This window comes from Rhodobacteraceae bacterium D3-12 (assembly GCA_025916135.1).
Classification (GTDB): domain Bacteria; phylum Pseudomonadota; class Alphaproteobacteria; order Rhodobacterales; family Rhodobacteraceae; genus JAKGBX01.
On the sequence record CP104793.1, the window covers coordinates 3,259,554 to 3,690,000 of the forward strand.

The window sequence follows — 430,447 nt, forward strand, 5'->3', positions numbered from 1 at the left end:
CGGCTCATGCGCGCCCCGCGCCCGATCCTCGCCGGGATGACCTCGCAATTCATTGCCCTGCCGGCGGTCACAACCCTGCTTGTCCTGCTTGTCCAGCCACAGGCCTCTATCGCGCTCGGGCTGATCCTTGTGGCGTCTTGCCCGGGTGGCAATATCTCGAACTTCATCACCCATCGCGCTGGCGGCAACGCGGCGCTTTCGGTGTCGATGACGGCGCTGGCCACGGTCGCAGCGATCCTGCTTACCCCGCTCAACATCGCGTTCTGGGGGCGGCTCTATGGCCCCTCGCGCGAGATTCTGAACACGGTTGAGGTCGACCCCGTGCAGATCGCCATCACCGTCTCGCTGATGCTGATCCTGCCACTCGCCCTTGGCATGCTCCTCAACAGCCGCCGCCCGGCGCTGGCCAACCGCCTGCGCCGCCCGATGCAGAACCTCTCGATGTTGATCTTCTTCGCCTTCATCCTCTTGGCTCTGGCGGCGAACTGGAAGCTCTTTTTAGGCTTCGCACCCTATGTCGGCGCTTTGGTCTTGCTGCACAATGCGCTGGCGCTTGGCACCGGCTATACCATCGCCACGCTGGCGCGGGTCTCGCCCTATGATCGCCGCTCGATCACCATCGAAACCGGCATTCAAAATTCCGGCCTCGGCCTTGTGCTGATCTTTGCCTTCTTCAACGGGCTTGGCGGCATGGCTGTGGTGGCCGGGATCTGGGGCATCTGGCACGCGGTCTCTGGCATCGCTCTGGCCAGCGTCATGGCCCGGACCGAGGCGGCGCGCGCATGAAGGTGCTGGTCACAGGCGCTTCCGGCGCGGTCGGCTCGGCCCTGCTGGAAGAACTCGCCGACACCGGGTTTTCGGTGATCGCCACCGATGTCACCGCCCCCGCAACGCTCCCCGCCAATGCAAGGTTCGAGCGGCTCGACGTGCGCGGCGATGATCCCGATCGCGTTATTGCCGAGACGCGCCCCGACGTGGTGATCCACCTCGCCTCGATTGTCACCCCCTCAACCCGGGACTTCGCCTATTCGGTCGATGTCACAGGCTCGCGCAATGTGATCGCGGCCTGCCGGGCGCATGGGGTGAAACGGCTGATCGTGACCTCCTCGGGCGCGGCCTATGGCTATCACGCCGACAACCCCGTGCCGCTGACCGAAGCCGATCCGCTGCGCGGCAACGCCGAATTCCCCTATTCCGATCACAAGCGTCAGGTCGAAGACCTGCTCGCCGCCGCCCGCCGCGACGCGCCCGAACTGGAACAGGTGGTGCTGCGTGTCGGCACGGTGCTGGGCGTTGGACTTGAAAACCAGATCACGGCGCTGTTTCACCGCCCCCGCCTGCTTGCCCTGCGGGGCAGCGATAGCCCCTTCGTGTTCATCTGGACGCGTGATCTCGCCCGTATCCTGAAACGGGCCATCGCCGATGGTCCGCCGGGGATCTATAACGTCGCCGGTGACGGTGCGCTCGCCATGACCCAATTGGCACAGGCGCTGCACAAACCGCTGCTGCGCCTGCCCCCGTGGCTGGTCAAACTGGCGCTTGCCATCACCCACCCGCTGCGCCTGTCGCCCTATGGCCCAGAGCAAGTGCGCTTCCTGCAATACCGTCCGGTGCTCGACAACAGCGCGCTGAAATCGCAATTCGGCTACAACCCCGAACTCAGCAGCGCCGAGGTCTTCTCGCTCTGGAAAAAGGCCGCCGGATTATGAGCGTCAAGACAGCCATCATCACCGGCGGCGCGGGCGGCCTTGGCCTTGCGCTCGATGCGGGCTTGCGCGCGCGCGGCTGGGCCACGGTGCTGATCGACCTGCCCGGCCCGGCGCTGGATGGGGTCGAGCCGCTGGCCAACCGCACCACCCACGCCTGCGACCTCACGGACACAGGCGCCCTCACAGCGCTCTGTGACCGGCTCCGCCACGACCACGACAGCATCGACATGGTGATCTATAATGCCGGGATCACGTGGATCGGCGATTTCGCCGATCTCTCCGACCCCATCCACCGCAAGGTGTTCGAGATCAACTATTTCGCCGCCGTTAACATGGCTCAGGCCCTACGCGATGACCTGCGCCGCGCCCGTGGCACGCATCTTGCGATCTCGTCTGTCGCAGGGTTCAGCGCGCTTTACCGGCGCACCGCCTACGCCGCCAGCAAACACGCGCTCGACGGGTTCTTCAAATCGCTGCGCTCCGAGGAAAAGCCCCACGGCGTGCGCTGCCTTGTCGCCGCGCCCAGTTTTGTCGCGACCAATATCGGCGGCTCAAATCATACCGACGGCACCGCCCGTCCCGGCTCGGCCACCGATGGCATCGACTATATGAGCCCCGCCGACGCCGCCGAAACCATCCTCAAGGGGGTCGACAAAAGCCGCAACATGATCCCGGTCGGGCGCATCGCGTGGCTGGCATGGCTGATCAACCGCGCATCGCCGCGCCTGTTTGAACACCTGATGCAGCGGCGCATTGCCAAAACGCCCAAACCCTAGGCCGCGCGCGCCCCCGGCGCGGGGCAGTATTGCACCCCACTGGCACCATCACGACTTCGTCTATAGGATTGCAAGACCCAGCATCCTAAGATCGGGCAAAGCCCTAAGCACACACGCATGAACCGCCAGCATGAGCACGCGAATATGAGCAAGCCAGACGCGACATCGCCCACCGACACCACCGTCAACGGCACGCCCCCCGTTGCGATCCTTGTCGCCCATGGCAGCCCCTCGGATCCGGCCCCCAAGAACGCACCATGCAGGCGCTTGCCGAAAACGTCGCCCGCCTGCTGCCGGGTTGGCGGGTTGAAGGCGGCACCCTTGCCGCGCGAGAGGCGTTCGAGGCGCTGCTCGATCGTTCTGAACGCCCGCTGGTCTATCCCTTCTTCATGGCCCGCGGATGGTTCACCGAAACCCATCTGGTCAAGCGGATCAACGGGCGCGCCGGGCGCATCATTCCACCCACCGGCGCCGACCCGGCCTTGCCGCAAATGGCGGCCCGCGCCTTGGAAACCGCCCTGCGTGACAACGGATGGAAGGCCAAGGACACCGCGCTCCTTCTTGCGGCCCACGGCAGCCGCACCGCACCTGCAAGTTCCGAAAGCGCATGGGTGACCGAGCAGGTGCTCAGCCATGTCTTGGGCTTTCGAACCACCCGCACCGGCTTTATCGAACAAGAACCGTTTCTGCGCGATCAGGCCGCCGGGTTGGGACAGGCGATCTGCCTGCCGTTCTTTGCACTCCGGGCCGGGCATATGCTCATGGATGTGCCCGAGGCGCTAGAGAGCGCCGGCTTTTCCGGCCCGGTCCTGCCGCCGCTCGTTGAATTCCCCGACCTGCCCGCGGTGATTGCCGACAGCCTGCGCCGCCACGCCACCGGGCAACCCGCCGCGGTCTAGCCGCGCGCATGTGGTCCGCACCGCCTCACGCGGCGACGCGCGCCACCAGCTTTTCCAACATCTCAAGACAGGCACCCAGCTGTTCAATCGCGATGAATTCATCGGGTTTATGCGCCTGCTCAATCGAACCGGGACCGCAGACCACCACATCCATGCCGAACGTCTGGAAAATCCCCGCCTCGGTGCCGAACGGCACCAATCCTGCGGTGTTCGCCCCGGTCAACTCGGCCACGACGCGACGCGCTTCGTTCTCTTCCATCGGGGTCAATCCTTCGACCTCGCCGATCACCTCGGTCTCGATCCGCGCATCGGGGTGGACCTTTTGCATCGCGGGCAACAACACCTCGTCGCAATAGGCTCTGAGATCGGCTTTGACGAACTCCGCGTCGCCACGCTGCACCGGGCGCATGTCCCACTCGACCCAGGCGTTCTCGGCGATCACGTTATGCGCCACACCGCCATGCAGCCCGCCCACATTGATCGTCGTCCATGGCGGCTCAAACCGGCTGCCCTCCGGCGCACGCGCGCGCAACTGGTCCTTCAACTCCAAAATGCGCCCGACATAGCGCACCGCATATTCCACCGCGCTCACACCCATTTCCGGGGCCGATCCATGCCCGGCAAGCCCGTGAAAATGCGTGGTATATTCGTTGCACCCCTTGTGCCCCTCGATGATGCGCATCTCGGTCGGCTCGCCGATAATGGCCATCGCCGGGCGCAGCCCCTTGTCCTGCAACATCTGCACCAAATGGCCCGCCCCGATACAGCCGACCTCCTCATCATGGGTAAAGGCGAAATGGATCGGGCGGGTCGGCTTCACCTCGGCAAAGCGCGGCGCAATGGCAAGGCAGGCCGCGATGAACCCCTTCATGTCGCAGGTGCCACGACCGAACAGCTTGCCGTCATGCTCAACCATCTCGAACGGATCGCTCTGCCATGTCTGCTCGTCTACGGGCACCACGTCGGAATGGCCGGACAGCATAATGCCGCCATCCCCTTCGGGGCCAATCGTCGCCAAAAGGTTCGCCTTGGTGCCGCTCTCGTCGTGCTGGACCTCCACCCGCGCACCGCAGAGTTCAAGAACCCCGGCCAGATGCGCGATCATTTCCAGATTGCTGTCCGATGACACCGTCGGAAAGGCGATCAATCGCGCCAGATGGGCGCATGTTTCTTCAAGCAAATTCATCCAAGACCCTCTTGCGATACGCTCCGTCACGACTGGCTCTCCGGCGCGGGTTTCGCCACTCTTCTTGGGCACCACGCCCCGCCGAGAAAACCCACCGAAAAGCACACCGAAAAACCTACTGGGCAAACCAAAAGGCACCTCACCCACGGCCCAAGCCTTGACCGAGCGTCGCGCCCCGCGCAAGCCCCCTCAAACAAATCCGCCTATCGTTTTTTGGAAAATACCCGCCGCCCAAGCCCGCTTCAGGCCGCTGCGCCCTGCCCGGCCACCGCCAACAACCATTCGGTCACCGCGCCGCCCTCTGGCGGCAGCTTATGCGCCATGCCGCCGGCAAAATCATCAAACGCGGCCTCATTGGCGGCATTCAGCCCGACAAGCACCGGCACATCGCGCCCGATCGCCGCGGCAATCACCGCGCGCAGCCCGTGGCCCTCAGCCTCGCTCTTGCCGAACTTGTTGATGATCATCACATCGGCCCCCCGCTCCAAAGCCGCCGCAACCAGCCCCGCCGCATCTTCAAGCGCCTGACTATCCAAACGACAGCCCCGCGCCTCTCGCCCAAGGGATTGCGAAATACGGATCACAGGCCCATCAGGCAACACCTGCACATCCATGTCACAAGGCCCGCCAGAGTCGCACTCCGAATTGATCTGCACGATGCCACAGGTCCCAAGCCCCGCGCGCTGCGCAATCGCCGCAGCCTCCTGCAACAACAGGTCCGTGCCACCGCGTCGGTTGGCCATGGTATAGGCAATTTTCATTTCAACGCCTCGCGCAATAAGGGGTGCAATGCTCGCCAGAGGTTAACTTTTTCCCGCGACGGTGCCAATAGCCGAGGATATCCACGATTGTCGCATATTGCTGCGTGTTTGACCCAAAAATCTACCCTCTCAGGGTTGCCATCAGGGCGCGACACAGGCGACAATCAACGCTGTATTTTAATAGGAAAGACCGTTTTAATGTCCGATCCCTCTCTGGTTTACCCGGTTATTCTTTGTGGCGGTTCGGGCACGCGGCTCTGGCCCCTGTCCCGTCAAAGCTACCCCAAGCAATTTGCACAGATTTTCTCGGAAACCTCACTGTTTCAGGCCTCTGCCCAACGGTGCAACGGTCCCGGCTTTGCCGCGCCCACAGTGGTGACGGGCGATGCCTTCCGCTTTATCGTGACCGAACAACTCGCCGCGATCGAAATGGCCCCCGGCGCGATTGTGATCGAACCCGAAGGGCGCAACACCGCACCCGCCGTTCTGGCCGCGGCGCTGCTGCTCTCGGCGCAAAACCCAGAGGCGCTGATGCTGGTCGCGCCCTCCGATCACGTCATCGCCGAACCCGACGCCTTTCGCACCGCCGTGCAAGCCGCCTGTGACACGGCTCGCGACGGCACGCTTGTGACCTTCGGCATTCATCCCACCGCGCCGGAAACCGGCTATGGCTATCTTGAACTCGCCCCCGAAAGCGACAGCACGGCAACCACGCCACAACCGCTCAAAGCGTTCGTTGAAAAGCCCGATGCCGCGACGGCGCAAACCATGCTTGATGGCGGGCAGCACCTCTGGAACGCGGGGATCTTCCTGATGTCGGTGCGCGCCATCATTGCGGCGTTCAAAACCCACGCGCCGGATGTCTACGCCCCCGTGGCCCTCGCGGTGGCAAGCGCCGAACCCGACCTCTCCTTTACCCGGCTCGCGCCCGGCCCTTGGGCGGATGCGCCCGATATTTCCATCGACTACGCAGTGATGGAAAAGGCCGAGCATATCGCCGTCATGCCCTACCCCGGCGGCTGGTCCGACCTTGGGGGCTGGAACGCGATTTTGCAGGAAAGCGGCCCCGATGCGAATGGCAACGTCTGCTCCGGTACGGCCATGGCGATTGACTGCACCGACAGCCTGCTGCGCTCGGAAAACGACGATCTCGAACTGGTCGGCATCGGCCTCGACGATGTGATCGCCGTCGCGATGAGCGACGCGGTGCTGGTCGCCAAACGCGATCAGGCCCAGCGCGTGAAAGAGGCGGTCGCCGCGATGAAAAAGCGTGGCGCCAAACAGGCCACACAACACCCGCGAGATTTCCGGCCTTGGGGCTGGTTCGAAAGCCTCGTCGTCGGTGACCGGTTTCAGGTCAAGCGTATCGTGGTCCACCCCGGCGCGGCGCTCTCTCTGCAAAGCCACGTCCATCGCGCCGAACACTGGATCGTCGTCGAAGGCACGGCCAAGGTCACGATTGACGAAACCGAACAGTTGATCAGCGAGAACCAGTCGGTCTATATCCCGCTCGGCGCGGTGCACCGGATGGAAAACCCCGGCAAGGTGCCAATGGTGCTGATCGAGGTCCAGACCGGCTCCTATCTGGGCGAGGATGACATCACCCGTTACGAGGATGTCTACGCCCGCTCTTAACGCCGTCACCACCGCCACACCGCAACCACCAACTCGCAACACAGTCCAAGGCCACCATGACAGATCAAAGCAAGACAATCGCCATCATCGGGGCGGGCATCGTCGGGGTCTCAACCGCGATCTGGCTGCAACGCGAAGGCCATAAGGTCATCCTGATTGAGCGTGAAGAACAGGCGGGCGAAGGCACCAGCTTTGGCAATGCCGGGCTGCTGGCCTCCTGCGCGGTGGTGCCGGTAACGGTGCCGGGGCTGATGCGCAAAGCGCCGAAAATGCTGCTCAGCGCCAATCAACCGCTGTTCCTGAAATGGGGTTACCTGCCGCGTCTGGCGCCATGGCTGCTGAAATACCTGTCACACAACAACGACGCTGATGTGCGCCGGATTTCGACCGCGCTTAACGCCGTGATCGGCGATAGCCTGAATGACCACCTCGCTCTGGCGGCGGGCACAGGGGCCGAGAAATGGATCGTGCCCTGCGATTACCTGTTCCTCTACCGCGACCGCGTCGCATTTGAGGCCGACGCCTACGGCTGGAACATCCGCCGGGATCTGGGCTTTAGCTGGGATGAGCTTGGCCGCGAGGCGCTGCATGCCTATGATGCGGCCTATTCCACGGCGGCGGGTTTCGGGGTCAGGCTGGGCGATCACGGTCGCATCGCCGATCCGGGGCGCTATGTCAAAGCCCTCGCCGCTCACGCCGTGGCACAAGGGGCGCAAATGATCCGCGCCACGGTTACGGATTTCGTGCACGAAAACGGGCGCCTCACCGGTGTGCGTGCGGGGGGCGAAATCATTGCCTGCGACGACGCGGTTGTCGCCACCGGTGCTTGGTCAAAAGCATTGGGCCAGAAACTAGGCCTTACAATCCCGCTCGAAACGGAACGCGGCTATCACGTCGAACTCTGGGACCCCTCGGTCATGCCTCGCGCGCCCGCCATGGTCGCCTCGGGCAAATTCGTGATGACCCCAATGGACGGGCGCCTGCGCCTCGCGGGCATCGTCGAATTCGGAGGGCTGGACGCCGCCCCGTCACGCGCGCCGCTCGCCCTGCTGAAACGCCACCTCGCCGAAGTGCTTCCGGACCTCACCTGGAAAGAAGAAACCCAATGGATGGGCCACCGCCCCGCACCTTCTGACAGTATTCCCGCCATCGGCGAAGTGCCCGGCATTAAAGGCGCATGGCTTGGCTTTGGCCACCACCACGTCGGCCTCACCGGCGGCCCGAAAACCGGGCAGATGCTGGCGCAGATGATCTCTGGGAAAACGACAAACGTTGATCTGTCACCCTATTCCCCTGCTCGTTTCGCTCAGTGACATTCAGATTCGTTCCGTTATACCCGTGTCACTGCAGGAATGGTTGCGCCGCCTTCGGCGTCGCCAGAGGGGGGCCTCGCTTCGCTCGGCCCCCAAAACGCCTTACGGCGTTTGCCTCCGGCGGGGATATTTAAGGTCAGATGAAGCCTTAGGCATTCCGAAATTTTCATCTGACCAAAAATATCCCGGGGAGCGCGAGGGGCTGGCCCCTCGTTCCCTCCTAAAGCGGCACGCACACCAGTTAGGAAAGCACCACCAAGCCCCCCAGTACACGCGGGCGGGTGGGTGGGGCGTGTGCCGGGGAGCGGGATTTAGCCGCCACGGCACCCTTAGGGGCCGCTCACCCGTCTTTGCCGCTAGCTTGGTCAAAAACGGACTGATCAGCAGCCGAACCGCCTATGCGCCCCAGGTCTTTTCCAGCACGCGAAGCCAGTTGCCATGTGCCAGCTTGGCAACCAGCGCCTCACCATAGCCATGTGCGCGCATCGCGTCGCGCAGTGCGCCCAGACCGGCAGCGCTGCCAATGGCGTCCGGCACCAGCGCCCCATCGAAATCCGAGCCGAGACCAACCCGATCTTCGCCAAGCCGCCCAATCAGATGGTCGATATGGCGCAGCATCGTTGCCATCGGACTGTCGCTCTTCATCCGCCCGTCCGCGCGCAGGAAAGCGGCGGCGAAATTCAACCCGACCATCCCGTCGCTTTCGGCAATCGCGTCCAGCTGCTTGTCCGTCAGGTTGCGCGCATGCGGGCATATCGCATGGGCATTGGAATGGGTCGCCACCAGCGGCGCATCGCTTAACCCGGCTACATCCCAAAACCCGGCCTCGTTAAGATGGCTCAGGTCGATCATGATCCGCTTTTCATTGCAGCGTTTGATCAGCCGTTTGCCGTGCGCGCTCAACCCTCCGCCTACATCCGGGCTTGACGGAAACCGAAACGGCGCCCCCTCGCCATAGATCGTCGGGCGGCTCCACACCGGCCCGAGAGAGCGCAGCCCGGCTGCATAAAGCACGTCCAGCGCGTGGAACTCCGGGTCAATCGCCTCCGCCCCTTCGATATGCATCACCGCGGCCATGATCCCGGCGTCAAGGGCGGCGCGAATATCGGCGGCGCTGCGGCAAATCCGCAGCATCCCTTCGCGCTCAAGCTGAAGCAGAAGCGACGCCATCTCGATCACCACCGGCAGCGCATCGGCTTGTGCCACCGGCGGCGGCAGGGGCAGGTCATAGGCGGGCTTTTCCATCTCGGCCATATAGGCCGCCCCCTCATCGGGAGAGCGTACAAAGATGGCAAAGAACCCGCCGCCAAAGCCACCGCGCCGCGCCTTGGGCAGGTCGATATGCCCGTCTCGCCCTTCGCCAAACCCTTTGACCGCCGCGCGACCGCCAGCCATCAACAGTTTGAGCAAAGCATCGTTGTGCCCGTCAAAAACAAGCGGTGTCGCGGAATTGTCCATCATGCCCCCGGCATTGCTACGTCACTTGGATCATAGCCTAGACCGCAGCGCGCGCATTTCACCAGAGGGGGCGCGCAAAAAACTTGCCGCCCGCCGCTGCGCTGCTATTCCGGAATGCAAATCTGACGGTCCAGTGCCGCCTTCACCGTGCGCAGGAGCAGCGCCGCGATGATCGCGCTGGCCAACAGCAACAGCACGCCGCCCATCAGCCGGTGAAACTCTGAGCCGGTAACAGCGGCAAAGCGGAAGCTGGCAATGGCAACAGCCGCAATAGGAAAGCTCAGCGCCCAAAAGCTCAACGCAAACTCAAGCCGTGCAATCCGTGGCAATTGCACCACCACAATCGCGGCAAACAGATACGCGCCGTTAATCAATATCCGCCCCAGCGCGTCGATCTCTCCACCGTTCAGCCGCAGCCACGCCACAAACGCCACCGCAGGCGGCGCGATCAGGATCACAAGCGTCGGCTGCAACCGCCCCGGCAACGGGTCATGAAACACCAACCGGTTGATCACCAGAGTCAACAGCACGACCCAGAAGATCAAACCGACGGACATAAAATACCAGCTCAGCTCGACAAACCCCAAGGGCACGCCTGCGATCGGCACAATCACATTGCCCACCGCCGGAATAAACCACGCCGGATTCAACATTCCGTGCTGGAAACTCCGCGTTCCGATCCAATTCGACACCACCGCGATGGTCAGCACAAATTGCAACCCCGCGCCTGCGCCCCACAAGGCCAGCGCAAGACCCGCGTTCCGCTCAACCGTGGCTGTCGCCAACAGCAACATCGAAATCGCAATCGCCGGGAAAAAGCTCAAGCGCACAGGGTGTTTCCATTCCGCCACCACCGCCGAGGGGTGCAGGACCAACTTGGCCAGATACCCCGCCGCAATCACCAGAAAAACCGCAAAGGTAAAAAGGTAAAGCGCGCCGGAAATCTGCCCGCCCATGCCAAAGGCCAACTCGCCCTGATGCATGGCAAGCGTCAGCCCCGCCAGCCCCATCACCATCCCGAAAAGCGGCACGGGATAGTGCTTCAACCCGTGTTCCACGCTGGCTGCGGTTACATCACTCATGGCCTGACCTTTCGTTTGTCGACTCGCTGCCGGACTATACATATTGTTTATGGAATATAAGCAAGGGGCCGCGTTGCCGCAGCCCCTCGATTCCGCGCTTCCGCGCCGTAGGGTGGGGTTCCACCCCATCGCCCCTGCTGCGCTAGTTGAACACGCGCAACAGGAACAAGGTGATCGACGGGAACGCCACAAGGATGACAACCCGCACCACATCCGAGGCGACGAAATACATCACCGCGCGGTACGTCTCGACCATCGGCGTGCTGCGATCCATCGAGTTGATGACAAACAGGTTCATCCCCACCGGCGGCGTGATCAAACCGACCTCGACAACGATCAAAACGATGATCCCGAACCAGATCGCGGTCTCTTCAAGCGACATGCCGAAATCCAGATTGCTGATGATCGGAAAGAAGATCGGGATCGTCAAAAGGATCATCGACAGGCTGTCCATCACACAGCCGAACAACAAATAGAGCGTCAGGATAATCGCAAGGATCACCCAGGGCGAATAGCCCAGCGCCGCCACGAATTCAGCCAACTCCTGTGGCACCTGCGTCAGCGCAAGGAAGCCGTTGTAAAACGCCGCCCCCAGCACGATGAAGAAAATCATCGCGGTCGAGCGCCCCGTCGCCATGAAGCTCTCGACCAGCGTGCCGCCACGCAGACCGCCATTCAGAAAGGCGATCAACCCGGTGCCAAAGGCGCCAACGGCGGCCCCTTCGGTCGGCGTGAACCAACCGCGATAGATGCCGCCCACCACCAGCAGGAACACCAGCAACACCGGCCAGACATCGACCAGCGCGCGGAACCGCTCGGCATAGGGGATCGGCTCACGCGTGCCCGCCGCATCCGGATGGATGCGCACATAGATCGAGATCGTGATGATATAGCCCACCGCCGCCAGAATGCCGGGAATAAAGGCCGCCAAAAACAGCTTGGCAATGTTCTGCTCGGTCAGAATGGCATAGATCACAAGGATCACACTCGGCGGGATCAAAATCCCCAACGTGCCGCCCGCCGCCAGCGTCGCAGTCGAAAAGCCTCCGGAATAGCCATAGCGCCGCAGCTCCGGCAAGGCGACCTGACTCATCGTGGCAGCGGTGGCCAGCGACGATCCACAGATCGAGCCGAACCCGGCGCAGGCGCCCACGGCGGCCATCGCCACCCCGCCCCGCCTGTGCCCGAGCCAGCTTTCCGCCGCCTTGAACAACGCGGTCGACATGCCGCCCAGCGTCGCGAAATGCCCCATCAACAGGAACATCGGCACAATCGACAGGGAGTAAGAGGAAAACGTCGAATAGGTCTCGGACTTCAGCCGCGACAGCGCCATGTTCCACCCGCCAGTGACCAGATACAGCCCGAACGCCCCGACAAGGAACATCGACAAGCCAATCGGCACGCGCAGGAAAATCAACAGGAGGAGAACAGGGAACGAATAGATCCCGATTTCAAAATTGGTCAATGGTCCACCTCCGCCGCGGCCACGATGGTGCGCATGGTGGCAAACTCCACGATCCGCACAAACGCCATGTAAATCCCGACAATCGCCGCCAACGTCGCTGCCGACAGGCTCAAGGCAAAGGCCCACCAGATCGGGAACTGCAACAAAAAGGTCGTCTCGTGATAGCTCCGCTTCGAAACCATCCCCTCATAGAGCCGCCACGCAATCACCACCAGAACGATGGCAAAAACAATCTCGACAACCATCTGGATAAACCGGTTCACCCGCGCCGGAAGCCGCGCAGTGAAAATATCAACCGAAGCATGGCCAGCGGTGATCTGACACAGCGGCAGGAACGCAAAGATGGAAAAGGCAATTCCCGCCTCGACCAGCTCGAAATCCCCAAGAACCGGGCCAACCCCGGTCGCCAAAAGCGTTTCGGCAATCCCCGGCATCACGCCTTCGATGAAATCGGAATGCAGGATCGTGTTGATCCCCCGTCCCAACACCGAAACACAAGTCAGGACCACCAACGCCGACAGAACAATGCCGCCCAAGATCGCCATGAACCGTGCCAAAAACAGCATCAATCGATGTAGCTGCACACCCGTTCCTCCGCTTGCACCACTCAGCTTTCAAGGCTCACACGGTGCATTTCGATAAAAGACAGGCCGCGCATCCCTGCGCGGCCTGCTCTGTGGCACTTACATGCCGTTTTTCTTGATCAGCTCTTTGGCTTGTTCAACCAGCGCCTTGCCGTCAAACCCGCGACCATCCATCTCGGCGGCCCAGTCGGCTTCAACCCCGGCGGCGGCGTCACGCCACTCCTTTACCTGCTCCGGCGTCAGCGTGATGATGTTGTTGCCCGCGTCCACGGCCGCCTTGCGCGACGGCGCATCGGCACCCTCCATCAGCTTGCCAAACCATGCCGAGGTGTCCGCGCCCGAATTGGCATCAATCGCCGCTTTCAGGTCATCGGGAAGGCTTTCGTATTTCTGCTTGTTCATGGCGAACATGAACGCCGTCGTATAAAGCGACGCATCGCCGAATTCGGTGTGGTTCTTGACCAGCTCCGGCACTTTCAACGCCCCGGTTACTTCCCACGGGATAACGGTCGCGTCGATCACACCCTTGGACAGCGCCTCGGGCACGGCGGGAACCGGCATACCAACCGGCGTTGCGCCCATCGCGCCAAACATCTTGGTGATCACGCGGGTTGGCGCGCGAAGCTTCACACCGTTCAGATCCTTGGTCGATGTGATCGGCTCTTTCGAGTGGATCAGACCCGGACCATGCACGTGGACCGCGATGATCTTGTAGTCTTTGAAATCGGTGTCCAGCATGTTGGCTTCGGCATATTGCCAAAACGCGCGGCTTGTGGCTTCGGCGTCCGACATCATAAACGGCAGTTCAAAGACTTCAGCCTGCGGGAAACGTCCCGGCGTATACCCCAGAACGGTCCAGACGATATCGGCCACGCCGTCTTTCGCCTGATCGGCAAGCTCGGGCGGCTTGCCACCCAGCTGCATCGACGGGAAGTGTTGGATGCTGATCTTGCCACCCGAGGCTTCCTCGACCTTCTTGGCCCAAGGCTCAAGCACCAGCTTGGGCACATTGGCCTGCGCCGGCAAGAACTGGTGCATCTTCAGGGTCACGTCCTGCGCCAGCGCCGCGCCCGCGCTCAGCGCAAGCCCCAGAGCAGACCCGGCCGCAAGGCGAAGGAATGTACGTTTCGTGGTCATTTTTGACATCTCCCTATTGTCAATTATCACTCGGTTGTTCGTCGCGTTTCTTGTCTTTCGGCCCGGCCTCAAACCGACCGGCCCTCCGGGGCCGGAGCAGCTTGGCGCCTAGGCCTCGAAATCCGGCTGGTTTTTCGGATGCGCCCGTTCGAACTCCTCCAAAGCGGCGCAGCGTTGGTAAATCTCACTCACATGCGGCAGGTCGCTGATGTCGACATTGAACCGCTCTGCCGAAAAAACTTGCGGCACCAGACAAATATCGGCCAGCCCCGGCGCGTCACCATAACAGAACGCTGTGGCCTTGTCGCGTTGCTGCAAAAGCCCTTCACAGGCCTTCAGCCCGTCTTTCAGCCACCGGTTGAGCCATGCGGATTTTGCCCCCTCATCCACGCCCAACTCACCGGTAAGGTATTGCAGCACGCGCAGGTTCTGAAGCGGGTGAATCTCGCAGGCGATGACTTGCGCAAACCCGCGCTCTTGCGCCCTCAGCAATGGATCATCCGACAACAGCGGCGGCTCTGGATAGGTCTCGTTCAGCCACTCCATAATCGCCAGCGACTGGATCAACTGCACGCCGCCCTCTGTCACCAATGTCGGGACAAGCTTTTGCGGGTTTAGCGCCTCATACTCTGCGGCCTTTTGGGCGCCGGATTTGAGGTGAACAGGCACAAAATCATAGTCCACCCCTTTGAGGTTGAATGCGATCCGGCAGCGATAGGCCGACGACGAGCGGAAATACCCGTGGAACTGCATCACGCGCGCGCCCTCGCTCTTGTTTGTGTCTTCATGGCCCGCATAGGGCTCCTCCCCTTTATCCGTATTGTTTTTGACGAATCGTCACGCCAAACAACTGGATACACTTGCAACCGTCAAACCGTTTACCTGCCAATGGTCCAACCGTTGCGCCCCTCCTGCGTCACACCGCCCTTGGCCAAGCTAAAGAACAGCCTAATGATCCGCTCAAACTCGAAAAGTTGCAAAACACGCAGGTTTACCGAACCCTCCGTAGAACCGCACAGATCACAACCGCCTCCCCCGATCAACACAACTATAGCCAAAAGCAATACATCGGTCAGCTTATGAAATACCAGTCAACCGACCGGTCGGTCAAGTTTATTTCGACCCGCATCCATCCCCTGAACAACAAACCGCGCCAAACAAAGCGTTGTTCGCCCCCTTTATCCGGCCCCTCATCTGCTACGCAGCACACCGCGGCCCACCTCAAGCCGCGAAAACCACCCCCGCGCCAGCCGCGATGATGAAACCCCCGACAACCTGTCCATCACGCCCATTTGTCACGCCTTCTTCTGCGATACCCCCAAAACGAAAATGGCCCCTGACACAGAGCATGTCAGGGGCCATCTGCAATATCGTCTGAGGCTCAGATCAACAGGCGTCCACCGACCGCCGCGCCATGACGCCAACCAGATGGGCGCGATACTCCGCCGAGCCGTGCAGGTCGCTCATCATGCCATCTGCCGACGGCGTCATCCCGTCCAGCGCCGAGGCCGCGAAATTGGCCGACAGCGCCGCCTCCGCTTCGGCCCAACGGAACACGCCATCGTCGCCCGCTCCGGTCACCGCCACGCGCACACCGTCCGCGGTTTTGGCCACACAGACCCCAACCAACGCGAAACGCGACGCCGGCTGCTCAAACTTCTGATAGCTCGCGGCCTCTGGCTGCTCCACCTTCACGGCGGTGATGATCTCACCCTCGTTCAACGCGGTGCCAAACATACCGTCAAAGTAATCATCCGCCGCGATCTCGCGCGCGTTGGTCACAATCGTGGCATTCATCGCCAATGCCGCCGCCGGATAACAGGCCGCCGGGTCATTGTTGGCAAGGCTCCCGCCAATCGTCCCACGGTTGCGCACGGCCGGATCACCGATATTTCCCGCCAGCGCCGACAACGCCGGAATACTGCCATCTGCGGCCACCTCGGCATGGGTGGTCGCCCCGCCAATCACCAACGTGCGCCCGTTCAGCGAAATCCCCTTCATCTCGGGAATACCGCCCAAACTAACGAGCGTCGACGGGCTGGCCAAACGCTGTTTCAACGTCGGGATAAGCGTCTGCCCACCCCCCAACGCCTGTGCGTCCTCCGCGCCCAAGGCCGCCACCGCATCAGCCACCGTTCCGGGGCGTTCAAATTCAAATTCATACATTCTCTTCTCCTTGCAAAGGGTTGGCACTCACTCCGCGCCGCCCCTTCATCTGACTGGAAATATCCCGGGGGGTGTGGGGGGCTGGCCCCCCACCTTTACTGGGGTGTGGTTGCACCAGAGGTGCGCAAGAGCCGTCGCTGGCCCCCCACTTGCCCCTTCCCCATTCATCCCTGCATGGCCGCCCAGACACGCGACGGTGATGCCGGCATATCGATATGGTCAACCTTGTGACCACCCGATTGCATCGCATCGACCACCGCATTGATCACCGCAGGCGGCGATCCGATCGCGCCGGCCTCACCACAGCCTTTCACGCCCAACGGGTTGTGCGTGCAAGGCGTCTGGCTGGAATGATCGACCGTATAGAACGGCACATCATCGGCCCTCGGCATGGCGTAATCCATGTAAGACGCGCTCAAAAGCTGCCCGTCCTCGTCATAGACAGTGTTCTCGAGCAACGCTTGCCCGATCCCCTGCCCAATGCCGCCATGCACCTGCCCGTCAACGATCATCGGGTTGATGATATTGCCGAAATCATCCGCCGCCGCGAACCGCTCGATGGTGACTTTCCCCGTCTCCGGGTCAAGCTCCACCTCACAGGCATAGGCCCCGGCCGGATAGGTAAAGTTCGCCGGGTCGTAAAACGCGGTCTCCTCCAGCCCCGGCTCGATGTCTTCCAGCGGATAGTTATGCGGCACATACGCCGTCAGGGTCACATCGCCCCAGGCCACCGACTTGTCGGTGCCCGCAACGGTGAATTGCCCGTCCTTAAGCTCGATATCATCGGCGCTCGCTTCCATCAGATGCGCGGCGATCTTCTTGGCCTTGGCGATCACCTTCTCGGTGGCCTTGACCATCGCCGAGCCGCAAACAGCCAACGAACGCGAGCCATAGGTGCCCATCCCGAACGGGATTTTCGACGTGTCGCCATGCACGATCTCGACCTGGCTCTCGTCGATCCCGATCATCTCGGCCACCACTTGCGGAAAGGCGGTCTCGTGCCCCTGCCCGTGGCTGTGCGCCCCGACCATCACGCTGATCGAACCGGTCGCGTTCACCCGCACCGTCGCCGCATCATAAAGCCCGGCGCGCGCGCCCAGCATCCCGACGATGTTCGACGGCGCAATGCCACAGGCCTCGATATAGCAATTCACACCCAATCCGCGCAGCTTGCCGTTCTTCTCGCTCTCGGCGCGCCGCGCCGCAAAACCGGCAAAATCGGCAGCAGCTTCCAGCTTGTCCATCGTGCCGTTGTAATCCCCGGTGTCATACGTCAGCGCCACAGGCGTGTCATAGGGGAACTCGGTGATGAAGTTCTGCCGTCTAAGCGCAATCGGGTCGGCCCCCAACTCGCGCGCGGCCTTGTCAATGACGCGCTCGATTTGATAGGTCGCCTCGGGCCGTCCGGCTCCGCGATAGGCATCCACCGGCACGGTATTGGTAAACGCCGCCTTCACGTTCACCTGAATGACCGGCGTCTTGTAATTGCCCGCCATCAAGGTCCCGTGCAGCCATGTCGGCACTGACGAGCTGAACGTGCTCAGATACGCGCCCATATTCGCCATCGTATTGGTGCGCAGCGCGGTAAAGTTGTTGTCCTTGTCCAGCGCCAGCTCGATCTTGGTCACATGATCGCGGCCATGCGCGTCTGACATGAACGCTTCCGAGCGGGTCGAGGTCCACTTGACCGGACGGTTGCACGCCTTGGCGGCAAAGGTGCAAAACGCTTCTTCCGCATAGTGGAAGATCTTGGTGCCAAAGCCACCGCCCACATCGGGCGCAACCACACGCACCTTATGCTCGGGCAGGCCCAGCACAAAGGCACACATCAAAAGCCGGATCACATGCGGGTTCTGGCTGGTGGTATAAAGCGTGTAATCGCCGGTGCCGCGCTCGTATTGCGCCGCCGCCACGCGGGGCTCCATCGGATTGGCCACCAACCGCTGGTTCTTGAGGTTCAGCGTGGTGACATGTGCCGCCTCGGCGAAGGCCTTGTCCACAGCGGCGTCATCCGTCTCGCCCAGAACCCAGTCATAACATAGGTTCGAACTCAGATCGTCATGCACCTTGGCCGCGCCATCGCTCAACGCAGCGGCCATATCGACCAACGCAGGCAGCTCTTCGATATCAAGCTCGATCGCCTCGGCCGCGTCGCGCGCCTGTTCCACACTGTCGGCCACAACGGCGGCAATCGGGTCGCCCACATGGCGCACCTTGCCTTGTGCCAAAATCGGGTGCGGCGGTTCCTGCATCGGCTCGCCGTGACGGTCCGTCACCTGCCAACCACAGGGCAATCCGCCGACGCCCTCGAAATCCTTACCGGTGAAAATCTTCACAACGCCCGGCATCGCCTCGGCTGCGCTGGTGTCGACCGACTTGAGCACGCCATGCGCCACATCCGAGCGCAGGAAATGCACATAGGCCTGTCCGTGAATATTGATGTCATCTGTGTAATTGCCGGAGCCGGTCAAAAACCGGACGTCCTCGCGCCGCTTGGTGCTGGCGCCAATGCCTTGATCTTTCGGCATGATACTTCCTCCTCTGGGTGTGCCGGGATCAATCCCGGCCTACGCGTTACGCCGTAGGGCGGGGTTCTCCCCGCCATCCGCCTGAAATTGGGTCGTCTGCAAAATCTGCTAAAGTTACTCCGCCGCGATGGCTCCCACGTCCTGACCGGACGCCGCCATCACCGCCTTGACGATGTTATGATAGCCGGTGCAGCGGCAGATATTGCCGCTCAGATACTTGCGCACCTCGGCCTCGCTCGGCTTGGGGTTTTCTTTAAGCAGCGCGACCGCCGACATCACCATGCCCGGCGTGCAGAACCCGCATTGCAACCCGTGATGCTCCTGAAACGCCGCCTGAACGGTGCTCAGCGTGCCATCTTCCGCCGCTTGGCCTTCGATGGTCGCCACCTCGGCGCCCTCGGCTTCCAAAGCCAGCATATTACAGCTTTTCACCGCCTCGCCATTCACATGCACCACGCAGGCACCGCATTGCGCGGTGTCACAGCCGACATGCGTGCCAGTCTGGCCAAGGCTCTCCCTAAGAAACGTGCTCAGCAATGTGCGCCCTTCAACCTCGGCAGACGCAGGTTTGCCATTCACGGTCATATTCACCGTTGTCATGAATTTCCTCCCATTGGACTTCGGTTTCTTTTCTCCCTGTGGTCGAGTTAAGCACGGGTTCGCCCGGTTGAGAAGGCACAATCACGAGATTGCGGCTCCCGCCACCGCCGCCGCCGCTGCTCGCGTCGCCGCCGCGACATAATTTATTGACCCGCGCGACCCAGTTGCTAAACTTTTCGGATCCGCTTGTTTCCCCCTGAAAAAGGCCCCCTGCCTATGTTTGGTAAACCGTTGCCGCTTGTTGCGGCCCTCTTCGCACTCCTGTGCCTCTGCCTGCCCGCCTCCGCCGATCCCCGGCTGGTCTGGAGCATCGAACGCGACTATCACGACGCGGTTCAGGACGTCGCCCTCGACGTGGCAAACGGGCGCGCGATTCTCTTGCTGTCGGGGTATAAGACCCCCCTGCTCCAGATCGTCGCGCTTGACAGCGGTGCCGTGATCCAGAGCCTCGAGCGTCCCGCCTCCGATGCCTTCCCCGGCGATCTCTCCGGCAGCACGCTCGCCCTCACCGACGATCACATCGTCGCATCCGGGCGCGTCGACGGCCGCCCGCACCGCTATGAAATCGCGGTGTTCGACCGGAAAACGCTGGCCTATCTCCACTCCATCGCCCTGCCGCGCGCGCTTGACGGTTACGAGGCCACCGCCGCACGCGCCGAGGTGCAGGCTGCGGGCCGCTACGCCCTGCAAAGCTATTGGGAAATCGACAGCTTCGGCAATCCGATCTATGGCCAGTTCGATCTGGTGACCGGCAGCTTCGTGCGCGCCATCCGCTTTGGTGATGTGAACCCCGATCACGATCCCGGCTCGTTCGGGGCAGAAAGCCCCAACAGCTTCACAGGCCCGGTCACATTTGACGGCACCACCGCCTATTTCCTGCAATATGACAAGGAACACGGCGGCACGATCTTCGCCTATGACCTTGCCCGCGGCGCGGCACTGCCCAAGCTGACACCGCCCGACACGGACGGGCGCATCGCCATCCCCGCCGTGACCACGCCCGAGTCGATCTTCTACAACGTGATCGAAACCTTTCACGCCGGGCTGACGCCCGATCTCATCACCGTGTCATCCGTCTGGCGGGTCAACCGCGCCAGCGGCGCGATCACCATGCGCTACGAAGACCCCTTTGATCCGGGCGATCAGGCCGCACACGCCTTCACCCGCGCGCATCTCGATCCGAAACGCACGGCCTATACCGGCACCGGATTTCCATCCGACACCGCCCTTTCCGAAGGCCGCCTTGTCGCCGGTGCGCCCAACGCCCCTGTCAACGGGATCGAGGCCGGAGCCTATTTCGTCTTCGACGCCGCCACCGGAGCGCTCCTGCATCAGATCACCGCACCCTACCCGCGCGAAAACGGATTGTTCGGCCATTGGCTCTCGCTTGACGGACCATACCTTCTGGTACAGAGCGAAAAGAACCGCGATGTCGGTCAGGTGTTGCTCTACCGGCTCGACTGACGACAGATCAGCTTGAAAAGACCCGCTTGAACCAGCCCTTTTTCTTGCCGTCATCGGCGTCGCTCTCGGCCAGCTCATCGGCCTCGGCCTCATCTGCCGGGCCTTCGACGGCCTCCTGAAAGCGGGTGAAAAACTGATCCGCCATCTTCTTGGCAAAGCTGTCAATGATCCGGCTGCCCAGCTGCGCCAGCTTGCCACCGACCTTGGCGTCAACCACGTAAATCAACGCGGTGCCCCCGCCTTCGCCGTCTTCAAGCCGCACATCCGCGCCGCCCTTGGCAAAGCCCGCAGCCCCGCCCTTGCCCTCTCCGGTCAGGGTCAGGCTCTCGCCCTCCACCATATCCGACAGGGTCACGGTGCCCTTAAAGGTGGCCTTCACGGGGCCAACCTTCTGCACCACGGTGGCCTCGAACCCCTCCTCGGGGCTGCCGGTCAATTCCTGACAGCCGGGCACGCATTCCTTCAATACATCGGGTGATAGCAATGCCGCCCAGACGGTGGCACGGTCGGCATCAATCTGCCGCGTCGCTTCAAGTTTCATAGGTCCTCCCCGGACGATAAGGTGAACGCCCCTCTCCCCAGAGGGCCACAGAAGGCTACGGGACAGGCCCGCGATTCCAAGACTAATCCATGATTGGGCGCGGGTCTATGGCCGGACAGCGCTCAAGCGGCAAACAGCCCCGCTCACACCGGCTCATGCACCCCGTTCAACGCCATCTCGCGCTGCTCCACACTCTCATGCAGCCGCTCTGAACGGTCCGCCCCCACAACCCTGCGCCTGCGCACCCAGAACAGCTTGCCCCAGCTCATCCATGTGCCCACCGACGGCGCCCCCGGATCGGTCGGGAACCGCGCCCGCCACCCCTCGGGCAAGGGCAGGCCGCAGCCCTCGGCCTTCTCCAGCATCCAGACCAGCGGGATGTTGGACAGGGGCCGCGCCGCATCGAACCCGCCCAGCTGTCCGCCGACATCGCCATGCGCGCCGGGAAACCACACCTGTTCCACCCGCGCCTCGCCCCCCTCGGGCGTGGTCCACATCTCGGGCGCAAAGGCCTCGCGCGTCTCATGCAGCGCCAGCGCGTGATAGCCATGCCTGACAGACGGCCCCAGCGAATGATCATGAAACTGATGCGCCGGTTGCGACCATCGCCAGACCACAGGCCAGCGCAGCCCAAGCGCCTTGACGGTGTCCCACACGCCAACCATGTCAATCGCAACCGCTTCATGACAATGCGCCGCGCGAAAGGCCTCCGCCGCCGCGCTTCCCGGCGTCACCTGATAGTGGCGATAGGCGATCTGCACATTGCGCTCGGTCGCGCTCGCATGATGCAACAATCCGATCTGATCTATCGCCCCGGCGAGCGAGCGCACCGCAAACGCACCCCGCGAATAGCCCATCAGGAAAATCTTGTCGCCCGTGCGATACCGCGACGCAAGATAGCTATAGGCCCGCCGGATCTGGGCGTTGATCCCGCGCCCCAGCATCACGTCGCGCGCCGAGCGCCAATCCTGCCACTGCACACCCGCCTCGTAAAACACCGACACCGGCGCGCCGACCTGACTCAGCAACCGGTAGACCAACCCGGCGTTGCTCTCATTGCCCGGCAAAAGAGATGACATCGTGCCATCAAGGATAATCACATGAATGATCGGCCCGCGCCCACGTGCAAGCGCCGGCTTGCCGCCGCGCTGCCATGGCCTCAGCCAGTCAAATACCGATTTACCCCAACGCTTCAGCATCCTGTATCATCTTCCAAACCCGCTCCGGCGTGAAGGGCATATCGGCGCGCCGCACCCCCATATCCCAAAGCGCATCGCCGACCGCATTGGCCACCGCCGCCATCGCGCCCACGGTTCCGGCCTCGCCACAGCCCTTCATCCCCATCGGGTTGGCCGTCGATGGCACCGGCACCGTGTCAAAACCGATCATCGGCAAATCCTGCGCCCGCGGCACCGCATAGTCCATGAAACTTGCCGTGAGCAACTGCCCGTCTTCGTCATGCACGACACGCTCCATCAACGCCTGCCCGGCGCCTTGCGCGACCCCGCCATGCACCTGCCCTTGGGCCAGCAACGGGTTGATCAGGTTGCCAAAATCATCGGCCACATTATAGCGCACCAGCTCAACCAGCCCGGTCTCTGGATCAACCTCGACCTCGGCAAAATGGGCCCCGTTGGGAAAGCTCCGCCCCGGCAGGGTGGCGCGTTGCTCATGGGTCAGCAAATCCTCGCGTCCCTCGGCGCGTGCCATCTCCGCAACCTCCATCACCGTCGGGGTCATATTCGACCCCGGCGCACGAAATGTCTCGTCGTCAAAGCTCACGGCGCTGTCCTCAACCCCCATCTTGTCGGCGACAAAGGGGGTAAAGGCGGCGATCATCGCATCGCGCGTGGCCAGCGTGGCATGTGATTGGGTGGTGACCGAGCGCGAACCGCCCGTGCCACCACCCTGTGCAATCAGGTCACTATCACCCTGAACCACTTCAATCTTTTCGGCCGCTATCCCCGTCTGATCGGACAGGAACTGCGCATGAACCGTTTCATGCCCCTGCCCGTTCGATTGGGCCCCGACGAAAAGCGATACGCTACCGTTCTCGTTAAACACTACCTTCGCACCCTCGGAAGGATCGCCCAAAATACTTTCAATATAGTAACAAAGCCCAAGTCCGCGTTTTTTACCCCGCGCCTCGCTGTCTTCGCGCCGCTTGGCAAAGCCGGCCACATCGCCCAGCTCCTCGGCCCGGCGAAGCACGCGGGCAAACTCGCCCACGTCAATCACCTCCCCGGTGAGGCTGTTATAGGGAAAAGCCTCCGGTGCGATGAAATTGCGCCGGCGCAACTCTTCGCCGCTCACGCCCAACTCGCGTGCGGCCCGGTCCATCAACCGCTCGATCAGGTATATCGCCTCGGGCCGCCCCGCCCCGCGATAGGCGTCCACCGGCACGGTGTTGGTGTAATAGCCCTCGGCCTGCAACCACGCCGCGCCCATGTCGTAAACCCCGGTCAAAACCCGGCTGAACAACCGTGTCTGGATCAAATGCGAAAACTGGCTGTTATAGGCGCCAAGGTTACAGCGCGTGTTGACGCGATAGCCGGTGATCTTCAGATCCGCATCAAACGCCAACGCGGCGCTATGCTCCAAATCGCGCCCGTTTGCATCCGACAACATCGCCTCGCTGCGCGTGCTCATCCAGCGCACGGGCCGGTTCAGCATCCGCGCCGCCTGCGCCACAAGGAACTGCTCGGGATGGGGCTGGGCCTTCATGCCGAACCCGCCGCCGGTGTCCGGGTTGGTCACGCGAATATCTTCCGCCGCCATCCCCAAGGTCTTGGCCAAAGCCGCCTTCGGCCCCCAAACCCCCTGTGCATTGACGGCAAGGTGAAGCCGCCCGTCCTCTATCTCGGCGTAACAGCCACGCGGCTCCATCGACGCGACGATGACGCGGTTGTCCTCAACCTCCATCTCGACCACATGCGCCGCCGCCGCGAACGCCGCCTCGACGGCGGCCTCGTCGCCGATGCCATAGTCAAACGCCCGGTTACCCGGCACATCCTCATGCAGGTCCACACCCCCGGCCCGCGGCTGATGTTTACCGGCAATTCCTCGATCTCGGCCCAGATCGCCTCGGCGGCATCACGCGCCTGCGCTTCGGTCTCGGCCACGATCATGGCAATGATCTCACCAACATGGCGCACCCGGCCCTCGGCCATCAACGGGCGGCGCGGCATCGCCGATTTGCTGCCGTCGCGGTTCTCGATCCCCACGGCCTGCATCCCGCGCGTCACACCCGCCTCGGCCAATCCCGCCGCGTCCAGCACAAGGTGAACCCCCGCCACCTCCCGCGCCGCGTCCAGATCAAGCGGACCTAAGCTGCCATGCGCCACATCCGAGCGCAGGAAATGCACGACCAACGCGCCCTCTGGCGCAATATCGTCGACATAGCGCCCCTGCCCTGTCAGGAACCGCTGATCCTCAACCCGCCGCACCGATTGCGACTTGCCAAATTTTTCCATTGCGCGCGCCTGCCTCTTTCATGTCACCCATTGCGAATGAGCACGTTAACGCGCCCACCCGGCAGGGCAATCCCGACGCCGCCTCTTTCTTGGAGAAAATGTTCAAATTCGCAACGTCACGACGCGCGCAAGGCTCACGCCTCCGGCGATGACCCCACCGCCAGCGTTACAACCTCGCCCGGCCCGTAACCGTTGAACGCCGTCGCAATCGCCAGCGAATACGCCCCCATGCCGCGGAACAACACATAGTCCCCTTCCTTGAGGTCTTGCGGAAGGCAAACCGGCCCCGGCAAACAATCCAGACTGTCACAGGTCGGCCCGAACACCACCCGTTCCTGCGCCGTGCCCGCGCGGCTGTGGCCCTCGGGCGAGATCACCTCAACCCGGTCCGTGGGCGCAATATCGCGCAGCTCTGACAACGCGCCGTATATCCCGTCGTTCAGATACACCGCCCCGTCAGCCCGCAGCGACTTCACCCGCGTCGCAAGGGTAAAACACTCCGCCACCATCGCCCGCCCCGGCTCACAGACCAGCTTGGGCGCGCCCGCACCAAACGCCGCGCGGGTTTCTGTGGCGATCCGCTCGAATATGGCCTCCAGATCGGGCGCACAGCCCGCCCGATGTGCCGCAAATCCGCCCCCCACATTCAGCCGCCCCAACCGCACATCTGCGGTTTTGGCGATGGCCGCACATTCACGGATATACGCGGCCCAGGCCTCCGGCTCGGCGCATTGCGTGCCGGGATGAAACGTCATCGCCGGGGCAAATCCGCGCTGCGCCGCGCGTCTCAGCAACGCCACCGCCTCCTCAGGCCCACAGCCGAATTTCGCCCCGAAATCATAGGCCGACCCCGCCACCGGCAACGCCAGCCGAACCGCCACCTCCTCACCGGGGAAGCGTGGCTGACCCAATTTGTCCAACTCACCCACAGTGTCGACCGACCACGAGACCACGCCTGCTGCAATGCCCGCCGCCACCTCCCGCGCCGAGCGCACAGGGTTGTTATAGTGCAAGACCGCCCCCGGCGCCGCCGCGCGCACCAACTCCATTTCCCTTGGACTGGCCACATCAAACGCCGCAATCCCCGCCGCGCTCAGGTTCTCCAAAACCATCGCCCCGGCGTTGGCCTTGACCGCATAGGTCACCAGCCCGTCAAACCCCGCCTGAAACCGCCACGCCGTGGCCTGCAACACGGCAGGGTCGAAATACATCACCCCGTGGTCGGGCTGATGACGGCGCAAATGCGGGCGCGGATCGGTGAAACTCGGGTGGGAATACATGCTCTGCCTCGTGGTTTTGATTTCCTTTCAGCTTTGACCAAGATCATGTCGATTCCTCGCGTCACTTCTGCTATTTTGCCGGAAACTTACGTCATAACGCCGAGACTCTCATGCAAAACGACGAGATCGACACGGCCCTCCTGTCTCTTCTGGCCGAAAACGCCCGCGCCCCTGTCGCCACTCTGGCGCGCAAACTCGGGCTCGCACGCACCACGGTTCAAGCCCGGATCGACCGGCTCGAAACCCGCGGGGTGATCGCTGGCTACACCCTGCGCCTCGGCGCGCCCGCCCACCCGCCGATCCGCGCGACGGTGCTGATCTCGATCGAACCACGCAGCCAACCCACCGTGCTCGCGCGCCTGCGTGCGCTGCCAGCTGTCGAACAGGTCCAAACCACGACAGGCCGCTTCGACCTGATCGCCACCCTGACCGCGCCCGACACCGTCACCCTCGACGCCACCCTCGACAGCATCGCCGAGGCGAAAGGCGTGAAAAGTTCGGAAAGCCTGATCCATCTCACCAGCAAGATAGATCGCCGCGTTTAGAGGGGGGCGCCTGCTGACGGCGTCGGCTGTTTGGAAGGGGTGCACCGCTTGACGACGTCGGCGGTTTTAAAGAGGTTGCGCCGCCTTACGGCGTCGCTGGGGGGGGGGCCTCGCTTCGCTCGGCCCCCTAAAAGCCGCCAATGCGGCGCGACCACCCAATCGCGGCGTGTTTGGGTGGCGTCGGAATTTGGGTATTTTTGCCATTAAAGAGAGGGCAGAAGAATTTCTGCCCCCGCCTCTCACCCAACCGCAAATACCAAATTCCCCGCCAACACCTTGGCCAAAGGTCAAAGCCTAGCGCGGCTCGATCGGCCCGAGATCAAACGCCAACTCGCGTTCGATCGCCGCGGCCACATCCAGACAGACAAGGTCATCCATCCGGTCGCCCACGATCTGCACGCCAAGCGGCACCGGAGCGCGCTCGAGTGTGCGCACGGTGGCGCCGGGCAGGCCCAGCAGGTTGAGGATGTAAAGGAACCGCTGCGCCTTCATGATCTCGGCCAGTGTTTCGGGCTCTTCGATATCCTGATCGGCGCGGAAGGGCGGCTGCCCCGAGACCGGCAGGATCAGCGCATCGACCGTATCAAACATCCGCGCCCATTCGCGCAGGATCTGCATGCGCCGCGCTTGCGCCGTCATGAACCCCTTCATGTCCGGCACACCGAACAGCTCGGCATAGCCGTCGATCACCCCCTGCACCGCATCCGAGCCGATCTCGCGGATCGTGTCGAGCATCATCACCGAGGTCTCGCCGTTCAGCACCTCGCCCCATGTCTGCGCCGCCTCGTTTGCCATTGGCGGCATGATCTCGACCACCTCAAGCCCGGCTTGTTTTGCCGCGCCCACTGCCGCCTCGACCGCGCGGGCGACATCCGGGTCAACCCCATCGCCAAACGGGTCAACACACCAGCCCACCTTGAGCACCCGCCCCTCGCGCAGACGCCCGCTATCGCTCGCGGCGTTCCACAGCGGATCATGGGCCGAGCGCACCCGCAGCGGATCATAGGCCAGCCGCACATCGCCAACCTCGCGTGCGATCACGCCTTGCACGCTCATCATATTGGTGCTCATCGGCCGCTCGGCCGGGGCCGACGGGTTGAACGCCGGCACCCGCCCCATCGACGGGCGCAGCGTCGCCAAGCCACAGCAATACGCCGGATACCGCAGACTTCCGCCCAGATCATTGCCATGGCCCAGCACGCCCATTCCCGCCGCCAAAGCCGACGATGCCCCGCCCGAGGAGCCACCCGATGTGATCCCGGCATCATAGGGGTTCAATGTGCGCCCATAAATCGGGTTCGACGTGAAGAACCGCAAGCTGAACTCAGGGGTCGAGGTGCGCCCGATCACCACCGCCCCGGCGTCGCGGATATTCTTCACCACCGGCGCATCCTCGGCACAGGGCGTCTCGTTCAATGCGGGCACACCGTTGGAATTTGGCAGGCCCTTGAAATCGACATTGATCTTAATCGTTGTCGGCAGACCCCAGAGCGGCGGCTTGTTTGCCGGCGGGTTGGCGTCCATCGCGTCGGCCTGTGCCATGGCCGCATCATCCAGCGGTTCAACCACGGCGCGCAACCCCGGCTCGCACGCCGCCACCCGGTCAAGATGGGCGCGCGTCACCTCGCGCACGCTGACCTCGCCTTTGGCCAGCGCCCCGGCGGTTTTTGTTGCACTCCAACGGATGATTTCGTCCATGGTCTCTCTCCCTCTCGCATGTCTGTTGCGCAAAACGCTACTACCGGGCGCGTAGGAAGGGAATGCGCATTCTGCGCCCGCCCGCCGCATCCGCCCTCATGCCGACCGCCACCCGATGATCGCAAGCGTCCGCCCAAGGAATACACCCGAAACGCCGCCCTCGATCACCGCAAACCCGACGCGAAAGCCCAAGCCCCCCGCCACATCCGGCGCCACCGCCTGCACTGTGCCAACCACGAAATTGGCCGCGAACACCGTCAGGATCGTCAGCAAGGTCAGCGTCTCACCGCGCAAGTGAACCCGCCCCCTTCGCGCCGCAAAATCCAGCGCGGTTGCACCCGCCATCCAATCACAGCCCCCATGGCATAGCTTGCACAAAACAAAGCCCACAGCGCCGCATCAGGCTTCATCCCGGCCACCGCCCGCACCGCAAAAACCGCCATGAAAGGGATCAGCCAATAGACCCAAACCGGGCTCACCCGACGGCGCATCGACAACAGGCCAACGCCGCTCAATCCCGCTAACAGCGGCCAAACCCAAAGCGGCGTGCCGCTTGCAATCCCGTTCAGTATCTCCATCACGCTGTCTCCCCGTCATAAAACGCGACGAGAAAGAAAAACCCCGCCCCCAAAAGCGCGGCAACGCCATGGCCGATCCAATCCCCAAGCCAGACATTGGCGGCGATCAACCCCGCCACCCCGATAAAGCGGCGCGTCTTGCGACGGGCGCGCAGGTTTGCGCCTTCACCGGCCAGCGCGGTGACCAGCCGGTCGACCTGCTGTTGCAACCCGACAATCGCGTCACCAATCATGCCCGTAGGAGAGGTCATACGAGCGCCCATATGAGAACCTCTATTCGAGCCACCACTTGCGCCTGTATTCGCCCCAGTATGCACCCCAGTATTTGCCCCAGCAATCAGGGCCGCCTTCACGCCAGTGGTCGCGCCCATATCAGTGCCTGTCATGTTTTCCATCGCGTGCCGTCCTTTCATTTCGCATTTGACTTGACGGTTGAGTGCGGCCAAAACCGCCATGAAAACAACGCTGTTTACGTGAACAACAGGCCCGCCTTCGTGAGTGACACCGACCGACACAGCAAACATCGTGAACGCCCCGCGCTTCATCTGCCCGAACAGGCGGCGGGCTTTGCGATCACCGTGGCCTTCCTCACCGTGCTGGGGCCCTTCGGCACGTCCGATCTGCCCGCGCTGATGCGGGCCGCCTATTGGTCGCTCAGCATCGGGCTAGGGTGGGCGCTCATCCTCGGGCTGATCGTGGGGCTGCGGCGCATGCCGTATTTTGCAACCCGCCCGCCCATTCTGCGCCCGCTCACGGCGATCGGCTTGGCGTTCCTGCCCATCGTTGCGATTGCGATACAGGTTGACCGGCTGTTCCACCCCGATGACACCGGCGTGCCGCTGCTCTTGATGCTGCTCAATGTCGGGGCGCTCTTTGTGCTGATCTGCGGCGTGTTGCTGGCGCGTATCCGGCCCCGGCTGGAGCCGCCCGCGCCGCTGCCTGCACGCAATGCGTTCCTTGACCGGTTGCCGCCGACGCTTGGCACCGCGCTCATTTCGCTGACCTCACAGGATCACTATGTCGAGGTGACAACCGCCAAGGGGCGCGAGCTGATCCATATGCGGCTTGCCGATGCGCTTGAAGAATTGGCCGACTATCCGGGGCGACAGATCCACCGCTCGCACTGGATATCCGCGCACGCCTTTACCGGGACCAGCCGCGACAACGGGCGGCTCGTGGCGCATCTGCTCGATGGGCGCACCCTGCCTGTCTCTCGCAGCTTCGCCGCCGATGTGCGCCGCATGGCACCGGTGCGCCCGGTGCATCCGGTGCCGGACATCCCGACCTAGCGGCGTGTCCGCCAAAGGCCAAAGCCTCCGAAAACCGACCCGCAGATCAGCGCCCGCCAAACAGGCCCATGCGCCGGAACAGCCACATCTGAAACACCACACAGATCACCAACAGGCCGCAAACCGCCCAGAAGGCCCAGCCCACCCCCTCGCCCGGAATCCCGCCTACGTTGATCCCCAGTAATCCGGTGATAAGGCCCAGCGGCAGGAACAATGCCGCCACCACCGACAGAACCAGCATCTGACGGTTCATCTGCTCGGCGCGCACATCCATGATCTGATCATGCACCACCTGTGCGCGGTCACGGATCGCATCCAGCTCCTCGGCCAGCCGCGTGACGCGCTCCGACGCCTCGCGCAGGCGCATGAATTCCATCGCCTGCCCGCTCTCCCCGCAGCTTTTCAACCACGCGGCTTCTTCGATCTCTAACGTGGTCAAGGCGTCGCGCTGCGGGAACATGTATCGGCGCAGCACAATCGCCACCCGCCGAACATCCGCCAGATCGCCGCGCTGTGGCGCGCCCATCTCGTCAATCACCTTGTCTTCCAGATCGTCAATCCGCTCGTTCAGCGCCGTTACCACAGGCTCGGCCCGATCCGCCAAGCGCAGCGCGATCCGCGCCACCAACTCGCCGGGGTTCTGCGCCGCTGTCCCGCCAAGGCTCTCGTCGATCACATCGCTCACCGCATAAAGCTTGCGCCGCTGGAGCGAGACCACAAGACGCTCTGACAGATAAAGCCGAAGCGAAACCATGTCCTCAGGCTCTGCGCCGGGACTCAGGTTCACACCGCGCAAGTTCATCAAAATCGACGCGCCATGCACGGTGCAGCGCGGCCGCGTCTCCTCTGCCGTTAACGCCGCAACCGCCAGCGGGTCCAAACCAGAGCCGCGCACCCAGCCGTCAACCTCCTCCGGCTTGCCCGACAGATGCACCCAGATCAGCCCGCCTTCGGGCAAATCGCTTACCCCGCCCGGCACCGCAATCTCTTGCGCCCCGCCCTGCCGATCCAGCCGATATGCCTTGATCTCCGTCATGCTTACCCCTTCCCGACAGCCATGCGGCCGCGCAAAAAAGCCGCTTCCCGCTTTCCCTTTGCGCCCCCATTGGGTAGAGGAACCCGAAACCGGATGACGATCAAGTGGGACGTAGCACAATGGCGATGGACAAGACCTTTAACGCGGCCGAAGCCGAAGGCCGCATCTATACCGCATGGGAAACCTCGGGCGCCTTCCGCGCCGGGGCCAATGCCTCGCGCTCTGAAACCTTCACCATCATGATCCCGCCGCCGAATGTGACCGGTGCCCTGCATGTCGGACATGCCTTTAACAACACCTTGCAGGACATCCTGATCCGCTGGCACCGGATGCGCGGCTATGACACGCTCTGGCAGCCCGGACAGGACCACGCCGGCATCGCCACCCAGCTTCAGGTCGAAAAGCAACTGAAGGCCGCGGGCGAACCCGGCCGCCGCGAGTTGGGCCGCGAAGCGTTTCTCGGCAAGGTCTGGGAATGGAAGGGGCAATACGGCGGCACCATCGTCGAGCAACTCAAACGCCTCGGCTGTTCGTGTGACTGGGACCGCAACGCCTTTACCATGGCCGGCGCTCCCGGTGATCCGCGCACGGGCCACGAAAACTCGCCCAACTTCCACGACGCCGTCATCAAGGTCTTTGTCGAAATGTATGACAAGGGGCTGATCTATCGCGGCAAGCGGCTGGTCAATTGGGACCCGCATTTTGAAACCGCGATTTCCGACCTTGAGGTCGAGAACATCGAGACACCGGGCCACATGTGGCACTTCAAATACCCCCTCGCCGGTGGCGAGACTTATGAGTATCTGGAGAAAGATGAAGAGGGCAATGTGACCCTCCGCGAGACCCGCGATTATATCTCCATTGCCACAACGCGCCCCGAAACCATGCTGGGTGATGGCGCGGTCGCGGTGCATCCGTCTGATGAGCGCTATGCGCCGATCGTGGGCAAGCTCTGCGAAATTCCGGTTGGCCCGAAAGAGCACCGCCGCCAGATCCCGATCATCACCGATGAATATCCCGATCCCACCTTTGGCTCCGGCGCGGTGAAAATCACCGGCGCGCATGACTTCAACGACTATGGCGTTGCCAAACGCGGCGGCATTCCATGCTATCGTTTGATGGACACGCGCGGCCACATGCGGGCCGATGGCGCGCCCTACGCCGAACAAGCGGCCAAAGCGCAAGCCAAAGCGCGCGGCGAAGCTTTTGACGAGGCCGAGATCGACGCGATCAACCTGATCCCCGACGACCTGCGCGGCCTCGACCGGTTCGAGGCGCGTGATCTGGTGGTTGAACAAATCACCCGCGAAGGCCTCGCCGTGATGACAACAGTGACCGAGGAGGTTGACGGCGAAGAGGTCACCAAGACGGTGCCCTACGTTGAGGCCAAGCCGATCATGCAGCCCTTTGGCGACCGCTCCCAAGTGGTCATCGAACCGATGCTCACCGATCAATGGTTTGTCGACGCCGAAAAGGTTGTTGAACCCGCGCTGGATGCTGTCCGCTCCGGGCGCACCAAAATCATCCCCGAGTCGGGCGAGAAAACCTATTACCACTGGCTCGACAATATCGAGCCGTGGTGCATCTCGCGCCAGCTTTGGTGGGGGCATCAGATCCCGGTGTGGTTTGACGCCGATGGAAACGAATATTGCGCCCCGACCGAGGCCGAAGCCCAAGCCAAGGCAGGCGCAGGCGTCGCCCTCACCCGCGACCCCGACGTGCTCGACACGTGGTTCTCCTCCGGCCTCTGGCCGATCGGCACGCTCGGCTGGCCGGAGTGGGACGAGACCACGTCGAAGTATTTCCCGACCGATGTGCTGATCACCGGACAGGACATCCTGTTCTTCTGGGTTGCGCGGATGATGATGATGCAGCTCGCCGTGGTCGATGAGATCCCCTTCCACACCGTCTACCTGCATCAACTGGTGCGCGACGAGAAGGGGCAGAAAATGTCCAAAACGCGGGGCAACGTGATTGACCCGCTGGAGATCGTCGATGACTTCGGCGCCGACGCGTTGCGCTTTACCATGGCGCAAATGGCGGCGATCGGTGGTGTGCTGAAACTCTCGACCGACCGGATCAAGGGTTATCGCAACTTCGGCACCAAGCTCTGGAATGCGTTCAGCTTCGCCAACCATTACGAGATTGCCTCAACCGGCGATCAAACCCCGCCGAAACCGGAACAGACGCTCAACAAATGGATCATCGGTGAGGTCGCCAAAACCCGTGCCGAGGTGGACGCCGCGCTCGAAAGCTATCGCTTCAACGACGCCGCCAATGCGCTCTATTCCTTTACATGGAACACGCTCTGCGACTGGTATCTGGAATTCTCCAAACCGATCCTTCAGGGCGATGATGCCGCCGCCAAATCCGAAACCGAAGCCACCCTCGCTTGGGTGCTTGATCAGGCGCTGATCCTGTTGCACCCGATCATGCCTTTCATCACAGAAGAGCTTTGGGGCCAGACCGCAACCCGCGCCAAAATGCTGATCCACGCCGATTGGCCGAGTTACGGCGACGAGCTGATCGACGAGGGAGCCAGCCATGAAATGAACTGGGTGATCTCGATGATCGAAGCCACCCGCTCCGCGCGTCAGCAAATGCACGTCCCCGCGGGGCTGAAGGTGCCGATGGTGCTGCGCACGCTTGATGACGCGGGCCGCACCGCTTGGGCGAACAACGAGGTGATGATCAAACGTCTCGCCCGGATTGATAGCCTGACCGAGATGGACGAGTTTCCCAAAGGCACGATCACCATCGCGGTTGAGGGCGGTGAATTTGGCCTGCCGCTCGCCGATATTATCGACATCGACGAGGAAAAGGCGCGGCTTGAAAAAACCATTGGCAAACTCGCCAAGGAAATCGGCGGGCTCAAGGGCCGTTTGAACAACCCGAAATTCGCCGAAAACGCCCCCGAAGAGGTGGTCGCAGAAGCACGCGAAAACTTGGCCGCCCGCGAAGAAGAGGACGCGACGCTGAAATCCGCATTGGCCCGATTGCAAGAAGTGGGGTAAATCGTTTTCCTTCGAGGAAAACGACCAAAATTCCTCCAAGGAATTTTTCACCGCACCTCACGACGCCGCGCACCTAAAAAATCCTCGAAGGATTTTTGAGCGAATTCTTCAAAAGAATTCGCCCCACCGCGCGCGGCGTTAACTTAATTTGGCGTAAACATATTCAGGATTCGGATGTCATACGCATTGCAGCCGGATGTCAGCCGGGAGTCACCCCCGCAAAACCGGCTCAATCCACCCGTTAACCTTTAGTCGAACTTCGGCGCGCGCTTGCCCATATTGGCAGCGATCACCTCCATCTGATGTGGTTTCCCCACCAGATCCGCCTGCTCGCGGCTCTCCGCCATCAAAACCGCGTCCTCACCCGCACCGCTCTCGGCAACGGCAATCAGCCGCTTCGCCGCGCGGATCGCACTCGGACTTTTCCCTGCAATTTCAGTCGCTAACCCCTGCGCCACCGCCAGCGGATCCTCGGCCAGCTCGGTCACGAACCCCCACTCCAACCCCTGCTTTGCGCTCACCGGTTTCGCCGTATACGTCATCCGCCGGATCACATCCGAGCGCATCACCTCAGGCATCAAGGCCATGCCGCCCATATCCGGCACCAACCCCCACTTCATCTCCATCACCGCCATCTCGGTCTCCGGATGCGCCACCCGAATGTCCGCCCCCAAAGCGATCTGGAAACCGGCCCCGAACACCACCCCGTGCAGGCTGGCAATCACCGGCACCGGCACCCGCCGCCAGACCATTGCAACCTCTTGATAAAGATTGGAATTCTTCCCCTCCAACCGCGGCATGATCACCGCCTCAGGGTCGTTTCCGGCCAACATGGCAAAGCTCGCAACATCCAGCCCCGCGCAAAACGCCCGCCCCTCACCTGAGAGCACAACCGCCCGCACCTCGCCGTTGTCACAGAGCGCCTCACCGGCCTCCACGATCCCCTCGGCCATGGCCTGATCGACCCCGTTCATTTTGTCGCCACGGCTTAACGTGACATGGGCAACGTGATCGCGAATTTCGGTTGTAACGCGGGCCATGGGCAATCCTCCTCGATGTTCAGGACACAACTTGCCTGCATTACCCGCCCCGAGGAAACCCTGACCTTACGGCACAAGCTTCTCAACCGCCCGCATTGCGCCCAGAGCCTTGTCATAAACCAGCGTTAGAATGCGCCGCCCGCCCCCAGACTTGGCTGCAATCTGTGGCAAGCTGCGCACCGTGCCGGCGGCCAATGCTGCGGCCATGAAACCGCGCCGTGAAAGTTTCGCCATGGATAACCCCTCCAGTTGCGAATAACTCTCATCTAAGCACGAAGCCCTTCGCATTCAACACCTTGCCCGCCCTGCCCTCGTCGGGTTAACTCGCAGCCATGACACAAAACCGCGCCCCCGGCCCCCGCCTCACTCCGCTTGCTCAAAGCCTTCCGGCCACCGTCCCCTTCGTCGGCCCGGAAACGCAGGAACGCCTGCAAGGCAGCACCTTCCGGGCACGTCTCGGCGCAAACGAAAACATTTTCGGCCCCTCCCCCAAGGCGATAGAGGCGCTTCAAAAAGCGGCCTCCGACATCTGGATGTATGGCGACCCCGAAAACCACGACCTGCGCCATGCCTTGGCTGCGCATCACGGGATCGGTGCGGAAAATATCGTTGTAGGCGAAGGGATTGACGGGCTTTTGGGCTATCTCGTGCGGCTCACGGTTGGCCCCGGCGATACCGTCGTTACCTCGGACGGCGCCTATCCGACGTTCAACTTTCACGTTGCCGGTTATGGCGGTGATCTGGTGAAACTCCCTTATTTGGATGATCGCGAAAACCTGCCCGCCCTCATTGCCAAAGCGGGTGAAACCGATGCCAAGCTGATCTATTTCGCCAACCCCGACAACCCGATGGCCAGCTGTCTAACGGCAGCCGAAATCGAAGCCGCTCTGGATGCGATCCCCGATGGCACCCTGCTTGTGCTCGACGAAGCTTATGTCGAATTTGCTCCCGCCGATGCGGTGCCTAACATCGCGATTGATGACCCCCGCGTGATCCGAATGCGCACGTTTTCCAAGGCTTACGGCATGGCTGGCGCGCGGGTGGGCTATGCCATGGGCCACCCTGACACCATTTTGGCCTTCAATAAAATCCGCAACCATTTCGGAATGAACCGCGCCGCACAGGCCGGCGCTCTGGCGGCCCTCAACGATCAGGATTGGCTCGCCCAAACCGTTGAAAACGTCGCCGCCGCCCGCGTTGCCATTACGCGCATCGCTGCGGACAATGGCCTGAGCGCGCTGCCCTCTGCGACCAATTTCGTGGCGATTGATTGCGGTGCCGATGCCGGTTTTGCCAAAGCGGTGCTTGACGGTCTTGTCGCGCGTGGGTTTTTCGTGCGCATGCCCTTTGCGGCCCCCGGCAACCGCTGTATCCGCCTCTCATGCGGTCGCCCCCAAGACCTCGCGCTGTTCGAAACCCTGCTGCCAGAGGCTCTTGTGGCCGCGCGCAACGCCGGATAATCGCGCGGCGTTTACCAATTATTGGTGTTTCCTTTGCTATTTTCCATTGGCGAAAGGAATCACACATGCGCACCCCGGCTCACGGTTCAACCTCACTTTACGCCAATGCCGCCTGGATTATCGGGGCAATAAACCTGTTCTGGTCGCTTCTGCTGATCTACACCAGTTTCGGTATGCACGTGGTGTTGGTCCTCGCGGTTGCCTTCAACTTTGCGATCACGCGATTGGCCCGGCACCAAGCCGCAAGTCGATTTCACGCCACAGACGACCTGAATTTAACGCTTCATAAAGAAAATAAGCGGCTGAATTAACCAACCGCTAACGTTTCACGGCGCAGTCAGCCTTCGGCCAACACCTGCGCCGCCGCCGTCAAGGCCCCTGCGCTATGGGGAATCTTCTCGGCAATGAACGCCGCTTCGACCCCGCCCAAAAGGCCAAGGATCATCTGCGCATTCACATGCCCCATATGCCCCAACCGAAAGAACCCCGCGCCGGATGGGTCGCCCTCTTCCGACATGCCCAGCCCGATCCCAAGCGTCAGCCCGGCGTGCGTCTCAACCCAGCGACGCAATCTCGGACCATGTGGCATCCCGATCCTCAGCGCCGTCACCGCCCGCGCCCGATGCGCCCGCTCTGCTATGTTCAGGGTCAGCGGACCACCCTCGCCCCAAGCCTCACAGGCGGACCAAACCGCGCTGGCAAGCCGCTCGTGCCGCGCCCAGATGTTTTCAATCCCTTCGGCGCGGATCATGTCCAACGCCGCCCGCAATCCAAACAGATGATGCGTCGGGGCCGTTCCGCCAAAATGCTGGTAAAACACCTCAGGATCAAGCCGCGGCTTCCAATCCCAATACCGGCTCACCCGCGCCACATTCTCGCGCGCGGCTTCGGCTTTTTCTCCAACGAAAACAAATCCTAAACCCGGCGGAGTCATCAACCCCTTCTGGCTCGCCGTGACCGCGACATCGACGCCCCATGCGTCCATTTCGAACCGGTCACAGCCCATCGACGCAATGCAATCAGCCATCAAAAGCGCCGGATGCCCCGCCGCGTCCATCGCTCCGCGCAGCGCCTGAATGTCGTTCACCACGCCGCTGGCCGTGTCGACATGGGTGGCCAGAACCGCCTTGATCTCGCCCGCTGTGTCAGCCTTCAACGCCGCTTCGACCGCAGACACGTCAAACGGACCACTCCGCCCGAAATCCAGCAGTTCGATCTCAACACCAAGCCCAACCGCCATTTCCGCCCAACCATGGCCAAACCGCCCCGTCGCGGGCACCAGAACCTTGTCGCCGGGGTTCAAAACATTGGACAGCGCCGCTTCCCACGCGCCATGCCCGTTGGAAATATAGATCGCCACCTTGCCCTTGGTGCCCGCAACATAGGCAAGATCCGGGATCAGAGACGCGGTCATATCCACAAGCGGGCCGGTATAGATATTGGGCGACGCACGATGCATGGCCCGCAAAACCTCATCCGGCATGACAGATGGCCCCGGAATGGCCAGATACTCGCGCCCACCTGCTCCCGACATTTGCGATTCTCCTATCCGCTAATCCGGGCGACCCTACGCCCGCCCACGCCAGCGTCAATCCCACTATGCTTGCCCTCTCGCGCTGGCTTCTCTACATGTGAAAGACCCGCCCGGGACAGTTCCGGGCCAACCACGGCCCTTTGCCCAAGCTGAGTCTGTTCACGCATGACGCAAGTCACATCGTCAAACCCCTCTCCCGACACCGGTGAAACCGCTTCCAACAAAGAGCTGATGGGCTGGCTTTGGAGCGGTTATCTCAAGCGCTACATTGGCATTTTTTCTCTCGCCGTCCTGCTGCTTGCGATCGAAGGCAGCATGCAAGGCGCGCTTGCGCTGATGATGCGCCCGATGTTCGATCAGGTGTTCCTCGCCGGTGATCGAAGCGCTTTGCTTTGGGTCGGGCTGGCCGTGTTCGGTATTTTCGTGATCCGTGCGATTGCCGCAATCGGTCAGAAAACCGCGATGGCCTACTTGTCCCAAAACGTGTCGGCCAATATGCGCACCTCCCTGCTCGACCGGATGATGGTGCAGGACGGTAGCTTTCACCAAACCCATCCGCCCGGCTTCCTGATCCAGCGGGTGCAGACGGACGTGACCCAGATCAATCAGGTCTGGCCCAACATCCTCACCGGCGTGGGCCGTGACGTGATCTCGCTTGTCGTCCTCATCGGTGTTGCCATTTCGGTCGATTGGCGCTGGACCCTCGTGGCCCTGATCGGCGCGCCCCTGCTCGTCGCACCCAGCCAGGTGGTGCAGCGGTTCGTGCGCGCCCGTGCGCGCGAGGCCCGCGACCTTGGCGCCCGCCTTGCCACCCGCCTCGATGAAGTTTTCCACGGCATCATCCCGGTCAAGCTCAACCGGCTTGAGAAATACCAATCCAAGCGCTATCGCGACCTCACCGGCGAGTTGGTCCGTGCCGAGGTCCGCGCCACCGCTGGCATGGCCACCATCCCCGGCCTTGTTGACGTGATGGCCGGTGTCGGCTTTTTCGGCGTGCTCTGGTTTGGCGGCGGGGAAATCATCTCGGGCGAGAAAACAGTGGGGCAATTCATGTCCTTCTTCACTGCCATCGGTTTCGCTTTTGAACCCCTGCGCCGTATGGGCACCATGGCAGGCCTGTGGCAGGTCGCCGCCTCCGGTCTTGAGCGTGTCAAGGCGCTGATGGATAGCGAACCCACTCTTCTTTCACCGAAAAATCCCGTTGCCGCCCCCTCCGGCGTGCCCGGCGTTGCCCTTAATGATGTGTCGCTGTCCTATGGCGACACCCATGTGCTGAACGGCGCCACGCTCGTGGCCGAACCGGGCAAAACCACCGCGCTCGTCGGCCCGTCCGGCGCGGGCAAATCGACCATCTTTAACTTGCTCACCCGCCTGATTGACCCCCAATCCGGTCGCGTTTCGATCGGCGATGTGGCGATCCGCAAGATGGCGCTCGAAGACCTGCGCGATCTGTTTTCCGTGGTCAGCCAAGACGCCGCTTTGTTCGATGAAACCCTGCGCGAGAATATCCTCTTGGGTCGTACTGATGTCAGCGACGAGGCGCTCCAATCCGCGCTTCAGGCCGCCCATGTCACCGACTTCCTTCCCAAGCTGGAAAAGGGGCTCGACAGCCCGGTCGGCCCGCGCGGTTCAAGCCTCTCTGGCGGCCAGAGACAGCGCGTCGCCATCGCCCGCGCGCTCCTGCGTGATACGCCTATCCTGCTCCTCGACGAGGCGACCTCGGCGCTTGATGCCGAATCCGAAGCCGTGGTGCAAAAGGCGCTCGATCAACTGTCCAAGGGGCGCACGACACTTGTCATCGCGCATCGCCTCTCAACCGTGCGCAGCGCCGACAAGATCATCGTCATGGATCGCGGTCAGGTGGTCGATCAAGGCACCCACGATGAGCTGCTCGCCCGTGGCGGCCTTTATGCGCGGTTGCATACGCTGCAATTCCGCACCGATGGCCCTACTGCCGATAGCGTCGCGATAGCCGCTCAGGGGAAGCGCCTGCGAAAAAGCGGAGCTGGAGCCAGAGGTTCCGCCACCCCCGGCGAAGCCAGCCTTCTTGGGCGTATTTTCGGGCGCTGGTTCTCGCAATAGCGGGCAATCGGCGCATCCGGGCGCGCCCAAGCGCCCGCGCCATGGCAACGTCTTCCATCAAAGGGATGTCCTGAAACCCGTCCACAGCGTCATAAAGCGCGCGCGGGATCAAAAGCCCCTGATCGCCAAAGGGCAGCCCAAGCGCCCCAGCCCGCAGATTTGCCCAGCCAGCAACCCATCGCGCCGCGCCCCGCGCCGGTCAAACTCAAGCGCGAACCAGCCGGCCTTGTCACTCTGCTGCTCGATATGGTCGCGCACCGCATCGCTCCAGCCCGGCGCAAGCTGCGTATCGGCGTGTATAAACAACAGCCACCCGCCCTTGGCCGCCTTGGCACCGCGCCGCAACTGCCCCCCACGAGAGGCGGCGCCAGCGACCAATTCCGCACCGGCCGCGTCCGCAATCTCAAGCGTCCGATCCGTTGATCCGCCGTCTGAAATCACCAGATCGCGGATTAGCCCGGTTTGAACGCCTTCCATCAAGGCATGAAGACAGCCGGGCAAGCTTTCTTCAACATTCAATGTAGGGATAACTATGGAAAGGGGCGCGCGCATCACTTCTCTCGTCTGTGGCTCTGTTCATTGGCCTCTCGCCGTCTATATTACACTCTGGCACAGGACGGGAGAGGCTTCATGGCGCGCAAAATCTATCGTATCACCGGCTCGGATCGCGAGAGCTTCCTGCAAGGGCTGGTCACAAACGACGTGTCGCGCCTCAAGGACGGGTTGGTCTATGCTGCCTTACTGACGCCCCAGGGCAAATACCTTGCCGATTTTTTCCTCGCCCCTGCACCTGATGCGATCCTGCTCGACATTGATGCCGACATCGCGCCCGCAACCATGCAACGGCTCACGATGTACAAGCTGCGCGCCGATGTGATGATCGAAGAAACTGCGCTCCATCTCCATCGCGGAACTGACACCCCACCCGACGACGGGTTTGCAGACCCGCGCCACCCCGCCATGGGCTGGCGTGCCTACCGCGAAACCGCCCCAATCGCCACCACAGAGCAACCCGATTGGGAGGCCTTGCGTGTCGCGCATATGATCCCCGCAACCGGGCGCGAACTGACCGCGGACAGCTTCATTCTTGAGGTTGGATTTGAACGGCTCAACGGCGTCGATTTCCGCAAAGGTTGCTATGTCGGTCAAGAGGTGACCGCCCGCATGAAGCACAAGACCGAGCTTCGCAAAGGTCTGGCTCGGCTTCGCCTGTCTGGTCCCGTGACTCCCGAAACACCGCTTACCAACAATGGCAAAGCCGCCGGAACCGTGCATACGGTCGCTGGCGAGCAGGCCCTTGCTTTCTTGCGGTTCGATCGTGCCGGTGAGGGGCTGGAAGCCGATGGAGTCGCCGTCACCCGCGACGACACCCTCTAAGCCTGCACCAACCGCGCCCACGCACCCCATAAAAAAGGAAGCGAGGTCAGCTTGAACCAACCTCGCCCTTCGTGGCGCACCGGAACCGAAGGTAATTGTTATTCTATCTCCCACGAAGTCCAGATGCTGCAATCCGGGGCGTCGACCGTTTTACAAAAATACTCGTTAACATCCCCAAGCACTCGATCGTCGGGATTGCGCATCCGGTAACATCTTATGCCGCACCACGCCGGCCCGGCGTCAGGGGAAAACGGGCGTTAACTTCCCATGTTGATTCCATTGGGCACTAAAAAAGGCCCTGCCAGAGCAGAGCCTTTCTCACTTTTCAATCTTACGTCACGTCACGCGCGTTCGGAATATTCCATGGTTTCGGTGTTGACCACGATGTCTTCATCCTGCCCAACAAACGGCGGCACCATCACTTTGATACCGTTATCAAGGATCGCTGGCTTGAAGCTGTTCGCAGCGGTCTGGCCTTTGACGACCGGCTCGGTTTCCGCGATCTTGCACACCACTTTTTGCGGCAGAGACGCGCTCAGCGCCTCAGCCTCGTGAAACTCGACGACGATGGTCATGCCGTCCTGCAAGAACGGACGCCGCTCACCCAAGATGTCCGCAGGCAGCTCGATCTGCTCATAGGACTCCGAGTCCATGAAAACCAGCATACCATCGTTTTCATAGAGAAATTGCTGGTCTTTCTGTTCCAGCCGCACGCGCTCGACCTTATCCGCGCTTCTGAATCGCTCGTTCAACTTGGAGCCATTGCGCAGGTTTTTCATCTCCACCTGGGCAAACGCTCCCCCCTTGCCGGGCTTCACGTGGTCCACTTTCACGGCCACCCAAAGGCCGTCATTATGCTCCAGAATATTTCCGGGGCGGATCTCGTTTCCATTAATTTTTGGCATTTGGCTAAACCTAGGCAGAAGGTTGATCGGAGTTTGGTCGCACCTATATATTGCGCAAGGGTAGAGGGCAAGAAGACGAGATATCGGGCCCTTTCTTCAAAAGCTATGCAAAATTTGCATGCAAGATATGCACTCCGGGGCTACCCGAATCGTTGGAAAGACGTCATAAGAGGCTTCACGCCGGAAAATACAAGAGCAAAAAAGGACGAAACATGAAAGATTTCGTTGACGGCACGGCCTTCAATAATGAGCAAGGCAACCGTGCACGTAAACTGTTTGCAGCCGTCGTACTGGCTGCGCTCGACGATGCAATCGCCGATGACAAGAAGTATGGCAACGGGCCAGAGCAAATCGCTCGCTGGGCGCGCTCGCGCGATGGGCGCGAAGTGCTGTCCTGCGCCGGGATCGACCCGAATGAGCGCGTTGTTCAGGGCTTGATGGAATTTGTCGGCAAAGGTGTGCGCACCTCGGTCGCGCTGTCGCGCGAAGAGAGCGAGCGCCGCAATGCCGCACAACAGGCCGAAGCGGCCTAACCGGCGAAGACAACAAAACATCTCCAACGGATCACGTTGTGAAACCGGCTCCTTTCTCTCAGGGGCCGGTTTCCATTTGTCCGGCTTGAAGGTCCTTCTTGCCTTCCCCTGCCCGCCCCTGTTTCGTATGCAAGCAAAAGGCATTTTGCGGGGGTGAGCGTGGCTAAGTCCATCATGATTCAGGGCACCGGTTCGAACGTGGGGAAATCCATGCTCGTCGCCGGAATCGCCCGTGCGTTGGTCAATCGTGGGCTGTCTGTCGCCCCCTTCAAACCGCAAAACATGTCGAACAACGCGGCCGTAACGGTCGACGGAGGGGAGATCGGCCGCGCTCAGGCACTTCAGGCCCTCGCTGCCCGCCGCGCGCCAACTGCCGATATGAACCCGGTTTTGCTCAAACCCGAAACCGACATAGGCGCGCAAGTGATCGTTCAAGGCAAACGCCAGACAACTCTCAAGGCCCGCGATTATGCCAAGGCCAAGCCTGAGCTCCTCTTGGCCACGTTGGAAAGCTTCCGGCGGTTAGCCGAAACGGCTGACATTGTGCTGATCGAAGGCGCAGGCAGCCCCGCGGAAACCAACCTTCGCAAGGGCGACATTGCCAATATGGGTTTCGCCGAAGCGGCAAACGTGCCGGTGATCCTTGTTGGTGATATTGATCGCGGTGGTGTCATCGCCCAGATCGTCGGCACCAAAGCCGTGCTTGCTCCCGCTGATGCCGACCGGATCAAAGGCTTTGCGATCAACAAGTTTCGCGGTGATGTGAGCCTGTTTGACGACGGCCTCACCGACATTTCCAATCACACCGGCTGGCCCTCGCTCGGTGTGTTGCCATGGTTCCCTGATGCATGGCGCCTGCCAGCCGAAGACGTTCTCGACCTCCAAAGCGGCCCCGGTTCTGCAACTGGCACCGACACCTTCAAAATCGCCGTGCCGCGCCTCGCCAGAATCGCGAATTTCGACGATCTCGATCCGCTCAGCACCGAACCCGGGCTCAGTGTTGACATCATCGAAGACGGTCGCCCGCTTCCGGTTGACGCCGATCTTGTGCTAATCCCCGGCTCGAAATCCACCATTGCCGACCTCGCCCATTTCCGCGCTCAGGGGTGGGACATCGACCTCGCCGCCCACCTGCGCCGTGGCGGGCATGTTTTGGGTATTTGTGGCGGTTATCAGATGCTTGGCCAAACCATTGCTGACCCCGAAGGGATCGAAGGCGCGCCCGGCTCTGTGCCGGGTCTTGGCCTGTTAGAGATCAACACGGTCATGCGCCCCGAAAAACACCTCAACCTGCGCGACGCCACCTATCTCCCCACCGGCGCTGCGGTGCAGGGGTATGAGATTCACATCGGTGAAACTACCGGCGCTGATTGCGCGCGTACATGGCTCTCTATCGCTGGCACGCCGCACGGGGCTGCCTCAAAAGACGGTAAGGTGATGGGCTGCTATCTTCACGGTCTGTTCTCTGCCGATGCGTTCCGTGCGGATTTCCTGCGCACCATGGGCGGCTCGGCCTCAGCCTCCTACGAGGCTGATACCGATCGCGTCCTTGATGCGCTGGCCGCACATCTGGAAACGCATTTCGACCTTGATTTGTTGCTTGATCTCGCGACCGAGGCCTAACCTCAATCCAGCTCGCGAGCCGCCAGCGCGCGGTGAATCTCACGGCGGACCAGTTTACGCACGTTTCTGGTGATCCGCTCGCCCAAGGAGCCTTGAAGCTCGCGGCGAACGATTTCGGACACCATATCGCGCAGCATTTCCTCGTCGATGACCGTATCTTCAGTGACAAACAGATCGGCGGCGGCGCCTGCGTCATCGCCCTGCTCTGCCTCATTCAACGACGTCCGCTCTTCGCCCGCGGAGGCCGTTTTTGCATCGTCCTGCATCGCGGCTTTGCCCCGTTCCGGGGTCTTTTCCGCATCGGCCAGAGACGTTGCAAAAGACGCCAAATCAATTGCCGGTTCGGGCGTGTTATCCACCAGCACTTCGGCCTCTTCCACATTCAGTGGCGCATCTTGTTCCCACCCCTTGAGGGGCATCGCGCTATCTTCCCAACGCAACGCATCCACTGGCGCACCGGCGTTGTCATCATCGCCAAGCCCGTCGGGATCCCAATTGTCATCGCGTTCGGCCACAGCGGCTTCCAGCCCGGCAATCCGATGCTCCAAAGTGGACAGCTCCCCGCTGTCCCCTTCATTCTCAACATGCGAGAATGACGGCACCGCACCGGCCGCATCACCCTTGTCCTGCGTTCCCGCGGCGGCTTCATCGCTTACCGCGGCTTCAACAGCGTCGTGTACGGCATCTTCAATCGCAAGCTCCAAGGCTGCCTTGTCAACGGCGTCGTCGACCGCTTCCTCCAAAGCTTCATGGGCTGCCTGACCGTCTTCGATCGGCGCGGAACTCTCTTCGCTGGCGCTCGGGGCATCATCACTTGCGTCCTCACCCACACGCAGCGCAGGCGTCAGAACCAACAATTGTGCTTCCTGCCGGGGTTGTGCTTTGGGCGCATCCCCGGCCACACCACCATCCGCCGCATCAGCATTATCGTCAGATACATCCTCCGCCCCTTGCTCCGACGGGCGCTCACCGCGCGCGTTTTCCGAAACAAGTCGACGGATAGAGGACAGAACGTCCTCAATTTCCAAATTGGTCACGGGATCAGTCATTCGATTATACCACTACTCGCCTCGCCCCGATTGTAGCGCGGGGTCAGGATTCTCACAACAGATAGGGCGAAATTTAGTCTTTACCCAGTTTCCGCAGCACTTTGTCCAGCTTTTGACCCTGCTTACTATAGAGCGCCGGGGCAGTCTTAACCAAGTTATAGTATGCTGCAGGGTCATATTTCGGCACGTTAAGCTTCATCCGGTCAGCCGTCAGCCAACCCATTGCCGCAAGCAAAGCATAGGCGGCAGCATGCTCATCAATCGTGGCAGAAATCAGATTCGCCCGCGCGTCCAGCAGCTCCTGTTCGGCATCCAGCACATCCAGCGTCGTGCGCGCGCCCAACGTGGCTTCTTCGCGCACACCGCGGAATGCAATTGTGCTGGCCCGCACTTGACGTTCGCTCGACAAACGGGTCGCGCGCGCCACCTGAAGCTGCGCCCAGGCATTGCCAACGTTCAGCGCCAAAGCGTGGCGGGTCTGGTGCAGCCCTGCCCGCACGGCATCACGTTGCGCCACGGCTTTGCGCGACAAAGCAGCGAGTTGCCCGCCATAATAAACCGGACCGCCGACTGTCACACCGACCGAGCCGCCGTTGGAATAGTTTGGACTGTTGAACCGCTGCGTCAAACCATACTCACCCGTCAGCTTCACGGTCGGCTTCATCGAGCCTCGCGCCGCAAGAATCCCAAGCTCAGCGGCGGTAACCTCGTGTTGAATCTTGATCATTTCCGGATGAAACCGCAGCGCCGCCGCCTTGGCGCTCTCCACCGATTTCGCTGTGGTTGGCACACGCGGTGGCTGACTAAGCCGGCCGGGTTTACGCCCAACTGCGGCGCGGAACTCTTCCACAGCCTGCGCCAGCCCGCCTTGTGCAGCGGCAAGAGCAGCCCGCCCGCCAGCTAGCCGCGCCTCGGCGATCGACACATCGGTGCGGGTCACTTCACCCACTTCAAACCTGTCGCGTGCCGCCCGCAACTCCACCGTAATCACCCGCACGTTGTTTTCACGCAGGCGCACAAATTCATTGTTGCGCAGCACTTCAAGATACGCGATTGCAGCGCGCAACAGGACCTGCTGTTCTGCCGCCAAAAGCGCTTGGCGCGTGGCAAGCACCGTCTCTTTGGCAATGTCGATGCCAAATTTGCTTGTCCCGAAATCCCAAAGCAGCATTTCGGCAGACAGCCCGAGCGACGTGGTCGTTCCGCTGGAACGGGACACATTCAAATAGCCGGGTGTCGTGATGGTGGGGCTAACAAATGTGCCGGACTTTGACCTGCTGTAGACCACGCTGCCTGACCAACTGATAATCGGTTTCAACGCGGCATAGGCCACTGCCACGTCCTCGTCCGCGGCGCGCAACAACGCGCGGTTCTGATCAATCAGTCCGTTGTGCTCATAGGCCGATGCCATCGCATCAGCCAGCGATTCAGCAACCACCTTGACCGGCCCAAGCGTCATCGCCACAGCGATCCCAACGACCGCCAGCCTCGCTTTCAAACCGAACACAGCCATGCCTCTACCTCGTCTTTTGTTGCTTCGCCCGTGAGAGCCTTGCCTGTCATAGTCCTGCCGGTCACTGTGCCGAATTAGTCGTCACTCGGCTCGGCACACCTGCAGTTAAAGTGTGAATGCCGCATGGCGCTCAAAGCCCGGCAAAACCGGAGCGCCCGCATTGAATGCAAAACGCCAGCTCATTTTTCCATCAATCTTGTATCCAATGCGAACGATTCCCAGCGCACCTTGGGCAAAAAGAACCGCCATTCGACCACCATCCTTGAGCTGGTCACTCAAGGCCTCGGGCAAATGCTCAACCGCGCCCTCGACGCAAATCACGTCATAGGGCCCGTGCTCGGCTGCCCCTTCTGCTAGGGCACCCACATGGCTGATCACATTATCCGCACCCTGGTCGGACAAAACGGATTGCGCCTCTCCGGCCCAGGCTTCGTTTTCTTCCAACGCAACAACCGCCGCCGCCATCCGCGCAATAACCGCCGATGAATACCCAAGAACCGACCCCACATCCAAGACCAGCTCGTCACTCTGAATATCGAGCGCGTCCAACATCTTGGCCAAAGTTCGCGCTTCTAAGATGACCCGACCATTTCCAAGGTCGATGTTCTCACCCACATACGCCGCTTCGCGCTTGTCATCCGGCACGAAGGCTTCTCGCGGGATAGCCAACATCGCGTCGATTACAGGGAATTTGGTCACATCGGATGGGCGAACCTGAGTGTCCACCATCATCGTCCGGCGCTCGGAAAAATCTGTCATGCTATCAGGCCTGTCCGGTTGAGCAGAATCTTATCAGCGGTTCTTGCATATATACCTGGGCGCGGCAATGTCTGACGACAAGAGCATCTGCGCTATCCTCGCTGCATTCGACCGATTTTCGGATTAAGCCGCTTCCTTGTGCATCGCTGAGGCGATCGAATGTTCAATAACGCGGTGAAAACCCTCACTTTGCGGGCTGGACAAGCCTCAAGAAACCAGCAATAACGCGGCCCTGATACCACGGACGGCGAGTTGGCGGAGTGGTGACGCAGCGGATTGCAAATCCGTGTACACCGGTTCGATTCCGGTACTCGCCTCCAATAAAATCAATAGCTTAGACAGGAAACAAGGTGACGCCAACGCCTGAATTCCGCTATGTGTAACCACATTGTATCCACACCGGTTACAAATTCTTAGGTTCAATTGGTTGTAGTTAGGTAGCGCTGGCAGCACTCGCTCCAATCCGATCGCACGGTCACGACGGTGCTGATCGCTGCAAAAACCTAAAAATATGGCTCACCATCAGTCTCATCATCAGCCTCAGCTTCATCCAGACCAGTGAGCGCATCACGAATTTCCGCCAGAAGAACAAGTCCTTTATCGAGTGCCAGGAACAGGATGCCCGTCACAATGGCAGAGAAGCCCGTCGCTGACCAAAGTACTTCACTTTCGTTTAACCCCATCCAAACCGCGAGACCTCCTGCAACGATTGCCAACCATCCCATTAAGTTCAAAATAATCACATTGCGCCCTTTCAAGAAAATTCGATTTCTGCCTTTCTCTGAAGCTAAGTTAGTACAGGCTACTGTGCACTCAAGAACAATGAAACTCTTTCTGCGCAGTCGCTTCGGTGTTCAATGGTCCAGATGAACCGACCCTGAAAACATGTTGGCGGGCCTGACGTATTTCTGACCATCCCGAATGGAAAGCTGTTCGATTACATGCTCCACCCAGCCATAGAACGCATGAAGGTCATTTTGATCAGCGAAAGTTTTGCGTCCCTCATCAACGCTGAAGCGCCACATTGTATTGAAAAAGCAGTGCAGAAAGAAAGGATGATGAAAAAGATTAAGGCCATCGCGACCCAGGCCATCGGTAATGGTACAATCTTCGTCACTTGGGCAGAACCGCAAGTGGTCGAATTTTAGCGCGACCTTACGAGCACCCTTCAAAGCAGCGCGGCCATAGTGATCCCGAAAGCCAACATCAGTGAGCAAGCCATGTTGGGTTACCCAAAGATGTTGATGTAGTATCCAAGCTACATCTTTGAGTTCATCAGACTTAATCAATTTATAACCGCGAATGGATCTTCTGTTTTCCATAGCAATACCTTTCAAAGTCCGCCCCGCTGAACATTCCAAAGGGAGCCAGACTGTTCTTCATTCATATCTTGCGTGACCATTGGGACGGAAAGCCATTCGAAGGGCGTCCAATGTGTCAGTCGTCATATAAAATGGGACATCAGAGCGGCTTGAACATTGGAGGCTCTGGTTCGGTTGCGTGATTGATTATGCGGCTTGTTTTTGATGTTGCAAGCGGCGTTGTCGGATCGTCAGTTTCTTGATCTTCTCCCTTTCTCTCAGAATGGCTTTGTCCCGTCCAAAGTAGACGTCGGCGGGTGTGACGTTATTCAGGCTCTCGTGGTAGCGCTGGTTGTTGTAGTAGTCGACGAAGGCCCCGATCTGTCGCTCGAGATCACCGGGCAGGTAGTAATTCTCCAGCAGAACACGGTTCTTCATGGTCTGATGCCATCGTTCTATTTTGCCTTGGGTTTGCGGGTGGAATGGCGCTCCGCGAACGTGGTCCATCTTCTGATCCTCCAGCCATTTGGCCAGATCGCCAGAGATGTAACAGGATCCGTTGTCGCTGAGCAGACGGGGTTTGTGTCGGACCACGGCCTGGTCGCAGCCCGATGCCTGAAGCGCCAGCTCGATCGTGCTGGTCACATCCTCGGCCCGCATGTTCGTGCAGAGCTTCCAGGCGATGATGTAGCGGCTGTAGTCGTCGAGGATGGTGGACAGGTAATACCAGCCCCAGCCAATGATCTTGAAGTAGGTGAAGTCAGTCTGCCACATCTGGTTGATGGCGGTGGTCTTGTCCGTGAACTCATCGGCGGCCTTGATCACCACGTAGTCCGGCGCAGTAATCAGATCAGCGGCTTTCAGGATGCGGTAAACCGATGATTCAGAGACAAAATATCGCTTCTCATCGGTATATTTAACGGCCAGCTCGCGTGTGGTCAGTGCCTCATGCTCCAACGCAAACTCGATCAGATCGTCACGGCGGATATCAGGGATGCGGTTCCAGACCGACTTTGGACGTGGCGAACGATCTGCCAAGGCATCCAAGCCACCTTCGACATATCGGTCATACCATCGGTAAAATGTGGTGCGCGGGATGCCCAGCATATCAAGGGTCTTCTTGGTTGGCAGATGCGACCCTTCAACTGTGCGAATGATCTCCAACTTCTCGGTTGCTGGATACCTCATTCCTCGAACTCCCCAGCCCCTGTCATGCTTTTTTTGAGCAGACGGTTTTCCAAGGTGAGGTCGGCCACGCATTCCTTCAGGGCCATGGCCTCAGATCTCAACTCCTTCACCTCAGGCGATGTCGCTTGACGCGCCGTGTCGCCGGAAAGACGACGCTTTCCAGCCTCAAGGAATTCCTTCGACCAAGTGTAATACAGGCTGTCAGAAATACCCTCGCGGCGACATAACGCCGAGATGCTTTCCTCCCCGCGCAATCCGGCCAAAACAATGCGGATCTTCTCCTCCGCCGAGTAGGTCTGGCGGGTCTTGCGGCGGATGTTTTTGACCAGCTTGTCAGCTGCGCCTTTCGATGTTCCGGGCTTCTTGTTCATCTTCGCTCCTTAAAGGCTACGATGAACCAGAAACCCTCCGTTATTCAAATCCTCATATCTGTCCCATAGGTGCTGACGTCAGACACGCGCCGGGTTTGTCTCGCGCCAACCCAAGTCAACACAATGCTCCATGAGAACACGAAGCACACGCAGGGAGTAATTCGCGAAATATGCTCGACTGGCGTTCGCATCGCGCAACCGGATCACGTCCTTTCGCTTCATATTAGCGGGGTTTGCGCCCCCATTATGGAGCGAAAGAAATCCAGATATTTGTCATAGTCCAGCGCCGTGCGAGGCTTTAGCCTGCGGTAACGCGGCGAAGCCCTATAGTCATCAATAAGAGCGCCAAAATTGCGAATATTGACGCGCGAAGGCTCCGCCCTTCCCGCTAGAATATCAGCGTATTCCTTCCAGAATTCAGGTGTCCCAAATTCGTTGGCAAACTTCTTTGTGGGCCAACCCCGCCGCTGAAAGTAAAGCCCGTTCCGTTGTTTGTAGACGTGCTTTGGAAGTTCACGTTTTGCCATGGCGCATATCTATCCTCTCAAATTCATCACTCTCTTTTTCCTCAACGAGAAACAGTTCGATTTTCCGACCATCGACAGATACGCGGCTGACCGACTTCCCCGCACGCTCAAACGTGCGAAGAAGCTCCAGTGCTTTTTGTTCTATCCCTGCCCTTGCCATCGGCTTCGCCTTGAGGTCCTCAAATTTCCAACTGTTTGCGCATCCAAACTGGCTGAATGTGCGACTGACGCCCATGCAAACGAGCGTTGTTGAAAATTTAGGCCGGACCTGATTCGCGGGCAACAATGCCAAAAAAGTTTTCTGCGACCGTCCAAAAATTCTGTCGCTAAGTGCATACAGGGAACCGCGACATTTGCGCAACAAATGGGGCAAAAACGCGCTGAATTCTTCTCGGTGCGTGAAAATTTTTCTTGACGCTATTTTGGCGCAAAATCGGTCATCTCAAGATACGCGTTTCTGTCGCTAAGTGCATACAGGAACAAGGGGGGAGTATGCTTCCCGCCTCCTGACCCTTCGATATTTTGATTCTCCGGGATCAGGAGGCTCGCGTCAACGCTTCAAGCAACGGCGCTGGCGCTCAAATCAAGGAGCAGTCACAGCGCGCGACAGAAGGCACCGCGCACCTTTCGGCACCTTCACCTACCCAAACTAGCCCGAGAGGCGATCTAAACGCACCTCAGGCCGCCTACGACGCCTTTCGCGGCAGGGCCGACGATCTACTGTTGGCAATTAGGGGCGGGAAGCCGACTTTCGCTGCGGTCTGCTACAAGGTCTGCTATGTGCAGCAAGAGAGGTTTGGAAAGTCGGGAGGTACAGCTTGGACCAAAGGTCGTGGACAGCCCAAATCAGACCGTTGTCGACAGTCTGGATTGCTACGGTGCTGCGCGTCATTTCGGACGTTCGCTGCAGACGTACTGCTAAATCCGAGATATGAAACTAAACTCTGGTAGGACCATACTTAATACGAAGGCTTTTTACGCGTTGCTGCGTTTTCAGCATCTGAAGATTGCCTGGCTCAACCGTTGCCCAAAACTGCACTCTACCCTCCAAATGATCTATATAGTTTGGAAAGAACAGTTTACGCCTCGATATGTGAGCGGAAAGACCTGCAGACCAGACGAAATACACGTCTTTCTGTATCTCTCGTCTGAAACGACGGGTGACCCGAACTGAACCCGATGTAATATCTAAGCCCGTGACAATTTTCCTCTCGCCTTCACGTAGGAAACGAACTTTCTTTTCATTTACTTCAAAGCCCTCAGATTCAATGATTTCGAATAAAAGTCGACGCACTCCAATTGGAATTTTCTTTCCAGATATAGCTATATCGTCTGCATATCTTGTATAGCGCAATCTGTTTGCTTTACACAGACGGTAAAAACGAGTGTCCATACTTTGACACACTATATTGCTCAATGACGGGCTCGAAGCTGCACCTTGAGGTAATTTATCGTCAAGTGTACAAAGTTTGCTCAACATATACGCAACATTCTGAGGATAGCCTAATTTTACAAAGACATACATGATCCGCCGAAAACTGATCGAAGGAAAAAAATCCTTGATATCTATTTTTAGCAACTCATCCCTACCGCAGTGCATTCTTGCATTATCCAAAATTGAATAGTTTGGCCGGAAACCTGTTACACAATTTGGCAATTTTATCGAAGCCAGAACATTGTCGGCAATCCAGCGCTGCGCTTCGAGCAGTGACGGATAAGGAGCACGAATCTCTCGACTTCCTCCGGACCTCTTCTTGATTCTGAAACTCCGATAGAAACTATCTGTTCCCTCCATCATTGCAGTCATCGTTTGGAGGTCTCTTCCCAACAGAAGTGCAAGATGTTCACGTTCAAAAATTGGGGGGATATCTTGTTTGATACAGTCGCCAACAAACGGCAAGTAAGAATTCACCAGATCTTCGCGAAGTCCGACATCCCGAAAATAGCGCTCCCATTGGCCTACCTTCGATGTATGTAATGGAACGATCGACACTACTTGATCAATTCGATGCTTGCATCGCTGCCATATGAGAAGCGAAGTGGCTTTGTTTTCGAATAGAAAACAAAGACATCTTCGAATCACATATGGAGCCTTCGGAAGAAGAGCTCACGGGAACTTGGCTTTTCGAGTAACTCGAAAAACGAGTTCCCGCCAGGTTATCGCGGACCTTAACCGTAGAAGCGACTACACTTCTAAACGCTAGTGCCGACCGTCCTTGTGCCTTCATACCAACTAGATCACTCATCGCCAACTCCAAATTTTGCCTTTGATAGTTTAGATATTTTTGGAGCGTAAGGTTCAAATGGAGCGACAGTATTTGCAAGAAAGTGCTCTGGCACATCCCGCCAGCTTCGTTTGCCATCAAAAGCAAATAAATGTTGATTCTCCATGATCCAACCCCTTCCCCTTGACGTAAGGATTAGTGTTGAAGCTCGCTGCTTAAGGAAACCATGCTTTCTGAGCCTTCGAAACGCACTGACAGTGGCGCCCATAGACAGGCCGAGCTTTGCTGTGATACCGGCTACAAAAATTCCATCAGGCGCGCGTAAGGCTTGCCTAAGAAGAAGAAGGTCGATCTTGGCCAACTGAACATCAGTCAAAGTTCAGCCCTCTCCATGATAGTGTGCCTATCTTTATTGGCCACATCAATCGGCCACCAAAAGATAGGGAAATTTGAGTTTGGGGCGTTGTTCCCCTTAATGAAAAACAGAGCTTCGGATTCGCCGTGTCCGAAGGATGGAAGATTGACTTCACCAATAACGGGAGCGAGCTCCTCTTCTAAGCGTTTCATATTTGCAATTGTCTCAGCTAATTTCTCACCGTCAAAGTGCCCACTAATCCCAGCTTTTATTTTATTGCAAAAGTGAGTGTTTGGCCATGTTTCGACCACTCTCTCATGGGCCTTGTCCATGCCAAACATAAGACAGATGTGAGGTATCGCTTCGACGCCCTTGCTTTTTGCGCCGTTCATGATTGATTTCATCCGAATTTCGATTGTGCCGCCTGTTCCGGAGAAATCATCAACCAATACAAACCTCGGATATTCCTGAATGTATGTTTTTTTAAGATACTCCGGAACGCTATTGAATAGTTTGACATTTGAGTGTTTTCGAAATTTGAGCTTCAACGATTGGACCACTGCTTGGGAGCTATCAGGACTTTCGCCCCAAGCCATACCCACAATCGCAAGAGGTGATCCATCGTCCACATTCTCCTTTATATGTTTAGCCATCAAAGCAAGGTTTCCAGATAGTTGATTTGAAGTCAGAACAATTAGGTGCTCCATAGTGTGTGCGATAACTTCAAACTCATTTGAGTTTCGACATAGGCGAACGAGTTCACGAATTGGCTCCTCGAAGTCTTCAAGAACTTCCCGCCTTAACATGAGGTTGAATAACCACTCATCAACAAAGTTGTCGTCTAACAATTTTAGTATTTCCCCTGTCTCACGAATACTCTTTCGGGACCTCGAAAACTGTGCCCATAGCCTGACGGTTGCACAACCATAGGCCGGTCCTTTAGTGTCGAGCAATCAATTTCGATGAAAAATATTGGGCGGTGGCAATATTTCCGCCCCGACCTACGTGAGCAACCGTCGCGCTCTGACGGCAGACAGCATGTCGGCTATAGGCTGGGAGCGGTCGTTAGAGGTCTTGTGCACCAAGGTCCGGAATGGGCCGTTATTTATGAAAAACGCCCATATGCCCGCGCTGCCTCGCGGCAGCTTTCCAATGCTTTGTTCTGGCACCCTGAGGCTCTAAATGCCTATATTTGCCACCAGAGAACTTGGGCCAATCCAAGGCATAGCCTCGTTTCACCATTTCCGCACTGAGGTCTCGCCCATCGGGAAGATAACAGGTGGCAACCAATCTATCGTATGAAATATCCGGCTCAATCTCCGCCGTGATCGTTTGACCTTTACACAAGTGCACCAATTCCCACTTAGCCTTCTTGCCCCAAGGGTGATCCAGCTCAGGCGCGTCAATACCGGCAAGCCTGATGCTTACTTTTCCAATTCTAATCGTATCACCATCCACGACATAACATTTGCCAGTAAGCGTTGTTTCGAGAGGAGGATCACTTTGAGGAACTACTTTCGGGACGGGCTTAGGAGGTGACCTATATGGGTTTGGCCGCGTGGCCAGTTGACGAGCCTTGTTGTCGGGCGTGTACGGGCCTCTCTGCACTGATTTCGTAACGCGAGAGTTTCCCCTGAAAAAAAGTCGAATGAATAATTTAAACACAACTTTGCCTATTAGCTGCTTTGCATAGTCACGAACGAGCCTATCGCCCAATCCAAAATATTTAAAGAGTTCCAGAAACGGCCGCTTCCTGTGCCAGATTTGTTCGCAAGCTGCCCCTTGTCAGACCCGCAAACATAATACCTATCAAGTCTTTTTAGCCTCTAAACATTCACGCTTTGTCTCGCGGAAAATCGCCCTATGTCTAAACAAATATGCGATTAAAATCAGGCGCATACCTAGTCTTGCAAATCCGTGTACACCGGTTCGATTCCGGTACTCGCCTCCAAAATCAAGCGGCTAAGCCAAAGCCCTCAACATACAAACTGGCGCACCCAAAAATCCTGCTATGCGGTCTGATCGCAATTGTTGCGACTGGTTGGCTCTCTCAACCCAGAGGTCGGCCCCAATGACGCCTGCTATGCTCAAGCCAAGCACCTAGGTGTAACACTAAGATGTAGGCGTCATCTTTACCATCAAACCCTCGAAAAGCTCGGATGGCCCACAGGTTGAAGTGGTGCCATAATAGACAACTTAAAAATTGTAGTCTTCGTTCGCATCCTCTGCATGGTAACACTGTTTGAGTTAGCCTGTGCAGGACTCCCACCAACCCATGTTTTATTCTATTTTTCAAAGCTTAAGTAGTGTCACGCTGGCCGGCCTGGGTTGCTTTTTGATTTTCGTTTCGCCGCGTCTTCAGGGGCGCCTGCGGTTGCAACAAGCCCTCATCGGCTTCGTTTTTGGCGTTTTAACCATCGTTCTGACCTCGAATGCATATGTGATGCAAGACGTCGGCGGCCCCATTGATGCCAATGCCGGTCCGTTGATCTTTGCTGGCTACTTGGGCGGGCCGATCGGGGCCGCCATTGCGGCGTCTCTCGTTACAATTGCTCGTGTTCAATTTGGCGGCCCTTTCGTTGCAATGGGGCTCTATGTCCTTTTCGGCTTTATCCTGTCGGGGCTGCTCGTGGCACGCCTGCGGCCGCCGCGCCCATGGCCGATGCCGCCTAGTAATGCCATTGGCTTTCTCGTTTTGGGCTTCGTTTTCTTTTAGTATTCGCCGCTGCTTTATCTTGTCCCGCGCGGCATTGTTCCCCCGACCCTTACCGCCGCCTTTGTTCGAACCGCCGCCATAGCTGTGGCTGGCATTTGCTCTATCCTGATAATGTGGTGGCTGCTGCGGGTCGCCCACAATGCCGCCCGCGAAATCCGGCAAAACACGGATCTTGCCCAACGCCTTGAACTCGCTATGCGCCATTCCGGCATGGGCATGTTTGAACACATCAACGGCGCGGAAAACGCGCATTACGACGCCGGGATGATCGCGATCTATCAACTCGATCACCAACCGGGAATGGTGCCCGTGGCCGATTGGTTAGAGCGCGTTCACCCCGATGACAAACCGCAACTACTACAGGCATTACGGCAAACCTGGTCGAGCGAAAAAATCTATGATCAGGTGGATTTCCGCGCGATCCGTCCGAATGGAGAGGTGCGCCATGTGCGCGCCCAGTGGGTTACAGAAATGGACGCCACTGGCAAACCTGTCCGCTTCATCGGCACTCATGCGGACCTGACAGAAATCCGCAACGCGGAACAGCAACGCCTCGTTGCGACCAACCAACTGGCCTCTATCGCCGAAAACCTGCCCGGCGCAATGGTGAGCTTCGACGCCAAAGGCGCACAGCTGGGTCTGCCGACATTTGTCAGCCGCGGGTGCGCGGACATCTGGGGATATAGTCAGGAAGAAGCCTCTGCCAATCCCTCGCTGCTATCCAGCGCGTTGGCCCCGGAGCACCGCCAAGAACTGGACGATTTGCTGATTGATTGCGTTACCTCCGGCAAAACAATCACCCATCGCCATCAAATCACCCATCGCGATGGACGCCGCCGCTGGCTTGACCTGCACGGCAGCGCGACCCCGATAAGCAAGGGCAAAAAGCGTTTGGATGTGATCGTGCTCGACGTGACCTACGAGGTTGAACACGAACAAGCCCGTGCCGAAACTGACTCCCGGCTTGCCTATATTCTGGCCCACCTGAAAGGGGCGGCCAACTCATACACCATTCCGGCAGGACACGAGATGCCGGGCCCCGACGACAAGATCCAATTTTTCAACCGGGACGCTTGCTTCAGGATTTTTGGCATCGAGGCCGACGAGGCCGAAGCTGACGCCATGAAGCTCTGGAGCTTGATACGAGATAAAGACACCGTGGACGAGATGATGCTGAGCCTCGCAAAAGCCACCCGCAATCTCGAACAATGGCACGCGATCATGCCAATCGTGACTCCACAAGGCAAACATCTCTGGATCGAATTGCGCAGCCAGCCAAACCGGCGTGACGATGGATCAACCCAATATTTCAGCCTCATCCTTGATGTCACAGAACAGGTCGAGCGAGAGCAAGAGCTTGAGCACCAAAAAGAGCTTAACCACCGCGCACAAAAGCAGCAAAGCATTGGCCAGCTGACCGGCGGCGTCGCGCATGACTTCAACAACCTGCTTGCGGTGATCATGGGCAATCTAGAGCTTCTGCGCCTTGACGAAAACGACCCGGACAAGATCCAAAAGATTGATGCAGGCATCGGTGCAACCCGGCGCGGCGCCGACCTGACCAGCAGCATGTTGGCCTTTGCCAAGGAAGCGCGGCTGGAACCGCGACCCGTCAACCTAAACGAGCTTGTAAGAGAAACGCGCAATTGGGCGGGGCGCGCTTTGCCCGAGACCATCGAAATCGAAACCTCGCTCTTGGGCGGGCTGTGGACCATTGAAGCCGACCCCGCCTCAACCGAAGCGGCGCTGCTGAACCTGATATTGAACGCGCGTGACGCCATGCCTGATGGTGGCAAGCTCACAATCGAGACGGCGAATATCCGAATTGATCAATCCTACATGGATTCCCGCACGGTTGAAGTGCCCTCGGGCCGATACACGATGCTTGCCGTGTCCGATACGGGTTGCGGCATTTCTGGCGAGCTGATGGCGCGGATATTTGAACCTTTCTACACGACCAAGGGGCTCGACGCCGGGTCCGGGCTCGGCCTGTCAATGGTTCAAGGCTTCGTCGAACAGTCCGGCGGCACGGTTCAGGTCTACTCCGAGCCCGGCAAGGGAACGACCTTCAAACTCTACTTTCCAGCAGTCAAAACGACCGCAAGAGAGATCGCCGCCTCTGAGCCCCCTGCCCTGTCCCCGCCCTCAGGGACACACCGCGTCTTGCTTGTCGAAGACGAAGAGGCCGTTCGCACAGTTCTGGCCACAATGCTGGAAATGGAAGGCTATCGCGTGTCCCAAGCCATGAACGGTGACGAGGCTTTGGCCATTTTCAAAGCCGACCCCGGTTTCAATCTGTTGGTGACTGACATCGTCATGCCCGGCAGTTTGCAAGGCCCCGGACTGAGCAAATCTTTGCGGGCGCTCAAGCCAGAGCTTCCGGTTGTCTTCATATCTGGTTACGCGAGCGAAGCGACGGTTCACGGCAATGGGTTACGCCCCGAAGACGTCCGCTTGATGAAGCCGGTGCAACGCCGCGATTTTCTCGCAGGCGTCAGTCAGGCCCTAAGCACGCTCGGTTAAAACGGGTCGCGACATGGGTGCAGATGGCGCGCTGCACTGGTGACGGATCACTGGTGTCGCGCACGTATCAAACGATGCGTCGGTTGCACCTAGGTTTCACAGACTTCGCGTTTAAGCAGGTGGATTATGGCTCTGGCCCTATCTCCGGCCCGAAGCGTCGGTATCCCGATCGCCGCTCGGCCAGCCGTCAGATCCTTTTGGCGAAACGCGCTCTCTTCCTTATTCAGCGCTTTCAACTCGATAAAGAATGTAGAGCCCTTACCGTATTCACTTTCATAATCAATGATGCCGTCGTGGTGCTCTACAATCTCCTGCGAGATGTTCATGCCAAGCCCGCTGCCCGCAGCGCGCCGTTGATCGGATGAATCAAGCTGGCTAAAGCGGCCGAAAACCTTGTCCTTCGACCCTTCCGGAATGCCAACTCCTGTATCCCTGACGTAAATCCGGATTTTGTCGTCGATACGCTCACAACCTACCGTTACCACGCCTTCCGCGTCCGAAAACTTGGCGGCGTTGGAAATCATGTTGGCCAGAACTTGCAACAGGCGCGTCTCGTCCCCGTCGATAAGCAACGCAACATCACCCGCCGGACACTCTTCCACCAGATTCACGTTATGCGCGGTCGCATAGCCCATGTTGCTGGCCACAGCCTCGCTCACAAGGTCCTGAACACTCAGAACCTCTTTGTGATAGTACATTTCACCGGCCTCGATCTTTTGCAGATCAAGCACATCATCAATCAGGTTGGACAGGCGCGCGCTGTTCTTGTCGGCCATTTTCAAGAGGCTTTTCATTTTCTCTGGAACCGGGCCAACCGCGCCGGAATTCAACAGATCAAGCGACCCCTTAATGGACGTAAGTGGCGTGCGCAACTCGTGGCTCACCGTCGACAGAAACTGGGTTTTGACGATATAGGCCGCCTTTGTCCGCTCATGCTCAATCCGCAGCTCCTCCAACTGTTGCACGTTCCTGCGGTAAAGCCTCAGGAACACGATCGAACAATCGATCAGAAAGTACATCACAAACACAACCGTGAAGAATTGGAGCCAAAGATCGGAATCCATCGGCGGGCGCACCATCCAGATATCCTTGACCACGATGACAAGGAAAGAAACGGCATACATCGCCAGACGAATGGCCAAAGCCAAAACGATCTGGTGGTTATTCATCGCCGCGAAAAGAGCCGCCGCAAACAGAAAGAAGAGTGGTGTAAAATGCCCGCCGGTCTGCTGTTTGAATGCCACCGAAATCGCATACAGACAGATCGCCCCCGAGCTCAGAACCGTGTTGAGAAGAATCCAGATTAAACAGGACCGGATCTCGCGTTTCTGGTTCACCTGAAGCTTGCGGACGCGCCGGGCAATCATCACATCCTGCAGCTCGCAGAACAGGATCGTGCAATAAAACACCGCCGCGTTGAACGCATCAAAGTAATACGCCGTCAGCAAAGCCGTGGTCAGGTAGATCGCCTGCCGCTGCCAAATCAAGGCAAAAGCCGACCAAGTATAATTTTTCATATACTGAAGCCGCCGAGCGTCTGGCGCACGGGTCGTATCGTCCAATTTCAACGCTTCAAAAAGCGGCATGGTCAAACCTGTTCAGCTTTATTATCGACTGCTCGTTTATCGTTGTTACTCAGTCTTAAGGGCGAACTTATGGGCGAACTTAGTCTGCATTCAGACAAAAATCTGTCATCGGATGAAAAGTTACGCCACAACCGCCACAACCGCCCCGATTGCTCTCGCGGCCAATGGATCAAACCGGCGTCGCGTTCAGAATCATCGGCCCTTCCGGCCGCATTGTGAAGGTCAAAACCGGCCGCGGAATTGGCGCATCGGTTAGCGAAAATTCAATCTTACGCAGCACGCTGGCAATCAGAACCATAATCTCGGTCTCCGCATATTGCGCCCCGATACAGATCCTCGGTCCGTCCCCAAAAGGAATGTACTGGCCGCGCGGAATTTTGCCTTCCATAAACCTCTCCGGGCGATAATGCTCCGGCGCGTCCCAAAGCTTGCTGTTGCGATGCAGCGAATACACCGGAAAAAACAGCGCATCGCCCTTCTCATAACGCACGCCCTTGATCGTCAGGCTCTCTGCGCAATCGCGCGCAAAAAAGGCCGCCGAAGGGTATAGGCGCAGCGTCTCTTTGATATGCGCACGCAATAGCGGCATGTTCTGCACGTCTTCAAAACCGACTGGCCCATCAGGACAGACCGAGCGGATCTCCTCGCGAATGGCGGCCTGCGCCTCCGGGTACATCGCCAAAAGATAATACCCCCAGGCCAACGCATTGGCCGAGGTTTCGTGCCCTGCGACCACGAATGTCAGCAGGTTGTCTATCGTCGTTTCCGCGTCCTCAAAATCTTCTTCCAACGCAAGGATCATCAGGTCGAGAAAGTCTTGCGGCTCACTTCGCTTCTGGCTGTTGCGCTCGTCGATCACCTGCCGCGCAAGCTCGCGCATGGACGTAACAGGAGCCTTACTTTTCAACCAGTTACGCCGCGGTATCCACTTGGGAAGCTGCATAAGATCGAACAGGGATATGTCAGAGATATACTCAAAATACCGCTTTAACCCGGCGCGAATTTCCGCTGCGGACACCTCTTCATTTCCCGAAAATATCACTCGGGAAATGTTGGTCATCGTTGATGCCGGCGCCATCTGCGCCACGTCAACAAGCCCGTGCCCTTCGGCCAAACTGTCGGCCACTTCGATGCCGGTATTCGCAAAATGCTGCGCCAGAAGCGGCAGGTTGCGCGCTGCAAAAAGTGGTGAATACCGCTGCCGTTGCGCGCGCCACTTCTTGCCTTCCGACAGGATCAGCCCGTTGCCAACAGCCGACCCAATGATGTCCTTGGTAAACTTGGCTTTCGGGTTGCGCCGCCCCGCCCCGACAAGCAGTTCGGTAATCGTTTCCGGGTCGCAGATGTAATGAATCTTCAGCGGCCCGCGCACATAGGTCTCGCTCAGCGTTTCCGCAGGGATCACCTCAAGCATGTTCCGCCCGGCCAGCTTTGCGAATTCAATCAGCCCAACAGGCTCGGTCGCCAGTTTCGCAGCGATCGGCACGGCGTCTGTCGTCTTTGGAATCGTTATCGCCACCGCGTTACTTCCCACTTAGCCCTTCGGCGATTTCACGGAGGTCTGAACGGCGCGCCAATGCACTGAAATAGAGTCAGAAACTGTCATCAGCCGGAGAGACTTCCAAAAAACATCTGAAACTCGTCCAAATCAATCCAAGCCGCAGACACACGCCGCAAGGAGCATAGACAAAACGCCCTAAATAAGGCGATTGTCCGCGAATTGATTGTTAACCATTTGAAAGAGCCTCAGCAACACAAACACAACGCTTCGTTGAAATTCATTCAACGAAGTCGCGTTTTAGCATTCATATTGGGAGAGCTCAGGTGGCGGCGCAAATCCCATTCACGCAGCCACCCAAACTGTGATGGCTCAGAGCCGCTTGCGATAACTTTCTTCGCCAAACAGTTCGTGCAACACATGTTCATACATGCGTTTGGTGTTCGTGTGTTCCGTGTCATCGACATCGGCATGCACTTTGTGATGCCCCGCGTCATGTTGCCTGCGCAAATCGCGCTCAAGCCGCTGCACGTTGGCAAGCGATTTCTGCAAAGCCCCATTGGCGCCGCGCGGCAAAAGAGGACTCATCGCAACCGGTTCGCCCACCAAAACCGAAACACGCGGATCGGTGACATGGCGCATCGTCTGCTTCTTGAACACATCGCTCAGTTTCGCCGTCCCATGCAGCGCGGCCACGTCCTTGGGATTGTGCAAAATCACCATAAACACGCCGTTCCCACGATAGGAGAAAATTCCGTGCAAGTCGTTCAACGCGTCCTGAATGACGGCGGCGACATCTTCGATTGCGTCGCGGAAACTGTCACAACCCGCGCTCTCAAAGAAGATATCGGCGTCTTGAAGCATGACCGACATCGCCTGCGTCCCGATCATCTTGCCTCGGGCCAACTGATTGACGTAGTTGTCAAATTCCACATAGCGCAGGATCTGCTTGTAGCCTTTGATCGAAATCGGTTCCTCAAGCGAGAATTCCTGCACCGACTTGAGCTTGCGGCGGATTTCATTCGCGCATTCCATGTTGCGCTCTGATGCGCGGCGAAGCTCAACCATGCTGTTCGCACATTGGATACGGCTGTGAAGCTCAAGAAAGTCGAACGGCTTGTTCACATAATCCGTCGCGCCTTCAAGGAACGCCTCGTCGATATACTTACGGTCGCTCATCGCCGTCAGCATAAGGATCGGGGTCTCATAGTATTCCGGGATTTCTCGCAGCTCACACAAAAGCTCGATACCATCGACATCCGGCATCTGGATATCAAGCAGAAAGCAATCGAACGGTGTCTGCTCTTTTTCCACTATATCAAGAGCATCAGTCGCATTTCCTGCGCAAAAGACCTCATAGCCTTCAAGCGTTTCCAATGCGGTTTTCACCAACTCCAAGATGCTCGGTTCGTCATCAACGATGAGAATCCTAAAGCCGTCGGTCTTTCTTGCACGAAGTTCAAGTTTTCGCTGAAACTTGTCTTTGCCTTGGTATGTCATTTGCTTGGCCCCTATCCGAAAGCTTCGGGTTACGGAGCCGTTGTCGCAAATCATTATGCTCAATTTGAGACGATAACCTGCTGAATTCGCCGCAAACTTGTTTTAATACAGCCAGCATAAAGGCATTGATGCCAATCCAGACACATTGGCGCTTAAGCACTCTTATTGTTCACAGAATGCACAGCCTAAAGACGAATCAAACCCGTCAAAACGCCAACAGTATGCGGGAAAAGGCCGCTTTGTGGCCCAAAACGCGGTATTTTGCCTTACGAGAAGTAATCGCTGGTTCGAAACAGAACCGCTTGGCTGGTTGTTGTGTCGATTGTGAACTTGCTTCCAATCGGGGTCGCCTTGGCCCCAAGCCTACGTCCCCACCGTGACCAAAGCTCAGGAACGATACCAAGGATATAATTCGCCCCGTTTTCCACAGCCGTTTTGCTCATGGCATGAAAAAGCATACTCTGGACCCGAAGCCGAAGCCGCGCGGGAACCGCATCGGTCACGAAAAACCGCGTCGCCTCCCAGACATTGTCCTCGACCGGGGCCTCAAAAAACAAAATGTCGGTGGGGAGATCGTCAAGCAGCCCCTGCTGCGCGTCACGAATCATATAACTATAGATACCGCAGCTGGATTTTGTCGGCATCACCCTGACACCGCCAAGCACTTCGCCATGTTGGTGGAGCACGATCCAGCGGCAAAATGGCGTGTCGTATTGATCAAACTCCATGCCATCGGCGGTTGATACAGTCCAATGCAGCTGGTCCAGAAAGATTTCCTTCCTGACTTCAAGGTATCGCACCAGCAGATCGCCATATTTACTCATATTGCGAAAGGAAATGCTTGCGGTCTGGATATGGTCAAGTGTTCGAACCGGATCCGGGTCACGCTTCTCGACAGATGGCGTTACCTTGGCACGCAAGCGGCTTTGCCAATCGCCGGGCATTTGCCCCTTGATCGCGGGACCGACTAAGGCATCTGGCAAAGTCATTGATGGCATCCAAGAGCGGTTCATATTAACTTCTCATTAAACTGCATTAACGACATTTGTCCAAATTGTGGCGGGAATGTCCATCAATTTTTCTATCTAAAGGAGAATAGCCATAAAAAGACCACACTTATGGTTGTGGGCTCTGATTGTTGGCTGAGAACAGGATACGCACACAGCCCAAGCTTGAACAAACTTGCCGCTGTTCCGAATCCAGAGCCCCACTGTGGACCCGATCAGATGCCTTTTGACAGGCCTAAATCTATGAATTGGAATAGATAAACTGCCAAGTGCTCAAAACAGAGGCACAATCCGCGGCGCCAATCGCCGCCAGCAAGCGCTCGTCGCCATCGGTCGCAATCACCATCTGATGACCCGCACCAAGCGTCTGCACGATACAGGTGGGCTCTGCCCGCCCCAAGGTTTTCAACCCCTTACGCGTAGCATGTTGAGTCTCAGCAATCCGGTCAAGCAGATCGAGTCGTTGCAAAAGGTCTTTTTGCCCACCCTGCCGCACGCCTTTATCTGCCCCCTGATGAAGGACACAGGCCTTCGCACAGCCTCTCACCGATTGAAAGAACGCCAACAAGCGGTTGCCCCGTTGCAACCGCGCGCTCGCCTGCTCAAGTGTCGCCGCCGAACAGGAGGCGCTGCTTGTGGTTGGCGCAACCGCACGCCCGAGCCGCTTCAGGGAAACCCCGGGCGTCACTTCTCCAATCTTGCGCAAAACCTGAGCATAGGTGAGCGACGCCAAGCGCCCGTCGCTGTCGCCGTCGGGTTCAATCTCCGCTCCGGTTGACCCAAGCTCAAGCATGCGCCGGTTTGCCAAGACCATCGCGGCCTCGACCCCGTTAGGTGACACAACGGCAATCTTGCGCGGCAAAATAGCACCGTCGATTTCTTCAATGACACTGCGCAAAAGCGCATCACCATCGGTGATCGGTTTGTGAGCCTCTGCCAGAACCGCATCACGTTCCATGGCGGTCCGCTGCAATGTCTCGCGCAAACGGCGGCTAAACGCGCCGCGATCTTCGCTAAGAACTTTGGCCGGGGTGCCCATCACGCAGCCTCCGCCATTTCGTGAAAAATTCCTTGCGCGAAAGCTCTGATCTCGCTCAGCGCATCGGCATTTTCACACACGCAAACAACCACATCGGTTTTGCTGTCTTGAGAGCGGATAAACACCCGCAATTCACCCGGCGTGGCGATCAAAACCTCGTTTTGGCAAACCCCCTCCTCCGCGACAGAGGCAACCGCATCGGACGCGTCAAAGCGTAACGCTGCCTGTTGCAGGATTTGATCCAGATAATCCTGCTTGGCGCCCGCGCCGCGCTTGTGCGCAACACAAGCCCGCTGGACAGGTCGCCAAAAGACACCAGCACACAGTCGGCAACGCCACGGCGCATGTCTTCAAGGCGTTCGGTCAGGCTCATCACCGTCCCCCACCGGCTTGCATATGCAGAACCGCGCGCGTCATAGCCCCATACCGGCAAGCGAACTGGGTCGCATCGTCTGCCCACGCATCTCGGTCAGCACGCGCACGCGCTTGGGCACGACGCTGCTCTCGTTGTAAATCACCGGTTCGGGCGCCGCCTCCGGTGCGGCTGTTTGGCTCGCCACATCGGCAATCTCCGCATCCTCCGCCAGCACCGCATGTTGCGCCTGCGTTTTGCCCTGAACCTGAACCTGCCCCGATGGCTGCAACAGCAACTCCACCACGTGATCGACAAACTCGGCCGCACCGCTGGCTTGCCACTTGGCGAAATCATCACCGGCATTGATCGCCTCAAGTATCGAAATCGGGTAAACCGCCTTGAAAAGCCCTTTGGTTTCTTTACCCACGCGCGCCATCACACGCTCCACATCCCGCTCAGAGCGAAGCTTGTCCACTTGGGTCACCAACAGAATGTTGTCCCCATTGGTCCGCTCTTTGATCATCTCCCACGCCGCCGCTTCCGACTGGCGCCAAGCCTGCGTTGCAAGGGTGCACCAGACCACGCTATCGACCTCGTCCAGCACGGATTTCCACACATCCGGCGACATGCTCGGATCGGAAATGCCCGGCATGTCGATCAAATCACAAATTTCCAGCGTTTCGGATCGGCTGAACAGCCGGATCAACCGCGTCTCTTCCAATCGCACGTCTTCCAACGCGTTGACGTCAATCGCGGTCTCCACTCCATCATGCCCAACCGCAAACGCCGCCTCGTCGCCATAGCTCATCCAAACCGGCGGCAGACGCGTTGCCGTGATCTGCACTGGCAATGGCGCATTGCCAAGAAACAGCTTCGACAAAGTGCTTTTTCCCGCGCTGAATTCGCCCATGAAAGCCAGCCGGGGTTTGTCCGCTGCTGCGGCGTTGAGTGTGTCGGTGTGGGTCACTGTCGTCTCCTTGTTCATTCAACCTCTATCCAGCCATCGCGCGGTTCTCATGCGGCATAGCCGCGAAGCTCATCCAGCGTGCTTTCAAGCGCCGCTCGACCGCCCTGCGCATTCATGGAAAGAAGCCGGTCTTCAACGTCACCGTCGCCTTGCCCTTGTGATATCAGGTCAAACAGAATGGCTTTCTGCTCGGCCAGAAACCGGACAAGCTCGGCCTCAAGGGCATCGCGAATCTGACTGGTCTGAACGACCTTCATCTGGGTCATGAAATCTTCGGTTTCGGCGCGGATCAGATCCTGAAACTGCTTGGCAAACGCCTTGTAACCGCGCCGCCGCCGCCACCACGACACCCACCAGCTATCATTGAAATCAAGCGCGATCGTCTGTCCAAGGGCAACTGGTGACGGGATGGCCGGAGCTTCTGGAACCCCGATCTGCACGCCCTCAACCACCGGACCAAACCCGCGATAAAGAAGCAGCGCCACCTCTGAAACTGTCGCCTCATATTGCGCCATGGCCTCCTTGCGCATCCGCGCCCCCATGGTCGAATAGGTCGAGCGCAACAAGATACGAAGCCCCGCCGGATCATACTCCCAAACCTCAAGCTCACCATAGCGCTCAAGGTGCTCCAACAGCGAATGGGTGGCCCGCTCAATGAACGTATTATGCACCCGATCCGCGCGCTCACAATACGCAGCCAGTATCGCGCTCATCGCCCGGTCAAACCGCGCCCGGCTCGCCGTTTCCAGCTTTTCAAACGCGCCCGCCATATCCGCCAAAGCCACCTCAGGCTCAAAGTCATCGCTCTCAACCATAACCGAGCGCGCCGCGGTTTGTGACGACGCAATCGCCACCGCAGAAGAGGCAACCTTCTTGAGGCAAGGCACGCCAAGGCTTGTCACGATTTGCGAGGACAAGGCCTGCATCAACATCGGCAAGCCTGAGATTTCCCAAACCAGAGAGGCCGGCGATTGGTCGAGCTCGGTCGAGCCGAGCACCGCCTTGGTCAGTTTGAGCAGCGCATCGGCGCTGGCCTCATGCATGTCGCCCAATTCGTCGTTCAACACCTTGCCCGCCCAATAGGCGCTGCCAAAAATGATCTCTGCATCTTTTGGGCCATCGTGATTGGCCAAGGTGTTGCGAATGCTGTCTTCGATCTCGGTCATCTGGTTGGCCGGGTCCGACAGCTCATCAATGCGGTTCACAAAAATGATCACCTCACGCGACTTAAGGTTCGAGATCATACGGATCAGCGCCATATCAACCGAGGTCAGAGCCTGACTGGCAGACAGAACAACCACGCAAATCCGGCTGTCTCGAAGCGCGCGGATCGTCACCATTTCGCGCATCATGAACGTATCGTTTACCCCCGGAGTGTCGCGCAAACACATGCGGAACGGCACTGACCGGCAATTCAGATAAAGCTCGGCCGACCGGGTGATATCCGCGAACCGGCCCTGCTCATCCTCCGGCGCGCCCGCCTCTTCCTCGTCGAAATCGTCGCCAAGACAGATATAGCGTTCAAGCAGGTTCTTGTCGAAGTAACCGAACTCATGCTGCTGCCCCATCAACAGCTCGAAATTCCGCCCCAACCGCGCGCGGGACTTGTCGCGCATCGTTTCGATCTGGTCCTGAATGCGGCTCAACTCGCTCTCCGAGCCGGCGCGCCCGGCCAATTCACCGATCCGCCCGCCCTTGTCCGTCAGCCGATCCCATTCCTCTTCGGTCATGAACTGGAAACTCGCGCCCGTTTCGGCCCGCTCCTCCGCCGGGGTCAAATGCAGCGAGGTCACAACCGAGGTCCAAGGGTTAACATCCGAAGGCAAAAGATCGGTCCAACCCGCCATCGCATTGATCAAAGAGGTCTTGCCCGATTTCACCTGCCCAAGCACCGTAACGCTCGGCTCAAACGCAGCAAGCTGCTGCTTGAGACGCGTCACCGTGCGACGGCTCTGCTCACCGGCCAACTGCCCAAGCCTGTCCAAGGCACCCTCAAGCGCAAGCGCCTCACTTGCGAAGGTCTCAAGCTCTTCCATACCCGTTCTGAGCTTGGCCGAACCGCCCGACGGCCGGATTTCAGTGGCTGCTTCGAATGTCTCGTTGATCTTCATTCTATACCCGGTTTCAGTTTGCGCTTGAGTGTTAAACACCCGTTTCGACTTCTCAGATCGGCCCGTCTGGGCTCTAGGCTGCGGTGAAGAAAACCCATCACACCGCCGTTTTCTCGATAAGTTCTTTTCTGATCTGCAACAAAAGAGTCGCCGCATCCAATGCCGCTTCATCCCCGCGCTCAAGCTGGAACAACATCAACATTTCCTCCCCCTCCTGCACATCATCACGTAACTCCCGCAGAGCAGGATCGTCCGATTTCGCGGTGTTCAGCAGATCAAACAGGCTCGCCATCGCGTCGGTGCAACTGCGCAAAACCGCGTCGGCCTCCAGCCCCCCGCTCTGGTCAAGATCGTCCAACATTCGGATGGCTTGATCCTGCAACAGGTCCACAGCATCAGACAGCAAATCAGCCGTCGCATCATCGCCCGCACCCTCCTTTGCCCGCTCAATTTTCTCGCTCACATCCGACAGCAACGCATCGGCATCTTCTGGGGTTTGCGGCGCTTGCTTTGGCGTCGCATCGGGCTGTGTCTCGGCTTGGGGCGCTTCGCTATCGTCTTCGGCGTCAATCGACCAAAGCGCCAAACGGTCAAGGAAAACCACCGCCTGATCTATGTCGGCGGCGCGCCCTGATTTGATTTGCTGGCGCAGCGGTGCCATCAACTGCGCCCCCCGCTCGAGCGCCACAACGCGTCGTCCAACGACTCGCCCGCAGTTTGCGCCACAATGCCTTGGATCGTGGCGATGGGGAAAAGCCCCATGAACTCTTCGGCCACAATCGGCGCCAGCCGCTCAATATTGCTCGTCAATGACCCGCGCATCACCTGCCGGTCCGCCATGGCCAAAACCAAGAAGCTGTGATCCTTGATCTGGTCGGGCACCTCGGCCCAAAGGGCTTGCTCCTCCGGACCGAATGTCTCGCTGCACCAGATAACGACATCACCCCGCGCAATGACCGCCTCAAGCGCCGCATATTTCTGCTCCGGGCTACCGCGCAAACCGATCTCGACAAAGTTATGACTGCGCAGCCCATCGTCGGGCAATTCCTGCCGCGCCAACACCGCATCAACCGGGCATGTGCAATCCTTCAACACCCCGCCCTCGGTGATCACGGACCCATCGCTTTTCTCAAACAGCGCCCGTTCGCTCTCGCCAAAGGCAAGCTCGGTAACCGGCACATCAAGCTGATGCCCGATGACCGGACGCCCCGACATCATTTCAATCAACGCCGATTTACCGCTGCTTCTGAACCCGGTCACAACCACCTGAACCGGCTTGTTCAAATGCGACAAAAGCCGTGCACCCCAACGGTCATAAGGCGCAGGAACAACCTTGTTCTCCAGAACAAATTCCAGCCGATCAATCACCGGGCTAAGTCCATGTGCAAGGGTCATAAGCGGCCTTTCATGAGCAGCGTCATCCAACAACTTTCTTGGGTCGCTTAATCTTGGCGATGATGGTGATCGACGTATCCGCATAGGTGCTCGAGCGCGTGAGCGACCTGTCGATCTGATCCTCTTGCGCCTGCGCGCCCTGTTCCATGGACTGCCCCATGGATTGGCCCATCTCCCGCCCCACAGCCTTGATAATACACAAGGAAACATTGTCCTGCTGCGGATCGTTCAGCTTGCTCAACGCCCCCAAAAGCGCGCCACCAATGTCATCGGCACTGCGCTTTTGCGCAAACCGCAACACGCGCTCGATCTCTTCTTCGTTCAGAAACTGAAGCCCATCACTGGCCGCAATCAGAATATCACCCGCTTCGATACGAACAGGCAGGCTCCGGCAATCGACCTGAGCAATCTTCTTGCCAATCAAGACCGAGGTCAGACAGGTCTGATCGGGATAGCTCAGCGCCTCTTCGCGCGCCATAATGCCGCTCTCAACTATGTATTCTATCTGCGATTCAAGCGCGTGGTTCTCGTTCAACCGCTCAAGCTTGTTGTTGCGAAACAGGTAGAGCGGGCTGTCCCCGACAGACACCCAATAGAGCCGGTCCCCAAACAGAACCGGCGCCAACAAGGTCGCCCCCATTCCGCCCGCTTCGACGCGCTCATTTGCATAAAGCCCGACACATTCATTGGCGTTCGCTGTCGCGTTTCTCAGCACATCGCAAATCTTGGGCTCCAACACCTTGGGATCCCCCGACGCCAGCTTTAGCGCGCTGAACACTTCGGTCACCACAATTTTGCTCGCCACGTCGCCTGCCGCATGACCGCCCATACCATCGGCCAGCACGACAAACCCAAACGCTTCCCCAGCCGAAAAATCAGACGCCACAGCATCTTCCTGGCGCTCGCGTTGTCCCAGGATCGACGCCATCGACGTATCGTATTTCAACTCAGCTGTTGACGGCATGAGACCAGTCACCTTCGTCCGTGTCGTCCCAAACAAAATCCGGGCCACACAGCGGCACAAACCGCAAAACTGTTTCGCCGATGGTGATCTTGTCACCCGCCGCAAGCTCCTCTGTGCTCAGCACCGGGCGATCATTGCGCCGCACAAGGTTCGCTTTGCCGCCATGACCGATAAAGAAGCACTTTTGCGCCGCGTCAAAGGCAATGGCCGCGTGATTGTCGCGCGAAATGCTATTGTCCCCGAAATCGAGCGCAACAGTCTGATCCTTGCCGCGCCCGATCTTGCTGACACCGCTAAAAATCGTAAAGGCCGCACCGCGCCCCGGCCCCTCCGTAACAATAAGCCAGCCAAGCGGGAATTTGGAAAAGCTCGCAACACTGGCCTCCGAACTGCTTGCAATCGGGTCGGCCTCGTTCTCTGGGCCCGCATTGAACCCCAAAAGCCGCGTTTTCACCCGCCCTTGCCGGTTTGCACCGCGTCCAATGGCTAGGTTTGGCACCTCGACGGGTTGCGTTTCGGGGGTGGCGGGCGCGGCGCTCTGGCGGGGCGCTTCGGTCACCGGCTTTGGGGCCTCCGCGCGCGGCTGTGGCGTTGGCATTGCGCGTGTCTGCTCTGCTGTTGGCTGAGCGGTCGGCGACGGGGCGGGCTGAGGCGCAGGCCGCGGAGTGGGCCGCGGAGTGGGCGCAACAAACGCCGCAGCCTCCTCAACAGCCTCCTCCACAGTCGGCACAACAGGCGCGGCCTCTTCGAACACCGGCTCCTGCGCCTGCTTCATCGAGGCGGCCAAACCTCGCATCGCCGCCACGGCGTCCTCGGGCGAGCGTTGGCTCGCGCCACCCGGCTCGCTATCGCGGGCATCAATTTCTTCCTGCTCCGAGAACCCGGCAAGAATATCGGCAAAATCGTCGTCGTCCTCCTGCACAGGATCGGCTTGCCCCAAACCGTCGGGCATCGCCCCGTCCTGTGCCAACTCATAGTCCGCCAGATCAAGCTCTGACACGGCCGGCTCCGGATCGTCCATGAAATCGCTCAAGCGAGTCTCGGGCTCAAGGGTGAAAGGGTCCGCTGCCCCCGTCGCATTCCGTGCGGTGCGCAAGCCAGAGGTCGGCTCCGCCTCAGACCCGATTTCAGGCTCCATTTCGGGCGCAAAATCATCCGCAAACAAACTGCTCGATCCGTTGGCGGCGGCGACCTCGCTGGTCTGCTCGTTCATCTGGCGTTTTTCGCCAATGATATCCCGAATAAATTTCATGGGTCGTCCTTTCAGGTTTCGATCAATTCTTCTGGATTGCGCTTGCGACCAACAAAGGAGCCAATCGCGCGTGCCAGAGCACTGCCAACGCTGGTTTGCCCGCCTTGCGCGAACGCCTCGCTGGCTTTTGTATTCGGCCCAGACCAACTCTTGGTCTGGCCTCCTGACGCGTGCTGGTGTCCGGATGTGTCGTGTTTTGTCTCTTTGTCTTGCTCCGCAAGCCATGCGTCGACATCGTCAACCGGGCTGCCAAACAGATCCACCAATCGCACGGGCGGCTCCTCGGCCTCCTCATCGGCGGACTGCGCTGCACCGCCTTCGCTCTCTTTCGCCTGGACAGATTCAAGCCGGCTGTTGGTGTCCTGAACCAACGACGAAATCGCCTGAACAAGGTCCGGCTCCAGCTCGCGCGCCGGTGCATCCGGATCAACGACATCATTTACACCGCTGTTCTGTGGCGCGGCTTGCAGCCCCGCAGCACTGAGTGCTGACACCCCTTCAAGCGCGTCCAACCACTCGCCAACCGATTGGAAGCGGTCTTTTTGCGAAACCGACAACGCTTTGTCGATCGCCGCAAGAAACCCGGCGCAAAAACCCCAGTTCCCCTCGACAAGGGGCTTATAAGGGTCCGGCTCGCCCGAACTCAGCGTCAACAAACGCTTCTGGCAATCAAACGGCGCGCGGCCGGTGATCACATGATAAAACGTTGCCCCCACCGAATAGAGATCGCTCGCCGGTTCCTGTTCGGTGTCAGAATAATAAAACTCATGCGGCGAATACCCGTCCTTCACCGCAAGCAGCGCCGACAGGACCCGCGTCTTGCGCCGCGCATCCTCACGCGCGGCCCCGAAATCGATCAACGTCAGCTTGTTATTGGCATCCAACAACAGATTGTCGGGCGAAATATCACGGTGCAACATGCCATAGGAATGCACATGATCCAGCGCATAGAGCGTGTCGCGCAGAAGCGATTCAAGCAGTTCATCCGTCAATCGCCCCGGATCCATGTCCATCATCGTCAACAGGTCCATCCCATCAACGAAATCCATCGCGAAATAGGCGGTGTTGTTCTCCTGAAATACCTGATGAACCTTTACGATGTTCGGGTGCTCAAACTTGGCCAACCGCAAGGCTTCGCGCAGAAAATTACGGATGACGCCTTGAAACTGTTCCTGATACGCGGGCTTGCGCGGGCGCACCTCACCGTTGATCCGCCGACAGATCGTGCTCGGAAAGCACTCCTTGATCACAACGCGCCGCTCAAGGCTGTCGCGCGCCAGATAAGTCATGCCAAATCCACCATCAAGCAGGTGCCGCTCAATGGTGTATTGCCCATAAAGCAGCGTGCCCCCGGATGGCAGTTCATCGGTTTCACTATCGTCAATCTGGTTCGTATTGTTCTGCACGTCGAGTTCTTCCCCAAAACTGGTCTGCGAGATACAAATTACTCAATACACACAATCAGACCGTGTAATCGTGCAGGCGAATTGTGATGTTAACGTGGCAAGAATTGGTCCTAGGCCCGACATTCACTTCATCATTCTCGACATCATTTCGACAATGCTCACCCGGCGAGCGCGCGCGCGGAACGGCCCTTTTCGCACCCCTGCGAAACGGCTGATTTAACTCAAATGCTTTGGACAAGAAAAAGCCGGGGCGACCTACATCGCCCCGGCTTCATTTCGCATCATTCAAGCGGACTGGTGCCGCCAGACACCCTAGCCGCCGTGCTTCTTGATCAGCCCTTTAGCTTGGTTAATCAATGATTTACCATCAATGCCACGGGCCTCCATTTCGCTCATCCAGCGGTCGATCACCGGGCCGGACTTTTCTTTCCAACGGGCCACTTCAGCCGCATCCAGACGCACAATATTGTTGCCCCCATCTTCGGCAATCTTGCGTCCCGGCGCATCGCGATCAAACATCACCTGCGCCGCAAACCGCGACAGCTTCTGCCCCGACTCCGCGTCCAAAATCGCCTTGAGATCATCTGGAAGCGCCTCATATTTGGCCTTGTTCATCACCAAAACGATGGTCGCGGTGTAAAGCGCCTCCTTGCCGGAAAACTCGGTATGGTTGCCGGCAAGCTCGGTCAATTTGATCGCCGGGGTCACTTCCCGGGAATCACCGTGCCGTCGATAACCCCCTTGGACAGCGCCTCGGGAATCGCCGGAAGCGGCATCCCCACCGGCGTCGCCCCCAGCTCTCTGAGCAGATCGGTGATCACCCGCGTCGGGCCGCGCAGCTTCTTGCCTTTCATATCTTCCAGCTTGGCCACCCCATCTTTGGTGTGGATAACGCCCGGCCCATGCACCCATGCGCCCAGAACCTTGAGATCGGCGTATTCCCCGGCCTGAAGATCGGTCTCGACCAACTCCATGAACGCCGCAGACGTGGCAATCGGATCAGTCATCATAAAGGGCAGCTCGAACACTTCGGTTTTTGGGAACCGACCGGGCGTATACCCCACCACGGTCATCACCATATCCGCCGTGCCATCAATCGCCTGATCCATCAATTCCGGTGGCCGCCCTCCCAGCGCCATGGCGTCGAAATGGTCAATCTTGATACGGCCCCCCGATGCCTCCTCAACGGTTTTGGCCCATGGCTTCAGGATCAGCTTGGGCACGGTCGCGGGGGTGGCAAAAACTGATGCAGTCTAAGCGTCACGTCCTGCGCGCTGGCAAATGTCGGTGACAACGACAGGGCAAACGCCGCGGCTGCAACCCCTCTCAAAAATGTACGTTTCTCCAATGTTTTCCTCCCAATTGGATTGTGATCCCGCCGTCCGACGTCTCAGTTCAGCGTGACAGGCAAATTCCGTGGCCCTCGAAAGCCAAAGCCCCAGAACACAACGCCCCCCGGATCAGGAAGCGACATGTTGGGAAAGCGATCGAACAGCATCGGCAGCATGATATTGGCCAACATCCGCCGGGCGATATGCGTGCCCTGACAAAAATGCGGCCCATTGCCGAACGCCTGATGCGGCGCCTTGGGCCGGAAGATGTTATAGACCTCCGGGTCCTCATACAGATCCTCGTCATGACAGGCCGAGGCTTGCGATGTCATCACCGTATCGCCCTTGGGGATAAAGAATCCGCCAATCTCGGTGTCTTGCGTCACCAACCGCGAGCTGGCCTGAATCGGCGCAACCCACCGCACGCCCTCTTCAAACGCTTGCCCCCACAGGGCGTCGCGCTTGGCCGCTTCCATCTGGTCGGGGTTGGTCATCAACCCGTAAAGAATGGTCAGCAACGCATCGCGCGGCTCGTTGATACCGCCGCCAATGGCGATCTTGATGTTGGAATGTATCTGGCTCGTCTCGATCGGGTCCTCGGCATTCACCATCACCGACAGAACACTCTGGTTCGGCTCGGCACGATGCCGCTTCGCCGCCGCTTCAAACAAGCGGTCCATCTCGACATTGGCCTTGTCGCTGACTTCGAACATGCTCTCCTCAAGGGCAAAGTTCCCCGCCCCGTCGATCAGAACCTGACTCCAGCGTTGCATGTCGTCGTCGCTCGCTTCCTCAATGCCCAACAGATGCTTGAGACAGCGCGCCGCGTATGGTCCGGCCAGCGCAGGAAACAAATCAACCGTCTCGCCGCGCGGTAATGAGGCCACAAAATCCTCTGCGATCTTGGTATAGATCGGCTCCCAGCACGCCTTGATCGTGCGCCCCGCGAACGATGGCGCCATCGCGTTGCGCTCACGAAGATGCGCCGCGCCGTCCTTGCGCATCAGAGTCTGCGCCTGAAACGCCCGCTTCATCGGCGTCTGCGGATCGTCCGAACTGAACAATTCGGCGTTTTCCTTGACGTATTTGGTGTGCTCAGCCTTGGTCAGCAACGTCCGGCCAAGCGCCTTGACCTGCAAAACCGGCGATTGCGCCCGCAATCGTTTGAAAATCGGATAGGGATCACGGGTCAGCTCAGCAAGGGTGATCTGATCGTCTACCGGCGCAAACGGCGCTTGGCTCTGTTGAGCATGCATGCCTTGTCTCCTCCCAGAACGCAGCTATGGACATTCTGAGTAGCGAAGCGATTTCCATCACACAATCCGATCAAGCCGATGGACCTAATCGAATAATTCGATAGTATCGCGGCATGACAACGCCCGACCCCCTCGCCATCGACTTCGCCGCACTGCGCACCCTTCACATGCTGCACGCGCTGAATTCGTTTTCGCGCACGGCCGAACATCTGGGCGTTACCCAGTCCACAATCTCCTACACCGTCGACAAAATGCGCCGCGCCTTTGCGGACCCGCTGTTCGTGCGCCAAGGCGCCAGCGTCGTGCCAACCGACCGCTGCACTGAAATCGTCGATGCGACTGTCAAAATGGTCGATGACTATCTGCAACTGACCGAACCGCGTGATTTTGACCCCGCAGAAACCCGGGCCGAGGTGACGATCTCTTGCAACTATTACGAACGCGCGGCCATCCTGCCCGACCTGATGCAGCGCCTGCGCCGTCGCGCCCCTGGTCTCATCGTGAAAATCCTCACCTCAACCGTGCGCGGCAAAGAACAGCTCGACCGCGGCGAAAGCGATGCCCTGCTTGGTCCGGTCATCATCGACAACACCAACTTTTATCGCCGTCATCTCGTCACCGATCACTACGTCTGCATCATGTCCCGCGACACGGCGCGCGCCACCGCCACTCTTGATGAAACAACCTATCTCGCTGCGCCACATGCGGTTGTGAACTACGGTGGCGGCTGGGAATCCAGCTTCATTACCGCCCTTCACGCCCGCAACCAGAAACTGAACGCTATTGTCGAAGTGCCCAGCCCGGCAGGCCTGCCCGCCCTGCTGAACGGCACCGATTTGATCGCGACCGTGCCCTTTGCCATCGCGCATAACTTCGGAGCCGAGGTTGTTATCCGCCCCTGCCCCTTCAATGCTCCGCTTGAGATCGACCTCTATTGGACGGCGCGCACCCACCGCTCGCCCATGCACCGCTGGCTCAGAGCCGAAATCGCCGATGCGGCCTCAAAAGTTGTGCTCAGCTAACCCTACTCCGCCGCGGCAACCGCGCCCGGCGTCAGGGCCAACCCGCCAATCTCTTGCAGCAAGGTCACAATCTGCTCCACCCCCTGCCGCGCCCGCAGGTTGGTAAACACAAATGGTCTTCCCGCCCGCATCCGCGCCGCGTCCCGCTCCATCACATCCAGCGAAGCGCCGACATGCGGCGCAAGGTCGGTCTTGTTGATAATCAAAACATCCGAACGGGTGATCGCGGGCCCGCCCTTGCGCGGTATCTCCTCGCCCGCCGCCACGTCGATCACATAAAGCGTCACATCCGCCAATTCCGGGCTGAACGTCGCCGACAGGTTGTCACCGCCGCTTTCGATCAACACCAGATCAACCTCCGGGTGGCGCGTCTGCATCTCGGCCACGGCGGCAAGGTTGATCGACGCATCCTCACGGATCGCCGTATGCGGACAGCCGCCAGTTTCCACCCCGATAATCCGGTCCTGTGGCAGCACCTGAAGCCGCATCAGCGCCTCGGCATCTTCCTGCGTGTAGATGTCATTTGTAATCACCCCCAGCGAGCAGCGATCGCGCAGCACCTCTGACAGGGCCGCTGTCAAAGTCGTCTTGCCTGCGCCCACCGGGCCACCGATTCCTACGCGCAACGGGCCATTCATCCGGGTCATGTGCGGAACATCCTTGAATACTGGGTTTCGTGTTTCATTGACGCAATATCGGCGTGGAAGGCCGTCGACGACAGCGCCCCCAACCCCGCGCCCTGCGCCGCTATGGCAATTTCGCTGGCCACGGGTGTCAGCGCCCGGATCATCTCCTGCCCGCGCGTCTGCCCGATGGGCAAAAGCCGCTGCGCCGCCGCCACCAGATTGCTCAGAAATGCCTGTAAAAACATCTGGGTGCATAACCGCACCGGCAAGGACTCAAGCCGCGCCGCCCGCCCGACAGCCACCGGATAGCACAAGCCATCCAGCTCCGTCGCCCACACCGCCGCGACCGTGTCGCAAAATGCGCGCCCCTGAAGGTCGCTCTCCTTCAACCGCTCGCCCGATGCTGCAAAGGCCCGACACATGCCGTCAACCTCGCGCGCGCCAAGCGCCGTGTCGGCCTCAAACCCGGCGGCAACAAACAACGCATCGTTCCAACCCGCGCCATGCCGCAACACATCCGCGATCCATTGCTCCACACCGCTTGCATCCTGCACAGCACCGCTCTCCACCGCCCATTCCAAGCCGTGGGAATAGGCAAAGGCCCCCACCGGAAAACCCGGCGAGAACCACTGTGCCAACGTCAGGATTTGCGCCTCAGTGGGCATGGCTATGTGTGCGCCCGTGGCCATAGGCCCCGCCTTCCGGCGTGAACGGTTCCACGACCTCGCGCACCTCTGCGCCGATTTTGCCCAGCATATCGCGGATCACATGATCCGGCTGGATCAACAGGCGCGCGCCTTCGATCTGACAGGGCGTGTGGCGGTTGCCGACATGCCACGCGATCCGCGGCAGGTCCGCACCGGTGACTTCCAGCAACGCTTCCGGCGCGGCGCAAATCTCGATCTCGCGCCCGTCCTCCAGCACCAGAACCCCGCCATGATCCAGCGATGTCGTCTTACCCAGATCGACAAGAAACCCCTGCCCGTCATCCGTGCTCAAAACCCTGCGCCGCAAAAACCGCCCCTCGTAATCGAGCGATATTTTCGCAAACGGCACACCGTGGGCGTGGCTGTGATAGCTATGCGCAACTGCAAGTGTCTCGGTCATCGCCGCCTCCTCAAAACATGAAATAGCGTTGCGCCATCGGCAACACCTCGGCCGGTTCACAGGTCAGCAACTCGCCGTTCGCGCGCACCTCATAGGTTTCGGGATGCACCTCGATCTCGGGCAAGGCATCGTTCATCACCATCGACGATTTGCCGATATTGCGCGTGTTCTTCACCGCGACCGTCTGCTTGGCCAATCCCAGCGCCGCGCCAATGCCATCGGCCTGCGCCGCCTCTGAAACAAACGTGACCGAAGACGCCGCCCGCGCCCCGCCCATCGCCCCGAACATCGGGCGCGAATAGACCGGCTGCGGCGTTGGGATCGACGCATTCGGATCGCCCATCTGCGCCACGGCAATCGACCCGCCCACCAAAACCATCTCGGGCTTCACCCCAAAAAACGCCGGATCCCAAAGCACCAGATCGGCGCGTTTGCCTTCCTCGATGCTGCCGATCTCATGCGCGATCCCATGGGCAATCGCCGGGTTGATCGTGACCTTGGCAATGTAACGCCGCACGCGGAAATTGTCGTTCTCGCCGGTCTCTTCGGCCAGCCGCCCGCGCTGTTTTTTCATCTTGTCGGCGGTCTGCCATGTGCGGATCAACACCTCGCCCACGCGCCCCATCGCCTGACTGTCTGACGCGATGATGCTGAACGCGCCCATATCATGCAGGATATCCTCGGCGGCAATCGTCTCGCGCCGGATGCGGCTCTCGGCAAAGGCCACGTCTTCGGGGATCGACTTATCAAGGTGGTGACACACCATCAGCATATCCAGATGCTCTTCCAACGTGTTCACCGTGAAGGGCCGCGTCGGGTTGGTTGAGGACGGGATCACATGCTCCTCCCCACACACCTTGATGATGTCGGGCGCATGGCCCCCGCCCGCGCCTTCGGTATGAAACGCGTGAATGGTGCGGCCTTTGATGGCGGCCACCGTGTTCTCAACAAACCCGCTTTCATTTAGCGTATCGGTGTGGATCATCACCTGCACGTCCATGTCATCGGCCACGCTCAGACAGCAATCAATCGCGCCGGGCGTGGTGCCCCAATCCTCATGCAGCTTCATGGCACAGGCGCCGCCCTTGACCATCTCCACCAAAGCGCCGGGGAGCGAGGCATTGCCCTTCCCCGACAGCCCAAGGTTCACCGGCAGCGCGTCAAAGCTCTGCAGCATCCGCCCGATATGCCACGGCCCCGGCGTGCAGGTCGTCGCCAAGGTGCCATGCGCCGGGCCGGTGCCGCCGCCCAGCATGGTGGTGATGCCGGAATGGATCGCATCGTCAATCTGCTGCGGACAGATGAAATGGATATGGCTGTCAAACCCGCCCGCGGTCAGGATACGCCCCTCGCCCGCAATCACTTCGGTGCCGGGGCCGACGATGATATCAACACCGCTCTGCGTGTCCGGGTTGCCCGCTTTGCCAATCTTGTGGATGCGCCCATCGCGCAACCCGACATCGGCCTTATAGATACCGCTATGATCCACGATCAGCGCGTTGGTGATCACCGTATCCACCGCCCCTTTGGCGCGCGTGGCTTGGCTTTGGCCCATGCCATCGCGGATCACCTTGCCACCGCCGAACTTCACCTCTTCGCCATAGGTGGTCAGATCGCGCTCGACCTCGATAATCAGATCGGTATCGGCAAGACGCAGACGGTCGCCCGTGGTCGGGCCAAACATGGCGGCATAATCGCGGCGGGAGATTGTGGCTGGCATGGCTATGACTTTCGGTTGCTTACAGCAGGCGCATTGCGCGTCTCTATGCTGCGGATGTCTCTTGAAACTGACACGACCCTCCGGTGCCGGGGGAGAGCACGACGCGCTGATCGCCGGCGCACGAACTTGTCGTCTCCAACGATAACCTCCGAAAGGAACCGATGGTCATGCCTCGGATTGCCGCTCGGCGCACGGGCGTTAACGCTTTGCTGATAATCGAACTGGCCGTTGCTCAATGGAAAGTTGGTCAATGGAAAAGTGACTGTGACATAGCACACCCCCGGGGCGTCAGCCCCGGTTCGCCCCCGACCCGCCCCCAGGGCGGGGGCGAATTCGCCCCCACCCTCGGGCCGGGGGCGACCCTCTGTTGCATACACGGTATGATCACAACGCCCCCATCACCTTTTGATTAAACCCGTAAACCTTGCGCGCCCCGCCCAGCGGGATCAACTGAACCTCGCGCCGCTGTCCCGGCTCGAACCGCACCGCCGTGCCTGACGCGATATCAAGCCGCATCCCCCGCGCCGCATCGCGATCAAATCCGAGCGCCGAATTGGTCTCGGCAAAATGGTAGTGGCTGCCCACCTGCACCGGCCTGTCACCGGTATTGGCCACCATCAGCGTCACCACCTCGGCCCCGTCGTTCAGGGTCAAATCCCCGTCAGCAGGAAACAGCTCTCCGGGGATCATTTGCGCCGCCTCTTCAGCACGGCCACAGCCCCCGCCGCAGCAATGCTCAGCGCCCCGACCAACAGGGGGAGCCATACCGGATCATCGCCATGCGGGTGCATATGCAAATGCCCCCCTCATGCGCCAGCGCGGGCGTTGACGCCAAAACAAGAAGCAACGTCGTTCCATATCTCATCTTTACTCTCCTTTAACGGATCGGATTGTGAACAGTGACAAGCTTGGTTCCATCGGGGAACGTCGCTTCGACCTGCACGTCGTGGATCATCTCCGCGATCCCCTCCATGCATTGATCTGCGGTGATAACCCCCGCCCCGGCCTCCATCAGGTCAGCCACCGAGCGCCCGTCGCGTGCCCCCTCAACCACCGCATCGGTGATCAAGGCAATCGCCTCGGGATGGTTCAACTTCACACCACGCGCCAACCGCTTGCGGGCCACTTCGGCGGCCATGGCGATCAACAGCTTGTCTTTTTCTCGGGGGTCAGGTTCATGTCATATCATCCAGCATCGAGGAAGCGTGCCGCCACTCAACCGGCGCAACACAGGGATCAAAGTCTTGCGAAGCTCGAAACTGTCCGCCGCCAACAGGCGGGCGACCAGCATGTCCTCGCCAATCAGGCTCACTCCGGCGGCACCCGCCAACAGCCCGCGCAACGGCTCCAGATGCGCCTCCGCGTCGCGGTTCACATAAACGACCGAAGCCATAGCCCCCGCGCCAGCGCCCGTCACCGGCCCGGCCATCTGGCGCTCGGCGTCACCGTTTAACGTCATCGCATCAAGGTACAGCGGCGCACCATCGCGCCAAATCTCGATCCGGTCACGGAACCGGATGTCGTGCAACCGCTCGCCCATCGCCGCGCGGCCCAAGACAATCGGCTCAACCATCAACAGTGCCGCATCCGCCGCCATCTCGACATGCAACCGCCGGTCCAGCGCCGATCCTTCAAACAGAATGGTCTCCTGCGGCAGCCAACTTACCCGCGCGCCCTCGCCAACCGTCAGCCGGTTGCGCATCGTGCCCGTCAACCCCGGCTGGGCGCGATACGCCCGCTCACAGGCCTGCGTCGTCAGAGCCAGAGCCGTGCCCTGCCCCGCCCGCGCCGTCATGGCAAAGCGGTCCCCGCCGGTCACACCACCCGCCGTATTCAGGATAACCGCCTCAAGCGCATCACCCCCGGTTCTGGGGAACAGAAACTTCGACGATCCCGATTGCCGCATCTCGTCCAATCGGGACGCCCCGCGCACATGTTTCGACGAAAGTTTGAGCGCCCCCTCGGCCCGGGGCTGAAGCGATGCCTCTGTAACAGGCGTTATCCGGCCAAGCTGTGTGATCGTCGCACCCTCGCGTGTCTAAATCTCGACACTGGTTGTTGCGGGCCACAGGCGACTGCACCACGGGATTCGCTGAAAATGCGGAAATCGACACGTTTGCATGCTCAATTATTGGGCGGTCGCCCCGCTAATCGCCCAATAAGCGGGCGTTTGAGGCAAGCGCTCGGGATTGCCCCCCGCCGAATTTGCCAAAATCGCTGCGTTGCAGAAACGCTAACGCACCTTCGGGGGATCCGGATGTCTGGAATCGGGGGTGTGTGGCGACCATACGAATTGGAGCTCGGCCGGCCGCCACACGTATTGCAACACAAAGTTGCAGGGACAGCTAAGGGGACACCAAGCGCATGCGCAAGCCCCCCGCCGCCCTGTGAGGAGATGAAAATGACATTAACAAAAAGCATTCTTGCCGGCACATTGGCCGTTGCCGGTTTCGCCGCACCTCTCGCGGCCGCCGAAGACACGATCAAGATCGGCGTGCTGCACTCGCTGTCCGGGACAATGGCGATTTCCGAAACCACGCTCAAAGACACCATGCTGATGCTGATCGACGAGCAGAACGCCAAAGGCGGGTTGCTCGGCAAAAAACTCGAAGCGGTCGTGGTCGACCCCGCCTCCGACTGGCCGCTCTTTGCCGAAAAAGCGCGCGAACTTCTGACCGTTCACAAGGTCGACGTGATCTATGGCAACTGGACAAGCGTCAGCCGTAAATCCGTGCTGCCCGTGATCGAAGAACTCAACGGCCTGCTCTTCTACCCCGTTCAATACGAGGGCGAGGAAAGCTCGAAAAACGTGTTCTACACCGGCGCCGCGCCCAACCAACAGGCGATCCCGGCCACCGATTACTTCCTCGAAGAACTCGGTGTCGAAAAATTCGCGCTTCTGGGCACCGACTATGTCTATCCGCGCACCACGAACAACATCCTTGAAAGCTACCTGCAGCAAAAAGGCATCGCCAAGGAAGACATCTTTGTTAACTACACGCCCTTCGGCCATTCCGACTGGTCCAAGATCGTCGCCGATGTCGTGGCGCTCGGGGCCGATGGTAAAAAGGTCGGCGTGATCTCGACCATCAATGGCGACGCCAACATTGGCTTCTACAAGGAACTCGCCGCCGCTGGTGTCTCTGCCGATGACATCCCCGTCGTTGCCTTCTCGGTCGGCGAAGAAGAGCTTTCGGGCCTCGACACCGCCAACCTCGTTGGCCACCTCGCGGCATGGAACTACTTCCAGTCCGCCGAAGGCGATGCCAACACCGCCTTCATCAAAGCGTGGAAAGCCAAGATGGGCGAAGAACGCGTGACCAACGACCCGATGGAAGCCCATTACATCGGCTTCAACATGTGGGTGCAGGCGGTCGAAAAAGCCGGCACCACCGATGTCGATGCCGTGCGCACCGCGATGTATGGTCAAGAATTCCCCAACCTGACCGGCGGCACCGCCGTGATGCTGCCCAACCATCACCTCGCCAAACCGGTTCTGATTGGCGAGATCAAAGCCGACGGTCAATTTGACATCATCAGCCAAACCTCAGAAGTCCCCGGCGACGCTTGGACCGACTTCCTGCCTGAATCGGCTGTGCTCAAATCCGATTGGAAAGACCTCGGTTGCGGTATGTACAACACCGACACCAAGTCCTGCGTGCAGATCAAGTCGAACTACTGATCTTTGAAACCCGGAGGGGGCCATCCCGGCCCTCTCCATCTTCCCGCACGGGGCCCCACACACATGAAAACGCTCTTCACAGCGGTCTTCACGCTCTTTCTGACGTGCGTTGCGGCCTCCGCCCAAGTTTCTCAGGCCCAAGTTTCTCAGGACATCGCTCAAAACGCCGCGATCCAGCCGCTCTTGCAGGAACACGGCGCGCTCATCGCCAAAAGCTCGCGCCGCACCATCGGCCCCGCGATCGACGCGATTGCCGCCAGCGACCTGCCACAGGCCAAAACCGTGCTTCAGGCTTGGGTCGAAAGAAACATGTGGATGCGCAAATCCGACGGGCTTTTCTTTACCGCTCAAGAGGGTGACGCCAAAAGCTATACGCTGATCGACTTTGACACCGGCGCGCCCGTTGGCACAGCCGCCAAATCCGATCTGAAACAGCTCAAACCCAACAGCGGCGTGCGCGCGATGATCTCGACCGCGCTGGTGAAATTCCAACTCACCGACCCGGACCCGGCCCGCCGCTGGGACGCGCTCACCTCGATCAAACGTGACCCCGACGCCGCCCTGCTCGCGCCGCTGCGCGCCTCGCTCGCAATGGAAACTGACGCCGCACTTCTGGCTCAGAAACAGCGCCTCGAACGCTTGCTCACCATCGCATTTGACGCTGACACCACGGCCCGCGTGACGGCCATTTCGGACATGTCCGGCGATCTCGGCGTTGATTTCCGCGCCACGCTCAACCCGCTGGTCGCCACCACCCGCCGCGTGGTCAAAGGCGACCCGCCACAAGACCTCAACATCGCCGCCCGCCTCACTCCGGGAGAGGACGGCTTCTCGGAAACCGAAGCCTACGACTTGCTGGTTGCCAAAAACCTCGCCCTGCCGCGCATCACCCCTGATGCGATCCGCGCGGCCCTGTCCGAGAACATAACAAACGGGCGCGTCGGCGGCGTTCCCCTTGCCCAGCTTGACGATGATGCCAACCGGCACAAAGCCTATGTTGCTCTGGTCAACGCCGGTCAGGCCCAAGCCTTCGCCACCGAACCCGAAGTCCGCGCCACCCTCGCCGCGCACAGCTTCTTTGACAGCTACGCCGAATCCTCGCGCACGGTCACAACCGCCGCGACCAAGGCGCTCGCCGATATTGACGTGAAGCTGGCCCTGAACCAGACCCTCGATTTGACGCTTGATGCGCTCTCGCTCGCGTCGATCTATTTCCTCGCTGCGATTGGCCTCGCCATCACTTTTGGCGTCATGGGGGTTATCAACATGGCGCATGGCGAATTCATCATGATGGGGGCCTATACCGGCTATGTGGTGCAGCAAATCATCCCGGATCACACCATTTCGATCCTTGTCGCTATCCCTCTGGCCTTTGCGGTGACCTTTGCCGCCGGTGTCGCGATGGAGCGGCTGGTGATCCGCTATCTCTATGCCCGTCCGCTGGAAACGCTGCTGGCCACCTTCGGCATCTCCATCGCGCTGCAACAACTGGCCAAGAACATCTTTGGCACACAGGCCCGCCCGTTGACATCGCCGGGCTGGCTCGATGGGGCGCTGGTGATGAATGACGTGGTCTCGATCAGCTATATTCGCATCGCGATCTTCTTCCTCGCGCTGATTTTCCTTGGCGTTTACCTCTTCATCATCAAGCGCACGCGCCTCGGGCTCGAAACCCGCGCCGTCACGCAAAACCCGCATATGGCGGCGTCCATGGGTATCAATCCGGGGCGCGTCAACATGCTCACCTTCGGGCTCGGCTCGGGGATTGCGGGTGTCGCGGGCGTGGCGATTGGCCTCTTTGCCAAGGTCACCTCCGAACTCGGCTCCGACTACATCGTCCAGAGCTTTATGACCGTGGTGGTCGGCGGTGTCGGCAATATCTGGGGCACTCTGGCGGGGGCCGCAATGATCGGCTTCCTGCAAAAAGGGATCGAATGGCTGAACCCCTCCAACACACTGGCGGCCCAGACCTATATGATCATCTTCATCATCATTTTCATCCAATTCCGGCCACGGGGCATCATCGCCCTCAAAGGCCGCGCAGCGGGGGATTGAGGACCATGCAACACGCAACCCACCCCTGCAACGCGCCCCAAACCAATCAGAGCACCCGGCCGCCAACGGCGGCCAGCGCCCGCACCGCCCCCCCACGGGGCGGGCGCTTGGCAAAGGCTCCGCAATCCGTTGACGACGCGCACACCCTCACGACCAAGGCATCCTTGAACGCGCCCCGTGCGGCGCGGGCGCTGGCCTCGCTCTGCCATTCAAACCATCGGAGGGCCGCCCAATGAACCGCTCCTTCATCGCCAAGAACCCCTCGATCCTCGTGTTCCTCGCCCTACTCGCGGTGTTCACCATCGTCGTCACGGCCCTGTCCGAAGGCGCGGGCGCGGGCTTTATCTCGACCAGCTTCATCAAGACGCTGGGCAAGACGCTCTGCCTCTGCCTCGTTGCCGTCGCGATGGACCTGATCTGGGGCTTCACCGGCATTCTCAGCCTCGGGCATTTCGCCTTCTTCGGCCTTGGCGGCTATATGATCGGCATGTGGCTGATGTACGAGCGCACGCGCCTGATCGTGGTCGACTCTCTGGCCCAATCCGACATCCCCGCAACCCCGACCGAAATCACAGACGCCATCGGCAACCAGATCTTCGGCGTCGTCGGGGCAAGCGACTTTCCCTTGGTCTGGGCCTTCGCCGACAGCCTGTTTTTGCAACTCCTGCTCGTCGTTCTGGTGCCCGGCCTGCTCGCGCTCATCTTCGGCTGGCTCGCCTTTCGCAGCCGCGTGACAGGCGTCTACCTCTCGATCCTGACCCAAGCCATGACCCTCGCTCTCGCGCTCTTTCTCTTTCAGAACGACAGCGGGCTGCGCGGCAACAACGGCCTCTCGGGCCTGCAAAACCTGCCCGGCGTCACGGCGTCACAGGATGCGGTCTCGCTCTGGTTCTTCTGGGCCTCGGCCCTCGCGCTGGCGCTCGGCTACATCCTCTCGGCATGGGTCGTGTCGGGCAAATTCGGCTCGGTCATCCGCGGCATCCGCGATAACGAGGCACGCGTGCGTTTCTTGGGCTACTCGGTCGAAACCTATAAACTCGCGGTCTTCACGCTGACCGCCTGTATCGCCGCCATCGCAGGCGCGCTCTACTACCCGCAGGCGGGCATCATCAACCCGGCGGAAATCGCGCCGATCGCCTCGATCTACCTCGCGGTCTGGGTCGCGATTGGCGGGCGCGGGCGGCTCTATGGCGCGGTCATCGGCGCGGCCTTGGTCAGCTTGCTCTCGACATGGTTCACCGGCGGACAGGCCCCCGACATCAACCTCGGTTTTTACACCATCAAATGGGTCGATTGGTGGCTGGTGCTGCTCGGGCTGACCTTCGTCGCCTCCACGCTGTTCGCCCCCAAGGGGATCGGCGGGCTGATCGACCATTTCTCCGACCGCCGCACCCCCAACCGCCATGGCGCCAACCTCGGCCCCGATGACGGTCCCTGCGCGAAAAGGAGGCCACTGAATGAGCACGCTCCTCGAAGTCTCCGGCGTTTCCGTATCCTTTGACGGCTTCCACGCCATCAACAACCTCAGCTTCCAGATCGGCACCGCCGAAATGCGCGCCGTGATCGGCCCCAACGGCGCGGGCAAAACCACCTTTATGGACATCGTCACCGGTAAAACCCGCCCTGACGAAGGCCGCGTCATCTGGGGCGAAAAATCGGTCTCCCTGCTCAAGATGAGCGAAGCCAAAATCGCTCAGGCCGGGGTCGGTCGCAAATTCCAAAAACCCACCGTGTTCGAGGACCAGTCCGTCGAGGAAAACCTCCTCATGGCACTCAAAAAACCGCGCGGCTGGCTCTCGGTGCTCACCTTCCGGCCTGACAGCGACGATCTCGATCGCACCGCCGAACTCGCCTCCGAAATCGGCCTCTCCGACCAGCTCAAACGCAAATCGGGAGAGCTTAGCCATGGCCAGAAACAATGGCTCGAAATCGGTATGTTGCTGGCACAGGAACCGCGCCTCTTGCTGGTTGATGAACCCGCCGCCGGCATGACCCCGGCCGAGCGTGAACACACCACCGACATCCTTGTCGAGGCCGCCAAAACCCGCGCCGTCGTCGTGGTCGAACATGATATGGAGTTCGTCCGCCGCCTGAATTGCAAGGTCACGGTGCTGCACGAAGGCTCGGTTCTCGCCGAAGGCAGCCTCGATCACGTGACCGCCAACCAAGACGTCATCGACGTCTATCTGGGGCGCTAAGCCATGCTGAAACTCGACAATCTCACCCTGCATTACGGCCATTCGCAAATCCTGCACGGCATCTCGATGGAGGCCGCGACGGGCGAGGTCACCTGCGTCATGGGCACCAATGGCGTGGGCAAGACCAGCCTGATCAAGGCGATCTCGGGCACCCATCCGCGCACCTCGGGCGAGGTCGCGCTTGACGGGCAATCGCTCGGCATCCTGCCCGCCAACAAGCTCGCCCATCTCGGCATCGCCTACGTCCCCCAAGGGCGCGAGGTTTTCCCCCTGATGACCGTGCGCGAGAACCTCGAAACCGGCTTCGTCTGCCTGCCCAAATCGGAACATTTCGTGCCCGACCATATATTCGAGCTGTTCCCTGTGCTGAAAGAAATGCAATCGCGTCGCGGCGGTGACCTTTCGGGTGGCCAGCAACAGCAACTCGCCATCGCCCGCGCCCTGATCACCAAGCCCAAGCTCTTGCTGCTTGATGAGCCGACCGAAGGCATTCAGCCCAACATCATCCAACAGATCGGCAACGTCATCCGCCTGCTGCGCGACCAAGGCGAAATGGCCATCGTGCTGGTCGAACAATACTTTGAATTCGCCTATGACCTTGCCGACCGTTTCGTCGTCTTGCGTCGCGGCGAGGTGATGCTCGAAGGCACCAAGGGGTCGCTCGACAAGGCAGAGGTGCTGAAATCCGTCTCGGTATGACCATAAGCGTCACCCGATGACCGACTGACCCTCTAACCCTACACCGCGACCAAATGGTTGTCCCATTGCACCTCATGGCTGGCGGTGCGTTGCAGAACGCCTCCGGAAATCACCCCGAAATCGCCTGTCCCGGCGGATACGCAAAACCCGCCCCGCGCCGGACCCAAGCCACAGACATCGGCCATCTCGACCACGCCGCTCAGCGCGCCGCTGCCAATGGCAAACACATGCACCAGCCCGCCGCGCGGCGATGAAATCGCCACCTCGCCGCCATCGCCCGAAATCGCCACGCTTCCGGCATAGCCCTTCATCCGCGCCTGCTCGTCCGCACCCGCTGTCAGCAGGCGGATGCTCTCGCCCCGCCGGTGCAGCCCCAACAGCGGTGGATGTTCGCCAACATCCCCCTGCCATTGCATGGCAAACGCCACGGTCCCGCCTTTGCTCACCGCCAGATGGCGGATCGAATTCTTGTGCCATGCCTGTGGCAATCGCACCCGCTCCACAACCTCGCCGCGCAGCGTGGCATAGCTCAGGTTCGGCGCCATCACCGGGATGTTCAACTTGCTGCGCCCGCTTTCGGGATGCGTCTCGATCCCGCCATTGGCAATCACCAAGGTCTCTTGATCCGGCAACAGGCGAATGTCATGCGGACCAACACCGCCCGATGCAAACTCTCCCACACGGCGATACCCGCTCCTGGCGGCCCACACGCCAATCACACCGCGCCCTTGGGCGTAATCATTCTCGGCGGTGTATAAGATCTGTCCGCTCGACGAAAACACGCCATGCCCGTAAAAATGCCGCCCCTCGGGGGCCTTCAAACGGGCAATCTCTGTGCCTTTCGCGCAATCCAGAACCAAGGCAAACGTGCCGGGCCGTCGCGCAAACGCCACCGCCTCTGGCCGCTTGGGGTGCGCCGTGGCCGCATGCCCGCGCCCCGGCAAGGGAAGCCTGAACAAAACCCTGCCGTCTGCGCTCACCCCGGCCAGCGCGAAACTGCCATCCGCCTGCCGGGCTGCCGACAAAAACGCCGGCGCGCCCGCGTCCGCCCAGCTCAGCCGCGGCGTCATCCCCGCCGCCAAAAGGCCGCCAACAAAGCCTCTGCGCGATGGCATCTCAATCTCCGTCCAACGCGTTGAACCCGGCGCTCACACCCAGCATCGGACCCAACTCGGTATTGGCGATCTCGCGGATATAGCCGATGGATTGCTGCAGGATTTCCACCTCTAGCCGCCCTTGGATCGTGGCCACCCCGGCGAACACCGGATCACCCAAACCCGCCGCCAGCTCAAGGCTACGGGCAAACGCCGCGTCAAGCGTATCTGCCACGCTGCCCGCCTTGCGCGACAGGATGGCCGCCAACTCTCGCGTGGCTTCAACCGACACCACCACATTGCGCAGCGACCGCCCCGAACGATAGGCCTCCGCCCGCTTGGGGCGTGGCCGCTCAAACGTGCCCAAAGGCCGGCCAAGCCGGGTATCTTGGGTAAACTCCAACCCCACCAGCAACGCCTTGAACACCTCCTGCACCGCCTCGTCCTCGCTGCGATACCGCCCATCCGCGCCCGGATGCATCAAAGCCTCGCCATATCCGCCGCGCCAGTCGCTCAAAATCGCACCCGCGTTCCGCTCAATGTCCGCCGTCACAGCCCGCACCAGATCACAGCGGTAGGTGGCATCGCCCATGCTGGCGATCCGCTCGTCAAACAACAGAAACTCCAAGGCGTAGAACCCGCGCCCCGCAATCGACACATGCGAAAACGCCTCAACATCCTGTGCCGCCGAATCTTGATTGCGGATCAACCGCGCAAGCGCCTTGGGCGTGAACCCCTTGGTGTCGGGCCAAAACGCCAGCGCAAACGCCCGGTCATTGACCTCGCTCGGCCCGAACCGCAGATGGCTTACGCCCACCCACGCGTCAAACGCCGCATGATAGGCCTGCTGCAACCCCTCCGAAGACGCCGAACATTCGGCTGTCGCGGCTTGGTGAAGCGCCCCACTGCGCGCGCTCAATTGCTCAAAGCGCGGCAAGACATGCTCTTTAACAACCGCCTCCAACACCGCGCCGCGCCCGTCCGCCTGCGCAACGGCGGGAAACAGAAAAACGGCAATAGCGACAAGGTGACGTATCATTCAAAGACTCTCCAGAAAGCGGATTAATGCGGCCCGGTCTGCTTTCGGCATATTGACCACCGCGTCCTTCATAGGCTCGGCTTCGCCCCCATGCCAGAGGATCGCCTCAAGAAGTGATCGCGCCCGCCCGTCATGCAGGAAATAGCTGTGCCCGCTGACCGTTTCCGTCAGCCCAACACCCCAAAGCGGCGGCGTGCGCCATTCCGTTCCACTGGCGCGGGCTTCGGGGCGATGATCGGCCAACCCCTCGCCCATGTCATGCAGCAACATGTCGGTATAAGGCCAGATCAGCTGAAAACTCTGCGCCGATTTCCCTTCCATACGATGGGTTACAAAAGAGGGCGTATGACAGGCGATACAGCCCGTTTCATAAAACACCTTCTTGCCGCGCAATACCTCGGGGTCATTGGCATCGCGCCGCGCCGGAACGCCCAGGTTTCGACTGTAAAAGGTGACCAGATCCAGCCCCTCACCGTCGATCTCATGGCCGCGCACATCCTCCGCCCCATGCGGCGCCTCAAGACAGGCAACCTGCGCTGCGGTGCACTCGCCCTGCGGCGTCGGGAACAGCGGGTTGGAAATGCCGATATCCCCGGCAAAGGCCGCTGCCGATTGATGCTTGATCGTCGGCGCCCCGGCCTTCAACCCGAACCGCCCCAGCATCGGCGTGCCGTATTCCACCGACCAAACCACATTGGCGCGCCCCGTAATCCCGTCACCATCGCGATCATCCGGGTCCGCCAGCGCCAGAATATCGCGCGCCGGAACCGCCTCAAGCAGACCCAGCCCGATCATCTGCGGCGCCACCCTCGGGCTCAGCATCGCCCCCTTCGCCAATGGACCATACCCCAGATCAGCTGCGCGATAGGTCGGGCGCCGCAAACGGGCAACCTCGCCGCCTGACAATGGCACGGCCACCTCTTCATAGGTCACCTCAAACCGGTATTCCGCCGCATGCCCCGGCAGCGCGAAATCCTGCAACTGGCTGCCGTAAACCGGGTCGGGCCGGGTCGCCAGATACCCTTCAATCTCGGCAATCGCATCGCTCTTGTCGCCCAGTACCGAAACGCGCAAAAAGATCGACACCGCATTGTCATCCGGCCCTTCCGGCGGATGCCCGCGCCCATCCTTAATATGGCACCGCTGGCACGAGCGCGCATTGTAAAGCGGCCCCAACCCGTCCGACGCCAGTGTCGACGACGGCGACGACACCCAAATCTTGCGGAACAAGCCGTTGCCGACCTTGAACTCCAACTCTCCGTCAAAGCCGATGTTGGCCGACGGCTGTGAAAACGCATCCGCATTCAGCCGTGGACGCACCGTCGCGGCCCCCCCCGACATCTCTTCGAATTTCTGTGCCTTGGTGAAATCGGTGGTCGGAGTCGTCACTTTGCGAATGCGCGCAGCCTCATCAGCGGTGCGCGGCACCACGTCCAAATGCAGGTCCTGCAAATCGTCCCACGGCGCGGCCCATACGCCCGACGCCACAAGCCCAGTCACCAGAGCCGCGAAAAATGGGGGTTTCATCGTTTGGTTTTCCTAAGTCCCGGTTTTTCGCGCGTTTCCACCCCGGGGTTGGGGACTTCCCTTCTGCAACCCCGCCCGAAAACACGTCCGCGCGGGGTTATATTACTGGCTGCCATGTCGGGCGTAAAATCACAAATCCCGGCAACGGCTTACCGCATAACGCTTACGCGCCGAACCCGACCGTGATGCCAAAGTTGAACACAGGCTTCGCGCTCTCTGCAACTTCGATCAAAATTCCTGCCGAAACAGTCTCACTCAGCCCATAAGACACGCCCAGCTCGCCGTAAACATCGGTGCCGTCGTGCCCGGCAAGAACGCTGCCGGTGAATTTGTCGCCAAGACCGAATTCCGCGCCAAGGCTGATGTCGGTGGATTTGGCCGTAAGGGCCCTGAACCACTTCCAATGTGGCCCCGATATTGCCCGAAATCGGGAAATCAAGCGCCAGCCCGACCTCATCCGAAGTGAACCCGCTCTTGTCGAGGTAAATACGCGAGTAATAGGCCGTCAGCGCCATATCGTTGCCAAGCTCAAAGCTGTAGCCAAGCGACAGTGTGATCTCCGCATCATCCGCCGGGTGCTTGTAGAGCGTTTCAAGCTCTGCACCCACAAAGGCGCCGCCATAAGACAGCTCAACAATGACATCCGCAGTGGTCTCGGTCGTGCCGCCCGATGTGACTGCCACGTTGACAGATGCTTCGCCCGAATACGACAGCTCCGCCGCCGACACAGCCGCCGGAAGGGCAAGCGTCGCAACGCTCGCCAAAAGATAGTGTAGTTTCATTTGATGGTCCCCATTTCATGATATTGGTCCGCGGGTGCGGTCGCTTCTGGTATGATATGACATTACGGCACTCAATAGCCGATGCAGTATCAGCGGCCACACCCCCGTTCGGTGTGCTTATTCAAAGACAGCCGACGGATTGTCGAGACTGTCAGAGCCTTCAAACGCGATCTGATCAATGCCCAGCTTCACCACGATCCGCTCGATGGTTTTGGTCTGGTCGATCAACCCGTTTACGCCGGCCATGATGATCGCTTCGCCGCCCGCGTTGCCGCGCTCCAGCATCTGATCATAGGCAAAACCGCCTTCCGCTGCGGTCTTGATCCCGCCAAGTCCGCGCATCGTCGTGGCCAGCTTGGCTTTCATCTCGGCATCAAGCCCCGCATCCGCCGCGGCCACCAGATCCGAAAGCGACGGACCCGAAATCACCGTGCCATCAACCCGGACATATTGCCCGAGATAGACGTTCTGCACGCCAAGCCCATCGTAATAGTGGCTGTTATGGGTGTTGTCCGAAAAGCAATCATGCTCCTCTTCCGGGTCGTTCAGCATAAGCCCAAGACGCATCCGCTCACCGGCTTGCTCGCCATAAGACAGCGACCCCATCCCGGTCAGCATCGCCGAAATACCGGCCATTTCGTTTTCCATCAACGCCTTGCGCCCGGCACCGCCGTCAACCCATTGCGCCGCCATCCACTCAAGGTCCGACACCAGCAATGCGCTGGCCGCTTTAAGATAGGCCGCCCGCCGGTCACAATTGCCGCCGGTGCAATCGTCACCCGCTGCATAATCGGTCCATGGACGGTTGCCCGCGCCTGCGCCATGCCCGTTCGGGCCCTGACCCCAAAGCAGAAACTCGATCGCGTGATAGCCGGTCGCGACATTCGCCTCGATCCCGTCCACCTCATGCAGCGTTTCTGCCAAAAGCTTGGGCGTGATGTTCGTCGCGTCAATTTCCTTGCCCGACAAGGTGAATTTCGCCGTCGCAATCACGTTCAGCGCGGCAAAGGCGTTCTCGTCGCTCGGCCCGCCATAGTCGGCGCTGACGTAGTCGATCAAACCCTCGTCCAGCGGCCATGCGTTCACCTTGCCTTCCCAGTCGTCAACAATCGCGTTGCCGAACCGGAACACCTCGGTTTGTTGATACGGCACCCGCGCCGCAATCCACGCCGCGCGCGCCGCCTGAAGCGCCTCGGCTGATGGCGATGCGATCAGCGTATCAACCGCCGCTTCAAGCTTCTTTGCGGTGGCAAGGCTGTCGGCATAGCTCGCCTCGGCGATGTCGGCATAGGTGTCGATCACCTCGGCCTTTTCAACGGCCCAAAGCGGGGTGGAAAATGCCAGCATCGCAGTGGTGGCGAGTAGAATAGATCGTTTCATGGTGGTTCCTTTAGTGAAGTGTATGTCGTGTCGTCTGTGGCGAAACCGTTTCCGGTTCGGAACGCGTGGCTATCTGACGTAGGGCAATGCCCAATTGCTGCGCCAACCCGGCAAGGCTGGACGCAAAATCCGGGCGCACAATCAGGCTGGCCAACAACATCGCATCTTCACGCGCGCCCTCGGCGGCGGCGGCGATGAAATTGGCAAAACACGCCTCGTCCGCGCCAAGGCACTTGCAGGCAATCTGATGGCGCATCAACGGGCGCCGCCCATGGCGCGCGCAAAGCTCGCAAATCTGCTGCAACGCCTCGACCGCTTGTTGGCCAAGGTCCGCCCCAAGGAAATCCTGCAGCTCGGCGCTCACCCGGTTGCGCTCCTGCGGCCCGCTGTACCAATAGCGCAGGCACTGCACCGCATAGGCCTCGACCGGCCCCAACTCGGCCAGCAAGCCGACCGGCGCGCCGCCGCGTATGTGCGACTGCATCGTCACTTGGTCAGGATCAGCTTGCCCGCGCGGGTAATCCGCAACGTGTAAGTCTGCCCATCGTTCTGAATAAAGGCGATCCGCCCCCTGCATCAGGTCCTGAACATCATGGCAAGGCGTGTCGGTCTGCGTATCCGGGTGCTGCCCCATCGGTCGGGAATCATTCATCACATCAATCTTTCTTCAACCGTGTCTCGGTCGATCAGCCATTCAAGCGTGAGGCCCCCGGCATCGGATTGATCGCGTTCCAAAAGACAGGCCGCCAACTCGTCGCGTGCAACGACATGTGCCGCCTTGTCTTGTGTCTGATCGTCCCGGCCACGGTGCATAAACAACATCTGCACGCTCCTCGGTTTGTCCCATGGCTTCCCCGTCGTGAGTCCGACAGAGTGGCTTATCGCCTTTTTCTTACTTTTTCTGTCGGCATTGTCAATCTTACTATTTTTGTAAGATTAACGCACATCACCTGAACAAATCTGGAAATCCTCAAACACGGGCAAAGACTTGCGCGCCCTGCACAGGCGGTCAAACCGGTCAAACCCGGCCACCATCACATATTGAGTCGCTTGAATATTGGGCAGCCATCGCGCCCCGCCGCCATACGCAATGACGGGCCGGCCACGCCTTACGCCCCGGTCAAAAACCCTTCGGCCGCCAACAACGCAATCAACTCCTGCGCCGATTGCTCCAGCGTTTTGCCCGACGTATCAAGTGCTGCATGCGCGCGCCGATACAGCCCCTCGCGGCTCTTTAGAATGGTGCGCAATTGCTCCATCGCTTCCGGGTTGCCCTTCATCGGGCGCATATCCCCTTGCGAGCGGACCCGCGCCATATGCTCTTCCGGGCTGGCCTTGATCCAGATGGTGTGGAACTGGCTGCGCACGGCGTTATACGTCGATGGCTCCGCCACGATTCCGCCCGCCACGGCCAGGATAATATTGGAATGGGTCGCAATGATCCGGTCCACCGCCTGCGCTTCCAGCGTGCGATACCCCTCCTGACCATAGAGCGCCATAAGCTCGGTCACCGGCATCCCGGAATGCGCCTCGATCTCGCTGTTCAACTCCACAAACGGCACGCCCAATGCCTGCCCCACCCGCGCCCCGAGCGAGGATTTCCCAGCCCCGCGCAGCCCAACCAAACAAACCCGGTTCGCCCGCTGATGCTCGTTCGTTTCCGGCAACAAAATCTCGCGCACGCGCGTCTTGATGTCTTCGGTCGACCCGCGAAACATCTCGGCAATCCTGAGCGCCTCCGAGGTCCACGGATCTTCCTCGCCCAACAGCCACTCAACCCGCGTGTCCAACGCATGTGCCACGCGCTGCAATAACCCGATCGAGATATTGCCCTCGCCCGCCTCCAACTGCGCCAGATACCGCATCGACACGCCCGAAGTCTCCGACACAATCCGCCGTGGCAACCCCTTCATCTCGCGCGCCTTGCGCACACGCTCTCCCACCCGCGACAGAAGCAACTCAACAGCCTCATCCGCCCCCTGCGCAGGCCCGCTTGAGGTGACTAAGCCGTCAAAATTTGTGATCTCGCTCATAGGGGTCGCAACTTGTGAATTATATCGCACAAGGTATCTGATTTCACCGACAGTTCAAACGCTTTTGCCCGATCCATGCGCCAAGCGCGCCACGTCAGTAGGTCTCGACGTGATAGCGCCCCTCTTCGCGCATCGCGTCCCGCGTGGCATTCCATGACAGACCGGCGCTCTCTGCGATGTTGGAAAACGCATGATCCACGCCCACCTCCATACCGCGCAAGCCACAGATATATATGTGTGTTTTCGGATCGGCGAGCAAATCTGCGACCGCGTCCTCTTCCACCATCATCCGGTCCTGAACATATTCCTTGTCCTGATCGGGAAGGCGACTGAACACCATATGTTTCTTCAGAATGCTGTCGGGCACTTTCCCCAATGGCCCGAAATAAGGCAGGCTCTCGGGCGTGCGTGCGCCAAAAAACAGCACCATATCGCCGCCTTCTGTGCCGCTCATCCGGGTGCGATGCATGGTAAACGCCCGAAACGGCGCCGAGCCTGTGCCGGTGCACACCATCAATATCCGCGCATCCGCGTCATTGGGCATCAGGAACGTCGCCCCGAACGGGCCGGTCACCTGCACCTCGTCGCCCTTCTGCAGATCACAGACATAGTTCGAACACAGCCCCTTGTCCTCGCGCTTCACGGTCAGCGACAGGTTGTTATACCCCGGCCGCTCGCCGTCACGCGGGCTGGAAATCGAATAAAGCCGCGGCAGATGCGGGTTGCCGGCCTCATCCACACCCGGCGGAATGATCCCGATGCTCTGCCCTTCCAGAACCGGCATCGGCTGGCCTGCGAAATCCAGAATAATGTGGCGCACGTCGCCATCCGCCCCATCAGCCGTCAGCCGGTAATTGCCCTGAACCTTCGCCACCGCTGGCTTGCCAAGGTTATAAAGGTTCACCGTCGGCTTCGAGGCCGTCGCAGGCGCATGCGCCTTGCCGCCCGCCCCCTCATGGGCTTCGGCCAACAGCTTGGCCATGGCCTCGTCCATCGCCTCCATGTCGGCATCACCACCCCCGTCGAGCTCTTCTTGCTCGGGCAGTTCTTCCCAACTGAATTGCTCTTCCAGCGAATAAGGCTTGGCCACAACGCGCCATTCATCAATCGACCCGGTCGGGCAAACCGGAATGCAATCCATACAGAAATTGCACTTCTCGGCATCCACCACGACATTGTCGTCGTCATGGGTGATCGCCTCGATCGGACAGGTCATCTCGCAGGTGTAACAACGGATACAGATTTCCGGGTCGATCAGGTGCTGTTTCAATGGCTTGTTCATGGCTATCCCACCTTCGTTTTCGCTGCCCTCCCCGGCCAAGTCCGGGCCGGGCGGTTTTTACCCGCAATCACACCGCGTGCAATCACTCTCCTGCAGCAGTTTCGCCCAATACGACCTCCGGCACCACCATGACTTCGATCAGGGCCTGACACAGCCCCCGGCAATCACTGCACCCGATACACGGCGTGCCCAAACCCGCCACCTTGCTGGCAACCGCTTCAACCCGGTCTGTTTGTGCGCGGCGTCTCGTGATGGTCAGTCCCATTGCTTCTCTCCCTGTGACGACATGGTGAATGCGTTCTGGCGTGCATCTGGTTGGCGCGGGGCGGTCCCGCTTAAAGAACACCGCCCCGGCCGATCACTCATGCCATGGCGAGCTTGACGTACTCAAAGTCACCCGGCTTGTTGTCGATCCCCACCTTGGGCGGCGAAATCCACGTGGCGTATTTGCCCGGCTCGTAAACCGGCGTCATCAGCGACTGGATGTAATCACCATCGGCATGGCTGGGCAGCCACTCGACCGCGCCCTTGTCATAGGCCTCGCCCGAGATGAAATTGCCCTCTGGGTCGATCATCTTGTCGGCAAAGACACCGATCTTGCGGTTGAACGCCTCATGCGGCAGCTTCAGCTCGAACTGGATACCCGATTTCTCGATGATCTTGTTCCAACGACCCACGCCACCGGCGGCGTCCTTGGTGTAATCATCGCGAAGGCGCATGTTGATTGCGGTCAATGCAGGCACATCATGCTGCACGATCTTGCCATCGACAATATCCCACACGCGATAGGTGTCATCGGTCAGCTTGTGATCGTCGTCAATCCGGTGCTCCTGATAGCGCCCCTTGACCCCGGCGTTGAACGCATTGGCCGCGTTGGTCGACACTTCCTGACCAAACAGGTCCAGCGACAGCGTATAGTGCAGGTTCAACTTCTTCTGGATCAGCGGCAGGTCAATCACTCCCAGCGCGCGGATTTTTTCCACGTCATACGGGTCTTCGATGCCGTTCTCGCGCATCACGTCACAGGTCCGCTGGATCGTGCGCCCAACCCCGGTTTCGCCCACAAACATGTGGTGCGCTTCCTCGGTCAGCATAAAGCGGCAGGTCCGGCTCAGCGGGTCAAACCCGGATTGCGCAAGGCTCTCCAGCTGCATCTTGCCGTCGCGGTCGGTGAAATAGGTGAACATGAAGAACGACAGCCAATCCGGCGTCTCTTCGTTAAACGCGCCCAACATCCGCGGCGCTTCTTCGCTGCCCGATTGACGCAGCAACAGATCATCCGCCTCTTCGCGCCCGTCGCGGCCGAAATACTTGTGCAGCAGATAGACCATCGCCCAAAGGTGGCGGCCCTCTTCCACGTTCACCTGAAACAGGTTGCGCATGTCATAAAGCGATGGCGCCGTCAGAGCGAGAGACTTCTGCTGCTCAACACTCGCAGGCTCGGTATCGCCCTGAATCACGATCAGGCGTTTCAGCATGTTGCGATGCTCGCCCGGCACCTCCTGCCACGCGGGCTCACCGGCCTGCTCGCCACATGGAATGCGGCGGTCCTCAACCTGCGGCGCAAGCAATACGCCCCAGCGGTATTCCGGCATCTTGACGTAGTCAAACTTGGCCCAGCCCTTGGGGTCCACGCTCACAGCGGTGCGCAGATACACCAGCGATTGCTGGAAATTCTGCGGGATCAGGTCGCTCCACCAGTTGATGTAACCGGGGTGCCACTTCTCCAGCGCCTTCAACACGCGCTTGTCGTTGGACAGGCCCACGTTGTTGGGGATTTGCGTGTCGTAACTCACATTGATCAGGTCTAGCATGTCATTCCTCCTTGCCGCTTGTCACCGGCCTTGGTCGTCATTGGGCGGGCGCAAACCCACCGTTGCTTTTCTCACACTCGGTTCATGTCATAGCTGCCCTTGACGCCGGTGCCATAGCGCTGCAACGCGCCCTCCGGCCCCACGGCATTCGGGCGCTGGAAGATCCAGTTCTGCCAGGCGGTCAGGCGCCCGAAGATCCGCGTTTCCATCGTCTCCGGCCCGGCAAACCGCAGGTTCGCCTCCATTCCGGTCATCGCATCGGGGCTAAAGCTCGCGCGCTCCTCCATGAAGATACGGACCTCGTCCTCCCAATCGATGTCATCAAGGATATAGGTCACAAGGCCCAGCTCATCGGCCTCCTCCGCCTCCAAAGCCTCGCCAATCCGGCCCTTCGCGGCTTCCACCGTCTCCGGCTCGCCCAAGAACCGCGTGTCCAACCGGCTCAAATCATTGCCCATCGGGTATTGCCCGAAATTCGACTCGCTCAGCGTGATGGTCGCGACCGGGCGATTATCGCCCTCGAACTCGTCCTCCATCATATAGCTGCGATCAACGGCAAACAGCAGCTCGGCCAGAACCCCGGCAAAGCACGACCCGTGCTCGACCAGCGCAACAAGGCTGCGCGAGGTCACATCGACCCGCTTCAACACCCGCTTCCAGAACGCCAGCGTTTCATTCGCCAGCCAGTGATCCTTGTTCGCCAAAAGCAACGCCTCATGCGCCAGCACCGCCTCCGGGTCGCCCTGACTGCGGAAGGTCAGAACCCCCAACTCCGGCTCGTTCGCCCGCAAATGCAGGATCGCATCGTCCAACTCGCGTGCAAGGCGCAGCAAATAGGCCTGATCGCCCTCGGCCAAAAGCGCGTCCATCGACGCGGGCGCCGCGCCTTCCGGCCCATGCAGCATCACCTCGACCGCACCCGCCGCGCGATCCACAGTCACCTCTACCAGAGAGTAGCGCACCGACCCGTCCTCGCCGAACTCACGCTTGAGCGGCCCCAAGGTGATGCCCGCCTCGGCGCTCGGCCCTTGCGACGCTGCGGCAAACTCTTTGGCCCGCTGCAACACCGTGTCGTCGAATTTCGAATTCGCGACCACCTCGTCAACCAGCCGCCAGTCCTTGGCCCGCTTGCCGCGCACACCCTCTTCCATGGCACAGAACACATCGGCCCGGTCGCGGCGCACCATGCGCTTGTCGGTCACACGGGTCAGCCCGCCCGTCCCCGGCAACACCGCCAAAAGCGGCACCTCGGGAAGCGCAACAGCGCTCGAACTGTCATCGGTCAGCATGATGTAATTGCACGCCAGCGCCAGCTCATAGCCACCCCCGGCACAGGAGCCTTTGACCGCGGCAATATACTTCTGCCCGCTGTCGGCCTCTGCCGCCTCATAGGTGTTGCGCGTCTCGTTGGTGAACTTACAGAAATTCACCTTATGCTGATGCGTCGCCCCGCCCAGCATCCGGATATTCGCCCCGGCGCAAAACACCCGGTCCTTGCCCGACTGCATGATGACAACCTTGACCTCTGGATGCTCGAACCGCATCCGCTGGACAACGTCGTTCAACTCAATGTCGACACCCAGATCATAGGAGTTGAGCTTGAGCTTATAGCCGTCAAACAGCCCGCCATCCTCATCCACATCCATGGTCAGCGTTGCGATGTCGCCCTGCACGTCCACCTTCCAGTGGCGATAGCGGGACGGGTCGGTTTGAAAATCGATTACCTTGGTCATGGCCGTGGCCCCCTTGATCGCGTTTCCGTATTGTTACTTGCACTATAATTCACTTATTGACCTCCGTAAAGACAGGCTCTCTGGATTATTGCCCTTGATATTTATGCATTAATATCAATGTCCTAACGCAATATCAGGCTGGATCAATTCACTTTATGCATTATACTGCACAATAGATGAACCCACCGATTCCCCCGCTACAGCCCACCAACGAACCCGGCAACAGCCTCCAAAACCGCCTCCGGCTGATCGAACTGCGGCGCATGGCGGCACGCCTCCAAAACCACGACCTCGGCCAACTCCGGCAGCCGCTTGGCCACCTCCTGAACCTGTGCCAACGTCCCGTATTGGTCCTCGCGCCCCTGGATCGCCAAAACCGGAACGCTGATCCCGTCCAGCGCCCCCGCCACGTTCCACGCCTGAAACCCGGGATCCAGCCACGCCCCGTTCCACCCCACAAACGCGGCCTCCACATCGGCGTGATAACGCGCCAGCTTTTCGCGCAAATCCGTCCCCTCGAACGCCGCGCGCGCCTGTGCAATCTCTGCCAGCCCCGGCGCTTCGGTAAAGAAATGCGGCGCCATCAACACCACGCCCCGCAGCCGCGCATCCTCGGTGCGCCCGGCATATTCCGCCGCGATCGTCGCGCCGTCCGAATGCCCCATCAGCACGACCCGATCCGCCCCCAGCGCCGCCAGAACGTCGGGCAATACCGTCACCGCCTCGCGCGTCATGTAATCCAGCGGCCTTGGCAACTCGCAAGCGTCCGATTGCCCGTATCCGGCCCGCGAATAGGCAAACACCGGTGCGCCCGTCGCTGCGCTCAACGCCTGCGGAAACTCCCGCCACAGTGCCACACAGCCCAAGCCTTCGTGCAGCAACACGATCACCGGACGCTTGAAACCGCGCCCCGGCTCCGGCCCAAAGCTGGCCCATTCCAGCCGCTTGTCGCCCGCCGTCAAATGCCCGGACCCGGCGGACCAATCAATCATTCGCCGGCTCTCAACCGGAACCGCTGGATCTTGCCCGTCGCGGTCTTTGGCAACTCGTCAACGATCTCGACCCAACGGGGGTATTTCCACATGCCGATCTTGTCCTTGACGAAGGTCTTGATCGCCTCGGGGTCGGGCTCCTCGGCCCCGTCCTTCAGCACAAGAAACGCCGCCGGCTTGGCCAAGCCTTTCTCGTCATTGCGCGACACGACCGCGGCCTCCAAAACCCCCGGCACCTCGATCAACGCCTGCTCCACTTCGAACGGCGACACCCAAATGCCCGAGACCTTGAACATGTCATCCGTGCGCCCGCAGTATACATAACGCCCACCTGCATCGCGCTCATATTTGTCACCCGTGCGGGTCCAATGGCCCTCAAAGGTGCTCTGCGATTTGTGCCGCCGGTTCCAATAGCCCTCCGCGCTTGATGGCCCCCGGACAAGCAACTCTCCCACGTCGCCATCCGCCACCGGCTCGTCATGCTCGTCGACCAGCCGCACCTCGTATCCCGGCACCGCCACGCCGGACGTGCCGTAAACGATCTCTCCGGGCCGGTTGCTCAGGAAGATATGCAGCATCTCGGTCGAGCCGACGCCGTCAACGATCTCCGCCCCCCAGAGCTTTTCCCACCGCTCCCCGACATCCCTCGGCAGCGCCTCCCCGCCGAGGTGCAGATGCGGATCGCATGGTCGGGCTTACCGCCCCGCTTCTCCTGCTCCGCCACCAAGGCGGCATAAAGCGTTGGCACCCCGCAAAAGATCGTCGGGCGTTCTTCGGCCATAAGGGCGAAAACACTGTCGGGCGTTGGCCGCCCGCCATAAATCACCGTCGTTGCGCCCACCGCCATGGGAAAGCTCATCGCATTGCCCAGCCCATAGGCGAAAAAGAACTTGGCCACCGAGTGCACCACATCCTCCTCTGTCACACCCAGCACCTTTTGCCCGAATGTGTCCGATGTCGCCTTGAGCGAGGAATGCACATGCCGCACCCCTTTGGGCGTGCCGGTCGATCCCGATGAATAGAGCCAAAACGCCAATTCATCGCCATGCGCCTCTACCGTGTCCTCCACCGGCGCGCCTTCGACAAACGCGCTATAGCTTTCGGTGCCCTCTGCCGCCGCGCCAATCACCACAACGGCGCGCAAATAGCGGTTTCCGTCAATCGCAGGCTTCACCACATCCCAAAGCTGCTCTGACACCACCAGAATGCTGGCCCGACTGTCGTTCAAAATCGCTTCATAAACGGTCGATGACAGCAGCGTGTTTAATGGCACCGGAATGGCCCCGGCCTTCATCGCCCCCCAAAACACCACCGGAAACTCGATCTGGTCGCGCACGATCATGGCGACGCGCTCCTCGCGCCGCACCCCGTGACGGTAAAGCGCCCCGGCAAAGCGCCCCGCCTCCTCGGCCAAACCGCCATAGGTCAACACCCGCTTGTCGCCATCCGCCTCGCGAAACGCCACCTTCTCGCCGCGCCCCTCCTCCAGATGCCGATCTACGAAATAAACAACCGCATTCTCATTGTTTTGCATGGGTCTCCCCTCCCTAAAACGCGCCGCTCGCTCCCTGCCAATGGGCTGTGCGCGGACCACGCGAAACGCTTCATGTCGCTCTGCACCCCGCCTGTCCCTTGAATAAAATGGACACAGGCCAAGCACACTGGCTGGGCCCAAGCTGGCCCTGACGCTCCGCCAAGCCCCTCTTCTCCGGCCCGCAAGAATCGTCATTTATGCGTTATAATGCACTTTATCTCACGCCACTCAACCCCAAGCGCGCGCAGTTGTATTTTTTTGCACAACACCCGCCACACATTCGGCGGCTCACCCGGCCGTCAGCCGGTCACTCGGTCAGCGGCTCAATCAACGCAGGCCCCGCCGCGCGGTTCGAATTCACCTCGCGCCCAACCCGGTGAAACTCAAGAACATCCTCCGCCGCCGGTCGCATCAATGGCGCCGCACCATGGCCCTCCTCGCCCAGCCACTTGGCCCAATTCTGCGGCTCCAGAACCACAGGCATCCGGTGATGCACCTGCCCCATGGCCCTATTCGCAGCACAGGTCACAATGGCACAGCCGCGCACCGGCTCCGCGCCCTTGTCCCAATCCTGCCAGATCCCCGCAAAGGCCAGCGGCGCCCCGTCACTGCGGGTAAAATACCACGGCAACCGCTGCCCCTCGCCATCCTTGGACCATTCATAAAACCCCGACGCCGGGATCAAACAGCGCCGCTCGCGCACCGCCGCGCGAAACGCCGGCTTCTCGGCAATCGTCTCCGCCCGCGCATTAATCAAAAGCGGGCCGTCATTCATTGCCTTGTACCAAGACGGCAAAAAGCCCCAGCGCATCGCCCCCAAGCGCCGCTCGCCCCCATCATAACGCAGCACATGAACATCCGTGGTCGGGCAGACGTTGTAATTCGGCACATCAGGCAGATCATTCCCCGGCACCGCCTGAAACAGCTGCACCATCGCATCCGTCGGCACCGTTATCGCCAACCGCCCGCACATCTACCGCTGACCCTCCTTCACATCAAAACCCGCCCCCCTTCATCTGACCGGAAATATCCCGGGGGGTGCGAGGGGCTGGCCCCCCGCTTTGTAACTGCGGCGCGGGCGCTACCCCTCGCCACCAACCAAAGCGCGCCAGTCAACCGACCCCGCAACAACAGCCGCCATATAACCGGCCTACTTCGGCGCGATCCGCCCATCAAGATACGGCTTATACGGCCCCACCTTGGCCAGATACTCGGCCGTCACATCGGCAAGGTCCGGCCCGAAATCATAGACATTCATCGCCTCGGTCCCGAACATCTTGTAGCCGTCCCCGCCATTGCGAACATAGTTGTTGGTGACCACGCCATAGACCTTCTCCGGGTCAAGCGGCACCCAAGTGTCGCCCTCCATCACCTCGGCGGACACAACCCGCGCGCCCGGCTCGGCCGTGGCATCGAACACCACCTTCATACCCGCCATCTGCGGGAACCGGCCTCCGCCCCCCTCGATCTGGCTGAACCCGTTTTCAAGCCCCGCCAGAATGGTCGACCCCTTGGCCTCGAACGTCGACAGCGTGTTCTGGAACGGCAGCACCGCCAGCACCTCGCCCATGGTGACCTCGCCCGCGTCAATCGACGCCCGCAAACCACCGCCATTGGTGATCGCAATCTGAATGCCCTGCGCCTTCACCCGGTCGAGCATCGCATCCGACACAAGGTTGCCCATCGAGCATTCGCCCGCCCGGCAACTGTCGCGCCCGCCGTCCACCAACTCGGTGGCTTCTGCGACGACACGTTTCTTCAACTCTTCAATCGGGCTGGCCAACTCGGCCACCCGCGCGGCAATCGCCGCGTCCGGGGTGATCGACGCGTCAATCAGGATCGTATCGCCGCTGGCCGAGGTCAGCACACCCGCATCGTCAAAGGTCAAAACCAGATGCCCCAGATACTTGGAATAGGCATAGGCCTGCACCACCGGCACATTCCCCACCATTGTCGGATAGGCCATCGCCCCGGCTTCGGTGTTGGAGAATTTCGTATGCGAATGCCCGCCCACAACCGCGTCCAGCCCCGGCACGTTCTTGGCAATCTCCATGTCCTTGTGCACACCAACATGGGTCAGCGCGATAATCTTGGTCACCCCTTGCGCCTCAAGCGCCGCAACATCGGCGGCAAGGCTCTGGATCTCGTCCTGAAACACCACATTCGGGCCGGGCGAAGATGTATCAACCGTGTCCACTGCAAGCGCCGAAATGATCCCGATCTTCTGACCGCCAACCTCCAACACCACATGGTTGCCCACGCGCCCGTTCAAAAGGTTCGACGACGACAGATCAAGATTGCCGGAAATCACCGGAAAGCTCACCCTGTCCAGAAAATCGGACAACCCCTGCGGCCCGTCGTCAAATTCGTGGTTGCCCACGGCCATCGCATCAAACCCGATGGCTTGCATGAACTCGGCTTCGACCGCACCCTTATAGGTGGTGTACATCAGACTGCCTTGGAACTGGTCACCCGCATCCAGAACGATCACATTCTGATCGCTCAACTCGGCGCGCTTGGCATCCAATAGCGTCTTCAGTCGCGCCACCCCGCCAAAGCATTTCCCCTCGGCATCATCCTCGGCGCTACAGGTCGAGTCGTATTTATTAACCGGCTCGACCCGGCTGTGCAGATCATTGATGTGCAAAATATGCAGCGAATAATCCGCGACCGCCGCACCCGCGCTCAGCCCTATGCTCAACGCCACATATGCGGCCCCGCCTAATATACGTTTCATCATCTTTAAATCCTCGCTCTTGTTGGAAATAGCCAAGCACATGCTGCTACGCACGCGCGCATGAGTCAAAGCCAATCACGCTTGACCATGCCGCCGCAGCGTTGCAATGAACACACATGCTTATTTACAAGATTTTCCGCACATCCGAATGGCAAGAGCTTGCCGACAATGGCGAAACCCCCGGTGCACCGGTCGATGTTGCAGATGGATTCGTCCATTTTTCCACCGCCGAACAGGCGGTTGAAACGGCTACCAAACACTTTGCTGGCGAAACCGGCCTGATCCTTGCCGCACTTGATAGCGATGCGCTCGGGGATGCGCTCAAATGGGAACCCTCCCGCGGCGGCGCGCTCTTTCCACATCTCTATCGTGCCCTGCGGCTGTCGGATATCCTCTGGACCAAACCGCTGCCTCTCGATGGGGCCACCCATATGTTTCCACCGGAGATGACATGACACCGCTAGAGCGTCTGGGCCTCGGCCTCCTGCACCGGTTCGACCCCGAACGCGGGCACTGGGTCGCACTCAAGGCGCTGCGCAGCGGGCTGATGCCGCTGCCCGGCGTGGTCAGCTCGGCGCGTTTGCACACGTCGCTGGCCTCGCTTTCCCTGCCCAACCCTATCGGCCTCGCCGCCGGGTTTGACAAAAACGCCGAGGCGCTCGCGCCCCTCGCCCGCGCTGGTTTCGGCTTTGTCGAGGTCGGCGCCGCCACGCCGTGCCCGCAACCCGGCAATCCGCGCCCCCGCCTCTTTCGCTTGTCGCAAGATCGCGCCGCCATCAACCGCTTCGGCTTCAATAACGAGGGGATGGAGGCCATCTCTGACCGCCTCGCCCGACGCCCCCGTGGGCTGATCCTTGGCCTCAACCTTGGCGCCAACAAAGACAGCAGCGACCGCGCCGAGGATTTCTCCCGCGTGCTCGCCCATTGCGGCCCGCATATCGACTTCGCGACCGTCAATGTCTCCTCGCCCAATACCGAAAAACTGCGCGACCTGCAGGGGGCCGAGGCGCTGCGCTCGCTGCTCTCCGGCGTGATCGAAACCCGCAGCTGGCTCAAACGCCCGATCCCGGTGTTCCTCAAAATCGCGCCCGATCTTTCCGACAGCGAAATCGAAGACATCGCCGAGGTCGCCCGCGCCACCGAAATCGACGCCATCATTGCGACCAATACAACGCTCTCACGCGACGGGTTGACCAGCCCGGATAGCCAGCAGGCGGGCGGGCTCTCCGGCGCGCCGCTGTTTGAAAAATCGACCCGCGTTCTGGCGCGCTTGTCCGAGCTGACAGACGGCACCCTGCCACTTGTCGGCGTCGGCGGCATCTCGTCTGCCGAAGACGCCTACGCCAAAATCTGCGCCGGGGCGACGGCGGTGCAACTCTATACGGCGATGATCTATCACGGCCTCTCGCTCGCCGCCGACATCGCCCGCGGCCTTGATGAACTGCTCGAACGCGACGGCTTTTCCAATGTGGCACAGGCGGTCGGAACCAAACGAAAGGACTGGCTATGAGCCTTACAATCTGGCACAATCCACGCTGCTCAAAATCACGCCAAACCCTCGCACTGCTTGAAGAAAACGGCCACGTGCCCAGCATTCGACGCTATCTTGATGATGCCCCGTCAGACGCCGAACTGCGCGCCGCAGCCGCCGCGCTCGGTCTGCGCCCGGTTGACATGATACGCACCAATGAGGCCGATTTCAAAGCCCAGGGGCTAAGCCGCACAAGCGATGACGACACGCTCTTCGCCGCCATGGCCCGCACTCCAAAGCTCATCGAACGCCCGATCGTGTTCTTAGATGACAAAGCCGCCATCGGCCGCCCCCCCGAAGCCGTGCTCGACATCCTCTAAAACGCGTTTTCCGTCGCGGAAAACGGCCAAAAATCCTCCAAGGATTTTTCCCCGGATTTTTCGAAAAAATCCGCGCCTAGCCCAACCGTGCCAGCAAATCCTGTGACGGTGTCCCTGTCACCGGCAGGCCATTGGCCCGCTGATAGGCGCTGATCGCGGCTTCGGTCTTTTTGCCCAGCACCCCATCGGCCCCGCCGGTGTCATACCCCGCCGCCGTCAGCCGCGCTTGCAGCCGTTTTCTATCCGCAATCCTAAGCCCGTATTTGTCCGGCGGAAAATTCCCGCGCAAGCCCCCGCCCCCGGCCAAACGGTCCGACAAATGCCCAACACCCAGCGCGTAGTTTTCCGAATTGTTATACCGCAAAATCACGCTGAAGTTCTTAAAGACGAGGAACGCAGGCCCACCCAGCCCCATCGGGATAAGGATCGATCCGGCCCCGTGATTGGGCAGGCTCCCGCCCCCTGCGGATTTCACCCCCAGCGCGGCCCAATCGCCCGCTGATTTCTTCGTCCCGCGCCCGGCCAGCCCGGCGTTAAATCCCGACGGAAGGCGCACTTCCACCCCCATGTCTGCCCGCCCCGCCAGCCCGATTTGCTCAGGTACGCGCCAGCCGAGGCCAAAGCATCAGTCGGATCTTCCGACCAGATGTCGCGCCGCCCATCGCCGCGAAAATCCACGGCATAGGCCTGAAATGTGGTCGGGATAAACTGCGTATGCCCCATCGCCCCGGCCCAGCTTCCGGTCATACGCGCCGCGCTCACATCGCCGTTTTGCAAGATCCTGAGCGCCGCCATCAGCTGCTTTTCAAAGAACCCACCGCGCCGCCCGTCATAGGCCAGCGTCGAGGTTGCCGAGATCACCGGAATATCCCCGCGCCGCGCGCCATATCGGCTCTCCACGCCCCAGATTGCGGCCACCACATTGGCCGGCACACCATAGCGACTCTCGATCTCGCCCAGCAACGCGCGCCGCGCCGCCAGCTTGCTGCGCCCGGTCGACACTTTCTCGTCCGAGGCCATAATGGCAAGGTAATCCTGCAACGTGCGGGTAAACTCGGTCTGCTTGCGATCACGCTCGACCACGCCGGGCAAATATCCCGCCCCGCGAAAGGCTGCGCTCAGCGTCCCGCTAGAGATCCCCGCGCTCTGTGCCCGCGCCTTGAAGGCCGTCACCCACGCGTCATAGCCCGCGTTCGGCGTTGGTTGCAGCTTGGGATCAACCCGCACCGCCGCCGCGCCGCCGCTTCCGCCCCCGCTTGGCAATCCGCCCGTCATGCAACCGCTCAAAAGCGTCGCCGCACCTGCTGCTGAAACCCACCGTCTCGTTACCTGCATCACACTGCCTTTCCTGACATTTCACCGGCCCGTTTTTCTGGCCCGTTTCACCGGACCGTTTCCCCGGCCCCGTTTTGCCTACAATGTGAACCTTCTGGCGATTCCGGGCAAGCCGTCTCATGCGGCTCGGCAAAATCCCGTCACTGCGCCTGCGTGGCGGCCGCCCGCTCCAACGCCGGATACCGCAACCCCAACGACAGCCCCCGCGCCAGAAACGAAATATGAAGCGCCAGCCACAACCCGTGATTGCCCATCGGCGCGATCAACACCCAGGCCGCCACGGCGTAAATCACCGCCGTCACCAGCATCATGTTGCGCATATCCGCCGTGCGTGTCGCCCCGATAAAGATGCCGTCAAACATGACCAGCGCCAGCAACATCGGCGGCACCGCGATCATCCATGGCAAATACACCCGCGCCTCGGCGCGCACCTCTGGCGCCTTGGCCATCACATCAATGATCCACGGCCCCAACAGCCAGAACACCAGCACAAAGCCCAGCGCAATCACCCCGCCCCACAGGCTGGTCAACACCGCACCACGGCGCAGCTTGGCCACCGCCCCCGCGCCAAAGGCCTGCCCCACCAGCGTCTCGGCGGCAAAGGCAAACCCATCCATCGCATAGCCCACGATATGCAGGAATTGCAGCAACACCTGGTTCGCGGCCAACGTCACATCGCCAAACCGCCCCCCCAGCAACAGGAACGAAACAAAGATCGCCTGTAACAACAGCGACCGGATCATGATGTCGGTGTTCACCACCGCCATCCGTTTCAACTTCACGCGGTCAAACACCCGCGCCCAGTTGCGCCAGTCAGGCAGCCGGAACACCTCGCGACACAGCCACAGACCAATCACCAGCCCGCTCCACTCGGCGATGAATGTCGCCAGCGCCACGCCCTCCACGCCCCAGCCCAGCCCGAGCACGAACCACAGGTCCAACCCGACATTCAGCCCGTTCATCCAGAGCTGAAGCAGCAACACCCCGCGCGTGCGCTCCAACGCGATCAACCAGCCGGTGAGGCCATAAATCGCAATCGCCGCCGGGGCCGACCAGATGCGGATCACCATGTAATCCCGCGCCAGCCCCTCAACCTCGGCGCTGGCAGGCGAAACGGCAAACGCCCCGACAAATATTGGGTATTGCAGCACAATCAGCGCGACCCCTCCGGCCACCGCAATCATCAGCGAGCGGATGAAAAGCGCCGCCACCTCGCCTTGGTTTCCCGCGCCCAGCGCCTGACTGGTCAAGCCGGTCGTGCCCATCCGCAGAAAGCCGAAAATCCAGTAGATCGCCGATAGAACAATCGCGCCCACGCCCACGGCGGCAATCGGCGCGGCTTCGGGCAATTGGCCGACCACGCCCGTATCGACCGCGCCCAAAAGCGGCACGGTGATATTGGCCAACATGATCGGCAGCGCAATTTTCAGCACGCGCGTGTGGGTAATATCCGCGCTGGCCAGCGTCATGCGTCTGGTCCAAATGGGCCAACTGCGCCAACTGCGCCAACTGAGCCAGCCGGGCCAAGACCCCGGATCAAGCCCTTGTCAGCTGTCCGTGTGATGTCACGCATCCCGCTTGGGCATCAGGAAATGCCCCGTGCCTTGCGCAAAGGCGCGGTCGCGGTTGTCTTGCCAAGCTTCGACATGCACGCTGGCATAGCGCCGCCCCGAGCGGTTGATCTTGGCCCGCGCATAGGCATCCCTCGGCAGACCCGACCGCAGGTAATCGGTGGTGAAATCAATCGTCTTGGGCAGGCGCGGCAAATGCCCCTTGACCAAGGTCTCGGCATCGCGCTCGCCATGCTCCATCTCGTCCCAGATCACGGACCAGCTCAAGCCGATCACCGCCGTGATCTCAAGGAACGCAGCAATCGCCCCGCCGTGGATCGCCGGCAACATCGGGTTGCCGATCAGCTTGTCATCATAGGGCATGATCGCGGTCAACTCATCGCCGCGCCGGTCAAACTCTACCCCCAGCCAGTTGATGTAGGGCACCCCATGCACCAAGGCCGCTAGCGCCGCATCGCGCCGCTGTTTGACCACCTGAACCGGTTCGGGTCGCTTATACGCCATCATTTGCCCTCCACGGTGAATGCGCCACTTGCCGTGGCCACCGGACGCTCTTCGTCGTCGTCCATCGCCACGGCGCGCACAAAGGCGACATTGCGGGTGATGTGGTAACACTCGGCGCGGGTCTTGATCGCCTGTCCCGGCGTTGCCGGGCGCATGTAATCAATCCGCAAATCAATCGTTGCCGTGCCGCTGGGAGAGGACGGGTGGCTCATCGCCGCCGCACCACAGCATGTGTCCATCAACGCCGACACCGCGCCGCCCGCGATCACCCCGGTTTCCGGGTCGCCGACGAAACGCGCGTCATAGGGCATCACGATCTCGGCCCGCCCGTCGCCAATATCGGTCAGCTTCATCCCCAAAGCGCGCGCATGGGGAATGGCTTGAATGAACTGGCTGGCAATCTTGACTTTATCTGCGGGCATACGCCCCTCCGCACCTATTGGCTGTCCCTTATTGTTTGAACAGGTTAACCAAATCACTGCAAGCGTCGAGTAACCTAACGTCGTGTCACGATACCCCCTTGATGCTGGCGCAGAAATTCTAATACTGCGGCGCAGAATTCCAAACGAATTTCAAGGGTGGGCGCGAGGGCGCGTGCAGGGCGCTATCAGGTTGCCCTTTGGCGGCGGACCCCCTACCCTACTGCATAAGGGAGAGGATCAATGGCCGACATTCGCCTGTCTTTCAAAGAGATGTGTGAAAGGTTCGATGTAACACCTCGGACCTTGCGCTATTACGAGTATATCGAGCTTTTGCAGCCCGAGCGCGAAGGCCGCTCGCGCTTCTATGGCCCACGTGAGATTGAGCGCATGATCCTGATCCTGCGGGGCCGCAAATGGGGGTTCCAGCTCGAAGGCATCCGCCAATGGCTGCTGATCTACGAAGAAGACGGCTATCACTCGCGCAAGGCTTGGGTGAAATCCGCCAACAATCAGCTCAAGGCGCTGCGCGAACAGCTGACCGATCTGCAGGACGCGATCGAAACGCTGGAACAATCGCGCGACCGCTCGGCCAAACTGATCGAGATCGAAGAGAACGGCGGCGACGTCGGCGAGGAATGGCGACCCAGTCTTGATGAGGTGCCCAAGTGACGTGACGTTACGTTGACGTCAACGTAAACTTCACTTGCATCGACTCACCTGACTTCACATCTTTACGGCACCCGATTGATAAAACCGGAAGCCAATGTGATGATCGATTCAGACGACACAATGACCATCCGCCAGATGTGCGACGCGTTCGATGTAACCCCACGCACCCTGCGGTTTTACGAAGCCAAAGAGCTGCTCTTCCCGCACCGTGACGGTCAAAAACGGCTGTTCACCAAAAGCGACCGCGCCCGGCTCAAGCTGATCTTGCGCGGCAAGCGGTTCGGGTTCAGCCTCGAAGAGATCCGCCAGTTGCTTGAGCTTTATAACCTCGGCGACCAGCAACAGACCCAGCTTGCGCGCACCTTCGAGATTGCCAAGGAACGTCTGCGTGACATGGAATCCCAACGTGATGAGCTGAACGAAGCCATCGCCGACCTGCGCGAGCAACTCAACTGGGGCGAAAAAGTTCTCGCCTCGATGAGCGACGACAAAAAAGCCGCCGAATAGGCCGCAACGCACCCCTAATATCAAGACCGAAAAAAGAGAGACCTCATGCCCACTTATACCGCTCCGACCAAAGATATGGCCTTTGTTTTGCATGACGTGCTGCAAGTGTCGCAATCCGATGTGCCCGGCTACTCCGATCTTGAACCCGATTTCACCTCGGCCGTTCTCGAAGAAGCTGGTAAGCTTACGTCCGAAGTGCTCGCCCCCCTGAACGTCGTTGGCGACACCGAAGGCTGCCGCCTTGAAAACGGCGTGGTCTACACCCCCACCGGCTTCAAATCCGCGTTCGAACAGGTCAAGGAAGGCGGCTGGACCGGGCTTGATATGCCCGAACAATATGGCGGTCAGAACATGCCCTATGTGCTCGGCACCGCCGTGGGCGAAATGTTCTCCTCCTCGAACCAGGCCTTCACCATGTATCAGGGCCTAACCCACGGCGCGGCGGCGGCGATCCTTGCCCACGGCACGGACGAGCAGAAAGACAAATGGCTGCCCAAAATGGTGTCCTGCGAATGGACCGGCACCATGAACCTGACCGAACCGCATTGCGGCACTGATCTGGGCCTCATGCGCACCAAGGCCGAACCACAGGACGACGGCAGCTTCAAAATCTCCGGCCAGAAGATCTTTATCTCGGCTGGCGATCACGACATGGCCGACAACATCGTCCACCTCGTCCTTGCCAAAATCCCCGGCGGCCCCGAAGGCATCAAAGGCGTCTCGCTCTTTATCGTGCCCAAGTTCATCGTCGATGACGAAGGCGAGATCGGCGCGCGCAATGGTGTCTCGGTTGGCTCCATCGAAGAGAAAATGGGCATCCACGGCAACTCGACCTGCGTGCTGAACTATGACGAAGCCACCGGCTATCTCCTCGGGGACGAGCACAAAGGCATGCGCGCCATGTTCACCATGATGAACGAAGCCCGCATCGGTGTCGGCATGCAGGGTCTCTCGGCCGCCGAAGTCGCCTATCAGAACGCGCTCGAGTATGCCAAAGACCGCCTTCAGGGCCGCGCCGTGACCGGCGTTGAAAACCCCGACGGGCCTGCCGATCCGCTGATCGTGCACCCCGACATCCGCCGCTCGCTGCTCGATCAGAAAAGCTTTGTCGAAGGCGCGCGCGCGTTCATCCTTTGGGGGGCGTCCCTGATTGATCAGGCACACCGCGCCGAGGATAAAGACGCCGACGGGCTGATCTCGCTCCTGACGCCGATCATCAAAGGCTTCCTGACCGACGAAGGCTATGACATGACCGTCAAAGCGCAACAGGTCTATGGCGGCCACGGCTATATCGAAGAACACGGCATGAGCCAGTTCACCCGCGACGCCCGTATCGCCATGATCTATGAAGGCGCCAACGGCGTTCAGGCGCTCGACCTCGTGGGGCGTAAGCTGGCGCAAGACGGCGGCAAACACGTCATGGCCTTCTTTGACATGGTCAAAACCTTCTGCTCCGAGAACAAAGACATCGAGGGCATGGAAGAGTTCATCGAACCGCTCAAAACCGCGTCGAAACACCTTCAGGCTGCGGGCATGTTCTTCATGCAGCAGGGCATGAAGAACCCCAACGCGGCGCTCTCGGGCTCGAATGACTTCATGCACCTCTTCGGGCATGTCTGCCTTGGCCTGATGTGGGCGCGGATGGCCAAAGCCTCGCTCGCGGCGCTGGCGGAAAACCCGTCTGACCCCGCGTTCTACGAGACAAAGCTGGCGACAGGGCGTTACTATATGGCACGCCGCCTGCCCGCGACCGCTCTGCACCTCACCCGCATCGAATCCGGTGCCGACCCGGTGATGTCGCTGGCCGCGGATCAGTTCTAAGGGGGTGGGGTGAAACCCCACCCTACCCGACCCAGCACCAACCTGTAAGGCGGGGCTCTCCCCCGCCTTGCCCGACCCCGGAGGGACCCAGATGCCCAAACGCTTCCGCCTGACCCGCCGCTTTCCCTGTGCCATGACAGAAGACGGCTATCGGCGGCTCAAACGGTTTGCCGCCGAGGCCGGGCTCGACGAAGGCGAAGCGCTCAGCTTCCTCTTTGAGAACTTCGAAAGCGTAATGAACCACGAAAACCTGACCGCGCGACTCCGCCTGTTCAACTCGGAGCTGGAAGAGCGCAAACGGTGACACACAGGCTGGGGGAGGCCACATGTCGAACTGGATGACCGAAGAGCACCAGATGCTCGCAGATCTCACCGCCAAATTCATCAATGATGAATGGGCACCGCATTTCGAACGCTGGCGCCATCAGGGCCAGATGGACCGCTCCGCATGGAACGAAGCCGGGGCGCTCGGCCTGCTCTGCCCCTCGATCCCCGAAGAATACGGCGGACCGGGTGGCGATTTCGGCCACGAAGCGGTTGTGATGATGGAACACCCCCGCGCCAACTTTGCCTCTTGGGGCAATCCGATCCATTCCGGCATCGTGGCGCATTACATCCTCGCTTATGGCACCGAAGAGCAGAAAAAGCGTTGGCTCCCCAAGATGGTCACCGGCGAAATGGTCGGCGCGCTGGCCATGACCGAACCCTCAACCGGCTCGGATGTGCAAGCGATCAAAACCCGCTGCGTGCGCGACGGCAATGCCTATCGCCTGACCGGTTCGAAAACCTTCATCTCCAACGGACAGCACGCCGAACTGATCATCGTCGCCGCCAAAACCGACCCGTCGCAAGGCTCCAAAGGCGTCTCGCTTGTGGTGGTCGAAACCGACAAGGCTGAAGGTCATGGGTTCACCCGTGGCCGCAACCTCGAGAAAGTCGGCCTGCACTCTGCCGACACGTCCGAGCTGTTCTTTGACAATGTCGAAATCCCGCCCGAAAACATCCTCGGTCAGGAAGAAGGCAAAGGCTTTTACCAGATGATGCAGCAGCTTCCGCAGGAACGCCTCATCATCGGCTGCGGTGCGGTCGGCGCTATGCAGGGCGCGGTAGAGCGCACCATCGCCTATTGCAAAGAGCGCGAAGCCTTCGGCGGCCCGATCCTGCAATTCCAAAACACTCGCTTCAAGCTGGCCGAATGCAAAACCAAACTCACCGTGGCGCGGGCGTTTCTTGATGAATGCATCGAAGAACACATGCGCGGCGCGCTTACGGTCGAAAAGGCCGCCATGGCCAAATACTGGCTCACCGACACCCAAGGCGAAGTGCTAGATGAATGCGTGCAACTTCACGGCGGCTATGGCTTCATGGCCGAATATGCCGTGGCCGAAATGTGGGCCGATGCGCGGGTGCAGCGGATTTATGGCGGCACCAATGAAATCATGAAAGATCTCATCGCGAGGACGCTTTGATGCCTTCAAGCGCAGCACAATCCCGCACCGTCGGACCGCTCCGCGGGGTATTTTCAGCAAGATGAAGGGGGGCCGGTTTTTTTGGGAGCACCCCGCTCCGTCGCGCCGAAATCGAATCGACTGCTCGGGAACGGGGCTTCACCTTGCGCGGCCATCGGCTCTCCAGCCTGTACCGCAAACAGAGCCTACGCGCGTTAACCTTAAGATCCGGTAAACGCGCCCCTTCATCTTGCTCAAAATACTCCGTGGAGGTTGCGGGGGGTGTAATACCCCCCGCCTCTGCGCTCAAAACCGGGAGGACCATATGACGATCAAACTCTACTGCTTCGGCGAATCGGGAAATGCCTACAAGGCTGCCCTCGCCCTTGAACTCTCCGGCCTCGATTGGGAGCCGGTCTATGTCGATTTCTTCGGCGGCGCCGCGCGCACGCCCGAGTATCGCGAGAAAAACGTGATGGGCGAAGCGCCCGTCATGGAAGACGGCGACTTCAAGCTCAGCCAGTCCGGCACGATCCAGGCCTATGTGACCGAGAAATCCGGCAAATTCGGCGGCGCCACGCGCGAGGAGAATTATGAAATCCTGCGTTGGGTCCTTTGGGACAACCACAAGCTCAGCTCGCAGGCCGGGGTCACCCGCTTCCTGATGAACTTCCTGCCCGAAGACAAGCGCCCGCAGGAGGTGATCGGCTTCCTTCAGGGGCGCCTCAAAGCCGCTTACGCCACGCTCGACAGCCATCTTGAGGGCCGCGACTGGATCGTCGGGGACGGCATCACCAACGCCGACCTGTCGTGCTGCGGCTACCTGTTTTACCCCGAACCTTTCGGGTTTGACCGCGCCGAATGGCCCAACATCGACCGTTGGCTCACCAACATCGAACAAACACCCGGCTGGAAAGCCCCTTATGACCTGATGCCCGGCAGCCCCGCTGACCGTGCGTGAATAAAGGAGAAGACCCCAAATGACAGACGCATACATCTATGACTCCGTGCGCACCCCGCGCGGCAAGGGCCGCGCTGACGGCTCCCTGCACGAAGTGACCGCCGCGCGGCTTTCCGCCGTGGCGCTCAACGCTCTGAAAGAGCGCAACAACCTTGAAGGTCACGCCGTCGAAGACGTGGTCTGGGGCAATGTCTCACAGGTTGGCGAGCAGGGGGCCTGCCTTGCCCGAACCGCCGTTCTGGCCTCTGACCTTGACGAGTCGATCCCCGGCCTGTCGATCAACCGCTTCTGTGCCTCGGGCCTCGAAGCGGTCAACGTCGCCGCCAATCAGGTGCGCGGCGGGGCGGGCAATGCCTATATCGCGGGTGGTGTCGAATCCATGTCGCGCGTGCCTATGGGCTCGGACGGCGGCGCGATTGCCGTCGATCCCCAGATCGCTTTTGACAACTATTTCGTGCCTCAAGGCATCGGTGCCGACATCATCGCCACCAAATACGGGTTTTCCCGTGACGAGGCCGACGCCATGGCCGTCGAAAGCCAAAAGCGCGCCAAAGCCGCTTGGGACGACAACCGTTTCGCCCGCTCTATCGTCGCGGTCAAAGACGTGAACGGCCTGCCGATCCTCGCCTATGACGAATTCATGCGCCCCTCCACCGACATGCAGTCGCTCGGCGCACTGAAACCCTCGTTCCAGCAGATGGGCGAAGTCATGCCCGGCTTCGACAACATCGCCCTGCTGAAATACCCCGAGCTTGAGCGCGTGAACCATATCCACCACGCCGGCAACTCCTCAGGGATCGTTGATGGCGCGGCAGCGGTGCTGATCGGCAATAAAGAGTTTGGTAACGAATTTGGCCTAAAACCAAGAGCACGTATTCGTTCCACGGCCAAGATCGGCACCGACCCGACCATCATGCTTACCGGACCTGTCCCCGTCACCCGCAAGATCCTCGCGGACTCTGGGATGAGCATTGAGGACATCGACCTCTTTGAGGTCAACGAAGCCTTCGCTTCGGTCGTCATGCGGTTCGAGCAGGCGTTCAACGTCGATCACGCCAAGGTTAATGTCAACGGCGGCTCCATCGCCATGGGCCATCCTCTCGGCGCGACCGGGGCAATGATCCTCGGCACTCTGGTGGATGAACTCGAACGCTCCGACAAAGAGGTTGGCCTTGCCACGCTCTGCATCGGTTCGGGGATGGGCGCTGCGACCATCATTGAAAGGGTATAACCTTTGGACCCGACGGTTTTCATCTCTCTGGGGGAGCGTCTGACAAAGGCGCTTATCACACATGATTTCGAGCTTTATCAACAGGTTATGGACCTGCCTCTGACGCTCGAACCGCGTGGTGATACCTCCTATACGCTGACAACGGCCGACGAGCTTCGCACAGATTTCGACCTCTATTGTGACCACATCCGGCTGCATGAGATCACCGACATCTACCGCGAAGCAAAAGAAGTCGAAACGCTCAGCGATGATCTGACCGTCATTGTCTGCGAAACCCATATCCTGTCGGGCGGCTCCCGCGTGGTGCCACCCTTTACCGGGATCATGACCATGCATCGCTGTGCCGATGACGTGGTGCGGTTTTCGCGCATCCAAAGCTCCCCGGACATCTCAACTGGTCCATGGGCAAAGGCGCAATCGACAAAGGTCGGTTCCGCCACCGCCAGAACCGGAACGATACGTAAAAAGCCTAACGGAGGCTCAAAATGACTGACTTCACAATGACCAAAGACGCCGATGGCGTCGCAACCATCACCTGGGACGTGCCCGGTGCCACCATGAACGTGATGCGCACCCCTGCGCTGCAACTGCTCAGCGACCTGATCGACGACGCGCTCGCCGATGACGCCGTCAAAGGCATCGTCATCACCTCGGCCAAGAAAGACTTCGCCGGCGGCATGGACCTCAACGCGCTGGCCGAAATGAAGGCCAACGCCGGTGACGATCCGGCCAAGGGGCTGTTTGAAGGCACCATGCAAATGCACGGTCTGCTGCGCAAAATCGAACTCGCGGGCATGGACTTCAAAACCAAGAAAGGCGGCAAACCCATCGCCGCCGCGCTGCCCGGCACTGCCGCGGGCATCGGCCTCGAACTGCCGCTTGCCACGCACCGCATTTTTGTCGCCAACAACCCCAAGGCCAAGATCGGCCTGCCCGAAATCCTCGTCGGCATTTTCCCCGGCGCGGGGGGCACCACCCGTCTGGCGCGCAAACTCGGCGCAATGGGCGCCTCGCCCTTCCTGCTCGAAGGCAAGATGGTCTCGCCTGACAAGGCGCAAAAAGCTGGCCTCATTGACGAAGTGGTTGATGATCCCGTCGCCGCCGCGCACGATTGGGTGCTCAACGCCAAAGACGCCGATCTGGTGAAACCATGGGACGCCAAAGGCTATAAAATGCCCGGCGGCACCCCCTATCACCCCGCCGGCTTCATGACCTTCCTCGGCGCCACCGCCATGGTCCACGGCAAGACCCGTGGCGCGTTCCCGGCAGCCAAGGCCCTGCTCTCCGCCGTCTACGAAGGCGCGCAAGTGCCGTTTGACACGGCGCTCAAGATCGAGGCCCGCTGGTTCACCAACATCCTGATGAACCCCTCCTCCGCCGCCATGATCCGCTCGCTTTTCCTCAACAAGGAAGCGCTGGAAAAAGGCGCGGTGCGGCCCAAAGATGTGCCCGATCAAAAGGTCTCCAAAATCGGCGTCCTCGGCGCGGGCATGATGGGCGCAGGCATCGCGCTTGTCTCGGCTCAGGCCGGCATGGAAGTCGTTCTGATCGACCGTGACGATGAAACCGCCGCGCGCGGCAAAGCCTACTCCGCAACCTACATGGACAAAGGCATCAAGCGCGGCAAAGCGACCGAGGAAAAGAAAGCGGCCCTGCTGAACCAGATCACAGCCACCGCCGACCTCTCCAAACTCGAAGGCTGCGATCTCATCATCGAAGCCGTGTTCGAAGACCCCAAGGTCAAAGCCGAGATGACCAAAAAGGTCGAAGCCGTGATCCCCGAGGATTGCATCTTCGCCTCCAACACCTCGACCCTGCCGATCACCGAGCTGGCCAAAGCGTCCAAACGCCCCGATCAGTTCATCGGCATCCACTTCTTCTCCCCCGTGGAAAAGATGTTCCTCGTCGAGATCATCAAAGGCGCCGAAACCGGCCCCCGCGCCGTGGCCAAGGCGCTCGACTATGTGCGCCAGATCCGCAAAACGCCCATCGTGGTAAACGACGCGCGGTTCTTCTATTGCAACCGCTGCATCATCCCCTACGGCAACGAAGCCAACCGCATGATCACCGAAGGCGTGAAAATGCCGCTGATCGACCACGCGGCCAAGCAACTCGGCTTCCCTGTGGGTCCGGTGCAACTGGGCGATGAAACCTCTGTCGACCTCGCGACCAAGATCATGCGCGCGACCAAGGCCGCCATGGGCAATGAATACCCCGCGTCCGAGGCTGACGACCTGATCGTCTGGCTCGAAGAGCAAGGGCGCTTGGGCCGCAAATCCAAGGCGGGCTATTTCGAATATGACGAAAACGGCAAACGTCTGGGCTATTGGAAAGGGATCGAAGACAAATACCCCCTCGCCGAAGAACAGCCCGACCTTCAGGAAGTCCAAGACCGCCTGATGTTCGCCCAAGTGCTCGAAGCGGTGAAAGCCCTCGAAGAAGGCGTGCTCGAAGACATCCGCGAAGGCGATGTCGGCGCAATCCTCGCTTGGGGCTTCGCCCCCTCGTCGGGCGGCCCCTTCTCCTGGCTCGACATCATCGGCGCGCCTTACGCGGTGGAACGCTGCAACCAACTCGCCGCCAAATTCGGCGACCGGTTCACCCCGCCCGCCCTTCTGGTGGAAATGGCTGAAAAGGGTCAAACCTTCTACGGCCGCTTCGCCAATGAGGACGCCAAAGCCGCCTAACCGGCCGCAAGCGCTAAAAAAACCCTTTCGGGGCGGCCACACCACGCCGCCCCGAAACACCACTCCGGCGCCCTACGCCCCCCTGCGCGCGCCCCCTGCGGCCCCTACGGCTACACCCCCCACATGCTCCCCCTATGCTGCCCCTCCGGCAGGCCGCCCCACTTCCTCCTCATCCCCCAATAAAAACACGCACCCCAAAACCACCCCCCTCTCTTTCGCCCCCCCAACCCTTCTTCTGTTTAAAAAATACCTCGGGGGTTTGGGGGCTAGCCCCCAATCCAACCCCAGCCTTCAAAAGCCGCTCCCCTTTAACCCACCCCCCCCCTTAAAAACGCCAAAGGACGCGCCACCCGGCGCGCCCTTCGCTTCACGAGCAAATTTTGGACCTTTTGGGGCTTAGGCCGCCACTTGCGTCGCGTGAACACTCATCTGCAAACTGGCCTGAAAGCTTTCCAAACAGGATCTCCCCGCAGCCCTGATCTCCAGCCCCTGCGCCAGTTGGGTCGCGCAATGCACCGGCAAAAAGCTATAGTCACTCTGCTCTGGCGCCTCTTTGATCGCCACTTGCAGCAAATCCTTGCCGGCGGGGCAAAACAGCAATGTCCCCTGCTCGGCGTAAATCACCTGATCCGTATCAAAGCTCAGCTTGACGACCGTGGCCTGATCGCCCGGACACACCCGCTCAATCCCGCGCACCCCGTCCAACGCCCGCGCTTGGATCAATGCGAACGGATCGCCCAGCGCCTGCTCGGCGATATCGCTTTCAAGCATTACACCCTGTCGCGGCAAAATCCGCATCGGCTTGACGTTTTCCAACGCCCCCGCGGGCACCATCAATGGCCAGAACGACGCGGGGCAGGCCCCCTCTCCGCTCCACAACTCCGAGCGCGACACCCCGGTGACCGGCTGCAACCCTCCATCAAACGTCAGGATCATATCGCCAACCTGAAGCCCGCCAACATCGCGCCACCCCATCGTCGTCGCCACCCGCGTGCCCACCACAATTCCGCTCATGACGCCGGTTGCCCCGCCATCATACGCGCCCGACATATCGCTCATCCGTGCAGGCCTTTTGGTGTGTGTCGCTGTCCATCCAAACATGTCGCGTTCCCAGTCCGTCATTCGGGCCATTTCCATCTGGCCGCTGTTAAGCAGTAAGAACATTGGGAGTGATTCCTGTGCCTGACCTTGGGCTGGGATCGGGCCAAAACAAGGCACCGTCGCCGCCACGCGGACAATCCACCAGCCCGTCAATCATTGTCGCGTCAGCGCCGCCAATCCCGCCTATCCAGCGAAGCAATAGCCAAAGCGAGCGGCATCCCAGTGACATATTTCGCCCACCCGCTCCGAATCGGCGTCGCTGTAATACGAACGGTAATCCCGCCGCCGCTGTGAAACATTCTCCCGCGGCAGCTCCAGCCGGAACCCAAGGTGCTCCCAAAGCGGCGCGGCGTCCTCCTCGAAATGCTCCAGCCGGATGTAGAGCGCTGCAACCTCATGCCCCGCCCCGTCGCGCATATAGCTGGCATAGGGATTGTCGCAAAAGGACCGCCCGATCGCGTCGTCATGCACAAACGCGCCAAAGCTCAACGCCTTCGCCTTGGCCACCGCGTCATGCTCAAAACTCTGCTCGCGCAGCCAGTGGTAATAGCTGACCATCCGGTCCCACGGGTTGCGCACCAGCGTGAAACAAAACATCGACGCGATTTTTTCGCGCGGCAAAAGCCCCTCGATGTCCGCCAATGTCGCGTGTTTCCACAGCCGCCCGCGCGCCTCTGCGCCCTGCAACCTGCGCCGCCGCTTCAGGGCCTTGGGCGTATCGCCCAGCATGATGTCGTCCTTCATCGCCCGCCCCTCAAGAGCCAACGCCAAAGAGGTGCCGCCGGTCTTGGGAATATGCACAAAGATATAGGACCGCCCGGCCGAGATTATCATGTCGGCACGCTACCCGCGTCGCGCCCGCTCCGCAACGCCATGATGCTTCCACCGCACGCGCATGCTTCCAAAATGCGCGCCACCGCAATACGCTGCACCAACACCGCACCACCAAGACACGAGGGATTGCACATGGGCTGGCTCAGAGACGAAACCGGATTAGACAAAAACGCCGCCAATTATGCCGCGCTGACACCGCTGAGCCACCTCAACCGCGCCCGCGATCTGTTTCGCGATGACCTCGCCGTGGTCTATGGCACGCAGCACCGCAAGACCTATGGCGAATACCACGCCCGCGTCACCTGCCTTGCCTCGGCGCTCGCCGGGCTGGGCGTGGTCCCCGGCGATGTGGTCGCCACCATCATTCCCAACCTGCCCGCGCAGGTCGAAGCGCATTTTGGCGTGCCCGCCTGTGGCGGTGTGCTCAACGCCATCAACACGCGGCTCGACCCGGCCACCGTCACCTATATTCTGGAGCATGGCGAGGCCAAAGTCGTGCTGGTCGATACCGCCCACCTGCCCCTCGCGGTCGAGGCGATTGCCGCCATGACCACCCCGGCCCCGCAAATCATCGAGGTCGCAGACCCCTCCGCCGGCTTCCCCGCCACCGGCGATTACCTCGAATATGAAACGCTGCTGACGCAGGGCGACCCCGATTTCGCGTGGATCATGCCAGCGGATGAATGGGAAAGCATCGCGCTCAACTATACCTCCGGCACCACGGGCAAGCCCAAAGGCGTCGTCTATCACCATCGTGGCGCGACCCTGAACACCTATGGCCAAGTGGTCAGCTGGCGGCTCACGCTCCGCCCCGTTTACCTTACCATCGTGCCGCTGTTTCATTGCAACGGCTGGTGTCACAGCTGGATGATGCCACTGCTCGGCGGCACCGTTGTCTGTTGCCGCGACATCACCGCCGCAGCGATCTATGACGCCATCGCCGATGAAAACGTCACCCATTTCGGCGGCGCGCCCATTGTGCTCAACGCCATCGTCAACGCCCGCGACAACGAACGCCGCGCCTTTGACCACATCGTCGAGGTCTTCACCGCTGGTGCTCCGCCCCCCGCCGCCACCCTCAAAGCCATCGAACCGCTCGGCTTTAACGTGACCCAGGTCTATGGCCTGACCGAGGTCTACGGCCCCGCCACCGAATGCATGTGGAAACCCGAATGGGACGACCTGCCGCTGGACGAGCGTTACGACATCAAGGCCCGCACCGGCGTGTCGATGCCAATGATCGAGGAAAACACCGTCCTCGACCCGGAATCAATGCGCCAGATACCGATGGATGCCAAAACCCAAGGCGAGATCATGTATCGCGGCAATGGCGTGATGAAAGGCTACCTCAAGAACCCCGAGGCCACCGCCGAGGCGTTTCGCGGCGGCTATTTCCACACCGGCGATCTCGCGATGCAGCATCCCGACACCTACATGAAAATCCTCGACCGCTCGAAAGACATCATCATTTCGGGTGGCGAAAACGTCAGCTCGGTCGAGGTCGAAGGCGTGTTGATGATGCACCCCGCCGTCTCGCTCTGCGCTGTGGTGGCCAAGCCGGACGACAAATGGGGCGAAATCCCTTGTGCCTTTGTCGAACTTAAAGAGGGCGCAGACCCGACAGCGGACGAGATCATAACCTTCGCCCGCTCCAAGCTCGCCGGGTTCAAAACCCCGAAAGAGGTGCATTTCATCGATCTGCCCAAAACCTCAACAGGCAAGATCCAGAAGTTCGAATTGCGCAAAATGGCTGTCGAGGGATAGTCGGGCCAGCGTCCAACAGCCGCCCCGTTGCAAGCCGGGTTATCGCCGACACGCGGGGTGGCGATCAAACGGTTCATCAAGCCACTTTATGTTTGCCAAATCCGCGCTTGATCCGTGTGGAGCGCACCCTCTCCCAATCGCCGCCCCGAGGGGCGTGTCGGCGATAGCCCGGCGGCCTGCGGCCTTGATTCCGGGCCTCTCTCCGGTCCCGCCGCAACATCAAAAGAAAGCCGGGCCAACGTCAGCCCCGGGATGACGATCCAACGCCCGCCGCAAAGCGCTTTATGCCAGCCAAACCACTCCCCAGAATCCATAGCGCGCAAACGCCAACCAATCGTCAGCCCATGGGTGGGGCTGACGATGGCCCCCTCTCGGCAGATTTTGCATGGCAAAATCGCCTGCCGGCAACGGGCGGCCTGCGGCCTTGATTCCGGGCCCCGCTAAAATCCTGCACCCCGCCACTCAACTCCGGCAGAATTTAACCGGCACGATGTGATCCCCGCCCAGCCCATAAACAATGACTGTCTCACCGTCCCGCTCGGTTTCAAACCGATGCCATCCGCTGGCCGAAGGGCTTCGGCTCAACCGCAGTTTTTCGCCACGCTTCAGGGAAAGAACCGCCGGATAACTCGCGCTCGGCCCTTCGTGAAACCTGAGCAGCGATGCGTTGACGCAGTGGGTTCCACCGCCACCAAACGCAAGCGTGATAGGCGCCGGCGCGGCGGACTGGCGCTCGATAACATCGGTCAACCCAATCATCGCGACAAAAGCAACGGCAAATCCCGCCACGATCCCGACCCCGCCGATCCCGGCCTGCTGACCGGGAGAGAGCACCCGCCCTTTGCTCAACCCCAAAACAATCCTGAGCCCAACTGCCGAGACAGCCACCGACAACACCGCGTAAATCCCCGAAAGGTAAAAGAGAAAGGCGGTTTCCCAAACGTCTCTCGGCGGCTGGCGCGATGACAAATATCCATAGCTCGCGACCAGAAACACCACCCCCATTGCGCAAAGCAGGCCGATCAACCGCTTGGTCGCCCGCGCCGGAAGCGCCGTTCGAACCGCAGCAAAGGCGACCCCGAACACAACCACAGCAAGGACAAAAGACACCGCCGCAACAATCGCCGCCGCCGCGAAACCTACCAGAATTACGATACCGATCATGCCTTTGCCTCCGCGCTGCGTTTCTCTCTTCCTATATGCGCCCGCTGCGGCGGGCAAACTGGTATGGCACAGGTTTATTTTTGGTATCACACCCGGCGTTAACCAAGGTGTTAACCTTAACGGGCGTTAACCCCTTCGCGTCACCCGGCAGCCGGGAGTCAGCCGGGAGTCACCCCCCCGAATCGCGCCTCCGCCGAATGGTTAATTCGCGCCTCTCCGGGCGGCGCCGCTTGCCCGCTCCGGCCCCGCGCGCGTTAACCTTTTCATCGCCGGTTTCGGCCTATTTCGGTCCGGTTTGCGCCTCGCCCCGCGACACGCGCAGAAATGGCATCGAAACCCTTGCGTTGCCTGCCCCACCCGCCGCATGCTATCCTCTTGAAAAGACAAGGCAGAGCAGGCCACACCTATGACAGCACTCAGCGCCTATGATCGGCTGGAAGCCTCCGGCTTGTGGCGAGCATCGCCGCATCATCAGCGGCGCGATGTGATCGTCTCGATTGGCGAGGCCACGTTGACGATTACCGACCTCAAGGACCAACCGCTGGCCCATTGGTCGATCCCCGCGATCGAACGCGCCAACCCCGGCCAGACCCCGGCCTACTTCCACCCCGATGGCGACCCCGGTGAAGTGCTCGAACTGCCGGTTAATGAATCCGAAATGATCGAGGCGATAGAAACTTTACGCACCGCCATCGACCGCGCCCGCCCCCACCCCGGCCGCCTCCGCACCCTCTCCCTGGTGATCAGCATTCTGGCGGTGGTTGCGCTCTGCGTGTTCTGGCTTCCCGGTGCCGTGCTTGACCACACAGTTTCGGTCGTGCCCAAGGTCAAACGGCAAGAGGTCGGCGCGGCCTTGCTCACACACATTCGCCGCGTCGCGGGTCTGCCCTGTGACGAGGCTCAGGCGCTGCCGGCATTGGCTAGCCTGTCCAAACGCCTACCCTCGCCGCAAGGCGCGGCGCGGTTGGTGACGTTGCGCGGCGGCGTGCAACAGGCGGCGCATCTACCGGGCGGGATCATCCTGCTCAACAAGGCGCTATTCGAGGATTACGAAGAACCCGATGTCGCCGCCGGTTTCATCATCGCCGAACATCTGCGTGCCGAGGTCAACGACCCGCTCCGCGTGCTGCTAAAACAGGCAGGCACCATTGCCACCGTGCGCCTCTTGACCACCGGTGCGCTGCGCGATTCAACTTTGAAAAGCTATAGCGAACACCTGCTGGCTGCGCCCCCCGCCACGCTGGAAGACGCCACCCTGCTAGCCGGGTTTGAGGCCTGGTCGGTGCGTGCAACGCCCTATGCCTATGCCCTTGATATCACTGGCGAAACCACTCTTGGATTAATCGAGGCCGATCCCTTCGCCAGCCAACCTGCCGACCCGCTGATCACCGATGCCGACTGGTTGAGATTGCAAAACATCTGCGGTGGATGACGCTGCCGCATGGTGCATCGTTCAAAGGTCTTGCAAGGGGTTGCAATCCCGCCTTACCGCCTCACTCTGTCTTGAAAATGAAACAGGGCGCAGCGCGCTCTTCGTTTCCTTTCCGACAAGCCACCCGAAAGGCCGCTAAATGAAATTCCAAGCCCCCGAAAGCATTGAGGAAGCCGTCGCCATCCTCACCGCCGAGCCCGAGGCAAAACTGCTTGCCGGCGGCACCGATCTCCTGGTGCGCCTGCGCGCTGGTCATATCGCGCCGCCCGCGATCATCGACCTCAAGCGTATCGACGACATGATGACCATCACCCGTCTTGATGACGGCGGCTGGCGCATCGGCGCCGCCGTCCCTTCGGCCGAGATGTTTGAGCATGCCGCGCTCAAGGCCGACTGGCCCGGTGTCGTCGAAGCCGCTGATTTGATTGGCTCAACTCAGGTTCAGGGCCGCGCCACAATCGTTGGCAACCTGTGTAACGCCGGCCCCGCCGCCGATAGCGTCCCCGCCATCGTTGCCGCCTCGGCTCACGTCGAAATCACCGGACCGAACGGCACCCGCACGGCCGCTGTCGAGGATATCCCCACAGCCCCCGGAAAGACCTCCCTCGCACCCGGCGAATTGGTCACGGCGCTGTTGCTTCCGCCCCGCGCTCCGCACTCCGGCTCGGCCTACTTGCGCTTTATTCCGCGCACCGAAATGGACATCGCAGTCGTCGGCTGTGGTGTTGTAATACAGCTGGATGAGGGCGGCACCATCACCGACGCCCGCGTCTCGCTCGGCGCGGTTGGCCCCAAGGTCATGCTGGTCCCCGACGCTGCTAAGGCGCTGATCGGCACATCGGGCGACGACGCGGCCCTCGCCGCTCTCGCCACCGCCTGCACTGCCGCCGCCACGCCCATTGACGACAAGCGCGGCACTGTCGAATTCCGCAAACACGTCTCCGGCGTGCTCGGCCAGCGCGCCGCAAAAATCGCCATGTCCCGCGCCAAAGGAGAAGCCTGATGTCCCGCATTCATGTTACCACGACCCTAAATGGCGAAGAGACCGATTACCTTTGCAACGCTGAAGATACGCTGCTCGATGTGCTGCGCGATGACCTTGAGCTGACCGGCTCGAAAGAGGGCTGCGCCTCGGGCGATTGCGGGGCTTGTTCCGTGGTTGTCGATGGCCGCCTCGTCTGCTCCTGCCTCATGCTTGGGGCCGAAGCCGAAGACCGCAAGATCGAAACGATCGAGGGCATGGCTGATGGCGAAACCCTTCATCCACTGCAACAAAAATTCATCGAAAAGGCCGCGCTTCAATGCGGCATCTGCACCCCCGGCATCCTTGTCGCTGCCAAGAACCTCTTGGAACGCAACGACAATCCGACCGAGGAAGAAGTGCGCTACTGGCTCGCGGGCAATCTCTGCCGCTGCACAGGTTATGACAAGATCATCCGCGCGGTCATGGAAACCGCTGCCGATTTGAGGGGGGCTGCATAATGGCCAAAGACGAGTTCCAAACCCGCGATTTCAAAGTCGTCGGCACCCGCCCGAACCGCCCCGACGGCATTGACAAAGTCACCGGGCGCGCCCGTTACGGTGCCGACATGAGCGCGCCTGGCATGCTCTGGGGCGCCGTGCTGCGCAGCCCGCACGCCCATGCGAAAATCATTAACATCGACACCTCGGCAGCCGAAGCGATGCAAGGTGTCAAAGCCGTCGTCACCCGCGCCGATTTCACCCATCAGCCCGATGACCAAGACACCGCCGACATCCTCGATAACTGTATGGCGGGCGAAAAGACGCTCTATGACGGTCACGCTGTCGCCGCCGTTGCCGCCAGCTCAAAGTCTATCGCACGTGCCGCCCTCGCCGCGATCAAAGTTGACTACGAAGTCCTCCCCCATGTCACTGACGTGGACGAGGCGATCAAGCCCGAGGCCCCGGTTTTGCACCGTGGACGGCAACAAGAAAACGTGCCTGAAGGCCTCTCCGAAAACGCCCTCTCTCACAGCGCCTATGGCCATGGTGACCCTGAACAGGGCTTTTCCGACGCCGACCTTGTGATCGAGCGGACGTTCCGTACCGCCGCCACGCACCAAGGTTACATCGAACCTCACGCCTGTCTCGCCACGCTCGGTGCCGATGGTCAGGGGGACCTCTGGGTCTGCACCCAAGGGCACTTTATGGTGCGCAACACCTGCGCCGCCATTCTGGGGCTTGAGGCCGGCAAATTGCGCGTCACCGCCTCTGAGATCGGAGGCGGATTTGGCGGCAAAACCACTGTGTTTCTGGAACCCACCGCGCTGGCGCTTTCACGCAAGGCGGGCCGCCCGGTCAAGCTGACGATGACTCGTGACGAGTGCTTCCGCGCCTCCGGTCCGACCTCGTCCAGTTCGATCGACATCAAGATCGGCATAACTTCCGATGGCCGCATCACCGCCGCGACCGGCGATTACCGTTACCAGAACGGTGCTTATCTTGGCATGAACGCCATGCTCGGCGCGATGACCGGCTTTGCACCCTATGCGCTCGATCATGTCCGCACCACGGGCCTCGAAGTGGTCACCAACCGGCCCAAAGCCGCCGCCTATCGCGCGCCCGGCGCGCCTATGGCGGCCTTCGCAGTCGAGTCGGTGATCGACGAGCTGTGCGACAAACTCAACCTCGACCCAATCGAAACCCGCCTCAAGAATGCGGCCCGCGAAGGCACCCGTGCGTCCTATGGCCCGACCTATCCCGCCATTGGGCTTGAGGCGACGCTCAAGGCTGCGCAAGCGCACCCGCACTGGTCCGCGCCCTTGGGCGAAAATCAGGGCCGCGGCGTGGCCTGTGGCTTCTGGTTCAACTTTGGCGGCGACACCTGCGTTTCGCTGATGATCAACCCTGACGGCACAGTCTCACTCTCCGAAGGCAACCCCGACATCGGTGGCTCGCGTGCCTCCATGTCGATGATGGCGGCCGAGGAGCTTGGCATCCCCCTCGAACAGGTCCGCTGCGTCATCTCCGACACCGCAACTCTGGGGCAAAACGATGTAACCGATGGCTCCCGCGTGACATTTGCTGTCGGCCTTGCCACCATCAAAGCCGCGCGCCATGCCGTTGAAATCATGAAACAACGCGCCGCTCAGAATTGGGGGATCGAGCCTGAGGCCGTCGAATGGGTCGATGGCGCAGCCCAGCCCGCTGGACCGAACGCAGGCAAATTCCCACCGATGACGCTGGCCGAAATCGCCGCCATTGCCTCGCAAACCGGCGGTCCGATTTCCGGCCATTTCGAGGTCAACGCCGAAGGCGCTGGCGTCAGCTTCGCCACCCATATGGTCGACACCGAAGTCGACCCTGAGACCGGGGCGGTTAAAATCCTGCGTTACACCGTGTTTCAGGACGCCGGCAAAGCCGTCCACCCCGACTATGTCGAAGGCCAGTTTCAGGGCGGCGCAGTTCAGGGTATCGGCTGGGCCCTGAACGAGGAATATATCTATGGCGCGGATGGTCGTTTGCAAAATCCGGGCTTCCTCGACTACCGCATTCCTGTGGCCTCCGACCTGCCAATGATCGAGCCTGTCATTCTCGAAATTCCCAATCCCGGCCACCCCTACGGCGTGCGCGGCGTGGGTGAAACCTCGATCGTTCCGCCCCTTGCGGCCATCGCCAATTCGGTCTCGCGTGGCGCGGGCGTAAGGCTCACCTCGCTGCCACTGTCACCGCCCAAGGTGCTGGCGGCAATCAAGGACCACTAACATGGTCGCGGTCCGCCTCTGGGGGGCCCTCGCCGAACTGGCGGGGGAAGGCCCCGACGTCGAAATCGAGGCCAGCACCCTGCGCGAACTGCTCATCGGGCTTGAGGCCAAATACCCCGCCCTCAAACCCCAGCTCGACCGCGGGGTTTCTGTCTCCATTGACGGCAAAATCTACAACGATACCTGGTCCACGCCGATCACCCCGCAAAGTGAGGTCGTCCTTCTTGGCCGCCTTGTTGGCGGATAGCGCACTCCGGCTCTTTATCTTGCCGTAAATTTCCCGGGGTCCGGTGCAGCGCCATGGTGATCAACGCTCACTCGCCGCGAAACGCCCTGATCTGGCGGACCGTCCGCGTCACGAACATCTCAACGCCACGCGCGCCCATCTCTGGCGTCGCTGCTCCGGCCTCGCGCACGGCACTCGGCGCCACCGCCAACATCAACGCGACGTCACCCAGCCCGGCATGCACGCCCGCATCGGCAAAGCCTTGCTTTTCAAGCCACTCGGCAAAGGCCGCGTGGCTGCCATAATAGGCATCGGACAAGAAGATCCCGCCGCCCCATTCACCGTGCAATAACTCGGCCACAGCCGCCATCGGCGCTTGATTCCAACCACTGTCGCCTAGCAAAACAATGGTTTCAAACCCCGCAAGCTTCAGGCTGCGCGCCGACCATTCGACGTTGGCTGCAAACACCTCGGGCGGAACGGTCATCGACCCGGCAAACCCCATATGCCCGCTTGGTGGCTCTATTCCGCCCTCTGGCACATGCGCAATCACCGGCGCGACAATCGCATCGCCCAGCACCTCGGCAATGCGCCCTGACAAGGCCTTCACCCGAATGTTGTGTTTGCCCAGCACCATCGCGGTGCCGTTCTGTTCCGTCCCACCTGTGGGAATGATCACCGTGGTCTTACCCGCCGCGATTGCGGCAGCAAGCTCGGGACTCGTCATGTTTTCAAGGAAAACCTCGGCCCCCGCAGGAACCGTCAGGACCAGGGCCGCCATAGCGGCCCCGATCCAATGCCGCATCACACTCAGAGCGACGCCTCAAGCTTGGCAACGATGGCATCGCCCATTTCGCCAGTCGACACCGGCGTCTTGCCTTCCTCGCCCAGAAGGTCCGCGGTGCGCAGCCCATCGGCCAGCACATCTTCCACGGCTTTCTCCAACCGGTCGGCCTCGGCCCCCTGATCAAAGGAATAGCGCAGCGCCATAGCAAAGCTCAGGATGCAGGCGATTGGGTTCGCTTTGCCCTGACCTGCAATATCAGGGGCCGAGCCATGCACCGGCTCATAAAGCGCTTTGGGGCGGCCATTGGACATCGGCGCACCCAGCGACGCGGATGGCAACATCCCGAGCGAGCCGGTCAGCATCGCCGCCACGTCGCTCAGCAGATCGCCGAACAGGTTGTCGGTCACGATCACATCGAACTGCTTGGGCCAGCGGGTCAGCTGCATGGCGCCCGCATCGGCATACATATGGCTCAGCTCGACATCGGGATAATCCTCGTCATGCACTTTCTGCACGACTTCGCGCCACAGGATGCCGCTCTCCATCACATTGGCCTTCTCCATCGAGCAGACCTTGTTCCCGCGTTTGCGCGCCAGCTCAAAAGCCGAGCGTGCCACCCGGTCAATCTCGCTCTCGGTATAGCGCTGCGTATTGATCCCGACGCGCTCGTTGCCTTCTTCGAAAATCCCGCGAGGCTCGCCGAAATAAACGCCGCTGGTCAATTCACGCACGATCATGATGTCCAACCCGGCAATCACCTCGTGCTTCAGCGACGAGAAATCAGCCAGCGCATCAAAACACTGTGCCGGGCGCAGGTTGGCAAACAGGTCCATCTCCTTGCGCAACCGCAGCAAACCACGCTCAGGCTTTACGCTGAAATCAAGGGCGTCGTATTTTGGGCCGCCCACCGCGCCCAAAAGAACCGCGTCCACCTCTTGCGCCTTTTCCATTGTCTCATCGGAAAGAGGCACGCCATGCACGTCATAGGCAGATCCCCCGACAAGGTCCTCGCTCACGTCAAACGGCATGTCGCGCTTGGCACCGTACCAGTCGATGATCTTGCGCACTTCGACCATAACTTCGGGGCCGATCCCGTCACCGGGCAGGATAAGAAGCGAGGGGTTGCTCATGGGGTATAATCCTTCGTGAAAACTTTCCGTTCCCGCCTATCGCTCCTGCACCGCAGGGTCAAGAAACCCGGCCATATATTCGCCAGTGTCCTACCTGTTGCATGCCTCTTTCACGGCGCTTCACACCGCAGAGCCGGAACCTTTAACCACAATTTTGCCCAGCCCGTCCGCCAGCAGGTTCCAAACCTTCCGAACCCGCGGCGTATGCCGCACTCCCTCATGCGCCGTTAGCCAAACCGGCAGACCGGGGATCGGCACGCCCAGATCAATCCTCAGCATGTCGGGATCATTCCGCGCCACCATAGCTTGCCCAAAGCCGATACCACAGCCGGCCCGGACCAACTCCCAATAGGTGGTCTGCGTATCGCAGCGCACCTTGAAATCCTCGCGCGCAATATCGAATCCCGCAGCGCGCATCCCGCGAATGATCAATTCGCTACGATCATATCCGACCAGAGCATGCGCGCGCAGGTCTTCCACAGATTGCGGCACCCCATGTTCGGCGACATAAGCAGACGAGGCATAAAGCCCCAACTCGATCTCACCTAAATAGCGCGCCACAAGGTCAAGCTGGGTCGGTCGGTACATCCGCACCGCAACATCCGCCTCGCGATAAAGCAGGTTCTCGGTCGTGTCCGTTGGAGCCAATTCCACATCTACATCCGGAGCTTCGCGGCGTATCTGCGCAAGGATCGGCGGTAGCACATGATGCGACACCATCTCTGATGCCGTGATCCGCACCGTCCCGGCAAGCCCTGCCTCCTGCCCGGCGGCGAACATTGTGATCTCACGCATCGCCTCGCGCATCGCGCGTGCCGGTTGCAACAGCGTTGCTCCGGCTTCACTCAGCTCGAGCCCCTTGGGGTGCCTGCGAAACAGATCCAGACCCAGCTTCGCCTCCACCGCCTTGATTTGCCGCCCCACCGTTGGCTGGCTCGCACCAAGCTCCCGCGCCGCCGCGCTCAGCGATCCGTGCTCGGCAACTGCAAGGAAAGCCTGAATCAAAGCCCAGTCGAGTGTATTAAGCCGCACATCCATTCATAATTGAATAGCAGACTTCAAATTTTGCGCAATTCCTATTCCCTCATGTTGTTCATATTTTCACCGCATAGACACTAACCAATAGGAGCCACCTAATGACAAATACTGCGACCAAAACCGTTCTCATCCTCGGTGCCTCCGGCAAAATCGGCATCAACGCGGCCCGCGCATTTCTGGCCGACGGCTGGACCATGCGCCGCTTTAACCGGGCCACCGATGATATGACCAAAGCCGCGATGGGCGCTGACGTGATCGTTAATGGCCTCAACCCACCGAACTATCATAATTGGGTCAAGCTCATCCCGGCGATCACCAAACAGGTCATCACCGCCGCCAAGGCTTCCGGTGCAACGGTGATCATTCCCGGCAATGTTTATCATTTTGGCAACGTGGGCGGCGAATGGTCCGAAACCACCCCACCCGCCCCCTGCGCACGCAAAGGGCAAATCCGCCTTGATATGGAACGCGCCTATCGCGCCAGCGGCGTGCAAACGATCATTCTTCGGGCGGGCGATTTCATCGACCCCGACCGTAACGGCGATGTGCTGAGCACTGTGCTTTTGCCGCGCATCAAAAGTGACCGCATCATCGCCCCCGGCCCAACCGAACTGTTGCACAGCTATGCTTACCTGCCCGATTGGGCCAACGCCGCCGTGCGGCTCGCCAACAAGCGCGGCGACCTGTCTGGGTTTGAGGACATTCCCTTCCCCGGCCACAGCTTCACGCTCAGCGAACTGCGCTCTGAACTCGAGACGATCCTCAACCGCAATGTCAGCTTCTCGCGCTTCCCTTGGGGGTTGCTCCGGCTCGCCTCGCCTTTCTGGGAATTGGCCCGCGAGCTGCGGGAAATGCGCTATCTTTGGGAAACGCCCCACACCCTGTCGTCCCGCCGGTTCGACGAACTGCTACCGGATTTCCCCGCGACACCTCTTGGCGATGTGCTTCGCTCGGCATTACCAGAGCACATCAACCCAAACCAACCGATGTCGGCTGGCCCTGCGAGCAAGCTCATGGCCTGACTGGTCGGGCGCGGGCCAGAACACGCCTGCGCCCGTCACCGTCAAATCGGCAGACGGCAGCACATAATCCACCCGCAGGTTTCCCGGCCCCTGCTTTTCACGGCCCGGCCAATCCACTGTATCCAAAGCCGGATCGCCCCTGTGGGATTTATCCGCTGCGACCTTCGCGCCTTCGCTCTGCGGCCTTACGTCCGTTACCCGCTCACTTGCCAGCAATCCGCGTATCGCCAGCTTGATCCCCTGACCGTCCTGCGGGTCAAGATTGGCATCGCCGAGAATGGCAAAGGTGCCGTCCGGCATCCCCCCCATTTGCCATCCAAAACTTGCCGCCACAGCATGATTTCATCATGGTTACGCTTGCCGTTCCTATCCTCTGGCCCGTCGAAAACCGGTGGCGTGGCGTGGAACGCCAAAAGCGTCAGCACCCGGCCGTTCACCTCGACCGGCACAATCCAATGTCCGACCGACGACAGCCTCTGCACCTTGAGCGCCTGCGGAGATGGAAACGGCTTGCCCTTTTCCATCGGAAGCGTCGCCCAGTCCTGCTCTGCCCAGATCAGCCCGCTCAGATCGCGCGCCTTGCCGATGGGATGGCGCGATAAAATGGCCATGCCGCCCGCGCCGGAATACCGCCCCCAGCCCTGCGCGTCGCCCGCACCACCGCGCCGGCCATCACCATCAAGATCCTGATCAGTCATCCAGCCGCTATTGGGTCGTGCGGCGTAGTGATGGGGCATGTCATGTCCATTCGCCCGGATCAGCCCGGCAAGGGCCCCAAGGGTCAGGCCACCATGGTCATAATCAATGTCGTTTAGCAAAAGCACATCAGGCACAATCCGGGCAATAACCTTGGCAACGGCTTCGGCCTGCGGATCACCCTTGCGGATGTCGCGCAGCAAAAGCCCCGGCCCCTTGCGCGATAGCTCAGTGTTAAAAGTAGCGATGCGCAGGCTCTCGGCCTTGGCTATGCCCCCCGACCCAAAGAGGGCCAGAAGCACGGCAAACCGGATTAGACCGCCTGCAACTCCTCGCCTTCGGCCTTGGCTTCGGCATAGGCGCGCATGCGCTTTTCCTCGATCAAATCGGCCACGCGGCTCATCGCTATGCCGCGCATGATCATGCTTGCTGGCAAAAAGGCCCATGCGCTCATCGTCCAGATCAATGTCTGCGGATTGTCCATCGTGATCGGATCAATCAGATCCGCCGCCGCCTTCACCACCGCCGGAATCAAGAATGGCAGCAAAATCCCTAACACAATGTTAAGACCCGCGTCGCGTTTCAGACGTGCGAGCACATCTCCACCTGCGGTCGGGTCAAAAAGCGGTAGGTTGATCCATACGTTGAAGGCTCCCTGACGCGTGGGCCAGCCGAACAGACGGACCATGCTGACAAACACGAATAGCACAATCAACGACACCATATAGGTGATCCCAGCCGCCGTGCGCACCGTGGACAGAACCTCGGCCGTGCTGTCTTCAGGCATCATCAACACGATAAGTCGCACCGGCGAATATGGGAAATCAATCGCTTTGCCCAGAAGTGTGCCAACTTTTGTCGCCAGTTCAGAAAGCTGTGTTGGCTCGGTTTTACCCGCACAGATCAGCGAGAGCACCAAAACCATGCTAAACAGCGCAAAAAACCGCAGCCGGTTAAACGGCCCGGCGAAACGGAATTCAACAATCGAAGGGTATTCGCTGAAATATTCGACAAAGGTCAGCAAGAAGGCAAGGATGCCAACAAGGACGACGATCTGCGTCGTGTCCGGCCCAACATCGGGCAGCATGAGAGACGGCATTGCAATAAGCAAAGCCATCATAGATGCGCGCACCAAGGCGCTTGTCAGTCGGGATACCACTGCCCCATTCCCTTCAAACTGGCCTGAACCGATACGATGCCGGTCCTTTGTTCCAACTTGATGCCGCAAAGTGCCACGGCTTGCCTCATTCTTGCCCAATTTCTGCCTTCTTTCACTTTTCGGCTCAAGTCATGGTTAACAAGACTTCAGGTATTGGGCCTTTTAGAGGTGAAAGTGGTGCGCGAATGCATCATTTTCGGTACAAAAAAATGGCACGATCTCAAGCATCTACAAGATGTAGTAGATGCAGAACTTCAAGCGTCTAGCCAGCAGGCGTTCTGTCGCGCAATGGCATCAACAGCGGTTGACCAGAACGAAACAAAAAAGCCGCCCAGCATGTGGGCGGCCTTAGATGATTCACGCAAAGCTAGATCAGACCCAGGGCCGTTCCTGCGCCGCTTTGGCCTCGAATGTGTCAATCGACCCGGCTTTTTCCATGGTCAGCCCGATATCGTCGAGCCCCTCCAAAAGGCAATGCTTCTTGAACGGATCAACGTCAAAGTTGAACACTTCGCCGTCTGACGTGGTGACAGTCTGCGCCTCAAGGTCAACTTCCATCCGGGCGTTGGCACCCTTCTCGGCATCTTCCATCAACGTATCCACCGCCTCTTGCGGCAACACGATAGGCAGAATGCCATTCTTGAAGCAGTTGTTGAAGAAAATGTCTGCAAACGAGGTCGAAATGACCGATTTGATCCCGAAGTCCGCCAACGCCCAAGGCGCGTGCTCGCGGCTTGATCCGCAGCCGAAATTGTCACCCGCCACGAGGATCTGCGCCTCGCGATAGGCCGGCTTGTTCAGCACGAAATCCTCGATCTCATTGCCCTCGCGATCATAGCGCATCTCGTCAAACAGGTTCACGCCAAGGCCCGACCGTTTGATCGTCTTCAGGAACACCTTAGGGATGATCATATCAGTGTCGATATTCACCAACGGCATAGGCGCCGCGATACCAGAGAGTTTTTCGAACTTGTCCATTACATCATCTCCCGTACGTCTGTGAGGTGGCCAGTGATGGCCGCAGCCGCCGCCATGCCGGGTGAAACCAGATGGGTGCGCCCTTTATAACCTTGGCGCCCTTCAAAGTTCCGGTTCGATGTCGAGGCACAACGCTCGCCTTCGCTCAATTGATCCGGGTTCATCGCCAAACACATTGAACAGCCCGCAAGGCGCCATTCAAATCCGGCGTCCTTGAAGATATCGGCAAGCCCCTCTTCCTCGGCCTGCGCCCGTACAAGACCCGAACCGGGAACGACCATCGCCCGCATCCCGTCCTTGATCTTCTTGCCTTTCAGGATCGCGGCAGCCGCACGCAAATCCTCGATACGGCCATTGGTGCACGAGCCGATAAAGACCGTGTCGATCTCGATATCGGTCAGCTTCTGACCTGCCTCAAGACCCATATAGTCCAAAGCACGCTTGGCGGCTTCAACCTTGCCGCCCGAAAAGCTCTCGGGCGCGGGGACCATGGCCGAAATCGGCAGCACGTCCTCGGGGCTGGTACCCCATGTGACCACCGGCTCGATCTCTTCACCTTTCAGGGTGATGACCTTGTCGAAATGCGCGCCCTCATCGGTATAGAGCGTTTTCCACCAGTTCAGAGCAGCTTCCCACTGCGCCCCTTTCGGAGCATGCGGGCGGCCCATCACATAATCATAGGTCGTCTGATCCGGCGCGATCAGTCCGGCGCGTGCGCCACCCTCGATCGCCATGTTGCAGACGGTCATCCGCCCTTCCATGCTCAGATCGCGGATCGCTTCACCGCAATATTCGATGACATAGCCAGTGCCGCCAGCCGTTCCGGTTTCACCGATCACCGCCAGCGTGATGTCTTTCGCCGTCACACCGGGGCGCAGCTTGCCGGTGATCTCGACCTTCATGTTCTTCGACTTCTTCTGGATCAGCGTCTGCGTCGCCAGAACATGCTCAACTTCGCTGGTTCCGATGCCATGCGCCAATGCGCCAAAGGCCCCATGCGTCGCCGTGTGGCTATCGCCGCACACCACCGTCATACCCGGCAAGGTCCAACCCTGCTCCGGTCCGACAATATGCACGATCCCTTGGCGCACATCACTCACAGGATAGTAGTGGATGCCAAAATCCTTGGCATTCTTATCAAGCGCATCGACCTGAATGCGGCTTTCTTCGTTGTCGATACCATTGGCCCGGTCCAGCGTGGTCGGCACGTTATGGTCCGGCACGGCAATGGTCTTGTCCGGTGCACGCACATCGCGCCCGGTCATCCGCAGCCCCTCAAAGGCTTGCGGGCTGGTGACTTCGTGCACCAGATGCCGGTCGATATAAAGCAGGCACGTGCCATCTTCGGCTTCGTGCGCCACATGGGCATCCCAGATTTTATCATAGAGCGTCTTGGGGGACATTGGTCCTCTCCCGTTCATAGTCGTGAAATTTTGTATAGTTCAGGCAAGCAGAATGGAGGCCACGCCTTATAGTCGCGCCAACACCGAACGCGCTTCACCAAAGAAGCGTTCTCTCAGCCGCGCGCGGTCGTCCATATCAAAAACCATTCTCATGGCGTTTCTCCTACACAACTGCACCGAGTCTCACAAGATGGGTGTTTAGCGACCCATAATCGTCAGATTGGGTCACGGCGTTGCTATTGCAATTCCAGCAGATCCCAGCGGTTGCCAAACAAATCGCGAAACACGGCCACTGTCCCGTAAGCCTCCTGTCTTGGCTCCTCTTCGAAACTGACCCCCGCCGCGACCATCCTCGCGTGATCGGCCGCAAAATCATCAGTATTCAGAATAAACCCGACGCGCCCACCCGCCTGATTGCCAATGGCCGCGCTTTGCTCGGCGCTCACTGCCCGCGCAAGCAGCAGGCCCGTGCCTCCACCACTCGGCCGCATGACGACCCATCGCTTTCCGCGCCCCTGATCCTCGTCCTGCTCGAGCGCAAAGCCCATCACATCGCGGAAAAACCTGATGGCCACGTCATAGTCCGGCACCAAAAGCGCCACTAACCCAAGCGTTTTCGTTGTCATATCACCCTCTCTTCCTGCCACTCGCCCCACCCATTTCTATCGCGACTGTTAGAGGCCCGCCTGCAATAGACCCTTGCCCGCTCGGCCCACTCCATGCCACGCTAAGACCTAGCATCAGGCAGATTAATGAGCGAACATACAAGCACGATTACCTCACCAAACGAAACAATCGCCCCACTGGCCCAAGACATCGCTATGTCTCTTGCCGATCGGGCGCAGGTGTTTCTGACCGGGCTGTTGCGCCCTTGGAATGCCTATCAGGTGGGTTTGGCAATTGCGCTGTTTCTAGTCGCCTGGGCGCTGGCCAGATTTATGGCACCGCGGTTTCGCGAATGGATGCGAACCCGCGAAAACTGGCCAAAATGGCGGTTTCGCTATCTGTTGCTCATGCAACGCCGGTTGCGCCTGTTCTTCTTTGTCGGGCTCATATGGCCCACCGTCTGGATCATGCAGATGGTGACTTGGCCGTCCCGCTCTTATCTGCTTGGTATCATCGCCGATCTGGCCCTCGCGTGGCTTCTGATCGCGCTTGTCTCTCGCCTAATCGTCAACAATTTCCTGCGCGCCATGGTGCGCTATATCGGCTGGACTTGGGTCACCTTGTCCATTCTCGGCCTCACGACCGAAGTCCGCTCCCTGCTTGAAAGCGCCGCAATCGACCTTGGCAATCTGCATCTTTCGCTCTGGTTGGTGCTACAAGCGGCCTTCACGCTCAGCGTCCTTGTGTTTATCGCCCGTTTCATTTCCCGCTCCACCTCGGCCGGGCTGAAACGTAACGAAGACATCAGCCCCTCGATGCAGGTGCTGGCTGTCAAGTTCGTTCAGGTGGCGCTCTATGGTGCGGCCATCTTTATTGGCCTCAAGGCCAGCGGCGTTGATCTTACCGGCCTTGCGGTGCTGTCCGGCGCCATCGGCGTCGGCCTCGGCTTCGGGCTGCAAAAGGTGGTGTCGAACCTCGTCTCTGGCGTGATCATTCTGCTCGACAAGTCGATCAAACCCGGCGACGTGATCTCTCTGGGCGAAACCTTCGGCTGGATCGACACGCTCGGCGCGCGCTACACATCTGTCGTTACCCGCAACGGCAAGGAATACCTCATTCCGAACGAAGACCTGATCACCAGCCAGGTGGTGAACTGGTCCCACACCAATGATTTCGTGCGTCTCGATATCTATTTCGGTGCGGCCTACGGCGATGACCCCCACAAGGTCCGCGCCATCGCGATCGAAGCCGCCCAAGGGGTAATCCGCGTGCTGTCCTCCAAACCGCCCGTGTGTCACATCGTCGGCTTCGGAGACAGCTCGGTCGACTACATCCTGCGCTTCTGGATCCGCGATCCAAATCAAGGCCTCACCAACATCCGTGGCAATGTCTACCTCGCGCTCTGGGATGCGTTTCAGGAAAACGACATCTCCATCCCCTTCCCTCAACGCGAAGTCCGCATGCTGGGCGAGGGGACCTCCCACACGACCATCGCGCCCCCCACGACACGCCCGAAAAGCAGCTCCCATCCGATTAACCCTTGCGCATTTTCGCCACAGCCCCCATTGCCCCTTGAAGCTTTCATTGAGCATTCACATCTTGAGTGCTACGCTAAAACTATGCCCGGCACCGGGGTCCATGCAGGTGCGCAACAAAGGAGGACTTTGTCCTGTCAACGCATGTTGATACGGCTCACGCCGTTCCAGAAGGGGGAGCAATCGCTGGCGGCCCCAATACCGTGACAAGCGAAGAACTGCTTGCACTGATCCTTTCATCGCTCTCCGAGGACAAGGCCGAAGACGTCGTGCAAATCGACCTGCGCGGCAAATCGTCCATTGGTGACTATATGGTTGTCTGCTCCGGGCGCTCCTCGCGTCAGGTTGGCGCCATCGCCGAGAAGCTTGTCGACCGGCTCAAATCCGGGCTCGGTCGCCTGTCCAAAATCGAAGGCAAAGATGCTGGTGATTGGGTGCTGATCGACACGGGCGATATCATCGTCCACGTGTTCCGCCCCGAAGTGCGCGAGTTCTACCAACTCGAAAAGATGTGGCAGACGACCGCCACCACCGCACAAACGCCAAGCTAGGGCAATGCGCGTCACGATCTGTGCCGTCGGTCGGCTCCGCTCGGGGCCCGAGAAAGACTTGATCGGCGACTATACCACGCGGTTTGACCGAACCGGCCGCGCGCTTGGTCTCGGTCCGCTCACCCTCACCGAAGTCGAAGACCGCAAGGGCGGCGGCATGGAGGCCGAAGCCGCCCTCCTCACGCGCGCCATGCCCGGCAACGCAACCGCCATCGCGCTTGATGAACGGGGCAAGCTGATGACCTCCCCCGATTTCGCCCAAACGCTCGCCCGGTTACGTGACGATGGCACCAGCGACCTTGCCTTTCTTATTGGCGGGGCAGATGGCCTCTCACCGGATCTACGCGCCCGCGCCACGCTCTCTCTCAGCTTCGGCAAAATGGTCTGGCCGCATATGCTGGCCCGCGTCATGCTGACAGAACAACTCTACCGCGCCGCCTCGATCCTCGCCGGTGCCCCATATCACCGCGCCTGACTCACCGCGCCTTACCGGCGAATCTGAGCAGCCCCGCGCCCCTTCACCTTTCTCCAGAAACGCATTTCCACCGCCCACACCCCGTTAAAACCTGCGAATTCTTGACCCGCTGCCGCCTTCAGGTGCGCAGGCGCATGGGCAGTAACACCCAAGGGCGGCAATCCGCCGGTTGCCCCCGCGCCCAACACGCCTTAAATGCACCTGCAAAGAGGAAGGCAGGCAATGAGCAATCCAAAACCCGTGGTTCTCTGTATTCTCGACGGTTGGGGCCACCGCACCGACACGGCGGCCAATGCGCCCGCGCTCGCCAACACGCCCGCCTTTGACCGTCTCATGTCAAGCTGCCCACATGCGCTTCTCACCACCCATGGCCCCGACGTTGGCCTGCCCTCCGGTCAAATGGGCAACTCCGAGGTTGGCCATACCAACATTGGCGCGGGTCGCGTTGTTGCGATGGACCTTGGCCAAATTGATCTTGCTATCGAAGACCGCTCTTTCTTTGACACGCCCGCCCTGCTGGGCTTTATTGCCACGCTGAAAGACAGCGGCGGCACAGCCCATATCATGGGGCTGGTTTCTGATGGCGGTGTCCATGGATCACTCGATCATTTGATCGCCTCGGTCACGGCCCTGACCGACGCCGGCATCCCGGTTGCCATCCATGCCATCACCGATGGCCGCGATGTTGCGCCGCGTTCGGCCCTGACCTACTTCGCTACTCTGGAAGAGGCCCTGCCCAAGGGTGCCCGGATCGCCACCCTGACTGGCCGCTATTTCGCCATGGACCGCGACAATCGCTGGGAGCGTGTCTGCGAAGCCTACCACGCGATGATCGACGCCCGCGGGCAACACAAAACGGCAGACGCCAAAACCGCCATCAATAACGCCTACAACCGCTCGGAAAGCGACGAGTTCATCACCGCCACGGTTCTGGGCGACTATCAGGGCGTTCAGAACGGCGATGGGCTCTGGTGCCTGAACTTCCGCGCCGACCGCGCCCGCGAAATCCTCGCCGCCATTGGCGACCCGGCGTTTGATGCCTTCGACACCGGCCCGCGCCCGACCCTTGCGGCGCTGATGGGGATGGTCGAATATTCCGACAGCCATAATGCCTATATGACCACCATGTTTCCCTCGCGTGACATTGTAAACACGCTCGGCACATGGGTGGCCAAGCACGGCTTGCGTCAATTCCGCCTCGCCGAGACCGAGAAATATCCCCATGTCACCTTCTTCCTGAACGGTGGCAAGGAACAACCCGAACAAGGCGAAGACCGCTACATGGCCCCCTCGCCCAAAGTGGCCACCTATGATCTGCAACCGGAAATGTCCGCCGCCGAAGTGACCAGCGCATTCATTCGCGCCATCGAAGACGGCTATGACTTGATTGTCACCAACTTCGCCAACCCCGACATGGTCGGCCATACCGGCGACCTGCAAGCCGCGATCAAAGCCTGCGAAGCGGTCGATACAGGGTTGGGACAAGTGATGACCGCGATCGAAAAGGCAGGCGGCGCTATGATCGTGACCGCCGATCACGGCAATTGCGAAACCATGGTCGACCCGGTCACGGGCGGCCCGCACACCGCACATACCATCAACCCTGTGCCGGTGGCGTTGTTTGGCGGCCCTGACGGGGCCACCCTGCGCTCTGGTGGGCGGCTCTCTGATCTTGCGCCAACCTTGCTCGCGTTGATGGGCCTGCCTAAACCTGCAGAAATGACTGGTGAAAGCCTGCTTGCATGAGGACACGCGCCGCTCTCCTCAGGCTCGTTGCCGCAACTGGGCTAGTCTTAGCAGTTGCCCCCGCGAGCATGGCGCAAACCCCCGACCCCGCCGAAGCCGCAAGAACCGCCGCTGCACGGCTTGAACAAGCCACCATTGGCCTTGATAAGGCCGAAAGCGCGCGTGACCGGGTCAAGGCGCTGTCCGAAACCATCCGCGCCTTCGAAGACGGGCTTGCCGCCATGCGCGAAGGCCTGCGCCATGCCTCGATCCGCGAACAAACCCTGACACGCGAACTGACTGCGCGCGAAGACGAAATCTCGCGCCTTTTGGGTGTCTTGCAATCCATGGGCGACAGCCGCGCCCCAACCAGCCTTCTGCATCCAGCCGGCCCCACCGGCACGGCGCGCGCTGGCATGGTTCTCGCCGATGTGACACCCGCGCTCAATGTTCGCGTCAGCGAGCTGCGCTCCAAGCTTGAAGAGGTCACCACCCTGCGCAAGCTTCAGGACAACGCTGCCAATACGTTGCGCGATGGCCTCAAAGGGCTACAGGATGCCCGCACCGCGCTCTCCAAAGCGGTGGCCGACCGCACAGACCTGCCGCGCCGCTTTACCCAAGACCCGGTGCGCACTGCGCTGCTGATCGCCTCGACCGAAACACTTCAGGGGTTCGCCTCGGGCCTCGCCGATATTGCCGTCGGCGAAGCCGCGGGCAGCCTGCCGGACATATCGCATCGCAAAGGCGCTTTGACCTTGCCGGTCCAAGGCCGCGTTCTGCGCGGCTTCATGGGCTCGGACGCCGCGGGCATCACCCGCCCCGGCATCATCATGGCCACCCGCCCTCGCGCCCTCGTCACGACGCCCACGGCGGCGACGATCCGCTATCACGGCCCGCTGCTCGACTACGGAAACGTGATGATCCTTGAGCCGCAATCCGGCCTGTTGATCGTTTTGGCCGGTCTTGATGTGGTCTATGGTGACATCGGACAAGTGCTCCCCTCCGGCGCGCCTGTCGGTTTGATGGGCGGCACCGACCCAAAAATCGGCGAGATTTTGACCCAGTCAAGCGAAGGGGCTGGTAACGACCGCACAGAAACGCTCTATATAGAGTTCAGAGAAGACAACGTTCCGGTGGACCCCTCCGCTTGGTTCCGCATCGCGAAGGATGGATAACAGATGAAGAAGTTCCTAATGGCTGCAAGCGTCGGCATTCTGGCCGGCGGCATCGTCACCACACAGGTGGCCGCGCCACTTCTTGCACAGGAATCTGCGAAACAGACGAATGTCTACCAACAGCTCGACCTGTTCGGCGACATCTTCGAACGCATCCGCTCGCAATATGTTGAAAAGGTGAACGAAGGCGACCTGATCGAAGCCGCGATTAACGGGATGCTCACCTCACTTGATCCGCACTCCTCCTATTTGTCACCCGACGCGGCCGCAGACATGCGCGTGCAAACGCGCGGCGAATTTGGCGGCCTTGGCATCGAAGTCACACAGGAAGAAGGCTTTGTAAAAGTCGTCTCTCCGATTGATGGCACCCCGGCGGACGAAGCCGGAGTCGAAGCGGGCGACTTCATCACCCACGTGAACGGCGAATCCCTGCTTGGCCTGACCTTGGACCAAGCGGTTGAAATGATGCGCGGGCCGGTTGGATCAGAGATCATTATCACCATTGCGCGCGAAGGCCGCGATGAGCCGTTTGATATCTCCATCATCCGCGACACGATCAAACTGACGGCTGTGCGCACCCGGACCGAAGGCAAAACAGTGGTGCTGCGTGTCACTACGTTCAACGATCAAACCTATCCGAACCTCGCTCAAGGCCTCGCCAAACAGGTCGAAGAAGCGGGCGGTATGGCCAATGTGAACGGCTTCGTGCTCGATCTGCGGAACAACCCCGGAGGCCTGCTGACACAGGCGATCAAGGTCTCCGATGCCTTCCTCGACTCAGGCGAAATCGTCTCAACACGCGGCCGTAACCCCGAAGATGGTGACCGCTATAATGCCCAACCCGGTGATCTGGCGGCGACCAAACCGCTCGTCGTGCTGATCAACGGTGGCTCCGCGTCGGCCTCCGAGATTGTCGCCGGTGCCTTGCAGGATCACCGCCGTGCTATCGTCATCGGCACGCGCAGCTTCGGCAAAGGGTCGGTCCAGACGGTCATGCCCCTGCGTGGCGGTGGCGCGATGCGTCTGACCACGGCACGCTACTACACCCCGTCGGGCCGCTCTATTCAGGCGCTTGGCATTTCGCCCGACATCGTTGTCGCCCAACCGCGCAAAGACCCCAAAGCCGACGCCGGCGATGCCAAGGCCCCCATCAAACCACGCAACCGTTCCGAAGCGGACCTGCGCGGCGCGCTCAAAAACGACAGCCTGTCCCCGGATGAGATCAAACAGATCGAGGCCGATCGCGCCAAAGCCGAAGCCTCGGCCAAGCTGCGCGAAGAGGATTACCAACTGGCCTATGCCATCGACATCCTCAAAGGCCTGTCCGCTCTTGGCCCCAACGACTGATCCCGTTGTGACCAAGGTCAAATCCATGACGCCCGACGAAATCGCGGCGTTGCCCTATCGGCGCAATGTCGGCGTTATGCTGGTTAATGCGGATGGGCACGTCTTTGTCGGTCAGCGTATCGACAATGATCAGGCGGCTTGGCAAATGCCGCAAGGCGGGATCGACGCGGGTGAAACCCCGCGCGATGCCGCCCTGCGAGAATTGTTGGAAGAAACCGGTGTGTCGCCCGCGCTGGTCACTGTCGAGACGGAAACCAAAGGTTGGCTCAGCTATGATCTGCCCCATGACGTGGTGCCCAACATCTGGAAAGGCCGCTTTCGTGGGCAAGAACAGAAATGGTTCCTCCTCCGTTTTCAAGGGCGCGACAGTGACGTCAATATCGCTACCGACCACCCGGAATTTTCCGAATGGCGCTGGCTTGCGCCGGATGCATTGATCGAGAATATCGTGCCGTTCAAACGCGCGGTCTATGAAGCCGTATTAAACGAGTTCAAAGCGGCCTTGTGACAGGCTCCAATGGGTTCTGCTGTAAAGCGCCCCGGCGAAACTCAGTACCATTCTAGCACAAGCATTCACATCACGAGAATTTCGCCGGGGTCATCCCGATTTTCGGGGGCGCCGCGCCATGCCTCGCCGGTCGACCTTTCGTCGATGCTTACGAGAACAGGCGCTTTGCGGCGCGTTTCTTCAATGGGCGGCCAACGGCTCCCCAGCCTGTACCGCTGCTTCAAACTAGCGCGTTAACCTTAACAAGCGGTTAAACGAGGTGTTTTATCTCACCCCAAATCTTCCAGTTCGAACCTGATCCGCACGCTATTCACCAACCATTCTACGCGCCTAGATCCTCGTTACTTCGACAAGGTGCGCGCCACCGCGTCCCTCCAACCACCATATAGCCGGTCACGTTCAGCCGTGCTCATGCGGGGTTCAAACCGGTGGTCGAGCGCCCAATTCGCGGCAAAACCCTCCATCGTCGGGTAAAGCCCGGCTCGCATCCCCGCCAGCCACGCAGCGCCCAGCGCGGTCGTTTCTGAAACCACTGGCCGGTCTACAGGCGCCCCAAGGATGTCGGCCACGAACTGCATGGTCCAATCGCTTGCCACCATGCCGCCATCCACCCTAAGCACGGTATCCAAACCCGCGCCCGGCCAATCCTCCAGCATCGCCCGCAACAAATCCGCCGTCTGAAACCCAACGCTTTGCAGCGCCCCACGGGCAATCTCCGCCGGCCCGGTTCCACGGGTCAGCCCGAACATCGCACCGCGGCACTCCGCATCCCAATACGGCGCGCCCAGCCCGGTAAACGCGGGCACCACAATCACCTCCTGCTCCGGGTCCGCAGTTTCAGCCAAAGCTTGCGTCTCCCCGGCCTCCGACACGATTTTCAGCCCATCACGCAGCCATTGCACCACTGCACCCGCGACAAAAATCGACCCCTCCAGCGCATAGGTCACCTGACCGTCCAACTGGTAGGCCACAGTGCCCAACAACCGGTTCTCCGAACGGATCAATCTCTCGCCCGTATTCAACAACGCAAAGCATCCGGTGCCATAAGTCGACTTCATCATGCCCGGCTTGAAACAGGCCTGCCCAATCGTTGCCGCCTGCTGATCCCCCGCAACGCCCAAAATCGGCACCGCAGCACCAAATTGCTCGCTCATTCCGAAATCCGCCGCGCAATCGCGGACCTCAGGCAAAAGGCTCATCGGAATGTCGAGAGCCGCGCAAATCTCGCCATCCCACACCCCGTCGACGATATTATACAACATGGTGCGCGCCGCATTGGTGGCATCCGTCACATGCGCCCGCCCTCCGGTCAGCTTCCAGATCAGCCAACTGTCCACCGTGCCAAAAGCCAACCGCCCGGCCTCTGCCTTGGCCCGCGCCCCTTCTACGTTCTCTAACAACCAACGCAGCTTGGTGCCCGAGAAGTAAGGATCAAGCAAAAGCCCGGTGCGTGCGCGGATCATCTCCTCATGCCCCGCCTCGCGAAGCATGTGGCACATATCCGCTGTGCGCCGATCCTGCCACACAACCGCATTATAAACAGGCACACCTGTCTCGCGGTCCCAAAGCAGGGTCGTCTCACGCTGATTGGTGATCCCGATCCCGGACAGATCTTCTGCCCGCACCCCGGCCCTTACCAAGGCGAGCTCCGCCGAGCGCCGCGTGCTTTGCCACAAGTCTTCGGGATCATGCTCAACCCAGCCAGAGCGCGGAAAATGCTGCGGAAACTCCTCCTGTCCCACGGATTTAACCCGCATTTCAGCGTCAAACACAATCGCCCGGCTTGACGTTGTGCCTTGATCCAGCGCCAGAATATGTGACACGGGCTTTCCCCTCCCCAAGCGATCGGTCGTCTGCCGATATTCCGGGCATCCCGCCTCTTATGCAACCCCGTGACCGCCACCATCGCCGCATTTTCGGCGCGACCCTTTGCCCGTATTGAGATGCTCGTATTGCTGCCACGCAGGCGCCCGCGTATGGTCCCCACTATGAAAACCGCAGTCAGCAAGCGCCCCGCCAAAAAACCGCGCCTCTCGCGCGCTGATTGGCTGCGCGCCGGGTTTCAAACCTTATCTTCGCTCGGCCTTCGGCGCTCAAAGTCGATAGACTCGCCGCCGATGTTGGCGCGACAAAAGGGTCATTCTACTGGCACTTCAAAGACTTACCTGACTTTCAACGCAAGCTACTTGTGATGTGGGAAGAGCAATGCCTTGCCGCGATTGACGCCACCGCAAGCGAGGATGACCAAGCCGCCAGCCGTCTACGCGCGCTAACCCAACTCCTCGCGAGCCGTGACCTTCAAGACAACGACTGGCAAAGCGCAGAACCTTCGATCTCGCGCGTGGGCACGCGACTCCGAAGCTGCTGCCGAAACGGTTGCGCGTGTTGATGCGCACTGCCTTACCGCGCTGTCTTCGCTTCTGGCGGACTGCGGGGTGACCAACCCCGATCTCACCCGCGCAATCTATGCAGCGGCCATCGGTATGGCCGACCTGTCGATGCGTGATAACAAAAGCAACGATGCTGCCCTTGGCACGTTGGTTGACCTAATCTTGGCTCTACGATGAAAACGCTACTGTTCACCCTCATTCTGACGGCGCTGCATGCCACAACTTCACCCGTCTCGGCCCATGGCAACCACCCGCCCTTTGATGCGCCCGGCCATGTCTGGCAGTTGATCGAACTCAACGGCGCGCCGTTTACCGCGCGCGCCACACTCACGTTCCCCGAACCCGGCAAGCTTGCTGGACAAGCCCCCTGTAACCGGTATTTCGGCAAGATGTGGGGCGACTACCCTTGGTTCAAAGCGGGCCAAATCGGCGCCACCCGCCGCGCCTGCCCTGAGCTGGCGGCAGAACAGGCCTTCCTCAAGGCTCTTGGCGAAATGAGCCAAGCCGATGCGTCAGACAGCCACTTGCTTTTAACCGGAGCCGGCAGACAAAGTATGGTCTTCCGCCTCATGCCACCGACCGAGTGAACAGATCGACAAACCGCTGCCGTGGCTCTGGCAAGGGTTTGTGAACCAGTTCCTGCGCCAGTTTGTGCCGCAGAAAATACCCTGTTAGGTTAAACCCTTGAACAATTTCTGCATCCGGCGCATCGCCCTTACCCAAGAGCGTCGGTGGCAGCGGCAACAACCGGTCCACCCACTCGCCCGCGCCTTCGCGCGACACCGCCCGCCCGGTCTTTGGTGATACGAATTCCAAACCCTCGGAACTGCCGGTGACGGCGCATCGGCCTAAATCCAGCCCAAAGCCCATTTCCTCAAGCAGCGCCAGCTCCCACCGCAAATAGGCCAGCGGCCAAAGCCCGTCTTGCCCCAGCAGGTCCATCAACTGTTCGGTGCGCCGGTAAAGCGCGCCATGCGCCTCGCGTTCCGGCAGACAAAAACTCAGAACCGACGCCACCGCATTCAACCCGGCAAGCGCCAGCCGCGATCCCATCACGGCCGCCGCACGAGAGCGCAAAGGCTCTACCTGATAGCTTCCGATATGCTCTTCCAGCCGCGCCCGCCACGCCACGTCAAGCTGTGCACCCGGCTGCAGGATCGGGGCAATTTTCCGACTAGCGCCACCGCGCACAACCCCGGCATGGCGGCCATGCTCTTCGGTGAACACGTCAATGATGGCACTGGATTCCCCGTGCCGCCGAACGCTTAGCAATATCCCGTGATCCCGCCATTCCATGGCGTCAGCTTAGGGCAATTGGCAGGGCGCTGAAACCACCCTGCCACGCGTGCCGCAAATCACGCCTCGGCATAGCCGATCGTTTGCAGCGCCTCGGCGATCTCTTCCAAAATCGCCGGATCGTCGATGGTCGCAGGCATCTTCCATTCAGACCCATCCGCAATCGACACCATCGTGCCACGCAAAATCTTGCCCGAGCGGGTCTTGGGCAGCCGATCCACCACCACGGCCAGCTTGAACGCCGCCACCGGGCCAATCTTTTCACGGACCAGCTTGACCACCTCCGCCGTCACCTCTTCATGCGGGCGGTTGCAACCCGCGTTCAGGCACAGGAACCCCACCGGCAATTGCCCTTTCAACTGGTCCGTTACCCCGATCACGGCGCATTCCGCCACATCCGGGTGCCCGGCCAGAACCTCTTCCATACCGCCCGTCGAAAGCCGATGCCCGGCCACGTTGATCACGTCATCGGTGCGCGCCATGATATAAAGGTATCCGTCCTCGTCGATCATCCCCGCATCGCCGGTTTCGTAATACCCCGGAAAGGCGTTGAGATAGCTTTTCTGGAACCGCTCTTCGGCATTCCAGAGGTTCGGCAATGTCCCCGGCGGCAATGGCAGTTTGATCGCAATCGCCCCTAACTCTCCGGGCGGAAGCGGATGCCCGCCCTCGTCCAGCACATGCACCTCATGTCCCGGCATCGGCACCGATGGGCTGCCGAGCTTCACATCCAAAAGCTCAATCCCCACCGGGTTCGCCGCAATCGACCAGCCCGTCTCGGTTTGCCACCAATGGTCAATCACCGGCACGCCCAGTTGATCTTGCGCCCAGATGATCGTGTCCGGGTCTGCCCGCTCTCCGGCAAGATAAACATTTCGCAGGCACGACAGGTCGTATTTCTTGACGAACTCGCCCTTCGGGTCCTCCCGCTTGACTGCGCGAAAGGCGGTCGGCGCGGTGAAAAAGCTCTTTACGTCATGCTCGGAAATCACCCGCCAGAACGTGCCCGCATCCGGCGTGCCTACCGGCTTGCCCTCAAACACGATGGTGGTGTTGCCGTGGATCAAGGGCGCATAGGCAATATAGGAATGCCCGACGACCCAACCCACATCTGACGCGGCCCAGAACACCTCGCCCGGATCAACGGCATAGATGTTCTTCATGGTCCAGTTCAGCGCAACAAGCTGTCCCGCCGTGTGGCGGATCACACCCTTGGGCGCGCCGGTCGTGCCCGAAGTATATAGGATATAGGACGGGTGGTTGCCCTCCACCGGCACACACTCCGCCGGCGCGACACCCTCTTGCGCAGCATACCAGTCAAAATCACGCCCCTCGATCAGCGGCGCAACCTCTTCCTCGCGTTGCAGGATGATCGTGAACTCCGGCTTGTGGCTGGCCAGATCAATCGCACCATCCAGCAGGGGTTTGTATTTCACCACCCGCCCCGGCTCCAACCCGCAAGAGGCCGCGATGATCGCCTTGGGCTTGGCATCGTCAATCCGCACGGCCAGCTCGTTCGCCGCAAACCCGCCGAACACCACCGAATGGATCGCCCCGATCCGCCCACAGGCCAGCATCGCCTCGATCGCCTGCGGCACCATCGGCATATAGATCACCACGCGATCGCCTTTTTCGACGCCCTTCGCCTTTAGCGCCCCGGCGAGCCCCGCAACACGGTCTTTTAGCGCGGCAAAGCTGATGTGCTCTTTGCGGCCCGTGATCGGGCTGTCGTAAATGATCGCCGTTTGCTCGGCGCGGCCATTCTCGACGTGGCGGTCCACCGCGTTATAGCAGGTGTTTACCTTGGCATCCGCGAACCATTCATACAGGTTATTGCCTTTGTCGGTCAGCGCCTTTGACGGCGCCTCGACCCAATCAATCGCCTGCGCCGCATCCATCCAAAACCCTTCCGGGTCGGCTTTCCAGGCGTCATAAACTTCGCGGTATCCCATGGCATACTCCTCCTCAGCTTTGCATCGGGCTTAGGCGTTGCACAGGCTCCGCCGCAAGTCTCTTGCACGACGTAGCGTCAGTTTATCGCAAGTGTTTTGCAGATTGCCCCGCAAATGCGCTGCAAACTTCTGCAAACCCTCGTGGTTTATGCAGATCACACTGCATAGCGCAGAGGTTTTGCAAACTTGCTAACCCTGACGTGCAAACCCGCTCCCCCAACAGATCGCCTCAGCCGTAGTGCTCTACAGGTGTGCCTGCCACCGCTGCCATATTCAAGAGACCGCGCGGCGTAACACCCGAGGTCACAATATGCGCGCGGTTGCCCATTCCCATCAGGATCGGACCAACTTCAAGGCCACCACCCTTCATCTTGAGAATGTTGCGCACCCCCGATGCCGCATCGGCATGGGCAAAGATCAGCACATTCGCCGCCCCATCAAAACGCCCTTGCGGCAACAGCCGCTCGCGCATGTCCGGGTCCAGCGCCGCGTCAACATTCATCTCGCCCTCATAGGCAAAATCATGCGGCTCCGCATCCAGCAGCGCCATCGCCCCGCGCAACCGCTTGCCCGACCCTTCGGCCTGATTGCCGAATTGCGATTGCGAGCAAAAGGCGATCTTTGGCTCGATCCCGAACCGCCTGACATGACGCGCCGCGCCTCGCGCAACCTCGGCCACCTGCTCAGGCGTCGGCGTGGTCCACACATGCGTATCAGCGATAAACAATGGCCCGTCTTCAAGGATCATCATCGAAAGCGCGCCATGCGGGCGATAGTCCTCGGTGCCAAGAACCTGCGTGACATAGTTCAAATGCCAGCGGTATTCCCCGAAGGTGCCGCAAATCAGGCTGTCAGCCTCGCCGCGATGCACCATAATCGCACCAATCGCCGTGGTGTTGGTGCGCATTATGGCACGCGCCAGATCGGGCGTGACCCCGCGCCGCGCCATGATCTTGTGATAGCTGCCCCAGTAGTCGCGATAGCGCGGGTCATTTTCCGGGTTCACGATCTGAAAATCCCGCCCCGGCCGGATCGCCAGCCCGGCCCGCTCACATCGCGCCTCCAATACTTCGGGTCGCCCGATCAGAATGGGCTGCTCGGTGGTTTCTTCCAAAATCGCCTGCGCCGCCCGCAAGACGCGCTCGTCCTCGCCCTCGGCAAAAACGATACGCCGCGCCGCACTGCGCGCGGCGTTGAACACCGGGCGCATAAGCAGCGCTGATTTGAACACCGACTGGTTCAGCTTCTCGCGATACGCCCCCATATCGTCGATCTGCCGCGTCGCCACACCGCTCTCCATCGCCGCCCGCGCCACAGCCGAAGACACAACCCCCACAAGCCTTGGATCAAACGGTTTCGGGATCAGATAATCACTTCCGAACGTCAGATGCTCGCCCTTATAGGCCGCCGCCGCCTCGGCGCTGGTGGTGGCACGTGCAAGCTCGGCAATGCCGTCGATACAGGCAAGCTGCATCGCGTCGTTAATCTCCGTCGCACCCACATCCAACGCCCCGCGAAAGATGAACGGAAAACACAGCACGTTGTTGACCTGATTGGGAAAATCGCTGCGCCCGGTGGCAATAATCGCATCCGGCGCAACCGTCTTCACCTCATCAGGCAGGATTTCGGGCGTGGGATTGGCCAGCGCAAAAACAATCGGCTGCGCGCTCATCCGCTTGACCATATCGGCTTGCAAAACCCCCGGCCCCGACAGCCCAAGGAACAGGTCCGCGCCGTCAATCACCTCGTCCAGCGTCCGCTTGTCACTGGCCTGAGCATAGGCCGCCTTCTGCGGATTCATATCCTCTTCGCGGCCTTCATAAACCAGCCCGTGAATATCGCAGAGCCAGACATTCTCGCGCTTCACCCCCAGCTTGAGCAACATGTTGAGACAGGCAATTCCCGCCGCTCCGCCACCCGTGCTGACAATCTTGATGTCCTCGAATTGCTTACCCGCCACATGCAACGCATTGGTTGCCGCCGCGCCCACGACAATCGCCGTGCCATGCTGGTCATCATGGAACACCGGAATATTCATCCGCTCGCGACAGAGCTTTTCCACGATAAAGCAATCCGGCGCTTTGATATCTTCCAGGTTGATCGCCCCGAAAGTCGGCTCCAGTGAACAAACAATATCGGCAAGTCGTTCTGGGTCGGATTCATTCACCTCGATGTCAAAGCAATCAATCCCGGCGAAATTCTTGAACAAAACCGCCTTGCCTTCCATCACCGGCTTGGACGCCAACGCCCCGATATTGCCCAGCCCCAACACCGCCGTTCCGTTGCTGACCACCGCGACAAGGTTGCCCCGCGCGGTATACCGCGCCGCTTGGCTGGCATCGGATTTGATCTCAAGACAGGCCTCGGCCACGCCAGGGGAATAGGCCCGGGCAAGGTCACGGCCATTGGCCAACGGCTTTGTCGCGCGAATTTCCAGCTTACCGGGCTTGGGAAACTCATGATACTCCAACGCCGCCTGACGCAGGGTTTCCTTGGGGTCTCTGGACATGTGCAGCCTCTCGGGAAAAATTATAGTTTAGCATTAAACTATATCGTGACGTAGGGGAAGGCGGTGTTTCGTCTCAGCCCTCCATCCTTCCTTTCACCGACATGTTGCAATTGAATGAACTCCCGCGCAAACTTGCACCTCAAGGGAGCTCACTAATGACCACGCAGCCGGGGGAAACACGCGCGGAAATACGCCTACCGACACAGCATTTGCGTGACGACATCCCGTTTTTCACCGCCACTCTGGGCATGCGCATGGACATGATCTATCCCGCCGATTCCCCGACCGTTGCCGTGTTTTCCGGCCATGGCCTGCGCTTGCGCATCGAAAAAGACGCGCCCGACCCACCCGGCACCCTGCGCATTCTAACCGACCGCCCCGACAGCTTCGCCAACGGTCAGCGCCGCCTCACCGCGCCCAATGGCACGCGGGTTGAAATCGAACCGCTTGATCCGCCGCTGCACCTGCCTGAAACGGTGCATTCCTTCGCCGTGCGCCGCCTCGCAGACGAGGCCCCATGGGTGATCGGACGCGCCGGAATGCAGTACCGCGATCTGATCCCTGACCGGCTCGGCGGGTCGATTATCGCCAGCCATATCCGCATCCCCGATGCCGGCCCCGTGCCCGACATGGTGCATTTTCACAAGGTCGGGTTTCAACTCATCTTCTGCATCTCCGGCTGGGTCGATGTCTTATACGAAGATCAGGGCGGGCTGCGTCGGCTCTACCCCGGTGATTGCTTTATCCAGCCCCCCGAAATCCGCCACCGCGTGGTCGAAGCAAGCGAGAACCTGCAAGTCATCGAAATCGGCGTGCCCGCCGAGCATGTGACCGAAATTGACCACGATATGACGCTCCCCACCCCGACAGAGCGCCCTGACCGGCTGTGGCATGGCCAGCGTTTCGTGCATGACATCGGCAAGTCTGCCGCGTGGGCACCCCATCGCCTCCCCGGATTCATCGCCCGTGACACGACGATCAACGCCAACACCGGCGGCGTGGCCGGTGTCTGGGTTCTGCGCAAGGGCAATGGCCCTCCGGTTTGGAGCCGCCATGACGCTGACATCTACTTTGCCTATGTCATGGCAGGCGAGGTTACGCTGCAAGGCGACGGGCACTCACCGCAGGTCTTGAGCGAAGGCGATGCTTTCGTCATACCCCCCGGAATGACAACCCGCCTTTCCGCGGCTTCGGACGATTTCGAACTGCTCGAAACCGCCCTGCCCGGCACATTCAATATCCAAACGGAGACCCCATGAGCGACCTTCTCGATGCCGCCCGCGCTGTGCGCGAAAATGCCTATGTGCCCTATTCTCATTTCAAGGTCGGCGCGGCAGTTCGCGGTAAATCCGGCACCATTTACGTTGGCTGCAATGTCGAAAACGTCGCCTACCCCGAAGGCACCTGTGCCGAAGCGGGCGCCATAGCCGCAATGGTCGCTGCGGGCGAAACCGAGTTGAGCGAAGTCGCCGTTATCGCCGACAGCCCCGCGCCGGTGCCCCCCTGTGGTGGCTGCCGTCAGAAACTGGCCGAATTCGGCGCGCCGCACACCGCCGTCACGCTCGCCACCACCGGCGGACAGGCAAGCAGCCACACAATCGGCGAATTGCTCCCCGGTGCCTTCGCGCTCGACCATATGGAGCATGCCGGAAACGGTGACACCTGATGGACGCACGACAGATCATCGCCCATCTGCGCGACGCAAAGCCCCCCTCGCGGGAGGAGCTGACATGGTTCGCGCGCGGCCTCGCCGATATGTCGGTCTCAGACGCCCAAGCAGGCGCCTTTGCCATGGCCGCCCTTCTGCAAGGGCTGGGCGAAGAAGGCCGCGTGGCGCTGACGCTCGCCATGCGCGACAGCGGCGACGTGCTGCAATGGGATCTCGACAAACCGGTGCTGGATAAACACTCCACCGGCGGTGTCGGCGATTGCGTCAGCCTCGTGCTGGCCCCCGCGCTGGCCGCTTGCGGGGCCTACGTGCCAATGATTTCCGGGCGCGGCCTTGGCCATACCGGCGGCACGCTGGATAAGATGGAGGCGATCCCCGGCCTGCGCACCGATTTCACCGAACCGCAATTCCGCACCGTGGTCCAAGAGGCCGGCGCCGCCATCGTTTCTGCCTCGGCGCATATCGCGCCCGCCGACAAACGGCTCTATGCAATACGCGACGTGACGGCGACAGTGGAAAGCCTCGATCTGATCACCGCCTCGATCCTGTCCAAAAAGCTGGCGGCAGGGCTTCAGGGCTTGGTGCTTGACGTCAAACTCGGCTCCGGCGCGTTCATGAAAACCCATGACGAGGCACGCGCGCTGGCCAAAGCCTTGGTGACGACCGCCAATGCCGCCGGATGCCCGACAAGCGCGGTGATCTCGGACATGAACCAGCCCCTCGTGCCATCGCTCGGCAACGCTTTGGAAGTGGCCGAAGTGATGCGCGTGCTCTGCGGTACTGCGCGCGGCCCCCTTGTCGAGCTGTCGTCCGCTTTGGGCGGCGTGGTTCTGGCCAATGCGGGCCTTGCCAAAGACGTCGAAGCCGGCGCAAACGCAATCGCCGAAGCCATCCGCACAGGCCGCGCCGCCGAGGCCTTTGCCCGGATGGTCGCGGCCCAAGGCGGCCCGGTGCAGTTTGTTGAAAACTGGTCGCGCTTCCTGCCCGAAGCTAACGTCATTCGCGAAATCACGGCGCAAACCTCCGGCTATATCGCGCATTACGAAGGCGAAGCGCTCGGGCTATGCGTCGTCGGCCTCGGTGGTGGCCGACAGGTGGAAAGTGACGTGATCGACCCCGCCGTCGGCCTGTCAGACCTCTTGCCGCTTGGCACCAAGATCGCCAAGGGCCAACCTATCGCGCGCATCCACGCCGCCCGCGAAGACGCCGCCACCCGCGCCGAGGCCGAATTGCAGCGCGCGATCAAGATTACGGCCAAAGCACCCGCCCTGCCTCCACTTATCCATGAAAGGGTCGGTTGATGCCTCTTCGCGCTTCACAACGCGGGCTTGTTCCGGGGCCACTTGCCGCCTGCCACCAGCGGTTTCGGGCCAAGCCCGGCGCGGGACGAGCCAAGCCATGACCCGCGCATTCCTTGTTGTCATGGACTCGGTCGGGATCGGCGGCGCGCCAGATGCGGATCAGTTCTTTAACGGGCCCCTCCCTGACACCGGCGCAAACACGCTTGGCCACATCGCAGCCGCCTGTGCTGCCGCGCAGGCCGAGAATGGCCGCAGCGGCCCGCTTCACCTGCCAAACCTCGCGGCTCTCGGGCTGGGGGACGCCACCACTCTGGCAAGCGGTTTCGAGACCTCCCTCCCTCCCGCCACTACCGGCCTGTGGGGGCGGCAACCGAGGTTTCAAAAGGCAAGGACACACCCTCTGGCCATTGGGAACTCGCCGGCGTTCCGGTGCCTTGGGACTGGCACTATTTCCCCGACACAGAACAGGCCATCCCCGATGACCTGCTCGCCGTGATCCGCGATGCCGCTGGCACCGATGGTACACTCTGCAATCAACATTCTTCGGGCACAACCGTGATCGAAAAGCTCGGTCAGCGCCACATCGAAACCGGCTGGCCCATCGTCTACACCTCCGCCGACAGCGTGCTCCAAATCGCCGCGCATGAGCATCATTTCGGACTGGATCGCCTTCTCGACCTCTGCAAAACACTCGCCCCGACGTTTCACGCGCTCAAAGTTGGTCGCATCATCGCGCGCCCCTTCGTCGGCGCCCCCGGCCATTTTGAACGCACCGCAAATCGCAAGGATTTCGCCATCGCCCCGCCTGCGCCCACGCTGCTCGACTGGGCACAGTCTTCGGGCCACCCAACGCATGCCATCGGCAAAATTGGCGACATCTTCTCGATGCGCGGTATCGACACCCACGTAAAAGGCACTGATGCCGAGCTGATGGCACAGCTTCACCAGCGCGTGGATGACGCCCAAGACGGCGCGCTCACCTTCGCCAATTTCGTCGAATTCGATAGCAAATACGGCCACCGCCGCGACGTGTCTGGCTATGCCAAAGCGTTGGAATGGTTCGATAGCGAACTGGGTCACCTCCTGTCGCGCCTGCGCGATGGCGACCTGTTGCTTATCACCGCCGACCACGGCAATGACCCGACATGGCAAAGCACCGATCACACCCGCGAACGCGTGCCGGTCCTGATCGCCGGGCGTGGAACAGGATCACTAGGCCAAATGGCCTTTGCCGACATCGCGGCCAGCGTCGCTGACCACCTCGGCCTGACGGAACGCGGCGCAGGAGAAAGCTACCTATGAGCTGGCAAAACATCCCAAAAGTCGAATTGCACCTGCACCTCGAAGGTGCCGCCCCCCCGAGCTTCATTCGCGGCTTGGCCAAAGAGAAGAAAATCGACATATCCGGCATTTTTACGGACGACGGCTCCTATGCTTTCCGTGATTTTCCGCATTTCCTTCAGGTTTACGAGGCCGCAACCAGCGTTCTGACCACCCCGCACGACGTTGGCCGCCTGACTGCGGCCGTGCTCGACGACCTCGCGGCACAAAACGTGGTCTATGCCGAAACCTTCCTTTCCCCCGATTTCTGTGGGGGCGGTGACATCCACGCTTGGCGCGACTACCTGGCCGAGATCGAGGACGCCGCCACACAAGCCGAAAAAACCCATGGGCTCACCCTCAAAGGCATCATCACCAACATCCGTCACTTTGGGCCGGATGCGGCCAAACCCATCGCGCTCTGCGCTGCCGAAACGGCGGGCGATTTCATCCGTGGCTATGGCATGGGCGGCGATGAAACGGTCGGCAAGCAAGGTGACTACGCTTGGGCCTTTGATTGCGCCCGCGAGGCCGGATTGCACCTGACAACCCATGCCGGTGAATGGGGCGGAGCCGAAAGCGTCCGTCAGGCGCTTAATGATCTCAAGGTCGAACGCATCGGCCACGGCGTTCAATCCTGGCACGACCCCGCGCTTGTCGAACGGCTGGCGCGCGAGGGCATCACCCTCGAAGTCTGCCCCGGCTCCAACATCGCCCTCGGGCTTTATCGCCACTGGCACGATCACCCGATCGAACGCCTCCGCGAAAGCGGCGTTGCCGTCACGGTCAGCACCGATGACCCGCCGTTCTTTCACACCACCATGACGCGCGAATACGAGGCGCTCAATAAAACCTTCGGTTGGAACGAAGAAGATTTCGCCTATCTCGCCACCGAAGCCCTTGACGCCGCCTTCTGTGACGGTGAAACCAGAGACCGCATCGCCAAGCAGCTGGAGCCATCCGATGAATGAACACCTGACAGTCGTGAAACACCCCCTCGTGCAACACAAGCTGACGCTGATGCGCGAGAAAAGCACCTCGACCGCGGTGTTCCGCCAGCTCCTGCGCGAGATCAGCCAGTTTCTCGCCTACGAAGTCACCCGCGAATTGCCGATGACCACCAAAAGCATCGACACCCCGCTCTGCGAAATGGACGCCCCCACGCTGGCTGGGCGCAAACTGGCCCTGATCTCGATCCTGCGGGCCGGGAACGGTCTCCTTGACGGGATGCTCGAATTGGTGCCCTCCGCGCGCGTCGGCTTTGTCGGGCTCTACCGCGATGAAGAAACGCTCAAACCCGTGCAATATTATTTCAAAGTGCCAGCACAGCTCGATGAACGGCTCGTCATCGCGGTTGATCCGATGCTCGCCACCGGCAACAGCTCCGTCGCGGCGATTGACCTGCTCAAAGACGCCGGCGCCAAGAATATCCGCTTCCTCTGCCTGCTCGCCGCCCCCGAAGGGGTCGCCCGCATGAAAGAAGCGCACCCCGATGTGCCCATCGTCACCGCCTCGCTGGATGAGAAGCTGAACGAACTCGGATACATCGTTCCGGGCCTTGGGGATGCCGGTGACCGCATGTTTGGGACGAAATAACCTGCATTTCCTCTCAAAAGTTAACTGAAAGCCGCTTTACTCGATAGTCATATTCGGGCAATCTACCCCTACATCTTGTGGGGGCAGGACATGATTTTTAAACGAGTACTCGCGATTTCAACGATCGCAACAGTGATGGGCCTGACATCTGTATCGGCCCAATCCCTTCGCCAAAGCGAAATTCCGGCCGAATTTCCGCCGGCATCCTTCAAAGGCAAGCAATATGTCGACAGCCGTGGATGTGTTTATATCCGCGCTGGCATCGACGGGCTGACCAACTGGGTGCCGCGCGTCACGCGGGATCGCAAGGTTCTCTGCGGCTACCAACCAACATTGGCCAAAAGCGCGACCAAGGCTCCGGCTGTGACCAAGCCCGTAACAACCGCGGCCGCGCCCGTGGTGATCACGCCCGCAGCGCCCGCCGCCAAACCGGCCGCCGCGCCCAAACCGGCCGCCGCCACACCACCCAAGGTCAAACCAGTGGCCAAGCCGGTGCAGGTTGCCAAACCCGCCGCAGCGCCCAAGCCCAAGCCAAAGCCGCGCAAAGTGGCCAAGGCCCCGGTGCGCAAACCCGCACCCGCACCCCGCAAGGTTGTTAGAAAACAGCCCGCCGCACCGGCGCCCGTCGTGGTTCAGGCCGCACCGGCGAAACCCGCCGCGTCCGCCAACACACGCACCATGCGCGTGACCACCTGCAAGGGTGTGAACGGGGTCAGCCGCTATTACACCGGCGTCAGCACAGACCGCCACCCGGTCCGCTGTGGCCCGCAAACCGAAGCGGTCGTAACAGTGATCCGTCGCGAAACGGTCACCGTTGTGCGCGATGGCAAACCGGTCAACGTCAAACGCCGTGTCGTGCGGGTTCAACCCGTGGCACCGGCCCCGGCTCCGGCTCCGGTGCTCACCGGCAAAACCCGCATCGTGCCGCGCCACGTCTGGGAACAGCAACAGCGCGACAAAGTGCACAGCCCAATTCCCGATGGCTACCGTGCCGCTTGGAACGATGGTCGCCTGAACGAGAAGCGCGCGCATCAGACAATTGATGGTGCCTATGCAATTGATCTCGCCTGGACCCGCACCGTGCCGCGCAAGCTCTATGTGCGCTCAACTGGCCGCGTCGTGACCGATAAATTCCCCGGCCTGATTTACCCTTATCACAGCTATGACGAAATGCGTGCAGCCGGCTTCGACGTGATCAACCCCGGCCCCGGTGTAAAGCTGCAAAAGCCACGGGTGATCGTGCGCAAAGCTGCACCGCGCAAGAAAACCTATGTCGCCACCAAAAAGCCAACCAATGTTGCTCCCGCTCCGCAGGCCAAGCGCAAGCTCAAAGCCACTGCGACCAAGGGCCGCTATGTTCAGGTTGGCACCTTTGGGGTCGAGGCGAACGCCCGCAACTCTGCCTTGCGTCTCAAGCGCATAGGCCTGCCCGCGCGTCTGGGCAAGCTGGTCAAGGGCGGCAAAACCTATCGTATCGTGATCGCCGGACCCTTCGCGCCGAACCAGATCGGCACGGCGCTCAAGAAAGCGCGCTCCGCCGGGTTCCGCGACGCCTTCGTGCGTTAATGCCGGGCAAACGATACATCGAAACGACTATGCAAGGCGGGGGTTTACCCCGCCTTTGCTTTTTGGCGGGACGGAAATCTTCCGCGGCCTAAAAGATCGCCTAAACCAATCCGCGCCACTTCAGCACCAAAGCCAACAACGCCGCGATCAATAAAGCGTTGAGCGCAACGCCCCGCAGCACGCTCAGCCAGAAATCCTTGCGCCGTTCCTTGATGTTGATCTGGTCTAGATGCGCGGCAATCCGGTCGTGCGCGGCACTCACCTCACCCGCATCCACCCGACGACGCAGCTTGGGATGGCCCTGAAACTCCATCGCCTTGCCAATCAATTCGGCATCCGCCTTCACCCGGCGCGGCAACCCGGCTCCGGCCTTGCGCAACCGTTTAACCAACGGCCCCTTACGCTGCCCGAACTTCTTCTCCAGCCGCGTGTCCAGACCGCCAACCAGCTTAACTATGTCCTGCGATTCGCTCATGCGCAGGAGGTTATCGTGTTTCACCCGCCTCTGAAACGCGCATTGCCCCGCCTTCGCCACGGCGCTATTCCTGCAGCATGCTCAACACGATCCCCCATGGCTCCGCCACCGACAAACCACACCTTCTTATTGTCCACGGCCTGTTCGGCTCTGGCCGCAACTGGGGTGTCATCGCCAAACGCCTCTCGGATGAGCGCACTGTGGTCGCGGTCGACATGCGCAACCATGGCGCCTCGCCGCGCTTTAATTCGCAGAGCTACGAGGACATGGCCTCCGACCTGGCCGAAGTCATCGAGGCCCAAGGCACGCCCATGGATGTCATCGGCCATTCAATGGGCGGCAAAGCGGCAATGGTGCTGGCCCTCACCCGCCCTGATCTGGTCAACCGCCTGATCGTGGCCGACATCGCTCCCGTGGCCTATGCCCACACACAGCAGCACAATATCGACGCCATGCGCCGGGTCGACCTCAACAGCATCACGCGCCGCTCCGAAGCCACGGCCCAGCTTGAGCCGCATCTCGACGACCCCGCCCTTGCGGCGTTCTTTTTGCAATCTCTTGATGTGGCCGGTAAACGTTGGCGCCTCAACCTCGACGTGCTTGAGCGCGACATGGACAAAATCCTGTCCTTCCCCGCAATCGACACGCAGTATGACGGGCCAACCCTCTTTCTCTCTGGCGGCGCGTCAGACTACGTCACCCCCGATACGCGCCCACGCATCAAAGCGCTCTTCCCCGAGGCCCGCTTCATGAAAATTCCGGGCGCGGGCCACTGGCTCCACGCCGACAAACCGCGCGAATTCGAAGCCGCCCTGCGCGGTTGGCTCAATCTCTGAAACCCGTCAAAGATTGCTGATCTGCTTGGCCACAAGCCAACTCGCCGGGATCGACACAAGATACCCAAGCAGCGCGGCAACCAGCAACGGCTGCAAGGTGTCCCACCCCATCGTCAGCGCCACGACCATGGCCACCCCGGTCAGCGTCGAACCAACAAACAGATGCACAATAAAAGCAAGCCGCAACATGTGAATTTCCTTCTTTGTCCCAAGGCACGTTTCGCCGGGACAATGCCGTCAGCCCGCCTCCCTGTCCTTGATCTGTATCAGACCGCACAAGGTCGCGTCAAAAGCCCGTGAGAGGCCTCAAACAGCCAAATACTGCTGCGAAATCTCGGGGTTTGCGTCCAGTTCGGCAAAGCTGCCATCAAACCGCAAGCCACCCTTTTCGATGATGATCGCCCGGTCCGACACGGCCCGCGCAAAATGAAGGTTCTGCTCGCTGATCAACACCGACAGACCCTCACTCTTCAACTCCGCGATCACCCGCGCCATCTGCTCCACGATCACTGGCGCAATCCCCTCGCTCGGCTCGTCCAAAAGAACCGCCTTGGGGTTGCCCATCAACGTGCGCGCAATGGTCAACATCTGCTGCTCGCCCCCCGACATTTGCTTGCCCAGATTGGCACGCCGCTCGGCAAGGTTCGGGAACAAATCGAACAGATGCTCCAAGGTCCACTCCGGTGCCCCCTCGCGCCGCGGCCTGCGCCCAACCTCAAGGTTCTCTTCAACCGTCAGATCGGGGAAAATCCGCCGCTCCTCGGGGACATAGCCAAGCCCGGCACGACAAATCATATGCGGCGGCAATTTCATCAAGGATTGCCCGTCATAACGGATCTCACCCGCCTTGCTCGCCACCAGCCCCATGATACATTTCATCGTCGTCGTCTTGCCCGCGCCATTACGCCCCAAAAGCGCAACAACCTCATGCTGCCCAAGGTCAAGATCAACCCCGTTCAAAATCTGCGCCCGCCCGTATCGCGCCGTCAGAGCCCGCACCTCAAGCATCCGCCGCCTCCTCTTCTGCGTCGGCAAACAACGTGCCCCCGCCCAGATAAACCTCCTGAACCAACGCACTCTCGCGCGTCTCCGGCCCGGTGCCCTCAAAAATCAACTGCCCCCGGTTCAACACCAAAATCCGATGCGAATGGGCAAAAACCACGTCCATGTCATGCTCGGTAAACAAAACGCTCACACCCCGGTCCGCCACAATGCCTGCGGTCAGCTCCATCAATGCGATCCGCTCGCTCGGGGCCATCCCCGCCGTCGGCTCATCCATCAACAACAGCGCCGGATCATGGGCCAGCGCAATCGCCAGCTCCAGCCGCTTCAAATCCCCATAAGCCAGCTCGGAACACGCCCGCGCCCCCTGCTCGGTCATCGACACAAGATCCAAAAGCGCATCCGCCTCATCAACATAAGCCCGCGTCGCCCGGCTCAGCACATCAAACATCTTGCGATGATGCGACAGTAGCGCCATCTGTACATTCTCGCGCACCGTCATCGACAGGAACGTGCGCGTAATCTGAAACGTCCGCCCCACGCCCATCCGCCAAATCCGTCGCGGCCGCTTCCCGACAAGCTCCTGCCCTTCCAGCTTCACAGAGCCCCGGTCAGGGCGCAAATACCCGCCCATCATGTTGAAACAGGTGGTCTTGCCCGCCCCGTTCGGCCCGATCAGCGCCAAAAACTCGCCCTTGGCCAAATCAAACGACACATCCGACACCGCGTCCAATCCGCCAAAACTCTTGGACAACCCGCGCACCTCAAGCACATTCATGCCGCCCACCTCTTCATCTGACTGAAAATATCCCGGGGGGTGCGGGGGGCTGGCCCCCGCTCCTGTTCCGGCCACATGCGCCAACCTCGGCCATCATACCGCGTCCTCCGCGTCCCGCCGCAGGCCCAGCTTGCGCAACAAGCGCTCCACACCCCCGGCAACCCCATCCGGCGCCACCAGCACAACAATCAAAATGATCGCGCCAAAGATAAAGCGCCAGTAATCCAGCCGGCTCACCCAATCCTCGATCAACACAAACGCGCCTGCGCCGAAAATCGGTCCTGCCAAGGCATGTATCCCGCCCAATAGCACCATGATAAGCCCGTCAACCGACTGGCTGATCCCCAACGCATCGGGAAACACCGACCCTTTTGAAAACGCAAATACCGACCCCGCGACCCCGGCCACGGCGCCTGCCAGTGTAAAGCCCATCCACTGATGAAGCTTCACATCCATGCCAATCGCCTCGGCCCTCACATCGCTGTCGCGTATCCCGCGCAAGCCATAGCCAAAGGGCGAATGCGCCACCCGCCGCAGGAACAGAATGCCGCCGATACACAGCACGAAAGCGATATAGAAAAACACCTGATCCGACTCGGCCCATTTTGCGGGCCACACGCCCAGAATGCCATCATCCCCGCCGGTAAACTCCTGCCATTGAAAGGTGACCCCCCATAGGATTTGCGCCGCCGCCAGCGTCAACATGGCAAGGTATACGCCCGACAGGCGCACACAGAACCAACCAAAGAACAGCGCCGCCGCCGCCGCCGCAACCGGCCCCATGATCATCGCCGGCACCATCGAAAACCCTAGGAATTTTACCGCCATCGCCGCGCCATAGGCGCCCACGCCGAAATACGCGGCATGGCCAAAACTCACCATGCCCCCCAACCCCATCATGAAATGCAGCGACACCGCGAACAAAGTCGCCACCATCACATCAACCAGCAAAATGGTCGAAAACTCGCTCACCACCGCCGGAGACAGCGCCAAAGCAAAGATCAACGCCATCAAAACCATCGCCGCACGTGGCGACAACAGGCGCAAAGGCGCTTCCGGGTCTTCGGGGCTGCCGTGTTCGCTGCCCGGCTTACCGAACAACCCATAGGGGCGCACGATCAATACCGCCGCCATCACGATAAACGGCAACACGATCGAGATTTGCGGGAAAATCAGGATGGCAAACGCATTCAGAACCGAGATCAAGATCGCCGCCACAAACGCGCCGCTGACTGACCCCATGCCGCCGATCACCACCACCACAAAGGCCTCGCCAATCACCGACAAATCCATCTGAAGGCTCACGGCCTCTCGCGGAATTTGCAACGCGCCGCCAAGGCCCGCCAAAGCAGCGCCCAGCATGAAGACGCCCGAAAACAGCCAGGCCTGATTCACGCCCAGCGCGTCTACCATCTCGCGGTCTTGCGTGGCTGCACGCACTAAAACACCCCAGCGCGTGCGCTTGAACAACAGCCATATCGCGCCCAAAACAACCGGCCCGATAAAGATCAAGGCCAAGTCATACTCCGGTATCGGCTCGCCCAATATGCGCACCGCCCGGTCCAACCCCGGCGCACGCGGGCCCAGAAGGTCCTCGGCACCCCAAATCGCCAGCGTCGCATCCTGAAAGATCAGCACCACACCAAAGGTCGCAACCAGCTGGAACAGCTCCGGCGCGTGGTAAATCCGGCGCAGGATCGTCACCTCGATGATCAAGCCGACCACCCCGACAATCACCGCCGCCGCCAGCACCGAAAACCAGAAGCCAAAGATGCCGCCCTGCATCGTCGTCACCAGCGTATAGGCGATATATGCGCCCACCATATAAAACGAACCGTGGGCAAAGTTGACGATCCGGGTGACCCCGAAAATGATCGACAGCCCGCAGGCGATCAAAAACAAAGACGAGGCATTCGCCAGCCCGGTCAGCAGTTGTGCGATGTAAAATCCCATGGGTCAGTCCTGTCCGCTCGCATCCCCGTCCCGAGCTTCCGCCGGGACCTCTTGCCTCGCTACGGGCGGCCCCGGATCAAATCCGGGGCGCGTCCCACATTTTTCATAAACGCTACGCGATCATTCAGCCGGGCGAAGCTTCATCGCTTCTTCTTCGCTCGGGAGATAATCCGCACCATCTGCATAGGCCCAGTCAACCATCATGCCCTTGCCATCCTTGTTGGCAGTCAGGCCCACATAAGCCCCCATGGTTGATTGATGATCCGCCGCGCGGAACATGAACGGACCAGTCGGGCTCGTCGGGATCTCAAGCCCCTCCATCGCCATCCGCAACGCCTCGGTCTCGGTCGATCCGGCCTTTTCCAAAGCCGCCTTGATCGCCAGAACCGAGTTATAGCCCACGATCGAACCGGTCTTAGGGATCTCGCCCCAACGCGCTTCATAGGCGGTGCGGAACGCTTTATGCGCTTCGGTGTCGATTTGCGCCGCCGGATAGCCGGTCACGATCCAACCTTCTGGCGCTTCGGCCCCCAGCGGATCAAGGTATTCCGGCTCCCCACTCAAAAGCGACACAACCGAGCGTCCCTCAAACAGGAACCGCAAGCTGCCTTCACGCACAAACTTGGCAAGGTCGCCGCCAAAGGTCACGTTATAGATCGCATCCGGCTTGGCCGCTTCCAGCGCCCGAACCGTTGACCCGGCATCAATCTTGAACACCGGCGGCCATTGCTCGGCCACGAATTCAACATCGGGCTGCAGTTTGGTCAGCTCTTCCTTGAACGCCTTCACCGCGTCCTTGCCATAGGCATAGTTGGGCGCAACCGTGGCCCATTTCTTCTTACCCAGCTTGGCCGCCTGCTCGGCCAACATCGCCGCCTGCATGTGCGTCGAAGGCCGCAAGCGATAGGTGTATTTGTTGCCCTTGGACCAAACGAGCGCATCGCTCAAAGGTTCCGAGGCCATGAACAGAACCTCTTTCTGCTTGGCAAAATCCGCCACCGCGAGGCCAATGTTGGACAGGAACGTGCCAAACAACATCACCGCCCCCTCTTTCGAGGTCAGCTCCTCGGCAATTCGGATCGCCGTCGCCGGATCGCCGGTGTCGTCGCGGCTGATGATCTCCAACATCTTGCCGTTAACACCACCTGCGGCGTTGATCTCTTCCATCGCCAGCATCCAACCCTTCTTGTAGGGCTCGGTAAAGGCGGGCAAACGGGTATAGGAATTGATCTCACCGATCACGATCTTGTCCTGCGCCTGTACCGCACCAGACATCAAGCCCAGCATCGGCAGCGCCGCAAGAGCACCTAGCAATTTGCGTTTCGTCAGTCTCATGTCACATCTCCCTGTGATCTGTCAGTCTATTGTAATCTTTTGTTTTTCTTCGGACTTTTGCCAGCCCGCTTTTTCTTTCCAACGTCGTCGCGCGGCATCTGCGACGGGTCTTGTCTTCTTCTGGCTTTGTCTTTTGCCGCTAGCCAAACCGGCTCGTTCATCGTTCCTTAAATACGGGCGCCGCGGGCATCGCCCCGGCACTTGCTCCACCCAGCCTCAAAAAATTTGCAGTCGGCGCAAACCGGAAGGGGCACTATGGCAACGCATGCTCATCTCAAGCCGTCTTTGCCCTCCGCGTCCTTCGCTTCCAACCCGCCCACGCGCGGCAATGGCCGCCCGCTATCGGTCACAGCCACGGCCACCATGATCTCATTCGCGCGCGGCGCATCGTTCAGCATCACTTCGATCCCGTCAAAATGACTGCGCACATAGGCGGCATCCTTGTGGCCCAACGGCACATCCAGAACCTGCCCGGGGCTGCCCATCTTCTTGGACGACGGCACAAGGGCCGCGCCCTTCTCAACCGCCTGTCGCAAAGGTGCGCCCAACTTGGGGTGCAAGATCGCGGCGGCATGTTCCAACTCACCGTTCTCTCCCACCATGGCCGATTTGCCATAGGATTCCGCCGCCTCCGGCGCGATCCCAAGCGCTGCGACACAGCGTTCCCCCAACACGCCACCCAACTCGGCACCGATCTCCATCAGCGGGCTCAGGTCCTCGACATATTTTCCGGCGAACGGGTTGGCGATCACCGCCACTGCCACCGCTTTGCGTGTCGCCGGTGAAATCTCGCGCCCCATCTCGCGGCGGGTCTCTTCAACCGTAACAACCAGTTTGCGAATTTCTGCGCTCATCTCAGCCCATCCTCTCCGGTAATATCTGCCGCCGCCAATCCACCGGCGCGGTTATGCACCCGTGCGCCGTTGGTCATCACCAGGATCAACGCCATTTCATCCGCTTTGGGCGCATCATTGCAACCCACTTCGATTGAATCAAAATGCGAGCGTACATAAGACGCCGTGACATGGGTCACCGGCACGTCAAGCCGCGCGCCAACGCCGCCGACTTTCTTGGTCGACGGCACAATCGCTTTTGAGCGGTCCGCCCCAAGCAATTCACGCATCGCATAGCCGCCCGGCGCATGCCAAAGCGCGCCGTGCTCGACCTCTCCGGCACTGCCGACAATCGCGCCCTTGCCATATCCTTCGACGTTTTCCGCGCCACCAAGAAGCGCGATCAACCGGCCCGCCATCTGAACACCCAGCGGCTTCAACTCTTCCATAAAGGGCTGAATATCCGGCACATAGCTCCCCGCAAACGGGTTGGTGATCACCGCCATGGCCCAGGCCCGGCGATACGGCACCTCCACAGGCGCGCCGCCCTCGTGCCAGATTTCCTCAAGGCCTTCGATGGTTTTTCTGACCACAAGCTCAGACATGTTCAACTTTCCTTTGTTCCGTTCTGGCAATCTGTCCAACGATCCGCGTCTGCCCTCTGAGGAACAGCGCCGCCGCGCCGATCAATCCTTGCCGCTGCATATCTTCGGCCAGTTTTGCGCCACGCGCCAGTGCCCGTGTCACCTCTTCGCGATCCAGCGCGCCGACATGCGCCACAACCCGGCGCTCTCCCAAGTCGCTGTCGTCCTGCAACGCCTCGGCCGCAACGCGCTTTATGGCGCTATGTCCGGGCAAATCCACTGCATTGGCAATAAGCGTCGCCGCCACATCCGCCGCGGCCGCATCCTTCGCCAACACCGTGACACTCTCGGCGATCCCGAACGACAGGCTTCGTCCGCCTTGTCCGCTCGTGGCCACACCGCCGATCCCATCACGCGCGCCGATCTCCACCGCGCCCAATCCCGTTCCGTCAAGCCCTGCGATGGCAAGGCGAAACACCTCACCCCGAACAAGGTAAAGTGCGATATCACCCCCATTGTTGACATAGGCCCGGTGCAGGCCCGGCACCTCCGTCATCGCAGCCAAAACATGATCCGCCACCGATCCGGCCACGGCTGCCATAGGCGTGACAAATCCCCGATGGCACGCGACCGCCTCGACCATCCGCTCGGCCACCGGGCTGTTCAGCCCCAAGGGCGGGCGGACACCATACCACCCGTCACGCTTCAGGCGATCCAACACCGCCACCAGCCCTTCCAACACCCCATCAAACGCCGCAAGAGCCGCTCCATAAGCCGCATCCCGTGCGCCCTTGGCCCCGATAATCAGGTCAATGGGCCCGTGCTGCACATGCAGGCGCCCGTCCGGCAATATCGCGTGGTGAAATGTCAACGGCTACCCCAGCGATAATGCGCGCGCGCATTCGGATCATGCCCCGGCTCTGCCGGGCCAACCCGGCGCACCGTGTCGCCAACCACCGTGTCGACTGCGCGAATTTCTTCCATATGCCCGCCCAGCGCCTCATAATCGCTCACGCGCATGGTGAATTCGATCGGCGCGACAATCGCCGGCGTTGGCACGTAACCAAATGAATTCGTTGGCATCTCCATGACATCCGCCATCACCGTGATACCACCGCCCGGCCAGAGATAGGCTTCCGCCCCGCCACAGCTCACCCGTGCTAGAGATCGCGAACCGACCGCGTCAATCGAACCGGATTTTCGGTCACACCGGCGCGCAAACTGCCGCCCGCGCCGCCCATGAACAGCACCGAACACACCGATGGCTCGCAATTCTCGGCAATCCGCTCGGCGCTGGCCTTAACGGCTTCCGGCGCCTCTTTCGGTTGCGGCTTCAACTCACTGTCCAGCTCGAAATAGGCCCATTGCTCACCCGTGGTCGACACCATGAACAGCCGCAGCCCTTCCCACGCCTGCCCCGGCTTCCAGTCACCCAGAATTTTCAGCGGATCATCAATATCCGTCCCGCCCCAGCCCAGCCCCGGCTCGGCAACTTGGAAATAGCGCCCCGGAGTCGAGCGGCGACCGTTGATTTTGATCCCCGTCGGCGGAACGCCCAAAACCTGCCCGGCTTGGTGTTCGCTCAATACGCCGGTGATATGGTCATCAACCACGACCACCTCGTCGACAATGTCACGCCACTGCTTGGCGAACATCCCAATCGCTGCCGAGCCACAGCCAACCCGCATCAGCGTCTCGCGCTGGCCGTTGATGATCGGCGCCTCTCCGGCTTGCACAATCGCTTCCGTGGCGTGCTCGCCCTCGCCAATCACCATCGTGACGGCCTCGCGATTGCACAGCTGCATCAGCGCGTCACAGGTCACGCGCCCCTCTTTCTTGGACCCGCCGGTCAAATGCTCGACCCCGCCAAGGCTCAACATTTTCGAGCCATACTCAGAGGTCATGACATGGCCAATCGGCTCGCCATCCACGCGCACGATATCACGCTCTTCGCCAATATGGCGGTCGGTGTCGATCTTCACCTTCGCACCGCAGTACGAGAAAATGCCCTCGGTCACCACGGTGACCATATCCACACCTTCAATCTCTTGGCTCACAATGAATGGCGCGGGCTTATAGTCTGGATACGTCGTGCCTGCACCAACAGCCGTTACAAACCGGCGCTGGCCCTTGACCACGTCACCATCCCAGTCGCCGGCCTCATCCCCGGCAAGAAACGGAACAAGCTTCTCGGAGGTGCTTTCAATTACCGTCAACGGATCAAGCCGGACAAGCTCACCGGCATGGTTGGCATAACGGTCACAGGCCCCGGATTTGCCGTCGGCGATAAAACACATCACCGGGCAGGCATCACAGCGGATTTTCTCCGATTTCACTCGCTCACGCTCCATTGCCACCTCCCGTATCGGTTTCTTTCAAAGAAACCGTGAAAAATCCTCCGAGGATTTTTTGCCGACCACCACGCCGACCATCGCGCAGCCAATTTTCCTCAAAGGAAAATTGACCGAATTCTTCGAAAGAATTCGCTGCAAAATCAGCCATGTGCCGCCTCCATTGCTGCCTTGAGCCGCGCCGGCGTCACCGGCAAGCGCCGCATCTGAACACCCGTCGCATCGCGGATCGCATTCAAAATCGACGGCGCCGTCGGGATCAAAACATGCTCGCCCAACCCCTTGGCCCCATAAGGCCCATGCGCATCCGGCTCTTCGATAATCAGCGTCTCAATAGGCGGAATATCTCCAATCGTCGGGATCAGGTAATCATGCAGGTTCTCTGTCCGTCCCGGCAGATATTCCTCCATCAAAGCCATGCCCAGCCCCTGCGCAATACCGCCCTCAACCTGCCCTTCAACCAACAACGGGTTGATCGCCAGACCCAGATCATGCGCCGCGACAAACTTGACCGGCGTCACAGTGCCAAGCGCCAAGTCGACCTCAAGCACACATAAATGCGCCGCATAGCCAAACTGTGCATAAGGCTCGCCCTGCCCGTTGGCATCCAGCGGCTTGGTCGGCGGGTCATAGCTCTCTTCCGAGCGCAACACATACCCCTCGCCGTCCGCCTCCAGCGCCGACAGGAATATCTCATGCTCGCGCTCGCCGTCGCGCACCAACAAGATACCCTCACCCGGTATAATCTCCGCGTCCGGTCCGGCGTTGGCCCGTTGCAGAATATCCGCCCTCAAAGCCTCTCCCGAAAGCCGCGCCGCATTGCCCGACACAAACGTCTGGCGCGACGCCGAGGTTTTCCCGGCATCGGGCGTCACATCCGTATCACCGCCGATAATATCCAACGCCGCAACCGGCACGCCCAACGCGGTAGCGAAAATCTGCGCGATAACCGTATTGGCCCCTTGCCCGATATCCGCCGCGCCCTGGTGCAGCTTTATGCGCCCATTGGCCCGCACACCCGCCTTGATCGTCGACGGGTTGGGCAACGACGTATTGCCACAACCATACCAGCCCGCCGCCACACCGACACCGCGCCGAATATTGCCCGCCTTGGCATTCACCCGCTCGGCCTCGGCCCGTTCGCTCTGCCATGCCGGGCGCAACGCCTCAAGACAGGCCTTGATGCCCACGCCTTGCGAAAACACCTGCCCGCACACCGTCGGCTCGCCATTGGTCAAAGCGTTGCGAATACGAAACTCAAGCCGGTCAATCCCCAGCTTATCCGCCAATTCGTCAAACAGGCTCTCCTGCGCCACCGCCGCCTGCGGCACACCAAAGCCGCGAAACGCCCCCGAAGGCGGGCAATTGGTGTGAATCCCCTTGGCGTCAGACCGGTAATCGTCAACCGAATACGGCCCCGACGCATGCACCGGCACCCGGTTCGCCACGGTCGGTCCCCAACTCGAATACGCGCCCGTGTTGAACAAGCCGTCAAACCGAAACCCGCAAACCCGGCCCTGCTTGTCCGCGCCGATCTTTACATTCATCTCGGCCGGATGGCGCTTGGTCGTCGATTGCATCGACTCATTGCGCTCATAGGTCAGCCGCACAGGCCGCCCGGTTTTAAGCGTCGCCAGCGCCAAAAACGGCTGCACCGACACATCAAGCTTTGATCCAAAACCACCGCCCGTCGCTGTCGGGACCACACGGATCTGATCACGGCCCATGCCCAACACAGTCTCCAGCGTATCAAGATCCATCACCGGCGCCTGCGTGCAGGCAAACACCTCGACCCGGCCCTCGACCATCTGCGCAAACCCCGCTTCCGGCTCGATATAGGCATGCTCGACGAAACTCGTGGTAAACGCGCCCTCGGCCACAACGTCGGCCCGTGCAAGCGCCGCATCGGCATCGCCTTTCGCAACAAACCCGCCGCACATGATGTTCTGTTCGCGCCCCTCATGCAAAAGAACGGCCCCCTCGGCCATCGCCTTGTGCACGTCCTGCGCATCGTCCAGCGGCTCCCATGTCACTGGAAAATCGACCGGATCGAAATGCGCCATAGCTTCGGCATCGCCCACAACGGCGGCCACCGCTTCACCGCGAAACCGTGCTTCCTCGACCGCGAAAACCGGCTGATCGTGGAACCCGGGAATCACACCATAAAGGTTTGCACCCGGCACATCCTTGACCGTCAGAACGCTGACGATCCCCTCGCGCGCGCCAAAGGCTTCAAGGTCGCCAAATTTGAACCGCGCCCGCGGATACGGGCTGCGAATGATCTTCAAGACCAAAGCATCAGGCGGCGCAATATCATCCCCGAATTGCTCGCGGCCATGGGTCTTTGGCCGCCCGTCCAGCTTTTCGATGGCGGCACCGGCATGACCTTCGCCCCCGACGCAGGCCATTGCACCACGATCCTTGCGATCCATCACGGCATCAATGATCTTGGCATAGCCCGTGCAGCGGCACAAAACCCCGCCCAGAGCATCGCGCACCTCGCCTTCGTCCGGCGCCTCATCGCGCCGCAACAAAGCGATGGCCGACACCATCATCCCCGGCGTGCAAATCCCGCATTGCGCCGCGCCCCGCGCCTCGAACCGCTGCGCCAGCGTTTCTGCCAACGGTTCATCCGCCACCAAGCCTGCAAGGGTCTCGACCGTTGATCCCGCCGCCTGCTGAACCGGCATCAAACAGGCACAAACCGGCGCGCCGTCAACCAAAACGGTGCAGGCGCCACAATCGCCAGCATTACAGCCAACCTTCACATCCCGCGCGCCCAACCGCTCGCGCAACGCTTCAGACAAACGCTCCCCAACGCGCGGCGCAACCGATACATCGCGCCCGTTCAAGGTAAATTCTGTGGTCAATTCCATCCGGCCATCCATCACGCCTGCTCTCCGATCAACCGCTGCAAAAGTTCCTTCACCGCGCCAAGACGATACCCCGCGCTGCCGCGCACATCGTCAATTGGCGACAGCGGCGACAGATGGGCATCCGTCACCACGACATCCCCCGCCAGCTGCCCGATCATCGCGGCCTCAAGCTCCGGCAACCGCTGCGCCACGGGCGAACACGCCCCCACCGCAACCCGCGCACCATCAATGCGCCCACCTGCATCCTTGCTGACCAAAACGGCTGCCATAGCAATCGAGATCACCAGATACTTGCGACTGCCCAGCTTGGAAAACCGCCCCACCATCCCCTCGGGTATGGCTGGAATATGCAGCGCCACGACCAACTCACCGGGCTCAAGCGCGGTCCGCCGGACGCCCTTGATGAATTCACCCAGCGGCATCCGCCTCGTTTCGCCGGCCCGCGCCAGCTCCACGTCAGCCTGCAACACCAACAACGGCGGCACACCATCCGCCGCAGGTGAGGCGTTACACAAGTTGCCCGCCACCGTGCCGGCATTCTGGATCTGGATGCTGCCAACCTCACGCGCTGCCGCCTTCAATCCATCAAAGGCAGGCGGCAAATCAGCCGCCACAATATCGCTCCACCGCGTCGCCGCTCCAATACGCCAGCCACCCGTCGCGTCTTGGGAAATCCCGCGCAAACCTCTGATCCGCGTCAGATCCACAAGGCTCGCCACAGGGCCGCCCGCGCCCATTGCCGGGTAAAAATCTGTCCCCCCCGCTATCGGGGCAACACCCCCCTCGGCCAACAGGCCAAGGGCTTCCTCAAGGCTTTGAGGCAAATGATAGTCCACTATACACCCCTGTCGGATCGTCGTTTTTATTCGTTCGTATACTAATGATAAGGAGGAAATTTGAGTCGTGTCAAAAGAAATCCTTCACCAACGTCCAACAGTCCCCCTCTTTGCCCGTTTCCTCAGCATATCCGCACAGACAAAAAAAGGAGCGCTCCCGCGCCCCTTCATCTGACCGAAAATATCCCCCGCGGAGCGTCCCCACCCCGCCACAGCCGAACCCGGTTGAGGGGGTTACCCCACCTCAACCCACGCGCCGTCGCGCTTCATCCGATGGGTGATCCGGTTCGCTTGGCCCAGCGTCTGCTCAATGAAACACCCCCGCTTGGCGGCAAGGATCAATGCCTCGATCTTGTCCGGCGCATCGGCGCTGTCCACATGCACGTCAATGGCAAAACTCTTCGGCGCGGTCTCGTAAACCCGCCCCTCGCGGGCCCAGTCCCATTCGATCACCGTCTCAACGTCGAGATCGTCAATCGTCACCCCCATCCGGCGCGCAAACGCCCGGATCTGGGTCATAAGACAGCCGGTCAGACTGGCAATAAACAATGCCAGCGGTGGCGGTGCGCTGGCATCCCCACCATGAAACGGCCCCTCATCGGTGGCCATCTCGAACCGCTCCTCCATCGGCTTGGTCATGCGCACATCCAATTCGTTGCGCATCTTGCCCACGGCATGCCCGGAACAGCGAAACTCTACCACCGCCCGCTCAGGGGCATTGTCTAGCGTGACTTCACTCATCTCAATTGTCTCTCACTATGCGGTTCTTCAACGTGCCAATCCCCTCGATGGTCAGCGCAAATTCATCCCCCGGAGCCAGCCGCTTGCCGGTTTCCAAACCACAGCCCGTCCCCACGGTGCCCGAGCCGATCACCTCACCGGGATACAGCGTTTCGCTGGCGCTGATATGCGCAAGGATCGCCGCGAAATCATGCTGCATCGACGCCGAATTACCGCCGCCCCAGCGCACGCCATTCACCGTCACCTCCATGTCCAACGCGACCGGATGCGCCACCTCGTCAGCCGTCAAAATCCACGGCCCCAGAATGTTGCCCGTGTCAAAATCCTTGCCCTTGGCCGGCCCCAACTGGCCCGGCATTTCGCGCATCTGCGCATCCCGCGCCGACACATCGTTCAGGATCGTGTAACCGAAAATGTAATCGGCCCCCGTTTCGGCAGAAATATCCTTGCCCTTCTTGCCCACAACCACGGCCATTTCCAACTCAAGGTCCAGATGCTCGGCGTATCCGGGCCACTGAACATCCTGCCCATGCCCGATAAAGCTCAGCCGGTTGCCCTTGTAATAAATCGGCTGGTCATACCACACGGGCGGCAATTGCGGGTCGTCCTGCCCGAATGCCTTCAGGCAGTTAAACAGATGCTCCTCAAACACCAGACAGTCGCGATACTGCACCGGCATAAGCGGCGGCCGGAATGCCACCTCTTCCTCCCTCAGAATGGCCCGATCATCCGCTGCCGCGATCAGCGCACGCGCCTCCGCCAGCGCCTCCTCGCCGCCATAGATCACGGCCATCATGTCAACGAAATGCGCCGCATCCGCTCCGGCCAATTCCGCCGCGCGGTGCAGATCAAGCATCCGCGCCTCGTCCAACGCCGCGACAACGCGCTCCCGGCCCTCAAAGGCCACTGTTCCCAAACGCATATCTTTTACTCCTCGAAAATGGCCACGGCACGGGTGAACCCGGCGCTGGCCGCTTTGATCTTGTAGGGAAAGCAGGAAATCTCGAACCCATCGCCCGGAAGGCTCTCAAGGTTCGACAGCTTTTCCATGTGGCAATAACCGATCTCGATGCTGGCGCGATGCCCCTCCCAGATGATCTTGGGATCATGATTTTCGGCATAAACCCGCGCTGTCAGGGCAAAGGGCGCATCCCAACTCCATGCATCCGTGCCGGTCACACGCACCCCGCGCTCAAGCAAATACATGGTCGCATCGCGCCCCATGCCGCAGCCCTTCATCAGATAGTCATCCTTGCCATAATGGGCCCCGGCCGAGGTGTTGATCACGACGATATCAAGCGGTCGCAACTCATGCCCGATCCGCTTCAACTCTGCCTCAACATCGCCGGGAGTGACGATATAGCCGTCCTCCATATGGCGGAAATCCAGCTTTACACCGGGGTTCATGCACCACTCCAATGGCACCTCGTCGATGGTCAGTGCCCGCTCACCGTTGCTCATGGTCGAATGGTGGTGATACGGCGCATCCAGATGCGTGCCGTTGTGGGTCGCGATCTGCAACCGCTCCACAGCCCAGCCCTCGCCCCCCGGAAGGTCGTCTTTCTGTAACCCCGGAAAGAACGCCATGACCTGCTCGGCGGTGTCTTCATGGGTCATATATTCGATCTCAGGCAGCATGATCGGCGGGTCCGACACGATCCCCATCTCCAGCGGAACCGAAATATCAACGAAACGTCTTGGCATAGGTGCCTCCTACTTTTTTACTGAATGCATCATACGTCGAGCCGGGTCAGCGGCTGCCCGTGGGGTGGCGCTTCCAACGCTGGCATTGGGCGCTTTATCTCTCCACCCCAATGCTCCGGCTTGATGTCGCGCTGTCCTCACCCAAGCGCCAGCCCGCCGGAACGAGCCGGCGCTGGCCCGGCGGCCTACGGCCTTGTTCCGGGCTTGGTTCATGAAATCGGCGTCGCATAGCGCCATCATATCAACCCGATCGCCAGCACCGGGAACACCAGAACCAGCCCCAGCACCAACAACATCAGCAACGCAAACGGCGCCGCCCCGATAAAGATGTCGGCAAGCGTGATCTCGGGATCATCCAGCGCCGATTTGATAACAAACACCGATATCCCGAACGGCGGCGTCAACAACCCGACCTCCACCGCGATCACCGTGACGATCCCGAACCAGATCAAATCAACCTGCATCCCCGACACCACCGGCAACATCAACGGCACAAGGATCAACATGATCGACGACGAATCCAAGATCGCCCCCATCAGCACAACAAGCAGCACATAAGCGAGGATCACACCCCAATAGCCAATCTCGGCATGGGCCACGAAACTGCCAAACTCCGCCGGAACCCCGCTCAACGCCAACATCCGGCTGTACATCTGTGCCGCAATAATCAGGAACGAAATCGCCGCCGTCACCAGACCGGTATCCTGCAACACCTCCCAGAAATCCGCCCAGCTCAGCGACCGCCGCGCCACCCCGATCACAATCGCCCCAAGGCAGCCAACAGCCCCCGCCTCGATCGGCGTGAAAAACCCGCCGTAAATGCCGCCCAGAACCAGCCCGATCAAGAGGAAAATCGGCAAGCCCTTGGCCATGACCTCTCCGGTCGACAGCGCATCTTCCGCCGCGACCTCGATATTGTCGCCCAACCGGTGCGGCCACAGCATCGCAGTGATCCAGATACCCACCCCAAACGCCAGCGCCAGCAATATCCCCGGCACGATCCCGGCAATGAACAAATCGCCCACCGATTGCTCGGTCAACAACCCATAAAGGATCAACAACAAAGATGGCGGGATAAGCATTCCCAACACGCTCGATCCGGCCACAACCCCAACGGCAAACCGCTTGTTATAGCCATGCCGGATCATCTCCGGCACGGCGATCCGGGTGAACACCGCAGCACTGGCAATCGAAATTCCGGTGATGGCGGCGAAAATCGCATTCGCCCCCACTGTCCCGATGCCCAAACCGCCCTTCAACCGGCGGAACACATGGTTGGCCACGTCAAACGCATCGCGCCCCATGCCGGTGACACTCACCACGTATCCCATCAAAACGAACAATGGCACGACCCCGAAGAAGTAGCTCGAAATCGTTTCCCCCGCCGCCAACGCCAGCAATTTTCCGGCCAAAAGCGGCGATCCCTTGATGGCCCAGACGCCAACATAAGACGACAGCATCAAGGCAAACGGCACCCAGAACCCGGCATAGATCATCACAACCATCGCGCCGAAACTCATCATGCCAATCTCGAACGGGCTCATGCCGCGACCCCTTTCCAAAACCGCAATGCAGCACCCAAGGCATGCAGGCAAAGCTGCACCAAAAGCGCGGCACAGCCGATCACAATAATCAATTTCACTGGCCACACCGGCGCAATGAAATCGCCAATCGTGCCCTCATAGGTGCCGCGCACCCATGCCTTTTGAAACAACGGCCAACTGGCCGAGATGATTTGCCAAACCAATGCAATCGCAGCCAGCGAGAAGATCACCTCCAACCCCTGCCGCGCCCGCGGGCTGCGCCGCGCCAACCCGCCCAGCAACAAATCGGTCCGCGTCAGCCGCCCCATGCGAAAGGTCTGCGCCACTTGCAGAAAAACGATGGCGACAATCGACATCGACACCATCTCCGGCACGCCCGACACCGGCGCATCAAACGCCCCGCGCCCGATCACATCGGCATTGATAAGCAGCATTACCGCCACGATAAGCAACGTGCCCGCCACGTTCAGCGCCACGGTCACCCCATCGACCCCGCGCCTTAACGTGCGATACCACACGGGCATCTCATCAAATGTCTGCGCCTGCTCGGCCATGGCTCTCCCCCCGCCCCGGAGCTGATCCGGGGCCTCTCGCCCGCAATTGGATATCTTAATTGAAGAGGCCCCGGGTCATCGCCCGGGGCAGCTCTCGCTTTCAGCTGGCCAAGATCACTCTTGATCCCAGTTGCGCACCGGCGTGGCACCAGCCGCCCGCATCGTGTCCATATACGCCTTGAGAACCGCAGTCCCGGCCTTGCCCTCACTGTCAAGCTTCTCAGCCCAGAGCTTGGCCACGTTGTCCATGCCCTTGGCCCATTGCTCGCGGAACGCGCCGTCGACTTCTTTTATCGTCGCGCCCTGGCTCTCCATGATCCCAAGGAACTTCTTGACCGACGCATCAAGGTCTTGCTGATAGGCCACCGCATCCGCCTTGGCCGCAGCCTTCAACGCCGCCTGCACTTCGGGGGCCAACCCGTCATACCAATCCTTGTTGGCAGCAATCCCACCGGCGTATTGCGCCCCAAACCCGATCTTGGTGATATGCGGCGCCACCTCATGCAATTTCCCCGGAAGGGCTGCACTGGCGAACACGATCACACCGTCATAAACGCCGGTCTTGATCTCGTTGTAATAGGTCGTGAGATTGCCACTCACCCCCACAGCACCCGTGCCTTTAAGCCAGTTCACCGCCGGTCCCGGCGCGCCGATCTTGCGCCCCTCAAGGTCGGCGATCGAATTGACCGGGAATGTCGTCATCAGCAGATAGTCATCAATCCCGATCCCGCCGCCAAGGTATTCCAACCCGTTCTCGGCCCAAGCCGCCTTCATATCCGCATTGCTGGCCTGCAACTTGTCCATCCAGCCGGAAACGGCTGTGCTGTCGCTCGACACGAACGGCGTGAAATAGGTGACGTTCTGCACGCTCAACTTGGCCGGATCAAACAGCGAGGAAATCAACCCGATCTCGGCCAGCCCCTCTTCAACGGCCTCCAGCTCATCGCCCACTTTCGCCAGCGAGCCACCATATTGCTCGGACCAGTTGATCTTGTGGCCCGTCCCTTCCAACGCCTTGTTCACCGCCGGAATAAACGTCTGATTGGCGTGCTTCACCCAACGAAACACCGCCGGATGCCCCGCCACGATGGTCACATTCATCTCTTCGGCCTGCGCCGCCGCCGGTACGCTTATCGCCCCGCCCAGCGCCATCGCGGCCACAGCCACGCTCTTGATTACGAAATTCATACTTCACTCCTCCCAAAGTTTACGAAAATTGTCTTAGATCAGGGCACGCACCCCACCACAAATAAACGGCACAATCCGCGCCAAAACCGCATCTGCGTCGCCATCGTCACATACGCCGCCCGACAACCGCTTGGGCCGTCCGGTGCGCGCCATCATCGTCATGCCGACACCAATCGCGAACATATAGGCCCACACAGCATCCTCTTGGCTAAGCCCGGGCTCGGCCTCTTTCAGCGCGCCAATGTATTCATGGGCAATCGGGTCGTAATAGGTCTCGGTCAACGCCCGCGCCATCGGATCATTCGAATTCGCCATCGACACAAGAATGCGCGCAAAACTGCCCCCATCTTCGGCAAGCTCAATGCCGGTCTCGATGGTCGGGCGGAACAACGCCTCAACGATCTCCTCCAGATGCAACGCACCTGCGGCACGCAACACCGCAAGCCTCTCGGCACGCTCTTCGTTGATCTGCCCCGACCGGCGCGCCACCATTTTTTCAAACAGCCGCGCCTTATTGTCGAAATGATAATGGATCAACCCCTGCGCCACGCCCGCCTGATTGGCAATCTCACGCAGCGCCGCGCCTTCATAGCCGGATTCCGCAAACACACGCTCCGCCGCGTCAAGGATCGCACCAAATCGCGCGCCCCCCGCTTCGTCAGGCTTTTGTGCTGCGTTTCCACTCACCCCAGTTCCCTCCCAAAAACTGACTGATCGCTCAGTCAGGCTCTGCTCAATCTCGATTCGTGTCAACCCACCCTTCATCTGACTGGAAATATCCCGGGGGCGTGGGGGCTGGCCCCCACTTAAACCTGCGCGTGGGGGCTCACCGCCACTCAAGTCAGCGCGTGGGGCTGGCCCCCACTCTAACCCCGCGCGATCCCCCCACGACCCAACGACAGCAACACCTTCCCCCTCCCACCTGTGCGCACTTGCCCTGTTGCACCCCGTCGCATGCTGCGTATACCTGAGCACGATGAAACCCATCCGGCGATCATACATCGCGCTCTTTCTGGCGCTCATGCTGGCCTTCACAGGTCAAAGCATGGCCGTGGCACGCGGCATGCCCGATGCCACCGGTCAAATCGTGCTGTGCACCGGATCCGGGCCGCTGGTTATCTCGGTCGATGCAAATGGCCAACCCACCGGAGCGGCCCACATCTGCCCCGATTTCGCGGCCGCCCTCTTTGTCGCCCTCGGCGAGGCCCCCTGTCTCTGTCACAGGAAGCAACGCCGCGCGGCCTGATCTGGGCTGCGGACACCTATGCGCTTGCCTCTGAAACGCGCCGCATACCCCGCGCGCGCGACCCGCCCGCCTGAGGCCCCTTTTCCAAACAGACCAAATTCAATCTAAAATTCCCCTAAGAGGAGAGACGTCAATGTCCTTCAAACTCCGTTTCGCTGCGGCCGCTGCCGCAATCGCCTTCGCCCTGCCCGCCTTTGCTGACGGCATTATGGTCGATGACCCCTACGCCCGCACCAGCTCGGCCAAATCGACCTCCGGCGCGGCCTTCATGCTGATCCACAACCACACCGGCGCCGACGACCGCCTGATCGACGTGAAATCCGATGTCGCCAAGCGGGTCGAACTGCACACCCACCTCGAAGACTCCAACGGCGTCATGAAAATGATCCACGTCGAAGAAGGGTTCGACCTGCCAAAAGACGGCATGATCGCCATGAAACGTGGCGGCGCACATGTCATGTTCATGGGCCTCAACGCGCCTCTGAAACAAGGTGACAAAGTCGCGGTCACTCTGGTCTTTGAAAAGGCCGGCGAGGTTAACGTCGAAATCCCCGTCGATCTTGAGCGCAAGGCCAAGCACGGCGGCATGGACCACAAGCACGAGCATAAGCCCGATCACAAACACGAAAACTCTTCGGACTGATCGCGACCAATGACCGACCTACAGGGCGCGCGCGGACAACCGCCGCGCCCTTTTTCGTCTCAGGACGCCAGCACGCTTTCAACCCAAGCCGGCACCACTTGCGTCGCCGGGCCAAACCGGGTCTCCTCGAACCGCGACACAACCGAAGATGGCTCAAGGTTGATCTCCACCGTGTGCGCCCCGGCTTGTCTGGCCAGATCCACAAACCCTGCGGCCGGATATACCTCGCCGCTGGTGCCGATCGCCACAAATACCGCCGCCCGCCCCAGCGCGTCGATGATCGCGTCCATGTGATAGGGGACTTCCCCGAACCAGACGATATCGGGTCGGGCCGCCGCGGCCCCGCACGCAGGACAGGCCTCCCCCACCCGCATCTCCTCGGGCGCTGGCCAGCGATGGTCACAGCTTGCACACAGCGCCTGATTCAACTGGCCGTGCATATGCACCACATGCTCCGCGCCACCCCGCTCATGCAGGTCATCGACGTTTTGCGTCACGATCAAAACCTCGCCCGGATAAGAGCGTTGCAACCGCGCCAGCGCGCTATGCGCCGCATTCGGCGCGGCCCCCGCGCAATTGTCGCGGCGGGCGTTATAGAACGCGTGAACCAAGGCCGGATCGCGTGCAAACCCCTCCGGCGTCGCCACGTCGTTCAAATCATATTTGGTCCACAATCCATCGACATCGCGAAAGGTGCCCAACCCGCTTTCCGCCGAAATTCCAGCCCCAGTCAAAATGACAATCGGCCCTTTCATTGCAACGCCTTGATCAACCGCGCTTTCACGCTCTCATAACTCGGGGCATCGCCCTCAAGAAACCCCAGCGTCGAATGCTGGTCCCCGTCATAAAGGTCCATATGAAAAAGCCGCGTCACCGGCTTGCCCTCGGCCTTCAGCTTTTCGGCGTGAAACTTCTGCGTCTTGGCATAAGACCCCACAATCGCCGCCTTGGTCAAGCAATTGGAATCATCCAGCATCAAAACATAAAGCTTGGCATATTCCCCGGTGAACGGGCTTAGCCGAAAGGCGAGAATATCACCCTTTGGCGAATGGATCGTCTCGATCTTCTCAAGCGTTTGCGGTTCAGGCGCCAGAAACCGCCCCCAGTGATCCATCACACAGCCGGCCCTTACAGGCCCCGAAACGGCAAAAGCGGCGATGACGGCCAAGACAATGCGTATCATTTAGACACCCGGTGTTGTGCAAATACCCCGCCACCCTACCGCAGAACATCCCCCTGACAAGATAGAGCTTTTCCGACTTGTCCACCGCCCCGGTTTTGCACAAGGTAAGGCCATGTTTCAGACCGGACCAATTATCTTTCGTTTCAAGGGTGTATTCGGCATCCCGGTCGAAATCGGCCAAACTCTGGCGTTCCTGATATTGCTGTTCGGCGGGCTGTCCTTTGTCGGCGGCGGCAATCCCATGTGGCTGGCGGCGGTGATCGGTATGATCCTGCTGATCATCTACCTGCATGAACTGGGCCACGCCTGGGCTTGTCAGGTCCAAGGCGTCCCGGTGCGCCGCATCGTCCTGCACGGCGGCGGCGGGTTTTGCGAACAGGCCCGCTCGGCCACGTCGCATCAACAGGAATTCATCGTCGCCATGGGACCGATCGTGAATATCAGCCTCTGGGCGCTTGGCTCTCTGGCGCTCGACTGGATCGGCCCGCGCGGCATCGGCGGGCCTTATGGCTATTACTACCTGTCGCTCTTTACCACGTTGAACCTGATGTTCTTCATCTTCAACATGATCCCGGTGCAACCGCTGGATGGCGGGCGGCTGCTGCAGCTGATCTTGCTGCGCTTTACGTCACAAAACATGGCGATGCGGATCGCAGGCGGCGTCGGGCTGGTCTTTGCTGTCCTGTGGTGGCCCGCGTTGTTATACCTTTGGCTTACCTCCGGGTGGCTGCTGCTCTTTGTGCCGTCGATCTGGCTGCACTATCGAATGGCACGCGGCGAACTCAGAATGTAGAGCCCTCGAGGAAAGCGAAAACCGATGCGCGTATTGTTCGTCTGCCTTGGCAATATCTGCCGCTCTCCCGCCGCCGAAGGGGTGTTTCGTGCGCTGAGCGATGGCACGCATGACACCGAAAGTGCCGGCACCAGCGACTGGCACATCGGCGAGCCACCCTACGCCCCGATGATCCAAGCAGCCAAGGCGCGCGGCACCGACCTCTCGAACTTGCGCGCACGGCAAGCCACGGCGCAGGATTTCACCCGGTTCGATTTGCTCATCGCGATGGATGACAGCAACCTGCAAACCCTCGAAACACTGCGCCCGGCAGGCAATACAACACCGCTCCACCTGTTTACCGACTTCGCCGCTGATTGCGATGGGCGCGACGTGCCTGACCCCTACTATACCCGCGACTTCGACGGGGTGCTCGACCTCATCGAAACCTGCGCGAACGGTCTCAACCGCGCGTTGGCAGACAATACAATCACAGGTTTGACACCGCGCAGTTAGCCGGGAAGTTGGCGGAAACCCCGCCGCTTAACGGACTGCTCAACCGCAGACAGACGCGGCTTTCTCGGCATAGTCCTTATAGGTCAGCCAGAACCGTTCATGGCTGGTATTGTCTGACTGCCGGATCACCTGTGCACGGTGCGGATCATTATAAAAGCTCGCCGCAAGCCGTTGGTCGGACCCGTTGAGACTGTCATTGGCGACCGCCTGAATACAGCCACACCGCTCGCGCGAGCGGGCCTTGCGATCGGAGGAAAGACACGCCTTCGAAATCGGCCCCGACGCCAATCGCAGCGCAGGCCGCTCACCGGTGATCGTGGCCGTGCGCACCGTTGTTGATGTTTTAACCGTGCGTCCAAGATCACGGTCCGCCTTGCGATACCCACCACACGCGGCAAGCGCGACACAGGCGGTTAGGACAATAATGAAACGCATACTGCTGTTGCCTCTGGCATTTTGTTTTGCCGCAATCATGCCTCATCAGAGCACAAGATTCAATTGGCGTTGCACCGGGCTTCGGTGCGCACAAGCCACCGGAGCCGGTTGCGGCCTCGAAGGTGATTTTCGGATCACCAACGCCACTGTTCAGGGTGGGGGGCCAGCCCCCCACACCACAGTTAAAGGTGGGGGCCAGCCCCCCACACCACAGTTAAAGGTGGGGGGCCAGCCCCCCACACCCCCCGGGATATTTTCAGTCAGATGAAAACAAACGAAAACAGCCCCGCCACCAAGGGCAGGGCCGTTAAAACTTGTCAGGTCAAAAAGAAATCAGGCTTCTGCCTGAGCCTTCTTGATCGCTTTTTTCACTTTCAGCGCCGAATCCGACAGCTCGTCGTCCTTGGCTTTGGCCAGGAACGCGTCCAGCCCGCCACGGTGATCGACCGAGCGCAGGGCAGCTGCCGTGATCCGCAGCTTCACACCACGACCGAGCGTTTCCGACTGAAGCGTCACATCGTTCAGGTTCGGCAGGAAACGGCGGCGGGTTCTGTTCTTGGCGTGGCTGACATTGTTGCCAGTCATCGGGCCTTTACCGGTCAGTTCGCATACACGCGACATGGGTTTATCCTCATCTTTGATCGTGCAAGGCGCCGTGGCCTCGTCAACACAAATGGGCGCCGACATCGCAGCACCCTGAAATCCGTCTGCGGTCTTTAGGTGGAATCACCTGTGGCGTCAAGCCTGTATGGCGGTGATTTCCAGAATTGGCGAGCCCAGCAAGCCCCCCAAGCGCATTTTCGCGTGGTAAACTCAAAGCTGACCCTGCACCACCGCGACAACCGCCTGTGCCGCACGCTATCGCGGCGCGGGCGATACGGCCTCAAAGCCCGGCTTACCCAGCTTCTTGCCTGCCTGATCGGCCCCTGTTAGCGTCGCGCGATGACCTTGTCCTTTCGCCCTCTCACTGACGCTGATCTGCCTGCCGCTGCCGCGCTCTGGCACGAAGGCTGGATCGCCGGACACGCCGATTTCGCGCCCCCCGACCTCATTCGCCTCAGAACGCTGGAGAGCTTCCACGACAGGCTTTCACGGCATATGGCGCAGACCTTTATCGCGGCAGATGCCGACCGGCTGCTTGGCTTTGTCATGCTGCATGATAACGAAATCGACCAGTTCTATGTCGCCCAGTCTGCCCGCGGCACCGGCACCGCGTCGGCCCTCATGGGTGAGGCCGAAGCCCGCCTGCGCGCCGCCGGGCATACAGCCGTCTGGCTGGCCTGTAGCGTCGGCAATGACCGGGCCGCAAGATTTTACGAAAAATCGGGCTGGCGGCGCGGCGCGACCAAGGACATGACGTTCGAAACCACCGCCGGCCCCTTCCCGATCACCATCTGGCGCTACGAAAAAACGCTCTGACGACACTCCTCCGCGACAGCCCAGCGCCCGGCGCGCGGCGCGCGGCTCTGACACATCAAAGCACCCAACCCTCCGGGCCTCTCAAAAACCCGCGCGATCACGTCTTGTCGCGCGCGGCCTTTTCTTCCTTGGTCAGCTTGTTGTTCCAGACGTTCTTGCTCAGCCCCAACTCGGGCTTGGGCGGTTTCGTCTCGCCAACGCTGACTTTGCCGCCCTTGTTCAGGAACTCCTGAATAAGCGCGTCATCGGTGTTTTCTTTGGGGACATGTTTCATGGGAAAAACCCTACGCCCTGCACGAGCGCCAAGCAACCGCCAACGCACCCGTAACGACAGATATCATCGCGCTGTCATGTCTCGCCCTACAAGCGATAGCCGCCCGACACGGTCAGAACCTCGCCGGTGATGAACCCCGCCGCGTCGCTGGCCAGAAATCGCACGGCTTTTGCAATGTCGTCCGGCCTGCCGATCCGGCCCAGCGCGGTCATCTCTACAAAGGCCTGCGTCAGATCGGCGTCGCGCGGCGCTTCGGGGGTGTTGATCGCCCCCGGCGCCACCGCGTTCACACGGATGCCCTGTGGCCCCAACTCCTTGGCCATCGCCCGCGTCCAAAGGTCGAGCGCCGCTTTGCTTGCGCCATAAGCCGCCGCACCCATCGGCGGCAACACGGCATTAACGGACGAGATATTCACCACCGCCGCTCCGCGCTCAAGATGCGGCAAAGCGGCCGATAAAATCGCGCCCGCAGCAAACAGGTTTACCTCGAAAATCGCCCGCCAGCTTTGGGCGTCAAACGCCTCCTTCGGCGTGCTTTCCACCAGACCCGCGTTGTTCACGATCACATCGGGCCGCCCGGCTTTGTCGATCGCCTCGCCAATCAACGCCTCCGCCGCACCCTCGGAGCGCAGATCCGCTTGCACGGCAATGCAGCCGCCGCCAAGCCCCTCTGGCACCGTGGAATTGTAGTGCACCACGACCAGATGATCCTCGGACAGCGCCTCGACGATGGCGCGGCCGATGCCGCGTGCACCGCCGGTGACAAGAGCCACTTTTTTCTGCGCCATCCCTTTCCTCCCCATCAACGGCTCACTCTGCCGCCGCTCCGGCGTCACCATCAAGCTCATCGCCCAAGAACCCGCCCGACTGGCGCGCCCAAAGCCCCGCGTAAATCCCGCCTTTGGTCAGCAAATCGTCGTGGCTTCCGGTCTCCACGATGCGGCCCGCTTCCATCACCACGATCCGATCCATCTGAACGATGGTCGACAAGCGGTGCGCAATCGCCAGCACTGTCTTGCCCTCCATCACCCGCGCCAAAGCCGCCTGAATCGCCGCCTCGACCTCGGAATCGAGCGCCGATGTCGCCTCGTCCAGAACCAGAATCGGCGCGTCCTTCAAAATGGCGCGCGCCAATGCGATCCGCTGCCGCTGCCCCCCAGACAGCTTGACGCCCCGCTCGCCCAGATGGGCATCATAGCCAGAGCGCCCCTCGCCATCCTCAAGGTCGCGAATAAACTCATCTGCCTCGGCCTTTTCGGCGGCGGCGATCAACTCGCCCTCGCTCGCGGTCTGACGGCCATAAAGGATGTTGTCGCGTGCCGGACGATTGAACATCGCCGTATCCTGCGTCACCATCCCCACCTGACGGCGCAGGCTTTCTTGCGTCACCCCGGCAATGTTTTGCCCGTCGATCCTGATCTCGCCGCCCTCAGGATCATAAAGCCGCAGCAGCAACGACACCAGCGTCGATTTCCCCGCGCCGGATGCGCCAACGATGCCGATCTTCTCGCCCGGCGCCACGTCAAGCGACAGCGCCCGAACCCCGCCCACCGGGCGGCCATAGGTGAAATCGACCGCATCAAACACGATACGCCCATCCGCAACCGTCAACTCTTTTGCATCCGGGCGATCAACCAGACCATGCGCCGGCGACAGCGTGTGCATCCCGTCCTCGACCTCGCCCAGATCGGCATAGATCGTCATCAAGGTCCAACTTACCCAACCCGTCATCTGCGCCAGCCGGATCGACATCGCTCCCGTCGCCGCCAGATCGCCGCTCGTCACGCCGCCCGCGCCCCAGCGCGTCAACCCATAGCCCAGCATCGCAACCGGCAATGACCCGGCCAATACGATCAACAAAAAGCGGAACCACACCGCCAGCTCGGCCCAATGAATGGCGCTGCTGCGAAACCGCCCGACACTGTCCAATGCGGCGCGATCCTCATGCGCGTCATGGGCGAACAGCTTCACGGTGCGGATATTGGTCACGGTATCGACAATCTGCCCCGTCACACCGGCCCGCGCCCCGGCCCGCGCCGCCGAGCGTTTGCGAATCCGCGGCAGGAAAGCCCTCAGCAACACGACATAAAGCACCAGCCAGAGCAGCACGATCACGGTCATTCCCGGATCAACACTCGCGCTCAACGCCAGCATCCCCACAACGGCCGCCAGCGCAAAGGTGATCGCATTCACCGATTCCTGTACGACCGAAACGATGCTGTTGGCGGTCTGCATCTGCTTTTGCGCAATGCGGCCCGCGAAATCATCGTCGAAAAAGCTGACTGACTGGCCCAGCGTATGCCGGTTCAACCGCACCATGACCTGACTAAACAGGTTCGGTGCCAACGCAATAGATTGAAACCCCGTGGCCAGCCCGAAGGAGACCGGACGCAGCACCAACAACACCGCCGCGGCCCAGAATAACAAGGCCGCGTTATCCGCCCAAAAGCTCACGCCGCCCGTCGCCGTGGCATCCACGATCCGCCCCAGCAACAACATGACCAACGCCTCAAACGCACCGCCCAAAGCAAACAGAAATCCGGCGATGGCAATGACAGGCCAACACCCGTCAAGCGCCCAGCGAAAGAATGCGCCCAGTTGTCTTGGCGGCGCGCCTTTGGCCGGGCGTTCCGGGTCGATCCGCTTGGCGAACCACGCTGCAAATTTGGTCGTTTTCATTGCGTTGCCACCATGCGTTGCCACCATGTTCTCAACTATGGGGCACAGGCGCCCCCTTCGTTCCGGGCGCGACCTCGGACGCTCTTACCCATCACCCCTACCCATCACCGGCGCGGTCCCGGGTCAAGTCTGGGACAGGTGTTTCACCACCTATTGCGCCGCTGCGTCATCCGCCCCCGTCTTGTCTCCAGGCTCGTCTCCGGTCTCGTCTCCGAGAAAGCCACCTGACTGGCGCGCCCAAAACTGCGCATAAAGCCCGCCTTGCGCCAGAAGATCGGCATGCCGCCCCTCTTCGACGATCCGGCCATCGTCCATCACGACGATCCGGTCCATATGCGCAATGGTGCTCAACCGGTGGGCAATCGCAATCACCGTCTTGCCCTCCATCATACCATAGAGCGTGTCCTGAATGGCGGCTTCCACCTCGCTGTCCAAGGCGCTTGTCGCCTCGTCCAGCAACAGGATCGGCGCGTCTTTGAGGATGACCCGTGCCAGCGTGATCCGCTGACGTTGCCCACCAGAGAGCTTCACCCCCCGTTCACCCACCTGCGCGGCATAGCCGCCGTTGCCCTTGGCATCAACCAGCCCCTCGATGAACCCATGCGCCTCGGCCTTTTTCGCGGCGGCAATGATCTCTTCCTCGCTGGCCTCCGGGCGGCCATAGGCGATGTTGTCGCGCACCGAGCGATGCAACAGCGCGCTGTCTTGCTGCACCATCCCGATCGCGGCGCGCAGGCTGTCTTGCGTGACGTTTGTGATGTCCTGCCCGTCAATGCGAATGACACCGGCCTCGGCATCGTAAAACCGCAACAACAGCTTCACCAGCGTCGATTTCCCCGCGCCCGACCGGCCCACAAGCCCGACCTTTTCGCCCGGCGCAACGGCCAGTTCCACCGCATTCAACCCGCCGCTGCCGCGCCCGTAGTGATGGCTGACGCCGTCAACCTCGATCCGCCCATTGCCAAGGCGCAAGGGCTTGGCCTCGGGCGCATCCACAAGGTCAATCGGCTGGGCAATCGTCTGCATCCCTTCCTTGACCACGCCCAGCTGGCGAAAGAACGACGTGATCGCCCACATAATCCAGCCCGTCATCGCATTCAGCCTGAGCACCAAAGCCGAGGCCGCCGCCACCGCGCCAACGCTCGCCTGCCCCTGCATCCACAAGAGCACCGCCCAGCCGACAACGCCCATGATCAGGAACCCGTTGAGCATCACCAAGCCGAAATCCATCAACGTATAAAGCCGCATCTCGGCTTGAAACGTGTCGCGCGAGTGGTCGATCGCTTCTTTGGCGTAGTCCATCTCGCCCTTGGTATGGGCGAACATCTTGACGGAATGAATGTTGGTATAGGCATCCACCACCCGCCCCGTCACCGCGCTCCGCGCGTCCGAGGCTTTCTCGGATGCCGGACCAACACGGCGAACGGTCCACCGCATCAACGCGGCATAGGCCACAAGCCAAAGCACCAATGGCACCGCCAGCCGCGCATCCGCCTGCCCCAGCACAATCACCGCGCCGATCACATAAGCCAGCGAATAGGTCAGCGCGTCAAACACCTGAAACACCGCCTCTCCGGCGGCAGGCGGGGTCTGCATGATGCGATTGGCAATGCGCCCCGCGAAATCATTTTCGAACCAACCCACCGACTGGCGCAACACATGCGCATGCGAACGCCACCGGATCAACGTCCCGAAATTCGGCATGATCGCGTTGTTGACAAGCATTACGTCAAAAAGCTGAAACGCCGGGCGCAGTAGCAAGATGAACACCGCCAATGCGATCATCGTGTTGCCATGCTCTTCCCAGACCCCCGCCGGGTCACCCTGCAGGATGTCAACGACCCACCCCATGTAGTAGATCAGCAGCAATTCTCCGGCGGCCACCACGACCGACATGATCCCGGCCAGCCAGAAAACAGTTTTGAAGGGCTTGGAATAGCCCAACATGAAACGCCACAAGGTCTGTGGCGGACGATCCTCGGGCGGATAGTCGCAATAAGGGTCAACAAGGTTTTCAAAATAACGAAACATGAGAGAGCTTCCTAGAAACAAAGCAATTGCAATATGTCGGCAGGCGACAACCGGGATGACAGCCACCTGTGGCCCGTCACCCCAAGGCGCGCCCACAAGCTTGGACGCTACTTAGCTATGAATATGCCAAATCCCGCGATACATATTGCACCCTCCCTTCAGGTTGCCCCGGCACGCTATCTCAGGGAAAACCGGATGTCACCCCCTCGGAACCTTGGGGCGGGTCGCGGGCAAAGGTGGGGGCCAGCCCCCCACACCCCCAGGGATATTTTCAGTCAGATGAATAACACATCATTAACCTTAACTGCATTGCGTCGCGGAAGGGTTCTGGGGCTTACGTCACCTTGCTATTACTTGAATAAAAGCGTGCGGAAGCACTCCTTTGGATCACCCTTTGATCCGGGCCAATGCCTCGCTTGCGGCACGTGTTGGGGTGAGTTTGCCGGCCGCAACTTCGTCGGCCAGTCCCGACATGATATCGCGGGCTGGGCCTGTCTCGAGTTGTCTCAGCAGGCCTTGTCGGACATCTTCGCGGAACCAGAACTCTGCCTGCTCGGCGCGGGCGCGTTCGAAATGGCCATTCTCGCGGCGCCACTCGATCAGCGAGGTCATCTCGCTCCAAGCGGTTTCCAGCCCGTCTTGTTGCAGCGCGGACACCATCATCGCTTTGGGAAACCCTGCCGGATCCTGCGGACGTTTTCTCAGCAGTTTCAGCGCGCCCATATAGTCGGCGCAGGTGCGTGTCGCGGCGGGTTTGAGATCACCATCCGCCTTGTTCACAAGGATGATATCGGCCATCTCCATGATCCCGCGCTTCACGCCCTGCAACTCGTCGCCCCCCGCCGGGGCCAGCAGCAAGATGAACAGGTCCGCCATTTCCGCCACCATCGTCTCGGATTGCCCGACGCCCACGGTCTCGATCAGGATAACGTCGAACCCTGCCCCTTCGCACAGCTCGATCGCCTCGCGGGACCGGCGCGCAACACCGCCCAAATGGCTCTGGCTGGGCGACGGGCGGATAAACGCATTCGGATCGCGCGACAGCCGCTCCATCCGCGTCTTGTCGCCCAATATCGAGCCGCCCGACCGGGTCGAGCTTGGGTCCACCGCCAGCACCGCCACTTTCAGCCCTCGCGCCGTCAGCAAACAGCCAAACGCCTCGATAAAGGTCGATTTCCCGACCCCCGGCGTGCCCGACAACCCGATGCGGATCGCCTGTCGCCCCTGCGGCTTTAGCGCCTCAAGCAGCTCCGTCGCCTGTGCGCGGTGATCATCGCGCCCGCTTTCCACCAGCGTTATCGCGCGCGCCAGCGCACGCCGGTCGCCCGCTGCGATTTTTTGTGCAATTGCCGCGATGTCCATGGCGCTGACCCCGTGCTGACCAATCCCGCGCCTTCATGCCCAACTCGGGCAGCCAAGTCCAGCCACCCGCGATCCCTTATGGACGCGCGGCGCCCCCTGCCGCATAACCACCCCATGAAGTCCGGCCTGCCCATAGATGACGCGCTTGCCCCCCTCCTCGATGCGCTCCACCGCGAGGGGCGCGCCGTGCTGCAAGCGCCCCCCGGTGCGGGCAAAACCACCGTTGTGCCGCTTGCGCTACTTGAGGCAAAGCTGACCACCGGGCGCATCCTCATGCTTGAGCCGCGCCGCCTTGCCGCCCGCGCCGCCGCCGAACGCATGGCCGATAGCCTCGGTGAAACCACGGGTCAAACCGTCGGCTATCGCATCCGAGGCGAGGCGAAAACCTCGCCGCAAACCCGCATCGAAGTGGTCACCGAAGGCATCCTCACCCGGATGATCCAATCCGATGCCGAACTGTCCGGCGTCGGCGCGGTGCTGTTTGACGAATTCCACGAACGCTCGCTTAACGCTGACCTCGGCCTTGCGCTTTGTCTCGAAATCGCCGGCGCGCTACGTGACGACCTGATGCTGTTGCCAATGTCTGCCACGCTCGACGCCGCGCCATTGGCCGAGCTGATGCAAGCCCCGCTCATCACCTCCCAAGGGCGCGCTTTCCCGGTTGATACGATCTGGCGCGACACCCCCCTGCCCCCGCGCGCCCGGCTTGAAGAGGCAACCGCCGATCTCACCCTCCACGCGCTCACCGAAACCACTGGCGGCGTGTTGGTCTTCCTCCCCGGCGAAGGCGAAATCCGCCGTGCCGAGGCACTGCTCAAGCCCAAGCTGCCCAAGGATTGCACCCTTCACCCCCTGTTCGGCGCGATGCCGTTCAAGGACCAGCGCGCCGCGATCCAACCCGCGGCGCAAGGGCGCAAAATCGTGCTCGCCACCTCCATCGCCGAAACCTCGCTCACCATCCAGGACATCCGCGTGGTGATCGACGCAGGCCGCGCCCGCCGCGCCCGTTTCGATCCGTCGTCAGGCATGTCGCGCCTCGTGACCGAGCGTGTCACCCGCGCCGAAGCGACCCAACGCGCGGGCCGCGCAGGCCGCGTTGCACCGGGGCGCGCCTATCGCCTCTGGACCAAGGGCGAGGAGGGCGCGCTCGCCGCATTTCCCCCGGCCGAAATCGAGGCCGCCGATCTCACCGGATTGGCCCTTGAACTGGCGCTCTGGGGGGCCACGCCTGCCGATCTGCCCTTCCTGACCCAGCCCAACCCCGGCACCTACGGCGAGGCACAGGCCCTGCTCCACATGCTCGGCGCGCTCGATAACGACAACCGCATCACCGCGCATGGCCGCGCCCTCGCCGCACTGCCGTTGCACCCACGCCTTGCGCATATGCTCACCCTCGCGGGGCCGCCCGCCGCTCCCCTCGCCGCGCTTCTGGCGGATCGTGACCCGCTGCCGCGCTCTGCCCCCGCCGACCTCACCCTCCGGCTCGAGGCGCTCGCCGACCCGCGCCACTTTGCGCAAACCCGCCCGTATCCGCCCAACCGCCCCGCCCTGACCCGCATCAATGCAGAGGCCAAGCGTCTCGCCAGCCGTAGTCGCAGCCGCAAGGGCGCGCACAGCGCGCTCTCTCCCGCCGAAATGGCTGCGCTCGCCTATCCCGACCGCATCGCGCAACGCCGCAAAGGCGATCAGCCCCGCTATGTGCTCTCCGGTGGCAAAGGCGCGGTGCTGGACGATGGCGACCCCCTCGCCGCCACCCCCTTTCTCGTTGTCACCGATACTGACGGCAACCCGCGCGAGGCCCGCATCCGACAGGCCACCGCCATCTCGCAATCCGAAATCCGCGCCCAGTTCGCGGATCAAATCGGCTGGATCGACACCTGCGACTGGTCCAAACGCGACCGCCGCGTGGTGGCCCGAAAACAGGAACGCCTCGGCGCGATCACCCTCGATGACCGCATCTGGAAAGACGCCCCCGACGACGCCATCGCCACTGCCATGTGCGTGGGCATCCGTGATCTTGGCCTCTCGCCCTCTGCCGCCGCCCAAAGGTTTCGCGCCCGCGTGGCCTTGGCCCGTGCGGCGGGCGAAGCGCTACCCGACATGTCCGATGACGCCTTGCTCAACGGCCTCGAAGACTGGCTCATGCCACACTTGGGCCGCACCCGAAGCGCGGCTGACTGGAAAGCCTTCGACATCCTTCCCGCCTTGCAAGCCATGCTCGACTGGGGCCAGACCCAGCGCCTCAATACGCTCGCCCCGCCGCATTTCACCACACCATTGGGGCGCAAGATCCCGATCGACTATTCCGGTGACCACCCGGAAATATCGCTCCGCCTGCAAGAGATGTTTGGCCAGAAGACCCACCCGATGGTCGGCACCACGCCGCTGCGCGTGACGCTGCTCTCTCCCGCCCAGCGCCCGGTGCAAACCACGCTCGACATCCCCGGTTTCTGGGCGTCGTCCTATGACGACGTGCGCAAGGACATGCGCGGTCGCTACCCCAAACACCCCTGGCCCGACGATCCAACCCAAGCCGACCCGACCCTGCGCGCCAAACCCCGCGCCAAGCGCTGATACAGCTGCCTGAATTCAAGGCATTCGCCGTCAGCAACGCCCCGTCATGCCCCGCTCATTTTGCATATCCGGAAAAAACCCTATATAAAGAGCGAAACGATCAAAAAACTTTGAGCAGGTAAAACGGTTAACAATGACAAACGGATTGCGAAAAGCGTGGGCAGAGCTTGTCCGCCCGATGTTCCAGCGCCCCAAGCGGTTGCAGGTCGCAGCCCTGTGTTTCACCCGCAAAGGCCCCAAGAAAAAGGTGCTGCTCGTCACCTCGCGTGACACCGGTCGCTGGATCATCCCCAAAGGTTGGCCGATTGATGGCAAGGACGCCCCCGGCGCCGCCATGCAGGAAGCTTGGGAAGAAGCGGGCGTGAAATCCGGCAAGATCGCACCCGAACCCGTCGGCACCTATGACTACGACAAAGAGCTTTCCAGCGGCCTTCCCGTGCCGGTCGAAACCCTTGTCTATTCGGTCGAAGTCACCTCGCTCAAGGACGAGTTCCCCGAATCCGACCAACGCGAGCGCAAATGGGTCAGCCCCAAGAAAGCCTCCTCAATGGTGCGCGAACCCGAATTACAGGACATTTTGCGTCGTTTGTAACTGTTTTGTAACGGTTTTATGACAAAATTCGTTGATTTGGCGGCTCGGGTTCTCTACCCCTCCAGAACGCTCTGAGGGGCTTGAACGATCTGAGGGGGAACGACCGTGTCAATGAGCCAGCCACCGAACGATGCCGACCACCTACAAACGCTCGATCGTGACCTCGACCGCTTCTCACATCTTGAGACCGCTGGCCAATATGTCGCCCGGCCGATGGTTGCCTCGGGGATCGCACTGGCCTTCATCGTTGTGGCCGGCCTGATCGCAGGGGTGCTCTTCGGGCAAAGCCAGTCCAACCTAATCGTGGTCGCGGCGGCGGTGTTCGGCGCTTACATGGCGCTCAATATCGGGGCCAATGACGTGGCCAACAATATGGGCCCGGCGGTCGGGGCGAATGCGCTCACCATGGGCGGGGCCATCGCCATTGCTGCGATCTTCGAAAGCGCGGGCGCGCTGCTGGCCGGGGGCGATGTGGTCTCGACCATTTCCAAGGGGATCATCGCGCCTGAATCCGTGGCCACTTCGGGGGTCTTCATCTGGGCAATGATGGCCGCGCTGATATCTGCGGCGCTTTGGGTTAACCTTGCCACATGGGTCGGCGCGCCGGTCTCAACCACCCATTCCGTGGTTGGCGGGGTCATGGGCGCGGGCATCGCCGCCGCCGGATTTTCCGCCGTAAACTGGCCCACGATGAGCACGATTGCCGCCTCTTGGGTGATTTCCCCGGTGCTCGGCGGGGTCATCGCCGCTGGCTTCCTTGCCCTGATCAAATGGCGCGTCATCTACCGCGACGATAAAATCGCCGCCGCCCGCCGCTGGGTGCCGATCCTTGTCGGCATCATGGCCGGAGCCTTCGCCGCCTATCTCGCCCTCAAGGGGCTGAAACGCATCGTCAAAATCGACATGACGACCGCCCTGCTCATCGGGCTCGCCCTTGGCGTCGCCGCGTGGCTGGTCACGATCCCGCTCATCGCGCGCCAATCCCAAGGGCTCGAAAACCGCAACAAATCCCTCAAGGTGCTGTTCGGCATTCCGCTCGTGATCTCCGCTGCCCTGCTCAGCTTTGCCCATGGCGCCAATGATGTGGCCAATGCGGTCGGCCCTCTGGCGGCCATCGTGCATGCGTCCGAATTCGGCGATTTCGCCTCCAAGGTCGCGATCCCGATGTGGGTCATGGTGATCGGCGCGTTCGGCATCTCCTTCGGGCTGTTCCTCTTTGGCCCCAAATTGATCCGCATGGTCGGCAGCCAGATTACCAAGCTCAACCCGATGCGCGCCTATTGCGTTGCACTCTCGGCGGCCTTCACGGTGATCGTGGCGTCATGGCTCGGCCTCCCGGTCAGCTCGACCCATATCGCGGTCGGCGGCGTTTTCGGCGTCGGCTTCTTTCGCGAATGGGACACCTCGCGCCGGATGCGCAAGAACGCCCAAACCATCCCCCCAGAACTGCGCATCGCCCCCGAAGAACGCCGCCGCCGCAAATTGGTGCGCCGCTCGCATTTCATGACGATCATCGCCGCTTGGGTCATCACCGTCCCGGCCGCGGCCCTCATGTCGGGGCTGATCTACTATCTGCTGCACAGTATGTTCGTCTAAGTAAGGACGGGCGGGCAAAATCCCCAGCCGCTCGCCCTTCTTCCGCTCCACACCCCAGCCGGTGACGCTGCGATCCTGTCGCCCCTACACCACCGCCAGAATGTCCGCAGAACGCACCTGCCGGATGCCCCCCACCTCGGCTTCCGCGACCAAATCGGCCACCCGTGCATTCACCGGCGTCGCAACCCCATGCATCTGCCCTAGGCGCACGATCTCACCCTGAAACAAACCGATCTCGGTCTTTTTGCCACTCTCAAGATCCACGACCATCGACGTCCGCGCCGACGCATCCACCGTCAACATCGGCGCCGCCACACGGCGAAACGCCCATGTCGGCAGGCGCAAAATAGTCGGGATCGCCCACGCTGGCGCTGCCGCTGGCACCCGCACCTCCAACCTGGCCGCTTTGAACACCGCCAGCGCCTCGCGCATCTGCGCCGCCATCACCCGCCGCCACCCCCGGTCCAGCAACATATCGCGCAGGCTCTTGCCCGATAGCGCATTGACCGCATTGGTCAGGTTCAGGATCAGCTTGCCACGCTGCACTTCCGCCATATCGGCCCGCTCCTCGACCTCCAGCCCCGGCACGCTCAACAAAGCGCCCAATTCGCCGGGTCCGGCCTCCACCATCATCTCGCCACTGGCCGACCGGTGATACCGCCCCTGCCCCTGCGCCACCACGTTGAAGCCCACCATGCCCGCACGCACATCGCGCCCCGGCAGGGCGCGGCGCAATACCTCGACCGGGGTCAGACCGTTTTGCAAACTTACCACCACGGCCCGCTCCGGCGCATGGCGGGCGACCAACTGGCCCATCTCCGCGCTCGCTCCGCCCTTGACGCAAACCAGCACGATATCGGCCTCTGCCAATACCTCCGGCGCTTGCGTCACCTCGGGCGTGGACCGCGCCTCAAGCCCGTCAAAATCGCTGAGCGTCAACCCATGCGCCTTGATCTCATCGACACCGCGCGCCCGCGCCAAAAGCCGCACATCACGCCCCGCCGCGGCAAGCAATCCGCCAACGAAACAGCCAATTGCACCCGCGCCCGCCACCACAATCACCGGTTCCGCCATCCTGCCCCGCCTTTCATCTTTCCTAAAACACACCCGCGCCGAAGGCAGCCGCCCGCGCTATCCAGTCAACGGACAGCGATAGGTCACCCCCTGCCACCACCCAACCGGATGGTCTTCCCGCAACCAGACATAGCGATCCGCGCCGTCAAAAATCAAATACCAGCGCACCAGGGCACCGCCATCCGTGCGCAAGGTCTCGTGATGCATGAACATGAACAACCGCCCCGCCTCGCGGTTCAGTATGTCATAGTAGAACGTATCGCCAAAACTGTCGCGACTCTGGATCGGCTCTGAAAGATGCACGGTCAGGCGCTTGCCACCCGCGTCCAGCTCCCACCAGAACGGCGATTTGCACAGACCGCCCACAGGCGGCTCATGGCTCCACTTGCCTCCCAGCAGCAACGCCAAGGCATCTTGTTCGCGCGCCTCTGCGTGCAACGCACCACCGCCCGCAACGCTCCCGACACAGATCAGCAGCGCCAAAACCAAATTGGCAATCGGGCGAGGCTTACACGCCAAGGCACCAGCGCATAACAGCCTTTTGCGCATGAAGCCGGTTTTCCGCCTCGTCGAAAATCACCGATTGCGGCCCGTCCATGACCTCGCTGGTCACTTCCTCACCGCGATGCGCGGGAAGGCAATGCATGAACAGCGCGTCATCCTTGGCATGGCTCAGCAACTCGGCGTTCACCTGATAGGGGCGCAACATGTTGTGGCGGCGCTCTTTGTTGGATTGGCTGTCGTGCATGCTGACCCATGTGTCGGCAACGACAAGGTCCGCGCCCTCAACCGCTTTGGCCGCGTCACGCTCGATCACCACCTTCGCGCCCTGCTCGCGGGCCAGCCCGATGAATTCCGGCTCCGGGTCCAATTGCATCGGGCCGGTGAAGGTCAGGTCAAAACCGAACTGCCCGGCTGCATGAAGAAAGGACGAACAGACGTTGTTGCCATCCCCGCACCACACCACTTTCTTGCCCTTGATCGAGCCGCGATGCTCCTCATAGGTCATGACATCGGCCATGATCTGACAGGGGTGGGTGCGGTCGGTCAACCCGTTGATCACCGGCACATCGGCATATTCCGCCAGTTCGAGCAGCACTGTTTCGTCAAAGGTGCGGATCATGATCATATCAACATAGCGGCTCAGAACGCGCGCGGTGTCGGCGATGGTTTCGCCATGGCCAAGCTGCATGTCGTTGCCAGAGAGCACCATCGTCTCGCCCCCCATCTGGCGCACACCCACGTCAAAGCTGACGCGTGTGCGGGTTGAGGGTTTCTCAAAGATCAGCGCAACCATATGCCCGGCGAGCGGCTGTTCGTCATCGGGGCTGCCCTTGGGGCGGCCTGCGCGCGCGTCTTTCATTGCGCGGGCGTTGGCGATCATGCCGGTAAGCTCGTTGGTGTCGGTTTTATGCAGGTCGAGAAAATGGTTCATAATATTTGGTCCGTTTTTCGGCGGCAGAGCCGGGGGCCAGCCCCCCGGACCCCCCGGGATATTTTCAGTCAGATGAAGCAGCAGAGACAGCGCTTGCCGCGGCGTCGAGGCGGGTTACGGCTTCGGCGATCTCGTCTTCGCTCATGTTGAGCGGGGGCAGCAGGCGGATCACATTGTCGGCGGCGGGCACGGTGATGACCTGATTTTCATAGCCTGCGTTCACCACGTCCATGTTGGCAGCGCGGCATTTGATGCCGAGCATCAGGCCCGCGCCGCGCACCTCTTCGAAGACCTCGGGGTGGGCGGCGATCAGGCCTTCGAGTTTCTGACGCAACAGGCCGGCGCGGGCGTTGACCGTGGCGAGGAAATCGGGCTCGGAGATGATTTCGAGCACTTTGGCGCCCACGGCGCAGCCGAGCGGGTTGCCGCCATAGGTGGAGCCATGGGTGCCGACCGTCATGCCGGAGGCGGCGCGTTCGCTGGCGAGCACAGCGCCCAAGGGGAAGCCGCCGCCGATGCCTTTGGCGACCATCATGATGTCGGGGGTGATGCCGGCCCATTCATGGGCGAACAGGCGACCGGTGCGGCCCATGCCGCATTGCACCTCGTCGAGGATCAGCAGCGTTCCGGTTTCGTCGCATATCGCGCGCAGGTCTTTCAGATCGGCATCGGCGAGCGGGCGGATGCCGCCTTCGCCCTGGATCGGTTCGACGATGATCGCGGCTGTGGTCTCGCTCACGGCGTCGCGGAGCGCGTCGAGATCGCCCCAGGGCAGGTGAATGAAGCCGGGGAGAATGGGCCCGAAGCCCTTGGTCATCTTCTCCGACCCTGCGGCAGCGATTCCGGCGGAAGACCGACCATGGAAGGCGCCCTCGAAACCGATGATCTCGACCCGTTCGGGCGCGCCCTGCTCGTACCAGTATTTACGCGCCATTTTGACCGCCAGTTCGCACGCCTCGGTGCCCGAATTGGTAAAGAACACCGTGTCGGCAAAGGTCTTGTCAACCAATGCATCGGCCAACGCCTGTTGCTGCGGGATATGGTAGAGGTTCGAGACATGCCAAAGCTGTTCCGCCTGATCGCTCAGCACTTTGGTCAGCGCCGGATGGGCATGCCCCAACGCGTTCACCGCAATCCCTGAGCCAAGGTCGAGAAAACGTCGCCCGTCACGCTCGATCAACCAGCAGCCCTCGCCCTTCACGAATTCTAGCGCAGCGCGATTGTAGGTCGGCAAAACAGACGGGATCATCAGCTTATCCTCTTTGGATCAGAGCCCCCTTGAGTGCATCAGGCGGGGCGTTTCGTCAATAATTTTTGGGGGTTGGCACCGCATCAAGACGCGGCAAATGAACAAGAACGGGCATCCCACGGGCCAAATGGCCCGCCGGGTCAGGCGCTGCGACGTCGGCGTCGGGTGGCGGTGATATGCTGTTGCTTGCTCATGGCACCCCGTCTAGCGGCCATTCTCGCCGCTGTAAAGAGGGGGCCGCGCGCGCCCTGATCCTGCCCGCTCCTAGCCGCACGCATGCGGCGCCCCCTGCCACCAACATTCCCAAACCTTGCCGCTGGTCCGCCCGCAGCCCGCCGCTTTTGCGCCCAAATCTCGGAACAGTTTGTTGCCAATCGAGAAACAAAGACCAAGCCTGAAAGGCGCCACCCCATGACCGCACAAATCCATATCCTTGATGCCGTGCGCGGCACGCCCGCAAAAATCAACGCCGCCCATAACGTGCTGGAAGCGCGCGACAATTGGGGGCGCACTCCGCTGCTGGCCGCGATCCTTGATGGCACGGTTACCGAAGTCCGCGCCCTGTTGCGTGCCGGGGCGAACCCCAATGAAGTGCTCAGCGGCGAAACCGCCAATTGTTTTGCGAGTGGCGAAACCGCCCTGATGCTGGCCGCGCCAGAACCGCAAAAGCTGAAACTTCTGCTGCAATACGGCGCTGACCCGATGGCCGGACCACAGGGCGGGCTGGCCGCATGGCTTTCGCAGGAACTGGCCGAAGACAACGGCGATGTGCCTGAGTATTTCGAAGGGCTCGAAGTGAGCGCCGCGATGCTGAAACGGAGCGCGGTTTAAACCAACGGCCCCGCGATCACCGCTTATGCAACGAACAATTGCGCGTCACCCGATGATCGCGACCCCAAACCTCATGGTCGCAAAACCTGCGGCCATGCCCATGCTTTGCCGCGCGGTCTCGCCCCTCAGCTTCGCAATGAACACGCGCGCGCCGGGCATCAGCAGACGCATCGGGCGCCCCAGATCTAGGCAAAATCTTATCTGCCTGTGCTGACACCTCCGCTCGCGCGGCAAAGGAAAACAGGCATCGCGACCATGCGCCCACATCACGCGCGTTAAAACACCGTTGCGACTGCGCCCGCCCCCACTTTCCCCCTTGCTCCGCCGCGCCAAACCGCTACCCACTCGGCCCATGTCGGAACCACTCGCCCCAAACCACGGCCTCGCCGTGACATTCATGCTCGCGGCCTCGGTGTTCATCGCGGCGGCCACCTTGATGGCGAAACTGTCCTCGGACCCGCAATTGGGCGAACCGCTGCATCCGCTACAGATCAGCCACGGCAGGTTCCTCTTTGCCTGGATCGTGGTGGCCAGCACCGCCGCGATCCTGCGCCTGAAAATCACCGCGCCCAACCTGCGGGTTCATGCCGCGCGCACCCTTGCGGGCTGGAGCGGGGTCAGCTTGATGTTTGCCGCCGTCGCTTTCATCCCCTTGGCCGATGCCACGGCAATCAGCTTTCTCAGCCCGGTCTTTGCGATGATGCTCGCCATTCCGCTCTTGGGGGAAAAGGTCGGGCGCATCCGCTGGATCGCCGCCGGGGTGGCGCTGTTTGGGGCGCTGGTGCTGTTGCGCCCAACCCCGACAAGCTTTCAGCCCGCGGCACTTCTCGCTCTGGCGGCGGCGGTGGTGATGGGCTTGGAAATCGTGCTGATCAAACGACTGTCCGGGCGCGAGAGCGCATTGCAAATCTTGTTTATTAACAACAGCTTCGGGCTGATCATCGCCACGATCGCAGCCGCCTTCTTCTGGGCACCACCCAGCCCAGCACAATGGGGGGCGCTGGCTGGAACCGGCGTGTTCATGGCCATCGCTCAGACCTGCTATGTCAACGCCATGCGCCGGGCCGAAGCTAGCTTCGTGGTGCCATTCGCCTATGCAACGCTGGTGTTCGCCGCTTTGTTCGATGCCGCCTTGTTCGGGCACCGGCCCGATGCGGCCTCGCTCCTCGGCGCGGCGATCATCATCTTGGGCGCCGCGCTCCTTGCTTGGCGCGAGGCCCGCGCGGCGCGGCTGGCGCGGGCGCGAACAAACCCTTGAATAAAAGGCCAGATGCGCCTTGCGCTGACCGTCGCTATGTTTAGAATAGGACGCTGACCGAATTACCAGGCGGCCCCGCAAGTGATGGCCGCCTTTTCCAAATGGGAATATGTCATGTCGTGGACCGACGAACGCGTTGAAGTGCTGAAAAAGATGTGGGGCGAAGGCCAGTCGGCCAGCCAGATCGCCAAAGAACTGGGCGGGGTGACCCGCAACGCGGTGATCGGCAAGGTGCACCGGCTGGGCCTGTCCAACCGCTCCGCCGGGAGCAAGACGGAAGCCAAACCCAAACCCGCCGCCAAGCCCGAGGCAAAGCCACGCGTCGCCGCCAAACCCAAGGCGAAACCCGCGGCCAAGGAACCGGCCAAAGAGCCCGCGACCAGCGCCGCACCCTCTGCCCTGGCCAAACCCGCCATGTCCCCGGCGCGCAAAGCGATTATTCCAGCAGGCCAACCCCTGCCGCCGCAACCCTCGGCAAACGAGATCAGCCCCGAAGCGCTCGCCAAGGTGAGCGAAATCGAGAAGAAGGCCAAACGCCTTGGCCTGATGGAGCTGACCGAGCGGACCTGCAAATGGCCCGTGGGCGACCCGGCGACCGATGACTTCTGGTTCTGCGGTCTGCCTGTGCAAGCTGGCAAACCCTATTGCGAGGCCCATGTCGGCGTCGCGTTCCAGCCCATGTCGAGCCGCCGCGACCGCAAACGCTAAGGCGTTGAACAGGCTTTGCGCCGCCTACGGCGTCGCGGGGGGCGCCTCGCTTCGCTCGGCGCCACCTGCACGCGGCGTTGCTCTTTTCTCAGCATGTAATGAAGCGGGCTGTAGAACGGCGGAATTGAGGATTTAGAGAAAGCTCAAAGGCGCTGAGATGTTTCAGCGCCTGCGTTTCTTTCATGGTCCAAATACTCAATTTGCCGGCTCGTGTTCGGCCCTTCCGCTGGCTCTCTGGCGCTTGCCGTTTCGCAAACCTCCGCTGCGATTCCGGATTGATGCTTCCCCAAGGCGCGTCGCTGCTCTATATCCGCGCCATGCAAAACCCGCCCAGCCTCCGCCCCGACCTTGCCCGTGCCTCGCTTAGCGAAGCGCGCCGCGCCGATCAGCCGACCATTGGTATGGTCTCCCTTGGCTGCCCCAAGGCTCTTGTCGACAGCGAGCGCATCCTCACCCGCCTTAGGGCCGAAGGCTATGGCATTTCGCCTGACTACTCCGGCGCGAACGCGGTGATCGTCAACACCTGTGGGTTTCTCGACAGCGCCAAAGCCGAGTCGCTTGAAGCGATTGGCGAGGCGCTGAGCGAAAACGGCAAGGTGATCGTGACCGGCTGTCTTGGCGCCGAGCCGGACTATATTCGCGAGCATCACCCCAATATTCTCGCCGTGACCGGGCCGCACCAATACGAGCAAGTGCTCGACGCGGTGCATGCCGCCGTGCCGCCCGACCCGGACCCGTTTGTCGACCTGTTGCCTGCCTCCGGCGTCAAGCTTACCCCGCGCCACTATAGCTATCTCAAGATTTCCGAGGGCTGTAACCACCATTGCAAGTTCTGCATCATCCCGTCGATGCGTGGCCGCCTGCAATCGCGCCCGCACAAGGCGGTTCTGCGCGAGGCCGAAAAGCTGGTTGAAAACGGTGTGCGCGAACTGCTGGTGATCTCTCAGGACACCTCGGCCTATGGCGTCGACTGGCCGCGCGACGCGCGCCCCACGGGCGAACAGCCCATCACCGCGCTAGCCCGTGATCTAGGCGCGTTGGGGGCATGGACCCGCTTGCATTACGTCTACCCCTATCCGCATGTGCGCGAAGTGATCCCGCTGATGGCCGAGGGGCTCATCCTGCCTTACCTCGACATCCCGTTCCAACATGCCCACCCCGAAACGCTCAAGCGTATGGCCCGCCCGGCCCACGCCGAACGCACGCTCGACCGCATCGCTGAATGGCGCGGGCTGTGCCCGGACATCACCCTGCGCTCAACCTTCATCGTCGGCTACCCCGGCGAGACCGAGGCCGAATTCCAGACCCTTCTCGATTGGATGGACGAAGCCCAGCTCGACCGCGTCGGCTGTTTTCAATATGAAAACGTCGATGGCGCCCGCTCCAACGCCCTGCCCGATCATGTCCCGGACGAGATCAAGCAAGACCGCTGGGACCGCTTCATGGAAAAGGCCCAAGCCATCTCTGAAGCCAAACTCGCCGCCAAGGTGGGTCAGACGATGGACGTTATCATCGACGACATCGACGACGACGGCATCGCCACTTGCCGCACCAAATCCGACGCGCCCGAGATTGACGGCAACCTGTTTATTGACGAAGGCACCGAAGGCCTGACCGTGGGCGAGATCGTCTCGGTCGAGGTGGATGAGGCGGGGGAATACGACCTCTGGGGCCGGCTCAACGGCTAAGCGGGCGGTTACTTCACCAACCGCTCCAACGCCCGACCATTGCTCCACGTTCCGTGCAACGAGCCATCCGGCATGACCACGTAAACCACCGGCGCATCCGAGCCCCAGTTCACCGTCACCACCCGCCCCTCGCGGCGGCCAATGCCGGTGTAGCTCTGGTTGCCAACGGTCCAGGCAAAGCCGACACCCCCGCCCGGTTGCTCCTGAACCGAGACTTGCCCGCTATAGCGCGAGCCATCGGGGTTTCGCCCCTCGGCTTTGTAAAATCCGGTGATGTTGCCTGCGGCCAGGCCGCTCTCGGATTGCGCGCTTACTCCCTGCGGCAACAGCATCGCGGCCGACACCGCGCTCATGAAAAATCGACGTCTGCGCATTGGAAAATCCCTTTCACTTCAAAATCAATGCCCCAAGCCTAGTGCATTTTTGATCCCGAACAAAAGCCTTCGCCGTTGACACCCGCCGCAAAACAAAACCCCCGCAGGCCAAACCTGCGGGGGCTTATCTCACTCAATGGTGCGAAGGATCAGAACCGCATCGCGCCCATGAACGCAAACATCGGCATGTATTGCGCAAAGTCGGGATAGCGCAGCGTCACATCGTTCAACGTGAGTTCGCGCTTGCTGATGTCAGAGCGCGCGACCGCCCATTCCAACGCGCCGCCGTCGCCCTCTTTGGCAAGGTTGCGAAGCACAATCAGGCCGGACTTCACAGCGCTCAGCCCCGATACCTCATACGATCCGGGGCGCACCTTTGCCATCGTGTCATCGAAATAGGCCAGCAGCTCGGGAAGACCCGTCATCCGCATCGTCGCCTCGCCCTCATAGGGGAACAAGCTCAGAACCTCGGACGGGTAAAAGCGATAGCTACCCTCTTGCTCCAGCCGGAACAGCCCTGTTTCATACACATTCATGCCCGACGTCATCTCCATCACGGTCGACGCCGCATAGATCACCAAAGGCGTGATGATCTCGACCGGCTCTTGCAGGTTGTGAATCGTCACATCCTTGAACATCTGCTTGAGCAGACCTTCGTTCAGCTTCGTCACGCTCGACGTGATCGCAAGCTCCTTGGGGAACCACGCGTTGAGATGCGGCAGAACATCTGCCGGTGCGCTTTCGCCGGGGATCATCTTGCCGCCGGAAAACACCGTGCCCACGCTCAGCGTGCCTTCGTTCCGGTTCAGCCCCGCCAACCCGAAGTTCACACCCCAGCTGTCAAAAGACAGCGCGAATTCCGACTCTGCCTCGGTGGCGCGCTGGCCGTTGCGATAGGGATGGTAAAGCGCATCAAACCAGACGTTCTTGCCCTCGCTCGCGATCTCCAGCTTGCCGAACTCCATGAGCCCATTGAGCAGCGCCGTCGCATCCACCGGACGGCGGCGTGGCGGGTTGCCCAGCGTCATGAAGGTGGCCATCATATCCGCCACCGGCAGCTCTTCGGTGGTGAAGCGCACCACCGCCTCGCCCACCCGCAGCGCCGAATCCGGCAGGGCCTCGCGCTGGTCGACATTGCCAAACCGCAAAACGATCTCGGCCCCGCCCCATGTGCGCGGCTGCACGTCCTTCAACGCCGCCGTCGCATGCAACGTCCCGGCCTGAAAATATTCGTTCTGCCGGCGAACGCTCGCCATGTTCAGATTGGTTGCGCTCAGATCCAGCGTCACGGTGTCATAGGTGTTGCCCAACAGGCTCTGACCCAGCGTCTGCAAATGCGCGCCGCCATTGCGCACGGTCCCAAGCATCAGAACCTCGCGCAGCACCGAATAAAGATCGACCGGCTTGTCGCCATTCGCCGCCAACAGCGCTCTAACCTCGCCCAGCGTTACATTCTGCGGCCCCATGCCGATCATCGCCACATTGCCTGCGGTGATCTCGAACTTGCTTTCGGTATTGGTGCTGTCGGGCTCCTTGAGCACATCAAACATCAAACTGCCCAGCGAGATGCTCGCCTGTGGCTCCGGCGTATTGGCCGGCGCCGCGCCCATGTCCGGCGTGAACTTCACATCATTGGTCAGCCACTTCAGCGCCGAATAGGACCGCGACTTGGTCGACCACGTCCCGTCAAATTCCATCCCCGAGAAGCTGAGCGTGCCGATCCCCGGAAACTCCAGCGTGCTGGAAAACGTCAGGTCGGTGATGCGATAGCTGTCATCGTCCAGCGGGTCCATGCGGAACGACACATCGCCGAACGGGAACAAGCCCATCAAGGTGGTGTCCTGCAACGTGGCGCGGAATCCGCCGCCCTCTTCGCTGACCGCCACGTCGCGGGTCAACAGCGGCCCGATGATGGTGATGGGCAACGGCGTCGACAGCGCTGAAAGAACATCGGTCTTGGCCTCCTCCACCGATTGCGCAGCAAGCGGCGCCGCGAGACTGAAGCTGACAGCAAGGGAACAAAGCGGGAGGGCATAGGATCTTATGGCCACGGATAATTCTCCTCAGGGAACCAACAAAGTTAACGAAATATCGTTGGCCACAGTCTGAGGGTTTCAGAGCCAAGGTTCAAGCGATCATCGTTGCGCAAACCCCGCCCTCTGCGCACGCTGCGTTCATAAATGCGCGTCGTCGAGAATCAGACACCGGCGGCAGCCGGGAGTCAGCCCGATGTCACCCCCCCCTATTTCCGCTTTCTGCCAAAGGTTAACAGCAGCGGAATTACTTTGAGTCTTTCGCTTCCAGCGCGTCGAGCCGGGCCTTCAACGCCGCGTTTTCTTCGCGGGCTTTCTGGGCCATGGTGCGCACCGCATCGAACTCTTCCCGGGTCACGAAATCACGGTCCGCCAGCCAGCGATCCACCAGCGATTTCATCGCCGTCTCGGCCTCGTCCTTGGCCCCCTGTGCCACGCCCATCGCGTTGGTCATCAGATGAGAAATATCGTCTAGAATCTTGTTACGCGTCTGCATCGGACTCTCCCGCTTTACCTTGTCCCTATATGGGCATGGATCGCTGTAATCGCAAGCTTGACTTCCCCCATGAAACGTCGTCACAACTCGCTTCATGAGCGCGCTAATCCCCTTTCCAAACATCTCGCCGGACCTCTTCTCGTTCGAGCATTTCGGCATCACCATCGCCCTGCGCTGGTATGCCTTGGCCTATATCGCAGGCATCCTGATCGCATGGCGGTTAAGCATCGCGGCGCTCAAACGACAGGCGCTCTGGCGTGGCGAGCCACCCATGACCCCGGCCCATGTCGAAGACCTGCTAACATGGATCATTCTCGGCGTGATCTTCGGTGGGCGGCTGGGCTATGTGCTCTTCTACCGGCCGGGCTATTACATTGAAAACCCATCGGAAATCCTGATGGTCTGGCAGGGCGGCATGTCCTTTCACGGCGGCTTCCTCGGGGTGGTCGTGGCGGCGTGGCTGTTTACGCTGCGCCATAAGATTCCCCGTCTTCCTGCGGCCGATACCATCGCCCTCGGCGTGCCTTGGGGGCTGTTTTTGGGTCGCATCGCGAACTTCATAAACGCCGAACTCTGGGGCCGTCCCACCGACCTGCCTTGGGGTGTCGCCTTCCCCGGCCAAGCCGCGCAAGACTGCCCCGGCGTGATTGGCCTCTGCGCCCGCCACCCCTCGCAACTTTACGAGGCCGCCCTCGAAGGGTTGATCCTCGGTCTTATCATCCTCTGGCTGGTCTGGCGGCGTGGCGGTCTCAAGCGTCCCGGCCTGATCTCCGGCACCTTCTTTGCAGGCTACGGCTTGGCGCGTTTCATCGTTGAATTCGCCCGCCAGCCCGATGCCCAATTCGTCACCCAAGGCAACCCGCTTGGCCTCGCCTTCCATTTTGGCGGATACGGTCTCACCATGGGGCAAATCCTGTCGCTGCCGATGCTGGCGTTCGGCCTGTTCCTGATCCTGCGCGCGCGCCGTAGCCCTCTGGCATGACACCACTTACCGACATCCTGAAGTCTCTGATCGCCACCCGCGGCCCGCTGCCCCTCTCGGACTATATGGCCGAGTGCCTGTTCCATCCGGAGCACGGATATTACGCCACCCGCGACCCCCTCGGCGCTGCCGGTGATTTTATCACTGCACCGGAAATTTCCCAAATGTTTGGGGAGCTTATCGGGTTGTCTCTGGCCCAGTCATGGATCGACCAAGGGGCGCCAAAGCCCTTCACACTGGCCGAGCTCGGCCCCGGTCGCGGCACCCTCATGGCCGACATCCTGCGCGCTACGCGCGGGGTTCCGGGCTTCCATGACGCCGCTCAAATCTGGCTGGTCGAAGCCTCGCCCACCCTGACCGAGATCCAGCGCGACACCCTAAAACCTCATGTCGTCAACTGGACCACCCAAACCGCCGACCTGCCCAACGCCCCGCTGTTTCTTGTCGCGAATGAGTTCTTTGACGCCCTTCCCATCCGTCAATTCCAACGCGCCGGCGCAGGCTGGAGCGAACGTGTCATCGGGCTGGAAAATGACGCCCTCACCTTCGGCCTGACAGGCGCCGAACCCCTTTCCGCGCTCGCTCATCGGCTCGCCGACACGCGCGACGGTGACGTGGTCGAACTCTGCCCCCAAGCCGCCCCCATCATCGCCCAGATCGGCGCAAGGATCGAAGCAAACGGCGGCGCAGCGCTCTTGATCGACTATGGCGACTGGCGCTCTCTTGGTGATACCTTCCAAGCCCTGCACGATCACGCAGCAACCGCCCCCCTTGCCGCCCCCGGCACCGCCGACCTGACCGCGCATGTCGACTTCGAAGCCCTCGCCACTGCCGCGCCCTGCGCGCATACCCGTCTCACCGGACAGGGGGTGTTTCTGGAACGGCTTGGCATCACTGCACGCGCGCAAGCCCTCGCAACCAAGCTCAGCAATGATGCGCTCGACGCTCATATCGCCGCACATCGCCGCTTGACCCACCCCGAAGAAATGGGGACCTTGTTCAAGGTGCTGGGACTGTTCCCGCGCAAATCTGCCCCGCCACCGGGATTGGAAACATGACACTCCAACTGCTCACATCCAACCTTCTATCCCCTGTTAAACACGGGTTTTTTACCCGCAAGGGCGGCTCGTCCTCGGGGATATTCCAAGGTCTCAACTGTGGCCCCGGCTCTTCCGACCAAACCCAGGCCGTCGCGATGAACCGCGCCCGCGTGGCCGATGAAATGGGCGTCGCGCACGACCACCTCGTCTCGATTCATCAGGTGCATTCGCCCGATGTCGTCACGATCACCACGCCGCAAGATGCACAAACCCGCGCCGACGCAATGGTTACCGCGACCCCCGGCATCGCCCTCGGCATCCTGACCGCCGATTGTCAGCCGGTGCTCTTTGCCGATGCCAAGGCCGGCGTTGTCGGCGCGGCCCATGCCGGCTGGAAAGGCGCTCTCAACGGCGTTCTCGAAGCCACGCTCGACGCGATGGAGAAGCTCGGCGCCGATCGCGCCAACACCGCCGCCGTCATTGGCCCCTGCATCAGTCAGGCCGCCTATGAAGTCGGGCCCGAGTTCCTTGACAGCTTCATGGCTGAAGACGCCGACAACAGCCGCTTCTTCGCCGGTGGCCAAGGCGACCGCGTGCAATTCGATCTTCCCGGTTTCGGCCTGCACCTTCTGCGCCAAGCCGGTGTCGGAAGCGCCGAATGGACCCGCCATTGCACCTATGGCGATCCCGACAAGTTTTTCAGCTACCGCCGCACCACCCACAAAGGCGAAGCTGATTACGGTCGCCTGATCTCGGTCATCCGTCTGTGATTCTGGCCGAATTGCGGCCCAACCTCGCCCACGGATCGCCTTAATCTGGCGGAAACAATCGTCCTATTCTGCGCGTATTGGTGAAATGGACATCTCTTTTTCAAATACTTTCAGCATCTTAACATTGCGGCACGACCGCCCTATTCCGCGGCATTAGCGTCCTGAACCGGCACCAACTATTTTCGTAAAAGTCAAAACATCGCCTCAAAGCTACGTCATCTTTGTTTCCAACGAGGCAACAAATCGATGCGGCAAACGCAGGAGACGAACCCATGAAACCCAAGACGCAAAAACGCTGGATCAAATCCATCCTCAAGACCGCGCAGGAAGAAACACCCGCCCTGCCATGGCAACGCGGCTCCCGCCGCGCACGCCTTGTTGCCACGCGCAAAACAAATTCCCTCCAGGCCAAAACGGCCTGACCTCCCCCCGGCGCTTCTCCAGGGCGCCAACCGGTCCCCTTCCAGGACCATCCGTACATGCGTAAACACGCCGGGTCGCCAAGTTGGTGGCCCGGTTTTTTTGTGCCGCCTCTGCCGCTTTCGAATCGAAATATGGCAGCGACAGCCATGGTGCGGAAACAATCCAGCGGACCTCGCGGGATTGATCTCAGTTGCTCCATCAATGTTGGTAATACTTTGACAATCCCCGCTCAATTACGTCATTTTGGCCATAACGTAACCATCAAGTCCTTCTGTCGTTGTCGGTGGGGGCCGGCGCGGATGTGACAAAGCTGAAAGGCCTTGCACATGACATCCCCTCTCAGGGTTCCCTCCGAACCTGATCAACTCTCTCATCCCTCCGCCGCATTACCGGCGCAACCTCGGCGTAAAACTCTCATGCGCAAATACGAGGTTGCGTCACTGGGCAAAGGTGGGCGCGTGTCTTACTCCGACCATGTCGCTCCCGCCTCTATTGCGTTTGAATCGGCTTTTGCCGCCTTCGCGCGTGGCACCATGATTTCTACCGTGAATGGGCCTTGCGCCGTCGAAGACCTCGCCCCCGGGGCATTGCTCGAAACGCAAGAGGGCATCGCCCAGCCCATTCTCTGGATCGGGCGTATGATGCTTGTGCCAACAGCTCCGGTTCATACCCCGGCTCAGCTAAAGCTAACCCGTATCATGGCCGACAGCTTCGGCCTCGCCCGTCCTATGCCTGATCTGCTGCTTGGCCATGCCTCCCGCCTTGCGCGAAGCCCTGCGGAACTGCGCGAATACGCGCTGCAAACGACTGTGCTCACCCCGCCACACGCTTTCATCGACGGCGTCAACGTGATCGAGATCACCCCCTCCCCGATTGCGCTCTATCACATCGGCCTTGGTCGTCACGCCATCCTGAATGCAGCTGGCCTCGACGTAGAAAGCTTCCATCCGGGCCTGACACTCCTGCGTGAGATGGGCCATAATGCGCGGGCGCTCTTTTTGTCGCTTTTTCCACATATCAAAAGCGAAGACGGCTTCGGCTCGCTTTGTCAGCCCCGCGCCGGTGCTGGTACACTGGATCAACTGAGCTTGCCCTAAAACCCGCCTCGCGGTTTACGACAGGACGCCCAGCCAAACCCAGACTGTGAACACCGACAAAGCAGTGCCCAACAGCACGCTTGACGCGGCCACGCGTTGCCCACGCCCATAAAGCGAGGCAAACACATAGATGTTGATCCCCGGCGCCATCGACGCGGTCAACACGGCAGAGCGGAAAGCACCTTTGCTCAATCCCGTTGCCGTTCCCATCAGCCAAACGACCGATGGATGCAAAACAAGCGCCGCGAAGCAAACATAGGCGATCACTTTCATGTCGCCTTGCGGGCGGTATCGAAACATCACCCCGCCCATCCCGAACAACGCCACCGGCAGCGCTGCGCGCGTCAGCAATTCGACCGCGCTCATAACCAGATCCGGCACCGGCACAGCCAACAGGTTGACCGCAAATCCCAAGGTAATCCCAAGGATCAGCGCGTTGCGAAACATCGCCTTGAGCACAGTTCCCGGCAGCTTGGCCATGGACTGCCCTCGCGCCCGCACGATCTCCATCGCGGTAATCCCGATACCATAGCAAATTGGCGAATGGATCGCGACAATGGCATAGTTCGGGCCCAAAGCATCGGCGCCAAACGCCCGCTCCGTAATCGGCAACCCCAGCATCAGAGAGTTAGCAAACAGACAGCCAAAGCCGATGGCGACCGCATCCTCCCATTCGCGCTTAAAGAGATAGCGCGCCCCGATCAGCCCGAAGCTGAAACTTACGATCGACCCGGTGTAAAAGCTCACCAACAAAGCCGCGTCGAAGTTCGCCCCAAGGTCAAGCGTCGCAATCGCCTTGAACAGCAGCACCGGAAAAACGAGGTTCTGCGTAAAGCGCATCAACCCATCAATGTCGCGTTCGCTCAAAATTTCGCGCCACACGGCGGCATAGCCGAACCCGATAACCAGAAAAACGGGAAGGATCACGTTCAGCAACGCTTGCATCGCTCAAACCTTTCCGTTTGTTGCTTGGCACCGATGCGGCTCGGTCCGGCTCATTCCGGAAAGCTCAACACCATGCCATCAAAGGCAGGTGTGATGTGGTCCGGCGTTTCTGCTTCGAGCGTGTCGTAATCAAGATCGATATGCATGTTGGTCAGCACCGCGCGTTTCGGGGCCGCCCGCGCAATCCATTCCAATGAGTTCGCCAAATGCGAATGGGTCGGGTGCGGATCGCGGCGCAACGTATCGAGGATCCAGCATTCCAGCCCTTCTACAGCGCGCCACGCCTCTTCTGTCATCTCGGCCACATCGGGCAAATAGGCCAAGTCACCGATCCGAAAACCCAGCGCATCAATTGATCCATGCCCCACTTTGAACGGCTGAAAGGTAATCGCACCGCCAGCCCCCTCGATCACCACATCACCACGGATGGTGTGCATATTCAGGATCGGCGGATAGGGGCTGTCTTCGGGTTGCACAAAGGCATAGCCAAAGCGTGAAAACAGATCGTTCTGCGTGTCGCCATCGGCCCAGACATCCAAGCGCTTGCGCATGTTGAACACGATCATGCGCAAATCATCCAACCCGTGCACATGGTCCGCATGGCTATGGGTCCAGACCACACCATCCAGCGCGCCAACCTCCGCGTCAAGCAATTGCGAGCGCAAATCGGGCGAGGTGTCGATCAATACCCGCGTTGTGCCGTCATCGGTGATCCGCTCTACCAGCATCGAACACCGCTGGCGCCGGTTCTTGGGGTTGGTCGGGTCGCAATCGCCCCAATGCCCGCCCAATCGCGGCACCCCACCGGACGAGCCACAGCCAAGAATGGTAAACCGCATCTCTCCCATTACGCTGCCACCTCATAAGCCGCGGCTTTCCAGAACAAGCGCTCGAAATTTACCTCGGTCTGGGCGGCAAAGTCGGCGTAATCCATGCCAAACACCTCAGCCCCCACTTTCGCCGTATGTGCGGTATACGCTGGCTCGTTGCGTTTGCCGCGATAGGGTGGCGGCGCAAGGTATGGCGCATCGGTTTCCACCAAAATCCGCTCCACCGGCGTGGCGGCAAAGATGTCGCGCACCTCTTGGCTTTTCGGGAAGGTCGCGATCCCCGACATCGACAGGTAAAATCCAAGTTCCAGCGCCACACGCGCAAGCTCTGGCCCAGACGAGTAGCAATGCATAACACAACCATACGCGCCTTTGCCGTGCTCTTCGCTCAGAATGCGTGCCATATCTTCATCCGCCGCGCGGGAATGGATTATCAACGGCAACTTCGTGCGCCGCGCAGCTTCGATATGCAGCAAAAGGCTCTCTTGCTGCACCGTCGCGCTTTCGGCGGTATAGTGGTAATCCAGCCCGGTTTCCCCAATGCCGACAAATTTCGGATGCTGTGCCAGCGCGACAAGCTCCTCAACCGACGCCATAGGCTCTTCTGCTGCACTCATAGGGTGGGTGCCTGCGGCAAAGAAAACCGGCTCATGCGCGTCCGCAATCGCGCGCACCTGCGGCACGTTCCTAAGCCGCGTGCAGATCGTTACCATCCGCGCAACGCCCGCCTCTGCCGCTCTTGCAATCAACGCATCATGCTCGCCATCGAAATCCGGGAAATCGAGGTGGCAATGGCTATCGGTAATTTGGACAGTATCGCTCATCAATGGGCTCCGTCGGGCGGCGCTTATCCCGCGGCCCTTTCTCGTATTTTGAACAGGGTATCAAGGATCAGGGCCGAAGCGTCAAGATTGACCGCCCGACCATGACGCATCCGCTGCCCCAACTCTTCTTCCAACTCGGCCCAGCGCCGTGCTTGCCACGCATTCGGAGCCAGCCGCGCGAAAAGTTTCGCCTCGCCATTGGCGGCCTCTGGCGTTGGCGCAACCCCCATCGCACCACTCCGCGCCATTCGCGCCAAAAACGTCTCGATCAGCCCGATCAACAGATCGAGCTTCGTCTCCGCGCCCCGCCCCGCCGCCGCATCCGCGACCGCCATCGCGCGCGGTCTGTCAAGGTTCGGCAAATCCGCCAACAATCGCACCAACTCAGAATAGATCGCCAACCCACCAAGATTGATCAGCCGCACCGCCTCACCCACCGACCCAGCAGAAAGCGCCGCCAGCGCCGCCTCCTGCCCCGGTTCCGGCGCAATGCCGGCCTGGGTCAACGCACGCGCCAGATCATCAGGCGCAAGCGCCCCAAGCCGCAATTCGCGACAGCGCGACCGGATCGTCGGCAAAAGCCGCGATGGTTGGTGCGCAATCAACAACAGTATCGTGCGTGCTGGCGGCTCCTCCAACATTTTCAACAAGGCGTTTGCCGCCGCCGTGTTCATCTCGTCCGCGGCGTCAACGATCACCACGCGGCGGCCGCCCTCTGTCGCCGACAACGATAGAAACGAAGTCAATTCGCGGATTTCCGATACCCGGATTTCCTGAGAGAACTTGCCATCAAGAAAATTCTTGTGACGGTCATTTTCGCTCGTTCCCGACCCGCCCCGCCGGATCAACTTCAGCCCCGGCTCTGACCTTGCCGCGATCCGCCGTGCCACAGGGTGTTCCGGGTCGATGCGCAGAGTTGATGGTTTCTCTGGCGCATCGCCAAACAGGCTTGGCCCATCATTTGCATCCGGTGTGGCCAACAAAAACCGCGCAATGCTCCACGCCAGCGACGCCTTACCCACTCCGCGCGGCCCGGTCAGCAACCAACCGTGATGCAACCGCCCTGCATTGAACACTTCCAGAAACTTACGCTCTGCCTCTGCCTGCCCGAATACCTCTACCGTGTCGCGCGGGTGCGGAGCCCCAGCAATCCGGTCCGGCTCAGGCTGCTCTGCATCACTCATTGCAGATGCTCCAGCACCGCCTGCGCCACATCTTCGGCTACTGCGTCAATAGAACGTCCCGCATCAATGATTGAAAACCGCGTCGGGAATTCTTCGGCCAACGCCAGAAACCCCTGGCGCATCTTGACCTGAAGACCGGCTCCGAAATCCTCGAACCGCTCTTCTACAGTTTCGCGCGCTTTGGCCCGTGAGTGCCCGACCTCCGGGTCCATGTCGAACAAAAGGGTGAGGTCCGCTTCGACCCCGATCATCAGATCGTGAAGCGCATCTACCTTGGAGCGCAAATTTCCCCGGCTTAGCCCCTGATACATTCGCGTGCTGTCAACAAACCGATCGCAGATCACCACTTTGCCCGCGCCCAATGCTGGGCGTATCGTGCGTTCCAAATGATCGCGCCGCGCCGCTGTGAACAGCAATAATTCGGTTTCGGCCGACCACCGATCTGGGTCGCCCTCAAGCACCAAAGCGCGAATTTCCTCAGCCCCCGGCGATCCACCCGGCTCGCGTGTCAAAACGACGTCAAAACCACGCGCCTGCAATTGCTCGGCCAATAGACGGGCCTGAGTCGACTTTCCCGATCCGTCGATGCCTTCCAAAGTGATGAAGCGCCCGTTTGGGCTGCTGTCCGTGCTGCTCAAAACGCCCCCTCTGGGCCTTTGTTCAGCCGATCCAGCAAGATCATGGCAACCGTTTTCACACGCACAGTAAATCCGCCTCGCGCCACATCCGCAGCAGCCATAAGCGGCACGCGCATCTCTTCCAAGCCTTCCGGCCGCACGATCAACTCTGCCAGCTTGTCACCCTTCTTGACCGGCGCGCGCACCGGGCTCTGATAGACAATCTCACCGTCGACCTTGCCATTAGAGGTGACCGGCACCAGTGCTTTCACGTCCTCTCCTGCCGCCAGCCCCACGCTCGGCGCATCGCCCAGCCAAACCGGCGCCTGCGTCAAGATCTTGTCCTTCTCAATCACGGTTTTTTCCGAAAACTGGCGGAAGGCCCAATTGACAATCGCCTCCGCCTCTCGCGCTCGCGCTTGTGCAGTGTCGAGCCCCGAGACCACGAAAATCACCCGCCGATTGCCCTGAACTGCCGATCCGACGAGCCCATAGCCCGCTTCGTTTGTGTGACCCGTTTTCAACCCGTCCGCACCGATGCCAAGCCCAAGCAGCGGATTGCGATTGCGCGTGTTCTGCGGTGCGCGCCCATCAAACTTGAACTCGGTTTCGGCAAACATCGGATAGTATTCTGGGAAGTCCGAGATGATCCGATTGGCCAGCAGCGCAAGATCACGCATGCTCATCCGGTGGCCTGCCGCAGGCCAGCCATTTGAATTCACAAAGGTGGAGTTGGTCATCCCCATCTGCACAGCCCGCTGAGTCATAAAGCGCGCAAACCCGGCTTCGGTTCCGTCCGGGCTCAGAGCTTCGGCGATCACCGCACAGGCGTCATTGCCCGAAAGGACAATGATCCCACGCAACAGGTCTTCGACCACCACGCGATCGGTCGTGTCCAAAAACATGGTCGAGCCGCCATAGTTCATTGCGTGTTTCGACACCGGCAACTTTTCGGACAGCGAAAGACGTCCCTGGCGGATTGCCTCAAAGGCAACGTAAAGCGTCATGAGTTTGGACATCGACGCAGGCGGCAACGGCGTGTCGGCATTCTTGGCCAACAGAACCGTTCCGGTGGTCTGGTCCAAGATATAGGCAGCGCGCGCACGGGTCTCGAACGCAGCCGCCGACATGGCGGTCATCGCAATGGCGACAACACCGAAGAGCAATCGGGCAATAAGTGTTTTCATAAGGCGACTCAGGCTCAGTTCGTTACGAAATATGCGTCAGTAAAGCCCGATGCTTTGATCTTTTTCAACAGGGCCGCCCGATCCGCGCTGGTATTCGCCGGTCCGACCAGCACTCGCCAGAACGCCTTACCATTTAGCTTCTGACGTTTCACCGTCGGAATCATTCCGGCCTGACGCATAGCGGTGGCAGTGTTGTTGGCATTCTTCTCAACGCTAAAGATGCCGATCTGAATGAATGGCTTACTCAGGCTACTTGCCCTTGGTTTCGCCTTGGGTTTCGGTACAGGAGCTGACGCCGCGGCGGCTGGTGCCGCTGGCTTCTTCTCAGCTTTCGCAATGGCCGCAGCCGCACCAGCGATTGGATCAAGCGGTTCGGCCTTCACATCAGCGGGCGCTTTCAACTCTCCCGCAGGTGCAGGCGCGGCCGCCGCCGGCGGCTCGACCTCAACTTCTTCACGACGAAGGGCTGTGACATTCAATTGCATCGGCTGCCCCGCCAACATCCCAAGCGCATCGGCTGCGTCGGACGATACCTGCAAGCGCGGGCCGGGGTTTTCACGTTCGCGCCGGAACAATGCGCCAACCACGAATTTGCCGTTCGCAGTGTTGCGAATAATCACCCTTTCGGGTTCTTTTACATCTGGGTGCGCCACCCAGACTCCACCAAGAGACGGTCGCCCATCCCAAAGTCCGGCTTCGGTCTTCTGGAACACCTCGGGCACCTCCACATCGCGCTCAACCACTTTGCCGCTGCTTTTTTTGGCAACCGGTGCTGCGGCCTCCTCGGGCGCTTTCTTTTGGAAAGGGTTGAAGGTCTGGCCGTCCTGGCACCCAGCAAGGGCCACTGCCACACTTAGGAAAACCGCCGATTTTCCGGCCACGAAAGCGGTCCGTTTTCTGATCCCCACGAAACCCATGCCTCGTCCTCTGCTCGCCTGCGCCCCGGTTTTCCGGTGGCTGTTCTTGCCATTGTTTTCACGCCATTCCCGCGTCATTGCAGGTGGCATGTTCGCGCAGTGTAGCCGTTCGTCTCTTTTATGGAAAGTCTGCGTCACACCATAAGCGAAAATTCGACGGCATTCACAAGTATTCAACGATCAAAGGTTCGACAATCTCGCGAATTTCCGCTGGCGCGGCCTGTGGTGCAAAGCTTTTGGCGACAATGAAGACACACACGAAATTACCCTCAAAGCACAGAGTTCCGTCTTGATATCCCTCCACACGGAAGGTGATCGACTTGGTTCCCAACTTGGTCGGTGCCACCTTGCAAATCAGCCGATGGCGCGGCGTGATGGTCGAGCGGAAATCAAGCGACATATGCACGAATGGCGTGCCATAGCCCCGGTCCAGCTCCATCTGAAACCAACCATCACCACCCAGATGCGCTTCCCACCAAGCATTGATCGCATCCAGCGCCCAATTCGGAATGCGTCCGGTGTAGGCAATCTTTGCCGGGTCGCAATCGCCCCATGTCACCCGAATTTCATGCTCATACGCCTCGTCGGCAAAGCTGCTCGTCATTGCTCTTCCTTCTCTGACCTGTCGGCCTCATCTATCTCGCTGCGGTAGGTGCAGCGCCGCAACCATTTCTTCAAGCGTCGCCACCGGAACGCCCAACAGAACATCTTGGCCACTTGCGCTGCACGCCCGCAGGTGCTCTTCAGCCCGTTTGATAATCTTGCTCACAGCCTTCTCGCGGCCCATCTTGCGCTTAAGCTGGCCGTTGGCCACCTGGATAAGCCCCTGCACCATCTGTCGTTCGCGCGAATTTTGCGGCAAAGCCATCCAGACGGCTTCGAAAAGCTCATGTGCCTCCCAATAATACCCGGTGCGCAACCAGTCCCACCCAGTTCGCCACGCCTCACTGCGCTCAAGCGCAGCGATCCCATCTGATCCACGCGCAGTTTCGCAAATGCTGTCGAATGCCGCCTCCGCATGGCGCGGAGTTTGCCCCGGCACATAGGCATAGGGCGGTCGGTTTTGTCTTGTTCCGGTGTCGTTCATCGCCGCCATCTTACCATGCAAAAGCCCGGCACCAAATGATGCCGGGCTTGTTCTTCCCATGTCTGGCTTAGCCTTTGTACTCTCCCATCAAGGTGCGCGCCTCGTCGATCAATGCTTGCCCGTCGATACCGCGTCCCTTCATGTCCGCAATCCAGCTGTCATAAATCGGCTGTACCAACTTTCGCCATTCCTCGGTGCCGGCCTCGTCGATCGTGATGATCTTGTTTCCTCGGTCCACCGCGATCTGGCGCGCGGGACCATCGGAATCGGCCTGCGTACCACCAGCGAACACCGAGAATTCAAGCCCTGAATTCTTATCGATCACGGCCTTCAGATCATCCGGAAGACTGTCATACTTGGGCTTGTTCATCGCCAAAACAAAGGTCAGCGTATAAAGCGCTGCGCCCTCAAACTCGGTATGGTTGCCCACCAATTCTGGCACTTTCAACGCCGAGGTAACCTCCCAAGGGATGGTGGTGCCGTCGATCACGCCCTTGGATAGGCCTTCTGACACCGCAGGCACCGGCATGCCCACCGGAGTTGCGCCTACAAGCTCAAGAAGTTGGTTCACCAACCGAGAGCCGCCACGGATCTTCATCCCCTGAAGATCACTCGGCTGCATCACCGGCTCTTTGGTGTGGATCATCCCCGGGCCATGCACCCATGTACCCAGAATATGCACATTGGCAAACTCAGAGTCTTTCATGCGGCTTTCGTAGAGCTTCCAATAAGCATATGACGCGGCACGCGCGTCTTTCACCATAAAGGGCAGTTCAAAAACCTCGGTGCTGGGATAGCGGCCAGGCGTATACCCAACTACGGTCCAGACCACATCAGCCACACCATCAATCGCCTGATCCATCAATTCAGGAGGTTTACCGCCAAGCTGCATCGATGGATAGCGATCAACCTTGATCCGGCCTCCACTGTCTTTTTCGACATTGTCAGCCCATACATCCAGAACGAGTTTCGGCACATTGGCCTGCGGCGGCAGGAATTGGTGCAGCTTAAGCGTCACCTCTTGCGCCCAACCGGCCCCCACGCCCCCTCCCAAAGCCAACGCAGCCACCGCTGCCCCGCCTACAAATTTCAAAAGTTCCCTTCTAAACGACATGTTTTCCTCCCTGACATGCATCTAATCTGCAATATAGTGCCTATCTTTCCTTATATTGCAACAGATTCGCCTCTTTGTTGGCTCGCACACCCGCATTCTCACTCTTTCAGAATCAACTTCCTTTCTTTAGGAGCGTCAGAACCGGAGGAGTGGCAGAGTGGTCGAATGCACCGGTCTTGAAAACCGGCGTGGGTTAACGCCCACCGTGGGTTCGAATCCCACCTCCTCCGCCACCAACAATCGGCCGCAAATTTTCAAGCATAAACAAAAGATTATCTCCCATAGGGACGCTTTACCACACTCCCTTTCCACACCTCTTTTCCACACTTCAGGTACTCAAGAAACCGACGAAGAAGTTCGGAGGCCGCTTCGAAAAGACGACAACCGATTCTACGCTGCCTTTACAGCCATAACATTCCATAAACTGAATACTTTGTTCGGTGAGGCGGATAGACGGTATCGGAACAGGTTTCCAGCACTCTTGATTATAGGCTTCAGAACATCGAGCTTCCGATTGCAAAACCGCACTAAATACCTGCCCAGGACCGATGGTTTTCAAACGCAGTCTGGCTTGGGCGCTTTGAATGATCCTTTGGGAGAGATAAGGGCGCAAACCTCAGGAATATCACTGCTTTTGCACCCGGCGGCGGCAAAACAGAAAGAAAGGCAGGCTTTGGTGAAGCTCGTATTCGACATTGAGAACATATCGGCGTTTTGCGAAGTTGCCAGGGCTGACGGGCTTGAATTTATCAAGATTCACAAGGCTGGCAGATATGAATTTGCCAACGCCGAGAACCCTTCCAAGAATTCGATTCTGGTGTCAAGTCGCACGATCCGAGAGTGACGGTTTCGGCCCATTGCGGTCATCCACTGGGCATATCAAATGCTGCGCTGCGGCACGTCAAACCTGCCGATCGTTGCGGGCGTAATGGGCTACCAAATATTACCGCGTCTCTGGAGATAGCTAGGGTTCTTCGTTCGAGCCATTTACCACACTTCCTTTCCACACCTAGGCGCCGAAATAGGTCAATAAACTCATATAGTTCAATAGGTTTGTCCGGCCCATCGGAATATCCCACCTCCTCCGCCACCTTATCATTTTGTTGAATTTAAGAGAACCGCTTTAGGTATCAGTTCTTCAATGATTTTATAGGGTTACAACCAACCCTCGATTTACTTGAGTTTCCTTCGGTTGTTTCTATATTTGCTCATTGAGTGGTATTAAATGTGGTATTTTTTCTATGGCGCTGACTGGCAAATTGACCAAGGAACTGGTGGAAAACCTCAACGCTGGTCGTCACGGAGATGGCAACGGACTCTATCTGGTTGTTGATCCGTCGGGGGCGAGGCGCTGGATCGTGCGGGTCGTGGTTAAGGGGCAGAAGAACAAAAAAGGCGCCCCCTGCGGACAGATTTTGGTCTTGGTGGCGCAGACTTAGTGACATTGCATCAAGCGCGGGAGCGGGCGCTGGAATATCGCCGCATGGCCAAACAGGGGCTGAATCCAAGATTTAATGCGCATATGACCAGTGTCCGGTGTCATTAAGGAACTCCTCAGCCGACGCCTCCGCCGGTTGTTCCCAAATATCTGATTTTTGGTGAAAAAAATAGCGAAACTCAGCTTTCATGCGCTACCAACGAGTTCGGTCGGTTACGTCGCGTTGCGTTGCAACATTCTATGTGTAACAAATTGCCAGCGCGGTCGGCCCTCTGTCTTTCGCTGCAGCACACTATCTGCATGTGCTGTGCCAATTCACAAAAGACAGAATGAAACGAGAATATTATGCTAGCTCAAGGCACGATGACGACTGCTGAAAATGCAATTGATAGCGCGGAGGGACCTGTCTTCAATAGCATTTGGCTTCATGGCCTCTAAATCGTTGTTCGCGGGCCTCCATGCCGATCTGTTTTCGTTGCTAGCTGACGGGCCCATGACGGCTGAAGCCTTGGCCAAGGCCGCGGACATCCCGCTCAACCGCATCGTTATATTGACAACGGCACTTGTCAGCGTTGGTCTCCTCTCCATCAAAGACGACAAGAAGATTCAGAACTCTCCCGCGGCACAGAACTTTCTGTCGAAGAGCTCGAAGTACGACTTTGGAGACTACCTGCGCTATCAGATCGACCAACAGATGTATCCGTTCTTGCTACAGCTGAACGCCGTAATGAAAGGTGATTTGGCGGATGATGCGATCGCCTCCTACAAACACTGGATGACAGACGAAGAACAGGCGTCGGTCTATTCTGAAAGTCAGCACGCAGGGTCGCTTGGACCCGGCCGGACCCTTGCGCGAAAGGTCGACCTCAGCAATGCAACCGAACTGCTGGATGTCGGGGGTGGAACCGGCGCGATGACGATTAGCCTTTGCAGGGAATATGAGAAACTTCAGGCGACGATCATCGACTTCCCGAATGTGGCGGAGATAGGCTGGCGCTTCATTTCCGAGGCTGACCTAGTTGACCGCGTTCGCTACATTCCTGGCAACGCAATCGAGGCTCAGTGGCCGACAAACCAAAACGCCGTTCTAATGTCTTACCTGATGAGCGGTGTGCCAGGTAGTAGCGTCGAAGGGCTGCTACAGAAGGCGTTTGATGCGCTGGCCCCCGGTGGTAAGTTGATGGTTCACGATTTCATGGTCGAAGAGGACCAGCGCGGCCCAACCCTTGCCGCACTCTGGCAGTTGCAACATATGGCATTCACACCTGAAGCCCGTTCGCTCTCGGTTGGTTGGTTGACGCAAACAGGGAAAAGCATCGGGTTCAAGGTCGACGACGTTGATAATCTCATTCCCGCGATGACCAAGTTAGTTGTCTTCTCGAAACCAAATTAAGTGTGAGGGGAAATTATGCCGACATTCCGTTTGCATGAAGAACCGATTCAGGACGACTGGTTGGATGCCTATGGACATCTGAACGAGGCTTATTACCTCGTCCCGTTCAGCAACGCCACCTAGAAGGTACAAGACCACTTTCGCATCGGGCGCGCACATTTTGAAAAATCTGGTTGCGCGATGTACACGCTCGAAACCCATTTGCGGTATGTCGCAGAGGTTCGCACACCGAACACCTTGTCGATTGAAACCGCCATACTGGGGGTGGACGCTAAACGACTGCATATTGGACACACGATGTGGTCCGGCACACGCGAATGCGCGACATTCGAATGCATGCTGTTGCACTATGACACCCGAGTTGAAAGCACTGCAGCCTTTCCTGAGGACATCCACAAAGCTTTAAGCGATGCGATCCAGACTCCGGCACCAGAATGGGTTGGGCGAGCACTGCGCCGATTGGATTGAGACCCTCCATTCGGTTGGGGATCAGATTTTCAGAGTAACATTTTGAGGCGCTTAGCTAAAATGGGATTACGACACCGAGTAGCCGCCAAAGCTGCCCTTCATGCACAACACAGCATGGGTCTAAGAAGGCTCAAAGCAGCCGATCTTCGCTTTGCTACATAACGGCACTGAGTGAATGCTTGCCGCTATCGTCCACGGCTCACAGCGGACATTTGTGCCTGGTGCAGCGAACGGCTGAATCGAGCCCACACCGAACCCTCTAATTCTATGCTGCGTGTGCTTGGAGCGCAAATTGCACTTCAAACACGCTGTTTTCTATTTCGCATTGGAAGTTAATGACCGGCCTTTCATACAAACTGCGGGGATGATCCGTTGGCTTCTGGAAAACAGGCTGCGGCCTCATCGCAGGGGATATTCTCAAGTTGGATCGTAGAGTGGGCGATGCCAAAGTCGTGTTCCAACTCATGCGTGATGTGGCGCAGCAAGGCATCGCCTTCGACACCTTTCCAAACCAGATGAACCGACAGGGCGGTGCGGGTGGTCGAAAGAGCCCAGATGTGTAAGTCATGGACGCCACTGACGCCGGGTTGATCGCCCAACCAATCAATGATCGCTTGACGGTCGATGTTCTCGGGTACGCCGTCCAGCTCCAGTCTCAACGAGTCGCGCAGCAGACGCCATGCCGTTACCGCGATCACAAGGCTGACGCCGATTGCGACAACGGGATCAAGCCATGCCCAACCGGTCAGCATGATGCCCGCCGCCGCCACAACAACTGCAAGAGATACAGCAGCATCCGCCGCCATATGCAAAAACGCGCCCTTAGCATTCAGATCACCCTTTTGGGAGCGCATGAACAACATCGCTGACCCTGTGTTGACTGCGATCCCAATCAACGCGACCCACAAGATTGTCGCCCCAGGTAGATCGTCCGGCGTACCAAATCGCTGCGCCGCTTCCCAGATCACCAGCACTACGCCGATAAGGATGGCAACGGCGTTGAGCATCGCTGCCAGGATTGTCGCCCGCCCATAACCGAAGGTGTAATTGCTGGTGCCAACACGTTTGGCCAGGACAGTCGCCCCCCACGCGATCAACAACCCCGCAACATCGGTCAGGTTGTGCGCGGCATCAGCCAGCAACGCGAGGGACCCCGTGAGGAACCCAGCCGCGCCTTCGATGATCACATAGCTGGTGTTTAGCCCGACTGCCCAACGAAACGCGGGACCAAGGTCGGTCGGAATGGAATGTTCATGCTCATGTGGCATGGTTTAATCCTGTCTACGTATATTTCCGGAAAGCTTGGTCGCGCCTGCCAAAGTATTGTAAATGATACCGTATTTCTGAAGGTTGCGATGCAGCAGCTGGAGCCGCTGACCCGTCTTATCAGTATCTACAACGATCTCGTACTCAACTTGGGTCATCTTGGGCGGACTATTCTGCCGCGTTCCGCGAATGGCAACGTCGATCCCGCGCAGGTCGAAATGAAGCATGGGAATGACCCGTTCCGTCCCCTTGAGGATACAAGCCGCAAGGCTGGCCAAAGGCGTTTCAGCGGGATTAAAGGCGTCAGGCCGTCCCTCCATATAGGTGTGAAGAACACTCCGGGCCACTTTGGCGCGGGGCTTAAGCGGATAACCATTGGTTCACCTTGACCGCATCAGGCAAACCGCCCGCATGGACCAACTTACCATCCACCGCGACCTGGTGTCGACATGACGCCCGCCATTGCGATGGATTTCGCGTCTGATATTTTCTCGATCTTGACGTCTACACCCAACTTTGTGGCGGCGTCGCGCACTATCGTTTCGGTTGCTTCACAGCGTTTGCAACCGGGGCCGTATATTTTGACGGTTTTCATGATGTGTCCTTTCAGGATCTAAAATTAGAGGAAGAAGTTGAACAGAAAGCCGGTGGCCAGAATGCCGGACGCAACGACTGCGATGAAGATTGCGATCAACCGTAATGTGAGAACCTGCTTGAGAATGATCATTTCCGGCAGCGACAAAGCGATCACTGACATCATAAAGGCGAGGGTTGTGCCCAAAGCGGCCCCCTTGCCAAGCAACGCTTCGACGATGGGGATGACTCCAGCCGCATTGGTGTACATCGGTACGCCCACCACAACCGCTGCAGGCACAGACCACCACGCCTCACCGCCCATGATCTTCAGCATCATCGTTTCGGGAACATAGCCGTGGATCAAAGCACCGATCCCGATCCCGACCAGAACCCAGATCCAGACCTTGCCGACGATCTCGCGAACTTGCTCAACGCCCTGCTTCAACCGATCCACAAAAGTGATCTTTTCTTCGGGTAATTCGCCCACAGGGCCTGCGTTGAGCTCACGCACCCAATCTTGCAAATAGCGTTCCAGTCCCATTTTTCCCATGACATACCCTGCAACAGTGGCAATCGAGAACCCGAATACGAGGTAGATCGTAGCGATCTTCCAGCCGACCAAACCAAAGAGAAGGCCGAGGCCGACAGGACCAACCATCGGTCCCGCGATGAGGAATGAGAACGTCACGCACAATGGGACGCCAGCCGAGACAAAGCCGATGAACAACGGCACCGACGAGCACGAGCAAAACGGTGTCAGCACCCCGAGCATCGCGGCCAATGGGTAGCCCAAAATCTCGCGTTTACCCGCAAGGATCGCACGGGTCTTTTCGGGGCTAAACCAACTGCGCAGCACACCCGTTATAAAGACGATGCTTGTGAGGAGCAGGAGTACCTTTGGCACGTCATATGCGAAGAACGCGATGGCCTCGCCGGTGTGGCTGTCGCGGGCGACAGGAAACAGGGCGGTGATCCACTCGGAAAACGGGATCAGTCGTCCGTAAGCCAGCCAGCCTACGACTGCAGCTACTCCAATGCCCACATACCAGAGCTTGTCTGACACTTCCAGACGAGGAGTGATTTCATGCGTTTCAGTGGTCATGCTGTTTCCAGTTCAAGGGATTTTTCTCCATTTAGTACAGCTGAGAGCACGGCCATGACTTCCGGCGTCATTCCGAGTTTCGCCGATACCGCACCCATTGCGCATCGCGCCGGTCAATCACGAGACCCGCTTCACGCAATATTTTCATGTGCCGCGACATCCGGCTTTGGCTTGCGTCAAGCCGGCCCATCAATTCACAAACGCAATGCTCTCCCCCATCCCATAGGATCGCGAGGGCACTGCGGCGGGTTGGGTCGCAAAGAGCGTTGAGTATCTGTTGCATGCTCTTTGCAGTATGCGTTCAGACGCATATGCGCTTTGATCCTTGTCAAAGTCCTTCGGAAGAAACGACGAATACAAAAAAGGAGACATTGGAGCAGGCATCAACAGTTCACAATTCGTCCTACGACCATCGAGTCAGGCACAATGAGACGAAAGGGTAGTTTGGATGGAAACACAGAAACCCTTCGGCAACAACCGCTTCGACAACACAGGTCGCGCCGCAGAGTAATGAGCGTTGCACATGCTAAGAAATGCTGCGTGTGCGAAGGTAAAAATTTCAAGGTCAGGTTTGTCCGCAAAGCGCAGCGAAAGCCCGCTTTACGCCAATTCTGTGGAAAAACTAATGTTTGCGAGCGCAGAAATGGTTGTTCCAAATGCGGCGCGAGCGCCTTTCCTGTCAGGCTTTTCACATTTGCTGCGGTGCGGGAAAGATCTTGGCCAATTTCCGGAGGTTTTGGGCGGTTGCGGCGAGCAGGATTGAGCCAGGACCATGGCAGCCAGTGGGGCCGCATAAGCCCGAAGCGAACGTCATTTGCGCCCCATGGTCCACGTAATCGAAGCAGTCCCAAGCCAAGAATGCGTTTGAGGTGCGCGAAGAGCATCTCGACCTTCTTTCAGAGCTTCATCGAGATGTCGCATTGGTTGGTCTTGGCGCAGTCGCGAGCAACTTGCCGGGCGTCTTCGTGCTCCTCGCGGGTGATCTTGCGAGCGTCCGCATTTGGGCAGCATTTGGCTTTGGATGGACAGGGCTGATAGACCTCTTTCAGGGCTCGGTAGAAAGCTGTCCCTTTACCGCTCGGCCCACGGTGCAAGTAGAGGGCGGCCTGCTAGATCAGACAAGGGATTATGCGAAGCAAAATGGGATTAGCGGCGCGCAGGACCGCGACGTTTTGCGCAAGATCTGGGACACATATCGCGGCGTCGTTCATTTAGGTATGGCGATGGACTATTGCGAAGATGATCCTGAGACGACATGGCACCTACTTCACCTTGCAGAAACGTTTCGCGCTGGGCTCAGTGGAACTGCCCCAAAGGCACCTCATTGCCCTATGTTGATCTTGAAACGCAGATTTCTTTTATTTTGCATCAATAAGTTAGAATCCCCGAAGTGTAGATCGGGGACTGCCACGATCCTTAGTTAGGGTTCAATTCATTCGCTGACATTCAATTCAGCGAAAGGAACCCAACCGCGCCAAAACTATTTGAAGATGAACGTTGCTACGTCTTGGGAGATCTCGAACTCGAACTTCTGGGGGATCGCGATAAACTGGCTCAATGGCGCCACAAGGGCGTGGGGCCCGCCTATTACAAGATCGGCCGGAAGGTGATCTATCGCGGCTCTGATCTGAACACCTGGCTTGCCGCAAACCGTTACGATCCGTCTCAAGAAGGCGCGAAGTAATGTCTCTTCTTGTGGTTCTTCCTCAACTCTGGCGTGCTCTATCTGGCGCAGTTGGCGGTGCCAAATGAGCCGCTCTTATAAAGGCGTTCGACTCAAGAAAAACCGCGTTTACTCGACCGAGGATTTGCAGCTTGCCTTTGCAGTGTGCGCCAACACGATCTCGAACTGGCGGAAAGCAGGGTTGCAACCTTCTGATCGCAAACGACCCTATGTGTTCCGTGGGGGCCTTGTTATGGCATTTCACAAAGCGCGCCAAAAGAGAGAGCAAACGGGGCTGAATCCAGGTGAGTTCAAATGTACAGGCTGCAAGTTAGCGGTGTTTCCTGACCTGGACAGCCTCACCACGAACCGTGTTCGCAACGGCTCCAACATGGCATTTGGCCAGTGTTCAGAGTGTGGTTGCCACGTCAGAAAGTTCATTTCTGAGGCCGATTTGGTGGTGTTTGAACAGTTGCGCAAACCCAATACCACCGCGGACCCGTCACACGAAGGAATTGTGCGAGGGCCGGTGGTATTGGGATTAGCATGGAAACGGAAGAGGCGCGCTGGTGGTTGGCGAATGACCGCATTATCTATGATTGGCAGGTTCACGCAGGCCGGCTTGCTGAGCGAACTATGGACCAGCATCTTTCGGCAATTCGATTCATGGAAATTGTTTTGGAGGGGAAGCCCTTCGACAGGCTCACGCTCCGGGATGTTGATCGCGTGCGTAACACCTTGAAAAAGGCGATGATGACAAGGGGAGACGGTCAACAATCAAGATCGACCGCTTCCCATCAGGCCTCTCAGATTATGAACTTCCTAGAATGGTTGATCAAGCAGGATGGCTACAAACGCCTCCCTGCCGACCTGCCAAGCTACATTCAACTACCAAGGGCGGCATATGCCAAAGGGGAGAAGGCCTATGCCTCGCTTGAGGAAGCGGAAGTACTTTTGCGGAGAATGCCAGAGCTGAGTATCGAGGACAGAAGATCCCGAGCGATGTTCGCTATTGCGTACCTTGGAGCATTACGCGCGGATACCATCACCTCATTGAGGGTCGCCCACTTTGATCGAGAAAGCCGCCAAATCATTCAGGACGCGACCACGTCGCGCACAAAAAATGGTAAAAGCCTTAGGGCCAGTTGGTTCCCAGTCGCCGATGTGTTTGTCGATGCTGTGGCCAATTGGGTGGACTACATTCAGTCTCAGGGCATCCGGGGGGAAGATGCGCTGTTCCCCAGCATTCCCGTGTTGAGGCGAAAGTCGTTTTTGCAGGAAGTTGGGCGCGCACCGATTGAGCCGATGACCTCGAAGGACGCCGTAACAAAAGCCTTCGCCCTTGCCTGCCGAGGTACGGAGAGCAAGTACAACCCCCACTAGGTCAAGGACACGCTCGCTGCTGAACGCGACCGTCGGTCATTGACGCATCAGCAACGCAAAGCTTGGTCCGAAAACATGGGGCATGAAAGCGAAAAAATCACCGAGCTTCATTATGGCAAGCTTTTTGAGAGCGAGCGTTTCGCTCTGTTTGATGAGATTGATCAGGACAAGCAGGAAAACGAGACCGCACCGCAAAAAATGACGGACGCGCAAAAGCTCGCGCTGATGAACGAGTTGTTGGCGAAATTTGGCTTGCAGTGAGAGTTCCACCCAAGCCCAACAGGACTGCGATAGCCAGCTCATTTCTCTCGCAGTGGGTCGGTTCGCGGTTGTGGCTGGACCTCGGAATTTGAACAGAGCTAACCTAAATTAGAGGACTCTCAGGGGAGCAGGTCATCGGCCCAAAGCGAACATTTTCATGCAGATGAAACAGCTGGAGGAACGCCTTGGCGCCACACTTTGTCAAAGAGGCCGGTCACGCTTATGGCTGACGGACAAAGGCAAAATAGTACTCGATTCCTGCCACGCTTTGCTTCGTTCGATGGATGACTTTCGGGCCGTTGTCTCCGCCAGGCGGGATCAATCTCAGAACGCCTACACCTCAGCATTCTAGACTACTCTATTTTCAATGATGGCTTCAAACTCGCCTTCGCAATCCGGCAGTTAAAAGAGAAGATCCCTAAGTCGGAAAACGGACTGATCAGCGTTCGAGGCTAGGCGCAACGATAAGCTGAGATAACACGAATGCTGGACCATACTGTAAATCCCTTTGAATTTGGCGCCGCAGAGTTCGGTTGAGTAAATTAGCGCACTTTCCTTAACAGTTGTATGCTTTTGCACTGCATGACTTTTCTCGCCGAAAAATCCTTCATTGCGTGAACCCCGCCCTAAAAAGGCCTCAATTGTGATTGTAAATATCTTTAGTATATATGCTTAAGTTATTCTGCCTGACGGCGCATGTTGCTATCGATGATACGCAGAAAACTCCAAAACTGCGGTCAGATCTGAACTTCGAACCCCAGCAATACGGAGGGGAGGCGACGTTTGAGCAAATCGAAGCGTCAGGCAGACAAGCACCGTCTAGAAAGGGCCGACAATGAACATTTTACTGGTTGATGACTCCGCTTTTATGCTGGATTTCTTGCCTGTCATTTTGGAGCAGGCGGGCTACTGCGAGGTCAGTTTGGCGGACACGGGCGCGGCCGCGCTGAACATGATCGCGGCTGCAGAGCAGAAGTATGACTGCTTCTTGTTGGACATCGATATGCCGAAAATGGACGGCATCACTCTGTGCCGCCGGATTCGCGAGATGGAAGATTACAGCACGACCCCAATTATCATGCTGACACAGAAATCCGAGATCAAATTCGTGGAAGGTGCATTTGCCGCCGGAGCCAACGATTACATTACCAAACCGTTTGATATTAAGGAGATCGGCAACAGGCTGCGTGTGGCCGATCGGATGAAACAGAGCACTTTCGACGCGCTTCTCGTCGAACCCGGTGAACTGCCAGAAGACGGCGACAAGGGCGTGCATAACTTCGCGCTCGAAGACGCTGTCCATGTAATCAAAACCGAGCGGCTGGTGACTTCGTTTTCCTTGGGGAATTACCTGTCGAAACTGTCGCGAACACAATTAAATGAATGCCAGATTTTTGCCGTCCGAGTCGACAACATCGAAAATCTCTACAACTCATGCAATAGTCGGGATTTCGCTTCGGTGCTGTCGGCTGTGAACACTGCGATCGTTGAAGCAAGCAAATGCCCCAAGTTACTGGTTTCACACGTCGGTAACGGCACGTTCCTGTGTATTTCAGTCGGAGATTCACTGCCGCTCTGGCCGCAAAGTGAAGTTTTGATCCAGGAGCATGTCGATAACAGCAGTGTCGCCAAAAAGTTCGCCGACGAAATGATGATCACTATCTCCGTTGGCAAATCAATTCTTCCCAGTTCAAGCCGGAACCAGCGAGTAATGCTATCTTTTGACCGTGCCATTCAACGGGTTGCAGCACGCCAGCAGGCGAAACTCAAATCCGTTGCGCGAGATGCATCGCGCCTGACCGTTGTTTACTAAGGCGACGACGGTTTCCGACCAGTATAGCAGACTGTCCCGGTAGAAACCTTCGAGTTGGTGAGTCTTTCGCCCGGCTGCGCCCATGGCAAGCGCAGCCGGGCGCCAACTTTGCGCCGTGCCCAACCGGGGAACGCTTCCAAGAGCTGGCAAGCTCGCTAAAAGCGCGTGCTGACACTCAAGCCGAAAACTTGCCGTTTGTCGCCAGCTTCGTGTTGAAACGGTTCGGCAAGGTAGAGCGAAACTGGCGTCTTTCCGACATCAAAAGTTAGCGAAAGCCCGGCACTGCTGCGGCGATAGAAGCGGTCATCAATCGCGCCTGAGAGCGTATCATCCAGACCCCAACTGGCACCGGTGTCCACGAAAACCCCAACACGCATCGGCACGCGAGAGTTTTTCCCGAACTCATGCTGCAATTCAAGCGAGGCCTTGGCAAAATGGTTACCACCAAGAAAATCGTCACCATCACGCGGGCCGATACCGCGCGGCGCAAAACCGCGGAACGTATCCGCACCCGGAAAGAACCGGTCAATCGTGCGGGTGACGTTGCCCCTCGTCCCGCTTACCGTGCCACCCTCGACGCCGATTAGAAAGCGCAAGCGCGGCGCCAGAGGGACCTGTAGCTGGGCTTCCAGACGGGTATCCATGATCTGGTTACTGGTGCCGATGTTCCATACATATTGGTGAAGGTTGACCTTGTATCCCATCTGACGCCAAGTGTCTTTTTCCTGCTCGGATTTTGCTAAACTGCTATGCTTGAGGCTTAACCGCGCAAAAGGCGCTGCGATCCCATTTGTCTGCTCTCGCGCCAATAGGGCGCTGGAGCCGGGGGAGACATCACGCAAGGCGTGATCTCGAAAGCCAAGCCCGATCTCCAGCCGGAACCGGTCAGAGGGCGCCCATACGAGGTAGCCCTCAGCGCGAAGCGTTTCATGCGTAAAGCTCTGGTCTTCGTATTGGCTGCGTCCAGCCGTGAGTTCGAGCCCGAAATCCAGCGCAGTGCCGAAGGCTTCGGTGCGATACAGATTTGCACCTAACCTCTGAATTTCCGCACCGTATTCCAAGCTCACGGCGCCATAGGTCTGGGGGAAAAGATTGTAGCGCTCGAAATGTAGACTGCCGGTAATTCCGTCCTGCGACACGTAGGCCAGCGTGGCGTCGATCCTGCCGGGGCGGGTATTCAGCTCTTGAACGTCGATAAACAGAGTGTCGCCCTGCCGCGTCAGGGTGACCGTTTCGAAAACACCCGTCGAGATCAGGCATTCTTCGATCGCGCGCAATTCGAACTCGAGATATTCGATGCCGGTTTCAGCACCACAGGTTGCACGGATGTCCTCCTCCGGAATGAACTGCGCGCCGCGAACGATGACCTCGCTCACGATCCGGGCGTGGGCAGGCAAAGCGGCGAACAATCCGACAAAAGCGGCGAGTGCACAGAACAACAGGGTCGTTAGGCACTTGCGTCGAGCATGAGTCTCAACGCGGGTCTTGGGGGTGAGCACGGCAGTCTTTCACTTTCTTTGGCAGCAACTTGTCTTGAGGTCCGAGCAGGTAGTCATCGGGGTTGGCAGAGGGGCGGCTTCCTTTGGAAGATTGCACCTTTGAATGGCGCAAAAATGCAGGGCGCCTCGGGTTTAATGCAACCTCGCTTGTAAGAGTGGTTTGGTCAGATAGCTCAACACCGATCGTTTCCCGCTTTCGATGTCGACCTGAGCGATCATCCCCGGCCGAATCCAGTATTTCTCGCCAAAGCGCTCCAGATAGCTTCGCTCAGTCTTGACCATCACGCGATAGAAATCCATTGCGCCCTTGGCGGTTTCTTCTTCCACGGTGTCCTCGGAAATCTGGACGACCGTACCGCGCAGATCGCCATAAGTCGAAAAGTCGTAGGCCGTGATCTTGACGCTTGCGGGCATGCCGGGCGCAATAAAGGCGACATCGCGCGGCAAAACCTTGGTTTCGATAATAAGCTGATCATCTGTTGGCGTGATTTCCATAATCGGTTCGCCTGATTGGACCACGCCGCCCAAGGTGGTGACATTGATGTTATTGACCCGCCCGGACACAGGCGAACGGATTTCGGTGCGCTGAAATTCATCTTTCTTGCGGATCAGATCCTGCTGCAATTCGGCCAGCTTGGATCGGCGCTGCGACAGATCCTTGTAGGCGTCTTGAACATAGGCGTTGCGGGTCTCGCTTATTTTGCCGTCAAGCTCGGCCAGCTTCTGTTCAAGCTCCAGAAGGGAAATACGACTGACCGAGCCGGCCTTGGAGAGCGGACGCGTCATGTCGGCCTGCTCACTGATAGATTTGCGTTGATCTTGTAACGCCTTCAGCGATGCCTCGAGCTTTGTCCGCCTTGCTCTGAACAGGCGGAGCTCGGTCTCCTCGGCGACATTAGGCTTGGGGCCAAAATCCAGTGCCGGGCGTTCGAGAACCTCTGCCTGTAAACGCGCTACCTCGGCGGTCAGCGTCATGATGCTGGATTCCACCGCGCGAAAAGCCGATTGTGATCTCGTTGGGTCGAGCTTCACCAAAACCTGGCCTTGCACGACTGTATCGCCTTCGCTCACGTTAAGCTGGGCGAGGATGCCGCCCTCGAGGCTTTGAATTGTTTGCATGCGGCGCAGCGGAATGACCCGTCCGTCGCCACGCGTGATTTCGTTGATTTCTGCAAAATGCGCCCAAGTTACCGCCACGATCAATGCGAAAACGATGGTCTGAATCGTCCAACGTGCCGTCCTTATCGCCTTGCGCCGATAACTTCCGTCCAAGTGACTGGTTGAAATGGCGTCGTTTATCGTCATGTGACAGCTTGCACCGGATTTTTTTGCACCGAGTTGGCGCGGGCCTTGTTCAGAATTTCAAGCAGGTCACCATCGCGGGCAATCCGTCCGTCCTTGAGCACCACAGCTCTCTCCGTGAGTGCAAGAAGTTCGCGCTTATGGGTGGAAATGATGGCGGTCCGCCCGTTCAGCCACTCTTTCATGTGGTCGATCACCTTGTTTTCGGTGAGATGATCGAAGGCTGCGGTTGGCTCATCCAGCAATACGATTTTAGGGTCTTGCAACAACACTCGCGCAAGGCCGATCGATTGGCGCTGTCCGCCTGACACGTTCGCATTGCCGTGGATTTGCAGATCAAGTCCGCGCACATTCCGCCGCACAAAAGTGCCCAGCCCGACCGCATCCAGCGCTGCCAGGATTTCATCATCCGAATGCAGACCGTGGTCGAGAAGAAGGTTGTCGCGCAGAGTTCCTTGAAACAAGGCGACGCTCTGCGGGAGATAGCCGATTTGTCGCCGCCGGTCGATTGGGTCGATTTGGCTGAGCGACAGGTTGTTGATCAATACGCTGCCGGAATCCGGATCCGTAAGCCCCATCAGCAACCGAAGGAAAGTCGACTTCCCGGATCCGTTTCCACCTAAAAGCGCGATGCGTTCACCGGCATTGATTTTCAGGCTTGAAATCGACAAGACAGGCGGGGCCTGAGGGTCGTGGCGGAAGACTACATTCTCGATCTGGTAATCACCCGTCAGCGATGGGGCGCGGACGAAATGCCGGTCATTTGGCCGTTCGACCGGCATTTTCATGATATTATCGAGCCCTTCCAACGCCGCTCGAACCTGTTGCCACCGCGTGAGAAGTCCAGCGACCTGACCCATAGGAGACATTGTCCGGCTCGACAAAAGCGTACAGGCGATCAGGCTTCCCACCGTCAGTTCGCCTGCACTGATCAGATATACGCCGCAGATTACGACCCCGGCATAGGCAATCTTCTGGATCGTGCTGACCAACTGCACCATCAGGTTGGTGATGCTTCTGGTTTTCACGGCAGTTGTGGCCATCGTTTCGGTCAGTTGCGCGTGAGCACGTTGAAGACGACCTTCGGCGCGTGCTGCTTTCACCGTCTCGAGATTGGAAATGGTTTCGAGCAAAAGGCCGTTCAAAGCAGCGGCTTCGCGCGTGCCTTCACGCGATGCCCGAGCCAGCTTTTTCTGCATCAATAGCCCCGGAAGAATCGTGAGGATGACGCCAGCCAGCACAACATAGGCAATCGGCCCCCCGATCATCCAAATGACGCCGACGAAGACCAGCACGAAAGGCAGGTCGCAAATCGCGGTGACCGTGCTTGAGGTAAAGAACTCGCGCACTGTTGCAAAATCCCGGACCTGGTTTGCAAAGGCTCCGGTCGAAGCAGGCTGATGCTTGAATCGCATGTTGGTGACTTTACCGAACAACTGAGCGGACAGCCGAATGTCTAGATCGCGGCCCGACACGTCGACCAGAGAAGCACGCATGAGCCGCAAAATGAGTTCAAGAATGATGGCGATCCCGACACCGCTCGCCAGGATCCACAAGGTATCAAAGGCATTGCTCGGAACAACGCGGTCATAGACTTGCATCGAAAACAGAGCAGTAGCGACGGCAAGGATATTCGCTGCAAAAGAGGCAAGAACCACATCACGGTAGATTCTAAGGTTGCCAAGCACCGGCCCCAGAATCCAATGCCCGCGGTCCTTGTTCGGCTCATCCAGGCGGTCGGTTACAATATCAATGGGCTTGGAAATAAGAATTCGCCCGTCGTGGGCGGTTTCAAGATCTCTCCTTTTCCATATAGCGCGGCCACCACCGGCTTCTGGCAAAATAACCGTTACCTTCGTATCCGACAGCTTTTCGAGAACGACTGTTTGGCCTGATTTAAGCATCACCAGGACTGGCAAGGAGTGGGTTGGTAGATTTGAAAGGGTTTCTTCGCTGATCCGACAACTCATATTGGCGCGCCGAAGCGCCAGAGCGGCAAACTCGACATCCAGACCCTGCCCTTTTGATTTGGGCAGACCGTCAGTCAGCTGTGCCGCTGAGGTCGCGACACCTTGAACGCGGCATAATTCAACCAGACCTTGGATCAGCGACTCTGAGTTTGTTTGGCTGGTCATTTTATTGCTCGCATGAAGGTGTTTATTCATTCTATTTAGCCACGCGAAGACGCGACGATCAGTGTACCGAGCACGCCCAGATCATGCGCGGCTTGGTATTCCGTTCGCTTGCGTTCATCTTTGGTGTCCAGCGCTTCTATCTCCGAGTCATAGAGATCACGACCGGTCGTGAGCAGGTCGATCAGTTCACGCTGACCCGCAACAAATTGCGTTTCGTAGTTCTCCAGAACCTTTCGCGCTTCGGCGATCTGCTTGACGCGCGAGGCCTCGCTCCTGCGCAGAATTCGGAGCTGTTCAAGGGCACTGTTCACTTTGTTAGTAAGTGTGCGTCGCGTTGCCAAAAGCGAAGACTCGGCTGCGCGAACATTCATGGTCGCAGCCTGAACCTGCCGCCGTCCAAGGCCGTTAGAGCTGAGATCAACGCCCGTGGTGATGCCGACCGCGCTGCTGGTTTTCCCGCCATTCAGATCGGCGCGTGCCTGTGCCTGTAGCTGGATAGAAGGTAGTCTGGAGGCCTTTGCGGTTTCCACACCGGCGACTGCCTCATCCATTCGCGACCTTGCAGCGATATAGTCGGGCGCAATGCGCACGGCTGACTTGATTTTGGTCGGCGAAGCGTAGCGCCGTGCGAAGCGCAATTGAGGGGGGCCTTGGTTCTTTTCACACTCTTGCCAACCAAAAACTCAACCTGTGAAAGCGCCATCTGCCGATTACCGACCAACTGCGCCAGCCGGTCCTCGCCCCGCGCAATCTCGAGTTGGGCGCGCGCCACTTCACCCCTGTCGCTGATACCCGCACGCGCCCGATCCTCAGCTTGCTTTGCGATGCGCCTTGCAAAGGTCATGTATCGCCGGGTCCGCGCGATCTTGAGATCAATCGTTTCAATGTCCAGATAGTATTGCGCGACCAGCAGGGTCAGGCTTTCGACCGACATCTTGAGATCAGATACCGCCTGAACCCGCACCTGCGAAGCGGCCGCAATCTTGCTCCGGATCAGGCCCCAGTCAAAGAGCACCTGAGACACGGTGAGCGTGACGCCGGGACCGTTCGAGCTGGTCGTCGCGCTGTCTCCTGACAGGCTGATGCTGGGGTAGTATTCGTCGCGGGCGGCCTGAATTTCGATACTGCGGCTGGCTACTTTTTGCCGGAGCGCGGTGATTTCGCCATCACGCTCAACAGCGCGCAAAACCGCTTCGCGCAGAGACATCTGGGCGTTTGCCGGACCGTTGACACCCAACATACCGAGCAACGAGGCGCACAACATGGCAAAACCCAGACGGCGGCTCAACGAAGGCAGACAGCGATGAAACTTAGTAAGACTCATTAAAAACTCTCTGTTGCCAATTCTGCTAGAATATCTTGAGCCGCATAGTCAGCGGCGAGTTCGACCGGATCGAACAGAATGGCACCCACGAGACCGCCGCTTGCCTGTAGCGCCGCATCATCGGCTGTTACCGTGCCGGTATCATCGGATTCAGCGGGGTCTTGCGCCGCTGAATCCTGCGCATTTGGATCGTTTTCCGCCGCTTGCCCGTCGAGCAGGTCGTCAGCGTCTACAACGCCCTCTTTGCCCCCCGTCAGTGCCACAACATCATCCGAAAACGTGCTTGCTTCTGCGCCATCGCTTGATGAGGCCGGTTCAGGTGCGGCGCTCTGCGCATCGCTCTGACCTTCGAGAAGCAATCCGAACCCAGAGCTCAGTGACAGGCCTGCGCCCATCAAAGCCTTTGTGCTCCACCCGCCCGTTTCCGCGCCCCCATCCCCGAAACCACCAGCTTGACCATCTGTGAGATGTTCCATCGCGCCTGCAGACCGCTGTTGGCCGACGGAAGCTTCGCCCTCATCCGGGGAAAGTTGAATATCCGGTTCAGGCCCCATGAGGCCGGTTATCACCGCTTCACCGGAGTCTGTGATCAGGCGGCTGAAGTCGCCGTCCGGGCCGATCACAAAGAAGTCCTCAACTTGCAGTGTCTTGCCGTTAGATAGTTGAATTTCAAGGTTGGTGCCTTGCTTGGCGTAACCGACCATGGCTCCGGCTTCTTGACCAATCATGATGTTTGTCGGGCTGTCCAAAGACACGTTTGACGCAACCCTAAGGTGACTCATAGTGTCACTCAAATTAATTGATTCGCCCATTTATGCGCCTTAGACCTAACTTGATTCCAAGCTACAGCAGTGCCAGCAATACCAATAAACTTCGCGCACTCTTTTGGCATTTAAAGTCCGCCCAAAGTGGCGGTTTCCCAAAAGGTGCATCTTAAAACTAACTACTGTTCACGCAACGTATACATAGCTTTATCACGATTGCTAGCCTTGCGAGCAAGATTTTGCCCTGTTCGACCATTGTGCATCCAATATGTGTCGAAACTTGTCCAAATTATGATCTTCTGTGGCAATTGGTCGGTAATAGCTAGATGTCTGGTTCATCCCACGTTGTCGTCATCTGAGCTTCCGAACAAACCACTTAAGAGCGAGCTTCCTTGATCTTCGTTATGACTGAACAAGGTGTTCAAAGCATCTTCGACAGCGTTGCCATCCAGCAGCTCTTCACCGCCGGCAGTTTCCAGAGCAGCGCCTTCGCCACCATCGCTTTCTTCATTGGCGATCAACTCGTTGAATGTGTTCGAAGTGCCAAGAATATCGTCAACACCGCCAGCAAGAATATCATTGAGCAAGCCATCAATTTCACCATCGGCGTCGGGGTCGCTCGCTGAGACAGGGGTATTGAGCAACCCTTGATCAACCAAAGCACCTGAGAGCCCCTCAGTACCGCCAAGACCTGCGAAAAGGTCATCTGCATTTTCGTCAATACCTGTCACGTCGATGTCAAAAACGTCATCCTGACCAAGCAGACCATCAAGCAAATCACTTTGAGGCAATTCAAGGACGGAATCTGAGGGAAGGTCGCCCGCGGCCAAATCATCTACGCCGAGCCCACCAATCAATGTCTCAAGAAATCCGTCGTCGCCTTCATCGCCGGGCAAATCCTGCTCAACGACATTTTCGAGCGGGGTTTCTGCATTTCCCGCCAATTCAGTTAAGGCCTCAGTATCACCCGAAGCAATAAGTTCGACATTATTGTCCTGAATCTCCGTTTCGGCTTGATCGTTCAGGCTGTTGAAAGGGTTGCTTGCAACGTCTTCAACCACCCCACTAACGACGCCATCTTCGGCCAACACGGAATCAAGGATCCCTGTGGGCGTGTCACCATCTGCAAGAATACCATCGCCAAGATTGCCATCGTCAGGGACAGGCGCGAACGTGTTTGCAAAAGCCTCAATAGCATCGCCTAGCCCACTGTTGTTATCCGAAGTAGAAAGGTGGGGGGCTGAAACGGTGTCGGTAACGGTCTCAACCACATCGTCAACTACGCTGTCTTCATCTGGCACCGGATCAAGCAAGCTTCCCAGAATGCCGCCCAGCAGGCCATCGTCCCCGAGCACGCCGTCAACCAGGCCATCCTCGCCCAGCACCGGGTCGAGGACATCGGAAACCGTATCGGTGACGGTCTCCACAACATCGGCGACCACACCATCTTCACCAAGGACAGGATCGAGGGCGCCGCCGAGCAGGCCGTCGTCCCCAAGCACGCCGTCAACCAGGCCATCCTCGCCCAACACCGGGTCGAGGACATCGGAAACAGTATCGGTGACGGTCTCCACAACATCGGCGACCACGCCCTCTTCGCCAAGGACCGGATCGAGGGCGCCACCGAGCAGGCCGTCGTCCCCAAGCACGCCGTCAACCAGGCCATCCTCGCCCAACACCGGGTCGAGGACATCGGAAACCGTATCGGTGACGGTCTCCACAACATCGGCGACCACACCCTCTTCGCCGAGGACCGGATCGAGGGCACCGCCGAGCAGGCCGTCGTCCCCGAGCACGCCGTCAACCAGGCCATCCTCGCCCAACACCGGGTCGAGGACATCGGAAACCGTATCGGTGACGGTCTCCACAACATCGGCGACCACACCCTCTTCGCCGAGGACCGGATCGAGGGCACCGCCGAGCAGGCCGTCGTCCCCGAGTACGCCGTCAACCAGGCCATCCTCGCCCAGCACAGGGTCGAGGACATCGGAAACCGTATCGGTGACGGTCTCCACAACATCGGCGACCACACCCTCTTCGCCGAGGACCGGATCGAGGGCACCGCCGAGCAGGCCGTCGTCCCCGAGTACGCCGTCAACCAGGCCATCCTCGCCCAGCACAGGGTCGAGGACAACGGAAACCGTATCGGTGACGGTCTCCACAACATCGGCGACCACACCCTCTTCGCCGAGGACCGGATCGAGGGCACCGCCAAGCAGGCCGTCGTCCCCGAGCACGCCGTCAACCAGGCCATCCTCGCCCAACACCGGGTCGAGGACATCGGACACAGTATCGGTAACGGTCTCCACAACATCGGTGACCACACCATCTTCGCCGAGGACCGGATCGAGGGCACCGCCGAGCAGGCCGTCGTCCCCGAGCACGCCGTCAACCAGGCCATCCTCGCCCAGCACCGGGGCTAGGACATCGGACACGGTATCGGTGACGGTCTCCACAACATCGGCGACCACACCATCTTCGCCAAGGACCGGATCGAGGGCACCGCCAAGCAGGCCGTCGTCCCCGAGCACGCCGTCAACCAGGCCATCCTCGCCCAGCACAGGGTCGAGAACATCGGAAACCGTATCGGTGACGGTCTCCACAACATCGGCGACCACACCCTCTTCGCCGAGGACCGGATCGAGGGCACCGCCAAGCAGGCCGTCGTCCCCGTCTTCGTAGGTATGGGCAGTGTTTTCCTGGGTCGTACTCGGAGTGTTAACAAGCTCTTCCGCCCCGGGAAAACCGTCTTCAGCCGCAGATTGGGTAGCACTAAGCTGCGGCGCTTGAGGATCCGGCTTGCTGGAAACCGGCTTGGGCGTCTCTACTTGCTTCTCAACCGACGTGACAGTGGAATCGAAGGCGGGAAGGACTTCGAGAAGTTCCGATTGCGTTTCGGCGCCTGCGTTCTCTGTCGCGGTTGCAGCGATGTCCACCGCGCTAGCCGTTGCAGCTCCGGGCAAATCAAAGTCAACTGATGTCTCCATCAACCCATCGGGATTTAGACCATCAACACCATTTAGTGCCGCCTTATCATTTGGCTCGGTCGGTGTGCGATCTTCTTTCGCCTGAGCTTCCGGAGTCTCAACGAGCAACGCATCGGCTGAATTGGATGAAAACGCCTGAGCGCCTTCCTGTGATCCGCTCTGCATTGCCAGCCCCATACCGATCACGCCGGCGTTGATCGAGGTCGACTGCTGCCGAGCAATCCTTTCGCTGGCGTCGCCCCCATCAGCATAGCCCGAATCAAAAGTGCTTTCAGCGCGATTGCTATTGGTCGCTTGAGTGTCGTCGCGACCGTCGCGTTTCAATGGGCGTTCGTTCATCTACCAAACTCTCACAGCCAGCTTGCAAACAAGGCTAAAACACTGCTTTGAGCAGCTGTGATGCCTTGAGCAAACTCGCACTTCAGGAAAGGCTCTCTCACCGTTACGGCCTATTGAACCCATACTAATGATATCATTCACAAACTATAGTATAAGTTTGACCGCCGCTTTGCAAGACTGAAGGGTGCTGCGATACATGGCCGCTCCGATCCAGGCGCAGGATGACCGGACATGCCCGACTTAGGACTGTGTTACTTTGGCCCACGAATCTAAACAACATAGGCAATATAGCGTAAATTTACGAGACTGTATGCAACGTACAGCAGCCCATAAGAAAGCCGCCCAATTGACGCGAAAGCCGAAAGATATATAACAACACACTTAAGTATGGATGCTCGCGAATACCCAGCTTAACATGTTGCGACTTAAATCGAAAATTCAGCGCAGTGCGGAGTATCTGTACTCAAGGCTGAGCCAACCGGGTGACCTAAAGAACGATAGTTTTGTCCAAAAAGGTTTCGTCGATGCCAAGAAAGAAGAAATCGGGTAGTGGGGCGATGCTCTCTCGGGTGCAAAAGGCAAAAGCCCAAAAAGCGCGCCAAATTCGCGATCTGATGCCAGCAAACAAAAAACAGGCATTGCCCGATGCTCTGGCCCCTTACCCGCTTGTGTCTATGGCGAAACTCCTGGAGCAAGCGAAAGACGCCTTGCGACACACTCCGGAACTGTCCGGAGATGTTCAATCGACGGCTTCGCTTCCGCTACGGGTCTTCTTCTCATTCTGTGATGGCCGAAAGCGGGCCGAAGTGGTGAACTTCTCAGGTCAAAATCTGGCAGAGGTTTTGCAGCAGGCTGAGTCCTGGGTGCAGCAAAAAAACGACGATGCTTCTGCAACGCGTTGGCTTCGTGTTGATTGGGTCGATCAAACTTGGACGCGAAACTGGCAAGATGTGCAGCAAGCGATGCTCCAGAGCAAGCGCAATTACTTTCGTTACGGTATTGCCCTGGATGCAGGCTTTAAGCACGCGTTCTTGGAGCAAGAGCTGAATGCCAACGCAATGCTCTACCTTGGTGCCAAGTTCCAACATGCCGGAGTGAACGAGAAGAACTTTACGCTTTATGCCCGCAAACGCTTCGGGCAAGATTTCCAGTTGCCAGAAGATGGCGACCGCGAGGTGGAACTTTTTTCAACTCAGGCTCTGTTCTTCTCAGCAGAACGTCCGCCGGTGACCCTGAATGGGTTTAGCGGAGGGTCCGAGGGTCGAGATACGGGGCGCCGCTTTATTCAAGCGCTGGATGCCGACATTGTCGAGAACCTGATTGCTCAATCCAGCAGTTTTCTTGCCGACCAGGTTGATGCACAAGGCAAGTTTGTTTACGGCATTCACCCCTGTTTTGATCGGGAGATAGATACATACAACACACTTCGTCATACCAGCACGATCTACGCGATGTTAGAGGCTTGGGAGATTACGAAGAGCAATGCCTTGAAAGCCGCTATCGATCGCGCGATTCGTCTGCTTACCAATAATTTTATTCACCAATACACGCTCAGCGACGGAAGAAAAGTCGCATATTTGCGCGACCTTAATAGCGAAATAAAGCTGGGCGGAAACGCTGTTTGCCTACTCTCTTTGGTTAAGTTTACTGAGCTGACAGGCAGCAAGAAATACCTCGAGCTCTTAGAAGAGTTGGCTCTTGGTGTTGAGAATATGCAAGACAAGGCGACTGGCCAATTTGTGCATGTCTTGAACGCTCATGATCTTTCCGTAAAGGAACAGTTTCGTATCGTCTATTACGATGGCGAAGCAGCGTTTGGGTTGATGCGCTTGTATGGGCTCACCAAAGATCAACGCTGGCTCGAAGCTGTGGAGCGCGCCTTTGAATACTTCATAGCCCAGGAACACTGGAAGACGAATGACCACTGGCTCAGCTATTGTGTCAACGAATTGACCTTGTATCGGCCCGACGAACGATACTTCCAGTTCGGGATAAAGAATTTTGCCGGTCATTTGGAATTCGTGGCAGATCGTATCACGACCTTCCCTACCCTGCTGGAGCTCATGATGGCAGCGCACAAGATGATAGGTCGGCTGCGACTAAGCGAAGAGCATCGCCATTTGCTGGCGCAGGTTGAAATGGAAAGATTTTACGACGCACTCGAAAAGCGCGCCAATTATCTATTAAACGGCTTCTTCTGGCCAGAGTTTGCAATGTTCTTCAAGAACCCGAAAAGAATACTCGGAAGCTTTTTCATCCGGCATCATTCATTCAGGACGAGAATTGATGATGTCGAGCATTACCTGTCCGGCTATGTCGCGTATCTCTCACATTACCTTCGAGAACCGGATAGTTTGTCGTCATCGGGGAGCGATTAGCTCAACTGATCCCAGGTTGCCTCATGGCCATCCCGGCATGCAGGGGCCTCGCAACGATTGGAAAATTCGGCAGGCTAAACGAGGCCCATTTCGCGCGCAACGAGCGCAGCTTGCGTACGGTTCTTTGCCTCGAGCTTGGAGCATATCGATTTGACGTGCATTTACAGTTGCCTCGGCGAGGGCGAGCACAGAGCCGATTTCACGGTTTGGTTTCCCTTCGCTCAGCAGGGCGAGCACTTCCATTTCCCGACTGGAAAGAGAGGCTGTGTTCGGCTGGAGTGTTTTGACCTTCTGCATATCAAAAAGCTCAACAGGAACATAGCGTCCGCCGCTCGCCATAAAGCGGATCTCGTTTGTCAGGTTTTTCAATGATTCCGTTTTAAGGACGATTCCGGCACCGCCCAACTCCAAACATTCAGAAACAACTTGGCTGGAGGGGTTGCTGGTCAGGATCCCAACCGGTTTTCCCCCATTTCGTTCAAGTGCGCGGCTTAGTCCGCCAACACCATTCATGCCGGGCATATCCAAATCGACGAGCACCAGATCAAACGGACCGTTACTATCGATTTTGGCCAAAGCGGTTTCGAGGTCCGGAGCAGTCTCAGCCTCGAAATCTGGGAGGTTCGAAAGAAACTGCTCCAGCATTTCAAGGATCATGCCGTGATCGTCCGCAATCAAAACTCGAACCGGTTGGGTGCTCTCTTCTGTCATATTCGTTACCTCATCGGAAACTCTTACACGAAAGCTGACCTTTGCACTAGATTGCTAGGCCAGCTGACGCTTCGTACCTTGCGGAAGACATGGGCCGACCTCGTTTGTCGGAACGCCAAGCCGTGATTTATGCGATACCGAGCCCTCGGGAAAGGGGAAATGGTCATTGATGGCACGTCAACTCATCAGTGCGATTTCGTCGGAGGTCCGCTCAAGCGCGTTTTTGAGATCAGCCATCGGGGAAGCCAAATCCGCACCCGGCGTTTCAATACAGAGCTCGATAGCGCGCAAGCAATGCTCGACCAGTTTAAGGCCGGTCAAACCGCACGCACCGGTCGCAGCATGCAGCGCTCGGGCGGTTTCTTCCTCACGCACGCCGGTTTCGTTTATATCTTGCCAGGCAGAGTGCGCTTCGGACAGCGCGCGCTTCATAAAGCCACAAGCCTGATCGCGCCCGAGCTCGCTTGTAAGCTCGCCTGCGACTTCTTTGCATAGTGCCGGGATGGAGGGCGGGGTCCGAGGTGTGGCAGTGGCCAGTTGTTTTTTTGGGCGTGTCATGGAGCTGCGCGTTTTAACTGCGTTTAGAACTTCGGAGCGTAGTTGAGCGCTGCGAATGGGCTTTGTCAGCATTTTTTCCATACCGAGTTGCCGACAGGTCTCGCGCAAAGTCTCATCTATATGCGCCGTGATCCCCAACAAATGGCCACGCCATGCCATCTCTCCGATTTTTTGGGCCTTGGCGATGCGACGCAAGAGTTCGACGCCACTGATATGCGGTAGGGTCATATCGGAAAGAAGAAGCTGGATACCATGCTCGGCGTCGGGTTGCTTCAAAACATCCAATGCCTCTAGGCCGTTCTCGACGGCTTGAACTTTGGCACCAGTACTCTGGAGAACCTGGGTTATCCAGGATCTGCTCGCTGGGCTGTCTTCGACAACCAGAATGCCAACGCCTGAAAGCGGGCTGCTATGTTGAGCCGCCCCGGGGGGAGTATCTGAGGGCTTATCAGGGGTTGCACCCGCCAGCGCAAACCGAACACGAAGTATCGAGCCAGCGATGTGCTCCTCGGTCTTGGCGACGGGCAAGCCGTCTGCGTTTCGGTCAAGAATCTCCATTTGCCCGCCAAGTTGCCGTAATGCATGAGCCAATACGTTCATTCCGGCTGAAGGTCTTTGGTTTTCTCCTTGCTCTTGGGTAGCGCTCGCTTCGCTTATGATCTCGGTGTGCCCAAGCGCCCGTTGAAGCCGCGCTTTCTGATCAGCTGGGATACCGCCCCCGAAATCGGCGACTTCAATGAAAACGAGCACCTCTTGAGGTGCCTCACCATTCTCCACGGATGCGTTCTTGCGGGTGCATGTCAAGCAGACATCTATTCTGTTACCGCCGTACTTGACCGAGTTGTCGACCATATTTTGCATGAGCGCACGCACAAATCGAACCGGCCCAGTTGTCCAGATTTCGCCCTCAGGCGTTTGCGTGAGCGTTACTGATGCGCCCCGTGATTTGGCAATCGGATCGATCATTTGCACAACGCTGGCAAGTTCGGCGCTAAGGTCAAAAGCTTCATCTTCTTGGAGCCCAGACGCGGTGAGCTCTCCCCGCAAAACCTTGAGAACATTATCAATGTGGTCCAGCGTATGCCCCGCCGCTCCGCGCATCATTTCGCGCGACTGCATTGCTTGCGCACTATCCGCAGGTTGCTGTTCAAAGACATCATCGATTGTTGCGAGCAAAGACTGAATTGGCGTTCGAAGGTCATGGGCAACACGCATCAGCGTCGCAGTACGCGCCCGGTTTCGAAGTACCGTCGCCTCTTGATCGCTTTCGGCTAAACGCAACAGGTACCCATTAGCTTGCTCCATTGGGAAATGGACAACTTCGCCTTCATAGTTCGCGCCATTGTGAGAAAAGGAGACGGCAATGCTCCCCGCACGTTTCGCCTTTTTGCATAGGGTCGGCCAGTTAAGCGTACCAACCATAGCATCCCCGTCGAGCCCCAAGCGGTTCGCAGGGGCATTCGCCAGAAGAATCTCGGCCGTTTCAGTGGCGAGAATTGTGGGCCGCCTATCTGTTGCGATGATACGTGCCGCGGCCCTAAGCGCCGATCTAACGGTTTCAGCGTTTGAGGTCGTGTTATTCGTGTCGGGCACGTGTTTACTCCAGTGCGTAATGTTGCTCAGTATTCCACTTGATCTTTGGATTGTGCAACCTGAATGGATACCAGCCATTAGCCAAAAGACTAAAGTAGTGAAGCTCTGTATTCGCGTGCTATGAAAGTCGCCCTCGCCGAATCCTTCCCTAACGGTTTGTAGTGGCGTGCGTTGGAACGAGCCGATCTGTTGATGTCGGCACCTGTTTTCCGTGCTGGAAGTCGTTTGCCTCATGACGTCGAAAGTGAACGATCTGCGCCTCGTTGGGTTTTGTGGTGCGCTACGTTAATTCGATCAAGCGACCTTAGCCAACCATATGATGAGCAACAACGCCCGCTAAACCTCTTGGTGATTCTTAGAGGCACAAAAAATTCGGGCCGTGCCCCGGCCGGTTGAACGCACTCAAAAATATCAAAAGTATGTATCTCAACAAAAACTTGCGCTGCGTAAGCGCCAAAACGGCTATTTCATTGACTGTCACAACGTTGCAAGGGCCTGAGGATCGTGCTTATGCAGGTGGAATCGCTATAAAAATTGCCATTAATCGTTGACTTCACAGTCTTTAGTCGGTCATTTATATCCTTAAGTTATATGCACATACAAAAGTCTGTTTTCGCCTTATGGGGGCGTCGCACTACAAGGAGTTAAATTCATGGCCAACACGACAATCCAAGCGGGCACCGCTATTGGAATAGACATCCCAGTGGATCGGGACCAAGTCCTCCGCTATGTCAAAAAGGGGAAGGATCTACAGGTAGAACTGCAAAACGGTGACGCGATCACCGTGAAAGACTATTACACGCCCGCCGAAAATGGGTCGCTGCACAGTCTGGTCTTCGCTGATGGCGTTGAAGACACCCCTGGGGGTGAAGAGGTCGGCGCTGGCGCAGGAATGGCGAATGAAGAGATCATTGGCGCGGCTGCGCTTGGTGGGCTCGGTTTGGCGGCATTGGCCGGCGGCGGTAGTGGCGATGACGGCGATGCGGATGCCGACGCGGATGCAGATGCCGACGCGGATGCCGACGCGGATGCAGATGCCGACGCGGATGCGGATGCCGACGCGGATGCAGATGCCGACGCGGATGCAGATGCCGACGCGGATGCGGATGCGGATGCCGACGCGGATGCGGATGCCGACGCGGATGCGGATGCCGACGCGGATGCAGATGCCGACGCGGATGCAGATGCCGACGCGGATGCGGATGCCGACGCGGATGCAGATGCCGACGCGGATGCAGATGCCGACGCGGATGCGGATGCCGACGCGGATGCAGATGCCGACGCGGATGCAGATGCCGACGCGGATGCAGATGCCGACGCGGATGCGGATGCCGACGCGGATGCGGATGCCGACGCGGATGCCGACGCGGATGCAGATGCCGACGCGGATGCAGATGCCGACGCGGATGCGGATGCCGACGCGGATGCGGATGCGGATGCCGACGCGGATGCCGACGCGGATGCGGATGCCGACGCGGATGCGGATGCCGACGCGGATGCCGACGCGGATGCAGATGCCGACGCGGATGCGGATGCCGACGCGGATGCGGATCAAGGTCTTCTCGACCCGCTTGTCTCTGACGATGGTTTGCTGGGTGCCGTAACCGGCAACAATGGATTGCTCGGTGATGTTACGGGATCAGATGGTCTGCTTGGAGATTTGATCGGCAGTGGCTCCGATCTCGGCGACGAGGGTGAGCAATTGATTGGTCAGCCGGTGCTGGGTGGAGACGAAGTCACCAGTGATGTGGGGCTGGCCGATGGTTTGATTTCCGATAATGGCCTTCTCGGTCCGGTCACGGGGAATTCCGGCCTTCTGGGAGATGTGACGGGTTCTCAAGGGCTGCTCGGAGACCTGGTTGGCAATGACGGCTCGCTATCCGGTGTTACCGGGGCAGACGGGCTTGTCGGAAGCCTGACGAATACCGGCCTGCTGGGCAATGGGACGCCTAACGATTCGCCCGACGCGCTTGACGATCTGCTTGGTGAAAACGGGCCTCTCGGAGCTCTCCTTGGCGACGATGGCCTGCTTGGCGACGTAACTGGTGAAGACGGCCTACTTGGTGGTCTAACCGATGACGAAGGCTTGCTCGGCGGACTGACCGGAGACGAAGGTCTGCTCGGCAATGTAACCGGTGAAGACGGCCTCCTTGGTGGTCTAACCGGAGATGAAGGCTTGCTTGGCGGACTGACCGGAGACGAAGGTCTGCTCGGCAATGTAACCGGTGAAGACGGCCTACTTGGTGGTCTAACCGGTGACGAGGGCTTGCTCGGCGGACTGACCGGAGACGAAGGTCTGCTCGGCAATGTAACCGGTGAAGACGGCCTCCTTGGTGGTCTAACCGGTGACGAGGGCTTGCTTGGCGGACTGACAGGCGACGAAGGTCTGCTCGGCAATGTAACCGGTGACGAGGGCCTCCTTGGTGGTCTAACCAGTGACGAAGGCTTGCTCGGCGGACTGATCGGAGACGAAGGTCTGCTCGGCAATGTAACCGGTGAAGACGGCCTCCTTGGTGGTCTAACCGGTGACGAAGGCTTGCTCGGCGGACTGACCGGAGACGAAGGTCTGCTCGGCAATGTAACCGGTGAAGACGGCCTCCTTGGTGGTCTAACCGGTGACGAGGGCTTGCTCGGCGGACTGACAGGCGACGAAGGTCTGCTCGGCAATGTAACCGGTGAAGACGGCCTCCTTGGTGGTCTAACCGGTGACGAGGGCTTGCTCGGCGGACTGACAGGCGACGAAGGTCTGCTCGGCAATGTAACCGGTGAAGACGGCCTCCTTGGTGGTCTAACCGGTGACGAAGGCTTGCTCGGCGGACTGACCGGAGACGAAGGTCTGCTCGGCAATGTAACCGGTGACGAGGGCGTACTCGGAGGTTTGACCGGAGGCGGATTGCTTGATGGTCTCACCGATGGAGGGGATTTGCTCGATCCTCTGACCAACCTGCTCGGTGGCGACGATCCCATTGTGTGATATAATCGCGCAGCTTTCTGCCTAAGCCAATGAAAGAGCCCTTGCGGTACAATGCGTAAGGGCTCTTTCAAGAAACTGCTCAAGATCAGCACACTGCAAGTGCAGCCCAACATGTGGTTCGCGAACACGAATTACAGCGATTTGAGCGAATTAGTGGAGCAAACAAGGCCACCCGCATCCGTCACGGCACAAGCATGGAGGCAACAGAATGGAAGACCCCGATGATGTCGACCCAATAGAGGCCAACTGCGAGGTTCCCATAGATTTCCCCGACGAAATTTGCGGCTCGCCCTTGCCTGGCGTTGTCATAATAGGAATTTTCTTTGCCGCGACGTTGACATTGATAACAGGGTTGCTCGGTTTCGGGATTTGGCTGATGTTGTTGGCCTATACGCTCGGAGGGGCCACCGCCATGATAATTTCCGCGATCGTTTCCCTACATAGCCGGGGTCGAAGCACACTAAAAAGCAAGGTCGAAGAAGAAGAGTTCTGCAGCTTCGCCAAGAAGCCAGCCCAAAACTCCTCTTTGGCGCATTACGAAACGCCAAAAGCGGCCGCTTTCAGGCTATAGCCACGCCCGCAAGTTGCGGCCGAGCCGATATGATATTGCCCTAAGAGCAAATTGAGAAAAGTTAGATGTGCCCGACAAGTCCTCCCCTTCGCACTGGAACCGTTGCTTGGGGGGGAGATGTCAATATAGGCCGGCGGTTTCACTTTCGATTTGAACGCGCCAATGCCCGCAAAGCGCTTGCACGAATTGCGCCCTTGGCCGAAGCCGATCTGACCATCGTGAACCTCGAGTGTGTTGTCGCCACGACGGGGGCCGAGGCGATCGACAAGGGCGAGCGCGCATCCTACTATTTTCGCGCCCGTCCCGAAATGCTCGATACACTTGTGGATGGCGGCGTCGATCTTGTCGCAACCGCGAACAACCACAGCGGCGACTATGGCCCTGAGGCGCTGCTCGAACAGGCGAAGTGGCTCGACAGGGCCGGCATCGGTCACGCCGGTTCGGGACAGTGTCGCGATGCCGCGTTCCACCCCGTCATTCGCCGCGCGGGCGGGCTTGATGTGGCACTGTTTTCTGTAGATGCAACCCAAGAAAGCTTTGCCGCAGAAGAGGACAAACCAGGGATCGCTTGGCTCGATCCGCGCAATCCGGCCGACTGGAAAACCATAATGGAACCGCGCATTTCTGCGGCTCGCGATCTCGCAGATGTGGTTCTGGTCGCTGTTCACTGGGGACCAAACAACCGGAACGCTCCAGACAAATCTGAAATAGTGGGCGGGCATGCCTTGATTGATGCCGGGGCAGACGCGGTACTAGGCACGTCAGCCCATGTATTGCAGGGGATTGAGGTCTATAAGAATCGGCCGATCTTGCACGATGCTGGTGATCTTCTGTTTGATGCTCTCACGCGATCGGACACAGACAGTGGTGTTTTCACCCTCGACCTCGATCACCGAGGGGTAACCGCGGTACGATTTACACCTCTCGAGATTGGGTTTTGCCGCACTTTGCCTTACGAGGGGGACGCAGCGAACGCCGCGGTGCAGAGGTTTTCTGAGAAATGCGCAGCCCTAGGCTCGGCGCTCGAACAGGCAGGTGATGGAAAGGGCGTTCTTCGCATCGAGCCGCCCGATCGCGCGATGAGCGAGCAGCGTCCGGCGCGAACACATACAGAAAGAACCAGCATAAGCGGCCTTGGCGCCCCGCGGCCCGAATGGCTTGCTAACGATGTCCCGGAAGATGCCCGCATCCCCGAGGTGCTGCAGATCGGAGAGATGGAGTTACTTGGCCTGCGCCTCTCCCCCGACCGTCTGGAAAAAACGGGCCTGATCGAGGTGGAATCTTGGTGGAGAATTCCTCGTCCCGTTGGCTGCGACTGGCGCATCGATTTTCGCGCCGAGCCGCCACAGCCGGGCGAAGTTGGCAGTTGGGGACTTGGCTGCTCGCATGACCCGTGCGATTGGATGTGGCCCCTCAGCCGCTGGTCCACAGGACAGATATATCGCGATTTCTATACACTTCGCCCCTCAAAGGTGGCGAACTGGCTCGATACAACCCTGACGCTGTCAGTCGGACTGGTTAGCCATCGTGGCAAGACCCAGCGGGTTTCCTTGCCCCATACCGTAGGTTTTGAGCTATCGTCGAAGCAGGGGTTTGCAGTACTTCGGAAAAATCCGGCTAAATACGAGGCCCCGCCTCTCGATGCGATAGAACCAACACCTGAAATCCTTTGGACAGCCAAACAGCTTGAACAAATTACCGGAGGAAAATGGCTTGTCCCCCCGCCAGAGGGATGGTTCGTCCGGTCAGTAACGCACAAGATCAAACAACATGAAAACTGGGGGTTTAAAGCGCCAAAGCTGGTTGCACTTATTGATCAGCGTATGGCCATGCGTCACGAATTAAGCGATTTTACGTCGCAGCCGTGCTGGGATTTGCACAAAGACCTCCCACAGTTGCAGCATAAAGTCGCCGGGGCCATCGTCGCCAGACCTGTTGAGGGGGTGGACCCAGACTTCCCCTTGCTTCAAGTTAGCGACCCATTGCATGCCATTCTTCAGCTCGGCGCGTTTGCGCGAAACCGAATGAAGGGCAAAGTTGTCGCCATTACGGGGAGCGCCGGAAAGACGTCACTTTGTCAGATGCTAATCCAAGCACTTGGCCCGAACTGCAACGTCAGCGGCACCTTTGGCACAAACTATAACTCGCGCGTTGGCATGTTGCATCAACTCGCAAATACGCCGGAGTCGACCGATGTTGCCGTCGTTGAAGCAGCAGCCACGGCCATCAATGCACCGAAGTTTCAAAACATCCGGCTCGTACGTCCCGACGTTGGTGTCATTACCAATATTTCTGCCTCGCATTTACGCGGCAACGAAGGATTGAAGGCGGTGGCCCGCCGCAAGGCCAACATCATCGAAGGCATAGCACCAGGCGGCATTCTGGTGCTAAATCGTGACATAGCGTTCTATGGCGATTTTCGCGAGCACGCCGCGCGCCGCAATGTGCGCGTCTTGACCTATGGTCAATCAGAAGGGGCGGATTTGCGTCTCTCATCCTATACTCAGGCGGATGGGAAAGTCGTTGTCCAATTCCCGCATGGGCAGAAGCTTGCATTTCAAATTGCGGCGTTAGGCCTGCACATGGCAATGAACAGCATCGCCGCCATAGCTGTCCGCTTGATATTGGGGGGTCCGCTAAAACCCTTCCTTGCTGAACTGTCAAAGTTTCAGCCTAAGCCAGGACGAGGCGCGATCACGTCTGTAAAATTCAACGAAAAGACTCTTTCCGTTGTGGATGAATCCTATAATGCAAACCCTGCATCGATGCAGGCTGCTATAGAAATGGTTGCAGCGATGCCTACGGCTAACAGGCGTATTCTCATCTTGGGCGATATGGCAGAACTCGGGACGAATGCAGCACAATATCATCGTGATCTTGCCACGCAAGTTCACCTGGCAAAGCCCGACACTGTGCTGCTATGTGGGCCATTGATGGCAGATTTATGGGATGAATTGCACAGTAAAGAAATGCCAAGCTTTTCCGGTGAGCATTATCAACAGGTAGCGGACCTATTGTCTGATCTTGACCGCTTCTTGCAAACTGGTGACGCAATACTTGTCAAAGCGTCCAATTCTATGAAGTTTGCAAGGGTTCTGGATTTCCTTCAAGGAAAATGAACCCATAAAGCGACGTCCCATAACATGGAAAGTTACCGGCGGTTCCTAAGCTGCTATTGGCCCGAGATGATTAGGTTTGGTCTAGTTTTTTCGCAGTCCCCAGACTGGGCCAGATCCTTCGTGCGGTCTTCCCGGACTTTGGCCTTCACCCGCCACTTTGGATGTCTTTTTCCGAACTGCAGTCCTAACCGTTGTAAATACTGAGGGTCTTTTTCAAGTTTATCATCCAGCCCTCTCGCCTCAGAAGCACGTGAACGCGTCTGTAGCCCTAGCGCACACGGGTTTCTGCGATCTCCTTGATCCGTCGCTAACAGCAGCCTGGTCCGTCCTTCGGGACATGTAGTAGTAGGTGGAAGCGCCGAAGCAGATAGCCCCACAGGCCTTCCGGGTCGACACTCCCCATTCGACACACATCCCGGTGACAATCTCGCGCAAACGGACAGGCTTCAGAGCTTTCGCCGAATAACAGCCTGCAACATCTCACAATCCAACGTCAAGCCCGCTACAATTTCCTTCAGCCTGCTGTTCTAATCTTCGAGCGCCTTCAGTCGGCGCATCTCATTCGGAAGAAGCCCGCCATACTTTATCTTCCAGTTGAAATGGGTCGCCTCGCTGGTCCCGGCCTTCCGACAAATCTCAGCGACCGGCGTACCTTGCTCGCCCTGCTTCTGGATAAACGCCTTCTGAGCCTCCGCAAACTTAGATGATTTCATGCGAATCCGTTCCTCTCCCAGCCAAGGAAAAACAGGCGAAAAACTCCAACCTCAAACGATCCAGTTTTCAGGGGCAAAGCATCTTTATCCGAATTGAACCTGATCAAGGGTACGCAAACTAGCTTTTGGGAACGCTCTATGTTTGTAGCGGAGCATACATAATTTGACGTGGTGCTTTACGTGGTATGATGCCTAAATACACATAATTTTTCATAATTATACAAGACTTTGTTTAATTTTCATGGCGGACACCTCCTCCGCCACGCTTGGCCCGCGTTTTCTCCGGCGACGCACCGCCACACGCAACCCGAGTTGTAGTAGACTTGGCCGACGGCTGTTCGAGCCGAGACGCCTTACATATCTGCGGGCCGCAGTTGGGCCGTTCTACCCGACAGATTGCAAGGCAATAAAGTGACCCGGAGCTGCTTCAGAAAGCTTATATGATTGGCCCTCCAAAAGTGCGTCGAAGAAAGCAAATTTCTCCTGCCCTCCTACATCGGGCAGCTCAGTTGTAGCGAGTTGCAGACCATCCCTGCCCTGCTCAAGCCTCGGTGACGCTGCCATCAAGCGTCGTGTGTATGGGTGTCGAGGTGCAGAAAACAACGTGCCGGTATCAGCTTGCTCCATCACCCGACCACGGTGCAACACATAGAGCCTTGCGCAAAGCTGTTCGACGATGTGCAGATCATGACTGATAAACAAGCACGCAAATCCTAAGTCCCGTTGAAGCTTTTTCAAAAGGTCTAATATCTGGGCCTGAATAGTGACATCCAAAGCCGACACTGGTTCATCCGCAATCACAAGGTCAGGCCGGCTAATCAATGCCCGTGCGATGGCGACGCGCTGGCGCTGTCCACCGGACAGAGCGTGCGGATACCGCATCGCCATTTCCATGGGCAAGCCTACAGCCTCTAACATTTCATTTGTACGCTTTTGTTTTTCATTTTTGCTGAGGCTACGGTCAAACCGTAGACCTTCACGCACAATATGTCCGATGCGCATGCGCGGATTGAGCGAGGAGTATGGGTCTTGGAAAACAAAGCGGATGCGTCGCCGTAACGCGTATTCTTCGTCGCTCGTGCAACTGGCTAGGTCACTGTCGTCAAACCTAATTTGTCCTGAAACCTGTGGCACCAGATTGCCAATTGCGCGGCCGATCGTGCTTTTACCGCTGCCGCTTTCCCCGACCAATCCGACAAATTCTCCGGGCCTGATGTCGAGAGACACTTCACGAACCGCGTGATTCACAGTCTTACCCAGCAATCCCATAAGCCGCTTTTCAACAAAATCGACGCTTAGGTTCTCGACCTCGAGAAGGGGCGCCATCCGGGTTCCAGAGACAGGCGCGGCCACCCCCAGTTGCGTCGACGCCAGCAACCGTTTGGTATAGTCATGACGGGGCCGACGCAGCACCTCTTTCGTGTCGCCTTCCTCAACCAATTGGCCTTCTTCCATGACCGCAATTCTCTGAGCATATGCGGCCACTACTGCCAGGTCGTGAGAAATCAGGATCACCGCTGTGCCATTGGCACGGGCCACCTCGGCCATGATGTTCAAAACCTCATACTGTACCACCGCATCAAGTGCCGTCGTTGGCTCGTCTGCGATCAATAGTGCTGGTTTCAGCATCATGACCGACGCAATCATAATCCTTTGACGCATTCCGCCGGAAAACTCGTGTGGGTACCGGTTAAGTAACTTTTCGGGGTTATCGAGCTTAACCTGTCGCAACATGTCAATCGCACGTTCACGAATTTCACGCATACTCAGGTCGGTATGCTCGCGCATTGCCTCGAACATCTGCTCACCGATGCGGATGTTGGGGTTTAGGGAGGACAACGGCTCCTGAAAAATCAATCCAATCTCGCGCCCTCTCAGGCGGCGAAGCTCTTCTTTGCTTTGCGGTTCGGTGACGCTGTGGCCGTTAAAAACGATGCTGCCTTGGCTAACTTTGCCATCACCGGGCACGAGGCCCAGAATGGATCGGCCCAGAACGCTTTTGCCGCTTCCGCTTTCCCCCACAAGAGCGAGGATTTCCCCGCGAGCGAGTGAAAGATTTACGTCACGGATCACCGGCATTGACCCGAACGAAACCTCTAGATTTTTGATCGACAGAATGATGTCGTCTTGCATTGGATTGTTCATGTCAGACCACCGTCGTCGGCGTTGCCGATTTCGGGTCAAGCTCATCTCGCAGGGCATCCCCAAGAAGGTTTACACCCAAAAGCGCGATCGAAATGCAGATCCCGGGCAAAAGGCCAAGCATGGGGTATCGCATGAGATCCGCCTTGGCCTCAGCCAACATGTTCCCCCAGCTCGGCTCCGGGGGTGGAACGCCCAATCCCAGAAAACTAAGCGCGCTTTCCGCCAACAACACCCAGCCGAACATCATAGTCGACAGAACGATTAGCGGAGCCAGGCAGTTGGGCAAAACATGTACGATCAACGTGTACAGACGGCCATTGCCCATGCTTGCCGATGCTTCGACAAATTCATTATGGCTAATTGAAAGCACCGATCCACGCACAACGCGTGTCACTGCGGGCAGATATGCCAAAGACAAGGCCAGAATGACTCCATACCGGTTGGCCCCGATGACGGCCATAAGGCCAAGCGCCATCAATAGGCCGGGAAATGCCATGAGTGCGTCAAGCACCATCATCAGAAAGCGGTCAAACCAGCCGCGAAAGAACCCGCCCGCCGCGCCGAGAAAGGTTCCCACCACAACAGGAATGACCAAGGTTGCCAAGCCAATAGAGACCGATACCCAAGCGCCCCGCATCAAACGCGAGAGGATATCCCGCCCGAACATGTCGGTTCCAAATGGATGTGCGCCTGATGCTTCGCCAAAACGGTTCAGCAAATCGGATTTAAGTGGATCATAGGGCGTATAAAAGCTCCCGGTGAACGCCACCGCGAACACAGCGCCAACTAGCAGCATCCCAATCAAACCATTTGTCCGACACAATAAACGGCGTGCAAAATTCATGACAAACGCACCCTTGGATCAAAGAAGGAATAAGCGATATCAATCGCCAGATTGGTCAGCACGTAAATCGCAGCGATAAACAACAACGCGCCCTGAAGAACCGGATAGTCGCGCGCATAGATGGAATCGACCAAGAGCTTGCCAATGCCGGGCAAAGTAAACACCGTCTCGGTCACAGCCGCGCCAGACAGCAGACCTGCCAGCATAATGCCAACCATTGTTAGCGTGGGCGCAAACGCGTTTGGAAAAACATGGCGCCAAAGAACACGGCGTTCTGGCAAACCTTTGGCACGCGCGTGCGTGATGTAGTCTTTTTGCATGATTTCCAGACTTCCCGCACGCATCATCCGCGTCAGGACGGCGATCTCGGTAAGCGCCAGCGCCGTTACCGGCATGATAAGATAAACCATGCCCCGGCCAAGGTCTTCTGTGATTGAAACGAACCCAATGGTTGGCAACCATCCAAGCGTTGCGCCGAACAAAACCAGCAACATCAACCCGACCCAAAAGCTGGGCATCGACAACAAAACAATGCAGCCGAAGACAATCGAATAATCCGTGCTCCGGTTATGGCGATGGGCGGCCAAAAGGCCAAACGGAACTGCCACAAGAAGAGAGGTCAGCATAGCCAGCAAAACAACCGACGCCGTTACCCCGAACCGTTGCAACAGCAACCCGCCGACGTCCTGACCATTCATGATCGAAGTGCCCAGATTGCCGGACAACACTTCGCGCAACCAAGCCGTAAACTGAACTGCTAGAGACTTGTCCAGCCCCATCTTCTCGCGCATCATCGCCAGAGCGGCTTCGTCATCTACATCGCCACCCAGCATCATCAGCGCGGCATCGCCGGGAAGTGCCCGGACCAGCGCAAAGATGATGACCGTAACAATGACGAGGGTCGGAACCGACATTAGAATTCGCTTTAGTATAAAACCGAACAAAGCTCCGCCCCCCGTCTTGATATTTGTTTAGCCATCTACCCGAAGCATCCAGCCCCGGAGCAGTCCGGCACCCCAGTTTTCAAACCCGGAGACCTTGCTGGACATGCCGACGAACATTGTCCGGTGCCCAAGCCCAATGGCGGGAACTTCTTCAATGAACATCATGTGCAGCTTGTCGATGATGCTTTGCAGCTCCTTTGGATCGCCCGTTGCAAGCGACTTGGCCATAAGTTTGATGGCTTCAGGGTTTTTCCAAACCTTTCGGGGCGCGCTACCGGTAAACATCTCAAAGCTAAGGCCCGGATGTAAGCGCGGGGAGTAGGTAAAGCTCTGCATGCCAAAGCCAGTTCCCACGCGGTAGGCTTCTAGCTGTGAACCCCATTCGACGACTTCCAGCGTCGCGTTTAATCCGACTTCGGACATCATCGCTTGCGCCATCAATGCGCGCTCATAGTAAGCACCCGAGCGACGTGTCGCCAAAATCTTGATCTCGGCACCGTCATACCCGGCCTCCTTCAGCAAAGCTTTGGCCTTTTCTGGATTGTATTCGTGATACCGAGACTGAACTTCGGTGTAATTCGCTGACATTGGCGGCACAGGCGATGGCGAAGCCTTGCCAAACCCTTCGGTAATTGCCGCCACGATTTGTTGCGGATCAATCGAATGAGCCATCGCAAGACGAACACGCACATCGTCCAACGGCGCTTCGTCCGCATTCAAAAGATAGGTATCCCAAATGGCGGATTCGGTTGCATCGACCCTGAATCCGTCATTGTCTCTCAGTTCGGCTGCTGTTTGAGCATCAATCGACACAAGATCCAGATCACCCGCTTTCAACGCAGTGGATCGTACCGCCGCTTCGCTTACGATCTCCCAGCGAATTTTGTCTACAGTCGGATTTTTTCCACCACCGTAGCCATTAATGGGTTCCTCACGCGGAACATAACCTTCAAACCGGTTCACTTCGACAAACCGGCCGGATTCATGATTGCCCATCATATAAGGGCCTGTTGCAATCGGCTTGTTCCAGCTGCCATCAGCATTAACAGAATCGGGGTGCAAAATGGCCATTGAACCACAATCGAACCGGGCCATTATTGCCAGAAACACGGCGTATGGCTTTTCAAGCTCGATCACAAAGGTATAGTCGTCCGTGGCTTTGGCTGACGTCACCTTGATGTTGTTTTTGCCGTTAAAATAGTTAACGCAATGCGATTCCGACTTTGGCCCGGCAAGACGTTCCCATGACCAGGCGACTTCCTTCGCGGTCATTTCTTGGCCGTTATGGAATTTCACACCTTTGCGAAGATGAAAGGTATAGGTTCTACCATCGTCGGAAACCTCATAGGTCTCAGCCAGCATCGGAACAATGCTGAAATCACTGCCATAAGTGACAAGCCCTTCCACGATATGCCCGTGAACCTGGTCCGTGTTTCCATCACGCGTTACGCCGGGGTTGGTGCCCCGAATGTCGGCATTCAGTGACGTTCGCACTACGGTTTCTGCAACCGCTGGCAGCACTCCGCCCAAACCGATCGCAGCGGCAAGACATGCCGCCCCGAGAAAATTATGACTATATTTCATAGGCTTTCTCCCTGTTTATCCTGTTGATACTTCGTCTGTTAGTTCAGGCGATAGATTGTTGTCTCGGTTGACTCGTATGGCAGTTGGCGCACCCGAAGTTCACCCGCCCCGGCATCCATCAAAACCATCGCAACAGTCGCCGAGAGATAGGCGTTGGCTTCACCCTCATTGTCTCTTGGTTGACGCACGATGCCGCGCGGTGAGCCGAACCGGTCATCGAGCGCTGTTGCAATCGTGTCGAGATCATGCGGATCCTGGCTATCTTCGATCAATTTGCGCAAACGCCGGTTGCGAAACAGGGTATCTGCACCGCGCTCTATTCCTAGATCGCGTTCCCGCGCGCGCGCGGTGGAATTTACGAAATGGTTCGAATGCGTCATGCAGGTGCCATCTGGTGCATCCCAATAAATCTGCGCCGGCGTCGTTTCAAAATTCATGCAGTCGCCGCTTTGTGCACAACTGATCGTCATGTTGTTCGAAACCGTGCGCGGCAGGCGATAAAGTTCGGTCAACGCCTGAGAATAACCCCCGGCCTCCAACACGCTCCGCCTGATCACCGACAAGGGCACACCAAAGGGCGCATGCCCGTCTTGGCCGCTGACCAGGTTGTTACCGGTAATCGCCACGCCCCGGTCATTGAAACCGGCCCGCGCCAGCCCTCCGGCTTCTACAAAGGTTAAAATGTCAGGGTGCTTTTCACTGTGGATTTTCAGCACAATAGTGCTTTCGGAACAGTCGCTTAACCAATCCCAGTTTTGCACATGTAGTAAGCGACCGCTTTTCGTAAGCTGGGGCAAAACAACAGCCGAAGTACAACCATCATCCAAGTTTGAAATGTCTTTCGGGCGCTGAGCATGAAGGTTGATAATTTCACTGCGGCCGTTAATCACCAAAACTTCTTCGAGTTTGACGCCAGCCCCTTCGGCGATGCCCCGCAATTCTTCCATCGCTTCGGGAACTTGCGGTGCAAGTGCGTCTCGCAATTCTGCCGCATAGCTCAGGACGCTATCCCAATCCAGACCATGCTTCTCGAACAAAGCGCGATAGACTCCAAGTCCACTCAGCAGCTGAACATCCGCTTGCTTGCCATAAGACAAACCGCGCTCAAAGGCAGGCCCTTCGATTTCGACCAGTTTGGGTTGCGTTACCATCACCGCTTCCCCGGCTCGGACAAACGGTTTTGCAAAACATCGATGAAAAACCGCTCGATGTAGGGAAACACCCCGCGCATGTCGTGCGGCACACCGGGCGCCACATCATGCCAAACATCAACGCCTCGCGCTTGTAGAGACTCTCGCAACGTATCGAGGCGCTGATTACGGTTCTTGCCGGCACTATTTGCGCCCGGAATGACATTCGGTCCATCCTCTGGGAAGGTAATCTCCCATTCTTCGGTATCGGCAGCGCCGACCGACATATGCACTTTGACCTGCTTCAATGCGTCAAAGTTAATGCCACGCCCGAAAACACTTTCAAAATTCCGAATACCCGGCCACCAATCCATGGTCTCGTCCAACAAAGTCACTGATCCGGGGGCGCCAATTGACACCGCCCTAAGCCGCTCCGGGTGAAGGTAAAGAAACCGATGGGTGAAATGCCCGCCGCCCGAAAACCCGAACAGCATGAATTTCTCAAACTGCCGCTTCATCAGCTCTCCGGCCTGATCCACCATCGCGAGCAACACCTCGTCATAGCGAATATCGCCTTCGATCATGTACTTGTAGCCGCCGGCATTCAGATCACCCAACACGCCCACAGGAAAGAGCGGCGCAAGGATCACGCAGTTATTGTATTTTCCAAAGCTCGAGAACGCGTTTCGGTATTCCGATTGCAACCGCATGGTGCCGTGTACCGCGACCAATAGATCGAGCGGGCGGTCCGGCTCATCCCACGCGCTTTCGGGAATATAGAGCATAATCGAAAACCGCGGGTCATGCTTGCACGCCAATATCGTTGTGTTGCCGGTCAGATAGAGCGCGCGCGTGCGCTGTTCCCGATTGTCATTCACTCTAGGGAGCATTTTTCACGCCTTCTAAAACATCCATTTCGCTCAACGCTAGCCATAGTAAACTTTGGTGTCAAAATAATTGTTAAAATTGGCGCCAATATTTACATCGGCATTGATCGGATGCATGGTTGCCGTTAGGATCGTTATCCATTGTACCCGTAATCCGTAGGCGCAGATGACAGAACCAACGACCGATACCGGAGCGAAAACCACCCCCGACGATATTTCCCAAATGTTGATGGCTGACATTAACAACGGCATTTTGCGTCGCGGAGAATGGTTGAAGCAGATTGATCTGGAGCGACGTTACAATTGCACCCGCATAAAGGTCAGGAACGCACTCAGCTATCTGCATTCGCAGCGTTTGGTTGAGCATATTCCCAATCGCGGATACCGCGTTCCCGAGCCCAACCCGGTCCGTGAAAAAGAAATAGGCGAAGTGCGTTCTGTGCTCGAAGCCCACGCGGCAGCCGACGTCGTCAACAGCGCAACAGAAGCCGACATCGACAGGCTACAATCGCTTGCCGAAGAGTTCCGGGATGCCGCCTACAACGGCACTTCATTCGCTCAAATGCAGGCCAACCGCGCGTTCCACGCGGTGCTCTACGGGTTCTGCCAAAACGAATTTCTACATGAGCTGATTCTCGATATGCGTCGCCAAGGACCAGCGGCCCCGATTGGCCAATGGCAAACCATGGCACAACTCCAAAGCGCCACCCAAGATCATTTCGATATTGTTCAGGCAATCCGTCAACGTGATCTCGTGGCTCTGCGTGGGATCATCGCCGACCATATAACCGGCCATATCAACACAAGTAGACAAGAGATAAAGGACACGTCGGAATGACACTCGATCCTGCTTTGCAAAGAATGCTCGCGGTTTCTCGTGAACAAGGCGGTCCAGCACTTAACGAACTTGAGCTTTCGGATGCCCGGGCTGCAATGCGGGAAATGTTTCTGAAAAATGGCTATCCGGTTAACCATGCCGTTGAAATATCCCATATGTCGTCAGACGCCTGTGGCGGTTCATTCGGTCTGCACATCTATCGACCGGCACATACCCAAGGGCCGCTTCCCACGATCGTCTATTTTCATGGGGGCGGTTTTGTTCTCGGTGACGCCGCCACCTATGACACCCATTCCCGCGCGCTTGCTCATTTGCTCGGCGCAGCTGTGGTCTTTGTCGAATACCGCCTCGCGCCGGAACATCGTTATCCTGCGGCTGTTCAAGATACTTATGCGGTTATGGATTACCTTGCAAAAGAAGCGAAAACGCTTGGGCTGGATCGGCAACGAATAGTCGCAATGGGGGAAAGCGCCGGCGGAAACCTCGCCGTCAACGCAGCTCTTCACGCGCATCGTATCGGGGGGCTACGCCTGAACGGGCTCTGCTTGATCTATCCGTTGACTGATATGCGCCCGCTAGAGGAGGCCCTTGATCGCTACCCTTCGGTTGAGGAATTTGGAACAGGAACAAACCTCGATCTGGATGAAATGCAGTGGTTTCGTGAAAACTATCTGCAAAGCCCGGAACACGGGGATTTGCCGGAAAACACCTTGCTATTCCAGCCCGATCTCAACCTCCTGCCGCCTACACGCATTTATGTCGGGGCCTGCGATCCCCTTCGCGACATGGCCGTGGCCTTTAGCTCACTGCTCGTAGAAAATGACATTGATGCCAAGACCGAAATCCTGCCAGGCATGATGCACAGCTTCATGTGCCAAGGAACCGTTTCAGCCGCAGCTCTCAGGCATTTCTATCGTGTCGTCGAAAGCCTGTCCGAACTGTTGAAGTAGACCAAGCGAGATTGGAGCGTAGCTCCTCTATGGTCACTGCTTTTCGGGCACAGGCCCTCAAAGATACGAAGCCCGCCCGCATGGGCGCGGTTTATTCAGCCCTCAAGCAACTCGTATTAGCCGCTAGGGCTCAGCTCATGCGATGCATAAACTACCAATCGACATCGAAGCCACGCACCACGGCTGCAATCTGGTCCGACGATAATTCTCGAGGTTGAAAGCCTCGCGTCAAAAGAGCCAGCTTCGCGGTTTCCTCCAGTTCTTCCATTGCAAAAGCCGTCGCCCAGAGATCTTTCCCCGCCACAACCGGCCCATGATTGGCAAGCAGCACGGCAGATCGCTTACCCGCCAGCCCCCGGACGGCTTCACCCATCGCCGGGTCTCCGGGCATATAGAACGGCAAAAGCTTCACCTTACCGAGCCGCATAATCGAATAAGGCGTCAAAGGCGGTAAGACATTGTCAGCATCAGTATCTGGCAACATCGAAAGGGCGACTGAATGGGTCGAATGCAAATGCACAACAGCCCCGGTGCCAGCCCGCGTGTCATAAAATGCCGTGTGCAGCGGCACCTCCTTGGTCGGCGGGTCGCCAGATAAAAATCGCCCGTCCGCACCGAGATGGCTAAGCAGCGCCGGATCGAGAAACCCCATCGCCCGCCCCGTTGGCGTCACCAGCAGCGATCCATCCGAAAGACGCGCCGAGATGTTGCCAGAGGCACCACAGGTCAACCCACGGTCAAACATCGACTTGGCCAGCGTGCAAATATCTTCACGCAGCTTTGCTTCTTCGCTCATCCATCGGCCTCCATCGCCGCCAGCGTCTCGGAAAAGAACTTCGGCCCGCCAAAGTTACCCGATTTCAGCGCCAGCGCCATGCCCGCGTGTCGCACCAATGGCACACCGGCTGCGGCCCGCGGGCCAATCGTTAACTCATGGGCACCGAGCCCTGCAACCACGGCACCTGATGTTTCGCCACCCGCGACGACCAACCGAACAAGGCCCCGTGCCGACATTTCAAACGCCAGCTGGGAAAAAACGTTTTCGATCGCAGCCGCCGCAACCGCGCCACCGAACGCCTCCTGTGCTGCGCGAACCTCATCGGCATCGGCAGACGAATAAATCAACGGCGGGCGATCCTGCGTGATCACCCAGTCGGCTATCGCTGCCAAGTCTACTGCGCCGTTCACGGCCTCTTCGACCTCAATCTTCATTGCAGGTGCGCTCTTGCGATACTCGGCCACTTGCGCCTGTGTCGCCCTGCTGCAAGAGCCAGACAAAACCACACCTGGGCCGCGAATAGCCTGCCATGATGGCCGACCGGTCTGGTAGTTGAAATTTGCAGGCAACCCTTTGGCAATGCCCGACCCGCCAGAAAGCAACCTCACACTTTTTGCGGCCCTGCCAATCTCCATCAAATCGGCATCGCTAATCGCATCAACGATATAGTGAGCCTTTTGTGAGAGCGCCGCAGCAATGGCTTCACCGCCCGCAAGAACAACTGCTGCTGGCACATGGTCTACAGGGTGCTCACTCTGCGCAGCCAGAACCCTGCGCAGGTCCGGGTCGGTCATTGGCGTCAATGGGTGATCTTCCATCCCGCTTTCATTCAAAAGCCGGTCACCGACAAAGAGATGCCCCTGATACACGCTGCGCCCATTTTCCGGAAACGCCGGGCAGACAATAGACATTTCAGTCCCCAATCGCTTGGCCAGCGCGTCAAGCACCGGGCCGATGTTACCGGCAGGCGTGCTATCAAACGTCGAACATACTTTGAGGATGATCTGCGTCGCCCCCTGTGCCAGCAACCAATCACAAGCAGCCAGTGACTGTTCAACCGCCTCCTCCACCGGGGCCGTTCGCGACTTTAACGCCACCACTCCGGCGCCGAGGTGTGGATCAGCCGGAGTGCCCGGCACCCCGGCATAGAGCACCACCGGCATCCCGGCCTCGGCCAAGGTAAGAGCGATGTCGGAACCGCCAGTAAAATCATCTGCGATCACGCCTATTTTCATTGGGCAGCATCCTTGTCAGGCCCACCATCGAGACGGTAAATATGTGGTGCCATTGCCTCGGGGAAATACGCCCGGACCAAAGGGTCATGGCCCGGTATGATCAACGACCTTCTCGAAGCAAGCTTTTCAAGTCGATCAAACCCATCCATCATGTTCTGTAGGTCCACGACTATGGGAAACGGTTTGCGAGAGAAAACGTTTTCATAAAAATGCGCCGCATCAGAAGCCAACACCATCCAACCCGCCCGTGTGCGCACCCGCACACACTGCAATCCCCGGCTATGACCGCCTATGCAATGCACCGTAACGCCTTCGGAAATCTCTGCATCGCCATCATAAAAAACGACCTTGCCGGAATACAGCCGCTTGATCGCCTCACAAATATGCCCCGCCGTATAGGGCATGCGCAACCTATCGTGACACATGCACGGCCCGGTGGCAAAGGCCATTTCAGCCGATTGCATGTGCAGCGTGGCGTTGGGAAACAGGTGCAAACCGCCCGCATGATCATAGTGTAGATGTGTGACGATCACCTTTGACACATCTTCCGGAGCAACCCCAAATGGCGCCAGCGCGGCAACCGGATCAAGCCGGATCGGTCGCCCGCGCAGCGCCGCCTCGTCGCTGTCATAACCGGTATCGACAAGGATCACGTCATTGCCGTTGCGCAGCAGCCAAATATAGTAATCCATGGCGTGCGGGGCATCGTGATTGTCATCAAACAAAAAACTATCCGACCGCGTTCGGGCATTCCGGTCGGCGTATTTAATGGCATAGACCTGCCAATCGCTCATGAAACAACCTCATGATATGTGCGGACGTCCTTGCTTTCGACCATGCGCGCAACCGCGTGATCGAACGCCTTGAAATGCGCACTCTTTAGATGGATATCAAACGCCGTTTGATTTGCATAAAGCTCGTACAACAAAACCTCACTGGCACGCGACTCATCCGTGCAAACGTCAAACCGAAGGCACCCCTCTTCGGCGGTCAATGAGGTGCGCGCGTTTTCGACGACGGCTGGCACAAACTCCGCCATGCGCCCCTCCTTGATCTGAAACACGACAACCACTGCATACATCACTCCGCCCTTTCCTAACGAAAAATCTCGACCATGGTCATGGACACTGCCGGAACATAGGTCACCAGAAGCAATGCACACAATGCCGCAATATAGAGCGGAGCCATCGACCGTGCGATGGCCAACACCCCATCGCCCGAAATGCGCGACGCGACATAAAGCGTTGCGCCAACTGGCGGCGTGAACAGCCCCACAGCGACATTACAGGTCATAATGACCCCAAGGTGAACAGGATCGACCCCAAAGGTCTGCGCCGTCGGCAAGAACAGCGGCGCAGTCAGCAAAATCGCGGGCACGGGATCAAGCACCAGACCAAGGATCAACATCACGACGTTGACCAAAAGCAAGAACACCCAAGGACTGCTCGAAAGGTCCTGCACAAACGCGACCAATACCTGCGGGAGCTGTTCCAATGTGATCATCCACCCCAAAACAGTCGTCGCACCGATCACAACCATCACCACCGCCGACGTCACAAACGCATCAATCATAAGCGACGGCAGATCGCGCAACTTAAAATCTCGGTAAATGACAATCGTCACGAACAGACCATAAACCACGGCAAGGGCCGCAGCCTCGGTCGGCGTCACCAACCCGCTAAAGATACCGCCAAGGATCAAAACGGGCATAAACAACGCCGGGGCGGTGCCCACAAACGAGCTCCAGAGCTCCTCACGCGTTGTCGTCCTCCCCCCGGATCACAGCCGGATGATTTCCCGACCCAATAGCACACGCCCATAAAAAACAGCCCAAATATCAGACCGGGAACCATCCCCGCAAGAAACAAGTCGGCGACCGAAACATTGCCGACAAAGCCGTAAATCAGCATCGGGATCGAGGGCGGAATGATGATGCCAATGGTGCCGGAGGCGGCGACAAGCCCCGCTGCAAACGGGCGGTGATACCCCTCCTTCGCCATATTCTTGATCATAACCGACCCGATGGCGGCGGAATCGGCAATCGCCGAGCCTGAAATCCCGCCAAAGATCATCGAAGCCCCCACCACGACCATGCCAAGGCCGCCGGGCATAAAGCCAAACGCCGCGCGAGCGAACCCAATGATGCGCAATCCAACACCGCCGCGCGACATCAATTCACCCGCAACAATAAAGAGCGGTATGGCAAGGAAATGGTTCGGCTCCACCCCGCCGATAAAGTTCAGATAAACCGCCTGTAGCGGATAGCCTGACAAATCAAAAACAAAGATCGGCAGGATCGCGGTCAGCAGGATCGCCCAGACCAGCGGCACGCCGATGAAAACTGTCACCAGGAAAACGGCAACGATAAACAGCAAAATCATGGCGCGGCACCGCCGCCGGTATTGTCCATCGCCCAATCCTTGGGATTGCGCCAATCATGGACCAGATTGAACAGATGAAAGGCCAAGGCGCATGTCATCCCCGCCGGCATCGCCGCATATAGCAAGCCGACAGGCCAGTAGAGCACGGTGGTTTTCTGCGCCCAACTGTGGCTTGCAATCGACGTCCCGTACCAGATCAGCGAAGCCAGCATGGCAAGAATGACCAAATCAATCACCAATGCCAGCCAAACCTGCCCGCGTGGCGGAACAAGACTTTCGACGATCTCGCTCACCCGCATATGCGCACCCCGCGCCATAGCGGCCGCAGCCCCAAGAAACGTTGTCCAAAGCAACAGGAACGCCGTGACCTCAAGCGACCAAGCAAGATCAAAACCCGCCGCGCCCCGCAGCAGCGCGTTGACAAAAACAAGCGACACAATACTCACGCCACCCAGCACCAGACATAGGTCGATGACAAAGCTAAGCGCGCGCAGCGGTAGCGGATATTGCGACCGGTAATCCATCTTTAACTGCCCTTCTTTTCATAGCTGTCGGGGCCCGCACCAAAGGCCCCGACCGACTGTGATCCCAGAGTGGTTCATTTCGCAGGCAGTTTTTCCCGCACAGCTTTTGCGTCAGCGAGGATTTTGTCGACTTCCTCGGCTCCATATACGCCGCGCGCCTTGTCATAGACCGTTGCCACCGCTTCGCGGAACGGCCCGATTTCGGGTGTTGATACAGTGGCCCCGGCATCCTTCATTTCAGCGATCTGGCGATCAACTGAGTTCTTGACCAGATCACGACTAAAGGCCGCCGCTTCCGCCGCCGCTTTCTTCACCGCCTCTTGATCCTGAGGAGAGAACTTTTTCCATGTCGCTTCGGATACGGTTAATGGAAGCGGGCTATATACGTGGCGGGTCAACGTCACATGCGGCGCGACTTCGTAAAACCGCAGCGAATTGATGGTGTCCACTGGGTTTTCCTGCCCGTTCACAGTTCCCTGCTGAATCGCCAGATACACATCTGTGATCGGCATAACCACCGTTTGGAACCCGATCGCTTCCATGCTCCACCGGATCATATCGTTGGGGTAAACCCGCATTTTCATCGTCGCCGCGTCCGCAGGCGAAGCAAGTGGTTTGTTCGTTGTAAACGACCGGAACCCTGCCTCCCACGTTGCCAAAACCCGGAACCCGACATCCGGCAGCTTGTCAAACTCGCCCTGCAACCAGTTCGAGTTGTCATAAAGCTCCCAACCCTGTTCGTATGTATCAACAAGGAAAGGCATCGCCGTTAGGTTCAACGACGAAAGATGCGTCGCATATGACCCCGTGGCGGACACCGTGAAATCGACACCCCCAAGGATCAACTGCTCGATTGCCTTGGGATCATTGGCCAATTGCCCGGATGGAAAAATCCGAACCTCATACCGGCCCTCGGTATATTCACTGACTTTCTTGGCAAAAACCTCCGCGGCCGCCTGACGCGACCCGCCTGGATTATCGGTATGACTAAAGCGCAGCACCGTCTGAGCAATCGCTCCGCTTCCCATAATGGCAGCCACCGCAGCAACTGCGGCCAGCTTAAAGAAAGATGATTTCATGATGTCCTCCCTGAACATGCTTTAATATTGCATTCATTTGCGCATGCATTAATACATGCATTGTCAATATTTCCGATTGGTTAAGTCGGAGAATCCGTCCACAACGGGCGGTGAAAGAGGACTCAAGATGAACCAAGACTTCAGCATCGCCGTTTTCCATGGGGACGGCATCGGCCCGGAAATCATGGCCCCCACGCTCGCAATCCTCGCGCGCTTGGCAAAATCATCAACGGGCTACACCCTCTCTTTCGCAGACGCCCCCGCCGGGGCCGCGCATTACGCCAAAACGGGCGAATCCCTGCCTGAAACCTCCCTGAAAACGGCGCGGGAAGCGGACGCAATCCTCCTGTCTGCCATGGGTCTGCCCGATATTCGCTACGACGATGGCACCGAGATTTCTCCCCAAATTGACCTGCGCAAAGCGCTCACGCTCTTTGCCGGTGTCCGCCCTGTAACGGTCAAAAAGGGGCAGGCCTCGCCCCTGAAAATCCCCGAGAACCGCGAGATTGATTTTGTCCTGATCCGCGAAAGCACCGAAGGGCTGTTCCACACGCAAGGACGCGGGGAAGTCACCAAAGACGAGGCCCGCGAAACACTGCTCATTACCCGCGACATATCGGAAAAGCTGTTTCGCTTCGCCTTTGATCTGGCCAAATCCCGCAAATGCACCGGACGCGGACCGGGCCGCGTAACCTGTGTGGACAAGGCAAATGTTTTTCGCGCCTTCGCGTTTTTCCGCGAGATGTTCGACGCCGAGGCAGCCCGGCATCCGGACCTTCAGGCAGATCACGCCTATGTCGATGCCACCGCCCTCTGGATGGTCCAGAAACCTTGGGATTTCGACGTGCTTGTAACCGAAAATATGTTTGGCGACATTCTGTCTGACCTCGGTGCCGGGCTCATGGGCGGGCTCGGACTGGCTCCCTCGGCTGACATCGGCCTGACCCATGCCGTTTTCCAACCCTGCCATGGCTCTGCGCCCGATATTGCGGGCAAAGGGCTTGCCAATCCCTTTGCGATGATCCTGTCCGCGGCGATGATGCTGGACTGGCTCGGTATCAAACATGACAACTCTGCAATGCGCACCGACGGCCTGCGCCTTCGCGAAGCCGTCGAGAAAGTCATCGCCAACGGCGCAGTGCTGACTCGTGACCTTGGCGGCGATGCCGGAACACAAGACGCGGCAAACGCCGTGATCGACATGCTTTTTGCCTCATGACTGCGTCCCGCGACTTAAAAGTCGCCTGCGTCGGCGCCGGATATTTCAGCCAATTCCACTACGGCAGTTGGGCCAGAATGGAGCGCGTTCGCCTTGTCGGCTCTTGCAACCGTGACATTGAAAAAGCCAAAGCCACGGGCCTGCCCGCTTATTGCGACCTCTCCCAGATGTTGTCTGACCAGTCGCCCGACCTTTTGGACGTCATCCCCCCCGTTGCCCACGCCGAAATGATCCGCACCGCGCTGTCTGCCGGCATAAAATGGATCATTTGCCAAAAACCGTTCTGTGTCGATCTCGGCGAAGCCCGCCAGATCACAGCCGAAGCCAAAGCCGCAGGCGCTACCATCGTGGTCCACGAAAACTTCCGCTTTCAACCTTGGTATCGCACGATAAAACAGGCGCTTGATGATGGGTTGCTCGGGCAATTACAGCAGGTCACCTTTCGCCTGCGCCCCGGCGATGGCCAAGGCCCCGACGCGTATCTTTCGCGGCAACCCTATTTTCAAAAAATGGAGCGTTTTCTAGTTCACGAAACCGCAGTCCATTGGGTGGACACGTTTCGCTATCTTCTGGGCAATCCATTGTCGGTCTATGCCGACCTGCGCCGCGTCAATCCCGCCATCGCAGGCGAAGACGCAGGATACATTTTCTTCGAACACCCGAACGGCGTGCGCGCCTTGTTCGATGGCAACCGGCTCCTTGATCACAACGCTGACAACCTGAGGCGCACCATGGGCGAAGCCCTCGTCGAAGGCACCAAGGGCACAATCGAGTTGCGTGGCGACGGCTCTGTGACGCTCAGACAATTCGCAAGCTCGGACACCGCCGAATTGTTGCCTGCCGACACATGGGACGGGTTTGGCGGAGATTGCGTGCACGCTCTGCAATCCCATGTCGTCACCGGTATCCTCGATAACACACCTTTTGAAAACCTTGCGCATGAATACCTTGCGGTCGAGGTCATCGAAGAGGCAATCTATACCTCAGCAGCAAGCGGAAGCAGGCAACCACTGGGAGTAACGTAAACCGTATGCCGGACAAAACACTGTCAAGCGCGCAACGTGCGATACAAGAACTCCGTCAAAAGGTCTTTTCCGGTGAGTTGGCCGCAGGATCGGACCATCTGGAATCAGAACTCGCCAATCTGCTAGAAATGTCGCGCACACCTGTTCGCGAGGCCGTTCTCACGCTTGAAAGCCAAGGGTTGCTTGAACTGCGCCCGCGCAAAGGCGTTCGCATCCTTCCTCTGTCACCAGAAGACATGGCCGAAATCTATGATGTCCTGACCGAGCTAGAGAGCCACGCCGCAGAACGTGCGGCACAAGCCGGCCTCAGCGATCAAGAGTTGGCGCATCTCGCCAAAGCCATCGACGACATGGACCGGGCGCTCGAAAAACCCGACCTCGACGCTTGGGCCGAAGCCGATGACCGCTTTCACAAAGAGCTGGTTCGCCTTGGCGGCAACAGCCGCATCGAATCCATTGTCAGCATGATGAGCGACCAAGTGCGTCGCGCGCGGACAACAACACTTTTCATTCGCCCTTTGCCCACAAAATCAAACGAAGATCACCGCGCCGTTTATCAGGCAATTCGGGATCGCGATGCGATTACTGCCCGCACGTCGCATCGGCAACACAGGCAGCACGCCAAGGATATTTTGGTCAAGCTTTTGAACAAACACAGGCTGCGCTTTTTATAGATCGACTTGGTCCCAAGGGTAAAACTTTGTCAGGATTTTATGCTCCGGATACAAGCGCACTATGTTTTGTGAACCAGATGAGTTCCGCACCTAAGCACCTAAAACAAACTCTTTAAAAGCCGACCTCAGGCAAAGCCCATGCTGGGGGCATAGCCTCTTCACATACCCCTCCACACATTCTTGAATGACAGGTCTCACACCATTTCCTGCCATTGTTCACGAGAGGGTTGACTTGAGAGGATAACATGGCGGATTTGTCGGGACTGTTTGTGGTCTCCATCGAACAAGCAGTAGCGGCGCCCTATGTCTCTGCGCGACTGGCCGAAGCGGGTGCGCGGGTGATCAAGATCGAACGCCCAGAGGGAGACTTCGCCCGTGGCTATGATCAGCTTGTTCAAGGGGAAAGCGCCTATTTCGTGTGGCTCAACCGAGGAAAAGAAAGCGTTTGTCTCGACTTGCGCCAAGCTGACGACAAGGCGCTTTTGTCCAAATTGGTATCGCGCGCAGATATATTCATCCAAAATCTCGCGCCCGGCGCGATCGAGCGGTTGGGCTTTGCACCTGATCGCCTGCGAGCCGAAAACCCCCGACTGATAACAGTTTCAATCAGCGGCTATGGCGAAGACGGACCGATGGCAGATCGCAAGGCCTATGACCTGTTGGTTCAGGCAGAAAGCGGGCTATCATCAATCACCGGTAACGAAACCGGCTCGGCACGGATCGGTGTTTCCATCTGCGACATCACTTGTGGCATGACCGCTTATCAATCCGTCCTCGAAGCTCTTCTCGCCCGCGCCAGCACCGGCAAAGGCCGGCACCTGTCGGTAAGCTTGTTTCATGCCCTGACCGACTGGATGAACGTGCCGTATCTTCAGTATACCTATGGCGGGAAAATGCCTCATCGCGCCGGGCTATCGCACCCCACCATTGCACCTTACGGCGTTTTTTCATGTGCTGACGGAAGCCAAATCCTGATCGCAATCCAGAACGAGCGCGAATGGGCGCGCTTTTGTTCTGATGTTCTGGCGGATAAAGCGCTAGTCACTGACCAACGCTATGCCTCCAACTCGCTGCGCGTCGAAAATCGCGCAACACTCGAAGCGCAAGTGGCGAGGACTCTTGCCAAGCACGACCGTGCCGAGGTGACCCGCATACTTTCCAAGGCGTCGATCGCTTTTGGGCATGTATCGACAATGGCGGACCTCGCCGATCATCCGCAGAACAATTTTGTCGAAACAGACACCCCGTCAGGCCCCGTAAAATTGCTTGCTCCCGGCACGCGCATTGACGGGAAAACCCGCAAATTTGGTCCGGTTCCGGCACTGGGCGAACACACAACCTCTGTGCGTGACGAGTTTTCAGCACCTGCATCTTTCGCCGCCAAATAAAGACACCTTCAGGAGAAGTTCCACCGTGCCCATGCCCACAAGCGCCTCAAGCGAAAACGACGACCTGCGCCATGCGCTCCGCGCCCTTTGCTCTGGGTTCGGGCCCGAATACCACCGGAAGCATGCGCAAAATCGCACCTATCCAGTTGAATTCATTGATGCGCTGACCCGTGACGGTTGGCTCGCGGCGATGATCCCTGAAACCTTTGGCGGTGCCGGGCTTGGCCTCACCGAGGCATCAATCGTCATGGAAGAAATCAACCGCGGGGGCGGGAATGCGGGCCATTGCCACGGTCAGATGTATAATATGGGCACGCTCCTTCGCCACGGCTCTGATGCACAAAAAGCCCTCTATCTTCCACGGATCGCTTCGGGCGAACTGCGGCTGCAATCCATGGCCGTAACGGAACCCACTACCGGGACCGACACGACCAAAATCAAGACCACCGCTCACCGCAAGGGCGATCAATACATCATCAATGGCCAAAAAGTATGGATCAGCCGGCTCGAGCATTCCGACCTGATGATCCTCCTCGCCCGAACAACGCCTCTTGCAGAGGTGAAAAAGAAATCCCACGGGATGAGCATCTTTATTGTCGAACTGGCCGATGCCTTGGATCAGGGCATGACGATTCAGCCAATCCAAAATATGGTCGGGCATGAAACCCATGAGGTGTTCTTTGACAACCTCGAAATTCCCGCCGAAAACCTCATTGGAGAAGAAGGGATGGGCTTTCGCTATATCCTTGATGGCCTCAACGCCGAACGAACGCTCATTGCCGCGGAATGCATCGGGGACGGCTACTGGTTCCTCGAACGTGCCGTGCAATATGCCAACGAACGCGTGGTTTTCGACCGCCCCATCGGACAAAATCAAGGTGTCTCGTTTCCCTTGGCGCGGGCCTATGTGAACGTCGAAGCCGCCAACCTGATGCGGTTCGAAGCCTGCCGCCGATTTGACGCACAGGAAGACTGCGGTTCCCAAGCCAATATGGCCAAGCTGCTGGCTGCGGACGCCTCTTGGGAGGCGGCCAATGCCTGCCTGCAAACTCATGGCGGTTTCGGTTTTGCAGAAGAATACGACATCGAGCGAAAATTCCGCGAGACGCGGCTCTATCAAGTCGCACCAGTCTCAACCAACCTGATCCTCAGCTATGTGGCGGAACACGTTCTCGGCCTGCCCCGGTCGTTCTGATCCATGTCCGATCTGCTGTTCCCCCTCTTCCTCCCCGCAACACGACCAGACCGCCTAACCCGCGCACGCTGCTCCGGCGCCGATTGGGTCATCCTCGATCTTGAGGATGCCGTCGCGCCAAACGACAAAGCCGGGGCGCGCGACGGCATAGCCCGGATGGGTTTCGCCGGCTCTGGCGCGCCCGTTTGTGTCCGGGTCAACGGTTTTTCAACACAGTGGTTCGACGCCGACATTTCACTCGCGCGCCATTTGCCTTTTGGGTCGCTGCTCTTACCGAAAGCCGAAGACCCTGCCAAAGTCGAGCAACTCAGAGCCGCACTGCCTGCTGGCATGGAGCTTTGGGGGCTTATCGAGACGGCCCGCGGGATCGGAAACTTGCGCCTCCTTGCGCCGCTCTTCGATCGCCTTCTTTTCGGTGCCATTGATTTGGCGGCTGATCTCGGCATCGCTGTTAGCGAAACGGCCCTTACCCATGCCCGCGCCGAAATCGTCCTTGCCGCGCGGATCGCGGATCGTCCGGGCCCGATTGATGCCGTTACTCCCGCTGTGCGCGACGCCTCGCTTCTAAAAGCCGAAGCGCGTCACAGTGTGGCGATGGGATTTCGCGGCAAAATGCTAATCCATCCTGACCAAATCATCCCTGCTCGCACGGCTTGGCTACCTGCGACGGAAACAATTAATTGGGCAAAACGTGTGCTGTCTGCCCCCGAGGGCGTTGGCGTGGTCGACGGCCAAATGATCGACGCTCCGGTCGTTGCCCGCGCCCACCGTATTCTGGCCGACGCCGCAGCAGTTCAAGCTGCGCCTACATAGGTAACCATAAGCAAAACCATGACAAATCTGCTCGAACCTTTCCTCGACCTTGCAACTCTTCCTTCTGCAAAGATCAATCCTGAGGCCCGCAAGACAGCGCAAGCCTCACTGTTGGACTGGATCGTCTGTGGCCGCGCAGGTCAGTCCGAGCCCGTTGCTTCCCGGCTACGCCAGTTCGCCACAAGCGAGGGCGGCCACAGCCAGGCCACGATGTTCGGCGGCGGGCGCGTGCCGGCGCGCATGGCGGCTCTGGTCAATGGCACCACAAGCCACGCATTGGACTACGACGACACGCATTTCGCACATGTCGGGCATTTGTCGGTCGGCATTTACCCCGCCGCTCTCGCTGTTGGCGAAGTGACAAAAGCGTCGGCTGAAAACGTCATCGACGCCTTTGTCATCGGCAGCGAAGTCGCCATCCGCATCGGCATGATGCTCGGCACAGAGCACTACCAACGCGGGTTCCACCAGACCGCCACCGCGGGCGCCTTTGGCGCAACGGTCGCTGCAGGCCGATTGATCGGCCTTCGGCGCAATCAAATTCGCCACGCACTCAATCTCGTCGCGACACGGGCCGCCGGCCTGAAATCGCAATTCGGCACTATGGGCAAACCACTGAACGCCGGGTTTTCCGCATCAAACGGCGTAGAAGCCGCGCAACTTGCCGCGATCGGTGTCTCTTCGGCGCAGGATGCGGTGTTTGGGTCGCAGGGCTTTGTACCAACCCACACCGACGCGCCGCAACTCGATGTTTTCGCCCCGCTGGAAACGTGGTTGTTGCCCAAGATTAGCTACAAGTTTCACGCCTGTTGCCACGGCACCCACGCGATGATCGAAGCGTTGCTTGGTCTCCATCTGAACGACATGCCAAAAACTGTAAACATCCGCACAAACCCTCGCTGGATGTCGGTCTGCAATATTCTCTCCCCCACCACGGGATTGGAAGTCAAGTTCAGCTACCGCTGGCTTGCCGCCATGGTCCTGTCGGACCGCGACACTGGCGCAGCGGCGAGCTACGATGACGCCGTCACCCGCGACCCCGAAATTTCTGCGCTGGCCGACCGCATCACAATCGAGAGCGACCCAAGCGTCGATGACACCAAGGTCGCTGGCGAAGTGGTCCTTGCCGATGGCACAGTGCTGCCGCTGGCACATGATCTTACCGCTCCAATTGCAAGTGATGTCCTGATTGAAAAACTGTTCACCAAGGCCCGTGGCTTGCTGGGGGATGATCGCACGCATGATCTCAAACCCCTCATTGGTGACATCTCAGCGTTGCAAGCTTCAGACCTCGCAGCGATGGTTGGTCGAACGCCATGAACCCTCAAAACTGGATTGGGCACAGCAGCCACACACAGGAATTCATAACACCCCGGCTGACCGCAGAATTCCGCGCAACGCTCGGTGCCTTCGCCCATCCGGAACTACCCGGCCTCCAGTGGCTTATTGCCCCCGAAATCCGCCCCTACAAGGACCTCGGACGCGACAGTCACCCGCGTCTCGGCCTTGTGCTTCCCGACCTTGGCCTACCGCGCCGCATGTGGGCCGGGGGCGAAGTAACTGGCATCGGGGTCTCAGCGAAAATGATGCGGTAACCCGTGACACCACGATCACAGACATCACGCACAAAAATGGGCGCAGCGGACGGCTTGGCTTCGTGACGCTTCATCACCGTTACACCGTCGCCGGTGAGACCCGCATAGAAGAACGGCAAAACATCGTTTACCGCGACGCCCCCAGCACAAACGCTTTGCCGCCGCTCCCCCCACTTGCTCCAGACTGGCCCGAGGCCACCGTGCAAGAGGTGTCGCCGACATCCACTATGCTTTTTCGCTATTCAGCAATGACCTTCAACGGTCATCGCATTCACTATGATGCGGACTATGCGTGCGAAGTAGAAGGCTATTCCGGACTGGTCGTTCACGGCCCGATGCAGGCCACATGGATGCATGCGCTGGCTACACAAATCGCGGGCACGGTCCCACGTCAGCTTTCCTACAAAGGGCTCTCCCCCTTGACCTTACCGAACACAGCAGCTGTCGAAGCGCGCGAAACCGGACCCCAAGAGCTAACTCTGCGCGTTCGCGACTTAACGAACAATGTAGTCACGATGAGCGCGCAAGCACTGCTTTAGCGAGAGCCTATTCGCCTTGCGTCCAGACAAGGTCCCCCTCCCAAATCCCGCGGGCCACCATTTCGCTCGCGACATTTAGCGTCACTTGCTCAATCGCCTTGCAAGCGCGTGTCTGCGTCCGCGCCGGGTTCTTCACAAGGTAAACGGGCCGCGAAATTGTGGGGTCAACAATCGGCGCTTTCAACAACTTCCCCTCGGCCACAAAATCATGGCAAGCGGCGGGCGCAAAAATGGAAAAGCCCGACCCGCGCGCGACCAGCTCCTTTATCTGCGTCATCGCATCAAGCTCGGTAACCACATTCAATTCCACGCCGCTTTGGGCCACCGCCGATTCGATAATCCTGCGAAGCCCGTGTGGTTCCCCCGGCAGGATCATCTCTAAACCTTCCAGCGCCTTTAACGACACCGGCGTGCCCGGCGGTGTCTGCAATGGCCAGGCATCAGGGGCCGAAAAAAAGCACAGCTGCTCATTCATGACATGGGTGGTTTGAAAATGGCCAACCCCGCTCAGATCATAAAGAAACCCAATCTCAACCGTTTCATCTTCGATCCATGTTTTGATAAAGCCACTCATCGCTTCACTTGCCCGCAGCCTGACTTGAGGAAGCTCAAGCCGGACCGTTTCTGCAAGCGGCACTGACATGACCATAGAGACCGAAGGCGGCATCCCGAAATGCACCTTTCCGGTGATCTGCTGGCTCACTTCACGCATTTCGCTCACACATCGGCTTAGCGCGCCGCAAATCTCCACTGCATGACCAAGCAGCAACTCGCCCTCGGCGGTCAGCGTTGAGCCGCGCGGAGACCGCACGACAAGCGGAACTTCTAGCTCCGTTTCCATATTGGCAAGGTGCTGGGAAAGCGAGGGCTGCGCAATGTTAAGCCGTTGGGCCGCCGCCGACAGTGACCCCGCCTCCGCGATTTCAATGAAGTAGCGCAACTGACGAATGTCCATGAAACCCTACCTCAAAGAAAGTTAATGGAAAGAGTGATGCCCGCGCCGCATCTGGTCAACCCGTGTCACCTTAATACGAAAGGGTTGGCCGGGCCGGGGCCATAGTCCATCCAGACCGATTTCGTCTCAAGATAGTCGTGAATCGCATCTTGACCGCTTTCGCGCCCGATCCCGGATGATCCAAACCCGCCAAACGGCGCCATATAGGAAACCGCCCGGTAACAATTGGTCCAGATATTGCCCGCCCGAAGCCGTCGCGCAGCGCGAAACATCCGGCCCTGATCCTGGGTCCAGACGCCTGCGGCGAGGCCAAATTCCGTGTCATTCGCGATATGAAAAGCCTCTTCCTCGTCTGTAAACTTGATGACCGAAAGCACAGGACCAAAGACCTCTTGCTGGGCGATTTGCATGTCATTGGTGACATTGGTGAACACGGTGGGTTCGATGAACCGCCCCTGCCCTGCTTCGGGTCGCGTCGACGCGCCTCCGCCCATCACGCAAGTCGCGCCTTCATCGGTTGCGGCCTTAATACACGACAGAATGCGCTCGAACTGCGGTGCGGTCGTCACCGGCCCGACTTGGGTGTTCGGATCCATCGGATCCCCCAACCGCGCCGGCCGTGCAAGATCAAGGAACGCTTCCATAAACGCGTCATGCACATCCTCGTGGACGATAACCCGGCTCCCGGCGATGCATGTCTGACCAGAGGCGGCAAAGATGCCCGAAACCACGCCGCGCGCCGCCGCTTCCATGTCCACGTCAGGAAAGATCAGCTGCGCCGACTTCCCGCCAAGCTCAAGCGTCATCCGTTTGAATGTGCCCATCGCCGCCCGTGCAATATGGCGCCCGGTGCCATCGCCGCCCGTAAAGGCAATTTTATGCACGTCGCGATGCTCGGTCAGCGGCACGCCAACCTCTGCACCATACCCGGTGATCGCGTTGACTACGCCCGGCGGGAACCCTGCCTCTTCTACCGCGCGACAAAACTCAAGTGTCGACGCCGAGGTGAACTCGGACGGTTTCAACACCACAGTGCACCCGGCAGCCAACGCCGGCGCCAACTTCCATGCGGTAAGCAGTAATGGCGAGTTCCAAGGCGTGATCGCCGCGACAACGCCAACAGGAACATGCGTCGTATAGGTGAACATATCCGGCTTATCGATCGGTAGAACGGCGCCCTCCACCTTGTCGGCAAGACCGCCAAAATACCGATACCAAGCAGGGATATACCCTGTCTGACCACGCATCTCAGCAATCAGCTTACCGTTGTCCAAAACCTCAATCTGGGCAAGGTGATCCGCATCACGCTCAAGAATTTCAGAGAGCCGCACCAGCAAGCGCCCCCGCTCGCTTGGATGCATCTCCGCCCACGCGCCTTGGTCTAAAGCGCGGTTCGCGGCGGCCACTGCGCGGTTCACATCCTCGACGCCACAACGTGGAATGCGCGCCCATGTTTTGCCAGTGTACGGATCGTCGCTTTCAAGCGTTTCACCGCTCAAAGCCTGCACCCACTGACCGTCAATGTAGCAATCAAAGCTGCGGATTTCGCTTGGTCGTTCAAAGCCCATTTTGCGCTCCATTTCATTCATTTCGGTGATGCTAGGACCACGTCACCTAAAGGTGATGACCTGCCGAATAGACTTGCCAGCATGGAGCCGATCAAAGCCTTCGTTAATTTCTTCCAGCTGGATTTTCTCGCTCATCAACCGATCAACGGGCAGTCGCCCCTGCTCGTGAAGCCCCATGAAACGCGGGATATCCCGGCTTGGAACGCCCGAGCCAAGATAGCTGCCCTTCAGCGTCCGCTCCTCACCAGTCAGGCTAAGTGCCGGAAGCTCAAGGACAGCCGCCGGGTTTGGCAGTCCTGCCGTAACCGTGGTGCCGCCACGCCGCGTCCCGTCATACGCAAACCTCAGGGCATGAACATTACCGGTGAAATCCATCGCACAATCGGCGCCGCCCTGTGTCACCTCCCGAAGCTCTTCTAAAGCGGACTCTTGCGAGCTATTGATCGCGTGGGTCGCACCCAGCTCTTTGGCTAGCGTGAGCTTGTCGTCGAGAATATCAACCGCAACGATGGTTTGCGACCCGGCAGCCCGCGCCGCCATCACCGCAGAAAGCCCAACACCGCCAAGCCCAACCACAACGGTCGAGCCTCCGGGTTTGACATCGCCCGTGTTGAACACAGCGCCCGCACCTGTCAGCACCGCACAGCCCATCAATGCCGCAATCTCCAGCGGCAACTTGGGATCAATCCGCACCAGTGAGTTCTGCGAAACCACCGCGTAACTTGCAAAACAGGACACACCGGTCATGTGATGAAGCACCTCACCGTCCCTCTTGAGCCGCGTTCCGCCCCCAATCAATTCTCCGCGCCCGTTCGCTGCGGCCCCCGGTTCGCACAGCGCCGGGCGACCATTGCGACACGGCCCGCAATGACCGCAAGACGGGACAAAAACACTGACAACATGATCGCCGGGCTCGAAACGCTCCACATCCGGGCCAACCGCGCGCACGATACCCGCGCTTTCGTGTCCCATTACCATGGGAACCTGCCGAGGACGGTCGCCATTCACCACAGAAAGGTCCGAATGACAAAGCCCCGCCGCCGCAATTTCAACCAGAACTTCGCCGTCTCTTGGACCTTCGAGATCAACCTCACACACCGTGATCGGTCGCGTCTCCGCATAGGGGCCTTCCCGGCCAATTTCTTCCAATACTGCCGCTTTGATTTTCATGCTTTTCTCTCTCCCAAACGGTCCTTCGCTCAGCGCATTCGATGCGCTTGGCTCAGTGAACGGCCGCGTACATGATCTCTTCTTCTGACGCCTCTTCGATCGAGAACTCTTCAACTATGCGTCCCAATCGCGCGACCAGAACCCTGTCAGACAAGCTCAGAATTTCAGGCAAATAAGATGAGATCATCACCACCGGAAGACCCGCATCCGCCAAGTCATTGATGACATCGTGGATCTCGGCAATCGCCCCGACATCCACACCCCGCGTCGGCTCGTCCAGAATGATAAGCTTCGGTTTCTGCGCCAATGCCTTGGCCAAAACCACCTTTTGCTGGTTGCCACCAGAAAGCTCGATCACCTTCGCATCGGTCTCGATGGATTTGATGTTCAGCCGCCCGGTCCAGTGTTTGGCCAGTTCCTTCATCTCGCTGTAGCTGACAATCGACGACTTCTGCAGTTCGGCCCCGACAAGGCCGGAATAGATGTTTTGCGCGATGGATTTCGTTTCAAAAAACCCTTCAAGCTTTCGATCTTCGGTCACATAGACAATGCCATCCCGAATTGCCGGGCGCGGCACACGATAGCGCACATTCTTGCCTTCGTGGCGCACCTCGCCCCCATGGAAAAAGTCACGCTTTACCACGCCCGAGATGATCTTGAACGTCTCGGTCCGCCCGGAACCGATCAACCCGAAAACACCCGTAACCTGGCCTGAGAACACAGAAAAAGAAGTGTTTCTCACAATCTGGCCCATCGAAAGGTTTTGCGCCGACAATACCCGTTTCCCGGCGGGACGCGCCTTGCGCGTGCCTTTGCCTTCCGCATGGATCGTCGAGGACAACTGCCGCCCAACCATATGGCCGACGATGCTGTCACGATCAAACTGTGACACACTGTCGGTGATGACATGCCGCCCGTCCCGCAAAATAGTAATCCGGTCCGAAATCTGAAGCGCCTCTTCCAGAGCGTGAGAAATGAAAATGATCGACACCCCCTGCGCCTTGAGCCGCTTTATCAGACCGAAAAAGTGGTATTTCTCTTCAGGCGTCAGCGTCGCGGTTGGCTCATCAAAAATGATAACTTTTGCCTCATGCCGCACCGCGCGGGCGATCTCGACCATCTGTTTCTTGGCCGCACCAAGTGTCGAAACCAACGCGGTCGGATCGACATCGAAACTCAGCGATTGCAGGAATTGCTGCGCTGAAATGTAAAGACCACGAAGCCGGTTAAGCTTCTTCTCGTTCCCCAGCACAAGGTTCTGCGCCACCGTCAAAGACGGCACCAAAGACGTTTCTTGAAACACCATCGCAATACCAGCTTCCAGCGCCTCTTGCGGCGAGGTGAAATTCACGTCTTTGCCCTGATAACGCACGCTGCCGGATGTCGGCACATGCACGCCTGCGATCATTTTGGTCAGCGTTGATTTGCCGGCGCCGTTTTCGCCCAAGAGCGAATGGATTTCTCCCGGAGCAAGCGAGAAAGTCACCTTGGAAATTGCAGGGTTCCCGTGGAATTCCTTTGTGACATCTGTAAGTTCTACAACAGGGACAGTCATGCCGCGCCTCCCACATCCGTCGCGCTCGTCGACAGGACTTCGCCATTGCCTTGCACCGCCATCCAAAGCTCACCGTTGATATCAAGCGCGCCGGTAATCCCGTGTCGCTGCCCACCGGCGCGACTGTGCATGCTTTCTTGCGGTACGAAATTTGCGTCCAGAGCCACGATCAACCCATAAGACAACGTCGGCGCCCAAGGCTTGAGAACTCCCATCTGTTTGAGCGCACCACCCTGCATCGGTTCGCGGTAATTCTCGCCAGATGACAACTTCGGCGCCACCCAGAGCTCCGGTTCGATTTCTGCAAGCATTGCACGGCGGTAATCCGGCTCTCGCAGGACAAATTCAATCAGCGGACTGCGCGGTGCAAAAATGCAGAGCCACCAACCGCCAGAGGCGCGACGGGTCAAACGCCCCGGATAACCGGGGACCTCATCCAACAGCACGCGCCCCTTGCCGCCACCATTTGCGTCAAACTCGATCAGCTGCGAAAGCCACGCCTCGGCCACCACGATCGCACCGCTACGCCGCACGGCGATCCCTGCGGGCCATCCCAATCCGGTCTTGGTGACGTCCACCTGCCCGCCCGGCAACACCCGCCCAAGCGTTCCACTCCGGTTCAACTCCATCAGGTCGCGCCGCCACTCAGCAGGCGGCAACTGCGTCGATCCGGTGGCAAACCAAAGCGTCCCATCGGGGGCAAACGCCAATGCTGTGGTATGCGTGATATCCGCCGAAAGCGCGGGCGTCACATCGCCACCGCTCGCGTCGAAGAATGTCAAACCCTTGGCAGATGCAATCGCCAGAATATTCTCGCTCGCCGCAATCGCCGTGATTGGCTCTTCAATGGCAAGGATCTCTCCCGCCGCGCTCATCACTTGGCAGCCATCGCTCCAAACCACTCCACCTTGCCAAAGCGCCATGTCATCTGGCGCGTTGGCCGAAATCCCCGCAGGCAGCTCTTCCAACCTGTTGTTGGGTTTTAGCCCGCCATCAAGCGGCGGCACCGTAACTGCGGCCTCTCCCCTGCCTAGAAAACGGTCAAGCGCAGGTATCCGAAACATCCGGCTCATGTTTTCGCCCCCCAATAGCTTTGATACCCGGTCCAGCTTTGATCCCGCTCAGGAAGCTTGATCCGCCCTACGCGGTTGTTGGTAATACCGCCCAGATAGAGCCAGCCCTTGTGTTCGCGCATCGAGGTGATCATCGGGTGATTGACGGCTTTGCGGTCCCAAAGGCTTTCATGGATCGTGCCAGCGTCATCGAAACGGGCAACACAGCCGATATTGAGGTTGGGATAAAGCCACTGATCCGCTGCAATCCTCCGCGCCATCCGCTTGCGGAAACCCGGCTTGGACAACGCAAGGTCAAGCGCTGGCGTGCGCATCCCCATCAACGCAACCCAATAGGATCCATCAGACGCGCGGTTGATATTGTCAGGATACCCCGGAAGACGATCAACAACGATTTCCTTGGTGCCCTTCTTGGGGCCTTCAAGCCAATAGCGGTTGATACGACACCCCCAGCTTTCGGCAAACAAAATGGACTTTCCGTCATGGCTTGCGCAGACACCATTCGGAAATACCAAGTTCTTGATTACTGTGCGCGTCTGTCCGGTTTCAGGGTCGTGGCAAATGATCCGCCCATTTCCCCGGCTCTCCAAAGCATCCACAGGCCAGTCGTGCATCTCGTAACGCACAGTCGCCTCAGAGAAATAAATCTTGCCGTCGGGCGCAATATCAAGATCATCGGCAAGCCGCAGGCGGCTGTCGTCGACGATAGAAAACAGCGACCGATTGGTTTCATCGGTGACCTTCTCGACGCTGCGGTCCGATTTGCAAACCTTGTAAAGCCCCATGCCTCCGACACAGACAAGAAGGTTCTGGTCACGATCAAACGCCATCCCCAAAGGCGACCCGCCGATATGCGCGTAAACCTCGTGCTTGGTATAATCCGGCGGGAAATACCGGATGATATCCCCATGACGATTGCCAGAATAAAGAAAGTCATCATCGTCAAGAATGACATCCTCAGGGCTTTCAACCTCGCCTTCCGCAATCACTTCGACGGCGCTCAACCGGTCGTTCAGCGCAAGAGCGCCATCTTCGGTGGAACGTGGCTCCGGCATTTCAACAAGCGTCGGCGAGACATAGACCTTGGACAAAAGCTTGTGCCGGTTCTTCATCCAACGCACATCGACAAAGACAGCAAACAGAAGCGCAAGACCCAGAACCATCGGCCCCGAGCCTGAGTTAAGCCCCAGTCGCAACACCCCGTTCGTGAGGACCAGCACAGTCACCGCGCCCATCAGCGCCTTAGCCACCGAGCCACGGCCTCCCCCAAGCGAGTTGCCCCCGAGGATCGCCGCAGTCAACGCAGAAACCTCAAGCCCGATACCCGTATCCGACCCCGCCCCAGAAAGCCGCGCGGCATAGAGCACACCCGCCATTCCGACAAGCATCCCCGACATCACATAGGCCGAACATACGATCCGCCGGACCGGCAGACCCATGTTGTAGGCCGAGCGTCTTGAGCCTCCAATCGCCAGTAGTCGCCACCCCGGGCCAGAGCGTGAAAACGCGATATGAGCGACGATGGCGACAATCGCGACCACGACAAAGCTAAACGGAAAAATCCATACACCGCCAAGGCCCATCGCATCCCAAAGCGGCGAAGAGTAGAAACTCATCGACATCTGTTGTGCATAGGCAAGCAGCAACAGATCGACGATGGCGCGCACGATAATCAGCGTCACCAGAGTGGTCAAAAAGGCCCGCAGCCGCAGATAGCCAACAAGCACCCCATTCACCAATCCAACAGTGCCGCAAATCAGAACAACCAAGAGCGCAGCAAGCCCGACAGGCAAATCCAAGACGTTCAAGAAATAGAGCATCATGAAGTTGCCCAAGGCAAAATTCGACCCAACAGAGAGGTCAATGCCGCCGACGAGAATAACAATCGTCATGCCCAGAACAACAAGCGCGAGTTCGCCATATTGGCGCGCCAAAATTGAAATGTTGCTTCCGGTAAAGAAATTCGAGAGCAGCGACCCCATGACGGCAATCACTGCCAGCATGATGACAAATGGAATTGCGTTATCAATCCAGTTTTTCGAAAGCATCTCGCCAATAGCGTGGTCAGGAAACCAGCGATAGCGCGCTTTCTGAGCAGATTTCATCAGCGTCACGAAAGACCCCTCCCGGGAGACAGAAATTTGTATTCAGAGGTTATGCGGCAGCGCGAGATGGCATTCACCCCGCACTGCCTTGGTGGCTGGATTTAGCGCAAGCGTTTAGCGTAAATCTCAGGATCCCAGCACGAGGCTTTGTCGACGTTTTCTTTCGTCATTGGCCAAGCAGGCGAGAAAATCTGCGTCTTGGTCTTGCCGCCGCCACCGTTTTGAAGCGAGATCATGATCGCCGTCCATGCGTCGCGGCCCATACCGGGTGCGTCATAGTTATAGACCACGTCAAATGTGTCATCGCGGATCAGGTCACAGGTCGATTTTGCGCCACCCCCTGAGGTGATAACGCTCACGCTATCGGCCAATCCAGCTTGCTTTACAGCTGCGCCAGTGCCGATGGCCTGCCCATCCCACATGTCCAAAATGGCGCAAAGGTCCGGATGTTGTTGAAGCACCGTTTCCGTTATCGCCCGTGCCTTGGACGCGTCCCAGTCCGCGGCTTGGCTCGACACGATCTGAATGTCGTCGCGGTCTTTCAGAACCTCCATGATGCCTTGCACCTGAAAATAGCTCACACCGCCGGTCAGAACGCCTTGCACGATCGAAATCTTGTGGGACGTATCGGTGCCCGCACCGCATTTCTCAATCGCTAGGTTCGCGATCTGGCGGCCAAGGCCAACATAATCGGGACCAACGTAGGCATCGGTTTGCACAGCACCCTGCATGTTCATCTGGATAACTGTGATCCCCTTCCGGTTCGCCTGCATCAGCAACCGGGCCAGAGATTGGGTGTCAGGGTTTTGCGTCACGATAACATCCGGCCCTTCCGCGATCAGGCTGGTCATCCCTTGGCTCATCGCATCGGTGACCCAGTTCGGATCCTGGATCGTAAAGCGCATGCCGTATTTTTCGGCTTCTTCTTTGACCACTCCACCCCAGGCCTGAGCAAGGTCAAACCCCGCCGAAATCGGCAAGTAAGCCACCCATTTTCCTTCGAGAGTGCTCAGCGCGGGCCCGCGGAACGGGTCACTTGGGTCTTGCGCAGCCGCGGGCAGTGCCGCCACGCTGCCGAGAGCGGCCAAAGCAACTGCCTTGATGCAATTTGAAAGTTTCATGTTGTCTCCTCCGTTGATGAAATTTCTTAGTTTTGGTTTTTCGTTAAACATCCGAACACAAATGCAAAACGGCACTCCTCCCGCCGCTTTTGTTCAGATATCGCCTTGCTGTCCGGTCTGTTCGTCGCGCGGATTCAGAACGCTGTCGGCAATGATCGCCATCAGCAAAATCACTGACTTAATGACATTCTGGATCGTGTATTGGATGTCCATAATGGTCATGCCGTTCACCAACACACCGATCAAAAGAGTGCCGACAATCACATTGCGCACCGTGCCGCGTCCGCCTGAAAGGCTAACCCCTCCCAACACGACAATCAGGATCACGTCATAAATCATGTTGGAATTGGCGATCCGGGTGTTCATCGACTGCACCGCCGTGGCGGTAATAAGCCCGGCCACAAACGCGGCTGACCCCGACAGCATATATTGTAGAACAATCGTCGGGCGCACTGCGATCCCGGTCACACGCGCCGCCATGATGTTGTCGCCGATGTTATACGTGTTGAACCCGTGCTTTGAAAATTTCAGGAACGCCCACACAAGCAACGCGAATAGCGCAGCAAGCAGAACCGGAATTGGGATGCCCCAGAGTCGGCCCTGACCGATATGCGTCGCCCAACCAAAGCTGGCCGGCAAATAGACAACATCCGTCCCGGTAATCAGGTTCGCGCGTCCGAAACCATAGATAAAGCTCGCCATTGCCAGCGTCGCAAAAATGGCTGGGATCTCGGCATAAGCAACAAGAACACCCGTGATAAAGCTCATCGCAAGCGCAAAGCCAAAGCCTATGGCAAGCGCCAGACCAAGCTCGGTGCCCGTGGCCACCAACTGGATCGTCCAAGCAACCGAAATTGCCATGGTGGCGATCATCGAAAGATCGATCCCACGACCGAGCACAACAACCAACATCCCGAAGCCGAGTATCCCCAGAACCGCAACGCTGCGCAAAAGGGCAAGAAGGTTATTCCCCGCCAGAAAGCCGTTCAACGTGACCGCAAAAACAGCGAACAACGCGAGCGTAATAAAGAAAACAATTCGTTCCTGTGTCAGCGCAGCGCGCCAGCCCAAAGGTTTCATTCGCAAGGCCTCCCCAACCCGGCTGATGACAGCATGAGCCGTCTTCATCACTATGGGGAAGGTTGCTGCCATTAAGATAATGCTGATTTCCTTATGCAGCTATAGGAAAAACTTATGGCTATGTTTTGGAATGAAAGCTGGCCGGCCTCGGTGGGCGCCCCGTTCACCGAGTTTGCTTCGACCCCAAGCGCAAGTTATGTCGCATACCACAACACGTTTATAACGCAGACGTTGGCAGGCGTTCTTTAGAGAGCTACCGGCGCCCTTCCGCTTCCAGCGAGTGGTCGCCCTTCGCGAGCGCGTTTTTTTACCGAACATACGATTGATGGCCGCCTGCCATCCTGAATAGAAAACGTTTGGACAATGCCATTCTTGGGTGACACACTTCCAATTCCTGGCTCACTTCACCTTTTCGGCTGACCGGCACTCCATCCGATCAGCCGCGAGGCTCTGGCTGGGCGAACCTCAGTAAGCGCCGTTCAAGAACTCAAGCGTAAGCGCAGCCGTTGAACGAGGGAAATCATGACCACTTTCAAGCCATTTCACGGCTCCGCTTGGCGATAGCTTTTGCTCCAGCATGTCGACAACATCTTTGGTGTAAAAGTGATCCTTGGACCCCGCAATCAACAGCATCGGCTTTCCCTGCAATCCCACAACATATTCAAATTGCGATATAAAATGGGTGCTTTGCCCTTTTGCAGGCAGCAGGAAAGGCATGCCAATGATAACAGATGCGTCAACCCTCTCATCAACCGAGGCCGCCAAAAACCCCGTCCACGCACCAAGCGAAAACCCGGCAATTGCGATGCGCTCCGCGTCGATTTCCTCAAATGTCTGAGCAACATCAATTGTGCGTCTTACATCGAGAACGGATTGCGAAATCATCTTACGCGCCGCTTCAAAATAGCTCTGCTCAAGGTAGGCATAGGGATTGGCAAAATCATGCGATTGCAAACGCGCACCATGGTTGCGCAGATCAATGGCCAAAACGGCAAACCCATTCTTAACAAGCGCTTCACGATGCGCCGCAGGGAATGAATATGGCCCATCATCTGTGCGCCACCACTGGTCAAGGGATTGGGTGATACCGTGAAGAAGAATGACCACAGGGCGTTTTCCGCCGCCGCCCTCCACGGTCAGGTATTCCATGCGACCAGAGATCATTTCGTTGTCAAAACCCTTAAACGTAAGGTCGACAACCCTTTTGCCATCGGACAAAACATCCGACTGTTTCTCAAGCGCCAAAGGCAGATTGGCATCCAATTCGTAGTAGGATCGCAGCACTTCAAAAGTGCTGTCCGCTTCGGCGGGCTGACTAACAGAGAACAGCATCAGGGTGGTAGCAAGAACCGGGGCAAACCTATTGAGGTTTAACATGGCTTATGTCCTTTCATTGATTGCGACACCTGAACGACGCTTGATGCAGCCGATTTGTGACGCTTGCCCCAGCCCCAAACCGGATGACCCGCTGAGCCACTCTGCGAAACTGGCAACCTGATCGGAGGCGACGAAAGATCAACGCTTCTGCGCAGTCACCTCAATCTCGACTTTCATTGCCGGATCAGCCAAATCGCAAACAATCAAAGTGGCCGCAGGCCGAACATCGACAAAAACGCTCCCGACGACTGCGAAAATGTTGTCAACATAATCGCGGCTGGTTGCATAATAAGTGGCCCGCACCACATCGTTAAGCGTGAAGCCCAGCTCTTCCAGCGCACGCTGAATTGTCTCGATTGTGTTTTGTGTCTGCTCGGTTACCGAAACAGGCATCTGCATGGTTTCATAGTCATACCCGGTGGTTCCGGCGACATGTGCAAACGCACCGCAGGCAATTGCGCGAGAATAGCCCGCCGTCTTCTCCATGGGCGAGCCGGTAAAAACGCGTTGTCTCATCTGTTTGTCCTTTTGATTTTCTGTTGAACAAAAGCATGACGAATGAGAAGTCACATCTGTGACACTGATAGCTGCGAATTTAAGTGCCCTGACAACGACAAGGCTTGATGGCTCAACGCCATGACCGCCAACTGCTCTGCACCCCGCAAAGCGCGCGCTTAAGCTTAGTTTAGCGTTAGACCACCGTTGACATCCGGTCGCGCCGCCACCCCCTCAGAGTTCGCAAGCTTGCTGGGGTTGCGTTGAATGAAAACGCTTTGAACAAGACCCGATCGGTCATAGCCAAAGGTAACCACTGCAAACGGAGTATCGTTGTCACGCAGGACGAGCCCAAGTTGCCCATTGACCATCTGAACCGTCATCGCAGTCTCGGCCCAAGCAATGCTGAGCGTGCCCGTGATAAACCCGGCAACGGCATCCGCACCTTCCAGAACCTGCGTTATGGCAACCACCTTGCCGCCGCTGTCTGCACGCAGGTCGGCTTCCTCAGCCAGCATTCTGGTGAGTTGATCGGCAGACCCGCTGACCAACGCATTCTGAAACGCTGCCAGCAGTTTGCGCTGCTGGGCCTCGTCTGGAACAAAACGCACGTTTTCCTGTCCGATCATCCGCCGTGCCCGTGACGCCAACTTGCGGCAGTTCACCTCGCTCAGCCCCAGACAGTTGGCAACTTCGCCATAACTCATATCGAAAATGTCGTGCAGCAAGTAAGCCGCACGCTCTTTTGGAGTCAGCCGCTCCATCATCAGCAGAAAGGCCGTGGTCAAGCTCGAGGCTATTTCAAGACTTTGCTCGGCATCCAATGCGGTTTCTGTCGCCAAATGATCGGGCAACCACGGGCCAATATAATCCATCTTCTGGCGATGCGATGATTTGAGAATATCAAGGCATCGGTTGGTGCAAACCGTGGTTAGCCACGCAACCGGATTGTCCGGCATTGGCGGCGAGAGCCCGAACCATTTGACGCTGGTATCCTGCACCGCGTCTTCGGCTTCGCTGATCGACCCAAGCAAGCGATACGCCACACCAACAAGCTGTGGACGCGCGTTTTGAAAAGCCGTCAGCTTGTCATCGTGGGTCACAACAATGCCCCGACATAAATAGGCACGTCAAAAAGTTAATCATACAGCCCTCGCAATCAACGCAAATTTCTCTTTCAGAGCGGTAGCCCCAAGCACGCAAGTTCAACATTGAAACGACGATGCGGCCCTTGATTTTGTGACGTCAAAAAAACTTCACCAGAGCCACTGTCAGGCGATCTGCGAACGCGCCCAACAATTCCTCCCCTTCGGCAGCTCAGGTCACAAGGGCTTTTGCAACTCGCAGAACTTACTGCAAGTCATCCGCCACAACCCGCCCGTCTTCCAGAGTAATGATCCGGTCGGCCATCTCCAAAATACGCGGATCATGGGTGACCATCACCGTGGTTGTCCCACGCGCTTTACCCATGGATTTCAGCATTTGAACAACCGTGTGCCCCGACTCTTTGTCCAACGCAGCAGTCGGTTCATCAGCCAGAATAACCTCGGGGTTAGAAACCAGAGCGCGCGCCACTGCGACCCGCTGCTTTTGCCCACCAGACAGGTTTCCCGGCAAGTAATCACGCCTATCTGCAAGGCCCAGCAAGCCGAGAATGTGATGCGCCGCAGCGCGTTGCTTTCTCACCTGACCATCGCCATGAACCTGAAGCCCCATCAGCACGTTTTGTGTCGCAGTTAGGCTTTCGTGCAGATTGTGAGCCTGAAAGATAAAACCCAGACGGCGGCGCAACCCCACCAGCACCTCCTCGCTCGCTCCGTTAAGATCATAACCCAACACCTGCACCTGACCTTCGCTCACCTCACGCAAACACCCAATCAGCGTAAGAAGCGTCGTCTTGCCCGACCCCGACGGTCCCATCAAAATCGTCAGGCTTCCCCTTTTTATGGTCAGATCTATGTCGAAAATAGCTTGCTTGCGGGCGTCACCGGTTCCGAAAAAATGGTTCAGTCCTTTGACGATGATCGGGTCACCGCGCATCAAAACAAATCCGCCGGGTCAGCATTGGCAAGCTTGCGCGTCGCAATAGCACCCGACAAGCTACACGCCGCAAGCGTGCCCAAAAACACCAAGACCGCACGCCCAGCCTCCATCGCAACCGGCAATCCGGTGACCGAGTTCAATCCCGCATAAAGCCCCAATGAGACCATGAAACCGGGGATAAACCCGAACACTGCAAGGATGATCGCCTCCTCGAATACAATCCCGAGAAAAAACGGCTGGCCATAGCCCATCGCCTTGAACGTCGCATATTCGCGCAAATGGTCGGCAACGTCGGTGGACAGCACCTGATAAACAATCACCAGGCCCACAAGGATTCCCATGAATACGCCAAAGCCAAAAATAATCCCTGTCGGACGCTTGGTCGACATATAGGCCTGATCGTTTGCAGCTGACTCAAGCATGGTCTGAATGCGCAAATTACCCTCAGGCAGAGCCCCTCTCAGGCGCGCAACCACCGCGTCGATCGACACACCATCCACGGTTCGGAGCAGGATGTGATTGGGCGCACCGCTGGCTCTGCTCGGAAAAGCCCGCAGAAAAGTCTGATCCGACATGATCATCATCCCATCCGCCAGAAACCCGCCGCCCATATCCATGGTGCCGATGGCGGTGAATGTGTTTCCTCCGGTTTCAAAACTCAATCGCCCGCCAGCGACCAATTGATCAATCACCGTTTCGGGCATCCCACGGGTGCCCTTATCCAGCATAACAGTGTTTTCAAGGCTAAGCCGTTGAATGGTATCCACAAGCGGAAGCGAAGCAAATTGCGGCTTGGTTACATCCAACCCAAAACTCAGGAGCGACACCGTTGAGCCATCCTCAAGCGTGAATGGCAGGTTGCCGATATAGAGCGCCGTGGCCTCTGCCACACCTGCCACTCCAAGAGCTTGAAACATCCGCGCACGCGGAATATGCCCGCTATCCGTCAGCGTGTTGCCTTCTTGTGAGGACAAAATGATATCTGCATTCAGCAACCCATAAGGGGCCACGGTCGAGTTATTGAGCGCGCCCATTATTCCCAGCTGCATGAAAACCAAAAGATTGGCAAAACCCACCCCGGCAACGGCCGCTAATAATCGCCCTCGGCTATGGCTGAGCTGCAACCAACCGATCGGCAATCGACCAAACAAAAGGGTGAGCAGACGGTTCATGGCGCGCGGCCAGCATCAATCCGCACGATCGCTTCAAGATTGGTGAAGGGCGCCGCGAGAGCCGACGACGCTGCATCCAAGGTGACGATCACATCAACAACCCGCGCATCCGTGTTGGCGGCCGGATCATCCGAGGTGATGGATTGTCGCCCAATCTCAAGCCCGATTGCAGTGACGGTTCCGGTCAAATCCTGCTCCAACGCGTCCGCACTTATAATAACCGGGTCGCCTATAACGACGCGCCCGATCATCGTTTGATACACCTCTGCTTCAACGGTCATTTGTGACGTGTCACCAAGGTCTATGATCCCTGACGCGCCAGGGCGCTCCCCCGCACGCACATTGATATCAAGAACCTGCCCGCGCTTCGGCGCCCGCACATACGCCCGCTCCAGATCCTGCTTCGCACTGGCAAGCGTTGCATGCGCGGCGTCCAGATTGGCTTGCGCAACAGCGATGTCGGCTTGAACAACCTGCGACCCGGTCGCATAACGCGACAGCGTTGCCTGCGCGCGTTCCACATCGCGGGCGGCTTGGGTGGCCTCGGCAAGCGTTTTGTCAAACACCGCTCGCGTGGTGACCCCTCGCTCAAGCAGAGACGTCACGCGGTTCAACTCCAACTGCGCGGCACTCGCCACCGTTTCCGCACGCTGAAGAGAGGCCTGCGCCTCTGACAGGCTCGCGGTGACGGATGCTTGCGTTTGCAATAATCCGGCCTCACGCACGCGCAGCGCGGCTTGTGCCGAAGCAACCGCGCTTTGCAGCTGCGCCAGATTATCAAGCACGGCAAGCGTATCTCTGGCCTCAACCACATCACCGACAGAGACGCGCAATTCTGCGATACGCGCATCCCCTGCCCCTGATGGCGTCGCAATGCTGATCACATCACCGCGCGGGATGATGCGTCCCAATGCAACCACATCCCCCTCGCTGATAACTGCGACCTGCTCTTGCAAAGTAACTTGCGAGATCGCAATCGCGATAGGCGTATTGGTGCCCGCCCCCGGTTCCAGTCCCGTGGTGTTGAAAAACGCCCGCAAGCCCGGTGGCTGAAAATACATGCCGATCACGGCCCCTGTAAACAAAGTGGCCATAAACAGCGGCACAACAAGCAACCGCGACCGTCCCGTAGCCTTCCGAGCCGCTCCCGGTTCAGCCTTTGAAAGCCCTATATCCTCCAACGGAAGATCGGCAGAACTGTAGGTTTCTTGTGCCATTGTTGGGTGTTGGCCTCTGAAAGTCGGCGGTTTTTTCCACAAGGTTCATAGCAAACAGCATGGGTATTCGGACCTTTGACACATTTCTTAAACACCACGCCTTGCGCTGGATCAATGGTCGCGCATGATCCGGGATGGCGGACATAACTACCAACAGCCTTGCCCGCCGCCTCGATCTTGTCCTGCAACTCATCGGCAAACGTCATCTGCGCGATCGCCGCGTTCAGCACGAAATCTCCTCGCGTGATCTCATCCAGGGTCTGCCGGATTGGCACCGGTCGGTCCTTGGCATTTACGCCCTCCGGCCCGATGCAGGGCCGCAAAAGGCACTGACAATGCCGTTGCGTGAACACTTGCTTCATTTCAAGGGTCAACTCGCCCTTTGCAAAAACCCAAACTGCCCAAGCGACAGGCAAACGCACGGCTCTAATGCAAACTTCCACTGCAATTTGAAACATTTATGAATGATCAGGGTTCCGCTTGAACAAACCGGAATAGTTGCGCAGACTTACAAAGAGAAAGAGGGCCTAAATGCAGCCCCTTACAGATAACCGACAGGGAGAACCTACGATGTCCAAGATAACCCGTGCTCCGGCCTTGGCCGTTGCCGCGCTCGCCGCTTCATTTGCGATAGCGCCCGTCGCCGCGCTCGCCGACATGTCTATCGTGATCGGCGCACAGCAAGAGCCAACCTCGCTTGACCCGACAGCCGATGCGACTGCCTCCATCGACGGCATGCTGACGCAAAACGTTTATGAATCCCTGACGACGGTAAACCAGTCGGGCGAAGTTCTGCCCCAGCTTGCAGAAAGCTGGACCGTCTCGGACGACGGCCTCACCTATACGTTCAAACTGGTCAGCGGCGCCAAATTCCACGACGGAACTGCCTTTGACGCCGATGACGTCAAGTTCAGCTTTGATCGCGCCATGGCCGAAGATTCGGTTAACCCGTCCAAGAAGATCTTCAAGCCGATTGAAGCGATCACTGTGATTGACCCCACCACGATCGAAATCAAGTTGAAGCAGAAAGACGCCTATTTCCTGTTCAACATGGCCCAGGGCGACGCCTCGATCGTGGCAACAGAAAGCGTTGCTGCGAACAACGCCACACCCGTCGGCACCGGCCCTTTCAAATACGAAAGCTGGACACGCGGCGACAAGCTTGTGCTGGTGAAGAACCCCGACCACCGCGCCGCCTCTTCGGTTGCGCTTGATCGGGTCGAGTTCAAATTCATCTCGGACGCTGCGGCCGCGACTGCCGCGCTCATGTCTGAAGAAATCGACGCCTTCCCCGGTTTCCCCGCGCCCGAGCTTCTGCCGCAATTCGAAGCCGATCCGCGGTTTAATGTCGTTGTTGGCTCGACCGAAGGCGAAGTTATTCTGGCGATGAACAACGCCAAACCGCCGTTCAACGACCCCCGCGTGCGTCAGGCCATCACCCACGCCTTTGACCGTGGCGAGATCATCGACGGCGCCATGTACGGCCAAGCCGTGCCAATCGGAAGCTTCTACCCTCCACATGGCCCAGCCTATGTCGACCTGACCGGCACCTTCCCGCATGACACCGCCAAAGCCACGGCACTGTTCAAGGAAGCTGGCGTCGCAGGCACCACCATGACCCTGCGCGTGCCGCCGTTCCCCTACGCCACACGCTCTGCCGAGATCATTCAGGCACAGCTTGCCGAAGCCGGGATCGACGCCAAAGTCGAAAACGTCGAATGGGGCTTCTGGATCGACGAGGTCTACAAGAAGAAAAACTACGACATGACGATCATCGCGCATACCTCGCCCAATGATCTCAGCAACTTTGCGCGTGGGCCGAAATACTTCTACGGCTACGATGATGCCGACTACAACGCTCTCTGGACCAAGATCAGCACCGAAGTCGACGCAGATGCACGCAACGAACTGCTGAAGCAGGCGCAAAAGCACCTCGCCGATCAGGCCGTTCACGGCTTCCTGTTCCAGCTGCCGGCGCTTGGTGTCTATAAATCCAACGTCAAAGGCTTCTGGCCGTCGCGTGCGGTTCTGTTCCAACCCCTTGCAGGTGTAAGCGTGAACTGAACGGATTCCTCATGCGCCGGTTTACGGACCGGCGCATGTATCCTCTGACATGGGTTATTTTCTCCTCCGACGCACGCTCAGCTTTGTCCTGACGCTGTTTGTCGTCTCGGCAGTTGTGTTCGCCGTCATGAACATCCTGCCCGGCGATCCGGCGCTGACGATCCTTGGCATGGACGCCACCGACGACGCGCTTGCCGCGTTGCGCGAAGAGCTTGCGCTCAACGAGCCGGTCCTGCAGCGCTATGTGCACTGGGTTTGGGCCGCCCTCCAAGGCGACTTTGGCATCAGCCACTCGTTCCGCGTGCCGGTGTCCGAACTGGTTGTCGAACGCCTGCCCCTGACCATCTCGCTCGCCGTGTCGGGGATGATCTTCACCGTCATTCTCGCCTTTACGCTTGGCATCGGCGCGGCAGCGAACCACCGCAAGCCCGGCGACTGGGGCGTTATGTTCTTAAGCCAACTGGGCATCGCCGTGCCTGCGTTCTGGCTTTCGATCCTTCTGGTGATGCTCTTCGCGGTCAAACTGCGCTGGCTCCCGCCGGGCGGCTTTCCCGGCTGGTCCGATCCCGTCGCTGCGATCCAGGCATTGATCCTGCCGACAGTCGCGCTGGCGCTGGTGCAATCGGCGGTGCTCGCGCGGGTCACCCGCTCTTCTGCGCTCGAAGTGATGCGCCTTGATTACATCCGCACCGCACGCGCCATGGGCTACTCGCGTCGCCGGGTGTTGTGGCGCCATGTTTTGCCTAACGCCCTGATCCCGATCGTGACCATCGTCGGGATGCAGTTCGCCGCGCTTGTGACCGGCACGATCGTGATCGAAAACGTGTTTTACCTGCCCGGTCTGGGCCGCTTGATCTTTCAATCCATCTCCAACCGAGACCTGCCCTCGGTGCAGGCCCTCGTCATGCTGTTTGCCGCCATTGTCGTCACCGCAAATTTCATTGTCGATCTGCTATATGTGGCGATTGACCCACGTCTAAAGGCCCGCAAATGACGCGCTTGCCTACCAACCTTCTCATCGGCGCGGTGCTCGTCGGGCTGGTCGTCGCAACGGCGGCCCTGTCACTGGTCTGGACACCTTACGACCACACCCTGCTCGACATCCGCAACAAATTCGCCCCCGCCTCACCCGAACATTGGCTCGGCACCGATCAGCTGGGCCGCGACGTGCTGTCCCAGCTTATGGCGGCGGCGCGCAACTCGGTCGCCGTGGCGCTGACGGCGGTGTTCATCGGCGGCACCATCGGCGTCGCGCTCGGACTGCTGGCCTCGGCCATCGGCGGGTTTGTCGAAGAGCTGGTGATGCGGATCGCCGACATCAGCTTTGCGTTCCCGGCGCTGCTCTTCGCGATCATGCTGGCGGCGGTCTTCGGCCCCTCCCTAACGGTTGCGATCATCGCCATCGCCTTTATCAACATCCCGGTTTTTGCCCGTGTCGCCCGCGCGTCCGCCAATCAGATCTGGACCCGCGAATACGTCTTTGCCGCCCGCGCTGCCGGTATGGGGCGCTTCGTGATCTCCCGCGATCACATCATCCCCAACATCGCCGCGCCGGTCATTGTGCAGGCAACCATCGAATTCGCCATCGCCATCCTCGCCGAGGCGGCTCTCTCTTATCTCGGACTGGGCGCACAGCCGCCTTCTCCGTCCTGGGGGCGAATGCTCTCCGAGGCGCAAACCCTGATGTATCTCGCCCCGCAACTCGCCATCTATCCCGGCCTCTGCATCGTGGTCGCCGTGCTGGGGTTCAGCCTGATGGGCGACGGCCTCAGGGATGTGACCGACCCAAGATTGGCGCGTGAAAGATGATCGACCTAGAAAACCTGACAGTGGCATTCGGAACCGGACAGGCCGTGCGCGAGGTCTCCCTCTCGATCTGCGCTGGTGACCGCATCGGCATCGTCGGGGAATCCGGTTGTGGCAAAACCATGCTCGGCTTGTCCCTGATCGGCATGACCCCCGACGCCGCCACGCTCAGCGGCAGCATGACCCTTGACGGGGCCGAAATGGCCGGCGCGAGTGAGAGCATCTGGCAAGAGCTGCGCGCCCGTCGCGTCGCCATGATCTTCCAAGAGCCGATGGCCGCGCTCAACCCGATCAAACGCGTCGGCGACACCGTCATGGAACCGCTGCTCATCCACATGGGCCTTGACCGCACCGCCGCCCGCGCCCGCGCTCTTGCGCTGTTCGAAGAGGTCGGCATCCCCGACCCCGAAGCCCGCTTGCGCCAATTCCCGCACGAAATGTCCGGCGGCCAGCGCCAGCGCGTGCTGATCGCCCTTGCCCTCACGTGCAACCCCGGCTTGCTGATTGCCGATGAACCGACGACCGCGCTTGATGCCAATGTCGCGCTGATGATCACCGAACTGCTCACCCGCCTCGCCCGCGACCGCAACATGGCGCTGGTGTTTGTCTCGCATGATCTCACCGCCGTTGCCCGCGCGACCGAGGACATGCTGGTCATGTATGGCGGCGATATCGTTGAACGCGGCAAAACCGCCGATGTGCTGTCCAACCCACAACATCCCTATGCCCAAGGGTTGCTTGCGGCCCGGCCCAGCCCGGAAAACATGCGGGAAACCAGCGGTCGGCGCAAACGTCTGCCGACAATTCCGGGCACCGTGCCGCCGCTTGCCGATCTGCCTGAGGGCTGCCGTTTTGCCGGGCGCTGCCCCGTCGAACTGCCCCATTGCGCCACCCAGCGTCCGCCACGTGTCGGCGGCGCAATCTGCCACCGGCTCGGAGACGAAACATGACCCTCCTGTCGGTCGCACAGGCCACCCGGCGCTACCGTCTGCCGCGCAACGCGCTTTTGAAACCGGCGCCGGTGCTCACCGCTGTCGACAAGGCCAGTTTCACGCTTGAACGCGGCCAGACGCTCGGCATCGTCGGCGAATCCGGCTCCGGAAAATCGACCCTCGCCCGCATGGTTATGGCGTTTGAAAAACCGGACGAGGGGCGCGTGTTGTTTAACGGCCAAAACCTCGCCACCCTGCCCGCCCCTGACCTACGTGCCCTGCGCCCACAGTTTCAGCTGGTGTTTCAGGATCCATTCGGAAGCCTCAACCCGCGCCGCACCGTCGGCTGGTCCATCGCCGAACCGCTTCGTGCCATGGGCGAAACCGATAACGGCCGCGTCGCTCAGGCCCTTGATCAAGTCGGCCTGCGCGCCGCCGACGCCGACAAATACCCGCATGAGTTTTCCGGCGGTCAACGCCAACGCGTGGCCATCGCCCGCGCCATCGTCACCCGCCCCGCACTGCTTGTTGCCGACGAAGCCGTCTCGGCGCTCGACATGTCGGTTCAGGCGCAGATTCTCAACCTGCTCATGGACTTGCAAGACGAACTGGGCCTTGCAATTCTGTTCATTAGCCACGATCTTTCGGTCGTAGGCAGCATCTGCGACAGCATCCTCGTCATGGAACACGGCAAATCCGTCGAATACGGCGCGTCCGGTGACATTATGCAATCGCCCAAGCAGCCCTACACACGTTCACTATTGAAAGCCGCCGGACTGATATGACCCGCATTGTGCATCTCACCGACCTCCATGTGTCCCACCCTGATGCAGGCGACATCGGGTTGAAGACCGATACCACCGGCACGCTTCGCCGCGCCGTGGCCGCGATCAACGCGATGGAGCCGAGCCCAGATCTGGTTGTCGCCAGCGGTGATCTCACCAACACCGGCGCGCCGTCGTCCTATGAATTGGTCAAAGAGCTGCTCGCCGAGCTGAAACCGCCCGTCGCCATGGCGCTCGGCAACCATGACAAACGCGCGGCCTTTGCCGAGGTGTTTGCAACCGGCACCGGCGACGCGCCCTATCAATACGAAATGGTGGTCGCCGGCCTCCACGTCATCACCCTCGATACGCTGGTGCCCGGACATGTCGCCGGACGGCTCGACCCGGACCAGATCGCCTTTCTCGACGAGGCGCTCGATAGGGAACCCGATCTGCCCAAGCTGATCGTCGCACACCACCCACCGCGCATGGACGAGCGCACCCTGCCATGGGCCAGCCTCGATGCCGACAGCAGCGCGCGTTTTGGCCAAACCATCGCCGGTCGCGGCGTTGTCGGCGTGCTTTCCGGTCACGTTCACCTCGATCAGATGCATCACTGGATGGGCGTGCCGGTCATCACCTGCATGGGCCTCAACTCCACCGTCGACATCCTCGAACAACGCGATATGCGTATCGTCGAAGGCACCAGCATGGGCCTGTGTATTGTGCGTCCTTCCGGCCTTTCAGTGGCATTCGCACCGCTCTCGCCTGAACGGCGCGAACTTGGCGTGCTCGAAGAAGCCCGCTTGCGCGCTTTCAAGTAGGACATGCCATGAAGGACCTTCCCCAACGCCGTATCGACCTCCCCGGAGTCCAGAACATCCGCGATCTGGGCGGCTATACGACCCGCGACGGCATGACCACCCGCTGGCGCCGCGTCTTGCGCGGCGACGGGCTGCATCGGTTGACGTCAGACGGCTTTGCCACCCTCACCGACGAGGGGCTGACCTCGGTGATCGACCTGCGCTCCGCAGGCGAACTCACGGATGAGCCGAACCCCTTTGTGGACCACGCCCGCATCAACTTCTTTCACAAGCCGGTTTATGATGATCTCGCCCCCGCGCTTATGGCGACAAAAGAAGCTGGCGAAGACGACCCTCTGATCCAATTCTATCTCACCGCGCTGATTGATCGCGGCGAGGCCATGCGTGACATCCTCGCAACCATTGCCAGCGCACCGAGCGGCACCATCCTGTTTCATTGCACCGCCGGCAAGGACCGCACCGGACTGGTCGCTGCCTTGCTGCTGGAAATCGCCGGTGTCGACCGCGAGACTATCCTGTCGGATTATGCGCTGACCGGCGACTTCATTTCCGACCTTGTGAAAGAGCTTCTCGCCCGCACCCGCGCCAACGGCGGCGATGCCGAAACCCACGCAAGGTTCTTGGCCTGCGCGCCGCTGACAATGGCCACAACCCTTGATCAGGTCACACATCGTCATGGCTCGATGTCGAATTATCTCAAGGACATCGGACTGGCCGCTGGCGACATCTCCGCGCTGCGCGACCGTCTTCTCAGCGATTGAATGAAGCGTGCTGGGACGGGAGGTATTCCCGCCCTCTGCATCGCATGCCTTGACTGGATGCTCTGCAAAACCATCGGTTTTTGACACGCCGCTGCGGGCATAAGTCCGCACGTAACACCCAACACGGCCCAACCGTCCAGTTCCCAAGCCAGCGTCTCTGGCCGTTAAGTCGTGCCCGCTCACTCCTATAACCTCAAGGAATTGATGCTGCCATTCTTAGTATTGGACGGAATTGCCGAACATCTTCTATTCCTTAATCCACCGGCGCCCTGCCTTCAGCAGGCGTTTCCGGTGTCAAAACCAAAAACACCAGAGGCCCAGCCTCACCAGCAAACAGGGGAAATCCCATGTCCATCAACAGCACATTTCTGCGCCTCCCATTGGCTCTCGTCACGGCAGGCGCCCTCTTGGCCGCCGCGCCCGTTACCGCCGCCGAGACTTATGATCACTCAGCCGTCGCCGTGAACCAAGCGCTCGCCGACAGGGTGCCAGACACCATTCGCAAACGCGGTCGCCTCGTCATCGGGTCCGACAACGCCTATGCCCCTTGGGAATACCTCGCGGGCGACGACGGGCAAACGCCCGAAGGCATCGACGTCGACCTCGGCAAGGCAATCGCCAAAACGCTGAACCTCGAATTTGACTCCCAAACAGCCCCCTTCGCGGCGATCCTGCCTGCCCTTGGCGCAAAATACGACGTCGGCATTTCGGCCTTCTCCATCACGAACGAACGCCTGAAAGCCGTCAATTTTGTCAGCTACGCCGACACCCAAAGCCTCTGGGTCGTGCGCGTCGGCAATCCGACCGGCTTTGATCCGGCAAACTACTGTGGCCGCACCATCGCCATCCAAACCGGAAGCTATCACGAAAAGCAGGTAAACGCCGATAGCACCGCCTGCGTCGAAGCCGGCAAAGACCCGGTCAACATCCTGCCCTTCTCGGTCCAGACCGAAGCGATCACCCGTGTCGTTGCCGGTGGCGCGGATGCCACGGCCACAGGTGGCGGGACTGCCGCCTATTCGGTGGTCCAATCGGGTGGGCAATTGGAAAACCTGTCCCCCGTCGGCCCCATGTCCAAACGCGGGCTGAACGGCATCGCCGTGCCCAAGGATGACATGGCGCTTACCCAGCTGATCGCGGACACACTAAACCACCTTATCGAAACAGGCGTCTACGCGGACATCTACAAAACCTGGGGCGTTTCAAACTTTTCGGTTGAAAAGGCACTGATCAACCCAGAGGCAGCACACTGAGATGGCCGACACGACCGCTCACAACGTCTCCGGCGGGCATAGCCCCGCCGAGGACGCCAACGACTGGGTCACGCGTAACATCGTCGTGCCCCGGCCACATCCATGGCGGTGGGTCGGCGTGGCGGTGCTCGCCGTCATCGTGGCACAGGTCCTGCATAGCGCCGCCGTCAACCCGAACTTCCGCTGGGACATCTTCGCGCAATACCTGTTTTCGCCCACTGTCCTTGCCGGGGTTTTCTGGACTCTGATCCTCACAGTCGTTTCCATGGTCGTGGCGATCATCTGCGCAATTTTCCTTGTCCTTATGCGCGATAGCGACAACCCGGTCCTACAGGCTGTCGCATGGGGCTGGATCTGGTTCTTTCGCGGCACACCCCTTTATACCCAACTGCTGTTTTGGGGCCTGTTCGCCGTCCTCTTCCCGCGCCTGTCACTATCCATTCCTTTCGGCCCTGAAATATTTGGCGTCCCGTCAACATGGATCGTCACCGCCGGCGTCGCTGCAATCCTTGGCCTCGGGCTTAACGAAAGCGCCTATCTCGCCGAGATCTTTCGTGCAGGGTTCAACGGGATCGACCGCGGCCAAACCGAAGCTGCACAAGCCATCGGCATGTCGCGAGCCCGGATCTGGTGGCGCATCCTGCTGCCACAGGCGATGCGTACAATCATCCCGCCAACCGGAAACGAAACCATCGGTATGCTCAAAGGCACGTCACTGGTGCTCGCGGTGCCGTTTACGCTCGATCTGATGTTTGCCACGAACGCCATCGCCAACCGGCTCTACCTGCCGGTGCCGCTGCTGATGGTGGCCGCCTTTTGGTATCTCCTTGTCACATCGGTTCTGATGATCGGCCAATATTATCTCGAACGCCACTTTGGCAAAGGCCACAGCATCGCCGGAGGTCGCCATGTCTGAAGCGCTCACAGCACCCGTCACCGCCCTTCCCACCGTAGAAATCCAAGGCCTCCACAAGTTCTTCGGCTCGGTCCACGCCCTGCGCGGCATCGACCTCTCGATCCGCAAGGGCGAGGTCTGCGTAGCAATCGGCCCGTCCGGCTCTGGCAAGTCAACGCTCCTGCGCTGCATAAACCAGATCGAGACGCTCTCGGCCGGGCGCATCATGCTCAACGGCGAATTGCAAGGCTACCAAGAGCGCAACGGGCGCTTCCATGTGCTGCCCAACAGCCAAGTCGACGCCCAGCGTCGCCGCACCGGCATGGTGTTCCAACGGTTCAACCTATTTCCGCACAAAACCGCCCTGCAAAACGTCACCGAAGGCCCAATCCAAGTGCGCCGCATCCCCCGCGCCAAAGCCCGCGAACGCGGCATGCAACTGCTTGACCGCGTCGGCCTCGCGCATCTGGCAGAGCGCTATCCAAACCAGCTCTCCGGGGGGCAACAGCAACGCGTCGCCATCGCCCGCGCCCTGGCTATGGACCCCGAAGTGATGCTGTTCGACGAACCCACGTCGGCGCTTGATCCCGAACTGGTCGGAGAGGTCTTGGACGTGATCAAAGACCTCGCTCAAAGCGGCATGACCATGATGCTCGTCACCCATGAAATCGGCTTTGCCCGCGAGGTCGCAGATCACCTCGTTTTCATGGATCACGGCACGGTGGTCGAAAAAGGCACCCCGCGCGACCTGCTCGAAACCCCCAAAAACCCGCGCACCCAAGCCTTCCTGTCAAAGGTGCTCTAGCAATGGAAAAACCGCGTCTCCCCGGAGCCTTGGCCTCACGCATCCTCTTCCTTCGCCCCGGCAACACCTTCCAATCCGTCGATAAAATCTTCAACGATGCGCGACGGCGGACGATGCGGCGGCAGGATCAAAAGCGTGCGGAAATGCAGCGGCGGCTCGAATGGCCGCAGCGCCAGCCCATGCCCCTCGAATGGCTCCGCCGTCAACGGATTGACCAGCCCGACCCCAAGCCCGGCTGCCACCATGGCACAGACAGTGGTGGAAAACGGCGTCTCCAGAATGCTGCGCACCTTGACATTTTCACGCGCGAAAATCGCCTCGGCCTCCTGTCGGGTCGTGTCTTCGGGCGCAAGCGAGATGAACCTTTCCCCGGCAAGGTCCGCAGGACGAATGACATCGCGCGCTTCCAACGGATGGCCCTCTGGCACCGCGAGAGCCACGCGAAAGCGTCTGAACGGGCGTATCTCTATGCCGGTTGTGTCGATCTCATCGGCGACAATCCCGACATCAAACCGCCCGTCCGCCACCAGATCGCGCACAACCGACGACATGCGTGCCTGAAACGTGACCGCCACGCCGGGGTGACGTTGAACAAATTGTCCCAATGCCCGCGGGATCAGATTGGTCGACAAAGCCGAAAGCGAGGCCACGCGCAACTCGCCAGAACCATAATCACGGATACGCGCCGCTGCACTCTTGAGATGGGTCAGCCCGCTAAAGGTTTGTTCGACCTCGCGAAAGAAAATCTGCCCCTCCGCCGTGGGCTGCAACCGCCCCTTGATCCGATGGAACACCGGAAAGCCGATGGAGTGTTCCAGCGCCTGTATCATCTTGCTGACCGCCGGCTGCGACACCGACAAAACCTCAGCCGCACGCGCCGTGGTGCCATGAAGGATCACAGCCCGAAACACTTCGATTTGGCGTAAATTCATCGGCACCCCTTTCGATCTCTCCGCCTGCAATAATAAATTGGAATAGAAATGACTGTTAATATCAGCTCAGGCAATAGCAGCGATAGCCAAATCAATCAAAACGACCCGACCAGATCGGCCAGATCGGACAGGGCGGACAGGGCGGCATCAACCAAATGTGTCACCACCCCACATGTGCCGACCAATGGCTTCGATCCCTTGGGCGTTGGCATCCATCGCGGCTCAACCATTGTTTTTAAAAACGCCGCCGCCTATGCGGCACGGGGCGATCGCGGCGACGACGGGTATTCCTACGGGCTCTATGGCACGCCGACCACCCGCACGCTTGAGACCAAGATAACCGATCTTGAAAACGGTGTGCGCAGTTTCCTTGCGCCGTCGGGACAGGCGGCCAATGCGCTGGCCATGCTGCCCTTCCTGTCTTCTGGCGATCATATTCTGCTGGCCGATACGGTCTATCCACCGATGCGTGATTTGGCCTGCAACGACCTCTCGCGCATGGGGGTCGCGGTCGATTTCTTTGACCCGACCGACCTGAACAGCCTCGCTGATATGATGCGCCCTGAAACCCGGATCGTTTGGTGCGAAAGCCCCGGGTCCACCACGATGGAGATCATGGATCTGCCCGCCGCTGCCGATATCGCCCATGCGGGCGGGGCGCTGCTCGGGGTGGACAACACATGGGCCACGCCGCTCAACCTCAAACCGCTCAACCTTGGCGCCGACTTGGTGACAGAGGCGCTGACCAAATACATTTCGGGTCACTCGGATGTGCTGATGGGGTCGATCTCCGTGCGCGATCCGCGCCATATCGCGCCTATCAAAGGCTACATTGGGCGTATGGGCATCGGTGCCTCGCCCGACGATGCCGCGCTGGTGCTACGGGGCTTTGAAACCTTCGCCCTGCGCCTGCGCCATAGCGCTTCGGTCGCAACCCGCTTTGCCCAACAGCTCACGAACCACCCCCTCATCAAAGAGGTGCTCTTTCCCGCCCTCCCCTCCTTTGCAGGCCACGCGATTTTCAACCGCGACTTCACCGGCAGCAGCGGGGTGTTCTCCCTGACCTTTTCGGACCACATCGCACCACATGTGGCACCGGCACTCGATGCGCTCGATCTCTTTTCTATCGGCGCATCATGGGGCGGCACCCGCAGCCTCGTCGCGCCAATGCCGGTTCGAACCAGCCGAAGCGCAACCCGCTGGCCCCATGCCGACATCGCCCTGCGTGTCTCCATCGGCCTCGAAGACGAAGCCGAGCTTTGGACAGACTTCGAACGCTTCCTCAACGCCCTTCAAAACGCCGCCGGATAAATCCCGCCCCATCATGCCACCGCCAACCGAAAAGGATCCGGCAATGACATCTCTGCAAAAGATGCTGCAAGAGGTCGACCAAGGCTTGCCCCGCGCAACCGACAAGCTGCTCGATCTCATCTCGATCCCCTCTGTCTCTGCCGAGCCAAAAGGCAGCAAAGGCATCGCGCGCGCCGCTGAATGGCTGCGCCGGGAATTGTCCGAACTGGGGCTGGAAACAACCATCGCCGAAACCACCGGCCACCCCATAGTGCTGGGCACGACCTTGGCCTCCAATGACCGGCCCAAACTCCTGTTTTACGGCCACTACGACGTGCAGCCCGCCGAACCGCTCGACCAATGGACCCACCCGCCCTTCGCACCACGGGTTGTCGAAGAAGACGGGCTCCACCGCATCTATGGCCGCGGCGCCTCGGACAGCAAAGGACAGCTTTGGTCAGTTATCGAAGCCCTGCGCGCATGGAAAAACGTGCATCAAAGCCTCCCGCCCGGCATTGTCGTCCTGCTCGAAGGCGAAGAGGAAGCCGGCTCTCCCGGCTTACAAGGGTTCATCGCGGCAAACCGCGCGCTTCTGCGCTGTGATGTCGCCTTCATCAGCGACAGCGATATGTGGTCCCGCGATCAACCCGCGATCACCACCCGGCTCAAGGGGCTGGTGCATGAAAAAGTCACGATCCACGCGCCCAACGACGATCTGCATTCGGGCCACTTCGGCGCGGTCGCCGCAAACCCGATCCGCAGTCTTGCGGCCATATTGGCAGAGCTGCATGATGCCTCCGGGCGCGTGGCCATAGATGGGTTCTATGACGACGTCGCCGATCTGCCCCCGCATATCCGCTCCCAATGGCAGGCCTTGGACAATGCCCCGGAACTCGACGGCTCGATCAACCTCCAAGGCGGGCTGCCCGAACAAGGGTTCTCGCACCTCGAAGCCATTTGGGGCCGCCCCACCGCTGATATCAACGGCATCAGCGGCGGCAACCAAGGTCCGGGCGAGCGCTCTGTGCTTCCGGGCGAGGCGCATGCGCGGCTCACCTTCCGGCTGGTGGCAAATCAAAACCCCGATCAAGTACGCGCAGCGTTTCAACGCTTCGTGCGCGACCGCCTCCCCCAAGGGTGCACGGCAAGTTTCGAGGGGGATTTTGGCACCCCCGCCGTCGCCCTCTCACAGGACAATCCATTCCTTGCCGCCACCGCCCGCGCGCTTGAGGCCGAATTTTCCCAGCCCGCCATCCTCAAAGGAACCGGCGGTTCGATCCCACTGGTGGAGCAACTCAGCACCGGGCTGGGGGTGGAATGCGTCGTCACCGGCTTTATCCTCGGCGATGATGCAATCCACGCCCCGAACGAGCGTTACGACACCGAACGCTTGCACAAAGGCATCCGAAGCTGGGTGCGCGTGCTCGCGGAATGCGCAAACATCCCCTAGCCTCCCGCGCCCGGCCCGCTCGCGCACAGGCGACAAAGGCGTCTCAATCAGCGGCCTCTCGCATTACCTCTCTGAAATGATCCGCCAACTTGCGCGTCCCCTTCGGCGGCGCGGTCATATTCATCGCCCCCGCAGTCAGGAAAAACTGCACCGGCCCCGCGATCCTGCGCGGCGCAAGGCGCGGCAACACGACCAACACCGCCCGCCGCAGAAAATCGGGCAAATGCGAGATCCGCACCTTTTTACCCAAGACCTCAAAGCACAACGTGGCAAGCTCATCTTGGGTGAACGTCTCCGGCCCGCCGATGTCTGCCCAGGACGCACCCGCGTCGATCGCCTCGAACATCGCCGTGGCAAGGTCCGCACCATGGATCGGGTTGATCCTCAACTGCCCCGTCCCAAACAGCCAAACCCGCCCCGCCTTGGCCCCGTTGAAAAAGTCGGCCATGTCCGAATAATATCCCGTCGGCGCGATCACCGTTGATTGCAGCGGCGCCGTTTGCAGCTTGCGCACAAAGGCCGCCTTGGCCGCAACCAGCGGAACATGATCCATCCGGTCCGCGTGCAACACATGCACAAAAGCAAACCGCGCAACATCGCTTCTAAGCGCCTCCTCCAGCAGGTTCACATTGGCCTGATAATCCACATCCCAATAGCCGACACCATCCGCCTGCCGCGTGATCCCCAATGCCGAAACAACAAGGTCAATCCCCGCCATCGTTCCGACAAGGGTTTCCGGCCATGTGGCTTCCGCCTGAACAATCCGATCAGCCGCAAGCGCGACACCGCTGCTCGCCTTGCGCACCAACGCCGTCACATGCCAGCCCCGCGCCTGATACTCGGCACAAAGATAGCGGCCCAAATATCCCGTCGCACCTGCAATCAAAACTCGTTTCATATCATCTCTCCCCCGGCTGGGTGTCATTCGGCTCATAGTGGCACAGGTCTGCGCGGCGCCCCGCACGCTGCAATCCGGGCCGCTCTTGGCAGGCGGCCCCGGTCAAAAGGCTGTAAAGCGCGTGAAACCGACAGGCGCGCAGATCAAGAATATGCGTCATCTCGCCCTCCTAAGCTGCAACCCGGTGGCCGCGACCACGCAGGCAATTCAACACGATGGTTTTGCGCTGTTCACGCGCCTTCACAGCACCCGCCGCACCGCCTGCAAGCGCCCCGGCAACAGCACCGCCCAAAGCATCACCATCGTCATCCAGCTCTCCTAACGCCGCGCCGGCACCCGCGCCCAACACGGTCGTCTCAATGGTATGCTTGCGCAATTGCTTCTGGTCGCGCGCCAGCGACCGACACTCCGATAAATCGGTGTGATAGGCGCGGCTTGGTGTGCCGTCCAAAATCGGCTGATAATTTGCGCCCCAATCGGCACAGGCCGCGATCATCGCCACAGCGGGAAGTGTCATCATATATTTCATAACTCGGTCCTTTTCGACATTTTCGCCGGTGCTGTGCGCTCTTTAAACGAACGCCACCCCGGCTCTGTGAAAAGGCATATGGCCAAGCCCCGCCCCGCTTCGACCGGACCGGCTGGACACGACGACCGGACAAGCTGGCTCGAACCTTTCTCATAAATTATCATATTATTTCAATGGCTTGAATTTTCCACCAACCCACCCCACCCAGCGCATCAATACGCCACTAACAACACCCTACGGCTTATGCGCCGCCCGCCACTGCGATGGCGTTCGGTCCGTCACCTTCTTGAAACTGGCGTTAAAGGTCGACTTTGAATTGAACCCAACCGTCTCGCTGATTTCGATGATCGTCTCATCCGTTTGAATCAACAACTCACAGGCCTCGCGAATGCGGCACTGGTTGACATAGTCGTAAAACGACATGCCCAGCTTGGTGTTCAGAACCTCTGACAAATGGATCGGCGCAATCGCAATTTCCGACGCCAGCCCGCGCAGGTTTAACCCGTGATCACGCCAAAGCTGCCCCTCCACCATCCGCCGCTCCAGCCGTGCGGCAAAGCGGTCGATATCCTCCGTCTGAAGCCCCGAACGCGCATAGCGCGACACGGCCTTTCCCGGCTCCGCCCCGTCGGCCTCGCTCGCATCGGCCAACACCCTCTGCGACCATTCCGGCAAAGGCGGCGTCGCCCGCAGCGCAAAAACCCCGAACGCCATCGGCAGGACCACATCATAAAGCAGCGACCAAACCCCATCCCGCAGCGACGCAAGCTCCATCAACTGCCTGATCTCATCGACGATAACGACGCCCGCCAGCACCAAAATCGTCGCCACAAGCCCATCAAGCCAGCGCAAAGTTTTGCCCTCAAGGTCGGAAAACACTTCGCGGATGTTGCTCTTGTGACGGATCAGACGACGACAACAAAGCCCGCCATAGACGATCAGAAACACAATCCACAAACACCAAAACGCCGTTTCGCCAACGTCGATCAACCACAGGTGCCTCTGCGAAATCACCCCATCCGTCACACCGGCCACCACGTCGCGTCTGATATCCCCCGGTAAAACCAGTCGTGGCAATAAACAAAGCAAACCTGCGACAAACGGCACAATATGCACCAAATCCAAGCGCCGCAGTTGCGGCTTGGAACTGGTCAGCGCTCGCACGTAAAAATAGAGCGAGACCATGAACCCCGGAATGATCACATCGTTCCAGCGAAAGAACATGTTCGGCGCCGAAAACACATCTGAATACGCCAGCGAATTCACCGCATCGAGCGCGTTCACCACGAAAAACGCAATCATCGCCCAAATATGCATGCGGGGCGCGGGCGTTTCGCGCAATCTCAGCGCTAGGCCCAATAGCACGAACACCGACACCGCCAGCGACCCGGCCACGCCCAGATGCTCCCAATAGAGTTGCGCGTCGATCATCATGGCGCAGCCGCACCCGACGCCCTGAACCTACAGGCCTCGATCCGATCAAATGCAAAGCTACTCAAATACATGCACCCGTGCATATCAGAGTGAAGCTTTCCGTCAATTTGGTTAACAGCCGCGACCGCCCATCCTATGCGCCGTCATTCCAATACGCCGCCGCAAGAAAGGATTTCTTTGCAAGCCCACGCGCGGTCAAACGCTGGCGCGCCTCAACCGCCTGCGACCGCGCCGCAGCAAAGAACACATAGCAATCCTCATCGGGAACAGAGAGCGCCTCAAGCGCATCCAGCGGCGTCACCCCACTGCTGCGCACCTCCCAATGAACGCTCACCCCTTTCGGGTGGTCGATCTCCTGAACATCCGCCGCCTCGGGCACAAAGAACGTGGCAACGCCCCGGCTGTGCTCTGGCAACCCTTGCAAAATACGCGCCGCAACCGGCACCGCCGTCTCGTCCGCAATCACCCCGATCCAGCCCGTCTCGGCAGGCATCCCGCTGCCCCCCGGTCCGGTTATGGCAATCTGCGCGCCCGGTGCTACGCCCGCGCTCCATTCCGTCACCCGACCGCCGTCATGCAGGAAAATATCGAATTCAATGCGCGCCGCGCCATCGCCCAAAATCTCGATCGCTCGTGTCGTATAAACCGGCCGGTGCCATGCCTCGATCCCGCCGGGCCACACCGTCACACCGTTCTCATCGGTGCCCGGCCAATCCGCCCCGTCTGGTCCGAACAACAGGCGAAAGTGCATCCCGCCCTCGACGAACCGCGCAAGGTCATCCCCCTCGATCGTCACCCGCCGATAAGACGGTGAAATCTGGCGCACCTCCGTCACGCTCACAACGCTCAAATTCGCAGGCCGCCCCCTGTGCGCCGCCACGTCGCGCCACGAAATCTGCGCGCCCAGCGTCGTTATCCGCTCGGTCAAAAGATCGCGCATATCCTGCAACTTGTTCGCCGCCTCAGCCGAGATCGACAAAATCGTGTCCTCACCCGACCCGCGCCCAAGCTCGATCCGCCCCAACCGCGCATGAATGACCAGCGCGCTTTCGCTCCGCTCAGGCTCCAGCCCGAAAGACTGCGCCACCTTTTCAAACTCTGCAATAGACTGCTCCACCGGCATCCCAAGCTGCGCCATCGCTTTATGTTGTGCGCTCATGACTTAGAACCTGATGTCGAGACGCACACCGATTTCGCGGCCGTCTCCCATCCAGGACGACGCGCTTTGCCCGCCCGCAACATACTCATATTGCTTATATTTCTCGTCAAAAAGGTTATTGGCATAAGCGGTCAGGCTCATCCCGTTATCGAACGCATAGCCGACACTCGCATCAACCACCGTATAGGGCTTGAGCGTGGAAGGCGCCGCAACCCCGTTTTCGATCCGCGACATGCGCTTGCCAACAAACCGCGCCGCGCCATTGGCAAACCATCCCTGCTCCCCTTGGCTCCACGCAAAGCCGAGCCCGATTGTCGCCTCTGGTGCAAGCGGGAAGGGCTTGCCTGCGAAATTTGTCGTCCCAATCGCGAAAGTCTTGAACTCGGTCTTGAGCAGCCCAACCGAGCCGAACACATCCAGCCGGTCCGTCGCCGCATAAGACAGCTCAAGCTCGGCACCATAAGACACGGATTCACCCGCATTCGCGATATAGCTGGTCGTCGAGTCAAGCGGGTCTTGCCAGATTTCAACCTGTTGATTGCGCCAATCCTGATGGAATACGCTGGCATTCACCGTCAACCGATCCGCTGCAAAACGCCCCTTCCAGTTCAACTCAATGTTGTGCGATTTTTCAGGGCTATAAGATACCAATTGCCCCGGATTGCTCTGAAACACTGCGCCACCGGGGCGATACCCCTGCTGATAAACCAGCGAAAGCCGATGGTTCTCATTGGGCTCAAAAATCAGCCCGACCTTGGGAATAAACGACGTTTCCTTGTAACTTGACCCCGATACCGGCGTCCCGGCCACGATCGCGGTTTGCGACTGGCTATAATGGTCAATCCGCGCGCCCGCCACGACCTGCCATTTTGGCGCGAAGGCATACGAAATTTCGCCAAACGCCGCGAGGTTGGTCACCTCTCCCGCATTACTGTTCGGCGTCACCCCGCCAAACGCATAACTGTTACGGAATGAGTCAAATGTCTCGCGGGCAAGATACGCCCCCGCAACCCAGCGCAACTGCCCGTCGTCGTAATTAAACCGTAGCTCCTGCGACAGAATGGTTTGGTCAAACTCGCCATCAACCCAGTAAAACTCACCCGCAGTTCCTTCGTTGATCGAATGGCGGCCGGTCACCGAATGGGTAAACCCGGTTAGCGCCGTGAATTTCAGATATTCGCTGAAATCATGGGTGATCTCGATCCCGACATTATCCACCGTTGTATCACGCACCTCCTGATAGGTGATCGCGCCGGGGTTAAACGGCTCCAGAACACCCCAGTCATCGCCGCGATTGTCGCCATAGGTGATCCCAAGCGGAAAGCCCGGATACCACCCCGGCCCGATCACATTGCGATACGCCGGCCCGTCATAGCTGTGCGAAACGCTGAACAGAACGCGGGTATTCTTGTTCCCCGCCGGGGTCCAAAGCAGTTTGCCGCGAACCGTATAATAATCGTCGGTGACGAAATCATCATAGCGGGCGTAATTCACCAGCGACGGGTATTTGATGTCGTTTTCTTTTTTCGACCATTCCGCGCTCACCCGGTACGCCAGCGTATCACCAAGGGCATCGCCGAAGGCGACACCAACCTGGCGCTTGTTGTTCTCGCCATAGGTCAGCTGAACCTGCCCCGAACGCTCAAACTCCGGGTCCTTCGTGCGCAGATAAATCGCCCCGGCCAGCGCATTGCGCCCTGACAATGTCGACTGCGGGCCGCGATAAACCTCAACCTGATCAACATCAAACGTGCCGCGAAAACCGCGCCGCGTGCCTTCAACCGTCTGCTGAACGCCGTCGATGTAAAACCCGGCCACAGGCGCGCCCGCACCGCCCGGCGTCAGACCCTCGGAATTCACACCGCGAATGGTAAAACCGCTTTCGTTAAGATCCCCGTCGCCCATATTCGGCGTCCGGTCGATAACATCGCGCCACTGTGCAATTGACGGCTTGTCGATGTCTTTGCGCCCCAACACCGTCACGCTCGAATTGGTATCGGTCGATTTTTCGGCGCTGCGATCCCCGTAAATAATCAACGGGTCAAGCTCGTAAACCAGCCCATCCTGAGCCAAAGCTGCAGTAACGGAAAAAGTGGAAATACCTGCGAACAAAGAAACAAGTGCGCGTCGGCCAGCCATGTCATCACCTCAAAAAGAATAGGGAATTGGCTGGCGGCAAGGCTCGCTGGATTTAGCGTTATCTAGAATGCAGCTTTGGCGCAGTAAATTGAAATCAGTAGCAATTTTGAAATCCGTTGCATTGCAGCATCAAATCAAACCGCGCCCATATCCTGATCTGCACGCGGAATGCACAGCGGCGCGGCCGTCTCCGGGTCCTCAATGACCCGAACCCTCACACCAAAAGCGCGCAACAGGTTGCTTTCGGTGATCACCTCCTTCGGCGTGCCCTGCGCAATTAAAACCCCTCCCGCCAGCAAAACAATCCGATCCGCATATCGCGCCGCCTGTGACAAGTCGTGCAAAACGGCAACCACCGTCGTGTCCCCGCCATCGACAAGCCTGCGCATCAACCCAAGCACTTCTATCTGATGCCCAAGGTCCAGAAACGTCGTCGGTTCATCCAGCAAAAGAATGTCGCTCTCCTGCGCCAGCGTCATGGCAATCCACGCCCGTTGCCGCTGCCCTCCCGAAAGCTGATCCAAGCCGCGATGACGCAACGCACTCATTCCGGCCAGCGCAAGCGCGCGCTCGACCGCCTCGCTATCTTCTGGACGCCACGGCCCAAAGACCGGCCGCCTCGGATAGCGCCCCTGCCGCACAAGGGTCTCCACATCCAACCCCTCAACCGACCCGCTTGATTGCGCCAGCATCGCAACCCGCCGCGCCAAGGCCCGCGTGCGCATGCCCCCGATCGGCACACCTTCCAGCCGCACCTCGCCCGAAACCGGCTTGTGCATTCCCGCCAAAGCCCGCAGCAACGTCGTCTTACCACAGCCATTCGGCCCGATCAGAGCCGTGAACGCCCCCGCTTCAATCTCAAGGTCAAGCCCCGAAACAATCCGGTTCGCCCCATGCACAAGCGCCAGCGCATGCGCAGAAAGAGCGGTGTTGTTTAAGTCAGTCATCGCGATGCGCCCACAGCAAATAGCCAAAGAATGGCGCCCCCAAGAGCGCCGTTATCACCCCCACCGGCAATTGCAGCGGCGGCGCAGCCCTACGCGCCAGTATGTCCGCGCCGATCACCAGCAACGCTCCAATCACCGCCGCTCCGGGAAGCAGCGCGCTATGGCGAAACCCGAACAAAGCCCGCGCGATATGCGGCGCGGCAAGCCCGACAAACGCCACCAACCCCGCCGCTGCCACCGCAGCACCTGACAGCATCGCACAACACAGGATCAGCAATCCCCGAACAAGGTTCAACCGCTGGCCCCGCCCCCGCGCCACATCATCTCCAAGGGCAATCAAATCCAACTCCCGCGACGCCAACCAGCACAGCCCCGCCGCCGGCACCCCCCAGCCCAGTAAATGCCCAAGCTTGTCCCAACGGCTGTCCTGTAATGATCCCGCCAACCAGATCATCGCCCGCTGCACATGCGCCGCATCGCCAAACACCGAAATCGCGCTCGCCCCCGCTCCGGCCATCGCCGACAGGCCAAGCCCGACAAGGATAATGCGCGCCGATGTTGCCCCATCCCGCCATGAGAACAGGTAAATCAAGCCGCTCATCACCAACGCCCCGGCAAAGGTCAGCCATGGCAAAAAGCTCTCTGGCAAACTGCCGATCTGCACAATCACCAGCATCGCCGCCAACGCCGCCCCCGCGTTGATCCCGATGATCCCCGGATCCGCCAACGGGTTGCGCATCACCGCCTGCGCGATTGCACCCGCCACGCCCAATGCCGCCCCGACGCAAACCGCCATGACCGCGCGGGGCAAGCGCAGGTCGACAATGATTATGCGGCTGGGATCGCCCGCATCCAACTGCCCGCTCAACGCCCGCACCAGCCCCTTCAGCGAAATTGGCTGATCTCCCAACGCAAGCGCCGCGGCAAACACCGCAAGCAGCACAAGGATCGCGGCAAACATTCTCATCCCCGCACCGCCCCGTGGTTGCGCGCCAACCAGATAAAGAACGGCGCCCCGATAAAGGCCATGGTGATCCCAACCGGCAAATCCGTTGCGAAAACCGCACGCGGCGCCGTATCCGCCAACAAGACAAGCAACGCGCCCCCCAACGCCGCCACTGGCAGCAAACGAACGTATTCCACCCCGATCGTCATGCGCACCATATGCGGCACCACAAGCCCGACAAACCCGACCGGTCCCGCAATCGACACCGCACTCCCCGACAGCCCAACAACACACGCCGCCGAGACCCCGCGCCACAACATCGGGTTCTGCCCCAACGCCCGCGCCTGCTCCCCCCAAGGCTTAATGTGGTGAACTGCCGCCCCAACAGCATCGCCGCCACAAGCGCGACAGCCAACCAAGGCAAGACCTGCACAATCTGCCCCAACTCGCGCCCCTTGACCGATCCGGCGGTCCAAAACCGCACCGTGTCAAACGTCTGTGCATCCAGAATAAGAACCGCCGCCGTCATCGCCCCAAGGAACGTCGCCACGATCACCCCGGCAAGCACAAGCCTGATCGGCGTCGGCCCACGCCGGCCTCCTGCCGCCAGCAGAAAGACAAGCACCGCCGCCCCGGCGGCCCCCGCAAACGCACCCCATTGCAACGCACCACCGGCGCTGACGCCCCCCAGCGAAATCATCAACACCACCAAAAAGGCCGCGCCAGCATTGACCCCCAACAGCCCCGGCTCGGCCAACGGATTGCCCGTCACCGCCTGCATGATCGCCCCCGCCACCGCCAGCGCCGCCCCGGCCGCGATCGCCGCAATGATCCGCGGCAACCGCACTTGCCAGACCACCACATCGCTATAGCCCTCGCCGCCACCAGCCAGCGCGCCCAGCGCGTCCTGCCATGAAATCGCAGCGCTCCCCGTGACCAACGCCCAAACGCCCGTCAAAACAAGCGCCCCCGCCAGCGAACACAGGATCACAGCAAAGCTCAGGTGGCTGGACGTCATTGCCCGCCAATCACGAATTTTTCCAGATCGTCCAGAATGCGATGCGCTGAATCCAGCCCTGAAAACTGCATCCAATGGCCGTGGTCCACGCGATGCACCCGCCCGGCCTTTACCGCTGGCAACAGCTGCCACAGCGGGTTGGAAAGCAGTTCCTCCATGCGGCCATTCTTGTCCGAGTCATTGGTGCCGCCGATGATATAAAGCAGGATGTCACCATCAAGTTGCGCCAACTCTTCCCAATCCGGCCGTTTGAACACCTCGCCCGCATCGGTTGTGGTTTCATAGGCGCTCCGCGTCACACCGGCATCACGCAGGATGTTAAACGGCGCATAGCCCCCCGGACTGTCGAGGTAGACTTGAAAGTCCCATGACGTGACCCGCAAAACCGACACTTTCGTCTCCGGCATTTTCTCACGTAGGGCGGCCACGCGCGCATCAAGCGCGGCCAACTGCTCTGTCACCTCCGCCGTTTTGCCGGTGAACTCCGCCAACAGCGCATAAAACGCCCGCCAATCGGGCTTGGTATAAATCAGGGTCGGCGCAAGCTGGGAAACCATCGGGTAAACACCGCTCGCCAGCGACTCGCTGCCGGTGAAAGCCACGATCAAATCGGGCTGCAACGCCACCAATCTCTCAAGGCTCGGTTCCGTGACAAATCCAAGGCTGGTGATCCCGCGATCAACCGCCCGCTTGTGCAGGGCCGCATCGCTCATCCGCTCAAGCGGCGCGCCAACAATCGGCAATCCCACATCCAAACCGATCGCAAGCCCAAAACTCGGGTCAAGCACCACCACCCGCTTGGGCGTTTGCGGCACGCAAATCGGGGCGGCAAAGACATTGGCGTCACTGACCTTCCTGCCCTCACAAATACCTTCACTGGCAGCAGGCAAGGCATAAAACAACAACAGGGCGACACCGACGAAAATTCGTCTCACGAGGCATTCCTTTTTGGGTTTTTTAGCTGCCTCAGCCCACCACGGCTTGCGCCGGGGGCATCGGTGGCGACTGGTTGCGCGCCGCTCTGCTGGCGGCCACGCTGCGTCTTGGCCTCAACCTAAATCAGCACTCACCCAAGGGCCACCGAAAAAACCGCCCCTCAGGCCGAGTTCAGCTTCGCATAATGCCCAGCGGACTCGCGCAATTCACTGTCGGTGCCAATTTCGACAATCCGCCCTTGCTCCATCACGGCAATACGGTCGGCGTCACGGATCGTGCCCAAACGATGCGCAATCACCAGAGTCGTGCGATTGCGCGACAATTCATTCAACGATGACTGGATCAACCGCTCGGTCTGCGTATCCAACGCCGATGTCGCCTCATCAAGGATCAGAACGGGCGGGTTTTTCAAAAACGTCCGCGCAATCGCAACCCGCTGTTTTTGCCCACCAGACAGCATCACACCGCGCTCTCCGACAAGGGTATCAAGCCCCTCGGGCATGTCGTCGATCATGCTGGCAAGCTGCGCCATATGCGCCGCCTCTTCGACCTCTTCCGCGCTGGCTGACAAACGCCCATAGGCGATGTTTTCGCGCAAGGTGCCGCCAAACAGAAAGACATCCTGACTGACAATGCCGATCTGTCGGCGCAATGATCTCAACGTCATGTCCTTGGCGTCGATCCCGTCGATCAAAATGCGCCCTTCGCGCGGATCATAAAACCGCGGCACCAGCGACAAAAGCGTCGTCTTGCCCGCCCCTGAGGCCCCGACAAAGGCCACGGTTTCGCCCGGTGCCACATCCAAATTGATGTCTTTGACCACCGGGCGCACATCGCCGTAATCAAAGCTGACATTTTCAAACGTCACCCGCCCCGCAAAGGGCTGCGCTGGCTTTGCCTCGGGCGTGTCGGTCACATCCGGCTGCGTCTCCAGCAACTCCAGATACCGGCGGAACCCGGCAATCCCGCGCGGATAGACTTCGATCACCGCCGCGATCTTGTCGAGCGGGCGGAAAAACACACCGACCAACAACAAGAATGCAACGAACCCGCCCGTGCTCAGCGTCCCGCCCAAAACGAAAATCGCCCCGGTCACCATGACCAGCACCTGAATCAACCGCATCCCCATGTAGTTCAGCGCCGAAGACGCCGCCATCACCTTATAGGCCGACAGTTTCGTCTTGCGATACTGGGCGTTGTCCTTGGCAAACAGCCCTTGCTCGTGCTCTTCGTTGGCAAAGGCCTGCACTACGCGAATGCCGCCGACATTCTCTTCCAGACGCACGTTAAACGCCGCCACCCGCGAATAAATATCGCGCCACGTGCGCGTCATCCGCCCACCGTAAACCGCAACAATCGCCACACAAGCCGGCACAATCACGGCTGTGATCAAGGCGAGCTCGGTGTTGATCGTCATCATCAGCGCAAAGGCCCCGACAAAGGTCATGATCGCGATGAACAAATCTTCGGGCCCGTGATGCGCCACCTCGCCGATCTCTTCCAGATCGCGCGTCACCCGCGACACCAACTTGCCGGTCCGCGTCCTGTCAAAGAACGAAAAAGACAACCGTTGCAGATGTTCAAAGGCGCGTCGGCGCATTTCGGTTTCGATATTGATGCCCAGCATGTGACCCCAATAGATCACGATCGCCATCAACCCGGCGTTCAGCAGGTAAATCACCAACAACCCACAGGCCGCCAGAATGGTCAGCGGCACATCCCCTGACGGCAACAGCTGATCAATGAACCCGCGCACCGCCAACGGAAACGCAAGCTCCAGCAAACCCGACAAAACAGCACAGCCGAAATCAAGCCAAAACAGCGCCTTCCAGGGCCGGTAATATTCGTAAAATTTGCGAAGCACCTGATCGTCTCGTCTGTTGCGTGGCTGTCATGACCTCCCAATGCGCATAGTCATTTCTGATCCGACTGAAAAGGACGAAAGGCATCTCGCACAGGACCGCCTTGGTATGCCCCACCACCAAGCTCTGCCCCGAAAAAGCCAAGCCTTGCCGCGCGCGTCGTCACCGCAAGCGATGCACGCGGATCGGTTTTGTCATACTGCCCTAGTCCCCCCGCACGCCGGAAACCGCATTTGCCATCGTGTCTTTCGCCGTCATTGCGGCGCTGCGCAAAAATCCCTGATCGGATGACACCAAGAACGCTGTCGCCCCTGCCTTGGCCCGCGCAGCTGCGTCCTCGGCTGAGCCCGGCAAAATCACAACAACCTTGCCCGCCGCACGCGCGGCGGCCTGAACCTGATCCGTCGCTTTCGCAACCAACCCCATTTCGCCATCAAGATCGCCATACGCCACCGCAAGATCACCGCGGCCGATGAAAATGGCATCAATCCCGTCCACTGCGAGGATATCGTCAATCGCTTCAACCCCCTCGGGGTCTTCGATCATGGCAATGACGATGGTGCGCGCATCCTCTGCCGCGACATGCGCGGCAATCCCCCACGCTCCAAACCCGCCAGCACGCGTGCTCGGTGAAAACCCACGGTGCCCGCCGTCGTACCGCGCCGCCGCGACAACCGCACGCGCCACCGCCGCGCTTTTTACATGCGGCACCAGAACGCCATCCGCGCCGCAGTCCAGAGCCGCCAAAATCCCCGACGGATCGTTGTTTTGCACGCGCACAACCGCGCCCAGCCCATAGGCGCGCGCCGCCAGAACGATCCGGTCGGTGGTTTCGCGGTTGAACGCGGCATGCTCCTCATCAACCACCACAAAGTCATAGCCGATAGTGCCCAGAATTTCGGTCGGCATGCTCGCCGGCACCTTGAGAAAGGTGCCAAACAAGGACACTCCCCGCAACAAACGCGACTTGAATGATCCACTTTCCGATTGCACGACGACTCCTCTCTACTTTTCAAAAATGTTCCGCTGAACGAAACATTATTCCTTTTAGCGAAAAATAGGGTCGTGCTAGTGTTGCTGTCAACAGCCCGCTCCGCGCTATATTTCGACCTCCTGCGCGTGCCCGTTCAAACGAAGGAGACGCCTATGGAAGACACTGAAAAGTCAGATACAATTCAGAGCGTCGCCTTGGCTTTCGACATCCTCGAAGCTTTGGTTGACGCAAATTCAGGCCTCGGCGTAACCGCCCTTGCCCAGCAATTGGAAACCTCCAAAAGCCGAATCCACCGCCACCTGCGCAGCCTCGTGAACCTTGGCTACCTGCGCCAATCCCCCTCGACCGATCGGTATATCTTCGGGTCGCGATTGGCGGCGTTGGGCCGCGCGGCGGCGGGCTTGGATGATCTGGCGAACGTGGTGAAACCCTTCATCCACCAATTGCGCGACAAAACCGGCCTCGCCGTCAGCGTCGGACAGGTCGAAACGGATGGCATTCGCATCCTCAGCACCATCCCCGGCACGCATCAAATCGACGTCGCCGTGCGCCCCGGCTCGCTCCTCGGCCATTTCACATCCGCTCAAGGGCTGGCCGCGCTGGCCTATTTGCCCGCCGAACGCCGCGCCGCGATCATGCAACACAACCTCGCCAAAGATCCGGGTTTCACAGCCCCTGCCCCTCATGAGCTTGAGGCGCAATTCACCAAAATCACTGAACTGGGCTGGGTTGATGCCCCGAACCTCGCGATGAAGGGGCTGAACGCGCTGGCCTGCCCTATTCTCGGGCTGGATGGCACGATGGTCGCCACCCTCGCCTTGGTCAGCCTGACGGAACACATCCCGACACCCCCGCGCCCGAACAGATCGCAGCGCTGCAATCCACAGCGTCGGGAATCTCGGACGCGCTCGCCCATCTTGAATTGTAACCTGAATGGCGTGATCAGGCCGGGACCGCCCTTGTGCGCCCCGGCCATGGCTTGTGCCGCGTCTAAGCGGCCTGTGCCTGCCGCCCGGCCATCTTCGCAACCGTCAACGGCACCACCGCAAGCGCGAAACCGAACAGGGTCAGCCACAGGTGGCTCAAGCCCCAAACACCCCCGCCGGCGCGGCAATCATAAGCGCGGCAGCAATCAACAAAATCCGCATCAGCACGTTTTGCAACGGCCCGACAAAGTTGACATAGCCCTGAAGCGCCGCCGCCAAAAACCAGACCCCGATCAGCGCACAGAACAGCACGATGATCACCTCATCCGCGCTCCCCTGCCCGATCAGCGCCGGGTTGAGCACAAAGAAGAACGGAATGACATAGATCACCCCACCCAACTTCATCGCCTCAACCCCGGTGCGCATCGCGCCCGACCCGGCCATCGTCGCCGCCGCAAAAGCACCCAGCGCCACGGGCGGCGTAATAAAACTCACCATGCCCCAGTAAAGTATGAACAGATGCACGGCCAATTCGTTCAGCCCCGCCTGCACCAATGCCGGTGCCAACACCACAGCAAGGAAAATGTAGCAGGCCGTCACCGTCATCCCCATGCCAAAGATGAAGGAGGTCACCGCCCCCATCACCAGCAACATCGGCACCGAACTCCCGGCCATATGCACCAGCTCATTCGCCAGCGGCCCGGTCAAACCCGTCGCCTGAAATGCGCCCACGATCATCCCGATCCCAAGCAGCACAGCAACCAGCTCGGACAAGGTCCGCCCGACCGATGCGATCACGTCCAGAAAGCCCTGCCATGACATCCGGTCGCCCTTGTTGAACTGGTTCACCACCAGCAAAAGCAACACCGCATAAAACGGCGCCGTGGTTTCCCAGCGGAACGCCACCATCAGGAAAATCAACAGCGCGAAAACCGCGACATACAGCCACCCCTCGCGCAGCGTCTGCCCCACTTTGGGCAAATCCGCCCGCGCAATCCCGGTCAGACCACGGCGCGCTGAATAGGCGTCAATCTGCATGAACAGCCCAAAGAAATAGAGCAGCGACGGGATCGCCGCCGCCAACATGATCTCGACATATGGCCGGCTCAGCCACGAGGCGATCACAAACGCCGTCGCCCCCATGATCGGCGGCATCAACACCCCCCGGTCGAGGCGCAGGCCTCGGTCGCGGCGGCGTATCGCGCTGAAAACCCAGTCTTCTTCATCGCTGGAATCGACACGGCTCCGGTGGTCAACACGTTCGAAATCACCGATCCCGACATCGACCCCATAAAGCCGCTGGCGAAAATCGAAACCTTGGCCGCACCACCGCGATACCCGCCAACCAGCGACAGGGCGAGGTTGTTGAAAAACTTGCCGCCACCGGTGAATTGCAACACCGCGCCAAACAGGATGAACCCGATCACCAGATTGCCAAAGGCCCGCATCGGAATGCCAAACGACGCTTCCGACGAAATCATGAAATAGGGCACCACATCGCGAAACGGCTGGGTAAACCCGTTCAACGGGTCCGGCACATGTCCGGCAAATGTCGGGTAAATCGAAAACAACAGAACGATCCCGAACAAGACCAACCCACCGGCCCGCCGCGTCCCCTCAAGGATCAGCAGGTAAAACACAATCGACGCCCAGACCGCGCGCTCCGGCGCCGCATATTCCCACCCGGAATCAAGGCTTTGCCCCGCGGTCGCCGTGAAAAACCCGGCAATCCCCAGCGTTAGCGCAGCAAGCGCCCAATCATACCAAGGCACATTCGGTGATGGCGGCCCCCATGCCCGAAAGGTGATGAACGTCAGGCTTAGGAAAAGCCCGGCCAGAATATAAAGATACATCCCCTCCAAAAGCGAATAGCCCCCCAGCCGAAGGTTGAAAAGCTGGTTCACGGCAAGGCCAATCGCGCCAAGCGTGCAGATGATGATCATCCACCGGGCCGCCCCGGAAAATGCCAATCGCTCGGCGGCACGCTCGGCTTCGATGGCCGCTTCACCGCGGCCACTGGAAATGTCTTGATCACTCATAGAAAGGGTCCAATCCGAAAAGCCCGGCGCGCCGGGACGGGTCAGGGAACGTCAGTTTTGCAACCGGGCGGACCAACGCGGCCCGCCCGTGCAAATATCAGAACGTCAGATCAAAAGACGACGTCGAAGCCACCAGCTTTCAGTGCTTCACGACGCTTCTTGTTCCAGGCTTCGGCCCAATTGTCGGCGCCTTCCGCCTTAAGCTCTTCCCAGGCTTTCATCAGCGCGCCCTGACGCGCGATCAGCTTGTCGTTATGCGCCTGATCGGCATCGCTCCACTTACCGATTTCCTTGTAATAGCGGATTGCGCCGTCATGATACGGGGCCACCCACTGAAAGTTCTGCTTCTCAAGCGCCCAACCATTGATCCCCGGTGCCTTGCCTTTGTAACTGTCAAAGAACACATGCATCGCCTTGGTCATGTTATAGGTCAGCTCTTCGTCCTGCGACGCATAGGTCATCAGAACCGGATAGGCATAGCCCGCCGTTAGCGACCCGTCGGTTCCGTCAATCGTCGCGCCAACCGTGGCCATCATGGGGTCAAAGAACGGAGCAACCGCGTGCATCCGCGCCATGGCGTCCTTGTCGTTGCCATCAATCGGCGGCCAATAGACACCGCGCGGGCTGCTTGCTGCCTCATAGGCACGCCCCGAGTTGGTCGAGGCAAACGCCGCATCCGTGCTGCCGTCGACCATGCCTTTCCAGCTGTCGCCGAAGCCGCCAAAATCAACCCGCTCCACGTCGTCCCAAGTCAAACCGCCATAGGCAAGATATGCCTCGTTGTTGACGTTAAGCGCCGGCGCCCCTTTGACCCAACTCACGCGCAGCCCTTTGAGATCGGCATAGGTAAAGCCTTCGCATTTCGGCTTGCCGACCTTTTCACAGGCCTCCGCCGCAACCGCGAGAGACAGCCCAACCGTGCCGCCGCTGTTCGCCGCCAGAACCCGCACAGGCTGCGGACCCCAGTTTTCGGCCCCGAACTGGAACACACCTTCCTGCGCCATGAACGAACCGCCAACACCGTTGGCCGAGAATTGCACCTTGCCTTGGCGAAGCGGCTCCGTGCGCGCAATATCATTCTTGCCCGGCAGCACCCGCAGGTTCAAACCCGTCGCTTCCTGAAGCGCCGCACCAATCGCTACCGATTGGTTATATCCGGCCGATCCGGTGCCATAAGCAGTCCAAACAACCTGACCAGGCAGGTTAACGTCCTCTGCCATTGTCGGTCCCGCCACGACAGCAAGTGTCGCGGCCATTATCATCTTTTTCATGGTACTCCTCCCAATTGGTACGCATTTTTATTCGTGCCGGCAAAAAAGCGGTCCGCGCCCCTATTTTTTTGGGGCAACCGTCGCACCGCACAACACCTCCTCCGCGTTGCACGGGCCTCACCATACCAAATTTTTTGTGGTTTGGCTTGCCGCTTTATATGCACCCGAAAGTCTCCTTTGCGCATCTCCACCTGTCAATCAGAGGCGATCTTTACGTAGCGTAAGAAGTGATAATCCCCCACGCGCCCCATCAAACCGGTCGACAAGACCCGCATTCTTGCGCAGTTCGCCCCGCAAACCGGACTCTTCGGTATGGTGCGCGAATCCCCCAACACCCCGCCACAAGCGCTGCGCTCTGCGATCATTTCACGCGATGGTGTTGCACCGCCCGCCGGAATCCGCGACTGTTTTTCACGGACTGAAAAATACCGAAGGCAACCATGGCCCAAAACTTCCGAAACCCCGAGATCCTTGAAATTGCGCGCCGCGAAGGCAAGGTCTCGGTTGAAGGGCTCGCTGCGCACTTCGGCGTGACACAGCAAACCATCCGTCGCGATCTTGGGGAACTCGCCGACGCCGGCAAGCTCGAGCGCGTGCATGGCGGGGCGGTCCTGCCCTCTGGCACCGTTAACATCGGCTACCACGAACGCCGCTCGCTGAACCCCTCCCCAAAGGCCAGCATCGCGCGCGCCTGTGCGGCGCAAATCCCCAATGACATTTCCCTGTTTCTCAACATCGGAACCAGCACCGAAGCCGTTGCCCGCGAGCTTCTCCACCATGAAAACCTGATGGTGCTGACCAACAATATGAACGTCGCCAATATCCTGCTGACCAACCCGACCTGCGAAGTGGTCCTCACCGGCGGCCACCTGCGCCGCGCCGATGGCGGGCTGATCGGCAACCTCGCCACGGATACGATCCACAAGTTCAAATTTGACCTCGCCGTGATTGGCTGCTCTGCCCTTGACCAAGACGGCGACCTGCTCGATTTCGACATCGAAGAAGTCAGCGTCAGCCAAGCCATCCTGCGTCAATCGCGCCGGACCTTCCTCGTTGCGGACAATTCCAAATTCAAGCGCAGCGCCCCGGCCCGCATCGCCTCGCTTTCTGAAATTGATGTGTTTTTCACCGACGAGCAGCTCCCTGCCCATCTGCAAGCCGATTGCACGCGTTGGAACACCCAAGTCTCGGTCGCCGACGCCTAGATCACCGCGCCGCGGCCATCCATTGGTCCAAATCCGCCACCTGCGCCGCGCTCAATCGCAAGCCCAGCTTGTTGCGCCGCCAGATAACATCCTCTGCCGTGCGGGCAAATTCGTGCCGCATCAACCAACGCACCTCGGCCTCGCTCAACGTCGCGCCAAAATCGCGCCCCAGATCGTCCACCGACGTGGTCCCGCCCAAAACATCGCTCGCTTCGGTGCCATAGGCCCGCACCAACCGCTTTGCCCAAGCATCGCTCAAAAACGGATACCGCGCCCCAAGCGCGGCAATCTGCGCCGCCACGTCCTCCACCGCAAAATCCCCACCGGGAAGCGCCACGCCAGCGGTCCACGGTCCCTTCTCCACCGCGATCTCTCCACCGATCTTGTCCAGCGCGCTTTCCGCCAATCGGCGATAAGTGGTGATCTTGCCGCCAAAAATGTTCAACATCGGCGCTCCGCCGCTCCGGTCGACCTTCAGCGTATAGTCCCGCGTCGCCGCCGAGGCGCTGCTCGCCCCGTCATCATAAAGCGGCCGCACCCCGGAATAGCTCCAAACCACATCCGCCTCCGTCAGGCTCTGCTTGAAATAGCCGTTCACGAAATCCAGCAGGTAATCGCGTTCCTGCGGCGTGCATTCCGGTTTGGTTGACGGGTCTACGTGGTCCGCATCCGTCGTCCCGATCAGCGTAAAATCCCCCTCATAAGGAATGGCAAAAACGATCCGCCCGTCATTGCCCTGAAGGAAGTAGCACTTGTCGTGTTCAAACAGCCGCTTGGTCACAATATGACTGCCCCGCACCAGCCGCACACCCTCGGTTGATTTGCTCCTGACCTTGGAGTGGATCACATCGCCAACCCACGGCCCTGCGGCATTCACCAACATCCGCGCATGATGGATCGCAACCGCTCCACTTTCGTTATCGCGCGTTTCAATGCGCCAATGCCCGTTTTCCGCTGTTGCCCCGATCACCTCGGTTCGGGTCAGTATCCGCGCACCGCGTGCCTGCGCATCCCGCGCATTCAACACGACAAGCCGGGAATCCTCGATCCAGCAATCGGAATACTCATATGCCTTCTTGAAGTGATCCTTAAGCGGCGCCCCCTCTGGCGCGCTGTGCAAATCCACCTTTGTCGTGCCCGGCAAAATCTCCCGCCCGCCCAGCCTGTCGTACAAGAACAAGCCCAACCGGATAAGCCACGCAGGCCTGCGCCCCTTGGCCCACGGCATGACAATACGCAGAAATTTCGAGGCCGGCGTATCCGTCTCAAACCGCATATCCTTATGATACGGAAGGATAAATCGCATCGGCCAGCTTATATGCGGCATCGCCTTCAACAGGGTCTCGCGTTCAATCAACGCCTCGCGTACCAGCCGGATTTCGAAATATTCGAGATAGCGCAACCCGCCATGAAACAGCTTGGTCGACGCCGATGACGTCGCCGATGCCAGATCATTCATCTCGGCCAGCGTCACAGACATCCCGCGCCCCGCCGCATCGCGCGCAATGCCACAGCCATTGATGCCACCACCAATGACGAAAAGATCGCTCACAAATTGTTCTTCCGAACGCTGCACACCGGCCCTCTTTCTCTGCGCCTGCCCCGTATGTGGCCATAAACGAACATTTTCGCAAGCCTCAATGCGCGTTTATGTTCCCTTTCCGCAAGGACCGCGCGACAAGCTCTCGCCCTCTGACAAACCCACGAATTTCGCCCGCCACGCTTGTTCCCGCCCCCGCTAAAGGCTAGTCTCAGGCTCAATAAAACCTTTGTAAACTTGGTATGATTTCAATCTCATGACAGCCCGGAAAACCCGCACCGAAATGGCCGATGAAACCCGCAGCCTTCTGCTCAAGGCGGCGCAAAAGGTGTTTTCGGAATCCGGCCTTGAAGGGGCGCGCATCGACGCGATTGCCCAATGCGCGGGCGTCAACAAACAACTGGTCTATCACTACTTCGGAAGCAAGGACGGCCTCTACTCCGCCGTCCTCGAAAAGGTCTACTCGCAAATCCGCAGTCAGGAGGCTGAGCTGAAACTCGACTCCCTCCCAGCCGAAGAAGCAATGCGCAGCCTGATCGAGTTTTCCTATGAATACCTGCGCCAGAACCGCGATTTCGTGCGCCTGCTGGCCGATGAAAACGCCCATCGCGGACGCCACCTCAACGGCTCGGAAAGCATGGCAGACATCAACCTGCCGATCATCCAGATGATCTCGCAAACGCTGGATCGCGGGGTCGAAGAAGGCATCTTTCGCCGCGGCATCGACCCGCTGCATTTCTACCTGTCCATCGCTGGCATGTCGTTCTTCTATTTCGCCAATATCTATACGATCAGCCGCGCGTTCGGGCGCGAATTCGACACACCAGAGGCACAACTAGAACGCCGCGCCCATATCGTCGATCTTGCGATGAACGGCATCCGGCAACGCCCCGCCGTTTGATCGCCTCAGCCGACCGCCTCGTCTTCCATGTTCAACTGGCGGTAAATCCGTTGGGTATATTCGCCGAATTCCGGCGTTGTTTTCATCGACAACTTGCGCGGATAGGGCAAATCAATCTCGAAATGGTCGGCCATACGCGCCGGCCCCGCCGTCAGCACCGCACAATGCGAGCCAAGGAATACGGCCTCCTGAATCGAATGGGTCACGAACAGGATCGTCTTGTTCGACGCCTGCCAGATGCGCATGATCTCAAGGTTCATCTTCTCGCGCGTCAACGCATCCAACGCCCCAAACGGCTCATCCATCAGGACCAGCTTGGGATCATGGATCAACGACCGCGCAATCGACGCCCGCTGCTGCATCCCGCCCGACAGTTCATAAGGGTAGCGGTCCTCATAACCGCTCAACCCCACCATATTCATCAAATCCCGTGCCCGTTCGCGGGTTTCCTTGATCGGCAGGCCGATGATTTCCGCAGGCAACATGATGTTGTCGAGTATCCGCCGCCATTTCAGCAAAAGCGCCTGCTGAAACACCATTCCGATGTCGCGGCTCGGATCGAACGGCGCGTCTTTCGACCCGACTTCGACCGTGCCACCATCATGCGGATGCAAATCGGCGAGGATCTTCAGGATCGTCGATTTCCCGCATCCCGACGGCCCGACAAGCGATACGAAATCGCCCTCAGCCACATCCATCGTCACGTCTGATACAGCAAGGATATCCGCGTCGCGGGTCTTGTATACCTTGCGCACGTTTTCCATGCGAATGATTGTGTTGTCACTCATCCCAGCCACCGCTCCAGATTTTCCGCCACAAAGGCATCGTCAGTCAAATGCGCATGTTGCGCCGCAACACGGCTGATCTCTTCGGCCTGCCCCGGCCCCATCGTCTCATGCGCGCTCAAACATCTTACATGGGTCAACAGGCCTTGCCGCCGCAGCACCTCATGACAGCCCGCAATCGCACCCTGAAAGCCGTTCGCCACGTCAAACAACGCCGCGTTGCAATCCGTCACCTCTGCGTCCAGCGCCAGCAACTCCGCCGGGATCACCCCCGCCTCCTGCGCGGCGCGGCACCGGGCGTGCAACTCCGCCGCCCGACGGGTCCAGACCGACCAATGGCCCAGCAACCCGCCCCGGATCGGCAGGGTCAAAACCTCATCGTCCCTGACCACGCTAAACGGGGTCAGCAGATCCGCAACGATATGATCGTCATTCCCGGTGTACAGCGCGACACGCTCCTCGGCCCGCGCCGCCGCCACCCCGCGCAACACATTCAGCGTGTCATAGCGGTTGAACGGAGCCATCTTGATGCCGATCACATTCTCGATCGCCGCAAACCTGCGCCAGAACTCAAAGCCCAGCTTCACCCCGCCCACCGCAGGCTGAAGGTAAAACCCGAACAGCGGAATTTCCTTGGCCACCGCCTCGCAATGGGCGATCATCTCGTCCTCGCTCGCGCCTTTGAACGCCGCAAGGCTCATCAGCCCCGCGTGATAGCCAAGCCCCCGCGCCACCTGCGCTTCGGCGATGGCCTGCGTCGTCTTGCCGACAATCCCTGCGATCTTGACCAGCGGACGGTCGCTCCACGCATCCGCCGCCTCTGAACAGGCCGCCAGAACCGGCTCATAAAGCCCGTGTTCGCGGATCTCAAACTGTGTCGTATGCACGCCCACGGCCAATCCGCCCGCACCGGCATCAATGTAATACCGCGTCAATGCGCGCTGCCGCACCGGGTCCATCTCGGCCCCTTCGCCCAAGGCCAGCGGATGCGCCGGAATAACCGTGCCTTCGCGCAACAACTCCAGCACAGGCGCCGGAATATCACTCCAGTGTTTTACCATATCCATCATCCCAATTCCGGCCCCGCCGCTGCGAAATACCGCGCCGGAGTGTCCATATTCATGCCATCGCCCCGCGCCATGCGCAGGAACGGGCGTTGTTCCTTGAACCCGTCGCGCTCCAACACAAGGTCGAGCCCTTGCCCAACCACCGCATCCACAAACACCCGCCCCTCAATCGCCGCCAGCGCGGCTTGCAACAGGCGCGTGGCGGTTGCTTGATCCCCCGCAACCACAGGCCCGATCTGCGTCGCATTGCGCCCCTTTCGGCTCAAAACGAAGCCGTCCTCGGCCTCGGATACAATCGAAACCGCACCGTCGCGCCCCATCAGGTCGCGCAAAATTGCGCCGCGCTCGCCGCCAAACACCGCGCGGTCCAATGCCTCGACCCACTCAGCATCCTTCGCCATCGCGGCGCGCAGGCCCTCTGTCTCGGCACGCCCACCGCCTTCGCCCGACATCCGTCGAAGGCGCAAACCGCCCTTGAAGTCCAATAGCTCATACAGCGGCTGCCCCGCCGGCGTCGCATCCAGAACCGGGGTCAATCCCTGCCCCTCAAGCCACGCAATCGCGATCCCCATCAACCGCTTGGCATGGCCCCTCTGGCGCAGCGCACCGGTCACCAAAACCATGCTGATCCAGCCAAAGCTCTCGCCCATCGGCAAGGCCACCACCGTCGCTCTCGGCACCCCGCCCCGGTCGCGAATGGCAAACCCCTGCCCCGCGCGCAGCAACATGTCCCAGTCATCGGGCGTCTGGTTCCAGCCCGCCTCGTCAGACAAGGGCTGGCACGCCGCAACCTCGGACAGGTCAAGCCATTGTGGAGCCTCAGTAACGTCCATCGCGGCTCTCAAATTTGGTGGGCTTCCCGTGGCTTGGCATGTCGCGCGTGGTCCAATCCGCGACCCAATCCAGCATCCGGCCCAACGGCACCTCTGGATAGCCGAACAACCGGAACGCCTCGGCCGAATTGTTCAGCCATGCGGTCGGCCCCGGTTCACCCGAAAACACCACCTCGCGGCCCATTCGCTTGCCCAGCTCCTCGGCCAGCCATCGCACCGGCAATGTCTCCGGCCCGCTCACATTCAACGGCGATGTCGGCACGCTCGCATGGGCCAACGCGCGCAAGGAATAGCGGTTGGCATCGCCCTGCCAGATCACGTTGACATGCCCGGTGCTCAAATCCACCGGCTGGCCCGCGTGGATCGCATCGGCAATATCGCACAGCACGCCGTACCGCATATCAATCGCATAGTTCAGCCGGATCAACCGCCCCGGAACGCCGTGCTCTTGGCTGAAATGCTCGAACATCCGCTCGCGCCCGATGCACGACTGCGCATATTCCCCCGGCGGTTCCGGCGTTACACTTTCATCCGCCCCGATCTGCTCCAGCGGCATAAACGGATACACACAGCCCGTCGAAAACACCGAAATCCGCGCGTCTGTGAACGTCTCCGCCACCATCCCCGGAAGATAGGTGTTCATCGCCCAGGTCAGCCCCTGATTACCAGAGGAGCCAAACTTGTGCCCCGCCATGAACACGATATTCTTCGCCCGCGGCAGCTTTTGCATCGCGTCGCGGTCCATCATGTCACATTGGATCGCCTCAACACCCCAATCCTCAAGGGTGCCCATCATATCCGGGTTTGAAAACCGCGCCACGCCGATCACCCGCCGCCCCGGCAAGGCCCGCGCCGCCATATGCGCAAGCGATGGGCCGACTTTGCCCGACACGCCCAACACCATCACGTCGCCGTCAAGCGACTCCAAGTCCGCCACCGTCGCCGCATCCGGGCGCGACAGCAACTCTTCCAACATCGCAACATCTTCGATCCGTTCGGGAAGCGGCGCAGGTGTCATTGGCACATCCTCTGATTGGTCTTTCATGATAGCCGGTCCTTTCATTGAATAATCTGCGGGCGCCGGTCGGCCCATGGCCGCGCAAGCTCAAACGCCCGCGAAGCGCGCAAAACCCCAAGGTCATCACCAAATCGCCCGACAATCTGAAGCCCGACAGGAAGCCCAGCGCGCGTAAACCCACAGGGAACGCTCGCCGCCGGTTGCCGGGTCAGGTTGAACGCCACGCACAGCTTGGTCCACGAATGAAGGCTCTGCCCCTCGGGAAACGGCACCTCCGCCGAAAACGGCGGGATGGTTAATGTCGGCGTCAAAAGGAAATCGAACCGCTCGTGAAACTCGGCCATCTGGCGCATCAACGCTGTGCGCTCCATTTCCGCCTGCAAATGATCATGCAGGTTGGCGCCTCGGCTCTCGCGGATCTGCTCCACGACCTCCGGGTCCATGATCGCAAATTTATCCTCGCCGAAATCGCGAAAGGCGAAATCGAAATACCCGTCCAACAGCCGCCCCATCAACGGGCTGGGGTCATCTATCACCCGCTCGACCTGCTCGACTTTTGCCCCCATATCGACAAAAGCCTGTGCCGCAGTCTTCACCAGCGCCGCAACCTCCGGGTCCATATCGGCAAACCCCATGTCGGGGCTATAGGCCACGCGCCACTCTGCCGGGTCGGCCTGCAACCGCTCATGATAGGCGACATTCTCAAACGGCAGCGCCGCCCCGTCGCGCGCATCCGGCCGCGCCAGCACGCTCAGCATCCTTGCCGCGTCTTCAACCGTGCGCGTCATTGGCCCGAAACTCACCAGCGATGACAAAGGCGTCGGCGGATGGGTCGGCACCCGCCCGCCCGTTGGCTTATGCCCGAATACGCCGCAAAAGCACGCCGGTATCCTGATCGAGCCGCCCGCATCCGTGCCCATCGCCAATGTGCCCGCGCCGGTCGCCGCCGCCGCTCCCGCGCCGCCGCTTGACCCTCCGGGCGTCAACTCCGGGTTCCACGGGTTGCGTGTAATCCCGCACAGCGGCGAGTCTGTTACCGGTTTGAACGCAAACTCCGGCGTTGTGGTCTTGCCCAGCAACACCGCGCCCCCCTCGCGCATCCGCGCGGTGGCTGGTCCGTCCTCGTCCCATGGGCCGTCTTCGGGAATGGTGCGCGACCCGCGCCGCGTCGGCCACCCTTTGGTCAGCACAAGGTCTTTGAGCGTGCTTGGCACCCCGTCCACCGGCCCCAGCGCCGCGCCCTTGGCATAGCGCGCCTCGGACTCCCGCGCCGCCGCCATCGCGCTGTCGGGATCAATCACGCAAAACGCGTTCAACTCCGGCTGGATCGTCTCGACCCGCGCCAGCGCCGCCTCGCAGGCCTCGACCGGCGACAGGCTCCGCTTGGCAAACCGCGCTACCATCTCGGCCGCGGACATCAATGTCAGATCATCGCTCATTGCGGCGCCGAATCAAGGCGCGCGTCCTTGACCACCAGCAGTCGTTCAAGCCCGACCACGATCGCAAACAGCACCACACCCAACAGGCTCAGCAACAGCACCGCCATGAACATCGCCGCCGTGTCCAGCGTCGCTTGCACCTGAATCATCAGGTATCCCAAGCCCTCGCTCGACGCGACAAACTCACCCACAATGGCCCCCGCCACGGCCAAAATCGCGCCCACCTTCATCGACGAGAACACATAAGGCAGCGCGCCGGGCAATTGGATCTTGCGGAAAATCTGCCACCGCGTCCCCTTCAATGCCCGCACAAGATCAAGCAACTCCGGCTCCACCTCGCGCAAGCCCCGCGCCGTGGTGATCAGGATCGGGAAGAAGGCGATCACAAAGGCGAAAAAGATGTTGGTCGCAATGCCATAGCCGAACCAGACGATCAAAAGCGGCCCCAGCGCGACCTTGGGCACCATCGAAATGCTCACAAACAGCGGGAACAAAGCCGACCGTAGGGTGCGAAACCACGTGAACAACATCGCCAGCAGCACGCCAAAGGCAATGGCCAGCCCGTAGCCGACGAAAATCTCGACCGCCGTGACCATCGTGTTATAGCCCCAGCGATAGGTCGGGTCGAACAAGGTCGCGAGCGTTTCTTGCGGCGATGGCAGGATAAAAGACGGCATCCCGCCAAACGCCGTCACCGCCCACCACAGCAGCAAAACAGCCAAATGCGCAGCAATGGCGAGGCCGTAATTCATCCATAATTCCGGCAACTTGGCGCGTATCGCTGACTTGACGGCCGGTTTGCTGGCCTCGGTGGCGTCTACCATCTTTGATCTCCGATCCGAACGAATCAAACGTTTAGTTGACATAACCAGCCCAGCCTCACCCCTGTCAATGCTAATCAAAGCACGATTTATGCAAAAACTTTGGACGCGCCGCCAATTTCATCAACCAAATGGTTGAAAAGCGTTGACAGAACCCCGCACCCCCGCCTAGCGTTTTCCGATAAGGGTCGCCCGCCCCTTGGCGCGGCCACCCCAGCCAACCGGGAGTCTATAATGACAATACTATCACGTAGCGCCGCCATCGCGGCCTTTTTTGCCCTCGCACCTGTCACAGCACAGGCCGAAGAATCGGTCAGCCTGATCCTCAACTGGACCCCCGGCGCCGACCACGCCCCGCTGTTTTATGCCAAGGATCAGGGCTGGTATAAGGACGCAGGCATCGACCTCGACATTCAATCCGGCAAAGGCTCGGGCCTTGCGGCGCAAAATGTCGGCGTCGGCGCGGTCGAGATGGGCATCGCCGAACTCGGCACCGCCTTCCTCGCCAAATCCAAAGGCGCCGAACTGACGGCGGTCATGGCGCTTTATGCCAACTCGCCCTTCACGCTGTATTGGAAAAAATCGAGCGGCATCTCCTCTCCGGCTGACTTTGCCGGGCGCACTCTTGGCAATCCGTCGGGCGATGCGGCCCGCGTGATGTGGCCCGCCTTTGCCAAGGCCGCCAACATCCCCGCCGACTCGGTCAAATTCGTCAACCTCGCGCCTGCCGCCAAAATGCCGACCCTCGCCGCAGGCCGCGTCGACATCATCAGCGACTTTTACAATGGCCACGACCAAAAGGTAAAAGACTTCGGGGATGACCTCGGCCACCTGCGCTGGTCCGACATCGGCCTCAACCCCTATGGCAACTCGTTCATCGTCAACAACGCCTACATGGCCGAAAACCCCAAGGTCGTCGCCGCTTTCGTCGAGGTGACGCAAAAGGCTTACCGCGCTTGTGTCGACAATTCCGACCCCTGCATCGACGCTCTCCTCGCCAATGCCAGCGGCATCCAGAAAGAAGAGATGGATGCGCAATGGTCGCGCGTGATCGAACTGATGACCACCGACGATACGGTCGAAAAAGGCCTTGGCTACTTCGGGCCCGAACGCATTCAGGCGACCTATGATCTGGTCAACACCTACTTCAAACTCGACGCGCCGTTTGATCCGTCAACGGCCTTCACCAACGAGTATATGAGCCAAGACATCAAGATGACCAAACCCTGAGCGGCCAATCGCTCAGCCAAAGAGTTTACACTCCCTGAACTTCCGCCCGGAGCATGCTTCGGGCGGCTTTTTTTGGGGCGCTAGTCAGCCACCACAACGATGCGCCCGCGATGCTCGATCACGTCAAACGGCGTCTCGAACACCTCGCCCAGAACCTCGGGCGACAACACCTCGCGCGTCGCCCCATGCGCCATCACTCGCCCGTCTTTCATCGCCACCACCCGCGCGGCCCAACCGGCTGCGGCGTTGATGTCGTGCAATACGATCACGATGCTGCGCCCCGTCTCCTCGGCCAATTCCTTCAACCGGCTCATCAGGTTGCGCGCATGGCGCGGGTCCAGCGCGTTCAGCGGCTCATCCAGCAAAATCCACGGCGTGTCCTGCGCGAATGTCATCGCCACAAAGGCCCGCTGCCTCTGCCCGCCCGACAGCGTCTCAAGCGGCCGATCCGCCAAGTCTTCAAGCGATAGCGCCTTGATCGCCTCTTCAACCTTGGCATCATCTTGCGGCGTCGCGCGCCCCTTGTGATGCGGCCAGCGGCCAAAGGCGATCAACTCGCGCACCCTCAACCGGCTCACCACCGTCGGGAACTGCTGCAACAGCGCGACGCGCCGCGCCCGCTCCATCGCCGGGGCGGCATAAGGGTCCAACCCGTCGATGCTGACCGTTCCGGACGATGGCGCGTTCAACCCGGCAATCGCGTGCAGCAAGGTTGATTTCCCCGCCCCGTTCGGCCCGATCAAGGCCGTCACCCCACCGGAGTCCAGCGTCACAGATATGTCGTGCAGGATCTGCACCTGCCCCACATGAAAGCTCAGCCCGCTGACCTCGATCATCTTCGCCCCCGTCGCAAAACGAGCGCCAGAAACAGCAGCCCGCCAAAGAATTCCACCACCACGGCAAGCGCCGATTGGCTCGCCATGAACCGCTCGAACACCACCTGCCCCGTAACCAGCGTCAACGCCCCGATAATCGCCGCCGCCGGGATCAACACCGCATGACGATGCGTGTCGGTCACCGCCCGCGCGATGCTCGCACAGAGCAGCCCGAAGAACGTGATCGGACCGACCAAAGCGGTCGACACCGACACCAACGCCGCGATCAACAGCAACACCCGCCGCACCAATCGGTCATGATCCAAGCCCAACCCGCGCGCCGTGCCACGCCCCAAACCCGCCACATCCAACGCTGGCGCCATCCGCAGGGCCAGCCCGAGCGTCACGACCAAAACCACCATCGCCACGGCCAGTTGCGCTTGGTCCACGCTGCCGAAACTGGCGAACATCGCGCCTTGCACCACGGCAAATTCCGACGGGTCCATCATCCGCACGACCAGCGCCGTCAACCCGTGCAAAAACACGCCCAACACCACCCCGGTCAGGATCATCCGCGTCACATCCCCCGCATCGCGGCGCAACAAAACGCCGAACAATGCGCTCGCCCCCGCCATCAGGAACGCCGCCTCCATCAGAAACCGCCAGCCGCTCGGAATGCTCGCCGCCGCGACCCCGCCCAGCATCGCCACCAACAGCGTCTGCATCAGCACGAACAGCGCATCAAACCCCACGATCCCCGGTGTCAGCAAACGGTTCATCGCCACCGTCTGAAACAGGATCGTCGCCGCCCCCGTTGCCGCACCAACCGCGATCAACGCAAACAGCTTGGTCGCCCTCAGCTCAAGGATAAACCCCATCGGCGCACGCAGGTTCCACAACAGGAAAACCCCGCTCGCCAGCACCAGCGCCAGCACCAGCCCGATCATCCGCCCGCGGCTACCCATCGTTTTGCCGCCTCGGTGCCGCGTGTAGCAACCACAGGAACACACCCGCGCCAAAGACGGCAAACACCGTCGCCGCCGGTATCTCGAACGGATAGCGCACCGCCCGCCCGATTACATCCGCCGCCAGCACAAGGATCGCACCGCCCAGCGCGATCATCGGCAGGTTGGCGCGCAAATTGTCCCCGCGCCAGCGCGACACAAGGTTCGGCGCTACCAACCCGACAAAGGGAAACGCCCCCACCGTCACCAGAACCAGCGCAGTCAGCGTCGAGACAATCACCAGCCCCAGCGCCCGCGTCTGGGTATAGCTCAGCCCGAGCGAGCGCGCCTGCGCCTCTCCCAAGCCCAAAATGGTGATCCGGTCGGCCACGGCATACAGCAGCAGAGCAAGCACCGCGACGCCCCAAAGCCACTCGTAACGCCCCTGCATCACGCTGGAAAACTCGCCCAATTGCCAAATACTAAGGTATTGCAACAAATCCGCTTGCCACGCGATATAGGTGACAACCGCCCCTAGAATCCCGCCGTAAACCAAGCCCACAATCGGCAGCAACATGGGGCCCTGTCGCGGCACCCGCGTCGCCAATGCCAAAAACCCGATCATCCCGACCAATGCCGATGCGGCGGCGATCAACATCTTGCCTGCCACGGCCATGCCCGGCGCGATCATCGTGACCGCCAACAGGCCCATCATCGCCGCCTCCGGCGTCCCGGTCAGCGACGGCTCAACCAGCCGGTTCTGCACCACCTGCTGCACCACCACCCCGGCCAGCGCCAACCCGGCCCCGGCCAAAATCGCCGCCGCCGTGCGCGGGAACCGGCTGACCAGCAAAAGCCACCCGCCATCCCCGTCAAACAGGGACGCCGCACCCAGCATCATGCTACCAAGGCTCAGCCCCGCCAGCACCGCCACCATGACAAGGATCAGGCGCAAGTGTCGGCTCAGCCCCCGGTTTTGCCAAAGGCCGCGATCAATTCATCGAGCGTGTTGAGCATCGACGTCGCGCCGCCACCGGCCACATAAATCGGCGCCGGATCAAGGTAAACGATCTGTCCTGCCTTGGCCGCTTTGGTCCGCGCGATGATCGCATTATCAAGCGTCGCCTGCGCGGCACCTTCCTGCCCGATCGCGGCCCCCCGATCAACAACCAGCAACCAATCGGGATCAACCTCGGCAATGAACTCGAACGAAATCGCGTGACCATGCACCGACACCTCAAGGCTCTCGGTCGCCAGCGGCAACCCCACAACCGTATGGATCCAGCCAAACCGGCTTCCCGGCCCAAAGGCGGAAATCTTGTTCCCGTTCGCCAGAATGACAAGCCCCTTGCCCTTGCCTTTGACCGCGTCGCGCGCCTCGGCAATTTTGCTGTCCAGCTTGGCCAGCAATGCGTCGGCCTTGGCCTCGACCGCGAAAATCTTGCCATAGGCCGCAATCCGCGCCCGCAAGGCCGCCTCTACGTCGCCGCCCATGATGCTCATGTTGATGACCGGAGCGATCTGCGACAGCGCGTCCACTTTGTCCGATGTGCGCGGCCCGACAATCACAAGGTCCGGCCCCATCACTGCCAACGCCTCATAGTCCGGCTCGAAAATCGTGCCCACCGGCGGCACTTTCCCGGCCAATTCCGCAAGGTAGCTGACATAGAGCTTTGACGGCACGCCCGCCATCTCGACCCCCAGCGCCTGCAATGTGTCCGCGACCGCAATATCAAACACCGCGACCTTTTCGGGCACCCCGGCAACCACCGCCTTGCCGGTTGCGGTTTCCACCGTCACCTCGGCCTGCGCCGTCACCGCCGACACCGCCATCACCGTGCAAAACGCCGACACCATAAGAGAAAGAAGAGGTCTTCGCATAACGCCATATCCTTTTGTAAAAGGCACAAGAGCACTGGCGTCGGGCTGGCTCACTTTGTTCGGGGTCGTGGTATCGGATTGTGCAACCCTTTCGCAAGCCGTAATCCAAGCCGAAAAAGCATATCTTCGGCGGCATCACTCTTGTCGACCACAGCACCGTTAAAACTGCCCGCACGCTTTGGCTCGCGATCACCGCTGACGTCTAAAGTGCAAACACCAAAACCAATCGCGGCACTGGCTTAACCCGCACCGCGATTGCCCCGCCCCCGGCGCAGGATAGGCTCGCGCCATCATGCCCGGTTCCGCCCTGACATCCGTTCGCCTGCGCCTCCTGATCATGGCCCTCACGCCATTGATCGTGCTGATGCCGCTGTTGCTGCTTCTTGGCATGACCCGCTGGACCTCGGACTATGACAAAGTGCTGATCGCCAACGTCGAAAGCGACCTGCGCATCGCCGAACAATACCTCTCGGAACTGGTTACCAACACCGGCCGCGACCTTGACGAGATCACAGGCTCCACCGAATTCGCCGCCCTTCTGACCCGCAATAGCACCGCGCATACCGCCTATTTTGCGGCCAAACGCGAGGCACTCGGGCTGGATTTCCTCTACTACCTGCCGCTTGACGGCCTCTCGGGTGCGGATCGCTGGCCGGTGGTCCGCGCGGCGGCGGGCGGCACCGGACGCGCGGCGATTGATATCTTCTCCACTGACGATCTCTCGGCCATTTCCCACGAACTCGCCGCCCAAGCCCGCATCGAACTCATCCCGACCGAGGCCGCAGTCCCCACCACCCGCACCGCCGAGGATCGCGGCATGGTCGTCCACGGCGCCAGCCCGGTGCGGATCGCCGGCCATAACGGCGTGCTCGTCGGTGGCATCCTGTTAAACCGCAACCTGCAATTCATCGACACGATCAATGCGCTGGTCTACCTCAACGCCGTCACCGGCGGTGACCGGCTCGGCACCGCAACGCTCTTTCTCGACGACGTGCGCGTCTCAACCAACGTGCGCCTGTTCGAAGACGTCCGCGCGCTTGGCACCCGCGTTTCCGCCGCCGTGCGCAGCGAGGTGCTCGACCATGGCAAAACATGGCTCGACCGCGCTTTTGTGGTCAATGACTGGTATATTTCCGGCTACTTGCCCCTCACCGACAGCTTCGGCACCGACGTCGGGATGCTCTATGTCGGCTTCCTCGAAGCGCCGTTTTCGGCGGCGAAACGCTCGGCCTTCCTGTGGATGATGGCGGCATTTATTGCCGTCCTCGCCCTGTCGGCACCGCTGTTCTTCTGGCTCGCCAAAAGCATCTTTTCCCCTCTCGAACGCATGACCCGCGTGATGAACAAAGTCGAAAAAGGCGACCTCTCGGCGCGCAACGGCGATATCGGTGCGCGCGATGAAATCGGCGCGGTCGCCGCGCATCTCGACAGTCTCCTCAATCAGGTTCAGGACCGCGACCAACGCCTGCGCGCTTGGGCCGATGAACTCAACCTGCGCGTCGAAGAGCGCACCGCCGAACTGCGCGACGCCAACGCCAAGCTCGAACAAACCTTCAAGCAACTCGTCATGTCCGAAAAACTCGCCTCGATCGGTGAAATCACCGCCGGGGTGGCTCATGAGATCAACAACCCCGTGGCCGTGATCCAAGGCAACGTCGACGTCATGCGCGAAACCCTCGGGGCGCATGCCGACGCGGTTACGACCGAAATGAACCTGATCGACCGCCAAGTCGCACGCATCGACGCCATCGTTGGCAAGCTCTTGCAATTCGCCCGCCCGGGCGAGTTCTCGGGCTATGACGAAACCGTCGATCTGCCCCCCGTGGTCGCGGATTGCCTCGTGCTCGTCGATCACCTGATCTCGAAACGCGAGATCACGGTCGAGCGCGATTTCACCGATCCGCCCATGGTCAAAATCGACCCCGGCGAGATGCAGCAAGTGGTCATCAACCTGATCGTCAACGCGGTGCAGGCGATGGGCGACAGCGGCACGCTGACACTGTCCCTGCGCCCCGAAACCCGCGACGGCACCCAAGGCACCACCCTCACCGTACGCGACACCGGCCCCGGCATCCCCGAGGACAAGATCGCCACCGTGTTCGACCCGTTTTTTACCACCAAACAGGCCACCGGCACCGGGCTCGGCCTGTCGATTTCGCAAACCCTCGTGCAACGCGCGGGTGGTTTGATCTCGGCACGCAACCCGCCCGGCGGCGGCGCCGAGTTCACCGTCTGGCTGCCTGCGGTATAGGGCCCGGCGGCCTGCGGCCTTGTTCCGGCCCAAAAGACCACCCCACCCGGAACCAAGCCCGCAGGGCGCCGGGTGAGCGCCTGCCCGTCCCGGCGGGCTGGCGCTTTTGCAAAGAACAACGCACCATACAAAACGCACACGGACCCGGCACGATAAAGTGGCCACCACGACCGTTGCAGGCGCCACCCCACGGGCAGGCGCTCACCCGGCGCGCGTCACTCCCCCCAGGCCGCACACTTCCGGTCAATCGTCTTACGCGAAACACCCAACCGCCGCGCCGCCTCGGCGCGGTTGCCGTCACATTGATCCAGCACATGCAGGATGTGCCGCTGCATCACCAGATCAAGCGTGTCCATCGCCTCGGCGCCAACCACCGATCCGCCCCCGGCAAACGCCTCGGGGAACCCACCAAGGATAAGCGACCGCTCCATCAGATTGCGCAACTCCCGCACATTGCCGGGCCAGTCATGTCGCCTAAGCTTCAGCAGGGTCTCCTCATCCAACTCAAGCGCCCGCATCCCCAGAACCTGCGCGAAATGCGCCATGAAATGCGCCGCCAACTCGACAATATCCTCCGAGCGGTCGCGCAGCGGCGGCATCTCGATATTCACCACGTTGATCCGATGATAAAGATCGGCGCGGAACCGCCCCTCCGCCACCGCCGCCTCAAGGTCCGCATTGGTCGCAAAACAAAACCTGAGGTTTAGCGGAATGTCGCGCTCCCCGCCAACCGGCCTGATCCGCTGATCCTCCAGCACGCGCAGCAACGCCGCCTGCAACGGCTCGGGCATCTGCGCCACCTCGTCGAGGAAAAGCGTCCCGCCATCCGCCAACAGGAAAAGCCCCGCCTTGTGCTGCTCTTCGCCCACGACGATCCCGAACAGATCATGCGCAATCCGCTCCGGCGCAATCGCGGCACAGTTCACCGCCACAAACGGCTTCTCGGCGCGGTCCGATAATTGGTGCAACGTGCGCGCCGCGACCTCCTTGCCGGTGCCGCTCGCGCCGGTAAACAACACCGGCGTCGGCAATGGCGCCAGTTTGGCCAGCATCGCCCGCACCTCGGCCAACGCGGGCGACTGCCCCAACAGCTTGCCCCGCGCCCCGTCCGATGACAGCTCATGCCGCAAAAGCGTATTATCCCGCCGCAGGTTCTTGCGATCCAAGGTGCGCGACACGGCGTTCAATATCTGATTGGCGCGAAACGGCTTGAGCACAAAATCACTCACCCCCGCGCGCAGCGCAAGGATTGCGGTCTCAAGATCGGCATAGGCGGTGATCAGAATGGTATCGGCAAACAGCCCCAGCCGACCCTGCTCTGTGACCCAATCAAGCCCCGTCTTTCCGGGCATGATATTGTCCAAAATCACCAGATCAAAATGCGCCTTGTCCAACGCTTGCGTGCCCTCTTCGGGCGACGCGGCCTCGACCACCCGCTTGCACCGCGGCTCCAGAATTTTGCTCAGAAAATTGCGCATCCCCGGCTCGTCATCAACCACAAGGATCGACGCCCCAGCCAGCGTGCTGCCAAATTCTTCTACGTCACGAGTGTTGCGCATCCCGCTCAATTCAACCGAACAGAGCCGCCCGACTGGCGCTCAGCCGCCGAAAAGCCGATCTCATCCAACACGAAACTCGCCGCAACGGCGATCACGATTGCTCCGGCAAACCCGGCCCACATGGCTTTCATGGCGTATCTCTCTTGGTGGCCTCTTTCAGAAACGCGATCAGATCGGCCCGATCTCCCGCTCCCGCGATCACCTGCATCGGCATCTTTGATCCCGGTATATAATGGTCTGGCCCCTGATCGAACAGCGCGTCGATGCTCGCATCATTCCAGATGATGTCCGACCCGTCCAGCACCGGCGAATAGGCATAGCCCGCAACCGTGCCCGCACGCCGGCCAAACACCTGAAAAAGGCTCGGCCCCGCCTTGCGTGACGGCCCCTTTTCCAGCGCATGACAAATCGAACATTTGCGCATGAACTGGCGCTCGCCGTTGGGCATTTTGTCGGCATCACGCAGGAATGTGCGCTCTTGCCCCATGGTGGCGCCAAACTTGTCCAGCGTCTCGACTGGCCAGCCATAGGCGACATCATCCAAACCTCCGGCCCAGATCATTTCGCCATCGCGTGAAAAGGCCAACGCCCAAACCGGCCCGCGCCGCGTGGCCCGAAAATCGCGTGTGATCCGCCAGCCGCCAGCCTCTGATCCGGCACCCATTCCAACGCCCAGCATCATGATATAGCCCTGACCGTCGCCCACCGCGATCTGCGCCGTCTCGCGGTGATAGGCCATCGCCAGAACCGGTCGCCGCTCAAGCGTGAAATCCGCGACCGGCTTGCCGCTCTCGGCCTCGATCACCCGCGTCACACCGTCCACCGCGCCATAGGCAAGCCACCCCTCACCGACCACCAAGCGGTTCACACCAAACCCGTGGCGCACCAATGGCAAGGGCGCCGCCTCGGGCTGCGTCATGTCATAGCGCAACACCTGCCCGCCGGTCGTCGCCGCATAAAGCACCTTACCGCCTTGTGAAAACGCCAGCGCATTCACCCCCGCTCCGGGGGCGGCCAGGTCATAGGCCTCCCCAGCGTCAAGCGGCCACATCTTTATCGTGCCGTCCCAGCTTCCGCTGGCCACCCACATCCCGCCGGGTTGCACCGCCAGCGATGTGACTTTGCCGCGATGCCTGCCCAAAACCTGCGACGTAGCCTCGCGCCATAAGCGCACGGAAAAATCGTCACCGGCGGACACCACCGCCTGAGCTGCCTGATCTGCCTGATCCGCGCCACCTTCGCTTGCAACGAACACCACCGCGTTCACCGCTGCGGCATGCCCGTCCAGCCACTTGGGCACGCGCCCGTCCCAGAGCCCGACCGAGTTGTCAAAACTCGCCGTTGCCACCTGTCCGGCACCGGAAACGGCAATCGCCATGACCGGCCCGCCATGCCCCTTCAGCGTGGTGAACTCCTGCGCCTCAACCGGCGCGGCAACCATTACCAAGGCCCAAAGCCAGCGCATGGGATCATTCCGCAGGCGTCGCGTCCGATGACGGCGGCGCCTTGGCATCCTGCGCCTCTTTCGCCTTCATCTCATCCAGCCAGATCGAGTGGTGCTGATACGCCCATGCCTCGTCCACCTCGCCGGTGCCCATGGCATCAAACGCGCCTTCCATCCCGATCGACCCGATATAGATATGCGCGATGATGATCGCCATCAGAACAAAGGCGACAATCGCATGCCACAGCTGCGCATATTGCATTTCTTCCTGCGGGCTAAGCGCGGTCGGCAACTCGCCAAAGCCAAGCAAGCCGGAAATCCCCAGATCGTTCAGCAACCCAAAGGTCTTGGCGAACATCGGCATTTCGAACGGAAACAACAGCGACAGACCCGTCATCGCAATCGACGTGCCAAAAACGATCACCGACCAGAAAATCACCTTCTGACCGGCGTTGAATTTCTTCGCTGGCGGGTGCTTCTTGCCGATAATCCCGCCGAACTGACGCAACCAAGTAATGTCGGTGCGGTTGGGAATGTTGTGAATGACCCACATGAAAAACACCATGACAAGCCCCAGCATGAACGCCCAAGCGAGGTTGTTATGAAGCCACTTGGACCAGATCAACAAAGTCGCATTCACGTCCTTACCCAGATAAGGCGCGATGAAAATCCGCCCGAACAGCGTCAGCAACCCGGTCAGACCAAGCACCACAAACGATCCGGCCAACAGCCAATGGGCAAAGCGTTCCACGAATTTAAACCGCGTCACGGTGCGCCCGGTTTCGTCCTCATCCAGCCTGACGCGCCCGCGCAGCAGGAAAAACACGATCAACACCCCGATTGTGCCCAGCAACAACCACCCGCCATAGGTCCGCAATGGGCCTTGGCGAAAGCTCAGCCACCACATGCCGCCATCCTGCACCAGCACCTTGGCCGTATCGCCCCCGGCGGACACTTTCACATCTGCCGAGCCATAGCGCAGCGCGCGCCACAGCTCCGGGTCCGATGCCCCGCCCAAAGTGCCTAGCTGCGAGGCAATCCCCGCCGCGCTGTCCGGGTTGCCCGTGGCATTGCGGCGAAACGCGTCGTCCACCTTGTCACCGCGCTGGCGCGCCATGATATCATCCAGGGTCTGCGCCCCGCCGGTTGCCGACCGGTCCGGGGCGGCGGGTTGCTCCTGAGCCTGCGCCTGCGCGCCCGGCACCAAACCGCTCAGCATCAATGTCAAGACAAGTGCATATGCAATGCGCAGCATCTGTCGCCCTCCTCGGGGTCTTTGAATTCTTCAAAAATCTGCGAAGCAGAGCGGCCCCCGCAAAGGCGCCGCTCCTTTTTTCATTGGCGTCGGGCGGGGCATGACCCCGCCACCACCGATCCGCGATCAGCCGCCCTTCTGGTCATAGGCAGTGCCCCAACCCCAAGCGCCCGAGCCAAAGCCACGGGCCACAACGCGCTCGCGGTAAATGGCCGACACAACGTCGCCATCCCCCGCCAACAGCGCCTTGGTCGAACACATCTCGGCACAGATCGGCAGCTTGCCTTCCGCGATGCGGTTCCGCCCGTATTTGGCGAATTCCGCGGTCGAGTTGTTCTCCTCCGGGCCACCGGCACAGAAGGTGCACTTGTCCATCTTGCCGCGCGACCCGAAATTGCCTGCCTGCGGATATTGCGGCGCGCCAAACGGGCACGCGTAAAAGCAATAGCCACAGCCAATGCACAGGTCGGCCCTTGGAATGCAGCACCACACCTTCTTCGGTCTGGTAAAAGCAATCCACCGGGCAAACGGCCATACAGGGCGCATCCGAACAATGCATGCAGGCAACCGAGATCGAGCGTTCGCCCGGCTTCCCGTCTTGGATCGTCACCACGCGGCGGCGGTTGATCCCCCAAGGCACTTCATGCTCGTTCTTACACGCGGTGACACAGGCGTTGCACTCGATGCAGCGTTCAGCGTCGCAGAGAAACTTTGCTCTAGCCATGTTCAGTTCTCCTTCAAGCTGCTGAGATTTTGCAGAGAGTACACTTGGTCTCCTGCATCTGCGTGACCGAGTCGTAGCCATAGGTCTGGGCCGTGTTGGTGCTTTCGCCCAACACATACGGGTCGGCACCGTCGGGGTATTTATCCCTCAGATCCGCGCCCTGGAAATGACCGCCAAAGTGGAACGGCATAAAGGCAACGCCCTCACCGACCCGCTCTGTCACCATCGCCATGACCTTGACCTTGCCGCCTTCCGGCCCTTCGACCCAACATTGCGCGCCGTCCCGCACACCAAGGTTATTGGCGTCACGCGGGTGGATTTCGACGAACATGTCCTGTTGAAGCTCGGCAAGCCACGGGTTCGACCGGGTTTCTTCCCCGCCGCCCTCGTATTCCACCAATCGACCAGAGGTCAGGATGATCGGATACTCCTTGCTAAAGTCGTTCTTCTGGATCGACGCATACATGGTCGGAAGCCGATAGAACTTGCGGTCCTCATAGGTCGGATAATCCGCCACCAGATCACGCCGTGGCGTGTACAATGGCTCGCGGTGGATCGGCACCGGATCGGGGAAGGTCCACACAACCGCCCGCGCCTTGGCGTTGCCAAAGGGCGCACACTCGTGCTTGATCGCCACCCGCTGAATACCGCCCGACAGGTCGGTTTTCCAGTTCACCTTGGCCACTTTGGCGTCATAGTCCGACGGGAACGGCGACATGCCGGCTTCACCGACCTCCGCCGTGTAATCCGCAAAACCATCAACGCCGGCTGCTTTGGCGATATAGGCGCGCTCACCATCCGTCAGGTCGGTGTGCCAGCCCAGATCCTTGAGCATCTGATAGGTGAATTCCGGGTATCCGTCCTGAATCTCGGAATTCGCGCTATAAACGCCTTCGGCCAACAGGTTGTCACCGTCCCGCTCGACACCAAACCGCGCCCGGAAGGTCAAACCACCCTCGGAAACAGGTTTCGACATGTCATAGAGGTTCGGCGTGCCGGGGTGGTTCAACTCCGGCGTGCCCCAACTCGGCCATGGCAGACCATAGTAATCGCCATCCGCCGGACCGCCAATCGCCTGAAGCGTGGTGCGGTCAAACGTATGCTGGTTGGCCATGTGCTTCTTGATCCGCTCAGGGCTCTGGCCGGTGTAACCGATGGTCCACATGCCCGTGTTGATCTCGCGCAGCGTGTCCTCGGCATCCGGGGTTAGCCCGTCCTCCTCCAACTTGATGTTGCGGAACATACGGTCATGAAAGCCGAACTTCTTCGAGAACAGAGCGATGATCTCCTGATCAGGCTTGGACTCGAACAACGGCGCGACAACCTGCTCACGCCATTGCAGCGAGCGGTTCGATGCGGTGACAGAGCCACGCGTCTCGAACTGCGTTGCCGCCGGCAACAGGTAACACCCGTCGGTCCGGTCATGCAGAACGGCGGAAACGGTGGGATACGGGTCGATCACGACCAGCATGTCCAGCTTTTCCATCGCCGTCTTCATCTCCGGCCCGCGCGTTTGGCTGTTCGGGGCATGACCCCACAGAACCATGGCACGCACCTTGTCGGGGTTGTCCATGTTGTCGGGGTCTTCCAACACACCGTCAATCCAGCGCGACACCGGAATCCCGGTGAGGTTCTGAAGCGACTTTTCCTTGCCGTCGGCGCCTTTGACTTTGGCGAACTGACCGGCCAGCCACTCGGAATCCTCTTGCCAGACCCGCGCCCAATGCGCCCATGCGCCTTTGGACAGGCCATAGTAACCGGGCAAGGTGTGGCTCAGCACGCCCAGATCGGTCGCGCCCTGCACGTTGTCGTGGCCGCGGAAGATATTGGTGCCGCCGCCGCTGGTGCCCATATTGCCCAGCGCAAGTTGCAGGATACAGTAGGCCCGCGTGTTGTTGTTGCCGTTGGTGTGCTGCGTGCCACCCATACACCAGATCAAGGTGCCGGGGCGGTTGTTCGCCATGGTCCGCGCCACGCGCTTAAGCTGGCTACCGGGGGTGCCGGTCACACGTTCGACCTCTTCGGGGGTCCACTTGGCCACTTCCTCGCGGATCTGGTCCATGCCCCAAACACGGGTGCGGATGAACTCCTTGTCCTCCCAACCGTTCTCGAAGATGTGGTAAAGGATACCCCAGACCAGCGCCACATCCGTGCCCGGACGGAAGCGCACATATTCATCCGCATGCGCAGCGGTGCGCGTAAAGCGCGGATCGCACACGATCAGCGGCGCATTGTTCTGCTCTTTCGCGCGCAAAACATGCAACAGCGAAACAGGGTGCGCCTCGGCAGGGTTGCCGCCGATGATAAAGATGGCCTTGGAGTTGTGGATGTCGTTGTAGCTGTTGGTCATGGCGCCGTAGCCCCATGTATTCGCAACACCCGCAACCGTGGTCGAATGGCAAATCCGCGCCTGATGGTCCACGTTGTTTGTGCCCCAATAGGCGGCAAACTTGCGGAACAAATAGGCCTGTTCGTTGGAATGCTTCGCACTGCCCAGCCAATAAACGCTGTCAGGGCCGCTTTCCTCGCGGATTTTCATCATGCCGTCGCCGATCTCGTCGATCGCCTGTTCCCAGCTGATGCGCTTCCACTCTCCACCCTCTTTCTTCATCGGGTATTTGAGACGGCGCTCGCCGTGGGCATGTTCGCGCACACTTGCTCCCTTGGCGCAATGCGCACCGAGGTTGAACGGGCTATCCCAGCCGGGCTCCTGCCCGACCCAGACACCGTTCGACACTTCGGCCACAACCGTGCAGCCAACCGAACAATGTGTGCAAATTGATTTCCTGAGTTCGACGGCTCCTGTCGCCGTCGCGGCCGCATTGGCCTTTTGAACCGTGCCGCCGGTCGCTGCAACCGCGGCCAAACCGCCAATCGCCAGCCCCGACCCGCGCAAAAATGCGCGCCGGTCTACCGAAGCGTTCGCCGCTTCAGACAGGATACTTGTCCGCTGGGAGCGTCTCGCAACCCCGTTGGTCTTTTTCCTAAGCATGTTTCTCTCTCCCTTGCGTGCGGAAAATTCCGCTAGCTTGGTCTCGATGTTATGGAACCGAACAGTCGGGCGTCACGCAACCAGTCGCCAATTCCGCTTCTTGTTAACCTCGTCCGGTCCTAAAACCGGGCGCTGTCGAAATATGCGCGCGTATGCGCGGTGTCCTGCATCTTGTCCGATGTCAGGTCTGGCTCAGCCGCTTCTGCCGCTGATCCGCTGGCGGCAACTGCCACCGCCGCTGCGGGCGCTGCCGTTCCGGCCAGTTTCAAAAAATCCCGGCGGCTCGCCTTGGTTTTTTCTGTCATCAAGGGTCTCCCTTTGATTGGTTCTGACGACATTGCCGCCACTCGTTTGCGGATCGCTCCGCGGTGAAAGAAACGGATCACTCCGCTCCCAATCGAAACCCTTCGGTCTCAATATCCATGAACGCCTTGCCCACCGTCCCGACCGAGGCATAGAAAACCGAATTCTTGGCCTCCTCCAGATCGCTGTAAAAATGCCCGGCCCAAGGCGCGATGTGGCGGTTAAAGAACGTCTTTTGATCCTCAAGGCTCGCCGGGCTGCCAAACCGCCCGACGATCAACGCGCCCATCATCTCCATCAAACTGGCAATGTTGTCCTCGGGTTCAAACACATTCTCGGCCCGCTCCAACCCGCGCGCATTCATATCCTTGCGCAAGGTGGCCAGCGGTTTTTCGTTCAAAAACCCGGTCAGATAATAACTCGCATAAGGCAGCAACTCGCCCCGGCCCAACCCGATAAACAGCTTGTTGTATTCGCTCTCCACCGCCTTGGGCTTGGTCACTTTCGCGACCCGCGACAGCGTGCCAACGGCCTCGCCCAATGGGCTTTCATCCCCGCTCAGCCCGGCCGATTGCGACAGCAGCATCTCATCCGGCGGCCCGGCCAAAAGCAGACCCAGAAAATTATAGAGATCGGCACGTAGCCGATCCTCATGAGCAATCGCCGTATTGTCCAAAACTGCGCTCATCCCGTCCTCTGTTCGTCAAACGTAAATGCCATCCGCCGCAATCCCGGCGTTGGCGCTATGTCTTCGGCCTCGACCGGCTCGGATTGCACCAACACGCTCTCCGCCTCCGGTTGCTCTACCAAGCTGGCCACAGGCCTGCCCTCAGGTTTGCGCACAGTCTCAACTACGGGCTCAACTACAGTTTCAACCACGGGCTCATCCGGCTCCGCGCTCTGCTCCTCACCCGCATCCGCTTCCGGCTCCAACTCAGCCGCCGCTTCGCCCTCCGCTTCGGCCTGCCGTGCCATCTCCTCGACGTGCGCCAACATGCCCTTGCCCACCTGATAGGCGCTCTGCAGGTTCTCGACACACATCGCCGCGTCGGTGAAATCCTCGCCATAGTCAACCAACCCGTCGACATTCGCCAACACCGGGTTCACCCGCCACAACTGGCGCAGCGCCCGCGTCTTCAACCGCTCCGGCACCGCATCGCTCAAGAACGCGCGAAAATCATCGCCCTCGCCCATTTCTTCGGGCACGGGCAAATCAAACTCGGCCAGCAACTCCTCGTCGGTCTTTTCCGCCAGCGCCGCCTCGGCCTCGGCCTTTTGCGCGACCTCTTCGGCACGCTGCAACGCGGCTTCTTCTGCCGCCACGGCTGCCTTGCGCTTGGACCAGACGCTCATTGAATGCGCCCCTTCTTCAACAACGTCGGCGAGCGATATACATCCGACACCTGCGAAATCCGCGGATCGCCGACACCGTCTTCAACCAGATCGGTGCGTTTCTCGTCACGGCGGCGTTTCACGAACACCTCGTCTTGATGATAGGCCTCGACGAACTCGCGCACCCAGGCAACCAACCCGTGCGGCATCGGCACCTTCTCGACGATCTCCTCACCACTGTCGGTGTAATCCTGCGCCTCATAAGGCGACGCCGTGACCAGCAAAACCTCCAGCGGCTCCTCGCCCATGCCTTCGCGCATCACGACGTAAACGCTGGGAACCTCTGCCGACAATCCATGCAGATATGCCTCGGTCTCCGCCCCGTGCAATTCCATGTGAAGCGTTGCCGCGTGGAACTCCACCGCCTCACCTTCACGGCGCATCTCGCGCCACTCGGCGGGGCCGGCTCCGGGCAGAACGGCAACGGCTGTCCACGACCACGGCACCCAGCGCGTCACGCCCGGCGCTTTGCGCAGGACAATACCCAACGGTATCGCCTGATACATGTCTGGATTGTGGATCAACCCGCTACTCCTCCCGTTGCCTTATTCTGCGACAGGCGGCGCGCGGCTCAAAGGGCTGATTGCCCGTGCGGATCAATACACCCCTTTCGTGGTCACTTTGGGCAAGTTGCACCCGCCACCACCCCGCATCAGGACGAATTGTCCAATACGACAAAAACACTCGGGAAACCGATGCAGTGCAGCATTTCCGAATCACCTTGGCGAATCACCTCGCAAATCTCCCGATCGCGCCCCGACGGGGCTGACAAAACCGGTTGTCGCGCCCCTCGAATCAAGGCTACCTGTAAGGCGGAGACGGCACGGGACACGCGTTTATCGCAGCCCCCGAACCTTGGGGAAAACATGGCTAAAACACTGATAACATGCGATTGTTTGGGCACTCAGCAGATCGACACTGCGGGGCTCGCCAACGCCACCGGCCTCGAGGTCGCAACCCCCTGCACGGCGCTCTGCACCACTCAAATCGACCGCGCCGCCGCCGCCCTCAATACGGGCGATGCGATTTTTTGCTGCACCCAACAAACCCGCGTTTTCGATGCTCTGGCAGAGGAGCTCGGCACCGCCCCCGCCCCCACACTCGACCTGCGCGACCGCGCCGGGTGGAGCGCGGACACCGCCTCGAAACTACCCAAAATGTCCGCGCTCGTGGCCGAAGCAACCCTGCCCGCCCCCGTCACCAAGACCCGCGATGTTATCTCCGAAGGGTTGTGCCTCATCCTCGGCCCTGCCGAAACCGCCCTCGATGCGGCGTCACAACTCAGCAGCTTCCTAAGCGTCACGGTCCTGCTCGATAGCGCCGAATTTCAGCCCGACACCCTGCCCGACACGCCCGCTTTCGACGTGGTCATCGGCACTCTGCGCAACGCCAGTGGCGCGTTTGGCGGCTTCAATGTCACCATCGACAATCTGCAACAGATCGAACCGGGTGGGCGCGGCGCACATGCGCTCACACCGCCGCAAAACGGCGGTCGCTCGCAATGCGACATCCTGCTTGATCTGACCGGCAACACCCCGCTGTTTCCGGCCCCCGACAAGCGCGAAGGTTACCTGCGTGCCGATCCCGCGCATGCGCCCTCGGTCGGGGCGGCGATCCTCGCGGCCTCCGCCCTGATCGGCACCTTTGAGAAGCCGCTCTATGTGCGGGCCGAACCCCTGCTCTGCGCCCATTCGCGGGCCGAACAGTCCGGGTGTAACCGCTGCATTGACCTCTGCCCGACCGGCGCGATCACCCCCTCGGGCGATCACGTCAGCGTCGATCCGATGATCTGCGCTGGCTGCGGTGCCTGTTCCTCGGTCTGCCCCTCCGGCGCGATCACCTATGACGCGCCCCCGGTCGATCTCACCATGCGCCGGGTGCAGACGTTGGCGCAGGCCTATCTTGACGCTGGCGGCACCGCGCCCCGCCTCATGGTCTCCGACGCCCACGGCGCCGAGATGGTGCGCCTCTCTGCCCGCCATGGCCGCGGTCTGCCTGCCGATGTCATCCCGATGGAGGTTCCGGCCCTCAACCTCTTCGGCCATGCCGAGGCGCTCGCCGCCCTCGCCGCCGGGTTCACGTCGGTCGCGCTCCTGCCCGGCCCGTCCACCGACCGCGACGCGCTCGCCGCGCAAATCGCCCTCGCCGCGGCCATGTCCGCCGGCCACCCCGTCACCCTCCTCGACACCACCGACCCCGAGGCGATGGAGGACGCGCTCTACGACACACCCGCCCCAACGCCGCCGATTGCGCCGATCCGCCCCATGGGCACCCGCCGCCAGATCACCCGCCAAGCCGCCCGCGCCCTCAACCCCGAGAGCGAAACACTCCCTCTGCCAGACGGCGCGCCCTATGGCGCCGTGCTGGTCAACACCGACAGCTGCACGCTCTGCCTGTCTTGTGTGTCGCTCTGCCCCTCTGGCGCTCTGGCCGACAACCCCGACATGCCGCAACTCAGGTTTCAGGAAGACGCCTGCTTGCAATGCGGCCTCTGCTCCAACATCTGCCCCGAAGACGCGATCACCTACGCGCCGCAACTAGATCTCACCGATGCCGCCCTGACTCAGCAGGTCTTGAACGAGGAAGAACCCTTCGCCTGCGTCGAATGCGGCGCGCTCTTCGGCGTCAAATCCACCGTCGAACGCATCACCGAAAAGCTCGCCTCACATTCGATGTTTCAAGACGCCAACGCCCTGCGCATGATCCAGATGTGCGACGATTGCCGCGTCAACGCCCAGTTCCATTCGCAAAACAACCCCTTCACCGGCAAGGAACGCCCGCGCCCGCGCACCACCGATGACTACCTGAGCAAACGGCGCGATCACTGATGCTCAAGCGGCTTCCCAAGATTGGCCGGGGTCATCCCGGTGACATAGGCCATGATCGCCTCGACCTCTTCCATGGTCATCACCACCGGCGCAATCGGCGATGGCCGCTCCTCGGCAAACGGCTCGGTCACATCCTCGATCTGGGTGAAGGCCGGATGCGGGTTCAACGCGTAAAACGCGGCAAACCGCCCCTCCCAATCCGGCAGGCTGCGCAACACGGCAAAGCTCGGCGTCGATCCGATCCCGCCAAGACCCGATTGGCGCGCCACAACGTGACAGCGCCCGCATTTCGCGCGACTTGCCCGCAATCCCAACGCAACATCGCCCGACGGCGCCACCGCAACGGCCTCGACCACCGCCACCTCTGGCGCGCTGAACATCGCCGCGCCCTCTGGTGCAAAGCCGAACACCGTCCGCTGCCCCACATCCGAGCGCAGCCACTTCACCAAGCGCCCGGTTCCGGCATGCCCCTCGCTCACCACCTTGATATGCCAAACCTCGCCAATGCCCCGAAACACCGCCCGCCCCTCGCTGCCAAAGATCAGGTCCGGCGCATCGCCCGCCCCGACAACCTCGACCCTCACTTGCGTTTTCAACGAAAACCGCGGCAGGATATGGCGCATCAACCCGGTCTGTTCCAAGCGGTCCGGAACATGCACCCGAACCAACCTCTCCTCGGCCCCCGCCCGCAATGGCAAAAGCAACCCGAGTATCATAAGCCAAACACATATGCGCATGGCCCCAGCCTAGGCGCGTCAAACACAACCCGTCAACAAAACACCACAGGAGCCACCCCATGAGCGAGAGCTACAACATGTCGATGCGCAAATTCCTCAAACAGGTCGGCGTGACCTCGCAGCAGGCCATCGAAGAGGCGCTGCGCAACGCCCCCGAACCGGGCGGGCGCTATACCGCGACGGCCACCATCACCATCCCGGAACTGGGCCTCACCCACGAGGTTTCCGCCGACATCAAGCCCGAGGAATAATCCGTGAGTGCCAGCAGAGACGCCGTTCTAGAGGTCCTGAAATCCGTCACCGATCCGGTCGCCGGCGGCGATATCGTGTCCAGCGGCGTCATGCGTGCGCTCAACGTGGGCGACGATGGCACCGTGCGCTTCGTCATGGAAATCGCGCCCGATCATGCCAAATTGTTCGAAGCGGTGAAGGCCGAAGCCGAAGAAAAGCTGATGGCGCTTGATGGGGTGAGCAAAACCGCCATCGTGCTCACCGGGCAATCCGGCCCCGCCGCGCCGCCCGATCTCAAACCCCAAGCCAAAGCCGCGCCCGCCGGTCCCGAACGCATCCCCGGCGTGGCGCGTATCATCGCCATCGCCTCGGGCAAGGGCGGCGTGGGCAAATCCACCGTCGCCGCCAACCTCGCCTGTGCTTTGGCCGCCCAAGGGCGGCGCGTCGGCCTGCTCGACGCCGATGTCTATGGCCCGTCCCAGCCGCGTATGCTCGGCATTTCGGGCCGCCCGGCCAGCCCGGATGGCAAAACCATCCTGCCGATGCGCAACCACGGCGTCACCATGATGTCCATCGGCCTGATGACCAACGAAGACCAAGCCGTCGTCTGGCGCGGCCCCATGCTGATGGGCGCGCTGCAACAGATGATGATGCAGGTGCAATGGGGCGCGCTCGATGTGCTTCTGGTCGATCTGCCGCCCGGCACCGGCGATGTGCAAATGACCCTTGCGCAAAAGGCCCACGTCGATGGCGCAATCGTCGTTTGCACCCCCCAGGACATGGCCCTCTTGGATGCCCGCAAAGGCATTGACATGTTCAACCAGCTCAAGGTGCCGATCGTCGGGATGATCGAAAACATGAGCACGCACATCTGCTCTCAATGCGGCCACGAGGAACACGTCTTCGGCCATGGCGGCGTCGCCGCCGAAGCGGCCAAGCTCGGCGTGCCCCTGCTCGCCGAAATCCCGCTCGACATGCAGATCCGCCTCGCCTCGGACGGCGGCGCACCGATCACCGTCTCGGCGCCCGACAGCAAACAATCCCGCGCGTTTCATGACGTGGCCAATGCTCTCGTTGCGTGGGACAAAGCATGACCGAACCGCTCCGCTTCCCACCCCTTTTGTCGGGCGAGGCCTGCACAGGCGATCCCTTCGACACCGCGCAGCAACGCGCGGTGCTGGGCTGTGACGCGGGGCTTGTCTGCTACCACTTGGGCGAAAGCACGCTGGCCGCGGCCATCGTCTTCGCCCCCGAGGTGCCTCTGGCACGCGCGATGGCGATGCTCCCGCTCTGCGGTGTTGGCTTTCAAAACGCCCTCGGCGCGCTCGCCCCGCCCGAAGTCGCCGTGCATCTTGACTGGTCCGGTGGCCTGCGCATCAACGGCGCGTCTTGCGGCGCGCTCCGGGCGGCCGCCTCTACCACCGATCCGGCCATTGTGCCGGATTGGCTCGTGATCGGCCTCACCCTGCCGCTCTGGCCCGCCAATGATGACCCCGGCACAACGCCCGACCAAACCGCGCTCTATGCCGAAGGCTGCGCCGACGTCGAACCGCCCGCTCTCATCGAAGCATGGGCCCGCCACACGCTCAACTGGATCACCCGTTGGAGCGACGAAGGCCCGCACCCGCTCCATGCCGAATGGCGCGGCCTCGCTTTCGGCATCGGGGAAGAGACCACCCAAGCGGGGCAAACTGGGCAATCTGGGCAATCCGGACAAACCAGCACGCTCACCGGCACCTTCCTTGGCATTGACGAAGACTTCGGCATGCTCCTGCGCGACGCAAGCGACACGCACCTCATCCCCCTCACCACATTGCTGGAGACGCCATGAACCTCGCCCGCGCCATCCATTTCGACGAGTCCGACACCCGCGTCTTTCACATTCCCGCCCGCACCGGCGAATGGTGCATCTCTGGCGGCTTTGAATTTTCCGACTGGTCCGAAGGCGACCTCACCGGCAAAGCCCGCCAAGCGTTTGCCAATGGCTGGTTCGGGCTCGAAACCTCGGGCCGCGCCACCTTTGTCGCCGTCACCGTCATCACTGATGCCGAGGTTGCGGCGCTCACCGACACGCTCGCCCAGCATTTTGTCACCTACTACGGCGCGCCATCGGTCGAGGCCGCCCGCCCCGTCGCCGCCGAAGAGATCGCGCATATGTCCGACCTCTGTGACGAGCACGCGCCCAACACGCTCCTCACCGTCTCGCGCGAATTGACCGAGGCCGGCGTGCGCGAAGCCTTCCGCGTGATCGAACCCCAAGACGCCGGTCTGGATCAATTCGCCATCCACGGCGCGCTCGACGAATAGCGCGGCGCCGCGCGGCCGTAGGGTGGGGTTTCACCCCACCATCCCCTCCCCATCAAACCACGCTCCGCGCGATTGCCAGCCCTCGGGTTGGCGGTCCAACCAAAATGATGTTCACTTTATCTTTGCCGATCCGGAAAACCTCTGATCGGCACGCCGCCCTCACCTAATCGCCAGCCCGTGGGGAGGGCTGGCAATCGCGCGGCGGCCTGCGGCCTTGCTCCGCGCGCCCCCACCGTACGCCGCATTAACCTAATAAACCGTTAAGCCGCGTGCGTTTTTGGGGGCAGCCGGATGTCAGCCGAGAGTCAGCCGGGAGTCACCCCCGGCTGCCGGGCCCAAATCGGGCCATTAACCTTTTGCAATTATTGCTTGGCGTTGAACACGAAAAGGGTCTCTCCGTTGATCTTGTAATCGTTGATCAACCCCTTCGCCTTGTCCGACACAAGCCACGCTTCCAGCTTCGCAACAAGCTCTGTCTTAGCATGCGGATGAAGCTTTGGGTTTACCGGCAAGTATGCGTATTGGTTGAACAAAATCGGATCACCCGAATACAAAAGCGCCAAGCCGCCCTTGTTCTTGAAGTTCAGCCAGCTGGCCCGGTCGGACATGATATAGGCATCCATCCCGGACGCCGTATTCAACGCCGCCCCCATGCCCGCGCCCACGGCGCGATACCAGGCGTCAAACCCGGAGGCATCCAGCCCCGCCGCAGTCCACAGGCTCAGCTCCTTTTTATGGGTCCGCTGTCATCCCCACGGCTCACGAACGCCGCCTTGGAAGCTTCGATTTTGGTCAATGATTCCGCGGCACTAGCCGAACCCTTGATGCCCGCCGGGTCGGCCTTCGGACCAATGAAAACAAAGTCATTATACATGATCTCGGTGCGGTGCGTGCCATAGCCTTCGGCAAGGAATTTTTCCTCCGCCTTGCGGCTGTGAACAAGGATCGCATCCACGTCGCCCGCCTGCCCCAGCTTCAATGCTTGGCCCGTGCCAACCACCAAAAGCTGCACCTCAAGGTCCAGATCCTTCATGATTTCCGGCAGCAAAACATCCGACAACCCTGAGTTATGGAACGATGTTGTTACCGCCATTTTCATCACGTCAGCCGCCTGCGCAGCCCCCGCAATAACCAGCGCAGCAAGCGCCAAACCTAACCGTTTCATTCTATGATATCTCCCTTCAAGAATGCTTGCGCCGCGGCCTGTCCGGGCGCTTTGAAAAACTGCGTTGCCGGGGCAAATTCCAACACTTTGCCCCGATGTATGAACACCACCTCATCGGCCAACCGACGGGCTTGCCCCATGTCATGTGTCGACAGGATAATGCGCGTGCCCCCTGCCCTAGCCGCTTGTAAAACCTCTTCAATTTCGCGCATCGCCCGCCCGTCAAGAGAGGCGCAAGGCTCATCAAGAAACACCAGCTTCGGCTCGGTGATCAACGCGCGGGCCAGCGCAAGTTTCTGTTGCTCCCCACCCGATAGAACCGGCGCTTGGCGGCCCAGAAGCGCGTCCAACCCGACCCGCTTGGCCCACGCCCGCGCCTGTTCCTGCGCCTGCGCTTTGGTCACACCGCGAATGCGCAAGGGATAGGTCAGGTTCTCTTCAACCGTGCGGCGCAACATGATCGGGCGCTGGAACACAAACGCCTGATGGTGCCGCGCCTCCTCGGTCGAACAGGCCCAAGTGATCTCGCCCGCCGTTAGCCGCGCTGCCCCATGCAACAAGCGCAAAAGCGAGGTTTTGCCCGACCCGTTCGGCCCGATCACCACCGTGACGCCTTCGCCCCCAAGGGCCAGGTCAACAGGCCCGACCAATGTCTTGCCGCGCCGCGCTGTCACCGCCCCTTTGGCCGTCAGAGGGAACATTTCGCTCACCAGCGCCCCTCCCGTTCAGTTCTGCTTAACCAATGAATGGCAAGATTGACCGTAATCGCCAAAGCAATGAGGACGAATCCAAGCCCCAGCGCCAAAGCAAAGTCGCCCTTGCCGGTTTCAAGCGCGATGGCGGTCGTTAAAACCCGCGTGGCATGGTCAATATTACCGCCCACGATCATAATCGCGCCAACTTCACCGATGGCGCGGCCAAATCCGGCCAGCGCGGCCGTCAGCAAAGCGCGTCTAGCGTCCCACAAAAGGGTCGCGATTTTTTGCCGTTGTGTGACGTTCATCGAGATCAGCAAATCATGGTATTCAGCCCACAGCTCGCGCAGTGATTGATGCGCAATCGACGCGATCAGCGGCACAATGATAATCACCTGCGCAATGATCATCCCCGTCGGCGTAAACAACAGCCCAAAAACGCCAAACGGCCCCGCCCGCGACAACATCACGTAAACGACCAAGCCCACAACGACCGGCGGTAACCCCATCAAAGCATTGAGTAAAGCAATCACCAGCCGCCGCAGCCGAAAGCGCCGCACCGCCAGAACCGCCGCCATAGGCAGCGCGATCATCGAGGCAATCACCAGCGCGCTCAGCGTCACCTGCAACGACCGCAAAGCGATCTCCACAAGCTCCGCATCAAGCGTCGCCACAAGCCAGAATGCGCGGGAGAGCCCCTCCCACAAGTCACCCATGCCGTTGCCTCCTCCAAGTCCCGGCCCAGGTCCAATCCGGACCCGATTTGGGCAGAGTATTGCAACGGGCGGCGCGAACGAAAAGCACCAAGCGATTGGTTTTGGGACTGAAGCGCCAATTTTTCCGCCCCACCGGGCCAGCATTGGACAAATTGTCCAAGCCATTGTCACCTTACAAAAATAACTCGGGCAAATTGTCCCCTGCCCGCGTGGTCGGCACTCCGACCTCGGCGTCAGGGCCGCGAATCTTCGCGTCCCTGATCATCCGGATTGGTCTTTGCCCCCGCCCTTAGGACCAGTTCAGCGCGTCAAACTCCTCGCGAAAAGCAAACCGTTTCAGGTGATCCTCAATGACATGCTGCGCCATGCCCAACTGTTTTTCATCTTCCGACGTGATTGAAATATTCAACCCGTCCGTATCTGCCAACAACTCCGCAGCCCCCGACGGCAATGCCGCCCGCCCGTTGGTTTCGTCATATTCCACGTCAATTTTATGGGCGAAATGCTTGCAAAGCTGCACAAGATATTTCGAGCCGTTCGGCGTGGTGAAGGTGGTGCTGGAGGTCAGCATTCTGCGATTCCTTTATCCTATTGTTTTGCTAAGTTAAGGCCGCGTGGGCCGGGTTACAACTCATCGAAACCTAAAGATCCCGCCCCCGACCGCTGCGCAACCATCGGCTTTTCCTGCGAAACCACGCCCAAAGCCGCTGACTCAATTGGACTCGTCCGGAATGAACTTGACTGTTCTTGTCGGATACATATACGCCCTAACCCAAAGCCAGCAAATGAGCGTCAATGCCTCTCGCCAGCCCACGACATGAATACCACGAGGGACACGAAAGTCATGAACAGCCGCTGCAAGCTCTTTGCCGCCTCCAGCTCCGCAATCGCACTTTTTTCCGTGCTTGGCCCAACACTCGCCAGTGCCCAGAACATCATCACTCTTGATGAGATCCGCGTTGAATCGCAGGACGCTCAAGACGCATTGGGCAACACCGCCGTCACCCAAAAAGACCTGAGTGAGCGCAACTCCCAAACCATTGCCGATGTGTTCGCAGGTGAATCCGAGGTCAAGGCATCGGGCGGCCCCGCCATTGCGCAAAAGGTCTTTGTGCACGGGATCGAGGAGAGCCTTCTCGCCGTGACCATTGATGGTGCGCGGCAGAACAAATCCGGCTTTCACCACACCGGCAACGTGCTGATTGATCCCGCGATCCTCAAACGGGTCGAAGTCAGCTCCGGCCTTGCGCCCGCAGATGCCGGTCCCGGCGCTTTGGGCGGGCTTTTGGCCTATGAAACTGTGGACGCGCGCGACCTGCTTGATGCAGGCGATACCTTCGGCGGCATGTCCACACTCAGCTTTAGCAGCAATGGCAATACCTTCCGCCGGGGAGTGACACTCTTTGGGGCGCAGGGCGGGTTTGAATACTTGCTGAACGCCACCCGCACATCGGGCGATGATTACAAAGACGGCTCTGGCGCTGTCGTTCCCGGCACCGGCGCCGAGGTTGACGCCTATACCGTCAAATTGGCCTATACCACCGAAACGGGTAAGCGGCTTGAATTCACAGCGGATTACGCCAGCGACACGGGCTTGCGTGCCATGCAGGCAGGCCCCGGTGGCCTCTACTTTGCTCGTCCTGATTTTGCCGCTGTTGTCGGGCGTCCGTCGGTCTATCTCCCCGCCACATCCGAGCGCCAGTCTTTCACGTTGACCTACACTGACGAGCGCCCCGATGGCGGGTTCGCCCCGACTGTTCAGCTGTCCTATAACGAGCAACTGATCGAAGCCGGCGCCGCGGTTGGCACCAACACCTCGCTCAGCGGAAAAATCGAAAACAGCTTTGACCTTGGCGGCGGCGTGCTCACCACCGGGTTTGACTTTTTCCACGATACCGCGCGCGCGCATGGCCCGCTAACATCGGGAAGCTCAAAGGAAACCCTCAAGAGCTTGGGCCTCTACGCCCAAATGCGCCACGACCTCAGCGACCGCGTCTCGCTTTCTTATGGGGCGCGTTTCGACTCCCAGCAATTCACGCTGGCCGATGGCACGACCCACAAGGACAGCGGCGCAAGCGTCAACGCTTCGGCGGATTTCGTGTTGACCGACACGCTGACTCTGAATGCCGGCATCGCATCAAGCTGGGGTGGGTATGAACTGTCCGAAGCCTCTTTGATCAATCTCGGCGGCGCGTGGGCCTATGGCACGCCAACCGCATCGCGCGCCAATAACGCGCGTATCGGTCTGCGCTATGACAACGGCCCGTGGCTGCTTAGCGGTGCGCTGTTTTACACAGAAATCAACGACATCGACGACATTCTCAGCTCTGGGCGCACAACCACGGATCTGACCTCCAAAGGCATCGACGCATCGCTGCGCTATACCGGAAGCCAAGGCTATGGCCAGATCAACTGGACCTATGCCGACGTGCGCACCGCTGGCACGCCCGTGACGACCACGGGGTACTATTATGGCCGCCCGGTTGGTCATATCATCGGCCTGTCCGGTGCTTGGAACCTGAATGGCCAATGGGCCTTTGGTGGGAACGCCGAAATTGCGCTCAAGAACGACGATACCAACGGTGTCAGCGGCATGACGAGCCTGCCGGGTTACGAAGTGCTCAACGTGTTTGCGTCTTACAAGCCGCGCAATCTTGACGGGCTTGAAATCCGGTTTGACGTGCGCAACGTACTGGATGAGCAATACTCAAGCCGCACGTCGGACGGGATCGGCGTGCCCAGCTCAATCGTGCCGCTTACTGAACCGGGCCGCTCCTTCGCCATCACGGCGAACATGCGGTTCTAAACGACCGGGCGTTGCGGAACGCCCAAAAACAATTGAAAGACGTTGGCACAGACCCGAGAGGGCCTGTGCCGCAACCAATTTTTTGAGGCCAAGCGGGCCAAGCAACGGGGGAAACAGACTATGTCGCGCCATCGGAACACCCACCTTTACACAGCGCCATTGGCCGCCTTGGTCGCACTTAGCTTGTCTGCGGCCCCGATCTTTGCCCAAGATACCACGCCCTCTGCATCACCGACTATTTCAACGCAAAGCCCAACTCTCCCCGGTCCAGCGGACACTGGCAGCCCGCAGGGGATCATTCTTCCAGCCGACCAAGCCGGCGGCACAGCGCCCGCACCGCAAGCGACCACGTCTCAACCGGCAGGCACCCCTGCTGTCGCACCCCAAGCGGCGGGCACACCTGTCGTCACGCCCGTCGAAGCCGCTGCGCCAGAACCGGCTCCTGCCTCGCTTACGGAACACTTCAATACCTCTGTCGAGCGTGCCCGCGAATTCTTGCAAAACGGCGGGCCAGCCATCTGGGCTATTGCGGCGCTGTCTGTTGTGACATTGGCCGTTATCTTGTGGAAGGTCTGGCGCTTGGTCCTCGCCGGGGCGTGGTCGCGCCGCAACTCGGCCAAGGCCGTCGCCCTTTGGGAAGCAGGCGACAAACAGGCGGCATTGGCGCGGGTCAAGAACCGCCGCGGCCTGCGCAGCCGGTTTTGTGCGGCCACAATGCAGGCCGCAATAACCCGCCCCGCCAGCGCCGCAAGAGAAGAGGCAACCCGCGTCGCCCGCGAGTTGCTGGCCCGTACCTCTGGCGGTCTACGCGCACTCGAACTCATCGCGACTATCGCCCCTTTGTTGGGCCTGCTTGGCACTGTTCTGGGGATGATCGCCGCGTTTCAGGCACTGCAAGAGGCCGGCAACCGCGCTGATCCCGCCTTGTTGGCGGGCGGCATCTGGGAGGCTCTTTTAACCACTGCCGCAGGCATGGCCGTTGCCATCCCAGCCTCAGTGGCGCTGACATGGTTCGAAGCCGTCATCGACCGCGTTCGCCAAGACATGGAAAGCCTCGCCGCGCGTCTGTTCGTGCATGATGCCGGACTGTTGGAAGACCCTGCCAAAGCCACACCGCCCATTTCGGAGGTGACACACGAACAACAATTGGCCGCGCAATGATCTCGCTGCCGCGCGATCCCCGGCCACGACGACGGCCCAGCCTGACACCCATGATCGACGTGGTGTTTTTGTTGCTGGTCTTTTTCATGCTGGCCTCCCGTTTTGGCATGGACGCGATGTTACCGATGCCGCTGGCAACAGGCGGCGGCACTTATGAAGGCCCGCCGCGGCTCGTTGACATCTCTCCATCTGGAACGCACCTCAACGGCGCTTTGGTAACCGAAGCCGAGCTCGTTGCAGCCATTAAAACCCTCGCCGCATCGTCTGATGATGCGATCATCCTGCGCGGGCGCGATGGGGCCGTTTTGCAGCGCATTGTAACGATTGCGGGCCTGCTGCGCGATAATGGCTTTCAAAATCTGGTGCTGGTCGAATGAGCCTTGATTTTCATCCCCCTCACGGCGTCCACCGCGCGAGTCGATCGTACCGATGATCAACGTGGTGTTCCTCCTGTTGATTTTCTTTCTGATGACCTCGCAACTTTCCCCGCCCGAGCCGTTCAGGTCGAGCCACCCGAGGCCAAACAAGAAAACGCCGCCGAAGCAGCGCCGGTCCTCTATCTGTCGTCAGAAGGCGAGATCGCATTCGAAAACCTCCGCGGCACATCCGCGATTACGCTCGCCGCGTCTCGCCTTGAAAAGGGTGCAGCCCCGCTGCAACTTCGCGCAGATCAGAACACGCCCGCCACCAAAGTTGCGGCCATGCTCAAGGAATTGGCAGCAGCGGGCATCACCGAAATCGCTTTGATTACGCGTGCGCCATGAAACGATTGCTTGAGCCTCTCGCATTCACCGCGCTGGCTGTTCTAGCGCATCTAATCTTCATTGCAGATTTCCGCACTCAGGACGGGTTGCAATCCGGCGGCGTTGGCGGCGCCGCCCTCATCACGCTTGCCGCCGCTCCGCCGCAGATCGAAACCATGGTCGAAGCATGGGACACGCCGCCCGAAACCGCCGTTGCCCAGACCATGCCAAAGGCACCGGCACAGCCCGACGTCGCACCACCTCCGCCCACAAACAGCTTTGATGCCCCACCGGCAATGCCCGGCGCGGTGGCGCTTCCCTCCAACCCAATCAACAAACCCCAACTGCCACAGTTTGACAGCGCAACACCTGAACCGCCGGTGTCGGATCTTGCCGTAAAATCCTCTCGCCGCCCCAAGACGCGCCCCGAACCGCCCAAGAAAGAAATCGCAAAACCAAAGCCACAGGCAAAGCCGAAACCAACCCAAAAGGCGCAGGCCAAGAAAAAGCCAACGCCCAAACCCGCGCCCAAAAAGGCCGCTAAAAAAGCCAAGACTGCGCAAAAGGCAACAGCCGGTCGCGCGGCCCAAAAAGCTGCTGGAAGCGGCGGCAGCAGCAGCGCAGGAAATGCCGGAAAATCCAAGACCGCAATCCTGAGCAAAGGTAAGCAGCAACGGCTTATCTCTGTCTGGGGCGGGCGCATCCGCGCCAAAATCGAACGTAGCAAGCGTTATCCTCGTGGAGCCAAGAAGCGCGGCAGGGTCGTGCTGCGCCTCTCGATCAGCCCATCCGGTTCGGTCCGCGGTGTTTCGATCGCGCGCTCCTCTGGCAACAGCGCGCTGGATAAGGCCGCCATCGCCGCGGTACGCCGCGCCGGGCGTATGCCGCGCGCTCCAAAAGGTCTGAACAACGCCAGCTACCGCTTCAATTTGCCGATTTCGTTCCAGTAACGCCCCGCAACCAAAGCGCACAGTTCCTGTGAACAAAGTTTCGGCAAATGGCTGTCTGACGGCCCTCATTTCGGGCGTCGGGAATTTTTTTGATCAAATTTTTGTTGACTCTCGCCACCTCAAATACCCTATCCTTTGATATCGGGTTCACAGCGATCTGCTGCACCAGGGGGTAAAATGATCAACATCCAGAACGTGACCAAGGCATTCGGCGCCGGTCAGTCTCGTTTTCTTGCGCTCGACAATGTCGACGTCACCATTCGCGAAAATGAGTTCTTTACGCTTCTCGGCCCATCAGGCTGCGGCAAGACGACCTTGCTGCGGATCATAGCGGGGTTCGAACATCCCACCGATGGGATCGTCACCATGAATGGCGAGGATCTTCTTGCCTCTCCGCCGCACCAACGCCCCGTCAACACTGTGTTCCAAAGCTATGCGCTCTTCCCGCATTTGACCGTTGCCCAGAACATCGGGTTTGGTCTTGAAATGCTGGGCAAGCCGAAGGCTGAAATCAAAAAAACCGTTGATGAGATGATGGCACTGGTCAAAATGACCGAGATGGCCGGCCGCCAGACCAGCCAGATCTCGGGCGGTCAGCAACAACGCGTCGCCCTTGCCCGCGCCCTTGCGCCCAAGCCCAAGGTGCTGCTGCTGGACGAACCGCTCAGCGCGCTGGATTTCAAACTGCGCAAAGACATGCAGCTTGAGTTGAAGCGCCTGCAAACCGAAACCGGGATCACCTTTGTTTTCGTTACCCATGATCAGGAAGAAGCTCTCACCATGTCCGACAGGATCGCGGTGATGAAGAGCGGCTCGATCCGTCAAATCGGCGGACCGCGTGACATCTACGACCACCCCGCAGAACGCTTCGTGGCCGACTTTATCGGTGATACGAACTTTCTCGCCGCCGAAATCACCACGTCTTCCGGTGGGGTGGCTGAGGTGCGGCTTCAATCGAACAAAACGATTGCTGCGCGAACGCCCGAGGGCGTTGATCTTGCCGGGCGCGTGACCTTGGCGGTTCGCCCCGAACACGCCACCCTTGAGAAAGAGGCCGACGGACTTTTGCCCGGCGCCCTGACCGAAATCGTCTATTTTGGAACCGACACGCATTATCATGTCGCCTTGGATGATGGCACCAAGTTCGTCGTGCGGCGGCAAAACCAACCCGACAAAAGCGCCGATTTCTCGAATGGTGACCGTGTCTCGGTCAGTTTTGCGCCAAACGTCGGCCAGGTGTTGAAGGATTAAGATATGACAGATCTTTCCTCTGCCGCCGACAAACGCTCCGCCCGGACACGCTGGTTTTTGCTGGCGCCGGCCCTGACGATCCTCGTGATTGCCGCAAGTGGTCCGCTTCTGATCACTCTGGTCTACTCCTTTCTCTCTCCCGGCGATTACGGTGGTGTCGAATGGGATTTCTCTCTGCAAGCCTGGTTCAACGTCTTTGCCCAACGCGACATCTTTGACGACACACTTGGCTGGTCCGATGCCCATCTCAGCATCTTCTGGCGCTCGGTAAAGCTTTCCCTGCTCACCACGCTGGCCTGCCTCTTCTTTGGCTTTCCCACCGCCTATTTCATCGCAACCCGCCCCAAGCAGCAGCGCGACATCTGGATGCTGCTCATTATGATTCCGTTCTGGACCAATCTGCTGATCCGCACTTTTGCGGTGGTTGAATTGATCCGCAGCGAAGGCACCGTGAACACCCTCTTGCTTTGGACCGGCGTGATAGATGATCCCATACCGATGCTGTTCACCGAATTCTCGATCCTGCTCGGAATGGTCTACGTCTATCTGCCGCTGATGGTTCTACCGCTCTACGCCTCGATGGAGCGGTTGGACTTCAGCCTCGTCGAAGCAGGCTATGACCTCTACGCGACGCGCATGAAAGTACTGCGCAAAGTGATCCTGCCACTGGTCAAACCCGGCGTAATCGCCGGATCAATCCTCGTGTTCGTGCCCTCGCTCGGCGCTTATGTCACTCCCCGTGTCATGGGCGGCGGCAACCAGCTGATGATCGGCAACCTGATCGAATTGCAGTTTGGCCAAGGGCGCAACTGGCCTCTGGGTGCCGCACTTTCGATTGCGCTTCTGGCGATCGTGATGATCGCGCTGATGATTTATGTCCGCACCGCCGGGGACGAGGAGCCGAACCATGGCTAAGCAAGACGGCTTCAACATCCGCCGCCAGACCGGCTTTACCACCATCGCGCTGGCATGTTTCGTGCTGCTCTACCTGCCGATCATCCTCTTGGTGGTGTATTCATTCAACGCAGGCACCTCTATCGCGATCTGGGAGGGGTTCTCCTGGCGCTGGTACCAATCGGCATGGGCCAATGAACAGGTGCAGGAAGCCACCGTGCGCAGCCTGATCCTTGCCTTCTGGGCCTCTCTCATTTCAACGAGCGTGGCTGTCATGGCCGCTCTTGCCACAACGCGCACCCGCAAATTCAAAGGGCAATCCATGGTGTACGCCATGATAAACCAACCCTTGATGGTGCCGGAAATCGTTACCGCCGTGGCGCTGTTGCTGTTCTTTGCGATGATCAAGGTCGCAACCGGATACACTGGTTTGATCTATCTCGTCGTCGCCCACTCGGCGTTTTGTATCCCTTTCGCCTATCTGCCGATCCGCGCCCGGCTTCAGGGGATGGACCTGTCGCTGGAACAAGCCGCTTCCGACCTCTACGCCCCGCCGTTTCAGGTGTTTCGCCGTGTCACCCTGCCCCAGCTTTGGCCGGGTATCCTTGCCGGGTCTATGTTGGCCTTCGTCATCTCTTTGGACGACGTGGTGATTACAGAATTTGTAAAATCCGCAGGTCAGGATACGCTACCAACGTACATGCTGGGCCAGCTAAGGCGAGTCGTCACGCCCGAGGTCAACGCGATCTCGACCGTGCTTCTGGCAATCTCGGTTACAATGGTGATCGCCTTCACCGCGCTCAGCAAACTCAAGAACTAACCAAAACCACCAACAGGGAAACAAACAATGAAAAAAACACTTGTTACCACGGCCCTACTGGCCGCCTTCGCCAGCCCGGCTTTTGCCGATGGCGATCTCAACATCTACAACTGGGGCAACTACACCAGCCCCGAGATGATCGCCAAATTCGAGAAAGAGACCGGCATCAAGGTCACGATCACGGATTACGACAGCAACGACACCGCCCTTGCCAAGATCAAGGCCGGCGGCCACGGGTTTGACATTGTCGTTCCATCCGGCACCTATATCCCGATCTTTGTCGGCGAAGGTCTGCTGCTTGAATCCAAACCTAACGAAATGGAAAATTTCAAGCATATGGACCCGCAATGGGTTGATGTCGAATTCGATCCCGGCCGCAATTATACGGTGCCGTGGCAATGGGGCACTGTTGGCATCACCGTCAACACTGCGGTCTATGGCGGCGACATCAATACTGCCGCCTTGATCTTTGATCCGCCCGAAGAGCTGAAAGGCAAAATCAACGTCGTGCCGGAAATGAGTGACGTGATGGGCCTCGCCATCCGTTATGTCGGCGGCGAACAATGCACCGCCGACAAAGCGGTTCTGAAAAAAGCCCGCGACGCGTTGCAAAATGCCAAACCTTTCTGGGCGTCTATGGACTATGGCAATATCGAAAAATACGCCAAGGGCGACATTTCGGCGGGCGTAAACTGGAACGGCGCTTCGTTCCGGGCACGGGTTCAGAATTCGGACATCGCTTTTGGCTACCCAAAAGAGGGCTTCCCGGTCTGGATGGACAACGCTGCTATTCTGGCAGACGCCAAAAATGTCGAGAACGCCAAGACGTTCCTGAACTTCATTATGGACCCGGAAAACGCGGCCATGCTGTCGGCCTTCGCACGTTATGCCAATGGCATCAAAGGGTCCGAGGCGTTCATGCCCGAAGACATGAAAGTCGCACCTGAAATCGTAGTGCCTGAGGCGCTCAAAGGGGCCGCCTTCATCGCCAAGACCTGCCCGCCAGAGGCCACCAAACTCTATACGGCAATCTGGACCGAGCTTCAGAAGTAATATCCAAAAACCGCGCGGCTCCCGAACCAACGGGGGCCGCGTTTTCTTTTTGCCCGGAGAGAGCGCAATGACCACCCAAACCGATATCATCATTCACAACGGTCAGCTCGTGACCTTCGACCCCGACCGCCCGCAAGCAACCGCCCTAGCGATGTCGGATGGCAAAATCACCGCGGTTGGAAGCGAAGCCGAGGTCATGGCCCTCGCCACCCCGGAAACCAAAATGATAGACGCCAATGGCGGCACCGTGCTTCCCGGGTTTATCGACAGCCATGTGCATCTTTTCGGTGGGTCGGTCGAACTCACTTGCCTCAGCCTTTATGGCGTTGAGGGATTGGAAGCGATGCGCGACGCGATCGTCCCTTATGCCAATGACAACCCCGAAGACGCGCTCGTTTTCTGCGTCATGGCCGATTACCAAATCCTTGGCACCGGCCAAACGCCAACGCGTCATGATCTGGATAAAATCCTGTCTGACCGCCCGCTTGCCCTTTTTGCCCCCGACCATCACACCATCTGGGCCAACACCGCTGCGCTAGAGGCCGCTGGTTTGTTGCAGGGTGGCGAGGTTGATGCTGGTTCTGCAATCATCATGGGCGATGACGGCCTCGCCAATGGCGAGTTGCTCGAAGCGGGTGCCTATGGCCCCATTCTGGCCATGACACGCCACGCCGGGCGCGAAATGCTTGGCATGGTGACCGGGGCTGACCCCGTGCCCGCCCCCAGCGCGGCCGAGCGTGAAAAAGACAAGGATGCCATCGAAGCGGGTCTGAAACACTGCGCCGCTCAGGGGATCACCACACTGCACAACATGGATGGCAACATCTATCAGCTCGAGCTGCTGAGTGAGCTGGAAGCCGAAGGCCGCCTGATCTGCCGCGTGGAAATCCCGTTTCACCTCAAAGGCACCGACCCAGTCGAACGTCTTGCCTCCGAAGCGGTCGCCATGCGCGCAAAATATCAGGGCGACAAAGTCTGGTGCAACCGCGTCAAGATGTTCATCGACGGCGTCGTCGAAAGCGGCACCGCCCTGATGCTCGAACCTTATCCGGGTGACATGGGCGCGAATGACAACACTGGCGACGAGGTCTTCACCCAAGAGCACTTTGTGGCCTCCTGCGTCGAGGCTGACCGGCTCGGCTTTCAAATCGCCGTCCACGCCATTGGTGATGCCGGTGTCCGCCGCACGATCGACGCTTACGAGGCCGCGCTGAACGCAAATGGCAAACGCGACAGCCGCCACCGGATCGAACACCTCGAAGTCATGCATGTCGATGACATCCCGCGACTTGCCGCGCTCGATATCGTGGCGTCGATCCAGCCGGGACACGCCCCGCGTGGCCACATCTTTCCACCCACAGGCGTTGGCAGCTACCTCCACGACCACCAGATCGCCGGCGCCTACGCTTGGCAGGATATCCGCAACTCAGGGGCCAAGGTGATTTTTTCGACCGACTGGCCCGTGATCCCGGTCGATGTCATGCCCAATATCAAGGCGGCCATTGCTCCGCTTGACCTCGGGCCTGAGTGGCCGGATCAAACCCAAAGCCTGCGCGACACATTGGCAAGCTATACGCTCGATAACGCATGGGTCGAGTTCAACGAAGACCGCAAAGGGCAGCTAAAACCCGGCATGATGGCCGACATAGCGGTGATGAGCCACGACCTCACCTCGTTGCCACCCGCCGACATCACCCAAGCCCGCGCCGTGACAACGATTTGCGATGGTGTTGTAACGTATCAAGCTGGCTAACCCCGGCGGCCCGAACTCGCAACGCACGGGTTCGGGCTGCGCGCTCTTTTGGGCGCTAGGACAAGCCTCGGCGGACCATCTCCAGCGTTTCGGCTGCATTATTCACACCCCATTGGCACCGCCCCGATGGACCAGCGGCCAACAATACACTAACACTCACATCCGACGATCCAACAGCTGTTGCTCGACGAGCTTACTGCCGCTTGCCAGCATCAAGACGCATCAACCACGCCTAACGACAGGCCCGAAAGCACACCATGACAGACGCCCCCAACTCTATCCTCGAAAATGCCAGCGCGGTTCTTTCTCTTGAAAGCGATGCACTGGCGCAATTGGCCAATGCCATCCCCGAGGATTTCGAACCCGTCGTAAACGCCATTCTGGCGATCAAGGGGCGCGTCATCCTGTCAGGCATCGGCAAATCCGGGCATATTGCGCGCAAGATAAGTTCGACTCTTGCCTCGACGGGCACGCCCGCCTTTTTCGTCCACCCCTCCGAGGCGAGCCATGGCGACCTCGGGATGGTGACAAAATCCGATTTCTGCATCCTGATCTCGAACTCTGGCGAAACCCGCGAGCTTTCGGACATGGTGTCCTATACCCGACGCTTTTCGATCCCTATGGCCGCAATCTCCTCGCGCCCCGACAGCGCGATCATGCAGGCCGCGGATTATCGCCTCTCCCTGCCACCAGTGCCCGAAGCCTGCCCAATGGGCCTTGCGCCGACCACCTCCACAACAATGACCCTCGCCCTCGGTGACGCGGTTGCGGTTGCGCTGATGCAATGCCGGGCCTTTGTCGCGGAAGAATTCAAAACCTTCCACCCCGGCGGCAAACTCGGTGCGCAACTGCTCTACGTCCACCAAATCATGCACGGCCCCGAGGCGCTCGCCATCGTCCCGCCCGAGGCCAACATGGCCGACACACTCATGGAAATGAGCGCCAAGGGCTTTGGCATCGCTTGCGTCACTGACAAGAATGGCAGTCTGCAAGGCGTGATCTCCGACGGAGACATCCGGCGCCACGCCTCTGGCTTGATGCAAGAAACAGCTGGCGAAATCGCCACCGCATCCCCGAAAACCGTCTCACCCGATATTCTAGCGGCTCAGGCGCTCTCGGTGATGAACCAAAGCATGATCGGTGCGGTCGTCGTGGTCGATGACGCCGGGGCGCCTGTCGGTATTTTACGCGTGCATGATTGCCTCAAAGCTGGGATCGCCTGAACACCATGAAAACCGTCATCATCATTCCCGCCCGCTACGCCTCAACCCGCTACCCCGGCAAACCGCTGGTCGAGCTTGAGGACGCCAACGGCACCCGCAAATCCCTGATCCGCCGCAGTTGGGACGCCGCCGTTGCCGTGCGCGGGGTAAGCGCGGTCTATGTCGCAACCGATGACGACCGCATCAAAAGCGCCGCCGAGGGGTTCGGCGCCGAGGTTATTATGACCTCGCCCGATTGCGACAATGGCACCTCCCGCTGCGCCGACGCCGTCAATCGCGCCGGGCTTGACGCCGACCTGATCGTCAACCTCCAAGGCGACGCCCCCCTTACTCCGGCTTGGTTCGTCGAAGACCTGATCGCGGCCATGTCCTCGCGCGACGATGTGGGAATGGCCACGCCGGTCCTGCGATGTGATGCCCAAACTTACGCCCATTTTCGCGAAGACCGATTGGCCGGGCGCGTTGGTGGCACAACGGCTGTCTTTGACGGATCAAACCGCGCCCTCTACTTCTCCAAAGAAGTCATCCCCTATATCGACCCAGCCAAGGCCGACACCGCGTACGACAACGTCTTTCACCACGTCGGGCTCTACGCCTACCGCCCTGCCGCCCTCGCCCAATATGTCACCTGGCCCCAAGGAAAACTCGAAAAGCTCGAAGGGCTAGAACAGCTTCGCTTCCTCGAAAATGGCGCGCCCGTGCTCTGCGTCGAAGTCCAAGGCAAAGGCCGCGTGTTCTGGGAATTGAACAATCCCGAAGACGTGCCGCGCATCGAACAGGTGCTCCGCGACGACGCCACGCGCTGATCCGCCCGTTCATCTTGCTCGAAATACTCCGGGGAGCGTGAGGGGCTGGCCCCTCACTCCTGCGGTTGCAGCATCGCGCCCGCGCCTCTAACTATACGATAACGCCAATCCACAGGAGCGCCCCATGACCAAGACCTTCGATATCGGCCCGATCACCGTCGGTGGCGACCTGCCCTTCTTTCTCATCGCAGGCCCCTGCCAACTCGAAAGCCTCGATCATGCCCGCATGCTGGCCGAGAAAATCGCCGAAAGCTGCGCCCCGACGTCCACACCTTTCGTGTTCAAGGCAAGCTATGACAAGGCAAACCGCTCCTCGCTCGGCTCAAAACGCGGCCTCGGGATCGACGAAGGGCTTAAAATTCTCTCGACCATTCGCGCGGAATTTGGCTGCCCGGTGCTGACCGATGTCCATCTGCCACAAGATTGCGCACCAGTGGCCGAAGCCGTCGACATTCTGCAAATTCCGGCCTTTCTCTGCCGCCAGACAGACCTGTTGATTGCAGCTGGCGAAACCGGTGCAGCGCTTAACGTCAAAAAAGGTCAGTTCCTCGCCCCTTGGGACATGGAAAATGTCGCGGCAAAAATCGCATCGACCGGCAATGAACGCATTATGCTGTGTGATCGCGGCACCTCGTTTGGCTATAACACGCTCGTCTCCGATTTTCGCGGGCTGCCGATCATGGGGCAAACCGGCTACCCGGTGGTTTTTGATGCCACCCACTCCGTACAACAACCCGGCGGCCATGGCACCACCTCCGGCGGCCAGCGGGAGTTCGCGCCAGTGCTTGCCCGTGCCGCGGCTGCGGTCGGTGTCTCCGGCCTCTTTATCGAAACCCACGAAGACCCGGACAACGCCCCGTCGGATGGCCCCAACATGATCCCGATCACCGAAATGGCCCCGCTTCTGGCAAAGCTTTCCAAGCTCGACGCAATCGCAAAATCCTAATGGCCGCTCCGGCCAACAAGGGTGACATCCTGCGCCCCCTTGCTAAAGGCGAAAGCAGAGTATTTCAGGGAGCATTGCATTGGACATTACCAAAACCGCATTGCCCGGTGTCCTGCTGCTAAAACCAGCGCGCTTTGGCGATGAACGCGGGTTTTTTTCTGAAAGCTGGAACCGCAAAACCCTTGCCTCCCGTGGGATCGAGATTGATTTCGTGCAGGACAATCACTCCCTCTCGTCCCAAACCGGCACGGTCCGCGGCCTTCACTTTCAAGCCCCGCCTTTCGCTCAGGACAAGCTGGTGCGCTGCGGGCGCGGGTGCCTGTTTGATGTGGCCGTGGACATCCGCAAAGGCAGCCCGACGTACGGCCATTGGGTTGGGTATGAGCTTAGCGCCGAAAACGGGCTACAACTGCTGGTGCCCCAAGGGTTCCTGCATGGCTTTGCCACGCGCGCAGCGGACACTGAGATCATCTACAAATGCTCAAACTATTATGACCAGCCGAGCGATGGCGCCGTGCGTTTTGATGACCCCGACATCGGCATCGACTGGGGCCTGAGCGGCCCCGCCGTCCTCTCCGCCAAAGACGATTCCGCGCCCCTGCTCAAGAATTTCGACAGTCCCTTCACGTGGGAGGGTGCCGCATGAAACTCCTGATCACTGGCGGCGCCGGGTTTATCGGCTCTGCAGTTGTCCGGCTGGCGGTGCAACGTGGCCATGAGGTGGTTAGTCTCGATGCGCTCACCTATGCCGGACGCCTTGAAAATGTCGCCGACGTGGCGGACAGCCCGCTTTACCGCTTTGAACACGCCGATATTCGCGACCGCGCCGCCCTCGGCCGCGTTTTTGAGACCCACAAACCCGACGCCGTGATGCATCTCGCCGCAGAGAGCCACGTTGACCGCTCCATCGACGGACCCGGTGATTTCATCGAAACCAACATCACCGGCACCTACAATATGCTCGAAGCGGCCCGCGCCCATTGGACTGCGATGAACTCGCCCGACACTTTCCGCTTTCATCACATTTCAACGGATGAGGTCTACGGCTCTTTGGGCGACGAAGGGCTGTTCACCGAAACCACCCCCTATGACCCGCGCTCACCCTATTCCGCCTCCAAGGCCAGTTCCGATCACCTCGTCCGCGCTTGGCATGAAACCTACGGCCTGCCGGTCGTGTTAACCAATTGCTCAAACAATTACGGCCCCTATCACTTCCCGGAAAAGCTCATCCCCAAGGTGATCCTGAACGCGCTTCAGGGTAAAGAATTGCCAATCTACGGTCAGGGGGTGAACGTGCGTGACTGGCTCTATGTCGAAGACCACGCCGATGCCCTTCTGCTGGCCGTGACCAAGGGCAAACCGGGCCGATCCTATAATGTCGGCGGCCACAACGAGAGACGCAACATCGACCTTGTCCGCTCTATTTGCGCCATTCTCGATGACAAGATGCCACGCGCAAGCGGGCCCTACAAAGATCTCATCACTTTTGTTACCGACCGCCCGGGCCATGATGCCCGCTATGCCATCGACCCCACACGCATCATGACCGAACTCGGCTGGAAACCCTCGGTTACCGTTGAACAGGGGCTTGAAAAGACAATCGATTGGTATCTTGCCAACGAAGCTTGGTGGCGCCCCCTGCTTGAAATTGATGGAGTCGGCAGCCGTGTCGGCACCGGTTAAGTGAGGGAACGATGACTCTCCTGATTTTCGGCCAAACCGGGCAAGTCGCCACAGAGCTTGCAAAGCAGGCCCCTGACGCCCATTTTCTCGGCCGCGCCGCTGCCGACCTGTCTGACCCCGCGGCCTGCGCCTCTGCCATTCTTGCCGCCGCCCCAAGCGCAGTGATCAATGCCGCCGCCTATACCGCCGTCGACAAGGCAGAAGAGGAAGAACCCCTCGCCACGACCATTAACGCCGACGCCCCCGCCGCAATGGCCCGCGCCTGCGCCGAACTGAACATCCCCTTCGTGCACATCAGTACGGACTATGTGTTCAATGGTGGCGGCACCGCTCCTTGGACGGCGAACGACAAAACCGGCCCGCTTGGCGCCTATGGCCGCTCCAAGCTCAAAGGCGAAGACGCCATTCTCGAAATTGGCGGGCGCTTTGCCATTCTGCGCACCAGCTGGGTTTTTTCCGCCCATGGCAGCAATTTCGTTAAAACCATGCTGCGCCTTTCTGAAACCCGTGATGCCCTAAGCGTGGTCAATGATCAGATCGGCGGCCCTACCCCCGCCGCATCTATCGCCGCCGCTTGCTTGACTATCGCAGAGCAACTGGCACAGTCCCCGGACAAATCGGGCACCTACCACTTCTCCGGCGCGCCTGACTGTAGCTGGAAGGATTTCGCCGAAGCGATCTTTGAGCACGCCGGGCGCAAGATGAACATCACCGGCATTCCCACCGTCGACTATCCCACCCCCGCCGCGCGTCCGCTCAATTCCCGACTGGATTGCTCCTGCCTTGAACAGACATTTAACATTCCGCGCCCGGATTGGCGCAACGGTCTTCGCACCGTACTTTCTGACCTGAAAGAGTTGAAAAAATGACCCAACGCAAAGGTATTATTCTCGCTGGCGGCTCTGGCTCCCGACTGTATCCGATCACGATGGGGCTCTCGAAACAGCTGCTCCCGATCTATGACAAACCGATGATCTACTACCCGATCTCGGTGCTTATGCTGGCCGGCATCCGCGAGATTGCGATGATCACGACACCGCAAGATCAGGAGCAATTCCAGCGCATGCTCGGCGATGGTTCGCAATGGGGGCTGTCGCTCACCTATATCACCCAACCCGCGCCCGATGGCTTGGCCCAGGCCTATATCCTCGCGGAGGATTTCCTTGATGGGGCGCCCTCGGCCATGGTGCTGGGCGATAACATCTTTTTCGGCCACGGGCTGCAGGACCTGCTGGCGGAAGCCGATGTGCAAACCACAGGCGGCACCGTTTTCGGCTATCACGTCGCCGATCCCGAACGCTATGGTGTGGTCAGCTTCGACGAGGATGGAAACGCCCGCAAGATCATCGAGAAGCCAGAGGTGCCGCCTTCAAACTACGCGGTCACCGGCCTCTATTTCCTCGACGCAAACGCGCCCGCGATGGCGAAGAAGGTCACACCGTCCGCACGGGGCGAGCTTGAAATCACCACGCTTCTGGAAATGTATCTCGACGCTGGCAAGCTGACGGTCAAGCGTATGGGGCGCGGCTATGCGTGGCTCGATACCGGCACGCATGGCTCCTTGCTTGATGCGGGCAACTTCGTGCGCACGTTGGAACGCCGCCAAGGCCTCCAGACGGGCTGCCTCGACGAAATCGCCTATGATCTGGGCTGGATCACGAAAGAAACGCTTTCAGAACGCGCCAAGATGTTCGCCAAGAACGAATACGGCCGCTATCTCAAAAGCCTGCTTGACTGACGCACCCGCCGCTTCATCTGACTGAAAATATCCCCGCCGGAGGCTCCTGACGGTTCCAATCGCGCTACGGGTTCGTAATCTGGGCCGCACGATCCCCCGAACGCGCACTCACCTGTCGCTTTCGGGGGTCGTTCACTCACTCTGCCGCATTGCGCCGTGGCAAAACCCAGTCCGGGCGCGGGAAATGACAGGTATAACCGTTGGGAATCCGCTCAAGATAGTCTTGATGCTCCGGCTCCGCTTCCCAGAAGTCGCCCACAGGTTCAACCTCGGTCACGACCTTGCCGGGCCAAATCCCCGATGCGTCCACATCGGCAATCGTATCCTCGGCCACAGCCTTCTGCGCATCCGAAACATAATAAATTGCCGAGCGATAGCTCATTCCACGGTCATTCCCCTGCCGGTTCGGCGTGGTCGGATCGTGAATTTGAAAAAAGAACTCCAGCAACTGGCGATAGCTGATTGTCGCGGGGTCAAATATAACCTCGATCGCTTCGGCATGGGTGCCGTGGTTGCGATAGGTGGCATTGGGCACATCACCGCCGGAATATCCAACCCGCGTCGATTTTATGCCCGGCATTTTGCGGATCAGATCCTGCATGCCCCAAAAACATCCCCCCGCCAGAACCGCGCGCTCGCTCATGTCACATCCTCCACCTGATCCAAATAGTCGCCATAGCCTTCTGCCTCCATGTCCTCCTTCGGAATAAAGCGCAGCGAGGCCGCATTGATACAATAGCGCAAACCGCCACGATCCTGTGGCCCATCGGGGAATACATGCCCCAAATGGCTGTCTCCGTGGGTCGAGCGCACTTCGGTGCGGATCATGCCATGGGTCGTATCGCGATGCTCCACCACATGAGCCGGCTCAATCGGTTTGGTAAAGCTGGGCCAGCCGCAGCCGCTTTCAAACTTGTCAGACGACGCAAACAGCGGCTCGCCCGACACGATATCCACATAGATCCCAGCCGCCTTGTTGTCGTTCAACTCTCCCGACCACGGGCGTTCGGTCCCGTTTTGTTGGGTCACGCGGTATTGCTCCGGGGTCAACCGGGCAATCGCATCTTCGGTCTTTGCGTATTTCACATCATCCCTCCTCGTCGGGTTCATGTCCATTATAGGAGGGCGCAGACGCCGGATTTCAACCCGTCTCAGCGTTTCGTGATCACGCTGCCGCGGCCTCGTCCCGGATAAACACCAATCGACCGCCTTCGCTTTGGTCGGGTTGAAAGGCATATCCGCCGGTGTTGAAGTCTTTGAGTGCCTCGGCGTCTTGCAATCGGTTTTGAATGACAAACCGTGCCATCGCACCGCGCGCCTTCTTGGCAAAAAAGCTGACGATCTTGGCCTCGCCGCCGCGCATTTCCTTGAACACGGGCGTCACCACGTCAAGTTGCAACACATCCCGGTCAACCGCGCCAAAATACTCCTCGCTGGCGCAGTTGATCAAAACACCAGTGCCCAGCACCTCGGCCTGCGCGTTCAGCGCCTCGGCAATGCGTGGCCCCCAGAATTCATAGAGGTTCTTGCCGCGCCGGTTCTTCAGCCGACTGCCCATTTCCATGCGATGCGGTTCAATCGCATCGGTCGGGCGCAACAGCCCATACATGCCCGAAAGGATGCGCAAATGCCCCGCCGCAAATGCCATTTCGTCAGCGTCGAGCGAGGCCGCTTCCAGCCCGGCATAGGTGTCTCCATCGAACATCAACGCCGCAGCGCCGCGTTCCATCTGCCCGAAATTGCGGTAGCGGTGATAGTTCAGCTTGGACAGATCTGCGCTGATCCCCATCAGCTTGCCAATGTCTTGTTGACTTAGCCCACGCGCGGTCGCGGCCAGTTTCTCGGCCTCGGCCTGAAACATCGGCTCGGTCAGGGCGATCTCCCCGCCCGGATTTTCATTCAGCCGCTTGGCTGGTGACACAACGATCAGCATATTCTCTCCTGTAGGGTGCGTGATTTCACGCACCTCCCAATCTATCCGTCTTCACGAAGGATTTCCAGAAACGCATCACCAAAACGTTCGGCTCGCCGGTCGCCCAGAATGCGCAGCATCGCGCCGCTGTCGCGCGGCTTCATCTCGGCCACCTTGGCCAAAAGCGACGCCGAACAACTCATCGGTTTCAACGTTCCCCCCTCGCCACGGGCAAGGTCGGCCTGTGCCTGCAACAGCCGGTCATAGACCGCCCCCGCATCGCGCCCGGCCAGCTTGCGGCGGCTCGGGTGGACCGGCTCGACCTCACCCGCAATGACTTGCAGAAAATCATCACCATAGCGTTCCAGCTTTTTCGCGCCGACACCCGAAATCCGCGCCATATCGTCCAGCGTTATGGGGCGTTTTTCGGCCATTTCGATCAGGCTGCGATCATTGAAAATGATATAGGCCGGAACCGCTTGTGCCTCGGCCAGCGCGCGGCGCTTGGCCTTGAGCGCCGAAAGCAGCGGCGCATCCTCTTCGGACACAAGGGTTTTCACCGCCACGCGTGTGGAGGGTTTGGCGATGCTATCCTTGCGTAGGGTAATGTCTTCTTCACCTCTCAGGATCGCATGCGCGGCCTCGGTCATCTTGAGGGCACCGTGACGCTCCGGGTCGGGACGGCACAGGTCATGCCCCATCATCTGCCGGAAAATCGCCTGCCATTGCGGGCGCGAATACTCTTTGCCAACACCAAAGGTCGGCAAATCGTCATGGCCGCGCGCGCGCACCTTTTCGGTCGCGTTGCCGATCAGAATGTCGATCAAATGCCCGGAGCCGAACCACTCCCCCGTGCGCAGCATCGCCGACAATCCCATGCGCACCGCCTGTGTGCCGTCAAAGGTCTCGACCGGGCGTTCACAGATGTCGCAATTACCGCAGGCCTCACAGGTATCACCAAAGTAGGCCAGCAGCGCCTTGCGCCGACACTCCAACGCCTCGGCCAAGCCCAACAGCGCGTTAAGCCGCCCGTGATCCGCCACCCGCCGCTCAGGCGGGGCTAGGCCCTCGTCAATCTGGCTGCGGCGCAGGCGGATGTCGTCAGGACCATAAAGCGTAAGCGTTTCAGCCGGGGCGCCATCACGCCCGGCGCGACCGATTTCCTGATAATAAGCCTCGATTGATTTGGGCAAATCGGCATGGGCGACCCAACGGATATCGGGTTTATCGACCCCCATGCCAAAGGCCACCGTTGCCACCACGATCAGCCCGTCCTCGGTGTTGAAGCGATGCTCGACATGGCGGCGGTCATCGGCCTCCATCCCGCCGTGATAGTGACAGGCGTTATGCCCACCCTCACGCAGCGCCTGTGCAAGCCCTTCGGTCTTGGCCCGTGTGCCGCAATAGACAATGCCCGACTGCCCCTTGCGGGCGGCGGCGAACTCAAGGATCTGTTTGCGCGGCCCGTTCTTGGCCGCAAATGCCAAGTTAATGTTGGGCCGATCGAACCCATGCAAAAACACCTCAGGCGTTTGCCCGTCAAACAGGCGCGTGACGATCTCTTCGCGGGTTTCGGCATCGGCAGTGGCGGTAAAGGCGGCAAGCGGCACATCAAGCGCGCGGCGCAATTCCCCGATGCGCAGGTAATCGGGGCGGAAGTCATGGCCCCACTGGCTGACGCAATGGGCCTCGTCCACGGCGATCAGGCCAACGCCGATCCGTCGCAGCATCCCCATTGCCGACCCTACCGCCAGCCGTTCGGGCGCGATAAAAAGCAAGCGCAAGCGCCCCGCGTCTAGCGCCTCCCAAACTGCGTCAGTTTCTTCCGGTGTATTGCCCGAGGTCAGCGCGCCGGCCTCAACCCCGACTTCGCGCAGGCTTCGCACCTGATCCCGCATCAGGGCGATCAGCGGTGAAATCACCACTGTCACCCCCTCGCGCATCAGCGCGGGAAGTTGAAAGCAAAGGGATTTCCCCCCGCCGGTGGGCATGATGGCCAACACGTTGCGCCCTTCGGCGACCGCGTCGACAATATCTTCCTGTCCGGGACGGAAGGCATCAAACCCGAAAACATCGCTCAAAAGCGTGGCAGCGCCTGGCATGTTGATCCTGTGATTTCTTTGTCTGCTCTTATCAAAGACAATCACATTTTAAGATAATGTGAACAAGGCCCGATCAGACCTGCAGGCGCCCCCGGCTTCAGCCAAAGAAGATTGTCGGCAGGATATAGTCGCGCAGCGAAATGATGATGATGAATGCAACCAGCGGCGCGAGATCAAGCGGGCGTGTATCGGGCAAAACCCGGCGGATCGGTTGATAGATCGGCTCAAGCAGTCTGTTCAGCCCGAACCAAAGCTGCGCCACAAATGGCTGATGCAAGTTCAGCACCTGAAAATTGATCAGCCAGCTCATCACGATATGCGCCAGCATGATAAAGAACGCGACGTTAAGGATAAGCTGCAAAGGCCCGTAGATTGCCATCATGTTGCGAGTTCCTTTTTGTGTTCCACCGCATGTTCGCCACGACAGGTAAGTGCAGCCACCACAAAGAGCAAGAGCCGCGCATTAATCCTTGCCAGTAAAACCTTAATTCTGTCTAACTGACCAAGCATATGGGGGATGGATCATGAGCGGAATTTCTGCGCGCAAGCGTATTTGGGGCTGGTGGTTTTTCGACTGGGCAAGCCAGCCATACAACACTTTGCTGCTCACCTTTATCTTTGGTCCCTATTTCGCCGAAACGGTGCGCGATATGCTGGTGGCCGAGGGCATGCCTCTGGGCGAGGCCAAAGCGCAGGCGCAGGCTTACTGGGGCTATGGGCTGACCGTGTCGGGGCTGTTCATTGCCTTTTTTGCGCCGGTCCTTGGCGCCTTTGCCGACAGCACCGGGCGGCGCATGCCGTGGGTCTGGTTCTTCTCCCTGCTCTATGTGCTTGGCTCGGCGATGCTCTGGTATACCGCCCCCGAAGAGTTCAGCGTGACGCGCACCCTTGTCTGGTTCGGCGTTGGCCTGATCGGGATGGAGTTCGCGACCATCTTTACCAACGCAATGCTGCCCACGCTGGGCGACAAACAAGAAATCGGCAAGGTCTCGGGCACAGGTTGGGCGTTCGGCTATATCGGTGGGGTGCTGGCGCTTGCCATTGTGCTCTTGCTGTTTCAAGCGGGCGGCAACGGGCTTACGATGCTGGGGATTTCGCCGGTGCTGGGGCTTGACCCGGCCACCGGTGCCGATACCCGCGCTGTTGGGCCGCTGACTGCGGTCTGGTATGCCGTCTTTATGATCCCCTTCTTCCTCTGGGTGCGGGATGTAAAAGATCAAAACCATGTGCCCTATAAGGTCGGCAAAGCCTTGAGTGATCTTGGCACCACGCTCAAAGGCCTGCCAAAACGGCCCAGTTTGCTGGCCTATCTCACCTCGTCGATGCTCTATCGTGATGCTTTGAACGGGGTTTACACCTTTGGCGGCATCTATGCCTCGGGCGTGTTGAACTGGCCCATCATGCAAATCGGGATTTTCGGCATCATTGGCGCGCTGACCGGGGCGCTGTTCGCGTGGATCGGCGGCAAGGCGGATCGCCGTTTCGGGCCGAAACCGGTGATCATCACCGCGATTCTCGTGCTGATCGCCACCTCGCTCGCAATCATCCTGATCTCGCGCGAGAGCGTGCTGTTCATCGCCGTCGGGCCCGAGTCAACGCTCCCCGACCTCGCCTTCTTTATCTGCGGCGGGTTTATCGGCGCCGCCGGCGGCGCACTGCAATCGGCCAGCCGCACCATGGTCGTCTGGCAATCCAACCCGGCCCGGATGACCGAAGCCTTTGGGCTCTATGCGCTTTCGGGCAAGGCCACGACCTTCCTTGCGCCGGCTCTGATCGCGATCGTATCGGATCTGAGCGGGAACCAGACGATCGGCATTATGCCCATCGCGGGGCTGTTTCTTCTCGGGCTGATCCTGTTACTATGGGTCAAACCAGAGGGAGATCGCACCAAATGGTCCGTTTCTTAGTCGCCGCGCTTTTAAGCCTTTCAATCGCCATCCCCGCCGCGCAACCGGTGCAAGCGGCTGACAAGCTGGCCAAGCAGCTCTTTGGCGCCAAGAAAGCACCCTCACGCCAAAAGCCCGCCCCGCTTGGCAGCTATGCCAAGGGCTGTCAGGCCGGCGCGGTGCAGCTTCCTGAAACCGGGCCGACATGGCAGGCGATGCGCCTGTCGCGCAACCGCAACTGGGGGCAACCCGAAACCATCGACTATATCCGCAAACTCTCGAGCTTTGCGGCGCGCCAACGCGGGTGGCAGGGGCTCTATATCGGCGATATTTCACAGCCGCGCGGCGGGCCGATGCTCACTGGGCATCGCAGCCACCAGATCGGACTTGATATCGACATCTGGATGCTACCGCCCAAACGGCTTGATCTAAGCCGGTCCCAGCGCGAGAAGATTTCGTCGATCTCGATGCGCCGCGCCAAGGGGGCTTATACCAACAAAAGCTGGACCAATCAGCACCGCGAGATCCTCAAAGCGGCGGCATCCGACAAACGTGTCGCACGGATTTTCATCTTTCCGGGGGCCAAGGTGGATATGTGCAAATGGGCCAAGGGCGACCGGCGCTGGCTGCGCAAGATCCGTCCATGGTGGGGGCATCATTATCATTTCCATGTCCGGCTGAAATGCCCACGGGGCATGCGCGGTTGCGTCAATCAGGCCGATCCGCCGCGCGGTGATGGCTGCAAAGAGGCACAGCAGTGGGTGAACAATATCATTAACCCTCCGCCGCCCGATCCGAATTACAAACCCAAGAAGCGGCGCGAATTCGTGCTTGCCGATCTGCCCCAGCAATGCGCACGCGTTTTGCGCTCGCGCTAGGCGCGGTCTGTGTCACGGGGTTCGCGCTGATCGGGCATGCCCGTCAGCCGGATCAGCGCGCCACCTATATCGGCTCTTACAGCTGGCAGGAAAATGACCCCGCATTTGGCGGGTTCTCCGGGCTTGAGATGTCTGCCGATGGCCGACGGTTCACCGCGATATCCGATCACGGGAGCCGCGTTGACGGCACGCTGGAGCGGCAGTCAGGCGCCATTACCGGCGTTCTGTCCGAGCCACTGTTTCCTCTAAACACACCACGAGATGCGGCCCTTCCGCCCCAGCACTCCGATGCCGAAGGGCTTGCCATTCGCGACGACGGGCAAAGTTTTGTCTCGTTTGAAGGGGCGCATCGCGTCTGGTCCTATCCCACAGCCAAGGCGAAAGCGTCCCCCCTGCCCCAGCACCCCGATTTCAAGCACCTGCAAAGCAACTCTGGCCTCGAAGCGCTCGCCATTGATGCGCGCGGGTGGCTTTATGCCGTGCCCGAACGCTCCGGCAAAATGACGCGGCCTTTTCCGGTTTATCGGCATCGCGACGGCGCGTGGGACCGCACACTTGCCATTCCGCGCCGTGGTCATTTCCTTCCGGTTGGAGCAGATTTCGGGCCGGACGGGCGGCTTTACCTGCTGGAGCGCGACTTTGCGATGATCGGGTTTCGCAGTCGTGTGCGCAGTTTTGTGATCTCGGGCGACACGCTAACCGATGAACGTGAACACATCGTTACCTGCACGGCCCACCACGATAACCTCGAAGGGCTCGCCGTGTGGCGCGACACCGAAAACCGCATCCGGCTCACCATGATTTCGGACGATAATTTCCGCGCCTTCCAGCGCACCGAATTCGTCGAGTATGCCCTGCCCGCGCCCCTTGCCAAGACCGAGTAGCCACAGTATACGCCGCGCGTTCCCCATGATGGGGGCCATGTCTCCGCTACCATGTCAAAACGGACTAAAACCTATGCAAAAACACCACCTTCCCGGCATTCTTGCCATGGCCGCCATTGTTGTGGCCTCGAATATTCTCGTTCAATTCCTGCTGCTTGACGGGCTTCTGACCTGGGGCGCGTTCACCTATCCGCTGGCCTTTCTGGTCACCGATGTGATGAACCGCGTCTATGGCACGGGCCCGGCACGGCGGGTTGTGCTGGCCGGTTTTGTCACCGGCGTGATCTGTTCGCTGATCGGTTCGCAGGTCATGTTGCAGGGCGATGGCTATACCTTTGCCGCAGTGCCGCTGCGGGTTGCCGTGGCCTCTGGAATTGCGTTTCTAATCGCGCAACTCACTGATATTGCAGTGTTTGACCGCTTTCGCGGCGGGCAGTGGTGGCGCGCGCCGCTGGTGTCGACGCTGGTTGGCTCCGCACTGGATACGGCGCTGTTCTTTACCATCGCATTTTCGGCCAGCATCACGCTGTTCGGCGCCGAGGCCGACGGGGCGATCAACTGGGCGTGGGGGGCCACACCCTTCCTGACCATGGGGCCCGAGGCGCCGCTCTGGGTGTCGCTCGCTTTTGCCGACTGGATGGTGAAACTTGCCATCGCTTTAATCGCTCTTGTGCCATTCCGCATCATCGTGGGGTCTTTGACGGCCCGCACCACATGATTTTGTTTGACATATGATCCGGCTGTGGCAGGCTGGACTTAGTTGAAACAATGAAAGGAGGTGCTCTTGTGTCTAATGGGATCATGGAGAAATGCGTCGGAACAGTTTGGGAGACACGGACCTGAGGCAGCCCTCGGGTTTGAAAGACCCCAAATTGGTGTGACCTAACCGAAGCACCTCCTTAAATCTCGAAGGGCCGTTTCCAATGCGAAACGGCCCTTTTCGTTCGCGGCGCACGCTGTGTTAAGATTTGGCCGGATAGGCCGGAATGAGGGGGTGACATCCGGCTGCCCCCCGGCTGACATCCGGCTGACATTGGAATCGGACTTATGCCGTTAAGAATTACGGACGAAATATTAATCGAAGACTGGGAGCTGACAGAAAGCTTCACCCGGTCGAGCGGCCCGGGCGGGCAGAACGTGAACAAAGTGTCCACGGCGGTCGAGCTGCGCTTTGAGGCCGACCGCTCGCCGTCGCTCCCCGGTCCGGTCAAATCCCGGCTGCGCCGGTTGGCGGGGCGGCGCTGGACCAAGGAGGGGGCGCTGGTGATCTTCGCCGAGGAAACCCGCAGCCAAGCCCGCAACCGCGAGATCGCGCGGGAACGGTTGGTGGAGTTGATCCGAAAGGCGTTGGTGAAGCCTAAGTTTCGCGTGAAGACAAAACCGACGAAAGGGTCAAAGGAGCGGCGGTTGAAGGCGAAGAAGGTGCGGGGGAGGTGAAACGCCTCAGGCCCCCGATCAAACCGGCTAAGTATCGCTCGCAGTTAAGAGAGTTTCCACCCTCTCCAGATTTACGTCCAATGCGGACTGAAGACACAACAGACAGCCGAGCAAAGAAGTACTGTCACCGACGTCTGCCCTTCTGTGCAACAGAACCTCAACAGCCTTTCTCAGGTCCTCGGCGTCGTCTACCCGAAATTCCACGCCCGTGTCTGGTGACCCTGTGGCAGTCAGGTATTTCTCAACTTCACTGCTGTCGGGTTCCAACTGATCCACCGACCAATTCAATTTAGCCAAAACCGCAAACTCGGGCTTCCCCCCGCGACGCGGGATCCGAAAACAACCCAAGTGGATAATATCAACCCAATCCAACGGCATGGTAATTTTCAACTTAATGTTGTTGCCCCACTCCTCGACCAGCTCTCGTCGAATTGCACGCTCAACGAATGTCTTGATGCTATCGCCTTCAGCGTAGTCTTCCCAATCCGCCGACCCCGACGCCAAGGGCATCCGCTTTCCCGCCCCTTGCAACGCGCTTTTGGATTGAGTGCACACGACGAGGTAGTTGTCCTTGGTAATCCCCAAGAGGCTTACGCCGACTTGGTTTGTCATGGGGGCGGCCCGCAGACAGCGGATTCAACGTCGCCGACGCACCGTCCAGATTAAACGGAACACGGGTGGCTGCGCGGTTCACAACAGTTTTTACGCCGCCTTCCTTCTCGGAAAAGTCGCTAAGTGATGCTTCGCCAGCACAAAGGGTTGAATAGTAGTTTGTTTTGAAAATTTGGATGTTCTGCATCTCGACAGAGAAATCAGTAAGTATTCCAACTTTGTTTTCGTTTATCAGGGGCTTCTTGAGAAACTGTCCCAGTGTTTTCTGAAAACCGTAAGCTTTGAACAAACGGGCGTCGGCGCGAATACGACCAACCACCGAGTCTTGCCGCGCATTCGATTCATCGACGACAATCGGGCAATCCCAATCATCCTGCTGGAAGGCTTTTGTGTTTATCTCATCAGAAATATGCACCGCCCCATCAAACCCATCTGGGGGCCGCACGTTTCTGAACCCTTCGCGCGCGTCTTTCGGCGCGGGGTCAAGAAATTGAGAACGAATTGACAGGTCGTTATTGACCGAAATTTCCAGAGCGCGCACCCGGTTCGCGCCGCTATTGGACATCACAAATTTGACGAAAAACCCCGCCACCCCGATGAGGAAAGCCCAATACGGGCTTATTGACCAGACGCGCGGCCCAAAGATCGCGGTCGCCAATGTCGTTACGATCCAAATTGCATAAACAGCCAAAGTCAGTTTCGGCCGTTTGCTCAGGGTGATCACAAAGAAATTGAAATAGTCCTTAATCGACCTGAGTTGCCTGAAAGGTGGCCCAAGGAATAGCTTTTGTAATGTCATCGTTGCAATTCCCCCTAAACCACAACCTCCACCTTCTCCTGCTCCCCAACCCCGAACACCCGCTTATAGCGCGCAATCTCGCTCGCTGGTCCCATCGCCTTGTTCGGGTTGTCCGAGAGTTTCACCGTCGGGTTGCCGTTGGCCGAGACCGCCTTGCAGACCAGCGAGAACGGCGAGAGCGCGTCATCCGGCGTCAAACCACGGAAATCATTGGTGAGCAGCGTGCCCCAGCCGAAGCTGATCTTGGCGCGGCCCTTGAATTGCTCATGCAGGGTTTTGATCTTGTCCACGTCCAGCCCGTCGGAAAAGATAATCAGCTTTTCGCGCGGGTCTTCGCCGCGTGATTGCCACCAGTTGATGGCGATTTCGGCGGCGGTGGCGGGGTCGCCGCTGTCGATGCGGATGCCGGTCCATTGGGTGAGCCAGTCGGGCGCGTTATCAAGGAACCCTTGGGTGCCGTAGGTGTCAGGCAAGATGATGCGCAGGTTGCCCTCGTGATCGGCGTGCCAATCGGAGAGCACGTCATAGGGGGCCTGTGCCAGCGCGGCGTCATCGGGCGCGAGGGCGGAATAGACCATGGGCAGCTCGTGTGCGTTGGTGCCGATCGCTTCGATATCGCGTTTCATGGCGATGTGGCAATTCGAGGTGCCGACGAATTTATCGCCCAAGCCTTCGATCATCGCCTGCACGCAACGGTCCTGCCAGAGATAGGAGTGCCGCCGACGGGTGCCGAAGTCAGCGATTTTGAGGCCGTCGAGCGGGCGCAGCGCCTCGACCTTTTCCCAAAGCTTGGTCATGGCGCGGGCATAGAGCACCTGCAGCTCGAAGCGGCCCATATCATCCAGCACGGCGCGGCCGCGTAGCTCCATCAACACCGCCAAAGCGGGGATTTCCCAGAGCATGACCTCGTGCCATTTGCCCTCGAACGTCAGCTCATATTGGCCGTCGCGTTTTTCGAGGTGGTAGTCGGGCAGGCGCAGCCCTTCGAACCACTCCATGAAATCGGGGCGGAACATCGAGCGTTTGCCGTAAAACATATTGCCACGCAGAAAGGTCGATTCCCCGCGAGAGAGCGAGAGGGAGCGGATGTGGTCAAGCTGTTCGCGCAGCTCGCCCTCGTCGATCAGCTCGGCAAGGCGGATGTCTTTGCTGCGGTTGATCAGCGAAAAGGTCACCTGAGTGTCGGGTTTATTGTGGAACACCGACTGGCACATCAGGAGTTTGTAGAAGTCATTGTCGATCAGCGACCGCACGATCGGGTCGATTTTCCATTTGTGGTTCCACACACGGTTCGCAATATCCAATGGCTCGGCCCTTTCCTGCGGTTGCGAGAGTCGTTTTACGCCATATCGCGGCGGCCCACCAACCCGAAATCAGGCGCGGCGCGGCTGATCGCCGGTCTGTCGGAGGGAGGGGGCCAGATTGACAAGCAATGTCAGCAGTTCCCTCTTGCGAAACGGCTTGGCCATAAAGCCTTCCATCCCGGCCTCGAAACACGCCTCCTTGTCGCTGGCAAAGGCGTTGGCGGTGAGCGCGATGATGCGCGGTTGCGGGCCATTGCGGGCACGAATCGCGCGCGTCGCGCTGAGCCCGTCCATGCGCGGCATCGACATATCCATCAGCACGAAATCAGGCGCGTCGCGGGCAACGGCCTCGACCGCCTCCTCTCCGTTCTGGGCATAGCTGAGCGTGATCGGCAGATCAGCGAGGAACTTGCCAAGGATCATGCGGTTGGTCGCATTGTCGTCGGTCACGAGGACATGCATCCCGCCGAGCACTGCGGTCTTGGGCAGGACCGGTTCGTTTGATTTCACCGCGCTGGCGATGGGTTCGACCACCACCGTGACGACAAAGGACGAGCCCTGCCCGACGGTCGAGCTGATCGCGATGTCGCCGCCCATCGCCCGCGCCAGCAGGCGCGAGATCGGCAGGCCAAGCCCGGTACCACCAAATTGCCGGGTGGTGGCGTTGTCGGCCTGTCCGAACTCTTCAAAGACGCGTTCAAACCTGTCGGCGGGGATGCCAATGCCGGTATCCTGCACAGCTATCGCGAGGTTGATCGTTGCGTCGGCGCCGGGTTGGGCTTCGGCCTCGTCACCGGGCGTATTCTCGGCATCGGGCACGACGGGGGGCGCGTCGATCTTGACGCTGACGCCGCCGGTCTTGGTGAACTTGATCGCATTGCCGATGATATTGAAAAGGATCTGACGTAGGCGCACATCATCGCCAAAGACCCGCTCGGGCACCTCCGCCTCCACTTCCATCTTGAGGCTCAGCCCCTGAGCCGTGCCTCGGGACCGAGCAGCGAAAGCACATCATCGACCACCTCGCGCGGGTCGAAGGGCACCGGCGACAGCTCGACCTTGCCAGCGTCGAGTTTTGAGAAATCGAGCACGTCATTGATGATTGTCGAGAGCGTCTCGCCTGAGCGGCGCATGGTTTCCAGCATCTTTTTCCCCTCGGCCGGAAGGCCCTGTTCAGACAGAAGATCCACCATGCCGATGATCGCACTCATCGGTGTGCGGATCTCATGGCTCATCGTGGCGAGGAAGCGCGCCTTGGCTTGGGCCGCCTCTTCGGCGGCTTCTTTGGCGCGGGCAAGGAAGGCTTCCTTTTCCTTAAAATCGCTGATGTCACGCGCGATCATGATCGAACTTTCAAGCTTGCCATCCTCGCCAAGGATCGGCACGCGGTTCATGCTGATCCAGAACGCGCGCCCGTCCTTGGTATGGTTCACAAACTGGGTGCGCAGCGGCTGTGAGCCATCGCAAAGGTTGCGAAAGGCGGCGTCGGCCTCGGCGCAATTGTCCGGCGCGCTCAGAATATCGCAAGGGGTTTTGCCGATCACCTCTTCGCGCGGGCAACCGTTCATCTGCGTAAAGGCGTCGTTGACCCAGACGATCTCTCCCTTGGCGTCACAGATAAAGATGCTGTCGTTGGCGTGTTCCGCCACCTGAACAAGCCGGCGGTTTTCGCGCTGTTGTGCCAACATGTCGGCGGTCGCCTTTGCAAGAGCGAGGCTGTTGCGCAGGATCATTTTTTTGGATTTATACTGTCGTTCATAGGTTTCGTTAAAGAAGCGGATAAAGGTGATGGAGACGAACCCCATCACAAGAAGCGCGATCAGATCGGTCACCTGTGCGCGGCTGGCATCATGCCCGGTCATCCCGTCGACGACGATATAGCAGCCCGTGCAGGCAAAGATCAGCAGGCTCCACAGCGCCACCGGCTTGTGAAAACTCCAGAACACCCCGGCATAGACCGACGCCGTCATGAGAAAGGCCAGCGCCAGCGACGTGGCATCGCGATCCGGCGCGGCATGCAGGATGACAACCACCCCGAGAGAAACAGCCGCAGCCTGGAACAGGGCCGTGAAGGTCGAGAGGGCAAAAAGGGTTTTATGCGGTATGAATTGTAACCGCCGACCACGCAGGGCGGACAGGACATAGGTATCGAGCAGATCGCTCAGCATGAGCACCACGGCGATCGTGGCCGTGGTGAGCAACGTGGTGTTATAGGCGACCATCACGACGATGACGAAGACCAGCAGCTTGCGCGTCCAATAAAAGCGCAAGCGCCCGCGCGCGTATTCCTGCAACAGACCCTTGGGGCTGTGGCGGTGCTCGAAAGCTTCGAAGCGGCGGGTGGCTTCGGCGATTTCAGGACTCATCAAGGCAGGGCTTTCACATCACGACGTCAAAAATCGCCCTGTCTTATGCGCAAAAGAGTTAAGAAAGTCGCAACCCCGCTGCGGTTCCCGGCCCTGATTTACCTGCAAGTTTACCTGCAAGGCGCCGCCCCGCCCGCGCTGCCCTGCCCGCGTCACGACGCCTCAACGCCTTCAGAGCAGCGCGACGCCGCCCGTTTCCATCGCCCCCAGCGCCGCCGCCAGCGAGCCATCAAGATCAATCGCCCGGCTCAGCCCGCGCTCGACCTCGACGGCAAATCCCAGCTTTGCCGCATCAAGCGCCGAGTATTGCACGCAAAAATCCATCGCCAGCCCGACCATGGTCAAGCGGTCGACCCCGCGCCCGCGCAGCCACCCCTCAAGCCCGGTGGGCGTGGTCCGGTCATTTTCGAAAAACGCTGAATAGCTGTCGATATCCGGGTTCATGCCTTTGCGAATAATCAGCGCCGCCGGGTCGGTGGCAAGCTCTGGGTGAAACGCCGCGCCTGCGCTGCCTTGGACGCAATGATCCGGCCACAGCACCTGTGTGCCATAGGGCATTTCGACCGTCTCGAACGGGGCCTTGCCGACATGCGACGACGCAAACGAAGAATGCCCCGCCGGGTGCCAATCCTGTGTCAGCACAACAGTGTCGAAATCCGCCATCCGCGCGTTGATACCGGCGACGATCTCATCGCCCCCTGCCACGGCCAGCGCACCGCCGGGGCAAAAATCAACCTGCACGTCTATTACGATCAGAGCTTCGCTCATTTTCTCTCTCCTCTTTACCCCTCAAGGCGAGACTGGCCGCAAGGTTTGGCAAGGTCAACAGGTCGCGGCCCGTTGCGGCCCCCTGCCCTTGTCAGTTTCTCAGAAGAGGCGTAAATCGCGGCACATGTATACATGCCGCGCCCTTTATCACTTTGCCCGTTTCGATGATCCCGCCGCTCTGCGCGCGCCGCTTCAGGCGCTGTGCGAGGACAACGGGATCACCGGCTCGCTTCTTTTGGCGCGCGAAGGGATCAACGGCACCATCGCCGGGCGCATGCCGGGGCTGGATGTTGTGCTTGAGCATATCAAGGCGCTGCCCGGCTGCGCCGATCTGGAATGGAAAGACAGCCCCGCGCGCGAACAACCGTTCCGGCGCATGAAGGTGAAGCTCAAGAAAGAGATCGTCACCATGGGGCAGCCCGATGTCGATCCGCTGGCCCGTGTTGGTCATTATGTCGAGGCCACCGAGTGGAACGCATTGATCCAGTCACCCGATGTTGCGGTGATTGATACGCGCAACGATTACGAGGTTGCCATCGGCACGTTTCAGGGCGCGGTTGACCCCGAAACAGCCAGCTTTCGTGACTTTCCCGCGTGGTGGGAAAAGAACAAGGACCGCTTTCACAACAAGCGGATCGCGATGTTTTGCACCGGCGGTATCCGCTGTGAGAAATCGACCAACTATCTGATCGGTCAAGGGGTTGATGAGGTTTACCACCTCAAGGGCGGGATCCTGAAATACCTCGAAGAGGTGCCACAGGAAGACAGCACATGGGACGGCGAGTGCTTTGTCTTTGATAACCGCGTGTCGGTCGGGCACGGATTAAAGGAAGGGCCGCATTTGCTTTGCCATGCCTGCCGCCGTCCGATCCTGCCTGAGGACCGCAGCCGCCCGGAGTATGAGGACGGGGTGAGTTGTCATCATTGTGCCGGTGAAACCACCGAGGCGGACAAGGCGCGGTTCCGCGAGCGGCAAAAACAGATCGCCCTCTCGGCGGCGCGCGGCGAAAGCCATATGCGTCAGGCGTAACGCGGCGCGCATCCAAGTCACGCAGCATAGGCCCGCGCAACGGCTGGCCTTACCGGCCACCCGAACCGGCCCACCCGGATCAGGAGTTGCTGTTGATCGTCGTGCCCAGCCCGACCGCAGCGCCCAGAAGGCCCATGATGGTCTGCGCGGCGGTGACCGGGCTTTCCGTGGCCAGAACCGTGTCGCGCGGATTGATCTCAAACTTGCGGGCGGCGAACAGACCGTCGGCCGTGGTCAGATCAAATGTGAACACCACCTGTTGCATCGCTGGCCCCTTGCCATCGCTGCGCAGTTGCCGTTCGGAATAGTCGCGCAGCACCAGCACGCCCTTGGGGTTGGCCCGGCTTTCGGACAGGCCGCCGATGATCGACATCGCCTCAAGCGCGCTGATCTGTTCCTTTTCGAAATAGATCAGCTCTTCGCGACCGGTCGCGCCCAGCGCGGTAAAGTAGCGTTTGTCTTCCTCGACCAGCACCTTGTCGTTGCCACGCACCACCACGTTCTTGCTGGCGTTGGCAAACAGATCGTCGGCGCGGATTTCATAGGTTTTGCTGCCACGGATCAGCCGCACCAGCGGGTTGCGCAGGCTTGAGGCGATCCCGCCGCCCTTTGCAATCAGGCTCAGGATCGTGACATTGCGCCCTTCCAGAGGATAGCTGCCCGGCTTGGCCACGCCGCTGACCAGATCGGCAGAGTTGCTTTGCCCCGAGGTGTGCCGCACCTGCACCTGCGCATCCGGCGCGACGGGGGTCAGCGCCTCGGAAATCTTGGCGCGGGCGGCGTCGGCGCTCATCCCGCTGACATACATATTTTGTGCATAAGGCACGAAAATCTCGCCCGAAGGCGACACGATCAGGCCCTTCATCTCGACCATCTTCTGGTTCGGTGACATCAGCAGCGAATTTTCCTGACTGTCCCAAATCACAAGGTCGATCACGTCACCGCTGCGGATGATCTTGCCCGCCGGTCCACGGTTCCCTGAGAGCCAGTGATAGCCACCGCGCCAGCCCGTTGCCGGCCATTTGCGCAGGGCGCCAACATTGGCGCGGGCCACTTCGACAACCTGAAAGCTGGGCGCTTCGGCCTCTTTCTCTTTGAGTATCTCATTGACCATGCCGGCACCGCGCGGCAAGGAGCATGCCGCAAGGAACAAAACCGCAGCAAACACACAAATGTGCTTCGAATAGTGGCGCACAGGATCCCCCCAAGGTATCCAATATCAAGTATTGCAAATTGTATTACACGCTATATGCGGTGATACATAGAGGGTAATTCGCGCTGAGTTAAAGGAAAATCGCTTGACGTTGCCAAATCGCCAAACCCGCCACGTTCTGGTGCTGGGCGCCAGCGGCAAGCTGGGTCGGATGCTGCGCCGCGCGTGGGAATTGTCCCCTCCTGAGGGGCTGACAATAGATTGGCAATACAGGGAAAATGCACCCGAAGCTGGGCGGCTCTGGCGGGTTGGAGAGGCGCCGTTGCCCGCGCTGCCGCGCTGTGATGCAATTTTGGCACTTTGGGGCGTGACCCCCGGCGCGGGGCGCGATCTGGCTGAAAACCGCCGCCTTGCGCTTGCGGCGATGGATTTGGCCGAAGCGCTTGGGGCGACGCGCGTGTTGCACTGTTCTTCGGCCGCCGTTTACGAACCCGGCCCCGTTGCACAGGCTGAAGCGGCCGCAGGCGGGGCGATCAACGCCTATGGCGCGGCCAAGCTGGAGATGGAAACCGCGTTGAGCGACTGGCGCGCGGCGCACCCAGAGGGGGCGGAAAGCGTGGCATTGCGGATTGCCAATGTTGTCGGGGCCGACAGCCTGTTTGCCGCCATCGGGCGCGGCGCGGACCCGATCACGCTTGACCAGTTCGCCGATGGCGAGGGGCCTTGGCGCAGCTATATCTCGCCGCTCGCCCTTGCCCGCGCCTTTGCCACGCTTCTTGTGGCCGAGCGGGGCGCCTTGCCGCGCACGCTCAACATCGCCGCCCCTGCGCCGGTCGCGATGGAGGCGCTGGCCCGCGCTGCGGGGTGCGACGTTGCATGGCGCGAGGCCCCCGAGAGTGCCGCGCCTATGGTCTCGCTCGACACGCGCGCGCTTGGCCGGATCATCGCGCTTGCACCCGAAACTGCCGACGAGATGATCGCCGCTTGGCGCCAGATAGAAGGCGGCGGCGCATGACCCTGTCCAAGCGCCTGATGGATATCACCCTTGCGCTGTTGCTTGCCGTGGTGCTGTCGCCGTTGATCCTTGGGCTGATCCTCGTCATCGCGCTCCGCGACGGGCGGCCAATCTTTTACATCGCCGAGCGGATGAAAACACCCAGCCAGCCGTTCAACCTGTGGAAATTCCGCACCATGCGCACCGCCGCCCAGAACGAGGGCGTCTCGGGCGGGGACAAGGCCGACCGGATCACCCGCACGGGCCGTTTCCTGCGCCGCAGCCGTCTGGATGAGGTGCCGCAACTGTGGAACATCCTGCGCGGCGACATCAGCTTTGTCGGCCCGCGCCCGCCGCTGCGCCGCTATGTCGAAGCCTTCCCCGACCTCTACGGCGAGGTCCTTCGATCGCGGCCCGGTGTGACCGGGCTGGCGACGCTGGTGTTTCACCGCACCGAGGAGCGGCTTCTTGCGCCCTGCACCACGCCGGAAGAGACCGAGGCCGTCTATGTGCGCCGCTGTGTTCCGGCCAAGGCGAAGCTTGACCTGATCTATGCGCGCAACCGCTCTTTGTGTTTTGACGCAGTGTTGATGGCCAAAACGGTGGTGCGCCGCGTGCCGCTGCGGCGGCGGCGCTGAGCCGCTGACTTGCCAGAATCGCGAAGCTCCGGCAGCATGAGGGCGGTTTTCAACTTTGATTTCGGAGCATTTTCCACATGAAATTCCCTTTAAAACCCTTCGTGGCCGCGCTGGCTCTGTCGCTTGGCGCCGTGCCGGTGATGGCCGATATGGCCGCGCATCTTGGGCCGATGGCCAAGGTTATGAAACCCGGCGCTGATGGTGCGTGGCTGATCGAGGATACCGACAATTGGCTAACCCTGAAAAACGCCACCGCCCCCGGCGCGATCCAGTATTACTGGATGGGTGTGCCAGATTCTCAGGGGCCGAATTACACCGTCTCGGTCAACCTTGTGACCCAGACCGACACCCCCGCCACGCCGGCCTATGCCGGGTTGATCTTTAACTATCGCGCCAAGGACAGCTATTTCGGTGTCACCATCGGCACCGATGGCAAGGGCTATCTCTTTATCCGCTCGCCCAGTGGGTTCAAAACCCACACGGAAGAGAAGGTGCAGGCAAAAAACGATGGCTCGGATGTGCTGACCGCGACGGTGACGGGCAATAAGGTCACATTTGAACTAAACGGTGCGACCTTTGTCAGCATGGACAACCCCAACGGGTTCTCGCCCAAGCTGGGGCTTATGGCGATTGGTCAGGGGCTGTTCGGCTTTACCCGGTTCACGATTTACTGACGCGGGCGATTTCGGGGGGCGTTGCGGCGGCGCGCCCCATTTGGCCCGATCCGTTGAACGCGCATGATCGTGCCGCGATGCCGGTCATTCACCGGGCTGTAAACCATATGGACAGGCTGCTCTCGGCGCGTTTATGGTCGGGGCTATTGCGGTGCGCTGTTGGTCAGACCTTGGGTTTCAAGGCGCATGGCAGCTGCGCGCCGAAGTTCTAATGTTTTGGGCCGGTCATGACACCAGACAGACAGCTGATCTCGATCGTCGTTCCGTGCTACGACGAGGAAGAGGTTCTTGGCGAAACACTGATCCGGCTTGATGAATTGAGCAAAACCGTGCCCAGCTGCGCGTTTGAGTTCATCTTTGTTGATGACGGGTCAACCGATGGCACCAACCGCATCCTTCGCGACGCTGCAACGCGTGACGATAGGGTCAAGGTGGTGGTGTTCTCGCGCAATTTCGGCCAACAAATTGCGGTCACCGCCGGGATTGACCTTGCCCGTGGGGATGCCGTTGTCCTGATGGACAGCGATTTGCAGGACCCGCCCGAAGTGGTTGCCGAAATGATCGACCTGTGGCGCAGCGGCTATGACGTGGTCTATGGCACGCGCCTGTCACGCGAGGGCGACGATTGGTTCAAGCGCAATTCGGCACGCGGGTTTTCACGGCTTATCAACCGTCTTTCCGAGGTGCCGATCCCCGAGGACACCGGCGATTTTCGCCTGATGGGGCGCTCGGTCGTTGATGTGCTCAAGGAAATGCCCGAGCGGCACAGGTTTTTGCGCGGCATGGTGGCGTGGACGGGGTTTCGGCAGGTCGCGCTCCCCTATGACCGGCCCGAGCGCTATGCCGGGACAACCAAATACCCGCTGCGCAAGATGGTGCGCTATGCGCTGGACGGGTTGTTGTCGTTCTCGACCAAGCCGCTGCAAATCTCGATTGCGCTTGGCTTGCTTGCGGCGGGGCTGGCGGTGGCGGGAATTTTCTATGCGCTCGTACTGCGGCTGTTTACCTCGGTCTGGGTCGAGGGCTGGACCGCGTTGATGATCGCGGTGCTGTTTCTTGGTGGCGTGCAGTTGGTTTCGCTTGGGATTATGGGCGAATATGTCGGGCGCATTTACCGAGAGGTGCAACGCCGCCCGCTGTATGTGGTGCGCGAGGTGGTCGGGTTCAAACGCTCCGCGACCGGGCGTGCCGCGCCCGAACAGGAGGCGGGGCTGGCCTCTGCGCGGGCCCCCGATCCTGATCCAGACCCCGATCCAAAACCGGAGCGCAAGGGATGAAACGCGGGCTTCAGCTTGCTGTTGGCTTTGCGCTGGCGGCGCTATTCTTGTGGCTGACACTGCGCCATGTGGACCGGGCCGCGCTGGCGCGGGCCTTGGGCGGGGTTTCGGCGCTCTGGTTTTTGCTTGCGCCGGTGTTGCTCGGGCTGGGGTATCTGTGCCGGATCTGGCGGTGGCACATGATGTTGCGCCGGTACAATCCCACCCTCCCCTTTGGGCGCAGCGCGGTGGTGTTTACCGGTTCGATCGCGGTCAACAACCTGTTGCCGCTGCGGGCCGGCGATGCCTTGCGGGCGTTTGCCTTTACCGGTTGGCTGGGGGTTGTTTCCGGCTCGGTGACGGCCACGGTCGTGGTCGAGCGGCTATTGGATTTGAGCGTGTTGATCCTTGCGCTGGCGCTGGCGCTCTGGGCGTTTTCGCTGGGCGCTGACGCGGTGGGGTTGGCGCGGTCGGGGGGGATCGTGCTTGCGCTTGCCGGGGCGGGCTGTCTTGTATTGTTGTTGCAACCACGCTTGCTTGGGCTGGCGTTGTCCGCGTTGGAGCGCGGTGCCGCGCTGATCGGGCCGGGCGCGCGGGCGCGGGTTGCGCAATTCACCACCCCCTGCGCGACACGCTGAACGATCTGTCGGGGCGTCATATCATGCCCGCTCTGGTGGTTTGGTCGCTGCCGGTCTGGGCCTTTGAAGGCGCGTGTTACTGGGCGATTGCCCAAGGTTTGCCGTCGCTCACGGCCCCGTTGGGGGCGTGGCTTGCCATGCCGGTGGGCACGTTGTCGACGCTGCTACCGTCAAGCCCCGGACATGTCGGCACCTTCGACTATTTCACCCAAGCCGCGATGCGCGCAGCGGGCAACCCGCTTGCCCCTGCGACCGCCTTTGTTCTGATCACCCACGCCATGTTGTGGCTTTGCACCACCGTAACGGGCGGTCTGTGCCTGATGCTGTGGTCGGTGCGGCGCGGCAAACGCTCCACAGCGGGGCCGACATGAACCAGCCCAAGCATATCGCGATCATCGGCGCCGGGTTCACCGGGCTGGCGGCGGCGCGTGACCTTGCCCGCGCAGGCAATCGCGTTACCGTCTATGAGGCCGATCCTTTTGTCGGCGGCCTTGCCGGCGCGTTCACCCCCCATGGCGAGAGCGACAGGCTTGATCGGTTCTATCACCATTGGTTCACCTCGGATCGCGACATCATGGCGCTTATTGACGAGCTGGGCCTTGGCGATGCGGTCAGCATGGAGCCGAGCCTGACCGGTGTGTGGTTCGCCAATCAGACCTTTCGCCTGTCCACGCCGCTGGATCTGTTGCGCTTTCCTGCTTTGTCGTTTCCCGACCGGCTGCGGCTGGGGTGGTTGGCGCTCAAGGCGCGGCGCGTGCGCGACTGGCGCGCGCTTGAGGGGCTGAGCGCCGAAGAGTGGTTGCGCGACCTTGGCGGCGATCGGGTGTATCGCGTCATGTGGCAACCGCTGCTTGAGGGCAAGTTCGGCGCCTATGCAAGCCGCATTTCGGCGGTCTGGATGTGGAACAAGCTCAAGCTACGCGGCGGATCGCGGGGCAAGGGCGGGGCCGAGCATCTGGGCTATATGCGCGGCTCATTCGCGCGGGTAAGCGAAGCGATGGCCGACGACATCCGCGCCCATGGCGGCACGCTGCACCTGTCTACGCCGGTGCGCCGATTGACCCCTTTGCCCGGCGACAGGTGGCAGATCGAAACCGTTCAGGGCGGGCATGACCAAGCGGGCACAACACCAGAGCAGGCCGACGCGGTGATCGCCACGCCTGCGCCTGCTTTGCTGGCGGATATGATCGCCCATTGGGCCACGCAGGACACCTTGGCAGGTCTGCGGCGTATCGACTATCTGGCCAACCTTTGCCTTGTGCTAGAGCTCGACCGGTCGCTTGGCGAGACCTATTGGCTGAACGTGAACGACCCTGAGTTTCCGTTTGTCGGCGTGATCGAGCACACCAATTTTCAAAGCACCGCACAGTATGGCGGGCGTCATATCGTCTATCTGTCGCGCTATCTTGATGCGCAGGACCCGCTTTATGCGCTCTCTGATGACGCGGTGCGCGACTTTGCCGTGCCCCATCTCAAGCGGATGTTTCCGGCGTTTTCGCCAGATTGGATCAAGCGCCACCATGTCTGGCGTGCCCGCTGGGCACAGCCGGTGGTCGAGCGGCATTACTCCGCGATGATCCCACCGCAAGACGGGCCAGCGCCCGGTCTTTTTCTGTGTTCAATGGCACAGATTTACCCCGAAGACCGCGGCACGAATTACGCTGTTCGCGCTGGGCGCGCGCTTGCGGCGCGTTTGCTCGACACTCAATAAATTCGGCAGGCACCTTCGGCAGGCATCAGCGGCAGGCATCAGCGGGCAATAGAGCCTATCAGTCCCGCGCCCGACGCGCCCAGACCAGCAACAAACCCAGCGCAAGAAGGGCGGCAACCAGCAGCCAAGGCGCTCCGCCGCCCGGCCCGCCAGCCCCCGGAACGATCGGCACATTGACAGGCGTCGCTGTCGGTGCGGAAGTCGGTGCGGATGTCGGTTCTGGCGTCGTGGTGGGGGCGGCTGTCGGCTCCAAGACCGCCGTTGGCACGGCGGTCGGAACAGGTGTCGCAGTGGGAACCGCTGTCGGCACAGGTGTGGCGGTTGGAACTGCTGTCGGAACCGGGGTCGCGGTTGGCACGGCGGTCGGAACGGGCGTCGCAGTGGGAACCGCTGTTGGCACAGGCGTGGCGGTTGGAACTGCCGTCGGGACCGGTGTTGCCGTTGGCACGGCGGTCGGAACGGGCGTCGCAGTGGGAACTGCTGTCGGCACAGGCGTGGCGGTTGGGACTGCCGTCGGGACCGGTGTTGCCGTTGGCACGGCGGTCGGAACGGGCGTCGCGGTGGGAACCGCTGTTGGCACTGGCGTGGCGGTTGGGACTGCCGTCGGGACCGGGGTCGCCGTTGGGAAGATTGAAGGCGCCGGTGTCGCCGTCGGAAAGACCGACGGGGCCGGGGTTGCCGTTGGGAAGACCGAAGGCGCCGGGGTTGTCGTTGGGGTTGGGAACACGCCTGTCACGACCGGCCCGCCATCATCCTGCGCAGAAACCTGCTGTGATGTTACGGCAAAGGCGATGCCAACAATCGCAAAACGAAGGGTTTTCATGCTATGCATCTCGAGCAGGCCTCAAATAAGTTCAACCAATCTTGCTACAGAATACCGTGCTATGCGCCCATCTGGCAAGGCCGCGCCGCATCGCAGCGCACCCGGCCTGCACCAGCCCCTATTCCGGCCCCTATTCCGGCACCTGTTCGGGCACCTGTTCTGGCGCAACATTTTGCCCGCCGATATGGTTAGCGGCAGCGCCCTTGCGCAACCTGAACAATCGCCCCGCCCGCGCCGTCATAGACCTTGGGACCCAGCCCCTCTAATCCGGCAAGATCAAGCGTCGGATAGCTCCGTTTCTCAACCTCGCCCAGAATGACATAGCGGATTTGAAAGCGGCGGATGATGTCACAGCGCACGCCGGATTGGCGCGTTTCATAGAACCGGCGCACAAGGGCGGCGCGCCCGTTGGCCGCCGCTCCGTCGCCGCGCCAGAGCCATTCGTGCCCGGCCCAGCCGATCACCGTGGGAAGGCCCGTCATCGCCGAGACCCGCGCGGTTTCGCCAAACGCCGCGCCCGAGGCTTCGATGATCGCCTCGCCCGGCGCAAGCGAGAGCCGACCCGCCGCTGTGACCAAGCCACGCTCTGCGCCAAGAAACGCCAAGCCGTCCAGCTGGCGGATCGTCGAGGGCGCGCGGAAGATATGCGGCGCATAGCTGAGCGTGGCCACCATCGGCACCGCCGCCAGCAGCGCCGCAATCAACCAGCCACCGCCACGCGCCACCGCCGGGATCAGCGCGGCAAACCCGCCAACCACCAACAGTGACTGCGCCCGAAAGCTCAGCTTGAACATCGAATTGGCCCGCGCGTAATCAAGTCCATAGATGTCACGCACGATGAGCGTTTCGGGGATCGCAATCAGCAAAAGCGCGGCGGCAAGGATCAACGCGGTCGGCAATTGCGCCCGCGCCCGCACGCCCCCCCACCGCAACGCGATCAGCAACAACAACGCCGCAGGCAGCACATGGCCATAAACGACCGCCAGTTGCCACAGGGGCGTGCGCGCCGGTGCGGCCTCTACCCCGTTGGCAAATGGCGTGAACGCCCCAAGGAACGGTGCCGCACAGAGGGCCCCCACCCCAAGCGCCAGCACCATCGCCGCGCCCAACCGATCAAGACCCGCCTCGGTCTTTTGCACCGCCAGCACCAGCGCGACGATCAAGGCGATCACCCCGAGCACCGCGACATCCCATGCGTTCACCCCCACCAGCAGCCCCAAGAGCCAGCCGAGCGCCGCCGCCTGCACCGGGTCTGGCCCCTGCGCTGGCTCCTGCCCGCCCATGCCGCGCATACCGCCCATACCGCGCCGCAAGATCGCCAGCACAAGCAGCAAGCCAAGCAGGAAAACCGGCGTTGCGATCACATGTGCATGCAGATCGCCAACGGCGAACGCATAGGCCGGGAATTCGGTAAATGCCTTGTCGGCAGTGGCGGGGTCAAAGCCGATGAACCGGGTTGAATCGGGGAAATAGAACATCTCTTTCGTTGTCGGAACAACGCCGCGGAACAACGTATAGAGAACGCTGTGAAAATTGCCGCCATAGAGCGTGACACAGGCGGCGGCAGCCCCCAGCACCTGCGCGATGCGCGCTCCGAACCCCGCCCCCAGCGCAACGGTCAACCGCCACGCGCCCAACCCGGTAAGCGCAAAGAGAATCGCCATAGCGATCTGATAGGCCTCTGCGGCGCTGGCTCCGGCGATATGGGCCCAAGAGGCGACCATGGCCTGTCCGACATAGTAATAATTGATCGTGGCCCCGGCGAACCATGCGTCCTGTGGTGGCATCCAGTCGCTGCGCATCGAGGCCGCCAACAGGCCCATGTCGGTGAATTTCTCCAGACCCGAAAGCTCCGCGTGGCCCAACCGCTGGGCGAGGCCGAACCAAACCAACACGGCAAAGGCGCCAAAGGTCCAAAGCGCGGGTTTGAGCGCTTCGTAGGCTGCTGAAGTGTCCGCTTCGGGTCCGCGTGCCCCTGCCGCACCCACGCCCGCAACCCCGCGCAGGATCAGCAACGCCGCCACCCCGCTGAATGCCGCCGATTTGAACGGGATCAGGCCAAGCGCGGCCACGGCCCATGGCACCCATCCGATCACCACCCAAGCCAACAGAATGGCAACGCACCACCCCGCGCCCCCCGGCACAAGGCGCAGCGCCAAAGGCCGCACCGCCCATGCGCCGAGCGCCAGCACGACACAACCGCGCAGCAATAGCGCCAGTTCCGAGGGAGGCAGGCTTCCGATCATGGGACGCGCCTCCAGCCCGCCGCAAGCGCCTCGGCGTGACAGGCGGCAGGATCGGAGGCGGCGGATATGCGCTGTGCCAACTCTTTTGCGCCAAGCCGGGCCTGATTTTGCAGTAAATACACCTCTGGCCGGTCGAAAACGCGGCGCGTCTCTTCTGCCGCGAGGGTGGGAGCAAAGAGCCTGCCGAACGGGCCGCGCCGATCAAAGGCAGCGACACGCACAAAGCCCAAATCCCCGGACGCCAAAGCGGCGTAATACCCGCAGAGCACCCTTGGGCTTTGCGGATACTGCGGGCGCACGGCCCAGTTGCGTCGGCTTGCAATCATCACCCATTCGACCTGCGACAAGACCTCAGCCAGCGCCTCCGGCGTCACATCACGCTCGCTTAGCGGCAGGTAAAGGCGCGGCTGTTTGCCGGTCTGGGCAAGGTCATGGGGTTCAATCGCAACCGCGTCCTGCGGGCTGGCGCGCGCGCTCAACACCGTCTCGGCGGCAATGCGCGGATCGGTGCGCAGGTAAATCGCCGCTTGGTCCATGCCCGCCATCATCATCGCCCCACCCCCGGCCAGAGCCAGAGCAAGCGCAAAGCGGCTGCGCAGCGGCTGTGCCAACCGCCCCACCGCAACCGCCGCAAGGACAAGCAGGACCGGAAACAGCGGCGCCAGATAGCGAAAGAACCGGGCCTGCCAGCCGACAATGATCACCCCGTAGATCAGCGCAAAAACAAGGGCCGGAGCGGCCAGCCTGCGCCGGTCACGTGGCAAAAGGACCACGCCGAGCACCGCCAGCAAAAGGCCCGCGCCCGTGCTTGCCGACCAAAGCTGGCGCAGCTCAAACAGCCCCGGAACGGCGGCGTGAAACTGTTCGGTCCAATGCACCGGCAAGCGGCCCGTGACCACATCGGATTCAAACGCCATCACGTCCAGCCATTCGCGGGTTGCGGCCCAGACGGACGGCGCACAGGCAAGCCCCACACCCACCGCCACACCGGCCCCCAGCCCCAATGCGCGCACGCGTGCCGCATCCGGCTTGCCCGCCATCACAAACGCCGCCAGCGGGATAAACGCCCCGCTCAGCGCCGCGGTTTTGAGCCCGAAGCCAAGCCCGATAACCGCCCCCGAACATAGCGCCATTTCGCGGGTGCCGATCTCGGCGTCCAGCCATCGAACGGCCAACAGCCAAAGCACGAGCACCACGAGGATCAGCGCGCTTTCCGTCGTGCCAAAATGCGCCCATTGGACAAGCGGCGCCGCCCCGGCAAACAGCGCCGCCCCGGCAAGCCCCGCCGCGCGCGCCGAGACGTCACCGGCAAGTCGGCGCGCCAAAGCCGCCGCCAGCGGGATCGCCGCCACCGCCATCACGGCCGACAGGAACCGCGCCGCAATGGTCAAACACGCCGCATCTCCCGTGTTGCAAAACGGGCGCGACACGATCCGGGGCAGCCACAGCGCAAGATCGTTATAGGCGTGAAACTCAGGGATCAGCCGCCCGTCCACGCCCAGCGTCAGAGCGGCACGCACAAGGTTGCCCTCATCAGGGTGCAAGCCGCGCCCCTGATCCCAGTTCAGCCCGAAAAGACGCAGCGCAGCGCCGCAAAGGATCAGCGCGACAAGCCCGCTGCGATACTGTGCTTGTGTCAGCGTCATTGCCGGCGAAGCCCCGCAAGGGCCAGCACCGGGAACACCAGCAACAGCGTATGCACCAGAGTGTTTTGCACCAACCGCAAGCTTGCCAAAAGCGGCTCGGACCGGGTGTAGTCAGCGATGTAAAACGCGCCGCTGGCGTCGGGCAACACCACCGTGATCGGCGCTTTTGCCGCCGCCAGTCCCAGCGCCGCCACACAGGCCGCCACGCAAAGCGCGACAAGCATCATCGGCACGCCAATCACCAGCCATACAACCCGCCGCGCAACCAGCGACGCGGCGACAATCGCGGGCAACGCCACGGTGAAATGAAACGGTGTGAGCGGGGCGCGAAACAGGCGCAAAGGCTCGGTCCCGGCGACGAAAAACGTGCCGACCGACCATGTGTTCGGGGCGGCTTGGGACGGTGCGATCTCGCCCACGCCCAAGGGCGCAACAGCCGACAGAGCGGCGTTCGCCAACGGGACGAGCCACGCCGAAACGGTTGCGGCCAGCGGCGCCCAGAGCACGCTAAGCACCACGGCGATGGCTACAAACACCGCAAGCGTTCTGGGCATGATCCCGGCGTTTTCCTTGCTGTTTGTAACCAACGCCGCCGCGATCACACAGAGCGACAGCAGCGGAAACACCCAGTCATGCAAAACGCCAAACCCCGCGCCGCCGCGATCAAGCACGCCAGCCAAAAGCACAACCCGCAAGAGGTTGAACGCCTGTATCGCCGCGATCCCGATTGCCAGCCGCTTTGCCCCCCAAACCAAGGCGCGTTCTTGGCCCTGAGCAAGGACCACGACCGCCCCCACAAGCGCCACGACCAGCCCCATTCCGTCGCAGACTTCGCTGACGCGCACCGCCCAGCCACCGGCCAGCGAGCGCAGCTCGACCCCGCTGCGCACAAGGTCGAGCCCGACAATGGACAGGATCGGATCAGCAAGAACCGCGATGCCAAGCGCAACCCCGTCGCCCACGGCCTGTCCGGCGGCGCTCATTTCCAGAGCAAAGCCCAAGCCGACGACAACAAGCGCGCCCGCTATCTGCCACCATGGCAGGCCAAAGGCACGGCGCAAGGGTCAGAACCGGAAGCTATAATTCAAGCGCGCATCAAGACCGGAATAGCTGTCGTTGACGAAATTCGCACCAAGCCCGACATCAAAGAATGACCGCCCCGCGTTGCGCTCGACCCCGATCATGAGGCGCGCCTGACGGTCGGCATGGACCGGCACTGCTGCGCTGGCGCCGTCGTCTCCGGCGATGCGAATCTGTGCTGATAGATCGACATAGGGCCGCATACCCCCGTCGTGCCCCCAAGTGTTGCGCATCGCAAGCGTCGCCGCGAGATGGTCAAAGGTAAAGGGGGCCACCGTCGCGCCGCCGCTCTCGATATAGCCATCGTTGCGTTGGTGGATATAGAGCAGCCCAAAGCCCAGCTTCATATCGCTGCCGCCGATTCCCCGCGTCAGGTAATCCGCCGAAAGGTCGATAAACTGGCGTTTCGCACCGAAACTGCCGGTGAATGCGCCGCTGCCGCGCGACACGTCATAATCCAGCGCCATGCCGCCCAGTATCGCGGTCAGAAAGACCGCATCAGACACGGCATAATCGACCCCGGCAACAAGCCCGAAACCGCTGTGTTCAATCCGCCCGGCATCCAGCGGCGTGCGCAGGTCGCCAAATTCGCCAACAAGCCCGCCGAACAAGGTCATGCCCCCATCCGTGCGCCCGCCGATAAACAGCGTCGCCACATCAAACCGCCCATCCAGCGTGCTGCTGTCGAAGGTCCGGTGATCAAGCGAGAAAGCCAGCGGCACCTGCCCGGTGCCAAACCCAAGCGTGCCTTGTGTCGCCACAATCGGGCCGTTCGATTGCTGGCGCAGAGCATGTACGTTCTGTTTCAGCGACCGCATGACGATGCCGGTGGCAACCTCTGTTATCTCGGGCACATTGGCGCTTGCTGATCCGGGCACATTATAGGCCGCAGCCATCTGTGGAACACCGGCACAGACCACAAGCGCGAGAAGGACTCCGCGAAGGCGAACAAGGAATTTGGTCATCAAAAAGCTCCGGCAACACCGTTAAATCTGGATAGACGATACCACGTAACCCGATTTCTTCAATATTTTTAGACCATTCACCACCACGCCACGCGTCATTGACCGCTCTGCGCCCCTGTCAAAGCGCGACGCAATCGCGCGGCATAGGCGGTTTCGTCAAAGCAGGCGTCGCGGCGAAAAATGCGCACTCTGGGGTGGTCATAAACCCGCCAAGGTTCCTGCGCCCAGCCATCGCCAAGGCGCAAACCCGGCAGGGGATAGCCGCGGTCGATCTCTAGCACTTGGGTGAAACAGGCCGCGCCGCTCTCCAGCGCGGCGTAATGCGCCGCTGTCATCGCAAATCTTTCCGGAAGGCGCGGCATGACACCGGACTGACGGTCCGACGACAGGATAAGAAAGTCGGTCTGCGCCAGCGTATTGGCAAGCTTCGCGGCTTTTTCGGCGCTGTCCGGTTGCTCGATCGCCAATGAGTGAAAGACAAACCAGCCGTCATGCTCGGGCCAGCGGAACCCGTCTTGGGGTGTCAGCCGCACAATGCCGGGCAGCCCTTCGTCCCATGCGCTCTCGTTGGTGAGCCGTGTGCCGCGTGGCAGGGTCCACAGCCAATGCGCGGCGGCGATGCGCGGGTGTTGCCCATCATGCAGCCGGATCGCGCCGCCGCCCCACCACAGCGCCATCAGAACCGTGGCAAATGCGGCGCGCGTGCCCAGCCACGCAACCGCCGGAGCCAGCGCCATTGCCATCGCCCCCAACCCCGGCGCGACATACCGCAGCGCGCTGACCTGACTGACCGCCGTGAGGACCAGAAACGCCGCCAGCGCGATCAGCGGCACAAGCACTGCGCCCCATCTGCGCGGATGGTGCCAAAGCAGCCAGACAAACAGCCCCGACGCCACCGGCCCGGCCCCGAACATCACCACATCGCGCAGCAGCCGTAGCGGCCCATAGCCCGCGATCCATTGCCAGTTCGGCGGGAAATCAGGCGAGGCAGTAAACCCCGCAAGTTCGCGAAAATCGCCCAGCCAATGCGGCGAGAGACCGGTTGCCCAGACCCCGGTTCCGGCAAAGGCAAACGGGTTCGCGAGCCTGAACACCACCATCGCAAAGACCAGCGCGCACCCTCCGGCGAGCATGGCCTGCCAACCGCTCAATCCGCCGCGCCGCCAGCCAAGCAGAAGCGCCACGATCCCCGCCGGAACAAGCAACACGCCGGTGACCTTGCACGCCACGGCCAAGCCGCCAAACGCCCCGGCAGCCGCGCCAGTCATGGCAACCGCCATACCGCCGCCCCACCCCTTGCGCGCGCGCGACCCCGTCGCAAGCGCCAGCATCGGCACCAGCGCCCATGCCACCGCCGCCCCTAGCCAAACATCGACCGTATGAAAATTGGCCAGTTGCAGCACCGTTGGCATCACCGCAAACAGCAGCGCCACGATCAATCCCGCCCGGTTCCCCGCCAACGCCCGCCCGCCAAGGAAAACCGCCAAAATCGCGGCCACATCGACCCATGCCGCGATGCTGCGGGCCAGCGCCAGAAAGGCGAACCAATCTGTCGTGCCGCTGAACCAGCCGATCGCCACAGCAATCAAGAGCGGCGCTTCGCCATAGACCAGAAAACTGCTGCCCGCATGGGGGTTAAGCGGTGATGCCTCCGACAGCCACCAATCGCCCAGCGTAAGCGCGCTATGGGCCGGATCGCGCAGCGCTTCGAACATCGCCATGCTCAGGAACATCATATGGCGCTCGTCCGGGTGGTATCCAGAAAACCCGTCCCAAGCGATCCCGTTCAAGCGCACCCATGCGGCACCGCACAGCAAGGCAAACAAGGCCAGCCCGGTTGCAACCGGTGACTTGTCGAAATGAAACCCCATGTGCTGCGACCCGATCCAAAGACAGGGCCATGAAACCAGACCGCCCCCGCCACGGCAAGCACCGCTGGCAAATGCCCGGTTGGGTGCTCAGCCCCGGCGTGAACCTCGGGCGTGAAACTCAGGCTTCAATATGCAGCGCCGCTGCGGCTTCCATGGCGAGCGGCGCACAGCGGTCGCGGAAATCGCGCTCTTGCCACTCCGACAACGACCCGGCGATGTGAATCGCCGCAAGGGGCCGCCCCTGAGCGCCGCGAATTGCGGTGCCGATCACGATCTCGCCCATCTGCCCTTCTTCGAGCGCAAGCGCATAGCCATCGCTGCGGGCCTGTTTGATCTTGTCCATGATCTCGCCCCGGTCGGTGATTGTCTTGGGCGTAAGCCGGGACAGGTCCGAACGGTCGAGAATGTCTTCGATCTCGCTATCGTCGAGCAATGCCAACATCGCCCGCCCACCCGCCGTGCAGAATGTCGGAATGCGCCGCCCCACAAGCGTGGCGTAAAAGGTTTCGCGTTTGCTCTGAAGGCGGATCGCATAGACGATGCTTGCTCCGTCAAACAGGCTCAAATCCACGCGTTCTCTGGTTTCTTTGCGCAGTTCAATCAACGCAGGGGTGGCGCGCTCGACCAAAGGGTGGGCGCGCAAATACTCAAAACTGCGATCAAGGGCCTTCAGGCCGGGCCGATAGCCCTGACCGCTCTCGCCGCGCTCAAGATAGCCCAGCGCCTCAAGCGTATAGGCGAATCGCTGTGCCGCGCTGCGGTCAATTTCGGCGGCGCGGGCGATCTCGGCAAGGGACAGCGGGCGCGTGGCCTGCCCGACAGCTTCCTGCACCCGCATGGCACGCGCAACGCTTTGCACCATAAGCCGCGGGTCCACTTCGGGCGTCTGCTTTTTCATCATCTGTCCTCTCAACTGGTGGCCGTCAGCATAGATCACTTGACGCGGGCGCTGTCATCTTTGTAGGTATCAATTATATTTCGATGCACTTGCATTGCAATACAATACAAAACGACGCGGACAATTCAACACCTTACCCCATGAGCGACCTACCTTTCCTCGATCTGGGGGATGATCCGACAGAGGCCGGGCTGATGCAGGGGCGCGCGCTTGCTGCGGCTGTCCGCAACAACCTTGAAACCTATTTCGCCCGCTTTGCTCTGGGTGGATCGGATCGCCAGACCGTTCTGGCCGAGGCCGAACGCTGGGCCGCTTACATCGCCAAGGACAACCCGCATTATTTCGCCGAAATGGCCGGAATCGCGCGTGGTGCCGGCCTGTCAGATACGGAACTGGCGGTGCTGAACGCGCGGTATGAGATCACCTATAGCCTCTATTCCCGCGAGGCGGCGGCGATGAACGGCACCGCCGATTTCCCCGAACAAGAAGGCTGCACCCTTTGGGGGGCCATGCCCGAGACAACCAAAAGCGGGGCCTGCATGATTGGCCAGAACTGGGATTGGCTTGAAAAGCTGTTGGGGCAGGTTGTCATCAAACGGGTCACGCGCAACGCCACCCCCGGCACTGGCCGCCCCGATTACATCGGCTTTACCGAAGCCGGTATTGTGGGCTGTAAAATGGGGGTGAACGCCGCCGGAATCGGCCTGTGTATCGCCGGACTTGTGAGCGAGAGCGAGGGCGGTGAACAGCTGCGCAAACCGCTGCATGTGCGCTGTGCCGAAATCCTTGACGCTTGGCGCTTTTCCGAGGCGATCCGCCCGGTGGTTCAGACCGATCGCCTGTGTTCATCGAACTTTATGATCGGCCATGGCGACGGCGAGATCATCAATATCGAAGCAACACAGGACCGCTGCGCGTATCTCTACCCCGATAACGGGGTGATCAGCCATGCCAACCATCTGGAAGTCGAAACCTCGCTGCGTTCGGAATTCGAGCGGATCACCCCCTCGTCCCTGTTCCGGGCCAAACGCGTCAGACGTCACCTCGGGGCGGCACACGGAAATATTGATCTGGAGGTGGTTCACAAGACGATGTCGGATCATTTTTCCTATCCCTCGTCGGTTTGTCTGCACCCCGATCCGGCGCTGCCTGCGGCCAAGCGCAACGCAACGGTGACCAGCGTTGCAATCGACCTGACCAACCGGGTGCTTTGGGCGACAGATGGCCCGCCCTGTCAGGGTGCATTCCAACGATTTGACCTGAGCGGCGCAACGGCGCGCCGCGACCCTGTGGAGGCTTGAGTAATGACGACCCCGAAATGGCGCGACCCTTCCAATCCCGGTGGCGAGATCCTTCCGCCCCATTGGCATATGGCGCCCTATAACCGCTGGTCGTTCCAGCATATGCGCGAAATGACCCCGACAGCGGGCGTGCGCCGAGGACATGGCGGCCTGCGCCACTTTGACCAAGCGCCGCGCGATCTGGGCGGTCTCAGCTTTGAAAGCCGTGGGCGCACCCTGACGATCAACCAATTCCTCGATCAAAGCTGGACCGATGGCTGGCTGGTGCTGCATCAGGGCAAGGTGCTGGAAGAGCGCTACCTGAACGGGATGACACCCGAGCGGCTGCACCTGTCGATGTCGATGGCGAAATCCATTCTCGGCACGGTGGTTGGCATCCTGATCGCCGACGGCAAAATCGACCCGACGGCACAGTTGCCGCACTATTTGCCCGAACTGGGCGAAACCGCCTATCGCGCGGCAACGGTGCAGCATCTGTTGGATATGACCACCGGCGTCACCTTTGATGAAAGCTATGAGGTGCCCGGCTCGCATATGCAAAAGCTGGGCAATGCCTGTGCTTGGGGCGGGCGCGGTGACGCGCCGGGCTGGCCCGAGACGATCTGGCAATTGGTGCTTGAACTGACCGAACAAGAGCGCCCGCACGGTGATCAGTTCCTGTATCGCTCGATCGAGACCGATGTGCTCGGCTTTGTTGTCGAGCGGGTCATGAACCTCCCGCTGGCCGAAATCGTCTCAAACACGCTGTGGCAGCGGATCGGCGCCGAAGAAGACGCCGCCTATACGGTCGATCTTGGCGGTTTTGCTCTGGCCGATGGCGGCTTTAACGCCACTTTGCGCGATTTTGGCCGCTATGCGCAGCTTCTTTGCGATGGTGGCCGTGTGGGCGATCAGCAGGTGGTGCCGACAAGCTGGATCGAAGAAACCCGGTTTGGCAAAGGCGGGCGGTTCGAGGGGATCTATGCCGAGGTCATGCCCGGCGGCGGGTATCACAACAAATTCTGGCAGGTCGACCCGGAACGCGGCACGATCATGTGTCGCGGCATCTACGGACAGTTCATCTATGTCGACCCCGAAGCCGAGCTTGCGGCGGTCAAGCTCTCGACATGGCCAACCCCGCTCGACATGGACGGCGCGCTGGATAGTATCGCCGCCTTTCAGGCGCTTGGCCGGGCTTTGGGCGCGCCATGATCCGCTTTCTGATCAACCGCGCCGCGATGGCGGTGCCGACCCTGTTTCTGGTGTCGGTTGCCGTTTTTCTGATGATGCGCGCGATACCGGGCGATCCGGCGTCGGCCATGCTGGGCGATCTTGCGACGCCCGAAATGGTCGCCCGCCTGAAATCCAGCATGGGGCTCGACCGGTCATTGCCAGTGCAATACGTCGTCTGGATCGGTGACATCCTGAGCGGCGATTTCGGTCGCTCTATCTCGACCGGAGACGAGGTGCTGCCGCTGATGCTGGAACGGTTCCGGCTTTCGGCGGTTATCGTGCTTTTGGCGGTTGGTATCGCGACGCTGTTTGCCGTGCCTCTGGGCATGTTGGCGGCGTGGCGACAAGGCACCCTCTGGGATTTCGGAGCGGTTGCGTTCTCGACATTTTTCCTATCGCTCCCCTCGTTCTGGCTGGGGCTGATGATCTTGCTGACCTTCGGGCTTAACCTTGGCTGGTTGCCGGTGCTTGGAACCGTCGCGATGAGCACGGGAACGCCGCTTATCGTGGCCGTCGCCATGCCGGTGCTGACGCTTTTCCTGATCGAGATGGGCGCGCTTGTGCGCATGACCCGCGCCAGCACAATCGACGTGCTGCGGCAGGAATATATCACCCACGCCCGCGCCAAGGGGCTGAGCGAGCCGGTGGTGATGTTTCGTCACGCCTTTCCCAATGCCTTTGCGCCGACATGGACGCTGATCGGGCTGATCCTTGGGACATTGCTGGGCGGAATTGCGGTGGTTGAAACCGTGTTCACGATCCCGGGTCTGGGGCGGCTGTTGGTGCAGGGCATCTATGCGCGCGACTACCCGGTGGTGCAGGGCTGTATCCTGCTGATCTCGGCGATTTACGTGTTGGTTAATCTGGTGGTCGATATGTTCTATCCGCTGTTCGATCCAAAGGTGGCGCGATGATGCAGAGGCCACCAATAGGGTTTGCCGGCTGGGCCGGACTTGTCGTTGTCGCCGTGCTGGCTGTTGTTGCAATTGGCGGGCCGTGGCTTGCGCCTTACGACCCGGTTGCGCTGGACTTACGGGCGCGGCTTGCGCCGCCGGGCGGGGCGCATCTTCTGGGGGCCGATGAATTTGGCCGCGACCTTCTGAGCCGTCTTATCCTTGGCGCGCGGGTGTCGATCACGGTCGCCCTTCTGACCGTCACGCTGGCGCTTTTGATCGGCGTAAGCCTTGGCATTGTCGCCGGGTATTTTCGCGGCTGGAGCGACCGGATCATCTCGGTTTTCAACGATGCGGCGCTGGCCTTTCCGGGGCTGTTGCTGGCGCTTGGGATCATGGCCGTTGCCGGGGCGTCGGTCACGGCAATGGTGCTGGCGCTTGGCTTTGCCTTTGCGCCGGCCGTGCTCAGGGTGACACGGGCGGCCGTGATGTCGACCCGCGAACGTGAATTCGTCGAAGCCAGTCAGGTCATGGGCAATTCCGAGATCACCACCATGTGGCGGCATGTGCTGCCCAATTGCATCGGGCCGCTCACGGTTCTGGCCACGTCGATGTTCGGCTGGGTCATTCTGGCGGAAAGCGCGCTCAGCTTTCTGGGCCTTGGGGTGCCGCCACCCGAGCCGAGCTGGGGCAATATGCTGGCCGCAGCTCGCCCGTTTATCCAACAGGCGCCATGGCTGATCGTGCTGCCCGGCGTCTGTATCTCGATCACCCTTTTGGGGGTGAACCTTCTGGGCGACGCCCTGCGCGACATGACCGATCCAAGGATGCAACGATGAGCCTTTTGTCTGTCAAAAACCTGTCGGTGCGCGCCGGAATCACCGGCCCGGAGGTGGTGCGCGATCTCAGCTTTGATCTCGAAGCGGGCCGGATGATGGCGCTGGTCGGAGAGAGCGGCTCGGGCAAGACCATGGCGGCGCGCTCGATCCTTGGGCTGATGCCGCAACCGATGCAGATTTCCGGCGGCGAGATCCTGTTCGACGGGACCGACCTTGCCCGCCTTACGCCGCGCAAGCTGGCGCGGTTTCGCGGCGCCCGCATCGGCATGGTGTTCCAAGAGCCGATGACCTCGCTGAACCCAGCGCTCACCATTGGCCGCCAGATGGAAGAGGCCGTGCGCCTGCACCTTGGTCTGTCACGCGCCGAGTGCCGACGCCGGATCATCGACATGCTTGAGCGGATCTGCATTCCGAACCCCGAGGGCTGCCTCACTGCCTATCCGCATGAATTTTCCGGCGGGATGCGCCAGCGCATCATGATCGCTTCGGTCATGCTGACCCGGCCCGATCTGTTGATCGCGGATGAACCAACAACCGCGCTCGACACGTTGGCACAGCATGATGTGCTGAACCTGATGACCGAGCTTGCCCGCGAAAACGGCACGGCTATCCTGTTGATATCACACGACCTTGGCATGGTGTCGCATTATTGCCAAAAGGTCGTGGTGCTCAAGGATGGCGAAGCGGTCGAGCGGGGAAACACCGGCGATGCGCTGGCAAATCCCGCGCATCCCTATACCCAAAAGCTGGTCGATGCCTTGCCGCGCCGGTCGTCGGGCGGCGGGCGCAGCGACGCCCCGCTTGACCCGCTGGTCGAATTGCGCGACGTGCGGATCGCCTATCCCGAACGTGCCGGATTGCTTGGCCGCACCGGTCTCAAAGAGGTGGTGCATGGCGTTGACCTGACGATTGGCGCGGGTGAAACGCTGGCGCTTGTTGGGGCGTCCGGCTCGGGGAAGACAACGATTGGCCGGGCCATTGTCGGGCTGGAGACGCCCACAACCGGCGAAATCCGGCTGCGCGGCAACGCGATGAGCCATCATCTCGCGGCCACGCGCAAGGATGTGCAGATCATCTTTCAAGACCCCTATTCCTCGCTTGATCCGCGCCAGCGGGTGGACGCCATCATCGAAGAACCGCTGCGGCTTGACGCGGGCTCGACCGCGGCCAAACGGCACGCGCGGGTGGGCGATGTGCTCCAAGAGGTTGGCCTCTCGGATGACTTCCTGCGCCGCTTCCCTCACCAGCTTTCGGGCGGTCAGCGACAGCGCGTCGCCATCGCCCGCGCGATCGTGCGCAACCCCGCTTTTGTTGTTGCGGACGAGCCTGTCTCGGCGCTCGACATGACAGTGCAAAAGCAAATTCTCGCCCTGATCCGCACCCTTCAGGACCGCCACGGTTTTGGCTGTCTGTTCGTCAGCCATGATCTGGGCGCGGTCGAACAGGTCGCCGACCGTGTCGCCGTGATCGAGGCGGGGCGCATCGTCGAAACCGGCAGCCGTGACGAGATTTTTGACCGCCCACAGGCCGATTACACCAAACGCCTGCTGGACGCGGCGATGTTGCTTGGGCGCAGTTTCTCTGATGCTCCGCCCCCAAACGCGTGAGGAAAAGCCGATGTTTGCGCCCTCCGCCCACTCCTCCGCCCGCACCCTCCACCGCCGCGCCCCGATGCATGTCGCGCGCGTTGCGACCCGACACCCGCAACAGGAGGCCGATATGGAAACTGCATGATCCGGCGACTGCAAGAAGACCGGACCCAAACACCAAAACGACATTCAACAAGGAGCGAAACAATGAATAAATTGATGACGTTAGGGCTGGCAACCGCGCTGGCTGGAACCCTCGCCATGCCCATGGCCGGCCCGGCAAAAGCCGACGACCCTGTGATGGGTGGCACGCTGAAACTGGCCCGCACCTCTGACCTGCGAAGCCTTGATGGCTCGCGGCAGGACGCAAACACCGACACGGTGCTGAACCACCTTTATGACCCGCTGGTGGCCTATCGCGCCGACCTTACGGTCGGGCCGGTCATGGCCAAAAGCTGGGAGATGACGGACGACGGCAAGACCTGGACCTTCACCCTGCGTGAGGGCGCAACCTATCACGACGGCTCGCCGGTCAAGGCCGCCGATTTTGTCTGGCTCTGGGAGCGGTATCAAACCAGCGGCGAGCGCACCGGCACGCCTTGGCTCTGTGCGCCGGTTTTTGACGGTTCAGGCAGCCTCAAGGTGAACGCCGTCACGGCGCCCGATGATCAAACGCTTGTGTTTGAACTGGACGCGCCAAACCCGCTCTTTCTGGTGCGGCTCGCGGATCAGATTTGCCATATCATGGCGATCTCGCCCAATAACGTAGACAAAGACGGTAAATGGATCGAAGGCAGCGCCATCGGTTCCGGGCCGTTCAAGCTCAAAGAATGGAAGAAAGAGCAGTATCTCGCGCTTGAGAAATTCGCAGAGTATAGCCCGGTCGACGCCCCTGCGAGCGGCTATGCCGGCAACCGGACGGCCTATGTCGACGAGGTGCACTTCGTCGTGGTCCCCGATGCGAACGCCGCCGAAACGGCGCTTTTCGCAGGCCAGCTTGATGTCGTGTCCCAGCTTCAGCCCGACCGGATCGAGGACGTCAAAGCCAAAGGCGGCACCGTGCTTTCGGCGCCGGGCCTGTCGTTGACGGCGGTTCTGCTTCAAACCCAAGACCCGCTTTTGTCCGATGTCCGGCTGCGCCGCGCAATCGCCCATGCCATTGATCTTGAACAACTAACCGAGATCAAGACCGCCGGTTTGACCCAGCCGAACCCATCGGGCGTGCCGCTGTCTTCGGCAATTTATGGTGATGCGTTCAAGGTCTGGCCTGCCTACGATCTAGAGAAATCTCGTGCCCTCTTGGCCGAGGCTGGCTATAATGGCGAAGAGATCACCATCGAAGCGAACAAGCACTATGTCGGCATGTATGACAACGCCGTTTTGTTGCAAGCCATGCTTTCAGCGGCAGGGATCAATGCCAAGATCGAGGTGCTCGACTGGGCAGCCCAGCTTGATAACTTCTTCTCGGGCAAGTTCCAGATTTCATCATTTGGCTATTCGCAGCGGACCCATCCAGTGGTTATTTACGGCATGCTGATGGGCGACAAGGAACTCTACCCGACCGCCCAATGGGACGATGACGCCGCCAGCGCGCTCTATGACAAGATCGCCGCCGAGCCTGACGCCGACGCACGCGCCAAGATGCTGGCCGAGCTTCAGAAAATGATGGCCGATCAGGTTCCGATCCTGCCGCTCTACTATGCGCCGGTGATCGAAATCGTGTCGCCCAAGGTCAAAGGCTATAGCGCCTGGTCGCTCGGACAGCCCCGCGCTTGGGGGGTCTGGAAGACCGAATAACGCCAATAACATGGGCGGGGGCGCGACACACGGCGCCCCCGCCCTCGCATTGCCCGCCAAAGTAATAACTGACGAGGACACCATGAAATTCATCGAAACCATTGAAGAATTGCGCCAGATTTATGGTGAGCCGGGAGAGAGGGCGGTCAAGAAACAGCTGAACTATATCGACGCGCATAGCGCGCGTTTTTTGTCGCTCTCGCCTTTTGCGTTGATCGCGTCACAGGACCTCGACGGGAATGGGGATGTCACCCCAAAGGGCGACGCCCCCGGCTTTGTGCGTATGCTTGACAAGCACACGCTGGCCCTGCCCGACCGGCCCGGCAACAATCGTCTCGACAGTTGGCAGAACCTGCTCGCCAATCCGGCCGTCGGGATGCTGTTCATGATCCCCGGCATGGACGAGACTTTGCGCATAAACGGCACCGCCAAGCTTACCGCTGACCCCGAGCTTTGCGAAGAGCTGGGAATGAACGGCCGCCCCGCGCGCGCGGTTATGGTGGTGAAGGTCCACGAGGTTTACATGCATTGCGCCAAGGCGTTTATCCGCTCGAAACTCTGGCACCCGACAAGCTGGCCCGACCGGGGCGAGATGCCCACGCTCGGTGAAATTCTCCACGATCAGGTCGCCTCTCATGAAGCCGCCGAATCGATCGACCAGACCCTCGAACAAGCCTATCGCGACAGGCTCTGGTAAGCGGGCACAGCAGGTCTGCGCGCAGGTTATTTCACCACGCGCCAACGCCGCACACCGCAGAATTGCATGCTAAAAACACAACAACCGCCATGATCAAGCCGCCCCAATTCGGGGCGCTTTTTCATGTCGGCGATTGTTTGGATATTTGGTTGCGGGGGCAGGATTTGAACCTGCGACCTTCAGGTTATGAGCCTGACGAGCTACCGGGCTGCTCCACCCCGCGCCAAGTTCGGTTGTGTTACCCCAAGCCCAGCGGAGCCGCAAGGGGGGCTGTCATAAAGACTTCACTTTTTTCGCGCCCCGCCCCGGCTCCCCTGCGGCAACAGCCCATCGTTAGGGTAACGCACTGGAATTATTTCGAATTTGATGCGAGCGTTAGAACTGGTCAGCGAACCACGGCGGCAGGCTCGCGCGGAGCGGCTCATACCGTTTGGTCAGAAACTTATGGACGCGCCCGCGCCGCACCCTGAGCCGTTCCAGCTCGACAGCAACGGTGCTCAGCATCTCGCCCCACTCGACCTCCCGCGCAAGGCGGAAACCGCGAAACGCCTGCCGCGTGACCTTGTCGGCCTTGCGCCATGTGGCGAACGGTTTGCCCTCTTCGCGAAAGCTCTGCTCATCGGGAATCGCCCCGTCAGAGATATCCATCCGCGCGGCATTGCGCCGCCGAAGCTCTTCCAGATTGGCAAAGCGCAGATGCAAAAGCGCCAGATCACCGCAGTATTTTGCGGGTTCGTCCATCATCCCGTGCGCGCCAGGGAAAAACTCGACCGGGCGCATGGCGATGCCCGACTTGCTGTAAAACGGATTGAACATCGCACCGGCCATAAGCGGCGCAATCCGCTCCGCGCGATCGACGTTTGCCGCGTCGCTTTTCTGTGGGAAAAGCTCAAACCCCGGCACCGCACGCGGCGCATCGCAATCAAACCGCTCGATCACACTTACAAGGCTGTCGCCCTCGTTTACCGGGATCAGTAGCTCGTCAACATCAAGACAGATCACCGCGTCATGATAGCGCGTCAAAGCCGAGGTATAGGACGACAAAAACCCCCAGCGTCGAGTGTCGAAGTTGAGGTCATTGGGGTCGCGCGGCATTTCGATCAGGTTCGCATTGCCCACGATCTCGCGCAGGCTATCGTCCCGCCCGTGGCTCACCACATAGAGGTTCCGCTCCCCCACAAGCGGCGCGTAATACGACATCCATCGGCGCAAAAACCAGTTGTCGTTCCACACCATCGTTACGACGGCAATGCTCATGTCTTCTATCCTGCCCGCCTTGAGCTTTCTCTCGGCTTTTTCGCAAAACTCTCTTGTTCAGCGGCCAGCGTCAACGCTCCGATCCCGCTCCGCAGGTCAGTGTTACCAGCAAGACTCAGCATTGCGTCCCGCCACAGCGGGTTGAGGGGACAAGAACGCGCCCACTGCCGCCTGCGGGTCGGAGCAAAACGCGATGAAGCCGGCCCCATCATCCAAGGGCCGGTTTTCCAATTAATACATATTTTTTCAATGCGTTACTCGAAATTCGCGTCGATATGATCGGCAACACCTGCGGCGCTTGCCATTTCATACATCGCCTTGGCGTCGATCACCCCGGCGATTGATCCATCCTCCTCAAACCCGAGCAACGGCCCGTGCAGCACAGCAAACATGATGCACCCATCGGGCGACACCGGCTGATGAATCGCTCCGCCATGTTCGCAAATATAGTCACCCTTTTTGCCCGCATCATCGTCATAGGCAAATCCACCCTTAAGGATCACGCCCTCAACCGCGCCGATATGGCCGTGCGGCGGCGCTTCGTTGCCCGGGTCAACCTTGAGAAACAAGGTAAACCCGCCCGACCGCACATCAACCGTCATCAGTTTATAGTGCGTCCCCGGCAAAACCCACGGCGTCCACGGCAGGCTCTCGGGGTCAAGAAAGGATGGTTTCGCGTGTTTGGTCACCGCAATCGCCGCGGCGGTATTGGCTGTTTGATCGCTCATGTCTGGCTCCTCCAATAGACTGGTCAGAGCCTGCCTGTAGATTTGCCGCCTTGCGCGGACGCATTTGCCCGATTTGGACAAAATTGCTACGATCTTTGACAGGAGGAGCCACCAATGACAGAGCCGACACCCGAACTTGTCGGGCGCATGCGCGAGAGCTGGCAAATAAATGCGCTCGGCGAATTTTCGGCGCAAAACGGCGTGTGCGGCGTTCAATGGGCGCATGGGCAGAATGACGAGCGCGAATTGGTGCAGAATTTGCCGCCAGATGTGCTGATCCTGTCGCATCATCAGTCGCGCGTCGCCTGTCCTGACCTACGGCTCGACGGGTCGCGGATTTTTTCTGGCGATCTCGCGCCGCAAACCTGGATGATCGTCTCGTCGAACACCGGTCCACGCGCGATCACCTCCGGCCCGTTCCAACTTTTGCACGTCTATCTGCCGCTCAAAGTGCTTCAGGACAGTTTCGACGCCTATGGGCTGCACGTCGATGTCCCGACCCTCACCAGTTTCATGACAGGAACAACGCGGAAATCTTCGATCATCGCAACGACAAGCCGCTTGGTTGAACAAATGGCGAGGCCGCGAGAGACACATCAAATGTCGATCGACGCGCTGGCCGGGTGCTTGATCTCGGATCTGGCGGCGCTTTGGATGGCGAAACCGGTGCAAAGCAACGAGGTGCTGACCGCTTTCGTTCAAAAACGCGTGTTCGATTTCATTCACGAGACGTTGGATCAACGCATAACGCTCGATATGCTCGCAACAGTCGCGGGGTTGAGCCGCTCACATTTCTGTCGCGCGTTCCGAAATTCCACCGGCTTCACGCCGATGCAGGCGATTGAGGTCGAACGCATGACGCGCGCCCGCGATCGCATCAGCAAAACACAGCTTTCCATCACCGAAATCGCGCATTCTTTGGGCTATAATGACAGCAGCCATTTCTCTCGCGCGTTCCGGCGGTGTCACGGAGTGGCGCCAAATGCGCTGCGCAAGGGTCTGCGCGGCAATGCCAGAGGCGAAACGCAATAAAACACGCCGAATCGTGTCACTTACCGCTGAATTTTGGCTAAATCATCGACAGAGAGATACCAATCGGAGCCGGCAAGCTCCGTTCAAAGGACTTTTTAGGTTTGGCGGTGACCTACTCTCCCACGTCTTAAGACGCAGTACCATCGGCGCTACAGCACTTAACGGCCAGGTTCGGGATGGGGCTGGGTGTTTTGCTTGCGCTATGACCACCAAACCGAAAAAATCCTTTGAATTCCAAGTCTCATACGACTGTTTGAAGTGTATGCTTTTGATTTATCTAGCAGAAATCTGGCTTCTACTGGATCAAATCAAGCCTATCGGACGATTAGTACCAGTCAACTGAACGTGTTACCACGCTTACATCTCTGGCCTATTGACGAGGTGGTCTACCTCGGTCCTCAGGGATACCTTGTTTTGAGGGGGGCTTCCCGCTTAGATGCCTTCAGCGGTTATCCTGTCCGATCATAGCTACCCAGCACTGCTCCTGGCGGAACAACTGGTACACCAGTGGATCGTTCACCCCGGTCCTCTCGTACTAGGGGCAACTCCTCTCAAGTATCCTACACCCACGGCAGATAGGGACCGAACTGTCTCACGACGTTCTAAACCCAGCTCACGTACCTCTTTAAACGGCGAACAGCCGTACCCTTGGGACCTGCTCCAGCCCCAGGATGAGATGAGCCGACATCGAGGTGCCAAACACTGCCGTCGATATGGACTCTTGGGCAGTATCAGCCTGTTATCCCCGGCGTACCTTTTATCCGTTGAGCGATGGCCCTTCCACTCGGGACCACCGGATCACTATGGCCGTCTTTCGACTCTGCTCGACTTGTCAGTCTCGCAGTCAGGCTGGCTTCTGCCATTGCACTCAACGAGCGATTTCCGACCGCTCTGAGCCAACCTTCGCGCGCCTCCGTTACGCTTTAGGAGGCGACCGCCCCAGTCAAACTACCCGCCACACAGGTCCCGGATCCGGATAACGGACCGCGGTTAGACATCAAGCAGAGCAAGGGTGGTATCTCAAGGGTGGCTCCACGCAAACTGGCGTTCACGTTTCAAAGCCCACCACCTATCCTGCACATGCTCGGCCTAATGCCAATGTGAAGCTGTAGTAAAGGTGCACGGGGTCTTTCCGTCTAACCGCGGGAAGCCTGCATCTTGACAGGCAATTCAATTTCGCTGAGTCTCATGTTGGAGACAGCGGGGAAGTCGTTACGCCATTCGTGCAGGTCGGAACTTACCCGACAAGGAATTTCGCTACCTTAGGACCGTTATAGTTACGGCCGCCGTTTACCTGGGCTTCAATTCAGAGCTCTCACTCCTCCTTTTAACCTTCAGGCACCGGGCAGGCGTCAGACCCTATACGTCGTCTTGCGACTTCGCAGAGCCCTGTGTTTTTAGTAAACAGTCGCCACCCCCTGGTTTGTGCCCCCAGTCAATACTTGCGTAGAAACTGGGCCTCCTTCTCGCGAACTTACGGAGGTATTTTGCCGAGTTCCTTCAACATAGTTCTCTCAAGCGCCTTGGTATTCTCTACCAGTCCACCTGTGTCGGTTTAGGGTACGATCTTATAGGAGGGCTATTTCCAGGAACCAATTAGCAGCCCATTCAATCCAATAAGGATGAACTACCTTCATGATC

At 59.8% G+C, this 430,447-nt stretch carries 395 protein-coding genes, 3 tRNA genes, 2 rRNA genes and 16 pseudogenes (2 of these 416 only partly in view); 161 read left to right on the plus strand and 255 right to left on the minus strand.

Annotation, left to right across the window (positions count from 1 at the left end; translation table 11 throughout):
• The 4 genes from N4R57_16155 to N4R57_16170 form a co-directional block, all read left to right on the plus strand.
• A protein-coding gene (locus N4R57_16155; GenBank protein ID UYV36522.1) for a bile acid:sodium symporter family protein crosses the window boundary here: on the plus strand, positions 1 to 786 show its 3' portion. 120 nt of this gene lie to the left of the window's left edge; 786 of the gene's 906 nt are visible here — the last part of the coding sequence; its start codon lies off the left edge, out of view; the stop codon is at positions 784 to 786.
• On the plus strand, positions 783 to 1,709 hold the full coding sequence (locus N4R57_16160; GenBank protein UYV36523.1) for an SDR family oxidoreductase: 927 nt from the start codon (positions 783 to 785) through the stop codon (positions 1,707 to 1,709). Before N4R57_16155 ends, N4R57_16160 begins: the two co-directional genes overlap by 4 nt.
• Positions 1,706 to 2,485 carry an SDR family NAD(P)-dependent oxidoreductase gene (locus N4R57_16165; protein UYV36524.1) on the plus strand — a complete coding sequence of 260 codons (780 nt, stop codon included), beginning with the start codon at positions 1,706 to 1,708 and terminating at the stop codon, positions 2,483 to 2,485. The genes N4R57_16160 and N4R57_16165 overlap by 4 nt, the downstream gene beginning before the upstream one ends.
• 257 nt (positions 2,486 to 2,742) lie before the next feature.
• The gene (locus N4R57_16170) at positions 2,743 to 3,384 is read left to right on the plus strand and encodes a cobalamin biosynthesis protein CbiX (GenBank protein UYV36525.1); all 642 of its coding nucleotides are present in this window, start codon (positions 2,743 to 2,745) and stop codon (positions 3,382 to 3,384) included.
• 25 nt (positions 3,385 to 3,409) lie between these two features.
• On the opposite strand, the gene argE is transcribed toward N4R57_16170, so the two are convergent.
• Together argE and N4R57_16180 are read right to left on the minus strand one after the other, a co-directional pair.
• Complete coding sequence (gene argE, locus N4R57_16175) at positions 3,410 to 4,570, minus strand: acetylornithine deacetylase (GenBank protein UYV36526.1); 1,161 nt, start codon at positions 4,568 to 4,570, stop codon at positions 3,410 to 3,412.
• Between the two features lie 242 nt (positions 4,571 to 4,812).
• Positions 4,813 to 5,331 (minus strand): DUF2478 domain-containing protein, encoded by a 519-nt coding sequence (locus N4R57_16180; GenBank protein UYV36527.1) that lies wholly within the window; start codon positions 5,329 to 5,331, stop codon positions 4,813 to 4,815.
• Positions 5,332 to 5,529: 198 nt separating this feature from the next.
• On the opposite strand from N4R57_16180, the gene N4R57_16185 reads away from it, so the two are divergent.
• Both N4R57_16185 and N4R57_16190 read left to right on the plus strand, forming a co-directional pair.
• On the plus strand, positions 5,530 to 6,966 hold the full coding sequence (locus N4R57_16185; protein ID UYV36528.1) for a mannose-1-phosphate guanylyltransferase/mannose-6-phosphate isomerase: 1,437 nt from the start codon (positions 5,530 to 5,532) through the stop codon (positions 6,964 to 6,966).
• Positions 6,967 to 7,022: 56 nt separating this feature from the next.
• Positions 7,023 to 8,279: an FAD-dependent oxidoreductase gene (locus N4R57_16190; protein UYV36529.1), complete on the plus strand. Its 1,257-nt coding sequence runs from the start codon at positions 7,023 to 7,025 to the stop codon at positions 8,277 to 8,279.
• 396 nt (positions 8,280 to 8,675) lie between these two features.
• Here N4R57_16190 and N4R57_16195 read toward each other — a convergent pair whose 3' ends face one another.
• The 9 genes from N4R57_16195 to N4R57_16235 all read right to left on the minus strand — a co-directional run bounded on the left by N4R57_16195 (position 8,676) and on the right by N4R57_16235 (position 19,299).
• Positions 8,676 to 9,740 (minus strand): dipeptidase, encoded by a 1,065-nt coding sequence (locus N4R57_16195; GenBank protein ID UYV36530.1) that lies wholly within the window; start codon positions 9,738 to 9,740, stop codon positions 8,676 to 8,678.
• 101 nt (positions 9,741 to 9,841) lie between these two features.
• Positions 9,842 to 10,819: an SLAC1 anion channel family protein gene (locus N4R57_16200; GenBank protein ID UYV36531.1), complete on the minus strand. Its 978-nt coding sequence runs from the start codon at positions 10,817 to 10,819 to the stop codon at positions 9,842 to 9,844.
• Positions 10,820 to 10,961: 142 nt separating this feature from the next.
• Positions 10,962 to 12,284 carry a TRAP transporter large permease gene (locus N4R57_16205; protein ID UYV36532.1) on the minus strand — a complete coding sequence of 441 codons (1,323 nt, stop codon included), beginning with the start codon at positions 12,282 to 12,284 and terminating at the stop codon, positions 10,962 to 10,964.
• A complete protein-coding gene (locus N4R57_16210) occupies positions 12,281 to 12,850 on the minus strand; it encodes a TRAP transporter small permease (GenBank protein ID UYV39597.1) in 570 nt (189 codons plus the stop codon). The genes N4R57_16205 and N4R57_16210 overlap by 4 nt, the downstream gene beginning before the upstream one ends.
• A 117-nt stretch (positions 12,851 to 12,967) precedes the next feature.
• Positions 12,968 to 14,005, minus strand: a complete 1,038-nt coding sequence (locus tag N4R57_16215; protein ID UYV36533.1) for a TRAP transporter substrate-binding protein — start codon at positions 14,003 to 14,005, stop codon at positions 12,968 to 12,970.
• A 108-nt stretch (positions 14,006 to 14,113) separates the two neighbouring features.
• Entirely contained in the window at positions 14,114 to 14,758 is a 645-nt protein-coding gene (gene maiA / locus N4R57_16220; protein UYV36534.1) for a maleylacetoacetate isomerase, read from the minus strand.
• A gap of 633 nt (positions 14,759 to 15,391) precedes the next feature.
• Positions 15,392 to 16,171 (minus strand): xanthine dehydrogenase family protein subunit M, encoded by a 780-nt coding sequence (locus N4R57_16225; GenBank protein ID UYV36535.1) that lies wholly within the window; start codon positions 16,169 to 16,171, stop codon positions 15,392 to 15,394.
• A gap of 164 nt (positions 16,172 to 16,335) precedes the next feature.
• Positions 16,336 to 18,699, minus strand: coding sequence for a xanthine dehydrogenase family protein molybdopterin-binding subunit (locus tag N4R57_16230; GenBank protein UYV36536.1), 2,364 nt, complete (start codon positions 18,697 to 18,699; stop codon positions 16,336 to 16,338).
• Between the two features lie 114 nt (positions 18,700 to 18,813).
• Positions 18,814 to 19,299 (minus strand): (2Fe-2S)-binding protein, encoded by a 486-nt coding sequence (locus N4R57_16235; protein UYV36537.1) that lies wholly within the window; start codon positions 19,297 to 19,299, stop codon positions 18,814 to 18,816.
• 216 nt (positions 19,300 to 19,515) lie between these two features.
• Between N4R57_16235 and N4R57_16240 the strand changes: the two genes are divergently transcribed.
• Positions 19,516 to 20,763, plus strand: a complete 1,248-nt coding sequence (locus N4R57_16240) for a hypothetical protein (GenBank protein UYV36538.1) — start codon at positions 19,516 to 19,518, stop codon at positions 20,761 to 20,763.
• 7 nt (positions 20,764 to 20,770) lie between these two features.
• Here the strand turns inward: N4R57_16240 and N4R57_16245 are convergent, their stop codons facing one another.
• The 4 genes and pseudogenes from N4R57_16245 to N4R57_16260 all read right to left on the minus strand — a co-directional run bounded on the left by N4R57_16245 (position 20,771) and on the right by N4R57_16260 (position 26,057).
• Positions 20,771 to 21,304, minus strand: coding sequence for a carbon monoxide dehydrogenase subunit G (locus N4R57_16245; GenBank protein ID UYV36539.1), 534 nt, complete (start codon positions 21,302 to 21,304; stop codon positions 20,771 to 20,773).
• A gap of 143 nt (positions 21,305 to 21,447) precedes the next feature.
• Positions 21,448 to 22,503: a DUF2235 domain-containing protein gene (locus N4R57_16250; GenBank protein ID UYV36540.1), complete on the minus strand. Its 1,056-nt coding sequence runs from the start codon at positions 22,501 to 22,503 to the stop codon at positions 21,448 to 21,450.
• Positions 22,484 to 24,777 (minus strand): annotated as a pseudogene (locus N4R57_16255) (xanthine dehydrogenase family protein molybdopterin-binding subunit). Before N4R57_16255 ends, N4R57_16250 begins: the two are co-directional and overlap by 20 nt.
• A 134-nt stretch (positions 24,778 to 24,911) precedes the next feature.
• Complete coding sequence (locus N4R57_16260) at positions 24,912 to 26,057, minus strand: type III PLP-dependent enzyme (protein UYV36541.1); 1,146 nt, start codon at positions 26,055 to 26,057, stop codon at positions 24,912 to 24,914.
• Positions 26,058 to 26,167: 110 nt separating this feature from the next.
• Here N4R57_16260 and N4R57_16265 point away from each other — a divergent pair, with 110 nt between their 5' ends.
• Positions 26,168 to 26,602, plus strand: coding sequence for an AsnC family transcriptional regulator (locus N4R57_16265; protein UYV36542.1), 435 nt, complete (start codon positions 26,168 to 26,170; stop codon positions 26,600 to 26,602).
• Positions 26,603 to 26,896: 294 nt separating this feature from the next.
• Here N4R57_16265 and N4R57_16270 read toward each other — a convergent pair whose 3' ends face one another.
• The 4 genes from N4R57_16270 to N4R57_16285 form a co-directional block, all read right to left on the minus strand.
• On the minus strand, positions 26,897 to 28,300 hold the full coding sequence (locus tag N4R57_16270; GenBank protein ID UYV36543.1) for an amidase: 1,404 nt from the start codon (positions 28,298 to 28,300) through the stop codon (positions 26,897 to 26,899).
• Between the two features lie 96 nt (positions 28,301 to 28,396).
• Positions 28,397 to 28,594, minus strand: coding sequence for a hypothetical protein (locus N4R57_16275; GenBank protein ID UYV36544.1), 198 nt, complete (start codon positions 28,592 to 28,594; stop codon positions 28,397 to 28,399).
• The gene (locus N4R57_16280) at positions 28,576 to 28,878 is read right to left on the minus strand and encodes a hypothetical protein (GenBank protein UYV36545.1); all 303 of its coding nucleotides are present in this window, start codon (positions 28,876 to 28,878) and stop codon (positions 28,576 to 28,578) included. Before N4R57_16280 ends, N4R57_16275 begins: the two co-directional genes overlap by 19 nt.
• Positions 28,878 to 29,141 (minus strand): hypothetical protein, encoded by a 264-nt coding sequence (locus N4R57_16285; GenBank protein ID UYV36546.1) that lies wholly within the window; start codon positions 29,139 to 29,141, stop codon positions 28,878 to 28,880. Before N4R57_16285 ends, N4R57_16280 begins: the two co-directional genes overlap by 1 nt.
• Positions 29,142 to 29,372: 231 nt before the next feature.
• Between N4R57_16285 and N4R57_16290 the strand changes: the two genes are divergently transcribed.
• Positions 29,373 to 30,167: a LytTR family transcriptional regulator gene (locus N4R57_16290; protein UYV36547.1), complete on the plus strand. Its 795-nt coding sequence runs from the start codon at positions 29,373 to 29,375 to the stop codon at positions 30,165 to 30,167.
• Between the two features lie 46 nt (positions 30,168 to 30,213).
• Here the strand turns inward: N4R57_16290 and N4R57_16295 are convergent, their stop codons facing one another.
• Positions 30,214 to 31,203 carry a zinc transporter ZntB gene (locus tag N4R57_16295; GenBank protein ID UYV36548.1) on the minus strand — a complete coding sequence of 330 codons (990 nt, stop codon included), beginning with the start codon at positions 31,201 to 31,203 and terminating at the stop codon, positions 30,214 to 30,216.
• A gap of 119 nt (positions 31,204 to 31,322) precedes the next feature.
• Here N4R57_16295 and N4R57_16300 point away from each other — a divergent pair, with 119 nt between their 5' ends.
• On the plus strand, positions 31,323 to 34,217 hold the full coding sequence (locus tag N4R57_16300) for a valine--tRNA ligase (GenBank protein UYV39598.1): 2,895 nt from the start codon (positions 31,323 to 31,325) through the stop codon (positions 34,215 to 34,217).
• A gap of 248 nt (positions 34,218 to 34,465) precedes the next feature.
• Here the strand turns inward: N4R57_16300 and N4R57_16305 are convergent, their stop codons facing one another.
• Both N4R57_16305 and N4R57_16310 read right to left on the minus strand, forming a co-directional pair.
• Positions 34,466 to 35,257 carry a crotonase/enoyl-CoA hydratase family protein gene (locus N4R57_16305; protein ID UYV36549.1) on the minus strand — a complete coding sequence of 264 codons (792 nt, stop codon included), beginning with the start codon at positions 35,255 to 35,257 and terminating at the stop codon, positions 34,466 to 34,468.
• 66 nt (positions 35,258 to 35,323) lie between these two features.
• A complete protein-coding gene (locus N4R57_16310; protein ID UYV36550.1) occupies positions 35,324 to 35,491 on the minus strand; it encodes a Tat pathway signal protein in 168 nt (55 codons plus the stop codon).
• Positions 35,492 to 35,589: 98 nt separating this feature from the next.
• Between N4R57_16310 and N4R57_16315 the strand changes: the two genes are divergently transcribed.
• Complete coding sequence (locus tag N4R57_16315) at positions 35,590 to 36,717, plus strand: pyridoxal phosphate-dependent aminotransferase (GenBank protein UYV36551.1); 1,128 nt, start codon at positions 35,590 to 35,592, stop codon at positions 36,715 to 36,717.
• Between the two features lie 65 nt (positions 36,718 to 36,782).
• Complete coding sequence (locus tag N4R57_16320; GenBank protein UYV36552.1) at positions 36,783 to 37,028, plus strand: hypothetical protein; 246 nt, start codon at positions 36,783 to 36,785, stop codon at positions 37,026 to 37,028.
• A gap of 26 nt (positions 37,029 to 37,054) precedes the next feature.
• Here the strand turns inward: N4R57_16320 and N4R57_16325 are convergent, their stop codons facing one another.
• Positions 37,055 to 38,251, minus strand: coding sequence for an aminotransferase class V-fold PLP-dependent enzyme (locus N4R57_16325; protein ID UYV36553.1), 1,197 nt, complete (start codon positions 38,249 to 38,251; stop codon positions 37,055 to 37,057).
• A gap of 165 nt (positions 38,252 to 38,416) precedes the next feature.
• Between N4R57_16325 and N4R57_16330 the strand changes: the two genes are divergently transcribed.
• Entirely contained in the window at positions 38,417 to 40,333 is a 1,917-nt protein-coding gene (locus tag N4R57_16330) for an ABC transporter ATP-binding protein/permease (protein UYV36554.1), read from the plus strand.
• A gap of 108 nt (positions 40,334 to 40,441) precedes the next feature.
• On the opposite strand, the gene N4R57_16335 is transcribed toward N4R57_16330, so the two are convergent.
• On the minus strand, positions 40,442 to 40,885 hold the full coding sequence (locus N4R57_16335) for a glycosyltransferase (GenBank protein ID UYV36555.1): 444 nt from the start codon (positions 40,883 to 40,885) through the stop codon (positions 40,442 to 40,444).
• A 78-nt stretch (positions 40,886 to 40,963) separates the two neighbouring features.
• On the opposite strand from N4R57_16335, the gene N4R57_16340 reads away from it, so the two are divergent.
• Positions 40,964 to 41,710, plus strand: a complete 747-nt coding sequence (locus N4R57_16340) for a folate-binding protein (GenBank protein ID UYV36556.1) — start codon at positions 40,964 to 40,966, stop codon at positions 41,708 to 41,710.
• A gap of 341 nt (positions 41,711 to 42,051) precedes the next feature.
• Here the strand turns inward: N4R57_16340 and efp are convergent, their stop codons facing one another.
• The gene (efp, locus tag N4R57_16345; protein ID UYV36557.1) at positions 42,052 to 42,615 is read right to left on the minus strand and encodes an elongation factor P; all 564 of its coding nucleotides are present in this window, start codon (positions 42,613 to 42,615) and stop codon (positions 42,052 to 42,054) included.
• Between the two features lie 212 nt (positions 42,616 to 42,827).
• Here efp and N4R57_16350 point away from each other — a divergent pair, with 212 nt between their 5' ends.
• Both N4R57_16350 and N4R57_16355 read left to right on the plus strand, forming a co-directional pair.
• On the plus strand, positions 42,828 to 43,148 hold the full coding sequence (locus N4R57_16350) for a DUF6280 family protein (protein ID UYV36558.1): 321 nt from the start codon (positions 42,828 to 42,830) through the stop codon (positions 43,146 to 43,148).
• Positions 43,149 to 43,307: 159 nt separating this feature from the next.
• Positions 43,308 to 44,771 (plus strand): cobyric acid synthase, encoded by a 1,464-nt coding sequence (locus N4R57_16355; GenBank protein UYV36559.1) that lies wholly within the window; start codon positions 43,308 to 43,310, stop codon positions 44,769 to 44,771.
• A gap of 2 nt (positions 44,772 to 44,773) precedes the next feature.
• Here the strand turns inward: N4R57_16355 and N4R57_16360 are convergent, their stop codons facing one another.
• The 3 genes from N4R57_16360 to N4R57_16370 form a co-directional block, all read right to left on the minus strand.
• Positions 44,774 to 45,808, minus strand: a complete 1,035-nt coding sequence (locus N4R57_16360; GenBank protein UYV36560.1) for a hypothetical protein — start codon at positions 45,806 to 45,808, stop codon at positions 44,774 to 44,776.
• 85 nt (positions 45,809 to 45,893) lie between these two features.
• Positions 45,894 to 47,333, minus strand: a complete 1,440-nt coding sequence (locus tag N4R57_16365) for a TolC family outer membrane protein (protein ID UYV36561.1) — start codon at positions 47,331 to 47,333, stop codon at positions 45,894 to 45,896.
• Positions 47,334 to 47,438: 105 nt separating this feature from the next.
• Positions 47,439 to 48,092 (minus strand): protein-L-isoaspartate O-methyltransferase, encoded by a 654-nt coding sequence (locus tag N4R57_16370; protein UYV36562.1) that lies wholly within the window; start codon positions 48,090 to 48,092, stop codon positions 47,439 to 47,441.
• A 246-nt stretch (positions 48,093 to 48,338) separates the two neighbouring features.
• On the opposite strand from N4R57_16370, the gene N4R57_16375 reads away from it, so the two are divergent.
• Positions 48,339 to 48,412, plus strand: a tRNA-Cys gene (locus N4R57_16375).
• Positions 48,413 to 48,595: 183 nt separating this feature from the next.
• Here N4R57_16375 and N4R57_16380 read toward each other — a convergent pair.
• The 9 genes from N4R57_16380 to N4R57_16420 form a co-directional block, all read right to left on the minus strand.
• Positions 48,596 to 48,835: a hypothetical protein gene (locus tag N4R57_16380; protein UYV36563.1), complete on the minus strand. Its 240-nt coding sequence runs from the start codon at positions 48,833 to 48,835 to the stop codon at positions 48,596 to 48,598.
• 111 nt (positions 48,836 to 48,946) lie between these two features.
• A complete protein-coding gene (locus N4R57_16385; GenBank protein ID UYV36564.1) occupies positions 48,947 to 49,414 on the minus strand; it encodes a hypothetical protein in 468 nt (155 codons plus the stop codon).
• A gap of 186 nt (positions 49,415 to 49,600) precedes the next feature.
• Positions 49,601 to 50,952 (minus strand): IS3 family transposase gene (locus tag N4R57_16390; protein UYV36565.1). Its coding sequence is split into 2 segments (ribosomal slippage): positions 49,601 to 50,616 and positions 50,616 to 50,952, totalling 1,353 coding nucleotides; the frame shifts between segments, so codons are not numbered across the junction.
• Between the two features lie 218 nt (positions 50,953 to 51,170).
• Positions 51,171 to 51,479, minus strand: a complete 309-nt coding sequence (locus tag N4R57_16395) for a hypothetical protein (GenBank protein ID UYV36566.1) — start codon at positions 51,477 to 51,479, stop codon at positions 51,171 to 51,173.
• Positions 51,466 to 51,771: a hypothetical protein gene (locus tag N4R57_16400; protein UYV36567.1), complete on the minus strand. Its 306-nt coding sequence runs from the start codon at positions 51,769 to 51,771 to the stop codon at positions 51,466 to 51,468. The genes N4R57_16395 and N4R57_16400 overlap by 14 nt, the downstream gene beginning before the upstream one ends.
• 645 nt (positions 51,772 to 52,416) lie before the next feature.
• On the minus strand, positions 52,417 to 53,472 hold the full coding sequence (locus N4R57_16405; protein UYV36568.1) for a reverse transcriptase family protein: 1,056 nt from the start codon (positions 53,470 to 53,472) through the stop codon (positions 52,417 to 52,419).
• A 245-nt stretch (positions 53,473 to 53,717) separates the two neighbouring features.
• Positions 53,718 to 53,870 carry a hypothetical protein gene (locus tag N4R57_16410; GenBank protein UYV36569.1) on the minus strand — a complete coding sequence of 51 codons (153 nt, stop codon included), beginning with the start codon at positions 53,868 to 53,870 and terminating at the stop codon, positions 53,718 to 53,720.
• 206 nt (positions 53,871 to 54,076) lie between these two features.
• Positions 54,077 to 54,907 carry a hypothetical protein gene (locus N4R57_16415; protein ID UYV36570.1) on the minus strand — a complete coding sequence of 277 codons (831 nt, stop codon included), beginning with the start codon at positions 54,905 to 54,907 and terminating at the stop codon, positions 54,077 to 54,079.
• Between the two features lie 253 nt (positions 54,908 to 55,160).
• The gene (locus N4R57_16420; GenBank protein UYV36571.1) at positions 55,161 to 55,517 is read right to left on the minus strand and encodes a thermonuclease family protein; all 357 of its coding nucleotides are present in this window, start codon (positions 55,515 to 55,517) and stop codon (positions 55,161 to 55,163) included.
• Between the two features lie 796 nt (positions 55,518 to 56,313).
• On the opposite strand from N4R57_16420, the gene N4R57_16425 reads away from it, so the two are divergent.
• Both N4R57_16425 and N4R57_16430 read left to right on the plus strand, forming a co-directional pair.
• Positions 56,314 to 56,775 (plus strand): hypothetical protein, encoded by a 462-nt coding sequence (locus N4R57_16425; protein ID UYV36572.1) that lies wholly within the window; start codon positions 56,314 to 56,316, stop codon positions 56,773 to 56,775.
• 111 nt (positions 56,776 to 56,886) lie between these two features.
• Complete coding sequence (locus N4R57_16430; protein UYV36573.1) at positions 56,887 to 59,298, plus strand: PAS domain-containing protein; 2,412 nt, start codon at positions 56,887 to 56,889, stop codon at positions 59,296 to 59,298.
• 89 nt (positions 59,299 to 59,387) lie between these two features.
• Here the strand turns inward: N4R57_16430 and N4R57_16435 are convergent, their stop codons facing one another.
• From N4R57_16435 to N4R57_16505, 15 genes and pseudogenes are all read right to left on the minus strand, one after another.
• Positions 59,388 to 60,884 (minus strand): HAMP domain-containing histidine kinase, encoded by a 1,497-nt coding sequence (locus tag N4R57_16435; GenBank protein UYV36574.1) that lies wholly within the window; start codon positions 60,882 to 60,884, stop codon positions 59,388 to 59,390.
• 169 nt (positions 60,885 to 61,053) lie between these two features.
• The gene (locus tag N4R57_16440; protein UYV36575.1) at positions 61,054 to 62,403 is read right to left on the minus strand and encodes a cytochrome P450; all 1,350 of its coding nucleotides are present in this window, start codon (positions 62,401 to 62,403) and stop codon (positions 61,054 to 61,056) included.
• 351 nt (positions 62,404 to 62,754) lie between these two features.
• A complete protein-coding gene (locus tag N4R57_16445; GenBank protein ID UYV36576.1) occupies positions 62,755 to 63,882 on the minus strand; it encodes a response regulator in 1,128 nt (375 codons plus the stop codon).
• Positions 63,883 to 64,148: 266 nt separating this feature from the next.
• Entirely contained in the window at positions 64,149 to 64,871 is a 723-nt protein-coding gene (locus tag N4R57_16450; protein ID UYV36577.1) for an N-acyl-L-homoserine lactone synthetase, read from the minus strand.
• A 259-nt stretch (positions 64,872 to 65,130) separates the two neighbouring features.
• Positions 65,131 to 65,928, minus strand: a complete 798-nt coding sequence (locus N4R57_16455) for a hypothetical protein (GenBank protein ID UYV36578.1) — start codon at positions 65,926 to 65,928, stop codon at positions 65,131 to 65,133.
• Between the two features lie 148 nt (positions 65,929 to 66,076).
• Positions 66,077 to 66,301, minus strand: coding sequence for a hypothetical protein (locus tag N4R57_16460; GenBank protein UYV36579.1), 225 nt, complete (start codon positions 66,299 to 66,301; stop codon positions 66,077 to 66,079).
• A 40-nt stretch (positions 66,302 to 66,341) separates the two neighbouring features.
• Positions 66,342 to 67,250, minus strand: a complete 909-nt coding sequence (locus N4R57_16465) for a hypothetical protein (protein ID UYV36580.1) — start codon at positions 67,248 to 67,250, stop codon at positions 66,342 to 66,344.
• 47 nt (positions 67,251 to 67,297) lie between these two features.
• A complete protein-coding gene (locus tag N4R57_16470) occupies positions 67,298 to 69,361 on the minus strand; it encodes a dynamin family protein (protein UYV36581.1) in 2,064 nt (687 codons plus the stop codon).
• A 97-nt stretch (positions 69,362 to 69,458) separates the two neighbouring features.
• Positions 69,459 to 70,022, minus strand: coding sequence for a hypothetical protein (locus N4R57_16475; GenBank protein ID UYV36582.1), 564 nt, complete (start codon positions 70,020 to 70,022; stop codon positions 69,459 to 69,461).
• Entirely contained in the window at positions 70,022 to 70,756 is a 735-nt protein-coding gene (locus N4R57_16480) for a hypothetical protein (protein UYV36583.1), read from the minus strand. Before N4R57_16480 ends, N4R57_16475 begins: the two co-directional genes overlap by 1 nt.
• Positions 70,757 to 70,778: 22 nt before the next feature.
• Complete coding sequence (locus tag N4R57_16485; protein ID UYV36584.1) at positions 70,779 to 71,720, minus strand: protein phosphatase 2C domain-containing protein; 942 nt, start codon at positions 71,718 to 71,720, stop codon at positions 70,779 to 70,781.
• Positions 71,704 to 72,972: an FHA domain-containing protein gene (locus N4R57_16490; protein UYV36585.1), complete on the minus strand. Its 1,269-nt coding sequence runs from the start codon at positions 72,970 to 72,972 to the stop codon at positions 71,704 to 71,706. Before N4R57_16490 ends, N4R57_16485 begins: the two co-directional genes overlap by 17 nt.
• Positions 72,973 to 72,983: 11 nt before the next feature.
• On the minus strand, positions 72,984 to 74,378 hold the full coding sequence (locus N4R57_16495; GenBank protein UYV36586.1) for a serine/threonine protein kinase: 1,395 nt from the start codon (positions 74,376 to 74,378) through the stop codon (positions 72,984 to 72,986).
• A gap of 312 nt (positions 74,379 to 74,690) precedes the next feature.
• Positions 74,691 to 75,708: pseudogene (locus N4R57_16500) on the minus strand (TRAP transporter substrate-binding protein).
• 60 nt (positions 75,709 to 75,768) lie between these two features.
• Positions 75,769 to 76,965, minus strand: a complete 1,197-nt coding sequence (locus N4R57_16505) for a cytochrome P450 (GenBank protein UYV36587.1) — start codon at positions 76,963 to 76,965, stop codon at positions 75,769 to 75,771.
• Positions 76,966 to 77,078: 113 nt separating this feature from the next.
• On the opposite strand from N4R57_16505, the gene N4R57_16510 reads away from it, so the two are divergent.
• Entirely contained in the window at positions 77,079 to 77,987 is a 909-nt protein-coding gene (locus tag N4R57_16510) for a LysR family transcriptional regulator (protein ID UYV36588.1), read from the plus strand.
• Between the two features lie 2 nt (positions 77,988 to 77,989).
• Here N4R57_16510 and ureG read toward each other — a convergent pair whose 3' ends face one another.
• The 8 genes and pseudogenes from ureG to N4R57_16550 form a co-directional block, all read right to left on the minus strand.
• Positions 77,990 to 78,634, minus strand: coding sequence for an urease accessory protein UreG (gene ureG, locus N4R57_16515; GenBank protein UYV36589.1), 645 nt, complete (start codon positions 78,632 to 78,634; stop codon positions 77,990 to 77,992).
• On the minus strand, positions 78,631 to 79,302 hold the full coding sequence (locus N4R57_16520) for an urease accessory protein UreF (GenBank protein UYV36590.1): 672 nt from the start codon (positions 79,300 to 79,302) through the stop codon (positions 78,631 to 78,633). The genes ureG and N4R57_16520 overlap by 4 nt, the downstream gene beginning before the upstream one ends.
• Positions 79,268 to 79,720: an urease accessory protein UreE gene (locus tag N4R57_16525; GenBank protein UYV36591.1), complete on the minus strand. Its 453-nt coding sequence runs from the start codon at positions 79,718 to 79,720 to the stop codon at positions 79,268 to 79,270. The genes N4R57_16520 and N4R57_16525 overlap by 35 nt, the downstream gene beginning before the upstream one ends.
• Positions 79,721 to 79,730: 10 nt before the next feature.
• Positions 79,731 to 81,440 carry an urease subunit alpha gene (gene ureC, locus N4R57_16530; GenBank protein UYV36592.1) on the minus strand — a complete coding sequence of 570 codons (1,710 nt, stop codon included), beginning with the start codon at positions 81,438 to 81,440 and terminating at the stop codon, positions 79,731 to 79,733.
• A gap of 384 nt (positions 81,441 to 81,824) precedes the next feature.
• Positions 81,825 to 82,130, minus strand: coding sequence for an urease subunit beta (locus N4R57_16535; GenBank protein ID UYV36593.1), 306 nt, complete (start codon positions 82,128 to 82,130; stop codon positions 81,825 to 81,827).
• Between the two features lie 46 nt (positions 82,131 to 82,176).
• Positions 82,177 to 82,305, minus strand: a complete 129-nt coding sequence (locus N4R57_16540; protein UYV36594.1) for a hypothetical protein — start codon at positions 82,303 to 82,305, stop codon at positions 82,177 to 82,179.
• A gap of 12 nt (positions 82,306 to 82,317) precedes the next feature.
• Positions 82,318 to 82,608: pseudogene (locus N4R57_16545) on the minus strand (urease subunit gamma).
• Positions 82,609 to 82,620: 12 nt separating this feature from the next.
• Positions 82,621 to 83,346 carry an urease accessory protein UreD gene (locus N4R57_16550; protein ID UYV39599.1) on the minus strand — a complete coding sequence of 242 codons (726 nt, stop codon included), beginning with the start codon at positions 83,344 to 83,346 and terminating at the stop codon, positions 82,621 to 82,623.
• A 495-nt stretch (positions 83,347 to 83,841) separates the two neighbouring features.
• Here N4R57_16550 and urtA point away from each other — a divergent pair, with 495 nt between their 5' ends.
• From urtA to urtE, 5 genes are all read left to right on the plus strand, one after another.
• The gene (gene urtA, locus N4R57_16555) at positions 83,842 to 85,122 is read left to right on the plus strand and encodes an urea ABC transporter substrate-binding protein (GenBank protein ID UYV36595.1); all 1,281 of its coding nucleotides are present in this window, start codon (positions 83,842 to 83,844) and stop codon (positions 85,120 to 85,122) included.
• A 63-nt stretch (positions 85,123 to 85,185) separates the two neighbouring features.
• Complete coding sequence (gene urtB / locus N4R57_16560) at positions 85,186 to 87,177, plus strand: urea ABC transporter permease subunit UrtB (protein UYV36596.1); 1,992 nt, start codon at positions 85,186 to 85,188, stop codon at positions 87,175 to 87,177.
• 232 nt (positions 87,178 to 87,409) lie between these two features.
• Entirely contained in the window at positions 87,410 to 88,678 is a 1,269-nt protein-coding gene (gene urtC, locus N4R57_16565; protein UYV36597.1) for an urea ABC transporter permease subunit UrtC, read from the plus strand.
• Positions 88,635 to 89,375 carry an urea ABC transporter ATP-binding protein UrtD gene (gene urtD, locus N4R57_16570; protein UYV36598.1) on the plus strand — a complete coding sequence of 247 codons (741 nt, stop codon included), beginning with the start codon at positions 88,635 to 88,637 and terminating at the stop codon, positions 89,373 to 89,375. Before urtC ends, urtD begins: the two co-directional genes overlap by 44 nt.
• Positions 89,376 to 89,378: 3 nt before the next feature.
• Positions 89,379 to 90,074, plus strand: coding sequence for an urea ABC transporter ATP-binding subunit UrtE (gene urtE, locus N4R57_16575; protein ID UYV36599.1), 696 nt, complete (start codon positions 89,379 to 89,381; stop codon positions 90,072 to 90,074).
• Between the two features lie 38 nt (positions 90,075 to 90,112).
• Here the strand turns inward: urtE and N4R57_16580 are convergent, their stop codons facing one another.
• From N4R57_16580 to N4R57_16665, 18 genes and pseudogenes are all read right to left on the minus strand, one after another.
• On the minus strand, positions 90,113 to 91,189 hold the full coding sequence (locus tag N4R57_16580; protein ID UYV36600.1) for a DUF1513 domain-containing protein: 1,077 nt from the start codon (positions 91,187 to 91,189) through the stop codon (positions 90,113 to 90,115).
• Position 91,190: 1 nt separating this feature from the next.
• A complete protein-coding gene (locus N4R57_16585; protein UYV36601.1) occupies positions 91,191 to 92,207 on the minus strand; it encodes an imelysin family protein in 1,017 nt (338 codons plus the stop codon).
• A complete protein-coding gene (locus N4R57_16590) occupies positions 92,208 to 93,734 on the minus strand; it encodes a c-type cytochrome (protein UYV36602.1) in 1,527 nt (508 codons plus the stop codon). It lies immediately after the preceding gene.
• A gap of 251 nt (positions 93,735 to 93,985) precedes the next feature.
• Positions 93,986 to 94,516 (minus strand): hypothetical protein, encoded by a 531-nt coding sequence (locus N4R57_16595; protein ID UYV36603.1) that lies wholly within the window; start codon positions 94,514 to 94,516, stop codon positions 93,986 to 93,988.
• A gap of 117 nt (positions 94,517 to 94,633) precedes the next feature.
• Positions 94,634 to 95,896 (minus strand): peptidase, encoded by a 1,263-nt coding sequence (locus tag N4R57_16600; protein UYV36604.1) that lies wholly within the window; start codon positions 95,894 to 95,896, stop codon positions 94,634 to 94,636.
• 10 nt (positions 95,897 to 95,906) lie between these two features.
• Positions 95,907 to 96,380, minus strand: a complete 474-nt coding sequence (locus N4R57_16605; protein UYV39600.1) for a hypothetical protein — start codon at positions 96,378 to 96,380, stop codon at positions 95,907 to 95,909.
• Positions 96,381 to 96,422: 42 nt separating this feature from the next.
• A pseudogene (locus tag N4R57_16610) lies at positions 96,423 to 96,473 on the minus strand (hypothetical protein).
• Positions 96,474 to 96,547: 74 nt separating this feature from the next.
• A complete protein-coding gene (locus N4R57_16615) occupies positions 96,548 to 96,718 on the minus strand; it encodes a hypothetical protein (protein ID UYV36605.1) in 171 nt (56 codons plus the stop codon).
• Between the two features lie 287 nt (positions 96,719 to 97,005).
• Complete coding sequence (locus tag N4R57_16620; GenBank protein ID UYV36606.1) at positions 97,006 to 97,929, minus strand: helix-turn-helix transcriptional regulator; 924 nt, start codon at positions 97,927 to 97,929, stop codon at positions 97,006 to 97,008.
• Positions 97,930 to 98,023: 94 nt separating this feature from the next.
• Positions 98,024 to 99,211, minus strand: a complete 1,188-nt coding sequence (gene boxA / locus N4R57_16625; GenBank protein ID UYV36607.1) for a benzoyl-CoA 2,3-epoxidase subunit BoxA — start codon at positions 99,209 to 99,211, stop codon at positions 98,024 to 98,026.
• Positions 99,212 to 99,293: 82 nt separating this feature from the next.
• The gene (locus tag N4R57_16630) at positions 99,294 to 99,476 is read right to left on the minus strand and encodes a hypothetical protein (GenBank protein ID UYV36608.1); all 183 of its coding nucleotides are present in this window, start codon (positions 99,474 to 99,476) and stop codon (positions 99,294 to 99,296) included.
• Between the two features lie 97 nt (positions 99,477 to 99,573).
• Positions 99,574 to 101,025 carry a benzoyl-CoA 2,3-epoxidase subunit BoxB gene (gene boxB / locus N4R57_16635; protein ID UYV36609.1) on the minus strand — a complete coding sequence of 484 codons (1,452 nt, stop codon included), beginning with the start codon at positions 101,023 to 101,025 and terminating at the stop codon, positions 99,574 to 99,576.
• 71 nt (positions 101,026 to 101,096) lie between these two features.
• The gene (gene boxC / locus N4R57_16640; protein UYV36610.1) at positions 101,097 to 102,758 is read right to left on the minus strand and encodes a 2,3-epoxybenzoyl-CoA dihydrolase; all 1,662 of its coding nucleotides are present in this window, start codon (positions 102,756 to 102,758) and stop codon (positions 101,097 to 101,099) included.
• A 197-nt stretch (positions 102,759 to 102,955) separates the two neighbouring features.
• Positions 102,956 to 103,750 carry an alpha/beta hydrolase gene (locus N4R57_16645; protein ID UYV36611.1) on the minus strand — a complete coding sequence of 265 codons (795 nt, stop codon included), beginning with the start codon at positions 103,748 to 103,750 and terminating at the stop codon, positions 102,956 to 102,958.
• Complete coding sequence (locus N4R57_16650) at positions 103,747 to 104,403, minus strand: AMP-binding protein (GenBank protein ID UYV39601.1); 657 nt, start codon at positions 104,401 to 104,403, stop codon at positions 103,747 to 103,749. The genes N4R57_16645 and N4R57_16650 overlap by 4 nt, the downstream gene beginning before the upstream one ends.
• A complete protein-coding gene (locus N4R57_16655) occupies positions 104,310 to 105,284 on the minus strand; it encodes an AMP-binding protein (protein ID UYV36612.1) in 975 nt (324 codons plus the stop codon). The genes N4R57_16650 and N4R57_16655 overlap by 94 nt, the downstream gene beginning before the upstream one ends.
• 307 nt (positions 105,285 to 105,591) lie before the next feature.
• Positions 105,592 to 106,257, minus strand: coding sequence for an SOS response-associated peptidase (locus N4R57_16660; GenBank protein ID UYV36613.1), 666 nt, complete (start codon positions 106,255 to 106,257; stop codon positions 105,592 to 105,594).
• Positions 106,258 to 106,434: 177 nt separating this feature from the next.
• Complete coding sequence (locus N4R57_16665; protein UYV36614.1) at positions 106,435 to 108,024, minus strand: 5'-nucleotidase C-terminal domain-containing protein; 1,590 nt, start codon at positions 108,022 to 108,024, stop codon at positions 106,435 to 106,437.
• Between the two features lie 113 nt (positions 108,025 to 108,137).
• On the opposite strand from N4R57_16665, the gene N4R57_16670 reads away from it, so the two are divergent.
• The 3 genes from N4R57_16670 to arsC are packed head-to-tail and all read left to right on the plus strand — an operon-like array spanning position 108,138 to position 109,872.
• Complete coding sequence (locus tag N4R57_16670) at positions 108,138 to 108,476, plus strand: DUF952 domain-containing protein (protein UYV36615.1); 339 nt, start codon at positions 108,138 to 108,140, stop codon at positions 108,474 to 108,476.
• Positions 108,473 to 109,531, plus strand: coding sequence for a quinone-dependent dihydroorotate dehydrogenase (locus N4R57_16675; GenBank protein ID UYV36616.1), 1,059 nt, complete (start codon positions 108,473 to 108,475; stop codon positions 109,529 to 109,531). The genes N4R57_16670 and N4R57_16675 overlap by 4 nt, the downstream gene beginning before the upstream one ends.
• A complete protein-coding gene (gene arsC / locus N4R57_16680; GenBank protein UYV36617.1) occupies positions 109,528 to 109,872 on the plus strand; it encodes an arsenate reductase (glutaredoxin) in 345 nt (114 codons plus the stop codon). Before N4R57_16675 ends, arsC begins: the two co-directional genes overlap by 4 nt.
• 76 nt (positions 109,873 to 109,948) lie before the next feature.
• Here the strand turns inward: arsC and N4R57_16685 are convergent.
• The 4 genes and pseudogenes from N4R57_16685 to N4R57_16700 all read right to left on the minus strand — a co-directional run bounded on the left by N4R57_16685 (position 109,949) and on the right by N4R57_16700 (position 113,704).
• A pseudogene (locus N4R57_16685) lies at positions 109,949 to 111,207 on the minus strand (lytic murein transglycosylase).
• Positions 111,208 to 111,347: 140 nt separating this feature from the next.
• Positions 111,348 to 112,676, minus strand: coding sequence for an MATE family efflux transporter (locus tag N4R57_16690; protein UYV36618.1), 1,329 nt, complete (start codon positions 112,674 to 112,676; stop codon positions 111,348 to 111,350).
• A gap of 96 nt (positions 112,677 to 112,772) precedes the next feature.
• On the minus strand, positions 112,773 to 113,282 hold the full coding sequence (locus N4R57_16695) for a PaaI family thioesterase (GenBank protein ID UYV36619.1): 510 nt from the start codon (positions 113,280 to 113,282) through the stop codon (positions 112,773 to 112,775).
• Entirely contained in the window at positions 113,282 to 113,704 is a 423-nt protein-coding gene (locus N4R57_16700; protein UYV36620.1) for a PaaI family thioesterase, read from the minus strand. The genes N4R57_16695 and N4R57_16700 overlap by 1 nt, the downstream gene beginning before the upstream one ends.
• Before the next feature lie 240 nt (positions 113,705 to 113,944).
• Here N4R57_16700 and N4R57_16705 point away from each other — a divergent pair, with 240 nt between their 5' ends.
• From N4R57_16705 to N4R57_16745, 9 genes are all read left to right on the plus strand, one after another.
• On the plus strand, positions 113,945 to 114,373 hold the full coding sequence (locus N4R57_16705) for a MerR family transcriptional regulator (protein UYV36621.1): 429 nt from the start codon (positions 113,945 to 113,947) through the stop codon (positions 114,371 to 114,373).
• A 99-nt stretch (positions 114,374 to 114,472) separates the two neighbouring features.
• Entirely contained in the window at positions 114,473 to 114,880 is a 408-nt protein-coding gene (locus tag N4R57_16710; protein UYV36622.1) for a MerR family DNA-binding transcriptional regulator, read from the plus strand.
• Between the two features lie 45 nt (positions 114,881 to 114,925).
• Positions 114,926 to 116,701 (plus strand): acyl-CoA dehydrogenase C-terminal domain-containing protein, encoded by a 1,776-nt coding sequence (locus N4R57_16715; GenBank protein UYV36623.1) that lies wholly within the window; start codon positions 114,926 to 114,928, stop codon positions 116,699 to 116,701.
• A 91-nt stretch (positions 116,702 to 116,792) separates the two neighbouring features.
• On the plus strand, positions 116,793 to 117,005 hold the full coding sequence (locus N4R57_16720; GenBank protein ID UYV36624.1) for a hypothetical protein: 213 nt from the start codon (positions 116,793 to 116,795) through the stop codon (positions 117,003 to 117,005).
• A 22-nt stretch (positions 117,006 to 117,027) separates the two neighbouring features.
• Positions 117,028 to 118,170: an acyl-CoA dehydrogenase family protein gene (locus N4R57_16725; GenBank protein ID UYV36625.1), complete on the plus strand. Its 1,143-nt coding sequence runs from the start codon at positions 117,028 to 117,030 to the stop codon at positions 118,168 to 118,170.
• Positions 118,171 to 118,474: 304 nt separating this feature from the next.
• The gene (locus tag N4R57_16730; protein ID UYV36626.1) at positions 118,475 to 119,110 is read left to right on the plus strand and encodes a glutathione binding-like protein; all 636 of its coding nucleotides are present in this window, start codon (positions 118,475 to 118,477) and stop codon (positions 119,108 to 119,110) included.
• A gap of 19 nt (positions 119,111 to 119,129) precedes the next feature.
• Entirely contained in the window at positions 119,130 to 120,341 is a 1,212-nt protein-coding gene (locus tag N4R57_16735) for an acetyl-CoA C-acetyltransferase (GenBank protein UYV36627.1), read from the plus strand.
• Between the two features lie 3 nt (positions 120,342 to 120,344).
• Positions 120,345 to 120,830: a hypothetical protein gene (locus N4R57_16740; protein ID UYV36628.1), complete on the plus strand. Its 486-nt coding sequence runs from the start codon at positions 120,345 to 120,347 to the stop codon at positions 120,828 to 120,830.
• Complete coding sequence (locus N4R57_16745) at positions 120,827 to 123,028, plus strand: 3-hydroxyacyl-CoA dehydrogenase NAD-binding domain-containing protein (GenBank protein ID UYV36629.1); 2,202 nt, start codon at positions 120,827 to 120,829, stop codon at positions 123,026 to 123,028. The genes N4R57_16740 and N4R57_16745 overlap by 4 nt, the downstream gene beginning before the upstream one ends.
• 396 nt (positions 123,029 to 123,424) lie before the next feature.
• Here N4R57_16745 and N4R57_16750 read toward each other — a convergent pair whose 3' ends face one another.
• Both N4R57_16750 and N4R57_16755 read right to left on the minus strand, forming a co-directional pair.
• Positions 123,425 to 124,087, minus strand: a complete 663-nt coding sequence (locus N4R57_16750) for a Hint domain-containing protein (GenBank protein ID UYV36630.1) — start codon at positions 124,085 to 124,087, stop codon at positions 123,425 to 123,427.
• A gap of 225 nt (positions 124,088 to 124,312) precedes the next feature.
• Complete coding sequence (locus N4R57_16755) at positions 124,313 to 124,963, minus strand: sulfotransferase family protein (GenBank protein ID UYV36631.1); 651 nt, start codon at positions 124,961 to 124,963, stop codon at positions 124,313 to 124,315.
• Between the two features lie 132 nt (positions 124,964 to 125,095).
• Between N4R57_16755 and N4R57_16760 the strand changes: the two genes are divergently transcribed.
• Positions 125,096 to 126,727, plus strand: a complete 1,632-nt coding sequence (locus tag N4R57_16760; protein ID UYV36632.1) for an AMP-binding protein — start codon at positions 125,096 to 125,098, stop codon at positions 126,725 to 126,727.
• Positions 126,728 to 127,189: 462 nt separating this feature from the next.
• On the opposite strand, the gene N4R57_16765 is transcribed toward N4R57_16760, so the two are convergent.
• Positions 127,190 to 127,891: a hypothetical protein gene (locus N4R57_16765; GenBank protein ID UYV36633.1), complete on the minus strand. Its 702-nt coding sequence runs from the start codon at positions 127,889 to 127,891 to the stop codon at positions 127,190 to 127,192.
• 406 nt (positions 127,892 to 128,297) lie between these two features.
• Between N4R57_16765 and N4R57_16770 the strand changes: the two genes are divergently transcribed.
• The 5 genes from N4R57_16770 (at position 128,298) to N4R57_16790 (ending at position 133,295) form a co-directional block, all read left to right on the plus strand.
• Entirely contained in the window at positions 128,298 to 129,323 is a 1,026-nt protein-coding gene (locus N4R57_16770) for a hypothetical protein (GenBank protein ID UYV36634.1), read from the plus strand.
• Between the two features lie 139 nt (positions 129,324 to 129,462).
• Positions 129,463 to 130,326 carry a xanthine dehydrogenase family protein subunit M gene (locus tag N4R57_16775; GenBank protein ID UYV36635.1) on the plus strand — a complete coding sequence of 288 codons (864 nt, stop codon included), beginning with the start codon at positions 129,463 to 129,465 and terminating at the stop codon, positions 130,324 to 130,326.
• On the plus strand, positions 130,326 to 130,805 hold the full coding sequence (locus N4R57_16780) for a (2Fe-2S)-binding protein (GenBank protein UYV36636.1): 480 nt from the start codon (positions 130,326 to 130,328) through the stop codon (positions 130,803 to 130,805). Before N4R57_16775 ends, N4R57_16780 begins: the two co-directional genes overlap by 1 nt.
• Positions 130,805 to 133,048: a xanthine dehydrogenase family protein molybdopterin-binding subunit gene (locus tag N4R57_16785; protein UYV36637.1), complete on the plus strand. Its 2,244-nt coding sequence runs from the start codon at positions 130,805 to 130,807 to the stop codon at positions 133,046 to 133,048. The genes N4R57_16780 and N4R57_16785 overlap by 1 nt, the downstream gene beginning before the upstream one ends.
• Before the next feature lies 1 nt (position 133,049).
• Positions 133,050 to 133,295, plus strand: a complete 246-nt coding sequence (locus tag N4R57_16790; GenBank protein ID UYV36638.1) for a MoaD/ThiS family protein — start codon at positions 133,050 to 133,052, stop codon at positions 133,293 to 133,295.
• 67 nt (positions 133,296 to 133,362) lie between these two features.
• On the opposite strand, the gene N4R57_16795 is transcribed toward N4R57_16790, so the two are convergent.
• From N4R57_16795 to N4R57_16805, 3 genes are all read right to left on the minus strand, one after another.
• A complete protein-coding gene (locus N4R57_16795; GenBank protein UYV36639.1) occupies positions 133,363 to 134,055 on the minus strand; it encodes a creatininase family protein in 693 nt (230 codons plus the stop codon).
• Positions 134,056 to 134,084: 29 nt separating this feature from the next.
• Positions 134,085 to 135,191, minus strand: a complete 1,107-nt coding sequence (leuB, locus tag N4R57_16800) for a 3-isopropylmalate dehydrogenase (GenBank protein UYV36640.1) — start codon at positions 135,189 to 135,191, stop codon at positions 134,085 to 134,087.
• 120 nt (positions 135,192 to 135,311) lie between these two features.
• Positions 135,312 to 136,229, minus strand: a complete 918-nt coding sequence (locus N4R57_16805) for a LysR family transcriptional regulator (GenBank protein ID UYV36641.1) — start codon at positions 136,227 to 136,229, stop codon at positions 135,312 to 135,314.
• A gap of 98 nt (positions 136,230 to 136,327) precedes the next feature.
• On the opposite strand from N4R57_16805, the gene N4R57_16810 reads away from it, so the two are divergent.
• The gene (locus N4R57_16810; GenBank protein ID UYV36642.1) at positions 136,328 to 137,251 is read left to right on the plus strand and encodes an epimerase; all 924 of its coding nucleotides are present in this window, start codon (positions 136,328 to 136,330) and stop codon (positions 137,249 to 137,251) included.
• Here the strand turns inward: N4R57_16810 and N4R57_16815 are convergent.
• From N4R57_16815 to N4R57_16835, 5 genes and pseudogenes are all read right to left on the minus strand, one after another.
• Positions 137,186 to 138,219: pseudogene (locus N4R57_16815) on the minus strand (endonuclease/exonuclease/phosphatase family protein). The gene N4R57_16810 and the pseudogene N4R57_16815 sit on opposite strands and share 66 nt — an antisense overlap.
• Before the next feature lie 41 nt (positions 138,220 to 138,260).
• Positions 138,261 to 139,064: a hypothetical protein gene (locus N4R57_16820; protein UYV39602.1), complete on the minus strand. Its 804-nt coding sequence runs from the start codon at positions 139,062 to 139,064 to the stop codon at positions 138,261 to 138,263.
• Between the two features lie 414 nt (positions 139,065 to 139,478).
• Positions 139,479 to 140,084, minus strand: coding sequence for a 3-isopropylmalate dehydratase small subunit (gene leuD, locus N4R57_16825; protein ID UYV36643.1), 606 nt, complete (start codon positions 140,082 to 140,084; stop codon positions 139,479 to 139,481).
• The gene (leuC, locus tag N4R57_16830; GenBank protein ID UYV36644.1) at positions 140,084 to 141,487 is read right to left on the minus strand and encodes a 3-isopropylmalate dehydratase large subunit; all 1,404 of its coding nucleotides are present in this window, start codon (positions 141,485 to 141,487) and stop codon (positions 140,084 to 140,086) included. The genes leuD and leuC overlap by 1 nt, the downstream gene beginning before the upstream one ends.
• Before the next feature lie 236 nt (positions 141,488 to 141,723).
• Positions 141,724 to 142,113 (minus strand): VOC family protein, encoded by a 390-nt coding sequence (locus tag N4R57_16835; GenBank protein ID UYV36645.1) that lies wholly within the window; start codon positions 142,111 to 142,113, stop codon positions 141,724 to 141,726.
• Between the two features lie 126 nt (positions 142,114 to 142,239).
• Between N4R57_16835 and N4R57_16840 the strand changes: the two genes are divergently transcribed.
• The 7 genes from N4R57_16840 to N4R57_16870 all read left to right on the plus strand — a co-directional run bounded on the left by N4R57_16840 (position 142,240) and on the right by N4R57_16870 (position 149,409).
• A complete protein-coding gene (locus N4R57_16840) occupies positions 142,240 to 143,835 on the plus strand; it encodes a mechanosensitive ion channel (GenBank protein ID UYV36646.1) in 1,596 nt (531 codons plus the stop codon).
• The gene (gene rsfS / locus N4R57_16845) at positions 143,811 to 144,179 is read left to right on the plus strand and encodes a ribosome silencing factor (protein UYV39603.1); all 369 of its coding nucleotides are present in this window, start codon (positions 143,811 to 143,813) and stop codon (positions 144,177 to 144,179) included. Before N4R57_16840 ends, rsfS begins: the two co-directional genes overlap by 25 nt.
• 4 nt (positions 144,180 to 144,183) lie before the next feature.
• The gene (rlmH, locus tag N4R57_16850) at positions 144,184 to 144,654 is read left to right on the plus strand and encodes a 23S rRNA (pseudouridine(1915)-N(3))-methyltransferase RlmH (protein ID UYV36647.1); all 471 of its coding nucleotides are present in this window, start codon (positions 144,184 to 144,186) and stop codon (positions 144,652 to 144,654) included.
• Positions 144,655 to 144,876: 222 nt separating this feature from the next.
• Positions 144,877 to 146,400: a 2,3-bisphosphoglycerate-independent phosphoglycerate mutase gene (gene gpmI, locus N4R57_16855; protein UYV36648.1), complete on the plus strand. Its 1,524-nt coding sequence runs from the start codon at positions 144,877 to 144,879 to the stop codon at positions 146,398 to 146,400.
• Positions 146,401 to 146,468: 68 nt separating this feature from the next.
• Positions 146,469 to 147,554, plus strand: coding sequence for a peptidase M23 (locus N4R57_16860; protein ID UYV36649.1), 1,086 nt, complete (start codon positions 146,469 to 146,471; stop codon positions 147,552 to 147,554).
• A gap of 3 nt (positions 147,555 to 147,557) precedes the next feature.
• Positions 147,558 to 148,901, plus strand: a complete 1,344-nt coding sequence (locus N4R57_16865; protein UYV36650.1) for a S41 family peptidase — start codon at positions 147,558 to 147,560, stop codon at positions 148,899 to 148,901.
• A 25-nt stretch (positions 148,902 to 148,926) separates the two neighbouring features.
• Entirely contained in the window at positions 148,927 to 149,409 is a 483-nt protein-coding gene (locus tag N4R57_16870; GenBank protein UYV39604.1) for an RNA pyrophosphohydrolase, read from the plus strand.
• 341 nt (positions 149,410 to 149,750) lie between these two features.
• On the opposite strand, the gene glpK is transcribed toward N4R57_16870, so the two are convergent.
• Positions 149,751 to 151,232, minus strand: coding sequence for a glycerol kinase GlpK (gene glpK, locus N4R57_16875; protein ID UYV36651.1), 1,482 nt, complete (start codon positions 151,230 to 151,232; stop codon positions 149,751 to 149,753).
• Between the two features lie 612 nt (positions 151,233 to 151,844).
• Between glpK and N4R57_16880 the strand changes: the two genes are divergently transcribed.
• Positions 151,845 to 151,976, plus strand: a complete 132-nt coding sequence (locus N4R57_16880) for a hypothetical protein (GenBank protein UYV36652.1) — start codon at positions 151,845 to 151,847, stop codon at positions 151,974 to 151,976.
• Positions 151,973 to 152,386, plus strand: coding sequence for an META domain-containing protein (locus N4R57_16885; protein ID UYV36653.1), 414 nt, complete (start codon positions 151,973 to 151,975; stop codon positions 152,384 to 152,386). Before N4R57_16880 ends, N4R57_16885 begins: the two co-directional genes overlap by 4 nt.
• Here N4R57_16885 and recO read toward each other — a convergent pair.
• The 3 genes from recO to N4R57_16900 form a co-directional block, all read right to left on the minus strand.
• Positions 152,367 to 153,095 (minus strand): DNA repair protein RecO, encoded by a 729-nt coding sequence (gene recO / locus N4R57_16890; protein UYV36654.1) that lies wholly within the window; start codon positions 153,093 to 153,095, stop codon positions 152,367 to 152,369. The genes N4R57_16885 and recO overlap by 20 nt on opposite strands.
• A 59-nt stretch (positions 153,096 to 153,154) precedes the next feature.
• The gene (prpE, locus tag N4R57_16895) at positions 153,155 to 155,047 is read right to left on the minus strand and encodes a propionate-CoA ligase PrpE (GenBank protein UYV36655.1); all 1,893 of its coding nucleotides are present in this window, start codon (positions 155,045 to 155,047) and stop codon (positions 153,155 to 153,157) included.
• 229 nt (positions 155,048 to 155,276) lie between these two features.
• Positions 155,277 to 157,556, minus strand: a complete 2,280-nt coding sequence (locus tag N4R57_16900) for an NADP-dependent malic enzyme (GenBank protein ID UYV36656.1) — start codon at positions 157,554 to 157,556, stop codon at positions 155,277 to 155,279.
• Between the two features lie 155 nt (positions 157,557 to 157,711).
• Here N4R57_16900 and N4R57_16905 point away from each other — a divergent pair, with 155 nt between their 5' ends.
• The 7 genes and pseudogenes from N4R57_16905 to N4R57_16935 all read left to right on the plus strand — a co-directional run bounded on the left by N4R57_16905 (position 157,712) and on the right by N4R57_16935 (position 165,008).
• Positions 157,712 to 158,815 (plus strand): cupin domain-containing protein, encoded by a 1,104-nt coding sequence (locus N4R57_16905; GenBank protein UYV36657.1) that lies wholly within the window; start codon positions 157,712 to 157,714, stop codon positions 158,813 to 158,815.
• Positions 158,812 to 159,222 (plus strand): cytidine deaminase, encoded by a 411-nt coding sequence (locus N4R57_16910; GenBank protein ID UYV36658.1) that lies wholly within the window; start codon positions 158,812 to 158,814, stop codon positions 159,220 to 159,222. The genes N4R57_16905 and N4R57_16910 overlap by 4 nt, the downstream gene beginning before the upstream one ends.
• Positions 159,222 to 160,526 carry a thymidine phosphorylase gene (locus N4R57_16915; GenBank protein UYV36659.1) on the plus strand — a complete coding sequence of 435 codons (1,305 nt, stop codon included), beginning with the start codon at positions 159,222 to 159,224 and terminating at the stop codon, positions 160,524 to 160,526. The genes N4R57_16910 and N4R57_16915 overlap by 1 nt, the downstream gene beginning before the upstream one ends.
• A gap of 97 nt (positions 160,527 to 160,623) precedes the next feature.
• Positions 160,624 to 161,828: pseudogene (locus N4R57_16920) on the plus strand (phosphopentomutase).
• On the plus strand, positions 161,825 to 162,817 hold the full coding sequence (locus N4R57_16925) for an adenosine deaminase (protein ID UYV36660.1): 993 nt from the start codon (positions 161,825 to 161,827) through the stop codon (positions 162,815 to 162,817). Before N4R57_16920 ends, N4R57_16925 begins: the two are co-directional and overlap by 4 nt.
• Complete coding sequence (gene upp, locus N4R57_16930) at positions 162,810 to 163,442, plus strand: uracil phosphoribosyltransferase (protein ID UYV36661.1); 633 nt, start codon at positions 162,810 to 162,812, stop codon at positions 163,440 to 163,442. Before N4R57_16925 ends, upp begins: the two co-directional genes overlap by 8 nt.
• Before the next feature lie 90 nt (positions 163,443 to 163,532).
• A complete protein-coding gene (locus tag N4R57_16935) occupies positions 163,533 to 165,008 on the plus strand; it encodes an SPOR domain-containing protein (GenBank protein UYV36662.1) in 1,476 nt (491 codons plus the stop codon).
• 100 nt (positions 165,009 to 165,108) lie between these two features.
• On the opposite strand, the gene N4R57_16940 is transcribed toward N4R57_16935, so the two are convergent.
• Positions 165,109 to 165,483: a hypothetical protein gene (locus N4R57_16940; GenBank protein ID UYV36663.1), complete on the minus strand. Its 375-nt coding sequence runs from the start codon at positions 165,481 to 165,483 to the stop codon at positions 165,109 to 165,111.
• Between the two features lie 77 nt (positions 165,484 to 165,560).
• Between N4R57_16940 and N4R57_16945 the strand changes: the two genes are divergently transcribed.
• The gene (locus N4R57_16945; protein UYV36664.1) at positions 165,561 to 166,319 is read left to right on the plus strand and encodes an alpha/beta fold hydrolase; all 759 of its coding nucleotides are present in this window, start codon (positions 165,561 to 165,563) and stop codon (positions 166,317 to 166,319) included.
• 6 nt (positions 166,320 to 166,325) lie between these two features.
• On the opposite strand, the gene N4R57_16950 is transcribed toward N4R57_16945, so the two are convergent.
• From N4R57_16950 to N4R57_17040, 19 genes and pseudogenes are all read right to left on the minus strand, one after another.
• On the minus strand, positions 166,326 to 166,508 hold the full coding sequence (locus tag N4R57_16950; protein ID UYV36665.1) for a CTP synthetase: 183 nt from the start codon (positions 166,506 to 166,508) through the stop codon (positions 166,326 to 166,328).
• 117 nt (positions 166,509 to 166,625) lie between these two features.
• On the minus strand, positions 166,626 to 167,327 hold the full coding sequence (locus tag N4R57_16955) for an ABC transporter ATP-binding protein (protein ID UYV36666.1): 702 nt from the start codon (positions 167,325 to 167,327) through the stop codon (positions 166,626 to 166,628).
• Entirely contained in the window at positions 167,320 to 168,099 is a 780-nt protein-coding gene (locus N4R57_16960; GenBank protein UYV36667.1) for an ABC transporter ATP-binding protein, read from the minus strand. Before N4R57_16960 ends, N4R57_16955 begins: the two co-directional genes overlap by 8 nt.
• 93 nt (positions 168,100 to 168,192) lie before the next feature.
• A complete protein-coding gene (locus tag N4R57_16965; protein ID UYV36668.1) occupies positions 168,193 to 170,052 on the minus strand; it encodes an ABC transporter permease in 1,860 nt (619 codons plus the stop codon).
• Positions 170,053 to 170,172: 120 nt separating this feature from the next.
• Positions 170,173 to 171,387, minus strand: coding sequence for an ABC transporter substrate-binding protein (locus N4R57_16970; protein ID UYV36669.1), 1,215 nt, complete (start codon positions 171,385 to 171,387; stop codon positions 170,173 to 170,175).
• A 269-nt stretch (positions 171,388 to 171,656) separates the two neighbouring features.
• Positions 171,657 to 172,241, minus strand: coding sequence for an amino acid synthesis family protein (locus tag N4R57_16975; protein ID UYV36670.1), 585 nt, complete (start codon positions 172,239 to 172,241; stop codon positions 171,657 to 171,659).
• Positions 172,238 to 172,825 carry an amino acid synthesis family protein gene (locus N4R57_16980; GenBank protein UYV36671.1) on the minus strand — a complete coding sequence of 196 codons (588 nt, stop codon included), beginning with the start codon at positions 172,823 to 172,825 and terminating at the stop codon, positions 172,238 to 172,240. The genes N4R57_16975 and N4R57_16980 overlap by 4 nt, the downstream gene beginning before the upstream one ends.
• Complete coding sequence (locus N4R57_16985) at positions 172,818 to 173,675, minus strand: UPF0280 family protein (GenBank protein ID UYV36672.1); 858 nt, start codon at positions 173,673 to 173,675, stop codon at positions 172,818 to 172,820. The genes N4R57_16980 and N4R57_16985 overlap by 8 nt, the downstream gene beginning before the upstream one ends.
• Positions 173,672 to 175,155, minus strand: a pseudogene (locus tag N4R57_16990) (6-hydroxynicotinate reductase). Before N4R57_16990 ends, N4R57_16985 begins: the two are co-directional and overlap by 4 nt.
• On the minus strand, positions 175,145 to 175,306 hold the full coding sequence (locus N4R57_16995) for a hypothetical protein (protein ID UYV36673.1): 162 nt from the start codon (positions 175,304 to 175,306) through the stop codon (positions 175,145 to 175,147). The pseudogene N4R57_16990 and the gene N4R57_16995 overlap by 11 nt, the downstream one beginning before the upstream one ends.
• Positions 175,299 to 178,031, minus strand: coding sequence for a molybdopterin-dependent oxidoreductase (locus N4R57_17000; protein UYV36674.1), 2,733 nt, complete (start codon positions 178,029 to 178,031; stop codon positions 175,299 to 175,301). The genes N4R57_16995 and N4R57_17000 overlap by 8 nt, the downstream gene beginning before the upstream one ends.
• Before the next feature lie 11 nt (positions 178,032 to 178,042).
• Positions 178,043 to 178,867, minus strand: a complete 825-nt coding sequence (locus tag N4R57_17005; protein UYV36675.1) for an FAD binding domain-containing protein — start codon at positions 178,865 to 178,867, stop codon at positions 178,043 to 178,045.
• A gap of 234 nt (positions 178,868 to 179,101) precedes the next feature.
• Positions 179,102 to 179,608 (minus strand): OsmC family protein, encoded by a 507-nt coding sequence (locus N4R57_17010; GenBank protein UYV36676.1) that lies wholly within the window; start codon positions 179,606 to 179,608, stop codon positions 179,102 to 179,104.
• Between the two features lies 1 nt (position 179,609).
• Complete coding sequence (locus tag N4R57_17015; protein ID UYV36677.1) at positions 179,610 to 180,530, minus strand: fumarylacetoacetate hydrolase family protein; 921 nt, start codon at positions 180,528 to 180,530, stop codon at positions 179,610 to 179,612.
• A gap of 5 nt (positions 180,531 to 180,535) precedes the next feature.
• Positions 180,536 to 181,312: a cyclase family protein gene (locus tag N4R57_17020; protein ID UYV36678.1), complete on the minus strand. Its 777-nt coding sequence runs from the start codon at positions 181,310 to 181,312 to the stop codon at positions 180,536 to 180,538.
• A 236-nt stretch (positions 181,313 to 181,548) separates the two neighbouring features.
• Positions 181,549 to 182,856 (minus strand): TRAP transporter large permease, encoded by a 1,308-nt coding sequence (locus N4R57_17025; GenBank protein UYV36679.1) that lies wholly within the window; start codon positions 182,854 to 182,856, stop codon positions 181,549 to 181,551.
• Positions 182,853 to 183,410, minus strand: a complete 558-nt coding sequence (locus N4R57_17030; GenBank protein UYV36680.1) for a TRAP transporter small permease subunit — start codon at positions 183,408 to 183,410, stop codon at positions 182,853 to 182,855. The genes N4R57_17025 and N4R57_17030 overlap by 4 nt, the downstream gene beginning before the upstream one ends.
• A 114-nt stretch (positions 183,411 to 183,524) precedes the next feature.
• Entirely contained in the window at positions 183,525 to 184,598 is a 1,074-nt protein-coding gene (locus N4R57_17035; protein ID UYV36681.1) for a C4-dicarboxylate TRAP transporter substrate-binding protein, read from the minus strand.
• A gap of 33 nt (positions 184,599 to 184,631) precedes the next feature.
• Positions 184,632 to 185,285: a TetR family transcriptional regulator gene (locus N4R57_17040; protein UYV36682.1), complete on the minus strand. Its 654-nt coding sequence runs from the start codon at positions 185,283 to 185,285 to the stop codon at positions 184,632 to 184,634.
• A gap of 289 nt (positions 185,286 to 185,574) precedes the next feature.
• Here N4R57_17040 and N4R57_17045 point away from each other — a divergent pair, with 289 nt between their 5' ends.
• Complete coding sequence (locus N4R57_17045) at positions 185,575 to 185,844, plus strand: hypothetical protein (protein UYV36683.1); 270 nt, start codon at positions 185,575 to 185,577, stop codon at positions 185,842 to 185,844.
• Positions 185,845 to 185,977: 133 nt separating this feature from the next.
• On the plus strand, positions 185,978 to 186,487 hold the full coding sequence (locus N4R57_17050; protein ID UYV36684.1) for a copper chaperone PCu(A)C: 510 nt from the start codon (positions 185,978 to 185,980) through the stop codon (positions 186,485 to 186,487).
• 59 nt (positions 186,488 to 186,546) lie between these two features.
• On the opposite strand, the gene N4R57_17055 is transcribed toward N4R57_17050, so the two are convergent.
• Together N4R57_17055 and N4R57_17060 are read right to left on the minus strand one after the other, a co-directional pair.
• Positions 186,547 to 187,242, minus strand: coding sequence for an NAD-dependent deacylase (locus N4R57_17055; protein ID UYV36685.1), 696 nt, complete (start codon positions 187,240 to 187,242; stop codon positions 186,547 to 186,549).
• Positions 187,239 to 187,670: a hypothetical protein gene (locus tag N4R57_17060; GenBank protein ID UYV36686.1), complete on the minus strand. Its 432-nt coding sequence runs from the start codon at positions 187,668 to 187,670 to the stop codon at positions 187,239 to 187,241. The genes N4R57_17055 and N4R57_17060 overlap by 4 nt, the downstream gene beginning before the upstream one ends.
• Before the next feature lie 112 nt (positions 187,671 to 187,782).
• On the opposite strand from N4R57_17060, the gene N4R57_17065 reads away from it, so the two are divergent.
• Positions 187,783 to 188,463, plus strand: coding sequence for a site-2 protease family protein (locus tag N4R57_17065; GenBank protein ID UYV36687.1), 681 nt, complete (start codon positions 187,783 to 187,785; stop codon positions 188,461 to 188,463).
• A gap of 24 nt (positions 188,464 to 188,487) precedes the next feature.
• On the plus strand, positions 188,488 to 188,958 hold the full coding sequence (locus N4R57_17070) for a low molecular weight phosphotyrosine protein phosphatase (GenBank protein UYV36688.1): 471 nt from the start codon (positions 188,488 to 188,490) through the stop codon (positions 188,956 to 188,958).
• Positions 188,959 to 188,997: 39 nt separating this feature from the next.
• Here N4R57_17070 and N4R57_17075 read toward each other — a convergent pair whose 3' ends face one another.
• Positions 188,998 to 189,393: an arginine transporter gene (locus N4R57_17075; protein ID UYV36689.1), complete on the minus strand. Its 396-nt coding sequence runs from the start codon at positions 189,391 to 189,393 to the stop codon at positions 188,998 to 189,000.
• Positions 189,394 to 189,726: 333 nt separating this feature from the next.
• Entirely contained in the window at positions 189,727 to 190,014 is a 288-nt protein-coding gene (gene rpmB, locus N4R57_17080) for a 50S ribosomal protein L28 (GenBank protein ID UYV39605.1), read from the minus strand.
• A gap of 111 nt (positions 190,015 to 190,125) precedes the next feature.
• Between rpmB and N4R57_17085 the strand changes: the two genes are divergently transcribed.
• Entirely contained in the window at positions 190,126 to 190,326 is a 201-nt protein-coding gene (locus N4R57_17085; GenBank protein UYV36690.1) for a hypothetical protein, read from the plus strand.
• Between the two features lie 9 nt (positions 190,327 to 190,335).
• Positions 190,336 to 190,812, plus strand: a complete 477-nt coding sequence (locus N4R57_17090) for a GNAT family N-acetyltransferase (GenBank protein ID UYV36691.1) — start codon at positions 190,336 to 190,338, stop codon at positions 190,810 to 190,812.
• Between the two features lie 97 nt (positions 190,813 to 190,909).
• On the opposite strand, the gene N4R57_17095 is transcribed toward N4R57_17090, so the two are convergent.
• The 5 genes from N4R57_17095 to meaB form a co-directional block, all read right to left on the minus strand.
• Complete coding sequence (locus N4R57_17095; GenBank protein ID UYV36692.1) at positions 190,910 to 191,086, minus strand: hypothetical protein; 177 nt, start codon at positions 191,084 to 191,086, stop codon at positions 190,910 to 190,912.
• Positions 191,087 to 191,172: 86 nt separating this feature from the next.
• Positions 191,173 to 191,874 carry an SDR family oxidoreductase gene (locus N4R57_17100; GenBank protein UYV36693.1) on the minus strand — a complete coding sequence of 234 codons (702 nt, stop codon included), beginning with the start codon at positions 191,872 to 191,874 and terminating at the stop codon, positions 191,173 to 191,175.
• 22 nt (positions 191,875 to 191,896) lie between these two features.
• Positions 191,897 to 193,765 carry an ABC transporter ATP-binding protein/permease gene (locus tag N4R57_17105; GenBank protein ID UYV36694.1) on the minus strand — a complete coding sequence of 623 codons (1,869 nt, stop codon included), beginning with the start codon at positions 193,763 to 193,765 and terminating at the stop codon, positions 191,897 to 191,899.
• A gap of 150 nt (positions 193,766 to 193,915) precedes the next feature.
• Entirely contained in the window at positions 193,916 to 195,796 is a 1,881-nt protein-coding gene (locus N4R57_17110) for an ABC transporter ATP-binding protein/permease (GenBank protein UYV36695.1), read from the minus strand.
• A gap of 387 nt (positions 195,797 to 196,183) precedes the next feature.
• Positions 196,184 to 197,158 carry a methylmalonyl Co-A mutase-associated GTPase MeaB gene (gene meaB, locus N4R57_17115; protein UYV36696.1) on the minus strand — a complete coding sequence of 325 codons (975 nt, stop codon included), beginning with the start codon at positions 197,156 to 197,158 and terminating at the stop codon, positions 196,184 to 196,186.
• A gap of 78 nt (positions 197,159 to 197,236) precedes the next feature.
• Between meaB and hrpB the strand changes: the two genes are divergently transcribed.
• From hrpB to N4R57_17130, 3 genes are all read left to right on the plus strand, one after another.
• Positions 197,237 to 199,732, plus strand: a complete 2,496-nt coding sequence (gene hrpB / locus N4R57_17120) for an ATP-dependent helicase HrpB (protein UYV36697.1) — start codon at positions 197,237 to 197,239, stop codon at positions 199,730 to 199,732.
• A gap of 133 nt (positions 199,733 to 199,865) precedes the next feature.
• On the plus strand, positions 199,866 to 200,324 hold the full coding sequence (locus N4R57_17125) for an NUDIX hydrolase (GenBank protein UYV36698.1): 459 nt from the start codon (positions 199,866 to 199,868) through the stop codon (positions 200,322 to 200,324).
• Between the two features lie 111 nt (positions 200,325 to 200,435).
• Positions 200,436 to 201,920 (plus strand): inorganic phosphate transporter, encoded by a 1,485-nt coding sequence (locus N4R57_17130; GenBank protein UYV36699.1) that lies wholly within the window; start codon positions 200,436 to 200,438, stop codon positions 201,918 to 201,920.
• An 84-nt stretch (positions 201,921 to 202,004) separates the two neighbouring features.
• On the opposite strand, the gene N4R57_17135 is transcribed toward N4R57_17130, so the two are convergent.
• The 4 genes from N4R57_17135 to N4R57_17150 form a co-directional block, all read right to left on the minus strand.
• Positions 202,005 to 202,994: a 2-dehydropantoate 2-reductase gene (locus N4R57_17135; protein UYV36700.1), complete on the minus strand. Its 990-nt coding sequence runs from the start codon at positions 202,992 to 202,994 to the stop codon at positions 202,005 to 202,007.
• A 57-nt stretch (positions 202,995 to 203,051) separates the two neighbouring features.
• Positions 203,052 to 203,513, minus strand: coding sequence for a hypothetical protein (locus N4R57_17140; protein UYV36701.1), 462 nt, complete (start codon positions 203,511 to 203,513; stop codon positions 203,052 to 203,054).
• Complete coding sequence (gene argF, locus N4R57_17145; GenBank protein ID UYV36702.1) at positions 203,503 to 204,429, minus strand: ornithine carbamoyltransferase; 927 nt, start codon at positions 204,427 to 204,429, stop codon at positions 203,503 to 203,505. Before argF ends, N4R57_17140 begins: the two co-directional genes overlap by 11 nt.
• Positions 204,430 to 204,493: 64 nt before the next feature.
• The gene (locus N4R57_17150) at positions 204,494 to 205,678 is read right to left on the minus strand and encodes an aspartate aminotransferase family protein (protein UYV36703.1); all 1,185 of its coding nucleotides are present in this window, start codon (positions 205,676 to 205,678) and stop codon (positions 204,494 to 204,496) included.
• 411 nt (positions 205,679 to 206,089) lie between these two features.
• Here N4R57_17150 and N4R57_17155 point away from each other — a divergent pair, with 411 nt between their 5' ends.
• The 4 genes from N4R57_17155 to rimO all read left to right on the plus strand — a co-directional run bounded on the left by N4R57_17155 (position 206,090) and on the right by rimO (position 210,163).
• Positions 206,090 to 206,509: an ankyrin repeat domain-containing protein gene (locus N4R57_17155; protein UYV36704.1), complete on the plus strand. Its 420-nt coding sequence runs from the start codon at positions 206,090 to 206,092 to the stop codon at positions 206,507 to 206,509.
• Between the two features lie 397 nt (positions 206,510 to 206,906).
• Entirely contained in the window at positions 206,907 to 207,767 is an 861-nt protein-coding gene (locus tag N4R57_17160; protein ID UYV39606.1) for a DMT family transporter, read from the plus strand.
• Between the two features lie 114 nt (positions 207,768 to 207,881).
• Complete coding sequence (locus N4R57_17165) at positions 207,882 to 208,475, plus strand: GcrA cell cycle regulator (protein UYV39607.1); 594 nt, start codon at positions 207,882 to 207,884, stop codon at positions 208,473 to 208,475.
• 278 nt (positions 208,476 to 208,753) lie between these two features.
• Entirely contained in the window at positions 208,754 to 210,163 is a 1,410-nt protein-coding gene (gene rimO / locus N4R57_17170) for a 30S ribosomal protein S12 methylthiotransferase RimO (protein UYV39608.1), read from the plus strand.
• A gap of 8 nt (positions 210,164 to 210,171) precedes the next feature.
• On the opposite strand, the gene N4R57_17175 is transcribed toward rimO, so the two are convergent.
• The 3 genes from N4R57_17175 to N4R57_17185 form a co-directional block, all read right to left on the minus strand.
• Positions 210,172 to 210,537, minus strand: a complete 366-nt coding sequence (locus N4R57_17175) for a hypothetical protein (GenBank protein UYV36705.1) — start codon at positions 210,535 to 210,537, stop codon at positions 210,172 to 210,174.
• A gap of 149 nt (positions 210,538 to 210,686) precedes the next feature.
• The gene (locus tag N4R57_17180; protein ID UYV36706.1) at positions 210,687 to 212,588 is read right to left on the minus strand and encodes a hypothetical protein; all 1,902 of its coding nucleotides are present in this window, start codon (positions 212,586 to 212,588) and stop codon (positions 210,687 to 210,689) included.
• Between the two features lie 229 nt (positions 212,589 to 212,817).
• On the minus strand, positions 212,818 to 213,066 hold the full coding sequence (locus tag N4R57_17185; protein UYV36707.1) for an accessory factor UbiK family protein: 249 nt from the start codon (positions 213,064 to 213,066) through the stop codon (positions 212,818 to 212,820).
• A 94-nt stretch (positions 213,067 to 213,160) separates the two neighbouring features.
• Here N4R57_17185 and lgt point away from each other — a divergent pair, with 94 nt between their 5' ends.
• The 5 genes from lgt (at position 213,161) to N4R57_17210 (ending at position 217,378) form a co-directional block, all read left to right on the plus strand.
• Entirely contained in the window at positions 213,161 to 214,048 is an 888-nt protein-coding gene (lgt, locus tag N4R57_17190) for a prolipoprotein diacylglyceryl transferase (GenBank protein ID UYV36708.1), read from the plus strand.
• Entirely contained in the window at positions 214,045 to 215,106 is a 1,062-nt protein-coding gene (locus tag N4R57_17195) for an SAM-dependent methyltransferase (GenBank protein ID UYV36709.1), read from the plus strand. Before lgt ends, N4R57_17195 begins: the two co-directional genes overlap by 4 nt.
• The gene (gene pgeF, locus N4R57_17200) at positions 215,103 to 215,858 is read left to right on the plus strand and encodes a peptidoglycan editing factor PgeF (protein UYV36710.1); all 756 of its coding nucleotides are present in this window, start codon (positions 215,103 to 215,105) and stop codon (positions 215,856 to 215,858) included. Before N4R57_17195 ends, pgeF begins: the two co-directional genes overlap by 4 nt.
• Before the next feature lie 272 nt (positions 215,859 to 216,130).
• Positions 216,131 to 216,280 (plus strand): hypothetical protein, encoded by a 150-nt coding sequence (locus N4R57_17205; GenBank protein ID UYV36711.1) that lies wholly within the window; start codon positions 216,131 to 216,133, stop codon positions 216,278 to 216,280.
• 459 nt (positions 216,281 to 216,739) lie between these two features.
• Positions 216,740 to 217,378: a Hint domain-containing protein gene (locus tag N4R57_17210; GenBank protein UYV36712.1), complete on the plus strand. Its 639-nt coding sequence runs from the start codon at positions 216,740 to 216,742 to the stop codon at positions 217,376 to 217,378.
• Between the two features lie 15 nt (positions 217,379 to 217,393).
• Here N4R57_17210 and N4R57_17215 read toward each other — a convergent pair whose 3' ends face one another.
• The 10 genes from N4R57_17215 to N4R57_17260 form a co-directional block, all read right to left on the minus strand.
• Complete coding sequence (locus tag N4R57_17215; GenBank protein UYV36713.1) at positions 217,394 to 218,323, minus strand: AEC family transporter; 930 nt, start codon at positions 218,321 to 218,323, stop codon at positions 217,394 to 217,396.
• Between the two features lie 50 nt (positions 218,324 to 218,373).
• Positions 218,374 to 219,171: an MBL fold metallo-hydrolase gene (locus N4R57_17220; GenBank protein ID UYV36714.1), complete on the minus strand. Its 798-nt coding sequence runs from the start codon at positions 219,169 to 219,171 to the stop codon at positions 218,374 to 218,376.
• Positions 219,171 to 219,977: a TatD family hydrolase gene (locus tag N4R57_17225; protein UYV36715.1), complete on the minus strand. Its 807-nt coding sequence runs from the start codon at positions 219,975 to 219,977 to the stop codon at positions 219,171 to 219,173. Before N4R57_17225 ends, N4R57_17220 begins: the two co-directional genes overlap by 1 nt.
• Before the next feature lie 23 nt (positions 219,978 to 220,000).
• Entirely contained in the window at positions 220,001 to 221,161 is a 1,161-nt protein-coding gene (locus N4R57_17230; protein ID UYV36716.1) for a DNA polymerase III subunit delta', read from the minus strand.
• A complete protein-coding gene (gene tmk / locus N4R57_17235) occupies positions 221,158 to 221,799 on the minus strand; it encodes a dTMP kinase (GenBank protein ID UYV36717.1) in 642 nt (213 codons plus the stop codon). The genes N4R57_17230 and tmk overlap by 4 nt, the downstream gene beginning before the upstream one ends.
• Positions 221,796 to 222,965, minus strand: a complete 1,170-nt coding sequence (locus N4R57_17240; protein UYV36718.1) for a D-alanyl-D-alanine carboxypeptidase — start codon at positions 222,963 to 222,965, stop codon at positions 221,796 to 221,798. The genes tmk and N4R57_17240 overlap by 4 nt, the downstream gene beginning before the upstream one ends.
• A 14-nt stretch (positions 222,966 to 222,979) precedes the next feature.
• The gene (locus N4R57_17245) at positions 222,980 to 223,972 is read right to left on the minus strand and encodes an SPOR domain-containing protein (GenBank protein UYV36719.1); all 993 of its coding nucleotides are present in this window, start codon (positions 223,970 to 223,972) and stop codon (positions 222,980 to 222,982) included.
• 73 nt (positions 223,973 to 224,045) lie between these two features.
• A complete protein-coding gene (locus N4R57_17250; protein ID UYV36720.1) occupies positions 224,046 to 224,486 on the minus strand; it encodes an acyl-CoA thioesterase in 441 nt (146 codons plus the stop codon).
• A gap of 27 nt (positions 224,487 to 224,513) precedes the next feature.
• On the minus strand, positions 224,514 to 225,029 hold the full coding sequence (locus N4R57_17255; GenBank protein UYV36721.1) for a DUF309 domain-containing protein: 516 nt from the start codon (positions 225,027 to 225,029) through the stop codon (positions 224,514 to 224,516).
• A 7-nt stretch (positions 225,030 to 225,036) separates the two neighbouring features.
• A complete protein-coding gene (locus N4R57_17260; GenBank protein ID UYV36722.1) occupies positions 225,037 to 226,083 on the minus strand; it encodes a TRAP transporter substrate-binding protein in 1,047 nt (348 codons plus the stop codon).
• A gap of 143 nt (positions 226,084 to 226,226) precedes the next feature.
• On the opposite strand from N4R57_17260, the gene N4R57_17265 reads away from it, so the two are divergent.
• The 4 genes from N4R57_17265 to N4R57_17280 all read left to right on the plus strand — a co-directional run bounded on the left by N4R57_17265 (position 226,227) and on the right by N4R57_17280 (position 228,914).
• Positions 226,227 to 226,316: transfer RNA gene (locus tag N4R57_17265), tRNA-Ser, on the plus strand.
• 281 nt (positions 226,317 to 226,597) lie between these two features.
• Complete coding sequence (locus N4R57_17270; GenBank protein UYV36723.1) at positions 226,598 to 226,927, plus strand: VOC family protein; 330 nt, start codon at positions 226,598 to 226,600, stop codon at positions 226,925 to 226,927.
• Between the two features lie 397 nt (positions 226,928 to 227,324).
• Positions 227,325 to 227,522 carry an Arm DNA-binding domain-containing protein gene (locus N4R57_17275; GenBank protein UYV36724.1) on the plus strand — a complete coding sequence of 66 codons (198 nt, stop codon included), beginning with the start codon at positions 227,325 to 227,327 and terminating at the stop codon, positions 227,520 to 227,522.
• A gap of 378 nt (positions 227,523 to 227,900) precedes the next feature.
• On the plus strand, positions 227,901 to 228,914 hold the full coding sequence (locus N4R57_17280; protein UYV36725.1) for a methyltransferase: 1,014 nt from the start codon (positions 227,901 to 227,903) through the stop codon (positions 228,912 to 228,914).
• Between the two features lie 815 nt (positions 228,915 to 229,729).
• Here N4R57_17280 and N4R57_17285 read toward each other — a convergent pair.
• From N4R57_17285 to N4R57_17310, 6 genes and pseudogenes are all read right to left on the minus strand, one after another.
• Positions 229,730 to 230,650, minus strand: coding sequence for a cation diffusion facilitator family transporter (locus N4R57_17285; protein ID UYV36726.1), 921 nt, complete (start codon positions 230,648 to 230,650; stop codon positions 229,730 to 229,732).
• 3 nt (positions 230,651 to 230,653) lie between these two features.
• The gene (locus N4R57_17290) at positions 230,654 to 230,995 is read right to left on the minus strand and encodes an OsmC family protein (protein UYV36727.1); all 342 of its coding nucleotides are present in this window, start codon (positions 230,993 to 230,995) and stop codon (positions 230,654 to 230,656) included.
• Positions 230,996 to 231,069: 74 nt separating this feature from the next.
• Positions 231,070 to 231,243 (minus strand): thioredoxin family protein, encoded by a 174-nt coding sequence (locus N4R57_17295; GenBank protein UYV36728.1) that lies wholly within the window; start codon positions 231,241 to 231,243, stop codon positions 231,070 to 231,072.
• A 24-nt stretch (positions 231,244 to 231,267) separates the two neighbouring features.
• Positions 231,268 to 232,326, minus strand: a complete 1,059-nt coding sequence (locus N4R57_17300) for a permease (GenBank protein UYV36729.1) — start codon at positions 232,324 to 232,326, stop codon at positions 231,268 to 231,270.
• Positions 232,323 to 232,609: pseudogene (locus N4R57_17305) on the minus strand (metalloregulator ArsR/SmtB family transcription factor). Before N4R57_17305 ends, N4R57_17300 begins: the two are co-directional and overlap by 4 nt.
• 405 nt (positions 232,610 to 233,014) lie before the next feature.
• Positions 233,015 to 233,345 (minus strand): annotated as a pseudogene (locus N4R57_17310) (hypothetical protein).
• Positions 233,346 to 233,833: 488 nt separating this feature from the next.
• On the opposite strand from N4R57_17310, the gene N4R57_17315 reads away from it, so the two are divergent.
• From N4R57_17315 to N4R57_17330, 4 genes are all read left to right on the plus strand, one after another.
• Positions 233,834 to 234,010, plus strand: coding sequence for a helix-turn-helix domain-containing protein (locus N4R57_17315; GenBank protein UYV36730.1), 177 nt, complete (start codon positions 233,834 to 233,836; stop codon positions 234,008 to 234,010).
• A 525-nt stretch (positions 234,011 to 234,535) separates the two neighbouring features.
• Positions 234,536 to 235,372 carry a site-specific integrase gene (locus N4R57_17320; GenBank protein ID UYV36731.1) on the plus strand — a complete coding sequence of 279 codons (837 nt, stop codon included), beginning with the start codon at positions 234,536 to 234,538 and terminating at the stop codon, positions 235,370 to 235,372.
• A gap of 39 nt (positions 235,373 to 235,411) precedes the next feature.
• On the plus strand, positions 235,412 to 235,633 hold the full coding sequence (locus N4R57_17325; protein ID UYV36732.1) for a hypothetical protein: 222 nt from the start codon (positions 235,412 to 235,414) through the stop codon (positions 235,631 to 235,633).
• Between the two features lie 835 nt (positions 235,634 to 236,468).
• Positions 236,469 to 237,446 carry a response regulator transcription factor gene (locus N4R57_17330; protein ID UYV36733.1) on the plus strand — a complete coding sequence of 326 codons (978 nt, stop codon included), beginning with the start codon at positions 236,469 to 236,471 and terminating at the stop codon, positions 237,444 to 237,446.
• A 155-nt stretch (positions 237,447 to 237,601) separates the two neighbouring features.
• On the opposite strand, the gene N4R57_17335 is transcribed toward N4R57_17330, so the two are convergent.
• The 7 genes from N4R57_17335 to N4R57_17365 form a co-directional block, all read right to left on the minus strand.
• Positions 237,602 to 238,885 carry a BamA/TamA family outer membrane protein gene (locus N4R57_17335; protein UYV36734.1) on the minus strand — a complete coding sequence of 428 codons (1,284 nt, stop codon included), beginning with the start codon at positions 238,883 to 238,885 and terminating at the stop codon, positions 237,602 to 237,604.
• A 192-nt stretch (positions 238,886 to 239,077) separates the two neighbouring features.
• The gene (locus tag N4R57_17340; GenBank protein UYV36735.1) at positions 239,078 to 240,250 is read right to left on the minus strand and encodes an HlyD family type I secretion periplasmic adaptor subunit; all 1,173 of its coding nucleotides are present in this window, start codon (positions 240,248 to 240,250) and stop codon (positions 239,078 to 239,080) included.
• Positions 240,247 to 242,412, minus strand: coding sequence for a type I secretion system permease/ATPase (locus N4R57_17345; GenBank protein UYV36736.1), 2,166 nt, complete (start codon positions 242,410 to 242,412; stop codon positions 240,247 to 240,249). Before N4R57_17345 ends, N4R57_17340 begins: the two co-directional genes overlap by 4 nt.
• A 5-nt stretch (positions 242,413 to 242,417) precedes the next feature.
• Positions 242,418 to 242,912: a TolC family protein gene (locus N4R57_17350; GenBank protein UYV36737.1), complete on the minus strand. Its 495-nt coding sequence runs from the start codon at positions 242,910 to 242,912 to the stop codon at positions 242,418 to 242,420.
• Positions 242,846 to 243,670, minus strand: coding sequence for a TolC family protein (locus N4R57_17355; protein UYV36738.1), 825 nt, complete (start codon positions 243,668 to 243,670; stop codon positions 242,846 to 242,848). The genes N4R57_17350 and N4R57_17355 overlap by 67 nt, the downstream gene beginning before the upstream one ends.
• A gap of 35 nt (positions 243,671 to 243,705) precedes the next feature.
• On the minus strand, positions 243,706 to 244,410 hold the full coding sequence (locus tag N4R57_17360; protein ID UYV36739.1) for a hypothetical protein: 705 nt from the start codon (positions 244,408 to 244,410) through the stop codon (positions 243,706 to 243,708).
• Positions 244,411 to 244,805: 395 nt separating this feature from the next.
• Complete coding sequence (locus N4R57_17365) at positions 244,806 to 247,796, minus strand: hypothetical protein (protein UYV36740.1); 2,991 nt, start codon at positions 247,794 to 247,796, stop codon at positions 244,806 to 244,808.
• A 503-nt stretch (positions 247,797 to 248,299) separates the two neighbouring features.
• Between N4R57_17365 and N4R57_17370 the strand changes: the two genes are divergently transcribed.
• On the plus strand, positions 248,300 to 250,174 hold the full coding sequence (locus N4R57_17370) for a hypothetical protein (GenBank protein UYV36741.1): 1,875 nt from the start codon (positions 248,300 to 248,302) through the stop codon (positions 250,172 to 250,174).
• A gap of 21 nt (positions 250,175 to 250,195) precedes the next feature.
• Here N4R57_17370 and N4R57_17375 read toward each other — a convergent pair whose 3' ends face one another.
• Positions 250,196 to 250,885 carry a response regulator gene (locus N4R57_17375; protein ID UYV36742.1) on the minus strand — a complete coding sequence of 230 codons (690 nt, stop codon included), beginning with the start codon at positions 250,883 to 250,885 and terminating at the stop codon, positions 250,196 to 250,198.
• 177 nt (positions 250,886 to 251,062) lie between these two features.
• A complete protein-coding gene (locus N4R57_17380) occupies positions 251,063 to 253,036 on the minus strand; it encodes a response regulator (GenBank protein ID UYV36743.1) in 1,974 nt (657 codons plus the stop codon).
• A 652-nt stretch (positions 253,037 to 253,688) separates the two neighbouring features.
• Between N4R57_17380 and N4R57_17385 the strand changes: the two genes are divergently transcribed.
• The 3 genes from N4R57_17385 (at position 253,689) to N4R57_17395 (ending at position 259,700) form a co-directional block, all read left to right on the plus strand.
• The gene (locus N4R57_17385) at positions 253,689 to 256,010 is read left to right on the plus strand and encodes a hypothetical protein (protein UYV36744.1); all 2,322 of its coding nucleotides are present in this window, start codon (positions 253,689 to 253,691) and stop codon (positions 256,008 to 256,010) included.
• Positions 256,011 to 256,218: 208 nt separating this feature from the next.
• On the plus strand, positions 256,219 to 256,581 hold the full coding sequence (locus N4R57_17390) for a hypothetical protein (GenBank protein UYV36745.1): 363 nt from the start codon (positions 256,219 to 256,221) through the stop codon (positions 256,579 to 256,581).
• A gap of 65 nt (positions 256,582 to 256,646) precedes the next feature.
• Positions 256,647 to 259,700 carry a CapA family protein gene (locus N4R57_17395; protein UYV36746.1) on the plus strand — a complete coding sequence of 1,018 codons (3,054 nt, stop codon included), beginning with the start codon at positions 256,647 to 256,649 and terminating at the stop codon, positions 259,698 to 259,700.
• A 122-nt stretch (positions 259,701 to 259,822) separates the two neighbouring features.
• Here N4R57_17395 and N4R57_17400 read toward each other — a convergent pair.
• The 7 genes and pseudogenes from N4R57_17400 to N4R57_17430 all read right to left on the minus strand — a co-directional run bounded on the left by N4R57_17400 (position 259,823) and on the right by N4R57_17430 (position 267,950).
• Positions 259,823 to 260,413 (minus strand): annotated as a pseudogene (locus tag N4R57_17400) (transposase).
• A gap of 384 nt (positions 260,414 to 260,797) precedes the next feature.
• Entirely contained in the window at positions 260,798 to 262,546 is a 1,749-nt protein-coding gene (locus tag N4R57_17405; GenBank protein UYV36747.1) for an ABC transporter ATP-binding protein, read from the minus strand.
• 13 nt (positions 262,547 to 262,559) lie between these two features.
• Positions 262,560 to 263,354: an ABC transporter permease gene (locus N4R57_17410; protein ID UYV36748.1), complete on the minus strand. Its 795-nt coding sequence runs from the start codon at positions 263,352 to 263,354 to the stop codon at positions 262,560 to 262,562.
• A 44-nt stretch (positions 263,355 to 263,398) separates the two neighbouring features.
• A complete protein-coding gene (locus tag N4R57_17415; protein ID UYV36749.1) occupies positions 263,399 to 264,346 on the minus strand; it encodes an ABC transporter permease in 948 nt (315 codons plus the stop codon).
• A gap of 27 nt (positions 264,347 to 264,373) precedes the next feature.
• Complete coding sequence (locus N4R57_17420; protein ID UYV36750.1) at positions 264,374 to 265,930, minus strand: ABC transporter substrate-binding protein; 1,557 nt, start codon at positions 265,928 to 265,930, stop codon at positions 264,374 to 264,376.
• Positions 265,931 to 265,968: 38 nt separating this feature from the next.
• Positions 265,969 to 267,081 (minus strand): C45 family peptidase, encoded by a 1,113-nt coding sequence (locus N4R57_17425; GenBank protein ID UYV36751.1) that lies wholly within the window; start codon positions 267,079 to 267,081, stop codon positions 265,969 to 265,971.
• Positions 267,081 to 267,950, minus strand: a complete 870-nt coding sequence (locus N4R57_17430; GenBank protein ID UYV36752.1) for an alpha/beta hydrolase — start codon at positions 267,948 to 267,950, stop codon at positions 267,081 to 267,083. The genes N4R57_17425 and N4R57_17430 overlap by 1 nt, the downstream gene beginning before the upstream one ends.
• A 163-nt stretch (positions 267,951 to 268,113) precedes the next feature.
• Here N4R57_17430 and N4R57_17435 point away from each other — a divergent pair, with 163 nt between their 5' ends.
• Together N4R57_17435 and N4R57_17440 are read left to right on the plus strand one after the other, a co-directional pair.
• Positions 268,114 to 268,785 (plus strand): GntR family transcriptional regulator, encoded by a 672-nt coding sequence (locus tag N4R57_17435; protein ID UYV36753.1) that lies wholly within the window; start codon positions 268,114 to 268,116, stop codon positions 268,783 to 268,785.
• Positions 268,782 to 269,735, plus strand: coding sequence for an alpha/beta hydrolase (locus N4R57_17440; protein ID UYV36754.1), 954 nt, complete (start codon positions 268,782 to 268,784; stop codon positions 269,733 to 269,735). Before N4R57_17435 ends, N4R57_17440 begins: the two co-directional genes overlap by 4 nt.
• A gap of 151 nt (positions 269,736 to 269,886) precedes the next feature.
• Here the strand turns inward: N4R57_17440 and N4R57_17445 are convergent, their stop codons facing one another.
• From N4R57_17445 to N4R57_17480, 8 genes are all read right to left on the minus strand, one after another.
• Positions 269,887 to 270,531, minus strand: coding sequence for an aldolase (locus N4R57_17445; GenBank protein ID UYV36755.1), 645 nt, complete (start codon positions 270,529 to 270,531; stop codon positions 269,887 to 269,889).
• Complete coding sequence (locus N4R57_17450; GenBank protein UYV36756.1) at positions 270,528 to 271,748, minus strand: four-carbon acid sugar kinase family protein; 1,221 nt, start codon at positions 271,746 to 271,748, stop codon at positions 270,528 to 270,530. Before N4R57_17450 ends, N4R57_17445 begins: the two co-directional genes overlap by 4 nt.
• Entirely contained in the window at positions 271,745 to 272,542 is a 798-nt protein-coding gene (locus N4R57_17455; protein UYV36757.1) for an N-acyl homoserine lactonase family protein, read from the minus strand. The genes N4R57_17450 and N4R57_17455 overlap by 4 nt, the downstream gene beginning before the upstream one ends.
• The gene (locus tag N4R57_17460; protein ID UYV36758.1) at positions 272,539 to 272,829 is read right to left on the minus strand and encodes an antibiotic biosynthesis monooxygenase; all 291 of its coding nucleotides are present in this window, start codon (positions 272,827 to 272,829) and stop codon (positions 272,539 to 272,541) included. The genes N4R57_17455 and N4R57_17460 overlap by 4 nt, the downstream gene beginning before the upstream one ends.
• Positions 272,830 to 272,843: 14 nt before the next feature.
• Positions 272,844 to 273,458, minus strand: coding sequence for a TRAP transporter large permease subunit (locus N4R57_17465; GenBank protein UYV36759.1), 615 nt, complete (start codon positions 273,456 to 273,458; stop codon positions 272,844 to 272,846).
• Entirely contained in the window at positions 273,446 to 274,129 is a 684-nt protein-coding gene (locus tag N4R57_17470) for a TRAP transporter large permease subunit (protein ID UYV36760.1), read from the minus strand. The genes N4R57_17465 and N4R57_17470 overlap by 13 nt, the downstream gene beginning before the upstream one ends.
• Positions 274,126 to 274,653, minus strand: a complete 528-nt coding sequence (locus N4R57_17475) for a TRAP transporter small permease subunit (protein ID UYV36761.1) — start codon at positions 274,651 to 274,653, stop codon at positions 274,126 to 274,128. The genes N4R57_17470 and N4R57_17475 overlap by 4 nt, the downstream gene beginning before the upstream one ends.
• 74 nt (positions 274,654 to 274,727) lie before the next feature.
• Positions 274,728 to 275,732: a TRAP transporter substrate-binding protein gene (locus tag N4R57_17480; protein ID UYV36762.1), complete on the minus strand. Its 1,005-nt coding sequence runs from the start codon at positions 275,730 to 275,732 to the stop codon at positions 274,728 to 274,730.
• A 127-nt stretch (positions 275,733 to 275,859) separates the two neighbouring features.
• On the opposite strand from N4R57_17480, the gene N4R57_17485 reads away from it, so the two are divergent.
• From N4R57_17485 to N4R57_17525, 9 genes are all read left to right on the plus strand, one after another.
• The gene (locus N4R57_17485) at positions 275,860 to 276,951 is read left to right on the plus strand and encodes an isocitrate/isopropylmalate family dehydrogenase (protein ID UYV36763.1); all 1,092 of its coding nucleotides are present in this window, start codon (positions 275,860 to 275,862) and stop codon (positions 276,949 to 276,951) included.
• Positions 276,948 to 277,976 (plus strand): Gfo/Idh/MocA family oxidoreductase, encoded by a 1,029-nt coding sequence (locus N4R57_17490; protein ID UYV36764.1) that lies wholly within the window; start codon positions 276,948 to 276,950, stop codon positions 277,974 to 277,976. The genes N4R57_17485 and N4R57_17490 overlap by 4 nt, the downstream gene beginning before the upstream one ends.
• Positions 277,977 to 277,981: 5 nt before the next feature.
• Positions 277,982 to 278,650: a GntR family transcriptional regulator gene (locus tag N4R57_17495; protein ID UYV36765.1), complete on the plus strand. Its 669-nt coding sequence runs from the start codon at positions 277,982 to 277,984 to the stop codon at positions 278,648 to 278,650.
• Positions 278,651 to 278,895: 245 nt separating this feature from the next.
• Complete coding sequence (locus tag N4R57_17500) at positions 278,896 to 280,038, plus strand: CoA transferase (GenBank protein ID UYV36766.1); 1,143 nt, start codon at positions 278,896 to 278,898, stop codon at positions 280,036 to 280,038.
• A gap of 31 nt (positions 280,039 to 280,069) precedes the next feature.
• The gene (locus tag N4R57_17505) at positions 280,070 to 281,233 is read left to right on the plus strand and encodes an acyl-CoA/acyl-ACP dehydrogenase (GenBank protein UYV39609.1); all 1,164 of its coding nucleotides are present in this window, start codon (positions 280,070 to 280,072) and stop codon (positions 281,231 to 281,233) included.
• A 3-nt stretch (positions 281,234 to 281,236) separates the two neighbouring features.
• Positions 281,237 to 282,046: a CoA ester lyase gene (locus N4R57_17510; protein ID UYV36767.1), complete on the plus strand. Its 810-nt coding sequence runs from the start codon at positions 281,237 to 281,239 to the stop codon at positions 282,044 to 282,046.
• Between the two features lie 18 nt (positions 282,047 to 282,064).
• The gene (locus N4R57_17515) at positions 282,065 to 283,366 is read left to right on the plus strand and encodes an MmgE/PrpD family protein (protein UYV36768.1); all 1,302 of its coding nucleotides are present in this window, start codon (positions 282,065 to 282,067) and stop codon (positions 283,364 to 283,366) included.
• A complete protein-coding gene (locus tag N4R57_17520) occupies positions 283,363 to 283,641 on the plus strand; it encodes a hypothetical protein (GenBank protein UYV36769.1) in 279 nt (92 codons plus the stop codon). Before N4R57_17515 ends, N4R57_17520 begins: the two co-directional genes overlap by 4 nt.
• A 62-nt stretch (positions 283,642 to 283,703) precedes the next feature.
• Positions 283,704 to 284,180: a hypothetical protein gene (locus N4R57_17525; protein UYV36770.1), complete on the plus strand. Its 477-nt coding sequence runs from the start codon at positions 283,704 to 283,706 to the stop codon at positions 284,178 to 284,180.
• 7 nt (positions 284,181 to 284,187) lie between these two features.
• Here the strand turns inward: N4R57_17525 and N4R57_17530 are convergent, their stop codons facing one another.
• From N4R57_17530 to N4R57_17600, 15 genes are all read right to left on the minus strand, one after another.
• Positions 284,188 to 285,135 (minus strand): LysR family transcriptional regulator, encoded by a 948-nt coding sequence (locus N4R57_17530; GenBank protein UYV36771.1) that lies wholly within the window; start codon positions 285,133 to 285,135, stop codon positions 284,188 to 284,190.
• 65 nt (positions 285,136 to 285,200) lie between these two features.
• Positions 285,201 to 286,703, minus strand: a complete 1,503-nt coding sequence (locus tag N4R57_17535; GenBank protein UYV36772.1) for an aldehyde dehydrogenase — start codon at positions 286,701 to 286,703, stop codon at positions 285,201 to 285,203.
• A 42-nt stretch (positions 286,704 to 286,745) separates the two neighbouring features.
• Positions 286,746 to 287,873, minus strand: a complete 1,128-nt coding sequence (locus tag N4R57_17540) for a zinc-dependent alcohol dehydrogenase family protein (protein ID UYV36773.1) — start codon at positions 287,871 to 287,873, stop codon at positions 286,746 to 286,748.
• Between the two features lie 52 nt (positions 287,874 to 287,925).
• Positions 287,926 to 289,428 (minus strand): sugar ABC transporter ATP-binding protein, encoded by a 1,503-nt coding sequence (locus N4R57_17545; protein UYV36774.1) that lies wholly within the window; start codon positions 289,426 to 289,428, stop codon positions 287,926 to 287,928.
• Positions 289,425 to 290,501 carry a hypothetical protein gene (locus N4R57_17550; GenBank protein UYV36775.1) on the minus strand — a complete coding sequence of 359 codons (1,077 nt, stop codon included), beginning with the start codon at positions 290,499 to 290,501 and terminating at the stop codon, positions 289,425 to 289,427. Before N4R57_17550 ends, N4R57_17545 begins: the two co-directional genes overlap by 4 nt.
• Positions 290,498 to 292,606 carry an SMP-30/gluconolactonase/LRE family protein gene (locus tag N4R57_17555; protein ID UYV39610.1) on the minus strand — a complete coding sequence of 703 codons (2,109 nt, stop codon included), beginning with the start codon at positions 292,604 to 292,606 and terminating at the stop codon, positions 290,498 to 290,500. The genes N4R57_17550 and N4R57_17555 overlap by 4 nt, the downstream gene beginning before the upstream one ends.
• Positions 292,607 to 292,707: 101 nt before the next feature.
• Positions 292,708 to 293,727 (minus strand): sugar ABC transporter substrate-binding protein, encoded by a 1,020-nt coding sequence (locus tag N4R57_17560; protein ID UYV36776.1) that lies wholly within the window; start codon positions 293,725 to 293,727, stop codon positions 292,708 to 292,710.
• Between the two features lie 93 nt (positions 293,728 to 293,820).
• Positions 293,821 to 294,807, minus strand: coding sequence for an ABC transporter permease (locus N4R57_17565; GenBank protein ID UYV36777.1), 987 nt, complete (start codon positions 294,805 to 294,807; stop codon positions 293,821 to 293,823).
• A 465-nt stretch (positions 294,808 to 295,272) separates the two neighbouring features.
• Positions 295,273 to 296,184: an alpha/beta fold hydrolase gene (locus N4R57_17570; protein ID UYV36778.1), complete on the minus strand. Its 912-nt coding sequence runs from the start codon at positions 296,182 to 296,184 to the stop codon at positions 295,273 to 295,275.
• Positions 296,185 to 296,322: 138 nt separating this feature from the next.
• Positions 296,323 to 296,700 (minus strand): RidA family protein, encoded by a 378-nt coding sequence (locus N4R57_17575; GenBank protein UYV36779.1) that lies wholly within the window; start codon positions 296,698 to 296,700, stop codon positions 296,323 to 296,325.
• Between the two features lie 164 nt (positions 296,701 to 296,864).
• Positions 296,865 to 297,782, minus strand: a complete 918-nt coding sequence (locus N4R57_17580; protein ID UYV36780.1) for a sigma-70 family RNA polymerase sigma factor — start codon at positions 297,780 to 297,782, stop codon at positions 296,865 to 296,867.
• 247 nt (positions 297,783 to 298,029) lie between these two features.
• A complete protein-coding gene (locus N4R57_17585; GenBank protein UYV36781.1) occupies positions 298,030 to 298,719 on the minus strand; it encodes an ATP-binding cassette domain-containing protein in 690 nt (229 codons plus the stop codon).
• Positions 298,719 to 299,894 (minus strand): ABC transporter permease, encoded by a 1,176-nt coding sequence (locus N4R57_17590; protein UYV36782.1) that lies wholly within the window; start codon positions 299,892 to 299,894, stop codon positions 298,719 to 298,721. Before N4R57_17590 ends, N4R57_17585 begins: the two co-directional genes overlap by 1 nt.
• Positions 299,891 to 300,988: an HlyD family efflux transporter periplasmic adaptor subunit gene (locus N4R57_17595; protein UYV36783.1), complete on the minus strand. Its 1,098-nt coding sequence runs from the start codon at positions 300,986 to 300,988 to the stop codon at positions 299,891 to 299,893. Before N4R57_17595 ends, N4R57_17590 begins: the two co-directional genes overlap by 4 nt.
• Positions 300,989 to 301,062: 74 nt before the next feature.
• On the minus strand, positions 301,063 to 301,569 hold the full coding sequence (locus N4R57_17600; GenBank protein UYV36784.1) for a hypothetical protein: 507 nt from the start codon (positions 301,567 to 301,569) through the stop codon (positions 301,063 to 301,065).
• A 112-nt stretch (positions 301,570 to 301,681) separates the two neighbouring features.
• Here N4R57_17600 and N4R57_17605 point away from each other — a divergent pair, with 112 nt between their 5' ends.
• The 10 genes from N4R57_17605 to N4R57_17650 all read left to right on the plus strand — a co-directional run bounded on the left by N4R57_17605 (position 301,682) and on the right by N4R57_17650 (position 311,215).
• Positions 301,682 to 303,175: an ABC transporter substrate-binding protein gene (locus tag N4R57_17605; protein ID UYV36785.1), complete on the plus strand. Its 1,494-nt coding sequence runs from the start codon at positions 301,682 to 301,684 to the stop codon at positions 303,173 to 303,175.
• Positions 303,176 to 303,224: 49 nt separating this feature from the next.
• Positions 303,225 to 304,169: an ABC transporter permease gene (locus N4R57_17610; GenBank protein ID UYV36786.1), complete on the plus strand. Its 945-nt coding sequence runs from the start codon at positions 303,225 to 303,227 to the stop codon at positions 304,167 to 304,169.
• On the plus strand, positions 304,166 to 304,984 hold the full coding sequence (locus N4R57_17615) for an ABC transporter permease (GenBank protein UYV36787.1): 819 nt from the start codon (positions 304,166 to 304,168) through the stop codon (positions 304,982 to 304,984). The genes N4R57_17610 and N4R57_17615 overlap by 4 nt, the downstream gene beginning before the upstream one ends.
• A complete protein-coding gene (locus N4R57_17620) occupies positions 304,981 to 305,931 on the plus strand; it encodes an ABC transporter ATP-binding protein (GenBank protein ID UYV36788.1) in 951 nt (316 codons plus the stop codon). Before N4R57_17615 ends, N4R57_17620 begins: the two co-directional genes overlap by 4 nt.
• Positions 305,928 to 306,698 carry an ATP-binding cassette domain-containing protein gene (locus N4R57_17625; GenBank protein ID UYV36789.1) on the plus strand — a complete coding sequence of 257 codons (771 nt, stop codon included), beginning with the start codon at positions 305,928 to 305,930 and terminating at the stop codon, positions 306,696 to 306,698. The genes N4R57_17620 and N4R57_17625 overlap by 4 nt, the downstream gene beginning before the upstream one ends.
• Positions 306,695 to 307,501, plus strand: coding sequence for a metallophosphoesterase (locus tag N4R57_17630; GenBank protein UYV36790.1), 807 nt, complete (start codon positions 306,695 to 306,697; stop codon positions 307,499 to 307,501). The genes N4R57_17625 and N4R57_17630 overlap by 4 nt, the downstream gene beginning before the upstream one ends.
• Before the next feature lie 8 nt (positions 307,502 to 307,509).
• Positions 307,510 to 308,262 (plus strand): tyrosine-protein phosphatase, encoded by a 753-nt coding sequence (locus tag N4R57_17635; GenBank protein UYV36791.1) that lies wholly within the window; start codon positions 307,510 to 307,512, stop codon positions 308,260 to 308,262.
• A gap of 347 nt (positions 308,263 to 308,609) precedes the next feature.
• Positions 308,610 to 309,515 (plus strand): transporter substrate-binding domain-containing protein, encoded by a 906-nt coding sequence (locus tag N4R57_17640; protein ID UYV36792.1) that lies wholly within the window; start codon positions 308,610 to 308,612, stop codon positions 309,513 to 309,515.
• 1 nt (position 309,516) lies between these two features.
• Positions 309,517 to 310,431 (plus strand): amino acid ABC transporter permease, encoded by a 915-nt coding sequence (locus N4R57_17645; GenBank protein ID UYV36793.1) that lies wholly within the window; start codon positions 309,517 to 309,519, stop codon positions 310,429 to 310,431.
• Positions 310,424 to 311,215, plus strand: a complete 792-nt coding sequence (locus tag N4R57_17650; GenBank protein UYV36794.1) for an amino acid ABC transporter ATP-binding protein — start codon at positions 310,424 to 310,426, stop codon at positions 311,213 to 311,215. Before N4R57_17645 ends, N4R57_17650 begins: the two co-directional genes overlap by 8 nt.
• Before the next feature lie 35 nt (positions 311,216 to 311,250).
• Here N4R57_17650 and N4R57_17655 read toward each other — a convergent pair whose 3' ends face one another.
• The gene (locus N4R57_17655; protein ID UYV36795.1) at positions 311,251 to 312,147 is read right to left on the minus strand and encodes a LysR substrate-binding domain-containing protein; all 897 of its coding nucleotides are present in this window, start codon (positions 312,145 to 312,147) and stop codon (positions 311,251 to 311,253) included.
• Positions 312,148 to 312,345: 198 nt separating this feature from the next.
• Here N4R57_17655 and N4R57_17660 point away from each other — a divergent pair, with 198 nt between their 5' ends.
• Positions 312,346 to 313,458 (plus strand): PLP-dependent transferase, encoded by a 1,113-nt coding sequence (locus tag N4R57_17660; protein ID UYV36796.1) that lies wholly within the window; start codon positions 312,346 to 312,348, stop codon positions 313,456 to 313,458.
• A gap of 43 nt (positions 313,459 to 313,501) precedes the next feature.
• On the plus strand, positions 313,502 to 314,887 hold the full coding sequence (locus N4R57_17665; protein ID UYV36797.1) for a M20/M25/M40 family metallo-hydrolase: 1,386 nt from the start codon (positions 313,502 to 313,504) through the stop codon (positions 314,885 to 314,887).
• A 43-nt stretch (positions 314,888 to 314,930) separates the two neighbouring features.
• Here the strand turns inward: N4R57_17665 and N4R57_17670 are convergent, their stop codons facing one another.
• From N4R57_17670 to N4R57_17750, 17 genes are all read right to left on the minus strand, one after another.
• The gene (locus tag N4R57_17670; GenBank protein ID UYV36798.1) at positions 314,931 to 315,785 is read right to left on the minus strand and encodes an SDR family oxidoreductase; all 855 of its coding nucleotides are present in this window, start codon (positions 315,783 to 315,785) and stop codon (positions 314,931 to 314,933) included.
• A 1-nt stretch (position 315,786) separates the two neighbouring features.
• The gene (locus N4R57_17675) at positions 315,787 to 315,945 is read right to left on the minus strand and encodes a hypothetical protein (protein ID UYV36799.1); all 159 of its coding nucleotides are present in this window, start codon (positions 315,943 to 315,945) and stop codon (positions 315,787 to 315,789) included.
• Between the two features lie 9 nt (positions 315,946 to 315,954).
• On the minus strand, positions 315,955 to 316,314 hold the full coding sequence (locus N4R57_17680; GenBank protein UYV36800.1) for a glycine zipper family protein: 360 nt from the start codon (positions 316,312 to 316,314) through the stop codon (positions 315,955 to 315,957).
• Positions 316,315 to 316,548: 234 nt separating this feature from the next.
• On the minus strand, positions 316,549 to 317,748 hold the full coding sequence (locus N4R57_17685; GenBank protein UYV36801.1) for a helix-turn-helix transcriptional regulator: 1,200 nt from the start codon (positions 317,746 to 317,748) through the stop codon (positions 316,549 to 316,551).
• Positions 317,749 to 317,881: 133 nt separating this feature from the next.
• The gene (locus N4R57_17690) at positions 317,882 to 318,907 is read right to left on the minus strand and encodes a siderophore-interacting protein (protein ID UYV36802.1); all 1,026 of its coding nucleotides are present in this window, start codon (positions 318,905 to 318,907) and stop codon (positions 317,882 to 317,884) included.
• Between the two features lie 3 nt (positions 318,908 to 318,910).
• On the minus strand, positions 318,911 to 321,046 hold the full coding sequence (locus N4R57_17695) for a TonB-dependent receptor (GenBank protein UYV36803.1): 2,136 nt from the start codon (positions 321,044 to 321,046) through the stop codon (positions 318,911 to 318,913).
• 134 nt (positions 321,047 to 321,180) lie between these two features.
• Positions 321,181 to 321,993 (minus strand): ABC transporter ATP-binding protein, encoded by an 813-nt coding sequence (locus N4R57_17700; GenBank protein UYV36804.1) that lies wholly within the window; start codon positions 321,991 to 321,993, stop codon positions 321,181 to 321,183.
• Entirely contained in the window at positions 321,986 to 322,960 is a 975-nt protein-coding gene (locus N4R57_17705) for an iron ABC transporter permease (protein UYV36805.1), read from the minus strand. The genes N4R57_17700 and N4R57_17705 overlap by 8 nt, the downstream gene beginning before the upstream one ends.
• On the minus strand, positions 322,957 to 323,259 hold the full coding sequence (locus N4R57_17710) for an iron chelate uptake ABC transporter family permease subunit (GenBank protein UYV36806.1): 303 nt from the start codon (positions 323,257 to 323,259) through the stop codon (positions 322,957 to 322,959). The genes N4R57_17705 and N4R57_17710 overlap by 4 nt, the downstream gene beginning before the upstream one ends.
• Entirely contained in the window at positions 323,145 to 323,957 is an 813-nt protein-coding gene (locus tag N4R57_17715; GenBank protein UYV36807.1) for an iron ABC transporter permease, read from the minus strand. Before N4R57_17715 ends, N4R57_17710 begins: the two co-directional genes overlap by 115 nt.
• Positions 323,954 to 324,892, minus strand: a complete 939-nt coding sequence (locus tag N4R57_17720) for an iron-siderophore ABC transporter substrate-binding protein (GenBank protein UYV36808.1) — start codon at positions 324,890 to 324,892, stop codon at positions 323,954 to 323,956. The genes N4R57_17715 and N4R57_17720 overlap by 4 nt, the downstream gene beginning before the upstream one ends.
• A gap of 161 nt (positions 324,893 to 325,053) precedes the next feature.
• Entirely contained in the window at positions 325,054 to 326,757 is a 1,704-nt protein-coding gene (locus tag N4R57_17725; GenBank protein ID UYV36809.1) for an ABC transporter ATP-binding protein/permease, read from the minus strand.
• 202 nt (positions 326,758 to 326,959) lie between these two features.
• Positions 326,960 to 327,703: an aldolase/citrate lyase family protein gene (locus tag N4R57_17730; protein ID UYV39611.1), complete on the minus strand. Its 744-nt coding sequence runs from the start codon at positions 327,701 to 327,703 to the stop codon at positions 326,960 to 326,962.
• A 279-nt stretch (positions 327,704 to 327,982) separates the two neighbouring features.
• A complete protein-coding gene (locus N4R57_17735; protein ID UYV36810.1) occupies positions 327,983 to 328,321 on the minus strand; it encodes a hypothetical protein in 339 nt (112 codons plus the stop codon).
• A 510-nt stretch (positions 328,322 to 328,831) separates the two neighbouring features.
• Positions 328,832 to 329,830 carry a TRAP transporter large permease subunit gene (locus N4R57_17740; protein ID UYV36811.1) on the minus strand — a complete coding sequence of 333 codons (999 nt, stop codon included), beginning with the start codon at positions 329,828 to 329,830 and terminating at the stop codon, positions 328,832 to 328,834.
• Positions 329,830 to 330,714, minus strand: coding sequence for a TRAP transporter large permease subunit (locus N4R57_17745; GenBank protein ID UYV36812.1), 885 nt, complete (start codon positions 330,712 to 330,714; stop codon positions 329,830 to 329,832). Before N4R57_17745 ends, N4R57_17740 begins: the two co-directional genes overlap by 1 nt.
• 110 nt (positions 330,715 to 330,824) lie before the next feature.
• Positions 330,825 to 331,985, minus strand: a complete 1,161-nt coding sequence (locus N4R57_17750; GenBank protein UYV36813.1) for a TAXI family TRAP transporter solute-binding subunit — start codon at positions 331,983 to 331,985, stop codon at positions 330,825 to 330,827.
• Positions 331,986 to 332,425: 440 nt separating this feature from the next.
• Here N4R57_17750 and N4R57_17755 point away from each other — a divergent pair, with 440 nt between their 5' ends.
• A complete protein-coding gene (locus tag N4R57_17755; protein ID UYV36814.1) occupies positions 332,426 to 333,190 on the plus strand; it encodes a DeoR/GlpR family DNA-binding transcription regulator in 765 nt (254 codons plus the stop codon).
• A 1-nt stretch (position 333,191) separates the two neighbouring features.
• Here the strand turns inward: N4R57_17755 and glpD are convergent, their stop codons facing one another.
• Positions 333,192 to 334,742 (minus strand): glycerol-3-phosphate dehydrogenase, encoded by a 1,551-nt coding sequence (gene glpD, locus N4R57_17760; protein UYV36815.1) that lies wholly within the window; start codon positions 334,740 to 334,742, stop codon positions 333,192 to 333,194.
• Between the two features lie 244 nt (positions 334,743 to 334,986).
• Here glpD and N4R57_17765 point away from each other — a divergent pair, with 244 nt between their 5' ends.
• On the plus strand, positions 334,987 to 335,631 hold the full coding sequence (locus tag N4R57_17765) for a TetR family transcriptional regulator (protein UYV36816.1): 645 nt from the start codon (positions 334,987 to 334,989) through the stop codon (positions 335,629 to 335,631).
• A 5-nt stretch (positions 335,632 to 335,636) separates the two neighbouring features.
• Here the strand turns inward: N4R57_17765 and N4R57_17770 are convergent, their stop codons facing one another.
• The 6 genes and pseudogenes from N4R57_17770 to N4R57_17795 form a co-directional block, all read right to left on the minus strand.
• On the minus strand, positions 335,637 to 336,419 hold the full coding sequence (locus N4R57_17770) for an ABC transporter ATP-binding protein (GenBank protein UYV36817.1): 783 nt from the start codon (positions 336,417 to 336,419) through the stop codon (positions 335,637 to 335,639).
• Positions 336,420 to 336,841: 422 nt separating this feature from the next.
• Positions 336,842 to 337,375 (minus strand): annotated as a pseudogene (locus N4R57_17775) (dihydrodipicolinate synthase family protein).
• Positions 337,376 to 337,482: 107 nt separating this feature from the next.
• On the minus strand, positions 337,483 to 338,316 hold the full coding sequence (locus tag N4R57_17780) for a hypothetical protein (GenBank protein UYV36818.1): 834 nt from the start codon (positions 338,314 to 338,316) through the stop codon (positions 337,483 to 337,485).
• Entirely contained in the window at positions 338,303 to 339,361 is a 1,059-nt protein-coding gene (locus N4R57_17785) for an NAD(P)-dependent oxidoreductase (GenBank protein UYV36819.1), read from the minus strand. The genes N4R57_17780 and N4R57_17785 overlap by 14 nt, the downstream gene beginning before the upstream one ends.
• Positions 339,362 to 339,375: 14 nt before the next feature.
• Complete coding sequence (locus N4R57_17790) at positions 339,376 to 340,773, minus strand: amidase (GenBank protein UYV36820.1); 1,398 nt, start codon at positions 340,771 to 340,773, stop codon at positions 339,376 to 339,378.
• Entirely contained in the window at positions 340,770 to 341,597 is an 828-nt protein-coding gene (locus tag N4R57_17795; protein ID UYV36821.1) for an ABC transporter permease, read from the minus strand. Before N4R57_17795 ends, N4R57_17790 begins: the two co-directional genes overlap by 4 nt.
• 231 nt (positions 341,598 to 341,828) lie before the next feature.
• Here N4R57_17795 and N4R57_17800 point away from each other — a divergent pair, with 231 nt between their 5' ends.
• Positions 341,829 to 342,824, plus strand: coding sequence for an ABC transporter substrate-binding protein (locus N4R57_17800; GenBank protein UYV36822.1), 996 nt, complete (start codon positions 341,829 to 341,831; stop codon positions 342,822 to 342,824).
• An 80-nt stretch (positions 342,825 to 342,904) separates the two neighbouring features.
• On the opposite strand, the gene N4R57_17805 is transcribed toward N4R57_17800, so the two are convergent.
• Genes N4R57_17805 through N4R57_17820 form a run of 4 tightly spaced genes read right to left on the minus strand, consistent with a single transcriptional unit; the run spans position 342,905 to position 346,440 of the window.
• Positions 342,905 to 343,660: an ATP-binding cassette domain-containing protein gene (locus N4R57_17805; protein ID UYV36823.1), complete on the minus strand. Its 756-nt coding sequence runs from the start codon at positions 343,658 to 343,660 to the stop codon at positions 342,905 to 342,907.
• On the minus strand, positions 343,657 to 344,604 hold the full coding sequence (locus N4R57_17810) for an iron chelate uptake ABC transporter family permease subunit (protein ID UYV36824.1): 948 nt from the start codon (positions 344,602 to 344,604) through the stop codon (positions 343,657 to 343,659). Before N4R57_17810 ends, N4R57_17805 begins: the two co-directional genes overlap by 4 nt.
• Entirely contained in the window at positions 344,597 to 345,538 is a 942-nt protein-coding gene (locus N4R57_17815; protein ID UYV36825.1) for an iron chelate uptake ABC transporter family permease subunit, read from the minus strand. Before N4R57_17815 ends, N4R57_17810 begins: the two co-directional genes overlap by 8 nt.
• 8 nt (positions 345,539 to 345,546) lie before the next feature.
• Entirely contained in the window at positions 345,547 to 346,440 is an 894-nt protein-coding gene (locus N4R57_17820) for an ABC transporter substrate-binding protein (protein ID UYV39612.1), read from the minus strand.
• Between the two features lie 316 nt (positions 346,441 to 346,756).
• On the opposite strand from N4R57_17820, the gene N4R57_17825 reads away from it, so the two are divergent.
• The gene (locus N4R57_17825; GenBank protein UYV36826.1) at positions 346,757 to 348,715 is read left to right on the plus strand and encodes a cache domain-containing protein; all 1,959 of its coding nucleotides are present in this window, start codon (positions 346,757 to 346,759) and stop codon (positions 348,713 to 348,715) included.
• A gap of 215 nt (positions 348,716 to 348,930) precedes the next feature.
• On the opposite strand, the gene N4R57_17830 is transcribed toward N4R57_17825, so the two are convergent.
• The 10 genes and pseudogenes from N4R57_17830 to N4R57_17875 all read right to left on the minus strand — a co-directional run bounded on the left by N4R57_17830 (position 348,931) and on the right by N4R57_17875 (position 358,878).
• A complete protein-coding gene (locus N4R57_17830; protein UYV36827.1) occupies positions 348,931 to 350,274 on the minus strand; it encodes a sigma-54 dependent transcriptional regulator in 1,344 nt (447 codons plus the stop codon).
• A 5-nt stretch (positions 350,275 to 350,279) separates the two neighbouring features.
• Positions 350,280 to 350,405: a hypothetical protein gene (locus N4R57_17835; protein ID UYV36828.1), complete on the minus strand. Its 126-nt coding sequence runs from the start codon at positions 350,403 to 350,405 to the stop codon at positions 350,280 to 350,282.
• Positions 350,402 to 351,739, minus strand: coding sequence for a c-type cytochrome (locus tag N4R57_17840; protein UYV36829.1), 1,338 nt, complete (start codon positions 351,737 to 351,739; stop codon positions 350,402 to 350,404). Before N4R57_17840 ends, N4R57_17835 begins: the two co-directional genes overlap by 4 nt.
• A 4-nt stretch (positions 351,740 to 351,743) precedes the next feature.
• A complete protein-coding gene (locus tag N4R57_17845; GenBank protein ID UYV36830.1) occupies positions 351,744 to 352,973 on the minus strand; it encodes a formate dehydrogenase subunit gamma in 1,230 nt (409 codons plus the stop codon).
• 126 nt (positions 352,974 to 353,099) lie between these two features.
• Positions 353,100 to 353,697: pseudogene (gene fdh3B / locus N4R57_17850) on the minus strand (formate dehydrogenase FDH3 subunit beta).
• A 13-nt stretch (positions 353,698 to 353,710) separates the two neighbouring features.
• Positions 353,711 to 356,689 (minus strand): formate dehydrogenase subunit alpha, encoded by a 2,979-nt coding sequence (locus N4R57_17855; GenBank protein ID UYV36831.1) that lies wholly within the window; start codon positions 356,687 to 356,689, stop codon positions 353,711 to 353,713.
• A 119-nt stretch (positions 356,690 to 356,808) separates the two neighbouring features.
• Positions 356,809 to 356,994, minus strand: coding sequence for a twin-arginine translocation signal domain-containing protein (locus N4R57_17860; GenBank protein ID UYV36832.1), 186 nt, complete (start codon positions 356,992 to 356,994; stop codon positions 356,809 to 356,811).
• A 77-nt stretch (positions 356,995 to 357,071) separates the two neighbouring features.
• Positions 357,072 to 357,680 (minus strand): molecular chaperone TorD family protein, encoded by a 609-nt coding sequence (locus tag N4R57_17865; protein UYV36833.1) that lies wholly within the window; start codon positions 357,678 to 357,680, stop codon positions 357,072 to 357,074.
• Positions 357,677 to 358,345, minus strand: coding sequence for a DUF3306 domain-containing protein (locus N4R57_17870; GenBank protein ID UYV36834.1), 669 nt, complete (start codon positions 358,343 to 358,345; stop codon positions 357,677 to 357,679). The genes N4R57_17865 and N4R57_17870 overlap by 4 nt, the downstream gene beginning before the upstream one ends.
• A complete protein-coding gene (locus N4R57_17875; protein UYV39613.1) occupies positions 358,342 to 358,878 on the minus strand; it encodes a DUF3305 domain-containing protein in 537 nt (178 codons plus the stop codon). The genes N4R57_17870 and N4R57_17875 overlap by 4 nt, the downstream gene beginning before the upstream one ends.
• 372 nt (positions 358,879 to 359,250) lie before the next feature.
• Between N4R57_17875 and N4R57_17880 the strand changes: the two genes are divergently transcribed.
• Positions 359,251 to 361,212, plus strand: coding sequence for a 4Fe-4S binding protein (locus N4R57_17880; GenBank protein ID UYV36835.1), 1,962 nt, complete (start codon positions 359,251 to 359,253; stop codon positions 361,210 to 361,212).
• Here the strand turns inward: N4R57_17880 and N4R57_17885 are convergent.
• The gene (locus N4R57_17885) at positions 361,206 to 361,949 is read right to left on the minus strand and encodes a hypothetical protein (protein UYV36836.1); all 744 of its coding nucleotides are present in this window, start codon (positions 361,947 to 361,949) and stop codon (positions 361,206 to 361,208) included. The two genes, N4R57_17880 and N4R57_17885, sit on opposite strands and share 7 nt — an antisense overlap.
• A 59-nt stretch (positions 361,950 to 362,008) precedes the next feature.
• On the opposite strand from N4R57_17885, the gene N4R57_17890 reads away from it, so the two are divergent.
• From N4R57_17890 to N4R57_17905, 4 genes are read left to right on the plus strand one after another with little or no spacing between them, the layout of a single operon-like run.
• Entirely contained in the window at positions 362,009 to 362,200 is a 192-nt protein-coding gene (locus N4R57_17890) for a DUF6494 family protein (protein UYV36837.1), read from the plus strand.
• Positions 362,201 to 362,203: 3 nt separating this feature from the next.
• Positions 362,204 to 363,274, plus strand: a complete 1,071-nt coding sequence (locus N4R57_17895) for an Mrp/NBP35 family ATP-binding protein (protein ID UYV36838.1) — start codon at positions 362,204 to 362,206, stop codon at positions 363,272 to 363,274.
• On the plus strand, positions 363,271 to 364,011 hold the full coding sequence (locus N4R57_17900; protein UYV36839.1) for a DUF4444 domain-containing protein: 741 nt from the start codon (positions 363,271 to 363,273) through the stop codon (positions 364,009 to 364,011). The genes N4R57_17895 and N4R57_17900 overlap by 4 nt, the downstream gene beginning before the upstream one ends.
• On the plus strand, positions 364,008 to 364,487 hold the full coding sequence (locus tag N4R57_17905; protein ID UYV36840.1) for a DUF6505 family protein: 480 nt from the start codon (positions 364,008 to 364,010) through the stop codon (positions 364,485 to 364,487). Before N4R57_17900 ends, N4R57_17905 begins: the two co-directional genes overlap by 4 nt.
• Before the next feature lie 362 nt (positions 364,488 to 364,849).
• On the opposite strand, the pseudogene N4R57_17910 reads toward N4R57_17905, so the two are convergent.
• The 4 genes and pseudogenes from N4R57_17910 to N4R57_17925 all read right to left on the minus strand — a co-directional run bounded on the left by N4R57_17910 (position 364,850) and on the right by N4R57_17925 (position 367,634).
• Positions 364,850 to 365,652, minus strand: a pseudogene (locus tag N4R57_17910) (substrate-binding domain-containing protein).
• Entirely contained in the window at positions 365,649 to 366,353 is a 705-nt protein-coding gene (locus N4R57_17915; GenBank protein UYV39614.1) for an ATP-binding cassette domain-containing protein, read from the minus strand. Before N4R57_17915 ends, N4R57_17910 begins: the two are co-directional and overlap by 4 nt.
• 5 nt (positions 366,354 to 366,358) lie before the next feature.
• Entirely contained in the window at positions 366,359 to 367,063 is a 705-nt protein-coding gene (locus N4R57_17920) for an ABC transporter permease (GenBank protein ID UYV36841.1), read from the minus strand.
• Between the two features lie 289 nt (positions 367,064 to 367,352).
• Positions 367,353 to 367,634 (minus strand): DUF2218 domain-containing protein, encoded by a 282-nt coding sequence (locus N4R57_17925; protein ID UYV36842.1) that lies wholly within the window; start codon positions 367,632 to 367,634, stop codon positions 367,353 to 367,355.
• 273 nt (positions 367,635 to 367,907) lie between these two features.
• Between N4R57_17925 and N4R57_17930 the strand changes: the two genes are divergently transcribed.
• The 17 genes and pseudogenes from N4R57_17930 (at position 367,908) to rfbA (ending at position 384,890) form a co-directional block, all read left to right on the plus strand.
• A complete protein-coding gene (locus tag N4R57_17930) occupies positions 367,908 to 369,869 on the plus strand; it encodes a TonB-dependent receptor (protein ID UYV36843.1) in 1,962 nt (653 codons plus the stop codon).
• 120 nt (positions 369,870 to 369,989) lie between these two features.
• Positions 369,990 to 371,030, plus strand: coding sequence for a MotA/TolQ/ExbB proton channel family protein (locus tag N4R57_17935; protein ID UYV36844.1), 1,041 nt, complete (start codon positions 369,990 to 369,992; stop codon positions 371,028 to 371,030).
• On the plus strand, positions 371,027 to 371,407 hold the full coding sequence (locus tag N4R57_17940) for a biopolymer transporter ExbD (GenBank protein ID UYV36845.1): 381 nt from the start codon (positions 371,027 to 371,029) through the stop codon (positions 371,405 to 371,407). Before N4R57_17935 ends, N4R57_17940 begins: the two co-directional genes overlap by 4 nt.
• Before the next feature lie 52 nt (positions 371,408 to 371,459).
• Positions 371,460 to 371,794 (plus strand): annotated as a pseudogene (locus tag N4R57_17945) (biopolymer transporter ExbD).
• Positions 371,791 to 372,723, plus strand: a complete 933-nt coding sequence (locus tag N4R57_17950) for a TonB family protein (protein ID UYV36846.1) — start codon at positions 371,791 to 371,793, stop codon at positions 372,721 to 372,723. The pseudogene N4R57_17945 and the gene N4R57_17950 overlap by 4 nt, the downstream one beginning before the upstream one ends.
• Positions 372,724 to 372,900: 177 nt before the next feature.
• Positions 372,901 to 373,974 (plus strand): ABC transporter ATP-binding protein, encoded by a 1,074-nt coding sequence (locus N4R57_17955; protein UYV36847.1) that lies wholly within the window; start codon positions 372,901 to 372,903, stop codon positions 373,972 to 373,974.
• 3 nt (positions 373,975 to 373,977) lie between these two features.
• Positions 373,978 to 374,889, plus strand: coding sequence for an ABC transporter permease (locus tag N4R57_17960; GenBank protein ID UYV36848.1), 912 nt, complete (start codon positions 373,978 to 373,980; stop codon positions 374,887 to 374,889).
• Positions 374,882 to 375,688, plus strand: coding sequence for an ABC transporter permease (locus N4R57_17965; protein UYV36849.1), 807 nt, complete (start codon positions 374,882 to 374,884; stop codon positions 375,686 to 375,688). The genes N4R57_17960 and N4R57_17965 overlap by 8 nt, the downstream gene beginning before the upstream one ends.
• Positions 375,689 to 375,715: 27 nt before the next feature.
• A complete protein-coding gene (locus tag N4R57_17970) occupies positions 375,716 to 376,741 on the plus strand; it encodes an extracellular solute-binding protein (GenBank protein ID UYV36850.1) in 1,026 nt (341 codons plus the stop codon).
• Between the two features lie 67 nt (positions 376,742 to 376,808).
• Positions 376,809 to 378,494, plus strand: coding sequence for an amidohydrolase (locus N4R57_17975; protein ID UYV36851.1), 1,686 nt, complete (start codon positions 376,809 to 376,811; stop codon positions 378,492 to 378,494).
• 257 nt (positions 378,495 to 378,751) lie between these two features.
• Positions 378,752 to 379,717, plus strand: a complete 966-nt coding sequence (locus N4R57_17980; GenBank protein ID UYV36852.1) for a KpsF/GutQ family sugar-phosphate isomerase — start codon at positions 378,752 to 378,754, stop codon at positions 379,715 to 379,717.
• A gap of 5 nt (positions 379,718 to 379,722) precedes the next feature.
• Positions 379,723 to 380,523, plus strand: coding sequence for a 3-deoxy-manno-octulosonate cytidylyltransferase (locus tag N4R57_17985; protein UYV36853.1), 801 nt, complete (start codon positions 379,723 to 379,725; stop codon positions 380,521 to 380,523).
• A gap of 124 nt (positions 380,524 to 380,647) precedes the next feature.
• A complete protein-coding gene (gene kdsA, locus N4R57_17990) occupies positions 380,648 to 381,469 on the plus strand; it encodes a 3-deoxy-8-phosphooctulonate synthase (GenBank protein ID UYV36854.1) in 822 nt (273 codons plus the stop codon).
• Positions 381,470 to 381,548: 79 nt separating this feature from the next.
• Positions 381,549 to 382,115, plus strand: coding sequence for a dTDP-4-dehydrorhamnose 3,5-epimerase (gene rfbC / locus N4R57_17995; protein ID UYV36855.1), 567 nt, complete (start codon positions 381,549 to 381,551; stop codon positions 382,113 to 382,115).
• Complete coding sequence (rfbB, locus tag N4R57_18000) at positions 382,112 to 383,152, plus strand: dTDP-glucose 4,6-dehydratase (GenBank protein ID UYV36856.1); 1,041 nt, start codon at positions 382,112 to 382,114, stop codon at positions 383,150 to 383,152. Before rfbC ends, rfbB begins: the two co-directional genes overlap by 4 nt.
• An 11-nt stretch (positions 383,153 to 383,163) precedes the next feature.
• Positions 383,164 to 384,021 carry a dTDP-4-dehydrorhamnose reductase gene (rfbD, locus tag N4R57_18005; GenBank protein ID UYV36857.1) on the plus strand — a complete coding sequence of 286 codons (858 nt, stop codon included), beginning with the start codon at positions 383,164 to 383,166 and terminating at the stop codon, positions 384,019 to 384,021.
• Positions 384,018 to 384,890, plus strand: a complete 873-nt coding sequence (gene rfbA, locus N4R57_18010; GenBank protein ID UYV36858.1) for a glucose-1-phosphate thymidylyltransferase RfbA — start codon at positions 384,018 to 384,020, stop codon at positions 384,888 to 384,890. The genes rfbD and rfbA overlap by 4 nt, the downstream gene beginning before the upstream one ends.
• Positions 384,891 to 385,026: 136 nt before the next feature.
• On the opposite strand, the gene msrA is transcribed toward rfbA, so the two are convergent.
• The 5 genes from msrA to N4R57_18035 all read right to left on the minus strand — a co-directional run bounded on the left by msrA (position 385,027) and on the right by N4R57_18035 (position 389,286).
• Positions 385,027 to 385,533, minus strand: coding sequence for a peptide-methionine (S)-S-oxide reductase MsrA (gene msrA / locus N4R57_18015; protein ID UYV36859.1), 507 nt, complete (start codon positions 385,531 to 385,533; stop codon positions 385,027 to 385,029).
• A complete protein-coding gene (gene msrB, locus N4R57_18020; GenBank protein ID UYV36860.1) occupies positions 385,530 to 385,976 on the minus strand; it encodes a peptide-methionine (R)-S-oxide reductase MsrB in 447 nt (148 codons plus the stop codon). The genes msrA and msrB overlap by 4 nt, the downstream gene beginning before the upstream one ends.
• 79 nt (positions 385,977 to 386,055) lie before the next feature.
• Entirely contained in the window at positions 386,056 to 386,823 is a 768-nt protein-coding gene (gene yaaA / locus N4R57_18025) for a peroxide stress protein YaaA (GenBank protein UYV36861.1), read from the minus strand.
• Between the two features lie 41 nt (positions 386,824 to 386,864).
• Positions 386,865 to 388,904: a DNA helicase RecQ gene (gene recQ / locus N4R57_18030; GenBank protein UYV36862.1), complete on the minus strand. Its 2,040-nt coding sequence runs from the start codon at positions 388,902 to 388,904 to the stop codon at positions 386,865 to 386,867.
• 97 nt (positions 388,905 to 389,001) lie between these two features.
• Positions 389,002 to 389,286, minus strand: coding sequence for a YggT family protein (locus N4R57_18035; GenBank protein ID UYV36863.1), 285 nt, complete (start codon positions 389,284 to 389,286; stop codon positions 389,002 to 389,004).
• 142 nt (positions 389,287 to 389,428) lie between these two features.
• On the opposite strand from N4R57_18035, the gene N4R57_18040 reads away from it, so the two are divergent.
• The 5 genes from N4R57_18040 (at position 389,429) to arfB (ending at position 393,989) form a co-directional block, all read left to right on the plus strand.
• On the plus strand, positions 389,429 to 390,811 hold the full coding sequence (locus N4R57_18040) for an MFS transporter (GenBank protein UYV36864.1): 1,383 nt from the start codon (positions 389,429 to 389,431) through the stop codon (positions 390,809 to 390,811).
• The gene (mepA, locus tag N4R57_18045) at positions 390,796 to 391,668 is read left to right on the plus strand and encodes a penicillin-insensitive murein endopeptidase (protein UYV36865.1); all 873 of its coding nucleotides are present in this window, start codon (positions 390,796 to 390,798) and stop codon (positions 391,666 to 391,668) included. The genes N4R57_18040 and mepA overlap by 16 nt, the downstream gene beginning before the upstream one ends.
• Positions 391,641 to 392,552, plus strand: a complete 912-nt coding sequence (locus N4R57_18050; GenBank protein UYV36866.1) for an esterase-like activity of phytase family protein — start codon at positions 391,641 to 391,643, stop codon at positions 392,550 to 392,552. Before mepA ends, N4R57_18050 begins: the two co-directional genes overlap by 28 nt.
• A gap of 73 nt (positions 392,553 to 392,625) precedes the next feature.
• A complete protein-coding gene (locus N4R57_18055; protein UYV36867.1) occupies positions 392,626 to 393,270 on the plus strand; it encodes a queuosine precursor transporter in 645 nt (214 codons plus the stop codon).
• Between the two features lie 329 nt (positions 393,271 to 393,599).
• Positions 393,600 to 393,989, plus strand: a complete 390-nt coding sequence (gene arfB / locus N4R57_18060; GenBank protein ID UYV36868.1) for an alternative ribosome rescue aminoacyl-tRNA hydrolase ArfB — start codon at positions 393,600 to 393,602, stop codon at positions 393,987 to 393,989.
• A 466-nt stretch (positions 393,990 to 394,455) separates the two neighbouring features.
• Here arfB and N4R57_18065 read toward each other — a convergent pair whose 3' ends face one another.
• The 5 genes from N4R57_18065 to pncA form a co-directional block, all read right to left on the minus strand.
• Complete coding sequence (locus N4R57_18065; GenBank protein UYV36869.1) at positions 394,456 to 395,400, minus strand: hypothetical protein; 945 nt, start codon at positions 395,398 to 395,400, stop codon at positions 394,456 to 394,458.
• 14 nt (positions 395,401 to 395,414) lie between these two features.
• Complete coding sequence (pncB, locus tag N4R57_18070) at positions 395,415 to 396,704, minus strand: nicotinate phosphoribosyltransferase (GenBank protein ID UYV36870.1); 1,290 nt, start codon at positions 396,702 to 396,704, stop codon at positions 395,415 to 395,417.
• Between the two features lie 69 nt (positions 396,705 to 396,773).
• A complete protein-coding gene (locus tag N4R57_18075) occupies positions 396,774 to 397,664 on the minus strand; it encodes an ATP-binding protein (protein UYV36871.1) in 891 nt (296 codons plus the stop codon).
• Between the two features lie 8 nt (positions 397,665 to 397,672).
• On the minus strand, positions 397,673 to 399,070 hold the full coding sequence (locus N4R57_18080) for a PAS domain S-box protein (protein ID UYV36872.1): 1,398 nt from the start codon (positions 399,068 to 399,070) through the stop codon (positions 397,673 to 397,675).
• A 171-nt stretch (positions 399,071 to 399,241) separates the two neighbouring features.
• Positions 399,242 to 399,838 (minus strand): bifunctional nicotinamidase/pyrazinamidase, encoded by a 597-nt coding sequence (gene pncA, locus N4R57_18085; GenBank protein UYV36873.1) that lies wholly within the window; start codon positions 399,836 to 399,838, stop codon positions 399,242 to 399,244.
• Between the two features lie 124 nt (positions 399,839 to 399,962).
• On the opposite strand from pncA, the gene N4R57_18090 reads away from it, so the two are divergent.
• A complete protein-coding gene (locus N4R57_18090) occupies positions 399,963 to 400,868 on the plus strand; it encodes a rhodanese-related sulfurtransferase (protein UYV36874.1) in 906 nt (301 codons plus the stop codon).
• Positions 400,869 to 400,947: 79 nt separating this feature from the next.
• Here N4R57_18090 and N4R57_18095 read toward each other — a convergent pair whose 3' ends face one another.
• Positions 400,948 to 401,982 carry a polysaccharide export protein gene (locus N4R57_18095; GenBank protein ID UYV36875.1) on the minus strand — a complete coding sequence of 345 codons (1,035 nt, stop codon included), beginning with the start codon at positions 401,980 to 401,982 and terminating at the stop codon, positions 400,948 to 400,950.
• Between the two features lie 184 nt (positions 401,983 to 402,166).
• On the opposite strand from N4R57_18095, the gene N4R57_18100 reads away from it, so the two are divergent.
• The 7 genes and pseudogenes from N4R57_18100 (at position 402,167) to N4R57_18130 (ending at position 407,932) form a co-directional block, all read left to right on the plus strand.
• A complete protein-coding gene (locus N4R57_18100) occupies positions 402,167 to 403,036 on the plus strand; it encodes an NAD-dependent epimerase/dehydratase family protein (protein UYV36876.1) in 870 nt (289 codons plus the stop codon).
• The gene (locus tag N4R57_18105) at positions 403,033 to 403,653 is read left to right on the plus strand and encodes a sugar transferase (GenBank protein UYV36877.1); all 621 of its coding nucleotides are present in this window, start codon (positions 403,033 to 403,035) and stop codon (positions 403,651 to 403,653) included. Before N4R57_18100 ends, N4R57_18105 begins: the two co-directional genes overlap by 4 nt.
• A gap of 77 nt (positions 403,654 to 403,730) precedes the next feature.
• Positions 403,731 to 404,327, plus strand: coding sequence for a hypothetical protein (locus N4R57_18110; protein UYV36878.1), 597 nt, complete (start codon positions 403,731 to 403,733; stop codon positions 404,325 to 404,327).
• 227 nt (positions 404,328 to 404,554) lie between these two features.
• Positions 404,555 to 405,604, plus strand: a complete 1,050-nt coding sequence (locus N4R57_18115) for a glycosyltransferase family 2 protein (GenBank protein ID UYV36879.1) — start codon at positions 404,555 to 404,557, stop codon at positions 405,602 to 405,604.
• A pseudogene (locus N4R57_18120) lies at positions 405,601 to 406,038 on the plus strand (flippase-like domain-containing protein). The gene N4R57_18115 and the pseudogene N4R57_18120 overlap by 4 nt, the downstream one beginning before the upstream one ends.
• A gap of 59 nt (positions 406,039 to 406,097) precedes the next feature.
• On the plus strand, positions 406,098 to 406,592 hold the full coding sequence (locus tag N4R57_18125; GenBank protein ID UYV39615.1) for a flippase-like domain-containing protein: 495 nt from the start codon (positions 406,098 to 406,100) through the stop codon (positions 406,590 to 406,592).
• Positions 406,589 to 407,932 (plus strand): NAD(P)/FAD-dependent oxidoreductase, encoded by a 1,344-nt coding sequence (locus N4R57_18130; GenBank protein UYV36880.1) that lies wholly within the window; start codon positions 406,589 to 406,591, stop codon positions 407,930 to 407,932. Before N4R57_18125 ends, N4R57_18130 begins: the two co-directional genes overlap by 4 nt.
• A gap of 58 nt (positions 407,933 to 407,990) precedes the next feature.
• Here N4R57_18130 and N4R57_18135 read toward each other — a convergent pair whose 3' ends face one another.
• The 7 genes from N4R57_18135 to N4R57_18165 all read right to left on the minus strand — a co-directional run bounded on the left by N4R57_18135 (position 407,991) and on the right by N4R57_18165 (position 417,461).
• On the minus strand, positions 407,991 to 408,755 hold the full coding sequence (locus tag N4R57_18135) for a hypothetical protein (GenBank protein UYV36881.1): 765 nt from the start codon (positions 408,753 to 408,755) through the stop codon (positions 407,991 to 407,993).
• A 188-nt stretch (positions 408,756 to 408,943) separates the two neighbouring features.
• Positions 408,944 to 411,001: a DUF2298 domain-containing protein gene (locus N4R57_18140; protein ID UYV36882.1), complete on the minus strand. Its 2,058-nt coding sequence runs from the start codon at positions 410,999 to 411,001 to the stop codon at positions 408,944 to 408,946.
• A complete protein-coding gene (locus tag N4R57_18145; protein ID UYV36883.1) occupies positions 410,998 to 412,647 on the minus strand; it encodes a hypothetical protein in 1,650 nt (549 codons plus the stop codon). Before N4R57_18145 ends, N4R57_18140 begins: the two co-directional genes overlap by 4 nt.
• The gene (locus N4R57_18150; GenBank protein UYV36884.1) at positions 412,644 to 413,708 is read right to left on the minus strand and encodes a hypothetical protein; all 1,065 of its coding nucleotides are present in this window, start codon (positions 413,706 to 413,708) and stop codon (positions 412,644 to 412,646) included. The genes N4R57_18145 and N4R57_18150 overlap by 4 nt, the downstream gene beginning before the upstream one ends.
• 3 nt (positions 413,709 to 413,711) lie before the next feature.
• A complete protein-coding gene (locus tag N4R57_18155; protein ID UYV36885.1) occupies positions 413,712 to 414,692 on the minus strand; it encodes an autotransporter outer membrane beta-barrel domain-containing protein in 981 nt (326 codons plus the stop codon).
• A gap of 95 nt (positions 414,693 to 414,787) precedes the next feature.
• A complete protein-coding gene (locus N4R57_18160; GenBank protein ID UYV36886.1) occupies positions 414,788 to 416,563 on the minus strand; it encodes a hypothetical protein in 1,776 nt (591 codons plus the stop codon).
• 118 nt (positions 416,564 to 416,681) lie between these two features.
• Positions 416,682 to 417,461, minus strand: coding sequence for a helix-turn-helix domain-containing protein (locus tag N4R57_18165; protein UYV36887.1), 780 nt, complete (start codon positions 417,459 to 417,461; stop codon positions 416,682 to 416,684).
• A gap of 140 nt (positions 417,462 to 417,601) precedes the next feature.
• Here N4R57_18165 and N4R57_18170 point away from each other — a divergent pair, with 140 nt between their 5' ends.
• The 7 genes from N4R57_18170 to N4R57_18200 all read left to right on the plus strand — a co-directional run bounded on the left by N4R57_18170 (position 417,602) and on the right by N4R57_18200 (position 425,789).
• Positions 417,602 to 418,762, plus strand: a complete 1,161-nt coding sequence (locus tag N4R57_18170) for a C45 family peptidase (protein UYV36888.1) — start codon at positions 417,602 to 417,604, stop codon at positions 418,760 to 418,762.
• A gap of 3 nt (positions 418,763 to 418,765) precedes the next feature.
• Positions 418,766 to 419,953, plus strand: coding sequence for a beta-lactamase family protein (locus N4R57_18175; protein ID UYV36889.1), 1,188 nt, complete (start codon positions 418,766 to 418,768; stop codon positions 419,951 to 419,953).
• Positions 419,950 to 420,888 carry an ABC transporter permease gene (locus N4R57_18180; GenBank protein ID UYV36890.1) on the plus strand — a complete coding sequence of 313 codons (939 nt, stop codon included), beginning with the start codon at positions 419,950 to 419,952 and terminating at the stop codon, positions 420,886 to 420,888. Before N4R57_18175 ends, N4R57_18180 begins: the two co-directional genes overlap by 4 nt.
• Positions 420,885 to 421,706 (plus strand): ABC transporter permease, encoded by an 822-nt coding sequence (locus tag N4R57_18185; GenBank protein UYV36891.1) that lies wholly within the window; start codon positions 420,885 to 420,887, stop codon positions 421,704 to 421,706. The genes N4R57_18180 and N4R57_18185 overlap by 4 nt, the downstream gene beginning before the upstream one ends.
• Entirely contained in the window at positions 421,703 to 423,313 is a 1,611-nt protein-coding gene (locus N4R57_18190) for an ABC transporter ATP-binding protein (GenBank protein ID UYV36892.1), read from the plus strand. The genes N4R57_18185 and N4R57_18190 overlap by 4 nt, the downstream gene beginning before the upstream one ends.
• Positions 423,314 to 423,502: 189 nt before the next feature.
• Entirely contained in the window at positions 423,503 to 425,092 is a 1,590-nt protein-coding gene (locus N4R57_18195; protein UYV36893.1) for an ABC transporter substrate-binding protein, read from the plus strand.
• An 82-nt stretch (positions 425,093 to 425,174) separates the two neighbouring features.
• Positions 425,175 to 425,789 carry a pyridoxamine 5'-phosphate oxidase family protein gene (locus N4R57_18200; GenBank protein UYV36894.1) on the plus strand — a complete coding sequence of 205 codons (615 nt, stop codon included), beginning with the start codon at positions 425,175 to 425,177 and terminating at the stop codon, positions 425,787 to 425,789.
• 146 nt (positions 425,790 to 425,935) lie between these two features.
• Here N4R57_18200 and N4R57_18205 read toward each other — a convergent pair.
• From N4R57_18205 to N4R57_18215, 3 genes are all read right to left on the minus strand, one after another.
• Positions 425,936 to 426,012: transfer RNA gene (locus tag N4R57_18205), tRNA-Met, on the minus strand.
• A gap of 152 nt (positions 426,013 to 426,164) precedes the next feature.
• A complete protein-coding gene (locus N4R57_18210; GenBank protein ID UYV36895.1) occupies positions 426,165 to 427,046 on the minus strand; it encodes a hypothetical protein in 882 nt (293 codons plus the stop codon).
• Between the two features lie 254 nt (positions 427,047 to 427,300).
• Positions 427,301 to 427,774, minus strand: coding sequence for a 2,4'-dihydroxyacetophenone dioxygenase family protein (locus N4R57_18215; protein ID UYV36896.1), 474 nt, complete (start codon positions 427,772 to 427,774; stop codon positions 427,301 to 427,303).
• Between the two features lie 114 nt (positions 427,775 to 427,888).
• Between N4R57_18215 and N4R57_18220 the strand changes: the two genes are divergently transcribed.
• A complete protein-coding gene (locus N4R57_18220; protein UYV36897.1) occupies positions 427,889 to 428,806 on the plus strand; it encodes an AraC family transcriptional regulator in 918 nt (305 codons plus the stop codon).
• Positions 428,807 to 428,905: 99 nt separating this feature from the next.
• Here N4R57_18220 and rrf read toward each other — a convergent pair.
• Positions 428,906 to 429,020: ribosomal RNA gene (gene rrf / locus N4R57_18225) — 5S ribosomal RNA — on the minus strand.
• Between the two features lie 90 nt (positions 429,021 to 429,110).
• Positions 429,111 to 430,447 (minus strand): 23S ribosomal RNA (locus N4R57_18230); it runs 2,103 nt beyond the window's last position.

What these genes read in the sequence shown, in the direction of transcription:
- N4R57_16160 (UYV36523.1), top strand. Translation starts at nt 783, where the DNA reads ATGAAGGTGCTGGTCACAGGCGCTTCCGGCGCGGTCGGCTCGGCCCTG.
- N4R57_16165 (UYV36524.1), top strand. Translation starts at nt 1,706, where the DNA reads ATGAGCGTCAAGACAGCCATCATCACCGGCGGCGCGGGCGGCCTTGGC.
- N4R57_16170 (UYV36525.1), top strand. Translation starts at nt 2,743, where the DNA reads ATGCAGGCGCTTGCCGAAAACGTCGCCCGCCTGCTGCCGGGTTGGCGG.
- argE (UYV36526.1), bottom strand. Translation starts at nt 4,570, where the DNA reads ATGAATTTGCTTGAAGAAACATGCGCCCATCTGGCGCGATTGATCGCC.
- N4R57_16180 (UYV36527.1), bottom strand. Translation starts at nt 5,331, where the DNA reads ATGAAAATTGCCTATACCATGGCCAACCGACGCGGTGGCACGGACCTG.
- N4R57_16185 (UYV36528.1), top strand. Translation starts at nt 5,530, where the DNA reads ATGTCCGATCCCTCTCTGGTTTACCCGGTTATTCTTTGTGGCGGTTCG.
- N4R57_16190 (UYV36529.1), top strand. Translation starts at nt 7,023, where the DNA reads ATGACAGATCAAAGCAAGACAATCGCCATCATCGGGGCGGGCATCGTC.
- N4R57_16195 (UYV36530.1), bottom strand. Translation starts at nt 9,740, where the DNA reads ATGATGGACAATTCCGCGACACCGCTTGTTTTTGACGGGCACAACGAT.
- N4R57_16200 (UYV36531.1), bottom strand. Translation starts at nt 10,819, where the DNA reads ATGAGTGATGTAACCGCAGCCAGCGTGGAACACGGGTTGAAGCACTAT.
- N4R57_16210 (UYV39597.1), bottom strand. Translation starts at nt 12,850, where the DNA reads ATGCTGTTTTTGGCACGGTTCATGGCGATCTTGGGCGGCATTGTTCTG.
- N4R57_16215 (UYV36533.1), bottom strand. Translation starts at nt 14,005, where the DNA reads ATGACCACGAAACGTACATTCCTTCGCCTTGCGGCCGGGTCTGCTCTG.
- maiA (UYV36534.1), bottom strand. Translation starts at nt 14,758, where the DNA reads ATGCAGTTCCACGGGTATTTCCGCTCGTCGTCGGCCTATCGCTGCCGG.
- N4R57_16225 (UYV36535.1), bottom strand. Translation starts at nt 16,171, where the DNA reads ATGTATGAATTTGAATTTGAACGCCCCGGAACGGTGGCTGATGCGGTG.
- N4R57_16230 (UYV36536.1), bottom strand. Translation starts at nt 18,699, where the DNA reads ATGCCGAAAGATCAAGGCATTGGCGCCAGCACCAAGCGGCGCGAGGAC.
- N4R57_16235 (UYV36537.1), bottom strand. Translation starts at nt 19,299, where the DNA reads ATGACAACGGTGAATATGACCGTGAATGGCAAACCTGCGTCTGCCGAG.
- N4R57_16240 (UYV36538.1), top strand. Translation starts at nt 19,516, where the DNA reads ATGTTTGGTAAACCGTTGCCGCTTGTTGCGGCCCTCTTCGCACTCCTG.
- N4R57_16245 (UYV36539.1), bottom strand. Translation starts at nt 21,304, where the DNA reads ATGAAACTTGAAGCGACGCGGCAGATTGATGCCGACCGTGCCACCGTC.
- N4R57_16250 (UYV36540.1), bottom strand. Translation starts at nt 22,503, where the DNA reads ATGCTGAAGCGTTGGGGTAAATCGGTATTTGACTGGCTGAGGCCATGG.
- N4R57_16260 (UYV36541.1), bottom strand. Translation starts at nt 26,057, where the DNA reads ATGTATTCCCACCCGAGTTTCACCGATCCGCGCCCGCATTTGCGCCGT.
- N4R57_16265 (UYV36542.1), top strand. Translation starts at nt 26,168, where the DNA reads ATGCAAAACGACGAGATCGACACGGCCCTCCTGTCTCTTCTGGCCGAA.
- N4R57_16270 (UYV36543.1), bottom strand. Translation starts at nt 28,300, where the DNA reads ATGGACGAAATCATCCGTTGGAGTGCAACAAAAACCGCCGGGGCGCTG.
- N4R57_16280 (UYV36545.1), bottom strand. Translation starts at nt 28,878, where the DNA reads ATGGAGATACTGAACGGGATTGCAAGCGGCACGCCGCTTTGGGTTTGG.
- N4R57_16285 (UYV36546.1), bottom strand. Translation starts at nt 29,141, where the DNA reads ATGGGCGCTCGTATGACCTCTCCTACGGGCATGATTGGTGACGCGATT.
- N4R57_16295 (UYV36548.1), bottom strand. Translation starts at nt 31,203, where the DNA reads ATGACGGAGATCAAGGCATATCGGCTGGATCGGCAGGGCGGGGCGCAA.
- N4R57_16300 (UYV39598.1), top strand. Translation starts at nt 31,323, where the DNA reads ATGGCGATGGACAAGACCTTTAACGCGGCCGAAGCCGAAGGCCGCATC.
- N4R57_16305 (UYV36549.1), bottom strand. Translation starts at nt 35,257, where the DNA reads ATGGCCCGCGTTACAACCGAAATTCGCGATCACGTTGCCCATGTCACG.
- N4R57_16310 (UYV36550.1), bottom strand. Translation starts at nt 35,491, where the DNA reads ATGGCGAAACTTTCACGGCGCGGTTTCATGGCCGCAGCATTGGCCGCC.
- N4R57_16315 (UYV36551.1), top strand. Translation starts at nt 35,590, where the DNA reads ATGACACAAAACCGCGCCCCCGGCCCCCGCCTCACTCCGCTTGCTCAA.
- N4R57_16320 (UYV36552.1), top strand. Translation starts at nt 36,783, where the DNA reads ATGCGCACCCCGGCTCACGGTTCAACCTCACTTTACGCCAATGCCGCC.
- N4R57_16325 (UYV36553.1), bottom strand. Translation starts at nt 38,251, where the DNA reads ATGTCGGGAGCAGGTGGGCGCGAGTATCTGGCCATTCCGGGGCCATCT.
- N4R57_16330 (UYV36554.1), top strand. Translation starts at nt 38,417, where the DNA reads ATGACGCAAGTCACATCGTCAAACCCCTCTCCCGACACCGGTGAAACC.
- N4R57_16335 (UYV36555.1), bottom strand. Translation starts at nt 40,885, where the DNA reads ATGCGCGCGCCCCTTTCCATAGTTATCCCTACATTGAATGTTGAAGAA.
- N4R57_16340 (UYV36556.1), top strand. Translation starts at nt 40,964, where the DNA reads ATGGCGCGCAAAATCTATCGTATCACCGGCTCGGATCGCGAGAGCTTC.
- efp (UYV36557.1), bottom strand. Translation starts at nt 42,615, where the DNA reads ATGCCAAAAATTAATGGAAACGAGATCCGCCCCGGAAATATTCTGGAG.
- N4R57_16350 (UYV36558.1), top strand. Translation starts at nt 42,828, where the DNA reads ATGAAAGATTTCGTTGACGGCACGGCCTTCAATAATGAGCAAGGCAAC.
- N4R57_16365 (UYV36561.1), bottom strand. Translation starts at nt 47,333, where the DNA reads ATGGCTGTGTTCGGTTTGAAAGCGAGGCTGGCGGTCGTTGGGATCGCT.
- N4R57_16370 (UYV36562.1), bottom strand. Translation starts at nt 48,092, where the DNA reads ATGACAGATTTTTCCGAGCGCCGGACGATGATGGTGGACACTCAGGTT.
- N4R57_16385 (UYV36564.1), bottom strand. Translation starts at nt 49,414, where the DNA reads ATGGAAAACAGAAGATCCATTCGCGGTTATAAATTGATTAAGTCTGAT.
- N4R57_16395 (UYV36566.1), bottom strand. Translation starts at nt 51,479, where the DNA reads ATGGCAAAACGTGAACTTCCAAAGCACGTCTACAAACAACGGAACGGG.
- N4R57_16410 (UYV36569.1), bottom strand. Translation starts at nt 53,870, where the DNA reads ATGGAGAATCAACATTTATTTGCTTTTGATGGCAAACGAAGCTGGCGG.
- N4R57_16430 (UYV36573.1), top strand. Translation starts at nt 56,887, where the DNA reads ATGTGGTGGCTGCTGCGGGTCGCCCACAATGCCGCCCGCGAAATCCGG.
- N4R57_16435 (UYV36574.1), bottom strand. Translation starts at nt 60,884, where the DNA reads ATGCCGCTTTTTGAAGCGTTGAAATTGGACGATACGACCCGTGCGCCA.
- N4R57_16445 (UYV36576.1), bottom strand. Translation starts at nt 63,882, where the DNA reads ATGACATACCAAGGCAAAGACAAGTTTCAGCGAAAACTTGAACTTCGT.
- N4R57_16450 (UYV36577.1), bottom strand. Translation starts at nt 64,871, where the DNA reads ATGACTTTGCCAGATGCCTTAGTCGGTCCCGCGATCAAGGGGCAAATG.
- N4R57_16455 (UYV36578.1), bottom strand. Translation starts at nt 65,928, where the DNA reads ATGGGCACCCCGGCCAAAGTTCTTAGCGAAGATCGCGGCGCGTTTAGC.
- N4R57_16460 (UYV36579.1), bottom strand. Translation starts at nt 66,301, where the DNA reads ATGAGCCTGACCGAACGCCTTGAAGACATGCGCCGTGGCGTTGCCGAC.
- N4R57_16470 (UYV36581.1), bottom strand. Translation starts at nt 69,361, where the DNA reads ATGAAGATCAACGAGACATTCGAAGCAGCCACTGAAATCCGGCCGTCG.
- N4R57_16475 (UYV36582.1), bottom strand. Translation starts at nt 70,022, where the DNA reads ATGGCACCGCTGCGCCAGCAAATCAAATCAGGGCGCGCCGCCGACATA.
- N4R57_16480 (UYV36583.1), bottom strand. Translation starts at nt 70,756, where the DNA reads ATGACCCTTGCACATGGACTTAGCCCGGTGATTGATCGGCTGGAATTT.
- N4R57_16485 (UYV36584.1), bottom strand. Translation starts at nt 71,720, where the DNA reads ATGCCGTCAACAGCTGAGTTGAAATACGATACGTCGATGGCGTCGATC.
- N4R57_16490 (UYV36585.1), bottom strand. Translation starts at nt 72,972, where the DNA reads ATGAAATTTATTCGGGATATCATTGGCGAAAAACGCCAGATGAACGAG.
- N4R57_16505 (UYV36587.1), bottom strand. Translation starts at nt 76,965, where the DNA reads ATGCATGCTCAACAGAGCCAAGCGCCGTTTGCGCCGGTAGACGATCAG.
- N4R57_16510 (UYV36588.1), top strand. Translation starts at nt 77,079, where the DNA reads ATGACAACGCCCGACCCCCTCGCCATCGACTTCGCCGCACTGCGCACC.
- ureG (UYV36589.1), bottom strand. Translation starts at nt 78,634, where the DNA reads ATGACCCGGATGAATGGCCCGTTGCGCGTAGGAATCGGTGGCCCGGTG.
- N4R57_16520 (UYV36590.1), bottom strand. Translation starts at nt 79,302, where the DNA reads ATGGCCACGGGCGCACACATAGCCATGCCCACTGAGGCGCAAATCCTG.
- N4R57_16525 (UYV36591.1), bottom strand. Translation starts at nt 79,720, where the DNA reads ATGACCGAGACACTTGCAGTTGCGCATAGCTATCACAGCCACGCCCAC.
- ureC (UYV36592.1), bottom strand. Translation starts at nt 81,440, where the DNA reads ATGCCAGCCACAATCTCCCGCCGCGATTATGCCGCCATGTTTGGCCCG.
- N4R57_16535 (UYV36593.1), bottom strand. Translation starts at nt 82,130, where the DNA reads ATGATCCCCGGAGAGCTGTTTCCTGCTGACGGGGATTTGACCCTGAAC.
- N4R57_16540 (UYV36594.1), bottom strand. Translation starts at nt 82,305, where the DNA reads ATGAGATATGGAACGACGTTGCTTCTTGTTTTGGCGTCAACGCCCGCG.
- N4R57_16550 (UYV39599.1), bottom strand. Translation starts at nt 83,346, where the DNA reads ATGCGGCAATCGGGATCGTCGAAGTTTCTGTTCCCCAGAACCGGGGGT.
- urtA (UYV36595.1), top strand. Translation starts at nt 83,842, where the DNA reads ATGACATTAACAAAAAGCATTCTTGCCGGCACATTGGCCGTTGCCGGT.
- urtB (UYV36596.1), top strand. Translation starts at nt 85,186, where the DNA reads ATGAAAACGCTCTTCACAGCGGTCTTCACGCTCTTTCTGACGTGCGTT.
- urtC (UYV36597.1), top strand. Translation starts at nt 87,410, where the DNA reads ATGAACCGCTCCTTCATCGCCAAGAACCCCTCGATCCTCGTGTTCCTC.
- urtD (UYV36598.1), top strand. Translation starts at nt 88,635, where the DNA reads ATGAGCACGCTCCTCGAAGTCTCCGGCGTTTCCGTATCCTTTGACGGC.
- urtE (UYV36599.1), top strand. Translation starts at nt 89,379, where the DNA reads ATGCTGAAACTCGACAATCTCACCCTGCATTACGGCCATTCGCAAATC.
- N4R57_16580 (UYV36600.1), bottom strand. Translation starts at nt 91,189, where the DNA reads ATGCCATCGCGCAGAGGCTTTGTTGGCGGCCTTTTGGCGGCGGGGATG.
- N4R57_16585 (UYV36601.1), bottom strand. Translation starts at nt 92,207, where the DNA reads ATGATACGTCACCTTGTCGCTATTGCCGTTTTTCTGTTTCCCGCCGTT.
- N4R57_16590 (UYV36602.1), bottom strand. Translation starts at nt 93,734, where the DNA reads ATGAAACCCCCATTTTTCGCGGCTCTGGTGACTGGGCTTGTGGCGTCG.
- N4R57_16595 (UYV36603.1), bottom strand. Translation starts at nt 94,516, where the DNA reads ATGAAACTACACTATCTTTTGGCGAGCGTTGCGACGCTTGCCCTTCCG.
- N4R57_16600 (UYV36604.1), bottom strand. Translation starts at nt 95,896, where the DNA reads ATGAAACGATCTATTCTACTCGCCACCACTGCGATGCTGGCATTTTCC.
- N4R57_16605 (UYV39600.1), bottom strand. Translation starts at nt 96,380, where the DNA reads ATGCAGTCGCACATACGCGGCGGCGCGCCGGTCGGCTTGCTGGCCGAG.
- N4R57_16615 (UYV36605.1), bottom strand. Translation starts at nt 96,718, where the DNA reads ATGTTGTTTATGCACCGTGGCCGGGACGATCAGACACAAGACAAGGCG.
- N4R57_16620 (UYV36606.1), bottom strand. Translation starts at nt 97,929, where the DNA reads ATGAGCGAGATCACAAATTTTGACGGCTTAGTCACCTCAAGCGGGCCT.
- boxA (UYV36607.1), bottom strand. Translation starts at nt 99,211, where the DNA reads ATGAACAAGCCATTGAAACAGCACCTGATCGACCCGGAAATCTGTATC.
- N4R57_16630 (UYV36608.1), bottom strand. Translation starts at nt 99,476, where the DNA reads ATGGGACTGACCATCACGAGACGCCGCGCACAAACAGACCGGGTTGAA.
- boxB (UYV36609.1), bottom strand. Translation starts at nt 101,025, where the DNA reads ATGCTAGACCTGATCAATGTGAGTTACGACACGCAAATCCCCAACAAC.
- boxC (UYV36610.1), bottom strand. Translation starts at nt 102,758, where the DNA reads ATGACCAAGGTAATCGATTTTCAAACCGACCCGTCCCGCTATCGCCAC.
- N4R57_16645 (UYV36611.1), bottom strand. Translation starts at nt 103,750, where the DNA reads ATGATTGATTGGTCCGCCGGGTCCGGGCATTTGACGGCGGGCGACAAG.
- N4R57_16655 (UYV36612.1), bottom strand. Translation starts at nt 105,284, where the DNA reads ATGCAAAACAATGAGAATGCGGTTGTTTATTTCGTAGATCGGCATCTG.
- N4R57_16660 (UYV36613.1), bottom strand. Translation starts at nt 106,257, where the DNA reads ATGTGCGGGCGGTTGGCGATAACGGTGCCGACGGATGCGATGGTGCAG.
- N4R57_16665 (UYV36614.1), bottom strand. Translation starts at nt 108,024, where the DNA reads ATGATGAAACGTATATTAGGCGGGGCCGCATATGTGGCGTTGAGCATA.
- N4R57_16670 (UYV36615.1), top strand. Translation starts at nt 108,138, where the DNA reads ATGCTTATTTACAAGATTTTCCGCACATCCGAATGGCAAGAGCTTGCC.
- N4R57_16675 (UYV36616.1), top strand. Translation starts at nt 108,473, where the DNA reads ATGACACCGCTAGAGCGTCTGGGCCTCGGCCTCCTGCACCGGTTCGAC.
- arsC (UYV36617.1), top strand. Translation starts at nt 109,528, where the DNA reads ATGAGCCTTACAATCTGGCACAATCCACGCTGCTCAAAATCACGCCAA.
- N4R57_16690 (UYV36618.1), bottom strand. Translation starts at nt 112,676, where the DNA reads ATGACGCTGGCCAGCGCGGATATTACCCACACGCGCGTGCTGAAAATT.
- N4R57_16695 (UYV36619.1), bottom strand. Translation starts at nt 113,282, where the DNA reads ATGGCGTATAAGCGACCCGAACCGGTTCAGGTGGTCAAACAGCGGCGC.
- N4R57_16700 (UYV36620.1), bottom strand. Translation starts at nt 113,704, where the DNA reads ATGCCCGCAGATAAAGTCAAGATTGCCAGCCAGTTCATTCAAGCCATT.
- N4R57_16705 (UYV36621.1), top strand. Translation starts at nt 113,945, where the DNA reads ATGGCCGACATTCGCCTGTCTTTCAAAGAGATGTGTGAAAGGTTCGAT.
- N4R57_16710 (UYV36622.1), top strand. Translation starts at nt 114,473, where the DNA reads ATGATCGATTCAGACGACACAATGACCATCCGCCAGATGTGCGACGCG.
- N4R57_16715 (UYV36623.1), top strand. Translation starts at nt 114,926, where the DNA reads ATGCCCACTTATACCGCTCCGACCAAAGATATGGCCTTTGTTTTGCAT.
- N4R57_16720 (UYV36624.1), top strand. Translation starts at nt 116,793, where the DNA reads ATGCCCAAACGCTTCCGCCTGACCCGCCGCTTTCCCTGTGCCATGACA.
- N4R57_16725 (UYV36625.1), top strand. Translation starts at nt 117,028, where the DNA reads ATGTCGAACTGGATGACCGAAGAGCACCAGATGCTCGCAGATCTCACC.
- N4R57_16730 (UYV36626.1), top strand. Translation starts at nt 118,475, where the DNA reads ATGACGATCAAACTCTACTGCTTCGGCGAATCGGGAAATGCCTACAAG.
- N4R57_16735 (UYV36627.1), top strand. Translation starts at nt 119,130, where the DNA reads ATGACAGACGCATACATCTATGACTCCGTGCGCACCCCGCGCGGCAAG.
- N4R57_16745 (UYV36629.1), top strand. Translation starts at nt 120,827, where the DNA reads ATGACTGACTTCACAATGACCAAAGACGCCGATGGCGTCGCAACCATC.
- N4R57_16750 (UYV36630.1), bottom strand. Translation starts at nt 124,087, where the DNA reads ATGAGCGATATGTCGGGCGCGTATGATGGCGGGGCAACCGGCGTCATG.
- N4R57_16755 (UYV36631.1), bottom strand. Translation starts at nt 124,963, where the DNA reads ATGATAATCTCGGCCGGGCGGTCCTATATCTTTGTGCATATTCCCAAG.
- N4R57_16760 (UYV36632.1), top strand. Translation starts at nt 125,096, where the DNA reads ATGGGCTGGCTCAGAGACGAAACCGGATTAGACAAAAACGCCGCCAAT.
- N4R57_16765 (UYV36633.1), bottom strand. Translation starts at nt 127,891, where the DNA reads ATGATCGGTATCGTAATTCTGGTAGGTTTCGCGGCGGCGGCGATTGTT.
- N4R57_16770 (UYV36634.1), top strand. Translation starts at nt 128,298, where the DNA reads ATGACAGCACTCAGCGCCTATGATCGGCTGGAAGCCTCCGGCTTGTGG.
- N4R57_16775 (UYV36635.1), top strand. Translation starts at nt 129,463, where the DNA reads ATGAAATTCCAAGCCCCCGAAAGCATTGAGGAAGCCGTCGCCATCCTC.
- N4R57_16780 (UYV36636.1), top strand. Translation starts at nt 130,326, where the DNA reads ATGTCCCGCATTCATGTTACCACGACCCTAAATGGCGAAGAGACCGAT.
- N4R57_16785 (UYV36637.1), top strand. Translation starts at nt 130,805, where the DNA reads ATGGCCAAAGACGAGTTCCAAACCCGCGATTTCAAAGTCGTCGGCACC.
- N4R57_16790 (UYV36638.1), top strand. Translation starts at nt 133,050, where the DNA reads ATGGTCGCGGTCCGCCTCTGGGGGGCCCTCGCCGAACTGGCGGGGGAA.
- N4R57_16795 (UYV36639.1), bottom strand. Translation starts at nt 134,055, where the DNA reads ATGGCGGCCCTGGTCCTGACGGTTCCTGCGGGGGCCGAGGTTTTCCTT.
- leuB (UYV36640.1), bottom strand. Translation starts at nt 135,191, where the DNA reads ATGAGCAACCCCTCGCTTCTTATCCTGCCCGGTGACGGGATCGGCCCC.
- N4R57_16805 (UYV36641.1), bottom strand. Translation starts at nt 136,229, where the DNA reads ATGGATGTGCGGCTTAATACACTCGACTGGGCTTTGATTCAGGCTTTC.
- N4R57_16810 (UYV36642.1), top strand. Translation starts at nt 136,328, where the DNA reads ATGACAAATACTGCGACCAAAACCGTTCTCATCCTCGGTGCCTCCGGC.
- N4R57_16820 (UYV39602.1), bottom strand. Translation starts at nt 139,064, where the DNA reads ATGGCTTTGCTTATTGCAATGCCGTCTCTCATGCTGCCCGATGTTGGG.
- leuD (UYV36643.1), bottom strand. Translation starts at nt 140,084, where the DNA reads ATGGACAAGTTCGAAAAACTCTCTGGTATCGCGGCGCCTATGCCGTTG.
- leuC (UYV36644.1), bottom strand. Translation starts at nt 141,487, where the DNA reads ATGTCCCCCAAGACGCTCTATGATAAAATCTGGGATGCCCATGTGGCG.
- N4R57_16835 (UYV36645.1), bottom strand. Translation starts at nt 142,113, where the DNA reads ATGACAACGAAAACGCTTGGGTTAGTGGCGCTTTTGGTGCCGGACTAT.
- N4R57_16840 (UYV36646.1), top strand. Translation starts at nt 142,240, where the DNA reads ATGAGCGAACATACAAGCACGATTACCTCACCAAACGAAACAATCGCC.
- rlmH (UYV36647.1), top strand. Translation starts at nt 144,184, where the DNA reads ATGCGCGTCACGATCTGTGCCGTCGGTCGGCTCCGCTCGGGGCCCGAG.
- gpmI (UYV36648.1), top strand. Translation starts at nt 144,877, where the DNA reads ATGAGCAATCCAAAACCCGTGGTTCTCTGTATTCTCGACGGTTGGGGC.
- N4R57_16860 (UYV36649.1), top strand. Translation starts at nt 146,469, where the DNA reads ATGGCGCAAACCCCCGACCCCGCCGAAGCCGCAAGAACCGCCGCTGCA.
- N4R57_16865 (UYV36650.1), top strand. Translation starts at nt 147,558, where the DNA reads ATGAAGAAGTTCCTAATGGCTGCAAGCGTCGGCATTCTGGCCGGCGGC.
- N4R57_16870 (UYV39604.1), top strand. Translation starts at nt 148,927, where the DNA reads ATGACGCCCGACGAAATCGCGGCGTTGCCCTATCGGCGCAATGTCGGC.
- N4R57_16885 (UYV36653.1), top strand. Translation starts at nt 151,973, where the DNA reads ATGAAAACGCTACTGTTCACCCTCATTCTGACGGCGCTGCATGCCACA.
- recO (UYV36654.1), bottom strand. Translation starts at nt 153,095, where the DNA reads ATGGAATGGCGGGATCACGGGATATTGCTAAGCGTTCGGCGGCACGGG.
- prpE (UYV36655.1), bottom strand. Translation starts at nt 155,047, where the DNA reads ATGGGATACCGCGAAGTTTATGACGCCTGGAAAGCCGACCCGGAAGGG.
- N4R57_16900 (UYV36656.1), bottom strand. Translation starts at nt 157,556, where the DNA reads ATGTCCAGAGACCCCAAGGAAACCCTGCGTCAGGCGGCGTTGGAGTAT.
- N4R57_16905 (UYV36657.1), top strand. Translation starts at nt 157,712, where the DNA reads ATGACCACGCAGCCGGGGGAAACACGCGCGGAAATACGCCTACCGACA.
- N4R57_16910 (UYV36658.1), top strand. Translation starts at nt 158,812, where the DNA reads ATGAGCGACCTTCTCGATGCCGCCCGCGCTGTGCGCGAAAATGCCTAT.
- N4R57_16915 (UYV36659.1), top strand. Translation starts at nt 159,222, where the DNA reads ATGGACGCACGACAGATCATCGCCCATCTGCGCGACGCAAAGCCCCCC.
- N4R57_16925 (UYV36660.1), top strand. Translation starts at nt 161,825, where the DNA reads ATGAGCTGGCAAAACATCCCAAAAGTCGAATTGCACCTGCACCTCGAA.
- upp (UYV36661.1), top strand. Translation starts at nt 162,810, where the DNA reads ATGAATGAACACCTGACAGTCGTGAAACACCCCCTCGTGCAACACAAG.
- N4R57_16935 (UYV36662.1), top strand. Translation starts at nt 163,533, where the DNA reads ATGATTTTTAAACGAGTACTCGCGATTTCAACGATCGCAACAGTGATG.
- N4R57_16940 (UYV36663.1), bottom strand. Translation starts at nt 165,483, where the DNA reads ATGAGCGAATCGCAGGACATAGTTAAGCTGGTTGGCGGTCTGGACACG.
- N4R57_16945 (UYV36664.1), top strand. Translation starts at nt 165,561, where the DNA reads ATGCTCAACACGATCCCCCATGGCTCCGCCACCGACAAACCACACCTT.
- N4R57_16950 (UYV36665.1), bottom strand. Translation starts at nt 166,508, where the DNA reads ATGTTGCGGCTTGCTTTTATTGTGCATCTGTTTGTTGGTTCGACGCTG.
- N4R57_16955 (UYV36666.1), bottom strand. Translation starts at nt 167,327, where the DNA reads ATGCTTGAGGTGCGGGCTCTGACGGCGCGATACGGGCGGGCGCAGATT.
- N4R57_16960 (UYV36667.1), bottom strand. Translation starts at nt 168,099, where the DNA reads ATGAATGTGCTTGAGGTGCGCGGGTTGTCCAAGAGTTTTGGCGGATTG.
- N4R57_16965 (UYV36668.1), bottom strand. Translation starts at nt 170,052, where the DNA reads ATGGGATTTTACATCGCACAACTGCTGACCGGGCTGGCGAATGCCTCG.
- N4R57_16970 (UYV36669.1), bottom strand. Translation starts at nt 171,387, where the DNA reads ATGAGACTGACGAAACGCAAATTGCTAGGTGCTCTTGCGGCGCTGCCG.
- N4R57_16975 (UYV36670.1), bottom strand. Translation starts at nt 172,241, where the DNA reads ATGAGCGCAGAAATTCGCAAACTGGTTGTTACGGTTGAAGAGACCCGC.
- N4R57_16980 (UYV36671.1), bottom strand. Translation starts at nt 172,825, where the DNA reads ATGTCTGAGCTTGTGGTCAGAAAAACCATCGAAGGCCTTGAGGAAATC.
- N4R57_16995 (UYV36673.1), bottom strand. Translation starts at nt 175,306, where the DNA reads ATGGCTGATTTTGCAGCGAATTCTTTCGAAGAATTCGGTCAATTTTCC.
- N4R57_17000 (UYV36674.1), bottom strand. Translation starts at nt 178,031, where the DNA reads ATGGAATTGACCACAGAATTTACCTTGAACGGGCGCGATGTATCGGTT.
- N4R57_17010 (UYV36676.1), bottom strand. Translation starts at nt 179,608, where the DNA reads ATGAGTGAAGTCACGCTAGACAATGCCCCTGAGCGGGCGGTGGTAGAG.
- N4R57_17015 (UYV36677.1), bottom strand. Translation starts at nt 180,530, where the DNA reads ATGCGTTTGGGAACAGTGGCCTTTGAGGGCCGGGAGCGCGTTGTCGCG.
- N4R57_17020 (UYV36678.1), bottom strand. Translation starts at nt 181,312, where the DNA reads ATGCCAAGACGTTTCGTTGATATTTCGGTTCCGCTGGAGATGGGGATC.
- N4R57_17025 (UYV36679.1), bottom strand. Translation starts at nt 182,856, where the DNA reads ATGAGCCCGTTCGAGATTGGCATGATGAGTTTCGGCGCGATGGTTGTG.
- N4R57_17030 (UYV36680.1), bottom strand. Translation starts at nt 183,410, where the DNA reads ATGGCCGAGCAGGCGCAGACATTTGATGAGATGCCCGTGTGGTATCGC.
- N4R57_17035 (UYV36681.1), bottom strand. Translation starts at nt 184,598, where the DNA reads ATGAATTTCGTAATCAAGAGCGTGGCTGTGGCCGCGATGGCGCTGGGC.
- N4R57_17045 (UYV36683.1), top strand. Translation starts at nt 185,575, where the DNA reads ATGAAACCCATCCGGCGATCATACATCGCGCTCTTTCTGGCGCTCATG.
- N4R57_17050 (UYV36684.1), top strand. Translation starts at nt 185,978, where the DNA reads ATGTCCTTCAAACTCCGTTTCGCTGCGGCCGCTGCCGCAATCGCCTTC.
- N4R57_17055 (UYV36685.1), bottom strand. Translation starts at nt 187,242, where the DNA reads ATGAAAGGGCCGATTGTCATTTTGACTGGGGCTGGAATTTCGGCGGAA.
- N4R57_17060 (UYV36686.1), bottom strand. Translation starts at nt 187,670, where the DNA reads ATGATACGCATTGTCTTGGCCGTCATCGCCGCTTTTGCCGTTTCGGGG.
- N4R57_17065 (UYV36687.1), top strand. Translation starts at nt 187,783, where the DNA reads ATGTTTCAGACCGGACCAATTATCTTTCGTTTCAAGGGTGTATTCGGC.
- N4R57_17070 (UYV36688.1), top strand. Translation starts at nt 188,488, where the DNA reads ATGCGCGTATTGTTCGTCTGCCTTGGCAATATCTGCCGCTCTCCCGCC.
- N4R57_17075 (UYV36689.1), bottom strand. Translation starts at nt 189,393, where the DNA reads ATGCGTTTCATTATTGTCCTAACCGCCTGTGTCGCGCTTGCCGCGTGT.
- rpmB (UYV39605.1), bottom strand. Translation starts at nt 190,014, where the DNA reads ATGTCGCGTGTATGCGAACTGACCGGTAAAGGCCCGATGACTGGCAAC.
- N4R57_17090 (UYV36691.1), top strand. Translation starts at nt 190,336, where the DNA reads ATGACCTTGTCCTTTCGCCCTCTCACTGACGCTGATCTGCCTGCCGCT.
- N4R57_17095 (UYV36692.1), bottom strand. Translation starts at nt 191,086, where the DNA reads ATGAAACATGTCCCCAAAGAAAACACCGATGACGCGCTTATTCAGGAG.
- N4R57_17100 (UYV36693.1), bottom strand. Translation starts at nt 191,874, where the DNA reads ATGGCGCAGAAAAAAGTGGCTCTTGTCACCGGCGGTGCACGCGGCATC.
- N4R57_17105 (UYV36694.1), bottom strand. Translation starts at nt 193,765, where the DNA reads ATGAAAACGACCAAATTTGCAGCGTGGTTCGCCAAGCGGATCGACCCG.
- N4R57_17110 (UYV36695.1), bottom strand. Translation starts at nt 195,796, where the DNA reads ATGTTTCGTTATTTTGAAAACCTTGTTGACCCTTATTGCGACTATCCG.
- meaB (UYV36696.1), bottom strand. Translation starts at nt 197,158, where the DNA reads ATGGACATCGCGGCAATTGCACAAAAAATCGCAGCGGGCGACCGGCGT.
- hrpB (UYV36697.1), top strand. Translation starts at nt 197,237, where the DNA reads ATGGACGCGCGGCGCCCCCTGCCGCATAACCACCCCATGAAGTCCGGC.
- N4R57_17125 (UYV36698.1), top strand. Translation starts at nt 199,866, where the DNA reads ATGACAAACGGATTGCGAAAAGCGTGGGCAGAGCTTGTCCGCCCGATG.
- N4R57_17130 (UYV36699.1), top strand. Translation starts at nt 200,436, where the DNA reads ATGAGCCAGCCACCGAACGATGCCGACCACCTACAAACGCTCGATCGT.
- N4R57_17135 (UYV36700.1), bottom strand. Translation starts at nt 202,994, where the DNA reads ATGGCGGAACCGGTGATTGTGGTGGCGGGCGCGGGTGCAATTGGCTGT.
- argF (UYV36702.1), bottom strand. Translation starts at nt 204,429, where the DNA reads ATGAACCATTTTCTCGACCTGCATAAAACCGACACCAACGAGCTTACC.
- N4R57_17150 (UYV36703.1), bottom strand. Translation starts at nt 205,678, where the DNA reads ATGATCCCGTCTGTTTTGCCGACCTACAATCGCGCTGCGCTAGAATTC.
- N4R57_17155 (UYV36704.1), top strand. Translation starts at nt 206,090, where the DNA reads ATGACCGCACAAATCCATATCCTTGATGCCGTGCGCGGCACGCCCGCA.
- N4R57_17160 (UYV39606.1), top strand. Translation starts at nt 206,907, where the DNA reads ATGCTCGCGGCCTCGGTGTTCATCGCGGCGGCCACCTTGATGGCGAAA.
- N4R57_17165 (UYV39607.1), top strand. Translation starts at nt 207,882, where the DNA reads ATGTCGTGGACCGACGAACGCGTTGAAGTGCTGAAAAAGATGTGGGGC.
- rimO (UYV39608.1), top strand. Translation starts at nt 208,754, where the DNA reads ATGCTTCCCCAAGGCGCGTCGCTGCTCTATATCCGCGCCATGCAAAAC.
- N4R57_17175 (UYV36705.1), bottom strand. Translation starts at nt 210,537, where the DNA reads ATGCGCAGACGTCGATTTTTCATGAGCGCGGTGTCGGCCGCGATGCTG.
- N4R57_17185 (UYV36707.1), bottom strand. Translation starts at nt 213,066, where the DNA reads ATGCAGACGCGTAACAAGATTCTAGACGATATTTCTCATCTGATGACC.
- lgt (UYV36708.1), top strand. Translation starts at nt 213,161, where the DNA reads ATGAGCGCGCTAATCCCCTTTCCAAACATCTCGCCGGACCTCTTCTCG.
- N4R57_17195 (UYV36709.1), top strand. Translation starts at nt 214,045, where the DNA reads ATGACACCACTTACCGACATCCTGAAGTCTCTGATCGCCACCCGCGGC.
- pgeF (UYV36710.1), top strand. Translation starts at nt 215,103, where the DNA reads ATGACACTCCAACTGCTCACATCCAACCTTCTATCCCCTGTTAAACAC.
- N4R57_17205 (UYV36711.1), top strand. Translation starts at nt 216,131, where the DNA reads ATGAAACCCAAGACGCAAAAACGCTGGATCAAATCCATCCTCAAGACC.
- N4R57_17215 (UYV36713.1), bottom strand. Translation starts at nt 218,323, where the DNA reads ATGCAAGCGTTGCTGAACGTGATCCTTCCCGTTTTTCTGGTTATCGGG.
- N4R57_17220 (UYV36714.1), bottom strand. Translation starts at nt 219,171, where the DNA reads ATGGGAGAGATGCGGTTTACCATTCTTGGCTGTGGCTCGTCCGGTGGG.
- N4R57_17225 (UYV36715.1), bottom strand. Translation starts at nt 219,977, where the DNA reads ATGAGCGATACTGTCCAAATTACCGATAGCCATTGCCACCTCGATTTC.
- N4R57_17230 (UYV36716.1), bottom strand. Translation starts at nt 221,161, where the DNA reads ATGAGTGATGCAGAGCAGCCTGAGCCGGACCGGATTGCTGGGGCTCCG.
- N4R57_17240 (UYV36718.1), bottom strand. Translation starts at nt 222,965, where the DNA reads ATGAAAACACTTATTGCCCGATTGCTCTTCGGTGTTGTCGCCATTGCG.
- N4R57_17245 (UYV36719.1), bottom strand. Translation starts at nt 223,972, where the DNA reads ATGCCACCTGCAATGACGCGGGAATGGCGTGAAAACAATGGCAAGAAC.
- N4R57_17250 (UYV36720.1), bottom strand. Translation starts at nt 224,486, where the DNA reads ATGACGAGCAGCTTTGCCGACGAGGCGTATGAGCATGAAATTCGGGTG.
- N4R57_17255 (UYV36721.1), bottom strand. Translation starts at nt 225,029, where the DNA reads ATGGGAAGAACAAGCCCGGCATCATTTGGTGCCGGGCTTTTGCATGGT.
- N4R57_17260 (UYV36722.1), bottom strand. Translation starts at nt 226,083, where the DNA reads ATGTCGTTTAGAAGGGAACTTTTGAAATTTGTAGGCGGGGCAGCGGTG.
- N4R57_17275 (UYV36724.1), top strand. Translation starts at nt 227,325, where the DNA reads ATGGCGCTGACTGGCAAATTGACCAAGGAACTGGTGGAAAACCTCAAC.
- N4R57_17280 (UYV36725.1), top strand. Translation starts at nt 227,901, where the DNA reads ATGCAATTGATAGCGCGGAGGGACCTGTCTTCAATAGCATTTGGCTTC.
- N4R57_17285 (UYV36726.1), bottom strand. Translation starts at nt 230,650, where the DNA reads ATGCCACATGAGCATGAACATTCCATTCCGACCGACCTTGGTCCCGCG.
- N4R57_17295 (UYV36728.1), bottom strand. Translation starts at nt 231,243, where the DNA reads ATGAAAACCGTCAAAATATACGGCCCCGGTTGCAAACGCTGTGAAGCA.
- N4R57_17300 (UYV36729.1), bottom strand. Translation starts at nt 232,326, where the DNA reads ATGACCACTGAAACGCATGAAATCACTCCTCGTCTGGAAGTGTCAGAC.
- N4R57_17320 (UYV36731.1), top strand. Translation starts at nt 234,536, where the DNA reads ATGGAAACGGAAGAGGCGCGCTGGTGGTTGGCGAATGACCGCATTATC.
- N4R57_17330 (UYV36733.1), top strand. Translation starts at nt 236,469, where the DNA reads ATGAACATTTTACTGGTTGATGACTCCGCTTTTATGCTGGATTTCTTG.
- N4R57_17340 (UYV36735.1), bottom strand. Translation starts at nt 240,250, where the DNA reads ATGACGATAAACGACGCCATTTCAACCAGTCACTTGGACGGAAGTTAT.
- N4R57_17345 (UYV36736.1), bottom strand. Translation starts at nt 242,412, where the DNA reads ATGAATAAACACCTTCATGCGAGCAATAAAATGACCAGCCAAACAAAC.
- N4R57_17360 (UYV36739.1), bottom strand. Translation starts at nt 244,410, where the DNA reads ATGGTCGGTTACGCCAAGCAAGGCACCAACCTTGAAATTCAACTATCT.
- N4R57_17365 (UYV36740.1), bottom strand. Translation starts at nt 247,796, where the DNA reads ATGAACGAACGCCCATTGAAACGCGACGGTCGCGACGACACTCAAGCG.
- N4R57_17375 (UYV36742.1), bottom strand. Translation starts at nt 250,885, where the DNA reads ATGACAGAAGAGAGCACCCAACCGGTTCGAGTTTTGATTGCGGACGAT.
- N4R57_17385 (UYV36744.1), top strand. Translation starts at nt 253,689, where the DNA reads ATGGCCAACACGACAATCCAAGCGGGCACCGCTATTGGAATAGACATC.
- N4R57_17390 (UYV36745.1), top strand. Translation starts at nt 256,219, where the DNA reads ATGGAAGACCCCGATGATGTCGACCCAATAGAGGCCAACTGCGAGGTT.
- N4R57_17395 (UYV36746.1), top strand. Translation starts at nt 256,647, where the DNA reads ATGTGCCCGACAAGTCCTCCCCTTCGCACTGGAACCGTTGCTTGGGGG.
- N4R57_17405 (UYV36747.1), bottom strand. Translation starts at nt 262,546, where the DNA reads ATGCAAGACGACATCATTCTGTCGATCAAAAATCTAGAGGTTTCGTTC.
- N4R57_17410 (UYV36748.1), bottom strand. Translation starts at nt 263,354, where the DNA reads ATGCTGCTAGTTGGCGCTGTGTTCGCGGTGGCGTTCACCGGGAGCTTT.
- N4R57_17420 (UYV36750.1), bottom strand. Translation starts at nt 265,930, where the DNA reads ATGAAATATAGTCATAATTTTCTCGGGGCGGCATGTCTTGCCGCTGCG.
- N4R57_17425 (UYV36751.1), bottom strand. Translation starts at nt 267,081, where the DNA reads ATGGTAACGCAACCCAAACTGGTCGAAATCGAAGGGCCTGCCTTTGAG.
- N4R57_17430 (UYV36752.1), bottom strand. Translation starts at nt 267,950, where the DNA reads ATGCTCCCTAGAGTGAATGACAATCGGGAACAGCGCACGCGCGCGCTC.
- N4R57_17435 (UYV36753.1), top strand. Translation starts at nt 268,114, where the DNA reads ATGACAGAACCAACGACCGATACCGGAGCGAAAACCACCCCCGACGAT.
- N4R57_17440 (UYV36754.1), top strand. Translation starts at nt 268,782, where the DNA reads ATGACACTCGATCCTGCTTTGCAAAGAATGCTCGCGGTTTCTCGTGAA.
- N4R57_17445 (UYV36755.1), bottom strand. Translation starts at nt 270,531, where the DNA reads ATGAGCGAAGAAGCAAAGCTGCGTGAAGATATTTGCACGCTGGCCAAG.
- N4R57_17450 (UYV36756.1), bottom strand. Translation starts at nt 271,748, where the DNA reads ATGAAAATAGGCGTGATCGCAGATGATTTTACTGGCGGTTCCGACATC.
- N4R57_17455 (UYV36757.1), bottom strand. Translation starts at nt 272,542, where the DNA reads ATGAGCGATTGGCAGGTCTATGCCATTAAATACGCCGACCGGAATGCC.
- N4R57_17460 (UYV36758.1), bottom strand. Translation starts at nt 272,829, where the DNA reads ATGTATGCAGTGGTTGTCGTGTTTCAGATCAAGGAGGGGCGCATGGCG.
- N4R57_17465 (UYV36759.1), bottom strand. Translation starts at nt 273,458, where the DNA reads ATGCCCGTTTTGATCCTTGGCGGTATCTTTAGCGGGTTGGTGACGCCG.
- N4R57_17470 (UYV36760.1), bottom strand. Translation starts at nt 274,129, where the DNA reads ATGATTTTGCTGTTTATCGTTGCCGTTTTCCTGGTGACAGTTTTCATC.
- N4R57_17475 (UYV36761.1), bottom strand. Translation starts at nt 274,653, where the DNA reads ATGGATTACCGGTCGCAATATCCGCTACCGCTGCGCGCGCTTAGCTTT.
- N4R57_17480 (UYV36762.1), bottom strand. Translation starts at nt 275,732, where the DNA reads ATGAAATCATCTTTCTTTAAGCTGGCCGCAGTTGCTGCGGTGGCTGCC.
- N4R57_17485 (UYV36763.1), top strand. Translation starts at nt 275,860, where the DNA reads ATGAACCAAGACTTCAGCATCGCCGTTTTCCATGGGGACGGCATCGGC.
- N4R57_17490 (UYV36764.1), top strand. Translation starts at nt 276,948, where the DNA reads ATGACTGCGTCCCGCGACTTAAAAGTCGCCTGCGTCGGCGCCGGATAT.
- N4R57_17495 (UYV36765.1), top strand. Translation starts at nt 277,982, where the DNA reads ATGCCGGACAAAACACTGTCAAGCGCGCAACGTGCGATACAAGAACTC.
- N4R57_17500 (UYV36766.1), top strand. Translation starts at nt 278,896, where the DNA reads ATGGCGGATTTGTCGGGACTGTTTGTGGTCTCCATCGAACAAGCAGTA.
- N4R57_17505 (UYV39609.1), top strand. Translation starts at nt 280,070, where the DNA reads ATGCCCACAAGCGCCTCAAGCGAAAACGACGACCTGCGCCATGCGCTC.
- N4R57_17510 (UYV36767.1), top strand. Translation starts at nt 281,237, where the DNA reads ATGTCCGATCTGCTGTTCCCCCTCTTCCTCCCCGCAACACGACCAGAC.
- N4R57_17515 (UYV36768.1), top strand. Translation starts at nt 282,065, where the DNA reads ATGACAAATCTGCTCGAACCTTTCCTCGACCTTGCAACTCTTCCTTCT.
- N4R57_17520 (UYV36769.1), top strand. Translation starts at nt 283,363, where the DNA reads ATGAACCCTCAAAACTGGATTGGGCACAGCAGCCACACACAGGAATTC.
- N4R57_17530 (UYV36771.1), bottom strand. Translation starts at nt 285,135, where the DNA reads ATGGACATTCGTCAGTTGCGCTACTTCATTGAAATCGCGGAGGCGGGG.
- N4R57_17535 (UYV36772.1), bottom strand. Translation starts at nt 286,703, where the DNA reads ATGGGCTTTGAACGACCAAGCGAAATCCGCAGCTTTGATTGCTACATT.
- N4R57_17540 (UYV36773.1), bottom strand. Translation starts at nt 287,873, where the DNA reads ATGAAAATCAAAGCGGCAGTATTGGAAGAAATTGGCCGGGAAGGCCCC.
- N4R57_17545 (UYV36774.1), bottom strand. Translation starts at nt 289,428, where the DNA reads ATGACTGTCCCTGTTGTAGAACTTACAGATGTCACAAAGGAATTCCAC.
- N4R57_17550 (UYV36775.1), bottom strand. Translation starts at nt 290,501, where the DNA reads ATGAGCCGGATGTTTCGGATACCTGCGCTTGACCGTTTTCTAGGCAGG.
- N4R57_17555 (UYV39610.1), bottom strand. Translation starts at nt 292,606, where the DNA reads ATGAAATCTGCTCAGAAAGCGCGCTATCGCTGGTTTCCTGACCACGCT.
- N4R57_17560 (UYV36776.1), bottom strand. Translation starts at nt 293,727, where the DNA reads ATGAAACTTTCAAATTGCATCAAGGCAGTTGCTTTGGCCGCTCTCGGC.
- N4R57_17565 (UYV36777.1), bottom strand. Translation starts at nt 294,807, where the DNA reads ATGAAACCTTTGGGCTGGCGCGCTGCGCTGACACAGGAACGAATTGTT.
- N4R57_17570 (UYV36778.1), bottom strand. Translation starts at nt 296,184, where the DNA reads ATGTTAAACCTCAATAGGTTTGCCCCGGTTCTTGCTACCACCCTGATG.
- N4R57_17575 (UYV36779.1), bottom strand. Translation starts at nt 296,700, where the DNA reads ATGAGACAACGCGTTTTTACCGGCTCGCCCATGGAGAAGACGGCGGGC.
- N4R57_17585 (UYV36781.1), bottom strand. Translation starts at nt 298,719, where the DNA reads ATGCGCGGTGACCCGATCATCGTCAAAGGACTGAACCATTTTTTCGGA.
- N4R57_17590 (UYV36782.1), bottom strand. Translation starts at nt 299,894, where the DNA reads ATGAACCGTCTGCTCACCCTTTTGTTTGGTCGATTGCCGATCGGTTGG.
- N4R57_17595 (UYV36783.1), bottom strand. Translation starts at nt 300,988, where the DNA reads ATGGCCACTTTGTTTACAGGGGCCGTGATCGGCATGTATTTTCAGCCA.
- N4R57_17600 (UYV36784.1), bottom strand. Translation starts at nt 301,569, where the DNA reads ATGTTTCAAATTGCAGTGGAAGTTTGCATTAGAGCCGTGCGTTTGCCT.
- N4R57_17605 (UYV36785.1), top strand. Translation starts at nt 301,682, where the DNA reads ATGTCCAAGATAACCCGTGCTCCGGCCTTGGCCGTTGCCGCGCTCGCC.
- N4R57_17610 (UYV36786.1), top strand. Translation starts at nt 303,225, where the DNA reads ATGGGTTATTTTCTCCTCCGACGCACGCTCAGCTTTGTCCTGACGCTG.
- N4R57_17615 (UYV36787.1), top strand. Translation starts at nt 304,166, where the DNA reads ATGACGCGCTTGCCTACCAACCTTCTCATCGGCGCGGTGCTCGTCGGG.
- N4R57_17620 (UYV36788.1), top strand. Translation starts at nt 304,981, where the DNA reads ATGATCGACCTAGAAAACCTGACAGTGGCATTCGGAACCGGACAGGCC.
- N4R57_17625 (UYV36789.1), top strand. Translation starts at nt 305,928, where the DNA reads ATGACCCTCCTGTCGGTCGCACAGGCCACCCGGCGCTACCGTCTGCCG.
- N4R57_17630 (UYV36790.1), top strand. Translation starts at nt 306,695, where the DNA reads ATGACCCGCATTGTGCATCTCACCGACCTCCATGTGTCCCACCCTGAT.
- N4R57_17635 (UYV36791.1), top strand. Translation starts at nt 307,510, where the DNA reads ATGAAGGACCTTCCCCAACGCCGTATCGACCTCCCCGGAGTCCAGAAC.
- N4R57_17640 (UYV36792.1), top strand. Translation starts at nt 308,610, where the DNA reads ATGTCCATCAACAGCACATTTCTGCGCCTCCCATTGGCTCTCGTCACG.
- N4R57_17645 (UYV36793.1), top strand. Translation starts at nt 309,517, where the DNA reads ATGGCCGACACGACCGCTCACAACGTCTCCGGCGGGCATAGCCCCGCC.
- N4R57_17650 (UYV36794.1), top strand. Translation starts at nt 310,424, where the DNA reads ATGTCTGAAGCGCTCACAGCACCCGTCACCGCCCTTCCCACCGTAGAA.
- N4R57_17655 (UYV36795.1), bottom strand. Translation starts at nt 312,147, where the DNA reads ATGAATTTACGCCAAATCGAAGTGTTTCGGGCTGTGATCCTTCATGGC.
- N4R57_17665 (UYV36797.1), top strand. Translation starts at nt 313,502, where the DNA reads ATGACATCTCTGCAAAAGATGCTGCAAGAGGTCGACCAAGGCTTGCCC.
- N4R57_17670 (UYV36798.1), bottom strand. Translation starts at nt 315,785, where the DNA reads ATGAAACGAGTTTTGATTGCAGGTGCGACGGGATATTTGGGCCGCTAT.
- N4R57_17675 (UYV36799.1), bottom strand. Translation starts at nt 315,945, where the DNA reads ATGACGCATATTCTTGATCTGCGCGCCTGTCGGTTTCACGCGCTTTAC.
- N4R57_17680 (UYV36800.1), bottom strand. Translation starts at nt 316,314, where the DNA reads ATGAAATATATGATGACACTTCCCGCTGTGGCGATGATCGCGGCCTGT.
- N4R57_17685 (UYV36801.1), bottom strand. Translation starts at nt 317,748, where the DNA reads ATGATGATCGACGCGCAACTCTATTGGGAGCATCTGGGCGTGGCCGGG.
- N4R57_17690 (UYV36802.1), bottom strand. Translation starts at nt 318,907, where the DNA reads ATGAGCGCACAACATAAAGCGATGGCGCAGCTTGGGATGCCGGTGGAG.
- N4R57_17695 (UYV36803.1), bottom strand. Translation starts at nt 321,046, where the DNA reads ATGGCTGGCCGACGCGCACTTGTTTCTTTGTTCGCAGGTATTTCCACT.
- N4R57_17700 (UYV36804.1), bottom strand. Translation starts at nt 321,993, where the DNA reads ATGACTGACTTAAACAACACCGCTCTTTCTGCGCATGCGCTGGCGCTT.
- N4R57_17705 (UYV36805.1), bottom strand. Translation starts at nt 322,960, where the DNA reads ATGAGAATGTTTGCCGCGATCCTTGTGCTGCTTGCGGTGTTTGCCGCG.
- N4R57_17710 (UYV36806.1), bottom strand. Translation starts at nt 323,259, where the DNA reads ATGTTGTGGCGCGGGGTCTCGGCGGCGTGTGTTGTTGGGCTGTCGGGG.
- N4R57_17715 (UYV36807.1), bottom strand. Translation starts at nt 323,957, where the DNA reads ATGACGTCCAGCCACCTGAGCTTTGCTGTGATCCTGTGTTCGCTGGCG.
- N4R57_17735 (UYV36810.1), bottom strand. Translation starts at nt 328,321, where the DNA reads ATGGCCGAGGAGCGAGCCGGGGCGCACGGCGACGTCGATTTGATGCGT.
- N4R57_17740 (UYV36811.1), bottom strand. Translation starts at nt 329,830, where the DNA reads ATGCCGCCGATCATGGGGGCGACGGCGTTTGTGATCGCCTCGTGGCTG.
- N4R57_17745 (UYV36812.1), bottom strand. Translation starts at nt 330,714, where the DNA reads ATGAGTGATCAAGACATTTCCAGTGGCCGCGGTGAAGCGGCCATCGAA.
- N4R57_17750 (UYV36813.1), bottom strand. Translation starts at nt 331,985, where the DNA reads ATGAAAAAGATGATAATGGCCGCGACACTTGCTGTCGTGGCGGGACCG.
- N4R57_17755 (UYV36814.1), top strand. Translation starts at nt 332,426, where the DNA reads ATGGCCCAAAACTTCCGAAACCCCGAGATCCTTGAAATTGCGCGCCGC.
- N4R57_17765 (UYV36816.1), top strand. Translation starts at nt 334,987, where the DNA reads ATGACAGCCCGGAAAACCCGCACCGAAATGGCCGATGAAACCCGCAGC.
- N4R57_17770 (UYV36817.1), bottom strand. Translation starts at nt 336,419, where the DNA reads ATGAGTGACAACACAATCATTCGCATGGAAAACGTGCGCAAGGTATAC.
- N4R57_17780 (UYV36818.1), bottom strand. Translation starts at nt 338,316, where the DNA reads ATGGACGTTACTGAGGCTCCACAATGGCTTGACCTGTCCGAGGTTGCG.
- N4R57_17785 (UYV36819.1), bottom strand. Translation starts at nt 339,361, where the DNA reads ATGAAAGACCAATCAGAGGATGTGCCAATGACACCTGCGCCGCTTCCC.
- N4R57_17790 (UYV36820.1), bottom strand. Translation starts at nt 340,773, where the DNA reads ATGAGCGATGATCTGACATTGATGTCCGCGGCCGAGATGGTAGCGCGG.
- N4R57_17795 (UYV36821.1), bottom strand. Translation starts at nt 341,597, where the DNA reads ATGGTAGACGCCACCGAGGCCAGCAAACCGGCCGTCAAGTCAGCGATA.
- N4R57_17800 (UYV36822.1), top strand. Translation starts at nt 341,829, where the DNA reads ATGACAATACTATCACGTAGCGCCGCCATCGCGGCCTTTTTTGCCCTC.
- N4R57_17805 (UYV36823.1), bottom strand. Translation starts at nt 343,660, where the DNA reads ATGATCGAGGTCAGCGGGCTGAGCTTTCATGTGGGGCAGGTGCAGATC.
- N4R57_17810 (UYV36824.1), bottom strand. Translation starts at nt 344,604, where the DNA reads ATGGGTAGCCGCGGGCGGATGATCGGGCTGGTGCTGGCGCTGGTGCTG.
- N4R57_17820 (UYV39612.1), bottom strand. Translation starts at nt 346,440, where the DNA reads ATGGTGTCGGCGTTTTGCACGGTGATGGCGGTGTCGGCGGTGACGGCG.
- N4R57_17825 (UYV36826.1), top strand. Translation starts at nt 346,757, where the DNA reads ATGCCCGGTTCCGCCCTGACATCCGTTCGCCTGCGCCTCCTGATCATG.
- N4R57_17830 (UYV36827.1), bottom strand. Translation starts at nt 350,274, where the DNA reads ATGCGCAACACTCGTGACGTAGAAGAATTTGGCAGCACGCTGGCTGGG.
- N4R57_17835 (UYV36828.1), bottom strand. Translation starts at nt 350,405, where the DNA reads ATGAAAGCCATGTGGGCCGGGTTTGCCGGAGCAATCGTGATCGCCGTT.
- N4R57_17840 (UYV36829.1), bottom strand. Translation starts at nt 351,739, where the DNA reads ATGCGCTGGCTTTGGGCCTTGGTAATGGTTGCCGCGCCGGTTGAGGCG.
- N4R57_17845 (UYV36830.1), bottom strand. Translation starts at nt 352,973, where the DNA reads ATGCTGCGCATTGCATATGCACTTGTCTTGACATTGATGCTGAGCGGT.
- N4R57_17855 (UYV36831.1), bottom strand. Translation starts at nt 356,689, where the DNA reads ATGCTTAGGAAAAAGACCAACGGGGTTGCGAGACGCTCCCAGCGGACA.
- N4R57_17860 (UYV36832.1), bottom strand. Translation starts at nt 356,994, where the DNA reads ATGACAGAAAAAACCAAGGCGAGCCGCCGGGATTTTTTGAAACTGGCC.
- N4R57_17865 (UYV36833.1), bottom strand. Translation starts at nt 357,680, where the DNA reads ATGAGCGCAGTTTTGGACAATACGGCGATTGCTCATGAGGATCGGCTA.
- N4R57_17870 (UYV36834.1), bottom strand. Translation starts at nt 358,345, where the DNA reads ATGAGCGTCTGGTCCAAGCGCAAGGCAGCCGTGGCGGCAGAAGAAGCC.
- N4R57_17880 (UYV36835.1), top strand. Translation starts at nt 359,251, where the DNA reads ATGGCTAAAACACTGATAACATGCGATTGTTTGGGCACTCAGCAGATC.
- N4R57_17885 (UYV36836.1), bottom strand. Translation starts at nt 361,949, where the DNA reads ATGCGCATATGTGTTTGGCTTATGATACTCGGGTTGCTTTTGCCATTG.
- N4R57_17890 (UYV36837.1), top strand. Translation starts at nt 362,009, where the DNA reads ATGAGCGAGAGCTACAACATGTCGATGCGCAAATTCCTCAAACAGGTC.
- N4R57_17900 (UYV36839.1), top strand. Translation starts at nt 363,271, where the DNA reads ATGACCGAACCGCTCCGCTTCCCACCCCTTTTGTCGGGCGAGGCCTGC.
- N4R57_17905 (UYV36840.1), top strand. Translation starts at nt 364,008, where the DNA reads ATGAACCTCGCCCGCGCCATCCATTTCGACGAGTCCGACACCCGCGTC.
- N4R57_17915 (UYV39614.1), bottom strand. Translation starts at nt 366,353, where the DNA reads ATGTTCCCTCTGACGGCCAAAGGGGCGGTGACAGCGCGGCGCGGCAAG.
- N4R57_17920 (UYV36841.1), bottom strand. Translation starts at nt 367,063, where the DNA reads ATGGGTGACTTGTGGGAGGGGCTCTCCCGCGCATTCTGGCTTGTGGCG.
- N4R57_17925 (UYV36842.1), bottom strand. Translation starts at nt 367,634, where the DNA reads ATGCTGACCTCCAGCACCACCTTCACCACGCCGAACGGCTCGAAATAT.
- N4R57_17930 (UYV36843.1), top strand. Translation starts at nt 367,908, where the DNA reads ATGAACAGCCGCTGCAAGCTCTTTGCCGCCTCCAGCTCCGCAATCGCA.
- N4R57_17935 (UYV36844.1), top strand. Translation starts at nt 369,990, where the DNA reads ATGTCGCGCCATCGGAACACCCACCTTTACACAGCGCCATTGGCCGCC.
- N4R57_17940 (UYV36845.1), top strand. Translation starts at nt 371,027, where the DNA reads ATGATCTCGCTGCCGCGCGATCCCCGGCCACGACGACGGCCCAGCCTG.
- N4R57_17950 (UYV36846.1), top strand. Translation starts at nt 371,791, where the DNA reads ATGAAACGATTGCTTGAGCCTCTCGCATTCACCGCGCTGGCTGTTCTA.
- N4R57_17955 (UYV36847.1), top strand. Translation starts at nt 372,901, where the DNA reads ATGATCAACATCCAGAACGTGACCAAGGCATTCGGCGCCGGTCAGTCT.
- N4R57_17960 (UYV36848.1), top strand. Translation starts at nt 373,978, where the DNA reads ATGACAGATCTTTCCTCTGCCGCCGACAAACGCTCCGCCCGGACACGC.
- N4R57_17965 (UYV36849.1), top strand. Translation starts at nt 374,882, where the DNA reads ATGGCTAAGCAAGACGGCTTCAACATCCGCCGCCAGACCGGCTTTACC.
- N4R57_17970 (UYV36850.1), top strand. Translation starts at nt 375,716, where the DNA reads ATGAAAAAAACACTTGTTACCACGGCCCTACTGGCCGCCTTCGCCAGC.
- N4R57_17975 (UYV36851.1), top strand. Translation starts at nt 376,809, where the DNA reads ATGACCACCCAAACCGATATCATCATTCACAACGGTCAGCTCGTGACC.
- N4R57_17980 (UYV36852.1), top strand. Translation starts at nt 378,752, where the DNA reads ATGACAGACGCCCCCAACTCTATCCTCGAAAATGCCAGCGCGGTTCTT.
- N4R57_17985 (UYV36853.1), top strand. Translation starts at nt 379,723, where the DNA reads ATGAAAACCGTCATCATCATTCCCGCCCGCTACGCCTCAACCCGCTAC.
- kdsA (UYV36854.1), top strand. Translation starts at nt 380,648, where the DNA reads ATGACCAAGACCTTCGATATCGGCCCGATCACCGTCGGTGGCGACCTG.
- rfbB (UYV36856.1), top strand. Translation starts at nt 382,112, where the DNA reads ATGAAACTCCTGATCACTGGCGGCGCCGGGTTTATCGGCTCTGCAGTT.
- rfbD (UYV36857.1), top strand. Translation starts at nt 383,164, where the DNA reads ATGACTCTCCTGATTTTCGGCCAAACCGGGCAAGTCGCCACAGAGCTT.
- rfbA (UYV36858.1), top strand. Translation starts at nt 384,018, where the DNA reads ATGACCCAACGCAAAGGTATTATTCTCGCTGGCGGCTCTGGCTCCCGA.
- msrA (UYV36859.1), bottom strand. Translation starts at nt 385,533, where the DNA reads ATGAGCGAGCGCGCGGTTCTGGCGGGGGGATGTTTTTGGGGCATGCAG.
- yaaA (UYV36861.1), bottom strand. Translation starts at nt 386,823, where the DNA reads ATGCTGATCGTTGTGTCACCAGCCAAGCGGCTGAATGAAAATCCGGGC.
- recQ (UYV36862.1), bottom strand. Translation starts at nt 388,904, where the DNA reads ATGCCAGGCGCTGCCACGCTTTTGAGCGATGTTTTCGGGTTTGATGCC.
- N4R57_18035 (UYV36863.1), bottom strand. Translation starts at nt 389,286, where the DNA reads ATGATGGCAATCTACGGGCCTTTGCAGCTTATCCTTAACGTCGCGTTC.
- N4R57_18040 (UYV36864.1), top strand. Translation starts at nt 389,429, where the DNA reads ATGAGCGGAATTTCTGCGCGCAAGCGTATTTGGGGCTGGTGGTTTTTC.
- mepA (UYV36865.1), top strand. Translation starts at nt 390,796, where the DNA reads ATGGTCCGTTTCTTAGTCGCCGCGCTTTTAAGCCTTTCAATCGCCATC.
- N4R57_18050 (UYV36866.1), top strand. Translation starts at nt 391,641, where the DNA reads ATGCGCACGCGTTTTGCGCTCGCGCTAGGCGCGGTCTGTGTCACGGGG.
- N4R57_18055 (UYV36867.1), top strand. Translation starts at nt 392,626, where the DNA reads ATGCAAAAACACCACCTTCCCGGCATTCTTGCCATGGCCGCCATTGTT.
- arfB (UYV36868.1), top strand. Translation starts at nt 393,600, where the DNA reads ATGCCGTTAAGAATTACGGACGAAATATTAATCGAAGACTGGGAGCTG.
- N4R57_18065 (UYV36869.1), bottom strand. Translation starts at nt 395,400, where the DNA reads ATGACATTACAAAAGCTATTCCTTGGGCCACCTTTCAGGCAACTCAGG.
- N4R57_18075 (UYV36871.1), bottom strand. Translation starts at nt 397,664, where the DNA reads ATGGAAGTGGAGGCGGAGGTGCCCGAGCGGGTCTTTGGCGATGATGTG.
- N4R57_18080 (UYV36872.1), bottom strand. Translation starts at nt 399,070, where the DNA reads ATGAGTCCTGAAATCGCCGAAGCCACCCGCCGCTTCGAAGCTTTCGAG.
- pncA (UYV36873.1), bottom strand. Translation starts at nt 399,838, where the DNA reads ATGAGCGAAGCTCTGATCGTAATAGACGTGCAGGTTGATTTTTGCCCC.
- N4R57_18090 (UYV36874.1), top strand. Translation starts at nt 399,963, where the DNA reads ATGTATACATGCCGCGCCCTTTATCACTTTGCCCGTTTCGATGATCCC.
- N4R57_18095 (UYV36875.1), bottom strand. Translation starts at nt 401,982, where the DNA reads ATGGTCAATGAGATACTCAAAGAGAAAGAGGCCGAAGCGCCCAGCTTT.
- N4R57_18105 (UYV36877.1), top strand. Translation starts at nt 403,033, where the DNA reads ATGACCCTGTCCAAGCGCCTGATGGATATCACCCTTGCGCTGTTGCTT.
- N4R57_18110 (UYV36878.1), top strand. Translation starts at nt 403,731, where the DNA reads ATGAAATTCCCTTTAAAACCCTTCGTGGCCGCGCTGGCTCTGTCGCTT.
- N4R57_18115 (UYV36879.1), top strand. Translation starts at nt 404,555, where the DNA reads ATGACACCAGACAGACAGCTGATCTCGATCGTCGTTCCGTGCTACGAC.
- N4R57_18130 (UYV36880.1), top strand. Translation starts at nt 406,589, where the DNA reads ATGAACCAGCCCAAGCATATCGCGATCATCGGCGCCGGGTTCACCGGG.
- N4R57_18135 (UYV36881.1), bottom strand. Translation starts at nt 408,755, where the DNA reads ATGAAAACCCTTCGTTTTGCGATTGTTGGCATCGCCTTTGCCGTAACA.
- N4R57_18140 (UYV36882.1), bottom strand. Translation starts at nt 411,001, where the DNA reads ATGATCGGAAGCCTGCCTCCCTCGGAACTGGCGCTATTGCTGCGCGGT.
- N4R57_18145 (UYV36883.1), bottom strand. Translation starts at nt 412,647, where the DNA reads ATGACGCTGACACAAGCACAGTATCGCAGCGGGCTTGTCGCGCTGATC.
- N4R57_18155 (UYV36885.1), bottom strand. Translation starts at nt 414,692, where the DNA reads ATGACCAAATTCCTTGTTCGCCTTCGCGGAGTCCTTCTCGCGCTTGTG.
- N4R57_18160 (UYV36886.1), bottom strand. Translation starts at nt 416,563, where the DNA reads ATGGGGTTTCATTTCGACAAGTCACCGGTTGCAACCGGGCTGGCCTTG.
- N4R57_18165 (UYV36887.1), bottom strand. Translation starts at nt 417,461, where the DNA reads ATGAAAAAGCAGACGCCCGAAGTGGACCCGCGGCTTATGGTGCAAAGC.
- N4R57_18170 (UYV36888.1), top strand. Translation starts at nt 417,602, where the DNA reads ATGAGCGACCTACCTTTCCTCGATCTGGGGGATGATCCGACAGAGGCC.
- N4R57_18175 (UYV36889.1), top strand. Translation starts at nt 418,766, where the DNA reads ATGACGACCCCGAAATGGCGCGACCCTTCCAATCCCGGTGGCGAGATC.
- N4R57_18180 (UYV36890.1), top strand. Translation starts at nt 419,950, where the DNA reads ATGATCCGCTTTCTGATCAACCGCGCCGCGATGGCGGTGCCGACCCTG.
- N4R57_18185 (UYV36891.1), top strand. Translation starts at nt 420,885, where the DNA reads ATGATGCAGAGGCCACCAATAGGGTTTGCCGGCTGGGCCGGACTTGTC.
- N4R57_18190 (UYV36892.1), top strand. Translation starts at nt 421,703, where the DNA reads ATGAGCCTTTTGTCTGTCAAAAACCTGTCGGTGCGCGCCGGAATCACC.
- N4R57_18195 (UYV36893.1), top strand. Translation starts at nt 423,503, where the DNA reads ATGAATAAATTGATGACGTTAGGGCTGGCAACCGCGCTGGCTGGAACC.
- N4R57_18200 (UYV36894.1), top strand. Translation starts at nt 425,175, where the DNA reads ATGAAATTCATCGAAACCATTGAAGAATTGCGCCAGATTTATGGTGAG.
- N4R57_18210 (UYV36895.1), bottom strand. Translation starts at nt 427,046, where the DNA reads ATGAGCATTGCCGTCGTAACGATGGTGTGGAACGACAACTGGTTTTTG.
- N4R57_18215 (UYV36896.1), bottom strand. Translation starts at nt 427,774, where the DNA reads ATGAGCGATCAAACAGCCAATACCGCCGCGGCGATTGCGGTGACCAAA.
- N4R57_18220 (UYV36897.1), top strand. Translation starts at nt 427,889, where the DNA reads ATGACAGAGCCGACACCCGAACTTGTCGGGCGCATGCGCGAGAGCTGG.